This window comes from Flavobacterium sp. Root420 (assembly GCF_001427905.1).
Lineage (GTDB): Bacteria > Bacteroidota > Bacteroidia > Flavobacteriales > Flavobacteriaceae > Flavobacterium.
In genome coordinates this window covers 403,700-811,907 of the sequence record NZ_LMEF01000001.1, presented here as the reverse complement: position 1 = coordinate 811,907, position 408,208 = coordinate 403,700, and the positions used below count along the sequence as shown (strand labels likewise).

At 33.3% G+C, this 408,208-nt stretch carries 356 protein-coding genes and 2 pseudogenes (1 of these 358 only partly in view); 152 read left to right on the top strand and 206 right to left on the bottom strand.

Translation table 11 applies throughout. From position 1 onward, the window contains the following. Positions 1–501: 501 nt before the first annotated feature. The 4 genes from ASC72_RS03590 to ASC72_RS03575 form a co-directional block, all read right to left on the bottom strand. The gene (locus ASC72_RS03590) at positions 502–960 is read right to left on the bottom strand and encodes a DUF1456 family protein (protein WP_056186790.1); all 459 of its coding nucleotides are present in this window, start codon (positions 958–960) and stop codon (positions 502–504) included. A 178-nt stretch (positions 961–1,138) separates the two neighbouring features. Beyond that, positions 1,139–2,167 (bottom strand): aminotransferase class I/II-fold pyridoxal phosphate-dependent enzyme, encoded by a 1,029-nt coding sequence (locus ASC72_RS03585; RefSeq protein WP_056186786.1) that lies wholly within the window; start codon positions 2,165–2,167, stop codon positions 1,139–1,141. Positions 2,168–2,172: 5 nt separating this feature from the next. Beyond that, complete coding sequence (locus ASC72_RS03580; RefSeq protein WP_056186939.1) at positions 2,173–3,183, bottom strand: dipeptide epimerase; 1,011 nt, start codon at positions 3,181–3,183, stop codon at positions 2,173–2,175. Positions 3,184–3,211: 28 nt separating this feature from the next. Further along, positions 3,212–4,015: an alpha/beta hydrolase gene (locus ASC72_RS03575; protein WP_056186783.1), complete on the bottom strand. Its 804-nt coding sequence runs from the start codon at positions 4,013–4,015 to the stop codon at positions 3,212–3,214. Positions 4,016–4,070: 55 nt separating this feature from the next. Between ASC72_RS03575 and ASC72_RS03570 the strand changes: the two genes are divergently transcribed. Then, on the top strand, positions 4,071–4,472 hold the full coding sequence (locus ASC72_RS03570) for a hypothetical protein (RefSeq protein WP_056186936.1): 402 nt from the start codon (positions 4,071–4,073) through the stop codon (positions 4,470–4,472). Here ASC72_RS03570 and uvrB read toward each other — a convergent pair. The 13 genes from uvrB to trmD all read right to left on the bottom strand — a co-directional run bounded on the left by uvrB (position 4,469) and on the right by trmD (position 19,014). After that, the gene (gene uvrB, locus ASC72_RS03565) at positions 4,469–6,460 is read right to left on the bottom strand and encodes an excinuclease ABC subunit UvrB (RefSeq protein ID WP_056186780.1); all 1,992 of its coding nucleotides are present in this window, start codon (positions 6,458–6,460) and stop codon (positions 4,469–4,471) included. The two genes, ASC72_RS03570 and uvrB, sit on opposite strands and share 4 nt — an antisense overlap. Before the next feature lie 104 nt (positions 6,461–6,564). Further along, a complete protein-coding gene (locus ASC72_RS03560) occupies positions 6,565–7,509 on the bottom strand; it encodes an alpha/beta fold hydrolase (protein ID WP_056186777.1) in 945 nt (314 codons plus the stop codon). Between the two features lie 284 nt (positions 7,510–7,793). Then, complete coding sequence (gene rlmF, locus ASC72_RS03555; protein WP_056186774.1) at positions 7,794–8,744, bottom strand: 23S rRNA (adenine(1618)-N(6))-methyltransferase RlmF; 951 nt, start codon at positions 8,742–8,744, stop codon at positions 7,794–7,796. Positions 8,745–9,058: 314 nt separating this feature from the next. Beyond that, entirely contained in the window at positions 9,059–9,418 is a 360-nt protein-coding gene (locus ASC72_RS03550; protein ID WP_056186771.1) for a VOC family protein, read from the bottom strand. Between the two features lie 177 nt (positions 9,419–9,595). After that, a complete protein-coding gene (locus ASC72_RS03545; RefSeq protein ID WP_056186768.1) occupies positions 9,596–10,000 on the bottom strand; it encodes a hypothetical protein in 405 nt (134 codons plus the stop codon). 139 nt (positions 10,001–10,139) lie between these two features. Next, on the bottom strand, positions 10,140–10,802 hold the full coding sequence (locus tag ASC72_RS03540) for a thiamine diphosphokinase (protein ID WP_056186764.1): 663 nt from the start codon (positions 10,800–10,802) through the stop codon (positions 10,140–10,142). A gap of 120 nt (positions 10,803–10,922) precedes the next feature. Beyond that, positions 10,923–11,363 carry a DinB family protein gene (locus ASC72_RS03535; RefSeq protein ID WP_056186761.1) on the bottom strand — a complete coding sequence of 147 codons (441 nt, stop codon included), beginning with the start codon at positions 11,361–11,363 and terminating at the stop codon, positions 10,923–10,925. 11 nt (positions 11,364–11,374) lie between these two features. Continuing rightward, positions 11,375–11,857 carry a GyrI-like domain-containing protein gene (locus ASC72_RS03530; RefSeq protein WP_056186757.1) on the bottom strand — a complete coding sequence of 161 codons (483 nt, stop codon included), beginning with the start codon at positions 11,855–11,857 and terminating at the stop codon, positions 11,375–11,377. 15 nt (positions 11,858–11,872) lie between these two features. Further along, positions 11,873–12,694: a DUF4249 domain-containing protein gene (locus ASC72_RS03525; protein WP_056186755.1), complete on the bottom strand. Its 822-nt coding sequence runs from the start codon at positions 12,692–12,694 to the stop codon at positions 11,873–11,875. A 38-nt stretch (positions 12,695–12,732) separates the two neighbouring features. Beyond that, entirely contained in the window at positions 12,733–15,114 is a 2,382-nt protein-coding gene (locus ASC72_RS03520) for a TonB-dependent receptor (protein ID WP_056186750.1), read from the bottom strand. A 135-nt stretch (positions 15,115–15,249) separates the two neighbouring features. Continuing rightward, positions 15,250–17,472 carry an NADP-dependent isocitrate dehydrogenase gene (locus ASC72_RS03515; RefSeq protein ID WP_056186746.1) on the bottom strand — a complete coding sequence of 741 codons (2,223 nt, stop codon included), beginning with the start codon at positions 17,470–17,472 and terminating at the stop codon, positions 15,250–15,252. Positions 17,473–17,753: 281 nt separating this feature from the next. After that, positions 17,754–18,104, bottom strand: a complete 351-nt coding sequence (gene rplS, locus ASC72_RS03510) for a 50S ribosomal protein L19 (RefSeq protein WP_007804248.1) — start codon at positions 18,102–18,104, stop codon at positions 17,754–17,756. Between the two features lie 229 nt (positions 18,105–18,333). Then, complete coding sequence (gene trmD / locus ASC72_RS03505) at positions 18,334–19,014, bottom strand: tRNA (guanosine(37)-N1)-methyltransferase TrmD (RefSeq protein ID WP_056186742.1); 681 nt, start codon at positions 19,012–19,014, stop codon at positions 18,334–18,336. Between the two features lie 260 nt (positions 19,015–19,274). Between trmD and ASC72_RS03500 the strand changes: the two genes are divergently transcribed. The 8 genes from ASC72_RS03500 (at position 19,275) to ASC72_RS03465 (ending at position 25,127) form a co-directional block, all read left to right on the top strand. Continuing rightward, positions 19,275–19,634, top strand: a complete 360-nt coding sequence (locus ASC72_RS03500; RefSeq protein ID WP_056186740.1) for a hypothetical protein — start codon at positions 19,275–19,277, stop codon at positions 19,632–19,634. Between the two features lie 71 nt (positions 19,635–19,705). Next, on the top strand, positions 19,706–20,251 hold the full coding sequence (locus ASC72_RS03495; protein WP_056186737.1) for an NADPH-dependent FMN reductase: 546 nt from the start codon (positions 19,706–19,708) through the stop codon (positions 20,249–20,251). 52 nt (positions 20,252–20,303) lie between these two features. Beyond that, complete coding sequence (locus ASC72_RS03490) at positions 20,304–21,167, top strand: sugar phosphate isomerase/epimerase (protein WP_056186734.1); 864 nt, start codon at positions 20,304–20,306, stop codon at positions 21,165–21,167. Between the two features lie 9 nt (positions 21,168–21,176). Next, positions 21,177–22,082 (top strand): Zn-dependent protease, encoded by a 906-nt coding sequence (locus ASC72_RS03485; RefSeq protein ID WP_056186732.1) that lies wholly within the window; start codon positions 21,177–21,179, stop codon positions 22,080–22,082. Between the two features lie 27 nt (positions 22,083–22,109). Then, positions 22,110–22,460, top strand: a complete 351-nt coding sequence (locus ASC72_RS03480) for a cupin domain-containing protein (protein WP_056186728.1) — start codon at positions 22,110–22,112, stop codon at positions 22,458–22,460. 142 nt (positions 22,461–22,602) lie between these two features. Continuing rightward, entirely contained in the window at positions 22,603–23,751 is a 1,149-nt protein-coding gene (locus tag ASC72_RS03475; RefSeq protein WP_241775604.1) for an MFS transporter, read from the top strand. 36 nt (positions 23,752–23,787) lie between these two features. Then, positions 23,788–24,720 carry a peptidylprolyl isomerase gene (locus ASC72_RS03470; protein WP_056186723.1) on the top strand — a complete coding sequence of 311 codons (933 nt, stop codon included), beginning with the start codon at positions 23,788–23,790 and terminating at the stop codon, positions 24,718–24,720. Between the two features lie 98 nt (positions 24,721–24,818). Beyond that, a complete protein-coding gene (locus ASC72_RS03465) occupies positions 24,819–25,127 on the top strand; it encodes a cytochrome c (RefSeq protein WP_056186720.1) in 309 nt (102 codons plus the stop codon). Positions 25,128–25,242: 115 nt separating this feature from the next. Here the strand turns inward: ASC72_RS03465 and ASC72_RS03460 are convergent, their stop codons facing one another. The 3 genes from ASC72_RS03460 to ASC72_RS03450 all read right to left on the bottom strand — a co-directional run bounded on the left by ASC72_RS03460 (position 25,243) and on the right by ASC72_RS03450 (position 27,574). After that, positions 25,243–25,638 carry a GreA/GreB family elongation factor gene (locus ASC72_RS03460; protein WP_056186717.1) on the bottom strand — a complete coding sequence of 132 codons (396 nt, stop codon included), beginning with the start codon at positions 25,636–25,638 and terminating at the stop codon, positions 25,243–25,245. 361 nt (positions 25,639–25,999) lie between these two features. Next, positions 26,000–26,554, bottom strand: a complete 555-nt coding sequence (locus ASC72_RS03455; RefSeq protein WP_056186714.1) for a thioredoxin family protein — start codon at positions 26,552–26,554, stop codon at positions 26,000–26,002. 126 nt (positions 26,555–26,680) lie between these two features. After that, positions 26,681–27,574, bottom strand: coding sequence for an alpha/beta fold hydrolase (locus ASC72_RS03450; RefSeq protein ID WP_082564224.1), 894 nt, complete (start codon positions 27,572–27,574; stop codon positions 26,681–26,683). 134 nt (positions 27,575–27,708) lie between these two features. On the opposite strand from ASC72_RS03450, the gene ASC72_RS03445 reads away from it, so the two are divergent. Continuing rightward, complete coding sequence (locus ASC72_RS03445) at positions 27,709–28,044, top strand: tRNA-binding protein (protein WP_056186710.1); 336 nt, start codon at positions 27,709–27,711, stop codon at positions 28,042–28,044. Between the two features lie 257 nt (positions 28,045–28,301). Here the strand turns inward: ASC72_RS03445 and ASC72_RS03440 are convergent, their stop codons facing one another. The 5 genes from ASC72_RS03440 to ASC72_RS03420 form a co-directional block, all read right to left on the bottom strand. Beyond that, a complete protein-coding gene (locus tag ASC72_RS03440) occupies positions 28,302–28,847 on the bottom strand; it encodes an alpha/beta hydrolase (protein ID WP_056186707.1) in 546 nt (181 codons plus the stop codon). Positions 28,848–28,868: 21 nt separating this feature from the next. After that, positions 28,869–29,699, bottom strand: a complete 831-nt coding sequence (locus ASC72_RS03435) for an alpha/beta hydrolase (RefSeq protein WP_056186928.1) — start codon at positions 29,697–29,699, stop codon at positions 28,869–28,871. 10 nt (positions 29,700–29,709) lie between these two features. Beyond that, positions 29,710–31,965 (bottom strand): beta-glucosidase BglX, encoded by a 2,256-nt coding sequence (gene bglX / locus ASC72_RS03430; protein WP_117595760.1) that lies wholly within the window; start codon positions 31,963–31,965, stop codon positions 29,710–29,712. 85 nt (positions 31,966–32,050) lie between these two features. Further along, positions 32,051–32,419, bottom strand: coding sequence for a PUR family DNA/RNA-binding protein (locus tag ASC72_RS03425; protein ID WP_056186704.1), 369 nt, complete (start codon positions 32,417–32,419; stop codon positions 32,051–32,053). A gap of 68 nt (positions 32,420–32,487) precedes the next feature. Continuing rightward, positions 32,488–34,266, bottom strand: coding sequence for an ABC transporter ATP-binding protein (locus tag ASC72_RS03420; RefSeq protein ID WP_056186701.1), 1,779 nt, complete (start codon positions 34,264–34,266; stop codon positions 32,488–32,490). A gap of 204 nt (positions 34,267–34,470) precedes the next feature. On the opposite strand from ASC72_RS03420, the gene ASC72_RS03415 reads away from it, so the two are divergent. The 3 genes from ASC72_RS03415 to yajC all read left to right on the top strand — a co-directional run bounded on the left by ASC72_RS03415 (position 34,471) and on the right by yajC (position 37,048). Next, positions 34,471–35,577, top strand: coding sequence for a Glu/Leu/Phe/Val dehydrogenase (locus ASC72_RS03415; RefSeq protein WP_056186698.1), 1,107 nt, complete (start codon positions 34,471–34,473; stop codon positions 35,575–35,577). Between the two features lie 182 nt (positions 35,578–35,759). Continuing rightward, positions 35,760–36,671, top strand: coding sequence for a transcription antitermination factor NusB (gene nusB, locus ASC72_RS03410; RefSeq protein ID WP_056186923.1), 912 nt, complete (start codon positions 35,760–35,762; stop codon positions 36,669–36,671). Between the two features lie 104 nt (positions 36,672–36,775). Next, positions 36,776–37,048, top strand: coding sequence for a preprotein translocase subunit YajC (gene yajC, locus ASC72_RS03405; protein ID WP_026981843.1), 273 nt, complete (start codon positions 36,776–36,778; stop codon positions 37,046–37,048). Positions 37,049–37,387: 339 nt separating this feature from the next. Here yajC and ASC72_RS03400 read toward each other — a convergent pair whose 3' ends face one another. The 6 genes from ASC72_RS03400 to ASC72_RS03375 all read right to left on the bottom strand — a co-directional run bounded on the left by ASC72_RS03400 (position 37,388) and on the right by ASC72_RS03375 (position 44,965). Continuing rightward, positions 37,388–37,975, bottom strand: a complete 588-nt coding sequence (locus ASC72_RS03400) for a YdeI family protein (protein WP_056186695.1) — start codon at positions 37,973–37,975, stop codon at positions 37,388–37,390. Position 37,976: 1 nt separating this feature from the next. Beyond that, complete coding sequence (gene pepT / locus ASC72_RS03395; protein WP_056186692.1) at positions 37,977–39,254, bottom strand: peptidase T; 1,278 nt, start codon at positions 39,252–39,254, stop codon at positions 37,977–37,979. Between the two features lie 211 nt (positions 39,255–39,465). Beyond that, positions 39,466–40,596, bottom strand: coding sequence for a formylglycine-generating enzyme family protein (locus ASC72_RS03390; protein ID WP_056186688.1), 1,131 nt, complete (start codon positions 40,594–40,596; stop codon positions 39,466–39,468). A gap of 91 nt (positions 40,597–40,687) precedes the next feature. Beyond that, positions 40,688–41,680 carry a DUF6515 family protein gene (locus ASC72_RS03385; protein WP_056186686.1) on the bottom strand — a complete coding sequence of 331 codons (993 nt, stop codon included), beginning with the start codon at positions 41,678–41,680 and terminating at the stop codon, positions 40,688–40,690. 147 nt (positions 41,681–41,827) lie between these two features. Then, a complete protein-coding gene (locus tag ASC72_RS24450) occupies positions 41,828–42,130 on the bottom strand; it encodes a porin (protein ID WP_241775603.1) in 303 nt (100 codons plus the stop codon). 393 nt (positions 42,131–42,523) lie between these two features. Continuing rightward, complete coding sequence (locus ASC72_RS03375) at positions 42,524–44,965, bottom strand: arylsulfatase (RefSeq protein ID WP_082564223.1); 2,442 nt, start codon at positions 44,963–44,965, stop codon at positions 42,524–42,526. Between the two features lie 300 nt (positions 44,966–45,265). On the opposite strand from ASC72_RS03375, the gene ASC72_RS03370 reads away from it, so the two are divergent. Then, positions 45,266–46,300 carry a quinone-dependent dihydroorotate dehydrogenase gene (locus tag ASC72_RS03370; protein WP_056186679.1) on the top strand — a complete coding sequence of 345 codons (1,035 nt, stop codon included), beginning with the start codon at positions 45,266–45,268 and terminating at the stop codon, positions 46,298–46,300. Here the strand turns inward: ASC72_RS03370 and ASC72_RS03365 are convergent. Both ASC72_RS03365 and ASC72_RS03360 read right to left on the bottom strand, forming a co-directional pair. Next, on the bottom strand, positions 46,286–47,002 hold the full coding sequence (locus ASC72_RS03365) for a DUF3307 domain-containing protein (RefSeq protein WP_056186676.1): 717 nt from the start codon (positions 47,000–47,002) through the stop codon (positions 46,286–46,288). The genes ASC72_RS03370 and ASC72_RS03365 overlap by 15 nt on opposite strands. Further along, positions 46,999–47,613 (bottom strand): SatD family protein, encoded by a 615-nt coding sequence (locus ASC72_RS03360; RefSeq protein WP_056186673.1) that lies wholly within the window; start codon positions 47,611–47,613, stop codon positions 46,999–47,001. Before ASC72_RS03360 ends, ASC72_RS03365 begins: the two co-directional genes overlap by 4 nt. Before the next feature lie 212 nt (positions 47,614–47,825). Between ASC72_RS03360 and ASC72_RS03355 the strand changes: the two genes are divergently transcribed. From ASC72_RS03355 to guaB, 4 genes are all read left to right on the top strand, one after another. After that, a complete protein-coding gene (locus tag ASC72_RS03355) occupies positions 47,826–48,692 on the top strand; it encodes a hydroxymethylglutaryl-CoA lyase (RefSeq protein ID WP_056186670.1) in 867 nt (288 codons plus the stop codon). 77 nt (positions 48,693–48,769) lie between these two features. After that, complete coding sequence (locus tag ASC72_RS03350; RefSeq protein WP_056186667.1) at positions 48,770–49,324, top strand: hypothetical protein; 555 nt, start codon at positions 48,770–48,772, stop codon at positions 49,322–49,324. After that, positions 49,321–50,721, top strand: a complete 1,401-nt coding sequence (locus ASC72_RS03345; protein WP_056186664.1) for a DUF5723 family protein — start codon at positions 49,321–49,323, stop codon at positions 50,719–50,721. Before ASC72_RS03350 ends, ASC72_RS03345 begins: the two co-directional genes overlap by 4 nt. 398 nt (positions 50,722–51,119) lie before the next feature. Further along, on the top strand, positions 51,120–52,592 hold the full coding sequence (guaB, locus tag ASC72_RS03340; RefSeq protein ID WP_056186661.1) for an IMP dehydrogenase: 1,473 nt from the start codon (positions 51,120–51,122) through the stop codon (positions 52,590–52,592). Between the two features lie 312 nt (positions 52,593–52,904). Here the strand turns inward: guaB and ASC72_RS03335 are convergent, their stop codons facing one another. The 20 genes from ASC72_RS03335 to ASC72_RS03240 form a co-directional block, all read right to left on the bottom strand. Continuing rightward, a complete protein-coding gene (locus tag ASC72_RS03335; RefSeq protein ID WP_056186659.1) occupies positions 52,905–53,786 on the bottom strand; it encodes a L,D-transpeptidase in 882 nt (293 codons plus the stop codon). Positions 53,787–53,895: 109 nt separating this feature from the next. Continuing rightward, a complete protein-coding gene (locus ASC72_RS03330) occupies positions 53,896–54,510 on the bottom strand; it encodes a hypothetical protein (protein ID WP_056186655.1) in 615 nt (204 codons plus the stop codon). A gap of 139 nt (positions 54,511–54,649) precedes the next feature. Further along, entirely contained in the window at positions 54,650–55,597 is a 948-nt protein-coding gene (locus tag ASC72_RS03325) for an alpha/beta hydrolase (protein WP_056186917.1), read from the bottom strand. Position 55,598: 1 nt separating this feature from the next. Next, positions 55,599–57,092, bottom strand: a complete 1,494-nt coding sequence (locus tag ASC72_RS03320) for a S41 family peptidase (protein ID WP_056186652.1) — start codon at positions 57,090–57,092, stop codon at positions 55,599–55,601. Between the two features lie 37 nt (positions 57,093–57,129). After that, the gene (locus ASC72_RS03315; RefSeq protein ID WP_056186650.1) at positions 57,130–57,711 is read right to left on the bottom strand and encodes an NUDIX domain-containing protein; all 582 of its coding nucleotides are present in this window, start codon (positions 57,709–57,711) and stop codon (positions 57,130–57,132) included. Between the two features lie 53 nt (positions 57,712–57,764). Next, positions 57,765–59,036 (bottom strand): adenylosuccinate synthase, encoded by a 1,272-nt coding sequence (locus ASC72_RS03310; protein WP_056186648.1) that lies wholly within the window; start codon positions 59,034–59,036, stop codon positions 57,765–57,767. 94 nt (positions 59,037–59,130) lie between these two features. Next, entirely contained in the window at positions 59,131–59,589 is a 459-nt protein-coding gene (locus ASC72_RS03305; RefSeq protein WP_056186646.1) for a Fur family transcriptional regulator, read from the bottom strand. A 184-nt stretch (positions 59,590–59,773) separates the two neighbouring features. Then, positions 59,774–60,316 (bottom strand): hypothetical protein, encoded by a 543-nt coding sequence (locus ASC72_RS23540; RefSeq protein WP_082564222.1) that lies wholly within the window; start codon positions 60,314–60,316, stop codon positions 59,774–59,776. 23 nt (positions 60,317–60,339) lie between these two features. After that, positions 60,340–62,559, bottom strand: coding sequence for a bifunctional (p)ppGpp synthetase/guanosine-3',5'-bis(diphosphate) 3'-pyrophosphohydrolase (locus tag ASC72_RS03295; protein ID WP_056186643.1), 2,220 nt, complete (start codon positions 62,557–62,559; stop codon positions 60,340–60,342). A gap of 177 nt (positions 62,560–62,736) precedes the next feature. Further along, positions 62,737–64,275, bottom strand: coding sequence for a serine hydrolase (locus ASC72_RS03290; RefSeq protein ID WP_056186640.1), 1,539 nt, complete (start codon positions 64,273–64,275; stop codon positions 62,737–62,739). Positions 64,276–64,291: 16 nt separating this feature from the next. Next, the gene (locus tag ASC72_RS03285) at positions 64,292–65,083 is read right to left on the bottom strand and encodes an RNA methyltransferase (protein WP_056186914.1); all 792 of its coding nucleotides are present in this window, start codon (positions 65,081–65,083) and stop codon (positions 64,292–64,294) included. Positions 65,084–65,285: 202 nt separating this feature from the next. Beyond that, positions 65,286–66,212 (bottom strand): DUF2167 domain-containing protein, encoded by a 927-nt coding sequence (locus ASC72_RS03280; protein WP_056186637.1) that lies wholly within the window; start codon positions 66,210–66,212, stop codon positions 65,286–65,288. A 44-nt stretch (positions 66,213–66,256) separates the two neighbouring features. Continuing rightward, complete coding sequence (locus ASC72_RS03275) at positions 66,257–67,342, bottom strand: phosphoglyceromutase (RefSeq protein WP_056186634.1); 1,086 nt, start codon at positions 67,340–67,342, stop codon at positions 66,257–66,259. A gap of 165 nt (positions 67,343–67,507) precedes the next feature. Then, positions 67,508–67,915 (bottom strand): hypothetical protein, encoded by a 408-nt coding sequence (locus ASC72_RS03270; protein ID WP_056186632.1) that lies wholly within the window; start codon positions 67,913–67,915, stop codon positions 67,508–67,510. 25 nt (positions 67,916–67,940) lie between these two features. Continuing rightward, complete coding sequence (locus ASC72_RS03265) at positions 67,941–69,269, bottom strand: DUF58 domain-containing protein (protein WP_056186630.1); 1,329 nt, start codon at positions 69,267–69,269, stop codon at positions 67,941–67,943. Positions 69,270–69,298: 29 nt separating this feature from the next. Then, positions 69,299–69,907, bottom strand: a complete 609-nt coding sequence (locus ASC72_RS03260) for a hypothetical protein (RefSeq protein ID WP_056186626.1) — start codon at positions 69,905–69,907, stop codon at positions 69,299–69,301. A 63-nt stretch (positions 69,908–69,970) separates the two neighbouring features. Then, positions 69,971–70,984, bottom strand: coding sequence for a MoxR family ATPase (locus ASC72_RS03255; protein ID WP_056186623.1), 1,014 nt, complete (start codon positions 70,982–70,984; stop codon positions 69,971–69,973). 226 nt (positions 70,985–71,210) lie between these two features. Beyond that, positions 71,211–72,416 carry a DUF4350 domain-containing protein gene (locus ASC72_RS03250; RefSeq protein WP_056186620.1) on the bottom strand — a complete coding sequence of 402 codons (1,206 nt, stop codon included), beginning with the start codon at positions 72,414–72,416 and terminating at the stop codon, positions 71,211–71,213. Beyond that, positions 72,409–73,182, bottom strand: a complete 774-nt coding sequence (locus ASC72_RS03245) for a hypothetical protein (RefSeq protein ID WP_056186617.1) — start codon at positions 73,180–73,182, stop codon at positions 72,409–72,411. Before ASC72_RS03245 ends, ASC72_RS03250 begins: the two co-directional genes overlap by 8 nt. 12 nt (positions 73,183–73,194) lie before the next feature. Next, entirely contained in the window at positions 73,195–74,175 is a 981-nt protein-coding gene (locus ASC72_RS03240) for a stage II sporulation protein M (RefSeq protein WP_056186615.1), read from the bottom strand. Positions 74,176–74,195: 20 nt separating this feature from the next. Between ASC72_RS03240 and ASC72_RS03235 the strand changes: the two genes are divergently transcribed. From ASC72_RS03235 to ASC72_RS03210, 6 genes are all read left to right on the top strand, one after another. Continuing rightward, positions 74,196–74,939, top strand: coding sequence for an RDD family protein (locus ASC72_RS03235; RefSeq protein WP_056186612.1), 744 nt, complete (start codon positions 74,196–74,198; stop codon positions 74,937–74,939). A 361-nt stretch (positions 74,940–75,300) separates the two neighbouring features. Then, positions 75,301–75,903: a trimeric intracellular cation channel family protein gene (locus ASC72_RS03230; protein ID WP_056186608.1), complete on the top strand. Its 603-nt coding sequence runs from the start codon at positions 75,301–75,303 to the stop codon at positions 75,901–75,903. A gap of 115 nt (positions 75,904–76,018) precedes the next feature. Beyond that, complete coding sequence (locus ASC72_RS03225; RefSeq protein WP_056186605.1) at positions 76,019–76,969, top strand: GNAT family N-acetyltransferase; 951 nt, start codon at positions 76,019–76,021, stop codon at positions 76,967–76,969. Then, positions 76,966–78,066: a DegT/DnrJ/EryC1/StrS aminotransferase family protein gene (locus ASC72_RS03220; protein ID WP_056186603.1), complete on the top strand. Its 1,101-nt coding sequence runs from the start codon at positions 76,966–76,968 to the stop codon at positions 78,064–78,066. Before ASC72_RS03225 ends, ASC72_RS03220 begins: the two co-directional genes overlap by 4 nt. Positions 78,067–78,069: 3 nt before the next feature. Next, the gene (locus tag ASC72_RS03215; RefSeq protein ID WP_056186601.1) at positions 78,070–79,578 is read left to right on the top strand and encodes an O-antigen translocase; all 1,509 of its coding nucleotides are present in this window, start codon (positions 78,070–78,072) and stop codon (positions 79,576–79,578) included. Continuing rightward, the gene (locus ASC72_RS03210) at positions 79,559–80,305 is read left to right on the top strand and encodes a hypothetical protein (RefSeq protein WP_056186599.1); all 747 of its coding nucleotides are present in this window, start codon (positions 79,559–79,561) and stop codon (positions 80,303–80,305) included. Before ASC72_RS03215 ends, ASC72_RS03210 begins: the two co-directional genes overlap by 20 nt. Positions 80,306–80,497: 192 nt before the next feature. Here the strand turns inward: ASC72_RS03210 and ASC72_RS03205 are convergent, their stop codons facing one another. Next, positions 80,498–81,397, bottom strand: a complete 900-nt coding sequence (locus tag ASC72_RS03205; RefSeq protein WP_056186596.1) for a glycosyltransferase — start codon at positions 81,395–81,397, stop codon at positions 80,498–80,500. Positions 81,398–81,607: 210 nt separating this feature from the next. Between ASC72_RS03205 and ASC72_RS03200 the strand changes: the two genes are divergently transcribed. The 3 genes from ASC72_RS03200 to ASC72_RS03190 are packed head-to-tail and all read left to right on the top strand — an operon-like array spanning position 81,608 to position 84,189. Beyond that, positions 81,608–82,699: a glycosyltransferase gene (locus tag ASC72_RS03200; protein WP_056186593.1), complete on the top strand. Its 1,092-nt coding sequence runs from the start codon at positions 81,608–81,610 to the stop codon at positions 82,697–82,699. Positions 82,700–82,702: 3 nt separating this feature from the next. Beyond that, positions 82,703–83,107: an FdtA/QdtA family cupin domain-containing protein gene (locus tag ASC72_RS03195; protein ID WP_056186590.1), complete on the top strand. Its 405-nt coding sequence runs from the start codon at positions 82,703–82,705 to the stop codon at positions 83,105–83,107. Next, positions 83,104–84,189: a glycosyltransferase family 4 protein gene (locus ASC72_RS03190; RefSeq protein WP_056186587.1), complete on the top strand. Its 1,086-nt coding sequence runs from the start codon at positions 83,104–83,106 to the stop codon at positions 84,187–84,189. The genes ASC72_RS03195 and ASC72_RS03190 overlap by 4 nt, the downstream gene beginning before the upstream one ends. 348 nt (positions 84,190–84,537) lie before the next feature. On the opposite strand, the gene ASC72_RS03185 is transcribed toward ASC72_RS03190, so the two are convergent. Both ASC72_RS03185 and ASC72_RS03180 read right to left on the bottom strand, forming a co-directional pair. Continuing rightward, positions 84,538–85,413, bottom strand: a complete 876-nt coding sequence (locus tag ASC72_RS03185) for a glycosyltransferase family 2 protein (protein ID WP_056186579.1) — start codon at positions 85,411–85,413, stop codon at positions 84,538–84,540. Continuing rightward, complete coding sequence (locus ASC72_RS03180; RefSeq protein WP_056186576.1) at positions 85,413–86,096, bottom strand: cell division ATP-binding protein FtsE; 684 nt, start codon at positions 86,094–86,096, stop codon at positions 85,413–85,415. Before ASC72_RS03180 ends, ASC72_RS03185 begins: the two co-directional genes overlap by 1 nt. A gap of 422 nt (positions 86,097–86,518) precedes the next feature. Here ASC72_RS03180 and ASC72_RS03175 point away from each other — a divergent pair, with 422 nt between their 5' ends. The 10 genes from ASC72_RS03175 (at position 86,519) to secDF (ending at position 106,566) form a co-directional block, all read left to right on the top strand. Beyond that, entirely contained in the window at positions 86,519–89,533 is a 3,015-nt protein-coding gene (locus ASC72_RS03175; protein ID WP_056186574.1) for a tetratricopeptide repeat protein, read from the top strand. A gap of 158 nt (positions 89,534–89,691) precedes the next feature. Beyond that, positions 89,692–90,555 (top strand): PhzF family phenazine biosynthesis protein, encoded by an 864-nt coding sequence (locus tag ASC72_RS03170; protein WP_056186570.1) that lies wholly within the window; start codon positions 89,692–89,694, stop codon positions 90,553–90,555. A 232-nt stretch (positions 90,556–90,787) separates the two neighbouring features. Then, positions 90,788–92,539, top strand: coding sequence for a TonB-dependent receptor (locus tag ASC72_RS03165; protein ID WP_056186568.1), 1,752 nt, complete (start codon positions 90,788–90,790; stop codon positions 92,537–92,539). Between the two features lie 151 nt (positions 92,540–92,690). Beyond that, a complete protein-coding gene (locus tag ASC72_RS03160) occupies positions 92,691–93,140 on the top strand; it encodes a hypothetical protein (RefSeq protein WP_056186566.1) in 450 nt (149 codons plus the stop codon). A 318-nt stretch (positions 93,141–93,458) separates the two neighbouring features. Then, the gene (gene asnB / locus ASC72_RS03155; RefSeq protein ID WP_056186564.1) at positions 93,459–95,135 is read left to right on the top strand and encodes an asparagine synthase B; all 1,677 of its coding nucleotides are present in this window, start codon (positions 93,459–93,461) and stop codon (positions 95,133–95,135) included. A gap of 309 nt (positions 95,136–95,444) precedes the next feature. Then, positions 95,445–97,061 (top strand): asparagine synthase B, encoded by a 1,617-nt coding sequence (gene asnB, locus ASC72_RS03150; RefSeq protein ID WP_056186561.1) that lies wholly within the window; start codon positions 95,445–95,447, stop codon positions 97,059–97,061. Between the two features lie 288 nt (positions 97,062–97,349). After that, entirely contained in the window at positions 97,350–100,085 is a 2,736-nt protein-coding gene (locus tag ASC72_RS03145; protein ID WP_056186559.1) for a pitrilysin family protein, read from the top strand. A 297-nt stretch (positions 100,086–100,382) separates the two neighbouring features. After that, the gene (gyrB, locus tag ASC72_RS03135) at positions 100,383–102,323 is read left to right on the top strand and encodes a DNA topoisomerase (ATP-hydrolyzing) subunit B (RefSeq protein ID WP_056186554.1); all 1,941 of its coding nucleotides are present in this window, start codon (positions 100,383–100,385) and stop codon (positions 102,321–102,323) included. 108 nt (positions 102,324–102,431) lie between these two features. Further along, positions 102,432–103,367: a malate dehydrogenase gene (mdh, locus tag ASC72_RS03130; protein ID WP_056186552.1), complete on the top strand. Its 936-nt coding sequence runs from the start codon at positions 102,432–102,434 to the stop codon at positions 103,365–103,367. A 226-nt stretch (positions 103,368–103,593) separates the two neighbouring features. Beyond that, positions 103,594–106,566: a protein translocase subunit SecDF gene (secDF, locus tag ASC72_RS03125; RefSeq protein WP_056186548.1), complete on the top strand. Its 2,973-nt coding sequence runs from the start codon at positions 103,594–103,596 to the stop codon at positions 106,564–106,566. A 487-nt stretch (positions 106,567–107,053) separates the two neighbouring features. Here secDF and lgt read toward each other — a convergent pair whose 3' ends face one another. From lgt to ASC72_RS03095, 6 genes are all read right to left on the bottom strand, one after another. After that, positions 107,054–107,986, bottom strand: a complete 933-nt coding sequence (gene lgt, locus ASC72_RS03120) for a prolipoprotein diacylglyceryl transferase (RefSeq protein ID WP_056186546.1) — start codon at positions 107,984–107,986, stop codon at positions 107,054–107,056. A 66-nt stretch (positions 107,987–108,052) separates the two neighbouring features. Then, complete coding sequence (gene yidD, locus ASC72_RS03115) at positions 108,053–108,292, bottom strand: membrane protein insertion efficiency factor YidD (RefSeq protein WP_056186540.1); 240 nt, start codon at positions 108,290–108,292, stop codon at positions 108,053–108,055. 21 nt (positions 108,293–108,313) lie between these two features. Further along, positions 108,314–109,792: a cysteine--tRNA ligase gene (cysS, locus tag ASC72_RS03110; protein ID WP_056186536.1), complete on the bottom strand. Its 1,479-nt coding sequence runs from the start codon at positions 109,790–109,792 to the stop codon at positions 108,314–108,316. 132 nt (positions 109,793–109,924) lie between these two features. Further along, on the bottom strand, positions 109,925–110,596 hold the full coding sequence (gene folE / locus ASC72_RS03105) for a GTP cyclohydrolase I FolE (protein ID WP_056186533.1): 672 nt from the start codon (positions 110,594–110,596) through the stop codon (positions 109,925–109,927). A gap of 164 nt (positions 110,597–110,760) precedes the next feature. Continuing rightward, positions 110,761–111,519 carry a hypothetical protein gene (locus ASC72_RS03100; protein WP_056186529.1) on the bottom strand — a complete coding sequence of 253 codons (759 nt, stop codon included), beginning with the start codon at positions 111,517–111,519 and terminating at the stop codon, positions 110,761–110,763. Between the two features lie 149 nt (positions 111,520–111,668). Continuing rightward, entirely contained in the window at positions 111,669–112,865 is a 1,197-nt protein-coding gene (locus ASC72_RS03095) for a pyridoxal phosphate-dependent aminotransferase (RefSeq protein WP_056186525.1), read from the bottom strand. 122 nt (positions 112,866–112,987) lie between these two features. Between ASC72_RS03095 and ASC72_RS03090 the strand changes: the two genes are divergently transcribed. The 5 genes from ASC72_RS03090 (at position 112,988) to ASC72_RS03070 (ending at position 120,801) form a co-directional block, all read left to right on the top strand. Further along, the gene (locus ASC72_RS03090; protein WP_056186520.1) at positions 112,988–114,313 is read left to right on the top strand and encodes a PDZ domain-containing protein; all 1,326 of its coding nucleotides are present in this window, start codon (positions 112,988–112,990) and stop codon (positions 114,311–114,313) included. 160 nt (positions 114,314–114,473) lie between these two features. Continuing rightward, the gene (locus ASC72_RS03085) at positions 114,474–117,101 is read left to right on the top strand and encodes a gliding motility-associated C-terminal domain-containing protein (RefSeq protein WP_056186515.1); all 2,628 of its coding nucleotides are present in this window, start codon (positions 114,474–114,476) and stop codon (positions 117,099–117,101) included. A 32-nt stretch (positions 117,102–117,133) separates the two neighbouring features. Beyond that, on the top strand, positions 117,134–118,069 hold the full coding sequence (locus ASC72_RS03080) for a type IX secretion system membrane protein PorP/SprF (protein ID WP_056186511.1): 936 nt from the start codon (positions 117,134–117,136) through the stop codon (positions 118,067–118,069). A gap of 10 nt (positions 118,070–118,079) precedes the next feature. Beyond that, a complete protein-coding gene (locus tag ASC72_RS03075) occupies positions 118,080–120,209 on the top strand; it encodes an OmpA family protein (protein WP_056186910.1) in 2,130 nt (709 codons plus the stop codon). A 103-nt stretch (positions 120,210–120,312) separates the two neighbouring features. Continuing rightward, complete coding sequence (locus tag ASC72_RS03070) at positions 120,313–120,801, top strand: hypothetical protein (RefSeq protein WP_056186508.1); 489 nt, start codon at positions 120,313–120,315, stop codon at positions 120,799–120,801. Between the two features lie 70 nt (positions 120,802–120,871). On the opposite strand, the gene ASC72_RS03065 is transcribed toward ASC72_RS03070, so the two are convergent. Then, complete coding sequence (locus ASC72_RS03065; protein WP_056186504.1) at positions 120,872–121,252, bottom strand: DUF1573 domain-containing protein; 381 nt, start codon at positions 121,250–121,252, stop codon at positions 120,872–120,874. Positions 121,253–121,516: 264 nt separating this feature from the next. Between ASC72_RS03065 and ASC72_RS03060 the strand changes: the two genes are divergently transcribed. Further along, a complete protein-coding gene (locus tag ASC72_RS03060) occupies positions 121,517–124,153 on the top strand; it encodes a valine--tRNA ligase (protein ID WP_056186500.1) in 2,637 nt (878 codons plus the stop codon). 58 nt (positions 124,154–124,211) lie between these two features. Here ASC72_RS03060 and ASC72_RS03055 read toward each other — a convergent pair whose 3' ends face one another. The 6 genes from ASC72_RS03055 to ASC72_RS03030 form a co-directional block, all read right to left on the bottom strand. After that, positions 124,212–124,838: a hypothetical protein gene (locus ASC72_RS03055; RefSeq protein WP_056186497.1), complete on the bottom strand. Its 627-nt coding sequence runs from the start codon at positions 124,836–124,838 to the stop codon at positions 124,212–124,214. Positions 124,839–124,917: 79 nt separating this feature from the next. Continuing rightward, the gene (locus ASC72_RS03050; RefSeq protein WP_056186906.1) at positions 124,918–126,237 is read right to left on the bottom strand and encodes an APC family permease; all 1,320 of its coding nucleotides are present in this window, start codon (positions 126,235–126,237) and stop codon (positions 124,918–124,920) included. 139 nt (positions 126,238–126,376) lie between these two features. Further along, complete coding sequence (locus ASC72_RS03045; RefSeq protein WP_056186494.1) at positions 126,377–128,281, bottom strand: alpha/beta fold hydrolase; 1,905 nt, start codon at positions 128,279–128,281, stop codon at positions 126,377–126,379. Positions 128,282–128,476: 195 nt separating this feature from the next. Further along, positions 128,477–130,771 (bottom strand): TonB-dependent siderophore receptor, encoded by a 2,295-nt coding sequence (locus tag ASC72_RS03040; protein ID WP_056186491.1) that lies wholly within the window; start codon positions 130,769–130,771, stop codon positions 128,477–128,479. 288 nt (positions 130,772–131,059) lie between these two features. After that, a complete protein-coding gene (locus ASC72_RS03035) occupies positions 131,060–131,785 on the bottom strand; it encodes a DUF4198 domain-containing protein (protein ID WP_056186488.1) in 726 nt (241 codons plus the stop codon). 130 nt (positions 131,786–131,915) lie between these two features. Continuing rightward, positions 131,916–134,345, bottom strand: coding sequence for a TonB-dependent receptor (locus ASC72_RS03030; protein ID WP_056186485.1), 2,430 nt, complete (start codon positions 134,343–134,345; stop codon positions 131,916–131,918). 247 nt (positions 134,346–134,592) lie between these two features. Here ASC72_RS03030 and ASC72_RS03025 point away from each other — a divergent pair, with 247 nt between their 5' ends. After that, positions 134,593–135,753 carry an MFS transporter gene (locus ASC72_RS03025; protein ID WP_056186482.1) on the top strand — a complete coding sequence of 387 codons (1,161 nt, stop codon included), beginning with the start codon at positions 134,593–134,595 and terminating at the stop codon, positions 135,751–135,753. A 271-nt stretch (positions 135,754–136,024) separates the two neighbouring features. On the opposite strand, the gene ASC72_RS03020 is transcribed toward ASC72_RS03025, so the two are convergent. From ASC72_RS03020 to ASC72_RS02980, 8 genes are all read right to left on the bottom strand, one after another. Further along, positions 136,025–136,393, bottom strand: coding sequence for a hypothetical protein (locus tag ASC72_RS03020; protein WP_056186479.1), 369 nt, complete (start codon positions 136,391–136,393; stop codon positions 136,025–136,027). A gap of 49 nt (positions 136,394–136,442) precedes the next feature. Further along, positions 136,443–136,922 (bottom strand): hypothetical protein, encoded by a 480-nt coding sequence (locus ASC72_RS03015; RefSeq protein ID WP_056186476.1) that lies wholly within the window; start codon positions 136,920–136,922, stop codon positions 136,443–136,445. A 34-nt stretch (positions 136,923–136,956) separates the two neighbouring features. Continuing rightward, positions 136,957–137,433 (bottom strand): DUF6265 family protein, encoded by a 477-nt coding sequence (locus ASC72_RS03010; protein WP_056186472.1) that lies wholly within the window; start codon positions 137,431–137,433, stop codon positions 136,957–136,959. 252 nt (positions 137,434–137,685) lie between these two features. Then, the gene (locus ASC72_RS03005; RefSeq protein WP_056186469.1) at positions 137,686–139,989 is read right to left on the bottom strand and encodes a type IA DNA topoisomerase; all 2,304 of its coding nucleotides are present in this window, start codon (positions 139,987–139,989) and stop codon (positions 137,686–137,688) included. Between the two features lie 262 nt (positions 139,990–140,251). Then, entirely contained in the window at positions 140,252–141,406 is a 1,155-nt protein-coding gene (locus tag ASC72_RS03000; RefSeq protein ID WP_056186466.1) for an NAD(P)/FAD-dependent oxidoreductase, read from the bottom strand. Positions 141,407–141,467: 61 nt separating this feature from the next. Beyond that, complete coding sequence (locus tag ASC72_RS02995) at positions 141,468–142,223, bottom strand: AraC family transcriptional regulator (protein WP_056186463.1); 756 nt, start codon at positions 142,221–142,223, stop codon at positions 141,468–141,470. 546 nt (positions 142,224–142,769) lie between these two features. Continuing rightward, complete coding sequence (locus ASC72_RS02985; protein WP_056186456.1) at positions 142,770–143,141, bottom strand: VOC family protein; 372 nt, start codon at positions 143,139–143,141, stop codon at positions 142,770–142,772. 288 nt (positions 143,142–143,429) lie between these two features. Further along, the gene (locus ASC72_RS02980; protein ID WP_056186904.1) at positions 143,430–144,407 is read right to left on the bottom strand and encodes an NmrA/HSCARG family protein; all 978 of its coding nucleotides are present in this window, start codon (positions 144,405–144,407) and stop codon (positions 143,430–143,432) included. Positions 144,408–144,516: 109 nt separating this feature from the next. On the opposite strand from ASC72_RS02980, the gene ASC72_RS02975 reads away from it, so the two are divergent. Then, positions 144,517–144,891 carry a helix-turn-helix domain-containing protein gene (locus ASC72_RS02975; protein ID WP_056186453.1) on the top strand — a complete coding sequence of 125 codons (375 nt, stop codon included), beginning with the start codon at positions 144,517–144,519 and terminating at the stop codon, positions 144,889–144,891. A 71-nt stretch (positions 144,892–144,962) separates the two neighbouring features. On the opposite strand, the gene ASC72_RS02970 is transcribed toward ASC72_RS02975, so the two are convergent. The 4 genes from ASC72_RS02970 to ASC72_RS02955 form a co-directional block, all read right to left on the bottom strand. Beyond that, on the bottom strand, positions 144,963–145,397 hold the full coding sequence (locus ASC72_RS02970) for a copper resistance protein NlpE N-terminal domain-containing protein (protein WP_056186450.1): 435 nt from the start codon (positions 145,395–145,397) through the stop codon (positions 144,963–144,965). Between the two features lie 644 nt (positions 145,398–146,041). Beyond that, positions 146,042–146,641 carry a hypothetical protein gene (locus ASC72_RS02965; protein ID WP_131725773.1) on the bottom strand — a complete coding sequence of 200 codons (600 nt, stop codon included), beginning with the start codon at positions 146,639–146,641 and terminating at the stop codon, positions 146,042–146,044. A gap of 359 nt (positions 146,642–147,000) precedes the next feature. Next, on the bottom strand, positions 147,001–147,753 hold the full coding sequence (locus ASC72_RS02960) for a hypothetical protein (protein WP_056186444.1): 753 nt from the start codon (positions 147,751–147,753) through the stop codon (positions 147,001–147,003). A 16-nt stretch (positions 147,754–147,769) separates the two neighbouring features. Next, on the bottom strand, positions 147,770–148,345 hold the full coding sequence (locus ASC72_RS02955) for a hypothetical protein (protein ID WP_056186441.1): 576 nt from the start codon (positions 148,343–148,345) through the stop codon (positions 147,770–147,772). Between the two features lie 332 nt (positions 148,346–148,677). On the opposite strand from ASC72_RS02955, the gene prfA reads away from it, so the two are divergent. Both prfA and ASC72_RS02945 read left to right on the top strand, forming a co-directional pair. Continuing rightward, entirely contained in the window at positions 148,678–149,754 is a 1,077-nt protein-coding gene (gene prfA / locus ASC72_RS02950; protein ID WP_026981929.1) for a peptide chain release factor 1, read from the top strand. Positions 149,755–150,147: 393 nt separating this feature from the next. Next, positions 150,148–151,479 (top strand): DUF5723 family protein, encoded by a 1,332-nt coding sequence (locus tag ASC72_RS02945; protein ID WP_056186438.1) that lies wholly within the window; start codon positions 150,148–150,150, stop codon positions 151,477–151,479. 525 nt (positions 151,480–152,004) lie between these two features. Here the strand turns inward: ASC72_RS02945 and ASC72_RS02940 are convergent. The 11 genes from ASC72_RS02940 to ASC72_RS02895 all read right to left on the bottom strand — a co-directional run bounded on the left by ASC72_RS02940 (position 152,005) and on the right by ASC72_RS02895 (position 158,497). Then, a complete protein-coding gene (locus ASC72_RS02940; protein WP_056186436.1) occupies positions 152,005–152,355 on the bottom strand; it encodes a hypothetical protein in 351 nt (116 codons plus the stop codon). Positions 152,356–152,369: 14 nt separating this feature from the next. Next, positions 152,370–152,741 carry a phage holin family protein gene (locus ASC72_RS02935; RefSeq protein WP_056186432.1) on the bottom strand — a complete coding sequence of 124 codons (372 nt, stop codon included), beginning with the start codon at positions 152,739–152,741 and terminating at the stop codon, positions 152,370–152,372. A gap of 37 nt (positions 152,742–152,778) precedes the next feature. Beyond that, complete coding sequence (locus ASC72_RS02930) at positions 152,779–153,063, bottom strand: YtxH domain-containing protein (RefSeq protein ID WP_056186429.1); 285 nt, start codon at positions 153,061–153,063, stop codon at positions 152,779–152,781. Positions 153,064–153,111: 48 nt separating this feature from the next. Then, complete coding sequence (locus ASC72_RS23850) at positions 153,112–153,264, bottom strand: lmo0937 family membrane protein (protein WP_117595759.1); 153 nt, start codon at positions 153,262–153,264, stop codon at positions 153,112–153,114. Between the two features lie 38 nt (positions 153,265–153,302). Continuing rightward, positions 153,303–153,944, bottom strand: coding sequence for a porin family protein (locus ASC72_RS02925; RefSeq protein WP_056186425.1), 642 nt, complete (start codon positions 153,942–153,944; stop codon positions 153,303–153,305). A 41-nt stretch (positions 153,945–153,985) separates the two neighbouring features. Further along, on the bottom strand, positions 153,986–154,555 hold the full coding sequence (locus ASC72_RS02920; RefSeq protein ID WP_056186422.1) for a DUF4142 domain-containing protein: 570 nt from the start codon (positions 154,553–154,555) through the stop codon (positions 153,986–153,988). Between the two features lie 199 nt (positions 154,556–154,754). Then, complete coding sequence (locus ASC72_RS02915; RefSeq protein WP_056186419.1) at positions 154,755–156,539, bottom strand: sensor histidine kinase; 1,785 nt, start codon at positions 156,537–156,539, stop codon at positions 154,755–154,757. A gap of 12 nt (positions 156,540–156,551) precedes the next feature. After that, entirely contained in the window at positions 156,552–157,001 is a 450-nt protein-coding gene (locus ASC72_RS02910) for a response regulator (protein ID WP_056186416.1), read from the bottom strand. A 20-nt stretch (positions 157,002–157,021) separates the two neighbouring features. Continuing rightward, on the bottom strand, positions 157,022–157,573 hold the full coding sequence (locus tag ASC72_RS02905) for an AraC family transcriptional regulator (RefSeq protein WP_056186413.1): 552 nt from the start codon (positions 157,571–157,573) through the stop codon (positions 157,022–157,024). Positions 157,574–157,730: 157 nt separating this feature from the next. Further along, positions 157,731–157,916 (bottom strand): CsbD family protein, encoded by a 186-nt coding sequence (locus tag ASC72_RS02900; RefSeq protein ID WP_056186411.1) that lies wholly within the window; start codon positions 157,914–157,916, stop codon positions 157,731–157,733. A gap of 107 nt (positions 157,917–158,023) precedes the next feature. Further along, complete coding sequence (locus ASC72_RS02895) at positions 158,024–158,497, bottom strand: Dps family protein (protein WP_056186407.1); 474 nt, start codon at positions 158,495–158,497, stop codon at positions 158,024–158,026. 235 nt (positions 158,498–158,732) lie between these two features. Between ASC72_RS02895 and pyrF the strand changes: the two genes are divergently transcribed. Then, positions 158,733–159,590, top strand: coding sequence for an orotidine-5'-phosphate decarboxylase (pyrF, locus tag ASC72_RS02890; RefSeq protein ID WP_056186902.1), 858 nt, complete (start codon positions 158,733–158,735; stop codon positions 159,588–159,590). Positions 159,591–159,751: 161 nt separating this feature from the next. Then, positions 159,752–160,552 carry an ABC transporter substrate-binding protein gene (locus ASC72_RS02885; RefSeq protein WP_056186405.1) on the top strand — a complete coding sequence of 267 codons (801 nt, stop codon included), beginning with the start codon at positions 159,752–159,754 and terminating at the stop codon, positions 160,550–160,552. 121 nt (positions 160,553–160,673) lie between these two features. Here ASC72_RS02885 and ASC72_RS24445 read toward each other — a convergent pair whose 3' ends face one another. The 6 genes from ASC72_RS24445 to ASC72_RS02855 form a co-directional block, all read right to left on the bottom strand. Next, a complete protein-coding gene (locus ASC72_RS24445; RefSeq protein WP_241775601.1) occupies positions 160,674–161,183 on the bottom strand; it encodes a transposase in 510 nt (169 codons plus the stop codon). A gap of 161 nt (positions 161,184–161,344) precedes the next feature. Then, positions 161,345–161,710 carry a transposase gene (locus ASC72_RS24440; RefSeq protein ID WP_241775600.1) on the bottom strand — a complete coding sequence of 122 codons (366 nt, stop codon included), beginning with the start codon at positions 161,708–161,710 and terminating at the stop codon, positions 161,345–161,347. Positions 161,711–163,046: 1,336 nt separating this feature from the next. Next, on the bottom strand, positions 163,047–163,901 hold the full coding sequence (gene purU / locus ASC72_RS02870; RefSeq protein WP_056186400.1) for a formyltetrahydrofolate deformylase: 855 nt from the start codon (positions 163,899–163,901) through the stop codon (positions 163,047–163,049). 108 nt (positions 163,902–164,009) lie between these two features. Then, positions 164,010–164,729 (bottom strand): DUF4197 domain-containing protein, encoded by a 720-nt coding sequence (locus ASC72_RS02865; protein WP_056186397.1) that lies wholly within the window; start codon positions 164,727–164,729, stop codon positions 164,010–164,012. Positions 164,730–165,079: 350 nt separating this feature from the next. Then, positions 165,080–165,499 carry a cytochrome c oxidase assembly factor Coa1 family protein gene (locus tag ASC72_RS02860; RefSeq protein ID WP_056186394.1) on the bottom strand — a complete coding sequence of 140 codons (420 nt, stop codon included), beginning with the start codon at positions 165,497–165,499 and terminating at the stop codon, positions 165,080–165,082. Between the two features lie 106 nt (positions 165,500–165,605). Then, a complete protein-coding gene (locus ASC72_RS02855) occupies positions 165,606–167,207 on the bottom strand; it encodes a murein L,D-transpeptidase (RefSeq protein ID WP_056186392.1) in 1,602 nt (533 codons plus the stop codon). Between the two features lie 295 nt (positions 167,208–167,502). Between ASC72_RS02855 and ASC72_RS02850 the strand changes: the two genes are divergently transcribed. After that, entirely contained in the window at positions 167,503–170,943 is a 3,441-nt protein-coding gene (locus tag ASC72_RS02850; protein WP_056186390.1) for a methylmalonyl-CoA mutase family protein, read from the top strand. A 320-nt stretch (positions 170,944–171,263) separates the two neighbouring features. On the opposite strand, the gene ASC72_RS02845 is transcribed toward ASC72_RS02850, so the two are convergent. Beyond that, positions 171,264–171,605 (bottom strand): hypothetical protein, encoded by a 342-nt coding sequence (locus ASC72_RS02845; protein ID WP_131725772.1) that lies wholly within the window; start codon positions 171,603–171,605, stop codon positions 171,264–171,266. 380 nt (positions 171,606–171,985) lie between these two features. Here ASC72_RS02845 and ASC72_RS02840 point away from each other — a divergent pair, with 380 nt between their 5' ends. Next, the gene (locus ASC72_RS02840; RefSeq protein WP_056186385.1) at positions 171,986–172,606 is read left to right on the top strand and encodes a hypothetical protein; all 621 of its coding nucleotides are present in this window, start codon (positions 171,986–171,988) and stop codon (positions 172,604–172,606) included. 71 nt (positions 172,607–172,677) lie between these two features. Next, a complete protein-coding gene (locus ASC72_RS02835; protein WP_131725771.1) occupies positions 172,678–173,130 on the top strand; it encodes a hypothetical protein in 453 nt (150 codons plus the stop codon). 29 nt (positions 173,131–173,159) lie between these two features. On the opposite strand, the gene ASC72_RS02830 is transcribed toward ASC72_RS02835, so the two are convergent. From ASC72_RS02830 to ASC72_RS02810, 5 genes are all read right to left on the bottom strand, one after another. Next, positions 173,160–173,540 carry a hypothetical protein gene (locus tag ASC72_RS02830; protein WP_056186379.1) on the bottom strand — a complete coding sequence of 127 codons (381 nt, stop codon included), beginning with the start codon at positions 173,538–173,540 and terminating at the stop codon, positions 173,160–173,162. A gap of 220 nt (positions 173,541–173,760) precedes the next feature. Further along, complete coding sequence (locus ASC72_RS02825; protein ID WP_056186376.1) at positions 173,761–174,147, bottom strand: hypothetical protein; 387 nt, start codon at positions 174,145–174,147, stop codon at positions 173,761–173,763. A 382-nt stretch (positions 174,148–174,529) separates the two neighbouring features. Further along, entirely contained in the window at positions 174,530–174,937 is a 408-nt protein-coding gene (locus tag ASC72_RS02820) for a secretion protein (RefSeq protein ID WP_056186372.1), read from the bottom strand. Between the two features lie 452 nt (positions 174,938–175,389). Then, complete coding sequence (locus tag ASC72_RS02815) at positions 175,390–175,794, bottom strand: hypothetical protein (protein ID WP_056186369.1); 405 nt, start codon at positions 175,792–175,794, stop codon at positions 175,390–175,392. 507 nt (positions 175,795–176,301) lie between these two features. Next, on the bottom strand, positions 176,302–176,709 hold the full coding sequence (locus ASC72_RS02810; RefSeq protein WP_056186365.1) for a T9SS type A sorting domain-containing protein: 408 nt from the start codon (positions 176,707–176,709) through the stop codon (positions 176,302–176,304). Positions 176,710–177,158: 449 nt separating this feature from the next. On the opposite strand from ASC72_RS02810, the gene ASC72_RS02805 reads away from it, so the two are divergent. The 4 genes from ASC72_RS02805 (at position 177,159) to ASC72_RS02790 (ending at position 182,191) form a co-directional block, all read left to right on the top strand. Beyond that, positions 177,159–178,031, top strand: a complete 873-nt coding sequence (locus ASC72_RS02805) for an AraC family transcriptional regulator (protein ID WP_056186362.1) — start codon at positions 177,159–177,161, stop codon at positions 178,029–178,031. A 108-nt stretch (positions 178,032–178,139) separates the two neighbouring features. After that, positions 178,140–180,176 carry a M13 family metallopeptidase gene (locus ASC72_RS02800; protein ID WP_056186361.1) on the top strand — a complete coding sequence of 679 codons (2,037 nt, stop codon included), beginning with the start codon at positions 178,140–178,142 and terminating at the stop codon, positions 180,174–180,176. A gap of 536 nt (positions 180,177–180,712) precedes the next feature. Then, positions 180,713–181,582: an alpha/beta hydrolase family protein gene (locus tag ASC72_RS02795; protein ID WP_056186899.1), complete on the top strand. Its 870-nt coding sequence runs from the start codon at positions 180,713–180,715 to the stop codon at positions 181,580–181,582. 90 nt (positions 181,583–181,672) lie between these two features. Then, on the top strand, positions 181,673–182,191 hold the full coding sequence (locus ASC72_RS02790; protein ID WP_056186357.1) for a hypothetical protein: 519 nt from the start codon (positions 181,673–181,675) through the stop codon (positions 182,189–182,191). 68 nt (positions 182,192–182,259) lie between these two features. Here the strand turns inward: ASC72_RS02790 and ASC72_RS02785 are convergent, their stop codons facing one another. Both ASC72_RS02785 and ASC72_RS02780 read right to left on the bottom strand, forming a co-directional pair. Continuing rightward, entirely contained in the window at positions 182,260–183,228 is a 969-nt protein-coding gene (locus tag ASC72_RS02785; RefSeq protein ID WP_056186354.1) for a TerC family protein, read from the bottom strand. A gap of 210 nt (positions 183,229–183,438) precedes the next feature. After that, positions 183,439–184,452 (bottom strand): glutamine synthetase beta-grasp domain-containing protein, encoded by a 1,014-nt coding sequence (locus ASC72_RS02780; RefSeq protein WP_056186351.1) that lies wholly within the window; start codon positions 184,450–184,452, stop codon positions 183,439–183,441. A 428-nt stretch (positions 184,453–184,880) separates the two neighbouring features. On the opposite strand from ASC72_RS02780, the gene ASC72_RS02775 reads away from it, so the two are divergent. The 4 genes from ASC72_RS02775 (at position 184,881) to ASC72_RS02760 (ending at position 189,734) form a co-directional block, all read left to right on the top strand. Next, positions 184,881–187,070: a glutamine synthetase III gene (locus ASC72_RS02775; protein ID WP_056186348.1), complete on the top strand. Its 2,190-nt coding sequence runs from the start codon at positions 184,881–184,883 to the stop codon at positions 187,068–187,070. A gap of 338 nt (positions 187,071–187,408) precedes the next feature. Next, on the top strand, positions 187,409–188,587 hold the full coding sequence (locus ASC72_RS02770; protein ID WP_056186895.1) for an AIR synthase related protein: 1,179 nt from the start codon (positions 187,409–187,411) through the stop codon (positions 188,585–188,587). A 94-nt stretch (positions 188,588–188,681) separates the two neighbouring features. After that, entirely contained in the window at positions 188,682–189,038 is a 357-nt protein-coding gene (locus ASC72_RS02765) for a hypothetical protein (RefSeq protein WP_056186345.1), read from the top strand. Between the two features lie 87 nt (positions 189,039–189,125). After that, entirely contained in the window at positions 189,126–189,734 is a 609-nt protein-coding gene (locus ASC72_RS02760) for a GNAT family N-acetyltransferase (RefSeq protein ID WP_056186893.1), read from the top strand. Positions 189,735–189,739: 5 nt separating this feature from the next. Here the strand turns inward: ASC72_RS02760 and ASC72_RS02755 are convergent, their stop codons facing one another. Both ASC72_RS02755 and ASC72_RS02750 read right to left on the bottom strand, forming a co-directional pair. After that, positions 189,740–190,387 carry a hypothetical protein gene (locus ASC72_RS02755; RefSeq protein ID WP_056186342.1) on the bottom strand — a complete coding sequence of 216 codons (648 nt, stop codon included), beginning with the start codon at positions 190,385–190,387 and terminating at the stop codon, positions 189,740–189,742. Positions 190,388–190,521: 134 nt separating this feature from the next. Beyond that, positions 190,522–191,145, bottom strand: a complete 624-nt coding sequence (locus ASC72_RS02750) for a M949_RS01915 family surface polysaccharide biosynthesis protein (protein WP_056186339.1) — start codon at positions 191,143–191,145, stop codon at positions 190,522–190,524. Positions 191,146–191,373: 228 nt separating this feature from the next. Here ASC72_RS02750 and ASC72_RS02745 point away from each other — a divergent pair, with 228 nt between their 5' ends. Both ASC72_RS02745 and ASC72_RS02740 read left to right on the top strand, forming a co-directional pair. Then, a complete protein-coding gene (locus tag ASC72_RS02745; RefSeq protein WP_371258424.1) occupies positions 191,374–193,653 on the top strand; it encodes a GH92 family glycosyl hydrolase in 2,280 nt (759 codons plus the stop codon). Positions 193,654–193,798: 145 nt separating this feature from the next. Beyond that, on the top strand, positions 193,799–194,242 hold the full coding sequence (locus ASC72_RS02740; protein ID WP_056186332.1) for a hypothetical protein: 444 nt from the start codon (positions 193,799–193,801) through the stop codon (positions 194,240–194,242). A 110-nt stretch (positions 194,243–194,352) separates the two neighbouring features. On the opposite strand, the gene ASC72_RS02735 is transcribed toward ASC72_RS02740, so the two are convergent. From ASC72_RS02735 to ASC72_RS02660, 16 genes are all read right to left on the bottom strand, one after another. Then, entirely contained in the window at positions 194,353–196,212 is a 1,860-nt protein-coding gene (locus ASC72_RS02735) for a peptidase M61 (RefSeq protein WP_056186328.1), read from the bottom strand. Positions 196,213–196,312: 100 nt separating this feature from the next. After that, a complete protein-coding gene (locus ASC72_RS02730; protein WP_042563191.1) occupies positions 196,313–196,591 on the bottom strand; it encodes a DUF2805 domain-containing protein in 279 nt (92 codons plus the stop codon). A 120-nt stretch (positions 196,592–196,711) separates the two neighbouring features. Then, entirely contained in the window at positions 196,712–197,539 is an 828-nt protein-coding gene (locus ASC72_RS02725; protein ID WP_056186325.1) for a sterol desaturase family protein, read from the bottom strand. Positions 197,540–197,654: 115 nt separating this feature from the next. Next, complete coding sequence (locus tag ASC72_RS02720; RefSeq protein WP_056186322.1) at positions 197,655–197,897, bottom strand: GlsB/YeaQ/YmgE family stress response membrane protein; 243 nt, start codon at positions 197,895–197,897, stop codon at positions 197,655–197,657. 348 nt (positions 197,898–198,245) lie between these two features. After that, the gene (gene aqpZ / locus ASC72_RS02715; RefSeq protein WP_056186319.1) at positions 198,246–198,980 is read right to left on the bottom strand and encodes an aquaporin Z; all 735 of its coding nucleotides are present in this window, start codon (positions 198,978–198,980) and stop codon (positions 198,246–198,248) included. Between the two features lie 24 nt (positions 198,981–199,004). Further along, positions 199,005–199,361, bottom strand: a complete 357-nt coding sequence (locus ASC72_RS02710; protein ID WP_056186315.1) for a DoxX family membrane protein — start codon at positions 199,359–199,361, stop codon at positions 199,005–199,007. 86 nt (positions 199,362–199,447) lie between these two features. Further along, positions 199,448–200,344, bottom strand: a complete 897-nt coding sequence (locus ASC72_RS02705; protein ID WP_056186312.1) for a DMT family transporter — start codon at positions 200,342–200,344, stop codon at positions 199,448–199,450. A 223-nt stretch (positions 200,345–200,567) separates the two neighbouring features. Continuing rightward, a complete protein-coding gene (locus ASC72_RS02700) occupies positions 200,568–201,698 on the bottom strand; it encodes a peptidylprolyl isomerase (RefSeq protein WP_056186307.1) in 1,131 nt (376 codons plus the stop codon). A gap of 39 nt (positions 201,699–201,737) precedes the next feature. After that, a complete protein-coding gene (locus tag ASC72_RS02695; RefSeq protein ID WP_056186305.1) occupies positions 201,738–202,811 on the bottom strand; it encodes a peptidylprolyl isomerase in 1,074 nt (357 codons plus the stop codon). Between the two features lie 16 nt (positions 202,812–202,827). Then, complete coding sequence (gene gldI / locus ASC72_RS02690) at positions 202,828–203,538, bottom strand: gliding motility-associated peptidyl-prolyl isomerase GldI (RefSeq protein ID WP_056186302.1); 711 nt, start codon at positions 203,536–203,538, stop codon at positions 202,828–202,830. A 6-nt stretch (positions 203,539–203,544) separates the two neighbouring features. Beyond that, positions 203,545–204,549, bottom strand: coding sequence for a bifunctional oligoribonuclease/PAP phosphatase NrnA (locus ASC72_RS02685; RefSeq protein ID WP_056186299.1), 1,005 nt, complete (start codon positions 204,547–204,549; stop codon positions 203,545–203,547). A 173-nt stretch (positions 204,550–204,722) separates the two neighbouring features. Further along, complete coding sequence (locus tag ASC72_RS02680) at positions 204,723–206,204, bottom strand: rhomboid family intramembrane serine protease (RefSeq protein ID WP_056186295.1); 1,482 nt, start codon at positions 206,202–206,204, stop codon at positions 204,723–204,725. A gap of 69 nt (positions 206,205–206,273) precedes the next feature. Next, the gene (locus tag ASC72_RS02675) at positions 206,274–207,530 is read right to left on the bottom strand and encodes a voltage-gated chloride channel family protein (protein ID WP_056186293.1); all 1,257 of its coding nucleotides are present in this window, start codon (positions 207,528–207,530) and stop codon (positions 206,274–206,276) included. 214 nt (positions 207,531–207,744) lie between these two features. After that, entirely contained in the window at positions 207,745–208,128 is a 384-nt protein-coding gene (locus ASC72_RS02670; RefSeq protein ID WP_056186290.1) for a RidA family protein, read from the bottom strand. Positions 208,129–208,294: 166 nt separating this feature from the next. After that, positions 208,295–208,600 carry a chaperone modulator CbpM gene (locus ASC72_RS02665; RefSeq protein WP_056186285.1) on the bottom strand — a complete coding sequence of 102 codons (306 nt, stop codon included), beginning with the start codon at positions 208,598–208,600 and terminating at the stop codon, positions 208,295–208,297. Continuing rightward, on the bottom strand, positions 208,593–209,513 hold the full coding sequence (locus ASC72_RS02660) for a DnaJ C-terminal domain-containing protein (RefSeq protein WP_056186283.1): 921 nt from the start codon (positions 209,511–209,513) through the stop codon (positions 208,593–208,595). The genes ASC72_RS02665 and ASC72_RS02660 overlap by 8 nt, the downstream gene beginning before the upstream one ends. Positions 209,514–209,846: 333 nt before the next feature. On the opposite strand from ASC72_RS02660, the gene ASC72_RS02655 reads away from it, so the two are divergent. Continuing rightward, a complete protein-coding gene (locus ASC72_RS02655) occupies positions 209,847–210,560 on the top strand; it encodes a hypothetical protein (RefSeq protein ID WP_056186890.1) in 714 nt (237 codons plus the stop codon). Positions 210,561–210,669: 109 nt separating this feature from the next. On the opposite strand, the pseudogene ASC72_RS02650 reads toward ASC72_RS02655, so the two are convergent. Further along, positions 210,670–212,406: pseudogene (locus ASC72_RS02650) on the bottom strand (thiamine pyrophosphate-dependent enzyme). A gap of 237 nt (positions 212,407–212,643) precedes the next feature. Beyond that, positions 212,644–213,171 carry a hypothetical protein gene (locus tag ASC72_RS02645; protein WP_056186280.1) on the bottom strand — a complete coding sequence of 176 codons (528 nt, stop codon included), beginning with the start codon at positions 213,169–213,171 and terminating at the stop codon, positions 212,644–212,646. 216 nt (positions 213,172–213,387) lie between these two features. On the opposite strand from ASC72_RS02645, the gene guaA reads away from it, so the two are divergent. The 4 genes from guaA to ASC72_RS02625 all read left to right on the top strand — a co-directional run bounded on the left by guaA (position 213,388) and on the right by ASC72_RS02625 (position 219,478). After that, the gene (gene guaA / locus ASC72_RS02640; RefSeq protein WP_056186276.1) at positions 213,388–214,917 is read left to right on the top strand and encodes a glutamine-hydrolyzing GMP synthase; all 1,530 of its coding nucleotides are present in this window, start codon (positions 213,388–213,390) and stop codon (positions 214,915–214,917) included. Between the two features lie 60 nt (positions 214,918–214,977). Continuing rightward, positions 214,978–216,894, top strand: a complete 1,917-nt coding sequence (locus ASC72_RS02635; RefSeq protein ID WP_056186273.1) for a LysM peptidoglycan-binding domain-containing protein — start codon at positions 214,978–214,980, stop codon at positions 216,892–216,894. Positions 216,895–216,989: 95 nt separating this feature from the next. Then, positions 216,990–219,077, top strand: a complete 2,088-nt coding sequence (locus ASC72_RS02630) for a LysM peptidoglycan-binding domain-containing protein (RefSeq protein ID WP_056186269.1) — start codon at positions 216,990–216,992, stop codon at positions 219,075–219,077. Then, complete coding sequence (locus ASC72_RS02625; RefSeq protein ID WP_056186266.1) at positions 219,077–219,478, top strand: OsmC family protein; 402 nt, start codon at positions 219,077–219,079, stop codon at positions 219,476–219,478. The genes ASC72_RS02630 and ASC72_RS02625 overlap by 1 nt, the downstream gene beginning before the upstream one ends. A gap of 62 nt (positions 219,479–219,540) precedes the next feature. Here the strand turns inward: ASC72_RS02625 and ASC72_RS02620 are convergent, their stop codons facing one another. From ASC72_RS02620 to ASC72_RS02575, 10 genes are all read right to left on the bottom strand, one after another. Continuing rightward, positions 219,541–221,400, bottom strand: a complete 1,860-nt coding sequence (locus ASC72_RS02620) for a beta-galactosidase family protein (protein ID WP_056186263.1) — start codon at positions 221,398–221,400, stop codon at positions 219,541–219,543. 87 nt (positions 221,401–221,487) lie between these two features. Continuing rightward, the gene (locus ASC72_RS02615; RefSeq protein ID WP_117595758.1) at positions 221,488–222,867 is read right to left on the bottom strand and encodes a Gfo/Idh/MocA family protein; all 1,380 of its coding nucleotides are present in this window, start codon (positions 222,865–222,867) and stop codon (positions 221,488–221,490) included. 62 nt (positions 222,868–222,929) lie between these two features. Further along, positions 222,930–224,252: a DUF3472 domain-containing protein gene (locus tag ASC72_RS02610; protein WP_056186260.1), complete on the bottom strand. Its 1,323-nt coding sequence runs from the start codon at positions 224,250–224,252 to the stop codon at positions 222,930–222,932. 157 nt (positions 224,253–224,409) lie between these two features. Beyond that, positions 224,410–226,584 carry a M1 family metallopeptidase gene (locus ASC72_RS02605; RefSeq protein ID WP_056186257.1) on the bottom strand — a complete coding sequence of 725 codons (2,175 nt, stop codon included), beginning with the start codon at positions 226,582–226,584 and terminating at the stop codon, positions 224,410–224,412. A gap of 38 nt (positions 226,585–226,622) precedes the next feature. Beyond that, entirely contained in the window at positions 226,623–229,718 is a 3,096-nt protein-coding gene (locus tag ASC72_RS02600; RefSeq protein WP_056186254.1) for a DUF5107 domain-containing protein, read from the bottom strand. 225 nt (positions 229,719–229,943) lie between these two features. Continuing rightward, a complete protein-coding gene (locus ASC72_RS02595) occupies positions 229,944–232,952 on the bottom strand; it encodes a glycoside hydrolase domain-containing protein (protein WP_241775598.1) in 3,009 nt (1,002 codons plus the stop codon). Positions 232,953–232,994: 42 nt separating this feature from the next. After that, positions 232,995–233,984, bottom strand: coding sequence for a c-type cytochrome (locus ASC72_RS02590; RefSeq protein WP_056186251.1), 990 nt, complete (start codon positions 233,982–233,984; stop codon positions 232,995–232,997). A 22-nt stretch (positions 233,985–234,006) separates the two neighbouring features. Next, a complete protein-coding gene (locus ASC72_RS02585; RefSeq protein WP_056186247.1) occupies positions 234,007–235,416 on the bottom strand; it encodes an aryl-sulfate sulfotransferase in 1,410 nt (469 codons plus the stop codon). 97 nt (positions 235,417–235,513) lie between these two features. Further along, complete coding sequence (locus ASC72_RS02580; protein ID WP_056186244.1) at positions 235,514–237,025, bottom strand: RagB/SusD family nutrient uptake outer membrane protein; 1,512 nt, start codon at positions 237,023–237,025, stop codon at positions 235,514–235,516. Between the two features lie 38 nt (positions 237,026–237,063). After that, on the bottom strand, positions 237,064–240,159 hold the full coding sequence (locus ASC72_RS02575) for a TonB-dependent receptor (protein ID WP_056186241.1): 3,096 nt from the start codon (positions 240,157–240,159) through the stop codon (positions 237,064–237,066). A gap of 708 nt (positions 240,160–240,867) precedes the next feature. Here ASC72_RS02575 and ASC72_RS02570 point away from each other — a divergent pair. Further along, complete coding sequence (locus ASC72_RS02570) at positions 240,868–241,506, top strand: sugar-binding protein (protein ID WP_056186236.1); 639 nt, start codon at positions 240,868–240,870, stop codon at positions 241,504–241,506. A gap of 137 nt (positions 241,507–241,643) precedes the next feature. Here ASC72_RS02570 and ASC72_RS02565 read toward each other — a convergent pair whose 3' ends face one another. Further along, complete coding sequence (locus ASC72_RS02565) at positions 241,644–242,684, bottom strand: LacI family DNA-binding transcriptional regulator (RefSeq protein WP_056186232.1); 1,041 nt, start codon at positions 242,682–242,684, stop codon at positions 241,644–241,646. Positions 242,685–242,916: 232 nt separating this feature from the next. Between ASC72_RS02565 and ASC72_RS02560 the strand changes: the two genes are divergently transcribed. The 9 genes from ASC72_RS02560 to ASC72_RS02520 all read left to right on the top strand — a co-directional run bounded on the left by ASC72_RS02560 (position 242,917) and on the right by ASC72_RS02520 (position 254,536). Continuing rightward, the gene (locus tag ASC72_RS02560; RefSeq protein WP_056186229.1) at positions 242,917–244,008 is read left to right on the top strand and encodes a galactokinase family protein; all 1,092 of its coding nucleotides are present in this window, start codon (positions 242,917–242,919) and stop codon (positions 244,006–244,008) included. Positions 244,009–244,017: 9 nt separating this feature from the next. Next, positions 244,018–244,893: a sugar phosphate nucleotidyltransferase gene (locus ASC72_RS02555; protein WP_056186226.1), complete on the top strand. Its 876-nt coding sequence runs from the start codon at positions 244,018–244,020 to the stop codon at positions 244,891–244,893. Positions 244,894–245,066: 173 nt separating this feature from the next. Continuing rightward, positions 245,067–246,440 (top strand): sugar MFS transporter, encoded by a 1,374-nt coding sequence (locus tag ASC72_RS02550; RefSeq protein ID WP_056186223.1) that lies wholly within the window; start codon positions 245,067–245,069, stop codon positions 246,438–246,440. Between the two features lie 32 nt (positions 246,441–246,472). After that, complete coding sequence (gene nagB, locus ASC72_RS02545; protein WP_056186881.1) at positions 246,473–248,401, top strand: glucosamine-6-phosphate deaminase; 1,929 nt, start codon at positions 246,473–246,475, stop codon at positions 248,399–248,401. Positions 248,402–248,642: 241 nt separating this feature from the next. After that, positions 248,643–248,879 carry a DUF3820 family protein gene (locus ASC72_RS02540; RefSeq protein WP_056186218.1) on the top strand — a complete coding sequence of 79 codons (237 nt, stop codon included), beginning with the start codon at positions 248,643–248,645 and terminating at the stop codon, positions 248,877–248,879. A gap of 507 nt (positions 248,880–249,386) precedes the next feature. After that, on the top strand, positions 249,387–251,000 hold the full coding sequence (locus tag ASC72_RS02535) for a CTP synthase (RefSeq protein ID WP_056186879.1): 1,614 nt from the start codon (positions 249,387–249,389) through the stop codon (positions 250,998–251,000). 81 nt (positions 251,001–251,081) lie between these two features. Beyond that, positions 251,082–252,995, top strand: a complete 1,914-nt coding sequence (gene yidC, locus ASC72_RS02530; RefSeq protein ID WP_056186214.1) for a membrane protein insertase YidC — start codon at positions 251,082–251,084, stop codon at positions 252,993–252,995. A 94-nt stretch (positions 252,996–253,089) separates the two neighbouring features. After that, on the top strand, positions 253,090–253,806 hold the full coding sequence (locus ASC72_RS02525; RefSeq protein ID WP_056186211.1) for a toxin-antitoxin system YwqK family antitoxin: 717 nt from the start codon (positions 253,090–253,092) through the stop codon (positions 253,804–253,806). A gap of 172 nt (positions 253,807–253,978) precedes the next feature. Next, a complete protein-coding gene (locus ASC72_RS02520; RefSeq protein WP_056186207.1) occupies positions 253,979–254,536 on the top strand; it encodes a DUF4956 domain-containing protein in 558 nt (185 codons plus the stop codon). Here ASC72_RS02520 and ASC72_RS02515 read toward each other — a convergent pair whose 3' ends face one another. Beyond that, positions 254,537–256,429, bottom strand: coding sequence for a PEP/pyruvate-binding domain-containing protein (locus ASC72_RS02515; protein WP_056186202.1), 1,893 nt, complete (start codon positions 256,427–256,429; stop codon positions 254,537–254,539). 143 nt (positions 256,430–256,572) lie between these two features. On the opposite strand from ASC72_RS02515, the gene mnmA reads away from it, so the two are divergent. From mnmA to ASC72_RS02495, 4 genes are read left to right on the top strand one after another with little or no spacing between them, the layout of a single operon-like run. After that, positions 256,573–257,760 carry a tRNA 2-thiouridine(34) synthase MnmA gene (mnmA, locus tag ASC72_RS02510; RefSeq protein ID WP_056186200.1) on the top strand — a complete coding sequence of 396 codons (1,188 nt, stop codon included), beginning with the start codon at positions 256,573–256,575 and terminating at the stop codon, positions 257,758–257,760. 45 nt (positions 257,761–257,805) lie between these two features. Next, the gene (locus tag ASC72_RS02505; protein ID WP_056186197.1) at positions 257,806–259,413 is read left to right on the top strand and encodes a S8 family serine peptidase; all 1,608 of its coding nucleotides are present in this window, start codon (positions 257,806–257,808) and stop codon (positions 259,411–259,413) included. A gap of 12 nt (positions 259,414–259,425) precedes the next feature. Next, positions 259,426–260,370 carry a nitronate monooxygenase family protein gene (locus ASC72_RS02500; RefSeq protein WP_056186193.1) on the top strand — a complete coding sequence of 315 codons (945 nt, stop codon included), beginning with the start codon at positions 259,426–259,428 and terminating at the stop codon, positions 260,368–260,370. Between the two features lie 20 nt (positions 260,371–260,390). Next, a complete protein-coding gene (locus ASC72_RS02495; protein ID WP_056186190.1) occupies positions 260,391–260,801 on the top strand; it encodes a hypothetical protein in 411 nt (136 codons plus the stop codon). Positions 260,802–260,928: 127 nt separating this feature from the next. Here the strand turns inward: ASC72_RS02495 and ASC72_RS02490 are convergent, their stop codons facing one another. Beyond that, positions 260,929–261,363, bottom strand: coding sequence for a DUF4268 domain-containing protein (locus tag ASC72_RS02490; RefSeq protein ID WP_056186186.1), 435 nt, complete (start codon positions 261,361–261,363; stop codon positions 260,929–260,931). Positions 261,364–261,455: 92 nt separating this feature from the next. Between ASC72_RS02490 and ASC72_RS02485 the strand changes: the two genes are divergently transcribed. Continuing rightward, positions 261,456–262,106, top strand: a complete 651-nt coding sequence (locus tag ASC72_RS02485) for a CoA pyrophosphatase (RefSeq protein ID WP_056186183.1) — start codon at positions 261,456–261,458, stop codon at positions 262,104–262,106. A 125-nt stretch (positions 262,107–262,231) separates the two neighbouring features. Further along, complete coding sequence (locus tag ASC72_RS02480; RefSeq protein WP_056186179.1) at positions 262,232–263,062, top strand: 1-acyl-sn-glycerol-3-phosphate acyltransferase; 831 nt, start codon at positions 262,232–262,234, stop codon at positions 263,060–263,062. A gap of 110 nt (positions 263,063–263,172) precedes the next feature. Here the strand turns inward: ASC72_RS02480 and ASC72_RS02475 are convergent, their stop codons facing one another. From ASC72_RS02475 to ASC72_RS02465, 3 genes are all read right to left on the bottom strand, one after another. Then, on the bottom strand, positions 263,173–263,805 hold the full coding sequence (locus tag ASC72_RS02475; RefSeq protein ID WP_056186176.1) for a hypothetical protein: 633 nt from the start codon (positions 263,803–263,805) through the stop codon (positions 263,173–263,175). A gap of 8 nt (positions 263,806–263,813) precedes the next feature. Next, positions 263,814–264,308, bottom strand: a complete 495-nt coding sequence (locus ASC72_RS02470) for an RNA polymerase sigma factor (protein WP_026982022.1) — start codon at positions 264,306–264,308, stop codon at positions 263,814–263,816. A 118-nt stretch (positions 264,309–264,426) separates the two neighbouring features. After that, positions 264,427–265,488 carry a DUF3810 domain-containing protein gene (locus tag ASC72_RS02465; RefSeq protein ID WP_056186173.1) on the bottom strand — a complete coding sequence of 354 codons (1,062 nt, stop codon included), beginning with the start codon at positions 265,486–265,488 and terminating at the stop codon, positions 264,427–264,429. A 245-nt stretch (positions 265,489–265,733) separates the two neighbouring features. Here ASC72_RS02465 and ASC72_RS02460 point away from each other — a divergent pair, with 245 nt between their 5' ends. After that, entirely contained in the window at positions 265,734–267,194 is a 1,461-nt protein-coding gene (locus ASC72_RS02460) for an aminoacyl-histidine dipeptidase (protein WP_056186170.1), read from the top strand. A gap of 263 nt (positions 267,195–267,457) precedes the next feature. Here the strand turns inward: ASC72_RS02460 and ASC72_RS02455 are convergent, their stop codons facing one another. The 5 genes from ASC72_RS02455 to ASC72_RS02435 form a co-directional block, all read right to left on the bottom strand. Then, entirely contained in the window at positions 267,458–267,796 is a 339-nt protein-coding gene (locus ASC72_RS02455; RefSeq protein ID WP_056186168.1) for a DHCW motif cupin fold protein, read from the bottom strand. Positions 267,797–267,898: 102 nt separating this feature from the next. After that, on the bottom strand, positions 267,899–268,672 hold the full coding sequence (locus ASC72_RS02450; protein WP_056186165.1) for a carboxypeptidase-like regulatory domain-containing protein: 774 nt from the start codon (positions 268,670–268,672) through the stop codon (positions 267,899–267,901). Between the two features lie 254 nt (positions 268,673–268,926). After that, positions 268,927–270,837: a DEAD/DEAH box helicase gene (locus ASC72_RS02445; RefSeq protein WP_056186161.1), complete on the bottom strand. Its 1,911-nt coding sequence runs from the start codon at positions 270,835–270,837 to the stop codon at positions 268,927–268,929. 194 nt (positions 270,838–271,031) lie between these two features. After that, positions 271,032–271,610, bottom strand: a complete 579-nt coding sequence (locus ASC72_RS02440; RefSeq protein ID WP_056186875.1) for a non-canonical purine NTP diphosphatase — start codon at positions 271,608–271,610, stop codon at positions 271,032–271,034. A 13-nt stretch (positions 271,611–271,623) separates the two neighbouring features. After that, on the bottom strand, positions 271,624–271,989 hold the full coding sequence (locus ASC72_RS02435) for a DUF2809 domain-containing protein (RefSeq protein WP_056186157.1): 366 nt from the start codon (positions 271,987–271,989) through the stop codon (positions 271,624–271,626). Between the two features lie 122 nt (positions 271,990–272,111). On the opposite strand from ASC72_RS02435, the gene ASC72_RS02430 reads away from it, so the two are divergent. From ASC72_RS02430 to ASC72_RS02420, 3 genes are all read left to right on the top strand, one after another. Beyond that, entirely contained in the window at positions 272,112–273,290 is a 1,179-nt protein-coding gene (locus ASC72_RS02430) for a glycoside hydrolase family 88 protein (protein ID WP_056186154.1), read from the top strand. Positions 273,291–273,302: 12 nt separating this feature from the next. Further along, positions 273,303–273,710 carry a hypothetical protein gene (locus ASC72_RS02425; RefSeq protein ID WP_056186150.1) on the top strand — a complete coding sequence of 136 codons (408 nt, stop codon included), beginning with the start codon at positions 273,303–273,305 and terminating at the stop codon, positions 273,708–273,710. 238 nt (positions 273,711–273,948) lie between these two features. Further along, positions 273,949–274,380 carry a hypothetical protein gene (locus ASC72_RS02420; protein WP_056186147.1) on the top strand — a complete coding sequence of 144 codons (432 nt, stop codon included), beginning with the start codon at positions 273,949–273,951 and terminating at the stop codon, positions 274,378–274,380. Between the two features lie 82 nt (positions 274,381–274,462). Here ASC72_RS02420 and ASC72_RS02415 read toward each other — a convergent pair whose 3' ends face one another. Together ASC72_RS02415 and ASC72_RS02410 are read right to left on the bottom strand one after the other, a co-directional pair. Next, positions 274,463–275,974, bottom strand: a complete 1,512-nt coding sequence (locus ASC72_RS02415) for an FMN-binding glutamate synthase family protein (protein ID WP_056186143.1) — start codon at positions 275,972–275,974, stop codon at positions 274,463–274,465. A 27-nt stretch (positions 275,975–276,001) separates the two neighbouring features. Further along, positions 276,002–276,784, bottom strand: a complete 783-nt coding sequence (locus ASC72_RS02410; RefSeq protein WP_056186141.1) for an NYN domain-containing protein — start codon at positions 276,782–276,784, stop codon at positions 276,002–276,004. 202 nt (positions 276,785–276,986) lie between these two features. Here ASC72_RS02410 and ASC72_RS02405 point away from each other — a divergent pair, with 202 nt between their 5' ends. The 4 genes from ASC72_RS02405 to ASC72_RS02390 all read left to right on the top strand — a co-directional run bounded on the left by ASC72_RS02405 (position 276,987) and on the right by ASC72_RS02390 (position 280,134). Further along, positions 276,987–277,436 (top strand): Rrf2 family transcriptional regulator, encoded by a 450-nt coding sequence (locus ASC72_RS02405; protein WP_056186138.1) that lies wholly within the window; start codon positions 276,987–276,989, stop codon positions 277,434–277,436. Positions 277,437–277,461: 25 nt separating this feature from the next. After that, on the top strand, positions 277,462–277,980 hold the full coding sequence (gene azu, locus ASC72_RS02400; protein ID WP_056186135.1) for an azurin: 519 nt from the start codon (positions 277,462–277,464) through the stop codon (positions 277,978–277,980). A 112-nt stretch (positions 277,981–278,092) separates the two neighbouring features. Next, positions 278,093–278,815 carry an iron-sulfur cluster repair di-iron protein gene (gene ric / locus ASC72_RS02395; RefSeq protein ID WP_056186132.1) on the top strand — a complete coding sequence of 241 codons (723 nt, stop codon included), beginning with the start codon at positions 278,093–278,095 and terminating at the stop codon, positions 278,813–278,815. 101 nt (positions 278,816–278,916) lie between these two features. Then, on the top strand, positions 278,917–280,134 hold the full coding sequence (locus tag ASC72_RS02390) for a hypothetical protein (RefSeq protein ID WP_056186872.1): 1,218 nt from the start codon (positions 278,917–278,919) through the stop codon (positions 280,132–280,134). 36 nt (positions 280,135–280,170) lie between these two features. Here the strand turns inward: ASC72_RS02390 and ASC72_RS02385 are convergent, their stop codons facing one another. From ASC72_RS02385 to nirK, 3 genes are read right to left on the bottom strand one after another with little or no spacing between them, the layout of a single operon-like run. Further along, positions 280,171–280,773: an SCO family protein gene (locus ASC72_RS02385; RefSeq protein WP_056186129.1), complete on the bottom strand. Its 603-nt coding sequence runs from the start codon at positions 280,771–280,773 to the stop codon at positions 280,171–280,173. A 15-nt stretch (positions 280,774–280,788) separates the two neighbouring features. Continuing rightward, positions 280,789–281,559, bottom strand: coding sequence for a formylglycine-generating enzyme family protein (locus ASC72_RS02380; RefSeq protein WP_056186127.1), 771 nt, complete (start codon positions 281,557–281,559; stop codon positions 280,789–280,791). 11 nt (positions 281,560–281,570) lie between these two features. Continuing rightward, positions 281,571–282,956, bottom strand: coding sequence for a copper-containing nitrite reductase (nirK, locus tag ASC72_RS02375; RefSeq protein WP_371258423.1), 1,386 nt, complete (start codon positions 282,954–282,956; stop codon positions 281,571–281,573). A 352-nt stretch (positions 282,957–283,308) separates the two neighbouring features. Between nirK and ASC72_RS02370 the strand changes: the two genes are divergently transcribed. Further along, entirely contained in the window at positions 283,309–284,571 is a 1,263-nt protein-coding gene (locus ASC72_RS02370; RefSeq protein WP_056186119.1) for a pyridoxal phosphate-dependent aminotransferase family protein, read from the top strand. A gap of 118 nt (positions 284,572–284,689) precedes the next feature. Beyond that, positions 284,690–285,169 carry a hypothetical protein gene (locus tag ASC72_RS02365; RefSeq protein WP_056186117.1) on the top strand — a complete coding sequence of 160 codons (480 nt, stop codon included), beginning with the start codon at positions 284,690–284,692 and terminating at the stop codon, positions 285,167–285,169. 87 nt (positions 285,170–285,256) lie between these two features. On the opposite strand, the gene ASC72_RS02360 is transcribed toward ASC72_RS02365, so the two are convergent. Continuing rightward, positions 285,257–286,375, bottom strand: a complete 1,119-nt coding sequence (locus tag ASC72_RS02360; RefSeq protein WP_056186114.1) for a hypothetical protein — start codon at positions 286,373–286,375, stop codon at positions 285,257–285,259. Between the two features lie 49 nt (positions 286,376–286,424). Next, positions 286,425–287,393, bottom strand: a complete 969-nt coding sequence (locus ASC72_RS02355) for a transporter (RefSeq protein ID WP_056186110.1) — start codon at positions 287,391–287,393, stop codon at positions 286,425–286,427. 124 nt (positions 287,394–287,517) lie between these two features. Here ASC72_RS02355 and ASC72_RS02350 point away from each other — a divergent pair, with 124 nt between their 5' ends. The 6 genes from ASC72_RS02350 to ASC72_RS02325 all read left to right on the top strand — a co-directional run bounded on the left by ASC72_RS02350 (position 287,518) and on the right by ASC72_RS02325 (position 295,444). After that, positions 287,518–287,802: a DUF4834 family protein gene (locus tag ASC72_RS02350; RefSeq protein ID WP_056186107.1), complete on the top strand. Its 285-nt coding sequence runs from the start codon at positions 287,518–287,520 to the stop codon at positions 287,800–287,802. A 50-nt stretch (positions 287,803–287,852) separates the two neighbouring features. Then, a complete protein-coding gene (locus ASC72_RS02345; protein WP_056186104.1) occupies positions 287,853–290,315 on the top strand; it encodes a YfhO family protein in 2,463 nt (820 codons plus the stop codon). A gap of 59 nt (positions 290,316–290,374) precedes the next feature. Further along, positions 290,375–291,661: a glycosyltransferase family 4 protein gene (locus tag ASC72_RS02340; protein WP_056186101.1), complete on the top strand. Its 1,287-nt coding sequence runs from the start codon at positions 290,375–290,377 to the stop codon at positions 291,659–291,661. 42 nt (positions 291,662–291,703) lie between these two features. After that, complete coding sequence (locus tag ASC72_RS02335; RefSeq protein WP_056186098.1) at positions 291,704–293,173, top strand: oligosaccharide flippase family protein; 1,470 nt, start codon at positions 291,704–291,706, stop codon at positions 293,171–293,173. Positions 293,174–293,268: 95 nt separating this feature from the next. Next, a complete protein-coding gene (locus ASC72_RS02330) occupies positions 293,269–294,906 on the top strand; it encodes a mechanosensitive ion channel family protein (protein WP_056186095.1) in 1,638 nt (545 codons plus the stop codon). A 238-nt stretch (positions 294,907–295,144) separates the two neighbouring features. Continuing rightward, entirely contained in the window at positions 295,145–295,444 is a 300-nt protein-coding gene (locus ASC72_RS02325) for a hypothetical protein (RefSeq protein ID WP_056186092.1), read from the top strand. A 73-nt stretch (positions 295,445–295,517) separates the two neighbouring features. Here the strand turns inward: ASC72_RS02325 and uvrA are convergent, their stop codons facing one another. Beyond that, the gene (uvrA, locus tag ASC72_RS02320) at positions 295,518–298,313 is read right to left on the bottom strand and encodes an excinuclease ABC subunit UvrA (protein ID WP_056186089.1); all 2,796 of its coding nucleotides are present in this window, start codon (positions 298,311–298,313) and stop codon (positions 295,518–295,520) included. Positions 298,314–298,785: 472 nt separating this feature from the next. On the opposite strand from uvrA, the gene ASC72_RS02315 reads away from it, so the two are divergent. The 9 genes from ASC72_RS02315 to ASC72_RS02280 all read left to right on the top strand — a co-directional run bounded on the left by ASC72_RS02315 (position 298,786) and on the right by ASC72_RS02280 (position 313,283). Then, entirely contained in the window at positions 298,786–301,587 is a 2,802-nt protein-coding gene (locus tag ASC72_RS02315) for a triple tyrosine motif-containing protein (protein WP_056186086.1), read from the top strand. Between the two features lie 241 nt (positions 301,588–301,828). Beyond that, complete coding sequence (locus ASC72_RS02310; protein WP_056186083.1) at positions 301,829–304,894, top strand: TonB-dependent receptor; 3,066 nt, start codon at positions 301,829–301,831, stop codon at positions 304,892–304,894. Between the two features lie 11 nt (positions 304,895–304,905). Next, entirely contained in the window at positions 304,906–306,405 is a 1,500-nt protein-coding gene (locus ASC72_RS02305; RefSeq protein WP_056186079.1) for a RagB/SusD family nutrient uptake outer membrane protein, read from the top strand. A 12-nt stretch (positions 306,406–306,417) separates the two neighbouring features. Next, positions 306,418–308,019 carry a hypothetical protein gene (locus ASC72_RS02300; protein ID WP_082564219.1) on the top strand — a complete coding sequence of 534 codons (1,602 nt, stop codon included), beginning with the start codon at positions 306,418–306,420 and terminating at the stop codon, positions 308,017–308,019. Positions 308,020–308,075: 56 nt separating this feature from the next. Then, positions 308,076–309,734, top strand: a complete 1,659-nt coding sequence (locus ASC72_RS02295; RefSeq protein ID WP_056186870.1) for a family 16 glycosylhydrolase — start codon at positions 308,076–308,078, stop codon at positions 309,732–309,734. Between the two features lie 83 nt (positions 309,735–309,817). Continuing rightward, complete coding sequence (locus tag ASC72_RS02290; protein WP_056186074.1) at positions 309,818–310,576, top strand: family 16 glycosylhydrolase; 759 nt, start codon at positions 309,818–309,820, stop codon at positions 310,574–310,576. Between the two features lie 308 nt (positions 310,577–310,884). Further along, positions 310,885–311,469: an RNA polymerase sigma factor gene (locus tag ASC72_RS02285; RefSeq protein ID WP_056186071.1), complete on the top strand. Its 585-nt coding sequence runs from the start codon at positions 310,885–310,887 to the stop codon at positions 311,467–311,469. A 50-nt stretch (positions 311,470–311,519) separates the two neighbouring features. Continuing rightward, positions 311,520–311,663, top strand: coding sequence for a hypothetical protein (locus ASC72_RS24195; protein WP_198528475.1), 144 nt, complete (start codon positions 311,520–311,522; stop codon positions 311,661–311,663). A gap of 555 nt (positions 311,664–312,218) precedes the next feature. Next, the gene (locus ASC72_RS02280) at positions 312,219–313,283 is read left to right on the top strand and encodes a hypothetical protein (RefSeq protein ID WP_056186068.1); all 1,065 of its coding nucleotides are present in this window, start codon (positions 312,219–312,221) and stop codon (positions 313,281–313,283) included. 15 nt (positions 313,284–313,298) lie between these two features. Here ASC72_RS02280 and nth read toward each other — a convergent pair whose 3' ends face one another. Then, positions 313,299–313,955: an endonuclease III gene (gene nth / locus ASC72_RS02275; protein WP_056186065.1), complete on the bottom strand. Its 657-nt coding sequence runs from the start codon at positions 313,953–313,955 to the stop codon at positions 313,299–313,301. 319 nt (positions 313,956–314,274) lie between these two features. Here nth and bcp point away from each other — a divergent pair, with 319 nt between their 5' ends. Next, positions 314,275–314,727: a thioredoxin-dependent thiol peroxidase gene (gene bcp, locus ASC72_RS02270; RefSeq protein ID WP_056186061.1), complete on the top strand. Its 453-nt coding sequence runs from the start codon at positions 314,275–314,277 to the stop codon at positions 314,725–314,727. Between the two features lie 152 nt (positions 314,728–314,879). Here the strand turns inward: bcp and ASC72_RS02265 are convergent, their stop codons facing one another. Continuing rightward, a complete protein-coding gene (locus ASC72_RS02265) occupies positions 314,880–316,340 on the bottom strand; it encodes a TonB-dependent receptor (RefSeq protein ID WP_056186058.1) in 1,461 nt (486 codons plus the stop codon). Between the two features lie 90 nt (positions 316,341–316,430). Between ASC72_RS02265 and ASC72_RS02260 the strand changes: the two genes are divergently transcribed. The 3 genes from ASC72_RS02260 to ASC72_RS02250 are packed head-to-tail and all read left to right on the top strand — an operon-like array spanning position 316,431 to position 318,186. After that, positions 316,431–317,195 (top strand): MBL fold metallo-hydrolase, encoded by a 765-nt coding sequence (locus ASC72_RS02260; RefSeq protein WP_056186055.1) that lies wholly within the window; start codon positions 316,431–316,433, stop codon positions 317,193–317,195. A 15-nt stretch (positions 317,196–317,210) separates the two neighbouring features. After that, positions 317,211–317,714 (top strand): hypothetical protein, encoded by a 504-nt coding sequence (locus tag ASC72_RS02255; protein WP_056186052.1) that lies wholly within the window; start codon positions 317,211–317,213, stop codon positions 317,712–317,714. A 43-nt stretch (positions 317,715–317,757) separates the two neighbouring features. Beyond that, a complete protein-coding gene (locus ASC72_RS02250; protein ID WP_056186049.1) occupies positions 317,758–318,186 on the top strand; it encodes a hypothetical protein in 429 nt (142 codons plus the stop codon). Positions 318,187–318,295: 109 nt separating this feature from the next. On the opposite strand, the gene ASC72_RS02245 is transcribed toward ASC72_RS02250, so the two are convergent. The 5 genes from ASC72_RS02245 to ASC72_RS02225 all read right to left on the bottom strand — a co-directional run bounded on the left by ASC72_RS02245 (position 318,296) and on the right by ASC72_RS02225 (position 323,298). After that, positions 318,296–318,865 carry a cysteine hydrolase family protein gene (locus tag ASC72_RS02245; protein WP_056186047.1) on the bottom strand — a complete coding sequence of 190 codons (570 nt, stop codon included), beginning with the start codon at positions 318,863–318,865 and terminating at the stop codon, positions 318,296–318,298. A 45-nt stretch (positions 318,866–318,910) separates the two neighbouring features. Continuing rightward, positions 318,911–319,555, bottom strand: coding sequence for an alpha/beta hydrolase (locus tag ASC72_RS02240; protein ID WP_056186042.1), 645 nt, complete (start codon positions 319,553–319,555; stop codon positions 318,911–318,913). Between the two features lie 108 nt (positions 319,556–319,663). Then, a complete protein-coding gene (locus tag ASC72_RS02235; RefSeq protein ID WP_056186039.1) occupies positions 319,664–319,990 on the bottom strand; it encodes a hypothetical protein in 327 nt (108 codons plus the stop codon). A gap of 5 nt (positions 319,991–319,995) precedes the next feature. Next, positions 319,996–321,252 (bottom strand): dihydroorotase family protein, encoded by a 1,257-nt coding sequence (locus ASC72_RS02230; RefSeq protein ID WP_056186037.1) that lies wholly within the window; start codon positions 321,250–321,252, stop codon positions 319,996–319,998. A 117-nt stretch (positions 321,253–321,369) separates the two neighbouring features. Beyond that, positions 321,370–323,298 carry a BatA and WFA domain-containing protein gene (locus ASC72_RS02225; RefSeq protein ID WP_056186034.1) on the bottom strand — a complete coding sequence of 643 codons (1,929 nt, stop codon included), beginning with the start codon at positions 323,296–323,298 and terminating at the stop codon, positions 321,370–321,372. 252 nt (positions 323,299–323,550) lie between these two features. Here ASC72_RS02225 and ASC72_RS02220 point away from each other — a divergent pair, with 252 nt between their 5' ends. Continuing rightward, complete coding sequence (locus ASC72_RS02220) at positions 323,551–324,660, top strand: lactonase family protein (RefSeq protein ID WP_056186031.1); 1,110 nt, start codon at positions 323,551–323,553, stop codon at positions 324,658–324,660. Between the two features lie 109 nt (positions 324,661–324,769). Here ASC72_RS02220 and ASC72_RS02215 read toward each other — a convergent pair whose 3' ends face one another. The 4 genes from ASC72_RS02215 to ASC72_RS02205 all read right to left on the bottom strand — a co-directional run bounded on the left by ASC72_RS02215 (position 324,770) and on the right by ASC72_RS02205 (position 327,974). Beyond that, positions 324,770–326,122, bottom strand: coding sequence for a DEAD/DEAH box helicase (locus ASC72_RS02215; protein WP_056186868.1), 1,353 nt, complete (start codon positions 326,120–326,122; stop codon positions 324,770–324,772). 110 nt (positions 326,123–326,232) lie between these two features. Then, positions 326,233–326,361 (bottom strand): hypothetical protein, encoded by a 129-nt coding sequence (locus ASC72_RS23530; protein WP_241775609.1) that lies wholly within the window; start codon positions 326,359–326,361, stop codon positions 326,233–326,235. A gap of 26 nt (positions 326,362–326,387) precedes the next feature. Then, complete coding sequence (locus ASC72_RS02210; protein ID WP_056186027.1) at positions 326,388–327,152, bottom strand: TIGR02757 family protein; 765 nt, start codon at positions 327,150–327,152, stop codon at positions 326,388–326,390. 156 nt (positions 327,153–327,308) lie between these two features. Then, positions 327,309–327,974: an ABC transporter ATP-binding protein gene (locus tag ASC72_RS02205; protein WP_056186863.1), complete on the bottom strand. Its 666-nt coding sequence runs from the start codon at positions 327,972–327,974 to the stop codon at positions 327,309–327,311. A gap of 217 nt (positions 327,975–328,191) precedes the next feature. On the opposite strand from ASC72_RS02205, the gene ASC72_RS02200 reads away from it, so the two are divergent. Beyond that, the gene (locus tag ASC72_RS02200; RefSeq protein WP_056186025.1) at positions 328,192–328,491 is read left to right on the top strand and encodes a hypothetical protein; all 300 of its coding nucleotides are present in this window, start codon (positions 328,192–328,194) and stop codon (positions 328,489–328,491) included. Here the strand turns inward: ASC72_RS02200 and ASC72_RS02195 are convergent. The 6 genes from ASC72_RS02195 to ASC72_RS02170 all read right to left on the bottom strand — a co-directional run bounded on the left by ASC72_RS02195 (position 328,488) and on the right by ASC72_RS02170 (position 333,509). After that, the gene (locus tag ASC72_RS02195; protein ID WP_056186023.1) at positions 328,488–328,790 is read right to left on the bottom strand and encodes a DUF6787 family protein; all 303 of its coding nucleotides are present in this window, start codon (positions 328,788–328,790) and stop codon (positions 328,488–328,490) included. The two genes, ASC72_RS02200 and ASC72_RS02195, sit on opposite strands and share 4 nt — an antisense overlap. Positions 328,791–328,823: 33 nt before the next feature. After that, entirely contained in the window at positions 328,824–329,264 is a 441-nt protein-coding gene (locus ASC72_RS02190; RefSeq protein WP_056186020.1) for a DUF6146 family protein, read from the bottom strand. Positions 329,265–329,438: 174 nt separating this feature from the next. Next, complete coding sequence (locus ASC72_RS02185; RefSeq protein ID WP_056186017.1) at positions 329,439–330,002, bottom strand: DUF937 domain-containing protein; 564 nt, start codon at positions 330,000–330,002, stop codon at positions 329,439–329,441. Positions 330,003–330,110: 108 nt separating this feature from the next. After that, positions 330,111–331,061, bottom strand: coding sequence for a D-2-hydroxyacid dehydrogenase (locus ASC72_RS02180; RefSeq protein ID WP_056186014.1), 951 nt, complete (start codon positions 331,059–331,061; stop codon positions 330,111–330,113). A gap of 210 nt (positions 331,062–331,271) precedes the next feature. Then, a complete protein-coding gene (gene serC, locus ASC72_RS02175) occupies positions 331,272–332,342 on the bottom strand; it encodes a 3-phosphoserine/phosphohydroxythreonine transaminase (RefSeq protein WP_056186011.1) in 1,071 nt (356 codons plus the stop codon). Between the two features lie 93 nt (positions 332,343–332,435). After that, positions 332,436–333,509: an acyl-CoA reductase gene (locus ASC72_RS02170; protein ID WP_056186007.1), complete on the bottom strand. Its 1,074-nt coding sequence runs from the start codon at positions 333,507–333,509 to the stop codon at positions 332,436–332,438. Between the two features lie 135 nt (positions 333,510–333,644). On the opposite strand from ASC72_RS02170, the gene ASC72_RS02165 reads away from it, so the two are divergent. Next, the gene (locus ASC72_RS02165) at positions 333,645–333,992 is read left to right on the top strand and encodes a 4Fe-4S dicluster domain-containing protein (RefSeq protein WP_056186004.1); all 348 of its coding nucleotides are present in this window, start codon (positions 333,645–333,647) and stop codon (positions 333,990–333,992) included. Between the two features lie 153 nt (positions 333,993–334,145). Further along, entirely contained in the window at positions 334,146–335,312 is a 1,167-nt protein-coding gene (locus ASC72_RS02160; protein ID WP_056185999.1) for a hypothetical protein, read from the top strand. 198 nt (positions 335,313–335,510) lie between these two features. Here ASC72_RS02160 and ASC72_RS02155 read toward each other — a convergent pair whose 3' ends face one another. Beyond that, on the bottom strand, positions 335,511–338,144 hold the full coding sequence (locus tag ASC72_RS02155; RefSeq protein WP_056185997.1) for a TonB-dependent receptor: 2,634 nt from the start codon (positions 338,142–338,144) through the stop codon (positions 335,511–335,513). Positions 338,145–338,461: 317 nt separating this feature from the next. Between ASC72_RS02155 and ychF the strand changes: the two genes are divergently transcribed. The 9 genes from ychF (at position 338,462) to ASC72_RS02110 (ending at position 350,236) form a co-directional block, all read left to right on the top strand. Continuing rightward, the gene (gene ychF / locus ASC72_RS02150; RefSeq protein WP_056185994.1) at positions 338,462–339,556 is read left to right on the top strand and encodes a redox-regulated ATPase YchF; all 1,095 of its coding nucleotides are present in this window, start codon (positions 338,462–338,464) and stop codon (positions 339,554–339,556) included. A gap of 576 nt (positions 339,557–340,132) precedes the next feature. Then, positions 340,133–340,810, top strand: coding sequence for a TIGR02117 family protein (locus tag ASC72_RS02145; protein ID WP_056186861.1), 678 nt, complete (start codon positions 340,133–340,135; stop codon positions 340,808–340,810). 8 nt (positions 340,811–340,818) lie between these two features. Then, complete coding sequence (locus tag ASC72_RS02140) at positions 340,819–341,493, top strand: hypothetical protein (protein WP_131725770.1); 675 nt, start codon at positions 340,819–340,821, stop codon at positions 341,491–341,493. A 106-nt stretch (positions 341,494–341,599) separates the two neighbouring features. Beyond that, positions 341,600–342,559, top strand: coding sequence for a YihY/virulence factor BrkB family protein (locus ASC72_RS02135; RefSeq protein WP_056185986.1), 960 nt, complete (start codon positions 341,600–341,602; stop codon positions 342,557–342,559). After that, positions 342,556–343,080 carry an NADPH-dependent FMN reductase gene (locus tag ASC72_RS02130; protein WP_056185983.1) on the top strand — a complete coding sequence of 175 codons (525 nt, stop codon included), beginning with the start codon at positions 342,556–342,558 and terminating at the stop codon, positions 343,078–343,080. Before ASC72_RS02135 ends, ASC72_RS02130 begins: the two co-directional genes overlap by 4 nt. A 43-nt stretch (positions 343,081–343,123) precedes the next feature. Continuing rightward, entirely contained in the window at positions 343,124–344,062 is a 939-nt protein-coding gene (locus ASC72_RS02125; protein ID WP_241775596.1) for a transglutaminase domain-containing protein, read from the top strand. Between the two features lie 95 nt (positions 344,063–344,157). Next, positions 344,158–345,333, top strand: a complete 1,176-nt coding sequence (gene pncB / locus ASC72_RS02120) for a nicotinate phosphoribosyltransferase (RefSeq protein ID WP_056185977.1) — start codon at positions 344,158–344,160, stop codon at positions 345,331–345,333. 161 nt (positions 345,334–345,494) lie between these two features. Next, entirely contained in the window at positions 345,495–347,363 is a 1,869-nt protein-coding gene (locus tag ASC72_RS02115) for a DNA topoisomerase IV subunit B (protein WP_056185973.1), read from the top strand. A gap of 152 nt (positions 347,364–347,515) precedes the next feature. Continuing rightward, entirely contained in the window at positions 347,516–350,236 is a 2,721-nt protein-coding gene (locus tag ASC72_RS02110) for a DNA gyrase/topoisomerase IV subunit A (RefSeq protein ID WP_056185970.1), read from the top strand. A 49-nt stretch (positions 350,237–350,285) separates the two neighbouring features. On the opposite strand, the pseudogene ASC72_RS02105 reads toward ASC72_RS02110, so the two are convergent. After that, positions 350,286–350,933: pseudogene (locus tag ASC72_RS02105) on the bottom strand (AAA family ATPase); the annotation flags it as partial. Between the two features lie 44 nt (positions 350,934–350,977). On the opposite strand from ASC72_RS02105, the gene ASC72_RS02100 reads away from it, so the two are divergent. Then, positions 350,978–352,615 (top strand): hypothetical protein, encoded by a 1,638-nt coding sequence (locus tag ASC72_RS02100; protein WP_241775595.1) that lies wholly within the window; start codon positions 350,978–350,980, stop codon positions 352,613–352,615. A gap of 59 nt (positions 352,616–352,674) precedes the next feature. Here ASC72_RS02100 and ASC72_RS02095 read toward each other — a convergent pair whose 3' ends face one another. The 12 genes from ASC72_RS02095 to murQ form a co-directional block, all read right to left on the bottom strand. After that, on the bottom strand, positions 352,675–354,456 hold the full coding sequence (locus ASC72_RS02095; RefSeq protein ID WP_056185965.1) for a cytochrome-c peroxidase: 1,782 nt from the start codon (positions 354,454–354,456) through the stop codon (positions 352,675–352,677). A 71-nt stretch (positions 354,457–354,527) separates the two neighbouring features. Continuing rightward, positions 354,528–356,012, bottom strand: coding sequence for a hypothetical protein (locus ASC72_RS02090; RefSeq protein WP_056185961.1), 1,485 nt, complete (start codon positions 356,010–356,012; stop codon positions 354,528–354,530). A gap of 173 nt (positions 356,013–356,185) precedes the next feature. Further along, positions 356,186–356,812 (bottom strand): PolC-type DNA polymerase III, encoded by a 627-nt coding sequence (locus ASC72_RS02085; protein ID WP_056185959.1) that lies wholly within the window; start codon positions 356,810–356,812, stop codon positions 356,186–356,188. 2 nt (positions 356,813–356,814) lie between these two features. Beyond that, positions 356,815–358,734 (bottom strand): DUF294 nucleotidyltransferase-like domain-containing protein, encoded by a 1,920-nt coding sequence (locus ASC72_RS02080; protein WP_056185956.1) that lies wholly within the window; start codon positions 358,732–358,734, stop codon positions 356,815–356,817. 154 nt (positions 358,735–358,888) lie between these two features. Next, a complete protein-coding gene (locus ASC72_RS02075; protein ID WP_056185954.1) occupies positions 358,889–359,668 on the bottom strand; it encodes a TerC family protein in 780 nt (259 codons plus the stop codon). Between the two features lie 31 nt (positions 359,669–359,699). Continuing rightward, positions 359,700–360,071 carry a hypothetical protein gene (locus tag ASC72_RS02070; protein ID WP_056185950.1) on the bottom strand — a complete coding sequence of 124 codons (372 nt, stop codon included), beginning with the start codon at positions 360,069–360,071 and terminating at the stop codon, positions 359,700–359,702. A 282-nt stretch (positions 360,072–360,353) separates the two neighbouring features. After that, a complete protein-coding gene (locus ASC72_RS02065) occupies positions 360,354–360,929 on the bottom strand; it encodes a DUF1572 family protein (protein WP_056185947.1) in 576 nt (191 codons plus the stop codon). 221 nt (positions 360,930–361,150) lie between these two features. Further along, positions 361,151–361,723 (bottom strand): pentapeptide repeat-containing protein, encoded by a 573-nt coding sequence (locus ASC72_RS02060; protein WP_056185944.1) that lies wholly within the window; start codon positions 361,721–361,723, stop codon positions 361,151–361,153. Beyond that, on the bottom strand, positions 361,711–361,932 hold the full coding sequence (locus ASC72_RS02055; protein WP_241775594.1) for a type II toxin-antitoxin system RelE/ParE family toxin: 222 nt from the start codon (positions 361,930–361,932) through the stop codon (positions 361,711–361,713). The genes ASC72_RS02060 and ASC72_RS02055 overlap by 13 nt, the downstream gene beginning before the upstream one ends. Positions 361,933–361,949: 17 nt before the next feature. Then, the gene (locus tag ASC72_RS02050) at positions 361,950–362,237 is read right to left on the bottom strand and encodes a hypothetical protein (RefSeq protein ID WP_241775593.1); all 288 of its coding nucleotides are present in this window, start codon (positions 362,235–362,237) and stop codon (positions 361,950–361,952) included. A gap of 27 nt (positions 362,238–362,264) precedes the next feature. Next, complete coding sequence (locus ASC72_RS02045) at positions 362,265–362,486, bottom strand: DUF6095 family protein (RefSeq protein ID WP_017498392.1); 222 nt, start codon at positions 362,484–362,486, stop codon at positions 362,265–362,267. A gap of 111 nt (positions 362,487–362,597) precedes the next feature. After that, positions 362,598–363,410, bottom strand: coding sequence for an N-acetylmuramic acid 6-phosphate etherase (gene murQ / locus ASC72_RS02040; protein WP_056185942.1), 813 nt, complete (start codon positions 363,408–363,410; stop codon positions 362,598–362,600). A gap of 186 nt (positions 363,411–363,596) precedes the next feature. Between murQ and ASC72_RS02035 the strand changes: the two genes are divergently transcribed. The 3 genes from ASC72_RS02035 to ASC72_RS02025 all read left to right on the top strand — a co-directional run bounded on the left by ASC72_RS02035 (position 363,597) and on the right by ASC72_RS02025 (position 368,515). Continuing rightward, entirely contained in the window at positions 363,597–364,736 is a 1,140-nt protein-coding gene (locus tag ASC72_RS02035) for an AraC family transcriptional regulator (RefSeq protein WP_056185940.1), read from the top strand. Positions 364,737–364,825: 89 nt separating this feature from the next. Next, a complete protein-coding gene (locus tag ASC72_RS02030; protein WP_056185937.1) occupies positions 364,826–365,974 on the top strand; it encodes an AraC family transcriptional regulator in 1,149 nt (382 codons plus the stop codon). A 153-nt stretch (positions 365,975–366,127) separates the two neighbouring features. After that, positions 366,128–368,515, top strand: coding sequence for a TonB-dependent receptor domain-containing protein (locus ASC72_RS02025; protein ID WP_056185934.1), 2,388 nt, complete (start codon positions 366,128–366,130; stop codon positions 368,513–368,515). Positions 368,516–368,710: 195 nt separating this feature from the next. Here ASC72_RS02025 and ASC72_RS02020 read toward each other — a convergent pair whose 3' ends face one another. Together ASC72_RS02020 and ASC72_RS02015 are read right to left on the bottom strand one after the other, a co-directional pair. Further along, a complete protein-coding gene (locus ASC72_RS02020; RefSeq protein ID WP_056185930.1) occupies positions 368,711–369,379 on the bottom strand; it encodes a ZIP family metal transporter in 669 nt (222 codons plus the stop codon). Positions 369,380–369,474: 95 nt separating this feature from the next. Continuing rightward, positions 369,475–370,239, bottom strand: coding sequence for a bifunctional 2-polyprenyl-6-hydroxyphenol methylase/3-demethylubiquinol 3-O-methyltransferase UbiG (locus ASC72_RS02015; protein WP_056185928.1), 765 nt, complete (start codon positions 370,237–370,239; stop codon positions 369,475–369,477). Positions 370,240–370,373: 134 nt separating this feature from the next. Between ASC72_RS02015 and ASC72_RS02010 the strand changes: the two genes are divergently transcribed. From ASC72_RS02010 to ASC72_RS02000, 3 genes are all read left to right on the top strand, one after another. Beyond that, on the top strand, positions 370,374–371,537 hold the full coding sequence (locus ASC72_RS02010; protein ID WP_056185926.1) for a class I SAM-dependent RNA methyltransferase: 1,164 nt from the start codon (positions 370,374–370,376) through the stop codon (positions 371,535–371,537). Positions 371,538–371,625: 88 nt separating this feature from the next. Then, on the top strand, positions 371,626–371,862 hold the full coding sequence (locus tag ASC72_RS02005) for a hypothetical protein (RefSeq protein ID WP_056185923.1): 237 nt from the start codon (positions 371,626–371,628) through the stop codon (positions 371,860–371,862). A 14-nt stretch (positions 371,863–371,876) separates the two neighbouring features. Next, positions 371,877–372,569, top strand: coding sequence for an aspartate/glutamate racemase family protein (locus tag ASC72_RS02000; RefSeq protein WP_056185919.1), 693 nt, complete (start codon positions 371,877–371,879; stop codon positions 372,567–372,569). Between the two features lie 65 nt (positions 372,570–372,634). On the opposite strand, the gene ASC72_RS01995 is transcribed toward ASC72_RS02000, so the two are convergent. From ASC72_RS01995 to rlmD, 3 genes are read right to left on the bottom strand one after another with little or no spacing between them, the layout of a single operon-like run. Continuing rightward, on the bottom strand, positions 372,635–373,447 hold the full coding sequence (locus ASC72_RS01995) for a DUF6048 family protein (protein ID WP_056185916.1): 813 nt from the start codon (positions 373,445–373,447) through the stop codon (positions 372,635–372,637). After that, positions 373,419–373,976 (bottom strand): DUF6452 family protein, encoded by a 558-nt coding sequence (locus ASC72_RS01990; protein ID WP_056185913.1) that lies wholly within the window; start codon positions 373,974–373,976, stop codon positions 373,419–373,421. Before ASC72_RS01990 ends, ASC72_RS01995 begins: the two co-directional genes overlap by 29 nt. A 10-nt stretch (positions 373,977–373,986) precedes the next feature. Beyond that, positions 373,987–375,399: a 23S rRNA (uracil(1939)-C(5))-methyltransferase RlmD gene (rlmD, locus tag ASC72_RS01985; RefSeq protein WP_056185910.1), complete on the bottom strand. Its 1,413-nt coding sequence runs from the start codon at positions 375,397–375,399 to the stop codon at positions 373,987–373,989. 333 nt (positions 375,400–375,732) lie between these two features. Between rlmD and ASC72_RS01980 the strand changes: the two genes are divergently transcribed. Beyond that, the gene (locus ASC72_RS01980) at positions 375,733–376,608 is read left to right on the top strand and encodes a sensor histidine kinase KdpD (protein WP_241775592.1); all 876 of its coding nucleotides are present in this window, start codon (positions 375,733–375,735) and stop codon (positions 376,606–376,608) included. On the opposite strand, the gene ASC72_RS01975 is transcribed toward ASC72_RS01980, so the two are convergent. The 5 genes from ASC72_RS01975 to epsC form a co-directional block, all read right to left on the bottom strand. Beyond that, positions 376,605–377,051, bottom strand: coding sequence for a hypothetical protein (locus ASC72_RS01975; RefSeq protein WP_056185903.1), 447 nt, complete (start codon positions 377,049–377,051; stop codon positions 376,605–376,607). The two genes, ASC72_RS01980 and ASC72_RS01975, sit on opposite strands and share 4 nt — an antisense overlap. Positions 377,052–377,160: 109 nt before the next feature. Further along, positions 377,161–377,568, bottom strand: coding sequence for a hypothetical protein (locus ASC72_RS01970; protein WP_131725769.1), 408 nt, complete (start codon positions 377,566–377,568; stop codon positions 377,161–377,163). A 177-nt stretch (positions 377,569–377,745) separates the two neighbouring features. Next, positions 377,746–378,732 (bottom strand): aldo/keto reductase, encoded by a 987-nt coding sequence (locus tag ASC72_RS01965; RefSeq protein ID WP_056185895.1) that lies wholly within the window; start codon positions 378,730–378,732, stop codon positions 377,746–377,748. 139 nt (positions 378,733–378,871) lie between these two features. After that, complete coding sequence (gene cysM / locus ASC72_RS01960; RefSeq protein WP_056185892.1) at positions 378,872–379,759, bottom strand: cysteine synthase CysM; 888 nt, start codon at positions 379,757–379,759, stop codon at positions 378,872–378,874. Position 379,760: 1 nt separating this feature from the next. Further along, complete coding sequence (epsC, locus tag ASC72_RS01955; protein ID WP_056185888.1) at positions 379,761–380,552, bottom strand: serine O-acetyltransferase EpsC; 792 nt, start codon at positions 380,550–380,552, stop codon at positions 379,761–379,763. Between the two features lie 192 nt (positions 380,553–380,744). Between epsC and ASC72_RS01950 the strand changes: the two genes are divergently transcribed. Beyond that, on the top strand, positions 380,745–381,446 hold the full coding sequence (locus ASC72_RS01950) for a DUF1003 domain-containing protein (protein ID WP_056185885.1): 702 nt from the start codon (positions 380,745–380,747) through the stop codon (positions 381,444–381,446). Between the two features lie 12 nt (positions 381,447–381,458). Here the strand turns inward: ASC72_RS01950 and ASC72_RS01945 are convergent, their stop codons facing one another. Beyond that, positions 381,459–381,743 carry a DUF2752 domain-containing protein gene (locus ASC72_RS01945; RefSeq protein ID WP_056185883.1) on the bottom strand — a complete coding sequence of 95 codons (285 nt, stop codon included), beginning with the start codon at positions 381,741–381,743 and terminating at the stop codon, positions 381,459–381,461. A 106-nt stretch (positions 381,744–381,849) separates the two neighbouring features. Between ASC72_RS01945 and ASC72_RS01940 the strand changes: the two genes are divergently transcribed. After that, a complete protein-coding gene (locus ASC72_RS01940) occupies positions 381,850–382,035 on the top strand; it encodes a hypothetical protein (protein ID WP_056185880.1) in 186 nt (61 codons plus the stop codon). Then, positions 382,025–382,576: a Smr/MutS family protein gene (locus ASC72_RS01935; protein WP_056185877.1), complete on the top strand. Its 552-nt coding sequence runs from the start codon at positions 382,025–382,027 to the stop codon at positions 382,574–382,576. The genes ASC72_RS01940 and ASC72_RS01935 overlap by 11 nt, the downstream gene beginning before the upstream one ends. A gap of 147 nt (positions 382,577–382,723) precedes the next feature. Here ASC72_RS01935 and ASC72_RS01930 read toward each other — a convergent pair whose 3' ends face one another. After that, positions 382,724–383,725: a hypothetical protein gene (locus ASC72_RS01930; protein WP_056185875.1), complete on the bottom strand. Its 1,002-nt coding sequence runs from the start codon at positions 383,723–383,725 to the stop codon at positions 382,724–382,726. An 86-nt stretch (positions 383,726–383,811) separates the two neighbouring features. Here ASC72_RS01930 and ASC72_RS01925 point away from each other — a divergent pair, with 86 nt between their 5' ends. After that, the gene (locus ASC72_RS01925) at positions 383,812–384,936 is read left to right on the top strand and encodes a cysteine desulfurase family protein (protein WP_056185872.1); all 1,125 of its coding nucleotides are present in this window, start codon (positions 383,812–383,814) and stop codon (positions 384,934–384,936) included. A 73-nt stretch (positions 384,937–385,009) separates the two neighbouring features. Here the strand turns inward: ASC72_RS01925 and ASC72_RS01920 are convergent, their stop codons facing one another. The 3 genes from ASC72_RS01920 to glf all read right to left on the bottom strand — a co-directional run bounded on the left by ASC72_RS01920 (position 385,010) and on the right by glf (position 387,544). Next, positions 385,010–385,570, bottom strand: a complete 561-nt coding sequence (locus ASC72_RS01920; protein WP_056186858.1) for an L-threonylcarbamoyladenylate synthase — start codon at positions 385,568–385,570, stop codon at positions 385,010–385,012. Between the two features lie 104 nt (positions 385,571–385,674). After that, positions 385,675–386,439, bottom strand: coding sequence for a DUF4422 domain-containing protein (locus ASC72_RS01915; protein WP_082564218.1), 765 nt, complete (start codon positions 386,437–386,439; stop codon positions 385,675–385,677). After that, complete coding sequence (gene glf, locus ASC72_RS01910; protein ID WP_056185867.1) at positions 386,432–387,544, bottom strand: UDP-galactopyranose mutase; 1,113 nt, start codon at positions 387,542–387,544, stop codon at positions 386,432–386,434. The genes ASC72_RS01915 and glf overlap by 8 nt, the downstream gene beginning before the upstream one ends. Positions 387,545–387,598: 54 nt before the next feature. On the opposite strand from glf, the gene ASC72_RS01905 reads away from it, so the two are divergent. Both ASC72_RS01905 and ASC72_RS01900 read left to right on the top strand, forming a co-directional pair. Continuing rightward, entirely contained in the window at positions 387,599–388,477 is an 879-nt protein-coding gene (locus ASC72_RS01905) for a hypothetical protein (protein WP_082564217.1), read from the top strand. Between the two features lie 109 nt (positions 388,478–388,586). After that, on the top strand, positions 388,587–389,354 hold the full coding sequence (locus ASC72_RS01900) for a hypothetical protein (protein WP_056185865.1): 768 nt from the start codon (positions 388,587–388,589) through the stop codon (positions 389,352–389,354). Here the strand turns inward: ASC72_RS01900 and ASC72_RS01895 are convergent. Together ASC72_RS01895 and ASC72_RS01890 are read right to left on the bottom strand one after the other, a co-directional pair. After that, the gene (locus ASC72_RS01895; RefSeq protein ID WP_056185861.1) at positions 389,335–390,108 is read right to left on the bottom strand and encodes a glycosyltransferase family 2 protein; all 774 of its coding nucleotides are present in this window, start codon (positions 390,106–390,108) and stop codon (positions 389,335–389,337) included. The genes ASC72_RS01900 and ASC72_RS01895 overlap by 20 nt on opposite strands. A gap of 19 nt (positions 390,109–390,127) precedes the next feature. Then, positions 390,128–391,192 carry a glycosyltransferase family 9 protein gene (locus ASC72_RS01890; protein WP_056185858.1) on the bottom strand — a complete coding sequence of 355 codons (1,065 nt, stop codon included), beginning with the start codon at positions 391,190–391,192 and terminating at the stop codon, positions 390,128–390,130. Between the two features lie 127 nt (positions 391,193–391,319). Here ASC72_RS01890 and ASC72_RS01885 point away from each other — a divergent pair, with 127 nt between their 5' ends. Further along, a complete protein-coding gene (locus ASC72_RS01885; protein WP_056185855.1) occupies positions 391,320–392,072 on the top strand; it encodes a glycosyltransferase family 2 protein in 753 nt (250 codons plus the stop codon). An 85-nt stretch (positions 392,073–392,157) separates the two neighbouring features. Here ASC72_RS01885 and ASC72_RS01880 read toward each other — a convergent pair whose 3' ends face one another. Next, positions 392,158–392,973 carry a 2,3,4,5-tetrahydropyridine-2,6-dicarboxylate N-succinyltransferase gene (locus ASC72_RS01880; RefSeq protein WP_056185853.1) on the bottom strand — a complete coding sequence of 272 codons (816 nt, stop codon included), beginning with the start codon at positions 392,971–392,973 and terminating at the stop codon, positions 392,158–392,160. A gap of 241 nt (positions 392,974–393,214) precedes the next feature. On the opposite strand from ASC72_RS01880, the gene ruvX reads away from it, so the two are divergent. Together ruvX and ASC72_RS01870 are read left to right on the top strand one after the other, a co-directional pair. Further along, positions 393,215–393,631: a Holliday junction resolvase RuvX gene (ruvX, locus tag ASC72_RS01875; RefSeq protein WP_056185849.1), complete on the top strand. Its 417-nt coding sequence runs from the start codon at positions 393,215–393,217 to the stop codon at positions 393,629–393,631. A gap of 120 nt (positions 393,632–393,751) precedes the next feature. After that, a complete protein-coding gene (locus tag ASC72_RS01870) occupies positions 393,752–395,251 on the top strand; it encodes a malate:quinone oxidoreductase (protein ID WP_056185842.1) in 1,500 nt (499 codons plus the stop codon). Between the two features lie 41 nt (positions 395,252–395,292). Here ASC72_RS01870 and ASC72_RS01865 read toward each other — a convergent pair whose 3' ends face one another. After that, on the bottom strand, positions 395,293–397,515 hold the full coding sequence (locus tag ASC72_RS01865; RefSeq protein WP_056185839.1) for an FUSC family membrane protein: 2,223 nt from the start codon (positions 397,513–397,515) through the stop codon (positions 395,293–395,295). A gap of 200 nt (positions 397,516–397,715) precedes the next feature. On the opposite strand from ASC72_RS01865, the gene def reads away from it, so the two are divergent. From def to mazG, 3 genes are all read left to right on the top strand, one after another. Further along, positions 397,716–398,306 (top strand): peptide deformylase, encoded by a 591-nt coding sequence (gene def, locus ASC72_RS01860; protein WP_056185836.1) that lies wholly within the window; start codon positions 397,716–397,718, stop codon positions 398,304–398,306. 67 nt (positions 398,307–398,373) lie between these two features. Further along, positions 398,374–398,862 carry a DUF5606 domain-containing protein gene (locus ASC72_RS01855; RefSeq protein ID WP_056185834.1) on the top strand — a complete coding sequence of 163 codons (489 nt, stop codon included), beginning with the start codon at positions 398,374–398,376 and terminating at the stop codon, positions 398,860–398,862. A 98-nt stretch (positions 398,863–398,960) separates the two neighbouring features. Further along, positions 398,961–399,731: a nucleoside triphosphate pyrophosphohydrolase gene (gene mazG, locus ASC72_RS01850; protein WP_056185831.1), complete on the top strand. Its 771-nt coding sequence runs from the start codon at positions 398,961–398,963 to the stop codon at positions 399,729–399,731. On the opposite strand, the gene ASC72_RS01845 is transcribed toward mazG, so the two are convergent. Further along, entirely contained in the window at positions 399,726–400,412 is a 687-nt protein-coding gene (locus tag ASC72_RS01845; RefSeq protein WP_056185826.1) for a Crp/Fnr family transcriptional regulator, read from the bottom strand. The genes mazG and ASC72_RS01845 overlap by 6 nt on opposite strands. A 200-nt stretch (positions 400,413–400,612) precedes the next feature. Between ASC72_RS01845 and ASC72_RS01840 the strand changes: the two genes are divergently transcribed. From ASC72_RS01840 to ASC72_RS01810, 7 genes are all read left to right on the top strand, one after another. After that, positions 400,613–403,000, top strand: coding sequence for a heavy metal translocating P-type ATPase metal-binding domain-containing protein (locus ASC72_RS01840; RefSeq protein ID WP_056185821.1), 2,388 nt, complete (start codon positions 400,613–400,615; stop codon positions 402,998–403,000). A 115-nt stretch (positions 403,001–403,115) separates the two neighbouring features. After that, positions 403,116–403,307 (top strand): cbb3-type cytochrome oxidase assembly protein CcoS, encoded by a 192-nt coding sequence (gene ccoS / locus ASC72_RS01835; protein ID WP_056185817.1) that lies wholly within the window; start codon positions 403,116–403,118, stop codon positions 403,305–403,307. Positions 403,308–403,309: 2 nt separating this feature from the next. Further along, positions 403,310–405,499 (top strand): cytochrome-c oxidase, cbb3-type subunit I, encoded by a 2,190-nt coding sequence (gene ccoN / locus ASC72_RS01830; RefSeq protein ID WP_056185814.1) that lies wholly within the window; start codon positions 403,310–403,312, stop codon positions 405,497–405,499. A gap of 4 nt (positions 405,500–405,503) precedes the next feature. Beyond that, positions 405,504–405,698 carry a cytochrome c oxidase subunit IV gene (locus ASC72_RS01825; protein WP_056185812.1) on the top strand — a complete coding sequence of 65 codons (195 nt, stop codon included), beginning with the start codon at positions 405,504–405,506 and terminating at the stop codon, positions 405,696–405,698. Further along, positions 405,699–406,637, top strand: coding sequence for a cbb3-type cytochrome c oxidase N-terminal domain-containing protein (locus ASC72_RS01820; RefSeq protein WP_056185809.1), 939 nt, complete (start codon positions 405,699–405,701; stop codon positions 406,635–406,637). Between the two features lie 5 nt (positions 406,638–406,642). Then, positions 406,643–408,061, top strand: a complete 1,419-nt coding sequence (gene ccoG / locus ASC72_RS01815) for a cytochrome c oxidase accessory protein CcoG (RefSeq protein ID WP_056185806.1) — start codon at positions 406,643–406,645, stop codon at positions 408,059–408,061. 14 nt (positions 408,062–408,075) lie between these two features. After that, positions 408,076–408,208 carry the beginning of a FixH family protein gene (locus ASC72_RS01810; RefSeq protein WP_056185804.1) on the top strand. The gene runs 317 nt beyond the window's last position, so the window shows 133 of its 450 coding nt (coding positions 1–133); it begins with the start codon at positions 408,076–408,078; its stop codon lies beyond the right edge, outside the window.

Sequence of the window (408,208 nt, the reverse complement as noted above, 5' to 3'; positions counted from 1 at the left end):
TTGAATCTCATATATAATCAGCTGTTAATCACTGATTAAATATACAAAATTGACCAGAAAAAAACAAACTCAAAAAAAATAGCTGCCTCAGTTTTGAGACAGCTACATTTTTTTTGCTTTCTAATTAACCGCAAGGTACGCAAGGCTTTTTATCTATAGGGTTCAATATAAACGCATCCCGAAGCCTCGGGACGCAAAGCTATCTGCAAAAAGATTGGCGAACATAGCCCGCGGTTTCAACCGCAGGGACGTCAAGATATTTATTTTACAATATACGTTGGATTCCCGTGGTTGAAATTGGGAGCTATATTTGAGAATTAGATTTGTAATTATGATCTTTTTTAAAACGCAAAAGAATTCCCACGGTTAAAACCGCGGGCTATATTTGAAAATTTGGGATCTTTTTTAAAACACAAAGTTCGCAAAGCTATATCCAATTATAGCTTTGCGAACTTTGCGTAAATCTTAGTGCCCTTTGCGGTTAAACTTTAGAGCTATTAATTATTTTTTATTCTTACCGTTTTTATAAACTACTTTCTCAACAACTTGTACTTTTGGAGCAGCAGTTTTTTTCTTGAAAGGTTTTTTAGCTGCAGGACCCGTTTTAGAAGGTGCTTTATCGCCTCTTCCTTTTTCAGCATCTTTAGCACTTGCTTTAAATTCAGGTCTTTCTTTTGTACTTTCTTTCTTCGGAATTTCTGCTTTATGTTTGGCTAAAACATCATTCGGGTTTTTAGGATTTTCTTTGGTTCCTCTTAAGTGAATTACTAATCCGTTTAAGAAGTTGCGCAAAACCTGGTCACCACATTCCATATAATTTTCATGATCTTCAGCTCTGAAAAAAGCCCCTAATTCTGATTTTGTAATTCTAAAATCTACTAATTCTAAAATCTCAACTATTTGATCATCACGGAGCATCAAAGCCACGCGAAGTTTTTTTAGGATATCGTTGTTTGTCATCGTTTAATTTTTTACAAAGGTACGTTTTAAAAGCAATTAGAAGGCAATTTTGGGTTTAGAATTAAAGGCAAAGGTTGTCGATATTTTCGCGCAAAGACGCAAAGGCGCAAAGTAAAAGAATCCAACCTTGGCGTCTTTGCGTCTTTGCGCGAGATTGACACACCATTAAATTTACCTATTAAGTGTTTTTACTGCTTAATATAGTTATTAATTTATCTAAATCTTCTTTTGTGTGATTGGCTGTAACTACAACCCGATTCAGATTATCTGCGTTTTGTTTGTATTTAAAACTGGCGATTATAATCTTATTTGCTTGTAATACATTAATAATATTTTTGTCTTTCAGATAGATTAAAGGGTAGTTTTTATCAAATTTGATAGAATCCTCTTTGATTATTTTGTGGTCAATATAACTTAGATTCTCAACTAATTTTTGATGTTGTTTAGGATAAATTTCTGAAGCATCAGCTAACGTCTGGACAAACGCAGGATTCATTCCGGCTGCAGAACCATAAATTTCTGATTTTTTTATTTGATTGATAAATGTAGTATCACTTGCAATTACACCACCAGTTAAACCAAAAGCTTTCCCCAGAGAAGAAACCATAATTTTTCTCTTAATCGGAAGATTGATATCGGAATAAATTCCACAGCCATTTTTACCTAAAATCCCAAGAGAATGTGATTCGTCAATAAGCAACGTAACTTCTTTGTGTTTTGGAATTTCTCTCAGAATATTTAAATCAATTGGATTGGTTTCAAAAGAAGGAACTGCATCCATTAGGATTGTGATTTTTTCTTCTTTTTCATCCAATAATCTGGAATTTATTTTGCCATCTATAAAAACGGGTAAACTGTTATTGGTTTGAATCGCTGTGTGAATATCATCAAAATGAAAAAAAGTGTCAGTCTGTTTTTTCAATTCATCGATTGCCAATTTTCCGGCCAGCATTCCGGAAGAAACGGTAACTACAGCGGCTGCTTTAATATAGTTTGCTAAAAAAGTTTCGCCGTTTTCATAAGCTGTAACTTTTATATTTGCATTTCTGGAGCTTCCGTATGTTGTTCCCCATTTCAGAATATTTTTTACAACCAATTCCTGAAAAGCCTTATTTGTTGGTAATCCCAAATAAGCTGTTCCGCCAAAATACAAATACTGTTCCTGGTTGATTTCGATAATTCGATCTGGAAATTGATTGACATTCATTTTTGTTAGATTAAAGCGACCCCGGTTCCGTTAAGTTCAGAATAGGAGACAACGCCATTTTTTATAGTAACTCCTGTTGCGATATCTTCTGCCAAAAGCAAAGCACCATCCATATCAACATAATCCAATTGTGGCAGTAAATGCGCAATAGCAGAAATTCCAACAGTAGATTCTGTCATACAGCCCACCATTGTTTTTAAACCTAACTTTTTGGCTTCTTCGATCATTCTTTTGCCAGGCGTTAAACCACCGCATTTTACCAATTTTACATTTACACCGTGAAAATGGTTGAAACATTTCGCCACATCTTCTTCAATAATACAGCTTTCATCAGCAATTATTGGTAGGACAGAATGTTTGAAAACTTCTTTGTGCGCTTCCCAGTTATCTGCTTTCATGGGTTGTTCCAGAAATTCAACACCTAGTTTTTTTAATTCAACAGCGTTATTAATTGTTTCTTCAGCGCCCCAACCGCAATTAGCATCAATTCTAAAAATAGCATCGGTATGTTTTCGAAGCTCTTTTATAATTGCGATATCTTCCTTGGTTCCCAGCTTAATTTTATAAATAGGCCAGGGAAGTTCCTGCATTTTTGAAACCATTTTTTCTATAGAAGCAATTCCAATAGTATAATCCGTAAGCGGATTTTTCTCAGTTGTATAATTCCATAATTCGTAAAGCTTTTTGCCTTTTTTTTTGGCATATAAATCATTATAAGCCAAATCTAAAGCACATAAAGCAAACATATCATGTTTTAAAAATGGATAAATTTTCGCCCAAAACACTTCAGGAGTTTCATTTTCTGACGTTTCAATGACAGTTCTGATTTTTTCCAAATCTTCCATCATCACCGGAACTGTGGTTTTGTAATACGGATTTGAAGTAGCTTCCCCAAAACCTGAATGGCCATCACTTTTTAATTCAACAATTAAAGAATGCTGAAAATCAATTGATTCCCTTGAAATGGTAAAAGTATGTTTGAGTTTTAAATTGTATTCTCTTAAAATTAGTTCCATAAATAAAAGTAAGTTTTTATTTTTTAGTTTAATAACCAAGCCAAAGAATTGCATCTACAAAACCATCACGCCAAAGTTTTTCGTTATGTTCTCCGCCTTTTACAATTTTATCTTTGGTGAGATGAAGACAATAACAACGATTTCGATCCAAAAGTGTTTCCATCTTTTTCATATCTTTCACCATGTCATCACTTTCCTTGTCGCCACATAAAAAGTAAATTTTGGTTTTGTTTTTAGGTGCTTTTTCGGCTAAAGTAAAAATTTCATTTGAAAACCAGAAGGATGGCGAAAAAACGGTCGCTTTTCCAAAAACTTCTGGATATTTCAGAATGGCATAATAGGACACCAAGCCGCCAAGAGAACTTCCCATTATCGTTGTGTTTTTGGCCTTGGTTTTGGTTCTGTAGTTTTTATCAATGTACGGTTTTAGTGTTTTTACTATAAAATCAAGATAGTTATCGGCATTTCCACCGCCGTATTTTTCGTTTTTATAAGGCGTTAATTCGTCTATACGTTTGTCATTTCCGTGCTCGATTCCCACTACAATTAACGGTGCTTTTAAGCTGTCAAGTTTTTCATCGACATTCCATTCGCCAACAAAAGAGGTTTTGGCATCAAATAAATTTTGGGCATCGTGCATATATATGACGTTGTATTTTTTTTTGGCTGAAGCCGAATAACCTTCAGGCAAATAAATCCAGATTTTCTTGATGGTTTTGAGTTGAGGTGCTTCAATCGTAAAAGTCGAAACGTTTTTTGAAGCTGTACTTTGCTGTGCATTTCCGATAGTGATCATCCACAGAAAAATAAAAAAGAATATTCCTCGAATCATTAGTAATTTTGTGTTTAAATTTGAAAGCAATATTTTAGCTAAAAATAATAAATTGATGAATACAGAAGCAGAAAAGAGAAGTTTACTTTTAGAAATGATAACTTTTTCTACCGTTGATGGAAAGTTGCACAAAAGAGAGTATGATTTTTTGTGGCTAGTCGCCAAGGAATTAAATATTGATTTTGATGTTTTTAATGATTTGTTTCATCAGGAACATACAAAGCAAATTATAAAATCAGAATTTCAGCGTATCCAACAATTTTACAGACTGGCTTTGATTATGCATTGTGATGGAATTTTGCATGAAAAAGAAGCAACAGGAATACAACAAATCGCCATTGAAATGGGATTGAATCCGGGTGCTGTAAAAAGAGTTTTAGATTTGATGAAAAAAGCACCAAACGCTATGGTCGATCCTAAAGTTTTACTGAAAGTTTTTCAGGAACAACACAATTAAGCTAATTGTTCTTGTAGTTTTTTAATATCATCACGCAGTTTGGCAGCTTGTAAAAAGTCTAAATCTTTGGCTGCTTTTTCCATTGATTTTCGTTTCTCACGAATCATTTTTTCTAATTCCGATTTTGATAAATAGGCTGTTTCCGGTTCTGCAGCAACAGACAAAGTATGTCCTAATTCATATTCCACCAACGGATTTTTCGTAAATGCACTCTCAATTTTTTTGTTTAATGCCTGGGGAATTATATTGTTTTCTACATTAAAATTAATCTGTTTGGTTCGGCGGTAATTGGTTTCATCAATCGTTTTTTGCATACTGCCTGTCATTTTATCAGCATATAGAATCGCTTTTCCGTTCAGATTTCTTGCCGCACGACCGATGGTTTGCGTTAAAGATTTGTGGTTACGTAAAAAACCTTCCTTATCGGCATCTAAAATTGCCACAAGCGAAACTTCAGGTAAATCCAAACCTTCACGCAATAAATTTACCCCAATTAAAACATCAAAAATACCTTTACGCAAATCCTGCATGATTTCGATACGTTCCAGCGTATCCACTTCAGAGTGAATGTAGCGACAACGAATATTGACTTTAGTTAAATATTTGGCTAATTCTTCCGCCATTCTTTTGGTCAAAGTGGTTACAAGAACTCTTTCGTCTAATTCACAACGAACCTGAATTTCTTCGATCAAATCATCAATCTGATTTAAACTCGGTCTTACTTCGATAACCGGATCTAATAAGCCTGTCGGACGAATAATCTGTTCCACATATATTCCATCTGACTTTTGCAACTCATAATCTGCCGGGGTTGCAGATACGTAAATAACCTGATTTTGCAAAGCTTCAAATTCTTCAAATTTCAAAGGTCTATTGTCCATTGCGGCCGGTAAACGGAAACCGTATTCGACCAGATTTTCTTTACGACTGCGGTCACCTCCGTACATAGCATGAACTTGCGAAACTGTTACGTGACTTTCATCAACAATCATTAAAAAATCACTCGGGAAATAATCTAATAAACAGAAAGGTCTCGTGCCGGCTTGTCGTCCGTCGAGATAACGCGAATAATTTTCAATTCCGGAGCAATAGCCTAATTCACGAATCATTTCTAAATCGAAATTGGTTCGTTCTTCCAAACGTTTTGCTTCGAGATGTTTTCCTATGTCTTTAAAATAATCAACCTGTTTGACTAAATCCTGTTGGATTTCCCAAATAGCGCCTTGTAATACTTCAGGAGAAGTCACAAACATATTAGCGGGGTAAATAGTCAGTCTTTTGAATTTTTCAATAACTTGTGAAGTCTTGGCATCAAAAGATTCTATTTCTTCTATTTCATCTCCAAAGAAGTGAATTCTAAAGGCGTCATCGGCGTAACTTGGGTACACTTCAACTGTATCGCCTTTAATTCGGAATGTTCCCGGATTAAAATCGGCCTCTGTTCTGGCATATAAACTCTGAACTAAACTATGTAATAATTTAGTTCTTGAAATGACCTGATCTCTTGAAATTTCAATTACGTTTTTCTTAAATTCGACTGGATTTCCAATACCATACAGACAAGAAACTGAAGCGACAACTAATATATCGCGTCTTCCTGAAAGCAGGGAAGAGGTAGTGCTTAAACGCATTTTTTCAAGCTCTTCATTAATAGATAAATCTTTTTCAATGAAAACGCCAGTTACAGGCATAAAAGCTTCCGGTTGATAATAATCATAGTACGAAACGAAATACTCGACCGCATTATTCGGGAAAAACTGTTTGAATTCCGAATACAATTGCGCTGCCAGAGTTTTGTTATGTGCCAAAACTAAAGTTGGTCTTTGAACTTCCTCAATTACATTGGCAACGGTAAATGTTTTACCGGAACCTGTAACACCTAATAAAGTTTGATATTTTTCGCCATCACGAATTCCTTGTGCTAGCTTTTCAATCGCTTGTGGCTGATCGCCTTTCGGACTATATTCTGAGGATACCTGGAAATTCATTTTTAAGTGCTGAAAGATTAAGTTTTGTAAAGATACAAAGTTTGAAACCGATAAAAAAGATAAAAAGTGAGCTTAGAATTGTTATGTTTTGAATATGAAATTGATTAATTTAAAAAATTAACTACGGCCTCATTCACAATTTTTGACTGATCAATGGTTAAGAAATGGCCTGCATCTGTGATCATTTTCGTTTTATTATTTGGAAGATATTTCTGTGCCCTTTCTAAACTATCTTCAGAGTTAATGACATCGTGATCACCAATTAAAACCAAAACCGGATTGGAGATTGCCTTTAATTCGTCATCAGAAAAGGGCGTCATTTTTAGCATGCTTGAATTTGATTTAGCATATTTGTTTGCCAAATAAAATTGTCTTTTATAAACCGGACTAATTTTTTCGGGATGCGTTGAGAATGTCTTAAGCGTTTTACTAAATTTCTTTTCACTTGGGAAAAGTTTTAACATCAACGCTGAGGATGTTTTTCTAACTTTATCAATAAATTTAAAGGTTTGAGCCGGGCTTAGTAAAACTATTTTATCAATATTGTTTTCTTTTTGAGTCGCCAATAAAGTTGCAATCCAACCACCGCGGGAAGCCCCAACGATATCAAATTTCTTTAATTTATAATGACTGAAAATTTCATTGTACCAAATTACAATTTCATCGCGTGAAAGTGGTTTTGCAGTTAAAGTTGATTTGTTAGGTTCCATCAAAAAATCGATGGCATAAATGCGATGATTTTGGGCTAATGCCTTAATATTTGGATACCACATTGTTGAGCTGGCATCCATTCCGTGAAGTAGCACTAAAGCTTTTGCATTTTTAGGACCAGCCATAATGACGTGTGCAGTTCCTAAAGTGGTTTGCACGTTTTCTTCGGTAAAAGGAATATCCCAAAGTTTTAATGCTTTGTCGTATGAAGTTATGTAAGCTTGTTTTTCTGTTTTGGTCTCAAAAACGTAATCTTCAAATTTTACATTTTTAGTAGAAGCACAGCTCGTGATTAACAGAAATAATACTATTCTAAGGAATATTTTAGGCGTAGTCATGAAGGGTTAGATTTAGCTTAAAGGTACTCTGAATTATATATAGAAAGTATCAGAATTTTATTTTAAAGTATCAGAATTACAATTTTTTAGGATTTCTGCTTGTATGCCTAATTCTTAAGATTTGTATTTGTTTTAAGGTAATTTTATTTTAATGCTGACAAAAAAGAGTCGTCATCAATTTTTTCGATTTCTGCAATTACAATATTTCTAAGTTCAAGCGTATTCATAATGTTATAATTTACCCGAAGTTACAAAAACAAAGATTAAAATTTGATTTATGATTCTTAAATTTTCCAGGATTTTTGTTGCGCTTCACTCAAAAAAGTCCATGCTATAATTCGGCTTGTTTTTTGACCCTGAGCCATATCAATTGTTTTGATAGAAGCTGCATTTACTTTGTTTAATGTTTTGTAAATGCTGGAAAGATTTTCTCTTTTAGACACCAAAGTCGTAAACCATTGACATTGCATAGCATATTTGGCACTTTCATAAATCATTTGAGTTACAAAACCAATTTCTCCGCCATCACACCATAACTCTGCATTATGACCTCCAAAGTTTAAAACAGGGTTTGTTTTTTTCTTTTCCTTCGGATTTAAGTTAGATACTTTACGAACCGTACTTTGATTGGCATCTTCAGCAGAAGCATGAAAAGGAGGATTACACATTGTGAAAGTAAAAAGATCTTCGGGCGTGATGATATTTTTGAAAATAAATCTGGATTCAGTTTGTTGTTGAAGACTGATAGCGTCAATCAATTTTGGATTTTCTTCAATGATTTTTGCACAGTTTTCAATTGCTTTAAGGTCAATATCAGTTCCAACAAAACTCCAATCGTAAATTGCATTTCCTAATATCGGATAGATACAATTGGCACCCGTTCCGATATCTAATCCCAAAACAGCTGAACCTGTTGGAATAATTCCGTTGTTACTTTCTGCCAGTAAATCAGCTAAATAATGAATGTAATCAGTTCTTCCGGGAATTGGCGGGCAAAGATAATTTTTAGGAATATCCCAGTTTTGAATGTCATAATACGTTTGTAGTAAAGCTTTGTTAAGTGCTTTTACGGCATCAGGATTACTAAAATCAATGGTTTCAATTCCGTGAACATTTATCGCAACATACTTTTTGAGTTCAGGACAATTCGTAATAAGAAGTTCGAAATCATAACGGGAACGGTGAAGATTTCGAGGATGTAAATTGGTTTTTTCCGAATTGTCTGCTGCTTTCATTTTGTAAATTTGGTGCAAAGATAGTCATTCCTTTTTTAGAAAAGATTTTATGGAAAGTCGCGTGGATAATTGTTGTGAAGCGTTGGGAGTAAAAATCCTTTTGTAAAGATTTTTATTCAGATTTGCCACTCGAGCGATAGCGAACAGGCGAAGCAAATCAAGCCAAATACAAAAACAACTTCCCATTACGCCAATTACCCAAATCTGTTGTAGCTGATATGGGAGGTGTTCATTTATTGCTCAAATGTTTCTATTCGTCGTCCGCCCACTAACGCAAAACCCGTGTTAGCGTCTCATTGTATTGTCAAGCCATTTTAAATTATATAATGTCCAACTTCTATCATTATTTTGTCATAGGTGAAGTAGAACCCAAAACTATCTCTTATTTTTCTTGGTTCTTGTCCAACTACAACGCCACCGTTTTTTAGTTTCTCATAAGTTTTTATTACAGCGTTTGTGTCAGCCAACATAAAGCCTAAGTGAAAAGCTTCAGGGTAATTCACTTGTCCGTCTTTATTTCCCATTATAACAAGAGTAAAGTCGTCAGTACCTTTTAAAACTGCAACAATGTTGTCTCCTTTTATGTCGGTGCATTTAAAATTGAAATATGTTTCAAAAATATTTATTGCGTCTGCAACATTTGAAACAACTAAGTTGATGTGATTAAGCTTCATTGTTTTTTGTCTATTTGATTGTTATTGTACTTGTCTGTTGTAATGAATGCTAAACGTTCCAGTACGACATCGGGTTTGGGACTAAATTAAGCCCATTCTTCGGATTTGCCAAATCATCGCAAATACAAAACCAACTTTCCTTTAATTAATTTTCGAAATTCATTGTAGTAGCTGTTATCATTCGTTTTTATTCTCACTAATATATTCGGATTCCACAGAGATGTTTTTTTTGCCCTGTTTTTTGATTTTCAATTTCAGGGTATATTTTCCACTTTTAATATTATTATCACCAATATGATCAACTGGAAGACAAATCTGATGAGCCCAAAAATTATGACAAAAAAAACGCTTTTTATAAACGGTTAAATCATAACAGTTATCTTTCCATAAACCATCAACTGCTTTGATTTCACTAAAACTTTTAGACTCAATGTTTTTGAATTCTATTAAGTTACCTTTAAAGCCGATTTTTATTTTCTCAATCTTGAATTTACTATCATTATAAATTCTCAGTTCAACTTTTTCGTCTTTAGTTGTACTGCTTAAAACAAATAATAAAAGAAGTATTAGAAGGTTTTTCATATTTCATTTCTTCGCTATTAGCTGAAAATAACTATCAACTTGTCTCGTTACAAAGTAGTAAACCCAAAATTAATTAAATTTTCGCGGTTCAATAGCTGATTGTTGTATAAACAATCTTTTTAATACTCAGGAAGTCAATTTAATCAATACACTCCATCAGCAACAAATCGCCATTTTGATGCGTAATCGTTACAATTCCATCTTGTGCTACTGAGTTGCTGCTTCCGGTTCTGTAGCCCATGGTAAGCGTATCATTTTGCAATTGATAATCTAAATTGGTAGAATAAATGCCATTTACAACCCCAATTGGAATCAAAGAAATAGGAGTTTTTGCCGTATACCATTTTTCGAATTTATTGGGCAATAAAAATATTTTGGAATGATCATCGAGAATTACAATTTTAAGCAAATTGCGATAACGAACAATATTGGTAAGATTTGTAATGGTATGATCGGCGCGTTTTCCTGTGGCCCAAACGACATTTACGGCTGGAATTTTTCTGTCAATTAAATAATCGAACGCTTTTTCGAGATCCGTTTTGTTTTGATCTGGTGTGTGTACAATTTCAATTGGATATTGTGACGTTTTATAGATTTCAGGATCGAAACCATTATCGAAATCCCCCAAAAGCACATCGACTTTTATATCTAATTCAATGACTCTTTCGATGGCAGAATCCAGGACAACAACAAGTGGGGACCATTCAAGTAGTTGTCCTAATAATTCAGGATTACAGGCGGCTCCGTTTGCAATAATTAAAGCGGGTTCCTGATCGTCGCGAACTATATGGTGTGATGACATGCTATTTTTTTTGAAAATTTATTGTAAAGGTACGGGTAGTATTTTAGATTTTAGAGTTCAGATTTTGGATTTTTTTAGTGTTTTATTTTCAATCTAAAATCTAAAATCTGCAATCTAAAATTATATTAGCCTTCTGTGATAATTAATTTGCCCTAAATGATAGGCTAAATGCGTTGAAAGATGCACTAAAAAGAATTCGGTTGTCATTTCTTTTTCGAAAACGATTTGCGGATAAATAGATTTTAAATCGGCTTCAGTCAAAGAATCTAGAGTAGTATTTACAACTAAAATAGTTTCTTCAATTTTGCTAATTAATTCTGATCTCGGTACATCTTTTAAAGAGAATTCTAAAGGACGATTTCGTACATAACCTGTCTTTCCAAGTTCAGCACCAATATATGTATTTAGGTTTCCAATTAAATGCAAACAAAGATTTCCGGCCGAATTTGAAATGTTTTTGTCAATTGTCCAGATTTGACTTTCGTTTTGATACGATTCGATTTCAACTTTTAATTTGTTGAGATCCCGATTAAAAAGTGATTTTAGAGTTTCTGTTAGCATGTTTTTTTGTTTTACGGTCTGTTTTTTATCGGAATCCAGATTTCTTCTTCAGAATCAGGATCATCTTTTTTATATCTTTCATCCATAACGGCAAAATGGGGTCTGTCGTCTACTGTATATTCAGAATTTGGCAACCATTCTGTAAAAATCGTATGATAGGTTTTATAACCCTCAGTTGCTGGTCCTACGTGTATAAAAACTGCATATATTCCTGTTGGTATTATTAAAGACTCCATTTCAGACGGAATTGTATCTAAATCTTTTACTTCGACAGCAGCCCATTTCTGGAATGTTCTGTCAGCATCAAAATTATCGAAATATCCTTGAGGGAAAACTTCAAGCGAATATAAATTAGAATCGACTGCATTTTTTATTTCCTTTTGTCGTGGCATAAAACTGTTCCATAATTGAAAGGTTTTATTTTCCATAAACGACATGGTAGTATGTTTGCCTATTAATTTTTTTTCGGTTAAAATTTTAATTTGGGCTTCCATTTTTAATAAGTTTATTTATTTAATAGTGTATTTTTTTAAATCGGTTTCACAAAGGGAAAAATAGCCTAAAGGATAATTATTTTTATCCGTTGTATTGATGATATTTCCTTTTACTGTTGCTGGAGGAGATTGAAACGGACCGCCAACGTTACTGCCTGCAATACTTACTAGAATATTCATATAATTGTAATATTGTTTCGAAATTCCGTAATGTGTTATTTCAATTTCATTTCCAACTTCTAATTCGTCATCATCTGAAAGACTGAAAAATTCATTCCCATTAAAAAATTTATCTTCATCTACATAATAACTTGATTTGATTTTATTGGAATATATATGGCGGTACAAATAAAAATTATCAATATTTCCGGGATCATTATAAAAGGCTCTTATTTCAATATCTTTTCCTGTAAAACCACCTTCATTATTTTGTTCAATTCGGGTAATTGGCGCTACAGATTTTAGAGTTTCACTTGCTGTATAAGTACTTCCGCTAGTAATTACAGTCAAGGTGTATTGTTCTTCGATTACAGGCTTGAAATTTGTGCATACATATCGACCCGTTTTTGGAACCTCTATAAAATTGAAACGTTCATTATTACTGTTTTTTATATAAATAGTTGCGCCGGAAACAGTTGGAATCACGTTTTCGAAATAACCGGTTGTTGTTGTCAATTTGATAGTTTGTTGTTTGCCTGTGGTGCTTTTCTGCCAGTTTATAGCGGCTTCAATTACCAATTTCGGTGGCGCAGTATCTAAATCCACATCAACAACTTCTTCGCAGCTAGTGAAGAAAATCAATATAAAAAATACAATTAGTAAAGTTACTTTTTTCATGTTATATATTTTTAATTTCTGATAACAGAAAGTAATTTTTAAAATTTAAAATTATAACTCACGGCGGGTACAATTCCGAAAATCGATGTTTTTACGGCTTCGTTTTCACCAGTATCTACATTTTGGCGGAAATTAATTGAGGCTGCATTTTGTCGATTGTATAAATTGTAAATACTAAAAACCCATTCGCCTTTCCAGTTTCGGTCTTTATTTTTTCTTGGAGTTAAAGTTGCCGAAACATCCAGATGGTGATAGGCAGGTAAACGGTACTCATTTCGTAAGCCGTAACTCGGAACTGTAATTCCTAAATATTCGTATTGTCCATTCGGATAAGTGACTGGTTGTCCGGACTGCAAAGCAAAGTTAGCACCAAATGACCATTTTTCGTTCAGATTATAAGCAGAAGTAATGGCTAAATTATGCGTTTTGTCATAGGCAGAACTATACCATTGGCCATTATTTATCCCCGTTTCTTCGGGAGTTCTTCCCGGAGTTTGTTGTTCTGATTTGGATAAAGTATAGGATATCCAGCCATTGAATTTGCCTTCATTTTTTTTGAACATTACTTCTAAACCATAAGCACGCATTTGCCCATTTAAAATTACTTGTTCGATTGCATTATTTGCTATTAAATCAGCGCCATCAATATAATCCAGGCGATTTTGAATTTCTTTGTAATAGGTTTCAACTTCAATAGAGTAGGCTCCATTTTTAATATTTCTGAAGTAACCCAATGCTACCTGATCTGCAATTTGAGGTTTGATATAAGTATCACTCGGCATCCAGACATCCAGAGGAGTAGGAGATGAGGTATTTGAAATCAACTGAAGATATTGCGCCATTCGGTTATAACTCGCTTTGATCGCCTGATCGTCGTTTAATTGGTAAGAAGCTGAAAAACGTGGTTCGAGATTATTGTAACTTTTAATAACCTTGTTTTTTCCGCAATATTTAGTGTCAACTGGAGTTCCTTTTTCGTAAATCTGCAAATCCGGGTTAAAAACAACAGCATTATTGTTTTCGTATAAATTTACCGTTGATTCGCCTAAACGATAAAATAAACTGTATCGCAATCCGTAAGCAATCGTGAATTTCTTCGAGATTTGATTTTCAGCATCAATATAAACTGAAGGCTCAAAAGCATACTTTTTATCTAATTGATCTGAATTTATACTGGATTCAGAATCAGTAGGTTTTATAGTTCCGGGATTGAATTCGTAATAGATTCCATTTAGACCATAATTCAGTTTGAATTTATCCGAAATGTAATGTTTAAAATCATATTTGATATTGTAATTCCTAATACCTGAATCCCATTTGAAACCAACAAAATCTAAATCAAGACCGTAATAATAATCGCTGTATATCAAAGAAAGGTTTGAAAATAATTTTTCAGAAAATAAATGATTCCAACGAAGATTTAAAGTTGAATTACCATAAGTATTGGTAAAGCTTTTGTTTAAACTGAAAACATCACGCCCAAAATAACCAGATAAATATAAATTGTTGTTATCGTTGAGTTTGTAACTCAATTTAGTATTTAAATCATAAAAATAAGCTGAATTATCTTTCTGGCCTTCTGATAGTTTAAGAAATAAATGAGCGTAGGAAGCTCTTCCTCCAATCAAAAAGGAACCCCGATCTTTTACAATTGGGCCTTCAGCAAGGATTCGGCTGGAAATTAAACCGATTCCTCCATTTAAATGAAAATCTTTACTGCTACCGTCTTTCTGATAAATATCCAGAACAGAAGATGCTCTACCGCCGTAACGTGCCGGAATTCCACCTTTGTATAATTTTAAATCTTTAATGGCATCCGGATTAAAAACGGAGAAGAAGCCAAAAACGTGAGAGGAATTAAATATTGTTGCTTCATCTAATAAAATTAAATTCTGATCGGCACCGCCACCGCGAACGTTGAATCCAGACGCACCTTCGCCAGCATTAGTAACCCCTGGAAGCAATAAAATAGATTTTAAAACATCAACTTCGCCTAAAACGACAGGCATTTTTTTGATGGTGGCAATCGAGAGTTTGTTTGCGCTCATTTCTGGCGACTTGATATTGATTTTACCTTTGTTATCTTTAATGACAACTTCCTGAAGTTCTTCGCCGCCTTCGCTCAAACCGAAATTCATTTTGGTGTTTTGATTTAAGTTGACAGTTTTCTGAATAGTTTGAAATCCGACGTAAGTAATTTCTATTTGATGGTCGCCAGCGGGAACGGTAAGCGAATAAAAGCCATATTCGTTAGTCGTAGTTCCTATTTTTAAAGATGGGATATAAATATTGACACCAATTAAGGTTTCGTTGTTTTTAAAGTCGGTTATGGTGCCGCTTAAAGTAAATTTCTCCTGCGAAAATGAAGTAAAAGTTGTGAAAATTAGAATAAGAAAAATGCTTATTTTTTTTGTAATCATTTTCGGGATTTTGATTTACATAGTTATGAATTCTTGCTAAATATTAGGACGTAACGATTGTTAAACATTAGTTAAGATAAAAAAAAGACAACCTTTTAGGGTTGTCTTTTTAAATATATTATAACAATATGTTACTTATTTTATTTTAGCAATAATTGCATTGAATGTTTCACTAGGACGCATTGCTTTGTTTACTAATGCCGGAGTTGGTTGGTAATAACCACCAAGTGTTTGAGGTTTTCCTTGTGCACCAATTAATTCAGCATCTATTTTAGCTTCGTTAGCTTCAAATTCAGCAGCGATTGGAGTGAAAATAGCTTTCAGTTCTGCATCTTTATTTTGAGCAGCCAAAGCCTGCGCCCAATAGAATGCAAGGTAAAAGTGAGATCCACGATTGTCAATTTGCCCTATCTTACGTGCTGGAGATTTATCATTAGCCAAGAATTTATCGTTTGCTTCGTCTAAAGTTTCAGATAAAACAATTGCTTTAGAATTATTCAAAGTTTGTCCTAAATGTTCTAATGAAGCACCAAGCGCTAAAAATTCTCCTAATGAATCCCAACGTAAATATCCTTCTTCAGTAAATTGCTCAACGTGTTTAGGAGCAGAACCCCCGGCACCTGTTTCGAACAATCCGCCACCGTTCATTAACGGAACGATAGATAACATTTTAGCTGAAGTTCCTAATTCTAAAATTGGGAATAAGTCAGTTAAATAATCACGTAAAACGTTTCCTGTTACAGAGATAGTGTCTAAGCCTTTGATGATTCTGTCTAAAGTAAATTCAGTTGCAGCGATCGGATTTAAAATACGGATATCTAAGTTTACGGTATTGTAATCTTTTAAATATTTTTGAACTTTTGTAATCAATTCTCTGTCATGCGCTCTGTTTTCGTCTAACCAGAAAACAGCAGGCGTATCAGATAAACGAGATCTGTTTACTGCCAGTTTAACCCAGTCCTGAATAGGAGCGTCTTTCGCCTGACACATTCTGAAAATGTCATTAGCCTCAACGTTTTGCTCCATTAAAACGGTTCCTTTGTTATCAACTACGCGAACAACTCCATCACCTTGTATTTGGAAAGTTTTGTCATGAGATCCGTATTCTTCTGCTTTTTGAGCCATCAAACCTACGTTAGGAACACTTCCCATTGTTTTAGGATCAAAAGCACCGTGTTTTTTACAGAAATCTATAGTTGCAGTATAAAGTCCTGCGTAAGAGCGGTCGGGAATGACTGCGATTGTATCTTGTTGTTTACCTTCTTTATTGTACATCTGTCCAGAAGTACGAATCATAGCTGGCATAGAAGCATCTACAATTACGTCTGAAGGAACGTGTAAGTTTGTAATTCCTTTATCAGAATTAACCATTGCCAAAGCCGGTCCGTTTTCGATCGCTTTCGTAATGTCAGCTTCAACTTCAGCTTGTTCAGGTCTTCCTGCAATTTTTGCGTAGATATCACCTAAACCATTTCTGGTATCAATGTTTAATTCATTGAATAAAGCCTCGTATTTTTTGAAAAGATCAGCAAAATAAACTTCAACGATAGCGCCAAAGATAATTGGATCTGATACTTTCATCATTGTCGCTTTTAAGTGAACAGAAAGTAATAAACCTTCTTTTTTAGCATCAGCAATTGCTTCAGCCGCAAAAGATTTTAATTTTTTTACACTTAAAACAGCACTGTCAATGATTTCTCCTGCTTTTAAAGGAGTACTTGCTTTAAGAACAGTAGTTGTACCATCTTTAGCAACGAATTCAATTTTTACATCATTAGCTTCTGAAACAGTAAGTGATTTTTCACTTCCGTAGAAATCACCATTTGGCATAGAAGCTACCTTAGTTTTTGAGTCAGCAGACCATGCACCCATAGAGTGTGGATTTGCTTTTGCAAAGTTTTTAACCGCTCTTGGAGCTCTACGATCAGAGTTTCCTTCACGTAAAACCGGGTTTACGGCAGAACCTAAAACTTTAGAATATTTAGCTTTAATTTCCTTTTCGGCATCGTTTTGAGGCTCTTCAGGGAAGTTAGGGATTTTGTAACCATGAGATTGTAATTCAGCAATAGCCGCCTTTAATTGCGGTACAGATGCAGAAACGTTTGGTAATTTGATAATGTTAGCTTCAGGTTGTGTTGCTAACTGACCAAGTTCAGCAAGAGCGTCTCCAGTTTTTTGATCATCTGTTAAGACTTCAGGAAAATTAGATAAAATTCTACCTGCTAACGAAATGTCTCTGGTTTCAATAGCAATCCCAGCCGTAGCAGTAAATGCCTGAACAATTGGTAACAAAGAATAAGTCGCTAATAGAGGCGCCTCATCAGTTAAGGTGTAAAAAATTTTTGAATTCTGTGTCATTTTTTTTTTTTTTTATAATCGTATCGTCAAAAGGATGGCGATGGAAAAGGTATAGTCGGCTCAAAATGAGCGGAGCAAATATAATAAAATCAGTCCGAAAACGGTGTAGTTTTGGAGAGAAAAACAGGAATTATGAGATTGTTATTTTGGAATCTTTAAATTGTCAAATCGATGATTTTGATATTAAAATTTTACGGTTTTGATATTTTGAAAATAAGGCACAAAAAAAAACTCGTTTCAAATGACATGAAACGAGTTTTTTATAACAAAGAGATAAATGATTATCTTCTTTTATCTTTAATCTTAGCTTTTTTACCAGTAAGTTCTCTGAAGTAGAAAATTCTAGCTCTACGTACAGCACCTTTTTTGTTGATTTCAATTTTTTGCAAAGCTGGCAAGTTTACCGGGAAGATACGCTCAACTCCAATAGCCCCTGACATTTTACGAATAGTAAAAGTTTCTGTGTTACCAGAACCTCTTCTTTGAATAACAACTCCTTTAAAAAACTGAGTTCTTGTTTTTTCACCCTCTTTAATTTCGTAGAAAACTGTGATAGTATCTCCAGCTCCGAAAACAGGGAAATCTTTTTTAGCAACTAATTCGGTTTGAACGAATTTCATTAAATCTGCCATGATATCTTTAATTATGGTTTTTTATATAGAGCAACATTCACGGATCTCGCCAGAGGTTAGTCTAATTCGGGTGCAAATGTAGAAAATAATTATAAATTATGAATTATAAATTATGAATTATTTTAAGTTGTTGATAAAATGATGTTTAGCCGCAGTTTTCGGTCGCAGTTTTCAGTCAAGGCGATCTGAAAATTTACATTTAAGCTGGGACTGAGACTGAAAAAAACTTTTAATGCCCTTCTAATAAATCCGGTCTCCTGTTCTTTGTATGTTCGTACGCCATATCCTCGCGCCATTTATCGATTTTTGCAAAGTGACCGCTTGTCAAAACTTCCGGTACTTTCCATCCTTTATAATCTGCAGGTCTTGTGTATATAGGCCCTGAAAGCAAATTGTCCTGAAAACTATCTGTCAATGCAGAAGTTTCATCACTTAGTACTCCTGGAATTAATCGAATCAAAGCATCTGATAAAACCAAAGCACCTAATTCTCCACCAGATAAAACATAATCACCAATCGAAATTTCTTTGGTAATAAAATGATCACGTACGCGTTGATCCACACCTTTATAATGTCCGCATAAAATGATAATGTTTTCATACATCGACATAGTGTTAGCCATTTTTTGGTTCAGCGTTTCTCCGTCTGGAGACATATATATGATTTCATCATATTCACGCTGACTTTTCAAATGCGTAATACAATCGTCAATTGGCTGTACGGTCATTACCATTCCCGCGCCACCTCCAAACGGATAGTCATCGACACTTTTTTGTTTATTGGTAGTATAATCCCGCAAATTATGAAAATGTACTTCAACTAAACCTTTATCAATGGCTCGTTTCATGATCGAAGCCTCAAACGGACTCTTTAATAATTCTGGTAAAATTGTAATAATATCAATTCGCATTTTTTTTCTTCAAAAGTTTTGAAGTGCAAAGATACAAGTAAATAGTTGAGATAATTAAAAACAAAATTCAAATAATCAGTTCCCAGCGTACATAGGTAATAAATCTAAGTTTTTGATTATGAATTGTGTAACTAGTAGTTTTTCAGTTAAATAGGTAATAATTATATAACATTTTATTATATTTATGTAAATTTTTAAGTACTAATTTTAAGTACTATTATATACCTAATTTAATTCTAAAAACATAAATCTATCACCTTATGAAAAATATCCTTTTATTGCTCGTTACAATCCTATTTTGTTCATGTTCAAGTTCAAAAATCACAGGAGATCAAATGGTTGGAAAAACAAAACAGAATCTTCTAAAAACCTGGGGAACTCCCATAAGAGTATTTGATAATACTACAAATGGAGAAATATTTGTTTATGCGGATCAAATTTATGATGAATCAAATAGAAATGATTCAAGAGAGGCAGGTTCAAGTTATTGGAAGTATACCTATTTGTATGTAGATAAAAATGGAAAGGTCTCTTCTTTTAGAAATGAAAAACAAAATTATCCTCCACAAGCGCTGGATTCTGATAAATTGGCAACAATGAATTTATTGACTGCAAAGTAATCAGAAGATATTATTTGTTGTGTTAGATTTTAATTTCTTTATTTTTAAAGAAATTAATTTTTACGATTACAATGTCTTTCAAAAAAATAAAAATCCTCGCCATTACGGGCAGTACAAGAAAAAAATCAAGCAATTTTAAAATCTTAAAATATATTTCGGAAGAGATAAAAAAGGAGTTTGAAGTTGAAATTTTTGAAAATTTGGATAAACTTCCACATTTTAACCCAGATTTAGATACAGATAATCCGCCGCAAACAATTATTTCATTCAGAAATAAAATTGCTCAGGCTGACGGAATCATAATCTGTGCTCCTGAATATGTTTTCAGTTTACCCGGCAGTTTAAAAAATGTTTTAGAATGGTGTGTTTCTACCACAATTTTCTCCAAAAAGAAAGTCGGATTGATTACGGCTTCTGCTTCTGGAGAAATGGGGCATGAACAATTAATTTTGATAATGAAAACTTTAGAAGCACAATTTGAAGATGAAAATCTGCTTTTGATACAAGGTGTTCGTGGGAAAATTAACGAAGAAGGAAAAATTGTAAATAACGAAACCCTTGCTGCTCTACATCAATTTATCGCTAATTTCGAAAATCAATTTTTTACTGAAATGTGATGCATTTCAATAAAAAGAGTAGATTTACTTTCGGATTTTTTTAAGATAAGAAATGATCACAAGAAGAAACTTCATTATAAATACAAGCTTGGCTGCAACTGCAGTTTTAGCCTTGCCATCATTTGCATTTACCATGGATAAAAAAGAAATAGGTTTACAGTTATACACCTTACGTGATGAACTTCCAAAAGATGTAAAATCAACTTTAGAAAAAATTGCAAAAGCAGGATATACAACAGTCGAAACGTATGGCTTTTCTATCAAAGACCAATTTTGGGGATTGTCTGCTCCGGAACTAAAGAAAATCTTAGACACGAATAACTTAAAAGCCGTTAGCGGACATTATAATTTAGGAAGCTTTTTATATGATGGAAATTTAGAAGAAGTTAAAGCGGCAATTGAAGCTGCCAAAACTTTAAAAAATGAATACTTAACAGTTCCCTGGGTTGATGAACCTTTTAGAAATGATTTTCATAAGATTGCTGCTCGTTTAAACGAAGCCGGAAAAATGTGTGCAGATGCTGGTTTAAAACTAGCTTATCATAATCACGATTTTGAGTTCAAAAAGCATGATGGTGTCACAGGTTATGAGATTCTGTTAAAAGAAACAGATAAAAATTTAGTTTCTTTTGAATTGGATTTATATTGGGTAGTCCGTTCAGGTAACGATCCGCTTAAGTTATTTAAAGAAAATCCGGGACGCTTTAAATTGTGGCATGTTAAAGATATGGATAAAGTAAATCCGGCCTTAAATACTGAAATTGGTGTAGGCTCTATTGATTTTAAACCTTTTTTTGCAACAGTAAAACAATCCGGAATGGTTCATTTTTTTGTTGAACAGGAAAATAATTACACTCCAAATTCTTTTGATTCCATTAAAACTAGTTACGATTTTATTGTAAAAAAATTAATCTAATAATAATTTATGAAGAAATTTCTTTTGCTGTTTTTGGTGGTTCTTTGTTCGTGTCACTCCGAAAAAAAAGAAAATTTAATTCCAAAGCCACAATCAAAACCGGAAGAAACTTTACCGCCGCAACCCTATTTTACAGCCATTAAAATTAATGATGTTAAGCTTGGGGAGCCTGTTTTTGGTGAATGGCTGTATTCTCATAAAGAAAAAGGACAGAGTTTTGAACAATTCATGAAAACACCTCATGTTGTTCCATCAAAAGAAGAGAATATTATTTATTTAAAACCTATCGGAAAATTTGATTTGGTACAATTAAAACAAATTGAATTAGTTCGTCAGTACTTGCAGATTTTTTTTCAGTTAGAAACTAAGGTTTTAGAAAATGTTTCTAACGATATTATTCCTGATCATGCCAGACGAATTGGTGATGTAGGACAGGAGCAGTTTTTAGCAGGGTATATTTTAAACCATGTTTTGAAAGAAGAAAAACCTCATAAAGGAATTGCTTTAATGGCAATAACAGAAAAGGATTTGTATCCCAAACCGGAATGGAATTATGTTTTTGGACTGGCATCTTACAGAGATAAAATCGCAGTAAGTTCTATTCACAGAATGCAGGAAGAAGCAGATTTTACTTTATGTTTAGAACGATTGTTGAAAATATGTTCTCATGAAATCGGACATATGTTTGGCCTGCATCATTGTATTAATGCTAACTGTGTGATGAATGGTACCAATAGCATGCCGGAGACAGATACTCATTCTATAAGATTGTGTTCGCTCTGTCAAAGAAAATTAAATTCAGGATTTAAATACGATAATAAAAAACGGTTAATAGAACTAGAAAAGTATTTTAAGGAAAACAATTTAACTGAAGGAATAGAGTTAATGAAGAAGGACCTAAAAAGTATTAAATAAATAAAAAAATAATTAAATAGAGTTAGTATGCAAAGTTTCGGATCAAGCAAAGAATTTATAAAAGGAGACGATATAGAGTGGGAAGTTGTTGGCGAAGGAATCAAACGTAAAATCCTGGCCTACGATGATCGCGTAATGTTGGTCAACGTTTATTTTGAAAAAGGCGGAATTGGTACTTTGCATGAACATTATCATACTCAGGTAACCTATGTTTCAAGTGGTAAATTTGATGTTACGATTTCCGGAGTTGCGCAGACATTAAAAGAAGGTGATAGCTTCTACATTCCGCCTCATGCGATTCACGGAGTTGTTTGTTTAGAAGAAGGAATGTTAACTGATGTATTTAGCCCGATTCGTGAAGATTTTATGAAAAAATAAAAGCTTAGAAATCAATACAATTTCTAAAATACCAATCTAATTTGATCTTACTGTTGAAAAATTTATAGATTTTTTAAAGTTTTGATAAAGATTAGATTGGTATTTTTGCATTATGAATTTATCCAAAACGAATGTCTTATTTATGGCAGCTTGCACTGGACTTATAGTTGCAAATCTGTATTACTGCCAACCTTTAATTGTTTTAATTGCCAACGAATTTAAAATCCCTGAAGCTAACGCTGGTACAATAACGTATCTGACTCAGGCCGGCTATGCAATCGGTTTGTTTTTTATGGTGCCGCTTGGTGATAAACTCGAACGTAAAAAGCAAATTTTAATGACCACTTTTGCTTCTGTAATTGCATTGATTATTGCTGCAACAGCAAAAAGTTTTTTCATTTTACAAATTGCTTCTTTGTTAATCGGAATTACTTCGATTGTGCCACAGCTTATTTTGCCTTTGGCAGCCTCATTAAGTTCAGTAGAACAACGAGGAAAAGTTATCGGAACAATTATGAGCGGTTTATTAATAGGGATTTTACTTTCCCGAACTCTAAGTGGTTTTATTGGTCAGGTTTTAGGCTGGAGATCGATGTTTTATATCGCTGCCGGAATTTGTCTTTTGATCTTTTTTGTGATTCAGAATAAATTCCCCGTTAATAAACCTCAATTTCAGGGAACTTATGGTCAATTAATTCAATCTCTTTTTACCTTAATAAAAACACAACCAATTCTGCGAGAAGCGACATTGATTAATGTATTTAGTTTTGCCCAATTTGGAGCTTTCTGGACGACAATGGTTTTGTTACTTTCCGGAGAACCGTTTCATTTTAATAGCGCTACGATTGGTTTATTCGGAATTGTTGGAGCTTCCGGAGCATTGGCAGCGCCATTAGTTGGAAGACTGGGAGATAAGGGAGGTTCAAGAGTTGCAGTTGGTTATGGTTGTTTATTGATATTGATAAGCTTTATAATTTTCTATTTTTCAATAGAAAGTGTCATCGGAATTGCAATCGGAATTGTTTTTATCGACATCGGAATTCAGGGGGTTCACATTTCAAATCAAACCAGAGTTTATTCGTTATTGCCCGATGCCAGAAACAGATTGAATACGGTATTTATGTCTTTTAGCTTTTTAGGAACTGCAGCCGGATCTGCTTACGGATTGTTATTGTGGAAATTAGGAGGATGGCATGCAGTAGCTATGGGATGTGTTGGTCTTTCAATATTGGCATTAACGGTTTATGGTCTCACATATAAATCAAAATCTAAAAAATTGATAAAAAATTAATTTGTAAATTTGCATTCAAAATTAAAAATAAGAACAATGGAAAACGGAATATACGCTAAATTCAATACTAGCAAAGGTTCGATTTTAGTAAAATTGACACACGACTTAACACCAGGTACCGTAGGGAATTTTGTAGCTCTTGCAGAAGGAAATATGGAAAATAAAGTAAAACCACAAGGACAAAAATTTTATGACGGATTGACTTTTCATAGAGTAATTCCTGATTTCATGATTCAGGGTGGATGTCCTAAAGGAACTGGAACTGGAGATCCAGGATACAAATTTGATGATGAATTTCACCCAAGTTTAAAACATGATCGCCCGGGAGTTTTGGCAATGGCAAATTCAGGACCTGCAAGTAATGGTTCTCAATTTTACATTACTCACGTTCCAACTTCTTGGTTAGACGGAAAACATACTGTTTTTGGTCACGTAGTAGAAGGTCAGGATGTTGTTGATGCTGTTGCTCAGGGAGATAATCTTGATGCGGTAGAAATCATCAGAGTTGGTGAAGAAGCTGAAAAATTTAATGCTATTGAAGCTTTTGTTGGTTTAAAAGGTGCACGTCTTAAAAGAGATGCGGCTTTAAAAGCAGAATCTGAAGCCAAAATGGAGCAATTGGCTGCTGGTTTTGATAAAACTGATAGCGGTTTACGTTACAAAATGATTCAAAAAGGAGACGGCAGAAGAGCAGAAGCTGGTAAAACAGTCGCAGTTCATTACGAAGGATCATTAGAGAACGGAAAAGTTTTTGATTCTTCTTACCCAAGAAAAAAACCAATCGAATTTAGATTAGGTCAGGGACAGGTTATCGAAGGATGGGACGAAGGTATTGCTTTATTACAAGTGGGTGACAAAGCTCGTTTTGTAATTCCATCTGATTTGGCTTATGGTGCTGCTGGAGCTGGAGGAGTTATTCCACCAAACGCAACTTTGATTTTCGACGTTGAATTAATGGAAGTAAAATAAAAATTTTACAAACAATTTAGTATTGTTTTAAATAGTAATCCCATATGTTTCGGCATATGGGATTTTTTTATATTTACTTTTAAAATAAACCAAAAACAATGAAAGTAAAAATATTGACATTAGCTGCAGTAACGTTAGTTGCAGTTTCGTGTGGTACAAAAAAAACAGCTTCAACTCCAGATACTCCAGCTGTAACTGTAATGGTGAAAGCTGAAGAATTAACTCCTGAATTGGCAGCAGGTAAAAGTATGTATGAAAATAGCTGTGTAAAATGTCACAAGCTATATGAGCCAAAGAAATTTACTCAGGAAGAATGGGCGCCAATTTTAGTGAGAATGCAGAAAAAAGCGCATTTAGATGACGTTCAAATGGCTTCAGTTACAAGTTATATACATTCTCAATTATAGGAGAATCAACATAAAAGAAATTATAATTAAACTATTCAGTAAATCTTTATTGAATAGTTTTTTTATTTTAAAATAGAATATAAAAAAACACCTTCATGATGAGGTGTTCAAAAAACTAGGAATCGTGTGAAGGTGTGTTTTCAACTTCAATTATTTTTAAGGTTTTAATTCCGGCCGGTAATTCCCAATCTACCTGATCGTTTTCTTTAAAACCAATTATAGCCACGCTTAATGGCGCCAGAATAGATATTTTTCTTTCTGTTACATTCGCTAATGATGGCAAAACGATCTGAATTTTCATTTGTTTATTGGCTTTAACATCTTCAATCGTTACATGCGAATTAATTCGGATAATAGAATTGTCTAAAACGCTTTCTTTACTAATAATAGCACGATCGAGTTCTTGCGAAAGCTGACCGATTTCTTTAGCGTTTGTTTCGTTTTTACTTTTTAAAATCAACTCTCTTAAGAGCTGATAATCTGTTTTGCAGAAAGTGGGTATTGGTTTCATATCTATTTTATTGTTTAATGAATAAAGCAAAAGATCAATGTTCAATTGCCTGCATTAGCAAATTGAACGTTGAATTTATTTGGAAATTTTAAAGTGGTAAGTAAACTGTTATTTGAAATAGTAAATCATTTCAAATAAATCGTAAATTAAATTTTGTGGTAATCCTCCGCCTCAAAAGAAAATTTGAAATATACGGAGGCCTAATTAATAAAGGCTTTATTATGAGAATTAAATACAGCAGTGCATTGTTTCCTTTTATGAGAAAACAACAAGGGGTTAGCTGTAAATATATTTATAATGTTCACGGTAAAATAATTAATCGGACTGGTAAAGATAGGTAAACTTTTTAAAGTCTAAAAACTTATTTCCATTTGATACCACAGCCAATACTTGGTTTTTGCGGATCTTTCAAACTTCTGTTGTAAATTAAAGCATCAATAGCACTTCGCAGATCGCTTCCACTTAACGGGATTCCGTTTCCAGGCCTTGAATCATCTAATTGGCCACGGTAAAATAATCGGTTTTGATTATCAAATAAATAAAAATCAGGAGTACAGGCTGCTTCATAAGCTTTAGCGACTTCTTGGGTTTCATCGAATAAGTAGGGGAAATCTATTTTGTTTTCAAAAGCAAATTCAGTCATCAATTCAGGGGAATCCTGCGGAAATTTTTCAACATCATTACTCGAAATAGCAACTACTCCCAATCCCTGAACGCGATAGTCATTGGCAATCATGATAATTTCTTTGAGGACATGAAGCACAAAAGGGCAATGATTGCACATAAAAATGACAAGAGTACCTTTTGATCCTTTTAAATCTTCAAACGAATATTCATTATTAGAGTTAGTATCTTTTAGATTAAAGTCTGGAGCAATTGTTCCAAGGGGAATCATATTTGAAGAAGTTCGTGCCATTTTTTCTAAAGAATTAGTTATTCAAAAATAACTTTTAATTCTGTATAAGAAAGAGCACAAGGGTAAAAATAATTATCCAAAGAAGTTTTCCCCTGCAAGTAAAACCTCTTTGGATAATTATTTTTTTTATGAATTAAGGAAATTTAATAAATCGTTATTTAGTTTTTCCCTTTCTGTATAAAATAAGCCGTGTGGTGCGCCTTCATATACAATATAAGTATTATGGGTAATTGATTCGGCCGCTTTTTTTGACGTAAGTTCAATTGGAACAATTTTGTCATCATCGCCATGAATGATTAAGGTAGGAACTTTTATATAATCTAATTCATTTCTAAAATCTGTAAATGAGAAAGATTCTGCACATTTTAAAGTCGCACGTGGAGAAGCAAAAGAACATAATGTTCTGTAATATTCTAAAAGAGCAGTACTCAAAGGTTTATTAATAATGTTGATACCAAAGAAAGTTTTTCCAAAATTATCTACAAACCCAATTCTGTCCTCTTTGATTGCAGCTGCAGTGGTCTCGCTTTTCTCTCTTGGATGCCCGTCTGGATTGTCATCGGTTTTTAATAAAAATGGAATTATAGAAGAAATCAAAGCTGCTTTAGTAACACCCTTTCCACTATGACGACTAAAATAACGAACTACTTCGCCACCGCCCATAGAAAAACCAACAAGTGTTACATTTTCTAATTGAAGTTGCTCAATGATTTCTTTCAAATCATCTGTCAAAGTATCATAATCATATCCATCATATGGCTGTGATGATTTACCAAATCCACGGCGATCGTAAGCAATTACTCTGTAGTTATTTTGAACCAGAAAATCGATTTGATATTCCCACATTTCGTTAGAAAGCGGCCAGCCATGAATCAGAATTACTGGTTTTCCTCTTCCGTAATCTTTTACATAAAGCTGTACATTTTGGGCTGTTTTTATATATTTATCAGTATTTTGTTCATGAATATCAAAATCAAAATCTTTTATAGAGCCGTCGTTGTTGAGGATCGTATTTTCCATTTTCTATATTTTTTTGTGTTAGCTTACAATTTTACTCGTAAATTTAGAAGCACGGTTATAAAAAAAGGTTATAGAATTAAGGATAATAATTACAAAATTAATAGGTTTGTAATTCAACTATATTGAAAATAAAAATGGATTTGACCTGGCAAGAATTTGAAAGAACCGAAATGCGAGTAGGAACTATTATTAATGTAAATGATTTTCCCGAAGCAAAAAAACCGGCATATCAGCTTACCATTGATTTTGGTGCCGAGATTGGTGTCCGAAAATCATCGGCACAAATAACGTTTCATTATAAAAAAGAAGATTTAGTAAATCGACAGATTATTGCAGTAGTTAATTTTCCCAAAAAACAAATCGGAAAATTCATGAGTGAATGTCTGGTTCTTGGAGCAATAGGCAAGGAGGGAAATGTAATTCTGTTGGCTCCCGATTTTAAAATTGAAAATGGATTGCGTATTGGTTAGTTTTTGCAACCAACTGCTAATATATTTTACCGCAAAGTTCGCAAAGTTTTTTTGCAATTGATATTTTTAAAAAGATAAAGTTCGCAAAGCTTTGTCTAGCTTTGTGAACTTTACTTAGCAAAAATTTTCCATAAAGCCTTGTGATCTTTGCGTAAAACCTTTGTGAACGTTGCGGTTAATTTCAGTCCAAATGACCCCAATCTTTAGTTCAGTATACTTTTCCAGGCAAGGCTGAAAACTGAGACTGAGACTGAAAACTATTTTATTTTCTGAATTAACTGAGCTAATATTTCCTGCCCTTCTTCCCAATATTGTAGATCAGAATCAGAGTTGATGTGCCCTTTTTGACCAACGTTTACAAAATCACTTCCCCATTTTTCAGCCAAAAACTGCTTTCTTTCAAAAGAGGCATAAGGATCATTTTCACTTGCGACAACTATTGATGGAAAAGGTAATTTTGAAATAGGCATTGGAGAAAAATTTCTAATAATTTCCGGAGTATGTTGAGGTGAATCTACATCGGCCGGCGCTACCAGTAAGGCACCTATAATGTTTTTGTTGGTATTCGCTTCGGCCCAATGCAAAACTAATGAAACAGCTAAGCTATGTGCCACGAGAATAGTTGGCTGACTGAGTTTAGCGATTTCCTCATTTAATCTTGCAAGCCATTCCTCTCGAATAGGTTCGTCCCAATTGTCCTGAACCAAACGAATTGAATTTGTGAATTTTTTATGCCAAAAGGTCTGCCAGTGTTTGTCACCGGAATTTCCCAGTCCGGGTAATATTAATAAGTTTGTTTCCATTGCCGTGGATTTTTTTTATAATTATTTTTTGGGTTGTTTCTCTTTTATAATGCGATTTACTTCATTTACAAGTAGCGGAAAACCGGGTTCAGTCATTCCGTGACCGTAACCGTCCAATTCAAAAAGTTTGGTTTCCTTGTGCCCCACCAATTTCATCATGCGTTCCATATAGGCGTTTTCTTCATATCGGCCTAACATTTCCAGTTCACGATCTCCGGTAATTAATAAAAGTGGCGGAGCATCGGCACGAACATGGTAAAGAGGTGCAAAAGCATCAATGGTGGGTTGTTTTTCCGGAATTCCATTTTCTCTTCTAATTTCAAAATGTGTAATGCATTGCCCACTAAACGGAATTAATCCTGCAATTTTATTGGCATCAATTCCTTCTTTTTGCAGCCACTTTTTATCTAAGCCGTTCATCAAAGCTAAATAGGCGCCGGCAGAATGTCCTGAAAGAAAAATTTGAGAAGTGTCGCCGCCATAACTTGCAATATTATTAAAGGCCCAGGCGATTGCTGCTGCAGCATCTTCGATACATTTTACAGCTTTCACTTTGGGCGATAATCTATAGTTTACACCAATGATGGCAAATCCTTTATTTTTTAGCGCTTCGGGAATTTCCTTGCTTCCGCCGGTTAATCCGCCGCCATGAAACCAAACTATAGTTGCGAAGTTTTTAGTGTCTTTTGGATAATAAATATCTAACAGGCATCTTTCATTAATATAATTGTCAGATTTGTTTGTTGCTGCATTATAATATTGAATATTAGTTTTAGTATCATATTCTGTCTTTTGAGCAAAAGAAGAAAATATGATAATAAAGAAACAAAAGGAGAGTGCTATTTTTTTCATGATATTAGTATTATTCAATTTTAAAATCACCTTCCAAACCATTTTCGGCGTGCGAAGCAATCCAAACTTTAAAATCGCCCGGTTCTGTTTTTAGTTCCATTTTATCATTATAAAACGCAAGGTCTGAAACTGGAATTGAAAATTGAACTGTTCTGGATTCCTTCGGTTTTAATTCTATCTGTATAAAATCTTTAAGTTCTCTTACCGGTCTCACAATACTTCCGGTAATGTCACGTACATATAGTTGAACTGTTTCTGTTCCGGTAGTATTTCCTGTATTTGTAATTAACGCAGAAACATTCAATTTGTCATTATTTTTAAGAACAGCCTTTTCGATTTTTAAATTCTCATAAGAGAAATTGGTATAACTCAATCCAAACCCGAAAGGAAATTGCGGTTCGTAACCTGCATCAAGATAGTGGGAATTATTTCCTAAAGAACTTTGCCAGGCTTCGACAGGGATGTCCTGAATAGCCACAAAAGTTTTAGGATCTGCTGGTCGTCCTGTATTAGGATGGTTATAGTAAATGGGAATCTGGCCCACTTCTTTTGGCCATGTTATAGGCAGTTTTCCTGATGGATTTGCAATTCCCTGAAGTAACTCAGAAATTGCCGGTCCTGCCATCGTTCCCGGATGCCATGCCATAAGTACGGCATTGACCTTCGGCAAAACAGCACCTAAAGTTATAGGTCTTCCTGCCATTACTACCAATACAATTGGTTTACCTGTTTTTTGTAATTCGGCTATTAAATTTTCCTGTAAACCCGGTAAGTTTATGTTGGCTCTGGAATGTGCCTCTCCAGAAAGAATGGCTTCTTCTCCTGCAAAAAATAAGATGATATCTGATTTTTTAGCTTGCGCTACTGCGGCAGAAAAACCTTCTTCAGATAGGGATCGGCTGTTTGAAAGTCCAGGTGCGTACAAGATATTATTTTGCCCGAAACTATTTTGTAACGCTTTTAGAGGAGTTTGAGAATCTTCTTTATTACCATCAAAAGTCCACGTTCCTAATTGCTCTCTCGGGGCATCTGCCAATGGACCAATAACAGCTATTTTTTGATTGGATTTTAAGGGAAGGATTTGGTTCTCGTTTTTCAATAGAACACAACTTTTAGTAGCTGCATTCTTTGCCGTTTGTAAAGCATCAGCAGTTAATAATGAAAATTTTTCGCGGTCTTTAAAATAAGGATTTTCAAAAATTCCCGCTCTGAATTTGATTCTAAGAATATTACGCACCATTTCGTCTAATTGCTTTTCAGAAATCTTCTTTTCAGCTATTAATGTTTTTAAATGATGGGCATACGATAAACTGGTCATTTCCATGTCAAGTCCTGCTGAAGCAGATTTTAAGGCTGCATCCTTTTCATCAGCAGCAAAACCATGCGGAATCATTTCAATAACCGAATTCCAGTCACTCACCACGAAGCCATCGTATTTCCATTCTTCGCGTAAAATTTTTTTAAGCAAAAAGCTGTTCCCAGAAGCCGGAACGCCGTTTAGGTCGTTAAAAGAAGTCATAAATGTAGCGGCTCCTGACTTTGCGGCTGCCTCAAAAGGTTTTAAATAAACATTTCGAAGTAAAGATTCAGACATGCTCACCGTATTGTAATCTCTTCCGCCTTCTGCAGCGCCATACGCAGCAAAATGTTTGGCACAGGCCAAAATTTGTCCGGCAACAGAAGGATCGTCACCCTGAAATCCTTTAATGTAAGCAACTCCCAGTCTCGACGCCAGTAAGGGATCTTCACCCGGTGATTCAGCTATTCTTCCCCAGCGGGCATCCCTCGAAATATCAACCATTGGGGCATAGGTCCAGTTAATACATCTCGAGTAGGATTCATTGGCGGCAATTTTGGATGTTTTTTCCACTAATTCCATATCCCAGGAAGCGGCTAATCCTAATGGAATTGGAAATATAGTTTTATATCCGTGAATGACATCTCTTCCAAATAATAATGGAATATGATTAGGACTTTCCTCTACAGCAATTTTTTGTATTTCAAAAACCAGATTAGGTTCAGTAAGGTTTAATATGGCGCCAACTAATCCCTTTCGAACTTCATTTTTAAGCTCATCAGATAATCCTTTACTGCGGCTTGAAGTTCCTTTAAGGCAAGCCTGACCAATTTTTTGATCCACAGTCATATTTTTTATGATTTTGTTGATCTTATTTTCAGTATCTAAATTGGTTTTTTGGCTATGTGAAAGTGAAATCCAGAGAAAAAGGAGGAAACAATAAAGTGGTTTTGCGGTTAATGTTTTCACGGTAAGTTTTTTAAACTTAAATATATAAAAAAAGTCCAAAATGCAGGACAAATTGGACTCGTACTTTTTAAAAAGTTATTGGGGACTAAATATCATCAAAATCAATATCAGTAAAGCTAGATCTTTGTCCTTCAGGTTTATCAGAACTGTAATCTTTTTTAAAATCTTTTTGATGTCTTTCAGAGATTACTTCTTCGCCTTTGTGGTTTAAGACGTATGAAGTCATTTCTTCTAGTATTTCGGCAAAAGCTCCAAAATCTTCTTTATACAAGTAAATTTTGTGTTTTTTAAAATGAAAAGAACCATCTTCCTCAGTGAATTTTTTACTTTCGGTAATTGTGATATAATAATCGTCAGCTTTAGTGGCTCTTACATCAAAGAAATAAGTTCTTCTTCCTGCTCGTAATACTTTAGAAAAAATCTCTTCTTTTTCTAACATGTCATTTTCTCTCATAATACGTTCTATCATTTTTGGAATTAATAGTACTCAAAAATCATAAAAATTTATCTATTACACAACAATTAAAGTAATTCTTTTTCCGAAAGTTGTTTTAAATATAAAGATGAATAATAACCTTCCTGATTTATTAATTGATTATGAGAGCCTTGTTGTATAATTTTACCGTCTTCTAAAATGATAATTTTGTCGGCATTTTTAGCTGAAGAAACACGATGACTCACTATTATTGTAGTTTTATCTTTACAAATCTCGAATAAATTATTCAGAATCGTTTCTTCGGTTTCAGTATCAACTGCAGAGAGGCAATCGTCAAAAAGTAATATAGCCGGATTTTTAATAATAGCTCTTGCAATAGATACACGCTGTTTTTGTCCGCCTGAAAGCGTGATTCCTCTTTCACCTAAAATGGTATCATATTGTTTGTTAAAGGCAATGATATTATCATGAACTACAGCATTTTTAGAAGCTTCGATTACTTCTTCATCAGTAGCATTCTGATTACCAAATTTGATGTTATTTTTAATGGTGTCTGAGAATAAGAAAGCATCCTGAGGTACAATTCCAATATTATTTCGGAGATCATTTAAGTTCAAAGTGCTGATTTCATTTTGATCAATTGTAATTTTTCCGTCAGTTACATCATACAATCGGGAAATCAAAGATAAAATAGTCGATTTCCCGGAACCCGTTTTTCCTAAAATAGCTAATGTTTCTCCTTTTTTTACGGTAAATGTTACATTTTTAAGTGCTTCAATATTGGTGTCTTCATAAGTATAGCTTACATTTTCAAAAGCAATTGAACCCTGAATATCGGATGAGTTTTCGTTGTTGTTTTTGATTTCCGGTTCAATTTTCAAAAATTCATTCAAACGTTTCTGAGAAGCTTCAGCTTCCTGAACCATTGACGAAACCCATCCTAATGAAGCTACTGGCCAGGTTAACATATTTACATATAAAATGAATTCGGCAATGGTACCAATATTCGGAATCGTTCCGTTGATGTACATGACGCCTCCAAAATAAATAACTACCAAATTACTGATTCCAATTAAGGCAATCATTAAAGGACCAAATAACGATTGTACTTTGGCTAAATCCAAACTTTTCTTTTTGCTTTCATCGGCAAGAGCCACCATATTATCTTGGTGTTGATTTTCTAATGAATACGCTTTTATAACACGGATTCCGGAAAATATTTCCTGAGAAAAACTGGAAACTTTTGATAAATATTGTTGGAAAGTGGTACTACGTTTATTGATTTCTGAACTCAGTTTAAAAATACAATACGACAGAATCGGTAAAGGCAAAATCGTATAAAGCGTCAATAAAGGTGAAACATTATACATATATATAATAACGATGGCAAAACGAATAAAGGTATTGATTGTATACATGACAGCCGGGCCAACATACATACGAACCTTTGAAACATCTTCACTAATTCGGTTCATTAAATCTCCGGTACGGTTTTGTTTGTAAAAATTCTGGGAAAGATTTTCATATTGTTTGAAAACTTCATTTTTCAAATCAAATTCAATATGACGCGACATTACGATCAAAGTCTGGCGCATTAAGAAAGTTAAAAAACCAGCCACAATTGTAGTGGCTATGATTAGCAGTACGTTATGAATTAAATCCTGACGATAAGAATCAATAATTACCTGAGAATTTTGTTGCACTTGTGGTAATTTATCAAAATTTTCAATAGCGTTTAATGACTTGCTAATAAGCTTTGGTGTAAACAGTGAAAATATTTGTGCGATTATTGTGATTAAAATTCCAAGTGTAAAACTGTATTTATATTTGATGAAATATTTGTTTAAATAGCTTAATTCTTTCATTTTTTTAAGAGATTCAATGTTGAAATGAATTGGATTTGTAAATTATCTTAAATAAAAAGTAATTAAAGATATCATTTAATCCAAACAAATCTATTGTAAAATTGTTATTTTAAAGATAAAAAATTAGCACATGTGTATTTTTTATTTAAGTTTGAGATGTCTTTTTGACAAATTCATAATTTTAACTAATAAATAACTAGCGCTATGGATGCAACTTTCGCAACTGGAAAGGAACTTCAAAAAATGGATCCTGTTTTTGGTCAATTATCTTTTGATGATCACGAACAAATTGTATTTTGCAATGACAAAGATACAGGTTTAAAAGCAATTATTGGTATTCATAACTCAGTTATGGGGCCAGCTTTAGGAGGTACCAGAATGTGGAATTACAATACGGAATGGGAAGCTCTGAATGATGTTTTGCGTCTTTCAAGAGGTATGACATATAAATCTGCTATTACCGGACTTAATATTGGTGGTGGTAAAGCGGTGATTATTGGTGATGCTAAAACGCAGAAAACACCTGAATTGATGCGTAAATTTGGTGAATTTGTTCACTCTTTAAGCGGAAGATATATCACTGCCGAAGATGTTGGAATGGAAACTAAAGACATGGACACGGTTAGAGATGTAACGCCTTATGTTACCGGAATCTCTGAAGAAAGAGGTGGTTCTGGAAATCCTTCTCCTGTAACTGCTTATGGTGTATATTTAGGAATGAAAGCTGCTGCAAAAAGCCAGTTTGGTTCTGATGTTTTAGATGGTAAAAAAGTTTTGGTACAGGGAATTGGCCACGTGGGTGAAGCTTTGGTAGAATATTTGACTAAAGAAGGTGCTGTCGTTACTATCGCTGATATCAATGAAGAAAAACTATACGAAGTAGCTCAAAAGTACAATGCAACTATTTACACTGGTGAAGATTTGTACAGTGTAGATGTTGATATTTATGCGCCATGTGCGATGGGAGCGACGATTAATGATAATACAGTAAATAAAATTAAAGCTAAAGTTATTGCTGGTGCTGCCAACAATCAGTTAGCTGATGAGAATGTTCACGGTGCAAGATTACAGGAAAGAGGAATTTTATATGCTCCGGATTTCTTAATCAACGCGGGTGGTATCATCAATGTTTACGCTGAATTGGAGCATTACGGAAAAGCGGAGATCATGAGTAAAACCGAAAATATCTATAATACTACTTTAGAAATTATCGATTATGCTGTGAAAAACGGAATGACAACGCACAAAGCAGCTCTTACAATTGCTCAGAATCGTATCGATTTGAGAAAAATTGAAAACGCGAAAAAATAATATTTTTTAGGATACAGTCTCAGTTTTTAGCCTCAGTTTCACGTAAAGTGAAAATTGAGTCTGAAAACTGAGACTTTTTTATGTTTTAATTTTATTATAAGCTGTGAAATTCTTATTTTTGCAGACTAATTTTTAAATGTTCTTACAAGGTGGTAAATAGAAGACACATACGCGTTAAAGTAATGCAATCCATTTATGCAATGCATCAAAGCGGTTCTGATAATATGGAAAAAGAAGAGAAATTTCTTTTTTACAGCATTGATAATATTCAGGATTTATATCTTATAATGCTTTCTTCATTGATTGAAATTTGCAAAAAAGAATCGGTTTTTTTACATCTTTCAAGCAAAAAACATCTTGCAACTGCTGCAGAACGTAACCCGAATGAAAAATTTATCAAGAATAAAATTTTTCAGCTACTTGCCGAAAGCAATTCCCTTAGCATCGCTCTGGAAAATCGTAAAATCAACAATTGGTCATTGAATGATGATTATATTTTGTTGCTTTTGAATGATATTAAGTCAAGCGATTTGTATGCAAAATACATGACCACTTCAACAAATACTTTTGAAGAAGACAGACAATTTATAATTGATTTGTTTGCCGAAGTTATTGTTCCGAATGAAAAATTATATGAGTATTTAGAAGATGATAAATTAACATGGGTTGATGATATTCCGGTTGTAAATACGCATATTGTTAAACAATTGAAAGCAATTAAAACGGAAGATCCGGACGATTTTAGAGTGCCAAAATTGTATAAAGATGTTGAGGATAAAGATTTTGCTAAAGATTTGTTCAGAAGAACCGTTTTAAACGAATCGATTTTAGCAAAAGAATACGATGATAAAACGCCAAACTGGGATAGCGAAAGAATTGCTGAAATTGATACTATTATTTTAAAAATGGCTATTTGTGAATTTTTGAAATTCCCTTCAATTCCGGTAAAAGTTACGCTTAACGAATATTTAGAAATTGCAAAAGAATATTCTACTCCAAAAAGTAGTATTTTTATCAACGGAATTTTAGATAACCTTGTAAAAGAACTTACTGCCAACAAGAAGTTGGTAAAAGTTGGAAGAGGGTTGATGTAATTGGAAGAAAAATTCCAAATTTTGAAATTTCAAATTCCATCCTGATAGCTATTGGGAGAAGAACTAAAAAATAATATTAATAACAAAAATAAAACCCGAATACTATGCAAGATTTAATGAAATTTGCTCCTTATTTACTAATGTTTGTAGTGTTATATTTCTTCATGATCAGACCACAACAAAAAAGAGCAAAAAACGAAAAAGAATTTGAAAGCGGCCTAAAAGTAGGTGACAAAATAATTACAAAAAGTGGTTTCCACGGTAAAATTGTTGAGCTTGCTGAAACAAGTGCAATTATCGAGACTATGTCTGGAAAATTAAAAATTGAGCGTTCAGCTATTTCTATGGAAATGAGTGCTGCTTTGAAAAAAGCTTAACGCTTTTTAAATTCCAATAAAATTTAAATCCCAAATTCCAATTATGGAGTTTGGGATTTTTTTTGCCAAATCTTGTCATTTCGACCGAAGGGAGAAATCACACAAGAAAAACTCCGCAAAGAATGTCTTCAATCGTTGTCGATCCGCTAGCGTGATTTCTCCCTTTGCTCGAAATGACATACTTTGGGGTTACAGTCTGTAAAATCCTTCGTGTAGTTGCTTCGTTCCTCGCAATGACCCTTGTTTGCGTTTAATAAAAAACCTTTGTCAAAGTTTTAAACTTTGACAAAGGTCATATAAGATTGGAATTTGGAATTTAAAATATTGGAATTTAAATTTTCACCTGTATTTATCATTCAACCCAACATTCCCCAAAATCATCGGAATCACTTTCTCAATTCTCGATAATTTAGTTTTTTCTTGTTTCGCCGATTCAATATATTCTAAAAACTCATATTGTTTATAAGGACTGAATTTTTGAAAAGCTTCTGCTAAAGCTGGATTATTATTCATTTCCATTTGCAGTAATTCAGAAACAATTGCTTCTTTTTTAGAAGGTTTTATGACTTTCCCCTGCTTTTCATTTTCAATTGCTTCGGCGATATATTCTAAAACTTCCTTTTCATTTACATCATTCTTTGAAGTAAATCGCCATTGTCGCAAAGATTTCGTTTTATCTTCCTGAGCGTTGATTAATTTCTTTTTCTCATCTTTCAGAAAGACGCCATTGAAAAACCAAATTGTGAAATAATCTTTAAAACCTCCAATTCCGATAACATTTTTCTTGTTGTAAACATAAACCGGACCTCCCCATTTTATGGTTTCTTCCAGTTCAGTTTTGTCAATAATAGATTTAAGAAGAAGTAATTCTTCTTCCCATAAATGATTACTGTGCCAAACATGTTTTTTATCAGAAGTTGGTTCCAATTTATCTTTTTCTTTTAGGTTTTTCAGCTATATCAAAAACGCCTGGAATGGCCGTTAATTCTGCAATTTTCACAATGACATCCGTTGCTTTCTGGATACTTTCTGCAGGAACATATTCGTATTTTCCGTGAAAGTTATGTCCGCCGGCAAAGATATTCGGACAAGGTAATCCCATAAAAGATAATTGAGATCCGTCAGTTCCGCCACGAATTGGTTTGATGATCGGTTTAATGTTTAATTCTCTCATTGCTTTTTCGGCGATGTCAACGATATGTTTTACAGGAAGTACTTTTTCCTTCATATTATAATACTGGTCTTTTACCTGAGCAATTACAATATCTTCTCCGAATTGTTTAGCGTATTTTTTATTGATTTTCCTGGCAATTTTTCCAATTAAATCTTTTCTTTTTTCGAATTTGATTTTGTTATGATCGCGAATAATTAATTCTAAAACCGTTTCTTCAATACTTCCTGTTAAGTGGTGAACGTGAAAAAAACCTTCATAACCTTTAGTTTCCTGCGGTGTTTCACCTTTTGGAAGTTCATTGATAAAATCATTGGCGATTAACAACGAATTGATCATTTTTCCTTTGGCATAACCAGGATGAACGCTTTTTCCTTTGAAAGTAATTTTAGCTCCCGCTGCATTGAAATTCTCATATTCTAATTCGCCAATCTGACTTCCATCCATGGTATAAGCCCATTGAGCACCAAATTTTTCAACATCAAAATGATGCGCACCACGTCCAATTTCTTCGTCAGGAGTAAAACCAATTCTAATTTTCCCGTGTTTAATTTCCGGATGTTGAACAAGGTATTCCATTGCTGAAACAATTTCTGTAATTCCGGCTTTATCATCGGCACCAAGTAAAGTTGTTCCGTCTGTAGTAATTATGGTTTGACCTTTATATTGAAGTAAATCTTTAAAGTAATTTGGAGAGAGAATGATATTTTTCTCTGCATTTAAAACGATATCTTTTCCATCGTAATTCTCAATGATTTGCGGTTTTACGTTTGCTCCTGAAAAATCCGGAGAAGTATCAAAATGAGAAACAAAACCAATAGTAGGCACTTCATGGGCTACGTTACTTGGTAAAGTAGCCATGATGTAAGCTTTATCATCTATGGTAACCTCATCAAGACCAATTGCTTTTAGTTCCTCAACTAATTTATTGGCAAGATTCCATTGTTTTTGAGTACTAGGTGTAGTTTGCGAATTTGGGTCCGATTCTGTATCAATCGTTACATAACTGATAAATCGATCTATGATATGCTGCATTTGTTTGTTTTTTTAGCAAAGATAAGTAATTATTCAGGCGTTTAAAAGATAAAAGAGTTTGCCACGAATTGGCACGAATTAATTTAAATAGAAAATCCAATTTCACGAATATTCTTGAAATTGGATTTTTTTAAGCTTTATGTTAGTACACTTTTAATTAGTGTAATAATTACTTCGCCTGTTCGTTATCGCTCAAGTAGTGGCAAAAAAATCATTTCACACATCTAAAACCAATGTGATTCGCCGGAGATTGATAATCTCCTTTTCCTCTTGTACCAACCATATAGCGCGTACAATATTGATCTGTACATAAAAATGATCCGCCGCGTTGTACTTTTTTAGGTAAATCAGGTTCTGCAGGATCGTGTGATTTGTCAGGTCCTTGCGGGTTTTTGATTACCTTTCCACTTTCACTTAAATTAGCATAATAATCGGCCGTATACCAGTCATTTGTCCATTCCCAAACATTCCCTCCAATATCATACAATCCATATCCGTTTGGTTCAAATTGAGCTGTTGGTGCGATTCCAATATAACCATCTTCTCCAGTATCTCCTTTTTCAATAGGAAAATGCCCCTGATAGATATTGGCTTGAAATTTTCCTTTCGGTTTTAAGGTATTTCCCCAGGCATACAATTCTCCGGTTTTTCCACCGCGGGCAGCAAATTCCCATTCGGCTTCAGTTGGTAATCTTTTGCCAGCCCATTTTGCATAGGCAGCTGCATCGGCATATGAAACTTGTACAACAGGATAATTACCTCTTCCTTTTATAGAACTTCCGGCTCCTTCCGGATGTCTCCAGTCGGCTCCTTTAACATACGTCCACCATTGCATATAATTATTGAGATCTACTTTTGCAGAAGTAGGGGTAAACACAGCTGATCCTGCAATTAAATTTTCTAATGGAGCATCAGGATATTCTTCATGTGTAGGTACCTTTTCTGCTAATGTTACATAACCAGTAGCTTTAACAAAAGCCTCAAATTGGTCGTTTGTAACTTCAGTTTTATCCATATAATAACCATCAACATATACCCTGTGTATTGGCGCAGCATCTTTTGTAACACCTTTTATGCTACATAAGCTTTCATCTTCAACATTACTTCCCATAGAGAATTCACCACCTGGAATCCAAACCATTCCTTTAGGAGTTTTGCCTGTAGGTTTGTTTTTATTTTCTATGGTAGGTTTAAATAAAGAGGCAGAGTCGGCATTTGGCGTTTCAGCACAATCCATTGCGGTCAGCTTTTGTTTTGGAACAATTAGCTTAGTGTAGCCATAAGCAATTGAAATAATGGAAATTGTAAGTATCGCAAATATCCAGTAGGTCTTATTTTTCATTATAATTGTTTTTAATCTGGTTGTCAATAAAAAGTAAAGTTAAAAAAATAACCTTATCAAACTCTATTTATTTGATAAGGTTACTGTAGTTTTAGTTATCTTTCTCAACCTGAACAACTTCGTATTTGTTTTTACCATCAACTTGAATAGGTTGGTAGTACGTTTCTCCAAATTTCACATATTTTACATCCCCTACAGTGACTTCTTCACCGCCTTCAGGCAAATTATCTACAATGGTTCCTGCTGTTGGGGCGACTACTTTATAGCTGCTGCCGTCTTTTTCGTAGTAAGTTCCTCCGTAATAATAGTTATTGACGGTTCCGGTATTAACTGTTTGAGCACCACTCGGAATATTATTGACCGTTCCTCCAACCGGTGCGGGTACAGCGGTATAACCTCCGCTTGTGGGTGTGTACCAAACTCCCTGATCATAATGATATTGAGTACTTTCAATACTTACAACTATTGCTGTTACTGCTAAAGTCGCCACGAAAAATCCCCATGGATGCCAAACTGGTCCCCAATAAAAAGGTCTGTACGGATGAAAGAAATAGGGATTATAGGCACGATAACGATAACCTCCATATACATAAGGAGGACGGACATAAGGTCTTACTCCGGGTCTAACAATCGTATTACGGTTGTTACGAACATGTATGCTATTGTTTACGTTAATATTTACATTGTTTCGATTTCTATTAACTGTGTTGCCACTGATGTTGGTGTTTTTATTACCAACTCTGTTATTGTTATTCGAGTTTCGGTTAACATTATTACCAGCAATTTTTGAATTATTAGATGGTCTGGTAACATTATTGTTACCAGGTCTGCTACTTCCAGAACCATTAGATCCAGGTCTGGTTGCTGTACTTGGTCTATTAATTCCGGAATTGTGAGATTCGGGTCTGTTTATTGACGGTCTTGACTGAGTTGCTGGTCTTGCCGGTCTTACTTGTGCACCTCCGCGATGTACGCCACCACCACCTCCGCGATGTTGCGCTAAACTATCAATTGAAATCAAAAAAAGTGATCCCACTAAGCATATGAGTGCTGTTTTTCTAAGATTCTTTTTTATACTTTTCATTTTCAATGTTTTATGGATATTAAAATTATTAAAAAAAACAAGAATAATTTAGAAAACTAAAAATCATTTTTGTTTTTATTTGAGCTATGTTTCTGAATATGAAAACAATATAGTTTTTATTCCTTTGTCTTTCCTGAAATTGGATAGTTATAATGAAATGTCCCATTGTATTCTGAAACGCCATCCAGCTTCTAATGGCAAGGTTTTATCCTGGAAACTAAAATAACTAAACTCTGAAGTAAGTTTATTTTTGTGTCCTTTAAAAAACCAATTAAATGCAACAGTCGTCTCATCTTGTAAATTCTGCCTAATTGAATTATCAGGGCGATAGGCGGCATGTCTTCCAGCCATTTCTAAATGTTTTGGCCACCAATCGAAAACATTATGAAAAAAATAACCAGCCTGAACGTAATAACCCTTTAATGTGGTTGTATCGACTATAGTCATCATAGGTTAACGGATCCTGATCGTTTGGAGTTGAAAACCGAAACTGTAACCGACTTTGTAATTGAAAAAGAAATTTGTTGTCTTTAGTTCTTAATTCAATTCCCTTTTCTCCATAACGAACATTAATCAGTTTTGTAGTGTCTTTTATTTGTTGTGCAAGTCCTTTTTGGCAAAAAAAAAGTATAAAAATCAGTAAGAGATATTCCACTTGACGGTAAACAAAATATTTTGATTTGAACATAGAATTCAATTTTTCAATTTATTAGTTACTTCAATTTTAGTATGTTAATGTGAGTTGTTAAATATAAATACACGAAATATTATAAGAAAAAGAGGTGTTGACAATATATTTAAAATTCATATCAACCTCTTTTAATATTCTTTTTAAAATTTAAATTAATCTCTGTTTAAAGCTCTTTTTGCTTCGCTTTCTAAATCTGCATATTCGATTTTTCCAACGTTTACGCCAACTCCTACAATTTCGCCTCCTTTAAAATCGCCGGGAGTTTTGTATTCTTTGCTTACTGCATCTCCACTGTCAAATCCTACGCAAAGTCCGTCTCCTGATAGCGTAAATTTCCCTGTTTGTGTTCGCATTGGCCCTGATGCTACTTCTTTTCCATCCATATAAAGTTTCATTTGACCAATTGATTCCCTATTTGGACCGGTTTTCTCACGAATAAATTCCATTCCAAAAACATGTTTGCCGGGTGTAATATCGATATTTGAAGTAAATTTTTGTTCAGGAGCAATACCTAAGAAGTTGTATACATAGTTTAATTTTTTATTTTTAATAAACAGTGTATGACCGCCAAAACGAGAACCGTGAGCAAATAAAACTCCATTGGCACTAACATCTTTTATATCAACATCTGCAATAATTTTATAAGAACGGCCGCGAACATTAACAGCTACTCCTTCTGGTACAGATGCTGTTCCCGGATAATAAATATACTGATCGCGAGCCGGTTCAGAAGAAGGTCTTTCTATTCCTAATTGCTCTATAGCCGTACGATCATCGAGTGGTAATACTAAGTTTTTAGCAGCTTCCTTATTCCATTCACTAATTAATTCCTTTAGCTTTTCAGGATTTTTCTTTGCTAAATTATTTGATTCAGCTCTGTCAACTTCCGTGTTGTAAAGCTCCCATTCATCTTTATCAAAATTTCCTTTTCCTGTCAAAGGAGCATGCAGTGCCACAGCTTTCCAACCGTCTTTCCATAAAGCACGACTGCCCAGCATGGCAAAATATTGAACATGTTTTTGAGTTGGTGTATCAGGTTTAGCATCAAAGCTATAACGCATAGAAACTCCTGATAATGGATATTGTGGAACTCCATGATATACTTTAGGCATTTCAAGACCGCAAATATCTAGTATTGTAGGAACAATATCAGTTGAATGATGAAATTGATTGCGGACTTCTCCTTTTGCTTTTATTCCTTTTGGCCACGAAATTACCAAAGGATCACAGGTTCCTCCAGCATATTCACTATATCTTTTAAACATTTTAAAAGGAGTAGAAAATGCGGCTGCCCATCCGGTAGGATAGTGCTCATAAGTATCTGGGCTTCCTAGTTTATCAATATATTTTAAATTTTCAGATAATTGGTCAGGATAGCCATTAAAGAATTTGTTTTCGTTTACAGAACCTGAAGGAGATCCTTCTCCAGAAGCACCATTGTCAGCAGCATAAATAACTACCGTATTTTCCAGTTGACCTGACTTTTCTAAATAATCAATTATACGACCAACCTGAGCATCTGTATATTCTGAGAACCCCGCATAAACTTCAGCCAATCGGGAAAATAGTTTTTTTTCATCAGCAGTTAATTTGCTCCAGTCCAAAACTTCATCACCTGGGTTAGAAACTCCCGGAGGAAGAGGATTAAATTTGTCAAAGTTTGTTCCAGCCGGAATAATTCCTTTGGCAATCATACGTGGCAGTACCCATTTGCGATAAGCATCATATCCATCATCAAATTTCCCTTTATATTTTGCAATATATTCTTCCGGAGCATGATGAGGAGCATGATTGGCTCCTGGGCAATACCATAAAAACCAAGGCTTAGAAGGATTTGTTGCTTTCTGATCTTTAATATATTCTAAAGCGTGATCTGCTAAATCTTTAGATAAGTGATAACCTTCTTCGGGACTGGCGGGAGCTTCAATAAAATGATTGTCTTCCGCTAAATCAGGATACCATTGATTGGTTTCACCTCCTAAAAATCCGTAATAGCGATCAAATCCCATTTGTAACGGCCAGGCACTTCGATTACCACCAGAAGCTACATCTTGTTCTGGAACATTGTGGTCTTTTCCGATCCAAAAAGTACTCCAGCCATTATCTTGAAGAATTTGTCCTATAGTAGCGACCTGTTTTGGAAACCTGCCGCTTGCTCCAGGATAACCGTTCGCTCCTTCGGTAATTGCGGCCATGCCATTAAGATGATGATTACGGCCTGTTAATAACGTAGAACGTGTTGGCGAACATAAGGCTGTAGTGTGCCACTGTGTATAAGTAATTCCGTTATCGGCTAATTTTTGTAAGGTTGGCATATTAATACCTCCTCCATACGGAGACCAGGCCGCAAGACCTGTATCGTCAAATAATATGAATAATATGTTAGGTGATCCTTTTGGTGCAGTTTTGGGAAGGTAGGGGGTCCAGTCACTTTTAGAATTTCGAATATCTAAATCTATTTTGCCATGAAAAGTTTCCTTGGTTACTTGTTGAGGATCAGCCTGAGCCGATGCTTTGTGTATTATGGCTGGTAAAAGACATAAAACAAACAACAGAATACTCTTTTTAAGTAGTTTAATAGTATTGACTTTCATAATTTTGAGTTATTAGTTAGTTTATAATATTTATTTACATCTAGGAATATTTATTTTGAAATAAAGAATTTTCAACAAGGATTTTCTTAAATTTTTCAAAATTAAGTAATAAATAAAGCGTGAAGTCTGTTGCAAGCTTGATGTTTGTTTCATTTTATAACTTGCAACGTTAAAAACATGATTTTGTCATCTCATAATTAATGAACCTGAAAACTATTAGAATTTGTTTTTTAGAAAAAATAGCCTCTTTCAAGTATTATAATTAAATTTGCATCCGAAAAAATAACACAACACATTCTTATGTATAAATTGATAATTCGTCCGATACTTTTTTGTTTTGATCCAGAAGAAGTACATTATTTTACTTTTTCATTTGTTAAATTCATTTCAAAGATCCCGGGAGTTTCATCAATTATAAAATCAATTTACGAAGTAAAAGACAGTCGTTTAGAGCGTGAAGTTTTCGGAATTAAATTCAAAAATCCGGTTGGGCTGGCTGCAGGATTTGATAAAGACGCCAAGTTATATAAAGAACTTTCGGACTTTGGTTTTGGTTTTATTGAAATAGGAACCATAACTCCGGTTGGTCAGGAAGGAAATCCTAAAAAACGTTTATTTCGTTTAAAAGAAGATCAGGCGATTATTAACCGAATGGGGTTTAATAACGGTGGAGTTCTGGAAGCTGTAGAACGTTTAAAAAAGAATTCAGGAGTTTTAATTGGAGGAAACATTGGGAAAAACAAATTGACTCCAAACGAAAACGCCGTTGACGATTATATCATTTGTTTTGATGCTTTGTTTGATCATGTAGATTATTTCGTAGTGAATGTAAGTTCGCCAAACACACCAAACTTAAGAGCTCTACAAGATAAAGAACCTTTAACTGCTTTGTTGCAAACATTACAAAACAGAAATGTAGAAAAACAAAAAACAAGTAGTCAAAAAGTAAAACCAATTCTTTTAAAAATTGCTCCGGACTTAACAGACGAGCAATTATTGGATATTATTGATATTGTAAAAACAACACAAATCGCTGGTGTGATTGCAACGAACACAACTATTTCAAGGGAGGGATTACAATCTGAAAATCAATCTGAAATGGGAGGGTTATCCGGAAAACCATTAACGAAACGCTCGACTGAAGTGATTCGCTTTCTTTCGGAAAAAAGTAATAAAGCATTCCCAATTATTGGAGTAGGAGGAATTCATTCTGCCGATGATGCAATTGAAAAGCTAAATGCCGGAGCAAGCTTAGTACAGTTATATACTGGCTTTATATATGAAGGTCCAGCCTTAATAAAGGCAATAAATAAAAAAGTTTTAGGGCAATTGTAAAAGAAGCGCCTGAACAATTAATCCGGTCAATATCGCAATTCCAAAACTGATTAGAGTACCAATTAAAACGTATTCGGTTAGTTTTCGGTCTTTAGCTTCTTGTAAATCTCCAAACCTAAAAATCGACTTGGCTGCCAATAAAAAACCGATCGCTTCAAAATGCCCTGTTAAGATAAAACAGAAGACAAATAATCTTTCTAAAATACCAATGTAGTTTCCTGCATGGGCAAGTGAATTATCGGCGTGGGTATTTTCATTTTCGGGACTCCAAATCGATATGATGGTTTTAATTATAATAGAAGCAGGTTTGGTTACCAATAAGATTCCGGTCAATAAAATCCAAAATTCATTGTCTTGCCAAAAATAAATAATGCTTTTGTTTTTATAGAGGAGTATAATCCCAATTAAAATCAAAATATGGGCGATTTGATCTGCAATAAACCAGATACGTTTTGTTTTTGGTTTCTGAAAATTTAATTTGATGACGTCAATAATTCCATGTGTAATGGCTATTAAAACAGCATATGGAATAAAGCTGATTTCCCAAACCAAAATTGCCGCTAAAACTCCATGTAGCAGAACATGAAAGTATAAGTAAATACTTTTATGTTTTTTAATTTCTTTATCGGCTACCCATGAAGTTGGTTGCCAGATAAAATCGCCCAATAAATGTGCTAACAGTAGTTTTATAAATAAAATCATGGGGCTGTAAGTTGTTTTATTTGTGTCCTAAAATAACGATCTAAATTCATAACCAAATCAAATTGAGCTCGCTTTTGTCTACGGCTCACGGCTGCTTGGTTGATACCTAATTTTTGACCCAGTTCTTCTTGTGATAAAGTTGGGTTTTCTATAGCGATTGCAACAAATTCTGCAGATTGTACCAGCCAGTTGTCCATAAAAGTCAAAGCCAGCTGAATCATCAAATTCATTTTTTCATCAATATCTGTATTTCCGGTTCGCATTGCTAAAGTTACTTTTTGCTTTTTTAAAGTTTCAAAAAGTTCTCCCGAATGTATAAAAGCACCACCGTTGCTTTCGGATATTTTTTCAGCATTATATGTTTTATCTCCAATCCCAATGCTCATCCTTGCGTCTAATTTTACGGCTCTTAAATGGGCTTTTATTAAAATAGCTGCTAATAAGGCTTCTTGAGGATTTTTTATTTCCACCTGAAATTCATCACCTCTGTAGACTTCCCATTGGCTTGGGGTTTCGCCAAACGGAGACAAGATTCTTTTTAAATCTTCGACCCAATCTTTCGATTTTTGCTGTCTCGAACCAATTATGTCACCAGTAATTACGCTTGTCATAGATTCAAATATAATTAAAAATAAATAAACTTAATATTACAAATATAAGGAATATTTTTTATTATTACGTTTTTACGTAATATTTGTAATTATTACGTTTTTAGGTAATATTGTAAAATATTACAATATTGAGTAATATTTGATTTAATGAAAATTATAACTTTTATTTCTTTAAAAAAGAAGCTAACTTAGCCTTCATAAAAGAATAAGTTTTGAATAAAGAGATCAAGATTATCGAATGTCCGAGAGATGCCATGCAAGGTATCAAAACCTTTATTCCGACAAAAAATAAGGTTTCATACATCCAGGCATTGCTTCGGGTGGGTTTTGATACCATTGATTTTGGAAGCTTTGTGTCTCCAAAAGCGATCCCGCAAATGCAGGATACGGCCGAGGTTTTAGCACAACTTGATCTTTCTCAAACTACAAGTAAATTGCTGGCGATAATTGCCAATACACAAGGAGCAGCAGCAGCTTCAGAACATGAAGTAATTCAGTATTTAGGATTTCCTTTTTCTATTTCTGAGAATTTTCAAATGCGAAATACCCATAAAACGATTGCTGAATCATTAATTACTCTGGAAGAAATTCTTGAAATTGCCGATAAGAAAAATAAAGAAGTCGTAACCTATCTTTCAATGGGTTTTGGAAATCCGTATGGAGATCCCTGGAATGTTGAAATAGTAGGCGAGTGGACCGAAAAACTTTCAAAAATGGGAGTTAAAATCTTATCACTTTCCGATACAGTCGGAAGTTCTACTCAGGAAGTGATCACTTATCTTTTCTCTAATTTAATTCCAAAATATCCTCAGATAGAATTTGGTGCACATTTACATACAACTCCTGATAGCTGGTTCGAAAAAATAGATGCAGCTTCAAAAGCAGGCTGTACTCGCTTTGATGGAGCTATTCAAGGTTTTGGCGGATGCCCAATGGCTACCGATAAATTGACCGGAAATATGCCTACAGAAAAACTGATTTCCTATTTTACTGCTACTAAAAAAACAACAGGATTAAACTCCTTAAGTTTTGAGAGTGCTTATAATGAAGCTTCAAAATTGTTCGGGAAATTTCATTAAAAAGTAGTATATTTATTATTTATATGTAATAACTATCAATAAATCAGCGTTATTACTGACTATCTAATTCGGTACTAATGAAAACAAATATCCTAAAAAGCGTAATTAAAACTTTAGTTTTTGTATTCTTATTCATTTCATGCTCGAGCGATTTAGATTTTGATCAGGTTAACGATCTTACGTTAAAACCTGTTTTCGTCGCTAATCTGGCACATTTCAATGTTCCTGCCAATCAATTTGTTGTTGACGGTCAGGCACAACAATTTGCATCTGATATAGAGGAATTTGATGCTTTTAGAAAGGAATTTTTTAATGAAAATCTGGTTAAGGCTGAATTGAATTTTGAAATCGAAAACAACATAAACAGAGCTTTCACCCTCAATATATTACTTTTAAATGATAATGATAAGGTTCTTCAAACGATCCCGTTTGCGATTCCGGCCTATTCAGGAACTTCAAATGTAATAAAATACCCTACAGAAGTTTTTGAAAACGAAAGATTAAGACTTTTAAAGCACACTACAAAAGTTGGTTTTTTAATTCAGGTAGCTTCCGGTCCGCCTATAGACGAAAACAGTTTAGGTAATTTAAAATTACGATCAAGTGCAACCGTTTATATGGAAATCGAATGAGAAAAGCGTGCTTAATTTTAATGCTGTCTTTGCAGTTAATTTGTTTTGCCCAAAACAGATCGCTCTTGTATAATTTTACATCAATTCCGCAATCGTCATTGGTTAATCCGGGCGCTGATGTTTCGTATAAATATTACTTTGGAATTCCTGTTTTATCCGGAATTTCGGCTAATTTGGGTTCAAGCAGTTTCTCGGCTTATGATTTATTTGCCAATAATGGAGTTGATTTTAATGATAAAGTCCGAAATATTATAAACAAATCATCAAACAAAGACAAAGCTCAGGTCAATGAACAATTAGAATTGTTTTCCGGTGGTTTTAGGGTTGGAGGCGAAGACAGTCAATCTTATATTTCATTTGGAGCTTATCAGGAGTTTGATTTTTTAATGTACGTTCCAAAAGACCCTGCTGTATTTGTCTTAGACGGAAATAAGGATTATGTCGGAAAATCATTTAATTTGGCCGATATCAATGTAAGAGCCGAAGTGCTCTCTGTTCTTCATGTCGGGTTTCATAAAAAATTAAACGAAAAAGTGGTTTTAGGAGGCCGTGCCAAATTATATTCAAGTGGTGCTAATGCTACATCGACACGAAATTCAGGATTTATTTACACAGCTCAAAATGAGGGTACTCCAAATATTTACACGCAAATAATTTCCTCAAATCTGGAACTTAGGACGTCCGGAATTGCAAAATTTACCAAAGATGAATATGAAGGAAGTGTTGCAGAAGATATCGCGCACAACACCTTTTTTAATGGGAGTTTAGGTTTGGGTTTTGATGCCGGAATTACGTATTACTTCAGAGACAATCTTCAGTTTACGGCAAGTATTATTGATCTGGGATTTGTGAATCAGTCTAAAGATATCGAAACTATAACCTATAAAGGAACTTATAGATACGAAGGTGCAAATCCTGTTTTCGACAATACAAATAATCCTGATGATGTCTTTGATGATTTTGAAAAAGCTATTCCACGTGATACGCTTTATAATAAATATACCACCTGGCGCCCAACCAAATTGTATTCTTCTGTTCAATATTCTTTCGGAGAATACAGGTCAGATGAAGAATGCAATTGTAAAGCGTCCGCCAAAAGAAGATACCTTAATGCAGTTGGGGGTCAATTGTTTGCTATGACAATGCCAAATGCACCTTTTGTAGCTTTTACGGCTTTTTACAAACGAAGTATTTTCGAAAAATTAGATTTCAAGGCCACTTATACATTCGATTCTTATTCCAGTAAAAATATTGGCTTGGGACTTTCGGGAACAATAGGAAAAGTCAATATCTATGCACTCGTCGACAATATCCTTGAATATAGAGATGTCTCGAAGGCAAATAGTCTCGCGTTTCAATTCGGAATCAATTTTATTGTCCCTGCATCAGATGATTGACTTTTTCCACCATATAAGTAATGTAAGTTCATGTTATTTTGTTGCGTGATTTAGCGAGATAGCGATCATATAAAATAAGAGAAAATCAATTCCTTATATGATTTAAAAAAGACGCCGATTTTAATTGATTTTCCACCATATAAGTAATATAAGTTTATGTTATTTTGCTGGGTGATTAGCGAGATAGAGGTCATAAAAAAATATTTAATACACCCGTATTTCTTATATGATTTAGAAATCACCGCTTAATATATAGACAAAAATCTTATATCACTTCTATGAACTTATATGGTTCAAAAAAGACATGCATGGGTTCAAAAAAAAATTAAGAATAAGTTAGTATTCTTGTTTCCAATTTATTCACTATATTTGCACGCAATTCAACTAGAAATTGCAACATGATAGCACACAACTCCAAGATTATCGGCGAAGGTTTAACTTACGACGATGTATTATTAGTACCTAACTACTCTAATGTGCTTCCTCGCGAAGTGAGTATCAAATCAAAATTCTCAAGAAATATAACACTAAACGTTCCTATAGTATCAGCTGCTATGGATACCGTTACTGAAAGTGCAATGGCAATCGCTATGGCGCAAGAAGGCGGAATTGGTGTTTTACATAAAAACATGACCATCGAGCAACAAGCTGCGAAGGTTAGAAAAGTAAAACGTGCAGAATCCGGAATGATTATCGATCCGGTAACCTTACCAATGACTTCAACAATTGCAGATGCAAAAAATGCAATGAAAGAATTCGGAATTGGCGGTATTCCAATTGTTGATGAAAACAGAATTTTAAAAGGAATCGTAACCAATCGTGATTTACGTTTCGAGAAAAACGGAGCAAGACCAATTGCTGAGGTAATGACAAGTACAAACTTAGTTACTGTTGCCGAAGGAACTTCATTAGAACAAGCCGAAGTAGTTTTACAAGGCCACAAAATTGAAAAACTACCAGTTGTAAATGCTAATTATGAGTTAGTTGGTTTAATTACTTTTAGAGATATCACAAAATTGACTCAAAAACCAATCGCTAACAAAGATGTTTACGGACGTTTAAGAGTTGCTGCTGCTATTGGAGTTACCGGTGATGCAGTTCAGAGAGCTGAGGCATTAGTTGCTGCAGGTGTTGATGCTATTATTATTGATACCGCTCACGGGCATACTGAAGGTGTAGTAAACACATTAAAAGAAATAAAAACAAAATTCCCAAATATTGATGTAATTGTTGGAAACATTGCAACTCCTGAAGCCGCTAAATATTTAGTAGCCAATGGTGCTGACGGTGTAAAAGTAGGAATCGGACCTGGTTCTATCTGTACAACCCGTATCGTTGCAGGTGTTGGTTTTCCTCAGTTCTCAGCAGTTTTAGAAGTTGCTGCAGCTATCAAAGGAACTGGAGTTCCTGTTATTGCTGATGGTGGAATTCGTTACACAGGAGATATTCCTAAAGCTATCGCTGCAGGTGCTGATTGTGTAATGTTAGGGTCATTATTAGCCGGAACAAAAGAATCTCCGGGTGAAACCATTATTTTTGAAGGAAGAAAATTCAAATCTTACCGAGGAATGGGGTCTGTTGAAGCCATGCAAACAGGTTCTAAAGACCGTTATTTTCAGGATGTTGAAGACGATGTAAAAAAATTAGTTCCGGAAGGAATTGTAGGTCGTGTTCCTTACAAAGGAGAATTAAACGAAAGTATGCTTCAATTCATTGGTGGTCTTCGTGCCGGAATGGGATACTGTGGTTCAAAAGATATTCCGACTTTACAAGAAACAGGGCGTTTTGTTAGAATCACGTCAAGCGGAATTACTGAAAGTCACCCACACAACGTAACTATTACAAAAGAAGCTCCAAATTATTCAAGATAATTTTAGTTTTCGATATAAAACAAAAGGCATAAGAGTTTAAATCTTATGCCTTTTTTATTTTTAATCTTCTCTGAAATTAAGATCACTTTTGTTTAATTCGTTAATAAGTTAAATTTAACCGCAAAGTTCACAAGGTTTTACGCAAAGTTCGCTAACTATTTCGTGCAAAGTCGCGAAGTCGAAAAGTTTATTTTCTTTGCGACTTCGCGACTTTGCTTGAGATTATGTTTATACACATAAAATGAAAAAATCAGCTAAAAACAATTGCTTTAGCTGATTTCAGAAATGATATATTTATATGTAAATGAAGATTTACGATGTTGGAGTTTGATCTCCTTCTCTAAGTTTTTGATTGTCTAATATTTTCTGTAAAAAAGGTTGAACCTGAGCTTCAATTTCAGATTCTGAAATATTTAATGCTTTTGGATCGTTCACTAATTCAAACCACGGTTTTGGCCCGTCAAAATTATAACTTCCAAAAACAATTACCGGAGTTCCTTTCACTTTTACATTTTCACTATCTTTCAAAATCCATTCGTCTGCCCATTTATAAAGGTGTTTTGCATCTTTTTCTAGTAAACGTAAGCAAGAATGAGAGGCAGGATAACCTGGTAATTCATATTCGTGAAAACCAACGCCTAATTTATTTTCGATATTAAAGTTCCATTTTAAGTCCCACTCATCGTTAAAGGTACTAGTCGTTTTTTCGGCTTTCCAATTGGTGAAAAATAATCCGGTTGGTGTTGGATCTTTTTTTCTTCCCATATTAGTTGGCCCTGTATATACTAATTCACCATTTTCATATGCAGCAAAAGTTTGAGTAGGATAGGAGAAAATCAACACTTTTGAAACCTCTTCTAAAGCAGCAACATGCAAGGGAAATGGAAGGTAATAAACCAAATCACCGCTAAAATCAGTCGGAATTACAACTGAATCCATTTTGATTAAATTTGCTTTATCGGTTCTGTTGACAGCATAAGCAATATCAAGTTTAGTTGAGTCGCCTTTGATAGAGTCAAGCCATTGTTTTGTTTTTTCAAATTTAAAACTAACAGATGATTCTGGTTTTTTGTATTCAACTGTTTTGTGATTATTTGCTTCCGTTCTTTTTATAGTTTTGCTTTTTACGCAAGAACCTAATAAAACCAAAACAACTAAAAGCATAATATTTGAAGTGTAATATAACTTTTTCATAAAACTGGTTTTTTATTGATGTAAAGTTATTTTAATACTCGTTCAAATGAATTACACAATTTGCAGAATAGTTTATTTGATTATCATTTTGAATTATCGAATAATGAAGCTATTGTAATTTGAAATAAGTTTTTGTCACTGTTCCACAAATTATTTCTGTTCTTCCGGTTTCAGTTTTATCTCCAGTATAAGTTAAGTTTAAATACCCGGTTTTTTCATCTATAGAATATTGCCAAATTTCATTATTAGAATAAATTAATTCAGAATATGATGAATCGCCACTTAAAGAGTCCGAATAAAGTATTTTTTCAGGTTTGACTAACTTCCAGCTCTTAGCATTTTTTATCAATTCGTAAAACTGAATTTCGTTGCTATTTATTTGGATCATTTTACCAACTATACTGTCTTCTCGCATAACCCAGGAGGGAACATCATCAAACATTTTCCAATTTCCAGTCAATTCGGTAATTAGATTTTTTCGGAGAATTATTTTTAATGAATCTGCTCTTTTAACAGAAATATTTCCAATTAATGTTTTTGAATTAAGTCTATTAACATAATAAAATGAATTTATAGCAGTCGTCAAATAAGCATTTTTTAAATACTCATTTGCTAAATTGAATTCTTTCGTTTGTAAATCTTCTGTATCATTATTATCTTGAGAAAATACTGGTATGGATAGTAAGAATGCTACAGCGAATATTTTTATTCTAATTAAATGCACAACTATTTTTATTTTAAAGGTATTTAAAATATTTCTAAATCAGCCCTTTTATCTTAGCATGTTGCAACAAAATAATAGTTTCAACATAAATAATTTCGCAGGATTTGAGCAAAATTAGTTTTTTGGTTTTTTAAATGTTTTAATTACTAGTGGTTATATTTATAAAAGTAGAAATATTTTTGACCCATTCTTTTTTGTTCTTTATAAGATAATTTTCGTGCCCTGTATTTTTATAAGTAATAAGTTCCTTTTGTCCTGTTAGGTTTGCAAAAATTTCATCAATTTCCTTTCGACTAACACTTTTATCTTTTTCTCCGTAAAGAAGTAGAGTTGGACAATTTATATTTTTCGCATATTCCGTTGGATTGTGATTAAATCCCCAAAATCCATTTTGAATGCCACCCCAGAAAAGTAAAATTCGTGCCATAGGAAAAGTTGGTGCATTCATTTTTTTAAATCTGGCACAAACTGTTGTATACATTGATCCAAACGGGCATTCAATGATTATTCCTTTCGGTTTTATTTTAGTATCATTAATGCATTTCATGATAGCAACAGCCCCCATCGAAGTGCCAAATAAGTAAATATTTTTTTCTCCTGTTCGATGTAAGTAATCAAATGAAGTTTTTACTTCTTCAGCCTCATTAAAACCAATTGTAGTCTGGTTTCCTTGAGAATTTCCACTTCCCATAAAGTCGACAAGCATAGTATTGAAACCTAATTTTATAAATTCGTCAGATTTTGAAATCATGGAAGATTTTTCTCCGCCATAACCGTGAAATAATATAATTGTACCTTTTGATTTCTCGGTTTTAATTAGCCAGCATTCAATTTCTTTATTGCTATGTAGTTTTAAAGTTTTATATTTTTGAGTGGGAAATTTTGTGTTTTTGGGTTTAGGATTATTCACTCCAAAAAATAAAGTTTTTACTTTTTCAAACGACGATATTTTTTGGGGACTTTTTGTTTTTTCAGGATTATCGTCTGCAAAATGGGTGAATCTATAAGCATGAAAAAAAGCAACAATATTCATTATTATAAAAAGGAATACTAATATTCGAAGATATTTATTCTTAAATAATTTCATTTTATTTTTGATCAATAAGTTTTAGAGTATATTCAAATTGAGTATCCTTGTTTTGTAAAAAGTCTTCTAATGTTTGTTTGACTATATGATCTGGAATGATTCCTCTTCCAAAAATCTGATTTGTTTTTTTGGGAACATCCTGATCTAAATTTACAATCGAAAATTGTGTTTTAATTTTTGTATTTGGCAATTCATATTCAATAGGAGTATGGCCATTATGGCCAAAATAACCTCCCATAGTTTCTTCTCCAATTGTTATTGCATTGGTATTTCCCGCAACTAAAGAAGCAAAAAGTGAACCTGCCGAAGCTATTCTAGGACTTAGTAATAAATAAATCTGCCCCTTAAAACTGTTTTTGTCCGGTTGCAATAAAAGGTTGAACTTTTTGTCCTGATTGTATTTACCATTTTCTAATTTCGGAAATTCTTCTTTTAAATCGGCTTCAAAATCATTTCTTTCTTCCTGTTGCTTTTGAGGTTCGGTTTCTTCATAAACTAAATAATTTGGAAACGGAATATTCTGAAAAATAACATAGGCATCAGTATTTTCCCGAAAAGGCTTTTGAGCGAGATAAGAAAAGCTTACAATGTCGTTTGGGTCAGTGCCTCCGCCATTATTTCGTACATCGACAATTAAGTTTTTGATTTGTGAATTATTAGAAAGGTATTTAAAACAGCTGTCTAAATAAGTTTTATATGCCAAATGTTCTTTGTCTTTAGCATTTCTTCCAATCGAAAAAGTATGGATCGAAAGCAAAGCTGTATTTTGAGAAACAATTTTAAAAGAATATTTTTCTTTGGCCCTACTATATTGTAAGCTGTCAAAAGGAAGTGAAAAACGATTTTTAAAATTTACTTTTCGGGCTTCATTTGAAATTCCTAAAACCGTTTTAATTAGTTTTTGAGTTTGATTCGGGAGTGAATATTCAACTTTGAATTTTTTTTGAGAGCCGTATTCTATTTCAAAATATGTAGCAAAAGAACTTCCAATTCCAATTGCTTTTCCAGAAATATTATAACCATCTGTTGTATAATATTTATAAAGTGATTTTAAAAAATTATTGGTTTTAATTCCGTTAAGACTATGAATTTTAGAACCTAAAGGGATTTCAGAATTCTTAAAATTGATTAATAAATTGTCCTCTATAAGTTTCACCGGATAAGGAAAAAAAACACTTCCAGACGCGTTTTTATTTTCAAACCCATCTGGAAGACTTGTGTCATTATGTAAACTGCCTTCGAAATTAGTGATTTCTAAAATTATTTTATAAAAATCAAGCAGTGTTTGAGGTTTGTTGATTTTTGAAAATGCCCAGGAATAAATACTGTCAATTTGCTGCTTCGTTTTGTATTTATATAATCCGGAATTTGCTTTTTCTCTTATTTCCTTAAAAATCGTCAGATCTTGTTTTAGTTTTTCGACTGGCCATTTTTCGTTTTGTGAACTCAACATAAATGGGAAAAACAGAAAAAGTACTATTTTAATTTTGAACATTTTTAGTCTTTTAAGTAGTTAAAAATACTCAAAAAATCTAAATCAATCCCTTTATCTTAGCATGTTGCAACAAAATAATAGTTTTGGCATCAACAATTTCACCAGATTCGATCATCGCATAAGCTTCATCAAAAGTATATTCTAAAACCTGAATGTTTTCTTGTTCGGAAGCTAACCCACCGCCATCGCTCACTTTCATGCTTTCGTCATATTCGCCGGTAAACAAATATAAGATTTCTGTTACAGCTCCTGGAGACATATAAGTTTCTGTAACCTTATCCACTTTTTTAATGCGATACCCTGTTTCTTCTTCGGTTTCACGAATGATACATTCTTCCGGATTATCTTCATCTAAAAGTCCCGCGCAAACCTCGATCATCATTCCGGTTTTATTTCCGTTAAGAAAAGTGGGTAAGCGAAATTGTCTTGTTAGAATAACCGTTTTTTTAGTTGAATTGTATAATAAAATTCCGGCACCGTTTCCGCGATCATACACTTCGCGAATATGAGTCTGAACTTTTTCGTTTTCTTTTTCATAAGTAAAAGTTACCTTATTAAGCATGTACCAATTGTCTGATAATAATTTAGTTTCTGTAACTTTAATTTCCGGGTTTTTCATGGCGTAAATATTTGTATAAAAAAACGCCCTGATTGTCAGAGCGTTTAGTGTTGTTAGTGCATTATTGTTTGCTTTCTGTCTGGTCCAACCGATACGATTTTGATTGGCACTTCGACTTCTTTCTCAATATATTCAATATATTCTTTTAGCTCTTTTGGCAATTGATCGTAAGTGGTCATTCCCGTCAAGTCAGCTTGCCACCCTTTAAATTCTTTATAAAGAGGAGTTACATTTTCTGGCTCGATGTTATAAGGAAAGTGAGAGATAGTTTGTCCTTTATAGTTGTAAGCTGTACATACTTTTAGCGTTTCGAATCCTGAAAGAACGTCACCTTTCATCATCATTAACTGCGTTACTCCGTTTACCTGAACAGCGTATTTTAAAGCAACTAAGTCTAGCCATCCACAACGTCTTTGTCTTCCTGTAACAGATCCAAATTCGTTTCCAACTCTTGCCATTGTAGCACCAACTTCGTCAAAAAGTTCAGTTGGAAAAGGCCCGCTGCCAACACGTGTAACGTAAGCTTTGAAAATTCCGTAAACTTCTTTGATTTGGTTAGGAGCAATTCCTAAACCAGTACAAGCTCCGGCAGCTGTAGTGTTTGATGAAGTTACAAAAGGATAAGTTCCGAAATCAACATCTAGTAAAGATCCCTGAGCCCCCTCGCATAAAATAGATTTACCTGCTTTTTGAGCCTGGTATATATATTCTTCACTGTCAATAAAATCTAATTTTTTTAATTCTTCAATAGCTTCAAAGAACTCTTTTTCAAGTTCAGCTAAGTTATATTGGATAGCAACATCATAAAAAGCAATCATTGCTTCGTGTTTGTCTGCTAATGCTCTGTAACGTTCCTTGAAATCTTCTAATTCAACATCTCCAACACGCAATCCGTTTCTACCGGTTTTGTCCATATACGTTGGTCCAATTCCTTTAAGTGTAGAACCAATTTTTGCTTTTCCTTTTGATGCCTCAGAAGCTGCATCTAATAAACGGTGAGTAGGTAAAATTAAATGCGCTTTTCTTGAAATGATCAATTTACTTTTGATGTCAAGGTTGAATTTCTCTAAACCTTCAATCTCTTTTTGAAAAACTACCGGATCTATTACAACACCATTTCCAATGATGTTAATTGAATTTTTATGAAAAATTCCAGAAGGAATGGTTCTTAGTACGTGTTTAATTCCGTCAAATTCTAATGTATGTCCTGCATTTGGTCCTCCTTGAAAACGTGCAATAATATCATAATTTGAGGTAAGAACGTCAACAATTTTTCCTTTACCTTCATCTCCCCATTGTAATCCTAGTAATAAATCTACGGTCATTCTGTTTTAATTTGCGTTGAGGCAATTTAAGTTGCCCTACTGATTAATGTAGTTAATTTTCTTTTTTTATTTTTTGAATAATTCCCTTTCCGGATTATTGATTTTGCTTTTTGTTTCCGTAGAAATAAAGTGAGTGATTCGTAATTTCGATATCAAATATTTCTTCGATTGTTTTTTTGATGGTTTGAATTCTTGGGTCACAAAATTCGATTACTTCGCCAGAATCCGTCATGATAATATGATCGTGATTTTTATCGAAATACGATTTTTCGTAGTAAGCCTGATTTTGTCCAAATTGATGTTTTCTAACCAAAGCGCAGTCTAACAATAACTCAATCGTGTTGTATAATGTTGCTCTACTCACACGATAGTTTTTGTTTTTCATTTTAATATAAAGGTTTTCTATATCAAAATGCTCTTCGCTATCGTAAATTTCCTGAAGTATAGCATAACGCTCAGGAGTTTTGCGATGCCCTTTTTGCTCAAGATACATTGTAAAAACATTTTTTACAATTTCTTGATTCTTAGTGTTGTCAGTTGAAATGAGTGTCATATCCTGCAAAGATAAATTTTTATTTTTAATGAATAAAAGTTTCGGGTTTAAAGTTTAACGTTCGAATCTCGATTTGATTAATAATAATGCAATAAATACAGGCTTTTGAATCAATTATTTTTACGAAGTTCAAACAAACTTAATTAACATAATTATTTTTATTTATGATAAAACTAACAAATTTTTATTTGGTCTTAGACATATACATGTACCAGTTCCATTCCCACGTTTTCCCTTGATCATCAGACATTGCCTGGCTCCAAACCGGATTATCTTCATCTCTGGCGTCCCATCGAAATACTTGTAATACATTTTTGCCTTCAAAAATATCTTCTGAGAAAAAATGCCCAACTTTATTTTCAAATGAACCAACCACTGGTTTGTCTAAAGTCCCTGTAGTCGAATCAGCCCAATAAATACTCCATAATTTTGTTTTCGGATTAAATAATCGAACTGTCATTCCTTCAAAAGGTTCTCCGTCAAAAGTGGCAATAAAATTATCGATATTGCCAATACCATTCAGGATTTTATACATTTCCTGCGTTGATAAAAATTCAATCCACTCCGTACAATTTGCAAATCTTTGTTTTAGTTTTTTGTTTTTAATAACAGATTTGCCCTGAAAAAAATCGAAATCATCTTTTGAAGAAGATTCAGAAGCAACAATTAAAAGGGCTCCATTTTCATCAAATTGTATTTTCGGAATCTCTAAGGAATCTGATTTCATAAATTCAAATATTTTATAAAAAATTAGGTTCTGTATTCTCTTGTTACTTTATCAACCCCGTCAACTTTTTTAATAGCGTTGATCATTTTTTTCAAGATGGTATTATTTTTAACAATAACCGCAATCTGACCGTGAAAAATTCCGGCGTCAGTACTCAATGAAATACTTTGAATATTTACGCTCATATTGTTCGAAATCACTTTTGTTAACTGATTTGTAAGTCCTAAAACATCCATTCCGGTAATATTGATAATGGCTTTGAATTCTTCCTGAGAAGAATCAATCCATTTGGCACTCATGATACGATAGGCATAATTAGACTGCATTCCGATCGCGTTTGGACAATCTTTTTTATGCACTTTTATTCCTTCGTTAATGGTTACAAAACCAAAAACATCATCACCCGGAATAGGGTTACAACATTGCGAAAGCTTATAATCTAGTTTGTCATGTTCGGTGCCAAAAACCAGCATATCGTAATTACTACTGATGACTGGTTTATGAATATCTTCGTCGGCAGTATCCTTATTTCTTTTGATTTTATTTTTAAAGAAATTGATGATAGTATTGCTTTTCTGAGCAGCGTAATCTTTTAATTGCTGATTTTCAATAGCGCCAATTCCAACTCTGTAAAATAAATCTAAGCTTGTTTTTAATTTGAAGAAATTAACCAATTCATTGATAACCTGTTCATTGATGGTGATTTTTAAATGCTTCAGTTTTCGGGTTAATAACTCTTTTCCTTCTTCAGCAATTTTTTTGGTGTTCTCATTAAGAACATTTTTGATTTTATTTTTGGCACGCGAGGTTGTTACATACTCCAACCAGTTTACAGTTGGTTTTTGATTGGCAGATGTAATAACTTCAACCTGATCGCCACTTTTAAGCTCGTGATTTAACGGAACCAAACGTCCGTTAACGCGTGTTCCTCGAGTTTTGATTCCAATTTCAGAGTGAATACTAAAAGCAAAATCGAGAGAAGTGGCTCCTTTTGGTAAAGATTTTATTTCTCCTTTTGGCGTAAAGACGAAGATTTCCTGCGAATAAAGATTCATTTTAAAATCCTCTACGAAATCGACAGCATTCGTTTCCGGATTTTCCAATGCTTCGCGAAGTAAGTTCAGCCAAACATCAAGTCCGCTTTCTTCGCTTGCACCATTTTTATATTTATAGTGTGCTGCATATCCTTTTTCGGCAATTTCATCCATGCGCTCACTTCGAACCTGCACTTCAACCCAACGACCTTTTGGTCCCATGACAGTAATGTGCAAAGCTTCATAACCTGTCGATTTTGGAGATGAAATCCAGTCACGCAAACGGCTCGGGCTTGGTCTGTAATGATCTGTTACAATCGAATAGATTTTCCAGGCGACGAATTTTTCGTCATGCGGGTCTGCTTTATAAACAATTCTAAGGGCGAATTTGTCGTACACTTCATCAAAACTCACATTCTGAGAACGCATTTTTCGGCGAATTGAATAAATAGATTTCGGACGCCCTTTTATGATATAATCGATGTCTTCATTGTCTAAAGATTTTTTCAGAACATCTGAAATATCTTTGATATAAGCATCTTGCTCTTCTTTCGTTTCTCTGATTTTGCTGACAATATCATTGTAAACTGCCGGTTCTGTATATTTTAGACCTAAATCTTCGAGTTTGGTTTTTATGTTATAAAGTCCCAAACGATGGGCAAGTGGGGCGTAAATATATAAAGTTTCAGAAGCGATTTTGGTCTGTTTGTATTCCACCATCGATTCCATTGTCTGCATATTATGAAGACGATCGGCCAGCTTAATCAGAATTACACGAACATCATCGTTCAGCGTAAGGATCATTTTTCTGAAATTCTCAGCCTGCATGGAGGCATTCAAATCTTTTTGAACCAGCGAAATTTTGGTGAGACCTTCAACCAATTGTGCTACTTTTGGGTTGAATAATCGTTCAATATCTTCAACTGTCATTGGGGTATCTTCAACAACATCGTGCAATAAGGCCGCAGCAATAGAGGTCGCTCCCAAACCAATTTCAGAGGCAACAATTTTCGCAACTGCAATAGGATGAAAGATATACGCTTCGCCAGATTTGCGTCGTTGCTCTTTATGGGCATCAACAGCCACATCAAAAGCTTTCCGGATTAGTTTTTTATCAGCTGGTGTTAAAGTCTGGTAACTTATTCGAAGTAATTCTTTGTATTCCTGCGCAATCGCTTTGTTTTCTTTTTCAATATCTATTTCTATCATAACGGCATGGTTCAAGTACTAAAAATAAGCATTAGTTTGAATATACGCAAGGGAAAGAAGTGTTGATTTTAGCGTGAAATTATTTTGTTTCAGGTTTCAAGTTTCAGGTTGAATATCGTAGTCAAAAACTTGAAACTTGAAACTTGAAACTTGAAACTTGAAACCTGAAACAAAAAACTATTCTTTAGTAAAATCCAAATCCTGAAAATCGTAACTGAAATCTGTTAATTCTGAAATTGGGAGCATTTTTAGATTGATTACTTTTCCGTTTTCATCATATTTGAAGATCAAATGCGCATCGGCATGAAAAAAGGCGTTATTCCATTTTACGACATAGTTGCCATCTTTGTAGAAAAAGACTTCTCCAACGAGTTGTGAAGAACGTTTTGAAGCAAAATATAGCTTTCCTTTTTTTTCTGTTATGGTAATTTCTCCAAACCAATTGTCTTTGTAAGTTCCGGTGATTTTAGAAAAATCGGTTTTTAATTTGTTCTTTTTGTTTTTGGCAACAGTGGCCCAAACTTCATCAGTCACTTTATCTGCTGACGCTTCACTAGCTTTCATTCGGTTGCTGTAAACCGTTACATAGTCGTCCGACTTAACCCCTAAATAACTGTCTTTAATTGTATTGGTAATAGCACTAAAAGCCGCTCCGGATTGTTGATTGGTCAAAACAATAATTCCTAATCCCAGTTCCGGAATCAATGTAGTCTGTGTCACATTTCCTTCTAAACCTCCGGTATGAGAAACTTGTTTATATCCTTTTACGTCACTCAAAAACCAGCCTAAACCATATCCAGAAAAATGTGTATTATAGGGAGGCTTTGTTTTGGTGGGAATAATAGTTTGCAATTGCCACATTTCATCGTGCTCTTTCTCTGAAAAGAGTTGTTTGTTATCACCGTATTTTCCGTTGTTGATTTGCAAAATTGCCCATTTACTCAAATCATTTACACTTGAATAAATTCCGGCAGCTCCATCAAAAAGATTATTTTCATAACGTTTGATTGTTTTTAATTTCCCATCAATCGGAACGTGAGGCGTAATAACATTCAAAGTGTCTTTTAAACGTTTTACAGATGCCACACTTTGATCCATTTCTAATGGTTTCATGATGCGGGTTTCTACGAAATCAGCCCAGGTTTGCCCACTTACAACGTGCACTATTTCACCTGCAATAATGTACATCAGATTATCGTAATCGTATTTGGTTCTGAAACTTGAAACCGGTTTTAAATATCTTAAATTGTGAACAATGTCAGCGGCTTTAAAATCACTTCCGTCAGGCCAGATCATCAAATCTCCGGCTCCAAGTCCGAGTCCGCTTCGGTGCGTTAATAAATCTCGAATAGTAAATTCTCGCGTAACAAAATCATCATACATTTTAAAATCCGGTAGATATTGAATTACCTTATCGTCCCATTTTATTTTTTTCTCATCAACCAACATGGCAAGCGCAGCACTGGTAAAAGCTTTACTGTTTGATGCAATTCCGAAAAGGGTATTAGCATCCACTTTTTCCTGTGTCGTTATCGATTTTACGCCGTATCCTTTTGCTAGAACTACTTTTCCGTCTTTTACAATCGCAACAGCAATTCCGGGTACATCAAAAGCTTTTATAGTACGATTTACCAACTCATCTACTTCCGGATTCGTAATTTGTGCCGAAACAGTAAAACCCAAAAGAAGCATTACCAAGGATAACTTATAACTCATAATTCATAATTTTAAATTAATTAAATCCTCTTTGACGTTTAGCTTCAAAAATTAAAATTGCCGCCGCAACCGAAACATTCATGCTGTCGATTTCTCCCTGCATTGGAATAATAATGTTTTGTGTAGCAGCATCACGCCATTCCTGCGTTAGGCCAGTGGCTTCTGTGCCCACAACCAAAGCGGTTGGAGTGGTAAAATCCTGAGTATGATAAGAGGTTGAATTCTGTAAAGTGGCGCAGTAAAAGTCAATTTTTTTTTCTTTCAAAAAAGCAATGATTTCAGCCGTTGTTCCAGTGGCAATCTGATTGGTAAACAAACAGCCTACGCTTGATCGTACAATGTTTGGATTGTATAAATCACTTTTTGGATTGGCAATCAAAACTGCATCTAGATTCGCGGCATCGGCAGTACGCAAAAGTGCTCCGATATTGCCTGGTTTTTCAGGTGCTTCAGCTACTAAAATTAAAGGATTCTCAGATAATTTTAAATCAGACAATTGCATTGATTTGGTTTTGGCTACTGCCAAAATTCCTTCTGTAGTATCGCGGTAAGCCAGTTTTTGATAAACTTCTTTGTTGATTTCAATTAATTGAACTGGCGAATTCACCAGTTTATTAATTTGATTTTCAGTAACCAATTCGGGTAAAAATAAAACAGTTTCGATTTCGTAGCCACCTTTTAAAGCGATTGAAATTTCGCGTAAACCTTCAATCAAAAATGTTCCGGTTTGTTTGCGGGCTTTTGCCTTTTCCTGCAGTAAAACAAGCGATTTTATAAACGGATTTTGAATGGAAGTGATTTGTTTCATTTTTTTCTGAAGGTACTTAGGTTCTGAGGCGCTAAGGTACTGAGAATTTTTTAAAAGTTGAAAAGGTTCATAGGCGCAGAGGTTCAAAGGTTTTGAAAAAAATGTTGCCACGAATTTCACGAATTTTTACTAATTTTTTATTCGTGTTGATGCGAAAGAATTAATTCGTGAAAATTCGTGAAATTAGTGGCAAAAAAATAATCTATTCTTCAGTAGAAGCAGTTTCTTCTACAAGTTCTTCCTCTTCTTTTGGTCTTGTCATTACCTGTTCTTTTTTACCGAAAAAGAATTTCTTAACAGCAGCAAATGCAGCAATTAAACCGATGACGATGACTTTTCCGAATTTCGCCAAAATAGCAAAGAAGCCCACTTTTGCCAAAACTTTTCCAGCTACCAAACCGCCTATGGTCCAGGCCGCAACGGTATCGGTATCGGCATCAAAGTCTAGATATTTGTGTCCGTCATTAAATTCAACACTTTTCAGGATTCCCGGAATACTGGCTTTTACTTCTGCAAGTTCACCCATGTTGGCAACGGCCGAAATATTGTACATTCCTTTTCGTCCTAAAACTCTTAAATCATAATTTAAGGTGTTGGCTTCGTCTTTGCCAAATTTTAATTCTTTTGCCCAATGTAATACTTTTAAATTAGCGTCATAATACGGTTTTGACGCCCAGCCGATTAATTGAACTTCAGCATAACCCCCTTTTTTTCTTTCTTCATTTGCGACTTTCATGTCTTCCTGCATGGTTTTTAGCAAATCGTCATAATCAATGTCGTTTGCATCATCGTCTTTTACAAAACCATCGCCTTGGTAGCTAATTACAAACATCCAGCTGTTGCTATGTGTAACGCCTTTTCCATCCGGAACAAGCGATCCTAAAACCGTTTTGTCTTCTGGATTCCCCCATAAATCAGTCAAAACATGTTGGGTCTGTTCTCCGTTTAAAAATTTAAATCCTTTCGGAACGTTTAATATTCCTTCTCCTTCAGTTAAAGTAATTTTTCCGGTTTCATATTTTAAGGATTGCTCAATTTTATCATAATAGGCTGCAGTTGTGTCTGCCTGAGCCATTATCTTCGGAATAAAAATAACGAATAGAAATAGACTTAGTAGAATTCTTTTCATTGGTTTTGGTTGGTTTAGTTGGTTAATTATTAGGGTTGTTAAATTTATTTTTTCAGCAATTCCGGAATTTCATTAGCCACAGGATGTGTGGTTGTGAAATTATATCCCATAATTTTAGCGATGGTTTGAGCAAATTGTTTTTGATACAATTGTGTGTCTGTTTTCATTTCGCCTTTTGCTGCAATTTCCGGTCCCATGGCAGCAAACCAAATTTCAGATGCACCCACAACATCAGCACCATGATCTGTCCATTGTGCTTTTGTCTTGTCTCCACGTCCGTGGTCTACGGTAATCAATAAAGTAGTTTTGTTTTTATATTGCGGGTCATTTTGTACAAAATCCCAGATTTCTTTGATCCATTTATCAACCTGGTTAGCGGCGTCGAGATATGATCTGTAATGACCGTGATGCGCCCATTCATCTGTTTCCCCGTAAGAGATATAAAGTACTTTTGGTTTCTTGGTTTTAAGTTCATCTAAGGCTTCATAATGGGTAAAAACATCCAGACATTCGTCTTCATGAAAGGGTTTATACGAATTATTACGCATGTCATTTAACAGCTTTTGAGTTGCTGTAGGTTTGTTTCCGCCAACATTATCAAAGGCTGAAATAACCGGAAAACCACTTCTTTCTTCGTTCAGGATTCGGTCAAAAGCATCCCAGGCGCCAAAAGCAGCTATTTTGCCTTTGAGTTTTGGCTGCTGATTTAGAAATTCTAAAATATTTACATTTGGATTCGCTTTGTAACCATTTGAATTAATAGCCACATCAACATTTCCGGTCATAATTTCGCTATATCCAGGATAACTGAACCAATACGGATTGGATACATTGACTTTATTGCCAAGGTCACGATTCCCATAAATCTGTCCTTTCGAAGCAATTTCAGACCATAAAAAAGGCATTAATTTTTTACGACTTTCTTTAAAATCAGCACTTGAATATTTTTTATAAATATAAGTGCTGTCTCCCTGATTGAATTTTTTATCATTGGCAATTGCCGGATCCATTCCTTTAAATACTTCCTGCCATCTAAAACCGTCCGTGGTAATGATGATGATGTTTTCTGTTTTTTGTGCCAAAGATTTCCAGCTTAATAAAATGAACAGAATTAGAATTACTTTTTTCATTTTTTATGAGTTTGAAATTACATGGATTGTTTTTATTTTTTTCAAAACTACTTATTTTAATTAATTGATTTTTACGGGATAACGTAATATAACTGTAAATTAATAGAGGATAAAAATCAGATAAAAAATAATGAGGAATAAAATTTTAATTTTATATAGTAATAGTTAGTTTTTAATTTCTAAGGTTTTAATTTTTTTTTCTAGGTGAAGAATTTCATTATGTTGTTTTTCAATTAGTGAAAGTTGTTTATCCGCTTTAATTTTTTTTCCATCTTTTAAGATTAAACCATAGAAATAAAGAATAATTAGTCCAAGAGAAAGACCTATTTGCTCCCAATAGCTTATCTTCTCAAAATAATTGAGTAATTCTTTTAAAAAAATCATAGATAAAATTATTGCGCTACAAAAAAGAGTTAAACCAAAAAATAATATCAAAAGATATTTGATGTAGTATTGCAAATTCTTCTTTTCGTTTTTAGTTGAAGAATGCCAATCTGTATTTTTATAGAAATAATTTACAAAAAAATATAAACCTGTAACTAATCCAATTTTTGAAATAAATTCGTAATCCATTTTTGCATTTTTTAATATTAAACATTTACAAAATCCCTCTCGCCTTTATTTCCAAATACTTATTAATAGCATCCAAAGTCAAATTCTCCGGTTGTGTCAAAACCGAATGAATTCCATATTTCTTGAGTTCATTTGCAATTAAACGTTTTTCGAACATGAATTTTTCGGCTATCACTTTATCGTAAATTTCCTGTACGGTGTCTGTTTTTTTGTTGATGATCGAATTTAGTTCTGTATTGCTAAAGAAAACGACCACTAATAAATGGCTCTTCGCAATTCCTTTTAAATAAGGTAATTGCCTGTTTAAACCGTCCATTGTTTCGAAATTGGTATACAAAATAATCAAACTTCTCTGATTGATATTTTTCTTAATATCTACATACAATCGGCTGTAATCACTTTCGAAAAAATCGGTTTTGATGTTGTATAACGTTTCGAGAATTTTTTGCATTTGCGAAGATCTTCTTTCCGCAAAAACTCTGTTTTCTACTTTTTTTGAGAAAGCAAAGATTCCTGCTTTATCTTGTTTTTTCAGAATAACATTCGATAAAACAAGAGTAGAATTTATGGCATAATCTAATAAACTCAATCCATCAAAAGGCATTTGCATAATACGGCCTTTGTCAATCGCCATATAAACCGATTGTGATTTTTCGTCCTGAAATTGGTTGACCATCAGCGAATTTTTCTTTGCCGTGGCTTTCCAGTTCAAGGTGCGGAGATCATCACCCTGAACATATTCCTTAATTTGTTCGAATTCCATGGTGTGACCAATACGGCGGATTTTCTTGATTCCGTATTGATGTAAGTTATTCGAAAAAGCGAGTAAATCGTATTTTTTCAACTGGATATACGATGGATAAGTGGGCACCATTTGATCTTTATCGAAAGTAAATCTTCTCGAAATTAATTTTAAAGGAGAAGAAACATAGATATTTAAATTCCCAAAAGAATATTCGCCACGTTCCGTTGGACGCAAATCATAACCAATTTCTTTTTGTGTCGAAGCCGGAATCGTTTTTATGATTTTAAAATCACGAATTTGAAACTGAAACGGAATCTCATCAATTATTTTAACCGAAACTGGAAAAGTATACTGATTTTTAATCGTAACCTGAATTGGATTTAAATCCCCGTTTGAGAGCTTTTCTGGCGTTTTTCTTGAGGCCTCAATTCCTTTTGATACATATAAAAGCAAAATATCAAGGCCTAAAAAGGTGCTTAAAACCAAAATAATAAACCAAACGCTGTTGTATAAATTCGGAAAAATAAAAGCACAAACAAACATTCCTATAATGCCTAAAAGGATATAGAAGAAGAAGTTATTGAGATAAAGGCTTTTGATGAATTTCAAATTAAAAAAATTAAGGTTAAAAGTTTGTACTAAAGTCCAAGGAAGCTTTTATAGTTAAAACCATCTAAAACGGCTATTTTCCAGATTCCATTTTCTTTAATTGCCGTTACTTTATATTTAGGCGTTTCTTTCCATTCTGTCCATGTCCAGTAAAAAGTAGCTCTATTATTTTCAATTTTTAAGTTGTTTACTTTCAGTGTTTTCCAAAACTTCTCCGGATTGTCCTGACAATCACACCACGAATTGCTGTCATTTCCGTATGGAGGAAGATCGCCAACAAAATATTCAAACTTATTGGTTTTAAGATTTTCCCCAATTTTCAATCCAATTTTGTTGTAATTATCGATAAACTGCTGCGCAAAAAAGTTAGATTTTTTAAGTTCTTCAACAATTTTATTATGGTTTTTTACATTTAAAGCCACATATTTATTACCTTTTTTGTTTGCAACTACATCAAAATCGTTTGGCGTTTTTTTGGTCTCAATCCATTCATACGCTTTTCTAATTAAGGATTCGATTTGTTGTTTATCGCTTTCGAAATAAACATACGTATTTGTTTTTTCAACGGTATTGACAGGTGTGAAACCTGCAAACAAAATCCAAATTAAGGATAGAGAAAATAGTTTATAAAATTTCATTTACAAAAAGATTAATTTCAAAATTAGAGAGTTGAAAACTGCGTCTGCGACTGTAAACTAAAATTATCGTGGTATTTCAACTGTTTCTAAAATCTGTTTAATAATTTCAGAGCTTGTAATACCTTCCATTTCACGTTCAGGAGTAACAATAACACGATGTTGTAAAACCGGAATTGCAGCTTCTTTGACATCTTCGGGAGTTACAAAGTCGCGGCCGCGAATGGCTGCGAAACCTTTGGCTGCGTTCAAAATTGCGATTGAGGCACGTGGCGAAGCTCCCAGATATAAAAAGGCATTTTCTCTGGTGTTAACTACAATTCGTGCAATATATTCTAAAAGATTTTGTTCGACTCTGATTTGCTTCACTAAACCTTGATATCCTTTTATTTCTTCAGCAGAAAGTATCGTTTTAATGGCTTCCAGTTTTCCATGATCCTGTAATAAATGTTCTCTCTGAATGATCAGGATTTCTTCGTCTAATTTTGGATAATCAATGGTTATTTTGAATAAAAAACGATCTAATTGCGCTTCCGGTAAACGATATGTTCCTTCCTGCTCAATTGGGTTTTGTGTCGCAATAACCAAAAATGGAGTTTCCAACTGATACGCAGAACCATCAATAGTAATCTGACGCTCTTCCATAACTTCAAAAAGGGCAGCCTGCGTTTTGGCCGGAGCACGATTGATCTCATCAATTAAAATTAAATTGGAGAAAATTGGCCCTTTTTTAAATTCAAATTCGGAATTTTTTAAATTAAAAATCGAAGTTCCTAAAATATCCGAAGGCATTAAATCTGGCGTAAACTGAATTCGGCTAAAGCCAATATTCAGCGTTTTAGACAACAATTTCGCTGTAATCGTTTTAGCAACCCCCGGAACTCCTTCAAGTAAAACATGTCCGTTTGATAAAATCGCCACCAAAAGTTGATCGATCATTTTGTGCTGCCCCACAATGACGGTTTCCAACTCTTTTTTAATCAAATTGACATGCTCCAAAAGTGGTGCTAAATTTATTCTGGTTTCAAAATTCACATTTTCATTTGTGATTTCGGTTTCTGGGGTATTAATATCGTCCATGTTTGGTATGTTTTCTTTTGTTGAATTTTTAGTTGTTTTTTGCCACTCCCGATAGCTATCGGGATAATGGATTTAATTGATTTCTTCTTATCTGTCTAATTCTTAATTTGCCATTTTTTCACGCAGATTTTGCAGATTTTATTTAAAATTAATTATAAAAATCTGCGCAGATCTGCTAAAATCTTTTTTAATCTGCGTGAAATATTTAAGCTCTACCGAATATTTCTTAATGTAAAATTTTCTCAATCGCGTTATTAATTCTGATTAAATCTTCTTCGAGACTTCCGTGATAACTATTTCGATGTTCGTTAATCAGAAAAACCAATTCCTGAATATCGGTTATATCTTTGCCTGTTTTATGATGTAGTTTTTGAATAAAAACATCATCAAGCTTTGTTGTGTCAATTAAATATTCGGTTCTTATTTTCTCCAGAAAATAAATGATTTTTTTGTCAATTAGATTCTGATGATCGCCTTCCTGATGGTATAAATTTCCGATAGTTTTAGTAAAATCAACTGTTAAGTTAGGCAATGGTTTTAATATCGGAACAATTCTTTGTTTTCGTTTGACATTAAAAATAATAAAAATCAAAATACCGATTAAACTTAAATACCAGGCCCATTTTAGAGCAGGCTGACTGTGAATGTAACGTAACGGCGAATGGGAAATCGATTTGTCGTTTTGCAATTTGGTATACCAAAAAACATCGCCTTTTGGTATATAAGACAAGACATTTTCCGCATATTGATAATGGTCTTTTTTCAATAAATGAAAATTCGTAAAAGCCGCTGGCTGCGTATGAAGATAAAAGTAACCGTACTTATAAGGAACTTTTATAAAATTGATATGTTTTTCGTTTTTCGCATTGCTTTGATAGCCTAAAACGGTTGTATTAGCTGTATCAATTTTAGAAAAATAATCTTCTACAGATTGTTGAAAGACATATTTCTTAGAACTAACGTTTTTGTTCGCCATCCAGACCAAATTGTTTTCCGGCTGATGGAAATCAAATTTCACATCGATTTTCAAACTATCCATTAACGCTTCCGGAAATGTTCTCATGCTCAAAAAGACATTATTTCCGTGCGAAACAAAGTAAAAAAGCTCTTTAATCGATTGCTCATCAATATTATCTAATTCTGAAATACTTAAGAAAGTACCTTCAATTTTGTAATTTTCTACCAAAGTATCGGCATCATATTTCGAATCTAAATATTCATACGGCGTTACATTGGCAATTCTTTCAATTTTCTGATTTTTTAAAAGAGGTTTAATTTCTTTATTAAGAATATATAGTCCGTACGGAATTTTATCGTGTACAGAAAATGTTGGTCGCCAGTCAATAGGTTTTTTCTGGTCGCGATCTGATATTAGAATTAAGGCTAAAACAAAAACCAGAATAGCGATATAAATTTTGATGGATTTATTCATTGCTAAAGGTTTTTATAGATTTCTTAAATCGGTTTTCGGCTTTTGTAAAAGTGATTTCGTCTATTTCAAATTCGCCATACCAAATGTAATTGTATAAATAGGAGAGGTAGGTAAAATCTTCTCTGTAAACCGGACTGTTAAGTTCGTATAAATAATCGGAATTTGTTTTTTCAATATCCCATTCGATGTAATTATTTTGTGCCATTACTTTTAGTAACCAAAGATAATAGTACCGAATTGCAAGTCGTTTTTCTCCATTTTGAATACTTTCCTGTATCAATTTTTTAAAATCGAGTAAATGAATATTCTTTTCGATATCAGAATATTGGACAGCTCTTTTATTGGAATTTTTTCCGAAAATCCATTGTCCTTCTTTATTTATCAACGCTTTTACGATCAAATAAATGACAACGATAATTACCAGAATGGCCAATATTCTTAATATAATAATGGTAACAGTGATAGAAGTTTTGGCATCCGTAAAAGAGAAAATTCTTCGCAAAACACTGGCAATCCATTCCTTAATATTATCCCAAAGACTTCTTTCCGGAGCTTTTGGTTCGTAAATAAATTCAGGATCGCTATATTTTTTTTTGAAGTTTTTTGAAAATGTTCGCGCTTCAACAGTATCTGAATCGATCTGAATATCCTTTTCAGTGTATTTTACAGCAGCCACTTTTGGGGGTTCGGCTTCCGCCAAAGTATCCTGAGCATTTGAGATACTAAAGCAAAAAAAGAAAGATAAAATTAGAAAAATTCTCTTCATTATTGATTTCGGTTAAGTCAATTTTGGTGCTAATTGTTGCACTTTTTTGTGTACGATAAAAGGATAAACCAAATAATAAAATGAGATTAAACCTAAAGTTGATACTATGATAAAAATGCTTAACCAAATAGGCATATCAATAGAATATCTTGTAATAAAACCTTCTAAAAATCCAGCCATAAAGGTAAAAGGAAGCGTGCTTATATAGATTTTGAAACTGTTTTTAAAACCGATTTTAAACGAATTTATTCGAGAAAAAGTTTTCGGAAAAAGGATCGAAGCTCCAAAAATAAATCCAGCTGCCGATTCAATTACAATGGCAAAAATTTCCATAGAACCGTGAATCCAGATACCGCGAACGCTTTTCCAGAAAACGCCGTGTTCGAAGAAAAAGTACTGAAACGAACCCAGCATAATACAGTTTTGTAGCAAATAATAAAAAGTACCAAGCCCGCCAAAAATGCCATAAAAATAACAGGCAGCCCCCACCTGAATATTGTTAACGGTAATCCCAATAAAACTTCCCCAGTTGGCTGACGAACCATAAACGGCCATCGGGTTTCCTTTTTTGATGTTTTCCAACGTCATATTAACATAATCATCGCCCATAATCAATCGGACAAAATCTGAATCGTAACGAGCAGAAACAACACCAATTGCAACTGTAGCAAAAAACAAAACAAAAGCATATACTAAATACCTTTTATATTCGTAAACAAGCAAAGGAACTTCGGTTTTAAAGAATTCTACGATCTTGTTTTTTTCGGTTCGCTTCGTTTTATAAATTTTTTGATAGATCTGAGAAGCCAGATGATTTAAGTAAATAACGGTTTTACTTTTGGGATAATACGTTTGCGCGTACGCGAGGTCATTCATCATTTGAATGTACAAATTAGCTAACTCATCAGGATTTTTTTTAGCTTTACCAAAAATAGCGAGTTCAAACTCCAGCCATTTTTCTTTATTTTGTTTTATGAAGGCAACTTCTCTCATTGTAGGCTAAAATATAAAATATGTCAGAATTATCTATTAACACAACACAAAATGTTAAAATAAATTTTATCGCTGCCTCTGTTGGCGAGCGATTGGGCTCTTATTTTATTGATTTTATTATCAAAATCTCATATGTAGTGGTGGTTGTATTGGTACTTATCTATTTTTTTCATTTTGACAGCTTATTCGAATCATTAGATATTTGGTCCAAAAGAACGGTTGTTTTCATTATAGGTCTTCCGGTTTTAATGTATTCCATCACTTTAGAAAGCATTTTTGAAGGACAAACTTTTGGTAAAAAACTGCTCAAAATAAAAGTGGTTAAAATTGATGGTTACCAGGCCAGTTTTGGCGATTATTTTATTCGTTGGTTTTTTAGATTGATTGATTTTGCGATTCTCGGTGGGACAGTTGCTTTAGTGTCGATAGTTTCAAGTAAAAAATCGCAACGTTTAGGAGATATGGCGGCAGGAACGGCAGTTATTACTTTAAAAAACAGGATTAATATTAGTCATACCATTCTGGAAGAAATTGGAACTTCGTATGTGCCGACCTATCCTTTGGTCATTAAATTATCTGATAATGATATGCGAATCATAAAAGAAACGTTTCAAAAAGCGTTAAAGAAAAATGATCACGAAATCATTTATAAACTGGTTGCTAAAATTGAAAGCGTGACCGGAATTAAAAATCAATCCGGGGATAATAGCGATTTTATTCGGGTAGTTTTGAAAGATTACAATTATTATACGCAGAATATGTAACTCGAAAAGGTTCTAAGGTGCTAAGATTCTAAGGCTCTGAGGTTTTTATTTTTGCCCGATTTTTCGTTTAATATCTTTTGGAACGTCTATAAATCTTCTTTTGAAAATGAGTGCCCTAGCCCTGATGGGAGCGGCATCCTTTTATGGTGGGGTTCACCATAAAAGATAGAGTGGACAGCAGGAAATAGCTACTGAAAATTCTTATTTATAATGATATTTGTAAGTTGATTTCTTAACTTTGTTGAAAGAGATTCTTCCGAATTTTAATTTAATGTCAAGAATAAATAAAGAGTCAATAAAGAATAAAGACTTCAACCTTTGCACCTCTGCAACTTTGAGCCTTTGAACCTAAAAAGAAAAAATGTTTCACTTATTAGATATTATCGGAACAATGGCTTTTGCCATGTCCGGCGCTTTAACGGCAATGCATAAAAAACTGGATCCGTTTGGGGTTTTTATTATTGCTTTTGTAACGGCCGTTGGCGGCGGAACGCTTCGCGATGTTTTAATTGGCAGAACTCCGGTGGGTTGGATGAAAGATTTGCAATATGTTTATGTGATTATTTTAGGATTTTTGCTTGCGATTCTTTTCAGAAAAAAGTTTGATAAACTACGAACTTCGCTGTTTTTATTTGATACAATTGGTTTGGGTGTTTTTACTTTAATTGGACTAGAAAAAGGGATTTCGATTGGTTTGCATCCTGTAATTTGTATCGCTTTAGGAACGATGACAGCTTGTTTTGGAGGTGTAATACGCGATATTTTGTGTACTGAAATTCCAACTATTTTTAGAAGAGAAATCTATGCAACGATTTGCATTTTTGGCGGAATTGTGTTTTTTGCATTAAAGGGATTGAACCTGGATAACGATATTCTATATTTACTGACATCAATTGTGATTATTACCGTACGTTTGATGGCAGTAAAATTCAAATGGTATTTACCGGCGTTCAGCCATAAATAAGATTTTAGATGAAAATTTTCAGCCACGAATTCACGAATTTTATTAATCAGGAAATAAATAAAATTCGTGAATTCGTGGCTAACTTTTCGCTTCAAAACATATACTCTCAGTTGAAATGACGAAATATTCTATAAAAAAATACAATCAAAACGATTATGCAATCTGGAATGATTTTATCACTCTGGCCAAAAATGCGACGTTTTTGTTTCATCGAGATTTTATAGAATACCATCAGGATCGTTTTGAGGATTTTTCGCTTTTAGTTTTTGAAAATGAAAAACTTAAAGCGGTTTTGCCGGCCAATATAAAAGGAAAATCTGCGTATACGCATCAAGGATTAACTTATGGAGGTTTGGTATTTTCATCGAAGTTAAAAGCAGAAAAAGTCGAGTTAATTTTAGATGCAATTTTATCTTTTTTTAAAGAAAATTCGATTGAGACGTTTCATTACAAACCCATTCCGGGGTTTTATTTTCCGAAAGGGAACCAGGAAATAGACTTTTTTTTGCATCACAGAGGCGCATTGTCAGAGAGAAAAGAAATGAATTTGGCGGTAAACCTGCAATTACCGTTACACGTTTCGAAAAGTAAAATGAAGCATTTCAGAAGAATTGAAAACCTTGATTTGGATATTATTGAAGAAGAAGATTTTCAGCCTTTTTGGAATTCTATTTTGGAACCACGTTTATTGGAAAAATTCAATGCAAAACCAGTTCATACCAAAGAAGAAATGGCTTTGTTAAAACAGAAATTCCCTGACAATATTAGACAATATTCTGTTTATCAAAATGATGAGATCATTGCCGGAATAACTATTTTTGAGACTGAAAATGTGGTTAAATCACAATATGGCGCCACTTCTGAAAAAGGAGAAGAAGTAAGAGCATTGGACTTTTTATTTATTAACCTGATTCATAAATACAAACGCAAAGGCAAAAAGTTTTTTGATATGGGAATTGTAAATGAAGAAAATGAAAGTGGTTATCATCCCGGTCTTTTGCAACAAAAAGAAGAATTAGGATGTGCTGTTTACAATCAGGATTTTTATAAAATCGATATAAAATGATACCATTTCTGGATCTAAAAAAAATAAACGAACCGTATGAAACTGCTTTTCAGGAAAAATTGAAAACGGTTTTAAACAATGGCTGGTATATTTTAGGAAAAGAACTGGAAACGTTTGAAAAGGCTTTCGCCAAATATAACCAAACTAAATATTGCATAGGAGCAGGGAACGGATTCGATGCTTTAGTCTTGATTTTTAAAGGTTATATTCAATTAGGAAAACTCCAAAAAGGAGACGAAGTTATCGTGCCGGCAAATACTTATATTGCCAGTATTTTGGCCATTTTACAGGCTGATTTAATTCCGATTTTGGTCGAACCAAAATTAGAAACCTACAACATCAATCCTGATTTAATTCAGGAGAAAATAACTTCAAAAACAAAAGCCATTCTAGCCGTTCATTTATTCGGACAATTGGCAGAAATGGAAAAGATAAATGAGATTGCAAATCAAAATAATCTTTTAATAGTTGAAGACTGTGCTCAATCGCATGGAGCAATTAATAATCAACAATTAATAATTAACAATTTAAATTCAGCATCTGCTTTCAGCTTTTATCCAGGAAAAAATTTAGGTTGTCTGGGCGATGGCGGGGCGATTACAACAAATGATTCAGAGTTGGCTAAAGTGCTTTTTGCACTTCGGAATTATGGTTCTGAGCAAAAATATTACAACGAATATATCGGCGTAAATTCCCGGTTAGATGAACTTCAGGCTTCTTTTTTAAATTTAAAATTGCCGAATTTACATGCTGATAATGAGAAACGTCGCGCGATTGCAAGACGTTATTTGTCTGAAATCAAAAATAATAAAATAATACTGCCATTTTGGGATTTTTCGAACAATCATGTGTTTCATTTATTTGTAATTCGAACAGAAAACAGAGAAGCTTTACAGGAATATTTAACTCAAAATAATATTCAGACTGTTATTCATTATCCAATTCCGCCACATAAACAAAAAGCGTTTTCGGAATGGAATAATTTGTTATTTCCAATTACGGAGAAAATCCATAATGAAGTTTTGAGTTTGCCAATGAGTCCTGTTTTAACGAAGACTGAAGTTGATTCTATTATTGAAATTTTAAATCAATATTAGTTCGTGTCTGATAGCAAATCTTCATATCAGCAAATTCTAAAAACGACTTCACTTTTTGGAGGTGTTCAGTTTTTCAATATTTTAATTTCTATTATCAGAACCAAATTAATAGCGGTTTTTATCGGTCCGGCCGGAATGGGAATTATCGCTTTGCTGAATTCAACTTTGAGTGTGATAAGCAGTATTTCAGGATTCGGAATCGAAACCAGTGCTGTGAAAAATATCTCTGAAGATTATAAAAATAACGATTTAAAAACAGTTTCCAAAACCATTCAAATTGTAAAAAAGATTGTTCTTTTTACCGGTATTTTCGGAATGTTGCTGACGATTCTTTTTTCAAAAGCATTGAGTGTTATTGCTTTTGGAGATTCAGGCCAAACCTATGCGTTTATATTTATTGCGATAACAGTTTTGTTTAAACAATTGTCATCCGGGCAATTGGCTGTTTTGCAAGGTTTACGACAAATGAAATTGTTGGCAAAAGCCAATTTGTACGGCAATTTATTTGGATTGTTTTTTTCTGTTCCATTGTATTATTTTTTAGGAATTGATGCTATAATTCCAACCATAATTGTTGCTTCTCTATCAGCTTTAATTTTTTCGTTTTATTATTCGAATAAAATCAAAACAGCAAAAGGAAAAATTTTGAATTCGGCGCTTTTGTTAGAAGGAAAATCAATTGTAAAATTGGGTTTTATGCTCACGATAAGTAGTGTTCTGACACTTTTGTCCACGTACTTGGTTCAGATTTATATCGGCAAAAACGGAGGTTTAGAACAAGTCGGATTTTATAATGCGGGTTTTACGTTGCTGAATTCTTATGTTGGAATTATTTTTACCGTTATGAGCACCGATTATTTTCCGAAATTATCTTCTATTAATTCTGATAATGAAAAAGTTAGGGAAAGTGTTGTTCAGCAAGCGTTCATTTCAATCATTATTATTACGCCTATAATTGTTTTGTTTTTGACTTTCATTTCTGTTATAATTCCAATCCTTTACACAGCTAATTTTAATGCTATTATTCCAATGGTTTGTTTTGGAATAATTGGAATGTTGTTTCGAGCGGTTTCCTGGGCGATGGGTTTTATTTTAATTGCCAAAGGCGATTCAAAAATGTTTATTAAGACTGCTATTGGTTTTAATATTTTGTCTTTAATAATGAATATTTCGGGTTATTATTTTTATGGATTAGAAGGCTTAGGCTTTAGTTTTTGCATCTATTTTTTATTCCATTTTATTGGATTGAAAATCATCACTAAAAACAGATATAATTTTTATTTTAATACCGATTTCTATCAAATTTATTTCATCTGTTTTCTAATTTGCATAAGTACATTTTTGCTTAGATACATCGAAATTCCCGCTTTAAAATATAGTTTAATGACTTTGATGATTTTGATTTCGTTTGCTTTTAGTCTTTGTCAATTGAATAAAAAGATGAATTTAAACGAAATTTTCACGTCATTTGTTCAGCGAAAAAGAGATAAAAATGATTCAGAACAGTTATAGAAAATATAGGTCTTTTTATCATAAGTTCCAGTTTTACTGCAAAGTAAACTGGATCAAAACGCTGTATTTTAATTTTAAAAAATTTCCCTTTGAAACAGCTAAAAAACTTCCGGTTTTCTTTTACGGAAGAGTAAAATTTACTTCAATAAATGGAGAAATCCAGATCGATGGAAATATCCAGAAAGGAATGATTGGTTTTGGCCAGCCTTATGAATTGAATTCGGCTCATAAAGGGATTGCTGAAATTTTTATTTTAGGGAAATTGGCTTTTAAAGGAAAGTTTCAATTTGGTAAAGATTGTTTTGTTTTTGTGGGAGAAAATGCGGTTTGCGAATTAGGAAATATGGCATCGATGGCATCAGGTGGAAAAATAATTTGCACCGAAAAAATTGTTCTCGGAGATTATGCTCGTTTTGGTTCTGAAGCTCAAATTATAGACACCAATTTCCATGATTTAATCGATACGCAAACAGGCGAAAAACTGCAAAAATCGTCTCCAATTTTTATAGGGAATTACAATTTTGTCAGCAACAGGGTTTCAATCATGAAGGGAACACAAACGCCAAATTTCTGTACCATTGCGTCGAATAGTTTGTGTACTAAAGATTATAAAACTTTAGGAGAGAATATTTTGATTGGAGGAATTCCTGCGAAATTGATTAGAAGTAATATTTCAAGAGATTGGGAGGGCGAGAAACATCAACTGGATGATTTTTTGAGTATTTAATTTAAAATTAAGTCCCAGAGGGACGCCATGTTTATAGAAATATAAATTCATGTTTTCCAAAACCCCATCGGGGTGACATGTTAAATTTATAAGTGTCGCTCCGCTGGAGCTTTTAAGCGGAATCTATTAATTTGCTATAAATATTTCGCTCCTCCGGAGCTTGTCTATTTTAACATGAATTATCATTGGCGTTCACGCAAATATTATTCGAAACCTTTGTTCTATTTCCAATAATATGTACTTCAAAAACAACTTGTAATCAGCCGTTTTAAGAGCCAAAATTATTTCAAAATGCATTCGTTTCAAAATTGCTTTATGTTCTGATTTTGTTCTGTTTAAAGCGATTGCTTTCTGAATTATTAAATAAGTAGAATAATTTATTTTCCTGGATCTTGCATCATTTTTAATAAAAAAATGTGTTCCCAAAGAAGTAGCCGAAATTCTTTTTTTGATTAAAATTTCATCAATATAATCAAATTCATAAATGCGAGAAGCCCGAATCCAAAGATCTAAATCTTCATAAGCCAGATTTTCATCATAACCATTTAAAGCATCAAAAACAGATTTTTTGACCAGTGATGAAACAGAGCAAATACTATTTCCGCCAGAAATAACACTCAAATAAATATCTCCGGTTGTTCTTTTTTCGATTGTTTTTTTATTGGAATCTACAGGGAAATAATTAAAATAAAAATCACCTTTTTCATTAATTAATTCGGCATTTCCATAAACAATTCCAAGGTTTTTAAACGGACTTTCGTGAAAAGCTTTTAGCTGTAAGGAAACGCAATTGGACAGTAAAATATCATCACAGGCTAAATCAATGATATAATTACCTTTGGCTAATTTAAGTGCTTTATTGAAGGATTTGGTGCTTCCTAAATTGGTTTCATTGGCAATAAATTGAATTGCTGGATAATCAATAAGCCATTTTTCGATTACTTCTTTTGAATTATCAGTACTAAAATCATCCACAATAATCACTTCAATAAAAGGATAATCCTGATGTATTGCCGAAAATAAACTCTCTACAACATACTTTTCCTGATTGTAGCACAAGCAAATAATGGTCACTAATGATTGATCCTGCATATTGTTTTTAAAGATTTAATTGTATCAGATTATTTTAAAAAAAAGCTAGCTTTCACACATAACTGACTATTGTGTTTTCATGTAAAAGTGAAATGCCTTCATCAGGTTTTTAAAACTAAGTTTCTATGTGTTTAAAAAAAATGATTTTTAAATAGACTCAACAGTTAAGAGTTATATATTTGATACGAAAATAAGAAATCACAGATGATAATGTCTCACAAAAAAAAGAAAATTGCTTTAATTGGTTATCGCTTAAGCGGAGGCGGAAGCGATAAAGTGATGGCAAATTTGTCTGTTTTTTTTGAAAGACAGGGTTTTGAAGTGGATATTATTATTGTTTTGAATGAAGTTAGTTTTCCTTATTCGGGAAAATTAGTTAATCTGGGGTTATTAAAAAATGAAAATAATGACTTTTTTAATAAAACCAAAAGATTATGGGCTTTACGAAAATATTTGAACGAAAATAAATTTGATTTTATTATTGATTTTCGTTTTCGTACTAAAATTATTCAGGAACTTATTTTAGCAAGATTGATTTACAATACCAAAACTATTTTTACCGTTCATAGTTTTTTGATAGATCATTATATGCCTAATAATTCGTGGTTAACAAGATTGATGTATAATCATTGTTACGCGAACGTAGCAATCGTCGAAGAAATGAAAACTTTGATCGAAAAGAAACATCGATTAAAAAATGTAATCACGATTCATAATCCGGTTTATTTAGCAGAAATTCTTGAAAAACAAAAAGAAAATATTAAAATTGGATTCGATTATATTGTAGCTGTTGGGCAATATGAAAACGAAATAAAACAGTTTGATAAACTGATTTCAAGTTATGCGAAATCTGTTTTACCGCAAAAACAAATTCATCTGATTATTGTTGGAGATGGAAATGGCAAAAAACTCAGAAAAACAGCTTTTGAGAATGATACTGAGGAATTTGTTCATCTAGTAGGATATCAAACTAATCCTTTTCAGTTTATTGTTAAATCTAAATTCTTAGTTTTATGCAGTCAAAACGAAGGTTTTCCGAATGTTATTTTAGAAGCGTTGGCCTGTAAAATTCCTGTTGTTTCTTTTGATTGCGATTTTGGGCCGAGAGACATTATTGTAAATTTAGAAAACGGAATTTTAGTAGAAAATCAAAATTGGGAAAAATTGACTGGCGCCATGAATTTATTGGTTTTAGATGATGTTTTGTACAAACATTGCAAAGAAAATACATTCAAAAGTGTTCAGCCTTTTTTACTGGAAAAAATTGGGCAAGAATGGTTACATTTACTCAAAGCCAATTAGAATATGACAACAATTCAGGACATAGCATTACTAAAAATTCCAGTGGTTGAAGACTTAAGCGGGAATTTGGCTTTTATTCAAAATGATATTTTACCATTTGAATTTAAACGTGTTTATTATCTTTTTGATGTGCCAAGCAGTGCTTTTCGTGGCGGACATTCGCATATAGAACAGCACGAAGTTCTGATCGCTCTAAGCGGAAGTTTTGAAGTAACAGTAAATGATGGAATCAGTAAAAAAAGTTATTTGCTGAATAAGCCCAATATTGGTTTGCATCTTCCAAAGGGAATTTGGAGAGAGCTGGAAAACTTTTCATCCGGCGCTGTTTGTCTGGTTTTGGCTTCGGATGTTTTTGAAGAATCCGATTATATTCGGGATTATAATGTTTTTTTGGAATCTAAAAAATGAGACTGCTTTATATTGTTCCCAAAATAAAAATTACTGGCGGAGTTGCGAGAGTTATTTCTATTAAAGCCAATTATTTTGTGGAGCATTTTGGTTATGAAATTCATGTTTTGTCTCAAAATGAAGAAAATGAAATGCCATTTTATGACTTCGATTCAGAGATTGTTTTTCATAATATGATTTTAAAAGGCAATATTTTTAAGTTTTTCAATTCTTTTCAAAAACAAATAAATCAGAAGATTACTGAAATAAAACCAGATGTTATTTTGGTTGCAGATAATGGTTTAAAAGCATTTGTTTTTCCTTTTATAGCCAAAACGAAAATACCAATTGTATTTGAATGTCATGGTTCTAAATTTATTGAAGAACAACATCAAAAGACAAATTTTATCTCCAAATCAATTCAGAAATTAAAATATCGATTCAAGGATTTTGGTGCTCAAAAATTCACAAAAATAGTGGCTCTTTCAGAACAAAATTTAAAAGAATGGAATGTTAAAAATAGTGTTGTGATTCCCAATCCTTCCTGGATAAAAAGCAAAAAAGATTCAGATTTAAAAAGTAAAAAAATAATCGCAATTGCCCGAAATTCGTATGAAAAAGGTTTAGATCGATTACTGTTAATTTGGAAGGAAATTGGAGAAAAATACCCGGATTGGACATTAGATATTTACACGGATGATGTTGATTCTTTGGAAAAAGAAGCATTAAAATTAGAAATTGAATCGGGAATCAACTATCTGCATTTTGTTAAAAACATTCAGGAAAAATATCTGAAGGCTTCAATTTGTGCGATGACTTCAAGAACAGAAGGTTTTCCAATGGTTTTGTTAGAAGCTATGGCTTCTGGTTTGCCTTGTATAGCATACGATTGTCCAACTGGCCCAAGAGGGATAATTACAAATGCTGAAAATGGTTTTTTAATTCCGGATTATAATATCAAAATGTATGTTGAGAAACTCTCATTTTTAATTGAAAATGAAGAAGTAAGATTGAAATTTGGCTTGGATGCCAAAGAGACTTCTAAACAATATTCAGTCAAAAAAGTAATGGAGCAGTGGAAGGAGTTTTTAGAGAATCTATAAGTTGTTAAAGTCCCATCGGGACGTAATGTTTATAGAAGCAGGTGGTTATGTTTTTCAAAACCCCATCGGGGTGACATGTTTAATTGTACGCAATATGGGATATCGCTCCGTTGGAGCTTTCTTTTGCAACGTTATTGATTGGCTATAAATATCTTGCTCCGCTGGAGCCATTTCGAGCCTGCAAAAATGTTCTAATTGCGGGTAAAGTCCCAAAGGGACGTAATGTTTATAGAAGCAGGTGGTTATGTTTTTCAAAACCCCATCGGGGTGACATGTTTAACTGTGCATAATATGGGATATCGCTCCGTTGGAGCTTTCTTTTGCAACGTTATTGATTAGCTATAAATATTATGCTCCGTTGGAGCTTTGTGTTTTTAAACTGTAAAAATATCCCAATTTATAAAAGTCAAATAAAAACAAAGAAGGATTTTCAGAAAGTAAATTTCGCTCAATTTTGCTCTGATTTTTTTTGAAAAGAAAAGCTGAAAATCTAGTTAGTTTTAGATTTTTCAGAAGTTCAAATGTTTTAATAATTTTGCTGTCGTCTCCAGAAATTTTATTTGAATTATAAAGAAAAACAAGATTTTCTAAAGCAATTTTAGTTTTGTTTAAAAACACTTCTGAAGTCTCTAAATTCAAATGTAAAGTTGGATTTTCAATTTGAGAAATCTCATAATTGTTTTTTTTCAAAACAGAGAAAAAACACAAATCTTCATAACCGTATTTTGTAATCGATTCATCAAAAGGATGTTCCAGAAAAACGTTTTTTTGAATCAATAGATTAGAAGTTAAGATAGAGGAAGTTTCTTTTTTTTGCCCGTAAATCCAACGTAAAAGTTGCTCTTTTTCAGGTTTTTTATCTTCGTAAATAATTCCACCGAAAAGAATGTTTTTGGATGAACTTGAAATTACATCAACGTAGTTTTGGATGAAATTAGAGTCGGTTGGAAATGTATCACAATCTAAAATTAGCAACCAATCATATTTCGCTTTTTGAGCTAAGGAATTGATATTTTTTCCTCTTCCTAAATTGTTTACATTGATAAAAAAAGAACAATATGAAATAAGATTAATTTCCTGATTGAGAATATTTTCTTGTGAATTGGATGCATCGTCCTGACAAAGAATTTCAAAAGTAATTCCATTAAAATTGCATTGCTTTACTAACTCATTTACAAGTGGTAAAGCATTATAATGATAAACCGGAATTAAAATAGAAAGCATTACACAGAGCGTTGCACCACCTCGAAGATTCTTTCATCTTCACATTTTAATGTTTTAGATGGGAATTTCATTAGCAAAGCATAATCGTGCGTTGCCATGATAACTGTTTTTCCGTTAGCGTTAATCTTTTTCAATACTTCAAGAACCTCAGAACTTGTTTGTGGATCAAGATTTCCGGTCGGTTCATCGGCTAGAATAAATTCAGGGTCATTCAATAAAGCTCGTGCGATGGCCACACGTTGTTGTTCACCTCCAGAAAGTTGGTGAGGCATTTTGCTTACAAAATCTTTCATCCCAACTTTGTCCAGAACTTCATCGATTTTGTGCTCCATTGCTTCTTTTTCGGTCCAGCCGGTTGCTTTCAAAACGAAAAGCATATTGTCTTTTACTGAACGGTCCGGAAGCAGTTTGAAATCCTGAAATACGATTCCGATCTTACGTCTCAAATACGGAATTTCGCTTTCTTTTAAAGTTGCCAAATCAAATTCAACTATATTACCTTCACCTTCACTTAAAGGCAAATCTCCATACAAGGTTTTCATGAAACTACTTTTTCCAGAACCGGTTTTTCCGATAATATAGATGAATTCACCGTGTTGAACATCTAAATTAATACGAGATAAAATTTTTCTTCCTTCCTGATATATAGTGACTTCTTTAAGAGACAGTACGATTTGTGACATAATAAAATTGATTTGATTGGTAAAAGTAAGAAGTTAACGGTTGGATTCAAAATAAATTTCAATCATTTCTGATAAAATATTGAAATGGAAATTTTTCACCATATAAGTTATATAAGGTCATTTTAGCAGATTGTGGAAAAGATTTTGTTGCGGAAAATGTTTAACCACGATAAGTGATGTAAGTTTATTTTAATAGATTGTGGTAAAAGTTTTTATATACAAAAACGTATATGACTTTTCCGGTTGTATACGCTGCTAAAAACACCTAACTTATAATTACTTATATGACTTATATGGTGAAAATGCACCCGTTCAGAAGCTGTTAAATAACGCTTGTTAAAATTTTTGTTCATAATAAAAGCCGGAAACGTTTCGTTATAGACGGTATAAAATGATACATTTGAATACTAAATATAATTACAATGCGTAAATTTTCCTGGTTCTTTTTACTCCAAATAATCCTCATTTCGACCACAGTTTCGGCACAAAAATCAGCTGTATATACTTACGATTTAAAGGATTTTGACAAAGCACTGGCTTTATATAATGACAAACAATACGCTTCGGCACAACATATTTTTGAATATGTAAAAAATAATGCACAAACTGAAGAAGTAAAATCAGATTGTGCCTATTACATTGCCAATTGCGCCATCAGAACCAATCAACCCAATGCGGATGCTTTGATGGAGAAATTTGTCAGCGATTATCCAACAAGTACCAAACAAAATCAGGCTTATATTGAAGTTGCACAGTTTTTCTTTGAGCAAGGGAATTATCCAAAAGCGCTGCAATGGTTTGATAAAGTGGATGAAACCTACATGAGCAAATCAGATTCTGATAAATTTAATTTTCAGAAAGGATACAGTTATTTCAATGCCAAAAAGAAAAAAGAAGCGACAACTTATTTTAACAAAGTGGTAAACTCTCCTGAATTTGGTTCTCAAGCCAAATATTACTTGGGATTTATGGCTTATGAAGGCGACGATTATAAAGAAGCAACCAAATATTTTGATGAAGTTTCAGGCGAAGAAAAATACAAAGAAAAGCTTTCCTACTATCAGGCTGATATGAATTTTAAGCTTGGGAATTTTCAAAAAGCAATTGATTTAGGCCAGAAAGCGATGGTGAAATCAAATGAATTGGAAAAATCAGAATTGAATAAAATTATCGGGGAAAGTTATTTCAATCTAAAACAATACGGCAAAGCGATTCCGTTTTTAGAGCAATATGCCGGTAAAAAAGGAAAATGGAATAATACCGATTTCTATCAGTTAGGCTACGCTTATTATGAGCAGAAAGAATATGAAAAAGCGATTTCTCAATTCAACAAAATTATTGAAGGAAAAGATTTCGTAGCGCAAAACGCTTACTACCATTTAGGTTTAAGTTATTTGAATACGGGCAAAAAACAGGAAGCTTTAAATGCTTTTAAAAATGCTTCTGAAATGGAATTTAATGCACAAATTCAGGAAGATGCAGCGTTGAATTATGCGAAATTGAGCTATGAAATTGGAAACGCATATCAAACCGTTCCAGGAATTTTGCTTGATTTCTTGAAAAAATATCCAAATAATTCAAACAGGGCTGAAGTAGAAAAATTATTAGTTGACTCTTATATTTCGTCTAAAAACTATAAGGAAGCTTTGGTTTTATTAGAGAAAAACAGATCGGCTGAAAATAAAGCAGCTTACCAAAAAGTCCTTTTTTACAGAGGTTTAGAACTGTACAATGAATCGAATTATGCTGAAGCCGGAAAAATGTTCAAAAGCGCCATCAGCGAGCAAAAAACACCTGAGTTTACAGCACGAGCTACTTTCTGGAAGGCCGAAACAGAATATCTTTCAGACGATTTTCAGAATGCATTGTTGAGCTACAAACAATTTGCCGGTCAGGCTGCCGCAAAATCAACAGACGAATATAAAAATATCAATTATAATATTGGATATACGTATTTTAAATTGAAGGAATACGATCAGGCTGCGAATTCATTTCAGGCTCAAATCGATAGCGCTCCGGGAGATAAAGTGCGTTTAAACGATTCGTATTTGCGTTTGGGAGATTGCCGATTTGTAACTTCAAAATATAGCGCTGCAAATGAAGCTTATGCCAAAGCAATTACTGCCAAAGGAGTTGATGCCGATTATGCGCAATTTCAGAAAGCAATTTCGTACGGCTTTATGTCTAAAAATGACAAAAAAGTTGACGAGTTGAATAACTTCCTTCAGATGTATAAAAAATCAGAATATCGTGATGATGCTTTGTATGAATTAGGAAACACTTATGTCGCTGAGAAAAAGAACGATCAGGCAATTAAAACCTATGATCAGTTGATCTCAGAATATAAAAACGGTTCATTCACGTCAAAATCAATTTTAAAACAAGGTTTGATTTATTACAACTCAGATCGTGATGAGCAGGCTTTGGTAAAATTCAAAAAAGTGGCGGCAGAATTTCCAAAAACTCCGGAAGCTTTAGAGGCCGTTTCTACAGCAAGGTTAATTTATGTTGATTCAGGAAAAGTAGATGAATATGCGACTTGGGTACGTACTTTAGATTTCGTTTCAGTGACTGATGCAGAATTAGATAATGACACTTACGATGCCGCTTTCAAACAATACAGCCAAAATAATAGCAAACAGGCAATTACTGGTTTTACAGGCTACGTAACTAAATTTCCAACAGGATTACATACGTTGGAAGCTAACTTTTATTTGGCACAATTGCTTTATGCCGAAGGTTCAGAAATTAAATCAGTTGCTAGTTATCAATATGTAATCGATCAGCCAAGAAATGAATTTACAGAACAATCTTTAATGAAATTAGCGCAGATTTTCTTAAAAGCAAAAGATTGTGATAAATCGATTCCGATCTTGAAGCGCCTAGATGACGAAGCAGATTCTGCCCAAAATAAAAGTTTTGCACAGGCTAATTTGATGAAATGTTATTATGATAAAAAAGATTATGATAACTCCGTAATTTCCGCCGATAAGGTATTGCAGAATCCAAAAGCTGATGCGAATGTAAAAGCCGATGCACAGATTATAGTAGCACGTGCAGCAATGCAGACAGGTGATGAAGATAAAGCAAAAACAGCTTACGCGAAATTAGCATCAACTTCAAAAGGAGAATTAGCTGCCGAAGCGTTGTATTATGATGCTTATTTTAAAACGAAAGAAGGCAAATTTGACGCTTCGAATGTATCGGTTCAAAAATTGGCTAAGAATTATTCTGCTTACAAATATTACGGAGCGAAGAGTTTAGTTTTAATGGCAAAAAATTTCTACGGATTGAAAGACAGTTATCAGGCAACTTACATTTTAGACAACGTAATCAATAATTTTACGGATTATCCAGATGTAGTTGAAGAAGCTAAAAAAGAATTAAGTGCAATTAAATTAGAAGAATCTAAAACGAATTCCTCTATAACAAAATAAGAATAAAGAGTATAGAAAATAGAAAATAGATGCAAGATGAAAGAGAAAAGATTTAAAAAAGTCTATTTTCTTTATTCTAAATAGAAAGATTAAGCAAAAATTGGAAGCCTATTATCTTTATTCTTTGCTCTATATTCTTTTAAAAAAAAAAAGAAAAAATGAGTTTACCTTTTTATATAGTTGATGTTTTTGCTGAAAAGAAATACGCCGGAAATCAATTGGCAGTTTTTTTAGATGCAGGAAATTTAAGTTCAGAAGAAATGCAAAAGATCGCCCACGAAATTAATTTTGCGGAAAGTACTTTTATTACAAAGCTTGATGCTAAAAATAATATCGCCGAAATTAAAATTTTTACACCAGAGCACGAAATGCAATTTGCAGGTCATCCTATAATTGGAACTTCCTGGGTTTTGATGAATAAAGTGTTTGATAATTCGCCCGAGAATATAAAGTTAAATGTTCCGATTGGGCCAATTCCAATTCATAAAACAGAAGATTTAATTTGGTTAAAAGCAGCACAGCCAAAATTTTGGGATATTTTTTCGAAAGAAGATTTCGCAGAATTCAGTAATCTTAAAAAGGAAGATTTCGAAAATCAATTTCCAATTCAGGAAGTGAGTACCGGAAGTGCCTTTGTAATGGTTGGGTTAAGTAGTAAAAGAGCACTGGAAAATTTGATTCTGGATAAAGATAAAACGGACCAATGGCTAAAAAGGAATTGCAAAACAACACACAGAGGTTTGTATTTCTATTATTTAGAAGATTCAAAATTGTTTAGCCGAATGTTATGCGTTGAAAATAATCAATTGGTTGAAGATGCTGCAACAGGAAGTGCCAGTACCTGTTTACAGGCATTTTTGTTAAAAAATCACAAGCCTGAATTTGAAATGATTAATTATCAGGGAGATTATATGGGGCGTCCTTCGCAAATTTATTTTAAAGGAAAATTAACTGATAATCTATTTGATATTCAGATTGGAGGAAAAGCGCAGTTTGTTGCCAAAGGAGAGTGGGAAGTTTAGGTTAAGAAAATAGAGTATAGAAAATAGAGTATAGAAAATAGAGTATAGAAAATAGAATATAGATTTTAGAAAATAGAGCCAAGAGCCAAGAGTAAAGATTAGAAAATAGAATATAGAAAATAGAATATAGAAAATAGAAAATAGAGAATAGAAAATAGAATATAGATTGGAAAGCAAAGATTGGAAGTCTATTCTCTTTACTCTTTGTTCTTTTCTCTAAAAAATAAGATATATGAAAATTAATTGCCAAAATAAAATCATCATTTTACTGCTGTTGTTTGTTGCTCAGCTTTCGTTTTCGCAAAAGAAAAATGAAAGTATCGGAACTGAAACGGTAAATGTGGTAAAACCGTATTCGCCAACAATTTCAGATGCTTTTAAAGTAAAGGAAACACCTTCGCTTGACGATAGTGGAAATCAGCCAAAGGAAACTATTAAATATAGTATTTTGTCTGTTCCGGTGGCGTCTACTTTTACACCTTCAAAAGGAAATGCTGCAAGTGTTGATAAATCAAAAAAAGAAAGATTGTTTAGTAATTATGCTACTCTTGGAGTTGGAAATTATGGAACTTTGAATGCCGAATTATTCGTTACACAGGATTTAGGAAATAATGATTATGTAGCAGCAATGTTGCGCCATCATTCTTCGCAAGGCGGTATCAAAGATGTGAATTTGAATGATGAATTTTATGATACTGGTGTAAATGTGGGCTATGGTGTAAACAATCGTGATATGTCATGGGGTGTAGATTTAGGATATCAAAATCAGGTGTACAATTGGTATGGTTTGCCAGCTGATTTTGGAATGACTTTACCTCCGGAAACGCAGGAAGATTTGATTAGAGGAATCAATCCGAATCATTCTTATAATACTATTTCATTAGGCGGAAATATGGATTTTACAGAAGGGATTTTTAGTAAAATAGCAACAAGATTTACGCATTTTTCGGATAGTTTCTCCTCTTCAGAAAACCGTTTTTATTTAAAACCTTCTTTTAAGGTTGATGTAATGGATCAGGCTATCAATACCAATATTATTGTAGATCACGTAAGCGGGTCTTTTGAAAATAATTATGTAAGAGATAATACAGAACCATTAAAATACAGTTTGACTAATTTTGGAATTGAACCAAGTTTTGTGGTTACTGAAAATGACTGGACATTAGAGTTAGGAGCCGGATTGTATTATGGATTGGATTCAGAAAACAGTGGAAACAAGTTCTATATTTATCCTAAAGTAAATGCTTCTTATAAATTAGTAGGCGATTTAATGATTTTCTACACTGGAGTAAACGGAAGTTTAAATCAAAACTCTTATGCTGATTTTGTAACTGAAAATCCGTTTTTATCTCCAACTTTAAACATGAGACCAACAAGTAATCAGTATAATGTTTTTGCTGGTTTAAAAGGAAAATTGGCAAACAATATCAATTATAATCTGACAGGTTCTTATTTAAACGAAAAAGACAAGGCTTTGTTTAAAAGCAATGATTATACAGAGAATTTTGACAACCAGAATTACGCTTTCGGAAACTCGTTTGGAGTTGTTTATGATGATGTAAGAACATTGCGTTTTTATGCAGAATTAAAAGCTGATTTTTCTCAAAGTGTTTCTTTCGGAATCAACGGAACTTTCAATAGTTATAAAACAGATGGTTTAGAAGCGTGGAATTTACCTTCAATGAAAATAAGCTCTAATCTTGATGTGAATATCACAAAACAATGGTACGCTGGTTTAAATGTTTTCTTTGTGGGAGAGCGTAAAGACATGCAGACCAATTTAGATGCTGCAACACTTGGAGTTCCGGTTACTTTAAAAAGTTATTTTGATGCCAATGCACATTTAGGATACAAATACAACGAACGTTTGACTTTCTTCTTAAAACTAAATAATATAGGAAATCAGGCTTACGAAAGATGGTTGAATTATCCGGTTCAGGGATTTCAGGTTTTAGTGGGCGGGAATTATAAATTTGATTTTTAAGAGAAGTTTGCCACCAAGGCGCTAAGACGCAAAGTTTGTTATAATAGAATTTTTAGCCACGAATTCACGAATTAAATTAATAATTCGTGAATTCGTGGCTAACTTTTTTTTACGATCTTTGCGCCTTAGCGCCTTCGTGGCAAAAACACGTATGACTTTCAAGCAAAAAATACATTCTCATTATTTACAAATGGTTCAGGACCGAATAGATGTTTTTAGAGACATGATTTCGGCTTTGACCGAAGATTCTAAAAACGATGCCAAAGGCTCGGCTGGAGATAAGCACGAAACGGCTTTGTCAATGATGCATATCGAACAGGAAAAACTGACCAATAAATTAAAAGAAGCGATAACTCAAAAAGCGATTTTAGATAAAATTGATGCATCAAAAACAACAGAGAATATTATTTCCGGAAGTTTGGTAAAAGCCAACGGAATTCATTTGTATTTGAGTGTGGCACTTCCTAAAATTGCAATTGACGGAATTAATGTTATTGCACTTTCTCCACAATCTCCTTTAGGTTCTCATTTAATGGGAAATAAAGTTGGGTTTCAATTCGAAATTAATAAAACACATTATACTATTGAAAGTGTTGAATAATTTAATTCAGGATTGTGTAAAGAATAATTTCTGAACAGCTTTTATTCTTCTCATTGAATATTTTTCAATGTTTCTTTAAAATGTCAAAATATAGTTCAAAGATCTCCTGAAAACATTGCGTTTTGCGCTTCATTTAACCCTAAAATTGAAATTTTCAAGTTCAGGGCTTTTTTTTGTGTTAAAATTTTACATTTTATATGTAAAATCAAATTAATGGTTTAAAATTATAACTGAAATGAATATTTGTGTTTTTCAATTATAACCAATACTGCATCTTTGCCTTATCAAAATAAAATTTACAATTAAAAATATATAATTATGTGCGGAATCGTATGTGCCTTTGATCTAAAACAAAAAGCCGAGACTTTAAGACCTCAAGTATTAGAAATGTCTAAAATCATTCGTCACCGTGGACCAGACTGGAGCGGGATTTATAGTAATGATAAAGCAATTCTTTCTCATGAGCGTTTGGCAATTGTTGATCCAGCGTCTGGAAAACAACCTTTATTTACAGAAGATAAAAAGTTGGTTTTGGCTGCAAATGGTGAAATATACAACCACAGAGAATTGCGTAAACAATTTGAAGGAAAATATAACTTTCAAACGGAAAGTGACTGTGAAGTTATTCTGGCTCTTTACAAAGAAAAAGGGCCTCACTTTATTGATGAAATGAACGGAATCTTTGGATTTGCAATTTATGATGTTGAGAAAGATGAGTATTTTATTGCCCGCGACCACATGGGAATTATTCCATTGTACATTGGTTGGGATCAACATGGAACTTTTTATGTAGCTTCTGAATTAAAAGCTTTGGAAGGATATTGTACAAAAATTCAATTGTTTCCTCCAGGTCATTATATGACAAGCAAAGACGGCGAATTTGTACAGTGGTACAAAAGAGATTGGACAGAATATGACGCTGTAAAAGACAACGAAACAAGTATTCCTGCAATTAAAGAAGCTTTAGAGGCAGCAGTTCACAGACAATTGATGAGTGATGTTCCTTATGGAGTATTGCTTTCTGGAGGTTTAGATTCGTCTATTACTTCAGCTGTAGCCAAAAAATTTGCACAAAAACGTATTGAATCTGATGATACTACAGATGCCTGGTATCCGCAATTGCACTCTTTTTCGGTTGGACTTGACGGTTCTCCTGATTTAGCAGCAGCTCAAATTGTTGCAAAACATATCGGAACAATTCACCATGAAATTAAATTTACAATCCAGGAAGGATTAGATGCCGTTCGTGATGTAATTTATAACCTTGAAACTTATGATGTAACTACCGTTAGAGCTTCAACTCCAATGTGGTTAATGGCGAGAGTTATTAAATCAATGGGAATCAAAATGGTACTGTCTGGTGAAGGTGCAGATGAGTTGTTTGGAGGCTATTTATACTTTCACAAAGCTCCAAACGCAAGAGAATTTCACGAAGAAAACGTTCGTAAATTGGGAAAATTACATATGTACGATTGTTTGAGAGCTAACAAAAGTTTAGCAGCTTGGGGAATTGAAGGACGTGTACCATTCTTAGATAAAGAATTTATGGATGTTGCAATGCGCATCAACCCACAAGATAAAATGATCAACAAAGAACACCCTATGGAAAAATGGGTAGTTCGTAAAGCTTTTGAAGATATGTTGCCTGAAAGTGTAGCATGGAGACAAAAAGAACAATTTTCTGATGGAGTAGGATACAGCTGGATTGATACTTTGAAAGAAGTGGTAGCTAAAGAAGTTTCAGACGAACAATTGGCAAATGCGAGATATAAATTCCCATTACAAACGCCAACTTCTAAAGAAGAGTATTACTACCGTTCAATTTTTGCTGAACATTTCCCAAGTGATGCTGCAGCTTTATGTGTGCCTCAGGAAGCAAGTGTTGCTTGTAGTACAAAAATTGCTTTGGAATGGGATGAAGCGTTCAAAAATATGAACGATCCATCAGGTAGAGCAGTGGCAAGTGTGCACGATGATGCCTATGCGAAAGCATAAAAAATGAATTTTTGAATTTAGTATATATTTAAGTAAAGACGTTCTCTATTTTAGAGGACGTTTTTCGTCTTTTAAATTGTTAAATTCATAATTTCAACGACTTATGATTTTTTTTTCGATAATATTTAACTTTCTTTTTATATTTGATGTTTTGTTTAAAGACAGTTTAAATCTACAAGATTAAGGAAAGATTTCAGGAAAATGCAGGAATATATTTAGTTTTGCTTAGATGTGAAATTAAAATCAATTTTAAAGTTAATTCGCTTCATGAGGGAAGTGATTAAAAATAATAATAAAAAATAGAATAGTATGTCTGGATTATTGGCAGTTATTGGTAAAGGAAAAGACCCGAAACTTGTAAAAGAACTTTCTAAAAGAATGTCACATCGTGGTCCTGATGAGAATGATCTGCATATTATGGAGAATGGAAGTATTATTTGTCATGAAAGTTTATCAATTGTTGACTTACAGACAGGTAAACAGCCTATTCAGGGATCAAATAAAGCCTGGATGGTTCATGATGGCGAGATTTATAATTATCAGGAATTAAAAAATACCGTTTTAAAAGAGCATGAGTTCAGAACAAAATCTGATTCAGAAGTTATCGTGCATTTGTACGAAGAATTTGGATACAATTTCTGTAATATGCTTGATGGAGATTTTGCTTTTGTGGTTATTGATGGTGATGACTATATTGCCGGAAGAGACCCAATTGGAGTAAAACCTTTGTATTATGGATTGGACGAAAGAGGAAGAATTTATTTTTCTTCAGAAATGAAATCAATTTCAGATCAATGTAAGTCATTTTCGACTTTTCCTCCGGGACATTATTATACAGCTAAGACAGGTTTTGTAAAATATTACCATCCTGAATATGAAGACCACAAAAAAGCTGTAGAAAGTCTTGATTTAGATTTGATTCGTGAAACTTTAGTTGAAGCTACCCGTAAGCGTTTGATGAGTGAGGTTCCTGTTGGGGTATTGCTTTCAGGAGGATTGGATTCATCTTTAACATCATCTATTGCAGCGCGATTATATGCTGAAAACGGAAAAAAACTGCAGTCATTTTCTATCGGATTAGATGCAAATGCACCTGATAATATTGCAGCCAGAAAAGCGGCAGAATTTTTAGGAACTGATCATCATGAAATATATTTTAGTGTAGAAGAAGGTGTTGAAATCATAGAAAAAGTAATTTATCATATTGAGACCTATGATATCATTTCTGTACGAGCCGGAGTTCCGATGTATTTGTTGTCAAAAGCAATAAGTGAAAAAGGAATAAAAGTAATTCTTTCAGGAGAAGGTGCCGATGAGATTTTTGGTGGTCATTTGTATTTTAGAAACGCACCATCATCAGAAGAATTTCAGGATGAAACGATTGAAAGAGTTCAGAAATTATTTACGGCCGATTTATTGCGTGCGGATAAAACGACAATGGCAACAGGTTTAGAAGCGAGAATTCCGTTTTTAGATAGCGCTTTTCTGGATGTAGCAATCCGGATTAAAACGGAAGAAAAACAGCCAAAAACATATGATGGTATTGAAAAATATATTTTAAGAAAAGCATTTGATACTCCGGAAAATCCATATTTGCCGGGAGAAATTTTATGGAGACAAAAAGAGCAGTTTTCAGACGGAGTAGGTTATAATTGGGTTGATGAATTAATCAAATATTGTGCTGAACAGGTTTCAGATGAACAATTGGCCGGAGCTGCTGCAGAATTTCCATATAATACACCGACAACAAAAGAAGCTTATTTTTACAGATCAATATTTCATAAATATTATCCACAAGTTAGTGCTGCTCAAACAGTGCGTAAATGGATTCCAAAATGGCAAGACAATCAGGATCCTAGTGGTAGAGCAAATTCAGCTCACGTAAATTCAGGTAAAGAAATTTCGAAGTCCGGGGTTGGGGTTTAAAAATTCAAAAAAAGAAATTTAAATTCCAAATTCCAATTTTAGGAATTGACCAATAATATGAATCTGAAACTGCATTATAAATGCTAGTTTCAGATTTTTTTATGGTATCAATTGGAATTTGGAATTTAAAGATTTGGAATTTTACAGCAGTAATTGGAATTTTAGAAAATTGGAATTTATTTTTAAGGTAAATTGCTAAAACTTAGTTAATTTCAGATTATCGTATTTAAGAAAAATACTATATTTGGTTACCAAGAATAATTTATTTTAAATAATTTAATATCATCTATGAGAAACCTATTACTAAGTGGGATTTTGTACTGCTCATTCGTTTCGTTGAGTTCAGTTTATGCGCAAAAATCGGAAATACCCAAATACATTACTAATGTAGAAGGTGTTAAAGAATATTCTTTAAATAACGGATTAAAAGTTCTTTTGATTCCAGATGCTTCCCAAAGTAATATGGTAGTCAATATTGTTTACAGTGTAGGATCCAGAAACGAAGGTTATGGAGAAAAAGGTATGGCACATTTATTAGAGCATATGCTTTTTAAAAGTACCAAGAATTTGGGTGATATTAAAAAAATGCTTTCTGATAAGGGAGGATCTGCCAATGGAACCACTTGGTTAGACAGAACTAATTACTACGAAATTTTCCCATCAAACGATGAAAATTTAAAATGGAGTATTGAAATGGAAGCCGATCGAATGATTAATGCGACTATTTTACAAACAGACCTTGATAAGGAGTTCTCGGTAGTAAGAAATGAATTCGAAATAGGTGAAAATAATCCAGATGGTGTTTTGCAGGAAAGAATTCTCTCTACAGCCTATTTATGGCACAATTACGGAAATAGTACGATTGGAAGCAAAGAAGATATTGAACGAGTAAAAGCGAATAGGCTTAGGGTTTTTTACGAAAAATACTATCAGCCGGATAATGCAACTTTAGTTATTGCAGGTAAATTTGACGAACAAAAAGCATTGCAATATATCGGACAATATTTAGGGTCTATTCCAAGACCAAAAAGGGTTTTAGATAAAACTTATACAATAGAACCGGCGCAAGACGGAGAGAAGTTTGTTGAGCTTAAAAGAGCTGGTCACAGCAAAAATGTAGGTGCATTATATCATACTGTTCCTTACGCTGATAATGATTTTGCTGCAATTGATGCTTTGGGTGAAATTTTGACTTCTGATCCATCTGGTTATTTGTATAAAGCGTTGGTTGAAACTCAAAAAGTATCAAGCTTATATGTTTGGCAGCCAGGTGTTAGAGATGCAAGTTTTATGTATTTTGGAGTTGCTGTTCCTAATGATAAAGATATTAAAGCAACACAAGAAATTGTTAGGACAGAATTGGATAAAATAACAACCACTAAATATACGGATCAGGATGTAAGCAGGGCTAAAGCAAAGATTATCAAACAAATTGAAGGTGTTAAGAATAATACTATTTCTTTTGCAATTAATCTAACGGAAATTATTGGTGCGGGAGATTTTAGACTAGGGTATTTGTATAGAGATGCTGTTGAAAAATTAACGAAAGAAGATATTCAAAGAGTTGCAGAGAAATATTTTAGAAGCAATAACAGAACAATTGGAGTTTTTATTCCTTCAAAAGAGGAGCAGCGAGTAAAATCTGTAGAATATACAGACGAGCAAGTAGTTGCTTTAACTAAAGAGTATAAAGGGAAAGCTTTAGAGAAAGAGGCAGCTGCATTTGAAGCTTCTATAAAAAATTTAAAACAAAATTTTGTTGAAGGAAAACTGAGCAATGGCGCAAAATATGGCTTGATTAAAAAAGAAATAAAAGGCGGTAAAGTTCAGGCTAATTTTAAATTTCCGGTGAGTAATGAAAAAGAATTGGCAGGTAAGACAGATACTGGCGGAATTCTAGCGCAATTATTGAAAACAGGAACTAAAACCAGAACAAAAGAGCAAATTCAGGATCGATTGGATCAATTAAAGTCTAGTATTTATTTTAATTTTTCAGGACAGACTTTATCAATTAGCATCAGTACTTATAAAGAAAGTTTTAAAGAAGTAATGGAAATTTTAAATGATTTGCTTGTTAATTCCACTTTTCCGCAAAATGAACTGACAAAAACGATTACGGAGTATAATACTTATTTGGAGTCTAACCTGAATGATCCTCAAACGGTTGCTTTTACGGAACTTACCAGGCAGACTACGAAATATGATAAAACGAGTATTTTTTACACGCCAACAATTCAGGAGCAAATAGATGCTTTTAAAAAGATAAAACAAACGGAGATAGTTGATTTTTATCAAAATATTTTAGGAGCAAATAATGGTATTGGAAGTGTTGTGGGGGATTTAGAAGGTAAATCGACAGTACAGATTTTAGAAAACACTTTTGGAAAATGGAATTCTAAATCAAAGTATGAATTAGCTAAACCTACTTATTTTGAAACAAAAGTATTGGATAAGGATTATATAACTCCGGATAAAGAAAACGCTGTAGCGCTTGGTAGAATTAGTTTTAAAATGACAAGAACCAGTGCAGATTATCCGGCTTTTGTAATGGCCAATGAAATATTAGGAAGTGGAGGTTTTTTAAGTGCAAGAATTCCGATGAGATTAAGAGAGAAAGAAGGGATAAGTTACGGAGCAGGCTCATTTATTGATGTGCCTATTACTAGTGATGTTGCTTCATGGTCGTACTATGCTTTTTTAAATCCGACGAAAAAGAATGCAGTTGAAACGGCTACAAAAGAAGAAATTTCAAAAGCATTAAAAGATGGATTTACTGCTGAGGAATTAAAATCAAACTTAGTTAGTTGGCAGAATGAAAGAAAAACGAGATTAGGAAGTGATGATACCCTGATGAATCTTGTTAATACTTATTTACAATATGGTATTCCATTGGAAGACTATGATGATTTAGAAAATAAAGTTAAGGCATTAAAAGTAGAAGAAGTTAATGCTGTTTTGAAGAAATATTTAAGTTTGGATAAAATGACTTCTGTTTATGCAGGAGATTTTAATAAAAAACTATAAAAAGAAAAATCCCAATTTTTTTACTATTCCAAATTCCAATTTAGCGTTTGAAATTGTAAAAATAAAAACTTCAAAAACCGAAATGACATTACAATGTTTATTTCGGTTTTTTTGCATAATCAAGTTTTGGAATTTTAAAAAATTGAAATTTAAAATTGATTGTTCCTTTTTTAATTGACTTTTTTTGACAATATGTTAATAACTTAAGTGCTTTAAATGGGAATTTAACGGATATATAATTTGCGTTTTTATATATTTGCGTGTTAGACAATAAATACATTTTTTAGAATAAATTATATGAGCGAAGAAATCAAGAAGAACAATTATTCAGCAGATAGTATTCAGGCATTAGAAGGAATGGAGCACGTAAGAATGCGTCCATCGATGTATATAGGAGATGTGGGGGTTCGAGGGCTACATCATTTGGTTTATGAGGTTGTTGATAACTCTATTGATGAGGCGATGGGAGGACATTGTGATACCATTGGTGTTGCAATTAACGAAGACGGTTCTGTAACAGTTGAAGATAACGGCCGTGGTATTCCAGTTGATATACATAAAAAAGAAGGTATTTCTGCACTTGAGGTAGTAATGACTAAAATTGGTGCCGGAGGTAAATTTGATAAAGATTCTTATAAAGTTTCCGGAGGTTTGCACGGGGTTGGGGTTTCGGTTGTAAATGCGCTTTCAGTTCATATGAGATCTACTGTTTTTAGAGACGGTAAAATCTATGAGCAAGAATATGAAAGAGGAAAATCATTATATCCGGTAAAACAAATCGGAGAAACAGATAAAAGAGGTACACGTCAGACTTTTTACCCTGACGATACTATTTTTACTCAGACTACAGAGTTTTCATATGATACTTTATCAGCCCGTATGCGTGAGCTTTCCTTCTTAAACAAAGGAATCACAATTACATTTACTGATAAAAGAGAAATTGACGATAAAGGAGAATTTAAAGTTGAAGTTTTTCATTCTGATGAAGGGCTTAAAGAATACATTCGTTATTTGGATGGTAACCGTGAGCCAATTATTTCTCATGTAATCAGCATGGATAATGAAAAAGGTGAAATTCCGGTTGAAGTTGCCTTGATTTATAATACAAGTTATACAGAGAATATCTTCTCTTACGTAAATAATATTAACACTCACGAAGGAGGTACGCATTTACAAGGTTTTAGAAGTGGTTTAACCAGAACCCTTAAAAAATACGCTGATGCATCCGGAATGTTAGATAAATTGAAATTCGAAATTGCGGGAGATGACTTCCGTGAGGGATTAACGGCTATTATTTCGGTAAAAGTTGCAGAGCCTCAATTTGAAGGACAAACAAAAACAAAACTTGGAAACAGAGAAGTAGTTTCTCCGGTTTCTCAGGCTGTGGGAGAAATGTTGGAGAATTATTTGGAAGAAAATCCAAATGATGCCCGAATCATTATCCAGAAAGTAATTTTGGCTGCTCAGGCACGTCACGCTGCTAAAAAAGCACGTGAAATGGTACAGCGTAAAACCGTTATGGGTGGCGGCGGATTGCCAGGAAAATTGTCAGATTGTTCTGAGCAGGATCCTGCAAGATGTGAGGTTTACCTGGTCGAGGGAGATTCGGCTGGTGGAACAGCAAAACAAGGTCGTGATCGTAACTTCCAGGCGATTTTGCCATTACGTGGTAAGATCTTGAATGTGGAGAAAGCGATGCATCATAAAGTATTCGAAAACGAAGAGATTCGTAACATATTTACCGCTTTAGGAGTTACCATTGGTACTGCAGAAGATAGTAAAGCATTAAATCTTGAAAAACTTAGATATCATAAGGTAATCATTATGTGTGATGCCGATGTCGATGGTAGTCACATTTCTACCTTAATATTAACGTTCTTCTTCCGTTTCATGAAAGAATTGATCGAAGAAGGTCATGTTTATATTGCAGCTCCACCTTTATACTTAGTTAAAAAAGGAAACAAAAAAGAATACGCCTGGAATGACGTTCAACGTGATCAGGCAAATGAAAGAATGGGAGGAAGTGCAGCGATCCAGCGTTATAAAGGTCTTGGAGAGATGAACGCGGAGCAATTATGGGAAACTACAATGGATCCGGGCTTCAGAACTTTACGTCAGGTAACTATTGATAGTTTGGCTGAGGCAGATAGAGTTTTCTCAATGTTAATGGGAGACGAAGTGCCACCACGTAGAGAATTCATCGAGAAAAATGCTGTTTATGCAAATATCGATGCGTAATAAAAAAGTTTAACTTTCAATTCGTTTAATTGTTTAAATTTACTTAAACGATTAAACGAATTGTCGTTTCTAAAAATAAATTAATTAATAACCGATAAAGTATAAAATATGAAAGTTACCATTGTAGGAGCAGGAAATGTTGGAGCTACATGTGCAGATGTTATTTCTTATAGAGGAATTGCAAGCGAAGTAGTGTTGTTGGATATTAAAGAAGGTTTTGCCGAAGGGAAAGCGTTGGATATTATGCAATGTGCCACAAATACAGGTTTTAACACCAAAGTATCTGGGGTAACCAATGATTATTCTAAAACTGCCGGAAGTGATGTAGTTGTTATTACATCTGGAATTCCAAGAAAACCAGGAATGACTCGTGAAGAATTAATAGGTATTAATGCAGGAATTGTAAAAACAGTTGCTGAGAATGTATTAAAGCATTCGCCAGATACTATTATTGTTGTTGTTTCGAACCCGATGGATACAATGACGTATTTAGCCTTGAAATCTACCGGATTACCAAAAAACAGAATTATTGGTATGGGTGGTGCTTTAGATAGTTCTCGTTTTAGAACTTACTTGTCTTTGGCTTTAGATAAACCTGCAAATGATATTTCGGCAATGGTAATTGGAGGTCACGGTGATACTACTATGATTCCTTTGATACGTTTAGCATCTTATAATGGAATTCCGGTAACAGAATTTCTTTCAGAAGAAGCTTTGCAAAAAGTTGCTGCTGATACAATGGTAGGAGGAGCAACACTTACAGGTCTTTTAGGAACATCGGCATGGTATGCGCCAGGGGCTTCTGTAGCTTATTTGGTTGATAGTATATTGAATGACCAAAAGAAAATGATTGCTTGTTCTGTATTTGTTGAAGGAGAATACGGACAAAATGATATTTGTATAGGAGTGCCTTGTATAATAGGTAAAAATGGAGTAGAAGAAATTCTGGACATTCAATTAAACGATAATGAAAAGGCTTTGTTTGCTAAAAGTGCAGATGCAGTTAGAGGCATGAATGATGCCTTAAAATCGATTTTAGTATAAAGAATTTGGTAAAAAAAGGAAAAGGCTGCACTTTTGCAGTCTTTTTTTTGAGATTAATTAATAAATAAATTGGTTAATCTTTTCGAGAATTATATATTTGCTCGGTTTAAAAAAAATGCTGTAATTCGTGATCTGGTTTTTTAGTTTTAAAAAATGATGTCAGGGCTTATTTTACGGGACTTTAAAACAAAAACAAACAATAAAACATAATTAATTTTTAGTAATAATGCAGAATAAAGGACTTATTAAATTTTTCGCAATTCTATTTGCATTGGTAAGTATTTACCAACTTTCGTTCACTTTTGTGGCAAACAGCGTCAAAAGTGAAGCTAAAGCTTTTGCAGGAGACAATCCTGATAAAGAGCTAAAATATTTAGATTCTATTGGTAAGGTAGATGTGCTAAATCTTGGTTTTACAAATTTTACTTATAATGAAGTAAAAAACAAACAATTAAATAAAGGTCTTGACTTAGAGGGAGGAATCAATGTTATTCTTCAAATCTCTGTTAAGGATGTATTGAAAGGATTGTCAAACAATTCTAAGAATCCGGTATTTAATAAATCATTGGCTGATGCGACTGCAAATTTAGAAGGAAACAAAACCTATTTAAATAAGTTTTTTGAAGCGTTTGAAGCAAATTCAAACGGAGCTACAAAATTAGCTTCACCAGATATTTTTGCAAACAGAAGTTTACAAGGAGAAGGTGGAATTGATTTCCAGATGACTGATGCGCAAGCTCAAAAAGTTATTAAAAGAAAAGTTGATGAGTCTATCGAAAGTGCTTACAAAGTATTAAGAGAGCGTATTGATAAATTTGGTGTAACACAACCAAATATCCAAAAATTAGGAGAAACCGGAAGGATTTTAGTTGAACTTCCAGGTGCTAAAGATGTTGATAGAATCAAGAAATTATTAGGTGGAAAAGCTCAATTAGAGTTTTGGGAAACTTATAAAATTGAAGAAATTGGAAACTTCTTAGTTGCTACTAATGAAGCTTTGAAAAAGACTGAAGTTAAGAAAACAGAAACTAAAACTGTTGCTAAAGATTCATTGAATGCTTTATTGACTGATGCTAAAGATTCTGTTGATGTTAAAAAAGGAAACAACCCACTATTTGACAAAATGTTAGGTCAGGGTGGTGGACCAGTTTTAGCTTACTTTGCTCCAAAAGATACTGCTACTATCAATGCTTATTTCAAAAGACCAGAAATTAGAATTTTATTGGCTGCTGACCAACACAATGCAAAATTTGTGTGGAGTAAACCAACTACTTTAAAAGATGCTAAAGGAAAAGAAGTTGAAGCAGTTGAATTATACGCTTTAAAAGGAAACAGAGATAACGTACCTGCTATGAGCGGTGGTGTTGTAACTGATGCAAAAGATACTTTTGACCAATTAGGAAAACCAGCTGTTTCTATGCAAATGAACAGTCAGGGTGCTAAAGTTTGGGAAGAATTGACAGGTAGAGCTTTTGCTCAAAAAAGTTACATTGCTATTGTTTTAGATAACATTGTATATTCTGCTCCTGGTGTTACTAGTGGTCCAATTGCTGGAGGAAGATCTGAAATTACAGGTTCTTTCGACGTAGCTGAAACTAAAGATTTAGCAAACGTACTGAATGCAGGTAAATTACCAGCTTCTGCAGATATTATCCAATCAACTGTTGTAGGGCCATCATTAGGTCAGGCAGCTATTGATGCTGGTACAATTTCATCTGTAATTGGATTTTTATTAGTTTGTTTATGGATGGTATTCTATTATGGTAAAGCTGGTTGGTATGCTAACCTTGCTTTATTATTAAACTTACTTTTCTTGTTCGGAATTATGGCAAGTTTTGGTTTTGTATTAACATTGCCGGGTATTGCAGGTATTGTATTAACATTAGGTACTGCGGTAGATGCCAACATTATTATATTTGAAAGAGCAAAAGAAGAATTACGTGAAGGTAAATCATTGTCTGAAGCAGTTGTTGCTTCTTACGGATGGCATGGTGCAATGCGTTCTATTATTGATGCAAACGTAACTCACGTTTTGACTGGAGCAATCTTGTTTATTTTTGGAACAGGACCAATTAAAGGTTTTGCTTTAACATTATTAATTGGTATCGTAACGTCATTGTTTACATCAATTTTTATCGCGAGAATTTTCATTGACAGAAATATTGCCGGAAAAGGAGATTTGACTTTCTCTACTAATATTACTAAAAACTGGTTTACTAATTTCCACTTTGACTTTATTAAAATCAAAAAATTTACCTATATCTTCTCTTCAATTGTAGTTGTAGTAAGTTTAGTTTCTATCTTCTTCGTTAATGGACTAGATGAAGGTGTTGATTTTGTAGGAGGAAGAACTTTTCAGGTTAAATTTGAAAAACCAGTAGATGCTACTGCTATTTCAGATGAATTATCTGCTGCTTTTGGAACTCCGGTTGAAGCTAAAATTTTAGGTGATGATGATCAATTGAAAATCACAACTAAATATAAAATTAAAGAAGACGGCGTAGCTATTGATGAAGAAGTGAATAAAAAATTATATGATGCATTGGCGAAATATTTCCCTAATGTTTCTTATGAGAAATTCACAAATACTTTTGACGGTAAAAGAGTGGGAGTTTTACAAGCTTCTAAAGTTGGAGCTTCTATCTCTGAAGATATCAAGACAAACTCATACTGGGCTGTTCTTGGTGCGATGGCAGTTATCTTCTTATACTTAATGATCTCTTTCCGTAAATGGCAATATTCATTAGGTGCGATTGCAGCTGTTGCGCATGACGTAATCTTTGTATTAGGAATCTATTCTTTATGTTATAAATTCATGCCTTTCCACATGGAGATGGATCAGCACTTTATCGCTGCAATCCTTACCGTAATTGGTTACTCTATGAATGATACCGTAATTGTATTTGACAGAATTAGAGAGTTTATCCTTGGAAACCGTAAAGGTAGTTTTGAAGATATCGTAAATGCATCTATTAATACTACATTATCAAGAACATTGAATACTTCATTAATGATGATTATCGTATTATTAACGATGTTTATCTTTGGTGGTGAATCAATCAGAGGATTTATATTTGCAATGTTAGTAGGTATTGTTGTAGGTACTTATTCTTCATTATTTATCGCTACACCAGTATTGGTTGATACGATTTCTAAAGACGATAAACATACAATCGAAGACAAACATAATAAAGCATAATTAACTTGCTAGTTTATATAAAAAAAGATCCAGTGAAAACTGGATCTTTTTTTTGTGCTAATTTTTTAGATTTTCACGATTTAAATGTATCCGAAACAGAGGTTATCCTTAGTGTTTGTTTTGTTTCAGGAAGATTGTGGATTTTTGTAAATTGAATTAGTACTTCTGTATTTATTATAAACTGTAGCGTTAATAAGTAGATTTTAACAGCGCTATATTCCTTTTGAAAAATAGACTTCTAATTTAGCCCCGATAGAAGCGGTATCCTTTTTCTTCCGCCCACAGCGGAAGAAAAAGATATAGCGAATAGCGGGACTGAACGTCTTTATGAAATGAGAGTCTTCTGCTCCTGAAGAAAAAGATTGGAATAAGGATTTAAATGCAAAATAAATGCATTGTATAAGTTATTAATGAATTTATATAGCACCAAAAAAAACGCCCAATACACTAAAGCATTGGGCGTTTTTATATTGTTGAAATTATATATTTAAGATGTTGCTAAAGGATTTCTTTGTGCTCTAATGATAAAGAAAAGACCGATAATGATAAAAGGGATACTTAACCATTGTCCGGTTGAGAAATAGCCTAATTCTTCTTCAATTCCGCCTTGGCTTTCTTTAACGAATTCTACAATGAAACGTACCACAAATAAAAGCACTAAAAATAACCCGAATAAGAATCCTGATTTAAGTCTTGCATTTGTTTTCCAGTATAAGAAGAATAAAATGGCAAATACAAAAATATAGCAAAATCCTTCATACAGTTGTGTTGGATGTTTTGCAGGAACCTGAGCTAATAACTCGGCAAATTTTGGATTGTGTGCAATTGCATTGTAAGCTTCTTTAGGATCTGCTATTTGAGTTGCGTTAACCGCTTCACCTTTACTAAATTTATCGTGTAAAAAACGAATTCCGAATGCAGAAGTTGTTTCGTGTCCAATAATTTCTGAGTTGAAAAAGTTTCCTAAACGAACAAAAATAGCGCCACTTGCAACCGGAATAACAACACGGTCTAAAATCCATAATAATGGACGTTTTAAGATCATTTTGCTGTAATAGTACATCGCTACAATAATTGCAATTGCTGCACCATGACTTGCTAACCCCTGGAAACCTGTAAATTCGAATTTTGGCTCAAATCTGAAAGGTAAAAAGATTTCAAGTAAATGATTTCTAAAATATTCCCAATCATAAAAGAAAACATGTCCTAAACGAGCGCCTATTAAAGTAGCTAAAACCGTCCAGACAAATAATGAATCAAGTTTGTCAATTGATTCATTTTCGCGTTCGAAGATCTTTTTCATTAGGTACCATCCTAAACCAAAAGCAATTACGAACATTAAACTGTAATAGCGAATCATAAAAAATCCTAAATTGATTCCTTCTGAAGGGTTCCAAACGAGGTTTAAGGCGTGTGTCATATAGTATTGTATTTTTTATTGGTTGTAAAAATAAATATTAAAAGCAGAGTAAGTCTTTTTTTAAAGTTAATGTTTATGCGAACATTTCTTTTCAGGAACAGGATCGTAGCCAGTTCTTCCCCAAGGGTGACAACTCAAAATACGTTTCATTCCTAAGTAACCGCCATAAAATAATCCATGTTTTTGCAATGCTTCAATCATATAGCTCGAACATGTTGGCTCGAAACGACATGACGCTGGTGTAAAGGGCGAAATGGCATTTTGATAAAAGCGTACTAATAAAACAAATGGAGTTATAACTTTCATGATTTATTAGAAATGAATAGGTTATATTGAAAAGCTTGTGCCTTCTTTTCCGTCTTTCAATTGTATGCCTAAGCCGATCAGTTGATCACGAATTTGATCGGATAGCGCAAAGTTTTTATCTGCTCTGGCCTGATTTCTCATTCCGATAAGCATGTTTACAACACCTTCTAACTTATCGTTATTACCGTCGGCGGCTTTGTCATCGCTTAGACCTAAAACATCAAATACAAAAGCATTAATAGCAGTTGTAAATGTTTTTAAATCTTCGGCGGAAATGCTTTCTTTTCCTTCTTTTAATAAATTGATATAACGAACAGCTTCAAATAACTGCGCAATTAAAATTGGCGTATTAAAATCGTCGTTCATGGCATCGTAACACAATTGTTTCCACGATGAAACATCAATTGAACTACTTGCGCTTGCTGTAATTCCTGATAAGGAATCGACAGCTTCCATTAATCGTTTATATCCTTTTTCGGCAGCTACAATAGCATCGTCAGAAAAATCTAAGATACTTCTGTAATGCGCCTGTAACATGAAAAATCGTGTTACAGATGCCGAGAAAGCTTTACTTAAAATAGTATTGTCTCCGCTTAAGATCTCACCTGGCAAAATATTATTCCCAGTTGATTTTGCCATTTTCTTTCCGTTTAAAGTCAGCATATTGGCGTGCATCCAGTAATTTACAGGAGACTGACCAGTACAAGCTTCGTTTTGGGCGATTTCACATTCATGATGCGGGAATTTTAAATCCATTCCACCACCATGAATATCAAAATGATTACCAAGGTATTTGGTACTCATAGCAGTACATTCCAGATGCCAGCCCGGAAAACCATCACTCCAGGGCGAAGGCCATCTCATGATATGTTCTGGTTCTGCCTTTTTCCAAAGTGCAAAATCCTGCGGATTTCTTTTGTCTGACTGACCATCAAGATCGCGGGTATTGGCTAACATATCTTCGATATTTCGACCGCTTAAAACTCCGTAATTGTTGGTTTCGTTATATTTTACAACATCAAAATAAACAGAGCCATTGGCTTCATAACCAATTCCGGTATCGATGATTTTTTTGATGATTTCAATCTGTTCAATTATGTGTCCGGTTGCTGTTGGCTCTATACTTGGTGGCAGGAAATTAAATGACTTTAAAATGTCATGAAAATCTACCGTATAGCGTTGCACAACTTCCATTGGTTCCAATTGTTCTAAACGTGCTTTTTTGGCAATTTTGTCTTCACCTTCATCAACATCATCTACAATATGTCCAACATCAGTAATATTACGCACGTAACGAACCTTATAATCAAGATGTAAAAAATACCTGAATATAACGTCAAATGACATAAAAGTTCTAACATTTCCTAAGTGTACATTGCTATAAACCGTAGGTCCGCAAACATACATTCCAACATTTCCTTCATGAATTGGGTTGAAATTTTCTTTTTCACCTGATAGTGAATTGTATATTTTTAGATGTTGTGTTGTGTATAATGGCATTGCTTAGATGTTTGTTGATTTTTTTAGGAGCTAATCCTGCTATTCGCTGTATCTTTTATGGTGAACCCCACCATAAAAGGATGCCGCTACTATCAGGGCTAGACCATAAATATAATAGAAATATCGTATAAATTAGAACTGAGTGTCTAGCTTGATATAATCCAAAAACTCTCTTTTAGTCTGAGGATCTTTAAATTTTCCACCAAATTCAGAAGTTACTGTGCTGCTTTCGATGTCTTTAATTCCTCTTGAATTTACGCAAAGGTGTTTAGCGTCAATTACGCAGGCAACGTCTTCAGTGCCTAAAGCTTTTTGAAGTTCCTGAACAATTTGCATCGTAAGACGCTCCTGAACCTGAGGTCTTTTTGCATAATATTCTACAATACGGTTCATTTTAGATAAACCGATAACTCTTCCGCTGGAAATATAAGCTACATGGGCTCTACCAATAATTGGAAGTAAGTGGTGTTCGCAGGTAGAATAAACAGTGATGTTTTTCTCTACTAACATTTCACCGTATTTGTAATTATTTTCAAATGTAGAAGCTTTTGGTTGTTTTGAAGGGTTTAAGCCACCAAAAATCTCCTTTACAAACATTTTTGCTACTCGGTTTGGAGTGCCTTTTATGCTGTCATCCGTCAAATCCATTCCAAGAGTTTGTAGAATGTTTTCGACATCTTTTTTTATTTTTTCTATTTTTTCATCATCTGTTAAGTCAAAAGCATCCTGTCTTACAGGGTTTTTCGCGTTGCTGCTAAAATGATTGTCTCCTATTTCGTCTAAAAAATCTTCGTTATTTGTCATTAAAAACTACTATTATAATGGGTATATCTTTTTAAGGCGGTAAAGATAATTAATAAAAAGGAAACCTTTTCTATCGTTTTTACTATTTAATTGATCCTTTTTGGATATAGTTTAAATTAGTCCTATTTACTTTTTTTAAATTTAGTGTTTTTATTTATTTATGCTCATAGATTAAAAAAATAGGAATACGTATTTATAAAATCAATTGAAAAATCGGCAAACGCAAATTTTTCAGAGTTAGGATTTTCACTTGGGGAAAATTTTTTGAGAGATTGGTATTTTGTTATTTCTTTCTCTGGTTTAGTAAATCCGTAGTTATAGGCAGTTGCGAAAAATCGAATTTTGTCTTGTGTAGTTTTAAAATCGATGTTTTGATATTTATATTCAGCCACATGCCAGAATACTTTTAGATATCGAAGTTGCCACTGAAAATTTCCTAAGCGGTTTATCCTCTCTTTTCTGGCCTCTGTTTCATTTTTCTTTTGAATAAGAATCCAATCATATACCTTCAAACTTTCTGTATTGGCAACATGATTTTCTAAATCCTCTATAAAGGAAGGCTTCATCTGAAAATAACCAGTTGAAAAATCAGATGCACTTTTTCCTTCATTCACATATAAAATTCTGTTTGAGGAGGTCTCCAGGTAATCAGAATAAGAGTCGTATCTTAGTATTTCCGGAAAAGCAATGGAAAGAATTTGTACTTTTTCGTTTTTATTGAGTTCTAAATCAATCTTCTTTTTTTGTTTTTTTAATAATGAAAAAGCACGGTTAATTTCTTTTCTATAATGCTCTATACTTTCATTTTTAAAATTAAAACCAGATTTAATTTTAAGACGATTTTTTGCATCTAAACTATTGCTATTGATAGTAAAGGATACTGATGTCAGAAAGAGAAATGATATTATAATTAACTTTTTCATTGTAAAAAGCCTATAAATCTATAGCTAATTTACTAAGAACTAATTGCATAAAAGCTTCTTTATAGGTTTATTTTCAGGAAAATACAATGCAAAAAAAATCTGTTTTAACATTAAGTTAAAACAGATTTTAGAGTAAGTATTTTTTGATTTTATCTTTTATTGTAAACTAAAAGTGCTTCTTTTAAAACGTTTACAGCTTTAATCAAATCTTTTTTGTTTAATACGTAAGCAATTCTTACCTGATTTAGTCCCATTCCGGGAGTCGAATAAAAACCGGCAGCAGGAGCAACCATTACAGTTTCGCCATTAAGATCGTAACTTTCTAAAAGCCATTGTGCAAAGTCTTCAGAATTCTCGATTGGTAATTGAGCGATGCAATAAAAAGCACCTTTTGGCTTCGTTACAATTACACCTTCAATTTTATTAAGTTCGGTGATTAAAGTATCACGACGACTTTTATATTCAGAAATTACTTCGTCAAAATAGCTTTGAGGCGTGTCTATGGCAGCTTCACAAGCAATTTGTTCGATGGTCGGCGGACTCAAACGTGCCTGGGCAAATTTCATTACAGTTGCCAAAACATCTTTATTTTTAGTAACCAGACAGCCAATTCTTGCGCCACACATACTGTAACGTTTTGAAACAGAATCTACCATAATTACATTTTGCTGTACATCTTCCAGATTCATTACAGAAAAATGAACATCATCACCATCATATAAAAATTCGCGATACACTTCATCTGCAATTAAATACAAATCGTGTTTTTTGATTAAACCTGCTAGTTGTTTAATTTCGGCTTCAGAGTATAAATAACCTGTTGGGTTTCCGGGATTACAGATTAAAATGGCTTTCGTTTTTGGTGTAATCAATTTTTCAACCATCTCAATGCTAGGCAAAGCAAAAGCGCTTTCGATAGTCGAAATTACAGGGACAACGGTTGCACTTGTTGATGATGCAAACGCGTGATAATTAGCATAAAAAGGCTCAGGAATAATGATTTCATCTCCTGGGTCTGTAATAGTGGCCAGTGCAAATAATAAGGCTTCAGAGCCACCAGTAGTTATAATGATGTCTTCTGAGTTAACATTTACGTTTTGACGTTGGTAAAATTTTGCTAATTTTTTTCTATAACTTTCATATCCGGCAGACGGACTGTATTCTATAATAGTTAAATCAATATTTTTTACCGCCTCGATGGCCACTTCGGGTGTTTTTATATCCGGTTGACCAATGTTTAAGTGATACACTTTATGTCCTTTTTGTTTTGCAATGTCTGCATAAGGAGCTAGTTTGCGTATCGGTGATTCGGGCATGTTTCTGCCTTTGTGTGAAATTGTTGGCATGAGCTTAATTATTGAAGTGCAAATTTGCATTTTTTTTTCCAATTTAACGTAAACATTATAGGGTGTTACGAAAATGTAACAATTATCAATATTTTTATTAATTTTATCCTAAAATATTATCAATGAAAAAATATTTTATGTTGTTTTTTGGGCTTTTCACACCTTTTTTGCTTTTGGCTCAGGAAGATTTCTCAATCGAAGATCACAGAACTAAGGTAGTTATACCTTTTAAACTCATTAATAATCTTGTTTTTATTCCGATAAAAGTCAATGGAATCGAATTGAATTTCTTGTTAGATTCAGGAGTCGAGGAAACCATCTTGTTTAGTATGGAAGAGAAAAAAGAAGTTAGCTTTAAAAATGTAGAGAAGATAAAGTTAAGAGGATTAGGAAGTGAAGAAGAAATTGAGGGGCTAAAATCAACCAATAATATATTGGAAACTCATGGATTAAGATCTCATAATCATTTGTTGTATATTATTTTAGATCAAAATTTTAACTTGTCTTCTCATATCGGAATTCCTGTAAATGGTATTATTGGATATCAATTTTTTAAAAATAATTTAGTTGAAATTAATTATCAGAAGAAAAAGGTAATTATACATACCAACAACGAAAAAAATCAAAAGAGGATAGACAAAAAATTTAAGACAATTCCTATCACTATCGAAAGAGCGAAGCCTTATATTATTGCAAATGCTGTTGTTGACAGTGTTAATATTGCTGCTAAATTATTAATTGATATTGGTAATAGTGATGCGTTCTGGATTTTTGACAACAATAAAATTAAATTGCCTAAAAAGAATTTTCCTGATTTTTTAGGAAAAGGATTTAGTGGTGATGTAGAAGGTCATCGGGCTAAGATTAAGAAGTTTTCTGTTGATGAATTTGATTTTAAAAATCCAATAGTTGCTTTTCCAGATTCAACCTCTATTAGAAATGTCAGAATGGTTCCGGGACGTATTGGTTCAGTCGGTGGTGAAGTTTTAAAACGATTTACTGTTATTTTAGATTATGCAGATAAAAAGATGTTTCTTAAAAAAAACAGTAAATTTTCAGAACCTTTTACCTATAACAAAAGTGGTATCACTGTACAACATAATGGTCTGCAATGGGTTCAGGAAACCGTTCGTTTAGAAACTGTTCGAGTGGTTACTTCACCAAGTGAAACAGGTTTTAATGATAATAAAAATAATGATTTCAGATATAAGTTTTCATTAAAACCTGTTTATGAAATCGTAAACATCCGTAAGCATTCTGCAGCCGAGAAATGTGGTTTAAAAGCAGGAGATATTATTGTTAGTATTAATCAGACGACACCATACAAATATTCATTGCAGCAAATAAACATGCTATTAAAATCGGAAGAAGATATTTGGATTACTTTGGAGGTTGAACGTAATAGTTTGATTTTAAAATTCAGGTTTAAACTGGAAGATGAATTGTAAGAAATTACATTTGAAAAAAGTGTAGTTTTTTATATTAAAATCGTGATTATCAATAATATTTTTAGATTTTGTTTAAATTTTACTAAAATATTGTTCTTTTAAAAAAATAGTACCTAACCAGCGTTAAATATTTATTAAGTTTGCCTACAAATTAATAGTTATGGTTGAAAAATACGCTAATTTCTTACGAGTAATTTTGTTTTTCGTTTTTCTTTCATTTTTTCCTTCGACAACTTTTGCACAATGTGCTGGTGATGATGGAGAAGTTCCTCCAATTTGTAATGTTGCTGATGTGAGCAACCAAACAATAGATTTATTTTCTTTTTTAAATGGTTTGCCTCTTACCGGAGGTGAATGGACTGATGATAATGGTTCTGGAGGGCTAGATGCAACAACGGGAATTTTAAATGCACATCTTATTCGTCGTAGTGGGACTTTTAATTATACCTATACTGTTGAAGGTTTTGGACTTTGTCCGGATAATTCAGCCACGGTTAAAGTAACGATAGGAGGATACTCAGGAGTTTCATCTCCAAATGTTTCTGTTTGTAGCGCTATTGAGACTTTTAATCTTTTCTCTGCTTTTGATGGCGAATATTTAGCACCGCATTATAACGGACAATGGCATAACGATACTACAAATCAAAATATTGGTCCCAATCTTGCCGTAAAAAATTTGCGCGGAACTTTTCAGTTTACTTATACGATGTCTGCTATTGGTACTTGTCCAGCCATGTCGTCAACTGCAAAGGTTACTGTTATCAGGGCACCTGAGTCAGGAAGAGCTAATAGAGTATCATTATGTGGGAGTGATGGTTTAACTGCTTATACAGATTATGATTTGTTTAATTCACTTTCCGGAGAAGATGCAGGTGGTGTGTGGATAGATAATAGCAATACCGGAGAATTAACCACTGTTGGAGATCATAATATTGATATACAAAAAATATTCAACAGATTAGGAGCAGGGGATTACTTCTTTACTTATACTGTGGCTTCAGCAAACCCAATTTGTTCAGATGAATCAACCATGATTAGGATCAGGCTGGAGCGAAAACTTGATTTTACAGGTGCCAAAGTTATAGTGGATTCTGATATATGCGAAACAGAAATTCCAACAGCAACGTATTCTGTAACTATTAATCGAGGTGCTACAACTATTCCTAATGGTAGTTATTATGTCTCGTTTAATGTTTCCGGACCAAATGGCGGATCAGAAACGATAATGGCAAATTTTACTAATGGTGTACTTATTTTTCCAATAAATTCAGATTATTTTCAGGGGGTTGGAAATTTCACTGTAAGTATTAATGATATATATTCTGTAAATAGTGAAAGGGCTTGTAAAAATATCATCAACAATTTATCAGATGTTTTAAGAATATATCCAATACCGGATTTAACAGGTGCAAAAATTGCCCCTATAATAACTTGTCAAAATAGCAATACTTTAGTTAATATTTCTGATGCTGTAAGAATTATAGATGGTGATTATGATATTCTCTATAACATTTCAGGTGCTAATAATGCATCTTCCCAAATAGCAAGAGTTACATTTGTGAGTGGAAGCGCAAGTTTTGCATTACCTGGGATTTTGAATTCGCAAAGTGGTACAGGAGAAATTAAGATTACTAATATTACTCATGTAATTTCACAATGTACAAACAGTGCAGATTTAAAAGGTACAATTCTTATAAATCCACTTCCTAATGTACCCACTTTAAGAATCCAAATTAATGATGTTTGTTTTGGATCACCCGTTACAGCTTCAGTTTCAGGATTAGGCAGTTTAACTAATGTTATATTGTCTTATGTGCTAACAGGAAGTAATCTGGCAGCAGTACAGACTGTCACTTTAACTGCAACAAATGGTAGTGCAAGTTTTGTAGTTCCAGCTAGTTTACTTGTAAACACGGGATCTACGACAATAAATGTTACTAATTTAGCAAATAATATAACTACCTGTGGTATAAATATAACGGGTGTTGCAGATCCTTTTTCATTAAATCCTATTCCCGTTGCACCAACTGCAGGTAATCAGTCTTTTTGTAAGTCAGATTTAGCTACGATCGCTACTTTAGAGCCGAAAGGAACGCAATATAAATGGTATAATTCACCAGCTTTAACAACTCCTCTCGCCAATACTTATCTTTTAAAAGAGGAAAGTTATTATGTAACAGAAACAACTTTAAATTGTACGTCATCGGCAACAATGATTACGGTTACACTAAAAGATACTCCGGCTCCGGAACTAAATCCGGATGGAGAAAAATTTTGCGGATTAGATGCGCCAACAATTGCAGATTTATCAAATAATACAAATGTGCCTTCGTCAGTTGTTTGGTATGATGCTCCAAAAAATGGATATCTATTTCCGCCAACAACTGCCTTAGTTGATAAAAAAAAGTATTATGCCTTCGATTTCTCAACAGAAAATTGTCTTTCTTATGATTATACAGAAGTTATTGTTTCATTAACGGATTGTGATGTTGTACCACCGGATTTCTTTATCCCTGATGGATTTTCTCCTAATGGTGATGGTGTGAATGATGTATTTGTTATTACGAATATTGACTTTTTATTTCCTGATTACCAAATCGAAATCTTCAATCGATATGGGAACGGAATGTACAGAGGAGGAAAAGACAAACCAGGTTGGGACGGAATAAATTATGAAACACAGGGGCTTAACCATGGCACTGCACCAAATGGAGTTTATTTTTATGTTATCCATTTTAATAAAGGCAACACGCCTCCTAAACAGGGACGTCTTTATTTAAATCGATAATTCCGTTTTACATTATTTAATATAATTTTCAAATGAAAAAAATAATACTCTTTATAAGCTTTCTCTTTTATATGACCACAGCCTCGGCACAGCAAGATCCTGAATACACCCATTATATGTATAATATGAGTGTGATCAATCCCGCTTATGCAACAGGAACTCCTTTGATGATGAATTTTGGAGGCTTATACAGAACGCAATGGGTAGGCGCCGTTGGAGCACCAAAAACGTTTACATTTTTCGGGCACACTGCCTTAAGTGATAAAATCGAAGTGGGTTTATCTTTAGTATCTGATGATATTGGAGACGGAGCCAAAAAAGAAACCAATGCTTATGCTGATTTTGCTTATGTCCTTAATTTAGGTGGAAAAAATAAACTTTCACTTGGCCTTAAAGCTGGATTCTCCGCATTACAAAGCAATTTTAATGGCTTTCTTTTACAAAGCGGAAATGCAGCTACTGATGCCGCTTTCGCAGAAGATATCAACGTAACCAAACCAAATATTGGAATAGGGGCATATTATTTTAGAGATAATTTTTATATAGGATTGTCTGCTCCAAATTTATTGAAGTCAAAACAAATCGAAGAAAAATCAGGTTTAAACGCTTATGGCTCCGAAGAAATTCATACTTATTTAACAGGTGGATATGTTTTTCAGTTAAACGATATGTGGAAAATCAAACCTGCATCAATGGCAAAATTTGTAAAAGGTGCGCCAGTTGCTGTAGATATTACTGCAAATGTTTTGTATAATGAGAAGTTTGAACTTGGTGCGGCTTACAGGATAAATGATTCCTTTAGTGCTTTGGCAAATATTAATGTTACACCTTCTTTGAGAATTGGTTATGCCTACGATTATACGCTTTCAAATTTAGGACAGTTCAATTCAGGGACGCATGAAATTATGTTGCTGTTTGATTTAGATTTACTAGGAAAAGGATATGATAAATCACCTAGATTCTTTTAAAATGAAAAATATGAAAAAACTACTAGTTATTATATTCGTATTTTCAATACAGTTTATAAACGCCCAGGATAAAGATTTGGTCAGAGCCAAAAGATTTTTTGATAAGACATTTTATAGCGAAGCTATTATTTTATATGAAAAGTTAGCTGAGGAAAAACCTTCTCAGGAAGTAATTAAAAACTTAGCCGATTCTTATTACTACACAAATAACTTGATAAAAGCGCAACGTTATTACAGACTTTTATTTCAAAAGTATGGAAAAGATTTAGATCGGGAATATTATTTCAGATATGCTCAAACATTAAAAGCGAGCAATACGTATGCAGATGCAAATGAAGTTTTAAAACAATATTATGCTTTATCAACAACTAGCAAGGATTCTGTTTATTTTAAAAATGAGCTTCACGAACTAGAAAATGTTTCTGCAATTGGAAACCGATTTGATATTAAAAATCTCGCAATCAATACGCCTAATTCTGAATTTGGAGCTGTAAAATATAAAGGTAATTTAGTTTTTGCCGGAGTAAAGTTAAAACCGGGATTGTTAGATAAAAAATTTAAATGGGATAATGCAACGTATTTGAATTTGGTTACCGTTCCTCTAAATGAAATTAATGCCACTGAATCGAATGTAAGTTATTTTGCTGACGAATTAAAAACCGGAATGCACGAAGCAAATGCTGTTTTTACTAAAGACGGTAAAACAATGTATTTTACTCGTAATAATTCTAAAAACGGAACTAAAAAGAAAAACGACGATAAAATTTCAAATCTTCAGATTTTTAAAGCTGAATTAGTAGATGGAAAATGGACTAATATTACAGCACTTCCGTTCAACAGTCCAAATTATTCTGTAGAACATCCTGCTCTTAGCGCTGATGAAAAAGTGTTGTATTTTGCTTCTGATATGCCGGGAAGTCTTGGTTCTTTTGATATTTATTCAGTAAATGTCAATAAGGGAGCATTTGATACACCAAAAAATCTGGGGCCGCTTGTCAATACAGATAAAAGAGAACAATTTCCTTTTGTTTCAAATGATAATAAACTTTATTTTTCTTCTGATGGACATTTAGGTTACGGATCTTTGGATGTTTTTGTTTCGGATATTAACGGAAATGAATATTCAGAACCTGTAAATATTGGTTTGCCATTAAACTCTAATTTGGATGATTTCTCTTTTAATATTGATTCAGATACTAAAGAAGGATATTTTGCATCCAACAGAGATGGCGGAAAAGGAAGCGATGATATCTATCAATTCAAGGAAATTAAAGATTTAATTGTCGAAGATTGTAAACAATTTATTGCCGGAACAATTACCGATGTTGATACTAAATTAGTACTTGAAAATGCGACTGTAATGTTACAGGATTCTGCTAAAAAGACTTTAAATACAGTTACGACTTCTGTAGATGGGAAATTTAGTTTTACTGTTGCCTGTGAGAGCTCTTATACAATTGTTGCTTTTAAAGAAAAATATACCAACGAGTCAAGAATCTTGGAAATTGGAAAAACCAGAAATATAACCAACGACGGCTCATTGGCACTAAAATCTTTAGAAGCCATTAAATTGGAAGAACAGAAGAATGCAGAGGATAAACGAAAAGAGGAAATTCGTCTGGAAAAAGAGAAAAGGGACAAGGAAGCTCTGGCTCTTATCGCTTTAAATGAAGCAACAAAAAAAGCTAAGGCCGATGAAATTGCAGCCGGAGAAGCGAAGAAAAAAGAAAAAGAAAATCAAATTATGGCACAAGAAAAAGATGTCGTAAAAGATAAAGACCGATTAATCATTAAAACAGATCCGATTTATTTTGATTATAATATGTGGTACATCCGTAAGGAATCCAAAGTTGTCTTAGGCAGGGTTGTCGCTTTGATGAATAAATATCCTGGAATGGTGATAGAAATTGGTTCCCATACAGATTCTCGTGGAAATGCCAAATTCAATGAAGAACTATCTCAAAAAAGAGCCAATTCAACCAGAGAATTTATCATTCAGTCCGGTATCAATGCCAGCAGAGTTTCGGCTAAAGGTTATGGAGAATCTGTGCCAATTATCAAATGTAAAACAGATGATGCCTGTTCAGAAGAAGATCACGAATTAAACAGACGAAGTGAATTTGTAATTAAGAAGTTATAAAATTCATTTGATCAAAAAAATACATTTTTAATTAAGAAGCCTTTTTTTTGGCTTCTTTTTTATTTATTTTTATAGGATAAGAATGAACTTAAAAAATTAAACTATGAAAAAAATAATCGCATTATGCCTGATAATCACTTGTATTGGATTTCAAAGCTGTAAAAATGATGAAAAACAAAAAGAAATTGAAGCTGCCAAAGCCGAAGGTGAAAAGGTTGTAAGTTCTCAGTGTTATAAGGCGGTATATGAAAAAGATACGATTGATTTAAGAGTTAATACATTAAAAAATGGAAAGATATCCGGAGATATGGTGATGAAAGTTGCCAATGCACCGGAAAGAATTGGTGAAGTAGCAGGAGAGTTTAAAGGGGATACTCTGTTTGTTGACTATACATTTGTAGATACTAAAAATAAAAATACAAAATTCAAAAATCCGATGGCACTTTTAAAACGAAATAGCCAGCTTATCTTAGGAAACGGAACCATGCAAACGACAATGGGAGTTACTTATTTGGTAAAAGATAAACCAATAGATTTCGAAAATGTGAAATATAAATTTACAACTGTTGAGTGTACAGATAAATCAAAATAAATAAAGAAAAAATAAAATAAAAAAAGCCATTCGCAGCGAATGGCTTTTACTATTTAGTTTAAATTGTTTTTTATAAAACTTCACCTTTAATTTTTAAGGCTACACGACCATCAGGATAATTCACTGCATTGGTTTCAACAGTGATGGTTTTACGAATAGGACCAGCGGCCATATTATATTTTACATCAATTTTTCCTTTTTTTCCTGGCAAAATAGCAGTTGCTGGTTTTGTAACTACGATAGTACTTATTGTAGATTCTGCACCAGTAATTATCAATGGGGCATCTCCAGTGTTGGTGAATTCGAATGAACGAACTGCATTATCACTCTTAGAAATTTTTCCATAATCAATTGTATTGTCCTGAGCCGCAAATTCAATTTTTGGACCATTTTGTGCGTAACCCATTGCACTAAACAATACGATTGCAATAAAAGAGGCAACATTTTTCATTTTGAAATTATTTTAAGTTGTAAGTAAATATACATTCTTTTAATTAACACACAAATTATTAATTCGCTTTTTATAGTGTCTTTAATTATTTACTTTTGCTGTCAATTATAATTACAAAAATTGAACCAATTTTGCTGTTTAATTGTTTAATCGTTAGTTCGTTTAATCGATTGATGATTAATAAAGGTTTCTAATTAAAACTAAAAACGATTAAACAGTTCAACAAATAAACGACTAAACAGTTAAACGATTAAACAATCTAAAATGACAATTCCAGCACAATTTGACGCTAAAACGATCGAGAATAAATGGTATGATTACTGGATGAAAAATAACTATTTTCATTCAGAGCCAGATCACAGAACACCGTATACAATTGTAATTCCGCCGCCAAACGTGACAGGGGTCCTTCACATGGGGCATATGTTGAACAATACAATTCAGGATGTTTTAATTCGTAGAGCGCGTCTTAAAGGTTTCAATGCATGCTGGGTTCCGGGAACGGATCACGCATCAATCGCAACTGAGGCTAAAGTTGTAGCAAAATTAAAAGCGGAAGGAATCAATAAAAATGATTTAACCCGTGAAGAATTTTTGGCTCATGCCTGGGAATGGACCGATAAATATGGTGGAGTTATCTTAGATCAGCTTAAAAAGTTAGGCGCTTCATGCGATTGGGAAAGAACCAAATTTACGATGGATCCTGACATGTCAGCGTCTGTAATTAAATCGTTTGTTGATTTATATAACAAAGGATTAATTTACAGAGGATACCGAATGGTAAACTGGGATCCGGAAGCTAAAACAACTTTGTCAGACGAAGAAGTTATTTATGAAGAACAACAAGGGAAATTATTTTTCTTAAAATATAAAATTGAAGGTTCAGAAGATTTCTTAACGATTGCAACAACACGTCCTGAAACTATCTTTGGAGATACTGCCATTTGTATCAACCCAAATGACGAGCGTTTTACCCATTTAAAAGGAAAAAAAGCTATCGTTCCTATTTGTGGCAGAGTAATTCCAATTATCGAAGATGAATATGTAGATGTTGAATTCGGAACCGGATGTTTGAAAGTAACTCCGGCGCACGATATGAACGACAAAACGCTGGGAGAGAAACACAATCTTGAAATCGTTGATATTTTTAATGAAGATGCTACGTTAAATAGTTTCGGATTACATTATCAGGGAAAAGATCGTTTTGTGGTTCGTACTGAAATTGCAAAAGAATTAGAAGAAATCGGAGCTTTGGCGAAGACCGAAATCCATTTAAATAAAGTTGGAACTTCTGAAAGAACCAAAGCGGTAATCGAACCAAGATTATCAGACCAATGGTTTTTGAAAATGGAAGATTTAGTAAAACCTGCAATTAAATCGGTATTGGTTGACGGCGATATTAAATTGCACCCAAAACGTTTCGAAAACACGTATGCACACTGGTTAAATAATATTCGTGACTGGAATATCTCTCGTCAGTTATGGTGGGGGCAACAAATTCCGGCCTATTATTACGGAGATGGTAAAGAAGATTTTGTAGTAGCAGAAAACATCGAAGAGGCGCTAGCTTTAGCTAAAGAAAAAACCAACAACCAACAACTAACAACCAACAACTTAAGACAAGATGTTGATGCACTTGATACCTGGTTTTCATCATGGTTATGGCCAATGTCTGTTTTTGGGGGAATAATGGATCCTGAAAGTGCAGATTATAAATATTATTATCCAACAAACGACTTGGTAACAGGTCCGGATATTTTGTTTTTCTGGGTTGCCAGAATGATTATTGCAGGTTATGAATATGCAGGCGAAAAACCGTTTACAAATGTATATTTGACTGGTTTGGTTCGTGATAAACAACGTCGTAAAATGTCTAAATCATTAGGTAATTCTCCTGATCCTTTAGATTTGATCGAAAAATTTGGTGCCGATGGAGTTCGTGTAGGATTGCTTTTAAGTGCTTCTGCAGGAAACGATATTATGTTTGATGAAGAATTGTGTAACCAAGGAAAAGCGTTCTCAAACAAGATTTGGAATGCCTTTAAATTGATTAAGGGCTGGGAAGTTTCAGATATTATTCAACAACCGGAATCATCAAAAGTAGCCATTGAATGGTACGAAGCGAAATTACAGCAAACCTTAGTTGATATCGAAGATAATTTTGAGAAATACAGAATTTCAGATTCGTTAATGGCGATTTATAAATTGGTTTGGGATGATTTCTGTTCCTGGTTTTTAGAAATGATCAAACCGGCGTACCAACAGCCAATTGACAAAGTAACGTTTGACAAAGCAATTGAAATGCTGGAAAGCAACCTAAAATTGTTGCATCCGTTTATGCCTTTCCTGACAGAAGAAATTTGGCATTTAATTGCTGACAGAACTCCGGAAGAAGCTTTAATCGTTTCAACCTGGCCAGAATTAAAATCGTTTAATGCGAGTTTAATTGCTGATTTTGAAAGTACAATTGAAGTAATATCAGGAATTAGAACAATCAGAAAAGATAAAAACATTCCGTTTAAAGATGTTATCGAATTGAAAGCAATCAACAGCGAGAATATCTCGACTTATTTTGATACAATCGTAACGAAACTAGGAAATATTTCAGCGTTCGAATACGTTTCAGCTAAAGTGGATGGCGCATTATCTTTCCGTGTAAAATCAAATGAATATTTCATTCCGATTTCAGGAGGAAATATTGATGTTGAAGCTGAAATTGCAAAACTGACTGCAGAGTTGGTTTACACGCAAGGTTTCTTGAAATCAGTTCAGGCAAAATTATCTAACGAGAAATTTGTTGCCGGAGCACCAGAAAAAGTTCTGGCTAACGAAAAACAAAAAGAAGCGGATGCCTTGGCGAAAATTGCTACGATTGAGCAGAGTATAGCTGGTTTGAAATAATAAGCACGTGCTTTTTTAAGTATAAAAATCCAATACTAAATTTTTAGTATTGGATTTTTTATTTTTCGTAAAAAACATCTTTAACATAAAAAACGGTATCAATAAACTTTAAAACACCATTTTCAGTTAAGACATTTTCATCGTGGAGATCTTCAAGAATAATTCCTATATCAGGATTGTAATAATCATTGTTTTTAGTATTTAAAAAACCATTTGAAAACATGAATTTTTTAACTAATTCCAAGTCGGTTTTTTCGGTTGCTTTTACAAAAGATTGCTCAACAACTGCATAAATTATATCTTGATTTTTATAAAATCCCAGTAGATTATAGGCAGTATCAGGAAAGAAATAATTATTTAAGAGTAAGTTGTTGAAATAATCTATCCAGGAATTATAGTAAATAGAATCATTTAATTTTATTACATTTTTCCCATCTTTTAGATATACTTTTTGTTCAGCACCTTCAGAAACATAGTTTTCGATGTTAATATCTAAAATCCAAAGATTATTTTCAGTTGCAAATTTTTCTAAGGTTTTTGCTTCTTGTTTTTTGAAGTGCTTGAACTCTTTAGCCATTTCGCTTGAGCTTTTGCTTCTGCTAAGGTAACGGGTTGCTGCTTGGATAATTGCTCCATGCTTAACTTTGCTCTTTCCTGAAATGATAAGTTGTAATTCATATTTCATATTATAAAATGTAAAAGTATTACATTTTATTAAGTTATCAAAAAAGCCTCAATATTTGTAGTTTAATGATTATAAATTATTATTTTTTATATTGCTTCAAAACCAAAAATAAAGGATAAGAAATCAGCGTAATTCCAACAATAACTGCAAAGCTCTTAGGATCACTAAAAATAAATCCAATTAGTATAGCTAAAGAGGCAACGATAGCTAAAATAGTGGTCCAGGGATACCAAAATGATTTGTATGGCCTTAGTAAATCTGGTTCTGAAGTTCTCAGTCTTATAAGTGCAAAATAGGCGAGTCCCCAAACGATAATCGAAATGAAAGCAGCGAAAGTAAAAAGCAATTCAAAAGAGCCAACGAAGATGATTAAAAATAAACTGAATACGGAGGAAACCAAAAGTGCCACAATTGGTGTTCCGCCTTTATTAACCATTGTTCCCTTTTCGATAAAAAAACCATCCCGGCTCAAGCCGTATAAAATTCGCGGCGGAATCATCATAAACGCATTCAGAATACTGATTAGCGAGAAAATAGAAATTACAGTGACAATGATAGCCCCATTTTTTCCGAAGATAATATTGGCAACATCTGCTGCAGCTAAATTTGATTTTGCGACGTTCTCAATTGATAAAACGTGAAAAAAGGCCGCATTGACTAAAACATAAATAGCAATAACCAAAAGGACGCCACTGTATAATGATTTTGGAATATTTTTACTTGGATTATCATTTTCCTCGGCAAAAAAGCAAACGCTGTTCCAGCCATTATAAGTTCCGATGATAAGCTGTAACGATTTAAAAAAACCAAATATAAGTCCGATTTGGAAGAACGAATTGTCTTTAGGAATCGGAGCTAATTGTACTCCGGAATACATGAAACAAGCCACAACCAAACAAACAAAACAGATCACTTTAAGAAAGCTCGTAATTTGCTGAATGGCACTTCCGTTTTTTACACCGCTTAAATGCAACAATACAAATGCAATTAAAAGTGAAATAGCCATTACTGTAGAATAGCTTTTTAGACCCGGAAACAAAATGATCAAATATTCGCTGATTACGATGCAGTAAAAAGCGGGCGGAATCGCATTGGTAATATAATCAAACCATCCTGACAAAAAACCGGCATAATCTCCAAAAGCTCTTTTAATATAATTGTAAGATCCTCCAGCTTTGGGAAGCATTGTAGCAAGTTCAGCATATGAATTGGCTCCAATTAGAACATATAAACCACCAAAAAGCCAGGAAGCAATAATCAACCAATAATTGTCTAACATTCCGGCAATTGTTCCGGGTGTTCGCAGAATTCCAACTCCAATTGTTCCTCCAATTAATACTGCAATGTTAAAACTTAATCCGAGTGTTTTTTTTAATTGGTTTGGTTTGGAATCTGACATTGAATTTTGTTTTGTTGAAATTAGAATGTTTTTGGCAAAAGTAAAGATATTTAAAGCACTTTCTTCTCTCAAAACGAAAAACCTCATCTATTGCTAAATGAGGTTTTAAAGGTTTTATAAATTGGGATTCTGTTTCTTTTTATTTTTTTGCTTTCAGATATTTATCCAAAAAGGCGAGTGTTTTCTTCGATGTAGTGATTTGATTTTCTTTTTTCTGAAAACCATGACCTTCATCCGGATAAACAACATACTCGACGGGAACGCCATTTTTCTTCACACCGGCTACTATTTCATCACTTTCGACAGGCAGGACTCTAACATCATTTGCTCCCTGAAAAACAAGTAATGGTTTGTTTATTTTTTGATAATTGAATAATGGAGATATCTTTTTCAGGCGTATACTATCAGATGTATAAGGATCTCCCAATTCATCATAAAGTGCGACACGAAAGGCTTCCCAATAGGGCGGAATACTTTTTAAAGTTCTAATCCAGTTGGCAACACCAAACAAGTTTACGCCCACTTTAAATTCTTCAGGATGAAATGCCAACGCACCTAAAACCATACAGCCACCATAACTTCCTCCATAAATACCAATTGAGGTTGAATCGATATAATTTTGTTGTGCCAGCCATTTTTTGCCCCAAATACAATCTTTTAGGTCACCGTTGCTATGGTCTTTGTTGTCTAGTTTGTAAAACGTTTTTCCGTAACCGTTGCTACCGCGATTATTGACTGCCAAAACTGCATAACCATGATTAACCAAATATTGAATACTGTTTGAATATCCAATTCGGCTTTGTCCTCCCGGTCCGCCATGAACCCAGATCAATGCCGGCACCTTGCTGTTTTCTGATGCCTGTAAAGGTTTATAATAAATTGCCGGGATTTCTTTTCCATCAAAAGATTTAAACCGGACTACTTCTGCTTTTACAAGATCATTTTGATCTATTTTCTTGCTTAAGGTTGAGGTTAATTGTTTTAAAGTTTTAGTTGGAATATCATATACATATAAATTTGCGGAACTTGTACTGCTTCCTACTGTCAATAATAATTTGTTTTCACTGTTAGATATAATTACGTTTTGAACATCTCCATCTTTCAAATCAGGAAAGTCTATCTTTTTTCCGGTTTTATGGTCGAAAAGAATAACCTTATTTTTACCGTCATCGTTGATGAAAACGATATGATATTTTTCATTTTCGCTTAGGCTCATATAATTCACATCCCATTTGTCTTCGAAGATTTTTTCAGATTTTCCTGTGTTTAAATTGTATTTTACCAAATAACTAAATTGACTGTCATCGTTAGTGGAGTAGTAAAAGATACTATCATTTTTTTCAAATGCCATCGGAATCCAGCTAGCTTCTTTGTCGGAACTGATTTTTTTAGTGGTTTTGGTTTTACTATCGTAAATATGCAGTTCATTTTTATCTGTTGTAATTTCTTTTGTTAACGCTATATATCTTTCCGTTTTACTAATTACCGATGGAGTTAAACCTGTCTCGTTTTTATATAAAATGGCAGGCTTCCAACTAAGCGTGTCCAATTTCATAATATCAAAATATTTCACATCTCGCTTATTGCTGCTTATGTACATATTTTTCTTGTCGAGACTCCAGCCAACAAAACTATTGGCGCTATTGGGCCAGGGTGTAATATCTTTTACAGAAGCATCGGTTCTATTCATTAGATAGAGGTGTGTATTTTCATTTCCTCCTTTATCAGATGAATAAATAAATTTTGAACTGCCGGGCAAATAATCAACAGCATAATTGCTTTCTGTTTTAGATTTTGTAAGTGCAACAGAGGTGGTGTCTGCAAGATTTAATTCATACAGATTTGCAATTCCGGTAACATTGCTATTAATTAAAATTTTAGTTTCATCCTTATTAAAACCAGCCGCACCAATTGCTTTGGTGTCATAAAAATCTTCTACAGCATATTGTTTGGATATTCTTGCTTCTTCTTTATTTTCTTCTTTTTTGCACGAATTGAATATTAGCAAAGAAAAAACGCCAATTATAATAAACTTTTTTTTCATTTTATATGGTTTTAAATTATTGGTTATCAGTTGTTAATAATCAAATTTAAACAAAAAAAGTATTGCGTAGAAAATAAAAAACCTCATCTATTACTAAATGAGGTTTTTATTGAAATTTAAAAACCAAAACTTCTTCTGCTTTCAAAGAATGAAGAGACAGAAAAAGCTTTGGGTAAAAAAATCTAATTCAAATTTTTAGAACTTGTATCGTAAACTTGTCATAATTTGACGAGGAGCGATAGGGTTCACACTATAATTTTCGTGAACTGTATAATTTAATTCGTTTGTTATGTTTGATAATCTGCATAAGATGGAGAATTTTTTCCATTCATATCCAAGAGAAGCATCTACAGTAACATAACCTTCCAAAGGAATATCACGATCTCTAATTGTTACTGTATATGTTTTTGGATTGGTCGAAGGTGTGTTTTCTGTCCATAAATAATCATCATTCCAACCTCCTGTACGATCTCCAACATAATTTCCAATCGCTCCAAAAGTTATTCCTTTTAATAAACCACTAGGTAATTTGTAAAAAAAACTCAAATTGGCAGTGTTTTTTGGAGTTCTTGCTAAAACATTTCCAACAACAAGGCTACCACTTGTTCCGGATGATTTAGATACTTTGGTTTCATTAAAACTATAACCAGCCATAATGTTCAAACCTTCTACAGGTGTCGCTGTAATATCTATTTCAACTCCTTTTCCTTTTGTTGCTCCAACCAATTCTTTTAGATTAGTATTAACGTTTTGTGTAATACCGTCTGATAAATATTGAGCCGTTTGTGCTAAATTATTATTCGTAATTTGGTATACGGTTAGGTTTGTTGTCAAAAAACCTCTAAAGAAATCTTTTTTCACACCAACTTCATATTGATCTATAATTGATGGATCTAATGGTTTTGAATCTACGGTTGTTCCTGTATTTGGAGTAAAAGAGTTTGAATAACTTGCAAACAAAGACAAATCTTTAGTAGGCTGTACTACCAATCCTGCTTTTGGTGAGAAAGCTTTGTTTATAGTTTTAGCACCAGTTACAGGTAATGCATCTTCGTACGCAGTTGTAATGACATTTACATTATTCTTTTTCTCTATCACTTCTTTTGTAGTGGTAGCTTCGCTTTGCTGCCATGACCAACGTAATCCCGCCAGAACTTTTATGTATTGATTTACCGAAACTAAATCTTGAAAATAGGCTCCAAAACGTTGCGTTTCTGTACTTGTCAATTGAGTAGTTCTTGTTGGATAAGGAATAACAGTACTTTGTGTGCTATAATCATAAGTATATAAGTTTATAGCGGTAGCTTCTGTTGTTAAAAGGTCTGCAGGTTTTCCAGGAGCATAGAATCCAAAAGTATAATTTGGAGCAAGAGAATTTTCGTAATCAACTCCGGTAAATATTTGATGTTTGATGCTTCCTGTTTTAAAATTTCCCTGTAAACTTAATTGGTCACCAAAAATTTGTTCTGCACCGTCAGCTTTTGTTAAACCACGTTTCCAGTTTCCATTAGCTTCAATTGTGCTTAACTGTGCTGTAGAGGTTTGTGTTCTTCTGTAAGATTGATAAGAAGAATTAAAGCTCAATTTCCAGTTTTTGTTAAAGTCATGATTAAACAATAAGGAAGCACTAGAAGATTTAGTGTTTGCAGTTGACCAAAGCGCTCCGAAGAACTCGTTACGAGGTAAGTCTAAAATTGTTTTTCCATAGATTCCGGTACCAAAATCAGGAGTCCAGTCGGCACTTAAATAATCCCCTTGTAATGTAATTTGGGTTTTATCTGAAAGATGGAATAAAAAGGAAGGGTTGATATAAATACGCTCGTTTTTCACATAATCTCTAAAACTTTCAGAGTTTTCATAAGATCCGGTAAATCTGTATGCTATAGATTTGTTTAAAGGACCATAAAAGTCAATAGAAGGTTTGTAATAAGAATAACTCCCCATTTGCATAGATACTTCACCACCCTGTGTAAATTTTGGCGTTTTAGTAACCAGGTTCATAATTCCACCTGGTGCAACATTTCCATATAATAAAGCAGAACCACCTTTTAGGAATTCCACTTTTTCTAAAGAAGAAACTTCTGGTATTGAACCTGCATTATATCGGAAACCATTTTTAAACATATTATTGGCACTCATATCATATCCTCTTGAAAAGAATGATTCCTGAGCACCACCACGTGCAGATCCTACATAAACACCGTTTAGATTTTTTACTACTTCACTTAGTCTTATTGCTTGTTGCTGTTCGATTACTTCGCTACCAATAACCTGAACGCTTTGTGGCAAATCCATAACTTTAATACCGGAACGTGCTGCTTCAATCGGCTTTTTAGGTTTATTTGGTGTAATTAATACCTCATTAAGGATTTCTCCTTTTTTATTTTTTACCGTATCATTTACAGAAGAAGTATTTTCTGCTGTTGTGTATTCCTGACTATATGCGGCAAAGCTAAGAAATGACAAAGCAAGGAGTAAACTATGTTTCATGTTCTTTATTTAGATTTAATAAAAATAATTTTTGTGCAAATATAAGTCTACTTAATAGTTTTAACAAAATTTAACAATGTATTTTATTGCTTAATATTGTATTATTTTTACCTTAAGATTGCCTTAAGATATTGTGTTTTTTATTTTTATTCATTATGAATAAGAATTAATTACGGATGTGATATAAAGCCTGTTTACAGTCCTAAACTCTTGAAAAGAAAAAAACCTTGCTCAATGAACAAGGTTTTAAACTAAGACTAATTTTGCATTAAAAAATAAAAGGTATTATTATTTTACTGTAATTAAGTATGTAGCCATTTTCCAGATTTCGTCGTATTTTTTGCCATTATGCTCGCCTGAAGCTTTTTCAGTATAAGCAAATTCGACCATATAGTTTCCTGGCCAGATTGGTGTAAATGAAACTTCTCCGTTTTCATTACTCCATAATTCTTTTTCCCAACCGTTTGGAGCAATCACTTTCATTTTTTGCTCTTTGGCAATTTTGCCTTCATACAGAGCATTTACATTGATTTTTGTATTTTGTTTTGCAGCGATCGCATCTTTAGAAAATAAACTGATAATATTTGAGTTTGCAGCGGCTTCATTTCCTTTTGCAGCATTACCAACCGTAACGGTAGCACTTGAATTGTAATCTAAAACCATAGTTCCGTAAACATCTTTTACTTTATGATGCATTACAATCGTATAAACTCCATCTTCATCAGGCGTAAAAAAAGCCTGGTATTTATTATCTAAAGCTTTTGCCGTAAGTTTAATTTCTTTTTTTGATGGACTAATTACGACTAGTGAAAAATCTTTTAAATCTGAAAACCATTTGTCAGCTTTGGTGATATCATTATCGGAGAATTCTCCAAAGTAAACAGAAATTTCCTGTGCTTTTCCTTTTGTTCCTGTTGCTTTAGTTTCGATCCAAAGTGCGTGAGCAAATAATTGCGGACTTGCCACTAGTATAAAAAGAAATAAGGTGATTTTTTTTAAAGTATTTGATTTCATAAGATCAGTTTTAAATTGTTAAGTATGATATTTTCTACAAACCTAAAGCTTATTTAGAATAATTAAAAATAAAAAGAGATTAATTTAAAAATTAACCTCTTTTTTTGAAGTCTTAATGAGTCGCAAATATTTAGAATTTATAAGTAAAACTTGCAACAGCATTTCTAGGTTTTTGTGGATTTAAAGTAGACCATCCACCATTGAAATAATCTTTATTGGTCATATTATTAATGTTTAAGGCAACGCGGAATTTATTTGTGTTGTAAAACACAGAACCATTAAGAACAGTATATTCAGGTAGTACAAATTTTCCGGTAACAGAACTATTCAGAATTGCATTTTCACTTGCATAATTCCCTCCAAAACCAAGACCGAAATTTTCTAAAGTACCTCCATCAAATTTATAAGTTACCCAAAGATTCACTAAATTTTTTGGTCCTGCCCAAAAAGGCCTTTTTCCTTGTTCTAACCAAACATTTCCTTCATCTCCTTGTGTAATTTTACTATCATTATAACTGTATCCGGCAATAATACTTAAGCCTTTTATTGGCACAGCATTCAAATCAAATTCAAAACCTTTGCTTTGTGCTTCGCCTCCTTGTGCGTTGTACATAGGGTTGCTGGTCACTAAATTGGCAACGTTGATATCATAATAACTAATAGTTCCGGTTAATTTATCTGAAAAAAGATCAGCTTTTACTCCAAATTCTAATTGATTGGCATGTTCGGGTTCAAAAGTTTGAGTTCCTATTATATTTCCGTCATCATCGTAGTTCACGCCCGGAGCAATATTTCTAAAACCATTCATATAATTCGCAAAAACAGATAATTTGTCCTGAATAGGCTGGTACACTAATCCGAATTTTGGAGATAACGCTGTTTGTGTATAATCATCACCATCTGCATTTGCATTTCCTTCAGTATCAAAATAGTCAACTCTCAAACTTGCCATAGCCAATAATTTTGGCGTAATATTTAATACATCAGAGGCATATGCACTATAAGTTGCATCTTGCGGATTGTAATTTCCGGCAGGCTCATTGGCAAGAAGCCTGTCGACAGAAGTCTGCGTTAAAAAATTAGGAGCTTCATCATCAAATTGTCTTACTTCACCTTGTGCGGTAAGATTGTACAATTTTCCATATCCGGAACCTCCGTACATTACATTTCTGTCAAAATAATCTAAACCAACAACTAAGCGATTACGCATTTGTCCGATTTTGAAATCGCCAATAAAATTTTGCTGAATATCAGTTGTAATAGTCTGCGATTGCTCTTTTGTGATCCATAATCCAAAATCACCATTTCCGTCTTCATTATCGTAGATATAAGAATAATATCCTCTTGATTTAGAAGAACTTCTTGATAATACGGTTTGCGAAGTCCATTGATCCGAAATTTTATAAGTCATTTGGCCTTGTAAACTGAATCTTGGATTTTTCATCCCTAAATCATTGCTGTAAAAAGACAAATTGGTGTTATAATTTAATTCGGCCAAATTGGCAAATTGCAAGGGTGCATCTCTTCCCAAAAACAGCATTGAAGGCGTTGTTTTTTCTTCGTGCATAAATTCAGTATTGATAAGGAAGGACAATTTATCATTTACTTTATAAGATAGGGAGGGAGCTACAAAAAAAGAGGTACGGAATCCGGCATCCTGAAAACTGTTTTCAGTTTGGTAAGCCGCATTAATTCTAAAAGCAACATTATCGGCATCATCAAGAGGCGTATTGATATCGGCAGTTACCCGGTTTAAACCAAAACTTCCCACGATATAAGAAGCCTCTCCACCAAAACCGCTATATGGTTTTTTAGTAACCGTATTAATAAGTCCACCGTAACTTACTAAACTGCTTCCGAATAATGTACCGGATGGTCCTTTGATTACTTCAATTCGTTCTATATTTGCCGGATCTAAACTTCCATTTGTCAAACCTGGTAATCCATTTACAACGTTGGCCTGAACTTCAAAACCGCGCAAAGAATAATAAGAACCTCCATCGCCACCGCGTCCTGTAGATTCCCATAATTTTTGGATTCCAGGTACGTTTTTTAAAGCATCTTCATAATTTGTAATCGCTTGTTCTTTCATTAATTCAGATGAAACAATATTGTAAACCTGAGGATTTTCAACGTTTTTCAAAGGCATTTTAGAAACATAAGTACTTTGTTTCGGGAAAGCTTTTCCTCTGTTATTGGTTATGATAACTTCTTTTAATTGTTTGTTGGAAACTTTTAATTGCAAATTAAGAGTAGAAGTTTCATTAGTTGCAACAATTACGTCCTGCTCTAATGTTTCGTATCCTGTTAAGGAAACCTGCAAAGTGTAAGTGTTTGGTTTAACTCTGTTGAATTCAAAAGCACCATCTTCATTACTAACAGTTCCGTATTTTGAATTTTTAAGAATAATATTAACACCAACTGCCAGTTCTCCGTCAGAAGTTGTGATCGTTCCTTTGATTTTTCCGAAGTTTTGCTGAGCAAAAGTATTATTTGTAAAAATGAGAAATAAACAGATAATAGCAAGAATATGCTTTTTACTGTGGTTTAAATAATTCATGATTTTTTTATTTTTGGATTAATTTCGAATTGTTTTTATTTAGAATTAATAAAAACAGTGCAAATGTAGAAATTAATATTTCCTTAACAAATATTATTTTATTTGATTTGATGCCCTTTTTGTTATATAATTGTCAATTTGTTTTTTTTGAATATGGTTATTTGAATTTTATTGAAAAACCATTAAAAAGGTAAAAGTTCGTTGTTAAAAGCCTTAATTTTGCAGGCGAACAAAATGACACAATTTCATGATCATTCCCTTTTTAAAAAAGATACAAGGTTCTCCAAAAGGATTTAGGTTAGCCAATACTGTATTTTTTTTCCTTTCCGGATTTGGATATTCTTCATGGGTATCCCGAATTCCACATATACAGGCAGAATTACATTTATCTGAAGCTGAATTTGGTGCTGTTTTATTTGCATTTCCCATTGGTTTAATGCTCACAATGCCTTTCACCGGAATGTTATTAAATAAATACAGCAGCCGTTATATTATGCTGTTAGGAGCAATTATGTTTAATATTGTCCTGTCTTTGCCCGGTTTAGTTGCTTTTGTATGGCAATTGGTTATAGTGCTTTTAATCTTTGGAGCTTCCCGTAATATTTTTAATTTATCCATTAATGCACAATCTTTGGAAGTTCAAAAATTATATCCAAAATCAATTATAACGCGTTTTCATGCTGTTTGGAGTATCGCCGTTTTTTCGGGAGCTGGTTTAGGCTATGTAATGGTCACACAGCATATTGCGCCGTCCTATCATTTATTGGGAGTAAGTGTTTTTATGATGGGACTTACAGCTTGTTTTTATCCAATGAGTATTCATAATGAGCCTGTACCGGTTAAAAAGAAGTTCTTTTCAATGCCGGAAAAAAACCTGGTCAAGTTTGCTTTAATCTGTTTTGTCTCGATGGCGTGCGAAAACACCATGTACGATTGGAGCGGTATCTATTTTAAAAATATATTACATGCGTCTCCTAAATTAACCAGTGCTGCATTTGTATTTTTTGCAACTGCTGTAACGCTTGGACGTTTGTTTGGAGATTATGGTGTAATGAAATTTGGCACGAAACGAATTCTGTTTTACAGCGGGATATTAATCACAGTAGGTTTTGGTATTTGTTTTATTCTGCCTTATGCGTATCCAACTATTTTTGGCTATGTTTTAATTGGAGTTGGTGTTTCCTGCGTGGTTCCGTTAGTATTTAGTATTGCCGGACGATCCTCAAAACTAAGCAGTGGTTCTGCCTTAACTTCTATATCTACAATCGGTTATCTAGGGTTTCTATTAGTTCCGCCAATGGTAGGTTTTATCTCTGAATATCTAAGTATGAAATGGGCGTTTTTGATTATGGCACTTTTGGGGATACTGATGATTTTGATGGTGAATAAGATTGGGGAGAATGAGTAGTTTTTTGAGTTACTAAGATTCTAAGATTCTAAGCTTCTGAGGTTCTAAGATTTTTGTCAACGCAATTTTTTATCTAGACTGGACTGAAGTCCAGCCCTATAAAATGCGTCGAACCTATGGTTCTTTTTTGATGTTGTAATGTCGTCCCGAAGCTTCGGGATTAATCCGCTGAAGTTGTCAATTTGAAATTGAATTAAGATAATCGTCCCATTTCTGTTTTTCAATGATATAAGAGTATTGTAAACCCTTTTCATAGATTCTTATTTTGTTCTTAAATTGAAGCCGTATCTACATAAAATAAATCCAATTCTTCTTTTTTATTTAAGAAGTGAATAGAATAAACAGCGGTTGGGCAACAGCAATATCCAGTTTTTTTGGCATTTAAAAACACTTTATCAAAATTTTCAAGTTGCTGCTTGTTTATAACTTTAAATTCTTTTTTTGAGACGAAAAATTCAACATCTGTTATTCTTCTTTTTGTAGTTGTTATATCGTACAGTTTAATAATTATTTCAGTACTGTTAGATTTTGTTTTGTTAAAGGAAAAATTATCAATGATATCTTCTAATGTATTTTCAATTTTTGAATTACAACTTACAATCAGAATTGAAGTTAGAATTAAGAGGAAAGTTTTTCTCATTGTTCAATAGCAGCTTCAGTACGATATTCAAATAAGATTAGTACTTTTTTTATTTATTACTTTTTAATGACTCACAATTTTGCAATGAATTTTTCAATTCTAATTCTTTTCTAAATTTTTCGGGTAATTGCAATTTATGGTAACAAAAATCTTTTATTTCATAGACCTGAGTTTCTTTATTAAATAAGATTGCCTTTGGTGAATCATAATCTGAATTATAATACCAAACGTCAAAATTTATGTCGACATATAAAGACCAATAATGATATTTGCTGAAAGTTTGATTTAGGCTTTGTTGAAATAGTATTTTGTTTTTCGAATTTCTAATGGCAAATATTAGCGAGCCATCTTTTAATTCTTTAACTAAAAGATTTCTTTGTTGATATGGATTTGAATAAATCCCAGCTTCATAAATAAATCCCGATTTGAGGTTTTTATAATCCAATCCAGGATCACCACACGATATAAAAAGAGAAAGTAAAAGAATAGGAAAAAATAGAATTTTTACTTTTTTTATAATTTTAAACATTTTACTTCTTATTTTTAACCATTTACAAAAAATTCTACTTCTTAGTCATAACAAACTTCTCTTTCGTCATTTTCCCTTGCAAATTCCCTGAAATTTCAGCCGTCAAAGTATTATTAGCTCCTTTTGTATAAGTAATTTTTTGAGGATAATCGTGCGATGGATTTTCGAAAACCAATTTGTTTTCGCTTTCTGTAGTCGAGCCAAAATCGATGGCTTTGTCGTTGTTTTGTCCGTTTACGGCTGCGCTGTATAACAACATTTCTCCTTTTTGTGCTAAGGTTATTTTTTCAGAATGTAAAGTGTCATCGTTTTTTATGAAATATGAAGTCGCAGTAAAAGTACTATCGTTTACTTTTTTCCAGCTTTCTGTCAAAACACCGTCTTGCGATTTATTTTCCCAGGTTCCAATAAGCCAGTCGGCCAGTTTGATTTTATCTTTTTCAACAGTTTCTGCTTTTTTACAAGAAACAACGGCTACTAAAACAAGTAAAAGAGTGGTTTTTTGAAACATATTTTTGGTTTTTAGGTGTTAAATAGATATACTAATGTATGAAAAAAAAGTTTATCATGACTCAACCGAAGGGAATAGGCGAATCAATTCAATAATTTTTATTTCAGGCAGATTCTGCTGATTTAAGAAGATTAATTTTGATTTAAAAATATATAAATCTGCGCACATCTGCTTAAATCTTTTTTAAATCTGCGTGAAATAAAAATTATTGAATTGATTCTTTATCCCTATAGTTATCGAGTGGATAAACAATTAAATACTTTCTGTTAAAATGGCGTAAACCAATTCTTTAGTAGGTTTTTGATCTTTTAATTTTGTCCGGACGTCATCAAAAGTGACTTTGAAATCACAACCCAGTTTATAATCGCTGCAACCGTAAGCTGTGTTTCCTTTTAGAACCGTTCCTTTTTTGCATTTAGGGCATGCTAATGCATCCGATTTCGCTTCAGGTTTTGCTTTTGGAGCTGTTTTTTTTGCTTCTAATTTAAGTTTGTAATTTTCCTCAAAACGAATCAAACCTTCTACGGCACCGGCTTCGGTTTTAAAGCCTTTTATGTTTACGGTTGAGCCTTTTTGAAGCAATCTCATATATTGACTCTCCGTTATCTTTTTATCAGCAAAAACATAAGGCAATACAAAATCACAACCCGATTTATATTCAGAACATCCGTAAGCCGATTTTCCTTTGATCAGATTTCCTTTTTTACATTTAGGACAGGCTTCTGCCAAAATTCCCGCAGCTTTTTTTTGCTCGACTTTTACCGCTTCTTTTTGAACATTTCCGGCATGCGAAATATTGGCGTGTCTAGTTTCGCTTCGGACTTCAGTGACCAATGCTTCGACCATGCGTTTCATGTTTTTAATAAAGGCGCCAGCAGTAAAAGTACCTTTTTCAATATCTTTCAATTGCTTTTCCCAGGAACCCGTCAATTCTGCCGATTTGATTAATTCATTCTGAATCGTTTCAATAAGCTGAATTCCGGTTGGGGTTGGCAATACTTGTTTTTTATTTCGAACGATATACTGGCGCTTAAAAAGCGTTTCAATAATGTTCGCGCGCGTAGACGGACGGCCAATACCGTTTTCTTTCATCAATTCGCGCAAATCTTCATCATCAACCTGTTTACCGGCGGTTTCCATGGCACGCAGTAAAGTTGCTTCTGTAAACTGATTCGGTGGTTTGGTTTCTTTTTCTAAGAATGAAGGTTCGTGTGGTCCTTTTTCGCCTACAACAAAACTTGGCAATAGATCAGCTTCTTTTTCCTTGGCATTTGGGTCTTCAAAAACAACACGGAAACCTTTTTTCAAAATCTCTTTCCCGGTGGTTTTAAACAGTACTTCGGCAGCTTTACCAATTACTGTCGTATTGGCCACCAAACAATCATCATAAAAAACCGCAATAAAACGTTTTACAATTATATCATAAACCTGTTGTTGATTGTACGGTAAATTGATTTCTATTCCGGTTGGAATAATCGCGTGGTGATCCGTAACTTTTTTATCGTTGAAAACCTTTGGAGATTTCTTTATTTTTTTCTCTAAAATCGGCTGTGTCAAAGTACTGTAATTCGATAATTTTTGCAGAATTCCCGGTACTTTCGGGTAAATATCACTTGGCAGGAAAGTCGTATCAACTCTCGGATATGTCACTACTTTTTGCTCGTACAAACTTTGCGCAATTTTAAGCGTTTCATCTGCCGAAAATCCGAATTTTGTATTGCAGTATACTTGCAATCCTGTTAAATCAAACAATTTGGGAGCGAACTCGTTTCCGTTCTTTTTTTCAACCGAAACGATTTCGAATTCACTTTCTTTGACTTTATTCGCTAAAATCTCTCCATCTTCTTTATTGAGAAAACGGCCTTCTTCATAACTAAAAAGTGTTTCTCTGTATAAAGTCTGTAGTTCCCAATAGGGTTGAGGTTTAAAATTCTCAATTTCTTTAAAACGCTCCACAACCATTGCTAAGGTTGGTGTCTGCACGCGGCCGATAGACAACACTTGCTTGTAACCGCCATGTTTTACGGTATACAAACGTGTAGCATTCATTCCGAGTAGCCAATCGCCAATCGCTCTGGAAAATCCGGCGTAGAATAAATTATCGTAGTTGGCAGAGGGTTTTAAGTTTTCAAAACCTTCTTTTATGGCTTCTGTTGTCAAAGACGAAATCCACAAACGCTGCACTTCACCTTTGTAGTTGGCTTCGTTCATCACCCAACGCTGAATCAATTCTCCTTCCTGCCCGGCATCCCCACAGTTTATAACCACTTCGGCTTTGTCAAATAGACTTTTTACAATTTTAAATTGCTTTTGGATTCCTGAATTTTCAACTACTTTGGTTTCAAATTTCTCCGGTAGCATGGGCAGGTTGTTTAAATCCCAGCTTTTCCAGTGCGGTTTATAATCGTTGGGTTCTTTTAAGGTACATAAATGACCAAAAGTATAGGTCACAGCATAACCATTACCTTCGTAATAACCATCGTGCTTAGTATTGGCACCCAAAACGGATGCGATTTCACGTGCTACACTTGGTTTCTCGGCAATACAGACCTTCATTTTCTCTTTCTTAATTGGAAAGCGAAATTAGGGATTTTTTATAAGAAAGGTGCTAAGTTGCTATCCCGAATCCTCGGGACTGAGATACTAAGTTTTTTGTATTGTAGTTAAGAAGCTGTATATGAAGTTTTTTAGAGGAGGATTTATTCAATCTCACAGCGACGTAGAGTTTTCTCTCGCAGATTTTGCAGATAAATGTATCAAAAAAAAATCTGCAAAATCTGCGAGAGAAAATTATATTATTACCTTTCTATATTGTGAGTTACGAAAAAAACTCCAACATCGTTTTCAATGAATCTTTTGAATGCATTTTCTCACCATTTTCAAGTGATTCCTCTGCAGCTTTTGACGCTCTTTCACGCATATTTGATTCGTAATTGGCAAGAGCTTCGTGAATTGTTGCAAATTGATCAGAAGTCAGATTTTCGCTTAATTCCAAAGCATCAAGCATAGCCATATTTGCACCTTCACCTGCAAAAGGGGGCATTACATGGGCTGCGTCGCCAATGATGGTTACATTAGGCAAAGTTTCCCAGGTCTGATCTAGGCGGATGCAATTAATGGCCCGCGGAATAAAAGGTACCGAAACATTTTCGAATAATTCATGCCAGACAGTACTCCATTCCGGATACGCTTTTTTAAACCATTCTAAAACTTGTTCTTTATCAGCGTAGTCTAAACCACTGTAGATAGACCAGTTTTCATCAGCTTTAAAGCTGGCGTAAAAACCAAGAGCGCCGTCACCTTTTTGTCCCATTAAAATGTTTTTTTCATTTCCGAAGGCCATTATTTTACCTCCCTTTATTACCGAATGCAGCTGTGGTGCCGCCTTTTCAGAATCGTAAATATTGCCCTCCAGCATTGTTATGCCTGAATAAAATGGTTTTATATCTGTGATGTAGGGACGGATTTTAGAATTGGTACCATCAGAACCAATTACAATATCGGCGTAAACGGATAGACCGTTTTTGAAATGCAGTAGCCAGCCTTCGTTTTGTGGTTCCATCGAAATAAAATGGCTGTCCCAAACTACGGTTTCAGGCTGTAAAGATTCCAGTAATATTTTTCGGAGCACGCCGCGGTCAATTTCAGGACGGAAATATGCATTGTCGAAATCTTCCTTAAGATTCGTTTCGTGATCGCTGTAAAATACTTTTGCCTGTTCGTCTAAAATGAGTGTTTTATCTGCACCAGGCATAAAGTTAGTTCTAAATTCTTCAAATAAATTGGCTTTGCGAATAGCTGCTAAACCTGAGTCATCATGCAAATCCAATGGTGAGCCTTGCACTCTTGCGTTTTTATTTAAATCTCTTTCATATACTTTTACATCTACGTTTTGCAGTAGTAAAAGTCTGGCTAATGTAAGTCCGCCTGGACCGCCGCCAATGATTGCGACTTGTTTATTTTCTAGTAACATTCCGTTCAATTTTAAATTAATTTCGTTCCGTTTGGCTTCTCAGCCTTTGGTTGGAACAAAATTATTGTTGTTTTAGAACGGATAATAGTATAAATCGGTCATCTTTATTTTTCAGCAGTTCGCTGGGTACAACGCCGGAGAATTTTTTTATTTCTTTGATGAAATGCGTTTGGTCTGTAAAGTTTAATTCGGGGAAAAGTCTGCCTTTCGCAATATGCTCTAATGATACCTTGAAGCGCAGTATTTTACAAAATGCATTTAATGAAAGTCCGAATTGTTTATTGAAATACCGATTGATTTCACGGCTGCTCCAGAATATTTCTTCTGAAAGCTGTTGTATTTTTATTTCGCCGTTTGATTCGTAAACCAGTTTAAAAAGTTTACGCTTTCTTTCGTCGATTTTGGTAGGCAAAAATTCCTTTAATTTTGTGGCTATTTTAGAATGAAAGGCCTCAAAATCTTTTAAATCATCAGTGGTAAATTCCCAAAAATCATTAGGTAAAACTTTGGCACTATTTAAAATATCGGCAATAGAAGTTTGTAAAAGATATTCAGCTCCCAAGGGTTTAAAACTAATTTTAAAAGCGATTGTATTGGCTGGAATAATCTGTTGCTCAGGCACATTTTCAAGACCAATAAGTGCAACCTGAAATGGCTCCGATTCAGATTGCATAAAAAACAAATCAATTCTTCCGTCTGGCATTAAGACCACTTCCATGGCTTTGTTTGACGGATTATGAAACATCCCAATATTTTCTACAAAGTCAGCAAGTAACTCGTCTGGTTCTACAGCTTTATAATAGAAGTCATTGTTCATAATGGTAATTTTGTGTCGCTTATTATACTAATTTGTACCCCTAGGACAACAAAATCAAATTTATAACAAAAAGTTCAAATCTTTAAAACAAAAAAGGGCAATGACAAACACGATATATCAACAACAATCAAGAAGAACACGGTCATGCACAATCACAAAACTCATCCATAAGACAACTAAGATTATTAGGAAATTAATAATAGTGAATGCTGTGTAATAATTTCTCTGAAAATTGTTTGACTTGTTACTAATTTTTACGGCATAAAACTTAGAAGTAATTGAAATGAAAGCCAACAACACTAATACAATAATCCCTGGATAAAAACCAGTGATTGCAATACCAATTATGCTTAGTATTGCTACAATAAGAGATACTATCATAGATACGGAACTCACAATGCTAAATGTTTTCATTCTCATTTTGATTCTATTTTAGATTAAAAATCTAATTTGAATGCTCTAAAGTACAAAAGTTACTTTTATATACAAAAAACTACAACTTTAAGGTTGTAGTTTTGAGACGTATCCTGTATTCATAATCAATTTTTACTCAGTCTTTTTTTGCAGATTGAAGACAGTACCGGAAGGATCCATTATCCAATGCATGTTTTGTGGAATTTCTTCAATTTCATCACAGGTTTGCACACCGTTTTGTTTTAGATAACTTGTCGCTTCTTCGACATTTGGTACTGTTAATTGTAACCAGGTTTCAGAATGGGTATAATTGTCAACGCAGTCCAGCCAAATGACATTATTCCCGAATTGAACTGAATGTGTCCTTGAAACTGTCGGGTTAGTTATAGGCACTTCTTTAACTTCCAGTTTTAAAATGTCGCGGTAAAATGCTACTGTTTCATCATATTTTTGTTTAGGCAGCTTAATGGCAATATTAATTCCTGCTTCAAATTGTGTTTCCATAATAAAATGTATTTCATTTAATAAATTATTAAATGAAATATAAGAATTTTTTGATTCTTAATGAGGGTTTCGTATTTTTTCCTATCGTTGTTTACACTTGAAATTAAATTTTCTGAGGCAGTATTTTTTAAATGATTCCGGTTATTTCCATAACGGCCCTCAATTTGTTCGGATTGATTGCCGTAAATTCCAAAAGATTCTATTTGCTGATTTGTATTTTCAGTAATTCTAAAGTAATAATGTTAGCCAGTTCCAATCAGCCAATTTTATGAAATTGTACTTTTAATCTCAATAAGTAAATTTTTGGCCTTGCCAATTTGTAGTGCGCAGAAATTGTTCCCAATTCAGACTGTCAGGGTTTGTTTGGCGGCTCCATAGCAAATCACGATTTTTATCGTAATAACCATATTCAACTGCATATTCTGCCATTCCTACTATTTCGCGCACCAAAAGCTCATTTGTGCTAAAATCCGGGAAATGATGAAGAAAATCCTCTCGTGTAAATGCAGAACTATATACGGCCTTTTTGCCTGTAACCCGTGTAAAAGTATCGACCATTTCCTGAGGTGAGATAATTTCGCCGATTACCGGTAAAGCCTTACCTGCATATTGACTTGGATTCGAAAAAATTTCTAAAACAGCGGGCCCTGTTGCGGTAAGAGGATCTACAAATGGCGCCCGGAAATCCTTAGGCAAATAAATCGGAAATACAAGCGTATCACCCCTTACAATGGGAGTATAAAACTCCATGAGATTAGTGTAAAAGAATGCCATGTAGATAAACGAGCTTGTAATGGGAAGTGTTCGAATATATTGCTCAATATTGGCTTTGTCTGTAAAGTGCGGTGCAAATTTTTCCCCCTCTGTAATTTTATCTACATTTTCTAAACTACTAAAAATAATGTGCTTTACACCAGCTTCAACTGCCGCATCTGCTAATTGTTTGCCCAATTCAAATTCGTGAGTTTGCGGCGGGGCAATGTTTGGGGTCATTATAAAAACACCATCTGAGCCACGAAACGCTTTCAAATAGTCTTTTTGATAGCCCAGGTCGAGAGGTACACTTATAAGTTCGGCGCCTTGTTGAATTAGGTTAAGCGCTTCTGGTGAATTAACGCGACGGGTAATGCCCCTTACGCGGTAATGTCCGCTCTGTAACAGGGTACGAGCGGCACTTTGTCCTTGTTTGCCCAAAACCCCAACAATAGTAATAAGAGGTTTGTCTTTTTGTGTTTCTATTTTATTTTCTTTTGAATTCGATTCCATACTTAAATTATTAAGATTATTTATAACTATAAATTTTATAGTTACAAAAGTATTTTTAGTTTTATACATTTGCAATAACTATCCATATGGATAGCTTAAAAATTTAAGTATGAAAACAGAGTGTATTGGCGATTATGTAAAACTAAATGGCGAAATTTATCCTTGTACAGTTAGTCTTACTATGGATTTAGTTGGTGGGAAATGGAAAACTGTTATACTTTATCATTTAAAGGACGAACCAAAAAGATACAGTGAACTTCGCAAAGAAATGCCTTCTATTACTGAAATGACATTAAGTTTGCAGCTAAAACAATTAGAGAAAGATGGTCTGGTATCAAGAAAAGTTTATGGAAAAAAACCACCTATTAAAGTGATTTATAGCTTAACTGATTTTGGTAAAACTTTTGTTCCGGTTTTGGAAGCGATTACAGCATGGGGCAATCAGGTCGTTAGTGAGAAAGGAGAGTTTGTTTTTGCTAAATAGTTTTAACATACTTAGTCAACTGGTTATAATTTTGTATGTTCAGTTTTATTCAAATTAGCGGTATTTTGGTTTTACATTTTAAAAACATCAAGTCTCTCCATCCAGGAAATTCCTGACTCCAAAAATGTAAGTCTCGTTTTAACGATTTGATCTGATTTGTCTCTTGGATTTTTAGTTTTAAATCGTGCTGTTGAATTATTAAAATCCAAAGTATATTTTTCATCAAAGTCTTCTTGTTTGTTGGAAGAAAAAGTAATCATATTGTCTTTTGAAGTCCATTTTCCTTTTCCGTATTTATTGACTTCCGGAGGAACACCTCCCTTAATATTCGAATACGAATGAAATACAAATGTGCCATCTTGATTTAGAGTCAATTTGTATTCAATTATATGTTTTCCGTCTGTGTCACTAAGTGTGCGGCTATAATCGCCAGTGAACTGAGTTGATTGTGCGAATAGGGTTAAATTGAAAATTAAAAATAGGATGGTGGTGATTAGTGTTTTCATTATATTTTTTTAAAAGAATAAGATTAATGTTTTTATTCAATCTCGATATATTCAGATTTGTCTTTTTCATTAATCGCAAATCTTTTATTATTGAAGTCAAATTTATTCATTTTTTGTGTTGGTTTTGTTCTAATTTTCTTTGTTCCTCAGATTTGCAATCCGAAACATTTTGGTATAGAATTATACTTTTTTTGAATAACTTTTATGTAAAAAGAATATCGAAATAATAAAAATTAAAACAATCGAAATTTTTACTCCAATAAACGAACAAAAGGTGTAGGATGTTATCATGCTTACTAAAAATTTGACAGCTGAAATTTGATTTTTAAAATAATAGTATATTAAAAAGGGTATGCATATAAAATCAAATACAAGTACAGATAGTGCCAATTCGTATCCTTCGCTTAATTTAGAATTAAATAAATCAATAAGATATGATGTTGCGTATAACAACATTAATAAATTTAAAATCACAATTATTAATTTACTTGATTTGTTCATTATTTTGGTTTAATTACAGAATTTTTCCTGAGCTAGAGTGAGGCTTCTGAAGGAACACTTCGGAGAGCTGGGGACTTTTATAAAGTTTTTAGTTTCTAAGAAGATAAAAAAAACTACGCAAAGTCAGCACTTTTGCGAAGCTTCTAATTATTAACACTTGGAGTTCTTACTTCTGATTTCTTTTTTAAAATGAATAAAATTGTGGTAATTAAAAAAAGAGAGAAAAAGATGTATATATGAAAAACAGCGTTAGTCTTTTTATCCTCTAGATGTTTTTTGTTGTCTAAAAAAAGATCGTCATTTAATATATTTCTCCATACTTTGACAGATTTTGCTTTTCTGGTATAAACATAATTGAAATTATTGTTGTTAAGGGCAAGTCTTCCTTTATAAAAAGTATATATATTATTACCCTGCCAAATTATTTCTTTTTTGATGTTCGAATGCAATAAATTACCTCTAATTACAGTATATTTTGATTTTGTATCAGACGGTTTATTCCCTGAAGTTTCTTCAATAAATGCAGTATCAACTACAAAAAAATCACTTTTCAAATATTTTTCCGGATTAGATAATGCGGTATAATTTTCAAAAGGTTTTTTCACACCTAGCAAAGGCTCTTCATTATTATACCCGCGAACTAATCCTGAAACAAAAATAAAGAAAGACATACACAGATGAAATAATAATGCATACTTCAGATTTCTATATTTTGTAAAAAACGGATGATTTTTTGGATTCATTTTTTTAAGGTTTGGGCTTTGATAATGATGAGATTTTTTATCAGGTTTACAGTTTGTTAGAACGTAAAAAAATATACGAAGTGAGAGCAGAGGAAATCATTCCTCAAAAATAAGCACATTTAATTCAAAAGCCTTACGTGAAACCGTAATTATAATTTTAGAACCATTCATAAAAAGTCAAAAGATTTTTATCAGGTTTATAATTTTTAAGAACATAAAAATTACAAAGTTAGAGATGTTTGCGTACCGCTCCGAAAGGATACTTCGGAGAGCGGGTTAATGTATAGCCTCCACTAGAGCCACCGTCCCGCTAGTGCTCGCAAAGTATTTCATTATTTTATGTTGGCATGGTTGTCTATTTAAAATCTTTTAAGTTTCTGTTCTTTTTCAATTTTCTTTCTGTCATCTTCCATCATTTGCATGTTTTCCATATTGAAAATAATTTTTTGATTTTCTCTCATGTAAATATCAAAATCAAATATTTCTATTCTATCATTAATTACAGTTTCACAATATTTATTGATTTTAAAATCAAAAGTTAACAATGCTCTAATTTTATTTTCTTCAGAAGCAAAAAAATATTGAGAAAATGTATTCAAATATTTTTTAAGTTTTATATTTTTACAAGCATTCGGAGATTTCTTTTCTTCTGATTTATGTCCTTTTCCTTTGTATTTTTCAAGAATAATATTTGTGTAACTTTTATTCAAGCTTGCTCTTATAAAATATAACTTATCATTGTAGAATTTAAGTAGAACGTTTTTAATAACAATATCATCAGTTTTGTAACTTGGGATAAATATTACTTCAGTAGAATCATTTACCGAGGCAACTTCGAGATTGTACCAACTTTTCACATTTTTGTAGTCTGGTTTTATTCGATAAGCAGATTGATCTCCTGCATATTCTTCATTGAGATCCTCATGATTAACTGTAAGATTTTGATATTCATCGAGACTTTCAATTATCGAAATATATGATGAATATGATGGAAGTATCCATTCTAAATCGGAAGTAATTGTCGAATTTATCTGAAAGTCACCAATTCTTGTTGGACAATCTTGTGCATTTGAGTATATTCCAATTAAAATTATGAATAGAAAGTGTTTCATAATATGCTTTTTAAAATTATTTAATTTCCTTTAGCATTGTAAGTAACTCAGGAATTTTATTTACTTGTGACTCTGTCCAGAAATAATGTTCATCATCGGTATTGCCATTATCTTTTAAATAAATAGATATTCTTCTTGTACTTTTTTCAATATAAAAGCTAAATGTAATTTCTCTTGAATTAAAAATGTATGTTACTGATTGGTTTCTTTCAGTTTTGTCTTTAAGGTTTGGAATAACGTATTTTTCTATAAAAAGTATAAATTCTTCCACTTCATTTAAATCAATCCATGAAGATTTGAAATACGTATTATTTGGTCCTGTCATCACATTTCCATATTTAACAGTCATATCCATTTGCAGTGACTTAACATTCTTATTCGATTTCAAATCAATTGCTTCAACTGGAAAAAAAGAAACTACTTCACCAAGTCCGGATTTAAATTCTGCCTTGACATTCCAGTCTTTGTTTATCTGTGTTATCTCAGCGTTATCAATAAATTGTCTAGTTTCTGAATTTGGTTTTTTTTGGGCGTAATTTATTGATACTATTGAGAGTAATAAAAACGTAATTAATATTTTTTTGAATTTCATGATGTAGTTCTATTTAAGGGATTACTTTGTGTTTTCAAAGCTAATCTCTTTTAATTCAATAATATTACGGAAAACCATAAAACCCTCTTCTAAAAACAATTCCCCTAGCCCTGATAGCAGCGGCATCCTTTTTAGGCAAACGAAAACACCCTAATCCAAACCAAAACAATCTGCCTAAAAAGATATAGCGGATAGCAGGAAACAGCTCCTAAAAACCATCATAATTCCACCAAACAATCTTAAGAAACGAAGCCTAAAAAACTCAAAAAGTTAATGATAGAATTTTCAACAAAAATTTCGTAATTTTGCAGTCCAATAAAAAGGAATTAAAAATGTTAGATAGACTTCAAATAGTAAAACAACGTTTCGACGAGATTTCGGACTTAATTATCCAGCCGGATGTTATTTCTGATCAGAAACGTTATGTGCAATTGAATCAGGAGTACAAAAACCTGAAAGCATTGGCTGAAAAGCGTGATGAATATGTGCTTTTGATGGCTAATATAGATGAGGCAAACGAAATTATTGCGGATGGAAGTGATGCAGATATGACCGAAATGGCCAAAATGCAACTAGACGAAGCAAAAGAAAGATTGCCGGAACTGGAGGAAGAAATCAAGTTTATGTTGATTCCGAAAGATCCTGAAGATGCTAAAAACGTGATGGTCGAGATTCGTGCCGGAACGGGTGGGGATGAAGCGAGTATTTTTGCCGGAGATTTGTTTAGAATGTATACTAAATATTGTGAGAACCAGGGTTGGAGAACTTCGGTTGTAGATATGAACGAAGGAACTTCGGGTGGTTTTAAAGAGGTTATTTTTGAGGTTTCGGGAGAAGATGTTTACGGAACTTTGAAGTTTGAGGCAGGTGTTCACCGTGTACAACGTGTTCCGCAAACAGAAACGCAAGGGCGTGTGCATACATCGGCAGCAACGGTTATGGTTTTACCGGAAGCGGAAGAATTTGATGTACAAATTGATATGAACGATGTTCGTGTTGATTTCTTCTGTTCGTCAGGACCTGGTGGACAATCGGTTAATACCACGAAATCGGCTGTACGTTTAACGCACATTCCGACAGGATTGGTGGCGCAATGTCAGGATCAGAAATCGCAACACAAGAATAAAGATAAAGCTTTGAACGTTTTACGTTCTCGTTTATACGAACAGGAATTGGCTAAGAAAGAGGCTGAAGATGCTACAAAACGTACTTCTCAGGTTAGTTCTGGTGACCGTTCGGCTAAGATTCGTACGTACAACTACGCTCAGGGTCGTGTAACGGATCACAGAGTTGGTTTGACACTTTACGATTTAGGAAACATTATGAATGGTGATATTCAGAAAATTGTAGCTGAGCTGCAGTTGGTGAATAATATGGAAAAATTGAAGGAAGCTAGCGAAGTTTTTTAATTTTAGACATTTTAGAACTTTAGAGAATAGAGGAAAGAAGCAAGAATAAAGATTGTTGAGAAAGCCGGACTACTTTGTAGTTTGGCTTTTTTTGTTTTTCTAAGTTGCTGAAACGCTAAGATTCTAAGTTTTCTTTTTAGAGAATAGAGTAAAGAATATAGAAAATAGATTAAAAGCCGGCCTACTTTGTAGTTCGGCTTTTTTGTTTTAAAGTTAGGCGCAATACTACATGGAATAATGATTGCAGTAGGATAATTAATATATTTTTAAAACTTAGAGCCTTAGTGTCTTAGAACCTTAGTATCTTAGAAAAAAAACCTTTTTTTTTCGACATTTTTTTGTCCATATTTGTAAATATTTAAACATGACAAAATAAACCTAACCAAATTATTTATGAAGAAAACTTTACTTTTATTATGCTTCTTAGGAAGCGTTTTTTATGCCCGTGGGCAATCGTATTTTGGATTTCGGGATGATAATTATGCCGGGATTCAGGGGGCGCTTTTTAATCCGTCTGTTATTGTAGATTCTAAATACAAGGCTGATGTTACTCTTTTCTCTGCGAGTTCCACTGCACAGAATGATTTGTATGGCGTTAATTTTGCCGAAGTATTAGACGGCGGTTTTGATCTCCAGGCTGATGCGAGTAAAAACATCAAATCGAATAACAGAGGAAATTTTAATGTCGATATTTTGGGCCCTTCATTTATGATGAATATTACGCCGGTACACAGTATCGCACTTTTTTCGAGAGTTAGAAGCATTACCAATCTTGTGGATGTAAACGGTCAGCTTGTTGATGAGGTAAATAAAGACATCGACATGTCGAATAGTTTTTTAATATCAGGAGGGAATCCAAACGGTGTTAGTAATTCCTGGGCTGAGATTGGTGCCAGTTATGCTACGGTATTATTAGATCGTGACATGCATTTTATAAAAGGCGGAATCACTGTAAAATACTTAATGGCTGGAGTAAACGGTTACATCAGCGGGAATAATTTGAGTGTGGCTTTTACTAAGAATGAGGCTAACCCTGCTTTGAGTCAATATTATTCAACAGGAACGCTCAAAACGTCTGCAAGCTACGATTATGAGAACGGAAAAGATCCGGAGTTTGATGCGACTTCGGCTGGTGTTGGTGTCGATTTGGGTTTTACGTATGAATACCGTACCAACTGCCATACTTGCGTAGGAAACCGATATAAGTTGAAAGCTGCTTTTTCTGTAACTGATATTGGCAAACTGAACTATAAAAATACCATCGAAAACACCTATAATTTAAACGGCAGCGTTTCGCAGGATGACATAGATGATGCAGATGATATCTTCGAATTTTTTGATGCTAATTATACCAAAACAGCAACCAGAAAAGCAGTAAAGGCTAATTTACCAACCGCCTTGCACACCAACTTTGACTGGAATATTGATAATAAATTCTATTTGAATTTAAGCACTGATTTTAGTTTGACAGATGCTAAAAAAATAAATTCAACTGCGATCGCAAACTCAGTAACCTTTACACCGCGATATGAAACCAGACAATTCAGTTTTTATCTTCCGGTAACGTATATGGAATACAGCGGAGTTCAGATAGGAACTGGTTTTAGGGCTGGTCCGTTGTTTATTGGTTCTGGTTCTCTGGTTTCGAATTTGTTTTCGAATAATTCTAAAGCTTGTAATTTGTACGTAGGTTTGAAGTTGCCAATTTATCAAAATTATAACTAAGGTTCTGAGGGACTAAGATCCTAAGGGACTAAGTTTTTTTTTTAATTAGAGGAAAGAAGCAAGATGAAAGAGGCAAGATGAAAGAAGCAAGAGCAAAGAATATAGAATATAGAATATAGAATATAGAGAAAGCGGACTACTTTGTGGTTTGGCTTTTTTGTTTTGATTAGGGATAATACTGGACGTACTATCTTTTAAAATAAAAAGAGACTATCTCACCAATGTGAAATAGTCTCTTTTGTTTAAAGTTGAGGTTTTTTACCTAGCAACTTAGAATCTAAGAAAACTTAGCATCTTAGCCGCTTAGTACCTCAGAACCTTAAAAAAATATAGTGAAGTATTAACTGTTTAACCGTTGTTAAAGTAAAAACGTATAAACGAGTTAGATACCTAGAAATACTCTTGTGAATTCAAAACATTTATATAGATTGGAGTACATGTACACACCATTTTTTATTATTATTCCTTCTATCTTTTCCATAATACTAATATTAAGTTAGACAATTACTCCTCTGATGATTCGTGTTATGATGATTCATCCGGTGTAGCTTCATGTTGTGGTTTTGCGACTAGGGTGGTTACGGCAAGTTGTAAAATAGAACCGAGAATATTTTTGAATATCGAATCTGTTTTTCCAACAACTAATTTTTTTGCCAGGTAACCAATTCCGATACTGATCGCTGATTGCGCCAGATCGCTTTTAAAACCAACAGTTTCATTGATTTCTGCCACCGTGTTTCGAATAAGATTAAGAGGTTTTAAATTCTCTTTAATTTCATCGATTTCATCTTTAATTGCAATCCATTCAGCATCTTGTTGTGCTTCTAATTGCTTTATCCTCTGATTTAATTCATCAATACTATAAACGGCTTTCATAACAGTCTTTTTTATTAATTAGTTAAATCAGGTTTTGTTTCTTTTAAAATACTGGAAACAATCATGTTCCCGATAGGCGTTTTAATTAGCTTATGTTGCGTTTTAAGCAAAACAATAGCCACAATAAGATAAAAGAGCGCCACTATAAAAAATCCGTAAAAATATTCACCAAGTTCTTTTCCAATCCATAAGCTAATCCCAATATTAAGAAACAAAGTAAAAAATGCAACAACAGCGCCAACCGCAATTTTGGATGTTAATGATGATAGTACATCTGCTACTGCTGATACCGTTTTGAGTTTGATTAACTCTAAGCTCGTTTTGGTATAGTTTTCAGCTTTTTCATACATATTAAGGTTTTCATTTGTTGTTGCATTTGTTTCCATGATGTAAGGGTATTTTTATGGTTGAAAAATTTCACTTTTAATAGTTAGTTTTTACAGTTTTTGCTTCATCTTTCGTAGCGTTGAAGTCTTCTTTTACCTGATTGAATTTTGCTTTTCCTTCATCAATGATATCTTTTCCATTTGAAGTAATTGTGCTTAAAATACCGTCTACTTTGCTTTTTAAATTATCTCCGTAATCTTTTGATTTATCTGAGATTTTTTTTCTTGTGTTTGATCCTTTGTCCGGTGCAAACAATACTCCTAAAAATGCTCCTGCAGCTGCAGCTCCTAAAATTCCTAATAATGTGCTACTCGTTTTCATAATATTTGATTTAGTGATTAATATAAATTATTTTATAATGTTTGATTTTTAAATTTCCCGACCTTTAATAAGTCTGAATAATACTGCGATAATGGCAATTACTAATAAAATGTGAATAATACTTCCGGCGCTATAAGCAAAGAACCCAATGGCCCAAAGAATAACTAATATAACTGCGATTGTGTATAATAAATTTGACATGGTTTTTATTATTTAGTGGTTAATAATTGTTTTTATTTTTAATTCAGTTTATACGAAACATATAAGGTAAGATTGCTGTTTTTTGCATCTGGAAACGTATAAGTTCCGGCAGCAGTAGTTCTCTCTTTACCAACGGTTGTTAAACCATAATTGTAACGTAATCCAACACTTATTGGGTTAAAATCTACTCCGACACCAGCTGAAAGACCAGCATCAAATTTGTTTAAATCATCAGTGTCAATTTCTTCATCAAAGTTAAAATCTCCGTCACCTGTTACTTTTGAACTTACCAGATATGATGCATAACCACCGGCGTGAACATTAAAGTTTTTAGTGATATTAACTCTTACTAATAAAGGAAGCTCAATATAATTTAATTTGAATTTTGCATTTCCGCTTGCAAAAGCATTGTTGTAATCTAATTCAGCACCTTTAGTAGTAAATAATAACTCTGGCTGAATAGCTATAAAATCTGAAACAGGTAATGTTGCATAAACACCGGCATTAAAACCGTAAAGTACATTCTCGTCATCAGCATCGTTTTGATACAGATTAGACATGTTAAAACCTCCTTTTACACCAAACTCTGTTGTTACATTGTCATCTTGTGCGTGCAGCATTCCAAATGAAGCTGTCATAAAAAGGACTAAGGCGCATAAAAAATTTGATTGCATTTTCATTGTTAAAAATTTTAGTTGTTAAAAAATAGATATAAAGGCATTTAATTAAATTCACTCTTAATTTGTTCTGTTTCTCGTAAAAGTTGGTACTGTTCGGGTAAATACTCCAGCACTAATTTCAAAATCAACTGATCGTTTGTTTTTTTTGAAATCTGTTCCAGCATTTTGATTTGTTGGTCTAGTGCTATTGTCATCGAACTTAAATAAGTGTTATTAAAATTGGTACCATTTGTATTATTCAACTCTGTTAATTCATCTTTATGAGAGGCGTTGATGTCGGTAATGATAATGAGCTTTTTATTTGCCATTTCGGTTACTTTCTGCAACAATTGATTTTGATGATCCGCAATTTTTTTACTTACTTCCAATATTTTACTTTCAGAACTTTTTTGTTGTGCAACTTGACTTTTTGAAATCATTGAATTGACAATATTTCCCATTTCGATAAAAAAGGAAGTTTCGACTTCTTCAACTTTACTTTTATTAAAAGCTTCTTTTTTAATAGAGTTTTCCCGTTGACTTTTTTTTCCGCAAAACGGAAAACAAATTAGTATAATCAATAAGGAAAGAACTTTAAAAAATGGTGCTTTTAATAAGGGTACTGTTTTCATTATTACTTCATAAAGTATTACATTACAAAGATGCTAACGAATACTTTGTTTTACTTTACAGCATAAAAAAGAAACGTTATATAATTCCCATAACGGCTTTATATAACGTTTTTTAAGGTGTTTTGAGCGCATAAAAAAGCGTTTACGCAAATGAACAATGTCATTTTTCAGTAAACGCTCTCCTACATTATTGTATAGGTTATTCCGGTAAAAAAACTGTAAAAACAGAACCAACATTTGGAGTACTGTCTGCTAAAATATGTCCTTTATGATTTTCAACAATTTTTTTGCAAATAGCTAAACCAATTCCGGTGCCCGGATAATCTGTTTTAGAATGCAAACGTTGAAAAAGTATAAAAATGGTTTCTTTAAATTGAGGATCGAATCCCATTCCGTTATCTCGAAAAGTTATTTTATTGAATTTTTTTATTGACTGTTCTAATAAATCAGGATAATCTGCTGATAATACTTTTTCGCTTTCAACAGAAATTTCAGGCGCAATTCCGGGTCTGTTGTATTTTAAAGAATTTCCGATTAGATTTATAAAAAGCTGTTCGATCTGATAAGGTATAACAGAAAGTTTAGGCAATTTTGAAGCTGTAAGAACCGCCTTCTTTTCATGCATTACTTCTGTTAACTCAGATTCGGCGTTTTGAAGCAAATCGTTTAGATTCGTTTTTATGAATTCTTTTTTAGTTGTATTGGTTCTCGAAAATAAAAGTAAATCATCAATAAGTACACGCATTCTTTTTGCAGAAACTTCAATTTTTGCAATATAGTCTCTGGCACTTTGTGACATGACTGCTTTATCAGCTTCAGAAACTCTGGAAATAAACGTTTGAATTTTTCGAAGCGGTTCCTGTAAATCGTGACTTGCCACGTGATTAAAAGAAGCCAATTCTTTATTGCTTTTTTCTAATTCTCTGTTTCGTTCCTGAAGTTCGATATTAAGTAAATGCTCATCCGTAATATCAAAATTGATTCCGAGTAGAATTTTACTTCCTTGCTGATCGGTCAATAATTTTCCGGTTGATTTAAAATACCTGATTTCATTATTTGGACGGACAATTTTATAATAAATAAATGGAAGGTTTTTTTTTGCTATTATTTCGTCCATTGATTTTGAAACAGCTTCTTTGTCATCATGGTGTACAAAATCGAGAAAAGTTTCTATTACAGGTACAAAAGAATTTGGTGTAACTCCTAATAATCGGAACTGATTGTCAGAATACGCAATTTTATTCGAATCTAATTCCCATTGCCAGGTACTGAATTTGCCAATTATTTCAGACTCAGCCATCAGGCCTCCGGAAATTAAAAGTCTTTTGTTGAAAATTTTCAGGCGCTCAAAATCACGACTGATTTGTCTGTAGGCTAATAAAATAAAAAGTAGTGCGGTTAAAAATAAAGAGATCGAAAAAATAGGACTTAACGAAATTTCCTGATCATAAATTTCCAGTCTTTTTTTGAGGTATTTTTTCTCGATATCATTCATTTTATCAACTTGAAAACGAATGTTTTCCATCAATATTCGTCCACCAAACATATGATTGTCCAGTTTGCGTTTATCGTATGTTTTTGGATCGCTGAATTTGAGGCAATTTTCGAACGAAACAAATCGCTGAATAATTAACTTGAAGAGATTTTCGAGATTTTTTTGCTGGACCGCATTATCAACGGTTAATTTTTTGAGAGTGACAAAGGAAGCATTTACTTTGTCACGCGAATAAAGATACGGAGTTAAAAACCTGTTGTTTCGTGTAATGATGTATCCACGCTGGCCAGTCTCAGCATCTTTAATCGCTGACATTAATCGTTCTAATTGTAGGTTTATTTCATACGTATGCATTGCCAATTTGCTGGATTCATTTAAATCCTGATTGTGCTTATAAGCAATGGATGATAGAAATAACAGAATGAAAACTGCGATGACAAAAATAACTCTCAAAGAGTTTGAAGAATTAAAATTTGGTATCCATTTCATTTAGCATGCGTATTATTTTAGTCGTAACAAAAAGTTATCACGGTTCAAACCTGATGTGTGATAGTGCCAGTTAACGGTCACGACTTCATTTATAATTTTTTTAAGCGTATTAAAATCGCTTGGTTTTTTAATGTAAATATTAGCTCCTTGTACAAAAGTGTCCTCAATATCTTCTTCAGACGATGAAGTGGAGTAAATGGCAATAATAATGTTTTTTAGATGATCTGTTTTTTTAATTTCGATCAAACATTCCTTACCCGTTTTTTTTGGCATATTCAAATCCAGAAACAATATATCCGGTAATTTGTTTTCAGGATCCATTAAATGATCCATTAACTGCATCCCATCATGAACAAATTGTACTTTAGTTTGTATTTTGATTTCTTCAAAAGCGTCTTTGAAAAAAAGACGATCATCTTCATCATCATCAGCCAATAAAATATTTAATGCGTTTTTTTGCATTTTAGTATAGTATTTAGGTTTTATTTTAAATTTTCTCTTCGTTTTTTAATAATTCTCTGAAAAGCCGATGGCGTAATTCCGGTAGTGTTTTTAAACTGTGTACTTAAATGTGCTACACTAGAGTAATTTAGTAAAAAAGCAATTTCGGTCAAACTCATTTCATTAATAATAATTAATTGTTTGGCTCTTTCAATTTTTTGTAAAATAATAAAATTTTCGATAGAAGAGTAGGTTACTTCCGAAAAAACATTGGACAAGTATCCGTAACTGTGGTTTAATTTTTCGGCTAAAAACACAGAGCTTTTATAATTGTTACTGTCTTCCAGGAAAACAAGTTCAATTATCGCATCCTTAATTTTTTGAACTAAAACACTTTTTTGATTTTCAACAACCTCAAAACCATGTGGGGCTAAGTTTTCTTTTAAAGCTTCGAGTTTTTCTACATCCAGATTATCTTCAATTTCGATCTCACCAAATCCTAAAGTTTTAAAGTTTATATTTTGCTCCTCAAGATTTTGCTTTAAATAAAGAGAACAAATGGTGTTTATGTCGAACTTTATAAATAGTTTCATTTTATAAAAATTTGGTTAAAGATAATTAATTTATTTTTGGTTCTGAGAGTAATTCCCATTGGATACGTCAAGTATTATAACAATATAGTAAAAAAAATCAAAAAAATACCGTCTAATGTTTTTTATTAGACGGTATCCTGGTTTGACTTAGAAGATTTTACAAATCTGAAATGATTTGTTGAACTTCTTCTTTAGTCTTACCTAATTTTTGCTGAAGTCTTCCATAAATTTCATCTTCTTTACCTTCAGCGTACATTAAATCATCATCTGTAAGATTTGCGTATTTTTGTTTAAGTTTCCCCTTCAACTCGTTCCAGTTCCCTTTAATTTCTGTAGTATTCATGAATATTTTTATTTATATAATTATGTAATGTAAAGTTGCAAATTATCAGTTAATTTTTGTTATACTTATTTGTCTAACTGTTGTATAATTCACATTTGTATAATTTTTTACACTTGATAACGTCTTAAAATCCAGGCCATCTTTTCATGTTGTTGTAATAGACCTGTAACAAAATCGGCTGAACCAATGTCATTATTTTCATTTTCAAAAAGAGGAATGTAATCTCTAAATTCTGTAACTAATTGTTCATGATTTTCTAAAAGTTCTTCCAACATGCTTTTTTGAGAGGCATATTCTTTTGGAGATTCTTTTAAGGTAGAATTTTCAATAAATTCTTTCATGGTGCCAATCGTTTTTTCACCAAGTTGGCTAATACGTTCTGCAACTTCATCAATATTAGCTTCTAAAATGCGATATTGATCTTCAAACAATTTGTGCAATTCCATAAAGCTGTTTCCTGAAATGTTCCAATGAAATTTTCGGGTCTTAACATACAAAGTCATTTCATTTGATAAAATTGTGGCTAATATGCTGGTGCTCTTTTTTAAATTCTTTGGGCTGATTCCGATATTTGGGCTCATAATTGCTTGATTTAAGGTTCTTTTACAAAAATAGCTGAGCAGTTGCTTTCTTTTCTTATACAATTTGAGAAAGATGTTATAGGAATTCAATGTTTAAAATTTAAAAGCAAAAAAAGAATTTGTAAATTCAAATTAGTATTATTTTAATTTATAAAAATTCGTGAAATTCGTGGCCGAAAATCATTCAAAAACCAATAATATTATTTGTAATTTTGCCGCACTAGTAAAATACAATATGACAACACAACAACTACACGAACAAATACTTCAAAAAAAATCATTTTTATGCGTTGGCTTAGATCCTGATTTAACTAAAATACCACCTCATTTATTAGAAACCGAAGATCCTATTTTCGAATTTAATAAAGCCATAATCGACGCTACACACGACTTAACTATTGGATACAAACCAAATACTGCTTTTTTTGAAGCGTATGGAATAAAAGGCTGGATGTCATTGCAAAAAACAATTAATTATATCAATGAAAATTTTCCTGAAATGTTTACAATCGCCGATGCAAAACGTGGTGATATCGGGAATACTTCAAGCATGTATGCAAAAGCTTTTTTTGAAGATTTAAAATTTGATAGTGTAACTGTTGCGCCTTATATGGGAAAAGATTCGGTGGAACCTTTTCTGGCTTTCGAAAACAAACATACGATCATGTTAGCCTTAACGTCTAACGAAGGTGCTTTTGATTTTCAAACCCTAACTATAAACGGAACTCGAGGCGAAGCCGAACAGAGCGGAGCTAAAGAATTATACAAACAGGTTTTAGAAACCTCTAAAACATGGAAAAATAGTGAAAATTTAATGTACGTTGTCGGTGCTACCAAAGCCGAATATTTTGCAGATGTCAGAAAGATTGTCCCAGACAGTTTTTTATTAGTTCCCGGAATTGGCGCGCAAGGCGGAAGCTTATCAGAAGTATGCAAATACGGAATGAATGATAAGGTAGGTTTATTGGTAAACTCTGGAAGAGCAATTATCTACGCTTCAAAAGGAACTGATTTCGCTGAAAAAGCAAGAGAAGAAGCATTGAAAGTACAACAGGAAATGGAAGAGATTTTAAATTCCAAGTTTCAGGTTTAAGGTTTCAAGTTGCCCTACTTTGAATAACTTAACCGCAAAGTTCGCAAAGTTTTTTCGCAAGGCTCGCAAAGGGAATAACTTTGCGTTAATAGCGTAAACCTTAGCGAACTTTGCGGTTAAATAAAAATTCCAACAAACCTGAAACCTGAAACAAAGAAAACATGAAACAATTAATTGATCAGCTTGGTACTTTACATTCTTTTGAGGCAGCTCCAAAACGAATCATTTCGTTGGTTCCTTCTCAAACCGAATTGCTTTATGATTTAGGTTTAGAAGAAAAAATAATCGGAATCACGAAGTTTTGTGTGCATCCTTATCATCTCAAATCAACGAAGAAAATTGTTGGCGGAACCAAGAAGATTCATTTTGAAAAAATAAAATTACTGCAACCCGATATTATCATTTGCAACAAAGAAGAAAATACACTTGAAATCGTAGAACAGTTAAGCGCTATTTGTCCGGTTTGGGTAACGAATATAGTTTCTGTTGAAGACAACTTTCAGATGATTTCAGATTTCGGTCAATTGTTTAATTGCAGAACCGAAGCCCAAAAATGGAATGACAAACTGACTTTCGCCCTGAGCGATTTCAAAAAATATATTCAGGATATTCCATCTAAAAAAGCAGCCTATTTTATTTGGAAAAATCCATACATGGTCGCAGGAAAGGACACTTACATAAATGAATTATTAAAACTGAATCATTTTCAGAATATTTATGAAGATAAAGGTCGTTATCCTGAAATTGAACTTAAAAAAATGCGTTTAGAAGGCGATCCCGATTTGGTTTTCCTTTCCTCAGAACCATATCCTTTCAAAGAAGAAGACGCCTTTGAAATAGGCCGTTTTACACATCACGCCAAAACTATTTTCGTCGACGGCGAAATGTTCTCCTGGCACGGCAGCCGACTTTTAAAGGCTTTCCCGTATTTCAAATTACTCCACGAAAGGCTTAGAAATTAGTTTTAGGTTTTGTTGGAACGTTTATTTAACCGCAAAGATTCTGTGTTGATTTCCAATTTAAATCTTAATTTTTATTAATTTTGTTTTTCAAGACAGTCATTGAGCTAGTCTCTATAGCGTGCTAAACCTTATGTGTTTTCACGCTATTTTTATTAATATAGTCTTTATCGTAAATTGTTTCGTTTTTGAATAGGATGTATATTAATTCCAGTATTTTTCTTTGAATAGATACCAAAGCTTTCATTTTAATTCCATGTTTAGATACTAATCTGGCATATATCGCTCTAAAATTATCGTCCCATTTCACTACTGTCAGTGCTGGTAAATGCATTGATTTTCGTAAATTTCTATTTCCTTTTTTAGATATCCTGGGCTTACCTTTTACTGATGTGCCAGATTGCTTTTCTTTTACATCCAATCCTGCATAACTTGATAATTGAGATTTGTTTCTTATGAGTTCAAAACCATTTGTTTCTGCCAAAACTATTACAGCCGTTAATTTCCCAACCCCAGGTATGGTTGTTATTCTGTCTATAACTTGTTTTACATCTGTATTTTCTTTTACCAGACAGTTAATATCCTCTTTGATTTCTTTCTCCTGTGAGTTTAAAAATCGTATTCTTGCCTGCATTCGCTTCACACTTTTTTCATTGGGTTGAGCTTCTGCATTTTCAGCATGTATTTGATTTTTAATTATGCTTCTTTCCTGAACAATCTGATCCCTTTCCCTGGTTAGCTGCTGTAATTCCTTATAGACAGTTTTGGGTTTGCACCAGAGGTCTAATTTTCGCTCTAAACCAAATTGTGCAATTGCTTGTGAGCAGCTTTTGTCTGTAATGGTTTTAATTCCAAAGTCCGTATATAATTACTGATTTTATTAGGCAGAACAATACTTACTTCGTAATTGTTTTCAGATAAAAAATAAGCAAACTGCTGATGGTATACACCAGTGGCCTCCATCACATAACGAACATCTGTTTCATTCTCTGTTAGTTTGTGTGTCCATTCAACCAATGAAATAAAACCCGAATCGCTATTTTTAAAAACTTTATGGGCAAATAATTCTATCGAAAAATCATCAAAAATGCGTCCCAAAGTAACCACCAATTCTTTTTGTGCTACATCAATTCCTGCTGTTTGCTTTACAATTTTACCCATCATTTCTTTTTTTAATTTAATTTATAAAGTGATGAATCTTCCTTCGTCTTTTCTCCTGATTGGATATTCTGGATATCAAGCCCTGCCTGATTCCTTACATTCTGTTCAGACTCTAAAAGATAAAAAGAATGAGGTAATTTCTTTGCGAGAATATGTTTCTGTGAACTATTTAGACGCGAATGCACTCTCATTCTTTTTCACTTTATCAATGCAAATTTAAAAAAAGCAAAAACTTATAAATTAACTTTGCAAACATAGGAGGAGGGCGCTAAGATTTTTTACTTATTTGGTTCTATAAAAACGCAAAGTTCGCAAAGCTAGATTAATATAAAGCTTTGCGAACTTTGTGTTTTCCTACCACATAGTTAAGTTAAAATCTTAGCGCCCTTTGCGGTTAAATTATGCTCAGAGCTAGTCAACGTAAAATAAAAAGTTCATAAAAAAAGAATGCCGGCATCTCGAAGACGCCGGCATCATTTAACTAACCAAAACCAAAATAATAAATAACCAGTTTATTACATTACAAAGATCTAACATATATGAATGTTTTGCTGTTAAGGTTTTGTTATTACTTTGTTGGACATAAGTTAAGATTTTTTAAGAGTTCATTTTAAGGATTTTATACCCAAATATAATTTTTGGTTATTAAAATATAATAGTTATCAATTTTGCTTATGAATATGATAAGGTTTAGGTTGTGTGTTTGTGAAATATTAAATTGTACTACTATGCAATCAACTGAAAAATTAACAATTACATTCAAAAAAGGTTAATTTGAAGCATTCATGAAACACTTAAAGTAAAATTCGCATGCCAAATCGACAAAGCTTTGCGATCTTTTAAAAGTTTAAATAAAAGACAAAGAAAAATAAATCTTAGTGCCCTTTGCGGTAAAAACATAGTTCGTTTCAATCCATAAAAATCCGTGGCAAAAATATATAGACAACAGCCTTTGCGATCTTTTTAAAGATTTAGTTAAAGACATAGAAAAATAAATCTTAGCGAACTTTGCGGTAAAATATAGTTCGTTTCAATCCATAAAAAAAACGTGGCAAAAATATATAGACAACAGCCTTTGCGATCTTTTTAAAGATTTAGTTAAAGACAGAGAAAAATAAATCTTAGCGAACTTTGCGGTAAAATATAGTTCGTTTCAATCCATAAAAAAACGTGGCAAAAATCTATAGACAACAGCCTTTGCGATCTTTTTAAAGATTTAGTTAAAGATAGAGAAAAATAAATCTTAGCGAACTTTGCGGTAAAAAATCTTTACGGTAAGAAAAATAGTTGTTATAAAGAAAAACCTTTGAACCTTTGCTCCTCTGCCACTTTGAACCTAAGAAAAAACAACTGTTTTATTACTATAAACCATCGTCTTACGTTCAGCATGCAACTTAATAGCCCGCGCCAAAACAATACGCTCCAGATCACGTCCTTTCATGATAAAATCATCAACAGAATGAATGTGAGAAACCCTCGCAATATCCTGCTCGATAATCGGACCTTCATCTAATTCTTCTGTCACATAATGACTGGTTGCACCAATAATTTTTACCCCGCGTTTAAAAGCCGAATGGTAAGGTTTTGCCCCTGGAAAAGCCGGTAAAAACGAATGGTGAATATTAATAATTCGATTCTCGTAGAGCGAAATCAATTTGGGTGTAATAATCTGCATATAGCGCGCCAGAACAATAAAATTGATCTGATATCTTTTCAGCAGTTCAATTTGTCTGGCTTCACCTTCTTCTTTATTGTCTTTTGTAAACGGCACACAATGAAACGGAATATCAAAGCGTTCTGCAATAGATCGTAAGTCATTATGATTGCTAATAATTACCGGAATCTCCACATTGAGTTCATCTGCGCTGTAACGTCCCAAAATATCAAACAAACAGTGGTCGTACTTAGAAACAAACAAAGCCATTTTTGGTTTTTGTTCCTGATTGTACAAATCCCAGGACATATCAAAGTTTGTTGCAATAGTTTGATCAAAATCAGTCTTTAGTCCGTCAATAGTGATGTGGCTGTTAGTCCATTCACATTCCAATCGCATAAAGAATACATTTTGCTCTACATCAACGTGTTGATCGATATAGGTAATATTTCCATCTACTTTGGCGATAAAAGTGGTCACCGCAGCTATAATTCCTTTTTGGTCTTTACAGTGAATCAGAATGGTAATTTTTTGCATTTTTTTTGGTTGGTTTATTTCGTTAGTGACAAAGTAGCAAAGGCTTAAAGCTGCAAAGGTTTACTCTCTGTACCTTTGCTGCTTTGTCCCTTTGAACCTTCAAAAAAATTATTTCCCGTCCTGCATCGCAAAAACACTTTTCAATAACGGAGTTGTTCTTTCACTGATATTATTTCGGATCTCTTTTTCTTCAACGGCAATCATTTTAAAAACGCCTGCCAAAGCTTGTGTTGTTGTATAATCCGTCAAATCTGGATTTACCTTTTTGACTAACGGAATTGTGTTGTATTTTGTAATAATCTTTGTCCAAACTACATCGGCACCCACTTTTTCAAACGAGCTTTTAATCACCGGATTAAATTTTCCGTACAAAGCTGTTGTTGTACTTCCTTGCAAATAACTTGTTGCAGCACTGTCGTTTCCTAACAAAATATTTTTAGCATCGGTAAAAGTCATATTTTTCACAGCCGAAACAAATATCGGAGTGGCTTCTTTTACGGCATCTTCAGCCGCACGATTCAGCATTTTAACGCCTTCATCTGCCAATGAACTTAAACCTATTTTTCGCAAAGTAGCGTCTACTTTTTGTAATTCTGCCGGCATTAAAATCTTTACGGCTTCATTTCTATAAAAACCATCAACAGCAGTTAATTTACTTACTTGTTGCGTAATTCCTTTATTTAGTGCTTCTTTCAATCCGCCAGCAATATCGACACCTCCAACTCCAGGAAATTGTGAAGTTATTTGTGGCAGCTGATTCAGGGTTTGTTGCATCTCAGCGCAAGATGTAAGTGAGAACGTAAGGGCTAATAATAAAATCTTTTTCATGATTTGGGTTTTATGAGTTTCAAAAATACTACTTATTCAAAAACAAAGCCACAATTTTATTTTGGGAGCAGAAACAATTTGTTTCAGAAATAACTTTTTCTAAGATTATGAGGCTCTGAGATGCTAAGGTTCTGAGATTTTTAGATTTTAGATTTTAGAATATAGAGGGAGATACTTACCAAATGCTGATTGCTAATCTTTGTGAGCTAGGGTGTGATCTTTCCTTCGTCAAGATGACAAGATTACTTGAGAAACTTTGCTACTCTGCGTCTTTGCGCGCAATTCATAAAGCAATAAAAAAATCTGCGTTAAATCCGCGTAAATCTGTGTGAAAAAATCTACATGCAAAATCACTTTGCCAACAAATCAATTTCTTCATCCGTCGTTTCAATATGAACAGACAATTCGCTGTATTTCCAGGTGCCTCTTTTTTCGGCAACTACAAATATGGTTCCTTTTCCTTTAGATCCTTTTATCGGAATTTGTAAATCACAGTTTCCAGTATCGTTATTTATACTGATATTTCCACTGACTATTCCGTCACTTTCAATATGATTTCCAAGTCGGTCGCTTACTAATTTATCGTGTTGCGCCAGGGTCATCGCTCCTTTATAGGCATCAGAATCTTTCATCATTGAAGTTACTCCGAAAAATATTCCTGCGATAAACAATCCAAAAAGCACTAAAAGACTTAAACATCCCGTTGGAACAAACCATTTCCAGTTTCTGTCCCACCAATTTTTTTTGATTTCTGTGTAATCTTCTTCCATAATAAAAGGGTAATTTTAGATTTGATTTTATGCTTGAAAGATATTGTTTTTCTTCCAAATTCTAAATCAAATTCTAAAATTACCCTAAGTCTAAAAAAGTATTTTATTAATTACTTACCACATTAGCTTCCGGAAAAAGGATTTTATTTAAATCTCCATCTTTGTCATAAACATCCTGAAAGAAGCTTATTTCGCCAGATTCTTTTACCCATGTTGTAAAATAAGTAATATAGATCGGCACTTTAGTTGGCAATTTAAAAGTTGTTTCTGCCTGACCATCCATAGCTTTGTCGATTCGGTCAGCAGTCCATTCCGGATAATCTTTCAAAATTGCAATAGCAAGTTCTTTGGCTTTGCTTACATTAATACAACCGTGGCTAAAAGTTCTTTGTTCAAAATCAAATAATGTTTTAGCAGGGGTATCGTGCATATAAATATCATCTGGATTTGGAAAAATAAATTTTACTAAACCTAATGAGTTATTAGCACCTGGTTTTTGTCTTACCTGACCATTTACCATTTCCATATTGTGTTCTGCCAAATAATTAGGATCTCCGGCTATTTTCATTTTTAATTCATTATCTACAATACTTTGCGGAACAGTCCAGTAAGGGCTAAAAACCACTTTTTCAATGTTTCCGCTAAAAATAGTAGTTTTGGTTAACGGAGAACCAACAAAAACTTTTGATTCCAATTCGATTTTTCCATTTTTTACATAAACTAACTCATAAGAAGGAATATTAACCATTATATATTCTGTGTCCGTTAATAATGTTGGATAAATCTCTTTGCAACGTTCCATATTAATGGTGATTTTTTTTATTTTTTCCTGTATTGACTCGTTCATGTCTTTAATGTTAGCTTCAGAGATAATGTAATTTGGTTTTAAACCGTTACGCAATTTATATTTCATTACGCCATCCATTAATTCCTGATCATAAAAATCACTTTTAGAGTCATTTTGTAAATCTCCCATCACAAATAATCTATTTCTGATCTGAGCAACTGTAACTGATTTTGCGTCTGGTCTGATGTCTTTATACGGAGTTTCTACTGTTATGGGTGTCCAGGTATTATCGTGCTCTATTTTTTTATATTTTTTTAAAACATCCTGTAGTTTGTAATATTGATCAAACTTAGTTACTCTTGTTTTCTCCGTTACTGGTTTTGCTGGTGCAGAAGTTGTTGCAGTATCAGCTGCCGTTTTTTTCTTAGGCAACAGCCATTCTGAATTTTTCACTGTTTCAATATTTACTCCTTCAAACACATGATTGGCATATATAACATAAGCGGCGCTTAATAGCATATCAGAATCAGTTTTTGAAGGTTTGTCGGTTGCTTTTTTATTGAAAATCTGGTCAATTTCTTTTTTGTACGGAAATTCAATCGGTACTTCAAAACTAGCGGTATTTATTTTTGAGTACAATAAAAGTCCATATTGAGTTATTTTCCCATTTTCATACCAAATAGTTCCGTAAGATCTGTTCTTATATAAAGAGATCACATCATTTTGGTATTTTTTCAAGTCAGTATATCTTTTGAAAAAATCATTTAAAACTTCACTATCTACGACATCATCATTTTTAGTAGAAGTGTAATTATGAGTTAAAGCTCTTTTTTTATTTAAATCACTTTTATCAAGGTTATTAAAAGATGAAATAAAGAAACTTGTAACTAAAATTATGGCGATTGGAAATATTGTTTTCATTTTTTTAATTTTTACGTTATTGCTTTAATAAGTAAGTTTTTAAGTAAAAATTTGGGGTTTTTCTACAGTGCTAAATTACTTTAGTGCACTGGTATACACGTTGTTATATTATATTTTAAAGTTGCGAAATTGCCATGTTTTGTAGGTTTATATACATTATATAAGATAGTGTATCAAATTGTTACCCCATTAGAAGAAAAAACTATTCTTTTTTTTTGTTAACATAAAGCTATGAGAGTAATCAAATATTAAAATATTTTGTAAATTGCTCCCTTAAAATTATCATATTCATAAAATGGAACAACAAATACCATATATTCCTAAAAATAAAGTAAGAATTGTCACCGCAGCCTCTCTTTTTGACGGACACGATGCCGCAATAAATATTATGCGTCGTATTATTCAGTCAACCGGAGTGGAAGTCATTCATTTAGGTCATGATCGCAGCGTTGAAGAAGTGGTTAATACCGCTATTCAGGAAGATGCAAATGCCATTGCTATGACATCCTATCAAGGAGGTCACAATGAATATTTTAAATATATGTATGACTTGCTTCATGAAAAAGGAGCAGGGCACATTAAGATTTTTGGTGGAGGCGGAGGAGTAATCCTGCCAAGCGAAATTTCTGAATTGCATGAATATGGAATTACAAGAATTTATTCTCCGGATGACGGTCGTTCTTTAGGATTACAAGGAATGATTAATGATTTAGTTCAACAATCAGATTATGCGATTGGTGATAAACTGAATGGAGAAATCGATCATATCGAAAGCAAAACACCAACGGCAATTGCACGTTTGATTTCGGCGGCAGAGAATTTTCCTGAAATTGCAAAACCAGTTTTTGATCAGATTCATACCAATAATACCAATTCTAAAATTCCTGTTTTGGGAATTACCGGAACGGGTGGTGCCGGAAAATCATCTTTAGTAGATGAATTGGTTCGTCGTTTTTTAATTGATTTCCCGGAAAAAACTATCGGATTGATTTCTGTCGATCCTTCGAAAAGAAAAACAGGCGGGGCATTATTAGGAGACAGAATCCGTATGAATGCCATTAATAATCCTCGTGTATATATGCGTTCACTGGCGACTCGTCAGTCAAATTTGGCTTTGTCTAAATATGTAGCCGAAGCGATTCAGGTTTTGAAAGCAGCAAAATACGATTTGATTATCCTTGAAACTTCAGGAATTGGACAGTCTGATACAGAGATTATGGATCATTCTGATGTATCCTTATATGTAATGACACCAGAATTTGGGGCAGCAACACAATTGGAGAAAATCGATATGCTTGATTTTGCTGATTTGGTAGCTTTAAATAAATTTGATAAAAGAGGCGCTCTCGATGCAATTCGTGACGTAAAGAAACAATATCAAAGAAACCATAATTTATGGGATAAAAATCCGGACGAAATGCCGGTTTTCGGAACCATTGCTTCACAGTTTAATGATCCGGGAATGAACACGCTTTACAAGGCGATTATGGATAAAATTGTCGAAAAAACCAATTCTGATTTAAAATCGACTTTTGAAATTACGCGCGAAATGAGCGAGAAAATCTTCGTGATTCCGCCACACAGAACACGTTATTTATCCGAAATTGCTGAGAATAACAGAGGTTATGATGAAATCGCACTGTCACAACAAAAAGTAGCACAGAAATTATACGGAATCTTTAAAACAATCGAATCGGTTTCTGGGAAAATTCCACAAATCAATAAAGCAGGAATTGATGACGATAGTGTCATCCTGAGCGGAGCCGAAGGACTTGACGAAAATAGAATCTTTTTAAACCTTTTACTAAATCAGTTTGATAAGGTAAAAATGGATTTAGATCCGTACAATTGGGAAATTATCCTGAATTGGGACGAGAAAGTAAATAAATATAAAAATCCGGTTTATACGTTTAAAGTTCGTGATAAGGAAATTAAAATTGCGACACATACTGAGAGTTTATCACACATACAAATTCCGAAAATTGCTTTACCTAAATATGAGGCTTGGGGTGATATTTTACGTTGGAATTTGCAGGAAAATGTTCCTGGGGAATTTCCGTTTGCTTCGGGATTGTATCCATTTAAGCGTGAGGGAGAAGATCCGTCAAGAATGTTTGCTGGAGAAGGCGGACCGGAGAGAACCAACAAACGTTTTCATTATGTGAGCGCAGGATTGCCGGCAAAACGACTTTCGACCGCTTTTGATAGTGTGACTTTATACGGAAATGACCCGGATATACGTCCGGATATTTACGGAAAAATTGGAAATGCCGGAGTTTCGATCTGTTGTTTAGATGATGCTAAAAAACTGTATTCAGGTTTCGATTTGGTTCATGCTTTAACATCAGTAAGTATGACCATCAACGGACCAGCGCCAATGTTGCTGGGTTTCTTTATGAATGCGGCGATCGATCAGCAATGTGAATATTACATTAAAGCCAACGATTTAGAAAAAGAAGTTGAAGCTAAAATCAACAAAATATATAAAGAAAGCGGATTAGAACGCCCAAGATACCAAGGCGATTTACCGGAAGGAAACAACGGTTTAGGTTTAATGCTTTTAGGTGTTACCGGTGACGAAGTTTTGCCTTTGGAGGTATATAATGAAATAAAAGTTAAAACATTATCACAAGTTCGCGGAACTGTTCAGGCTGATATTTTGAAAGAAGATCAGGCACAAAACACTTGTATTTTCTCTACCGAATTTGCTTTGAGATTAATGGGTGACGTTCAGGAATATTTTATTACGAAGAACGTTCGTAATTTTTATTCGGTTTCGATTTCAGGATATCATATTGCAGAGGCAGGGGCGAACCCAATTACGCAATTGGCTTTCACGCTTTCAAATGGTTTCACTTACGTGGAATATTATTTGAGCCGTGGTATGAGCATTAATGATTTTGGACCAAATTTATCGTTCTTCTTCTCAAACGGAGTAGATCCTGAATATTCAGTTATTGGTCGTGTGGCGCGAAAAATTTGGGCGAAAGCCATGAAAAACAAATACGGAGCCAACGAAAGAGCGCAAATGTTGAAATACCATATTCAGACTTCCGGACGTTCGTTGCACGCTCAGGAAATTGATTTTAATGATATCAGAACAACTTTGCAGGCTTTGTATGCGATTTACGACAACTGTAATTCATTGCACACAAATGCTTACGATGAAGCGATTACAACACCAACAGAAGAGTCGGTACGTCGTGCCATGGCGATTCAGTTGATTATCAATAAAGAATTAGGTTTGGCGAAAAACGAAAACCCAATTCAGGGATCGTTTATCATCGAAGAATTAACCGATTTAGTAGAAGCAGCCGTTTTACAAGAGTTCGACAGAATTACAGAAAGAGGAGGAGTTTTGGGTGCAATGGAAACCATGTACCAGCGTTCTAAAATTCAGGAAGAGAGTTTGTATTATGAAACCTTAAAACACAACGGAGATTTCCCAATTGTGGGAGTAAATACCTTCTTGAGTTCAAAAGGTTCTCCAACGGTAATTCCGGCAGAAGTAATTCGCGCCACCGAAGAAGAAAAACAATATCAGATTACGATGCTGGAGAACTTGCATCAATTCCACGAAGCAAAAGTAAACGAACACTTAAATAAGCTACAGGAAGCAGCCATTAAAAACGAAAACTTATTCGACCATTTAATGGAAGCTACGAAAGTTTGTTCTTTGGGTCAGATTACTTCGGCTTTGTTTGAAGTGGGTGGGCAGTATAGAAGGAATATGTAAAATGTTTTTAGGTTTTACAAATTAGAAAGCCTCTCAGAAATGGGAGGTTTTTTTGTGCTTAAAATTTAATGGTTTTACGGGTTTACTCAATTTAAATTAAAATTGTTTATTTATATTCGCAGCATATGATAAAATATTTGAATATTAGATAGCTGAAATCTATAAAGAATGAAGTTCACAGATTATAAAATTGCTGATTAAATAAGGGATAATAAAGAGAGACAGTTTTCAAAATGCTGTTTTTTTGTTTTTCTAAACTTTTCTTCGCTTTGTCTCGTCTCGCTTATGAACTAAAAGCACTAACAAGACACTCGCGCTAGTTATACTAATAAATTTTTTGCTGCTTGTATCTTAGGTTCCCTTGCTAATTTCAATACACTGGCCATTACCTCTAACCAATGTCCTTCACTATGAGTGTTGTGAAATGAAGCCCCATAATATGAAGCCGTTGTTGGATAAGAAACAATGTTTTTCTCTTTTGCAATTTTGGAAAATAACATTGCTAATTTTTCTTTATTTATAATTGTTGATTCAAACCTTTCGGGTAAAATACTACAGGTACAAAATAATGTTAAGCATAAATTTGATAACTCTTTATAAGTTACACTATTTGATATTGATTCATTTAAATAATAAAAAAGTTCTTTGGTACTATAATCCATAGCCTTGTATTTAATTTTAAGTTTTACGAGCGGTACCAGTAAAAGATCTTCGACTTTAAAATTAAAAAAATATTTAAGACTTTTCACCAACAATCTCCCCAACACAGCTCAAAGATTCCATTTCATCTAAAGGAAACATTTGCAAAACAGTTTCTAAAATCAAACTCAAATTACTAGAAGTGTTTTTTATTTGTTTCTGAAATTTTATGTTCGTCCTGATCTATTGCCAAAATGTATAATTTTAGCATATTGGTAATAATACAGCCAAGCTCATCATGATTTAACAATTTAATTTGAGCGGTATAAGCTTCAGTTTTATTTTTAAGGCAAAATGTTTCGGGGTATTTATCGTATATTTAAAATTAAATCTTGAAGTTATAATGAATATTGTACTAGAAAATAAGGGAGTCAAAACAGATTATTTTTATGTACCGCCTTTTGTTTTGGGAGAAGGCGAAGTAGTCGTTTTGTTTTTGTCTAATGGAGGTTATTTCTACGATACTGAAATGTTTCTAAAGGATATTTTTTGTGATACAACAAAACGTGAAAATGTAATTATACATAAAAAGATGACATTTGTTGAACATTTTAAGGAATCAAGTTTTAGAAGAACTTTTTATCCCACAACAGTTGGGGAATATTTAAGGAAAAATGCGAATCTTAATGATCCGTTTTCAAAAAAAATCTATGAAATAGAATGGATTACAAGTAAAACAAAAATGAATTCACTTGCTGGAAAGCCACGAAGACTTTTGTGTTTGTATGCGGCATTATCAAAGACAAAAGATATCGTGTTTGATTTGGTTGGAGTAGATCCGAAAGGATCTGATTTTATCTTTAAAATGGTAAAAAAAGCAATTGAAAATGGTGGTTCGGCAATTTTACTTGATAGTTTTCCTGATATGAAAGAACATGCATCAAAATACATTGAAGTAGAATGGAATAAAGATATGTTGCCACCTGTAAAAGAATTTAAATTAAACTTAAACAAAAATAATTAGATACTGCTTTGGCTTTGTTTGAAGTTGGCGGACAGTATTGAACGAATATGTAATTTTGATTTTTTAATTATATGACAACCTCTCAATATTTCATGAAACTGCTGGCTTTATCTGATTCAGAAAAAGAATATCAAGATTCTGATTTAGAAAACAGCATCATAAAAATTCTTTCAGATAATAACAGTTCATTTTTCAATCTCGCTGCCCTTTTTGAGGCAGAAGGAGGCAGGGAAGAAGAAGTTATCAATATTGAAATCATAAATAAAATTGCAAATACTTTGGGTCTACTGTTTATAAATCCAAAAGAAAGGGAAGGAAAAGTTTGCTTTGCCAATAGCCAGGATTTACGTCCTGATTTTAAACAAAGTTTTGTGTTGTTAGATCTATTAAATTTTAGTTCTGCTGTTTTACATTCGAGGATATATCGTCAAGGGAAGCAAGATTTTTTAGAAATCCCAATTCCATCAGATTCCTGTATTTTTTGGCAGTTGGTTCAAATAGGTAGTAATTTGCGAAACAAATAAAATAAAAATACATTCTTAGAGCTGCTTTTTTATTTCATTTTAGGCGACACTTTAGATTTACGTTTTAATCTTTCAATCAATGCATCTGCTTTTTCATTTTGAGAAATGAATCGCAAAGACTCTGCATATCGGTAATAGTACATAGGTTCCAGATCATATGTCATAGCAAATAACTCGCCGTACCATTTTGCTGCTTTATCCAGATTGCAAATAGCGTAAAAAGAATTTCCTAATTTCTGGAACAGATCTATAGATTTGTAGCCTTTTGCAGCCACTTTTTCGTAAGTTTTGGTTACATCAACATAAGCGTATTTCTCGCCTGTTTTATTGGTCACGTAATTTTCATTTTGAGCAGAAACCCCTAAACAAAAAAGAGTCAAGAGTAATAAAATGGCTAGCTTTTTTTTCATAAGCATATGAGTGTAAATAACTTAGTTTTACAAATATATTTAAATCTATTAATGTTTGGTTGTTTTAATGGTTAAATTTAAATTTAACTGCCATACTAACAGTTTGTTAGGATGATAATATCAAAACGTAAAAATCGTATTATATTGTAATAGTAAATAAAAAACAAAAAAAGCAGCTCCTAAAAAGAGCTGCTTTACTTTTTTTGGTAAAAAAGGGTGATTAACGACGAAAAGCAGGGCTTTCGTTTACAGATTCGTCTAATGCAGCTTTTTTAAGTTTTTTAGCTACAACTTTAATTTCGTGTTTTGCAACCTTACCATTTTCTTTAACTTCTAAAACGTATTTTCCTGCTGGAAAACCTTCTAAACTTATTGTTTTTGAAATTTCTAATTTGTCTGCAGCAGAATCTCCTGTGTAAACCACATTATTGTTTTCATCATAAATAGAAAAAACTGATTTTTCAACGGTGTTTAAAGTAAAGCTAACTACTTTTCCGTTTCCGGTAATTATATTCAAAATATAATCTCCTTTTCCATCAATTGCGTAGGTTAAAATTGTTGTTAGAAATAAGGCTACAACTAAGCCGATTTGGGAAATTTTTTTCATGTCTTTTTAAATTGTTTTTAAGTTATTTAATACCCTATAGCGGAACGGTAAAACTAGCAAAAAAAAATAATTTTGTGCAAAAAAATGCCGTTTTCAAACGGATAAGTTGCTGAATTAAAGATGTTTCTCTGTTTTTCTTAAAGTATGTACGTAAAAACTTAAAAATTGTATGTTTTTTAGCCTTGTTTTTTAAAAGTTTAAAAATCAGTCTTTTAAAATTATTAAGAATAGCTTTTCAAAAATAATAGCTGACTCAAAATTTTGCTAAAATTAAGGCATAAAAAAACAGCTCTATAACCACAAAGAGCTGTTTTTTAAAACAATCACGTTTTACTTTACTAACTATCTAACTTCATTTTATACTTTAGGGAGTATAAACTTTTTAACGGGCTGCTACACTTGTATTTTTATTATAGAAACCTGCTTTGTAAACCGATGAAACTGCTTTTTTTGATAAAACTGTAGTTTCATCAGTAATTGTAATTTCATGTTTTACTTTTTTTACATTGTCCTCAACTTCTAAATAGTAAGTTCCTTTCGGAAATTGTTCTAAATTAAAAGTTCTCAAAATTCCATCTTTACCTGAAGCATTTTCAGAATAAATTAGATCACCATCTTTGTCGTAAATAGCCAAGCTTGCTTTTTTTACCTGATTAAGGGCAAATGTGATAAGCTTTCCATTTGTTTTTAAAACATGAAGATTAAAATCTTCATTCCCGTCGATTGCATAAGTACTCATTCCGGTGAAAAGCACTGCACATACTAAACTCAATTTTAAAATCTTTTTCATGGCATTAGTTTTAAATTAATAGTTCTAATTCTCTGATGCTAAATTACTTCAGTTATATGATTTTTGCCACAACTCTATTTTCTAATTTCGATGCTATATTCTCATTTACGAAACCGTTATAGGTTAAAATTTAAATTATTTTTATCGTTTTAGTTAATTCACTTATTATTTTTCAAAGTTTTGTATGGTTTAAGGAAATGTAAAATTATCTGTATTTCTTACAAAAAGAATATTTTGAAGCTTAACCGCAAAGGTCGCAAAGCTACCATTTAGCTTTGCGACCTTTGCGGATTATAAAGTTCTCTACGTCAAAAAAACTTGCGTACTTTGTGGTTAAATAGGGCACAAAAAAAACAGCTCAATAACCACAAAGAGCTGTTTATAAACAATCACGTTTTTACTTTACTAACTATCTAACCTCATTTTTATACTTTATGAGAGTATAAACTTTTTTAACGTACTGCTACGCTTGTATATTTTGCAGCGTCTGCTTTATAAACTGATGAAATTGCTTTTGATGATAATACAGTAGCATCATCAGTTATTGTAATTTCATGTCTAACTTTTTTTACACTGTCTTCTACTTCTAAGATGTAAGTTCCTTCCGGAAATTCTTCGAAACTAAAAGTTCTCAAAATCCCCTCTTTGCCTGAAGCATTTTCATAATAAATTACTGAACCATCTTTGTCATAAATAGTTAAACTTGCTTTTTTAACCTGGTTAAGGGCAAATGTTACTAGTTTTCCATTTTCTTTTAATACATGAAGGTTAAAATCTTCATTCCCGTCAATTGCATAAGTACTCATTCCTGTGAAAAGCACTGCACATACTAAACTCAATTTTAAATTCTTTTTCATGGCATTATTTTTTAAATTAATAGTTCCTAATTCTCTGATGTAAAATTACTTCAGATCTATTTTTTTTAGCACAACTCTATTTTCTGATTTCGATGCTATATTCTCATTTACGAAACCGTTATAGGTTAAAATTTGAATTATATTTATCGTTTTCATTAATTATCCTATTATTTTTCAATGTTTAGTTTGAATTAAGAGTATGTAAATTTATCTGTATTTCTTACAAAAACTATTTTAAAAATTTAACCGCAAGGAGCGCAAGGTTTTTTTTATACCAGGTTTATACAAACGAAAAGTTCGCAAAGCTTTGTGTTGATAAAGCTTTGCGAACTTTGGTTTACTATAGGTGGTACTCCAGAATAAAAACCATTGCGCTCCTTGCGGTTAAATTAATAGCAAAAAAAAACAGCTCAATAACCACAAAGAGCTGTTTCTAAAACTTTACAGTTTTTAAACTTTACTAACTATCTAACCTCATTTTTATACTTTATAAGAGTATAAACTTTTTTAGCGTACTGCTACGCTTGTATTTTTTGCAGCAGAATCTGCTTTATAAACTGATGAAATTGCTTTTGATGATAATACAGAAGAATCCCCTGTTATTGTAATTTCATGTTTTACTTGTTTAACACCGTCTTCAACTTCTAAGATATAAGTTCCTTCTGGAAATTCTTCAAAACGAAAAGTTCTTAATATTCCGTCTTTACCTGAAGCATTTTCATGATATAATACTGTACCATCCATATCATAAATAGTTACACTTGCCTTTTTAACCTGGTTAAGAGCGAATGTTACCACTTTTCCGTTTCCTTTTAATACATGAAGGTTGAAATCTTCGTTGCCATCAATTGCATAAGTACTCATTCCTGTAAAAAGTACTGCACATACTAAACTTAATTTTAAAATCTTTTTCATAATCGTATTGCTTTAAATTATTAGTTCATTTTTCTGATGCTAAATTACTTCAGTTGTTGATTTTTTTTCACAACTCTATTTGCCAATTTATATGCTATATTCTCATTTACGAAACCGTTATAGGTTAAAATTTGAATTATTGTGTGTGTTTTGGTTAATTATGGAATTATTTTTCAAACATTTTTTATTTTTTAACATTTTTTAAATATTCTAACATTCTTACAAAAATGCTTTATACATATAAAAAAGCGGAATTAAATACGATATCTTAAAAAAATCAGGGATAAAAATATTGGTCTCGAAAAAAATGGCTAAATAGCCCTGTTTTTAGTATTGAAGAGAAATAAAAAATCATGATGAATTCTCATTTACGAAACCGTTATAGGTTAAAATTTGAATTATTTTAGGTGTTTTTGTTAAATTTGCTATTATTATTTAAAGATCTTATCATGAAGACTATAGCCCCAGCTCTTGAAGTGATATCAAACTCATACGGAAGTTCTTTTACCTACACTAAACACGCCGAAAAGTCTAATAGCAAAGCTCATTTATGGCATTATCATCCTGAGATTGAGTTGGTTTATATTAATGGCGGGGCAGGGAAAAGACAGATAGGAAGCCATGTTTCTTATTATACGAATGGCAGTTTGATGCTGATAGGTGCAAATTTGCCTCATTGTGGTTTTACAAATGAGCTAACAGGAAATATAAACGAAACGGTTATTCATATTAAACCTGAGTTTTTAGGCACCGACTTTTTTGTAGCTCCAGAGATGAGAAGGGTTCAAAATGTCCTGACTCAGTCTAAAGGAGGAATTGCTTTTGGTGGGAAAACTAAAAAGCAAATTGGCGATAAAATCGAAAAGATGGAAAACCAGCTTCCGTTTGAGCGTTTGCTAACCCTTTTGAGTATTTTAGATGAACTTGAAGCATCAGAAGAATATACAATTCTTAATGCAGATGGTTTCTCACTCGAATTGAACACTCAGGATAACGATCGAATGAAGGTGATTTTTAATTATGTAAAAGATCATTTTCAGGAATCAATTGCCTTAGATGAGGTTTCGAATCTGGTTAGCATGACAACACCATCCTTTTGCAGGTATTTTAAGAAAATTTCGAATAAAACATTTACCGAGTTTGTCAACGAATATCGTTTGGTTCATGCATCAAAACTTTTGGCAGAGAAACCAATTAGCATAAATGAGGTTTGCTACGAAAGTGGTTTTAATAACTTCAGCCATTTCAGTAAATCCTTTAAGCAATATACTGGTGTGAGTGCATCGCAATATCGTCACGAACACAAGATTATAATTCGTTAAGTCATTCTTTATAAAGTTAAAAAATATATATTTACGAGATTATTAGTACATTTTTAAACTAATAATCTCGTAAATATTGCTTTTTATAACAACCAATTTTATAACTGAATGAATTTATTTAAAAAACCTGTTGTATTCCTTATTATAGGGATGACCTTTTTTAGCTGTAACAAAAAAGAAACAGCATTTTCAGATCCATTAATTACCAATCGTGATACAACGGTTAATCCGGCAACTGATTTTTTTAATTACGCTAATAATGGCTGGTTTAAAAAAAATCCGATTTCAAGCACGGACAGTAATAACGGTATTATGCGAACTGTGATTGATACAATCAACGGACAGATTAAAAGTATTTGTGAAAAATCAGCAAAAGATGAATCTGCTGTTAAAGGAAGTAATAAACAAAAAATTGGTGATTTTTACGCTTCCGGAATGGATACAATTGCGATTGAAAAAGAAGGTTTAACACCACTAAATTCCGAAATCAAAAAAATAAATGAAGTTAAGGATGTTGCAGGGCTTATAAATTCAATCGCACATTTACAGACTGTAGGGGTAAATCCTGCGTTTTCATTTTATGTTTCCCAAGATGATAAAATAAGTACCAAATATGCTTTGTTTTTTGTGCAGGGCGGTTTAGGTATGGGGCAAAGAGATTTTTATCTGGAAACAGATAAACGAAATACAGAAATTCGTAAAGCGTACCAATCACATCTTAAAACAATGATGCGATTTATGGGTGAAGAGGAATCAACTGCAGCAAAAAGTGCATCAACGATTTTGAAGCTTGAAACCGAACTTGCGAAATCATCCCGAAAATTAGAATTACTTCGTGATCCGATTAAAAACTACAACAAACTTTCAGTTACTCAATTTAACACACTGACTCCTAATGTCGACTGGAAAAAAGTAATTCCTGTGTTAGGAATAGCAAAAGCAGATTCAGTAATTGTAGGTCAACCTGAATTTTTTAGAGCACTCGATAAAACTTTAAAAACATATTCGATCGAAGAATGGAAGATCTATCTTAGATGGACGCTTCTAAATTCGTATGCTTCCTACCTAAATAAAGGTGTCGAAAAAGAAAGTTTTAAATTTTATTCTACCGTTATGAATGGTGTTTCAACTCAAAAACTACGCTGGAAAAGAGTTGTAGAAAATACAGATCAATATTTAGGAGATTTAGTAGGTCAGGTTTATGTTTCGGATTATATGCCGAAAGGAGTTAAGGAGAAATTATTGGAAATTGGAAATAATATCCGTGACGTATTTGCTGAGCATATTAAAAAACTGGATTGGATGAGTGACGCTACTAAACAAAAAGCGTTATACAAATTGAGCAAAATTGTAATGAAGTTAGGTTATCCGGATAAATGGAAGGACATGAGCCAACTCTCGATAGATAGAAAATCGTATTGTACAAACGCTATGCAGGCCAATATATGGGATTATAAATACATGGCTAATAAATATGGAAAACCAGTAGACAGAAATGAATGGGTTATGCAGCCACAAACGTATAATGCGTATTATAATCCGAGTAATAATGAAATTGTTATTCCGGCTTGTAATATTATCGTACCTGGTTATGAAGGCCGAATGCCAGACGACGCTATATTATATGGTGTAATTGGAGGGTCATTCTTTGGACATGAAATTACACACGGATTTGATGATCAGGGAAGTCAATATGATGAAAAAGGGAATCTGAATAATTGGTGGACATCAGAAGATTTGAAAAAATTTAAAGCTAAAACCAAGTTGATTGTTTCGCAATATAACAAATTTACAATTTTGGGTAAAAATGTGAACGGAGATGCTACTCAGGGTGAAAATATTGCCGATTTGGGCGGAGTCATTATGGGTTATGAAGCATTTCAAAAAACCGAACAATATAAAAAGAAGGAAAAGATTAATGGACAGACTCCTGATCAGCGTTATTTTCTGGCGTATGCTTATTCCTGGATGGTAAATAGAAGAGATGAATCTAAAATCAATCAAATTACGACTGATGTTCATGCCCCGGAACAATTTAGAATAAACGGACCATTGAGCAATATTCCTGAATTCTACAAAGCGTTTAATGTCAAAAAAGGAGATAAAATGTATCAGCCGGATAGTTTGCGTGTCGTGATCTGGTAAGAAATAAATTTTCATATAAAAGCCATTCGTTAGCTGCGAATGGCTTTTTTTATTTCTGCCAAAGAGTAAAAATATTTTTTAGCCACAAATTACACAAATTAATTTCTTTATAGTTTGCGGCGAAGATTTGAACTGACTTTAAGTAATTTTAAAAAACAAACTTATTATAATTCGAGAAAATTCGTTTAATGCTTAGTCCATTCAATATTGCTCGAGTAATGGCAGCATTTTTATTTCAAACATAATAAAAATCAATTCGCGGAAATTCGTGTAATCCGTGTAATTCGTAGCAAAGCATTTATCACAAACCTAATAAAAATGAATTCGTGGAAATTTGTGGTAAGCTTTTATACGACCCATAATAAAATAAATTCGTGAATTCGTGGCAAAGTTTTTACCACAACAGAATAAAATCAATTCGTGGAAATTTGTGTAATCAGCAGCAAACCTTTTTATCACAAACAAAGGGTCGGATTTTTCATATGATTTATTCTGAAAAAACTATATTTACAATCCCTAATCTAAAAAATACCAATATGAAAAACTTTAAAATTTTAGTATTTACAGCTTTTTTGTGCATTACGTCTATGAGTTATGCGTCAAAAGTAGATACTTTACAAATTGCCAGTACAGCGATGAGCAAAACCTACAAAGCTGCAGTTGTATTGCCAAATTCTTATGCTAAAAGTAAATCCGCTTATCCGGTAATGTATTTGCTTCACGGGGCATATGGGCATTTTGGTGATTGGTTGAAAAATACACCGAATAAAAAACTAGTTCAGGGGTTGTCTAACCAATACAATATAATTATAGTGATGCCAGAAGGTGAAACGTTTAGTTTTTATCTGGACAGTCCGGTAAATAAAGAAAGTCAGTTTGAAACTTTTATTACTCAGGAAGTGATTCAGAAAGTAGATAAAACATACAGAACGATTAGCAATAGAAACGGAAGAGTAATCACCGGACTTTCGATGGGCGGGCACGGTGCACTTTATTTGTCTGCCAAACATCCGAATCTGTTTTGTGCCGCCGGAAGTATGAGTGGTGCGGTAGATATGAGTACAATGCTCAATCGCGAATCATCAGCTCAGGTTGTTAAATTAATGCAGCCTGTTTTTGGAGATAAAAGCGATAGCTCTGAAATGTATGCAAAGTATGCTGTTATGAATATGTTGGATAAAATTAAAGAAAACAAATTGCCTTTGATAATAGACTGTGGAGTTGACGATTTTTTAATAGAACCAAATCGTGAATTACACCGTAGATTAGTTTATAATAAAGTAGAACATGATTATACCGAGCGACCGGGAGCTCACACTTGGGATTATTGGGAGAACTCGCTTCCGTATCATGTATTATTTTTTAACAAAATTCTGCTTAAAAATCAGCAGGTTACGAAAAAATAATATTTTTTTTAAGAAAGAAGGGTTAAAAAACTTTTTTTGGTTTAATTTTTGAAATACCTTTATGTATAAACCTTAAAAAAAATATAAATTATGAAAAAGATATTGACACTTTTCGCAATTGTTGGATTAGTTGCATTTTCAAGTTGTAGTAGTGATGATGATGGACCGGACAATGATACATATCCAGTCGCATTTGAAATTAAGAATGTTAATTTAACTAGATCAGGTGCAGATAATTATTATAAAATAAGCAATACATTTAGTAATGAAATTGGAACTCCTTTATATGATGATGAAACTGTTTTAGTTTATAGATTATCTGATGTTCTGGATTCAAATACGCCTATTTGGCAATTAATACCAAGAACAATTTATTTTGATGACGATAACGAACTAGACTATGATTATGATTTTAGTAAAGTAGACTTTGTAATTTCTGCTAGAGGAACTTATAATTTGCTTACTAAACCATCATATATTAACAATCAGACTTTTCGTGTTGTAGTTGTTCCTTCTAATCTGTTAGCATCTATTAATAAAGATAATTATTTAGATGTAATGAAGACTTTAAAATTAAAAGAGAATCAAATTAAACAAATTAATTTCTAAGACTTAAAATATCATAAAAAAAAGGAGATCAATTTGATCTCCTTTTTTTATGAATATATGTTAGAAAATCAATCCAGATCTAAATCTGTAAGTTCTTTTTCTTTACCAAATTTAAGAGAAACCAAGATCCCTACTAAAAGTGATAGTGCAATAAATCCTAAAGAAGCCCATTCCGGAAGGTGAATAAAATCATGCAGTAGCATTTTTAATCCAACAAAAGCTAAAATAGCAACTAAGCTGTATTCCAGATAGCTGAATTTTGCCAGCATATTGGCAAGAAAAAAATACATAGAACGTAATCCAAGAATCGCAAAAATATTAGAACTAAATACCAAAAACGGATCAGAAGTAATAGCTAAAATTGCAGGAACACTATCAACTGCAAAAAGCACATCCATAACTTCAATAACAATTAAGGCTACAAATAAAGGAGTAGCGGCTTTTTTTCCTTTTTCTGTTAAAACGAAAAATTTCTCGTGCTCCATATGAGAGGTAATCGGAATAATTTTTCCAAGTGTTTTATAAACAAAAGAATCTTTCGGCTGGAAATCTTCGTCTTCACTAGAAAATAGCATTTTTACAGCGGTGAAGAGCAAGAATAAACCAAATACATAAGTAGTCCAGGTGAATTTATTGATTAACATAACTCCGAAGAAAATCATCAATCCACGAAAAACGATGGCTCCTAAAATCCCCCAGAATAAAACGCGATGTTGGTATTTTTGTGGTATTTTGAAAGAAGCGAAAATAATAGCAATAACAAAAATATTATCAACACTTAAAGAAAGTTCGATTAAATAACCCGTAATAAACTTCATGGAAGCAACTGCAGGTTTTAGCCCATCAGGATTTGCAATATAATCTGTAGTATAAAGCCAGTAAATTACACCAGAAAACAAGAACGAAAGTGTTACCCAAATCAATGTCCATTTGCTTGCTTCTTTAGTACTAATAATATGAGGTGTTTTATTAAAAACTCCTAAGTCTAAAGCAAGAATAATTATGACGGCTAATAAAAAGAAAATCCAAACCATTATGATATTTTTTAAATGATTTACAAAGATAAGTTTTGAAGTTTAACTTAAAAATTAAATTATTAGAAAATTACCTTCAATTTCTAAACCCGACAGGTTTTTAAAACCTGTCGGGTTTGATGCAGTCCTGAGACTTCTTTTCTTAATGACAAACGATCGAAAAAAAGAGGCTGCCTTTTGGGCAGCCTCTTTAGGTATAATGTAAGCTTTGAATTATAGTGCTGATTTAACAGTTTTGATAATTCTTGCAGCAATTTTGTATGGATCTCCGTTTGAAGCTGGTCTTCTGTCTTCTAACCAACCTTTCCATCCTTTTTGAACAGTCATTAAAGGAATTCTGATAGAACATCCTCTGTCTGAAACTCCATAAGAGAAATCGTGGATAGAGGCAGTTTCGTGTTTACCAGTTAAACGTTGGTCGTTGTAAGCTCCGTAAACTGCAATGTGCTCAGCAGTAACAGGACGGAAAGCCTCACAGATTTTTTCGTAAGTAGCTTTATCTCCACATGTTCTTAACACCTCGTTAGAGAAGTTTGCATGCATTCCAGAACCATTCCAGTCAGTATCTCCTAGTGGTTTTGGGTGGTATTCGATATAGTAACCATATTTTTCAGTCAAACGATCTAGTAAATAACGAGCAACCCAGATTTCGTCTCCGGCTTTTTTAGCACCTTTAGCGAATAATTGAAATTCCCATTGTCCGCAAGCTACTTCTTGGTTAATACCTTCAAAGTTAATTCCGGCAGCGATACATAAATCAGCATGTTCTTCTACTAATTTTCTTCCGTGAGTGTTTTTTCCACCTACAGAACAGTAGTACATACCTTGTGGAGCAGGATAACCTCCAACAGGGAAACCTAATGGCAATAAAGTTTTAGTATCCATGATGAAATATTCTTGTTCGAAACCAAACCAGAAATCACCATCATCATCAATAGTAGCTCTACCGTTTGAAGAGTGTGGAGTTCCATCAGCATACATAACTTCAGTCATTACTAAATATCCATTGATGCGGGTTGGATCAGGATAAATTGCAACAGGAACTAATAAACAGTCTGAAGAACCTCCTTCGGCTTGTTTTGTTGATGAACCATCAAATGACCAGTTTCCAAGTTCTTCTAATGTTCCTTTGAAATTTTCGTGCTCCTCAACTTTCGTTTTACTTCTAAGATTTTGAGTTGGTTCATATCCATCTAACCAAATGTACTCTAACTTAATTTTAGCCATAATAATATAAATTTATTTTTTTGTTTTTTTTCGATTGGTCAAATATAGATTTATTTTTTTAGTCCTAAAAATTAGGGGGCTATTTTGTTTTACGGAGTATAATTTTTTTGAGAAGCGCAATTTAGATGGGGGTATATTTTTAAAAAAGCAATTTTTAACACCATAAAAAAATAAATTCGTAATAATTACGAACTATTTTTGAATTTATGGGTTAAGAAATTATGAAAAAATGTTTATTTAATGAATAATACCGATGTATTTTGTTACATTTCTTTAAATTGAATTAATTATTCTTTGAAAAAGTGATCTTCTGTTGAAATATTACCACATAAATTTTGAAAATTTATCTTTTAATCAGGCTGTTTTATTGTTTATATTTGTTCCTCTTTTTTTAGTGAAATTTATTACGAATCTTTAAACTTACATACATGTCAACATTACGTTTCCAAGCTTTGAAAGAAGCTTCTACAAGAAAGCCAGTGCATTTTGAAGAAATTGATAGAAAATCTAACATTTTTGGTTCAAATGTGTTTAACGAAAAAGCAATGAAGCAATATTTAACTTCGGATGCTTTAAAAGGAGTTAGGGATGCGATTCAGCACGGAACTAAAATAGACAGAAAACTGGCAGATTATATTGCCATGGGAATGAAAGAGTGGGCTTTGGCCAAAGGCGTTACGCATTATACACACTGGTTTCAGCCACTTACCGGAACAACCGCAGAAAAACATGATGCTTTTTTTGATATTTCTTATGATGGAAGTGATCCGGTAGAAAAATTTGGCGGAGCGCAATTGGTACAACAAGAACCTGATGCATCAAGTTTCCCGAATGGTGGAATCAGAAATACATTTGAAGCCAGGGGTTATACCGCCTGGGATCCTACATCTCCGGCATTTATTTATGGAACTACATTATGTATTCCAACTGTTTTTATCGCTTATACAGGTGAAGCCTTAGATAATAAAATTCCATTGTTAAGAGCCTTATCTGCTATGGATGAAGCGGCCACTGAAGTATGTCGCTATTTTGATAAAAATGTCAAAAAAGTAACAGCAACTTTAGGTTGGGAGCAGGAATATTTTCTGATTGATAAATCATTAGCTAATTCCCGTCCTGATTTAATGATGACAGGAAGAACCTTATTAGGACATACATCTGCAAAAGGACAACAGCTTGATGATCATTATTTTGGTTCTATTCCAACTCGTGCTTTAACGTATATGAGAGATTTAGAGCAGGAATGTATGTTATTGGGAATTCCGGTAAAAACACGTCATAATGAGGTCGCGCCAAATCAGTTTGAGCTGGCACCCATTTTCGAAGAAACAAATTTGGCTGTTGATCATAACTCCTTATTAATGGATGTGATGCAAAGAGTAGCAGAACGTCATGATTTTAAGGTGTTATTCCACGAAAAACCATTTAAAGGCGTTAACGGTTCAGGAAAACACAACAACTGGTCATTGGCAACAGATACAGGAGTTAACTTGTTGAGTCCTAGTAAGACCCCAATGAGTAATTTACAGTTTTTGACTTTCTTTATCAATACGATTAAAGCGGTAAATGATTATGAAACTTTATTAAGAGCATCAATTGCAACAGCAAGTAACGACCACAGGTTAGGAGCGAATGAAGCGCCGCCTGCGATTATTTCTGTTTTTATTGGAGCACAATTGACTAAAGTTTTGTCTGAATTGGAAAGTGTAACAACTGGTAAATTATCTCCGGAAGAAAAAACCGATTTAAAACTGAATGTGGTGGGCAAAATTCCAGACGTTCTTTTAGACAATACGGACAGAAACAGGACTTCTCCTTTTGCCTTTACAGGAAATAAATTTGAGTTTAGAGCAGTTGGTTCAAATGCAAACTGTTCAAACGCGATGACAACCTTGAATGCTATTGTGGCCAAACAATTGAAAGATTTCAAAATAGAGGTTGATAATTTGATCGATTCGAAAGACATGAAAAAAGATGATGCCATCTTTAATGTTTTAAGAGAATACATCAAACAATCGAAGAAAATACTTTTTGAAGGTGACGGATATAGCGATGCCTGGGAAAAAGAAGCAGCTAAAAGAGGTTTAAGTAATTTTAAAACAACTCCGGAAGCAATTAAAGCAAAAGTTTCTAAACAAGCTTTAGATTTATTTGATGAATTAGGAATCTTAAATCATGTTGAAGCCGAAGCTCGCTACGAAATTGAATTGGAAGAATACACTAAAAAGATTCAGATTGAAGGAAGAGTTTTAGGTGATATTTCCAGAAATCATGTAATCCCGACAGCGATTCGTTACCAAAATACCTTAATTGAAAACGTAAAAGGTTTAAAAGAAATATTTGGAAAAGAGTTTGAAACCATTGCGAAAGAACAAATTGTTTTGATCAAAGAAATTTCAGGTCATATCGAAGGAATCAATTCTAAGGTATTGGCGATGACTAATGAAAGAAAAAAAGCAAACCAATTAACGGATGCCCAAAAAATGGCTGAAGCGTATTGTAATTATGTAAAACCTTATTTTGAAGATATTCGTAATCACTGTGATAAATTAGAATTATTGGTTGATGACGAAAGTTGGACACTTACAAAATACAGAGAATTATTGTTTACTAAATAGTTTTTTAAACACGAATTACACTAATTTTATTTTCATACTTTTAATGGAAATCTAAATATTCAAAAATCATCCTTAGCGGATGATTTTTGTTTTATAAAAATTTGTGATAATTTGTGTAATTTGTGGTGAATTTTTCGACGCAATCTTTAATCGATTAAATCTTATAATCTGTGGCTTTTTTACTTCTCCAATTTAATTAGTGAAAATTAGTGTAATTGCTTCGCCAATTCGCTATCGCTCGGGTAGTGGCAAAAACTTTTTTACAATCAACATCCGAATCAATCAAAGAATTAAAAAAAGGGATTATCTTTGCACCACATCAACACAAACTAATTTTCATGAGTTCAGATTCTAGCAAAAGGTACGCACAAAGAGGTGTTTCAGCATCAAAAGAAGACGTACACAACGCCATAAAAAATATTGACAAAGGTTTATTTCCCCAGGCATTCTGCAAAATTGTCCCTGATTATTTAACTCAGGATTCAGATCATTGCTTAATTATGCATGCTGACGGAGCTGGTACAAAATCGTCTTTGGCGTATATGTATTGGAAAGAAACCGGAGATATTTCAGTTTGGAAAGGAATTGCTCAGGATGCCTTAATCATGAATATCGATGATTTATTATGTGTTGGAGCAACCGATAATATCTTGCTTTCATCAACTATCGGAAGAAATAAAAACTTAATTCCGGCAGAAGTTATTTCGGCAATTATCAACGGAACGGAAGAATTAATTAACGAATTAAAATCTTTCGGTGTAACTATTCATTCAACTGGTGGAGAAACTGCTGATGTTGGAGATGTAGTTCGTACTATTATTGTAGATTCCACTGTAACGGCACGTATGAAGCGTAGTGATGTTGTGGATAATGCCAATATTAAAGCTGGAGATGTAATTGTTGGTTTAGCTTCTTTTGGTCAGGCTACTTACGAAAAAAGCTATAATGGCGGAATGGGAAGTAATGGATTAACTTCTGCACGCCACGATGTTTTCGGAAAATATCTGGCTAAAAAATATCCTGAAAGTTATGATGCCCTTGTTCCGGAAGAATTGATTTATTCCGGTCAGGTAAATTTAACGGATGAAGTGGAGAATAGTCCAATCAATGCAGGTCAGCTGGTACTTTCTCCAACAAGAACCTATGCGCCAATTATCAAGAAAATTTTAGATACTTATACTCCAAACGAAATTCACGGAATGGTACATTGCAGTGGAGGAGCGCAGACTAAAATTTTACATTTCGTTCAAAATTTACATATTATAAAAGATAACTTATTTCCGGTTCCACCATTGTTCAAGTTAATTCAGGAGCAATCAAAAACCGATTGGAAAGAAATGTATCAGGTTTTCAACTGCGGTCACCGTATGGAAATTTACGTGCCGGAAAACATTGCACAGGATATTATTGCGATTTCAAAATCATTCAATGTCGATGCACAAATCGTAGGTAGAGTAGAAGCGGCTGATAGTAAAAAGTTGACTATTACCAGCGAATACGGAACATTCGAATATTAATTTTTTAATGTAGAGGCGCACAGCAGTGCGTCTTACGTAATGTTAGACACACTGCTGTGCGCCTCTACAAAAAATAATCGTTAAAAAAATCGTTATGTACGAATTACTTTTTTGGAGATATTTAGATGAGATTTATTTAAATCATCACGAAGTTTATGAAGCTCTTGTGGAAAAAGAACAAGTTGATGGATTAGAAACACTTCCGGTAGAAGTAATTCTAAACCGAATCGCTTCGGTATTTTCAGAATGGGAAAAAGTAGATGAAAACAGCTGGCAAAATACTTCAGGAAAAGGTGCGTTCCAAGTTATTTCAACACCACAAAGCATCAAAATAGACTGCTACGGAACTGAAGGAAAAACCATGAATAAGTTAGTCGCTTTGATGGAAGAATTCAAATGTCCATTATACGATCCGCAAGTACCGGAACGTTATGACGAAATGAGTGAGTAATCTTTGTGAGCTTCTGTGAAATCTTGGTGTAGCTTTGCGGTATAATTATTCTGCAAAGTGACAAAAACTTCAAAAGAATATAAAAGCATGAATCAAGAATATAGTTTCAGTTTCTCAGACAATATTATTTTAGAAGACGATTTGGTTTTATTACGCCCTTTGCAGGAATCAGATGTCGAAAATTTACTGGAAATCTCTATCAATGAGCCAGAAACCTGGAAATATTCTTTAGTAGGTGCAGACGGAAAAGAAAACCTGATCAATTATATTCAATCGGCCATAAAAGCAAGAGAAGAAAAAAGAGAATTTCCATTTATTGTTTTCGATAAAAAATCTCAAAAATACGCAGGTTCAACACGTTTTTACGACATACAGCTCGCATATAAAACAGCGCAATTAGGCTACACCTGGTATGGTTCTGCTTTTAGAGGAACTGGTCTTAACAAGCATTGTAAATTCTTATTGCTTCAATTTGCTTTTGAAACTCTTGGATTAGAAAGAGTAGAATTTCGCGCAGACAACAGCAACAAAAGAAGTATTGCTGCAATGAAAAGCATTGGCTGTAAAGTCGAGGGTGTTTTAAGGAGCCACATGCCAACCACAAATAGCGAAGTTCGTCGCGATTCTATAGTTTTAAGTATTCTTAAAGACGAATGGTTTGATGAGGTTAAGGAAAATTTAAGAAGGAAATTATAATTGAATTAATGATAGTAAATCTTTGGTAAATCAGGCAAATGAAATGTATTATTGTCTAGTTTTTCCTCACTTATTTGAATTGCGGTATATGTTATCGCAATATTTTTTCCATCATATTTATATTTTAACCAAGGTGCTTTTGCTTGCTCAAAATATAAATCAGTAAAACTAAATTTACTGTCTTTGTAGTTTTCCGGGTTTATATATAATGAAGGATCGTACCAATAAGAATTCTTAGTATCCTCCAATTCATGAATTAACAATTTACATTTTCGGTTAAGAATTATTTTTTCAGACTTTTCAAATTTGGAATTAATTAATTGTCGGCTTTCATTATTATAAGGTGTAACAAAAAGCGTGTCAATACCATTTCGATAATCATATTCCTTATTGTCATTTTTGATAAAATATATCGTTTTTATGTCTTCACCATTATATGACATTTTGAAGTTACCTTCTTTAAAGTACTTTGTCATTCTGGTACCATATATTTTTTGGAGATCTTCTGTAGAAATGTTATTTGTCTTCGACACAACAGAAATTTCATATGTAATTTTTCCTTCAAATTCATTTTTATTATTTTCAATATTTTTCTTTTGGCAGCTAGAAGTAGCAAATATCAAAATTGATAAAAAGAGTGTAAGTGATTTCATGAGTTCGATGTTAGCTAAATTGATGTCTCCAGCTACTAGCTATTTAAAAATTATAAAAAAGGTTATTTTGTCTAAACAAAAATATATCAAAAATGATAATTCAACTAAGCCAGCAATTAACGGGAAAGAGAAACCTACCCATCTTTCAATAATAATCCCTGATCCTGCCTTATTTTCTCAACTAATTTATCTACAAAAATCTTTATTTTCTGTGGCAATAAATTCCAGTTCGCATCTTTTTTAAAACTTCTGCAATAGTCTAAATCGCATTCGACAGCGCGGATCACATATTTTTTGTTTTTGTAAATTGTAATAATTTTAAGTCGTTTTATTTCGTCACTTTCATTTCTTGTTCCATAAACAATAATAGGCTCAATATAACCATCTCCATCAAGATCTTTAGTACTGCAATATTTTGTCCAAAACCAAATATTGGTTTCTTTTGGTTCTGTGATTTCGAGTAAATCATTTATGCGCCATTTTTCAAGAAAACCACCATGATCGTTCATTGTGCAAATGGCTTGAATTTTAGTATTTAAAGTATCTTTTTTACTAATTTTTTTTTGATTTTCGCATAAAAGCAATTCATAAACTCCTCCTTTATCACTGTACTCAAACGCTTTGTATATGGGGAAATCTGAAACACCGTCGAGTTCACGTTCTATAATTTGTTCTTTTGTAAGTCTGTAACTTTCTATTTTTTGAGCATAGTTAAATGTCGAAGAAAAAAGAATCAGAATGAAAATATAATTTTTCATGAATGGGATTGCATATTAGTAAATCAAAGATATTTAAAAACCTTTTGAGGTTCGATAAATTTATATTTTTTAAAAAGCATATTTTATTGTATTTTTCTAAATTGAAAGTATTGATAAAACGTTTTAGTAAATACCTGATATTGTTTTTATCCACAAAATAATGATTAAATAAAGTACCCGATGAATAGAATAAATTACCAAAGGTTTCTTTTTGGATTATCATTTTTAATGCTTGGATACGCTTCCAATGCACAGAAAAAAAATACTGAAAAACGAAACTTGATTCAGTACGTAGATCCAATGATCGGTACTGCAAAAATGGGGCACACTTATCCTGGTGCGACAGTACCTTTTGGGAGTGTGCAATTAAGTCCGGAAACTGATACGATTGCCTACGGCTTAAATAGAAAATATAATGGTGAGGTCTATAAATATTGTGCCGGATATCAATACGAAGACAAAACAATTGTAGGCTTCAGCCATACCCATTTTAGCGGCACCGGGCATTCTGATTTAGGCGATTTTTTAATCATGCCAACAACCGGTAAACTCCAATTAAATCCGGGAGTAGCTTCAAAGCCACATTCGGGATATCGTTCAGCATTTTCGCATTCTACAGAAAAAGCAGAACCAGCCTATTACAGCGTTCTTTTAGAAGATCATAAGATTAAGGCAGAGCTTACAGCTACAACGCGTGTCGGAATGCATCAATACACTTTTCCGAAATCAGATGAAGCACATATTATTTTGGACTTAACTTCTGGAATTTACAATTACGATAAAAAGAATGTATGGACATTTGTTCGTGTTGAAAACGATACTTTAATTACCGGATACCGTCAGACAAATGGCTGGGCAAGAACCAGAACGGTTTATTTTGCCATGTCTTTTAGTAAACCAATTAAAAGCTACGGACAGGCTGCGCAGGAAAAAAGTGTGTACAGAGGTTTTTGGGGGAGATTTGATCAAACCAAAAATTTCCCTGAAATGGCAGGTCAAAACTTAAAATTGTTTTTTGATTTTAATACTGAAGAAGGAGAGAAAATCAAGATAAAAATGGCTTTGTCTCCAGTAAGTTCTGCCGGAGCATTAGAAAATATGAAGAAAGAAGTTCCGGACTGGGATTTTGAAAAAGTAAAAAAACAAAGTCAGGAAATCTGGAATAATGAACTAAATAAAATTCAAATTGAAGCCATTCAAAAAGAAGATTATGTGAATTTTTACACTGCGATGTATCACGCTTTTTTAGGACCAACAGAATATATGGATCTGGATGGAAATTATAAAGGTTTGGATATGAACGTGCATAAAGCCGAAAACTTTAAAAATTACACCAGTTATTCGCTTTGGGATACTTACAGAGCTTTGCATCCCTTTTTTAATATTGTACAGCCAACGAGAAATTCAGACATGGTGAGTTCGATGCTTGCACATTCAGACCAAAGTGTACATAAAATGTTGCCTATCTGGTCGCATTATGCCAATGAAAATTGGTGTATGATTGGATATCATTCGGTTTCTGTTGTGGCAGATGCGATTGTAAAAGGCAATATCAATTTCGATACTGAAAAGGCGCTTCAGGCTTGTGTAAACACGGCAAAAGTACTATATTATGACGGATTGGAATATTATATGAGAATGGGTTATATTCCTGAAGATAAAAATGGTTCTTCAGTTTCTAAAACTTTAGAATATGCGTATGATGACTGGGCGATTGCTCAGGCTGCCAGGAAATTAGGTAAAACAGAAATTTATAAGGAGTTTATTGAAAGATCTAAAAATTATAAAAATGTTTACGATGCCAAAACGGGTTTCATGCGACCTAAACTAAATGACGGAACTTTCAAAAAAGAGTTTGATCCTTTAGACACACACGGACAAGGTTTCATCGAAGGAAATTCGTGGAATTACAGCTTGTACGTACCGCAAGATCCAGCTGAAATGATTAAAATGATGGGTGGAAATGATAAATTTAATGTTCGATTAGATTCGTTGTTCAATATGCATTTGCCGGACAAATATTTTGAAAATACAGAGGATATTACCAGAGAAGGAATCATCGGGAATTATGTCCACGGAAATGAACCTTCACATCACGTAGTTTATTTATACAATTGGACAAATTCACCTTGGAAAGCACAAGACAAAATCAGAATGATTCTGAAAAAAATGTACCGAAATGGAGCTGATGGTTTAGGCGGAAATGATGATTTTGGACAAATGAGTGCCTGGTATATTTTTAGTAGTTTAGGCTTTTATCCGGTTGCACCGGGATCTGATGAATATGCGTTAGGAAGTCCCTTGGTTAAAAATGCTGTTTTTAATTTAGAAAACGGAAAGAAATTCGAAGTTGAAACCGTAAACCAATCTGATAAAAATGTGTTTGTGAGCAAAGTGCTTTTAAACGGAAAAGAACTTTCCAAACCTTTCTTAAAACATGCAGATGTTATGAATGGAGGAAAAATCACGTTTTATATGAGTGCAAAAGCTAATAAGAAGAATTACTAGATTATGTATCAACAGGTTAATTTTGACTTCCTGCAAGGTTTTGAAAACCTTGGAGGATTCGTGGCGAAAAAATAATAAAAGCTAAACATAACAGAGTTTGCAAAAACTTCACGAAATTTGCATTTCAAAATTTAATGATATCCATATGAAAATAAACCTAAAATCAGGAATTGATAAATTGCTTTTCGGAATGAAGCAAAATGATGTTACGGCCGTTTTTGGCAAACCTGATAAAAATTACAAAGACGAAGATGACAATGTTATTTTTGTGTACAATTCACATAAAATCAGATTAACATTTTATGAGGAAGAAGACTTGAAATTAGGTTATTTAGTAGCATCAAGCAATGATCTTGAAGTTTTTGGATTCAAAATAATCGGTAGAAAAATTGCAGATGTAAAGAAAGATTTAGTGACAAAAGGAATTACCAAATACACTCAGGAAACTTTTGATACTTTCGAAAACTATTTTAATGAAGAAAACTGGTTTATTCTTCAAACTGAATTTGATGAAGTAGTGAAGTTTGAAGTAGGTGCAATTATTAATGAAAAAGATGAGTTTGACTGGAAATTTCCACTGAAGAAATAATTAGTCACATTTTGTGTGATTTCTCCTTCGTCAAGATGACAAGCAAACGTATACCATAAAAAAAACCGACAATCACTTGTCGGTTTTTTTTATATTTAAGGTCTAAAAAATTATCCTTTCAACCATGCATTTTTAAGCTTCTCTTTTGAAGCATCTGTAGCTTTAAAAGTTTCTGTTTCTTCAAAAGGGACTTTTACAGTTCCTTTAATGGTTTGTTCAGCACCAGCACGTTTTATTTTAACTGTAATAGGATCGTTATCTTTCCAGTTTTCACTTTCTCCAATTAAATCATAAATATTGTCTAAGTTGTAAACTTTATCGTTAATAGAAACAATTCCATCACCAGCTTTAAGATTTAAATTAGTAAAGAATACGTTTAAGTCAATATCAGGACGCACACTTATTGCTTTAGTTGCTTTGTCTACACCAATATATGGAGTTTGTCCTTTAATGAAAATTGATCCTGCTTTTTTCTCAGAAGATTTAGTTACGCCAACTTTAGCCAAATAAAAATCGTAAGGGATTGGTGTTGTTCCGGCAACATATTTAGTTAGGAATTCACCAACTTCAGGATAAGTCAATTGTGTAATTTTTGCGAAAAGTTCGTTATCGTTAAATGGTTTTTCGATACCATACTCATCAGATAATTTGTGCATTAAATCAAGAATTCCTCTTTCTCCGTTGCTTTTTTCTCTGATAATAATATCAATGCACATACCTATTAAAGCTCCTTTTTGGTATACATTTAAATATTGATCTTTATAAGGTTCTTGTAGAACATTAGCACTCATTTTAGTAAAAGACATAGTGTCATCCAATGTTTTTGCCTGCTCAATTTTATCGGCAATTCGCGTGTAAAATTCCCCTTCATTAATTAATCCCTGATTGATTTGGAAAAGGTTTGCGAAGTATTCTGTTACACCTTCATACATCCATAAATGCTCTGACATTTTTGGATCATTGTAATCAAAAAACTGAATTTCTTTTGAGTGAATAGTTAATGGGGTTACAATATGGAAAAATTCATGAGAAACTACATCTTTCATAGATTCTACCAATTTTTCTTTTGGCATAGATTCCGGTAAGACAACAGTAGTAGCTGTTGGGTGTTCTAATGCTCCAAAACCATGTGCATCATCTTTAGCCATGCTTGATAAATACAATAAAACAGTATATTTTTTAGTAGAATTTACTTTTCCTAAAAAGTTTTTCTGTGCCGTCATCATCGTTTTCATTTCCGGAGTAATGCTTTCAGCAGTAAATTTTCCTGTTGGAGAATAAACAGCAATCAAAATATCCATACCATTAACGTTGAATGTAGTATAATCTGGTTTAGAATACATAATTGGATTTTCTACCAAAACAGCATAGCGAGAAGTTTTAAAAACGTCACTTGTTTTGCTGGCATCTTCATCAGTCATTGAAGTTGCTCCCCATAATGTTTCAGGATGCGTAATTGTAACATTATATGGTACATCTAGTTTATCTTTAAAATAACCTACAAAACCGTGCGTATTCACCATGAAGTTAACTCCTGCATTGATATTAGTTCCGGCCGGAGAAAAAACATCTCCACCTCCAAAACCAGCTCCTTTTTCAGTGTCAAAAGTATCTCCAACTAAATAAGTGATCTTTTTTAATGTTTTAGCATTAGCAATTGACCAGGAATTATCATCAATTCTTTTTACAGTTAATTCATTTCCTTTAGCATCAAAAGCTTTAAAACCATCTGAATATTTACCGTAATTATCTGTAGAATAAGTTCCCGGAACTGTCTTTGGAATACTGTAGATAATTTCGTCTGTTTTAATTGCGGGAGGAGTAACCGTTACCAGGACTTTATCATCCTTTACATCAGTAAGATTAATGTTTACATCTACGGTATTGCTTTTTGCAGCGCCTGATGTACTACCCGTTTTACAGCTCCAAAGAGTTACAGCAAGAGCTAAGGTGTAAAATATTTTTTTCATTTGTTCGCGTTTAGTTATTTGTATTTGACTGCTAAAATATGAAATTGTTACAGTGCTACTTTAAATATAAAAAAAACTCCTGAATTTCAGGAGTTCTATCTTAGTCTAGTTTGTTTTTTATATAATATTTGCCATCCAGATCTTCATCAAAATCATCTATTTTAACGGGTTTTGGTTTTGGTTTATTTGCTATAGCCTTCTTTTTCCACATTTCAAATTTTTCAAGCGGCATTTTCTTTTTCATGATTTCCAAAACTTCTTTTTCTGCCAATCCAAATTCTTTTTTAATAATTTCAAATGGATTTCTTTCTTCCAAGGCTAACGAAACAAGTTTTTCCGTTTGTTCCCAGCTCAACTCTTTGCGGTTACTCTTTTTCATCACGTGAAAATTAATTCAAAATAGGGGTTAATGATTAATAGATTGATTTTCAATTTAAGTATCAATATTAATAAAAAAAATAATTAGTTGGTTCGATCTGTGATATTTTTTTTAATGATTTTAAGTGTTTTTTATTGATTTTGATTTTTGAAACGGAATTTGCAATAAATTTTTCAATTTGTTATGCTCTTCGGGTGCCATATGTGTATCAACTCCGTAAATTAATTCTTCTTTGGGCAATGTGGTAAAAGTGCCAAAAAGCCGATCCCAAACAGAGAAAATATTTCCATAATTACTATCTGTATAAGGTAAAACGTAATGATGATGAACTTTATGCATATTAGGAGAAACGATGAAATAACTCAGGAAGACATCTAATTTGTCAGGTAGTGAAATGTTGGCATGATTGAATTGAGAAGCTACAACAGATAAGGATTGATATAGAAAAACCATCCACATTGGACTTCCTACAATTAGGACGCCTGCAGTTGTAAATAAAAAACGAATGATGCTCTCGCCAGGATGATGTCTGTTTGCTGTTGTAGTATCAATCCAGGTATCAGTATGATGAATAAGATGAAAACGCCAAAGCATTTTTATTTTATGCTGAACAAAATGTGCAAGATACGCACCAATTAAATCTAACAGAAGTAAACCAATAATGGTATACAGCCAAATTGGAAGTTCAGGCAGCCATTGCAGAATTCCGAAATGATTTTCAGTCGTCCAGTCAGCTGTTTTAATTAAGACAAAGGCCAAAACAAAATTGACAATAATTGTAGTAAATGTCAGGAAAAAGTTGATTCCGGCATGATGCCATTTTTTGTATTGCATCTGGAATAGCGGAAAAGTATTTTCGATTAGCCAAAAAATAGTTATTCCTCCAACCAAAATTAAACTGCGGTGAGAAGACGGAATCGTACTGAAATAAGAAATAATTTCATTCATAATAAAAATGTATTTGAAATCAGTTTTATTTCTTTTTTAAAAATATAAAAAGAAAAGAGAAAACCGGATATAAATATATCTGATTTTCTCTTTAAAATAAATAATATGCTATAATTTATGCTTTTTTGATCAGGCTTATGATGAATAGTAAAACCCACGCACCTCCAACAGCAATTAGAATTTGCCAAAGAAGTCCGCCGCCGCCAATACCAAGTTGACCTGCAATCCAACCACCAACGATTCCGCCAATGATTCCAACAATAATATTGCCAATTAGACCAAATCCGGCACCTTTCCAGATTTGACCTGCTAACCATCCGGAAATTGCTCCGATAAGTAAGAAATATAAAAACTCCATATTTTAGGTTTTAAGGGTTATATAATAGTTGATTTGTTTATTTGTGCTTCTTCGGAATGCTTTTGTAATTCCATGCGCCTCCGACAATGATACCAACAGCGATATTACCAGGAAGGCCCGAAACCGCCTGAGATTGCTTCGATAAGTAAGAAATAAAACTCCATAGTTTATGTTTTAAGGGTTATGTAATAGTTGATTTTTTTATTTGTGCTTCTTCGGAATGCTTTTGTAATTCCATGCGCCTCCACCAATGATACCAACAGCGATATTACCAGGAAGGTCCGAAACTGCCGCCTGAGATTGCTTCGATAAGTAAGAAATAAAACTCCATAGTTTATGTTTTAAGGGTTATGTAATAGTTGATTTGTTTATTTGTGATTCTTCAGAATGCTTTTGTAATAGATTTTTATAGATAAATCCACCCAGGAGAGCACCTAAAATAGGTGCAACCCAAAATAACCAAACTTGAGATAGTGGCTCACCGCCAACAAAAACAGCTTGTGATAACGATCTTGCAGGATTTACAGATGTATTGGTAATTGGAATACTAATTAAGTGAATTAAAGTCAAAGCCAAACCAATAGCAAGACCAGCAAATCTTCCGTTTGCAAATTTATCAGTTGCTCCTAAAATGATCAATAAGAAAAACAAAGTCAGAACAAATTCAGCAATAAAAGCAGATTGTAAAGAATATCCATCGGGAGAAAATGCCCCAAAACCATTAGATGCAAATGCTCCGGCTTTAGTATTGTCAATGACAAAACCGGCTTTTCCTAAAGCAATCGTATACAACGTTCCTGCTGCAGCTACCGCGCCAACACATTGTGCAATGATGTATGGAATTAAATCTTTGGCAGGAAATCTTCCTCCAGCCCATAAACCAAAAGATACCGCAGGATTAAAATGCCCACCCGATATATGTCCAACAGCATAAGCCATTGTTAATACAGTTAAACCAAAAGCTAAAGCAACACCTGCAAATCCAATTCCTAATTCAGGAATTCCGGCAGCAAATATGGCGCTTCCGCAACCTCCAAAAACGAGCCAATAGGTTCCGAAAAATTCTGCAAATAATTTTTTCATAATAAAATAATTTAATGGTTAATGTTAGAATGTATATTGGTAAGCCCAATAAATCAAAACAATTTGTAAGGGCAAACGTACGAATAAAACCCATCTTGGTAAACCGAAACTCGCTTTTTTATTTTGAAACATAAATAAGTTGGCCGGAAATATAGCAACTAATAGCGCTATAATTCCCCATGCAGCAAATTTTTTTGAGAAAGGAAACATTAGAAGTAGGCCTAAAAGTATTTCGGCAATTCCACTTAAAGTATTTATTAATTTGGGGTTTTTGAATAGGGGCGGAATGATTCGAATGTACATTCCGGGACTTCTAAAATGATTAATTCCAGCAATTATATATAGAAAAGCCATTAAATATAAATGCCAGGGTAAATTCATGATATCATATTGTTTATCGCGAATTTATAAAAAAATTAACAATTATAACATTACAAGAAGCTTTTTTTAATTCTGTATAAAATGAACTACTTTTTACGCTTAAAATTTACATTCATGATAATAATGGCTAGGATAATTAAAACAATTCCAACCCATTGCAACAAGATTACTTTTTCATTTAAAAGTATATAAGCCATCATTACAGAAACAGGTAATTCCAATGCAGAAACGATACTTCCCAAACCAATTCCGGTTAACGGGAAACCTGCATTCATTAGCATTGGTGGAATAATAGTTCCGAATAAAGACAGCACAATTCCCCATTTCATGAAAATTTCCAGATTAAAAGGCGTAACCTGAGTAACAAATGCAAATGAAAATACAATTACAGCACCTCCTAAAAGCATATATAAACTTCTTTGTGCCGATGAGATTTCGGTAGCAACACGATTTGCAGTGAACATAGTTGTAGTAAAAGAAGCTGCAGCCATAACGCCCCAAACAATTCCACGCCAATCTAATTTTATATCGTTATTGATGATATTAGTAGCCAAAACAGTTCCGACAAGGACGATGAAAACCGCGATTACTTTTTGTTTTGAGGGTAATTTTTTTTCCAAAATCATTTCCAATAAAACGCCCATCCAAACGGTTTGCATCAATAAAACGATTCCAATAGAAACTGGAATGTACTTTACAGCCAAATAATAAAACAGACTTGTCATTCCTAAAGAGGTTCCGGCAAGCATCAGGTTGAATATGTTTTTTGGAGTAGCTTTTACAACATTGTCTTTATGCTTTATTTTTTGAAATGCATTGATTAATAGAATTCCAATAATCCCTAAAACAAATTGAGAAGTTGTTACTTCGGCAGTGGTATATCCTTCAGAATAAGCCATTTTCACAAAAGTGGCTAACATTCCATAAGTTGTAGCTCCTAAAGCAACTAAAAATACTCCTTTTAATACATTGTTTTGTGACATCAGAATTTCCTTTTTTAAAAAATTAAAGCCGGCAAAGGTAAACTATTTTGTTTATGATTTAGTAGAAAATCGTTACAAATAGTGTTACTACCATTGTTCTTGCGACAGATTATCTGCTTAAATTGAAGATTTATCAGAATGTTGAAAATGGAGCAAAATAGAAAAGCCATCAAAATCTATGATTTGATGGCTTTTTATTTTTACTTAAAATAAACAGTATTAATTACTTCACTGGTTGATTTTGATACGTTTCAATTTCAAAAATTAAAGTAGCGTTTGGTGGAATTACACCTCCGGCACCTTTTTCTCCGTAAGCTAAATTAGAAGGAAGAAAGAAAATTGCTTTTTCTCCATCAGTCATCATGGCAAGCGCTTCGATGAATCCCGGAATCATTCCGTCTTTTTTACCAACTGTAAAAGGGAAAGCTTTGTATCCTCCTTGTGCATCTCTGTTGGCGTCATATTTACCATAGGCTTTTGCTACACTTGGCATACTGCTGTCAAAAAGATTTCCGTCCTCAAAATAACCGGCATAATGAAAATAAATGTTAGAGCCTTCAGCACCTTTTACACCAGTTCCTTTTTGTATAATTACATATTTTAAACCAGAAGCTGTTGTAGTCGCTTTAGCTTTTGTAGCTGCAAAATAAGTTGCTTTATTCTTAACAACTTTTTGAGATTCTAATTTTTTTGCTTCGTCTTTTTTAGCGTCTTCAGTTAAAACTTTTACGGCATCAAATTTCTTAGCTGCAGCACCTTTACGTGTAATGGTAATTTTTGTCATGATATCATCCTGAACAATCTTATTTACATTGTCCATTCCGGAAACGACATGTCCAAAAATAGTGTGTTTTCCATTTAACCATGGAGTTTCTTTATGGGTAATGAAAAATTGGCTTCCGTTCGTTGCAGGACCAGAATTTGCCATTGCCAAAATTCCGCCTTTGTCAAATTTTAATTCTTCTCTAAATTCATCTTTAAATGAATATCCGGGACCTCCTGAACCATTTCCGTCAGGATCTCCACCCTGAATCATGAAATCATTTATAACTCTGTGGAATTTTAATCCGTCATAAAAGGGTTTTCCTTTTAGTTTTTCCACTTTTACATTAGGATTTTTTCCTTCTGCCAAAGAAATAAAGTTAGCTACCGTAACTGGCGCTTTTTCATATTCTAAAGAAACCACAATGTCTCCTTTTGTTGTAGAAATAGTAGCAAAAATGCCATCATTTGGATCTCCCTTAGCAACTGTCTTTGTTGGTGCAGCTTTTGGTTTTGCAACAGGTTTTTTTGTTGTCTGAGCCTGAATATTTACTATTGCAAGGCAAAATAAAAATAGAAATTTAAATTTCATCGTATTCCGAATTTAAGTCTATGATAAGTTTTAAAATGTTTATTGTGGTTTTTCTAATAATTGAATTTCGAAAACAATATTAGCATTTGGCGGAATAACGTTTCCAGCTCCTGCTGCTCCGTACGCTAAATGAGACGGGATAAAAATAACTGCTTTATCTCCAAATGAAAGTTGTTCAATTCCTTCAATAAAACCAGGAATCAGACCTGATTTACTTCCTGCTGTAAAAGGAATTGGCTGATATTGCTTTGCTTCAGCTCTTGCAGCATCAAATTTTCCAAAAGTTTTAGCTACCTCTTCCACACTTGAATCAAAAAGGGTTCCGTTTTCTAAGAAACCAGAGTAATGAATATAAACCTGGGTTCCGTTTGCAGGTTTTTTTCCTGTTCCTTTTTCAGTAATTACATACTGTAAACCACTGCTTGTTTTTGTAGCTTTAGCTTTTAATACAGCAAGTGCATCTACTTTTTCTTTTTGAACTCCTGCATATTTGCTTTGTTCTTTTGCTATTTCTGAAAAATAATCATGAAATACTTTAACGGCATCAAACTTTTTAGCCGCTTCACCATTTCTGATGATAGTTACAGTAACAATTTTATCGTCTTGTTTTACCTGATTTACTACTTCTTGCCCTTTTTCAACTACATGACCAAAAATAGTGTGTTTTCCGTCTAACCAGGGAGTTTCTACATGGGTAATAAAAAATTGACTGCTGTTTGTTCCGGGACCATTATTGGCCATAGCCAAAACACCTGCTTTGTCAAATTTTAAATCAGTAATTTCATCTTTAAATTTATAACCTGTATCTCCAGAACCAGTTCCTTCAGGATCTCCGGTTTGAATCATGAATTCTTCAATTACTCTGTGGAATTTTAAACCATCATAAAAAGGTTTGCCTTTAAGATATTCTTTAACAAATTCGTTTTTACCTTCTGCTAAGGTTACAAAATTTGCTACTGTAATTGGTGCTTTTTTATAATCCAATTCAACAATAATATGTCCTTTACTAGTTTCAATGTCAGCATACAAACCATCAGGCAAATTGCTATGCTCGTCTTTACAAGAATAAAATGAGGTAACGGCTAGTAGTAATAATAAAATACTCTTTTTCATTTTTAAAATGTTGTTTTTATGGGGTTATTGTATCTTTTTTAATTGGAGTTACTGATTTTGCCACTGCAGGTTTTGCCACTGCAGGTTTTGGAGCTTGTCCGGTTGTTGTTGCTGTTGGAGCTGAAGTCTGCCCTGTTGGAGTTTGTGCTGCCGGGACTGCTGTTTGTGGAGCTGCCGGATCCGGAACAAAATTACGCAGCGTAACCGTACACATTAAAGATTGATTTGGACCAATTTTTTTATTGTCTCCATGATAGCCATATGCAATATGTGATGGAAATAAGAAAGTTACGGTTTCGTTTTTACGCATCAGTTTGATACCGTCACGCAAACCCATCATGATGTCCTGTTTGTCTACGTAATAGGTTTGTGGGCCAAGATCAGCTTCTGAATAAATCATATTGCCTTTCATGTCTTTTACTTCCAAATTGAAATAAGCAATATCTCCTTTTCGGGGCGTTTGCTGCGTTTCGGTTAAGTTTCTTTCGTCATAAGAAAGCCAATAGCCTTTTCTTGTGGCGTAGTATTTTACTTTTGGATTGCTTTTGATGATTTTCTTAATAACATTTTCTTCGTCTGCTATTAATTTTTTATTACGGTCAACTGACTTTTTCATAAAAGTTCCCGAAGCTCTTGAAATAGGTCTTCTGGCATCTTCATGTTGTTTACAGCTAACCAATAAAACAGCAAGAAGGAGCGTGTAAATGCTTAGTTTTATGTAGTTCATAGTAGGTTATATTTTTAGTTTAGTTACTAAATCTTCAAATTTTTTCAGGGTTTCTTCCATCGAAACGTCTGATCTTCCACCGGCAGCATTACTATGCCCGCCACCGTTAAAATGATCTCTGGCGAACTGATTCACATCAAATCCACCTTGCGAACGGAAAGAAATTTTGATAATTTTCTCATCTTTATTTTCGATAAAAATAGCGGTAAAAACAATACCTTTTATACTTAAACCGTAATTTACAATTCCTTCAGTATCGCCTTTTACATAATCAAATGAATCCAGCTCTTCCTGCGTAAGCGAAGTATACGACGTTTTATGTTCTTCTAATACTTTCATGTTCTGCAAAGCACGTCCTAATAATTGCAGGCGACTGTACGAACTATTATCAAATAATAATACAGGAATCTGAGTGTTTTCAACTCCTAAATCAATTAATTCTGCAATAATGCGGTGCGTGTTTCCTGTGGTTCCCGGAAAACGGAACGAACCTGAATCGGTTAAAATACCGGTATAAATGCAAGTTGCAATGGTTTTATCTAAATCCTCTTTTTTGTTCAAGAAAGAAATGAAATTATAAACCATTTCGCAAGTTGATCCAAATGATGTATCAGAGTAGGTATAAGCAGCATAATCATCAGGTTTTTGATGATGATCAATCATGATAAATGGAGCTGTTAACTTTGCTAAAGTATGTTCCATTTCGCCTGTTCGATGAAAAGCATTAAAGTCAAGTGTGAAAATCAACTCTGCTTCTTCTAATATTTTGGTGCAATTTTCAGTGTCTTTTTCAAATATTTTTACAGTTTCAGAACCTGGAAGCCAAGCTAAAAAATCAGGAAAATCATTAGGAGCAATAACCGTAGGCTGGTGATTGTTTTTTAATAAAAAATGGTATAAGCCTAAAGTAGAACCCATAGCGTCGCCATCTGGTCCTCTGTGCGGTATAATTGCAATTTTCTTTGGAGTCGCAAGCAACAATTCTATTGCCTGAATATCTTGTATTTTCATAGTGTGCGAATTTACATTTTTTTAATGTAATGCTGAAAACATTTTGGAGATTAACACACTTTTATAAGTTATAAGTTAGGAGTTATAAGTTATAGTGAACTTTATTTTTAAAATTTAATATTTGGTATTTGAAGGAAATTATTTTATACCGAGAGCGAAATTCCAATTTTAATTTAACTCTTAGGGTTTGCTTTATTAATCTGATTCATAATGCTAGATATTTTGAAGTCCAGAGCAAGCATTTTTTCATCATATAAAGTGCTGTTTTCCACGATTTTTTTATAAGCAAGTTCATAAAAGCTAATTCTCAATTTGCAATACTCGATCAATCTTTCATTTTGCTCGTGAATTTCTTTTGGTAGATATAATTTATCCAGCTCAGTCATCAAAGTAATATTCTCGTTCCAATAATAAATACCCCGATCTTTAATTAAATACAGCGTACTTTCTTTATTTTCAAAATAGGAATTGCCATATTGAACACTATAAGCTTCTAAAGCCATTTTTTCCATGTCAACAAACTCTTGCATTCTTTTTTCATATTCCATTATCTGATAAATATAAACTTGAGAACTTTTTAAATTTATATAAAGGCAAATGATTGAAATTAAGGCTACTGAATAAATTGAGGCAAGTCCAATTTTTCTTTTTTCACCTGAAATAAAAACAGTTAGGCCAAAAACAATTCCTGCAAGAAATCCACCAATATGAGCTGCACTGTCAATTCCATCACTAAAGCTGTAACAAATGTTTAGAACTACCAAAAAGACAATTTTAGCAGTTAGTTTTGCGTCTATTCTTTTCCCTAGAGCAGCAATTAACAAAACACCAAACATTCCAAATATGGCTCCCGATGCGCCAGCACTTACAAGATCCTTATTCCAGTACAAACTACTTAAGCTCGCCAGAATTCCGCAGAACAAATAAGTAATTAGAAAAATCCATTTTTTGAGATAAGATTCTAAAAGCAATCCAACATAAGCCAACGTAATGCAATTGGTTACTAAATGAAAGAATCCAATATGTACAAAACAGGCAGATAATAACCTCCAATATTGGTTTTCATAGGTAAGTGGACCGTGATTTCCGCCCCAGTCAATTATTTCCTGAACCGTCGGAGCAAAAAAATGAACACCAGAAAATATCATAATCAAAAAATATATAATATTTAAATAGATTAAAACTGGCGTAATGAAATAGCTTTTTGATGGAATGAAAATTGAAAAAATGGAATAAAATGAAGTAATCTTTCGTTCTGTTTCTTTTCCTGTCAAAAGGTTTTTCTGCTCTATTTTAATTTGCTCCTGAAAAGCATCCTGACTCAAATTTGGATTTGAAATTTCTTTTAATTCTTCGAAATAAAAATTTAAAAAATTGCCAGTGTTTTTTTTATTTCGGCCTCGATCGTAAAATTGATTTCCGTTTGATGAACTTGTAACAATTGCCGTATTTTCCTCATCAAATGTAATAGAAATAGTTTCGTTCCATGTGTCTTTCTTGTTTTTTGAAATTGCAATAATTTCATTTTCATCAATGGTAATTAAATTCCAATTTAGTTTTTTACAAATACTTATAGAAGTCAGAATAAAAGCTGGTTGAGATAGATTGTTTAAAGGAATTAATTCTGAGAAGTTCGCAGGGAATCCAAATGCCATTGTAGTAAGATTTGATTTAGGAAAAACAATACTACAAAAAAAGTCTTAATTATTAGAAAAAATATTTGTCTACAAATGTTCTAATTCTTTTTTCTGTAATTTCTGGTACAATTTATATTTTATACCTTTAACAATCTGGGATTTATAAATCCCAACTGAACCTGAGGAAAAATAGGCAATGACACAAGCAATGGCAATGAAAATTCCCGGTTCAATTCCGAATAATTCCATTCCCATAATAGTGCAGGCGATGGGAGTGTGGGTTGCACCTGAAAAAACGGCTACAAATCCTATTCCTGCTAAAAGTGCAATTGGCATTGGAATAATTACAGATAATGCACTTCCTAAAGTAGCGCCGACAAAAAATAACGGCGTTACTTCTCCACCTTTAAAGCCGGCGCCTAAAGTGAATCCCGTAAATAAAATTTTTAGTAAAAAATCATACCACGGATTAACATTCGAAAAGGAATCTACGATTACCGGAACGCCTAATCCTGAGAATTTTGTGAGCCCGAAGCCTGCAATAGCAATGGCTAAAATGATTCCGCCAATAAAAGGTCGTAATGGAGGATATTTAATGTTTTTTGAAAAAAGAGAACCCCAAAAATGAGTGCTTCTGGAAAATAATAAAGCAGCAAAACCGGATAAAACACCAACAATAGCAGTATATATGATATTGTGCAGATTGAGCTCAGGAATAATTGGAATGCTGTAATGCGTATGTTTTACCTGCCAGAATTCTACGGTAAAATAAGCCGTGTAGGCCACTAGAAAAGATAAAATAATGCTTTTAACATTGATTTTGCTGAAGTATAAAACTTCTAAAGCAAAAATAGCGCCAGCCAAAGGAGTTCCGAAAACCGATGCAAAACCAGCACTGATTCCAAGTATAATCAGAATTTTTCTTTCAGAATTATCTAATTTGAAAAATTTGGTGAACTGGTCAGCGATGGCGCCTCCCATTTGTACAGCAGTTCCTTCACGGCCTGCAGAACCACCAAATAAATGAGTGATTAAAGTTCCTAAAAGTACTAAAGGAGCCATTTTAAACGGAATCACTTTCTTGGGACTTTCGTATTCTTCCAACAATAAATTATTGCCTTTTACAACAGATTCTCCCCAAAAGTAATAAGTGTATCCAACGATTAATCCGCCCAAAGGCAAAAGCCAAATGATCCAGTCGTGGTGAATTCTAAATTGTGTAACCCATTCCAAAGAAACCAGAAAAAATGCCGAAGCCGATCCAGACAAAACGCCTATCAAAACACAGATCAAAATCCATTTGAAAGTAGTCAGGAATATTTCTTTTAAGTTTTGGAAGGCCATTAATTTATGAAAATTTTACGCCACGAATTTCACGAATTTTAACGAATTAATAGCTTTTTAATTTAGAAAAATAATAAAGGAATATTTTTAAATCTTTAATGGGTGGCAAAAAATAATGAGAAGTTTTAACCGCAAATTGCACAAATTTTCACAAATTAATAATTTGTAGCAAAAAAATTAGTGAAAATTTGTGCAATTTGTGGTTGAAAAATATCTACTGTACTACAGCTGTAAATTCAATTTCAACTAAATATTCGGGAGCAACCAGTTTACTAATTTCATAAAAACCAGTCGTAGGTTTTACGTCCTTAAAGAAAGCAGAATGCGCCCTTGCAACTTCTTCAAAAGTTGAAATATTGGTAGTAAAAATTCTCGTTCTGATGACATCTTTCATTCCAACATTCAAATCTTCCAGTACTTTTTCAACACGTTCTAATATGTTATAAGTTTGAGCATAAGCATCATCGGCTTTTACTTTATCGCCATCAACAATAGCCACAGTGCCCGAAACTTCAATAATATTGCCAATTCGTACCGCACGGCAATATCCCATTTTGTCTTCCCATGGTGATCCTGTCAAGATGTTTTCTCTTTTCATTTCTTCTGTTTTTTTGAATTATTTTCCATCAATTTTTAAAAACAATTCTGGTTAGTTAATACGACTGCAATTTATAAAATATGTAACTGAAAAGAGTATAGATTTATTTGAAATCAATCTGTAAATTATTCTTTTTTGTGATATTTAAAGATCAAGTTTTGGATGATTATTCAATTTGATAGTGTTCAAAAAGGCGAAGTTTATTTTGCGTTGCCGTTAAATTTTGCTGTAAAACTTCAATCTTGTTTAGCAGATGATAAATAGCGTCAATTCCCTCTAAATTTATTTTGAGATCATAATGCATGCGAATCATTTTTTCTATGGCCGGCAACTGTTCAGGCTGTAAATATTCGTCTTCTTCCTGAATAATAATTTCCACTAAGCCATAATTATTCAACTCTGTTATAAAAGTGTTTTCAATTTCGTGATACAGGCAAAATTGTTTGATCTGGATTAAGTTTTTACTATTCATGATTTCTTAGTTTAGCTAATTCTTCAAATAATTCTTTTTCTTTTTGAGATAATTTCGTTGGTGTTTTCAATTTATATGTAATGTATAAATCTCCAAACTGATTTTCTTTTTTGTAAACTGGAAATCCTTTTCCTTTCAATTTAACCTTCGTTCCGGTTTGAGTTTCAGCGGGAACTTTCACTTTTACTTTTCCATCAAAAGTATTCACGAAAGTTTCCCCACCTAAAACCGCAGTGTACAAATCAAGATCTACATCAGCATATAAATTATTTCCTTCTCGTTTAAAATTGGAATCATTATCAATTAAAAAAGTAATATACAAATCTCCGTTCGGGCCACCATTTGCACCGGGTCCGCCGTGCCCGGGAATTTTAATGATTTGACCGTTTTCGACTCCGGCCGGAATTGTAATTCGGATATTTTTACCATTTACAGTTAAGCTCTGTTTATGTGTGGTATAAGCCGAAGCTAAATCCAGTTGTAATTCGGCATTAAAATCCTGCCCGCGATATTTTGATTGCGATCTGGAACTTCTTCCTCCGCCATACATTGAATTGAAGAAATCAGAAAAATCACTTCCTGAAAAATCTCCGTCAAAACCAGAAAAATCGGGATTCCCGCCTTGCTGCTGTTGTCTTGAATATTGCTGTTGATTCGGATCGTAACCTGCTTTTTCAAATTCATCGGCATGTTTCCAGTCTTTTCCGTATTTATCATATTTTTTACGATTTTCCGGATTGCCCAGAACTTCGTTGGCTTCATTGATTTCCTTGAATTTTTTCTCCGCTTCTTTGTCATTTGGATTTAAATCAGGATGGTATTTACGGGCCAGTTTTCGATATGCTTTTTTGATTTCGGCTTCAGTAGCTGATTTTGTAACATCTAATATTTTATAGTAATCGATATAATCCATTTTACAAGTCTTTTAATAAAATTAATTAAAGTCTTGAAGTTATGAATAAGTGGTTAATTATCAAAATGATGTAATTCTTTTTAAATAAAAAATAACGTATTGTTTTTATAGTAGTTGAGTTAGTTTGGAATTTGGTCCCGAAGCTTCGGGATCGAATTGGAATTTAATTTCAAAAAACAGTAATTCTTGGCAAGTTTTTTGTTTCCAAAAATTAGCCTAATATATTGTTATAAAAGTCTTAAAGTTAAAGTGAGTAATTAAATTATGCTATTTTTGCTTTGCTATACTATTATTTTAAAAAATTATAAAAGCCGATTCGATAAAACTTTTTCAATGAAGCACATTTTATTATTCATATTATTTTTTACCGCTGTAACAGTATCAGCCCAAACCGAATTTGGAACTAAGTTCAAGAGCATTCCTGCTCCAAAGTTTAGTGCAAAACCGAAAAAGATTCCTCAGCCTGAAACATTAGATCCTTCCGCTCCAACAGCAGAGGTACCAGGTATCAAAACTCCAAATGTGTATGATAATAATACTATTACGTCTAAATCAAAATTTCAGATAGGAGAGCAAAAAAGTAAGTTTACCATGTCTACAGAAACCGATTTTGCCAACCCTGGTGATCGTTATGTAGCTAAAATGGAAAAAGATCTCGATAGAGCCTTGAAAGATGCAGGTTTAAAAGAAGGTAGAGGAACCTTGGTGAAGAAAAATATTTCTTTAGGAGATTTTAAAACCAAGTCGAATTATTTTATTGTGAAATTCCGTGATTTCGGAGCAATTGATGGTGATTTGGTGAAAATTTCATCAAATGATCAGGTAATACAATCTCAGTTATTTTTAGATTCTAATTTTAAAGACGTTAAAATTAATTTGGTAAACGGCTTCAATAAATTAGATTTTGAAGCATTAAATATAGGTTCATTAGGAGGAAATACTGCCGAAATCCAGGTTTATGATGATAAAGGACAATTAGTCACCAATGATTATTGGGATAATCTCGCGGCTGGATTTAAGGCTTCAATAATTGTAACGAAAGAGTAGCTTCGAGGTTCAAAGTTACAAAGGAGCAAAGGTTCAAAGGTTAAAAAAAGCTTATCAAGTTATATAATTACCTTTGAACCTTTGTCGCTCTGAACCTCAGCACCTTTTTTTATAAACTTTCCTTTAAATGCTTATAATTAGATTTAATAGTATCTAAAACTTCTTCCATTTTACCGCCAAGCATTAATTTTGTCATTGATTTTGCCATACCGGTAACCTGTTGCCAATCTACTTTTGGAGGCATCGCCAGCGCGTTTGGATTGGTAAATACATTTAACAAAACAGGACCATTGTGGCGAAATGCATTTTCAATTGCACTTTCAACTTCTTCTGGTTTATGAACATTTACACCCTGAAATCCCATTGCCTGTGCAATCAGACCAAAATCCGGATTAACCATATCGGTTTCATTATCGGGTAAACCATTCACTTCCATTTCTAGTTTTACCATACCCAAAGCGCGATTATTAAAAACAATAATTTTAATTGGAATATTATATTGATGAATGGTTGCCAAATCTCCTAATAACATTGATAAACCACCATCACCACACATTGCTATTACCTGTTTTTCCGGATGTGCCAACGCTGCCCCAATAGCCATTGGCATTGCGTTTGCCATTGAACCGTGGTTGAAAGATCCTAACATTTTTCGTTCTCCGGTTCCTTTTATAAAACGCGCTCCCCAAACACAGGTCATTCCGGTATCTACTGTGAAAATTGTATTCTGATCCGCCAATTTATCAATGACATGTGCAAGATATTCTGGTTGAATGGTATCTTCTCCGCCATTGTCATTAATATAGATATTCATATTTTCTTTTACAGTAGCATAAAATTTTAGCTGCGCCTGTAAAAAACTATCGTCTGTTTTTGTTTCTAACAAGGGTAATAAAGCTTCTATAGTATCGGCTACATCGCCGCATAATCCCATGTAGAGATTCGCCCTTCTGCCTAGACGTTCGGTGCTTGTATCTATTTGAATAATTTTGTTGTCTGTAGGCATGAATTTATCGTATGGAAAATCAGTTCCTAACAATAATACCAAATGAGATTCGTGCATGCTATGATAAGCCGAAGGCTGCCCGAGTAAACCTGTCATTCCTATTTCATTAGGATTATTGGGTTGGATACTCATTTTTCCCCGGAACGAATACCCTACGGGAGCTTTGATGTGCTAAGATAATTGTACTACCTGATCGTGTGCTTTTTCAGCTCCAATTCCGCAGAATAGGGTTATTTTAGAACTTTCATTTATGGCTTTTGCCAATAGTTGTAATTCGGTATCAGAAGGTCGAATAACTGGATTACAATGAAAATACTGAGTCGATATATTGCTTTCGACAGCTTTTAATTCAGACACATCACCAGGCAAACCAATAACCGCAACACCTTTTTTACCTAAAGCGTGTTGTATGGCAGTTTGTATGATTCGGGGCGCCTGCTCGGCAGTCATGATCATTTGATTGTAACAACTGCAATCATCAAAAAGCTTGATTGTATTGGTTTCCTGAAAATAATCCATTCCCATTTCACCAGTATTAATCGTAGATGCAATCGCTAATAAGGGTATATGTGACCTGTGTGCATCATATAAGCCATTGATTAAATGTACATGCCCAGGACCACAGCTACCGGCACAGACAGCAAAACCATCTAATTCGGCTTCAGCTGCTGCAGCATATGCGCCAACTTCTTCATGACGTACATGAATCCATTTTATTTTTCCATTTCGTCTTATTGCATCATTGAAAAAATTTAAACTATCTCCGGTAACTGCATAAACGCGTTTTACTCCGGCTTCCACCAACATTTCTACTAATTGTTCTGCAACTATTTTACTCATCGATTATATTTTTAAAATTATATTTAGATCGTATAAACATTGGTTATGGTTTACTTTCTTAATGATTTAATTTTAAATACACGTGATTGTGATGTAAAAGCGATTTTGGTATGTTTCTATAAATTTAGGGAAAAGATTTGGTTTGAGGAAGGTTCAAAGAGACAAAGGCTCAAAGGGACAAAGTTTTACACTTCGTTTACCTCTGAACCTTTGTTGCTTTGAACCTATGTGCCTCTTTTAAAAAGGATCCGCAGTAACCTTAAACGTCATGTCAACTTTTACAGTAACATCTTTAGGAAGTGCTTCCTTCAGAGTAACTTGCGTTCTAATTTTATATTTCTCTGCTTTAATGTATTGATCTAATTTTTTATCAGTACAAATCAAATCAATTTTATTTGTTGTAGACATAATATTGTCCTGATAAGCTAATTCTACTTCATCAGAATCTGTTGTTGATATGTATAAATGCACCGATTTTAAAAACGTAAATGTTTTATCCGCAGGATCGGTGATTGATAATTGAAGTGATCTCAATTTTACATCTTTTACCAGACTCGCTTTTGTTTTGTTATTCTCAAATTCAGCCGAAGAATTTGTCGTTACATCGGGCATTATAATTTCCGTAGGCAAATTGATAGGAGAAGTACTTTTTATTTGTATTGAAGCTTCATTTGAGATATTAAAAGTTAATAAATCATCAACAGCATCGCAAGAACTTAAAAATAAAGATAAAAAAAGAGAAAGGGCAATAAGTTTTGATTTCATATTTAATAGGTTTTCCTTAAACTACGTTGTTTTTGTAAAAGTGTTTTTTTTTATTTGGGTTCAAAGTAACAAAGAAAAGTTGTGAAATCGCAAATTTCAAAACCTTTTAACCTTTGTTCCTCTTAACCTTTGTACCTAAAATCGGAACGGCAAAAAAAAATATTTTTTTTCGCCGTTCCGATTTTTCAAATTCGAATATAAAAAGTATTTTTGCGCATGCAACACAACGTACTTATTTTAGATTTCGGATCGCAATATACTCAGCTTATTGCGCGTAGAGTTCGCGAATTAAATATATTCTGCGAAATTTTCCCTTACAATCACTTTCCTAGTGATTTATCACCTTATAAAGCCGTAGTTTTAGGAGGAAGCCCCTTTTCTGTTCGTGCAGAAGATGCTCCACATCCTAATTTATCTCAAATTCGAGGCAAGCTTCCAATGTTGGCGGTTTGTTACGGAGCACAATACTTAGCTCACTTTAGCGGTGGAGAAGTAGCGGCTTCGAACACCAGAGAATACGGTAGAGCTAATTTATCTTATATTAAGGAGAATGAAGTTTTCTTTAATGGAGTTTCAGAAAACAGCCAGGTTTGGATGAGTCATAGTGATAGTATCAAGGCTTTACCAACCAATGCAGTAAAATTAGCAAGCACGCATGACGTAGAATATGCAGCTTATAAAATTGATGGCGAAACAACTTACGCGATTCAATATCACCCGGAAGTTTTCCATTCTACTGATGGATCAAAAATGCTGAAAAACTTTTTAGTAGATATTGCCGAAGTTCCTCAAAACTTTACACCAAACGCTTTTGTAGAAGAAATGGTGGGAGAATTAAAAGAGAAATTAGGTAATGATAAAGTAGTTTTAGGATTATCTGGAGGAGTTGATTCAACTGTTGCGGCAGTTTTATTGCATCAGGCAATCGGTAAAAACTTATACTGTATTTTCGTAAATAACGGTTTGCTTCGTAAAAACGAATTCCAAAATGTATTAGATCAATACAAAGGAATGGGATTGAACGTAAAAGGAGTAGATGCAGGAGATCGTTTTCTTGGAGAATTAGCCGGAATCAGTGATCCGGAAACCAAACGTAAAACAATTGGTCGTGTATTTATCGAAGTTTTTGATGATGAATCACATTTGATCGAAGATGTAAAATGGCTGGCACAAGGAACTATTTATCCTGACGTTATCGAATCGGTTTCTGTAAAAGGACCATCGGCAACTATTAAATCGCACCACAATGTTGGTGGATTGCCGGATTACATGAAATTAAAAATTGTAGAACCACTTCGAATGTTGTTTAAAGACGAAGTTCGTAGAGTTGGAGCTACTTTAGGAATAGATCCTGAGTTATTAGGAAGACACCCTTTCCCGGGACCAGGATTATCAATCAGAATTTTAGGAGATATTACTCCGGAGAAAGTTCAGATTTTGCAAGATGTTGATGCTGTTTTTATCGACGGATTAAAATCTTGGGGACTATATGATAAAGTTTGGCAGGCTGGAGCAATTTTGCTTCCGGTAAATTCTGTTGGTGTGATGGGCGATGAACGTACTTATGAAAAAGTAGTAGCGCTTAGAGCGGTTGAATCGACAGATGGTATGACTGCTGACTGGGTTCATTTACCTTACGACTTCTTAATGAAAGTCTCAAATGACATTATAAATAAGGTAAAAGGCGTGAACCGCGTTGTTTACGATATTAGTTCAAAACCACCTGCAACAATTGAGTGGGAATAGTAATATTTTTCAAATTAAGGCGTTACATTTGTAACGCCTTAATTTTTAAACCTACTATTTATGAGAGAACTTTTAACGATTTCTCTTGTCTTTATTTTGTCTTTTAACAAAATAACTGCACAAGATTCAATTATCGAGCACAAAATTCAAAAAGGAGAGACCGCTTATTTTATTGCCCAAAAATATAAGGTTTCTATTGATGAAATTTACAAACTCAACCCTGAATCACAAAGCGGAATCCAAGATAATCAAGTTCTTAAAATCCCAGTTCATTCGACAGAAAAACAAAATCAAAAGCAACAAAATACTCATATTGTTGCTGCTAAAGAAACGCTTTACGGCATATCGAAACAATACAAAGTTACCGTTGATGTCATTCAGAATGCAAATCTTGAAATTCTTGCCAGCGGACTTCAAGTAGGTCAGGAATTAGTAATTCCGCAAAACGGTGGGAATCTCCCAAAAACAGAAATTACAACCTCTTCAAAAGTAAGCCACCAGGTAGTTGCTAAAGAATCGCTGTTTAGTATTGCCAGACAATACAATGTTTCGGTTCAGGATCTTGAAAATTTGAATAAAGAGTTGCTTCAAAACGGATTGCAGATTGGTCAGTCGATTGCTATTCCGAACAAAAGAAAAACGCTCGACGGAAGAGTTCGTGTTATTAATCAGGAAACCATTTTTCATGTTGTTGAATCTAAGGAAACTAAGTTTTCGATTGCTAAAAAGTACGGTATTTCAATTGATCAATTGGAATCTCAAAATCCTGAAATTGTAAACGGATTGGTTGTCGGTAATAAATTAGCCATTAATACTACAGCAATTAAACCAACAAATGAAAGTGAAGAATTGATGTTGGCTCTTGCCGAAAAACAAGTTGTGGTTGAAAAAACAAAAGCCAAAACAGTTGAGATTGATGATTTAAAAGACAGATTGGTTGTTCAGAAAGAAATGAATCAGAAAATCATAAAAATTAATGATTTGAAAGTCAATCTGAATGATATGAATGGTTCTAAAGATAATTCGGTTGAAAAATTGCGATTGGTTTTAGAAGCCAATAAAAATGTGCAGGATATTTTAATGGCCAAATTAGATTCATTAGTCAATACGATGAATAATGATTTAGTTGATTTGAAAAGAATGGATGTTTTGAATGTTGATGAATCAAAACGACTAGAAAAACAATCGTATGAAAGCATCGGAAAAACAAGTGAATTATCTTCTCAATTAAAAAAAGAACTGGCTGAAAACAGGAAAGCATATGCCGGTTTAATGAATAAAGTGGAGAGAATTGCTGTTGAAGAAAATCAGGAATACAAGAAGAAAGTCCGCGAAAGCGAAAAGAATAAACCGTCAACTTCATTGCAGAAACGTCTTTTTTTAGAAGAAATAAAACATTATAAAATAGAGCAGGAGCAAGGTGATGCACAAAATCAGCTTTTGATCGCCAAGATTGATTCATTAGATACTCAGAAAAAAATCGAAGTAAAAAGACATATTAGTAAAGCTTCATTTTACAGTATGGAAGCCCGACAATTTGACGACAAACTGGCTTTGATGAAATTGAAAAAATATCAGGACGATGCTTTAAAAAATCAAAATAAAACTAATTCTGATGAAGCTTCAAAAGCAATTTCTTTAGAAGAAATGAAACGAGAGCTGAAGGAAAATCCGCTTAAAAATGGTAAAACCATAAAAGTGGAAATTTTTGATAATCTTAAAGAAGTTTCAAATGGCTATTACTTAGTTTTAGGTATATTTACCGATGCGATACCGAGAGATAAGTTCATTATGAAACTTATTGATTCCGGGGATTTTAACGCTAGTTTTTTCTTTAATATAAACAGTCTTTCGTATTATGTTTATTCAGACAGATACCAAAATATGGAAGAAGTTTTATATAAATGCAAGAAAAAGGAGGAAGATGAGTTATATAAAGACATTATTATTGCTAAGGCAGAAATTGATCTTAGATAATAATTGGAAAAAAATTAACAAGTGGCCTGAATCTTGCTTGGAACAAAATTAGTATCTTGTTTTTGAATTAAAAATTAAATTGTTTAAGCCCTATTATGAAATATTATTTTGCCTTATTATCCCTTGTGTTTTTTGTTACTTGTTCTGCCTTTTCGCAGGAAAAAGTGATAAAATATACCGTTTCTAGTGGAGAAACTATTAACCAGATAGCCGTAAAATTTAAGATTACGCCTTATGATATTTATGCATTAAATCCAGATGCAAGAAATGGAGTGAAACCAAATACGGTTTTATTAATTCCGACGAATGTTAGTAAAGTTGCAGCGAGTAAAACAGAAGCAACTAGCACAAAAGTTGCTGCAAATTCAAAAGAAATAATACATGAAGTTCAGCCAAAAGAAACTTTTTACAGTATCGAAAAAAAATACGGTGTTTCTGATGAAGCTTTAAAAGCTGCAAATCCGGGTCTTGAAAAGACAGGAGTTCAAATTGGTCAAAAATTGGTAATTCCGGCAAAAGGAAGCGCTCCGAAAGCTAGTTCAGCTTCGACAAAAACTACTAAAGAAAAAGGATCTGAAAAATATGTGTATCATGATGTTGTAGCAAAAGAAACCAAGTTCTCGATTGCAAAACAATATAATACTACGATAGCCGATTTAGAAAAACGTAATCCGGAAATTGTATCCAGTTTACCAATTGGATACCGATTGACGATAAAAGGAACAGCACCAAAAACAGAAAATTCGACTCCGGTTTCGCATGCTGCCAAACCAGCAGAAACTCCAAGAAAAGTAACTACTTATATGGAGTATCAAGTAAAACCGAAAGAGACTTTTTATAGTTTAGGAAGAACTTTTCATATTACTCAGGAAGAATTAACGGAATTGAATCCATCACTTTCCGAAGGAGTAAAAGAGGGAATGGTTTTAAAAGTACCTTCAGGATATTTGGCACCAACCCCAATCATTGCACAAGCACTGCCAACTGAAAAAGCAGCGGAGAAATCAATTGAAAAACCAGTTGAGAGTACAGGTGGAGGTATTAAAATTTTAGAAAAAGTAAAATCGGAGACCGTTTCAGCAGCTCCGGAAGTGGTTGAACTGACTAAAAAACGAGGCCAAACGGAACGTAAAAAAATGGTTTTATTATTGCCTTTTAACTTAGCTAAAATGCAAAATGATACAACAAGCACGGCTAATAAAATTAAAAATGATAAATTTTTGAACATGACCCTGGATTTTTATTCAGGAGCGATGATGGCAATCGATTCGGCTAAAACCTTAAAATTACCCATTGATGTTTCTATTTATGATTCAGGAGAAACCAAAATAGCATCGAATGTTTCGGGTTTAATTGCTCAAAATAAATTGCAGGATGCCAATGCTGTAATTGGACCATTTTACCAAACTAATGCGGAAACAACAGCTAATTCATTACGCTTGTATAATGTTCCTGTGATTTCGCCATTGTCCAAAGATAGTGCGAATCCAATTGATAATTTATATCAGTCCATACCAACAAACGACGTAGTAAGAAACGCGGTTTTTGATTATATGCGTGCTAAAAACGGAAATATTGTTGCTGTTGTAGATAAGAAAAAAGAATCTGTTACTAATTACATCAAACTAAATCAAAAAGGTGTTGTATTTGCTGCTTTAACAGAAACCGGAGGTTTAGATGTTGCCAACTTAAAAAGCTTGCTATTGCCAAATAGAATGAACTATGTGGTAATGGAAACCGGAAATACGGCAATGGTTAAAACGACAATAAAAGCTTTGCTTGATGCGCAAAAATCATGTCAGGTACAATTGGTAATTTTAGAACCAAACAGTACGCTTGATACAGATGAAATTAGTTTTGAAAACTTAATTAAACTAAAATTGATGTATCCGTCAGTAACACGTGAAAGCGATGAAGCGGGAGTTTTAATTTTTGAAAAAGAATATCGTCTTAAAAATAAAGTGAACCCAAATACGTATGCAACTCGTGGTTTTGATGTTACTTTTGATACGATGATGCGTTTGGTACAAGGAAAAACGTATCAGGAAACGGCAGATTTAATGACAACAGAACAAGTTGACAATAAATTTCAATATTATAAAAAAGAAGATGGAGGACACGCCAACAAAGGGGTGTACATTTTATATTACGACACAGATTTAACTTTAAAAGTAGCAAACTAATGACATCAAAAGTAACCTATTTAGGGGATTTAAGAACAAAATCAATTCATGTGCAATCAGGAAGCGAAATCATTTCAGATGCACCACTAGACAATAACGGAAAAGGGGAAGCTTTTTCACCAACAGATACGGTTGCCAATGCTTTAGCGAGTTGTATGATGACGATTATGGGAATCAAAGCGAGAGATTTGAATGTAGATTTCATTAATTCGACTGCTGAAGTGACTAAAATAATGAATGCTGAACCAAGACGAATTGGTGCTATTGAAATTGTTTTTGAAATGCAAGGTGTTGATGGAGAAAAAAACAGAACAATTCTGGAACGTGCTGCAATGACTTGCCCGGTGTTTTTAAGTTTAAGCTCTGAAATTGAAAAACGAATTACTTTTAACTGGAAGTAATTTTCTAATAAATATTTAAAGCCATTCACTGCGGTGAATGGCTTTTGCTTTTTATATAAGTTCTATTGAGTAGTCTCGGTTTTTAAATCTTCCAGAATTGGTGTTGCAATCGTTTTTATTTCCTTTTGAATTTTTTTATTTTTTTGCTCAAAAACAACAATATTGTTTTTACCTTTTTTAAGCCAGCATCCCGGAACATACAATGTTTGTTGTGGTCCAACACTCCAGTATCTTCCTAAATTGATTCCGTTTATAAAAACAATTCCTTTGCCCCAATCACGCATATCCAGAAACGTATCTCCCGTTTTATTCAGGTTAAAAGTTCCCTGATATAAAGTCGGTCGGTTTACTTTTCCGGAATTTTTATAAGAAGTCAAATCTGGTTCTTTATTCATTGGCAATTGATACATTTCCCAATTTCCGGTAATCGTTTGGCCATTGATAATTACCGGACTTATAATTCCTTTAGTATTGGCGTTAATTTGAGAACCGTAATTGATGCGTCCCATGTTTTCAACAACAATGTCTAAAGTTGCATTAAAAGGAACTTCAATTTCACAATCGTATTTCTTGTAATATCGGTTTAATTCGGCCACCTTTTTGCCGTTTACATATACGATTGCATAATCCCGCAATCCGTTTAATTCTAATTTCCCGCTGATGGGTTGTGTAAATTTTTTGCTATACCAAACATAACCTTCACCTTGATTTAGTTGTTCGAATGTTTGCGGAGTATCTTCAATGACCGGATTAATTTTAGCTTTTAAATCGGCTAAATCTACTGTTTTTGTCAAAGCAATATTCGGAATCGTGATTACCGGTATTTTTACCGGAACGGGAGGCGTTTCGGGTGTTTTTAATAATTCCCTTAACGCATTATATTTTGGAGTTGCCCAGCCGGCCTCGCTAATGGGTGCGTCATAATCATAAGAGGTCATGTCGGGCTGAATGTCATGTTCTTTGTCATAATTTGCCCCTGAAGTAAAACCAAAATTAGTACCACCATGAACCATATAATAGTTGAAGGAAACCTGATTATCAAGATATTTTTTAGTCTGACGAACGGTTTGTTCCGGTTTTTGTGTTGGAAATGGTTCTGCCCAATGATCTAACCAACCCGGATAGAATTCGGCTACCATATAAGGCCCCTGATTATTATTAAATTGATTTACTACCGCTTTTAATTTTACGACATCATCTTCGCCGTTTGCTGTTGGTAAAGCTCCCGGTAAGGCACCGCCTTCAAAAAGCCAGCTTCCATCTGAAGTGAAAAAAGGAACTTCAAAACCAACATCTTTTAATTGTTGAAAGACAGCCGAACTGTATTTTTTATGTTCTTCAAGCGAAACATCTTTGCGTTGTGCTACATACGAACCAAATTCGTTTTCACCCTGAACCATAATAATAGGCCCGCCTTTAGTAATTTGTAAATCTTTGACCTGATTGTACAACTCTGTAAAATAGGCTTTTGTAGCGGTTAGATATGCCGCATTATTTCCACGGATCACCATATTTGGGACGTTTTGCAAAAACCACGGATAACCGCCAAATTCCCACTCCGCACAAACATATGGACCGGGACGTAAAATCACGAATAATCCTTCCTCCTGAGCCGTTTTAATATATTCGGCTAAGTTTTTATTACCGGTTTTAAAATCCCAAACTCCCGGACTTACTTCGTGGTAATTCCAAAATACATACGTCGCCACTGCATTTAATCCCATAGCTTTCATCATTTGTAAACGGTGACGCCAATAAGGCTGCGGAATTCTGGAATAATGCATTTCACCTGAATGGATTTGGATCGGTTTTCCATTCAATAAAAAATTTCCATCGCTTATGGCAAATGTTTGTTTTTGCTGTGCCAAAAGTGAAGATAACACGAGAAAGGAAGCAAGAACGGTAAGATAAACTTTTTTCATTTTTTTTAAAATTAATGATGGGCAAATAAACAAGAGAGCACCTTATAAATTGTGCTCTCTTGCCTGACTTAACTAACCAATAAATATTTATTCTGAAAACTCTAATTTTTGTAATTTGTTCCAGCCGCCGCGCGTGAAATCAGGAATTTCAACAGGAGCAGATCCTTTATCAAGAGAAATTTCTGTTAGAGGACCTAAACAAGACCACTCTGCTAAATCGTAAACATCCATATCTAACGGAAGTCCTTTTTGCAGACAATGAATCAAACGATAATCCATTACAAAATCCATTCCCCCGTGACCACCAACTTTTTTGGCTTGTTCTTCGATATTTTTCACCATTGGATGTTTGTATTTTTCCATTAAAGCTTTTTTTACTTCTTCAGGAACAAAGGAATGAGCGCTTAATTTTTCATGATTTGGTTTTACATCATCACCCAATTCTTTTCCATCTAATGCATAACCTTCTAACGGATATTTGTTTGCAAAACCTTTAGTTCCGCTTAACTGATACATTCTGCTGTAAGGACGAGGCGAAGTTACATCATGCTGAATTTGAATTGTTTTTCCATTTTCAGTACGAATCATAGTCATTGTGTGATCTCCATTTCTGAAATCTTTAATTTCCTGACCTGATTTTTCTTTGATATAAGCAGGATTTCCAACCGCTTTTGTATCCATAGAAACCAGGAAATTCATTTTGTCACCACGATGTATATTCAATGCCTGACACGCTGGCCCCATACCATGTGTCGCATATACATCACCGCGGTGTTTGATGTTATAATCCATTCTCCAGTTGTTCCAGTATTCTCCCCAGAAAGGCTGTAAACCGTGAATGTAAGATCCCTCGGCATGAAGAATTTCTCCAAATAAACCTTGTTGTGCCATATTTAAAGTCGTTAACTCGAAGAAATCGTAAACGCAATTTTCAAGCTGCATACAATGTTTTCTGGTTTTTTCAGAAGTATCAATTAGGTCCCAAATTTCTTTCATTGTCAAAGCTCCCGGAACTTCAATTGCCACATGTTTTCCATCTTTCATAGCCTGAACGCCAATGATAGCATGATGCTTCCAGTCTGTTGCAACATATACTAAATCAACATTTGGAAGTGCAGTTACTTTTCTCCAGGCATTTTCGTCTCCAAAAAATTCCTGCGCTTTAGGAAGCCCGGCTTTGGTTAAAATTTCATTAGCCGATTGTGTGTTTTTTTCTAACATATCACAAAATGCTACAATTTCTACTCCAGGTATATGTGTCATACGTTCTACGGCTCCTGGTCCGCGCATACCAAGTCCGATGAAAGCCACACGAACTGTCGGAAGTGGTGTTGTAGCCAAATGCAAAACATCTTGCTGACCTTTTGGGCGGGAAGGAGTTTTGGTCTTAATCATTTGTGCCGATGCAATCGTCCATCCGAACAAAAGAAAAAGAACTATTGTAGATTTAAAAAAAGTAGTTTTCATGAGTGAGTTAATTTGTTTAATGATAGTCTGGTAATAGTTTTGTGTGTTGTATTGCTACTTGTTTAAGGTAAATTATTGAAATTTATTTCTGGTTTTTTATTGTTTAAAAGTCTGGTAAATATTGTTTTTGGAGTTGTATAATTGTTGAAAAAACCTCCGTTTTTTAAATAGAAAGAATCTTTTTCAAGCCCGCCTGCAAAATCCATTCGGTATTCTTTTGCGCCGGTATTGTCTGTTGTGAAACGTGCCGAATTAAGCTCTGACCAATTTCCTGTATCATCACAAATCCATTGATTATTGAATAAAACACGACGGGATAAATCGCCTTGTTCCGGAATGAAATTTTCTAAAAACGAATGAAATTTTTTTAAATAAGTACTCGTTTGAGGACGGCTGAAGCTTGCTATTAAAAGCCAGTTATTCAATTCCGGTGCATAGAAATAGGCAGTGTAAGTAGTGGAATTGTTTCCTTCCGGAAATCCTCTCAATAAAAATTTATAGGTTGTTCCCGCTTTCCAGTTGTATTTCAGATAACTTTGACCGCCAGAACCCTCATTTCCAAATTCTCCGATATGAACATTTTCGCCTTTTTTAAGCATTTTAATTTTATGCGAATCCGGAATACTTTTAGGATCATCTGTTGAAAATGGGCTCCAAACCGAGAATAAAACTCTTCTTTCGGTTGCTGAATTTACCTGAATTCCGAAATAACCTTCACCAAAACCATTGGCCATAAAATAAGACCCAATCTTGTCTTCGTTTTCAGGAACGGTAACTTCATTATAATACCATTCGGCATTTGTATTTTCAGGAACCTGATAATTTAGATGTACTGATGGTCCGCGACGCCCCCAATGGTAAAAATTTCCTTCATCATTTGGTACATAAGATATCTTTCCATCATAATCTGTGCTGGAAATAGTAAGGCGGTTAATTGACGGAAAACGATGTCCGGTTTTACTGATTCCTTTTATTTTAACAGAAACATAACCTTCCTGATTTATTTTCCAGTTCCCAACGATTATTGCTTTTTTTGAAGTGGTGAATTTTACTTTTTTTGATTCATTGTTTATTGAAAACTCCAATTCTGATTTTCCAAAAACTTCAACAGATTCTTCGACCGTAATTTTAAAAGTTCCTGCCTTTGATATTCTGAAATAAGCCGTGAAATATTCACTGGAGTCAGTCCATTTTTCGATTCCATTATCCGTAATAGTTGTGCCCCCATCAATGTGTTTCGAACTAAAAGCATTTCCTGCCATAGGAAGCGAAATTTTCGTTTCAGAATTTCCAATGGTACTATTTTCAGATGATAAATTTGCATTATCCGAACAGGAAAATGATACCAATGTGAAAGCAAGAAAGGAGTAAAATAAATTTTTCATTTGATGGATAATGAGTTTGTTTTTTGAAGAACCTCTCTAATTAACCAAATTAGAGAGGCTTCAAAAACAAACAATTCTAAATAATTAAATTTTTTGAATTGAAATTCACCTACATAACTAATTACTAATTTTTAGAATATAAGATAATAAGCTGTTTTTATTTACTTAACTTTTTAATCAATGCTGTAACATGTTTTTTAGTATCGTCATCTAACGATGCTAAAGCCTTTTCACCCTCGGCTGGCACATATTTGGTCAAGCCAATAATACCTCCGGCAATTACATTATACGATTGATTTTTGATGCTTTCCTGCATTAATGCTTTATAAGATACATCACCTGTAGCGGCTAATTTTATAATTGCATTAGCTCTTGAAATTGTTTTTTTATCGTTTTTAGCAATATCAAGCAAAGTTTTAATTGCTTCTTCTTTAATTTGATTATCACCTAAGTCAATTGCTTTGATACTAAGCGTTCGCAAATCATCCTGTTTATCTTTTAATCCGGCTAAAAGAACAAGCTGAGCGTCATGGCTTTTATCTTTAGCTGCGTATTTTATAGCTTCAATTCGGTTGTAATATGTTGGAACATTTTTGTATTGAAACAGGTAATCAGCTATTTTTTTGTTGTCTATAACTTGGCCTACTAAGATTTTATCAGGATCAAGATCTACAAAAGTAGGTTGAGACGGAATATCAAAACTGAAATTCTGTTCTCTTTGATCAATTAAAATTTCTTTTCTGATTTTCGTTCCGTTCACATAATAATCTACTTTTAACGGAAGACTAAACGTCTGTACTGAACTTTGCTGAACTTGTTTTACAGCAATTGTTGCTTTACCGTTTGCATATCCGTATTCGATATTCAAGATTGGGTTCCCGCCTTGATAATACCATTGGTTAAAATAAGGGCTCCAGTCTTTTCCTGTCACTTCTTCCATTGACAGACGCAATTGATGTGTTTCTCCCGATTTATAGGCATTTGTTGTCAAATAATGGTTTAAAGACTTGAAAAATGCTTCATCTCCCATTTGATTTTTGATTGCATATAAAATGATAGAACCTTTTGAGTAGCTGATATTGTCAAACATATCATCTTTGTTCTTATAATGAAAACGAGCTAAAATAGGGCTGTCGCCATTTTTTTGAGAACTCAGATAATTTTGTAATTTTCCATATCGTGATCTGTCTTCTGCGTCTTGTCCTTCATCGTGTCCGTGCCAAAGAACTTCTCCAAAAGTAGCAAAAGATTCATTCATGGTTAAATTTGACCAGGATTCAGCGGTTACGTAATCACCAAACCACTGATGAAAAAGCTCATGAGCTACAGTACTTTCTTCATTATCATCTAATAATTCTCTTTCGGTTTTTTGCACATAACCGCCATGAACCGTTGCAGAAGTGTTTTCCATTGCACCTCCAAAAAAATCAGTTACAACAATCTGCGAATACTTTGCCCAAGGATATTCAACTCCTAACATTTTGCTGTAAAAATTCATCATATCAGGTGTTTTCCAGAAAATTTGTTTGGCATATGGTGCATATTTTGGCTCTAAATAATAGCTCACTTCTTTGCCATTATAAGTGTCTTTGTATATTTTAAAATCCCCAACAGCCATCATAAACAAGTATGGCGCATTGGGCTGATCCATTTTCCACACATCAGTTCTCGTTCCGTTTTTATTGTCTTTTTGAGAAGTCAGTTTTCCATTAGAAAGCGTTGTATACTTTGAATCTACGGTCATTGCGATCTCAGAGGTTGTTTTTTGATTTGGCTTGTCAATAGTAGGAAACCAGGCCGAAGAAGCTTCTGTTTCTCCCTGTGTCCAGATCTGCACCGGTTTGTTTTCTTTTCCGTCAGGATTCACAAAATACAATCCTTTTGAATCCGTAATAGATTCGCCGCCTTTTGTTTTTAATTCATTAGGTTTTGCGATGTAATCAATGTAAACAACATATTTTTCAGTGCTTTTATATTTTCTGTTCAAAGTGATAAAAACCTGTTCGCTGTCCTGCGTATATTTTAACGGAATACTTTTTTTGCCGTCGATGATTGCAATTTCTTTGAATTCCATTCCCTTGGCATCTAAAGTAAGCTGATCTGTTTCGTAAAAATGAGGTTTTAAAGTAATCCACGCTTTTCCGTTTAAATGACGTTTTGCATAATCAAATGAGACATCTAATTTAGTATGTACTAAATCATGAACTTTTAATGCAGTAACTCTGTAAACAGTTAATTCATCTGTTTTTTGATCTGTAGTTTGCGCTTCAATTTTTTGTCCCATTATAGCGATGAGATTAAAAATTATATATTTTAAAAAAAGCTTTTTCATTTTAGGTTATTTATAGATTTTGTTTTTTGATGATGATATTATAATTTTTCGATAATTCTAACTTCACCATCCTTCTCATCTTCAGTTAAAATTGTAGATTGTTTTTTCGTGTACATTTCCAAACTCCATTGAACAATTTTATTTGTCGGATATAACTCTGTCTGATGTCTAAGCCATTCTTCTGCTTGTTTTGAAGAAGATGTTTTTTCGATAGCCCAAGCTGAAATCAATTGATTTGCCGGTAAAAAGTTCATTACAGTATTATCGATTTTTGGATTGAAAACTAAGATTTTTTGCAATGATTTATTCGCTGTTTCAGTATCGTCAAGACTCGTATAACATTGATAATCTAACCAGTTTTCCAGTCTTTCATCGATATTTTCATCGTATGGTTTTCCTGCTCCTAAATTTTCAGGCCATAGTTTTGCTTCGCCAATAAATTGAAGTGTTTTTTTATACTGTTTATTTTTCATTTGCGCCAAAGCCTGCATCAGTTTGGCTTCATGATACAATTGTCTTCCGCTTGTTGCTCCTTCAAAAGGAAGAATTTTCAGTTTGGTTAAAAAGACATCCGCTTCAGCGTATTTTTTATTTAGTAAAAGCGTTTTTCCATATAACATTCCTACCACATAATTTTCAGTATGGCGTTTGTAAAATGGTTCTATAGTAGCCAATGCTTTATCATTTTGTTTTTGAATGATATAATGTTCTGCCAAAAGTTTTGGATATCTCCAACTTTGTGGATCCAGTTTAATTGCTTGTTGAAGGCTTGTAATTACCAATTGAGAATCATCCTTAAATAAGGAAGCTTTAGCGGCATAAAAAGCCGGATCATTTGGTTTTGCAGCACATTGAGAGAACAATGCTTTTGCTTTTGAAATGTCGTTGCGATTCCATTCAATTAAAGCCAAATGATATTTCAATTGCCATTGCTCATTCGTTTCAATTAAATCTTCCAGAATTTCTGCAGTTTCTCCACGGAAAGGAAAACTAATTCCGGGTTGAATTTTACTCAAATCAACTGGTGTGTTTTCTAAAAATGATTTCCAATATATAATTTCAGCACTTGGAGCCGCCAATGAAAAAACTTTTAAGGCTTCGTCCTTACGGCCCAGATGCTGATACCAAATACCTAATTCAAGATAAGTTTGCTCCGGCATTTCATTTCGGATTAAGGAAGTGAAATCCAATTTTGAAGCTTCTGAATTTTTCAAAAGAAATTTTTCAAAACCAACAAAATGATTTAGTGGATCAACTTCATTAATTTTATCCAAGATCGAATTTGCTTTTTCGGCTTTATTTTGAAGACGATAGATTACCGCCAATAATTGTAAACCTTCCAGATTATTCTGATTGTTTAGCAAACTTTTTTCAGCATATTCAATTGCTTTCGTCTGATCGTTTTCTGCAAAATAAATTTTACTCAACGCGGTGTAAGCAGGGCTGCGATATTCAACACTTGCAGCTGCAATATCGAAACCATCTTTTGCATCCGTTATATTTCCTACATGAAGATTTGCAAGACCGTAATAATAATTGGCTGCAGGATCATAAGTGTTTATTGACAATGCCTTACTTGCTGTAACAATTGCTTCTTTGTATTCCAATTTTCTGATTTGCAAACCTGCTAAATCAGAAAGGGCAGGAGCGTAGTTCGTATCTTTTTTCAAACAAGCCGTTAAGAATTCTTCTGCTTTTATATAATCTTTAAAACTGATAAAATTTTTGCCTTGCAGATATAATCCGTATACTGAATTATGATCAAAATCTTTTGGAACTTCTAATGGTCGCGCCAAATTTCCATCTTCGGGAGCTGAATTCCAAACCAATTTATTATCGCCAAGAACCAGTTTTAATTTGTTTGGATCAATTGAAATTTGAATGGAATCTTTGAATAATTGCAAAGTATTCACCGCAATATCTTTAGAATAGATTTTTTTGCCATTATCAAAAACCTCTAATTTTTCATTTAATTTTTGAAGAGGAGAAAAGTAGATTTTCAACCAGCCATTTTCGTTTTTAACATTGACAGCCCCATAATTATTTGCTTTTACAAAACCTTTTGTTTGCTTTACCGGAAACCAATATTCTGTCCAGGCATCTGTTTGATAAGGTGCAAAAGAACGTTGTTTAAAAGGCCTTAAATTACTGCCATCGCCCGCCTGATTGAATAATCTTCCGCTTTGTACTTCAACATATTGTCCATCAGTGTCGGTCAATAATTTTTCCCAAATCATGCCTTGCTGAGACAATCCCCAAATCCATATTTTTTTGCCTGGCTTGTCATCATGATTGCCATATCGTCCCATTCCGAAATCTTCATCATGATAGTATCCTCCAAAGAAATCATTGTATTTACCAAAAACATGGTACGATTTATAACCACCAAAATTATTGTTTTTGTAAAATGATAAATCTTTGCCGTTTTGTTTGTCAATTGGCCACGAATTGTGTTCGCCATTATGACCGATATAACTTTGTCCCGGATAAATAAATTGTAAACTTTGAGACGCCTTAATTCCTGTATTCATCCAGGTATAATAAGGTTGTTCAAATTCAGTTGAATTGAACCAAAAGGAATTCGTCGTAAAATAGGCTTTATCTTTTGGTAAATTGATGTCCAGTTTCCAAGATGTACGCGTTAGTAAATCTAAAACACCAATGACGCAGCTGATACTTCCGTCTTCTCGGGTTATTATTCTATAATCTACCGGAGTAGCACAATTAGGTGTGTGACCAATAATTCCATAATTGCCTTCAACACCACCGCTTGTCCATGGACCGCGCATGGCGATATCTCTAAATTTGATGACATGATTGTTGTAAATAAAATCTTTTCCGGTTGATTTTTCGACCGCCGACCAAACTTTCCCACCTACTTCTGGCAGAATCATTAATTTGATATAATCGTTTTCTATCTCAACTACTTTCCATTCTTTTTGAACAGGTTTATCTGTAAAACCATCAAAACGGAAATAAGGATACACTTTTGTATCTGGTTTTGGAATTGGATCAGGATCTGAAAAAGGATACGTTGTAAAGACTTTTTTATATTCCTTAAAGGTTGGTTTATTTTGTGCGGTGACAAACAGGCTTCCAAAGAGTACAATTGATAAGAAAGGCTTAAGTTTCATATGGATAGCTATTTTTTAATTTTTAGATTTTATGAAGTCCCGGCGGGACGTTATATTTATAGAGATTATAGTTTGTATCAAACGAACCCCATCGGGGTGGCATTTATTTGATAATCGAAATTATAATGTCGCTCTGTTAGAGGCTATAAATATGACGCTCCGCTGGAGCTTTGAACGAAACAATTGAATTAGTTATAAATATATCGCTCCGCTGGAGCTTGTAAATTATTTAACGATAAGCAACCATCCTTTTCCTTTCGTTACAGGCAATTCATCTTTTGTAGTAAAAGTTTGTGCAGGTTGGAAATTCGCAATTTCAGGAGCTGTTATTGTCGCTTTTGTAGGATCGATTCCTAGTTTTTTCCAGTCGATGCTTAGTTTCACTTTTACATCAGAGTCGGCCCAGCTTGCAATTGAAATTAAGGTTGAACCATTCTTTTTGTAAACGGTTGCCAATACTTTTTCGTTGTTTGTTTTTACCGGACAGTTTTCACTCCAGTATCCAATCATTTCAGAACCTTTGATTCCGAAAGTATCCCATAATTTCCAAATAGGTCGTGGGTCAGCATTATGACTCCACGGCATTCTGTTTGTCATTCCGTAAACCATTCCTCTCCATGGATTTCCTCCATCTTGCAACATTTCTCCCATTAATCCGAAAGGGATTCCGCTTACTTCGGTTAAGAAAAAGTCAGGTTGATTTTTTTCGTAGTCAAAATATTCTCCAAACCAAAGTTTATTGATGTACGGAAAGTGTTCCATGTATAAGTTAGCACTGTTATTAAATCCGTCACTTTTATTGTATTGATTCGCACTGTGCAAATCGATAATTCCAGGATGTCCATCTTTAGTTAGAACTCTTTTCACACGTTTCATTGTGATTCTGTCAAAAGCAACATCATCAAGATAGATACCGTCGATACCGACGTTTTGCGTTAACCAGTTCATTCCTTCAACATAATAATTATGCCAACGGTTCATACCGCTGTTTACGATTGCAGCATCTTTGATTTCAGGTACAAACCAGGCAGCGATATAATCGTCACCAACATGTTCCTGCAACCATGAGAATCCACCTCCTTTTCCTGGAGAATATATTTCGTGACCTAAACTTCTTAAAGCAAAAGTCTCATAAGCTTTATTAGAAACTTCTCGTACAGTATTATAAATTTTTACTTTTAGTCCTTTTTCATGCGCTTCATCGATATAACTTTTCATCTTTTTAAATTCAATAAAAGGATAATTGATATAAGGATTGATTGCATTTGCATGGTGGATATTAATTACCGTCGCACCAGTTTTAGCAATGGTATCAATTGGACTGTATTTGTGATAGAATTTAGTATTCCATTGAAAGTCTGTGTTTAATGCGTGGAAAGGAGTAATCAATAAATTGAAGTTATAATATAAAACATCTCCTTTTTTAACGATACGCGCTCCACTATAAGCATTTACCAAAACTGATTTTTGGTTTGGCATAATTGTGATTCCGCCTTTGTTATCATTACCCCATGAAGTTGGCAATAATAATGGTTTCTGTAAATAGAAATTTGTGTTTAACGGACGGCTGTATTTTTCATCTCTTAGAGAAAATTGCAATCCGGAATTTACATTTCCAATCCAGGCGCCATCTTGGTTTTTATGAGCAACATCCCATTTCCACTCAAAAGTTTCAGGACGATTCCCTCCTTTTTGACCTAATCCCATCATATATTTTGCTGATGAAGATTGCATTGGTAAATGAATATTGATATCATTAAAAGAAGCATCTTCAAGAGCCGTAATTTTGACGCTATAATGTACAAAACCATCAAATTCAATAGAAGCATTTACATCCATTTGAAGTGATTTCGAAGTCGAAACACTTTCCCAGGCTACAGTTCCGGCTTCTTTTTTCAGGAATTTAACCCCTGTATTTTTCCATTGCAATGATTCTTTTCCGGCACCATCTACAAAATGAAACGCAATTGGAGCAGTCAAAATATCATTCGCTTTTGTACCAATAACCGTCATTTCAGGTGTAAAGAAAGTCTGAATTTGTGCAGGAAAACCATCAGCTCCTAAAATTAATTTTCTACCTAATAATGAAATTTCTGAACCTTTTATTTCTAATGGAGTATAAGGCGCGATAACAGTATTTTCCTGAGCTAAAGTTGAGTTTAACCATTTCAGACGCGTCATTTTTTCAGGGCTGTCGATTCCGCCGTTTTTAGTTACTTCATTAGTTACTTTTATTTGAAGTGTAATTTCTTTTGATTTTCCGTCAGCAATAACGGTAGCTTTTCCTGTATAAGTTCCGGCAGCAGCAGTTTCCGGCACATCAACACCGCACCACATTGCCTGTACTTTTCCTTTTGAAACAGAAACAGGAGCAGCAAAGATGGATGCGTCATAACGAACTCCATCGGTATTGATGCAATTGATGTTTTTGGCATCAATTACAGCTCCGCTTTCATTTTTTAAATCTGAGAAAGTAACTTTTACATTATTTAAATTTTCTAAGGCATAAACCCCTAATTGAAAGTCTAAATATTCACCTTTCATTGCGGTGTCACCAAAAGAACTTTGAACTCCTTTTTGAATCCATCTTTGAGGCAAATCATTTTTCATTCGGATAGAATATAATCTGTCTTCCGGGAAAACTAAAAAGGAATTACCACTATTTTTAGCAATGATGTTTTTTGTTTCAGCTGCAGTTGCAATAACTTCCATCGGATAAAAACTATTAAAAGCATTTACACTCTGAATTTCTTTAACCGTACAATTGTCTTTTAAATTAGTTTTAATTTTAGACAACCAGGCAGCATCAGCTTTGCTTTCCGGTTTAGCGTAAACTCCTTTTGGATAATTAGCGTCTCCTTCATCAATATAAGGCATATAATAAATATAATACGTTCCTTTTCCTGAAACAGGTTCAAAATAAATCGTACCGTTTTCTCTATTTATGTTTTCTGTTTTTGTATTTAGAATTTCCTTTCCATTCGCATCCTGAACAATGATTCTTTTAAGTTCCGGGTTTTCATCTCTTCTGCGCCATTCAATTGTAGTTTTGGCAACATTATCTTTTCCTGTAAATTCAACAACAACGCGGTGGTTTCCTAGTAAATTAGGATTCCAGCCGTTATTTCCATCTGTATATTTTATTTGTTGCGCAGCCAATGGAATACTGAAAATGCAAAGACACATAATCAATATTTTACTTAAAAGAGGTCTGTTTTTTTGGTTTTGTTTCATTTTTTTGATGTTCAGGTTAAAAGGGTATGCGTAATTAAAAAGTTAGTAAACAGCTTTCCAACCATTTTTTTTCCAGTAGGCAATAATGGGTTTGTAAGGCCCGTATTTGTGTTGTTCTTCGGTAAAATTATCCTGAAAAGGACTATGCGAGTAATCAATAGGTTTCCCCATTTTATTTGGATAATCGAATGTTTTTGGATTTGGTCTTGGATGTATGGCATCGTCATTTACAAAGGCGGCGATATCCAGCGCTTGTTGGTCTGTCAGATACGGTTTTCCAATTGTAACCTTATCGTAAGGCATGTTGCTTTTTAACCATTGTGCCTGTTTGATAACGCGATGCATGCTTGAACCGGGTTGGTAACCGTATTCGCCCCAAAGCGGTGGATAAGTATAACCTGATTTATCTGCATTGTAAACTCCTTCGCCGTTATTTCCATGGCAACGGGCACAATTTTCAACAAACAGCGCTTTTCCTCTTGCAGGACTTGCTGCAACATCAGGAAATTTGATTTCTAAGTTTTTGGCTCCTTTAAAATCGCCGTCTTTCGGAACAAATTTGCTGATCCATTTAAAGTAAGATAAAAAAGCAACCATTTCATCGCTGTCAAGCGGAAGCGGTTTTCCTGAATGGGGGCGCATAATGCAATTGTTTACACGTTCAGCAAGTGTAAGTACTTTATTTTCACGTCCACGGTATTGTGGATAATTGTCATGTGAAGACATTAAATTGAAAGCATACGGTTTTGTACCTGCATCCTGATGACAATTGGTACAATTCATTTTATTGCCTAAATATTTTCCTTTGATCCCATTTGGACCAATATAATAAGCTGTTTTCATCATTAATTCTCTTCCGTAACGAACCGATTCTCCGAATTGATCGTCCGGAATTTTAGATGTGTCAATCGTAATATAGGCCTCGTCATCAGCAGTTTTTTCTGCTAAAGTTTGAGAATTTGAAGTATTGCAAGAATTGAAAACAATAATTGGCAATGCCGAAAAGATACCAATAAGAATTATTTTTTTCATGTTTAAAATTTTAATCTTTTATTTAATTCAGAAGAAAAGGTTTCATTTTTTCTTCCGGTATAAACTGCACACGGTAAGGTGGAATTTCAGACTCTAAAGCCCAAAGCAAAACTCCTTTTTTATTTGTTAAAACCGTTATATGTCTTTTCGAGCAACAAACTAAAATGGCATCTTTATCAATCATATAAGCACTTCCCATTCTGTCGTTGTAAATGTCTTTTGGCAAATTGATGTGGAAATCCAGTTTTGCTGTTTTACCTTCTTCATCTAATTTCAAAGCAAAAACAGAAGATTGTTTTTTATCTACACCGTTATCAAAGAACATTAAACTTCCATCTTGGTTAATATGTGCGGCATGTGCCTGAGAGAAATTACTTTCTGCAGCCATTTTTATATTGCCATCTTTTCCTAATTTCCAGATTACTTTTCCAGTTTTCGAATCTACTTTCCAGATTTGGCCATTATTGTAAAATGAAATTAAAAAGTTTCCATCTTTATCATAATTAAGGCTGTTGGCGTGCGTCCAGTCTTTTTTTGTTTTGAGCAACGACTTATCTTTCAACGGATCCAAATCATCAAAAACACTCCATTTCCAAAGTTGTTTTCCTTTTTTATCCATGATCAAAATTCCGTCTCCATTTATTGTGTCATTCTTTTTTCCTCCAATAGAAGTTAAATCCATTATTTTTTGATCCACAGTTATAGTAACAATTTCGTTAGTCGATTTTTTGATGATTTCATGATGAATAGTCTGTTTAAAATCGGCCTGACCTTTTTTGATATGTGTTAAAGTGTCACCTTGTAAATTGATTTCCAAAATTTCACTTCCGTAACTTGTTGGTTCATCATTTTTACCTAAAATCGAAATAATGGTTTGGTCCTTTGTGAAATGAGTTACTTTAAATCCAGTTCCTTCAACAGTATGATACCATCTTAAATTTCCTTTATAATCCACAATGTAGGCAACTCCAGGTGTTTCTCTTTTCGCTAAAAGCATAAAACCTTTTTTGAAGTTTTCAGGTAAAAGTTCCGGTTTTGGACAATTTGCTTTGAATTGTTTTTGAAGCCATTCTGGTAAACTTCTTGATTTAAAATTATAGACTTTACTGCTGTCTTTTTGTTTATCCTGAATGGTTATCAATTGAAAATTATAATTGGTTTCAGGAGTAATATTGCAAAGTACCAAAGAGTGGGAGAGACCTGTTTTTGAAATTGGAGAACTTATTTTGTTTTTTATTCCTTTTTTTTCAGACCAGTATTCTGCATATACCTGAACATTGTCACTCGTAGTAACATCGATTTGAATCTTCAATTCGTTGTTGCTATGGGTCCCAATATTGATATTTGTGATACGCGCCTGATTTTTAGAACAACTTGCCAAGGCAAGCAATGCCAAAATAAAACTCCCTTTTACTATTAATTTTTTGATCATCTGAAACTTTTTTTATGAAACAGAAAGTACTTGTTTTTGTTTAAAAATCAGGAATAGACAGACCATTTAACTGTCTATTCCTGATTGAATTTTTTTGTTATTGTCTGTCAGCGTTGCTTAATTTTGGGTTAAGATTCACCTGACTTTGAGGATAAGTATAATATTTATTTTGAGGCATTTTGATTTGTGCAGCTTCTCCAACTCTTAAGTGATAAGCATTTACCAAAACATCATATTTGTTCATTCTAATTAAATCTGCACGACGCTTTCCTTCGTAGAAAAACTCCCATCCTCTTTCCTGTAAAATAGCATCTCTCAAAGTAGATTGATTGTAATCAGACAAAACCAATAGTTTGGCGTGAGATCTTCCTTTAACTTTATTAATAAGATCGATAGCTTCTGTTGTAGGACCACTAATTTCATTTAATGCTTCAGCCCTGCTCAATAATACATCAGCATAACGAAGGATATTTACACTATGACCATCATAATAGGTTGTAGTTTCATCATCAGCATATTTTCTTGTAGATACATCCGGCATGTAAAATTCTCCTGCTGGTGGTTCTGCTCCTAATGAAGGTGCTTGCTTGTGTAATAATCCATCAACACCTTCAAATTCAGGGAAGAAACATTGTTTTCTTTCGTCTTCATTACCAAAAGTATTATAGAAATCCCAGTTTACTGTATAATATTGCCATCTGTTTTGAACAACCGGATGATCAATTGGTCCAAAGTGATTTAATAATTCTGTTCCGTTTGTGTTGGCATCACTTAATGAAGAGAAAATATTTTCGCTACACCATTTGTTACTTTCTTTAAACAATCCTAAATAGGAAGGATAAAGGCTGTATTCGTTTAGGTTTATTACTTGTTGCGTAAGTGAAGCTACCTTTTGCCAATCATGACTACGTAAGTATAATTTTGCCATTAAAGTAAGTGCAGCCCCTTTTGTGGCACGTCCTACATCATTTGTGCCATAAATGGCATTGTTTTTATAATTAACGGGTAATACATCAGCAGCTTCAGTCAATTCTTTAACCAAAAAGGCATCAATTTCTTCGACAGATGAAGGTGGAGTTTGATCCAAATAATTTGGATTTCCTAAATTTGCTTCCGTAATCAAAATTACCGGACCCCAGGCATCCGTTAGATCCATGTAAGCAGAAGCTCTTAAAAACTTAGCTTCAGCTATGAATTGTGCTTTTTCTGCAGCTGTAATTCCAGGCATTGGAGTAATGTTAAAAATGGCAAAGTTGGCATTTGCAATTAGTTTGTACATAGCATTCCAGTCTTCCTGAAGCAATCCATTTGTAGAACTCCATGTTCCTAAAGACAATTGCCCAGGATCTCCACCGTATTGACAATGCCCTAAATCTGTGGCAATATCTGTCAAAGCGAAGTGTCGCGTTGCCCAATAAGAGAAGTTATCACCTACAGAGGGCCCTTTTAATCTACCATAAATGGAGTTTATAGCCGCAATAGCATCTGACTTTGTTTGATATCCATTGGTATTGGTCAAACTACTATATACCGTCGGATCAAGATCCTGGTTACACGAAAATTGTGTCCCTGCGGTAAGTAAAAGTAATAATAATGTATATTTTTTCATTTTAATAAATTTAATGTTACTAAAAAAGCTTTTTTAGACTAGTGAATTGCGACTTTTATTCCAAGAATAAACGTTCTTGAAGCCGGGAATGAGTTGAAATCAATTCCTCCACCTATGTTTTGTGACGTAGCACTAGCTGTGTGTCCATTTATTTCAGGATCATTTCCAGAATAGTTTGTGATAGTCAATAAATTTTGACCTATTGCATACAATCTTATACTGTCTATAAATTTGGCTTGTTTTAAAACACTTTCGGGAATAGAATAACCGATAGAAACATTTTTTAAACGTAGGTATGAGGCTTCTTCAACGAATTTTGAATTCACATAACTACCATATTTACTTTTGTAATAACCATCTCTCGGTATATCAGTGTTTTCATTTGTGCCAACTACAAAACGGTTTAAGGCATCCGTACTTGTAGATGATTCACCAACCATTGCCGTCATATTATATACTGAATAATCAAAAGCGCCCTGGAAAAAGATATTTAGATCAAAATTTCCATATTTAAAATCATTATTTAATCCAGCAATATAATGTGGAGTTGAATTTCCTAAATAAGTTCTGTCATCAGCTGTGATTGTACCATCACCATTTACGTCAACATATTTTGGATCTCCGGCAACAGATAATGGCTGTGCAGCATAAGTTTCTCCGGTTTTAATAACTCCGGCATATTTATAGCCATATAGTACACCCATTTCTTTTCCCGGTTCTAATCGTGTAAATTCCTGACCGGAAACAGTTCCACTTGGGTTTGAAGTGTTTTGACTAATGATTTTAACATTATCAGCAAGTGATACTACTTCTTGTTTATTGTATGCAACATTTAAAGAAGTTGTCCAGGTAAATTTATCGTTTCTAAAGTTTGTACTGCTAAGACCTAATTCAATACCTTGGTTGTCAATAACTCCAGAGTTAACTCTTTGAGTACTAAAGCCCCACCATCCTCCAACGGGAACATTTATAAGAGCATCTGTAGTTCTCTTTTTATAAAAATCTATGGTTGCAGTAAGTCTGTCATTGAAAAATCCCATATCCAAACCTATATCAGTTTGGGCTGTTTGTTCCCATTTTAAATTTGGGTTTGCTAAATTGGCAGGTTCAGTGCCACCAACAAAATTACCATCACCAATAGTTACTCCCCAGGAAGTCAATCTGTTCATGTAGGCGTAATCTCCAATACCATCTGCTCCTGTAATACCGTAACTAGCTCTTAATTTAAGCTCAGAAAAAGTATTTAAATTTTGGATGAAAGATTCGTTAGACATTTTCCAGGCAACGGCTCCGGAAGGGAAGATTCCGAATCTGTTATTAGGACCAAAACGAGAAGATCCATCTTTTCTAATGGTGAAAGAAAGTAAATATTTATCTGCAAATGAGTAATTCAAACGGCTAAAATAAGAAGTCAGTTTAGTTTCTGTCTTTTCGGTTTCTGGTTTCAAATAAACTGCAGCACCCTGAAGATTATAGTATGTTAATAAGTCATTAGAGAAACCAGTTCCGGCTGCCCTTACTCTCTCATAGGTATCTTTTTGGTTTGAAGTTCCAATCATTGCTGATATAGAATGTTCACTTATGTTAAATTTATAAGTCAAATATTGTTCAGTACTCCATCTAAAATAAGTTCTGTTTTCCTCAGATCCAGAGCCCTTTAGAGCGGCTCCTGCCACCAATGTGCTAGGTGTATATTTTCCCTGAATAACTTCTTGCCACTCAGCACCTGCACCAAAATGATAAGTCAGACCTTTAATGATTTCATAATCCAGGAACATATTTCCATTAGCCAATCTGTTGATTGTGTGATCAGTTGGCTCTAGTAAAAGCGCTAAAGCATTGTCTTTTCCTTGAAATTTGTAGTAAGATCCATCAGCATTATAAATTGGAATAGAAGGTGGTGCAGTCTGTACAGAGAACATTGGCGATAAAATATTATCTCCAAAATCACTGTTATTGCCTTCGCTTGAAGCGCCATAAAAATTAGTACCTATATTTAATTTGTCATTAAATCTTTTCTCACCACCCATTCTCACACTATATCTTTCAAAATCAGTATTTTCAATAGCTCCGGTTTGTTTGATGTAGTTTCCGGAAAGAAAGAATTTAGATGTTTTGTCGCTTCCACTAAAAGTAAGCGTTCTGTTCAATACTTCTCCAGGACGCGTTGCAGCATCAAACCAGTTGGTATTAGCAACTGGAAAACTTGCCGGAAAAACGGGTGGTCTTCCATTTTCTTTTGCGATTGCATTTTGAATATCAGCATATTGTTGCCCGTTTAACAAAGATGGTTCTTTGATGATGTTTTGAAAACCATCAGAAATCTCTGCTTCAACCTGCATTTTTCCTAATTTTCCTTTTTTGGTTGTAATTAAAATTACTCCATTTGCTCCTCTGGCACCATAGATAGCGGTAGAAGACGCATCTTTTAATACCTGAATATTTTCGATATCGTTTGGACTAATAGAAGCACCTGTACTTGTAATAAATCCATCAACAACATATAAAGGTGCATTAGAGTTGTTGATTGAGTTTCCACCTCTAATTACAATTGACGGGCTGGTTCCCGGAGCGTAACTGTTTTGTTGTACCTGAACTCCTGACGCACGTCCTTGTAAAGCTTGCCCAACGTTAGAAACAGTTCCGCCTAAGTTTAAATTGTCTTTTCCAATAGAACTCACAGAACCTGTAAGGTCTTTTTTCTTTGCTTTTCCGTATCCAACAACTACTTCATCTAGCTTTTGTCCAACTTCTTTCATTATAATTTTAAGCGGAGCACCAGTTATTGTAACTTCCTGATCTTCCATACCAATATAAGTTACAATAAGTTTGGTAGCATTATCTGGTACCGTAATCGCAAAACTTCCATCAACATCAGTTTGAACACCTTTACCAGAACCTTTCACTGTAACATTTACGCCAGGTAAAGGAAGTCCGTTTTGATCTGTTATCGTACCTTTTACGGTTTTTTCAAAAAACAATACAGTATTGTTTTTGTGTGATATATTTATCGTTGAAGCCGCCGAAGCTTGAAATGTGAAAACTAATAGCGAAAGAACGGTTAGTTTGATTTCTTTTCCGGATAAATTGTTAATCCGAAAATCTCTTGGCTTTTTTTGGGTTAATAATTTCATACTTAAAATTGGTTTTGGTTAATATTAATTTGTTTTTTGTTGTTGTAAGTTTTAGATTTCTTTTTTGACTGAGGAATTCATTTTTATTTTTCTGTTTGACTTCTGTTTGAATTATTTTTTTTTGAAATATTCACTTCATTTTTCGATTTAAAAACGGGTTATTTTATCTGTTTTTATCCTTTTTTGAAGCATCAAAATCACCTTAAATTTTACTGAATTAACTTAGTTTTAAGATTAATGTCTGACGAAACTATAGATTATATTTTTATAAAACAAGAAAAAACACAAAAAATGTGCTCGAACACACAAAATTTATGTTCTCGAGCACATAAATTTGTGCGAAACGTTTTTTTTGACTTAAAATAGTGTGATTTTTACAAATATTTTTAGAAATAAATGGACTTCTTTATTTAGGCTTATTTAATACGAAATTGTTGTTTAGATGAATAATAAATGATGCTTTTGTGAAATATTATGAATTTCGCAATGAGTAGATTGAATAGATGGTAATTAAACAGGATTTTCTTATTGTTTTATTTAGTAAGAAAATCGCTTTTCGATGATTTTATTTTAATTAAGTAAAGAATATTTTGTTCTTAATTTTTGAACTATATTGGTGATCTTAAAAATGACCTGTTTTCAATTTGGATTTCAGGACATTTTTGCTTTTTAAAAAATAGAAAATAACAAAATTTAAAAACCAAAATTGTGAAAGAATATAAAGTTGTTTTTATCAATAAAAATCAAAAAAAAGATCCAGAAATTTTAGAAGCTTCTTTTTGGGAAAAAGCAAATTGTTTAACCGATTTTTCTTCTCCATGGAAAAGCGATCCGGTTTCAAAAATTGAATTTCGGGCACTTCATGATTTAGAAAATTTCTATTTTAATTTCCAGGTTTTTGATACCGATATTTATATCGACAAAAAAGATGATAGCGTAGATAGTATAGGAAATTCAGATCGGGTAGAATTATTTTTTAGAACAAATGATACTCTAAATCCTTATTATTGTCTTGAAATGGATACTGCAGCCAGAATAATGGATTTTGAGGCAAAGCCAAATAAGGATTTTGATTTTAACTGGAATTGGCCCAAAGAACATTTGGAAGTAAAATCTTCAAAAGGAGAAAATTCTTTTATCGTTGAAGGAAGAATCAGTATTGCTTCTTTAAAAGAATTGAATTTAATTCAGAGCAATACGATTGAAGCTGGAGTTTATAGAGCTAAATTTTCTAAAGATGAAAAGCAAAACTACGAACCAACCTGGATCTCCTGGGTAAATCCAAATACGCCGGAACCCAATTTTCATATTGCGTCTTCGTTTGGAAAGTTTATTTTGATGAAGTAATTTGCGGCAAAGATGTGAAGTTTAGCCCAAGGATTTAACGAATTAAGCGGGTCTTCGCTGTTTTTTATTGCAAATTTATAATTAAAATCTGTGTAAACCCGTTTGATCCGTTAAATCCGCCGGCAATTTTATATCAATTACGAAACGTAAAAAGAAGCGTTCTCCACATTAATAATATCGATTGGTAGCAAAATCGTTTCCGGAATTTCTTTTCGGAATAAAAAATGCTCCACTAAAGTGCTGACTCCTAAATAAGCCTGCCTCTTTTGATTTTGATGAATTAAAAAATGAACCAACCCCTGATTTAAGAAGTTTACATTTTTTTCAATTAAATCATAACCAATAAGTGCAATCTTTTTGTTTTTTTGAGAAGATAAAATGGAGGCAATTTGATAGGCTTTGGAAGTTGTGATGAAAATACCACGTAAATTTGGATTTTCATCTATAAATGCAGGAAACTTGGTTTCTATATTGGAGTATTTTAATTTTAATGTCGTTAAAGAAAAATCAGATAGTTTTTTTTCATCAAAATAATTTCTGAATCCTTTTTCTTTCTCCTGCATGTGAACGGCATTTTTAAGACTTTCATCAATATGGATTATTGCAATTTGCCCTTCCGCCAGAATCAGGTTCATTAAACTAGCGGCCACACGACCACTTTTATATAAATCCTGTCCGACAAAACTTTTAATAGACGACGACTCAACCTGGTTATTAAAGGTATTAACGATAATTTCCAATTCATCGTATTGCTTAATAATTTCGACAGTTTCTTTATGAAATAAAGGTGCGATCAAAACAGCATCAGGCGCTTTTTCGATTATTTTTTCGTTGGTACTTAAAAACGATTTAGTACTTTCAGGATTAAAAAAATAGGTTTCTATAATAACACTATAGGCTTTAAATTCTGTTATGGCATCCTGAATCCCATTAACGCAAGGAAACCAATAAGGGTCAATTTCAGGATCAGGCAGTAAAACACAAATACGATAAACTTTAGTGTTTTTTAGATTTCGGGCAATTAAATTAGGTTCGTAATTAATGACATTTAAAACTTCATTAATTTTTTCCAATGCAGTAGGAGAAACCTTTCCTCTTTTATGCAAAACACGATCAACAGTTCCTTTAGAAACTCCTGCCATTTTTGCAATATCCTTAATTGTGTACTTCTTATCCATATAAGCAAATATAGAAACTTTGTTTTAATTAATGTAAAATTTTTTAGAAGAATTAGATTGTGTGCTCGAGAACATTTATTTTGTGTGTTCGAGCACATTTTTTGTTTTTTTCTTGTTTTATAAAAATATAATATATAGTTTCGTAGAATCAAAACCGAAATAATAAAATAAATTCATAACCAAATAACCTTGTAATTGTTTGAATTACAAGGTTGTAATGTAAAATTTTCAAGTGAGAAAAATTACTTCATTAGCCCCGGGTCGGACATGTCTCTTTGGAGATCATCAGGATTATTTAGGATTACCTGTTATAGCATGTGCTATTAATCGGGATATAAAATTAACTGCAGAAGAAAATCAAACCAATACGTTTGTTCTTAATATGATCGATATTGATGAAATTCGGGTGATAGATATTCATGCAACTTTCGAAAAATTAGAATCTCGTGATTATTTTGCCTCATCGCTGCGTGTTTTGCGGAGACATGGTTGTATTCCAACTGTTGGATACGATATTACAATCACTGGCGATATTCCAATAAATTCTGGCACATCAAGTTCGTCGGCGTTATTAATGGCCTGGATTCAGTTTTTGATAACTGCTTTTGGAGTTGATGATGAAGTGACGCCGGAATTTACTGCCAAAATAGGATATGCCTCTGAAGTTTTAGAGCATGAAGAACCAGGTGGTATGATGGATCATTTTAGTATTGGAGTAGGGAATATCGTGTATATCAATACAAAAGATCCTTTTTCGTATAAAGTTATCGGAACCAATTTAAAAGGTTTAATTACAGGGGTTTCCGGAGTTCCTAAAGAAACAATCGGATTGATTGGCGAATTAAAAGGAAATGCTTTGATGGCAATTGATATTGTAAAACAGAATTTTCCAAATTTTGATTTGAACACTTCCGAAATTCAAGATATTGATCGTTATAGAAATTGTTTACCAGATCGATTGATTCCATTTTTTGAAGCGGCTTTGAGAAATTACCATTATACCAAAGAAGCTTTAAAAGAGTTTGAAAAACCAGTTTTAGATCTTAAAAGAATTGGTGAATTAATGAATCAGCATCATGAAGTTTTGCGTGATTTATTGAAAATTACAGTCCCCAGAATTGATGATATGATTAATGCGGCTTTACGTGCAGGTGCGTACGGAGCTAAAATTGTGGGTTCTGGTGGCGGTGGAAGTATCGTTGTAATTGCAGATCCCGAAAAAGAAAACTTAGTTATCGATGCTATTTTAAAAGCCGGAGCCTTGGAAGCATATTCGGTTAGCGTTGATCCCGGAGTGAGAATTATTGAAAATATTGAAATTTAAGATATAAATATGCACAACAATTTAGTTATTCTTGCGGGCGGTGCATCCTCTCGTATGAAAAAGGAAGCCGTTTTAGATAATTTGTCTCCTGAGGAAATTGCACAGGCCAACGAAAGAAGTAAAGGTTTAATAGGCGTTGGCGCAAGCGGAAGACCTTTACTGGATTATCTTTTATTGAATGCTAAAAAAGCAGGATATATAAACATCTATATTATTATAGGAGAACAAGGTGAGTTGTTTAAAGAATTTTATGGAAACCATAATGAAAACAATAATTTTCACGGGCTTAACATCTCATTTGCGGTACAATATATTCCTGAAGGACGAGTAAAACCTTTTGGAACTGCTGATGCGTTGTTTCAGGCCGTAGAACAGTTTCCGGAATTAAATACACAGGAATATTCGGTTTGTAATAGTGATAATTTATATTCGGCGAAAGCCTTGTTGGCACTGAGGGAAACAGAAAGTCCAAATGCATTTATCAGTTACGATCGTGATGCCTTAGAATTTCCTTCTGAAAGGATTTCACGTTTTGCGATTGCCAAATTAGATCAAAATAATCAATTACTGGATATTTTAGAAAAACCAACAGCAGATGATTTAGAACATTATAAAGATGTAGAAGGAAGGATAAGAGTAAGTATGAATGCCTTTAAATTTAAGGGAAGCACTTTATATACACATCTTAAAAATTGCCCTGTTAATCTGGAGAGAGACGAAAAAGAGTTGCCAACGGTTCTTTTGAATTCGGTTAAAGCAAATCCAAATACAACTATTGGAATTCCATTTTCAGAACATGTTCCAGATTTAACTGCTAAAGAAGATATTGCAGATGTCAAAGAATATCTCAAAAAATATTATCCCGTGCTGGACTGGGAAGCTTAACAAATATTAACAAATATTTCATATCTATTTTAGGGATAAGTACAACTTATTACATTACTTTTGTATTGCAAAAAAAACGCAAAATACTGCGTAAATAACGCAAATGAATTAAAGTGTTGATGCTATCTTAGATTGAAAACCAAAAATCTATTAACAATCAACCCAAAAGTATTATGTCAAACATTGAAAGTGCCATACAAATAGAAAAAAGAAGTGCAATTCTTCCGATGGTTATTCTGACCGCATTATTTTTTATTCTCGGATTTGTAACCTGGCTCAACGGACCTTTAATTCCATTTTTTGAATTGGCTTGCGAACTTTCTTCTTCACAAGCGTACTTTGTAACTTTTGCCTTTTATATTGCTTATTTCGTTATGGCCGTTCCATCGTCCTGGGTAATTGAAAAAGTTGGGTATAAAAACGGAATTTCCTTAGGATTATTAATTATTGCATGCGGCGCATTTATGTTTTATCCTGCTGCAGAAAGTCGTACTTTTTTATTGTTTTTAATAGCACTTTTTGTGATGGGAACGGGTTTGGCAATTTTGCAGACAGCTTCAAACCCCTATGTGGTTGTAATTGGTCCCAGAGAAAGTGCCGCAGCCCGAATTAGTGTTTTAGGAATTGCGAATAAATTGGCCGGTTTTGTGGCGCCAATTATATTGACTGCTTTGGTTTTATCCAATATGGAGGAGTTTACAGCAGATAAGATCGCGATGCTGGATTCGGTTGCAAAATCAAATGCCTTAAATTCTCTTGCATTACAATTGCAAAGACCTTATCTTTATATGGGATTGATTATTATGGTATTGGCTTTAATGGTAAAGTTTTCTCCACTTCCTGAAATTGATTTGGATGAAGAGGGGAATATTTCAAATTTGAGCATTTTCAAACAAATTAAAAATGCATTCAGACGTCCTCAATTGGTTTTGGGAGTGATTACTTTAATGTTGTATTTAGCTGCTGAAGTTTTGGCTGGAGATTCAATTGGAGGTTTCGGAAAACAATTAGGAGTGTATGGCGATGAAGGAAATTTTTATCTAAAATTAACCTCTTTTACCATGTCAGCAATGGTGGTTGGCTATATTTTAGGAATAACCCTGATTCCAAAATACCTATCACAGGTAACAGCTTTAAAAGGATCTGGGATATTGGGAATCATTTTAGTTTTGGCAATTGTTATTATTTCACCTAAATTGATGATTCAATTGCCTGGAATTCCAAATTTGCCAATTGTAATTCTTTTAGTAGCATTACTTGGTTTAGCAAATGCGCTTTGCTGGCCGGCAATTTGGCCAATGGCATTAGAAGATTTAGGTGGTTATACTAAAATTGGAAGTGCTATTTTGATTATGGGAATTATTGGCGGTGCTATTTTTCCTTTATTATATGGATTAATTACAGAAGCAATAAATACATCAAATATTACAGCAGGAACGCAAGACGTTTCAAGAAGTGGAAATCAGCTTGCGTATTTAATGTTATTGCCATCTTATATAATGATTCTTTTTTATGCGGTTAAAGGTCATAAATACCGAAAATGGTAAATAAAAACGAGAAATTAAAAAAAAACTATATCATGTTAAAAAGTAAAATCGACAAAGCAACAGGATTCGAAAAGCGATTCGAAAACATCAATACGGTTGTTTTTGAAAATTCTTCTGATGCTTCAAAAGCAGTTGCTCAGGAAATTGCGGCTTTAATTCAATCCAAACAAAAAGAGAATCAACCTTGCATTTTAGGTCTTGCAACTGGTTCTTCACCAAAAGGATTGTATGCTGAATTAGTTCGTTTGCATAAAGAAGAAGGTTTGAGTTTTAAGAATGTAATCAGCTTTAATCTGGATGAATACTATCCAATGGAACCAAACTCAATCAACAGTTATGTTCGTTTCATGAAAGAATTGCTGTTTGACCATGTCGATATTTTACCTGAAAATGCTCACGTTCCGGACGGACTTTTAACAAAAGAACAAATTGCCGATTATTGCCATGATTACGAAGCTAAAATTGAAGCTTTAGGCGGCATCGATTTGCAGATTCTTGGAATTGGAGGAAACGGTCATATTGGTTTTAACGAATCAGGTTCACTTCAAAACTCAAAAACACGATTAGTGGCTTTAGATCATATTACGAGAGTTGCGGCAAGCAAAGATTTCTTTGGATTGAGCAATACACCAAGAACAGCCATTACCCTTGGAGTTAAAAAAATCATGGAGGCCAAACAAGTAATATTATTGGCTTGGGGAGAAGGAAAAGCGAATATTGTAAAAAAATCAGTAGAAGATGAAGTTACGAATCGCGTACCGGCTTCATTTTTACAGGAACATAATAATGCGGTTTTTGTTTTAGACAAAGAAGCTTCTTCAAAACTAACCAGAATCAACAAACCATGGTTGGTAGAAAAAGTAACATGGACAGACAAATTAACCCGTAAAGCGGTTTTAGGATTGGCCCTTCAGCTTAAAAAACCAATTTTAATGCTTACCGATGCCGATTATATTGAACATGGAATGAGCGATTTATTGGCAGATTCAGGTCCGGCTTACGACATCAATATTAAAATCTTCAATAAACTTCAAAATACAATCACAGGCTGGCCAGGTGGGAAACCAAATGCCGACGATTCAAACCGTCCGGAAAGAGCAGAACCGGCTAAAAAACGTGTCCTGATTTTCAGTCCGCATCCAGATGACGATATTATAAGTATGGGTGGAACTTTCATGCGTTTGCAGGAACAGGGACATGAAGTACACGTGGCGTATCAAACCTCAGGAAATATCGCTGTCGCGGATGATGAAGCGCTTCGTTTTGCCAGATTCGTGATTGATTACAATGAAAAATTCGGAATCAAAAGTGCAGAAGCAGATAATATTTACCAGAAAGCAGCAACCTTTTTAACCAATAAAAAGAACAGTGAAATTGACATTCCGGAAGTGCGTTACATCAAAGGATTGATCAGAAAAGGAGAAGCAAGGGCAACAAGTCATTTTGTTGGATTGACTGATGATCAGATTCATTTTATGGAATTACCATTTTATGAAACCGGAACCATTGAGAAGAAACCAATCGGACCGGAAGATATTCAATTAACAGTTGATTTAATTGAAAAAATAAAACCACATCAAATCTACGCAGCCGGAGATTTAGCAGATCCACACGGAACACATAAAGTATGTCTGGATGCTATTTTTGAAGCCGTAAAAGTCCTAAAACCAAAATCATTTATGGACGATTGCTGGTTATGGTTATACAGAGGAGCATGGCAGGAATGGGGAATTGATGAAGTGGAAATGGCAGTGCCAATGAGCCCGGATCAGGTTTTGGCAAAACGCCATGGAATTTTCAAGCATCAATCTCAAAAAGACGGAGTTGTCTTCCAGGGAACCGACGCCAGAGAATTTTGGCAAAGAGCCGAAGACAGAAACGCAGAAACAGCAGCTTTGTACCAACAATTAGGATTGGCAACTTATGCCGCTATGGAAGCTTTTGTAAGATGGCATTACTAAGTTGCTAAGGCTCTGAGATGCTAAGATGCTAAGTCTTTTAGCTCTTAGAATATTCAGCACTAATTTTTACTAATTAGAATTCGAGCTAATTCGTGCAATTCGCGGCAAAAAAGCACACAGATTATAAAAATCATTTTAATCCTTTTAATCTGTGGCAAAAAATAATAGCTTTGTACCAACAAGAAGCAAGAAAGAGAATAAATCTATATTCTTTTCTCTTGCTTCTTTTTTCTAAAAAAAAATGGAACAAGACAAAAAACTTCTCATAAAATTAGCGCATACCAAAATGCCCTTCGGAAAATACGAAGGTCGTTTTTTAATTGATTTACCAGAATATTATGTGGTTTGGTATCAAAATAAAGGTTTTCCTAAAGGAGAATTAGGGCAGCAATTGCAGCTTATTTATGAACTAAAATTAAATGGTTTGGAGGAATTAATTCGTAATATCAAGAAGCAATATCCTAAACCTTTAAAATAGTAAGAAAAATACTTGGTTATTTCAATTTTTTTATATAAGTTTGATATATATAATATTATAATTTTTAAAAATAAATTGATACCACAGAATTCAAGACTGAATTTATAAATGTGTACAAGTCAATGTTTTGAAATTATAATACAAATAAAAAATATTATAATTTTTGAAAACAAATTGGCACCACAGAATTCAAGACTGAATTTGTAAATGTGTACAAGTCGATGTTTTAAAATTATAATATTTTTTTATGCCTGAACTTTCTTGTAAAACTTATAATTTAGGCAAAAAGTGAAAATATATAACAAATTAGAGATAGTAACTAGTCTCAATTTAAATACAATCTTCAAAAATAATCCTAATAAATCCTTAAAATTATCGATTACGAAAGCAAGTAATCATTCTGTTTAAAAATTTGCAAATTATCTCATTCTCTTATTGACAAATTATCTAATTAAATTTGTACTTTTGCCAAGTTTTTTACACAACTACAATACAAACAACAACAGAATGAATCAAACAAAATATATTTTTGTTACAGGCGGTGTGACTTCTTCATTAGGAAAAGGAATTATCGCGGCATCTTTAGCAAAATTGTTACAAGGAAGAGGATACCGTACAACTATTCAAAAATTTGACCCGTATATAAATGTAGACCCGGGAACATTAAATCCGTACGAACATGGAGAATGTTATGTAACAGATGATGGTGCTGAAACTGATTTAGATTTAGGTCACTACGAGCGTTTCTTAAACGTTCCGACTTCTCAGGCAAATAACGTTACTACAGGAAGAGTTTATCTTTCAGTTATTGAAAAAGAGAGAAGAGGGGAATTTTTAGGAAAAACAGTTCAGGTTGTTCCTCATATTACTAACGAAATCAAAGACAGAATGCAATTGCTGGGTAAATCTGGTGATTACGATATTGTTATTACTGAAATTGGTGGAACTGTTGGTGATATTGAGTCTTTACCTTATATCGAGTCTGTTCGTCAGTTGGTTTGGGAATTGGGTGAAAATAACGGAATCGTTATTCATTTAACATTGGTTCCTTATTTGGCTGCTGCAGGTGAGTTAAAAACTAAACCAACACAGCACTCTGTAAAAACTTTGATGGAAAGTGGTATCAAAGCTGATATTTTAGTTTGTAGAACAGAGCACGAACTTTCAGATGAATTGCGTAATAAATTAGCCTTATTTTGTAATGTAAAAAGAGAAGCTGTAATTCAGTCTATTGATGCTTCAACAATATATGAAGTTCCAAATTTAATGCTTGAAGAAGGATTAGATGTTGTGGCTTTGAAAAAATTAGATTTACCTAAAAAAGCAGCTCCGGATTTAAAAAACTGGAATACTTTTTTACGCAGATTGAAAAATCCAAAACATACGGTAAATATTGGCTTGATTGGAAAATACGTAGAAATGCAGGATTGTTACAAATCTATTTTAGAGGCGTTTATTCATGCAGGTGCTGCTAATGAAACGAAAGTAAATGTAATTTCTATTCACTCAGAGCACATTAATATTGATAATGTGGAAGAGAAATTAGGGCCTCTTGATGGTATTTTGGTCGCTCCTGGTTTTGGTGAAAGGGGAATTGAAGGAAAAATCGAAGCAGTTCGTTTTGCGCGTGAAAATAATATTCCGTTTTTCGGAATTTGTTTAGGAATGCAAATGTCTGTTATCGAATATTCAAGAAATATTCTAGGTTACACTGAAGCGAATTCTACAGAGATGAATGATAAAACAAAACATCCTGTGGTGAATTTGATGGAAGAGCAAAAAACAATTACAGACAAAGGTGGGACAATGCGTCTTGGGGCTTGGAAATGTGATATCAAACCAAATTCATTGGCTCATAAAATCTACGGTCAAAAAACCATTTCGGAGCGTCACCGTCACCGTTATGAGTACAATAATAAATATAAAGATGAATTGCAGAAAGCAGGTTTAATTGCTTCTGGAGTAAATCCTGATACTGGTTTGGTAGAAATTATAGAACTTGAAAATCATCCGTTTTTCATTGGTGTACAATACCATCCTGAATACAAAAGTACTGTTGCAAACCCACATCCAATTTTCGTAAATTTTGTGGCTGCTGCTGTAAATGCACATAAAAAATAATATTAATATTCTAAAAGGATGTAACGTTTGAGTCTAACTCACAACTAATAGCCTTTAACGAATAACTTTTTTTAAATTATAATGGAAGAAAAAAAATTTGATCTTAATTCAATCATTGGTTTTGTATTGATATTCGGAATTTTGATTTGGATTATGTACCAAAATCAGCCTTCTGATAAGGAAATTGCTGCTGAAAAAGCCAAGAAAGAATTAGTTGCCAAGCAAGAAGCTCAGGCTAAAGCAGATAAAACCAAAACAGCTGTTTTGCCAGTTGCTGCTGCAACGACTCCGGGTGATACTGTTCAATTGGCAAATTTGCAAAAAACTTTAGGAGGTTTTGCTTATTCTGCTACACTTCCTTCTGCAAAAGAAGGTTTTACAACTATTGAAAACGAAAAGATTAAACTGAAAATCGCTAATAAAGGTGGATATATAGTTGAAGCTACACTTAAAGAATTTGAAAAGTTCAAAAAAGGTTCTGGAGAATTAGTTGAATTAATCAAAGACAATAATTCTCATTTAAATATTCAGTTACAAACAACGGATAACAGAACTTTAAATTCTAAAGATTTATTTTTTGAGCCAACGCTTACTAAAAGCGGTGCAGATCAAATTTTGACCATGCGTTTGAAAGCTGGTGCTAACGAATTTTTGGAGTACAAATATATTTTAAAAGCAAATGATTATTTAGTTGGTTTTGATATTCGTTCTCAAGGATTAAATAAAGTTTTGAATTCTTCTAAACCTTTGGATTTAGTTTGGGATTTGAAAAGTTTTAGAAACGAGAAGAGTGTTTCTATCGAAAAGAGATATGCTCAGTTAGAATATGAATATGGTGACGAAAAATACAGCTCAGTAAGTGATGGTGTAGGAAAAGAAGATACTCCTGAAAAAGTGAGTTATATAGCTTTTAAACAACATTTTTTTACTGCTATTTTAGCCACAGATAAACCATTCGAAAAATCTAAATTGCAATCTGATGCGTTAATTAAAGATGAAAGCATCGACACAACATTTGTAAAGCAATTTAGAGCAACAGTTCCCTTAGCTTTTTCTAATGGAGAAGTTGATTATAAAATGAGCTGGTATTTTGGACCCTCTGATTATAAAACTTTAAAATCTTATGATAAAAACTTCGAAAAAATTATTCCATTAGGTTGGGGAATTTTCGGATGGATTAACCAATGGATTTTTATTCCGTTATTCGGATTCTTGAGTTCTACAATTGGATTGTCATTAGGAATTGCAATTATCATCTTTACTATTTTGATAAAATTGGCAATGTCACCAATTACCTATAAGTCATTCCTGTCTCAGGCTAAAATGAAAGTTTTGCGTCCGGAGATTACAGAGTTGGGGGAAAAATTCAAAAAAGACCCAATGAAGAAACAACAGGAAACAATGAAATTGTACAATAAAGCAGGAGTAAACCCAATGGCAGGATGTATTCCGGCCTTGATTCAGCTTCCGTTTATGTATGCATCATTCCAGTTCTTTCCATCTGCTTTTGAGTTAAGACAAAAAAGTTTCCTATGGGCAGACGATTTATCGTCATTTGATGCTGTGGTACAATTACCATTCCATATTCCATTATACGGAGATCATATCAGTTTGTTTCCAATTTTGGCTGCAATTGCTATTTTCTTTTATATGAAAATGACTTCTGGAGATCAGCAAATGGCAGCGCCTCAGCAAGAAGGTATGCCGGATATGGCTAAAATGATGAAAATCATGATTTATGTTTCGCCATTAATGATGTTGATTTTCTTCAATAGTTATGGTGCTGGTTTGAGTTTGTATAACTTTATTTCAAATTTAATTACAATCGGAATTATGTTTGTGATCAAAAATTATATTGTTGATACAGATAAAATTCACGCTCAAATTCAGGAGAATAAATTAAAAGAGCCTAAAAAACAAAGCAAGTTTCAACAACGTCTTCAAGAGGTAATGGAACAACAAGAGGCTACAAAAGGTCAAAACAAAAAGAAATAATACAATAAAAAAATCTCGATTTATCGAGATTTTTTTATTTTTATAGTATACTTTATCAAAAGCATTTTCGTTAAAGCTTAAAATTGAATTTAATATGACTTATAAAAAAATAATAATCGGATTACTTTTTTTAAATGCCTTTTTAGTTTCGGCACAAGAAGTGAATAAACTTGATGCTAGCGGAAAAAAAGACGGAGTCTGGAAAGGAACTTACGAACTTTCAAAACGTCCGCGTTACGAAGGGGCTTTTAGCCATGGAAAAGAAACCGGACTTTTTAAGTTTTTTGATGATACCAAAAAAGGTGATGTTGTAGCTACTCGTGATTTCACAGCTAATGATGGAAGCTCTTACACTATTTTTTATGATCAGAATAAGAATAAGGTAAGCGAAGGGAAAGAAGTGGGGAAAGCACGTGAAGGGGAATGGAAATATTACCATAAAGCTTCAAAAGTTGTTATGACACTTGAAAATTATAAAAACGGAAAGCCGGAAGGAATACGATCTGTTTTTTATCCCGATTCTAAAATTGCCGAAGAAATGACGTATAAGAATGGTTTAAAAGATGGAACTTATAAAAAATACGGTCAAAACGGATTGCTTTTAGAGCAAAGTACTTATAAAAATAATGAATATAATGGAGAAGCTATCTTCTATGATTCTGACGGTGTTATGGCTTCTAAAGGGAAATTTTTAAACGGAAAGAAAGTCGGAATGTGGCAATTTTATCTAAAAGGAAAATTGACGAAAGAAGTAAATATGAGTGATCCGAAAAGCAATTACAAAGCAGACTCAAAACCTAAAATGGAATAGTATAAATAGCCATTTTACGACTATTTTTTTTGACACGACCCGAGCGCTAGCGAATTGGCGAAGCAATTTCACGAATTTACACTAATAAGAAATTAAAATAAGTAATTTGTGTCAATTCGTGAAATTCGTGACAAACTTTTTTCTAAATTTGATTTGCTAATACTTTGAGTAAATGGATTTAAACGAACTTACCGGGCGGTTTTTATTATTGTTTTTTTCAATTTTGATTTTGTATTTTTTCTCTAACAGAAAAGATAATGAAACGATAAATCCATTGATGGTAATTGTTGGTCTTTGTACTTTCTCTTTGTGTTATTTATTTACAAAAATCGAAATTGGAGTAGGGATTGGATTTGGATTATTTGCTATTTTCTCCATTTTAAGATTTAGGACACAGTCTTTTACCGTAAATGCCATTATTTTTCTCTTTGCAACTATCACACTTTCTATTTTAGATATAATGTATCCGTTTGAAAAGATTGAAGTGTTGTTGTTCTTTCAAATAATTATTATCGGATTTTATATTTTTGCCTCAATTTTAGTCAACAAAAAAGCATCTAAATATTTGAATATTGTTGATGTTAAAATTCCTTTGGAAGACGATTTTTCATTAGATAATCAGAGAATTCGAAAATTGATTCAGCACAAAATAAATGTTGACGATTTTGATTTTAAAATCATTCTGATTAATACAGTTTCTAATGAAATAGATCTACAGGTTTTCTATTGATTATTCGTTAAATGGTCTAACCTGTTTAATATATAAATCTCTATTTTCTCCCACAATTTTAAATTCAATATCAACTGGATTTAGTCTGTTTTTTTTCCAATAACGATTCATTTGGGTTTCTATTTTTTGACTAACAGAATTAAGTCTGATCATTTCTTTTCTATTTAACAAAGGTTCATTATTGTTTAAATTGGAATTGGATGTATAATCGACATTAAAATCTTCATCGGCTGTTTTTTCTGGCGTTAAGTAATAAGTTGTGAATTGCTCACAGATTTCTCCTTTTTCTGGTTTAACAACTGAATTTTCTCCTTTTTGGATATTGACCGTAATACCCGGAAAATTTTTTCTGAAGATATTTTGTGTTATAATTACTCCATTGGCTAATTCATCCGGAAAAGAACGATGTACCAAAACTCCCATAGCTATACTTCGTTGATCAATTCCAAAAAGTTCTCTTTCATTGTAAGAACCTTCATTCCAGACACTGGCCCAAACTTGTTTAATTGCTTTTTCGAAGGATTTTATACTGTCGCCAAGAATTCCGGTTTTTGAATCATATAAACCTGCTCCGTTAAAATCATCTAAATCTTCGGCATTGGTTGAGGATCTGAATCTGAAATTTTTAAAAGCTGCATTTTTAAAAGTTTGATTTAGTCTTGCTATTAACTCGGCATTAATTGGCTCTTTTTTAATGGCAGCACGAATTTTTTTCAATTGATGATTGATCCAGACCGTCGAATCTTTATGCGGATAAGCTAAAAGTTCGCTGATTAAAGGTGAAATAGATTTCTTTTGAATGTGTTGAGTATAGAAATAAAAAGGAATCGCATGCGCATCTTCGGGAGTTTTAAAAGGGATATCTTTTGCAATATCTTTTGAAATTGCAATGAGATATGACATATTTTGTGCTTTGGAACCTATAAAAGTGACACCTTTTTTAGGCATAGAATTTAAGTCGACTAAATCTGTAATACTGTTATCAATAATCAATTGCTTCTTTTTGGAAGCAGTTTTTTGGTTTATTTTTTTGGTTGTTTCTTTGATATAAAAAGTATCAATTTCAATTTTTAATTCTACTTTCTTAGAAATTAATCTCTTGATATTGTTATCCTTTAAAACGGTTGTATACGCCATTATCGGAATCTTTCTATTTTTACCTAAAAGCACTAAATGGCTCAACGGTGTCTGAAGTTCGTTTATAATAATTCCTCTTACATCTGGCAGGATATCAGGCGTTCCATCCAAAATGATAATTTCATCAGAGTTTGGTTTTGTTGTTTCTAAATCTTTTATTTTATATTGTTTTAAGATTCCAACTGTGCTTCCGGAAACGACTTCCTGATAGGTGATATCATTAAAAATATAGTCAGATTTCACACAGGGAATTTTAAATTTATTTTGTTGAAACCATTCCATTTTTTCTGGATTGTTTAAGTAAAATTTTAAATCCGGGCCAATGAAACTTGACTTTATAATTAAATTATAAAAGTTTTCAATTAGGGGAATGGTCATACGATCTGAAGCTGCTAATTCGAAAATCCATTTTTCAGTTCCTTTAACATGATTGAGGTTTCCCAATAAATAGTCCCGGTTTTTTTCAGTATCGCTGTAATTATCTTTGTTAAAGATTTCTACCTCTTTATCATAACCTAAATAGTTGGTTACAAAATCATAATGATGAGAAATTAAGGTACTATTGAAATAATACATTTTTTTTGTTCTCAGGTCGTAAACAATTTTTACCGATTCGATATTCGAAAATTTATCAGATAAAGGTTTGCCTTTGAATGTTTTGTAGGCTTCGTAATTAGGCAAAGTAGCGCTATAACTTTGCGCACTCAAAGAAGTAATTATAAAGAGAAAAATAAAGCTGTAAACAAATTTTTGCATGACATTTTTATTGATGATTAAAAGTAATTAAAAAAAACGATAGGTTTTGTCTACTGCGGGATTATATAAACTAATCGAAACTACTGCAAAAATCAAAAATAGGACTTATCTTTGCACCCTTGTAAAAATATAAACGATTTAGAATGAAACGTGTAGTTGTTGGACTTTCTGGTGGAGTAGATTCGAGTGTTGCAGCCTATTTGTTGCAGCAACAAGGATACGAAGTTATTGGCCTTTTTATGAAAAACTGGCACGATGACTCGGTTACTATTTCTAACGAATGTCCTTGGTTAGAGGATAGTAATGATGCCTTACTGGTTGCTGAAAAACTCGGAATACCGTTTCAAACTGTTGATTTAAGCGAGGAATACAAAGAAAAAATCGTTGATTATATGTTCAACGAATACGAAAAAGGGAGAACTCCAAATCCTGATGTACTTTGCAACCGCGAAATCAAATTTGATGTTTTCATGAAAATTGCCTTAAGTCTTGGTGCTGATTATGTAGCAACCGGACATTATTGCCAAAAAAATGAAATTGAAGTTGATGGAAAACCCGTTTATCAATTGATAGCCGGCGCTGACAATAATAAAGATCAGTCGTATTTTTTATGTCAATTGTCACAGGAACAATTGGCAAAATCATTATTTCCAATCGGTGCTTTAACAAAACCGGAAGTGCGTGAAATCGCTGCTGAAATGGATTTAGTAACGGCTGAAAAGAAAGATTCTCAAGGATTATGTTTTATCGGAAAAGTACGTTTACCGGAATTTTTGCAACAAAAGTTACAACCAAAAGAAGGTAAAATTGTTCAGATCGATAAGAATGACCCGATTTACAATATTGAAAAACCAGCAGGTTTATCAGTAGAAGAGGAGTTGAAATTAGAAGCTCAAAAGCTAAATTATCTTCCAACAATGGGAAAAGTAGTTGGGAAACATCAAGGTGCCCATTATTTTACCATTGGTCAAAGAAAAGGCCTGAATGTTGGTGGAACAACTGATCCGTTGTTTATTATTGCGACTAATGTTGAAACTAATACGATCTATACAGGTTTAACCAGTAATCATCCGGGATTATTCAAAAAAGCTTTATTTATCGAAAAATCTGAAGTGCATTGGATTCGTACCGATTTGACTTTAAAAGTAGGTGAGACTATGGAAGTAATGGCGAGAATTCGTTACCGTCAGCCTCTTCAAAAAGCTACTTTACACCAATTTGAAGATGGAATGTATGTTGGTTTTGATGAGCCACAATCTGCTATTACTGAAGGTCAGTTTGTTGCCTGGTATTTCGATAATGAATTAGTTGGTTCGGGAGTAATTTCTTAGCTTTATACTTTTTTACGGAGGTTTTCCTTTAAAAAAAAGTAAACTATGAAATACGGTTTCACGTTTCTTTTATTATTTGTTTTTTCTGCGATGTTTTCGCAAGAAGAGGCATGGGTTTATTTTAAAGATAAGCCAGGTTCGCAACTGTTTTTAGACAAACCTTTAGATATGCTTACGCAACGTTCTTTAGACCGAAGAACGAATCAGAATATTGCTTTAAACACTACTGATGTTCCTGTAGAAAAAAGTTATGTTAGTCAAATAAAAGCGAGTTCAGGAATTACCATTATGGCGAAGTCAAAATGGTTGAATGCACTTCATATTCGTGGAACTCAGGCTACTATTCTGGCACTTAAATCATTTTCATTTGTTGATAAAATTGTTTTTGCTAATAGAACCTTGAATACTACTTCTAAAAAAGTTTCGGAGCATAAACAAGTTCAAACGAACGACAAACTTAAAACTACTATTGATTATGCTTATGGAAATTCAACAAGTCAAATTCAGATGCTTAACGGACAGGCTCTACATAAGCAGAATTATACAGGCAGCGGAAAAATAATTGCTGTATTGGATGCAGGTTTTCCAGGCGTAAACACAGCTCAGCCTTTTCAAAATTTACAAACTAAAAATCAGATTTTGGGAGGTTATGATTTTGTGAATCGAAATACTAATTTTTATACAGGAGATGATCACGGAACATTAGTGCTTTCAACAATGGGAGGTTATAAAGAAAATGCATTGGTAGGTACAGCTCCGGATGCCTCGTATTATTTATTCATAACCGAAAATGATGCTACTGAAAATCCGGTCGAAGAATCGTTATGGGTTGAAGCAGCAGAAAAAGCCGATAGTTTAGGTGTTGATATTATTACAACTTCGTTAGGCTATTTTACAGGATTTACGAATCCAAATTATAACCATATTTATAGTGATATGGATGGCAGTACCAATTTTATTTCTCGCGGTGCAGAAATTGCATTTAGTAAAGGAATCATTGTGGTGGCTTCGGCTGGAAATGAAGGCAGAACAGCTGAACCACATATTGGTGGTCCGGCAGATGCTGTTTCAGTTATCACAGTCGGTTCTGTAGATGCTGCAAAAATAAAATCTAATTTCAGTTCGATTGGTCCGAGTTTCGATGGTCGAATAAAACCAGATGTAATGGCGCAGGGAACTGCTACAGTAGTTTCTGATGCTTCAGGTACTATTGGAACTTCTAACGGAACTTCATTTTCATGTCCGGTAATGGCTGGAATGATTGCATGTTTATGGCAGGCTTTTCCAATAAAAACAAATAAGGAAATTCGACAAATGCTTTTAGAAATTTCGGATCGATATGCAAATCCAAATAATGATTATGGATATGGAATTCCGAATTTCGGATCTACTTTAGGAGTTGAAAATTTTCAGGTTTCTTCGGATTTTTCAGTATTTCCGAATCCAGCTAAAAATTTTGTTTCTTTTTCTTTTTCAAATGAAAATTACGACGCATTAGTCTCAATTTACTCCGTTTTAGGGCAAAAAATAATCGAAAAACAAATTACAAATCAAAACCCAATTCTTTCTGTAGAGGCCCTAAACAGCGGACTATATTTCTATACTTTTGATGCTGAAGGTTTGCATAAAACAGGAAAGATAATCAAACAATAACAGCCTTTTTGCATGAATAAAATTACCCAACTCTTCAATATAAAATATCCAATAATTCAAGGCGGAATGATCTGGAATAGCGGTTATAAACTGGCTTCTGCGGTTAGTAATTCAGGTGGTTTAGGTCTTATTGGTGCCGGTTCCATGTACCCCGAAGTTTTACGCGAGCACATTCAAAAATGCAAAAAAGCGACTGACAAACCTTTTGGTGTTAATATTCCGATGTTATATCCAAACCTTGAAGAAATCATAAATATTGTCGTTGAAGAAGGAGTAAGGATTGTTTTTACTTCAGCAGGAAATCCTAAAACCTGGACTTCTTTTCTTAAGGAAAAAGGAATAACAGTTGTTCATGTTGTGAGTAGTAGTGTTTTTGCCTTAAAAGCACAAGAAGCAGGAGTAGATGCTATTGTTGCAGAAGGTTTTGAAGCCGGCGGACACAACGGGCGTGATGAAACTACAACGCTGACTTTGATTCCGATGGTAAAAGAAAAAATTCAGATTCCGATTATTGCCGCGGGTGGTATTGCGACCGGAAGAGGAATGTTGGCCACGATGATATTAGGCGCAGATGGAGTTCAGGTTGGAAGTCGTTTCGCAGCTTCTTTAGAATCTTCGGCGCACAATAATTTCAAGGAAACAATAGTTAATAGTAAAGAAGGGGATACTCATTTGACCTTGAAAGAATTAGCTCCGGTACGTTTGATTAAAAATAAGTTTTACCAGGATGTTCAGGAATTATATGAAAAATGTCCTTCTAAAGAAGATTTAATCCAGCTTTTAGGCCGTGCCAGAGCTAAAAAAGGAATGTTTGAGGGTGATCTCGAAGAAGGAGAACTTGAAATTGGACAAATCTCAGGATTGATTCATGAAATTCTTCCAGTCAAACAAATTATTCAACAAATGATGGTCGAATTTGAAGCTGCCTGCAAAGAAAAAGCTAAATTTGAGTTTTAATTATCTGCAAGAAATACAATATGAATTTTATACGAACCTACATAATATTACTTTTTTTAGCATTTGGTCTGCAACAGGTTCAGAGTCAGTCTTATCAATTTAAAACTTCTGGATTTAGTGTTTTAGAAAAAAACGAAAGAGGAAAGTGGGGTGATTGGTCGAATCTTGACTTAGTGAATTTATCCGTAATTCTGGATACTAATAAGCATCGAATTGTAGTTTATTCGCAGGAAATTCAACTTTTTAATATTTTGAATTACATTGAGAGAGAAGAAAACGATACTGATATTGTTTATTCTTTCATATGTAAAGACAATGATGGACGAGAATGCAAGTTATCTATTATTACACGTAAAAAGCAAGAATACCGTAAACAACTTTATATTAACTACGACGATCATATTATCGTTTATAATATGTCTAGTGTGTAATTTATTAGGAAATCAAGAATTAATACTTTTAGATAAAATAACAAACCCGATAAGTTCAAAATGCTTATCGGGTTTTATTGTTATAAAAAATCTTAGAAACTTAGCGTCTCAGAACCTCAGAACCTTCCTAAGAAATATCCTTAATAAACTCATCATACTCCAGATAAAACATTTCCAGTGCATTCATTTTTTCAAAAAAGAAATCGAAAATAGTATCCCAATTATTGCGATTACTAAAACCAACTCCTTGTTTTTCAACCCAAATTCGGCTAATGGTTTTACTGCTTTCTAAAGTGTAGTTTTTCTCGTAAACCAAATCAGAAACAAATTCTTCTTCCAGAATATTTTTTAAAGCTTCTATTTTTTCGAAGTAAGCATTTCGTTTTTCATCACTTCTGTGCTCGATATCAATTAAAACCTGGGCTTTTTTGTTATCAACGAAAAATTTAAAAGAAAAGTCTTTTATTTTAGTGTCATAAAGAACCCATTTGCGTGGATATTTTTCGGCGAAAGCCACCCAAAATTCTCTTTTTATCTTTTGTGATTCTTCTCTGCTGTACATTTTTATGGGCTTTGATTCTGGAAAACTTGTGAAACTGTGTTTTCTGGAGTATATTTATATTTTATATGAAAATACAAAAATAAACTTTGAAGATGAATTTTCAAGATTTTTTGCAATATGTTCCTAATTTAATTCCAGTTGAATTGCCGGCAAATTTGGCCCACCTTAAAATGGCTCCAAAAGGACGCCTTGAAGAACTTAGAAGTATTGATTTAAAAACAAAAAATCCCAGAATAGCAGCCGTAATGATGTTGTTTTATCCTAAAAATGATGAAACGCATTTAGTTTTAATTGTAAGGAATGCTTATAATGGCGTTCATTCCTCTCAAATTGCCTTTCCTGGAGGGAAATATGAAATTTCAGATATCAATTTTGAAGAAACTGCTCTGCGTGAAACGGAAGAAGAAGTTGGTGTTTCATTGGAAAAAATTGAAATAATTAAGAAGTTTACACCGGTTTATATTCCGCCAAGTAATTTTTTAGTGCATCCTTTTTTAGGAATTGCAAAAGAAGAACTTTCATTTTATCCTGACATCAGAGAAGTTGCTGATATTATTGAACTACCTTTATCTGTCTTTTTAGACGATGAAATAATTATCGAAACCACATTGTCAACTTCTTATGCTATCGATATCTTAGTTCCTGCATTTAATATTCAAAATCATATTGTCTGGGGAGCAACTGCTATGATTTTGAGCGAACTGAGAGAAGTCTTAAAAATAACTTTTGGAGAAAAACTCTAAAGACAATAAAATAACAATTTAGTATTCATTACATTAACAACTTCTGGTTGAAATTGTTTAAAACTGTCGCTAAAAGAATAATTTTTGTATGTTTGCGACTTAACAAAAAAATACAAAACGTAGCTATGGGATTGTTTAAACGAAATCCTTTCGGACATATATTATTCATCAAGAAATGGTTAATCCGTATTTTGGGTGCCATGACGCATAGAAGATATAGGGGTTTTAATGAATTACAGATCGAAGGATCTGAGATTATTAAAACATTGCCGGATACGAATGTATTATTTATATCCAATCATCAGACTTATTTTGCCGATGTTGTAGCAATGTTTCATGTGTTTAACGCAAGTTTAAGCGGACGTCAGGATACAATTAAAAATATCGGTTATTTATGGCAACCGAAGATGAACTTATATTATGTTGCTGCCAAAGAAACAATGAAAGCCGGTTTATTACCTAGAATTATGGCTTATGCGGGCGCTATAACAGTTGAAAGAACCTGGCGTGCTAAAGGTGTTGACGTGACTGAAAAAAGAGACGTAAATCCAAATGATACTGAGAATATCAGAATTGCCCTTGCAGATGGTTGGGTAATTACGTTTCCGCAAGGAACTACAAAATCATTCAAACCAGTTCGTAAAGGAACTGCACATATAATTAAGCAACACAAACCTATTGTTATTCCGATTGTTATTGACGGTTTCCGTCGCTCATTTGATAAAAAGGGATTACGAACTAAGAAAAAAGGAATTCTTCAATCGTTCATTATCAAAGAACCACTTGATATTGATTATGAAAACGATACAATTGAAGAGATTGTAGAAAAAGTAGAGTACGCTATAGAACAACATCCATCATTTTTAAAAGTTATTCCAGCCGAAGTAATTAAGGTGGAGGAAGAGCTTAACGAAATGAGAAGATGGAGTTACAAGGCCCCAGAAAATGAAAATTAGATTTGTAAATATTTGTTAGGTTCGGCAAAAACTTAGGAGGTTACTATTTCTTCTATAGATTCAAAAAGAACACCTTTGAACCTTTGCCTCTCTGAGTCTTCGTACCTCCTTTAAAAATCAATTTTCTTCAACTCTTTATAATTAGTATATAGTCTTCTTAATAGCGTTCCGTAAAGTAATCTATAGAAACACCAGAATAATCCAAAAAAGGCACAGGCAACTAAAAATGCTATTCCGAAAGTTATAATCATAGCTTTGCCATTTGCGGCTAATTTTTCTCTTATAAGAGCCATATCCGGATTATATACAAAAGTGACAAAGAAGGTTAATATTGCTATTATAACGACTATTCCGAGATTATACCAAACATAATATTGTACTGTTTTGCGAGTTCTTAAGATAGCACTCATTAATGATTTTGTGGCAACTGTCGTTGAAATTGTAGTATAGTTTTTATAGAAAATAAATATGAAAACCAATCCAACTAAATAATTAAGATAAGTCAGGTATTCAAGTGCATTGACAATTTCCTGATGATTGGTTTTTTGCAAAACATCATCAGTATTAAAAAACAAGTTTGAAAAAGTCCAAAACGAAATTTCTAAAATACTGATTATTAAAATCCACTTCACTATTGAAGATGATTTTTTGTGAATCATTCTGTAGATTTCTTTTTCAGAAATTTGCTCAAAAGAATCCGAGTTCTTTTTCCAGTCTTTTTTTAATAAATCCAGTTCTTTCATAATAATTTTTAAGGATTTAGTATTTTTTTAAGTTTCCCTTTAATTCTGTTCATTTTCACACGCGCATTCACTTCGCTGATTCCTAAGGTCTCGGCTATTTCTTGATAATCTTTGTCTTCTAAATACATAAAAACTAATGCTTTTTCGATGTCATTAAGCTGATAAACGGCTTTATACATCAATTTAATCTGTTCTTCCTCTTCATAATTGTAGTCAACATCTTTTACAAAATGCTGATGACTTTCATATTCTACTGTCGATATGGTTCTTTTGGTTTTTCGATATAAGGTAATGGCTGTATTTAAAGCCACACGATACGTCCAGGTCGAAAATTTACTGTCGCCCCTAAATTTTGGATATGCTTTCCAGAGCTGAATGGTAATTTCCTGAAACAAGTCTTTGTGAGCGTCTTCGCCAGCAGTATATAATCTACAAATCTTGTGGATTATATTCTGATTAGCCTTCAATTGCGCAACAAATGACTGTTCTAAATTTTCGCTCATAAAGTATTAGTAGTATTGTAATAAATTTTGTTACAATGTGATTTAATTTTTTTGCCACAAGATTAAGAGATTCTAAAAGATTAATCATTTTAATCCTATAATCAGTGGCGAAAAATTATTATAATTTTCTGGTTTTATAATAATTCACCATCAAATCTACAAATTTGCTGTAACTATCCATGCCGTCTTTTTGATTGTTTGTTTTTAGGAAATTGTCATAAAGAACACGGAAACCTTCATCAATAAAAGTATCATACTGTTTCCAGAAATCATGGCTTTCCTGATAGTTTTTTAAGATTCCGACATGCGTTTGTTTTTTTAACTGTTCGAAAATTTTCTCGTTTTTAACTTGCCAAATTCCCAAACAATAGCGCAAAGCAAAACTATATCCTGAATATTGAAAATACAAATTATCATTTTTAACAGAAGCTAAAACTCCAATAAAATTACACTCGCTTTCGCTGGCATAACCCATTTGATGTGCCATTTCATGACAAGTTGTGACAGGGAAATTATACATTGGGAGTAAATCATTTACTTGTGCTTCATTCGTAAATGGATTTAAATAACCGCCAAATCCCATATAAGTCAAAGGAAGACTAAAAAGAGATTTTTTGACGCTCAAAATTTCATATTTAAAATAAGGATGTTCTTTAGCCAGATTGTTATATCCGTTCAGGTTCATCTGAAAAACTTTCTTTTGAGAGTACGGAAAAACTATTTTTGCACTGTCATTTTTGGTTATCTGAAACTGAATTTCGTTGGTTTTTAAAATTAGTTTTTTGGTGAAAGTCAATAATTCGGCATCAGTATATTCTCTTTTGATTTCCATTTTTTCGAAAAGCGGTTCGCGATAATAATTGAAAGCCCACAATAGATGAAAGAAAAAGTAAAAAACAGAAATTTTGCCAAAGATTTTTAATAGATGGTCTTTCCAATTCGCTTTCCATGTTTTTCGGATTTGCCAAAACCAGCTAATTACAGACAAGATTAAAATAATATAAATAAGATCACCAATCGAAAACGAAATTTTACCTAACACTATTCGTAAGAAATGTGAAATTCTGATATATAAATTGTTGCTATACGCACCTTCGACAAAATCCGGAAAAAAGGGAAGGATTTTTAGAAAGATAATTTGAATGACTAGAAATAAGGGTAAAATATATTTTGATTTCACATCGTAAATTTTGGATACGTAAATATAAATACAATATTAACTGATTTGAAAAAAGTTAGCCACGAATTCCACTAATTTTTACTAATTAATGATTTGCTTTGTTTTTAATTCAATAAAATACTAAATTTTTTTTATCCGATTTTAGAGCCGTTATAATTAGTGCTAATTCGTGAAATTTGTGGCAAAAAAGAATTTAAACTTTGTAACTTTGAAGTTCTTAATTGTTAAACTTCAAACAAAATATAATGAGTCAGGAAATAAGAAATCTGGAACCAAAAGCGCTATGGAATAAGTTTGCCGATTTAAACGCAGTTCCGCGTCCGTCAAAAAAAGAAGAACGTGTGATCGAGTTTATGAAAAACTTTGGAAACAGCTTAGGTTTAGAAACTTTTGAAGACGAAATTCGAAATGTAATTATCAGAAAACCGGCAACTCCGGGAATGGAAAACCGTAAAGCAATTGTAATGCAGGGACATCTTGATATGGTGCACCAAAAGAATGCAGATACAATTTTTGATTTCGATACACAAGGAATTGATATGTATGTTGATGGTGATTGGGTTCGTGCTCGCGGTACAACGCTTGGTGCTGATAACGGATTAGGAGTAGCAACAATTATGGCTATTTTAGAAAGCAAAGATATTCCGCATCCGGCAATCGAAGCTTTGTTTACAATTGACGAAGAAACAGGAATGACTGGTGCTTTAAACTTAAAAGGCGGAATTCTGCAAGGTCAGATTTTATTAAACCTGGACACAGAAGAAGATGATGAAATAGATATTGGTTGTGCTGGTGGAATCGATGTAACGGCTACAAGAACGTATCATGAAGAAGAAGTTCCGGAAGGTTCTGTTGGTCATCTTATTACCGTAAAAGGCTTAAATGGAGGTCATTCAGGAATGGATATCAACAAAGGTTTAGGAAACGCGAATAAAATTATGAACCGTTTATTATTTGATGCTTTTGAAAACTTTGGTTTGCAGGTTGCTGAAATTAACGGAGGAAGTTTACGTAATGCGATTCCGAGAGAAAGCGTTGCAAAGGTAATTATTTCTGAAATGTTTGATGAAGCTTACATTTTTGATATGCAGGAAATTATCAACGATATTAAAACGGAATATAAAACAACTGAACCAAATCTTTCAATTGAAATCGTAAAATGCGATTTACCAGAAAAAGTAATGGATTTAGGAGTTCAGGAAGGAATCATCAGAGCGATTTATGCGGCTCATAATGGTGTTTATAGAATGAGCGCTGATATGGAAAATCTAGTTGAAACTTCAAATAATATTGCCAGAGTTATCATAAAAGACGGTGAAATATTGATTGGATGTTTAACCCGTTCTTCTGTAGAGACTTCAAAATTTGATTTGGCCAATTCACTTCGTTCTGCTTTCGAATTAGTTGGTTGCGAAGTTGAACTTTCTGGTTCATACCCGGGCTGGACACCAAATGTAAATTCTGAAATATTAGATACTTTGGTTGGAATTTATGAAAAACAAAACGGTGAGAAACCAAAAGTGGTAGCTTGTCACGCTGGTTTAGAATGTGGAATTCTTGGAACAAATTATCCTGATATGGATATGATTTCTTTTGGGCCAACAATTCACGGTGCACATTCACCTGACGAAAGAGCAAGCATTTTATCTGCTCAAAAATATTGGAAATTTGTATTAGAAATTCTTTCTAATATTCCGGTTAAATAAAAAAAGTCTCAGTTTTTTCAGTCGCAGTTTTCAGTTCTAATAATAACTGAAAACTGCGACTAGGACTGAAAACTTAAAATTAATCTCTCTTAGGAGAATTTTTCTTTTCTCGTTTCTCCTCTTTCTTTTCCTTAGCCGTTTTTAACGGTTCTTTTTTTGCTGTTTTTTTAGCATCTTGACTCTTTGCCATATTATTTAAATTAAGTTAATTTTTCTTTGAATGTAAGTAAATGTAATTATAATATTCTGAATTGTTTAGACTATTACTTTAAAAAATCACCATCAATTATTAATAATTCAACACCTTTAGCAGTTATAGAGCGGTGAGAGCTAACATCATCAGATACCACATAGGTCATTCCTTTACCTAGTTTAAACTTTTTTCCATCTTCTAATTCGCTAATAAATTCGCCTTCAAGACAATGTACAATATGTCCTTTTTGACACCAATGATCCGCAACATAATTTTCAGAGTAAGTCACTTTTCGAATGCGTAAACCGCCCAATTGGATGGTTTGCCAATATGCAGTTCCGGTTTCTCCCGCATGTTCAGTTTTTGAAATTTGGGTCCAGTCAATTGTTTGAAAAGGTATTTTAGGCATGGTGTTTTTATATCAGTTTGTCAAATATAGGTCTAAAATAAAAAAAAACCTCAATACTAATTGTGTAATGAGGATTATATATTTTGATTGTATGTCGAATTTCTAATTTCGCTTTAAAACTTTATATTGTTCGTAACAACCACTAATGGCGTCCAGAATTTGTAGATCATTTGCAGATTGAATAAAAGAATCAGAATAGTTGCAGCGTTGTAAAATTTCGGGAATTTCATCTTTGCTTATACCTAAAAGTACCGAAAGCGTTTCACGATCATATTTCGATTCCAGAAGATTTCGAATAGTGTCGTCTTTTTTCATATCTTTTAATTTCTTGAGTTCTCTTCCGTTTTTTCCAAAGAAATTATATAGCATATCTGCGGGATTAAAAATAGATCCCAGTACTTTTCCAAAGGCATTTGGTGCATATTCTCCTGCTTCATATCCTTGTGTAAGACCAGAAATACTATAACGGTAATTTTCTTTAGTTGGAATTAATTTAGAATCAATTTCAAGATATCCTGTTAAATTAAAAGGAGCAATAACGACTTCTTCCAAAGCAATCGCTTTTTCGGTAAGCTGAATTCTTGTTACTTTATTTTTTATCCAGTCATTAGTTACTCTGATTCGCAGAGACTGAAATCCTAAAAGGGAGAAATGCAATGTGTCATTTGGTTGCACATCAATCTCAAAATATCCTTTACCATCAGACTGTGCACCACGTACTTTGTTTGTGTTAATGATATTTACATTAGGAATAGGCTGTTTACTATTATCGTTGTAGATATAACCAGAAACTCTCTGAGGAGTTGTAGGTTCCGTTTCTTGTGCGAAACTGATGGTCGATATTAGTATAAAAAAGAAAACTGCGAAATATTTCATATCCTGATTTAAAGCATTAAAAGTAGTAAATCGGGATTAAATATTTCGCAGTCCTCGAATATAATTATCAGAAAATTAACAAAGGAAAGAAGAGTTGCTTTTAGTATTTAACTAAAAAGGGAATAAGAAGATTTAAATTAAATGGTTTTGAATTATAAAACGTATTAATTTAAAAAAGTTTTTAAATAAAAAAAATCCCAAATTCCAATTAGTATGGGATTTGGGATTTTTATATTTAAAAGAAAATTAAAAGATTAATCTCTTCTTGGTCTTCTTGGTCTTGGTGAATCACCAAAGCTTTCAGAACGTCTTGGAGCTCTGTCTGAACCTCCTTCAGTTCTTGGAGTTGAACTTCTAAAACCACCTTCTCTTTTAGGAGCAGATGAATTTCTGTCGCTTCTGAAACCACCTTCTCTTGGAGCTGAATTTCTGTCGCTTTTGAATCCACCACCAGAACCTTCGCGTCTTGGAGCAAAGCTTCCTTCACGTCTTGGTCCGCCAGAGCTTCTTCCGCCGCCAGAACGTCCGTTATGGTCACGTCTTCCGCCACCATCATTTTTAGAAATTTCAACATTAATACGACGTCCTTCTAATTGTACGTTGTTTAATACTTCCATAACTTTATCAGTATGCTCAGGATCAGTGTTAAAGAAAGAGAAACCTTCTTTTACATCTACTTTGAAAACGTCATCACGACCTAAGTCTAATGTTTCTTTCAGGTAATCTTTAAGAGTCATCCAATCGAAATTATCTCTTGAACCGATGTTTACAAAATAGCGAACTGCTCCGTTATTATTGAACTCTCTTGGTTCAGAATCACTTCTTTCGCGTCTTTCTCCAGCTTGAGATGAAATATCTCTGTTCTTTTTATAGTAAGCAATAAAACGGTTAAATTCTACTGAAACCATTTTCTTGATCAATTCTTCTTTAGATAAACCTTCAAGAACGTTATTGATTGCTGGTAAATAGTTGTCAATTTCGTGATCAACTTCAGTATCTTTAATTTTGGTTGCTAAGTGCAATAATTGAATTTCGCAGATTTCGATTCCGGATGGAATAGTTTTTTCTTCGAATTTTTGTTTGATAATTCTTTCGATAGAAGAAATTTTACGCAACTCACTTTTTGTAACAATTACAATAGAAGTTCCTAATTTTCCAGCTCTACCAGTACGTCCGGAACGGTGATTGTAAGTTTCAATTTCGTCAGGAAGTTGGTAATTTACTACGTGAGTAATATTATCAACGTCAATACCACGTGCAGCAACGTCAGTAGCAACAAGCATCTGAATTTGTCTTCCACGGAAAGATTTCATTACACCATCACGTTGCGCCTGAGATAAATCTCCGTGCAATGCAGCAGCGCTGTATCCATCTTCAATTAATTTTTCAGCTACAGCTTGTGTATCTCTTTTAGTACGACAGAAAACTACAGAAAAAATATCCGGGTTCGCATCGGCTAAACGTTTTAAAGCTTCGTAACGATCACGAGCATTTACTAAGTAAAATTCGTGAGAAACTGTTGCAGAACCTGAGTTCTTAGCTCCAACAGTAATTTCAACCGGGTCGCTCATGAATTGTTTTGCAATTCTGGCAACCTCTTGTGGCATAGTTGCAGAGAACAACCATGTACTTTTTTGGTCAGGAGTATCAGATAAAATAGATACGATATCCTCATAAAATCCCATGTTCAACATTTCATCAGCCTCATCCAAAATACAGTAATCTATATTTTTAATGTTAACCAAACCTCTGTTGATCATGTCTTGCATTCTTCCAGGAGTTGCTACAATAATTTGTGCACCTCTTTTAATGTCCCTAGCTTGCTCTGTAATACTAGCCCCGCCGTAAACTGCTACCACATTAATACCTTTCTCGTATTTTGAGTAGTTTTTAAGTTCGTTGGTAATCTGTAAACAAAGTTCTCGTGTTGGCGATAAAACTAATGCTTGTGTATTTCTGTTGTCAGCATCAATTTTTTGAATTAGCGGAAAACCGAAAGCTGCCGTTTTCCCTGTCCCTGTCTGAGCCAACGCAACCATATCTGTGTCTTTTTCCAATAATAGGGGAATCGCTTTCTCCTGTACTTCTGACGGATTCTCAAATCCTAGATCTAAAATCGCCTTCAGTAACGATTCATTCAATCCTAATTGTTCAAATTTATTCATATGTGTATTTAAAATAGGGTGCAAAATTACTGTTAATATTCCATATAAACTAATGCATTTTTAAGAATTATGCATTTGTTATGATTTGATTATCAAAAAGTTATGTTTATCGCAAAATCAATTTGACAAGAAAATGAATAATTTTACGTCTAGTAATATAAATTTTACCCTTTAAAATGTTGTATTTTAAACAATTATTTTGTGGAGTTCAGGAAATCAATTAGTTGCTTAGTTGCTTTAGCACGATGGCTGATTTTATTTTTAATATCTGAGGATAACTCGGCAAATGTTTCTGAATAATTCTCAGGTTGAAATATAGGATCATATCCAAAACCGTGATTTCCTGTTTTTTCTAAAACAATCTTTCCTTTTGCTAGTCCGGTAAAAAGATGCTGTTTTCCATTTAAGTTCAAAGCAATAACGGTCTTGAACTGTGCACTACGATCTGATTTGTCTTTTAACGCATCCAAAAGTTTATTCATATTATCATCGGCATTGCGCTGTTCGCCTGCGTATCTGGCCGAATAAACACCGGGTTCACCATTTAGAGCTGTAACTTCTAAGCCGGTATCATCTGCAAAACAATCGTAACCGTATTTTTGAGTTACATAATCAGCTTTCAAAATTGCATTTCCTTCAATAGTATCAGCCGTCTCAGGAATTTCTTCAAAACATCCAATATCTTCGAGACTTAATAATTGTATCGATCCATTTAATATACTTTGTATCTCTTTAATTTTGTTTAGATTATTTGATGCAAAAACGAGTTTCATATGTTGGTATGTTTTAAGATGTTTTTTTTTTTTTTTCAATTATATAAGCGATAAAGATTCCAGAAGTATAAGCCAAAATATCACTCCAAAGAAAGCCCTGACCGAGCACATATCTTCCAAAAAGTGTTTTTCTGAGTTCAATCATCCATTCACCCTGATACAATTGTAAAAACTCTATTCCATAGCAAATCAATAAAGAAATAATTGCTATTTGTATTGCTTTTTTATTTATGAGTACTATTCGGACAAGTATATACATCATAACAGCATACAGAAGATCACCAATATATAAAGGAATTAAACTAATTTTTCTGGAGATGATGCCAAGAAAAATAATTCCCAGGAAAATGATGAAGTAGTAAAGTCTGTATTTTTTCAAATTTAAATTTTAATGGGCAAGATTAGTACTTTTCCAGGTAAACAAAAATACAAAGTTTCGGATAGATGTACTTTATTTTCTAAATTTATCAATTCAAAAAACTTTACCAAAACAATAACCACATGGATACAAGATTTACTGTAGTGATTTTAACTTTATTTCTTTCTGGAAGTATTGCTTACTCTCAAAAAAACAATTCATTTAATATTAAAAAGCAACTTGAATATTGTGCTGAACAAGCTTCAAAAACATTAAAAGTAATTCCAGATGATGGAACTTCTCCAAGAACAGTTCCGAATGGAAGCAAAGAATGGAAATTTGTTGGCTACAAAGATTGGACAAGCGGATTTTGGCCAGGAGAATTATGGTTTTTATATGAAGCAACAGGTGATAAGAAATGGGAAAAAGAAGCAGATAAATTCAGCCGATTCCTAACACCTCTGTCTGTAAGCAAAGCTGGTGACCACGATTTAGGTTTTCAGGTTTTTAATAGTTTCGGGAACGGCTATCGTTTAACTAAAAACAAGGAATATAAAGATATTATCCTGAAAACAGCTGATACTCTGGCCACACTTTTTAATCCAAAAGTCGGGACAATTCAATCGTGGCCGCATAATAAAATGGGCGGACATAATACGATTATTGATAATATGATGAATTTGGAACTTCTTTTTTGGGCTTCTAAAAATGGTGGAAATAAAAAGTTGTATGATATCGCCGTAAAACATGCCGAAACCACAATGGCCAATCATTTTAGACCAGACTATTCATCTTATCATGTTATAATTTATGATTATGAAACTGGTAAAAAAATAAAAGGAAGAACCGCGCAGGGTTATAGCGATGATAGTATGTGGGCTCGCGGGCAGGCTTGGGGTATTTACGGATTTACTATGGTTTACAGAGAAACAAAAGACCCTAAATTTTTAGATTTTGCTCATAAAATAACCCGGGTTTATTTGGATAGATTAACAACGGAAGATTTAGTTCCATACTGGGATTTTAATGCACCCGGAATTCCGAATGAACCAAGAGATGCTTCTGCGGCAGCCATTGTATCTTCGGCATTGATAGAATTAAGTTCTTATACAAAAGATAAAAAACTGAAAAACGAATATTTGACAAAATCTAAAAAAATGATTGTTTCACTTTCAAATGATTATCAAAGTCATGATGTTAATTCGGCGTTTTTACTTCATTCAACAGGCCACAAACCAGCCGGAAGTGAAATCGACTGTTCTATAAATTATGCCGATTATTATTATTTGGAAGCTCTTTTAAGACTTCAAAAATTAAAATAAATTTAAAAGATTATGATGAAGAAAATAAGCCAAATCTTATTTGCAATTATTATTGCATTGATGATTGTAAGTTGCAAAAACACCAAACAAAAACTTCAGGAATATGTTGTTTCGTACAATAAAACTGCTACAAATTTTAAAAGTGAAAATGTCACGCTAACAACTGCGAGAGGTTATATCAATGACAATAAAATCGAATTGCGATTTGAAACTGATTTAAAACAAAATGAAACCAATAAAACAGAAGCTGTAAAGGGGTTTCCTGAATTCCTGAAAGAAATGATAAACAAAGATCTAAACTTTAAAGAATTAGTTGAAGAAGGAGTGCAATTTGATGTTTATTTTTTAGCTGATGATAATACGGTTCTTGCAAAACAAATCATAAACAAAGAAGAATTAACCGAATTGTTGAAAAAATAGTTCGATTAAGTAAAGTATTTTACAAATTCCAAGCCTCTTTAAAAATTTTAGAGAGGTTTTTTTATTTAGTCCTTTTTTGAATGAAAGAACAATTTCAATTTTAGTACGAGTTTGGTTTATTATAATTAAATAAGTTGTAGTCAAATAATTACATTTTTAATTTTTATGAGCTACTATTGTTTTTGTATGGAAAGTTTGTTATGTTTGAGTTAAAAAATAACTATAAAACCAAAAAATTATGAAAAAAATTACCCAAATCGCATTTGCTTTTGCCGTTGTTCTATTGCTGGTAAGCTGTAAAAATACCAAGCAAAAAATCCAGGAACATGTTAGTAATTATAATACTTCGTCTTCTATAAAAGGAGGAAACGTTGTTAGTACAAGTGCTAAAGCATTTTTAAATGACAATAAAATTGAAATAAGAATTGAAACTAATTTAGAAGGAACTGACGCAAACAAATTAGCGTATAAGGACACTTTTCCAAGCTTGCTTAAACAAATGGTTGAAAATGACCAGATTTCTCCGGCATTAATCGAAGAAGGAGTAAAGTTTGATGTATACTTTATATCTTACAATAATATAATTCTTGCTCAGCAATTAGTTGATAAGGAAGAACTAGCAGTTATAGAAAATGGTGCTGCAGCTGGTAAAGAAACTGCAAAACTTTAATTGAAATAAATCCAAAAAACATAAATAACCAAAATATAAAAAAAGCCTCTTTGAAATTTTAACAAAGAGGCTTTTTTTATTCTTAATGTCTGGTAACGTTCGTTAATTGATCAGGGAAATACGAGTCTGATAAATTGGCAAATTCATCGCCACGCATAAATATATTAATATCAACGTCGGCAAAACTTTTCTTTCCTGCCGCTGCTAAAAGTTCATTAGCTGCATGCAAAGTATTTTTATGAAAATGATAAACACGCTCTGATTTATCAGTAACAACCAAACCTTTCATCAACATTTTATTTTGAGTTGCCACTCCGGTTGGACATTCATTATTATGACAACGTAAGGCCTGAATACAACCTAATGAAAACATAAAACCACGGGCGCTGTTGCACATATCTGCACCTAAAGCTACTGCATGTAAAATGGAGTATCCTGAAATAATTTTTCCACTTCCTATAACGCGTATTTTGTCACGAATATTTAATCCGACCAATGTTTTGTTTACAAATATCAAAGCAGGTTCAAATGGCATTCCAACTCCATCTGCAAATTCAAGAGGAGCTGCACCAGTTCCTCCTTCGGCACCATCAACGGTTATGAAATCGGGATAAATATCTTCGGCAATCATTTCATGGCAAATGGATTCAAATTCGGCTGTATTTCCAATACACAATTTAAAGCCAACTGGTTTTCCGTTTGATAATTCGCGCAACTGCGCTATAAAATGGATAAGCCCTTTGCTGTCTGAAAAAGCATGATGACCGGGTGGTGAAAGAATAGTTGTGTGTGGTTCAACACCTCTTATTTTAGCGATCTGAACCGTATTTTTTGCAGCCGGAAGTACACCTCCATGACCTGGTTTTGCGCCTTGTGAAAGTTTAATCTCAATCATTTTTACATTTGGAAGATTGGCTTTTTCTGAGAATTTTTCAGGACTGAAATTCCCATCAGCAGTGCGACAACCAAAATAACCTGTACCAATTTGCCAGGTAATATCGCCACCGCCCGCAAGATGATATTCGGTTAAACCACCTTCTCCGGTATTTTGGTAGAAATTTCCTTTTTTGGCCCCAATATTTATGGCACGAACTGCATTTTCGCTTAGCGAACCAAAACTCATAGCAGAAACATTAAATAAAGAAGCAAGATAAGGCTGTTTACAATCTTTTCCGCCAACTAAAACACGTGGTAATTCCTCATTGACTTTTGCTGGAAAAATAGAATGTTTTATTCCTTCGTAACTGTCATGATTTAAATTTAATTGCGTTCCGAAGGGTGAATTCGAATCGATATTTTTGGCCCTTTGATAAACCAGAGAACGCTGATTTCTGGAGAAAGGTTTTCCGTCAGTAGATCGTTCAATAAAATATTGTTGGATTTCCGGTGCAATCATTTCAAATAAATACCTAAAATAACCCAGAACCGGAAAGTTTCTTAAAATGGCATGTTTTTTTTGAATAGCATTATAAACACCAATGATCAATAATATAGGAAGAATAATAACAAGCAGAAAACCACGCTCAGTGTAATAATAAATTGCAGCAACAATTAGAAACAATAAGAATCCGTAAATAAAGAATTTTTTTCTCATGTTTTTAAATAATTTAAAGAGTAATAATTAATTGAATCTTAGGCGAACATACACATGTTTGATCCCTTTTTTATCTGATTCTCTTTCGTCAATTTCAAGAATGTCGGTAAGTGATTTCAGCATCGGTGTAAGTTTTGAAAAACCATAATTTCTTGGGTCAAATTCAGGTTTTTTCTTTACTATAAGATTTCCAACATCGCCTAAAAAGGCCCAGCCATCGTCGTCTTCGATATCTTCAATGGTGGCTTCGATAAGGTCGATTGTTTGTTTGTCAATTTTGTGTAAGGCTTTTTCAGCAGGTTTTTCAACTGGTTTTTTGGTAGCAGCAGCAGCGGTAGTTTTTAGTTTTTTCTTCTGAATTGCTCCATCCAAGACTTCAATATAGATAAATCTGTCACAGGCAACTATAAATGAGTTTGGGGTTTTCTTTTCGCCAATACCAATAACTTTCATGCCAGATTCACGCAAACGAATCGCCAAACGTGTAAAATCACTGTCGCTTGATACGATACAAAATCCGTCTAATTTCCCGGAATAAAGCAAATCCATTGCGTCAATAATTAAGGCAGAATCAGAAGAGTTTTTTCCAACAGTATAACTGTATTGCTGAATAGGGGTAATAGCATGTTCCAGCAAAACACCTTTCCAGCCATTTGAGTTTGGCTTTGTCCAATCGGCATAAATGCGTTTGGTGGTTGGTGTTCCAAATTTTGCTATTTCTTCCATCATGCCTTTTACATTGCTATAAGGCACGTTGTCGGCATCTATAAGAACCGCTAATTTTAAATCTTTGGAGTTGCTTAAGGGCATATCTGGATATTAAAAATTTACATTACTCCCAAAGGTAAAACTAAAATTGGTTTTTATAGGAATTTGAGATTAAATAAGTCTTTTGTATTTTATAAATTATTCTGGTTATAAATAAGCAATTTTTTTATAAAAATTAATTAAAGATAATTTTGTCTTTAATCATAAAGTGAATATATTTGTAAAGAATTTAATCATTGAATATATGTTTTCAAAAGCATGCGAGTACGGCATTCGGGCTTCTATTTTTATAGCTACCAAATCATCAGAAGGAATTCGGGTTGGAATAAAAGATGTTGCCAAAGAAATTGATTCACCTGAACCTTTTACAGCTAAAATCATGCAGATCCTTACCAAAAGCGGTATCATTGCTTCGGCTAAAGGAGTTGGTGGTGGATTCGAAGTTTCGAATGAAGTGGTGAAATCTATAAAACTGATTCAAATTGTCGATGCTATTGATGGAAATAACATATATAAAGGTTGTGGAATTGGTTTAAAGGAATGCTCAGAAACGCATCCTTGTCCGGTTCATAATGAGTTCAAAAAAATACGTGAACTGCTTTTGGCAATGCTAACCAATACTACTTTGGAACAATTGGCTTCAGGAGTAAATTCGGGAAATTTTTATTTGAAAATTCTAAATAAGAGTGAATAAAATTTTATAATATAAATACATAACAATGAATAAGAAAATCAAAATTTCGATGCTTTTACTGATGGGAACTTTAGCTATTACTTCTTGTGGAAAGAAAGAAAATGTTCCAACAGAACAACCAACAGGAGCAACAGAAACACCGTCAGATGAAGGTCAAAAACCAGTAGTAAGTAATGTTCTTGTTATTGAAGGAAACGATCAAATGCAATTTAGTACCAATGAATTACGAGCCGAAGCCGGAAAACCAATTACGTTGACCTTAAAACACGTTGGTAAAATTCCAAAAGAAGCCATGGGACATAATTTGGTTATTTTACAGGAAGGAACAGATGAAGCTGCTTTTGCGGCAAAAGCAATTAATGCAAAAGACACAGATTATATTCCAGCTTCAGAAAAAGCTTCAATTATTGCACACACTAAACTGCTTGGTGGAGGAGAGGAAGACACAATAGAATTTACTATAAATAAAAAAGGAACTTATAACTTTTTATGTACTTTTCCAGGGCATGTTGCTATGATGAAAGGTGTGTTAATTGTAGAATAAAGTCAAACTCTAATGCTTTTAGGTATTAGAGTTTTTTAATAATTTAATAAAAGATAAATTTATCTTTTATAGATAAGAACAAGTAAAAAATAATTAATTAATTTAAAACAAAATGGAAAATTTAAAAGATAAAACTATTGGGGCATTTGTAGCTCAGGACTTTAGAACAGCAGCAGTATTTTCAAAATATCAAATTGATTTTTGCTGCAAAGGAAACAGAACAATCAATGAAGTTTGTGAAAAACAAGATATCGATGCAGATACCTTACTTCAAAATGTATTTGATGTCTTGCAGTCAGAAAATAATAATACGATAGATTTTAATTCGTGGCCTTTAGATTTATTAGTCGATTATATTGAAAAAACACATCATCGTTATGTTGAAGAAAAAACAGGAATTATTCTGCAGTTTTTAAATAAATTATGTAGTGTGCATGGGGCAAATCATCCCGAATTATTTAAAATAAACGAATTGTTTACAGCAGGTGCCGGAGAATTATCTCAGCATATGAAGAAAGAAGAATTAATGTTGTTTCCTTTCATCAAAAGAATGGTGAAAACCAAAGAATCTAATGGTGTTTTGTCGCAACCTTCTTTCGGAACAGTCTCTAATCCAATTGCAATGATGATGCAGGAACATGACAATGAAGGAGAACGCTTTCGCGAAATTGCAAATCTGACCAATAATTACACGGCTCCGGCCGATGGTTGTACCACTTATAAAGTAACATTTGCTATGTTGGATGAATTTGAGCAAGATTTACATAAACACATTCATTTAGAAAATAATATTCTTTTTCCTAAAGCGATAATTTTAGAAGAAGAGTTCGCTTAAAAAATGTAATAAATTAGAATAAATGCACTGAACAAATCTCAATAAAATGAATTGTTATCAGTGCATTTTTATTTATAAGAAAAATGAAATTATTATCTAAAATGAACACACAGAGAAGCTGGATAATTTGTTGCTTTATAAACTTTATTGTGGCTTCTATTATGGGTTTACTGATGCGTTTCGCCTATCTTTTTCCTTTTAAAAACATCAATTATATTTATTTGCTTCATGCACATTCTCACGTTGCGATGCTCGGTTGGGTTTATATGATGATTTTTGTTTTGATTGTTCATTTTTTTATTCCGAAAGACAAAAATGATAACCCAATTTACAATCAATTATTTTGGATCACAGAATTTACAGTTGTTGGAATGATGATAAGTTTTCCGATTCAGGGATATGCTTTGTTTTCGATTGTATTTTCTACCCTGCATATTTTATTGAGTTATTTTTTTTGCTGGCTGGTTTGGAGGGATTGTTCGAAAGATAGAGGTCCTGCCGAAAAATTATTAATAGTATCAATTTTATTTATGGTTTTTTCAACTTTTGGAGTCTGGTGTTTAGGACCAACAATCAATATGTTAGGAAAACAAAGTGTTTTTTATCAAATTGCTATTCAGTTTTTTCTGCATTTTCAATTTAATGGTTGGTTTCTATTTGCGATTTTGGCTTTGTTTGTTAAACAATTTAAAAATGAAATTGAAACAAGACAATTTAGAATTTTCCTGACATTGTTGATTTTGGGAACATTTTTTACAGTAGCATTTCCAATAAGCTGGTTTGTAAAAGATCAAATTTTAAAGTGTTTGAATACTTTTGGGTTTTTATTAGAGGTAATCGCTTTTGTATATTTCTATAAAATGCTAAATCCTCAGATAAATCAATTTAAGGCAAATCTTGATTCATTAACTCAAGGGACTTATGTTTTTGCTTTATGGTCTTTATCTTTAAAAATGATATTACAATTAGCGGTTCTTCTGCCAAATCTCACTGAAGTTTCTCATCAAATCAGAAATTGGGTAATTGGGTTTATTCATTTGACTACACTCGGAATCATTACCGGATTTTTGTTTGGAATCTTACTTCAGAATAATCTTCTTCAGCGAAAAGCTTATTTATTAAAGATTGGAGTAAAGTGTTTTTTCTTCGGATATGTAATTACGGAGATCCTTTTATTTCTGCAAGGAATATTCTATTTCTTAGATAAGGGATTGCTTTTTGGCTATTATGAAGCAATTTTTGGAGCCAGCATCTTTATTGTTGCGGGATTGTTATTGATTCTGATTTCGGTATTAAAAACAAAAACAAGGTTTGATTAATCAAAATCTCCCCTTGTTTTTAACTAATCAACCTATTTAAATTTTTGCTGCTTCTTCATTTATTTTATTTACAGTTTGGTCATTATTTACTCCTAAACCTTCCTGTTGGTATATTAATTCCCCTTTTGGATTAAAAACACTAATGATATTCGAATGTGAAAATTCCATTGGAGATATCTGTTTATAATTAACAGCCAGAATAGCAGCAAATTCGCGCGTATTATCTTCCGTTGATCTTAAGAAAAGCCAGGGTTCGTTGTCCATTTTGTTGGCTATAGCAAATGATTTGAGTTTTTTTGGCGTATCAGTAACAGGATCAATACTTACTAAAATAAGTTTTACATTTTTTTTAGTTTTTTGATTCAGTTTTGCTTCAATACTTCTCATATCGGCCACAAGTCGAGGACAGGCAGCTTTGCAGGAAGTATAAATCATAACCATCACGAGAACATTTCCATTAAGACTCTTAAGTTCAATGTTTTTTCCGTCTTGTGTTGTCCATTCAGAGGGTAAATTATAAATAGACAAATCACTTACTTCCTTGTTTTTAATGACTGTAGGATTCGTTTCTTTGAGTTTTTCTTTACAACCTTGCAAAGAAAAAAGAAGACTAAAAACGGCAACTAGTATTTTTTTCATTCAATTAATTTTAAATTAAAGCTTCGTTTTACTGGCACATCGAAAACCAAGATTGCGTGTTGAATATTGTGCTTTTAGGCTTCCTCTAAAGGCATATCGCATAAAAGCAGCATAATCCATTAAATCGGTTGCATTTACAGAGGAAGCGCCACAAAAAAGATTCTTATCGGCACTTTTGTCTTTTCTGGATTCGCCAGACAAAAAAATGCTGTTAAAGTCGGCTGTCCATTCCCATACTAATCCGTGCATATCATAAACACCCCAATAATTTTTAAAGGTTTGTCCAATCGGATTCTCGTATGTTTTTGATTTTTCGTACCACGACAAAATGTATTTATTAAATTCCGTTTTGGTTCGGGCGTCTATTTTTTTCTCGTCTGCCATTGCAACATATTCCCATTCATCCATTGTTGGTAAGCGTTTTCCCTGGCATTCGCAATATTTTTTTGCTGCAAACCATGAAACATTTGTTGCAGGAGCTTTTGGATTTGAAGTTCCAAAATCAAAATCATTTTTCCAATACGTGAGATAACTTTTATCAGCAAATAGTCCTTTTATTTTAGATTTTCTGAACTCTGGATATTTTTTAACGAAGCTCAAATACTGTGAATTCGTTACAGGATATACATCTATAAAAAAAGATTTTACAGTCACAGGTTTTTTTGATGAGGCCCCATAAAGAGGGACAAAAGAGCCCTCCTCTATAGGAACCATTTTCGATTCTTGAGCTTGCATGAATCCAATATGAACTAAGAAAAGAAAAATAATTAAATTTTTTTTTTGCATAATGGAGTGCTTTAACGGAATGCTTTTACCATTTCTGGAGTAACTTCTGTTTTGTTATTTCCCCAACTGTTATAGATGTACGTTAAAACATTGGCTATTTCATCATCAGATAAATTTTGTGCCGGCATAACGTTGTTGAACTTTTTACTATTTACCATTACTTCACCACTTAAACCGTGTAAAATGGTAGTAATAGCACGTTTTGAATTTGCATTTAAAAAGTCTGATTTTGCAAGAGGAGGAAAGGTGTTCGGAATTCCTTGCCCTTCAGATTGATGGCAGGCAAAACAAGTGGTTCCAAAAATCTGCTTTCCATTAGTTATTTTTTCCGCTAAAGTTCTTTTAGGTGCTGCAGTTTTTGCGGTTACATTCTGCGGCATTTTTTGAATAGTCCCTCCTTCAGGCAAATAAATTCCTTCCTGAATTGTTCCTGAATAAATACTTTTATTTTCTTCGCCCTCAACTTTAAGAATTCCTAAAGCTCCTTTATTAAAAGCTCTAAAAATAGAGTGGTCAACCATAATAAAATTTCCGGGAGTTTCGACTTTAAAATCAACGATAGCTGAACCACCTGCAGGAATTAAAGTTGTTTGAACATTTTTATTTATCAGCGCTCCGCCTTCTACATGCACATGATCAAAAATTTCTCCAATAACATGGAAAGATGAGACTAAATTTGGTCCGCCATTACCAACAAATAAACGAACAGTTTCTCCTACTTTTGCTGTTAGTTCATTTCCGTTTGTCATAGAGCCCACTTTTCCGTTAAAAACAACATAATCAGGTGTTTCTTTAATCGCTTTATTCATGTCAAAAGCCTGAAGACCCTTAGCTCCATATTCACCCTGGGTATAAAAATCACCTTGCATTACGTAATATTCCTTGTCAACTTTAGGTAATCCGCCTTCTGGTTCAACCAGAATCAATCCGTACATTCCATTTGCAATGTGCATTCCCACAGGAGCAGTTGCACAATGGTAAACATACAGCCCGGGATTTATAACTTTAAAACTAAATACTTTTTCATGCCCTGGTGCTACTAATGACGATGTTGCACCTCCGCCAGGACCAGTGACCGCATGTAAATCAATATTGTGGGGTAATTTATTATCCGGATGGTTTTTTAAATGAAATTCAACTTCATCTCCTACACGAGTTCTGATGAAACTTCCTGGAACGGAGCTGCCAAATGTCCAATAAGTATATTTTACGCCATCAGCCATCGTGCCTTCCTGCTCCTTAATTTCCATATTGACTTTTAATTTCATGGCTGCTCTGTCACCAACTGGCTTTGGAACCATCGGTGGTGTAGTAAGTTCGGCCTGCATTTCTCCTTTTGCTACAATCTTAGTATAATCTTGTGATTGCTCATTTTCTTTGCAAGAGTATAATATCATTGATATACAAATGGTGTAAAATAAGACTTTCAGTCTAATCGGGATTTGTGTCTTCTTTTTCATAATAGATTGGTTTTATTTTAGTTTTTAAATCTAAAGTAAATTTAAAAGACTAAATTGTCCTTTATTATGATAAAAGTCATATATTACTTATAATTTACAGGGTTAGTTTTGAGAGTCTATTTTAGATTTTAATTTTTAAAGAAAATTAGTACAATAAAATAAAGTTTTTGCACAAAAGTTTATGAAAGAGCGATTTTGAATTCGAATCATTTTTAAATAATTATGATTCCATAGAATAAATATTTATTTTTGCTCGCTGATAAATTAAAATTATTACTTCAAATATATTATGGTAAAAGATTTATTCGAAAGAATCCAGAACAATAAGGGCCCTTTAGGAAAATGGGCGTCACAAGCAGAAGGTTATTTTGTGTTTCCTAAATTAGAAGGAGAGTTAGGTCCAAGAATGCAGTTTGGTGGAAAAAATATTTTAAACTGGAGTATTAATGATTATTTAGGTCTTGCTAATCATCCGGAAGTTCGTCAGGCAGATATTGAAGCTGCAACTCAATTTGGAGCAGCTTACCCAATGGGCGCACGAATGATGTCTGGCCATACCAAATACCACGAACAATTAGAAAATGAATTGGCTGATTTCGTAATGAAACCTGCCGCTTATTTATTGAACTTTGGTTATCAGGGAATGGTATCTATAATTGATGCATTAGTTACTAAAAATGATATTATTGTTTATGATGTAGATTCTCATGCCTGCATTATCGACGGAGTTCGTTTGCATATGGGTAAACGTTTTACCTACAAGCACAATGATTTGGAAAGTATTGAGAAAAACTTGCAACGTGCCACAAAAATGGCAGAAGAAACTGGTGGAGGTATTTTATTGATTACTGAAGGGGTTTTTGGAATGCGTGGTCAACAAGGAAAGTTGAAGGAGATTGTTGCCATGAAAGAAAAGTACAATTTCCGATTATTGGTTGATGATGCACACGGTTTTGGTACTCTTGGTAAAACAGGAGCAGGAGCAGGAGAAGAGCAAGGCGTACAACAGGATATTGATGTTTATTTCTCTACTTTTGCAAAATCTATGGCCAATATTGGTGCTTTTGTTGCTGCAGATAAGGATATTATTGATTATTTAAAATATAATTTACGTTCTCAAATGTTTGCAAAAGCATTGCCAATGATTCAAACCATTGGTTCTTTGAAACGTTTAGAATTATTACGTAACCATCCGGAATTAAAAGATAAGCTTTGGGAAAATGTAAATGCATTACAAAATGGTTTACGCTCAAGAAATTTTAATATTGGAGATACTAATACTTGTGTTACACCAGTTTATTTAGAAGGAAGTGTTCCGGAAGCTATGGTCATGGTAAACGATTTAAGAGAGAACTACGGTATCTTTTTATCAATTGTAATTTATCCGGTAATTCCTAAAGGAATTATTTTATTAAGAATGATTCCGACAACTTCACATACTTTAGAAGATATTGATGAGACATTAATAGCTTTTGAAGCAATTCGCGAGAAATTAGAAAACGGAACTTATAAAGAAATTGCAAGCACAACAAAAGTTGATTTAGATGCTTAATTTCTAATAGAAAATATATTCCTATATGGGAATTATATAAAAAAATCCATTCGTTATACGAGTGGATTTTTTTTATTTAGGGTAACTTTATAATTCAAAAATCAGTAAAATTAGGATTATGAAAAAATTATCAGCATTAATGATCATTCTGGTGGGAATTTTTATTTCTTGTAAAAAAGAAATAACACTACCACCTCCCCAAATAGAACCAAATCCTCCAAAAGAAGCAGAACTTGTTGAGCCTGCTGGAGACCAATGTTATACTTCCAGACTTAATGGTAATATCGTAGCGTTAAGTTTTAATGTGAATTCACATCAGGAAGTAAACGGAAAATTAAGTTATAATATAACAGGAAAAGATAAAAACGAAGGTACTATAATTGGTAATATGAAAGGTGATACCCTGATTGCAGATTATACTTTTATGTCTGAAGGTGTTTCTTCTGTCAGAGAGGTTGTTTTTTTGCAAAAAGACGGAGCTTTTATTGAAGGATATGGCGATGTAACAGATGCAAATGATAAAGTTACTTTTAAGGATAAAAAGAAATTAAAATTTGATGCAAAAAATACGTTGATAAAATCTGATTGTCCAGAATAAAGAAATAAAAAAAATTGTAAAAAAAATCCATTCCGTTTGCGGAATGGATTTTTTTTTGACTGAAACTGCCACTGAGACTGACAACTTCTAAAGATCCTTTCTATATGTTTTCCTCTGACAGTGAATTTTTGGATCAAAGTTTTTCCAAAGTAAATGAATTGCTGTATTCTCGGCCAATTCTGGTGTTCTAATACAATTTTGAATTCCTTTTTCCGAAAAAGTTTTAAAATATTCATCAAAAATAATAGCTGTAACACCTTTGTTTTGATAATCAGGATGAACTCCAATTAAGTAAAAGACAACATCTTTACTCTTTTTTCTGGCCTGTAATAAATGCCAAAAACCAAACGGGAATAATTTACCTTTTGCTTTTTGCAATGCTTCAGAAAAACTTGGCATTACGATACTAAAAGCTATTAAATTATCATCCTTGTCAACAACAAATTTGATGTATTCCGGGTTGATAAAACTGATATATTTTTTCTTGAAATATTCTTTTTGAACATCTGAAATTGCTACAAACGAAGCTAAATTGGCATAAGAAGTATTAAACAAATCAAACATTTTATCCACGTGTGGCATAATGTCTTTTGTTTTAGTAAAAGTCAAAGCTCTTAAACCGTATCGTTTTTTAATTAATTCCTGAGCTTTAAGAAAAAACTCTGGTTTTACGTTTGAAAACGGGAAAATACTTTCTATATATTCCTTCTCTACCTGAAAACCTAATTGTTCAAAATGAGTTACATAATAGGGATTGTTATACCAGGTAATCATGGTTCCCATTTGATCATAACCTTCCGTAAGAACTCCAACTTTATCTAAATTAGAAAATCCCATTGGACCTTCTGTATGTTCCAGATTATGTTTTCTGCCTAATTCATATACTTTTTCCATCAACGCTTTTGTTACTTCAATGTCATCAATAACATCAAACCAGCCAAAACGTACTTTTCTTTTATGTTGATTATTTACTTCAGACCAATTTATGATTGCCGTAATACGACCAACAATTTCATTGTTTTTGTAAGCCAGATAAAAGTAAGCTTCAGCATGGTCAAAAGCGGGGTTTGTCGTTTTATCAAAAGACTCTAATTCATCAGCAATAATAGGCGGCACCCAATACGGATTGTCTTTGTATAACGAAAACGGAAATTTGATATATTCTGTTAGTTCTTTTTTGGTTTTGGCTTCTTTAATTGTAATCATTAAAAGTCTTAATTGTTTTGTCCCCTTGTCAGAGAAGTTCAGTTGTTAATTATTCGTATTTAGCTTTACGCTTTCTTTCTTTTTCCTGATAGTCTATATTCTCTTCAGCATCTTTATTTTTAGATTTCCTGTCTTTCTTAAAAGTCATTTCTTGTTTTTCTTTATACCAACCATCATAACGCCATGAAAATCCAACTCCGCCATATAATACAGAAGGGGTATTTTTAAAATTGGTACTTATAGAGGCATCGATTTGCATGTTTGAATTGAGTAAATAAGCAGCGCCACCACGAACAATGGCATCACTGTAAAAGTCGCTTTTATATCCTTGATTCTCAATAAAGCCAGACCATTTATCATTAAATCCATGCGTTAAAGTTAATACATATCCATAACTAGGATAATCTGTTGTAATATAATCTGCAATAAAATTAGTAACAAAGACCCATTTTCCACCTCCAAAAAGATTTTGGGTAATTAATATTACTTTAGGAGAAATACTTGATTCAGGAGAAAATGAATAAGGATTATCTGCGCCAACAAAATTGGCTCCGGCAAATAAAGAAACCGCAGGTATTAATTGATGCCAATTAAAGGAATGATTTGCCTTATAGCTGTAGATATTGGCGGTTTTCTCATAGTTTTTAAAAGGATCATAAATTAAATATTTTGCCCCTAAAACGGTTTGTCTAAAGTTATTTTTTTTATAACTAGTGTAGGGAGTATCAAAGTTTTCCATTTGATATTGCAGGTCAAGAACAAATTCCAGTTTTTCCATGAATGCACCATATCTAATCGTTAAATCGGTTCCGAAGCCACTTGCATCATAATCTAGTAAATCGTGTTTTTCCTTAATTCCATAAACACCAATTTCACCTTGTATGATTGATTTTCCAACCGCATAGGCAGACATGGTTTCACCTGGACGATTTGAATTAATAACATCCGTGAATTGGGCAAAGAAAAGTTGTGGTAATAAAAAAAGAGATGTAATGAATAAGTTTTTAATTTTTAACATAAATATATTTTTGGATTAAAAAGTTATAACGCATTTCAAATGTACTATATTTTATTATTTATTTAAGATTGATATTTTAATTTTAAACAACGGATTTATTAATTTTGACAAAAATTATACAATTATGCAAGAAGCATCTTTTACAAATTTGTTTAAAACGATAATGTGGATCATTGCGTTTTATTATATTTTCAAATTTTTAGCCAAAATCTTTTTGCCAGTATTGGTGAAAAAAGCGGTTGAAAAAGCAGGTGAAAATTTTCAGAGACAGCAACAATATAGCCAGGATAACTCATGGCAAAAAACGCATACTAATAATGATGAGATAATCATCAACACGGCGAATGCAAAAAATCCTCGCGAAACCAAAAAGGTTGGCGATTATGTTGATTACGAAGAAATAGATTAAGTTTGTGTCCTGATTAATAGGATTCATCATTTAACCCAAACCAACCTAAATTGAAAATAGTAAATAAGTTCTATCCGCACGCCCTTGTTATATTGGGCTTTATTCTCGTTTCGTTAGTTTATTTTTATCCAGTTTTACAAGGAAAACAAATTTTCCAATCGGATATTGCACAATATACCGGAATGGCAAAAGAGCAAAATGACTTTAGAGCCGCTGAACATACAGAACCTTATTGGACCAATTCTGCTTTTGGAGGAATGCCAACTTATCAGTTAGGAGCTAATTATCCTAATGATTTTGTGGGTAAATTAGATGATGTTTTACGTTTTTTACCTCGTCCTTCTGATTATCTTTTTCTTTACTTCTTAGGTTTTTATGGTTTGTTGTTGGTTTTAAAAACGGATCCATTAAAAGCATTTATCGGCGCGATTGCGTTCGGTTTTTCTACTTATTTAATTATTATTCTGGGAGTTGGTCATAATGCAAAAGCGCACGCAATTGCTTATATGCCACTTGTGATAGCGGGTTTTATACTGGTATTTCAGAAAAAATATATTTGGGGAGGCTTGCTCACCATGTTTGCAGTTGCGTTGGAAGTTAACGCGAACCACTTTCAAATGACCTACTATCTTTTGATTTTCCTGCTGATTCTTTCCGGATATTTTGCTTTTCAATTTATTAAGGAAAAGGAGTATAAAGGGCTTTTAAAAGCTATTGGAGTGTTGGCTGTGGCCGGAATTTTTGCAATTGGTGCCAATGCCGGAAATTTATTAGCAACCAGCGAATATGCAAAATACAGTATTCGAGATAAAAGCGAATTGACTTTTAATCCTGACGGATCTAAAAATGAAACAACTGCTTCAATGACAACGGACTATATCACAGAATATAGTTATGGTATTGCAGAAAGTTTAAATTTAATTGCTCCACGAATTTTTGGAGGTTCTAGCCATGAAAATGTAGGTACAGACAGCCGTATGTACTCGTTTATGATCGAGCAGGGAGTTCCCTCAGAACAGGCACAGGATTTTGTTTCCGGAATGCCTACGTATTGGGGTGATCAGCCAATTGTTTCTGCACCAGCCTACATAGGAGTTGTAGTTTTCTTTTTGGCAGTCCTGGCTCTGTTTATTGATGAAAGAAAAATAAAGTATGTATTTCTTACAGGAGCTTTATTTACATTGATGCTTTCCTGGGGGAAAAATTTCTCATTGCTGACTAACTTTTTTATTGAGTACGTCCCGATGTATGATAAGTTCAGGGCAGTATCCTCTATTCAGGTCATCTTAGAATTATGTATTCCTGTACTTGCCGTAATGGGATTACAATCCTTTTTTAAGGCTAAAGACGAGCCAAAACTACAGCAAAAAGCCTTAATTCAGACCGGAGTTTTTGGACTTGGAGTTTTATTAATTTTGGTTATTGCCAAAGGGATGTTCCATTTTACAGGAATGAGTGATAATGCTTATCTTCAAAGTTATGGTCCTGCTTTTGTTGATGCATTAAAAGAAGATAGAATGAGTTTGTATTCTGCAGATTTATTGCGTTCAGGATTCTTTATAGTTATTACTTTTGGAATTTTATGGCTGTTTATCAAGAATAAATTAGCTCAGAATACAACTTTAATAATTGTCGGTGTCTTAATGATTTTCGATTTGTTTTTTGTTGATAAAAGATATGTTTCTGCTAAAGATTTTGTAAGTCCGGTACAAATTGCCGCCCCTTTTCAGGAAACTCCAATTGACACTAAGATTTTAGAAGATAAATCAATCTATCGTGTTTTTGATGTACAGGGACAGTTACAGGGAAGATCTTCTTATTTTCATAAAACCATTGGTGGCTATAGCGCTGTACGCCCAAGAAGAATGCAGCAATTGTTTGATTATCAAATAGCAAAAAGTAATATTGAGGTATTGAACATGTTAAATGTGAAATACATTATTCAAACAGATAAGGAAGGAAAAGAATTCCCTATTCCTAATCCTGAAGCAAATGGAAATGCCTGGTTTGTAAGCTCAGTCAAATTAGTAAACAATCCTGACAGTGTCATGAAAGCTTTGAATAACATTGATACTAAAAAGGTGGCCGTTTTTAATGTTCATGATTATGAAAATAAATTTGAAAATGCCCGAGCAAAAAAACAATGGGATACAACCGGAACAATAAAAGTGATAGAATATAAACCAAACTACATTAAATATCAGTCAGAAAACGGAAAAGATGGTTTAGCTGTTTTCTCTGAAATGTATTATAAAAATGGCTGGAATGCATATGTTGATGGTAAACTGACCGACCATTTCCCTGTGGATTATGTTTTAAGAGCAATGGAAGTTCCAGGTGGAAAACACACTATCGAATTTAAATTTGAACCTCAGATTGTAAAAACGGGAGGTACAATTACATTGGCAAGTTCAATCGGAATGTTACTGCTTTTGATTGGTGGGATTTATTTTGAAAAATTCTTTCGCAAAGATTCACAAAGAAATCACGGAGATACTCAAAAGAAACTTTAAATAATCTTTGCGAAACTTTGCGAGAACTTTGTGAGTCTCTGTGAAACCGATTCAATATAATGGAACCAAAAAAGCTTTTAATCATTACGTATTATTTCCCACCCGCTGGAGGACCCGGCGTACAACGTTGGTTGAAATTTGTAAAGTATTTGCCTGAATTTGATATTCAGCCCATTGTTTATGTTCCGGAAAACCCAACTTATCCAATAACTGACGAAGGTCTGGTCAGTCAAATATCTGATAAAGCAGTTGTTCTTAAAAATAAAATATGGGAACCGTACCAATTGGCTTCTGTTTTTTCAAAAAAGAAAACCAAGAAAATCAGTTCTGGAATTTTTCCTCAAAAGAAAAAACAAACTTTTTTAGATAAAACTTTTCTTTGGGTACGTGGAAATCTTTTTATTCCGGATGCACGTGTATTTTGGGTAAAGCCTTCAGTTGCTTATCTTGAAAAATATATTAAAGAAAACAATATCAATACCATTGTAACTTCTGGTCCGCCGCACAGTTTGCACTTAATTGGATTAGAATTAAAAGAAAAACTAAACGTTAAGTGGTTTGCTGATTTTCGCGATCCATGGACAACAATTGGATATCATAAAGCATTGCGTTTGTCTGCTTACGCTGCTAAAAAACATAAAAGTTTAGAGCACAAAGTTCTAAATAGTGCTGATACCATTATTGTAACCAGTAAAACAACTAAAACCGAATTTCAAGCTATTACTAATAAACCAATCTCAGTAATTACAAATGGCTATGATATCGAAAATGTAGAAAAGCAAATTTTAGATTCTAAATTTACTTTGGCGCATATCGGTTCTTTTTTATCAGATAGAAATCCAAAGTTTTTATGGGAATGTCTGATAGAACTACTTCAGGAAATCCCAGATTTTAAATTGCATTTAGAAATTAAATTAATTGGTGCCGTAAGTCAGGAAGTGCTTGATTCTATTCAGGACTTTGATCTGAATTCCTATTTAAATCTTTTGGGTTACGTTTCACACCATGAGGCAATTGCGCATCAAAAAAAGTCACAAGTTTTACTTCTAATCGAAATTAATTCTGAAGATACTAAAAGTATTATTCCGGGGAAATTGTTTGAATATATGGTGTCTAATCGACCAATAATTGCCATTGGACCTCAAGGGTCTGATTTTGCCGACATTATAAAAGAAACCAATACAGGAGTATTTTTTGATTATTCTGAAAAAGCGAAATTAAAAAGTGTAATTTTGGACTTTTATAATCAATTTTTGGAAGGAAAATTACAAGCTAATGGCGTTGGTTTACAACAATATTCAAGAAAAAACCTAACCAAACAATTAGCACAATTGATTAAAGGATAGTGCAAAAATCTAAAATCTAAACTCTACAATCTAAACTCAAACATGGGTATTGTTTTAAATCAGTCTTTCAAAAATACTATTATTACTTATATAGGTTTCGCTATTGGAGCCATTAACACACTTTATTTATATCCGGTTTTTTTAGGTGCAACTTACTACGCGTTAACAAATTATATATTGTCAGCAGCAAATGTTATCATGCCTTTGTTTGCTATTGGAATGCAAAATACCCTGGTTAAATTTTATTCCCAATATAAAACAGAGGAAGAAAGAGAAGAGTTTTTATCGTTTACAGCCTTATTTCCTGTATTGATGTGTATTCCTTTAGGAATTATTGGAATCTTTTTCTTTGATGATATTACGGCTTTTGTTTCTAAAGAAAATCCTGTTGTAAAGGAGTTTATGCTTCTGATTCCCTTTATAGGGATTTGTATGGCCTATTTTGAGATATTTTATGCTTGGGCTAGAGTACATATGCATTCGGTTTTTGGAAATTTTATTAAAGAAGTTGGATTAAGATTATTCTCAACAGTTGCTTTGATAGGTTTATATCTTCATTGGATAACTTTAGTTCAATTCGTTTATGTAACAGCAGGAATATATTTCATAGCTTTTATAGTAACTATGTTTTATGCTTTTTATGTTAAAAAGCCTAAATTTCAAATCAATATTCCTAAGAATGTAAAAGATGTAATGGAATATACTTTCTTCATTATTCTTTCAGGAAGTGTTGCCAATTTGCTTTTAGATGGTGACAAATTGATGCTGAACCAATATATGAAGATCGAAAATATTGCCTATTATTCGGTGGCAACTTATATCGCTTTGGTAATTTCTGTTCCGAGCCGCGCCATGCATCAGATTGTATATCCAATTACAGCAAAATTGATGCATGAAAACAAACATGATGAATTGAATTTATTATACAAAAAAACATCTATTAATCTTCAAATGGTTGGCGGGTTTGTAATGCTTTGTATTTTTGTCAATATCAGTCAATTGTATGAATTGGTTCCCAAAGAATATAGCGGAGGAATAGCCGTTGTATTTATGATCGGTTTATCTAAATATTTTGATTTGATTTTAGGGAATAATAATGCTATTATCTTTAATACAAAATATTATAGAATGGTGTTGTATTTAGGACTTTTATTGGTGTTTTTGACCATTGTTCTGAACATGATTTTTATTCCGATTTTTGGAATTTTTGGTTCTGCGTTTGCTACTTTATTATCTATTACCTTATATAGTATAGCAAAATTGCTATTTGTTGTTAAAAAACTTCATTTATATCCATTTACAAAAGAAACAGTCTATTCCATGTTGCTCACATTTGCTTTGTTTCTTGTGTTTTACTTTTGGGAATTTCCTTTTTATCAATTAATTAGTATTGCTTTGAAATCAATTCTGGTAACGATTTTATATGTCTACCTGAATTATAAATTCAATATTTCACCAGACATTAATAAGGTAATTGATGGTCTTTTGAAAAAGGTAGGTATTAAAATTTAATACGATTTTATTGAGAAAACAGACAGTTATGTAATTTTTAAGCTATTTTGTTTTTATATTTGTTAGAAGGATAACTAATTTATTTCTAGCAGAATATGAAAAAGAAATTACCTTACTTTTTACTGTTGTTTGTTGTTTTGTTTTCTTCAATAGTCTCCGCTCAAAAAGATACTTTAACTATTTCTCAGCCAAAATTAAAAGGATACCCGATTGTTCCTTTTAAAGACACCCTTTTTTACGTCTATAATAAAGTAGGATCTTTTTCTGCAGAAAGCAGAGCTAACGCTATTACTGAAAAAATCAGGAAACTTTATCATGATTCTTTTTTTGAAAGCGATTCGATTGTGGTTGTCCCTTCAGATATTTCTCAGGATATCACTTATAAAGGTGATTTGATTATAATGTCTGTTTTGGATATTGATGCCAAAGTCGAAAATGAAACCGCTGCTTTTATTGCAAAGCGAAATTTAACTTTAATAAAAAATGCTGTTGTTTACCAAAATGAAAATTATTCGCAGTTGCCAAAACGCTTTGGCTATACTGCCTTATTAATTTTAATAATCGGTTTGGTTTTATATTTTGTCGGTAAAATCTTTAACTGGATAAGATTCCGAATCTTAAAAAACAGCGACAGGTATTTCAAAGGTTTCAATTACAATAATATCAATATTTTATCGCCTCATAAGCAGCAGTTTGTATTGATGCGATTATTTGGTTTTATTAAAATCATCACCCTTATTTTTATTGTTTATCTTTCATTACCAGTTTTATTTAGCATATTTCCAGCTACAGAAGCGTATACAACGACTTTATTACGTTGGATTTTAACTCCTGCAAAATTGGCAATCATGGGTTTTGTAGACTTTTTGCCAAGTTTGATAACGATTATTGTCATCATTGTCATTTTTAGATATAGTATAAAAATTATCAAGTTCTTCTTTGATGAGATAAAAAAAGAAAACATAAAAATTGATGGATTTTATAATGATTGGGCAATGCCGACATTTAATATTATTAGATTATTAATGTACGCTTTTATGTTGGTTATTATTTTTCCGTATTTGCCAGGTTCAGATTCTCCAATTTTCAAAGGGGTTTCTGTATTTGTCGGTGTTTTGTTCTCTTTAGGTTCTTCAAATGCCATTGCCAATATGGTTGCGGGTTTAGTAATTACATATATGCGTCCGTTTAAAATTGGCGATTTTATTAAAATTGGTGATGTAAGTGGAGAAGTAATCGAAAAGACAGCTTTAGTAACCCGTATTAGAACTCCTAAATTCGAGGATATTACAATACCAAATGCGACAGTTTTATCTAGTACTTCAACTAACTTTTCGGCTAATACAAAACAAACAACTAATGGCTTATTAATTCATACTACTGTCACCATTGGGTATGATGTACCGTGGAAGGATATTCATAAAGCATTAATTGATGCGGCTCTAAAGACAGATATGACAGAGAAAACCCCAGAGCCTTTTGTTCTGCAAACAAGCTTGGATGATTTTTATGTGTCATATCAAATAAATGTTTATACGAAAGAACCTACAAAACAGCCAAGGATTTATTCGTCGCTGCATCAGAACATTCAGGATTCTTTTAATGCTGCAGGAATTGAAATTATGTCGCCACATTATAGCGCGTTACGTGACGGAAATACTACAACAATTCCTGAAAATTATTTGAAACCTGACTATGAAGCTCCTGCATTCAGTTTTAAAAAGAAGGATTAATAAAATGGTAATATATTGATATCGTGATGTTAAATTTAAATTTTAACAGTTATTCGTTTTGTAATTTAATTTATAAAATTTAATTTTAGGTTGAATTTTTATCAACAGATTATTTGATTAGATATAGAATATCTTGATAAATGCAATAAAAATTCAATTACAAAGTTTTTATCTGAATTGATTACCTACTTAAATTATTAAAGTTAAAGAGTTTTAGAATTTAAAAAAAAGGAGGGCTATGAAAAAGAATAAACTGAGTCAAGAACAAAGTTTACAAGTATTTTCGAATATGATATCAAATAAGGTTCATAAAGGATTTAAACTTGAAGAAAGAAATGACAAATTGCTTTTTGCGGTTCTTTCTAAAGGAGGAAAGGTTGTTAATCATGGTTTAAATTTCACCATTTTTTGCTTAACCTTAGGATTGTGGTCATTTGCCTGGTTATATCTAACCCTACAGGCATCTAAAGAGAAAAAAATATTGGTTGCTATCGATGAAGATGGTTTCCCGTTTGAAGAAAGATGTTTGGTTGCTTAACATTTAAATTGCAAAAGGAAAATTCCAAATTCCAATAGGATAATCGCTATTGGAATTTGGAATTTTTTTATAATTAAAGTTTATCCTTTAAATAAACTCCTGTAACGGATTCTTTTACTTTTACAATATCTTCAGGTGTTCCTACTGCCAGTAAATGCCCACCATTCTCTCCACCTTCCGGGCCTAAATCAATAATCCAGTCGGCACATTTTATTAAATCAAGATTGTGTTCAATTACAATTATCGAATGTCCTTTTTCGATTAAGGCATCAAATGACTTTAATAGTTTTTTAATGTCGTGAAAATGTAAACCAGTTGTTGGTTCATCAAAAACAAATAACGCCTTATCTTTTGTGGCTCCTTTTACTAAAAAGGAAGCTAATTTAATACGCTGCGCTTCACCGCCAGAAAGTGTAGAAGAAGATTGTCCCAACTGCACATATCCTAAACCAACATCTTGTAAAGGCTGTAATTTTTGAGTGATTTTGGTTTGTTTGTTTTTTTCAAAAAAAGCAATCGCATCATCAATAGTCATCGTCAGAATATCATTGATATTTTTTTCATCAAAATTGATTTCTAAAATTTCTTTTTTGAAACGTTTCCCTCCACAAGTTTCACATGGTAAAGAAACATCGGCCATAAAGACCATTTCGACGTTTATAGAGCCTTCTCCTTTACAAGTTTCGCATCGGCCTCCATCAACATTAAAAGAAAAATGTTTAGCCTGATAACCTCTTATTTTGGATAATTTTTCTTTGGCATATAAATCACGAATGTCGTCATAAGCTTTTATGTATGTTACCGGATTCGATCGTGAACTTCTTCCAATCGGATTCTGATCTACATATTCAATATGTTTTATCTGAGAGAAAGAACCTTTTATTTCGGTAAACTGACCCGCTTTTTCGGCTGCATTTTCCAGTTTTTTCTGTATAGCAGGAAATAAAATTTTCTTGATTAAAGTACTTTTTCCGCTTCCTGAAACTCCGGTAACAACCGTTAAAACATCTAAAGGAAATGTAACATCAATATTTTTTAAGTTATTTTCTCGCGCGCCAACAATATCAATATGATTTTTAAATTTTCTTCTTTTCTTCGGAACAGAAATTTCCAAATCTCCATTCAGATATTTCGCCGTTAAAGATTCTGATTTTAAAATTTCATCATACGTTCCCTGCGCCACTAAATTTCCTCCAAAAGTTCCTGCTTCCGGACCAATATCAATAATCATATCGGCAGCTTTCATGATGTCTTCATCATGTTCCACTACAATAACAGTATTTCCTAAATCGCGAAGTGAGAGTAAAACCTTAATAAGTCGCTCTGAATCTTTGGGATGCAGTCCAATACTTGGTTCATCCAGAATATACATCGATCCAACCAAACTACTTCCTAATGAAGTGGCGAGATTAATACGTTGTGATTCTCCTCCGGAAAGTGTCGAAGAATTTCTATTTAGTGTAAGATAATCTAAACCAACTTCAGTTAAGAACGATAAACGATTGTTGATTTCAACCATCAAACGTTTCGCAATTTGCTGTTCGTATTTGTCTAATTCAAGATCTTTGAAAAACGTAACTAAATGTTTAATTGGAAGATCGACTAAATCTGAAACTGTTTTTCCGCCAATTTTCACATAAGAAGCTTCTTCTCGTAAACGTTTTCCGCGACAGGCATGACATTTTGTTTTTCCACGGTAACGAGATAGCATTACGCGGTTTTGAATCTTATAATTTTTCTCTTCTAATTCCCTAAAGAAATCATTTAACCCTTGAAAATATTGATTTCCTTTCCAGATTAAATCTTTTTGATCTTCTGTTAACTGAAAATAAGGTTTATGAATAGGAAAATCGAATTTGTAGGCATGTTTTACCAATTCGTCTTTGTACCAGCTCATACTTTCTCCTCTCCAGGGATAAATAGCACTTTCAAAAACGGATAAAGAGGTATTAGGAACCACTAAATCGGCATCAATACCAATTATATTTCCGTAGCCTTCGCAAACCGGACACGCACCATAGGGATTATTGAAACTGAATAAATGTACATTGGGTTCCAGGAAAGTAATTCCGTCCAACTCGAAATTATTCGAATAGGTAAATCTTTTATCTGAGTTTAATTCCTGTAAATAACAAATCCCTTTTCCTTCAAAAAAAGCAGTCTGCACGGCATCGGCTAAACGATTATAGAATTCTTCTTCTTCTTTAACAACAATCCTGTCAATAATTAACAGAATGTCTTTATTGTCTAATTTGTGGATTTCTGTTGGTGTAAATTCATCTAAACGAACCATTTCGTTATCAACCAAAATACGGGCAAAACCTTGTTGCAAAAGTACTTTTAGTTTATCTTCAAGTTGTCTTCCTTCTTCTAAATGAATAGGAGAAAGCAGCAGCCATTTGCTGTCTAATTCTAATGTTTTTACATCAGCAACAACATCGGTAACGGTATTTTTTTTGACTTCCTGTCCCGAAATAGGCGAAAAAGTACGACCGATTCTGGCGAATAAAAGTTTGATGTAATCGTAGATTTCAGTTGAAGTTCCAACAGTCGAACGCGCATTGGTTGTATTAACTTTTTGCTCAATAGCAATTGCAGGCGCAATACCTTTGATGTATTCTACTTTTGGTTTGTCAAGACGACCAAGGAATTGACGTGCATATGATGATAAACTTTCTACATAACGACGTTGTCCTTCGGCGTATAAAGTATCAAATGCCAAACTTGATTTTCCTGATCCTGAAAGACCTGTGATTACAACAAGTTTATTTCGGGGAATAGCGACATCTACATTTTTTAGATTATGTACCTGCGCTCCTTTAATTATAATATTATGTTTTGGGTCGAGTTTTGAAAGATCAATTTGCATAAAAAAAGTCAATTTTTACAAAAGTAATCAATTTTGAATTGTGTTTTGCTAATGAGATTGTTCCAAATTTTAACTAATTGCGTAGAGTGTAATTCATTAAAAGTCAAATTTGTCAATAATTTTTGTTTCAGGCAGATTTTGCAGATTTAAGCAGATTTAAATTTAAAATAAATAATCTGCGCTCATCTACTTAGATCTTTTTAAATCTGCGTGAAAAGCTTTGGAGACTTGCTATTAAACATAGCCCACGGTTTCAACCGTGGGAGCGCAATGTATTATCCCAATGTATTATCACAATATATTATCACAACAGATTATCACAATCCGTTCCACGGTTGAAACCGTGGGCTATGTTAGAATAGGAGGGATGCAAATTTACTATACTAAATCTTATTCACTAAATACTTGTATTTTCAATACAAAATAAGCTATTTTAGAACTGTTTTTATAATAATCAATACCAATCGTAATTTTGAAAACAAAACTATCTGCTCTATTCTTTTTGGTGAGTTTTTTCCTGTTTTCACAGGAGTTTCCGCCAATCGTAAAATATTCTTCTGCTGTATATGGCGCCGGAAACCAAAGTTGGATGATTTCCCAGGATGATCAGAACTATTTATATTTTGCCAATAATGATGGTCTTTTAGAATATAATGGAACAACCTGGCAATTATATAAGGCTCCAAATGAAACGATTATTCGTTCGGCAAAAGTAATTGGGAACAAAATTTATACGGGTTCTTATATGAGTTTTGGTTTCTGGACCAGGCAAACTAATGGCAAACTAAAATATACTTCGCTTAGCGACTCGATCAAAAGTAAAATATTAGACGACGAGCAGTTTTGGAATATCCTGAAATACGATCAGTGGATTTTGTTTCAATCTTTAAACCGAATTTATATTTACGATACTAAAACAGGAAAGTTTAAAATTATTGGACCGAAGAATGGTGTTATAAAATCATTTGCACCAAAAAACGCCATCTATTTTCAAACCATAAAAGAAGGGCTTTTTGAAATTGAAAGCGGAAAAGCAAAATTAGTTTCAGATGATCCATTTCTCAAGAAATTTACTATTGTGAATGTTTTTACAACAGATGATGGCTTGCTGATTCAAACACAATTGGATGGTATTTATAAATTAGTTGGGAATACTTTAACCCGATTTGCAACAGATGTTGACGCCGAATTAAAGTCCAGTTTCGTCTATAGCAGTCAGTTGCTACAGGACGGAAGTTTTGCTTTGGGAACGGTTTCTAACGGAATTTTTATTTTATCAGATAAAGGAAAACTAAAATACCATATTACTCAAAGTAAAGGTTTGAGTAATAATACCGCCTTATCGCTTTTTGAAGATAAAGATCAAAATTTATGGGCCGGATTGGATAACGGAATCAATTGTATTAATATTAATTCACCAGTCCACAGTTTTACAGATGATTCCGGAGTTTTGGGAACCGTTTATGCATCTGCAAATTTTAATGGAAGACTGTATGTTGGAACAAATCAGGGATTGTTTTGTAAACCTAACCAAAATAATGGAGAGTTTAAATTTATAAATGGTACAAAAGGGCAGGTTTGGTCACTTTTTGTATATGATAATACCCTTTTTTGTGGACATGATTCGGGAACTTTTATTGTCACAAATGATTCGGCGAGAAATATATTTCCTTCTTCAGGAACCTGGAAGTTTGAACCTGTTCCGAATACTAAAAATCAATTGCTTCAGGGGAATTATTACGGAATATCGGTTCTCGAAAAAATAAACAATCAATGGGTTTTCAAAAATAAGATCAAAGGTTTTGATTATTCTTCAAGATATTTTGAAATTACAAACAATTTAGATGTTTATGTAAGCCATGAATATAAAGGAATTTTTAGGCTGAAATTAGATAAATCGTTATTAAAAACACACGGGTTTTATACGTATAAATCTCCGCAGAAAGGAAATAATGCAAGTTTGACTAAATTCAATAATCAGATTTATTATGCTTATAAAGGGGGGATTTTTAAGTTAAATCCAAAAACGAAACTCTTCGAAAAAGATAATTTACTGAGTTCTATTTTCGAGAAAGATGAATATACTTCAGGTAAATTAATTGTCGACAATTCGAATAAAATCTGGTTATTCTCCAAAAATTATATTCATTATTTCTCGGCAGGTAAACTAAGCAATCAATTAAAGCAAAATGTAATTCCGATTCCATCTTCCTTAACCAATTCGATGCTGGGTTATGAGAATATTACCCAAATTTCAAAATCGACATACTTAATTGGCACAACTGATGGTTATTACACCTTAAATATTGATGATTTAAGTTTTAAAAATTACACTGTTTTCATTACTGATGTTGCAATTAACAAGCAAAATGAAACGCTGAATAATGTTGAAATTCAAAAAGAGGGAAGTTTTCATTCAAATGAAAATAATATCACTTTAAATTATACCGTTCCCGAATACAACAAGTACATCAATTCTGAATATCAATATTTATTAGAGGGATTTCAAGATAACTGGAGCGAGTGGAGTACCAAAGCCACTGTGAATTTTAAAAATTTATCTCCCGGAAAATATACCTTTAAAGTAAGGGCGCGCTACGCCAATACGATTTTACAAAATACAGCTACCTATACATTTGTAATTTTAAAGCCTTGGTATTTGACCAATTTGGCATGGTTTATTTATTTTTTACTGATGCTAATAATGGCCTATTTTATCAATAAAGCTTACAGAAATTATTATCACAAACAAAAAGAGAAATTAATTGAAGAGAATAATCTTTTGCTTGAAATAAAAGAATTAGAAAATGAACGTCAATTAATGAAGCTTAGAAACGAACAGCTTTCTCAGGATGTTGATACAAAAAATCGTGAATTGGCAGTTTCAACCATGAGTTTGAATAGCAAAAATGAATTATTGGCTTTTATAAAAGAAGACTTGAAGAAAACGAATCAAAATGATAGTAATAATATCAAATCTGTAATTAGTACGATTAATAAAAATATTACTGAAGAAGATTCCTGGAATGTTTTTAAAGAAGCTTTTGACAACGCAGATAAAGATTTCTTAAAAAGAATCAAACAATTACATCCTTTACTTACTCCAAACGATTTGCGTCTTTGTGCGTATTTACGATTAAATCTTTCTTCTAAAGAAATCGCTCCTTTATTCAATATTTCGGTTCGAAGCGTTGAGATAAAAAGATATCGTTTACGTAAAAAAATGGATTTGCAGCACGAAATCGGTTTAGTCGAATATATTATGGCTGTATAGGGAATCCTAAAATGACTTCAAAAAACTATACATTACCTCAACATTAACGTTTTATTGAGCTTTTGTAATGTTTTTGTTAAAAAAATTAACATTCTGAATTTATAGTTAAATCAAGCTGTATTTTAAGATATATTGAATTAACGTATTGTTTTTTTATGATGTATGTTTTTTGTTGAGGTTAATTTTAGCGTTTTCCTAATTGGATCGGATAAATTTAGCTTTCAATAAAAACTAACTAATTATGAAATCAAAATTATTACTAACCGTACTATTACTGTTTACATCTTTTGCATTTTCGCAGACTTTTGATGTTAGCGGAACTGTACTAGATGGCTCGGGATTATCACTGCCGGGCGTGAATGTAAAAGTTAAAAGTTCTTCACAAAGTACAACCACAGACTTTGATGGCTCTTTTAAATTATTAGGAGTTCCAAAAGGGACTCTAATTGTTTTCAGTTATATCGGTTTTAAAACGCAGGAAGTTGCCGTTTCCGGAACTAACATAACAGTTAAAATGAGCGACGATGCGAGATCTCTTGATGAAGTCGTTGTGATTGGTTATGGAACTCAAAAGAAAAGAGAAGTAACCGGAGCAGTTTCGGTAGTTGACAGCAAAACGCTTGACATTTTAAAACCTATTAAAGTAGAACAAGCTTTGCAGGGAACTGTTTCCGGAGTAAATGTGACTACACAATCCGGAGCGCCGGGTGCAAAACTGGATATTCGTATTCGTGGTATCGCAACCAATGGAGAAAATGGTCCTCAAGCTATTATTGATGGTTATGTAGGAGACCTAAGTTTATTAAATCCAAATGATATTGAAACGATTACTGTTTTAAAAGATGCCCAAGCTGCCATTTACGGAACAATTGGTGCAAACGGAATCATTTTGATTACCACTAAAATGGGAAAGAAAAATTCAAAAACAAAAATCTCTCTTAATAGTTATTCAGGATTTCAGGAAGCTTCAAGAAAATTACCAATGTTGAACGCTACTGAATATGCTTTATTATTAAATGAAAGTTATGCAAATGGCGGAAAAGCACTTCCTTATCCAAACGTAAGTGGTTTAGGAAAAGGAACTGATTGGCAAAAAGAAGTTTTGGGTACAGGCGTTCCAATTTTAAATACTGATTTAACAATCTCCGGAGGATCTGAAAAGATTACCTATGCTATAAGTGGTTCGCATTTGGATCAGGAAGGTATCGTGGGTCAGGATAAATCAGGCTTTTTAAGAAATACAGCCAGAATCGCTTTAGGTGCTGATCTAAGTGATAAATTCAAAATAAAAACAAATGTAATTTATACTTATTTTAATAGAAAATCAATCAACGAAAACGGATTAGGATCTGTATTATTTAATGCCTTAAACGTACCGGCAACTATTGCTCCGTATGATGCAAATGGCGATTTTACTTTGGTGCCAAGCACAACAGGATTGGGAACAGAAATTATAAATCCGTTAGCACAGCTCGCGAACACTTACAACGATTATAATTTTAAAAAACTGAATGGTAATTTTGGTTTTGATTATAAAATTTTCAAAGGATTTGTTTTATCAAGTTCTATAGGATTTAATACTTCAAACAGCGAAGGGAAAACTTTTGGAAAACAAATCAGTTATGGCGGAAAAGTTTTTGATGTACAAAGAAGTTCTGTAACACAAACTGCCACAAATGACAATGATTATTCGTTTGATATTTACGGAACGTATACCGCAAAAATAGCAGAGAACCATAATATCACTGCTACATTAGGAAATACTATTTTTAAAACATGGGGAAATTCAGCTAATGCAACAGGATTTGATGTACCTAATAATTCATGGGAATATGCAGATCTTTCCTTAACCAGAGGATTACCAACGGCATTAAATACCGGTGGTTATGTTTACGACCAAAGAAGGCTTTCTTATTTTGGAAGAGCCCAATACGATTATAAAGGAAAGTATCTTTTATCAGCAATGATCAGACGTGATTCCTCTACAAAATTTGGTCCGGGAAATAAAGTAGGATATTTTCCATCATTTACTGCTGGATGGGTAGTTTCTGACGAAGGTTTCTTCGGAGAATCTAAAACAGTAAACTTCTTAAAATTCAGAGCCAGTTATGGTACTTTAGGAAATGATCAAATTCCTAACAATGGTTACTTGTCACTCTTAACGGGAGAAGCTACTTATGTATTTGATGGTAATTTAACAAGCGGAAAAGCAACAGGACAAATCCCTAATCCTGATTTGAAATGGGAAGAAGCTAAGAAGTTTGATGTTGGTTTAGATTTAAGATTATTCAATGATAAAGTGTCTGTAGTAGCCGATTATTTTATAGATACCAGAAATGATCTTTTGATACCCAATATTCCGGTTTCAGGAATTATAGGAATTGGTGCTCCGGGCGCAAGTGCTCCCACATTAAATGCAGGTTCGGTTAGAAATTCAGGTTTTGAATTTGCGATTGATTACAAGGAGAAGTTTTCAGATTCTTTTAGCATGAGTGTAGGTTATAATATAACCTTTATTAAAAATGAAGTGTTAGAAGTAAACAATGGAACCGGAATTATTGAACAAGGCGGTTTTGGGGTAGGGCAACCAGCGGCTTCACGTATGGAAGCCGGAAAACCAATAGGCTATTTTTACGGTTACAAAACAGATGGATTATTTCAGAATCAGGCAGAAGTTGATGCTCATCCATCACAATTAGCTTTAGGGGCAAATGCTGCACCCGGCGATATTCGTTATGTAGATTTAAATGGAGATGGTGTAATTGATACCAAAGATAAAACCAATATCGGAGATCCGATTCCTGAAGCTACAATGGGATTCAATTTTCAGTTAAATTATAAAAATCTTGATTTTGCACTTTACAGTTTTGCTTCAGTAGGAAATGATATGGTGCGTAATTACGAAAGAGTACTTTCTGATGCCAATCGCTTAGATTATGTTTTAGACAGATGGACAGGCGATGGAACAAGTACTACTGTACCTCGTGTAACTACAGGAGCAACGGCAAACAACGTACTTTCAGATTATTTTGTAGAAGATGCTTCATATTTCAGAATTCAAAACATACAATTGGGATATACACTTAACCCCAATGTAAGTCAAAAAGCAGGAATTACTAAACTAAGACTTTATGCAGGAGTAAATAATCTATACACATTTACCAAATATAAAGGCTTTGATCCGGGCTCTTCAGCAGGACCTACAAATCAGGATGGCGTTTCTCAATCACCAATTGGTGCCGGAATTGACTATGGGTTTTATCCAGTTCCAAGAACCTATTTATTGGGTTTAAACATTAATTTTTAATTTCAATAAAAATGAAAAAATATTTAATCACAACCATTATAACACTTACACTGTTCTCAACAATAAGTATTTCTTGTTCAGATGAATTTGTAAGTCCAAAACCGAAGTATTCTATAGATTCTGAAAATTATTTCAATTCAAAAGAAGACTATGATGATGCCTTAGTTGCTACTTATGATTTGCTGCAATCTTCATATGTAAATGTTTTGTTGGGAGAAATTGCTTCAGACAATACTTTATGTGGAGGAGAAAGCCCTACAGACGTAATTGGTTTTCAGCAAATAGACGATATGATTCACACACCGGTAAACAGCAATTTAAGAGATATCTGGAATTGGATGTTTGCAGGAGTTCAAAGAGCCAACTATATTCTTGAATTTAAAGATAAAACAGATTTTGAGGGAAAAAACCAGCTAATTGCAGAAACACGTTTTCTAAGAGCATATTACCAGTTTGAGTTAGTGAAATGGTTTGGTGGAATCCCGATGAAAGGAGATGTCAGATTTAAAGTTGGAGATGAAAAAACAGTAGCAAGATCGTCCGCTCAGGAAGTATATGCTTCTATCGAAGCCGATTTAATTTTTGCTGCAGCTAATTTATCTCTAACGCCATCTCAAAAAGGAAGAGTGACAAAAGGGGCAGCACAGGCATTATTAGGAAAAGCGTATTTATATCAAAATAAATTTGCACAAGCTGCAACAGTTTTGGATGCTGTAATTACTTCTGGAAAATATTCGTTGCAGACAGATTATAATGCCATGTTTGAATTAGATGGAGAAAACGGAACAGAATCTGTTTTTGAAGTACAATACACAGATGTTGAAGGTGCTGGTTTTACCTGTTTACAATGTAGTGAAGGAAACGTTGCTGTTGGTTTTAGTGGTATTCGTAACTATTCAGGACCATTGTTTTCTTCTGGGTTTAGTTTTAATATTCCGACCAAAGAAAGTGCCGATGCTTTTGAAGTAGGTGATAGACGTAAAGATGTTGCCATATTGGATATTGTGGCCTGGGCTGCAGCAAATGCTTCATTTGATGGAGGTAAAGGCGTGAGCTTCGGAAAAGGAAATGAAGACACAGGTTATTTCAACAGAAAATACCTTCCAAGAAAAAGAAGCGCTAATGCGGCTGGAGATTTGAACCTTACAAATCCGAACAATTACAGAGCAATCCGTTATGCTGACGTTTTATTAATGGCTGCGGAAGCATACAATCGAGCTGGTAATAATGATGCAAAAGCAAGAGAATATCTGAATCAGGTAAGAAGACGTGCTTTTGGAGACAACAATCATGATGTTTCAGTTTCAGGTGCAGCCTTGACTGATTTTATTTTGGCAGAAAGAAGAGTAGAACTTTTTGGAGAAGGACACCGTTTCTTTGATTTAGTAAGAACAGGAAAAGCAGTTGGAAAAATTCCGGGTTTTACAGCAAATAAAAACGAATTATTTCCACTTCCAATTGAAGAAATCCAATTTGCAAACGGAAACTGGCAACAAAACCCTGGATATTAAAAAAACACTATTATGAAAAAATTACATTTAATTATAAGTCTTTTCGTTTTAACAATATTTCTAGGTTGTTCAAGCGATGAAAGCAGCAATATTGATTTAGACGGTATAAGTGCGCCGGCCAATATATCTGCTTTGACCACTGTAACACAGGACAATTCAGGTAAAGTTACTTTTGTGCCTAAAGGCGAAGGCGTTACACAATATAAAATTAATTACGGTGACGGATCTCAGGAGTCTGCTTATTTTGGAACGGGTGGAACAACAACTCATACTTACAAAGAAGGTGTTTATCAGTCTAAAATCATCGCAATGGGAATTTCAGGAAAAACAACCGAAGTGACCCAGCAGGTTGTAGTTTCTTTTAGAGCTCCTGAAAATTTAAAAGCGGTTATAACAAATGATATATCAGTTTCTAAAAAAGTTACTGTAAAAGCAACAGCAGATTTTGCTTTGTTTTATGATGTTTATTTTGGAGAAACGGGAAAACCAGAACCTGTTTCGGCAAATAATGGAGAATCGGTTTCTTATATTTATAAAGAAGCAGGAACTTATACAATTCGTGTAGTTTCAAAAAGTGCTGCAATTAAAACAACGGAATATACGGAGCAATTTGCGGCTAAGCTTGTACTTAATCCGACGACTTCAGCGACAACTCCGCCTAACAGACCAGCCGGAAACGTGATTTCTATTTATAGTTCAAAATATACAAATGTGGCCGGAACTAATTTCTATCCAAATTGGGGCCAATCAGGAGGTTATTCAGAATTTGATTTGAATGGCGATAAAATGCTGAATTATACTAATTTAAATTATCAGGGAATTGCATTGGCAGATAATGTAACGGTTGATGTTTCAGGCATGGATTATATTCATCTTGATGTTTGGACAGCCGATTTAGAAAAATTAGAAACTTCTCTAATCAGTAAAACGAATGGCGAAAGACCAGTTACAAAAGATCTGATTGCAAACCAATGGACAAGTATTGATATTCCGATTTCAGCATTTACGAGTCAGACAAACTTTAAAGTAGCTGATATTTTCCAATTGAAATTAGTTGGAACTCCTGCAGGCAAAAACGTTTTTATCGATAATATTTATTTCTATAAAAATGGAGAAGCATTAAATGTTGCAGCACCAACGCCAACAAAAGCGGCGGCAGATGTGATCTCAATGTTTAGCGACGCTTATTCAAATGTGCCAATTGCAACATGGCGCACAGATTGGTCAGCGGCAACTTTAGAAGAAACAGCTGTAGCAGGAAATGCAGTGAAAAAATATTCCGATTTGAATTTTGTGGGTATCGAGCCAACTGCAACAATTGATGCTTCTGCGATGACACATTTCCATGTTGATGTATGGTCAGCTGATTTTACAGAATTCAGAATAAAATTAGTTGATTTTGGTGCTAATGGAGTGTACAATGGAGGCGGAGATGATAAAGAACACGAAATTAAAATTACGGCTCCTGCAAAAGGATCTTGGGTGAGTTTAGATATTCCTTTAACAGATTTTACAGGATTAACAACCAGAGCTCATATTGCACAGCTTATTTATTCAGGAAATCCTAGCGGAACACATACTATTTATATAGATAATGTTTATTTCCATAAATAAAATAAGCACTTTTTAAAGAGATTAAAATGAATTTACATTTTATAAAAAATAACAAAATGAAAAAATATAATAAATACTTCGTATTACTTTTCGCACTGCTGTTAGTGATAAGTTGCCAAAAAGATGATTACGCTTTTGGTGATTTGTCTGCACCAACAAATTTACAGGTTAAAGCTGAAATTGTTGGAAAAACAACCGCTGCTCCCAACGGAGATGGATCCGGAATGGTAAAACTTACTGCAACTGCAGATAACGCTATTTCATACAAATATGTGTTCACTGATGGTACTACAGAAAATGCACCAAGTGGTGTTTTTACAAAACGTTTTACCAAAACAGGATTAAATAAATATACGGTGACGGTTATTGCTTCAGGAAAAGGAGGTATTGCAACAAATACCACAATTGATGTTGAGGTGTTAAGTAATTTCAGCGATGATGAAGCGGTTCAGTTTTTAACAGCCGGAACTTCTAAAAAATGGTATTGGTCGGCGTCTGAGCCCGGACATTTAGGTGTTGGACAAAATGATGGAGATGCAACCAAAAACTATTATGCAAACTATTATATGGCAGGTGCTTTTGAAAAAGCAGGATCACCAAGCAGTAGTTGTTTATACGAGAACGTATTAACTTTCTCTCTTGAAGGTGAACAGCTGAAATTTGAATTAAATAATGGAGGATCGACTTTCTTTAATGCTGCTTTTGCAAGTGTGGCCGGAGGAAGCGGACCGGACGATTCTTGTTTATCCTACAATACGGCTGGTAAAAAATCAGTTTCATTGAGCCCTTCAGAATCTGTTGTGATGTCAAACCCAAATCACGCAACCCAAACCAGAGGAACGACAATGAATTTCTCTGATAACGGATTTATGGGGTATTATATTGGGCAGAGCTCCTACGAGATTCTATCGATTACAGCGAATAGAATGGTAGTGAGAGCAGTTATGGGTGGAAATCCGGCATTGGCCTGGTATCATATTTTTACCACTACAAAACCTACCCAGGCTCCACCGGCAGATTTTACAAAACTAGTGTGGTCAGATGAATTTAATACTGACGGAGCACCTGATGCTACAAAATGGAATTACGATTTAGGTAAAGGTGATAACGGTTGGGGAAATAATGAAAAACAGAATTACACCAACTCGGCTACAAACGTAATTGTACAAGGCGGAAGTTTGAAAATAACAGCTAAAAAAGAAGCTTCAGGCGGAGCTGATTATTCTTCTGCAAGATTAAAAACAGATGCTAAATTTGCCTTTACTTACGGAAAAGTTGAGGTTAAGGCTAAACTTCCAATCGGCGCGGGAACCTGGCCGGCAATCTGGATGCTGGGTCAAAATTATGCTACGAAACCATGGCCAGCGTGTGGAGAAATTGATATAATGGAGCATGTAGGGAATAATCAAAATGTAATTCTGAGTACGCTTCATTATCCGGGACACTATGGAGGAAGCGGAAATACAGGATCTAAAACAATACCAAATGTTTCAACCGAATTTCATGTTTATAAAGCGGTTTGGAGTGCGGCATCAGTTACAACATTTGTAGACGATGTTCAGATTCATTCTGTTCCTAATGATGGCTCTTTGCCTTTTAATAGTGACTTTTTCTTAATTCTAAATGTTGCAATGGGAGGTAATTTGGGAGGTAATATTGATGCGGCTTTCACGCAGTCTTCTATGGAGATTGATTATGTAAGAGTATATCAATAGATTATAGATTAATTAGTAATAATGAAATGAGAAGGTCAGTTTTAGGCTGACCTTCTTAATTTTTGTAAATTTAAAATGCTACTATGAAAAAAATAATGGTATTGCTATTAATTAGCAGTTTTTGTTTCGCACAAGAAGTAAAAAGGAAACTGGTTTGGGAAGAAAATTTCAACAATAAAAAACTAAACGAAAAAGACTGGAATTTTGAAGTTGGTGATGGTTGTCCTAATCTTTGTGGTTTCGGAAATAATGAAAGACAAATTTATACCAAAACAAACCACGAATTTAAAGATGGAAATTTTGTTATTGAAGCCAAAAAAGAAGAAAACAAATACACTTCGACCAAAATTACAACAAAAGGCAAAAAAGAATTCTTGTATGGCCGAATCGAAGCCAGAGCAAAATTACCAGTTGGACACGGTTTGTGGCCGGCGTTCTGGATGTTAGGTGCTAATATAGATGAAGTTCATTGGCCAAAAACCGGTGAAATAGATATACTGGAATACATTGGAAGAGATCCGGGCATGGTGTACACAACTTTGCATACACAAGACAGCCACGGAAATACAATCAACACAAAAAGAACTGCTTTTCCTAATATTGAAGAAGGATATCATGTTTACGCAATTGAATGGACGAAAGATAAAATTGATTTTTTTGTAGATAAAACTTTAGTTTATACTTTTAATCCTCCCATGAAAAATGAAGATACATGGCCTTTTGATAAGCCTTTTTACATAATTGTAAATTTAGCGATTGGAGGGAATTTTGGTGGCCCTGAAGTAGATGACAAGGTGTTACCGCAAAAATATTATGTAGATTATGTACGTGTATACCAATAATAAATTAAAGTAAAAAAAATAGATATAAGTGTCTTAAGTGTTTAGTTGTAAGTTATTTATGTCTATTTTTTTTATCCTTAAAATTTTTTAAATTTGATGTTTTAACGCAGTTTATCGATTAAGTTTAATTATTATTAATATTTTTTGATCTTTTTCTATTAATTATTCTCGTTTTTATTTGCTTTTTAAAATAATAATTTGTTAAATTTGGTCACGATATTAACATAAACAAAAAAAGATACGCCTATACAATAAAATTACTTTTTAGAAAAATTACTCCAAATTATAAAAACTAAAAAAGTAGTATTATGGCAGATCTGCATATTCCAGACGCTCTATTAGTAAAAAATTATATCGAAGGCAATGAAACTGCTCTTTCGATACTAATTAAAAGACATGAGTCTAAAATATATGGATTCATATATTCAAAGATTGCTGATAGAGATATTTCAAATGATATTTTTCAAGATACTTTTATTAAGGTAATCAAAACCTTAAAAAGTAATTCATATAATGAAGAAGGTAAATTTTTGCCTTGGGTTATGCGTATTTCTCACAATTTAATTGTAGACCATTTTCGTAAAACCAAAAAAATGCCGATGTATAGAGAAACAGAAGAGTTTTCTATTTTTTCTGTTATGTCTGACGATTCCTTGACTATTGAAGCTAAAATGATCGTAGATCAGGTCGAAGTTGACTTGAAAAGATTGATTGAAGAGCTTCCTGAAGATCAAAAAGAAGTATTGGTAATGCGTATGTATCAGGATATGAGTTTCAAGGAAATCTCTGAACTAACGGATGTTAGCATCAATACAGCACTAGGAAGAATGCGTTACGCCTTAATGAATTTGAGAAAAATAATTGATAAACATCAAATTATTTTAACCAACTAATACTATTTTGAAAATTAGCTCGTTATACTTTATATAAACATATTTATAGTATGGCGAAAATTTACTCTAAGAAGGAATTAGCTTCTAAAAATCTAAAACCTAAGAAAGAAGTTGTTTCTTTCTTGCTAAACTATTCACAAGCACTAACAGTTGTGAAAGTTAATGATAAAAGTTTTGAGATTATAGCTAATTAAACAGCCCACTATCTCAGTCGGATGTTTATTCTAAACCAAATTTATTTTGGTGTGAAAACTCACTATTTGTAGAAAATACAGATAGTGAGTTTTTTTATTCATCTAAATATTAAAGTAAGATTATTAATACGTTTTTTTTGTTTGTAAATTTTAATTGAGCACGTTTTTGTCTGATTTTTCTCGTGGTTTAGTTAAAATGTTATATTTAGGTTAAAATTTATTTGTTTATTCGGTATTTAGTTTTATTTTAGTTAAAAAAGTTGCTTTAAATGCGGGAAAATTACCGATTAAGGAAGTTTTTCTTATTAAAACAATTAAAAGATTAGATAATTAATGATGTGAAGGAAATAATGTTTAACCAAAATACCAATAATCTATGAAGAAAAATTACACTGACTTATTTTGTTTGTTTGTTGTGCGTTTTTAAATGTTTTTATGAAAAGCATTAATGCAATAAGTGATTTTTTAGAATTTCATTTCACCTAAAAATGTATTCTTTAATTAAAAAAATCGCTTTAAGAACCCAAGTGTATTTAACAACCAAATCAAGCCCAAATGAAGAAGAACCTACAGATAGTATCATTTTTTCTATTGATAACCATCGGAGCATTTGCTCAACAAGACCAGATCAAAGACGCTCAGTCTTTGTACGACAAGGGAAAAAGCCAGGAAGCGTTGGCTATTTTAAATAAAACAGAATATATGATCCTTAATGCATCTGATGAAAGTAAATCAGATTTTTATTTTTTAAAAGGAAATGTTTTAAAAGATTTGGCTGTAAAAAATATTGATGCAGCTAATAATTTCACATTAGCCTCTCAGGCCTATCAGGATGTGTTTTTATATGAAAATGAATCAGGAAAATTCAAATTTACCGTTAAAGCGAATGCGGCATTAAAAGAAATGAAATCAAGTCTTGTTAATGGTGCAGTGGCCGATTTTAATGCCGGTAAATTCAAAGAAAGTGCAGAGAAAAGCTATAAAGTTTATTTGTTTGATAAAAAGGATACATTAAACTTGTATAATGCAGCATCTTCTTCCATAAATGCCAAAGATTATGACTCGGCAATTAAATATTATGAAACCTTAAAAAAGATTAATTTTTCAGGAAATGGAGTTTTGTATATGGCTACAAACAAGAAAACAAAAGAAGAAGATGTTTTTGTTTCACCAAAAGCCAGAGAATCAGCTATTCAGCAAGGACTTTATGAAAAACCACGAACAGAGGCGGTTCCTTCGAGAAAAATAAGTGTTAATAGTAATTTAGCTTATTCTTATCTGGAGAAAAAAGATTATGCTAAAGCTGAGGTGATTTACAATTATGTTTTAGAGCTTGACCCTAATTATGTCGATGCTTATATCAATATGGCTTACCTTAAATTAGAGGAAAAAAAAGATATAGCTGATGAAATAGCAAATTTAGGAACTTCTGCAGGAGAGATGCAGAAATATGATAAGTTAAACGCTAAAAAAGATGATATTGCCCGCAGTGCGATTCCTTATCTTAAAAAAGCTCTTGCTTTAGAGCCTAAAAATACAGATGCAACAAAATCACTTTTAGGGATTTACAGATCCCTTGACATGACAAATGAATACAATGCTCTAAAAAGTAGCATGTAAAAAATAAAGAAGCTGCTAAATTTTCTTTTTAGCAGCTTCTTCTATAATTGATTTTTTACCGATCGTTCGGGTAATAATATCTTTCTCCAAACTCCACCCTCGAGCAGGCGAATATTCTCTTCCGTACCAAATAATCTGAAGATGTAAATCGTTCCATATTTCTCTGGGAAATAATCTTTTAGCATCTTTTTCAGTCTGAACCACATTTTTACCGTTCGAAAGATTCCATCGGTGCATTAATCTATGAATGTGTGTGTCAACCGGAAATGCAGGAACTCCAAAAGCCTGAGACATTACAACACTTGCTGTTTTATGCCCAACCGCTGGTAATTCTTCAAGCGCTTCAAAACTTTGCGGAACCTTTCCTTCATGTTTATCAATTAAAATTTGCGATAAACCATGAATTCCTTTCGATTTCATTGGCGATAAACCACAAGGACGAATAATTTCCTTAATTTCTTCAACTGACATTTTAATCATATCATACGGATTATCAGCCTTTGCAAAAAGTAATGGCGTAATCTGATTCACACGTACATCCGTGCATTGTGCCGAAAGTAAAACTGCGATTAATAAAGTGTAAGGATCTTTATGGTCTAATGGTACAGGTATAGTAGGGTAGAGTTCTTTTAACGTATTTATAACAAATTGTACGCGGGCTTCTTTATTCATTTCCGTATTTTTAATCTCGTAAAAATAGTATAATTTTAATGATGTGCCTAATCCAGCTTTCCGTTTCAACTCCTCATTGTTAAAGCAACATTTTTAAGCATTAACAAGAGCTTCCTCCGGTCGCTTTCTTAATGCAAAAAATGTAAGCTTTCACAATTCCGGGGTTTTCACTGCATTCTGGGGCATGGAAAAAAATTATGAGTTATAAGTTATGAATTATAATCTATCAGTAGATATTAAGTCAAATCTTGACTCTTTGCTCTTTTTTCTATGTTCTAAAAAAATCTAAAATCTAAAATCAACAATCTAAAATATCAAAATGACAACATTAAAGGCAGGCGATAAAGCACCAAATTTCTCAGGAGTAGATCAGGACGGGAAAACACATAAATTGGCAGATTATGCCGGAAAAAAATTAGTCGTTTTCTTTTATCCAAAAGCAAGTACACCTGGCTGTACGGCTGAAGCTTGCGATTTAAGAGATAATTTTGAGCGTTTTAAAGCCAACAATTATGAACTTCTCGGGGTTAGCGCCGACAGTCAAAAAGCACAAACAAAATTCAAGGACAAATACGAATTTCCGTTTCCACTTTTAGCAGATGAAGACAAATCAGTGATCAATGCTTTTGGTGTTTGGGGGCCAAAAAAATTCATGGGAAGAGAATATGACGGAATTCACAGAACCACTTTCGTAATCGACGAAAAAGGAATTATCGAAGAAGTAATCGAAAAAGTAAAAACAAAAGAGCACGCTTCGCAGATTTTGAAATAAAACTTTAGTTTCAGGTTAAGATTGTTAAACCACTGGTGAGAAAACTTGAAACCTGAAACAAAAAAAACTTGACCCGAGGCTGAAAGCCGAATTGGCGAAGCAAACAAAAAAAAATCCCAAGAAGAAAAGTATTTTCTTCTTGGGATTTTTTTTTATGTATTCTGTTCTAATTCCTTTTCCGGATGATATCCAAAAAGGTGATGTTCCTTTATAATTTCGGCAACTCCGGATGGAAGCATTGGTTCCCAACCTGTTTTTCCCTGACTGATCATTTTCAAAACTTCGCGTGAGAATACATTTAATATGTCTGGATTGTAATCTACAATATCAACCACTTTTCCGTTGAATTTAAAGAATTTATACAATTCTTTCATTCTTGGATGTACTTTCAGATTATCAGAAGTAATAATTTCACCATCTTCACCCAACATCGGATACAAGAACACTTTCATATCGCGGTAGAATAATTTTCCGAAAGCTTCCAGAATTCCACCACTTAAATGACGGTAGTATTTCTCATCAAAAATATCAACTAAATTGTTTACACCCATTGCTAATCCCATTCTGGCTTTGGTATAATTAGCAAAATATTCCACAACTTTATAGTATTCCTGGAAGTTCGAAATCATTACGGTCTGACCTAATGAACAAAGTAATTCGGCTCTGTCCATAAAATCACGCTCATCAATTTCACCATCCGAACGTAAATTCGAAAGTGTAATTTCAAAAACCACCAGTGTATTGTCTTTTTCTACCTTATTTTCATCAAGAAACATTTTTAATGATTTCTCATACATATCAAGGTTTACATTCGTAACCGGACGAAAACTTCCTCTAAAAGCAAGAAGATTTTTTTTGTATAAAACAGCTGCAGGTAAAACGTTTTTCCCGTCAGGATTAAACATTACGGCATCTGTCATTCCGTTTTTAACCAATTGTAAACTCATTAAACGATTATCAACATCAGCAAAACGAGGTCCTGAGAAGTTAATAGTATCGATTTCAAGCTGGTCTTTATCTAAGTGATCGTATAAATAACGTAGTAAACGTTTTGGATCATTGTATTTGTAAAAAGCACCATAAATTAAGTTTACACCTAAAATACCCAGTGTTTCTTGTTGTAGTCGGGCATCAGTTTCTTTAAAACGAATGTGAAGAATAATTTCGTTGTAAGCTTCGTCTGGTTCAATTTGGTATCGGATTCCAACCCAGCCGTGACCTTTAAATTGTTTGGCAAAATCAATAGTAGCAACCGTATTGGCATAACTAAAGAAAAGTTTGTTGGGGTGTTTTTCTCTACTTAAGCGCTCTTCAATTAGTTCACCTTCAAAGGTTAACATTTTTTTGAGTCGGTTTTCAGTAACGTAGCGACCGTCGCCTTCAATTCCGTAAACGGCGTCACTAAAATCTTTGTCATAGGCAGACATTGCTTTTGCAATAGTTCCCGATGAACCTCCGGATCTGAAAAAATGTCTTACTGTCTCTTGTCCAGCGCCAATTTCAGCAAATGTTCCGTAAATATTCTCGTTTAAATTAATGCGTAACGCTTTGTCTTTTATAGAAGGAATCTGTTCGATGACCTTGTCACCTTTGAGTTTTATTTCTGTACCCATTTTATTTTAAATAGATTTGTTACAAAGTTAGCAAATTAGGCTTCTAATGAAAGAGAAATAATCCTATTTTTGTAAAAAAAATAAGTTCAATTGAAGGTATATTTTTTAGGTACAGGTACTTCCCAAGGTATCCCGATTATCGGGGTCGATCATCCCGTTTGTAAAAGCACTGATGCTAAGGATAAAAGGCTCCGCGTAGCCATTTGGATTACATGGAATGAGCACTCCTATGTAATCGATTGCGGACCTGATTTCAGACAGCAAATGCTTTCGTGTGGCTGTCGAAAACTCGATGCAATTCTATTTACGCACGAACATGCAGATCATACGGCTGGTTTAGATGACATTCGTCCGTTTAATTTCCGTCAGGGCGAAATCCCTGTTTATGGACACGAACGCGTAATCGACAATCTAAAACGTCGTTTTGAATATGTTTTTGAAACCGTAAATAAATATCCGGGCGCCCCAAGCGTTAAAACAATCGAAGTCGTAAATAATGAACCATTTGTTGTTGGAGATAAAACGGCAATTCCGGTAAACGTAATGCATGGCGATTTGCAGGTTTTTGGGTATCGCATTGATGATTTTGCCTATTTGACTGATGTCAAAACGATTGAAGAGGTCGAAATTGAAAAATTAAAAAACCTGAAAGTTTTGGTGGTGAATGCTTTGCGTGTTGAACCTCACGATACACATTTTAATTTGCAGGAAGCACTTGATTTTATAAATTTGGTCAAGCCAGAAAAAGCATATTTAACGCATATTAGCCATGTTTTAGGATTTCACGAAGAAGTACAAAAACAACTTCCGGAAAATGTATTCCTGGCTTATGATAATTTAGAAATTACAATTTAAATATAATTACACAAAATGAAAAAATCCTTAATGCTTTACCTTTTTATCCTTGCGATACTAATGAATATTTTTACTTATATGTTTTATAGCAGAGAAGTAAAATTTGGACAGGAACGATATGATAAAACTACTAAAAAGCTTAGAGATAGTATAAATTCGGTGTCAGGAAAATTAGCCGACGCCGATTATTTTTCTTTAGAACACAATGAAAATGCTCAGAATTACTTTGATAACAGCGCATCTGGAGGTAAAGTAATTTTATATGAAAAATTGATTCCGATTGTTACCGAAAAACTATTGGACCTAAATGCCAATCCAAAAGGGAATCCTTACACAGGTCAGGATAAAATTGGTCCAAACAAATTTATCATCAATAAAGTCAAAATTTTAAACCACAGATGGATCATTGCCGATTATAGTAATGGAGAAATTTGGGGAGAAGTCTTGTTAAAATATTTTGTTAATGACGACGAAAGCATTAATTTTGAAGTAAACCAAACGTTATTATATCAAAAATAGGATTTAATGTCCTTGATATTTTAATCTTAAATTAATGGGACATATGAAGAAGCTATTTTTATTTTCGTTTATAATCTGTTTATCATTCTCTTGTGCTAAAAAAGTTTCTGAGGAAAAGAAAACGGTAAAAGAAGAAACAAAACCTGCCGTTGTAGTTGGTGGAGATTCTGATGAACATGGCTGTAAGGCTTCTGCAGGCTATACTTGGTCAATTCTTAAAAAGAAATGTATTCGAATTTTTGAAAACAGCACTAAACTTTCTCATGCTGAAGACGGTAAAACCTACACGACAGTTGCTTACGTCATTTTTGATGGAGATAAAGCCGAACTATTCTTAGATACTCAAAAAGAATCTATTATTCTGGAACGAAAATCCGAAGGAGATTCCTGGGTAAAAGATGATCTACAGCTAATTCCCTGGAAAGGATATGTCTTGAAAAGAGGCGATAAAATTATTTATACAGGTCAATAGTTCTATACACATAAAAAAGGCGAGAAAAATATTTCTCGCCTTTTTTATTATAAAGCTTTCAGAATCTTTTTCAGTTAATTGCTAATTTAGAAATCCGGGATTTTATTTATTAAACTATTTCTTTTATAAAATCAGAAGTAACAACCTGAGCAAATTCTTCATTCAAACTTGCTAAAGCAGTTTGGTGAATTGTTTCTGCAGAAAAATCTTCTCCGTTTATGCCCTTCTTATTAAAAGTTGCTGTTGCATCCGAAACCAAATAGGTTGTATAACCAAAGTTTCCTGCCATTCTGGTAGTGGTAGAAACACAATGATCGGTTGTTAAGCCTACAATCACAAGATTTTTTATTTTTGCATCATCAAGCAACTCTTTTAAGTTTGTTCCGATAAAAGCGCTGTTTACGTGCTTTTTGATGATGGTTTCACCTTCAATCGGTTTTACAACATCCTGAAATTCATTACCCGGATTTGTTTCATTTAAAATCGAATTCGGATTAGATGAACAATGTTGTATATGGAAAATGGGTAGTTTTTTAGCTCTCCAAATTTCAAGAAGCTCACCAGCCTTTTGTTCTGCATTTACATTATTACGATCACCGCCCCAATAGGAAACATCGTTAAACCCTTTTTGAATATCGATTAAGATTAATGCCGGATGATCAAGTTTTGTAGTGTTCATTTTTTTAAAGGATTTAGATTGTAAACTGCGACTGAAAACTGTAAACTACCCCACAAGCCAATTCTTAAAATCAAAGAAATTTTGAGGTGCAACTCCATGCCCAACAGGATATTCTTTATAAGTAATAGGAATATTCAGGTTTTCTAAAGCAGCAGGTGTTTTTCTTGCCCAATCCACCGGAATTACCTGATCGACAGTTCCGTGTGAAGCGAATATCTTTAAGTTCTTGAAGTCGTTTTTCTCGAAACCTTCTTTAATAATTTCATGATTAAAATAGCCACTCATGGCCACTACTCTTTGAACTTTTTCTGGGTAAGAAAGCGCAATGGAATAACTTAAAATGGATCCCTGACTAAAACCAATCAAAGTGACATTGTTAGCATCAATAGGATAATTAACAACTAATTCGTCAATGAATTTTGCAATTAAATCACGTGAAGTTTTGGCTTGTTCGTTATCTGAAAATTTATTCTGATCAGCATCGAAGTTGATCGCATACCACGCATATGCTCCATATTGTAAATCATAAGGTGCTCTTGCTGAAATGATATAATAATTATCAGGAAGTTCAGTCGCAAATGAGAACAAATCGGCTTCGTTGCTGCCGTATCCGTGTAATAAAATCAAAACGGGATTTTTATCTAAAATAACTTTTGGTTCCTGTATTTTATATTCTAAAGATAGATTCATGTTTTTAATTGTGAATTGTAAGTTGTGAATTGTAAATCATCAACTTTGTCAAAGGTTAAAATTTTGAAAAAGATATTGGAATTTGGAATTTAAAAGATTGGAATTTTACTATCCGATAGATTTAAACCATTTTTGAAAAAGATTTCCAACTAACGGAATTGGTCTTGTCTGACCCTGGATCGCACTGAAAATCCCGTAGGTCCATAAAATCGAAATACAGATCCACATTGGGAAAGTAATCATAAAGCTGTCAAAGTTACTGATAATGGCTCCGAAGGAAATAAAAGTTAAAGACAAACCCAAAGCCTGACGGATATGAAAAGACGCAAAACTATTTTTATTTTCAGAGTTCATCGACATCGCAATTAAAACACCAATGATCAAAATATAACTGGTAATGGCGATTGATTTTCCCTCTTGTATTGAATTATTCATTTTAATTATTTTGTAATAACAAGTTTGTTTTGATTTAAAATTCCGTAAACAGAACCTTTGATTTCAGTTCCTAAAAAAGCAGAATTTTTAGATTTCGAAAGAATGTTTTCTTTTGTGAAAGTTGATTTTCCTTCAGGAGTAAAGAAAGTAAAGTTGGCTTTAGAACCTTCTGTAATCGTGTTGTTTTCAATTCCGAAAACTGCTTTTCCGAATGTTAATTTTTCGATTATAATTTCTAAAGGCAAAACGGTTAACAAAGCTCCAAAAGCACTTTCTAGCCCAATTGTTCCATTTTTGGCGGTATCAAATTCCATTTTCTTGAATTCAATGTCAATCGGATTATGATCTGAAGTAATCAGGTCAATTGTCCCGTCTAAAACTGCGTTTACAAGAGCAGTTCTGTCGGCTTCAGTTCGCAATGGTGGTGTTACTTTATATCGGGTGTCAAAACCTTCTAGTTTTTCATCGGTTAAAACTAAATGATGTACCGAAACACTACAGGTTACCTGTAATCCTTTTGCTTTAGCTTCTTTAATTAATTCAACTGATTTTGCAGTAGAAATTGTCGGAATATGAAGTTTTCCTCCGGTATATTCTAATAAAAATAAGTTTCGGGCAACTTGTAGTTCTTCAGCTAAATTCGGAATTCCTTTTAAGCCTAATTTTGTCGAAACAATTCCTTCATTGGCAACTCCGTTTCCTTTGATGTTGGCATCTTGCGAATATGCAATTACCAAACCGTCAAAATCCTGAACATACTGTAAAGCAATTTTTAAAAGATTGGCGTTGTCAAGACTTTTATTATAATCTCCAAAAGCGATTGCGCCTGCTTTTTTCATGTCAAATAATTCGGCCATGTCTTTTCCTTCACTGGCTTTGGTTAAAGCACCGATTGGAAAAAGTTCTGTCGCAAAACCATTTGCTTTGTTTTTTACAAAATTGACCTGCGATTGATTGTCGATAACAGGGAAGGAGTTAGGTTGTAAAGCCACGCCTGTAAAACCACTTTTTGCAGCAACATTCAATCCGTTTGCAATTGTTTCTCTGTCTTCGTAACCTGGTTCTCCAAAAGAAACACTGCTATCAAACCAACCCTGAGAAAGATGTAGATTATCAAATTTTACTTCGGTTGTATCATCAATATCAAGAATTGAAGTTCCTATTTTTTCAATTAAACCATCTGCAATTAAAAGATCAACGGTCTGGTTATGAAACGGACTTTTTGAATCGATAATTTTGGCGCTTCTGATGATTATTTTCATATGTAGATATTTACTTTAATAAAATTATGTTTCAAACATTAAGGCTTAATCTTCTTGAATCATAAAAATTTTTAAGTTTTTCCTTTATTAACTTAATATCTTAATGCTAAAAAAAAATTATTTAACGAATTTGATAATCGCCATTTCTAATGCTAAAAATAACAGTGCAAAGATAACAAACCATTTCCAAATTTGGCTGTCAGTTCGCTCAGTTTGTAAGGTATTAAAAATGGTCGAAATGGTATCGGCAGTTTTAAAATCAGAAACCACATTTGTATTGACCTGACTCAAATCGCTTTCGCTTCGTTTGTAATTGAAACTCAGGTTTTCAATCGATTCTTTTTTATCAAAAACAGTATAATTTCCAGCCGTTTCCGGAAAATCATTGAACGTTAATTTTACTTTGTTATTCAAAATTTGCTGGATCGGAATGAACGAATCTTCATTTCCTTTTACTTCCAAAATGGCATCTTTTGTCAATAAAACATCTACAAAATAAGGCTGATTATTGCCAATTGTCAAAGCGTTTACACCTGTTTTTTGATTGTTTTGTCCCATTTTATAAAAAAGAGGAACGATCAACGGTGATTGCTGAAAGTTTGAATTTTCCGAATTTATTGGCGCTGAAAAAACAGTGATTCCAGAAACCGGATTTTGAATCGCCGTTACAAATACACTTTGATCTTCATAAGATAAAACTGCCGGATAAGGACTTGAAATATCAAAAGAACTGTTTGTTTTTGGATATTGAAAATTAGTGATTTTATTCTCGAAAACTCCTGAAAATAAAGGATGATCAAAGTTGATTTTGGTAATTAACCTGCTTTTAGTTTCAAGGTTTCTAAACTGAACTTTTCCAAAATTCCCAAGAAAAGAATTGATATTTGAAACAGAAGTCTTTTCAGAAGGAATGATAACCAAATTTCCGCCTTTAGAAACAAATGCTTTTAAAGTGGTTTGCAAAGCTTGTGGAACTTCAACTAATTCATTCAGAATAATGGTGTTTTGTTCTTCAAGACTGTTGTAATCTAAACTGCTGATGGAATAATTATGGTAATTGAATTCGGCTGAAGTATAAATTCTGGATAAGAAATTACTCTTTTCAGGTTCTCCAATGCTGATAACGTTTGTTTTTTTCGCTTTTGAAATGCTGAAATACAATTTGTTGTCGTAAGTCAGGCCATTATCTTCGATAGTTACATAACCGTGAAATGCCTCTTTTGGAATTGTAAAATTGATTTCCTTTTTCTTCTTATCAAAATTAATAATTGTTTTGGCAATGAGTTTATTTTGATTGTATAATGCCATCGAAATAGGTTTAAAATCATTGCCATAAGCCGATAAATTTATTCCGATTTCATAAAAATTTCCTAATGTCTGATTGATAAAAACGCTGTCAATAGCAACATTGTTTTTTTGTTCAGCTTCCGGAATAATGAAATAAGGTTTCTCTTCAGAATAGATGTTTTTTATATCCTTTTCAGCTAAGCCAACAGCATCAGTAATGATAATAATATCTTTTTTATGTGCCGATTTATGCGCTTTTATTTTTGCCATTATTGCCGAAAGTTCAAAAGGCGTTGCACTGTATTTTAAATTCTGTAAAGCACTTTTAGAAGATTTTATATCCGTATTCCAGTAATTCTCAGTGTTGGTTAATAACGAAAACTGAGCGGTTTCTGGCGTATTTTCCAATAATTCCTGAACGGCACGTTTCAATAATTCACCTTTTTTACCCTTGGCCTGCATACTAAACGAATTGTCTAAAATGATATACATTTCGTTTGATGCATTTTTACTGTCTTTAGCTTCAAAAAAAGGCTGCGCAAAAGCTACGATAACGCAGGTCAATAATAACAATCGGGTTGCGAGTAATAATCTTTTCTTGATTTTAGAACTTTTACGCGTCTGAACAGCAAGTTCTTTTAAGAATTTGACGTTCGTAAAATAAGAAGTTTTAAAACGTCGTAATTGAAATAAATGCACCAAAATTGGAACAATCAATAAAAACAGAAAGTATAGAATTTCGGGGTGTTTAAAATGCATTCTGGCTTCGATTTACTTCACTACGTTTTGTAGATGCTGGTCAAAAATACAAATTTTTAGTTAAACCATATAAGTAATATAAGAGATTATAAGCAAGCCAAAAATTAAACTGAACTTAATATTACTTATATGGTTTGAAAGATTAAACTGAATTGGAATAATGTAACTTTAGATAATTCATTTGTAACAAAAAATATAATTTCTAACCATATTATTGAGTATTTTAGCATATTCAAAAAACCACAAAAAAACATGAAAGGATTATATATGCTTCTTTTTTCGGCGTTAGCTTTTACCACTCAGGCCCAGAATAAATTTAATTTATTGATAGGGACTTACACGAATACTTGCCAAAGCAACGGAATTTATATTTATGAATTCGATGCTTCTTCAGGTGAATTTAAGTTTAAAAATTCTTCAGAAGGTATTGTAAGCCCTAGTTATTTATCGGTTTCGGCAGATAATAAATTTATATATGCAGTAAACGAAAACGGAACTCAGAGTACAGTAAGTGCTTTTGGATATAATGCAAAATTAGGAAAAGTTAACTTTTTAAATAAAAATGATGCTTTAGGTGCTGATCCTTGTCATTTAATAAATGATAGTAAAAATGTAATTGTAGCCAATTATTCTGGTGGTAATATTGTAGTTTATAAAAAGAATGCTGATGGAAGTATTTCTACAGTACAACAAGTAGTTCAGCATGAAGGAAAAGGGCCTAATGCGGGACGTCAGGAAAAAGCACATGTTCATATGGTTGTTTTTTCTCCGGATAAAAAGTTTATTTTGTCTAATGATTTAGGTTTAGATAAGGTGTTTATTTATAAATACAATCCGAATTCTAAAAATGAAATGCTGACATTAAAAGGAAGTGTTGATGTAAAACCAGGAAGCGGACCAAGACATTTGACGTTTAGTAAAGATGGTAAATTTGTTTATCTAATCCAGGAATTAGATGCAACGCTGACAACTTTTAGCTATGATAAAAACGGAAGCTTAAAAAAGATTGCTGAAACCAGTATTCTCGCAAAAGATTTTAAAGGCGGGACAGGCGCAGCAGCAATTAAAATTTCATCTGACGGAAAATTTTTATACGTAACAGACAGAGTAGACGCGAACAATATTTCAGTATATAAAATTCTTAAAAATGGAGCTATTGAATTAGTAGAACAGCAAAGCACATTAGGGAAAGGCCCAAGAGATTTTGCAATTGATCCAACAGGAAATTATCTTTTGGTAGGACATCAATACACTAACAATATTGTGATTTTTAAAAGAGATAAAACAACAGGAAAACTTACTGATACCGGTAAAAAAATCGAATTGTGTTCGCCGGTTGGACTTGTGTTTACGAAGATATAGTTTATAAGGAACAAAGGTTCAAAGCAACAAAGGCTCAAAGGTAGAGAATATTAAGTTTAAAAAACTTTGAACCTCTGTACCTTTGAGCCTTTGTACCTTTTTTAAGATCTTACTTATCCTTATCTTTTCTCTTCTTATCTCTCGTTTTCAACATATTTCGATTGACAGATCCGTGAGTCTTCTTTTTAGTTTTAGAAGGTCCACCAAGGTTAACCTTTTTATTCTTTTTGTCTTTTTCATGAAAAGCACCATCGCCTTTTAGTGTTTGTTTTTTCATTAAAAACTTAATAGGCTGTTTGTCTTTTTCAGGCTCGATTAATTTAGATGAAATTTCCACTTCTTCCGGAAATTCAGCTATTTCAAGTTCCTGATTCATTAAAACCTCAACTTCAACTTTAAATTCTTCTTCACGAGGTGTGATGAAACTGATTGCTGTTCCTGTTGCATCTGCACGACCTGTACGACCAATTCTGTGCATGTATAATTCAGGAAATTCAGGAAGTTCAAAGTTAATTACATGAGAGATGTTCGAAATATCCAAACCTCTGGCCATAATATCGGTAGTAATCAATCCACGAAGATTTCCTTCCTGGAATTCTGCCATCGTACTCAAACGATAATTTTGAGATTTATTAGAGTGAATTACACCAAACTGTCCTTCAAAATCTTCTTCAATACGCGTGTGAAGCATATCTGAAATCTTTTTATTATTCACAAAAACCAAAACACGTTCCATGCTTTCGTTTGTTTCTAATAAATGTTTTAGCAGATTTACTTTTGTATTGAAATTCGGAACATTATAGGTGATTTGAGTAATGTTTTCAAGCGGAGTCCCTGAAGCGGCAAGTGTTACTTCTTCCGGAAAATCAAAAAAGTCATTCAAAACAGCATCAACTTCATCGGTCATTGTTGCTGAGAATAAAATATTTTGACGTTTGGTTTTCATCATGGCCAAAAGCGCTGTCAATTGTGTACGGAAACCAAGGTTCAGCATTTCATCAAACTCATCAATAACCAATTTTTGAGTTTCATCAAAACGAATTACAGCATCAAGAGCTAAATCCATTGTTCTACCAGGCGTTCCTACCAAAATATCAACTCCTTCGTAAACGGCTTTTTTTTGTGTATTGATGTTTACTCCACCAAAAATACCAAGCGTACTAACCGACATGTATTTGGTTAATTTCTCGACTTCTTCTACAACCTGAACTACTAATTCACGGGTTGGAACCAGAATTACGATTTTCGGTGTATTGGTTGGTGTAAATTTGTATAATTTTAAAAGGGGCAATAAGTAAGCAAATGTTTTACCGGTTCCGGTTTGTGCAATTCCCATCATATCCCGACCAGACATAATCACTGAAAAAGATTTTTCCTGAATAGGAGTAGGCGTAACAAATCCTAATTCGTCGATTGCTTTTTGTACTGATTTTGGAAGATTGAATTTTTCGAAAGTGCTCATTTGCATTAAATTTTGTGCAAAGATAGCTATAAATAGCTGAAAAATTGAAGTTTCTTAGAAATTAGGACAGTTTAGGGTATCCGTATTTCTCAAAAATAGACTTTAAATTGCTATAAAAATCGTTTAATTCGCAATAAAAGTTCGTTTGGATTAAATGGTTTAGCAATAAAATCATCGACGCCCAATTGAAATGCTTCTTCAACTGTATTTTCTTCCTCACCAAGTGAAGAGAGCGCAATAACCCGAATAACTTCTTGTATTTATGTTAAAACCCTTCAAATACCCCAAGCCCAAAAAGCGCAAAATCATATTTAACAGGATCTTGCGAATCCATTTCACGAAGTTTGAAATCTAATTCCGCTAAAGCTTTTCCGTCATTTTGTTTTCGGGAAAGAATACCTAATTTTCGGGCTACATTTCCCGAATGAACATCAAGAGGACAAGATAAAGAAGCTGGAGAAATAGTCTTCCAGATTCCCAGATCGACACCTTTTGTATCCTGACGAACCATCCAGCGCAAATACATGTTAATTCTTTTTGCGGCCGAGTTATTTAGCGGATCTGAAATGTGTTTTTGAGTCCGTGGCATATGATCAATTTCGAAAAATAGCTTTTTGAATTCGTGAATGCTTTTCTGCAGGCTATTTTCTTCCTGATTTTTAGCAAATACAGCCTCTAAGCCATTGTGATTCTTATAAATATGCTGTAATCCTTTTATGAATCCACCAAAATCTTTTCCATTGAAAGTACGATGTACAAAGTTTTCCAATCGCTGTAAATCTTCATCAGAATGTGACATGACAAAATCGTAAGGTGTATTGCCCATTAATTCCATCATTTGATGTGAATTTTTGATAATCATTTTACGATTTCCCCAGGCAATTGTCGCACTCAAAAAGCCGGCAATTTCAATATCTTCTTTTTGAGTAAACAAATGTGGAATCTGCACGGGATCGCTCTCAATAAAATCCTGATTATTGTATTGAATGACTTTTTCGTCGAGAAATTCTTTGAGTTCTTTTTGATTCATTGAAATGAAAGTTCTTGTTATTCGAGTGCTTTAGCCCCGATAGAAGTGGAAATCCTTTTGTATCCACAGCGGCGGACACAAAAGATTACTTCACTTAATTTTTATTTTATTTCGGAGTTCAGTGAATTTCGTTTGAAACGGATAGCGGGATTAGTCCTAATTACTAATCTGCCCGTCGACCATTATTAGTTTTCTATCAGCCATATTAGCCAATTCTTCATTATGTGTTACGATGACAAATGTTTGTCCGAATTCATCACGAAGTTGAAAGAATAACTGATGTAAGTTTTCGGCAGAATGTGTATCTAAATTTCCCGAAGGCTCATCGGCAAAAATAACATCGGGTTTGTTGATTAAAGCCCTCGCTACGGCAACACGTTGTTGTTCACCGCCCGAAAGTTCGTTTGGTTTATGATTGATACGGTGTGATAATCCTAAAAAAGTGAGTAATTTTTTAGCTTCCGCCTCAGTTTCAGCTGGTTTTTTACCCGCAATATAAGCCGGAATACACACATTTTCTAAGGCTGTAAATTCTGGTAAAAGTTGATGAAACTGAAAAATGAAACCTAAATTTAAATTTCTGAATTTTGATAATGTTTTGTCATTCAATCCCAAAATGTTTTCTCCATTTATAGTTAATGAAGTTTCGGTTTCTGATTTTGAAGGTTTATCTAAAGTTCCTAAGATTTGTAATAAAGTCGTTTTTCCCGCACCGGAAGCGCCAACGATAGAAACAATTTCACCTTTTTTAATATGCAGATCAACTCCTTTTAAAACCTCAAGCTGATCATAGTATTTATGTATATTTTTTGCGTGTATCATTTTAGAAACTGTTTCTACAAAGAAACAAAGATTCTGATTAGAATCAAATTCCAATCCCGAAGTTTCGGGATAAATTCCAAATTCCAAGAGATTCTAAATCTAAAATCAAAATAGGTACATTTATTGATATGGGAATTAAACAATAATTTTATAGTAAAAAATAAATTTATTTTAGTGAATTCTTTATAAATTTCGAATAATTTCTAAGTAAAATAATATGCAAGATTTACAAGTAATTAAGGAGGAAGACAGAATGAGAAAACTCCTTTTGGGTTTGCTATTGGATGGAATTGGTATGATTTCTTTCAGCATTCCGTTAATTGGTGAATTTTCAGATGTGATTTGGGCACCAGTCGCGGCTTTTGTCATGACCAGAATGTATAAAGGAAGAGTAGGGAAGGTTGCCAGTATTTTGACTTTTGTAGAAGAGATTATTCCGTTTACAGACGTTATTCCCTCGTTTACACTTACGTGGATTTATACCTATTATTTTCAAAAAAGAAATACTGAAATTTAGTTCCTGAAAAGAAACCCTAATCCCATATTTTTGAGCATTTTCTTTTCGAAGTTCCAAAAAAAACGAAACTGGCCAAAAACGGTTCCAATGGCAACTAGTAAAACCTGATAAATAGGAAAGATAATCAACAAACGGATTAAAGTAAACCAACCACCAAAATCTTCTTTGGTGATGCCCAGCCAAACGCAAAAGGGTTTAGACAGCCACGCAGATGCCGATCCTGTGATAGCAAAAACGATAAATATAATTATGGCTTGTACATTTGAGGTGATGCCCCAACGTTTCTTTAGTTTATCCATGCTTTATTTAAAACGATTACAAATATAGCAACATTATCGTATTGGAACATACCCGCCAAGCTTTTGTTTGTATGTATTTTGAAAATAAATCATGTAATTGTATATCAAGTAATTTACTTCGTAACCGTAATGAATGTCAGGTCGGTAATCAATTGACATTTCGTATAAATTTGGATTATAACGTTGTGGTTGCAATACGCGACTATTCCATTCTGTTACGTATTGATAATTTTTGTTTTCAAGATAAGACAGCGAATAATAGTTTCGAGGCTGCGCCATTGACGCCAGCCAGTAACTAAAACCATTATCAATGATAATTACTTCATACTCCAAAGAATCATTCGCAATTCGGACAGTATCATTTACTTCAGGATGTTGTTTAGTCGAAGCCGTAGCAGCTGCAGTATTTTTTGAAGCCGTAGAACACGCAATGATGGTAAAAAGTACGATAAGTATGTAGATTATCTTTTTCATGACCCTTTTTTTGAACCTTAAATTTACGAATTAATTTTGAAAAAGATACTAAGGTACTGAGATACTAAGGTTCTAAGATTTTTTAAAAAGACATAAAAAAAGCTGTTACAAACAGCCTTTTTATTTTATAAAGTTGAGAAAACTCAGAACCTTAGTATCTCAGAACCTTTTTTCTTATTTACTTCCAAATATTTTTCCAATAAATCCAGCGATTCCGCCTTTAGATTTAGTGACTACCAGAACATCAGCGACATCTAATTTTCCATCAGCGTTTTGGTCTAAGCCAAATTGAGTTCCGTATTTAGAGATCGTATCCATTATATTGGAAGTTTGTCCGCTGTTTCCGGAAATTGAGCTTATAATATCTGAAATATTAAAACTGCTGTCATTTGGGTCTTTTGCTTTGTTTACTAAAGAATTCAATACTTGCGGAATCATACTTGAAGCCACACCGGAAGAATCGGCGCTGCTTAATCCAAATTTTTCACCAAGACTCCCACTCAATTGTTGTGTTAATTGCTGAACAACGGGATTAGAACTGTCTATGGGAGATGTTCCGTTAAATAAACCCGCCAATTGTTCTGCGCCGCCTTCTGAAGCAATTTTTTGCAATCCGGCAAATATAGAATTACTAGTTTCACCAATTACAGCTTCATTATGCTCATTTGGGACAGCAGTGTTGTTTACAACAGCATCGCCTCCGTATTGTTGTACTAATTGTGTTAATTGTTCAAACATGATTTAAAGAATTTAGATTAGATTTATAACTCAAATTTAATCAAAAAAAGAAAGGGATTTATTAAACGATGTTAATAAATCCCTTCTAAATGTTTTATTTGTAGTTGATTAGCTCAACAAAGAAATAATTTGTGATGCTAATTCAGTACCAATTCTATCTTGTGCTTCTCCTGTTGCAGCTCCAATATGTGGAGTCAAAGAGATTTTAGTATGCATTAAAATGGCCATTTCTGGTTTTGGTTCGCTTTCAAAAACGTCTAAACCTGCAAAAGCAACTTTTCCGGAATCTAAAGCTTTTACTAAAGCTACTTCATCAATAACACCACCACGAGCACAGTTTACGATTCCAACACCATCTTTCATGATCTCAAATTCTTTTTCTCCAATGATGTAACCATCTTGAGCAGGAACGTGCAATGTAATGAAGTCAGCTTCTTTAAATAAAGACTCTAATGATTGAGAAACGATAGTTGTAGTGATAGACTGTCCGTCAAAAAACTCAACTTTTACATCAACTTGTGGAATAAAACTATCTGCAGCGATAACTTTCATACCTAAACCAAGCGCCATTTTTGCAGTTGCTTGTCCAATACGACCGATACCAACGATACCAAGAGTTTTTCCTCTTAATTCAGTTCCGTTTGCGTACGCTTTTTTCAAACCATCAAAGTTTGAATCACCTTCAAGAGGCATATTTCTGTTAGAATCGTGTAAAAAACGAACACCAGAAAACAAGTGTCCAAACACTAATTCAGCAACAGATTCTGATGATGAAGCAGGTGTGTTAATTACGTGAATTCCTTTGCTTTTAGCATAATCAACATCGATATTATCCATACCAACACCACCACGTCCAATAATTTTAAGACCAGGGCAAGCGTCAATAATATCTTTACGAATTTTAGTTGCACTACGCACTAAAACTACGTCTACATTGTTTTCATTCACAAAATTAGCTACTTGTTCCTGAGCTACTTTTGTAGTTATAACTTCAAATCCACCTTTTTCTAAAGCTAGAATTCCACTTTTTGAAATTCCATCATTGGCTAATACTTTCATTTTAGTTTATGTCTTTGCGAGGAACGAAGCAATCTCATCCTCAATATTAATTTTTCTTTTTCTTTTTTTGGAGCTAATCCCGCTATCCGTTACAATCTTTTGCGCCTCCCGAAGCCTCGGGACCGTCACAAAAGGATTTCCACTTCTATCGGGGCTAGGGGTTCAGTATTCAATTCACGTTTTCGGTATATTGAAAACTGCGACTGAAAACTAAACTTTAGACTCTAGTGCTTTCATTACATCAACTAAAACCTGAACACTTTCAATAGGCATAGCGTTGTAAATAGAAGCTCTGTAACCACCTACAGAACGGTGTCCTGGCAATCCTGAAATTCCGGCTTCTTTCCATAAAGCATCAAAAGTTGCAGTATGATCAGCATTGTTTAATAAGAAAGTAACGTTCATTTTAGAACGATCTTCAAGAGCTGCAGCACCTTTGAATAATGGGTTTCTGTCGATTTCAGTATATAATAAATCAGCTTTTGCGTTGTTTAATTTTTCAACAGCAGCAATTCCACCTTTTTCTTTGATCCATTGTAAAGTCAATAACGAAACATAAACAGCAAAAACAGGAGGAGTATTGTACATACTTTCTGCTTTAATATGTTTAGCGTAATCTAACATACTTGGAATCGTTCTTCCGCTTTTCTCTAAAATTTCTTCTTTAACCACTACCAAAGTAGTTCCTGCAGGACCCATATTTTTTTGGGCTCCGGCATATATTAAATCAAATTTTGAGAAATCCAATTCGCGGGAAAAAATATCAGAACTCATATCGCAAACAACAGGAACGTTGGTTGCCGGGAATTCTTTCATTTGAGTTCCAAAAATGGTATTGTTACTTGTACAGTGAAAATAATCAGCATCACTTGGTATAGAATATCCTTTTGGAATATGGTTGTAATTTTCTTCTTTTGAAGAAGCTACAACAACAGTTTCTCCAAAATATTTAGCTTCTTTTATTGCTGCAGTTGCCCATGTTCCTGAATCTAAATAAGCAGCTTTTCCGTTTTCTTTCATCAGGTTGTAAGGAGCCATCAAGAATGCAGTACTTGCACCACCTTGTAAAAATAAGGCTTGATATCCTTTTCCCTGAAGTCCTAATAACTCTAAAGCAAGGGAGCGAGCTTCATCCATAACAGCAACGAAATCTTTACTTCGGTGCGAAATTTCAAGGATCGATAATCCTGAATCATTAAAATTTAAAATTGCTTTTGATGCCTTCTCAAAAACTTCCTGAGGTAAAATACTTGGACCTGCGCTGTAGTTGTGTTTTTTCATGGTTGTTATTAATAGTCGAAAATTTTAAAGATGCAAATTTCGGCAATAGGAGCTGAAAAAGCGATAAATTATTCGAAATAATTAAACATATTTTTACTTTGTTGTTAACAAAAACGTTATAGTATCTACGTTATCTGCATAATCCCACAATTGAGGATTTTGAGTTTGCCCGAATGGAATGCTATTTTCGATTAAGTCGTTGCTAACGATGCATTGAATTTGTTCAGAATCAGCTGTAATGCGAGCCTGTAAATCTTCGATGTTTTCATAAAATTCATAAAAAACACTCGAAATCGGCGAGGCATAGCTCGGATCTTCTTTTATAGTCAGGAAGCCATTATCCAATAATTTAAAATTGCTCATTAAAAATACAGCTTTGTTATAGTCGTAATTGTTAGCGTATTTTTCATAATGAATAACATCCTGATATTTGAAAATCCCCTCGAAAAAAACATCAAAAGAATACCCTTTCGGAACAAAAACCTTAGAAACATTGCGGCATCCTAATCCGAAATAACGGAAAATATCTTCGCCTAAAGCTTCTAATTCTTCCTTACTTTCTTTCCCGTTTAAAACAGCAGCTGAATTTCTGTTTTTACGAATGATCGAAGGTTTGTCTTTAAAATAATATTCGAAATAACGGGCTGTATTGTTACTTCCGGTGGCAATAACGGCATCAAAATTTTCCAGTTTGCCTTCCACGAAAGTGATTTTATCTTTTAAACTTTCATCAACAGCAATTAAATATTTAGCTAAAAACGGCAATAAATGTTGGTCGTTTGATGATGTTTTTATTAAAGCTTTATTTCCGGTAATTAAAACGGATAAAAAATCATGAAAACCAACTAATGGAATATTTCCGGCTAAAATTAAAGCGACATTTTTTTGGTTTTCATTGTTTTGAGAAAACTCAGTCTGGTAGTTTGAAAGCCATTTATCGAGATTTTCTTCCGTCAACGCATCTGCCCAGGAATGTATTGCAAAATACACTTGTTCAGGCGTATACCATCCATTATGAGATTGTGATAAATAGATCAGCTTTTCGAAATCATCAAAAAATAAATCGTTGTGCAGAACATCCGATTTTCTAATTGTATCGTTTTCGGAAAATTGTTTTAAAAATTTTCCTAATTCAACAAAAACACTTTTTTTTGTTTCTAATGTCATAATGTTTGTTTATGAATAGTTTTGATTGTAATTTTGCACAAAAATAAGCTATATTAAGTTATAAGACAAAGCAGAATAAAATCTTCGTATTATTATTTCTGAACTTGTAACTTTTAACTCGTAACTAAGAAAAAAATGGCAATAATTATAACTGACGAATGCATCAATTGTGGGGCTTGTGAACCAGAGTGCCCAAATACAGCAATTTATGAAGGCGCTGATGATTGGAGATACAAAGATGGAACCAGTCTTTCAGGAAAAGTAATTTTACCAGACGGAACTGAAGTGGATGCAGATGATGCTCAAACTCCAATTTCTGATGAAGTATATTACATCGTTCCTGGGAAATGTACCGAATGTAAAGGTTTCCATGATGAGCCTCAATGTGCGGCTGTCTGTCCTGTAGATTGTTGTGTTCCAGATGATCACCACGTAGAAGACGAAGAGACCTTGTTAAATAGACAAGCGTTTTTGCACGGGTAATAATTAAAATTTCAATATCAAAAAAATCCTGAGTATAACGCTCAGGATTTTTTTATTTATCAAATATAAGTTTTTTATTATTTTTACGCTGTATTTTGCTGGTACATAATGATTTATTTTGTTAATTTGATAACAATATTTTAATAATTGCCTATGAGAGGACTGATACTTTTATTTGTTATTTTAGTTAACACTGCCATTTTTGCTCAAAAAGTGGAGTATTCTATTGTCGTAAAAGATATTGAAACACAATTGCCTATAGAAAATGCAACTGTGCTTATTATGAAAACGAAACAAACATTAATAAGTAATCGGGACGGAAAGGTAACTTTTGAATTGAACGGTGCATCTAGTCTTCAGGTTTCTGAAACCAACTACGAAACAGTAACGCTTCGTTGGGGACCTCTAAAACCAGATCTATTTGTAGTTTATCTCAAAAATAACAATAATAAATTAGAAGAAATTGTTGTCTCAAAAGAAAAGCCGGAAAAAAATCTTCAAAAAATTGTTTCTAATTCACGACAAAAATTGGCTAATGCTTATAGATTAAAAGTCTATGTACGAGAGTTTTTCATGTTAGATAATAAATACTCTTATTATAATGACGGATTGGTTAATTTTCAATTTGAAGGAAATCAAAAGAATTCAACTACAACATTATTAGTAGAGCAAAATAGATCTTACGGATTGCTGGAAACTGATGTTTCTGCCGATTTAATGGGATATAATTTGAATAATATTATGGAGAATTATTCAAATTTAAAATATTTTGATCCTCTTTTAGATTCGAAAACGAAGAAAGAATATGAGTTTACTACAACAGGACATCCAAATAATAAGGATTATTATATAATGTCTGTAACTCCATTGGATAAATCTAAAAAAGCGCTTGATACTTTTGAAATTATTTACGATCCGACAAAAAAGTTAATTGTAGAATTTAGTATTATTATAAAACCTGGAAATCTCGCTCAAATTGAAGAACAAACGAAAGTGGGTTCAAAGAATGTTACCAGATCACAAGTTAAGGTAACATACAGAATTGATGGTGAGGACTATTATTTACTAAGTTCAAATGAAGAAATTGCTTATGATTTGATTTTAAAAGATCAGGTCAAAAAAAATATTCAGGTTCGCAATAATTTTATCACAACCAATTTTAACAGACAAAACTTTACTTATAAAGAAAGTGATGTTTTTAAGGAGAAAACCCTTTTCAATAAAAAGAACAAGGTTTTGACCAAGTACTGGGATCTATCGGGATTTACAGCTACTGACGAAGAAAAAGGAATTATAAATGGATTAGAATTTAAGTTGTAATTTTTAAGACAAAGAATAAAAAAATCCTGAGCTTTACACTCAGGATTTTGTATTTTTTAGAACACATAGAAGTATAGATTTGCAATCCAGAGAAAGCGTTTCACTTTTAATCTTGAAATTAGAACTATGCGAAATAAGTTCTTACTATACTAATTCGATAAAAGAGAAAATCTACGTTTCTATGTGTTTAAACTTTTCTTAGAAATTAAATCCAAGTCTTGCGTAGTAATAAGCTCCGCTGAAACCCATTTGAACGGCATCCCAGTAACCTCCGGCTTCTGTATTACCTTGCTCGTCCTGTTTGGTTGGATATACATTGAATAAGTTATTGCTGCCAATGCTTAATTTTAGATTTTTATTAATTCTGTACCCTAAAGTTAGATCAGTAACCAATCTTGGGTTATAAACATCATCTTCATCAGCATAATCAACCAAAACTACTTTACTGAAACGAGTGAAAGCCAAACCTCCATCAAATTTATTTTTCGAGTAAGTAAGATTCAATCCAAATTTGCTGTCTGGCGCAGATGCCAATAAAAAGGCTTTTTCACGTTTTCCAAAGAAAGTATCCGCATCTAAATCTCCATTTTTTACTTCATCGATTTTCATATCGTTAATGTTACCCACTAAAGTTGCTCCAATATTTCCGAAATCATATGTTTTTTTCCATGACAAAACTAAATCCAAACCGTGTGTACTGGTATCAACACCATTAGCAAAAAATTGCGCTTCAGAAACACCAAGATTTAAACTGCTTGCATCAAAATACCCGGTAAGAACGATACGGTCTTTTACTTTAATATAGTATCCATCAACTGTTGCGGTAAAATCTCCAAAAGTTCCTGTAAACCCTAACGAACCATTTATTGCTTTCTCTTCGTTTAATTTTTCAATTCCAAAAGCTCTTGTTACAGGGCTGTCGTTTGGCGCTAAAAGGACTTCTGTTGCGCCGCTTGCATTAAAATTGGTGAAACGTAAGTTATAATAAACCTGAGCCAATGAAGGAGCACGGAAACCTGTACTGATAGATCCTCTCATGTTAATATGATCGCTAAGTTTAAGTCTTGAGGCTAATTTCCCGTTTAAGGTACTTCCAAAATCACTGTAGTTCTCAAAACGAACTGCTCCACTTACCATAAAACCTTCCGTAACATCTAACTCGGCGTCAGTATATAAAGAGAAGTTGGTACGACTTTCATTTACTTCGTTTGCAGGACTATATCCAGGAAAACCCTGAGAACTTCCTGGTCTTGGTTCTCCAGAAATAGGATCTATAGGAGCGCTTTGAGTTGTTGGATCTGTAATGGGCTGCCCATTAGTGTCATAAGTCGTGTACGAACCTTCTTCACCAGCAAAAATTTTGAATTGCTCTACTCTAAATTCTGTTCCGAAAGCAATATTGAAACCGCTCATTATGTCAGCGTAGTTTTTAGAAACATCAAAATTGGTAGTGTTTTGAAGCAAACTATGCCCTCCTGCATCAAATTCTGTTGGAGAATTTTCTTCAAGCGAAGCATTTAAAGTTCCTTTAATATCATATTGAAATTTATTTTGTCCTAACGTATTACTGAAATCCAATTTCCATCCTCCGGAAGTTTCTGTTCTAATTCCGGCTGCGATCGAATTGTCATTTATTTTTGATGTAATTCTTGGTGTATATCCTCCAGGATAAATAGCTTCTACAACTCTTTCGCCATCATTTCTTGTAAAAGCATAAGCATCAGTATTTCTAAAATTACTACCACCGAAAGCATAAAATTCAGTTTTGTCAGAAATCGGAATGGCAAGATTCGCAAATAAATTTACACCCTGAATTTCGGCATCACCAAAACCTTTTCTAAAATCATAACTAGGTCTTAAAGTTTTATTTTTGTTTAAAAACTCACCGGTAATATTTACAAAACCACCTTTAGATCCAATTGATGTACCATAATTGGCAGCCACTTTTACAGACCCTCCGTCAAAATCCTGATCTTTTCCGTACGAGTTTCCGTAACCATCCTTATCCAGTCTAAATCCTTTTGTATTGGGAGTTCCGGGTAAAAAGTCGCCTTTTGCATTGGTATTAAAAACACCATAAGTTACAGAACCGGTTAATTCATTTACATTATCATTAGTGACAATATTAATAACTCCGGCAATCGCATCAGACCCATATTGTGCCGCGGCACCATCTCTTAAAATCTCAATTCTTTTAATAGAGGCCGCTGGAATTGCATTTAGATCTGTTCCTGTATTTCCACGTCCACGGGTTCCAAATAAATTAATTAGAGACGATTGGTGTCTTCTTTTTCCGTTAATCAAAACCAATGTCTGATCAGGTCCCATACCTCTCAAAGAAGCCGGATCAACATGGTCAGCTCCGTCAGAACCAGATTGTTTATTGGCATTAAACGATGGCGCAACATATTGCAGCAGTTCGTTAATTTCTAATTTTCCACTTTGTGTTGTAACATCTTTTACGTTAATGACATCAATAGGAACTGCAGAATTTACTACGGTTCTTTTCGTATTTCTGGAACCAACAACGACAACATCATTTAAAATTTGACCTCCACTTTCATCTAAGGTAATGGCTAAATTACTATCTGCTGCGGATTTTTCAATTGTAGAATACCCTACATAACTAAAAATCAGTGTAGCACCTTCTTTAACTTTAATTGTAAATCCTCCTTCATAATCAGTTGAAACACCATTGTTTGTCCCTTTTTCGACAACATTAACGCCAGGCAAAGCTGTGCCTGTCTTATCTTTGACGGTACCTTTAACTTCTTTTTGAGCAAAAAGAAATGCCGTGTTTAGTAGAAATAATAATAATACAATCTTTTTCATGGTTTGGTTAATTTTGGTTTATTGTTTTGTTTGTTAGTTGATAAAATTAGTATTTTTTAACAAAAACTTAATAAAAAGTTTAAAAAATTTTCAGAAAATACTTTAAATTATATTAATCAGCATTTTTACTTCACTTACGAGGTATTAAATCTTATATTTGCAAAATTTTAAAGCCAAAAAATATCATTTTGGCAGAAACAAAAATCAAGACGTAAAATATAAGTCAGTAAAAGTGACTCTTTTATAATTTAATGAAGAGTAGTTTTGCTGTAACCTGAGAGCTTCAGGGCAAAATAAAAATAAATAGAAACAACAAGATGAAAGCAGGAATTGTAGGATTACCAAATGTTGGAAAATCAACATTATTTAATTGTTTATCTAATGCAAAAGCGCAAAGTGCGAACTTTCCGTTTTGTACAATCGAACCTAATATTGGTGTTGTAAACGTTCCGGATCCAAGAATTAACAAATTAGAAGAATTGGTTAAACCAGAGCGCGTACAAATGGCAACAGTTGATATCGTAGATATCGCAGGTTTGGTAAAAGGTGCAAGTAAAGGTGAAGGTCTTGGAAACCAGTTTTTAGGAAACATTAGAGAGTGTAACGCTATTATTCACGTTTTACGTTGTTTTGACAATGATAATATCGTTCACGTTGACGGAAATGTAAACCCAATTCGTGACAAAGAAACCATTGATATCGAATTGCAGTTAAAAGATTTAGAAACCGTTGAAAAACGTTTAGAGAAAGTAAATCGTGCCGCTAAAACCGGAAATAAAGAAGCACAAACTGAAAAAGCACTTTTAGACAGAATCAGAGAGTCATTATTGCAGGCTAAATCAGCTCGTACTGTTATACCTCAAGGGAATGACGAAGAAGTTTTAATGGAATCTTTTCAGTTGATTACAGCAAAACCGGTATTATATGTTTGTAATGTTGACGAAAATTCAGCTGTAAACGGAAACAAATATGTAGATCAGGTTCGTGAATTAGTAAAAGATGAAGATGCTGAAGTTATCATCCTTTCAGTAGGAGCAGAGGCTGATATTACCGAATTAGAAAGCTACGAAGAGCGTCAGGTTTTCCTTGAAGATATGGGATTAACAGAGCCGGGGGCGTCAGTTTTAATTCGTGCAGCTTACAAATTATTAAAACAACAAACTTACTTTACCGCTGGTGTAAAAGAAGTTCGTGCCTGGACCATCAACATTGGAGCAACAGCGCCTCAGGCAGCTGGAGTTATCCACACTGATTTCGAAAAAGGATTCATCCGTGCAGAAGTAATTTCATACGAAGATTACGTTCACTACGGATCAGAAGCAAAAGCAAAAGAAGCAGGAAAATTCAAAGTTGAAGGAAAAGAATATATTGTTAAGGATGGTGATGTAATGCATTTCCGTTTTAACGTATAGTTTTTTTAGAGAATAGAATCAAGAATAAAGAGAATAGACTAAAACTGCTGAAGGAATTCAGCAGTTTTTTTATTTTGCTCAATCTTGTCATCCTGACGGAGGAAGGATCGCACACGAAACTCCACACAGAGAATCCGCCAATCTTTGCCGAGCTACTAGTGTGATCCTTCCTCCGTCAGGATGACAAAAATGAGAATAAAACCTGCTTTAATCTGCTAAATCTGCGTGAAACAAAAAAATAAAGCAAAAAGAAACCCGCGTAAACCCGTTCAAATCCGTGTCATCCGCGTGCTATTTTTCAGAACCTATTTCCAGCTTTACTCTCCAAGATTTTTTATGAATTTATTTTTTTGTCCGGCATAAAAAGAGCTTCCTCCGGTCGCTTTTTTATCGCCACAAAAAATATAAATTCATAAAAAATGCTTTCCGTTTCAATCTGGGGTAGTCAGTAGAATATAGAAGTTTTATGTTATTTGAAAAATATGAGATGTGAAAAATTTTACTTCTAAATTTTTTGGCTCAAAAATTGGTTACAGAAAAAAGTACTGTTTTAACAACCAAAAACAACCACTCAAAATGCTTAAAAAAACTTTTAAATTCCTAAGCTGGACTATCCTCGGAATCATTACTTTTCTCGTTTTATATGTAATCGCTATGTATCTGATTTCAAAAATTACAGTCAACTCAGATATTGCACAAGTAGATGAAAAAGACGGAATTCCGATTTACATTCTTTCTAACGGAGTTCATACTGATATTGTAGTTCCGATTGTCAATGAAGTAAAAGATTGGCGAAACCAAATTCAATTCAATCAAACACAGTCAAAAGACAGTTTGATGAATTTTGTAGCTTTTGGCTGGGGCGATAAAGGTTTTTATCTGCATACACCAGAATGGTCAGACTTAAAAGCCAGCACTGCGCTAAAAGCAATATTTGGAGTTAGTTCATCAGCTATGCATACTTCATTCCATAAAGGACTTGCTGAAAACGAAAATTGTAAACGCATTCTGATTTCAAAAGAAAACTATGAAAAACTAGTTTCGTATATTTCAGAAAGCTTCAATAATCCAACAAATCCCGAATGGATTCAAGGTTATAGCTACGGAAAAAAGGATGCGTTTTATGAAGCAAAAGGAAGTTACAGCCTTTTTTATACTTGCAATACGTGGGCGAATTCTGCTTTAAAAGCCGCCAATCAAAAAGCAAGTTTGTGGACGGTTTATGATAAAGGAATTTTTTGTCATTATCAATAAAAGTGGCTATGAAAAAGATATTTTTAATTGTAGCAATAATAATGTTTTTATTATCGTGTAAAAAAGTAAGAATTCGTCCTTGTCCAGATTGTTTCATTTTTTATTTTGAAAACCCTCAACCTGAAAGTGATACAGAATTAGATCATTTTCCAGTAAGATATAGAGGTTTGTATATAAATAAGGACTCTTCTTTTTTAATAATTAAAGAAGATAGAATGATATTTAAATATTTTGGCACGTATAAAATTCATAAAACAGAATTCGATTCTATTAAACAAGAATTTATGATTGTTGGCAATGAGGCTACAAATAAAAGTACAAATGAAAAATCATTAATACATATCAAAGGCGATTCAATTGAATTTAAAGAAACCTATTTAGATACTTTTTTCAGATTGTCCTATTATAATAAATTGAAAAGAATAGATGGTCAATTGGTATTAAGTACAAAAGATTCGATTTTCTGGAACACAGAAATTATGAGTTTAAATAGAAAAACGCTCAAAATTAAAGAAATTTATTTACCTGATGATTTAAAAAAATTAGATTCGATTACAGCAATTAACGGAGAAAAATTAGATTCAATGTCGTATCTGGTTAAACCAACAAGAACTGAGTTTAAAAAAATATTGAAAATAAAAAATCTAGGAGTAAATCAGGAATATATAAAGATTTCAAAATAGCTTATATAAACAACATGGTAAAAATGTAAGTTTTGTCTAAAAAGCAACAATTCAAAATTTTTGACTATTCCTTAATTTTGAAAGAATATCCAAAAATCAGCATATCGTGAAAATTAAAAATATATTCGCCAAAACATGGTTTCTATTAAAAAATACTTTTTTAGAGTTTAACGATGATAATGCGATAAAACTAAGTGCAGCATTGGCCTATTATACCATATTTGCGTTGCCGCCATTATTAATTATTATCATCACGATTTGTGGTTTCTTTTTTGGAGAAGAAGCTGTAACAGGAGAATTGTACGGACAAATTAATGGTTTGGTAGGTAACGGCGCGGCGAGTCAAATTCAGGAAGCTATAAAAAACGTGCAATTATCTGGTGAGAATGTTTTTGCAACCGTATTCGGAATCATTATGTTATTAATTGGAGCATCTGGAGTTTTTGCTGAAATACAAAGCTCAATAAATTTTATTTGGGGATTACGTGCAAAACCAGATAAAGGCATTAAGAAATTCATACAAAACCGATTAATGTCATTTTCTATGATTGCGTCGGTAGGTTTTTTAATGCTGGTCAGTCTTTTTGTAAATACAACACTTGATGTTTTGAGTGAACGCTTGAAAATATATTTTCCAGAAAGTACCGTTTACTTATTTTATATAGTTAACATGGTTATTGTGCTATCCAGTATTACGCTTCTTTTTACCATCATTTTCAGAACATTGCCTGACGGAAAAATAAGATGGAAAGATGCCTTAATTGGGTCAACAGTTACCGCTGTACTTTTTATGATTGGTAAATTTGTAATCGGGTTTTATTTAGGAAGTTCTACAGTTGCCTCGGTTTACGGTGCCGCCGGGTCTGTAATTATTATTTTGGTTTGGGTTTATTATTCGGCAATAATTCTGTATTTTGGAGCAGAATTTACTAAAGTCTATGCTAAATCATATGGAGGAAAAATTTATCCAAATGAATATTCCGTAGAAATAGTAAAAGAGATTTATGAAATCGACGAACCAAAAAAAGAACCAATAGAAGAAACATTACAAAAAGAGAAACCATGAAAATAGTAGCCTTTGGAGGAAGTAACAGTACGCAGTCAATCAATAAACATTTAGCGACTTACGCAGCAAGTTTATTTGAAAATGCAGAAGTTGAAGTTTTAGATTTGAATGATTTTGCGATGCCTTTATTCAGCGTTGATCTTGAAAAGGAAGTTGGTCAACACGATCTGGCAAAAGCATTTCTTGCAAAATTGGGGAGCGCAGATATTTTAGTAGTTTCTCTGGCAGAGAATAACAATAACTATTCAGCAGCATTTAAAAATTTATTCGATTGGTGTTCCCGAATCGTCAAAGAAGTTTTTCAGCAAAAACCAATGTTATTAATGGCGACATCGCCTGGCTCAAGAGGAGGTGCATCTGTTTTAGAAATTGGGCGCAATGCTTTGCCAAGATATGGAGCTGACATAAAAGCCACTTTTTCATTACCAGCTTTCAATGCCAATTTTGACCTGGAACAAAATAAAATATCAAATGCTGAGTTAGATAAAGAACTCAGAAACCTTATTAAAGAATGTTTTTAATTTCATGAAAATAAAAAAAATCCTCCTATTCCTTTTTTTAAATATGCTTTTTCTTCAATATTCTATAGCGCAAGAATATAGCGCGGTGGACAATATTGTTTTAAAATACCCAAAAAATTTTGACAGTACAGAGGAATTAGCAAAGAGAATCGATAAAGATTTTAATTCAGATTACGACAAAGCAAGGGCTATTTATAGTTGGATGGCTCTTAATATTAAATATGATTTTAATGCTTTTTTAAATCCGCCACGAACACAGAGCTTTTCTTATCGCAATGAAGCAGAAAAGCAAAGAAAAATACAGGATTTGAATGATAATATGCTTCAAAAAGCATTTAAATCTCAAAAAGCTGTTTGTGAGGGCTTTACGCTTTTGTATCAACATTTAGCAGCATTAGTCGGAATAAAATCAGAAATTATTCGGGGAGATTCTAAAACAAGATTAGCTGACATTGGCAGAAAAAGCACCACGTCAAATCATGCCTGGAATACAGTTTTGATTGATGGAAAATGGCGTTTGGTAGACGTTACCTGGGGTCAGGGCTATTATGACAGCACCAAAGGACGAATGGTGAAAGATTTTGAACCAGCGTATTTTGATACAGAACCAGATTACTTTTTCGCAAAACATTTTCCGGATTCAGGCTCTTATTTAGGTCGTAAATTAAGCAAAGAAGATTTTCTCAACGGACCTTTGATTTATAATAAAGCAATTGCGGGAGATAATAAAATCATAGCTCCCGAATCTGGAATTATAGAAGTCAATAATGGTGATAAAATAACATTTCAGATTAAAAATATTTCAAAATCTAAACCGTTTTATTATTTAAATAAAAGAAATCAGGCTGTTAGAATTACGAATGGAAAAGAACGAAAAGGTGGTTTGGAATTTCAAGTTACTTTTGATAATTCCATTGGAGATTACATTACATTTTTTCTGGATACAAATAGCATCGTTTCCTTTAAGGTAATTTCAAAGTAGCAATTATTTCCTACTACTGATTTATATCATTTTCTTCTTTTGTCGAATTGCCGTATCTTAGCAGTTAGGGATTTGATAAAATAGCAACCTGTCTTATGGAAACAACTTTTCTGAAATCGATCTTAGATAATGATTTCTATAAATTTACGATGCAACATGCCGTAATAAGGCTTTTTCCAAAAGCAAAGGTGCGTTATGGTTTCATTAATCGAGGCAAACACATTTTTCCAGCCGGTTTTGCAGATTTGCTTCGAAAATCAGTTGATGCAATGGCTGATCTTCGATTGTCAAAAGACGAAAAAAATTATCTATCACACTATTGTCCTTATCTCGATCCTACTTATTTAGATTTTTTGCAAGGATATAGTTATGATCCATCAGAAGTTCATATTTCTCAGGAAGGTTCTGAAATAAAAGTTACAGTTGAAGGTTTTTGGTACCGCACTATTTTATGGGAAGTTCCTTTGATGGCTTTAATCTCTGAACTTTTTTATAAATCAAATCATTTAATTCGCTTAAATGATGAAGCTATCAAGGAGCTGACTAAAAACAAAATCGATAATTATAATAAATTAGGAGTTTCTATTTTAGAATTCGGTACAAGACGCCGTCATTCTTACGATGTGCATGTTTTGGTTAATGAAACATTATCTGCTTTTGGTTCTCAAAGTTTCATCGGAACAAGTAATGTGCATTTTGCAATGGTCAATAATAAAAGACCTTTAGGAACGCATGCGCATGAATGGTTTATGTTTCATGCCGCACAATACGGATTTAAAATGGCAAATTTGATGAGCCTGGAACATTGGACACAAGTTTACGGAGGTGATCTCGGAATTGCCTTAACTGATACTTATACAACCGAAGTTTTCTTTAATCAATTTGATAAAAAATATTCCAAACTTTTTGATGGTGTTCGACATGATAGTGGCGATTCGGTGGAGTTTGCTCAAAAAGTGATTTCACATTATACCAAAATGGGAATTGATCCAAAATCGAAAGTCATTGTTTTCTCCGATTCATTAAATTATGAGAAGGTAAAAGTCATAACAGACTTCTGTAAAGACAAAATCAAAATGTCTTTTGGTATCGGAACCAATTTTACCAATGACGTTGGACTTCCGTCGATGAATATGGTTATAAAGTTAACCGATACTAAACCTGATAATACACATTGGCAGGGTGTTGTCAAGCTTTCTGATGAAAAAAATAAAAATACGGGAACGCCTGAAATGATTGCTTTGGCTAAAGAAGTCCTCGGAATAAAATAGTAATTTTTTGATTCATAGCTGTTTTTTTATATTTTTAACGGTCGTATTTTTTTAAAATCAATTTAAATAAAATTCAAAGCTGTTATTATTCATAACAAAAAAAAAATACGCTTTTATTTTTTACGTAGAAATGGTACATTAGCCAAAAATCCAATTCATTTATGCTAGAGCAAAATCAATATAACGAAGATAATATCCGATCACTCGATTGGAAGGAACATATTCGTATGCGTCCCGGAATGTATATCGGGAAATTGGGAGATGGATCTTCGCCGGATGACGGTATTTATATTCTTTTAAAAGAGGTTTTAGACAACTGTATCGATGAGTTCGTAATGGGCTCTGGTAAAACTATTGAAGTGACGATCAAAGATAAAACGGTTTCAGTTCGTGATTACGGACGTGGAATTCCGTTAGGAAAAGTAGTGGATGTAGTTTCGAAAATGAACACTGGTGGAAAGTACGATTCTAAAGCTTTCCAAAAATCAGTTGGTTTGAACGGTGTCGGAACAAAAGCGGTAAATGCTTTGTCGAATTATTTTCGTGTAGAATCGGTTCGTGATGATAAACAGAAAGCCGCTGAATTTTCAGGAGGAAATCTGGTTTTAGAAGAAGATGTAGTCGAAACAACAAAACGAAAAGGAACGAAAGTTACTTTTACGCCAGATGAAACGATCTTCAAAAACTATAAATTCCGTATGGAATATGTGATTAAAATGGTCAAAAACTATTGTTACTTAAACAATGGTTTGACGATTATTTTCAACGGAGACAAATATATTTCTGAAAATGGTCTTCGTGATTTATTAGAAGAAACCATTAGCGAAGAAGATTTAGAATATCCAATCATTCACTTGAAAGATTATGATATAGAAATCGCCTTAACTCACAGTAAAACGCAATATAGCGAAGAATATCACTCTTTTGTTAACGGACAAAACACCACACAAGGAGGAACGCACTTAGCAGCTTACAGGGAAGCACTTGTAAAAACCATTCGTGAGTTTTACAACAAAAATTTTGAAGCATCTGACGTTCGTAAATCGATTGTGAGTGCGATTAGTATTAAAGTAATGGAACCGGTTTTTGAATCTCAGACAAAAACCAAATTAGGTTCTACAGATATGGGTTCTGACGATGGAACACCTGCAGTTTCAGTTCGTACTTTTGTAAATGATTTTGTAAAGAACAAACTGGATAATTATTTGCATAAAAATCCAGCCACTGCAGAAGCTTTATTGCGTAAAATTTTACAGGCCGAAAGAGAGCGTAAAGAGTTATCAGGAATTAGAAAACTGGCTACAGATCGTGCTAAAAAAGCGAACCTTCATAATAAAAAATTAAGAGACTGTCGTGCACATCTTCCGGATACTAAAAATCCTAGAAATTTAGAAAGCACCCTTTTTATTACCGAGGGAGATTCGGCTTCGGGATCAATTACCAAATCGCGTGATGTGAATACTCAGGCAGTTTTCAGTTTGCGTGGTAAGCCTTTGAATTCATACGGAATGACCAAGAAAATTGTGTATGAGAATGAAGAATTCAATTTACTGCAAGCCGCTTTAGATATCGAAGACGGTTTAGAGAAATTAAGATACAACAACATCGTAATTGCAACCGATGCCGATGTCGACGGAATGCACATTCGTTTGTTATTGATTACTTTCTTCCTGCAATTTTTTCCGGAATTAATCAAAGAAGGACATTTATATATTTTGCAAACGCCACTTTTCAGGGTTCGAAATAAAAAAGAAACCATCTATTGTTATTCTGATGAAGAAAGAAGAGACGCGATCGAAAAATTAAAACCAAAACCTGAAATCACCCGATTTAAAGGTTTAGGAGAGATCTCGCCAGATGAGTTCAAGAATTTCATTGGAGAAACCATTCGATTAGACCCAATTATGATGGATAAAAATACTTCGATAGAGCAGCTTTTGTCTTTTTATATGGGGAAAAATACGCCGGATAGACAAGAGTTTATTATCAAGAATTTGAAGGTGGAATTGGATGCGGTTGAAGAAGTATAGAACACATGAATAAAAAAACATTGATTTACGTAGTAGTTGCATTCATTTTAAGTTTTGCACTGACTTATATTCTTATAAAAAGCTACAAAAAGAAACAAAACCATACCATAGAAAACGTTCAGGTTAAATAAAATAATTCGGAATCAAAATAAATGAAAGACGAAGACGACAACATAATTCCAAACAACGAAGAAAATAATTCAGAAGAAAATCAATTTGATGAAAATCAGGAAATTGATGATTCTGAAGAAATAATCAACGTAGATGCTAAGCATTTTGAAGGACAGCATTTTTACGAAAATGAGGAAGAAGAAGGCGAAGATGTAATCACGAAAGTCACCGGTATGTACAAAGACTGGTTTTTAGATTATGCTTCGTATGTAATTCTGGAACGTGCAGTTCCGGCGATTGAAGATGGTTTTAAACCGGTTCAGCGTCGTATTATGCACTCTCTAAAAGAGCTGGATGATGGTCGTTACAATAAAGTAGCCAATGTTGTGGGTCACACCATGCAGTATCATCCACACGGAGATGCGAGTATTGGAGATGCGATGGTACAAATTGGCCAAAAAGATTTATTGATTGACTGCCAGGGAAACTGGGGAAATATTTTAACAGGTGATGGAGCAGCAGCTTCCCGTTATATTGAAGCGCGTTTGTCTAAATTTGCTTTAGAAGTTTTATATTCTCCAAAAATTACCGATTGGGGCGTTTCATACGATGGTCGTCGTGCTGAGCCAAACAATCTTCCTGTAAAGTTTCCGTTGCTCTTGGCACAAGGAGCAGAAGGTATTGCGGTTGGACTTTCGACTAAAGTTTTGCCTCATAACTTCAATGAATTAATCGATGCTTCAATCAAGATTTTAAAGGGAAAGCCATTTACATTATATCCAGATTTCATGACGCAGGGTATCGCCGATGTGTCAAATTACAATGACGGACTGCGTGGCGGACGAGTGCGTGTGCGTGCGAAAATTGCACAGTTAGATAAGAACACATTGGTGATTACGCAAATTCCGTTTTCGACCAATACAACGACTTTGATTGACAGTATTTTGAAAGCCAATGATAAAGGTAAAATCAAAATCAAGAAAATTGAAGACAATACCGCAGCTGATGTCGAAATTTTAATTCATCTTTTCCCAGGAGTTTCTCCAGACAAAACCATTGATGCTTTATTTGCTTTTACAGCCTGCGAAACATCTGTAGCACCTTTAGGATGTGTTATTGAAGATAACAAACCACTGTTTATTGGTGTTTCTGAAATGTTGAAAATTTCAACGCACAGAACGGTAGATTTACTTCGTCAGGAATTAGAAATTCAGTTAGAAGAATTAAAAAACAAATGGCATTTCTCGACTTTGGAGAAAATCTTCATTCGTGAAGAAATGTATATTGATTTCAAATTATATTCTGATAGAGAATCTCTTTACCAATATTTATACGATCGTTTCGAGCCTTTCAAAAAATCATTCGTCAGAGAAATTAATGACGATGATTTACAAAGACTAACTCAGATTCCAATGATTCGTATCACTCGTTTTGACTCTGATAAAGCCGATGATTTTATAGCTAAGTTAGAAGATGAGATGAAGGAAGTAGAGCATAATTTGGCAAATTTAACTGATTTTGCTATTGCTTATTTTACCAAATTAAAAGAAAAATACGGAAAAGGTCGTGAACGCCAGACAGAGCTTCGTGTTTTTGATAATGTCGAAGCTACAAAGGTAGTTTTAAGAAATACAAAACTATACGTAAATCGTGAAGAAGGTTTTGTTGGAACAAGCTTGAAAAAAGACGAATATCTTACTGATTGTTCAGATATAGATGATGTAATTGTGTTTTTGCGAGATGGTAAAATGATCATTACTAAAGTAGATGCCAAGACATTTGTCGGAAAAGATATTATTCATGTTGCTATATTCGATAAGAGCGATAAGCGTACGATTTACAACATGATTTATCGTGATGGAAAATCGGGGCCATCCTATATTAAACGTTTCAATGTTACGGGAGTAACGCGTGATAAACCCTATGATTTGACTAATGAAACGGCTGGTTCACAAGTAGTTTACTTTTCTCATAATCCGAATGGAGAAGCTGAAGTAATTACCATTTTATTACGCCAGGTTGGAACGATAAAAAAATTGAAATTTGATATTGATTTTGCCAAGTTAGCCATTAAAGGACGTGCTTCAAAAGGAAACTTAGTTACAAAATATCCAATCAAGAAAATAGAATTAAAAGAAAAAGGAATTTCTACTTTATTGCCAAGAAAAGTTTGGTTTGATGATACTGTAAAACGCTTAAATGTTGATGCAAGAGGAGAATTATTAGGAGAATTTAAGCCAAGTGATAAAATCCTGATCATTAATCAAACAGGAAAGCTGAAAGTTATTATTCCTGAATTATCGACTCATTTTGATGAAGATATGATTGTGTTGGAAAAATGGAATCCAAAGAAACCAATTTCAGCGATTTATTATGATGGAGAAAAAGAGCGTTATTATTTGAAACGCTTTCTGGTTGAAAATGAAGGAAAGGAAGAAAGTTTTATTACAGAGCATCCAAATTCGCAATTAGAAATAGTGTCGACAGATTATCGTCCGGTAGCACAGTTGATTTTTGCAAAAATAAAAGGAGTTCAAAAAGAAGATTTACATATTGATGTTGAAGATTTTATAGCCGTAAAAGGGTTTAAAGCTTTAGGAAATCAATTAACGACAGATAAATTAAAACAAGTCAATTTGTTAGATCCTCTACCTTATGAAGAACCGGTCGAGGAAGTTCCGGAAATACCGGAAATTTCAGAAGATGATTCCGTAGAAACGGAATTAGATGATGATGGCCAGATTGGTTTAGTTTTAGAATAATATAAAAAAACGCTAAGAAATTTTCTTAGCGTTTTTTTGTTTTTCAAGTTTAGTGCTCTTCTTTAATCCATTTAATAACACCATTTTCTATTGTAATAACCATTTTATCGCCATCTTTTACTTCTCCTGAAATGATTTTTTTAGCCAGTGGCCTTTTTAAATGACTTCTGATAATGCTTTTGATAGGTCTCGCACCGTACTTTGCATTGTAGCCATTTTCAGCAAGATGTAGTTTGACTTCCATCGGAATATCAACTTCTAGATTAATGTTTTTAAGCAAGTCTGTAAACTCTTTTTTAAGATGGATCTCAAATATTTTCAATGCATTTTGCTTACTGATAGGTGCAAAAGGTACAATCTCAGTCAATCTTCCTAAAAATTCAGGTCTAAAATAATTTCCCATAATTTCCATTAAAGAAGTTGATGTTGGAATCTGATCTTTATTAAAGGTATCAACAATATGATCGGCGCCAATGTTAGAGGTAAAAAGAATTATAGCATTCGAGAAATCCCCTTCTTTTCCTAGTCTGTCATGCAATTTTCCTTCATCCATAATTTGGAGAAAAACATCAAAAACAGAAGGATGTGCTTTTTCAATTTCGTCGAATAATACAATAGAATAGGGCCTCTCTCTGATCTTATTTACGAGCAGTCCACCATTTTCAAAACCTACATAACCAGGGGGCGAACCGTGAATTGGAAGATTCTAAAACTCGTGTTGTTGAAAGAGTTTTGGAAATTATGTTTCCAGAAGTAGCTTCCGGTGCGAAACCTGCACGGGGAATTATGCACGCCTTGCCTATTGAAAATAATTTGAAAGTTTCTTTATACAATCAAATGAAAGTAACTAAAAGAATGCATAACATTTACAATCCTTTAGTTCCAATTACAAAAGAAATTGTTCTGTCGCCGACTTTAGAAGTAAAATTATCATCGTGCGAAGTTAAGTATATTGCCTACGAAAGAAATCTATATGAAATTTCAAATCTTTTTTATAAAGATGCTGTCCGTGATTATAATACAACTTTGCCATCAGGTGAAGTTATTTTGGGAATTGAACTTAAAGCCAATGTACTAGAAATAGAAGATCTAATGCTATACATTGATATTAAAAATACGTATCAAAAAGAAATGTTTCATTACTACTTAAAACAGATGAAATGTTTTTATGATGGTATAGAGATAAAAGTTGAAGAAGGATACAATGCACAGATTAACAATCTGAATGTAGAAAATATTATCAATCGCAATTATACTCAGTTAAGTGAAATAATGCAGGAAGTAAATGAGTTTTATTTTGATAATTTTCACACATTAGAAGGTGTTTTAAAGCACAAAGAAATAACAGAATATAGCACCGAATATGTTCATTTAGAAGAAATAACAAAGAACAATAGCAATAAAGTTATTTGGATAAAAATGGTTTTTCCAGAATCACTTGTTCCTCAAATTATAGACAATATCTCATTTACAGCAAACTGTTTTCCGGTAATCAATAAAAAATATCATTCTACTGGTAAAACATTTGATACTTTTTTATCTTATGTATCACTTGATACAGATAAAGATATTTACCTTGATGTCGATTCAGTAGTTGATTCCTTAAATAACCACTACGAAATAAAAGAGTTTAAAGCTGATATTATTGAAGAAGGAAACGCTGTTTTGAGAACAGGAGGAGTTTCAAGATTTGATTCTAGAAGTGCTTCTGAACTGCTTCAAAATGTCCTTGATTTGCTAAAAGATGAGAGTTCAGCATTTTCTGGTTTAGGAAAAGATTTTATGAACAGCTCTTTGGTGCAAATCAACCAACTTTTGTCGTCTGTAGAACAGCAAGCAAAGGAAAATAGCTTTTCTAAAAATAATGATCCTTATTTAATGATAAAGCCCAAAAATGATGAAACTGTTGGTAAGACATTTGCAATAAATTATTGGTCAACTTGTGCAGAAGAAGGAAACGATATTAAAGCCGGAACTATTTTAGAATCGAAGGATGATTTGTTTTTTATCAGTCAGACGGTTACCTTAATGACCAATACCATTGGAGGCTTAAACAAACAAAATAACAAAGACCGAATTCTAGCGTATAGAAATGCATTGCTAACGAGAGGCAGAATTGTTACCTTTGCTGATGTAAAAGCATTTGGTTTTAATCATTTTAAAAACTCAATTTCAGATATTAAAATACAAAAAGGAACTCGAAAAGAAATTTCCGTAAAAGCTGGCTTTAGCCGAACTGTTGATATCTTTATTACAAGAAATAGTGAAGAAATTGAATATTTGTCAAAAAACGAATGGGAATATTTATGTGATAGTTTTATGAGACATCTTAAAAATACATCTTCAAATGTATTTCCCTATAGAATATTTGTAGATTAAATAAAAAATGCCAGAAAGCTTAAATTCTGGCATTTTGATTGGTTTTTATCTTGGTCTTTCTAGTATTTTTTATCGGTCAAAGTTTTCATAAACGCAACAAGAGCTTGCTCCTCCTTCACAGTTAAATTCAATTTATCAAAAGGAAGTGTTTGATTTTCTACTTCATAACCTAGGCCTTTTCCGCCTCCTTTATTGTAAAACGAAACAACTTCTTCTAAAGTTTTAAAGACTCCGTTATGCATGTATGGAGCAGTTACCGCAACGTTTCGAACGGTTGGTGTTTTGAATGCGCCAATTAATTGTGGCATTTTATTGTATAGATACCTTCCTAAATCAGGGCTTAGTTTTTTTCCTGACGCTTCGTTTGGAGTTCCAATCACTTCATGTTCGGTTTTGGAATAACTAGGTGGAACGGTTCCGTTAAACAAAGGTGTAAAGTGACAAGTCGCACATTTTGCTTTGCCCATGAAAAGATTCATTCCTTCAACTTCCTGATTGTTCAGAATATCTTTTTCTCCTCGCATATAAATATCAAATCTCGAGTCAAAAGAGTTTAAAGATCTGACATAACTTGCAATAACATTCTGAATCTGCCATGTTTCAGCCTTCAAGGTTTTTGGATATGCTTTTTTGAACAGTTTTATATAATCTTTGTCCAACAGAATTTTAGCATGAATATTTTCCATAGAACCATGCATTTCATCTTTATTCTGAATAACATCAACACTTTGTTTTTCCAGATCTATTTGGCGCATATCCCAAAATTGGGCATTTTGTAAAGAGGCATAAGTTAGAGTAGGAGTGTTTCGGGTTAAATTAGATCCGGTTAAAGAAACATTTGTTTTTAAACCATCTGTAAATGCTTTTTCCGGATGATGACAGGTAGCACAACTTCTGTCATTGTTTTTAGAAAGACTTTTGTCATAAAATAATTTTTCTCCTAAGGCTGCTTTTTCTGGAGTGAAATTATATTCATTTGAAAGAACAAATGCGTTTACGTCAAAAGCATTTTTATCGAATAAAGTTTCAATAGTTGACTTTAACGGACTGCTTTTCTTTACATTTTTAATATTCTCTTCTTTCTGAAAAATTTTAATTTTTTTCGAAATAGGATTTAAATATTCAGTTATAAAAATGGCTCTGTTAAAGGCATTGAAATTATTATTTTCCTTGCAATAGTTTTGTGCTTTTTCAGTCAATTTTTTTATTTCAGATAATGATTTACCCTTAGAATTGATTTTTTCCAAAGATTTAGGAATCACAATTAAACTTTCGCCCGCTTCTAAAACTGAAGATTGTAGAATTGGACTGTCAAAGCCTGTAATTCCTAAGGTAATTATTCTAAAAACATTTTGTTCTATTGCATCCAGAACATAATCGTCACTAATGGTTATAACTTCAAACGTACTTGATACTTGTTTGATATTCGATTGAAAAATATGCAATTCCCTGATTATATCTTTTTTGTTTTCTATTGTATACTCTGGATAAATCATTTCTTCTATGACCTGAAAACCATGTGGTTCAAAAGATTTGTTTTCTTCTAATTCCATTTCGTCCAAAGCCGGCCCGTTCATAAATCTGGCGGTGTCCGGGATAAAATATTCAATTGCCCATTCTACTTTTTTATAAGCTAAACGTGACTTTTTAAATTGCTCTAAAATTTCTTTTTGCGACGAATTGTTATTGACAAGCTTTTCAAATTGAATGATTTCATTGTTTAATTTAGTTAAATCAACCAATAAATCTTGTTTAATAGTTGTTTTTGAAACTTCATTTTTTTGACATGAAAAGAAAAAACAAAGCGTTAAAAATAGAAAAGAAAAGTGCTTTAATTTCATAATACATTGTAATAGAAACAACCCTTATTGAAAAAATAAGGGTTGTTTTAATTTAATTTTTAATTTGATTATTATCGTTGTACGTTTCTTATAATAACGGTCTGTCCACCTTCTTTAACTTTACTAACTCCTGACCCATCAGCATTTTCAAACTTATCTAATTGCCATGTATGTGGGTGAATATTTAAAGTAAAAGTATCTGGAACACCAATTAAATCTGAAATATCATTCATCGCGCCAAACTCCCAGCTACCAAATCTCATTTCACCGCTTTGATTGTATAAAGCATTCCAGGCTACATCTGTTCTTTTATGGTTCATGTTTAACCATGCTTTATTTTGTTTTGTCGCGATGTTGTATTGCCAGACATAAGAATCATGTTTAGCTTCGGTGTAATAACTGTCTCCATCCTCCTGAATATAAACGAAATTCTCAGTCACACATAAGTTATCAGGATTGATGATTCCCGTTCCCGGTGTACTGTCACCTTCTACAGCTAATTCTAAAGTTCCTTTAAGTGGATCATTTGCATCCATTTTAAGTTTATAAACACGTCCCCACATTGTATATCCATCTACAGGAGCAACGTTTGAAGTTGCTTGCCCGGTGGCTGTAAAATAAACTTCTCTATTATTGCTGGCACTTCCTTTTCTGTAATCAACATCTTCAACTCTTGAAAAACGAATCACTCCTAAAGAGTTTACTGTAGTATTGATAACTGCACCTGTTAAGTTTTTAGCATTTGGAATTTCCACAAATGAAACTGGATATGAATTGTTTAAAGTCATGGTTGTTTCTACCTGATTTCCATCTGTTCTTTTTAAAGCATATAATTTTCCGTTTACAAGATCGCCTACAGTCGTACTCATGTACATGATTAACTGTCCTGCACTTGCGTGAGCAGTTGTATAAGACTGATCTTCCCCAATAATTATTATCGTTTTTCCAGGATAAGCTTCTTTGGTTAACGGAACGGCGTTTTCCATACTTGCTTTTCCCAGGGCTGGTAAAATTCTATCAGTTCTGCTTTTATCTGTTGTTAATCCTAATGGGTTAATTCCGTGAACCATACTTTCCTGATTAGTTTCTCCGGCAGTTAAAAAAATCGGACCAAATCCGTGTATTTCCGGTGTTACTAAAGTTGCAGAACACAAACGTGTCATACCTCCAACTCCGTCTACAATATATTCTCCTTTTACAGGTTTGAACGTTTTATCTAAATAAACTCTTGAAACAGATTGTACTATTTCGTGGTTTGTAATCATAATATAACCTTCTCCATTCGGATTTTTCATTATTCCGGCACCATCGGGTTGTGCTCCGTAAACAAATGAAGGTGATTCAGGTAATACATCAGAACTAGCAATTAAAGTACTGATTTTTAAGCTCTCAAAACCTGTCATCGGATATACAAAAGCAGGAACTTTTGAATGTGTAGTAAAGTCGATGTCAGCATTAACATCCTTTGAAGAATCTTTGTCGTCATTTTGACAGCTCATTACAGAAAATCCTGTAATTCCTAATAATGCAATTGATTTTAAAAAATTAGATTTCATAATTGTTTGGTTTTTTTAGATGAAGCAAAGCTATCTTCGAAAAACAAAAAGTATGTTATGTAAACCTTTTAAAATTGCTATTAAATGATAAGGGATATATTACTAAAAAGTAAATTTTTGATGATAAATGTAAATTTAAGATTCACAAATAAAACTTAAAAAATGATTTCAATTTATTTAAATAAAGAGTTCAAATTAGTTTCTCTCTTCTCTTTGAGTTTTTTCACAATCTTTAAAAAGGCAATTGCCGTAATGTAAGCATCTCCCAAAGCGGTGTGCCTGTCTTTTTTAGAAATATCAAATTTATCAGCAAGGTCATCTAAAGAGTAATGGTCTTTTCGTTCAAATAAATGAGACTTAATTAAAGTCTTTTTGTACAAAATCGCAGTATCTAATCTATGATTTACCAGTTGAGGTAAACCATTTCTTTCTAAAGCCTTATTGATCATTGTAACGTCAAAAACAGCATGATGTGCGATAATAATAGAATCTCCTAAAAAATCTAAAAATTGCTGTAAAGCCTCTGACTCGCTTGGTCGTTTTAAAATGAAATCTTTTAAAATTCCATGAATTTGTGCTGTCGATTTATCATAATGTTCTTGCTCAATATAAACCTCAAAACTATTTTGAACAGAAATTATTCCGTTTTGTAAAACAAGTGCACCAATACATAAAATTCGATCATTTTCGTAATCAAAACCGGTAGTTTCAGTATCTAAAACAACAAAACGAGTTTCTTCAATAGTACTACTTTCATCAAAGAGATCTTCTTCTTTTTTCCAAAAATTAAATAAACTCATATTTATACGACGTTTGAAACATTAAATCTTACGCTTATTAATTCCTGAAGTTCTTTGATGGTTTTAAAAGTTCTTTTGAGCTTTATTTTTTCCATTTTTGATAAAGATTCTAAGGCTATAAATTGTCCCGAATCATGATGTAAAAGCCCTTGTTTGGTTCTGAATTTCAATAAAGCCTTAAAAGAATAGGAGCATGATAAATACAATTCACTATTAGTAGGTTCTAGCTCCGCTAATTTCTCAAAACGTTCTGCCGTATTGCTGATCCCTTTAACTGAATGCGATAAAATCAAAACACGAGCGGCATCTGTCAAAGGCATTAAAGCCCTTCGTTTAATATCAAAATTGTCTTTGTTGGCTCCGTCTTGCTCAACTAAAAATTGCCTAAAAAAGCCTGTTGGCGACGGACTCTGTAAAGCACCGCTAACCAAATGAACATAAAAAATCGGATTTGCTTTTACATCCTCAAAAATAGAATCAGATAATTGGCTCGCTATCTCCGTATCGCCATAAGTCACACTATAATCAAAAAATATGAACGATAATAAAACTTCATTTTTCCCCGGATTTGTAATCCAATGATGCACCTGATTTTTCCACTCATCAAGGCTCATACACCATTTTGGGTTCGAAGCCATCATTTCGGCCGGACAATAATCATAACCAATTTCAAAAAGTCCTTTATTAATAAGACTTGCAAATTTTAAAAAGTATATTCTGGTTTCGTCTCTAAAAACTTCTGAAACATTTTCATACACTATAGCATTATCCTGATCCGTATGTAACATTTGTTCGCCTCTTCCCTGACTTCCCAAAGCTAACCATGCAAATTTTACAGGTGGTGGACTGCTCATTTTTTCGATACACATTTCGATAACGCGAGTTGTGCAGGCTTCATTTAATTCGGTTATGATTTTAGAAATCAATGTCATCGGAATATTTTGATCTAAATATCCCTGAAGCAATTGCATGATCCTGTTTCGGATTGGCTTAATTTCTTTTATTTTTTTTGCTCTTTTTAATGCTTTGATCAAAACGGCTGGGTTATTCCCCAGCGCCACCATAACGTCATGCTTTGATAAAATCCCGACCGCTTTGGTATTAATTGTGCCATCTTTGGTTAAACACAAATGACTTATGTTGCTTTTCATCATCGCCATTTGAGCCTCGGTAACGGTCATTTTCTTTGGATATGTAATAACAGGCTTCGTCATAATCGCTTCAGCCGTTGTTAGTATCGAGTAATCTCCGGTTACGATTTTATTACGTAAATCTTTATCTGTTAAAATACCGATGGGAAGCATTTCATCAACAATTAAGATAGCACCCACTTTTTTCTTGTTCATAATCTTGGCAACATCTCTTGCAGTGGTTGATGGCGAACAAGTAACAATTTTTTTAGAATATTTTATAGGCGTTAAATCAAAAGAATTGGTGTCAGAATGCATTGTATCCTGCTCTAAATCATCACCATACAATTTATCTTTATGGATATCAGAATACGGATTTCTGGTATTTGAAGCGTAACTTTCTATCAAAAAATTACCAACTGTTCTGTTTTCCAGTGCATAAGGTTTAAAAACTGCAATCGGAATAGCGTATAAAATACTTTCTTCATGGGCGACAGCTTCCATAATATAGTTTTCCTGCGCCAAAAGTGGACGCAATCCAAATATATCACCTTCATCACACATGTCCAGAACAGTATTTTTGGTACTTTTCTTTAAAGCCACAGCACCTTTATGAACAACATAAAAAGAATCATGTGTTTTGTCATTTTCAGCAAAAATCACAGCATCTTTATCTTTGTAGATAATCGAAATCTGCTCTGATAGCTTTTCTAAATCCATTTTATGCAAAAAGCTAAAAGGGGGGAAGTCCTTTAAAAAGTCGGCAACTCTATGTGATATGGTATTTTTCATGCGTGAGATTTAGGTTCTAAAATACTATTTAAAATTAGAAATGTAAAAGAAACACGTTATTTTTTTTATAGCCACAAAAGGCGCTAAGTCGCAAAGAATTATAAAAACTTTGTGCCTTAGCGCCTTCGTGGCATAATGTCCAAATTGAAACTAATTAGTTTTGTGCTTGTTTTTTTCTGATTCGCATATTGACAAACTCAACTGCTAGTGAAAATGTAATAGCAAAGTATAAGTAACCTTTCGGAACTGCTCCAATATGTTCACCGGCAAGTGTAGCATCTGACAAATGCATACTCTCTGTAATTAACATAAATCCAATCAGGATTAAAAACGACAGTCCTAATATTTGAATAGATGGGTTTTTGTTAACGAAGTTTCCAACAGGAACCGCAAATAACATCATAATCAAAACAGAAATAACAACAGCTGTAATCATGATTATTAATGCGCCGTGAACGCCATTAGTCATACCTACTGCTGTTAGGATCGAATCGACAGAAAAAATTAAATCGATCAGTAAAATCTGAACAATCACATTAGAAAAAGATTTTTTTGCAGCTGTTTTAATTGTTTTTTCTTCCTCGCCTTGGTGATCTACCTTTTCGCTTATTTCTTTAGTACTTTTATAAATTAAGAATAAGCCTCCTAAGAATAAAATTAAAGCCTGACCTGTAAAATCGCCTTCAAACCAACCCCAGTGAATGCTGAATAATGTGGCCTTCATGGCAATTAAATAAGAAATCCCCATTAAGAGTGCGATACGCATAAACATGGCCAAAAACAAACCAATTCGTGTAGCTTTTTTTCGATCTTCTTCGGGTAATTTACCAGTTACAATCGATATAAAAATGATGTTGTCTATTCCTAAAACAATTTCAAGAAATGTCAATGTCAATAGAGCAATCCAGGCATCAGGATTTAAAAATACTTCCATTTTCAAGTCAATTTTAGATTATTAAATTTCTTTAATCAATTTTAAAAACCTTCCCGCGTTGCTTTTCTTCAGAGCCAACCATTCCAAATTCAAAAGTATAAGAATCTTTTGAAGTCGTTAAAATCTTCATGCTGATTGCTTTTTCTTCAGTCCTGTTTTTTGGATGTTTCTTCTGCAAAACATATTCGCAATCGCTTACCCAACGTACAGTCGATGTATCCGTTTTTCCGTCAAAAGTTTCGATTTCTATACCGTCTTTTCGTTCAAAAAACGTTGTTTTCTTAACGCCATTTACTTCAAACTCAAATTTGAATTTTCCGTTTTTAAAGTCTTTACAGTTGTGTTCTGCATTATAACAGGAGAATAATGTGATTAACGGTAAAAGAAATATATTTTTTTTCATTTTAAAATTTAGGTTATTGTTTAGGAGCTATTTCCTGCTTTCCATTGCAATCTTTTTGTTTTTAAAGGAAAAACAAAAAGGATTTCCATTGCAATCAGGGCTAGAAAAATCTCGGGTATATAAGAAATATTGTTATGATTGAGACGATTATAATAGTAAGAAAACTCAAAAAATATAAATTCCGCCTTCTATTTTTATCAGACTGTTCATCAGCTAATTTTGTTCTGCAAAACCGAACCAAAATCCACCACCAAAGACCGCCAAAATAGGCATGAAATTCTATCATTTCAATCTTTTTAATTCGTCATCTGTAAAGTTCTTGATTTCTTTTTCTTTGGCAAACTTTTCGGCATTGTAATTTCCGGATTTATTTTTCGCAATCGATAAACTATTCCAACTTCCATTTTTTAATTGTTTGGCATAAAAAACAATCTGGCCAACATGATACGGATAATGTGCCAATTGACGATTAATGGCTTCAATAACCGTGTGCCCTTCATTTCGAATATAAATAATATCTGAAAGTTGTTCTGGTTTTAAACTATTTATAGCATCCAGAAAACAATCCCAGCCTTTATTCCAAACATCTAAAACTTCTTCTTTTGATTGTAAATCATTTTCAAATTCGGCATCACGATTACGCCATTCTTTTTCTCCATCAGAAGTTAAAAAGTCGGTCCAGCGTGAAAGCATATTACCCGAAATATGTTTGATAATGGTGGCAATACTATTAGTGTCTTCATTTACAGCAACAAAAAGCTGTTCCGATTCTAATTGATTCATTGCTTTTTCGCCTAGCATTTTATAGTACAAAAACTGTTTTTTAACGCTTTCTAAATAAGATTCAGTTGCTTCCATGATTTATGCTTTTGATGCTATATTATTTCGCTCCGATGGAGCTGTTAGCAATGGGTTTATTGTTTTCTATAAATATATTACCCCGTTGGGATGTTATTACTTTTATTAGAAATTTTATAATCCAAACTTTTAAAAACAAACTCCTTTAGGAGTGTTATATTTATAGAAATTATTTGTTTCAACTGTTTTAGCCTCATAGAGGCGACATAACTCATCGCAAATTATACAATTTTAATGTCATACTTATCTAAAAGTCCCACAATTCCCTGGTTTGAAAATTGCGCTTTTCGCATCGGATTAAATTCGGGATCAATTTTGTAATTGTAAGCAGTTCTAAAGTCAACAGCAGCCAATTGTGTTTCATTAAAAATAGCACCATCTAAATCACAATTATCAAAAACCGAACTCGTTAAGTTGGTTCCTATAAAAGTTACTTCTCTCACAGAACAATTGATGAATTTAGTTTTTGGCATTTTTTTGTTCGAGAAAATAGCGTAATCTAAAGCAGTTTCTTCAAAGTAAACCTGAAATAAAAAGTCGTCACATTCGTTAAAAGCGATTCCTAAAAGTTTACAGTTTTTAAAAGTGACATTCTTTAAATTGCTTCCCGCCAAACTTGTCATCGACAAATTACAGTCGATAAATTCGCAGTCTAAAAAAGTATTGTAAGCAAAATTGCTGTTAGAAAAATCACAGTTTTTAAAAACACAATCTTCAAACTCCCGATTGTTTATTTTTTTGTCAATATAATTGACTTTCTCGAAGGTTTTCTGAATGTGAATTAGGCTTTCCATGAATGTTTTTTGGATTTTCGGGCGTTGTGGCGCACTCGAAGAATGTAAATAATATCGTTTGTTATTTGGTACGAAACGGCATAATCATAAATACTGTATACTCTAAAACTTCTATCATTATTGGTTTTTTGTTTATCGAGTTTATAGATTTCTGGTTGCGTTTTTAATATTTCAGTACTATCAAAAATTGTATTAACTACTTTATGCAATTGTAATAGATTTGCTTTCAAAGAAAATATAAAAATGGATGCCTTCTAATTGATCTAAAGTATTGATTGACCAAATTATTTTTTTTCCATTTTTTAGCAATTTCTTTGGCTTCTTCTTCAGTATGGAAATTTCCTTTTTTGATATTTTCTAAAGCATTTTCAATATCTAAATTATACGAAGTATCTGAATCCACGGTCGAATTGTTGATTGACTGCAGAAGATGTTTTAATTTTTCTACAAAAGAAGGATCTTTTACTTTATCAATTTCTTGATGAATCCAGTTTATTTCTGCTTGAATATCCATAATCGAAAATTTTAGTAAAGATACAAATTAGTCATTAAACAAACCTTTCATAATAATTTTCAATCCATAAAAAATCAAAAACATAGCGCTTAAGCAAGCCACAATTCCAATTCCTAAAACCAAATAATGCCAATTTGTATGCTGATTCATAAAAGCATTATAAATCAACGAAGGCCCAATAAATAATAAAGGCAGTGAACCTGATAAATATTTAATTCCTTTTCCTAATAATTCTTTATTTGTTGCCATCTATTTTTGTTTCAGGTTTGAAAAAGTTTCAAGTTTCAGGTTTCAGCAAGCTTTGCGAACTTTGACAAAGATGAGTAGAAAAAACCTTGCGAACTTTGCGGTTAAACCTTTTTAAGCAGTATAATTGTCAACAGCATTTCTAACACTGCCGTATTTTTTTAATAATTCGCTTGCCTCTTCATACGAAACCGGAATTTCTCCCATAATCATTTTCACCCCACGGTCAACCAATTTAATATTACTCAATTGCATATCGACCATTTTGTTGCCTTTCACTTTTCCAAGCTGAATCATAGCAGCAGTAGAAATCATGTTTAAAACTAGTTTCTGAGCTGTTCCGGCTTTCATACGGGAACTTCCTGTAATAAATTCCGGACCAACAACAACTTCTATCGGATATTGTGCTGTTAACGCTAAAGGACTTCCGGCATTGCAAGTAATGCAGCCAGTTATGATATTATTTTCATTACAGGTTTGTAAGCCGCCAATAACATACGGAGTGGTTCCAGAAGCCGCTATTCCTATAACAATATCAATTTCATTTATATGATGTGTTTTCAAATCCAGCCAGGCCTGTTCTGCATTGTCTTCTGCATTCTCTACCGCACGACGAATTGCAGTGTCACCTCCGGCAATAATTCCGTTTACTAAATCAAAAGGAACGCCAAAAGTAGGAGGGCATTCAGAGGCATCAACTACGCCTAAGCGTCCTGATGTTCCGGCGCCAATATAAAAAATTCTTCCTCCAAGTTTTAATTTGGCTACAACCTGCTCTACTAATGCCTCGATTTGGGGTATTACTTTTTCGACAGCATGAGGAACGGTTTTATCTTCCTGATTGATATTGGTAAGCAATTCATTGACAGACATTTTTTCTAAATGTTCATACTTTGATGCTTGTTCAGTTGTTTTTGTAAATGTCATTTTTCGCTGTTATTGGACTGGCCAAAATTAATCTTTTTTATTGCAATCTCGAAATTTCATCAGTAAAGTCACAAAGATTTAATTTCTTATTGTTTTTTTGTTTTAATTCTCATCTAAACAGCGGATTTCTTGAATCCTCATTATTAAAAGAACTAAAATATTATATTTGTTAATTAATAAAAGAGAATGGATAAATTAGATTTGCTGCAAGGGATTGGTCGAATCTCTGTTTTTGTTTCTTTACTGCTGGCCTTTTTTTTATTAACGGTTAAAACCGAAAATAAATTGGCAAACAGATTATTTGCCTGGTTTTTTATTTTCTCTGCTGTCGATCTCAGTGGATTTTTTATTGATGCTGTAACGCGAACCGAACTAAATTGGGAGATTTTAAGGTCAACTGCATGTTTATTTGGGATGCCTTTGTTTTACCTTTTTGTGTTGGCGGTTTGTTATTCTGATTTTAGATTGCAATGGAAACATTTAGTTCATGCACTTCCCTTTATAGTTGTTAATTTAGTTTTCATTCCCAGAATTTATTTAAACCTCACAGATAGAGATAGCTTTGTTTCAATGCTCAATCAATTGCCTGAGATTTATTTTATCCAGATTTTAATTGAACTTCAATATGTGTTTTACATTATCAGTGTGTTTTTTATTTTAAAAAAATATCGCGATATCTATTTCGAAAATTACGCAAATTCGAGTACGGCGACTTATAAATGGCTTTTTCAGATTACTTGTGTATTTCTTACTGCACATTCAATTGTAGCATTAAAAAATTTATTGCGTTATAGCGGATTCAGAGAGATATTTCTATGGGCAAATGTACTTGTAGGAAGCATTGCTTTGTTTATAACGTGTTGGTTTATAATGAAAGCACTAAATCATCCAGAACTTTTTAGAGGAGTTAATTCTAAATTAAAACTAACAAAAGAGATTCTACCGGAAGTTGAAGATAAATCTGTTTCATCAAATGTTCAGAATGATTTGATTACGGGGCAAATTTCGAAATTGAAACAATATATGACAGAGAAAGAACCTTTTTTGGATCCGTCGCTTACGATTCAGGAATTGGCCTATCAAATTGATATTCCCGTTCGGGACTTGTCCATTTTGATTAATCATAAAATGGATCAGCACTTTTTTGATTTTGTGAATGAATATCGCATCCAGAAAGCAATGAATATTTTGAAAGATAAATCTAAAGGTCAACTTACGGTTTTAGAAATTTTGTATGAAGTTGGTTTTAACTCCAAATCTTCGTTTAATACTTCTTTCAAAAAATATACAAATTTAACGCCTACAGCTTACCGAAACGCTTCGTAATAAAGTTTTAATTTATTCCAGGCTGGCTATGATACTGGACTGTGTTAAAAGATCTAAAATATTATATTTGTTGAATAATTAAAGAAAGAATGGATATAATTAGCTTTTTAACTGGTATGGCCAGAATTTCAGTTTTTGTTTCATTATTGCTGGCATTCTTTTTATTAACTGTAAAAACAAAGAATAAATTAGCAAATAGTCTATTTGCTTTCTATTTAATATTTTTTGCAATTGATAACAGCGGTATTTTTATTGATGATGGCTTCATTATAGCACACTTTAATTTAGAATTTTTCAGATGGAGTATTTGTGTTTTGATATTACCGGCCTTTTATCTGTATGTGTTATCAGTTTGTTTTACAGATTTTCGATTAAAGACGAAGCATTTATTTCATGTAATTCCATTTATAATCACAAATACAGTTTTTATACTCAGACTTTATTTTTTAAATGATGTAGAAAAAAAAATGTTTTACAATCATCGCGATCAATCGTTTGAAATGTATTTTTTATTTCTTGTTTTAGGTATACAAACAGTATTGTATAGTATAGGAGTGTTTTTGGTTTTAAAAAGGTATAGAGAAATATATCAGGAAAATTATGCGAATCCCAGAATTTCTATTTTTAAATGGTTATTTCAAATAGCGATTGTACTTTTTGTTTTGTATTACCTGTCTATAGTTAAGAATATTGTAAGATATGCTGATTTAGATTTTCTATGGATTTGGTCCAATACAATATTACAGTTTTTTGTTTTAGTAGTGACTTGTTGGTTTGTGTTAAAAGCTTTGAATTATCCTGAACTTTTTAGAGGACTAGATTCTAAATTGCAATTAGCAAGAGATATTCTTCCTAAGGAAAATAAAAATAGTATTGAAACAAAAGATTATCAAAACGAATTAATTAAAACTCAGATTTTGACATTGAAACAATATATGGCTGAGAAAGAACCTTTTCTAGATCCGTCGCTTACCATTCAGGAATTGGCGAATCAAATTGATATTCCGGTTCGGGATTTATCCGTTTTGATCAATCATCATATGGATCAGCATTTTTTTGATTTTGTAAATGAATATCGCATCCAGAAAGCAATGAATATTTTGAAAGATAAATCTAAAAGTCAGCTTACCGTTTTGGAAATTTTATATGAAGTGGGTTTTAACTCCAAATCTTCGTTTAATACTTCTTTCAAAAAATATACTAATTTAACGCCTACTGCTTATAGAAACGCTTCATAATTAATAGTTTGTAAAAAGTCGTACTTGATGCTCAATAAAGTCGAACCAATTTCTATTTAGGAAATTGGTTCGACTTTTTTTTGTCGGTCGAATCTGGAAAATTTCTAAGGCAACTTTGCTTCAAATTAATCGAACAAGTTAAAACTAGAAATTATGAAAACATCAAACCTCCTTATCTTTTTACTATTACCATTCTTTTGTTTGGCACAATCAACTTTAAAATTGAAAGGAAAAATAGGAAATGAAACAACTCCATTAGAATGGGCAGATGTTTCAATATTAAATTCAGAAGGGAAAATTGTAGACGGTACCACAACAAAACAAGATGGAACTTTTGAAATCAATCTAAAAAAAGGTTTTTATAAAATAAATGTTAGTCTTTTGGGATTTGAAGAATTTGAGAAAGAGATTTCGATAGAGAATGATTTTGATTTAGGCTCCATTATCCTAAAAGAAAATACAACCAATTTGGTAGAAGTTGTTGTTCAATCTAAAAAGAAAACAATCGAACAGAAAACAGATCGTTTGGTTTATAATCTTGAAAATAATGTTACAAATGTAGCTGGAGATGCTTTGAGCGCCATTAATACTGCGCCTGGGGTTGCAGTACAAAACAATACAATTACTATTTTAGGAAAAGGAACTTCGCGAGTGATGATCGACGGAAGAATGATTGAATTAGCTGGCGAAGAATTGAATAATTTCCTGAAATCAATACCAGCAAGTGATATTAAAAATATTGAAATTATAAGCAATCCACCCGCAAAATACGAAGCGGAAGGAACTGGAGGATTAATCAATATTGTTATGAAAAAAGGAGTCAGAGATTCGTGGAAAAATACTATTACGGCTTCTTACGATCAAAATAAATACGGAATTTATACTTTGAGAGATAATTTCTTTTACAACAAAAATAAAATCCGCTTTTCTGCCAGTGTTAACGGAAAAACAGGATATAAAAATGTAGACGAAGTTTCTAAAGTATATTTCCAGGAAGGACTTTCAAATTTGAAAGCTACAACAAAAATGAAAGATGAAAATGCATCTGGTAAACTCGCTTTAGACTATGACTTTTCAGAGAAAACAACAGTTGGTTTTCAATTTATAAGGGACAGAAATAACCCGGATTTTAAATCAGATATTAGAATTGACCGATACAATACGCAAAATCAATTAGAAAATTATACACTTAATAATAGCTTTTCAGACAGAGAATCGGGTAATCAAACCTATAATTTGCACATAATTACAAAATTGGATTCTTTAAACCGAAAATTATCATTTGATGCAGATTACTTTAATTACAATTCAAAATTTGATCGAAAGTTTATTGCAAATGACTATGACGCTGACATGACATTTATAGGTGTAAATCAGTCAGGAAGAAATATTTCGAATCAGGATATTGACAACTTGAGTTTTAAGGCTGATATGGAGCATCCGCTTCAGGCGATAAATTTATCTTACGGCGCCAAAGTGAGTTTTACAAATAGTATCAGCGATGTACTCTATTACAATACAATTACAGGAACTCCGGTCTTAGATCCGACCCAATCCAACCGATTTAAATACACCGAAAATAATCAGGCGATTTATATTAATGGAGATAAAAAAATCAATGAAAAATGGAATCTTCAATTGGGATTAAGATTGGAAAATACTCAAACAAACGGATTTTCTGAAACAATCAATCAAACGACAGAAAATAATTATTTGAAATTATTTCCAACGTTTTATGCTTCTTACAAGAAAAACGAAAACAATAGTTTCAGTTTAAATTATGGAAAAAGAATCAACAGACCTCGTTTTGATTTATTGAACCCATTTAGAATTTACATAAGCAGTAATAGTTATTCTGAAGGAAATCCGTTTTTAAAACCTTCATTTAGTGATAATTTTGAGTTCGCACATTCGTATAAAGAAATCCTGAGAACTAGTGTTTTTGTTAATTCTGTTACAAATGGTTATGGTATTTTATTTACTTCAAATACGGAAACGAATACACAAATTATAACGAGAGAAAATTATTTTAAAAATTTGAGTTACGGAATTGGGGAGAGTTATTCAGCAACTTTTGCAGATTGGTGGCAGAGTGAAAATTCATTATACTTTTTAGGTGCAAAAACAGAATTTATTAAAGACATAAACGCCACTCCATCAAATAGTTTGCAAATTGATTTTTCTACAAACAATACTTTTGTTTTAGGTAAAACAACAAAATTGCAAATCGATTTTTCGTATACTACGCCTTTTAAAAGTGGTTTGTACGAAGTAGGATACGCATCGAGTTTTGATATTGGTTTTAAACAAGATTTGTTTAATAAAACGATGCAAATTGCGTTTCTGGCAAATGATATTTTTAATACCTCTTATTTAAAAGATTTTACTTCGGTTGTAAATGGTGTAAAACAGGTTTACAGTCAAAAGGAAAGTAACAGATTTGTGCGCTTATCTGTGGTTTATAATTTTGGGAATAAAAAAATTAATGTTAAAGAACGCAATTTTGGAAATCAGGATGAAAGAAAAAGAACTGGGAATTAATAATTAGCCAATTAGAAAAATTGACAATTAGATAATTGAATTATGAAAATGAAAGCACAAGATGTTCTTTTGTTTTGTTGCGTGAGGGATAGGAGCAGTCCGCCGCAGCGGAGCGGATAGCCCGACCGAATTTGCGAAAGGCGCATATAAGCGGTTTGTTAGATAGCGCCTTTTGTGAATTTGGGCACGCCCTAATTATAATAAAAAAGCCAATAAAATTCCGAGAACGATCATGGAAACTTTGGCAATGTTGAATTTATGTCCTTCACTGCTTTCGAAAATAATAGTCGATGAAATATGGAATAAAATCCCAATAACAACGGCTGTTATTTCAGTATAATATTGGTTTAAAATGGGTAAATATTCGGAAGCAATTGTCCCAAGCGGAGTCATAATGGCGAAAGTCAGCATGAATGCAAAAATCGCTTTTTTGTTCAGATTGGCGTTGATGAAAAAAGTGGTTAAAATCACGGCAATTGGCAAATGATGAATCGCAATTCCGAGTGCTAAACCATGATGATGACTTACCGGAAAACCTTCTAAAAAGGCATGAATGCACAAACTGATAAAAAGCAGCCAGGGAATTTGAGACATTTGTGCATGCCCGTGAACGTGTCCGTGTTCAGCTCCTTTTGAGAAAAACTCCAATATGATCTGAAATAAAATTCCGACCATAATGAACAAACCAATATTATGATTGTGTGATTCGTAAACTTCAGGCAACAAATGCATTACAGTTAATGACAATAAAAATGAACCACTAAAAGCAAGCAATAATTTTAAGTTGGTTTTGTTTTTTGGTTTTAAAAACAAAGCCACAGCATAACCTAAAAGTACAGAAAATAAGGGAAGTAAATAGTTCATTTGTTATTTTGTGTAATCGTTGATTTGTTTAATCGGTTAATTGTGTACTGTTTGCTCAATCGATTAGACGGTTAAACAATTAAACGATTCACCAATTATTTAAAAATCATGATTAATCGTTCGCTTTCGGTTTTATGGAATTTTTTGAGTTTATAATCTCCAAAAATATCTAACAGAAAAATTCCGGCTTCGGCCATTAATTCTTCAAAATCTTTTAAAGTTAAAGCTTTTACTTTTTCGGTAAAATGATATTTATGTCCTTGATCTTCAAAATCAATTTCTTTAAAAATATGTCCGTCTTTAACGTATCTTTTAATTTTAAAATCGATTCCGTCAACGGTTTTTACTTCTTCGGGAACCAAAGTTTCGATTACCTGCGCCACATTCATAAAATCAATCACGGCAAAACCATATTCAGATAAACTTTCTTTGATTGCTTTTAAAGTTGTCAAATTATCATCATCACTTTCAAAATAACCAAAACTGGTAAACAAATTAAAAATAGCGTCGAATTTTTCTTCGAATGGCTCCCGCATATCGTGCACTTTAAAATGCAGGGTTTCATTGCTGTTTTTGCTTGCTTCGGCAATGCTATTTTCAGATAAATCAGCGCCTAAAACATCAAAGCCAAGTTGGTTTAAATAAATAGAATGACGACCTTTTCCGCAGGCTAAATCCAATACTTTTGCCTTTTCAGGAAGATTTAGGTAATGCGTAAGATTATCCATAAAAATCTGAGCCTCTCGGTAATTTCGGTCTTTATAAAGAATGTGATAATACGGAGTATCAAACCATGATGTAAACCAGTTTTCGGTGTTACGCTCCTGATTTGGTGTTGATGAGTTTGGTGCTTCAGACATTTATTCTATTTCAATTAATTCAAAGTACCGCAAATTTAGTGTATTTTTGCCGAAAAATAACTATTTCACGCTGATACCTAAATAAACATTAGTTGTGTCTGTGATTGGAGTTATTTTTTTAAACAAAAATAAAGATGGAAGAAAATTTTAGAATGATAGCCAAATGTTTTTTTGGTTTTGAAGAAATATTAGAAAAAGAATTACGTGATCTTGGTGCTCAGGATGTCGAAAAAGGAGTGAGAATGGTAAGTTTTAAAGGCGATAAAGGTTTTATGTACAAAGCCAATTTATCATTGCGTACGGCACTTAAAGTTTTAAAACCAATTTACTCGTTCAGGGCAAACAACGAGCAGGCATTATATAAAGGAATTTCGGGCGTTAACTGGTCTAAGCTTTTAAATGCTAATCAAACTTTTGTAATTGATGCGACAGTGCATTCGACTTATTTTAATCACTCTGAATTTGTTTCTCAAAAATGTAAAGATGCGATTGTAGATCAGTTTAGAGAAAGAACGGGTCAGCGTCCGAGTATTGATAAAGCTTTTCCAGATTTAAGAATCAACGTTCATATCGATAAAGATCAGGTTTCGGTTGCATTAGATACTTCAGGAAATTCCTTGCACCAGCGTGGTTACAGAACAGCAACGAATATTGCGCCAATCAACGAAGTTTTGGCGGCAGGAATTTTATTATTATCAGGTTGGGAAGGTCAAAGTCACTTTTTGGACCCAATGTGTGGTTCCGGAACTTTTTTGGCGGAAGCGGCTATGATTGCCTGTAACATTCCGGCAAACATCAACAGAAAAGAATTTGCTTTTGAAAAATGGAAAGACTGGGATAATGACTTATTCGACCAGATTGTAAATAGTCTGATGAAAAAAACAAAAGAATTTCATTATACGATTAAAGGTTTTGATAAAGCGCCAAGTGCTGTAAACAAGGCAAAAGACAATATCAAAAATGCTAATTTAGAAGATTATGTTACAATTTCAGAAGATAACTTTTTTGATTCTGAAAAAGCAGTTGAAGGAAAATTGCATATGGTTTTCAATCCGCCATACGATGAGCGTTTGGATATTCATATGGAAGAATTCTACAAAAACATCGGTGATACTTTGAAGAAAAGCTATCCGGGAACAAATGCCTGGTTTATCACGGCAAATCTTGAAGCCTTAAAATTTGTGGGATTAAAACCTTCCAGAAAAATCAAACTTTTTAATGCAAGTTTAGAAGCGCGTTTGGTAAAATACGAAATGTACGAAGGAAGCAAGAGAACGAAATTTCAAGTTAACGAATAGGTACAAAGGTTCAAAGGTTCAAAGGGACAGGGGAAAAAACCTTTGTGCCTTTGAACCTTTGCAACTCTGAACCTTTAAAAAGAAAACAATGACAAAACTACAAGTAAGAGGTTTTTTATATCAATTAGGATGTTTCGCAATTTTATTTATTGCAGGAAGATTTGTAATTGCAAACTATACACAATTAACCGGAATCTGGATTCCGATGACGGCTTTTATTGTGGCCACTTTGATTGCTCCTAAATTTCAGGCGGTAAAAACAAAAGATGGCGAGAAGCTTTTCATGAAATGGATTTTTATAAAAGGAATTAGAGAAATTGGATAAGTAAACTATTTTATATGAGGAAAATTGGACTTATAGGCGGTATTAGCTGGGTTTCTACAGCAGATTATTACAAACTTATAAACGAGGGAATAAACGAAAAAATGGGAGGGTTGAACTTCTCAGAATGTTTGATTTATTCGTTCAATTATTCTGATATAAAAAAGAATAACGAAACCAATAATTGGGATTCAACTTTTAAAATGCTTTTAAAAGGTTGTGAATTCTTAAAATCGGGCGGGGCAGAAGCAATCGTTTTATGTGCCAATACCATGCATCTTATTGCTGACCGACTTGAAGAAGCAATTGGTTTGCCGTTTATTCATATTGCAACGGCAACGGCTGTTGAAATTCAGAAACAAGAAATTAAAAAAGTCGGTTTGTTAGGAACCAAGTTTACAATGGAACTTGATTTCTTTACAGATAAATTGAAGGATAAAGGAATAGAAGCGATTATTCCGGAAAATCAGGAGGATAAAGATTTTATTCATACTACAATTTTTGAAGAATTAGGAAGAGGACTTGTAACTGAGGAAACTAAAAAACGTTATTTGGAAATTGCAAATCAATTAATAGAGAAAGGAGCTGAGGGAATTATTTTGGGTTGTACCGAAATTCCGCTAGTGATTAAACCAGAAGATCTTTCTGTTCCGATTTTTGATACGGTCTTGATTCATTCAAGTGCTGCAGTTGAATTTCAGTTATCATAAAAAATATTTAAACTAAAAAAAGCCTCAAATTTAGAAATTTGAGGCTTTTTTATTATCTCTAAAAACTACTTTTTTGGAGCGTCTTTTTTGATTTGAGGAATAACCGTTTTTTTCTTATAAATAGGAATAAAGTACGAAACGGTATAATTAAAACCAATTCCGAAACTTCCATCATAAGTTCTGTTAAAACCAGGAATATAAAGGTTGTCAAAACCATCGGGTTTTGTGTTCATTACTAACATTTTAAGTTGCACTCCAAAGCCAACAAAAACGTTATTAAAAACTTTCGCTTTTAGTCCCATGGCCACTTCAATCCAGCCAGCTGTAAGTCCGTTGTATTTTTGATCCTTAATAATTGAAGGTTGTTCTCCCCAATACGGATTTGGATTGTAAATCTTATAACTATTTAAATCCTGACTAAAAGTACTAAAACCTCCTCTTAAACCAATGGTAATTAAGTTTTCCATGTCCAGCCAGTTTTGATATAAATTGTAATCAAAACCTCCTTTTATGTACGTTCCTGTAGCGGTAGAATTTAATCGGTCATCATCAGTTGTTTTATCTTCAAAACCAAGTTCGGCTGCCAGATAATACTTTTTTGTTAAACGAAAATCTCCAACAATTTCAATTCCCTTATAGTCCTTGTCGTAGAAACCACGGGTCAATTTGTATAAATCAACACCAACGCGAAGGCCGTAGCGATCTGTTTTTATACTGTCTGGTTTAACTTCCTGAAGAGCTGGTTTGGCAGTTTCAGTTTTTGGTTTAACCGGAACGATTTCTTTTTTTGCTGTTGTAGTTGATGTTTCCTGGGCCTGAACCAAAACCATTGAAAACAGTAAACAACTACTAAAAAAATACTTTAATGTGTGTTTCATTTTCGGTTTCAATTTTAGGATTAATTACAAAAACTTCCTGCATCCAAAGTCCGTTACCATCTGTATCTGTTTGCACAAAAGGTCTTGTTATTGGAGGAGTGTTTGAGAAAGGGCTTAGTTCAAAAATAGTTTTAAAACCACAAGCTCTGGAAACATATAGATCCTGATGCGTATAGTTAAATGTAATCTCATCTGTATTTATTGCAGCAGGATTATCATTTTGTGAATCTAAAACAAAAGTATAGGTTGTCGTTTCTGCATTTGTTTTTAACGGAATAGAAATTGTGCTTCCGTTAGCTAAATATTTTGCTGTATCTGTTGCAGTTTTATTAAAAATAATTCCCGCAGGTTCATCTTTACCAATAACCATTAGGTTTTTAACATTTTGAAGCACTGTTGGATTGTCAGCATCATAAAAAGTAATAACTAATCGTGGTGTCGTGGGTGTGTTTGCATCACAAATATCATCTTTCTCACAGCTTGATAAGCCAAAAGTAAAGACTAATAAAAGAGAAATTATTTTTTTCATTTATAAATTGTTATCTAAGTTCTAAAAGTACAACATTTTCAACATGGTGCGTTTGCGGAAACATATCAACTGGTCGAACGCGGGTAACTTTATATTTTTCGTCCATTAAAGCAAGGTCTCTCGCTTGTGTTGCTGAATTACAACTCACATAAACTACTTTTTTAGGAGCAATTTTTAAGATTTGATCAATAACGGCTGCGTGCATACCATCTCTTGGTGGATCTGTAATGATAACATCTGGTTTTCCGTGTTGTGCAATAAAACTTTCGTTGAATACCACTTTCATGTCTCCAACAAAAAACTCGCAATTTGTAATATTATTGCGTTCTGCATTTGCTTTAGCGTCCAAAATAGCTTCAGGAACACTTTCTACACCAATTACTTTTTTTGCTTTTTTTGAAACAAATTGAGCGATGGTTCCTGTTCCTGTATATAAATCGTAAACCGTTTCGTCACCTGTAAGTCCGGCAAAATCACGTGTTATTTTGTACAATTCATAAGCCTGGTCAGAATTGGTTTGATAAAAAGACTTGGCATTGATGCTGAATTTTAAACCTTCCATTTCTTCCAGGATATAATCTCTACCCTTATATAGTTTAATATTCTGATCGTAAATAGTATCGTTCTGTTTTGCATTTACAACATATTGCAATGAAGTAATCTGTGGAAATTTTTCATATAAATGATCCAAAATCAATTCACGATTTTTCTTGTCATTCTCGAAGAACTGAATTAAAACCATGATTTCACCAGTCGAAGCAGTACGAATCATGAAAGTTCTTAATAAGCCTGATTGTTCTCTTGGATTAAAGAATGCTAAATTATGTTCGTTAGCAAAATCTCTAATTTCATTTCTAATAGCATTTGAAGGATCCTCTTGCAAATAACATTTTTGAATGTCAAGAATTTTATCCCACATTTTCGGAATATGAAATCCTAAAGCATTTCTGTTTCCTAAATCTTCCGTGCTTTCAATTTCTTTCTCCGTTAACCAACGACTGTTAGAAAACGAAAATTCCATTTTATTTCTATAGAAAAATTGTTTTTCTGAACCCAAAATGGTTTCGAATTCAGGAAGTTCAACTTTTCCGATACGTTGCAAGTGATTCTTTACTTCATTTTGTTTGTAATACAACTGTTGGCTGTATTTCATATTTTGCCATTTGCATCCTCCACAAACTCCAAAATGATCGCAAATTGGTTCAATGCGATGTTCTGATAATTCGTGAAATTTTACGGCTTTGCCTTCATAGTAGGCTTTTCTTTTTTTGAAAGTTTGTACGTCAACTACATCACCCGGAACTACGTTCGGAATAAATATTACTTTTCCGTCCGGAGCCTTAGCTACTGATACTCCTTTTGCTCCAGCATCAAGAACCTGGATTTGATGAAAGACAACTTTGTCTGTATTTTTTCTTCCCATAGCGCAAAAATAAGGGTTTGTAAACTTTTATAAATTTAAATTTTAAAATATTTTATCAAATTGTTGAATTTATTAGTTTAATTAAGTTTAAAAGTTAACTTTGTTTATAGTATTATCCCCAGATCCTACTTTTTTAACCAATAGTTTTGTTATGTTTTTATGAATTTGTATCACAATCTATCACAAATTGGCTTTCTGAAAAAAAGTTATGCGTTAAAATTCCTCTTTGTTGCTTTGGTAGGTATTCATATTCCTTTAATTGGAATTTTATTTTTTGTGCTATTTTACTCTCATAATATTTCACCTACTTCTATTTTGATTTTTTGTCTGATAATGACCTTATTAGCAACTGCAATTACACTTTTGATATTAAATCAATTGATAAAACCTATTTCAAAAGCATCAAAAGCATTAGACGAATACCGAAATAACAGACGGCTTTCTGTCCTTCCGACAGAATATACAGATGAAGCAGGTTTGTTAATGTGTAATATTCAGGAGTCGATCTATGAGGCGGAAAGTTTTATAAACGAAAAACAGGATTTGATTTATATGCTTTCACACGATTTGAAAAATTTTGCCGGAAATCCTCAGGGTTTGGCAAAATTGATTTTAAGTGAAAATCCATCTGAATCCATAAAACATTTGGCCGATTTAATTTGTGAATCGACCAATTTGCAATTTCGTTATATCGAGAATTTTATAAAACTACTCAATGAACAAGATCAGGTTGTAAAATTTAATCAGGAGCCACGAGAAATAATATTTCCTGCTATTTTACCTTTTATTAATGAACAGGTTGAACAACGTTTAATTGATAAAAATATTAAATTAAGCCTGAGTTTAGAAGCAGAGGCGGCTACTCTTAAAATAGATGAAGGTCTATTGATTCAGGTTATCGTAAACTTAATAAGTAATGCGATTAAATTTTCTTATTTTGACAGTGAAATCAAAGTCAGAATTTGCAATGAAGATTCAAAATTGATGATTAGTGTTGTAGATCACGGAATTGGTTTCAATAAAAATCAAATTGAAGAGTTGTTTAAAAAATTTACCAAAATGAGCCGATTGGGGACTGCAAATGAATCTTCGACAGGAATTGGTTTGTATTTATGCAAGAAAATAATCGAAAGAAATAAAGGAACTTTAAGCGCTATCAGTGAAGGCAAAAATAGGGGTGCCGAATTTAAGATTGAGTTTGATATCTAGTTTTTTCTTTTTTTAATTATCTCATAATTAACAATCGTAAAGAAATAAAAGCACAAATCGGCTGAGATTTTTCCAAAAATAATTCCGAAGAAATAATTCACAAACAGTATAGGCATCCAATACATGCAAAAAGGGCGAATTACCAAAAAGTCCAGAAAAGCAGGATAGCCAAATTCTAAAACTAAATTTTTCAGCAATAAAAGAATTTCTTTAGAAGTCGTGACTTTGTTCAGTAGTTTATTTTGCTGAACCAGTTTTTTATACGAAGAAATAAAAATTACACTATAAAAAGCCAAATATTCCGAAAGAGTAATAATATATGCTGTGGTTAATCCGCTGTAAATTTTACTAAAAAGAGAAGCGGTAAGTGCGGCACTTGTACTCGCTAATTCGGCATATTTATAACGATCGAACCATTCTTTAAATTTAGATTTTTTCAGCATTTCTTTTTTAGTAACTATGTTTCTAAGTAGCTAAGTTACTAAGTTTCGTTTTGATAATATGTTATTTCTGTCTCTGATACCTTAAATGATTCAGGTTTCCGTATTTGAATTATTCCTTAAATAAGGTGAGGTAAATGAGTTTTGGTTTTCCGTCAACACAATCTACACTACTTGGAGGTAATACAATATCACAAGTTGACATTATGTTCCATTTAATATTAAATGCAGCCTGTGCGTCGGTATAAGCTTTTACTTTAGCAAGAAATACGGTTTTATCTATTGTCTTAGAAAAGGCAATATATCCGATTGCCCCGCCGCAAGATTTAGAGCCAATAGCAGTAAAATCCCATTCTGTAGCATTTGTGCAAGGCTTAGAATTAACTAAAGAAACTGCAACAATCTCCTGATACATTTTATCTAAGTTTTGTTGCTCCTTATTTCTGGCGGAATCATCATCGTTGCTGCAAGAAACCAAGGTCAGACAAATGGCAAATAATATAAAACATAGTTTTTTCATGGTTAGTGAATTTATAGTTAGTTTTATTATCAGATGCCAAAATTCAAAAATGGTTGCGTTAAAAGAGATGCTATCACGAAGCTTCGGGGCTAAGTTTTTTTTTTTTGACCTTGAGCCTTGAATCTAAAATCTAACCTTAGTAACTCAGAACCTTAGAACCTTAGCAACTCTAAAAAATTACCATAAATGATGTACTGAAGGTTTTATATATTCTTCGTAAATGTCATTCATTGCCGAAATTTTTTCGGGAGTTAATTGAGGTAAATCATAAACCGATAGATTTGACATTACATGATTTGCATTTGAAGCACCCGGAATAATACAGCTAATATCTTCAAAACTCAAAATCCATTGTAAGGCGATAGGAGCAAGATTGGTTGCTTCAGGAAATAGTGCTTTTAGTTTTTCAACAGCTTCTAATCCTAAATTGTAATCAATTCCGGAAAAAGTCTCACCCTTATCAAAAGCACCTCCATTACGATTAAAGTTACGGTGGTCTTGTGGTTCGAAAATAGTTTTTGAATCAAATTTACCGGTTAAAAGTCCGCTTGCTAATGGAACTCTGGCAATTATACCAATATCTTTTTTTCTGGCTTCAGAGAAAAACAATTGCGAAGGGCGTTGGCGAAACAAATTAAAAATAATCTGTACTGTTGTTACATTCGAATATTCAATTGCTTTTAATGCCTCTTCAACTTTTTCTACACTTACACCAAGATTTAAAATTTTCCCCTGATCTTTTAAGCGATCAAATAGTTCAAAAATCTCAGGTCGGTAATAAACTTCAGTAGGAGGGCAGTGCAGCTGAATCAAATCCAGTGTTTCTAAATTCATTCTTTTCAAACTGTCTTCAACAAATTTCTGAAGTACTTTTGGTTGATAGCCTTCACTAGCGTGCGGGTTAATATGTCGCCCGCATTTTGTAGCCACATAAATTCTTTCTGATCTGGAACGAACAACTCTTCCAACTGCAGTTTCGCTTAAGCCGTTTTCGTAGACATCGGCAGTATCAATAAAGTTTACGCCACTATCAATGGCAGTATTCAAGAGTTCGTCTGCTGTTTTATTATCAAAAGCAGATCCCCATTTTCCTCCCACTTGCCAGGTGCCAAGTGAGATTTCTGATATATTAAAATTTGTTTTTCCTAGTTTTCTGTAGTTCATTTTCTTTGAGGTTCTAAGTTGCTAAGGTTCTGAGGTGCTAAGTTTTTTTTATTTTTTGAATGCTAAGGTTTTAAGATTCTAAGATTTCTCCAAAGTAAAAACTTAGAACCTTAGCAACTCAGAACCTTAGTGTCTTTTTTTAATCGAACAAATCCGAAGAAAGATATCTGTCGCCTCGATCGCAGATAACCGCTACAATAACGCCTGATTCTAATTGTTCGGCTATTTTTAAGGCTACGGCAACGGAACCTCCGCTGCTCATTCCGGCAAAAACGCCTTCTTCAAGTGCTAATCTTTTGGTCATTGCTCTGGCTTCTTCTTCGCTAACGTCTACAACGGTATCCACTTTTGAGGCGTCAAAGATTTTTGGTAAATACTCCTCAGGCCATTTACGGATTCCGGGAATTTGAGATCCATCGCTTGGTTGTGCACCTATGATTTGAATTGCCGGATTTTTTTCTTTCAAATAAGTCGAAGTTCCAATGATTGTTCCGGTTGTTCCCATGGCCGAAACAAAGTGCGTTACGGTTCCTTCAGTATCATTCCAGATTTCGGGACCAGTAGTTTTGTAATGCGCTTTCCAGTTGTCATCATTCGCAAACTGATTTAACATCAAATAACCGCCTTCTGCGACTTTTTTGTCAGCATAGTCACGTGAACCAATAATTCCTTCGCTAGCAGGCGTTAAAATCACTGTAGCGCCATATGCACGCATGGTTTGAGTTCTTTCTTTTGTAGAATCTTCCGGTAATACCAATTCAATTTCTATTTGAAACAATTGAGCAATCATGGCAAGGGCTATTCCGGTATTACCGCTTGTAGCTTCAATTAATTTATCACCTTTTTTAATATCGCCTCTTTCCAGGGCTGATGCAATCATGTTATATGCCGCTCTGTCTTTTACACTTCCACCGGGATTATTTCCTTCAAGTTTTAGTAAAAGTTTTACGTTTTTATTTTTAACCAAATTGACAGTTTCCATTAATGGAGTATTTCCAATTAGGTTTAGCAATTTTTGTGGACCCATTTTATTTTTTTTCTTTTATTTTAACTTCAGTTGTAGTGGTATTTAAAACGATTGAATCTGAAGGAATAGATTTGGTAATCCAGGCATTTCCTCCAACGATACTATTTTTACCAATAGTCGTTTCTCCTCCCAAAATTGTTGCATTGGCATAAATGCAAACATTTTTTTCTACGGTTGGATGGCGTTTTGCATTTTTCATTTCTTTACTCACACTCAAAGCACCAAGCGTAACACCCTGATAAATTTTTACGTTTTTTTCGATAACAGTTGTTTCGCCAATAACAATTCCGGTTGCATGATCGATAAAAAATGGAGAAGCAATTTTGGCGCCTGCGTGTATATCCGTTCCGGTAATTCGATGTGCATATTCGCTCATTAATCTGGAAAATAATAACAAATCAAGAAGGTATAATTCGTGGCTTAATCTGTAAATAGCAATGGCATAAAAACCGGGATAACCTAAGTAAACTTCGTCGATACTGTTTGATGCGGGATCATTTTCTAAAATATATTCGGCATCCTGATTTAATTTTTCCAAAACTCCGGGTAATTTTTCCAGAAAGCGATCCCAAATAGATTCGCATAAGTTTTCTGGTTTCTTGCAGGCCATAACTGCAATTTCTTTAAATCGTATTTCTAGTTCGTCAATACTTTGATCTAAAGGTGCATTTGAATCAAAAAGGGTATAGAAAAGCTTTTCGGTAAAATCTTCTGTTTTAGTTTTGATTCCGTAGTTAATATTTGAATGGCTTTTTAAAGCTTTTATATTTTGTATGATGAGATTTCTTGGCACAATTGTAAAAATTGAATGGATAAATTTGAAACGCTAAAAGTAAGGTGTTTTTTGTAAATAAAAGCACGAAATGCCTAAAGAAATTTTGTTCTGAGAATTCGATTTGTGATAATTAAAGGAATTTTGGAAACCTATAATTTATATCATTCTTAAGAAGTTAAATGCTTAAATTAGCCAGTAAAATTTATAAAAATGAAAAACAATTCGACTTTTAAAAGTGCTATTTCTGATCTTGAATTTCCGGAAAGCGAAAAAATTTACGGAAAATCGATACATAACCCTATTCTGGGGCTCATTGTAAAAGAGCATCCGTCTTTCTGTGACACTGATTGTATTGGAGTTCAGGAATTAAATGTTTACCGTCAAAAGTACATTTCGAATTATTTGTCTGCAGAAATGGGAGCTCTTTCTGATCTTGAAAAAAGCGTTATAACTTCTTTGAAAGAAGATAAATCTATAGTAAGCCTTGTTGAAGATGAAGAAGAAACTAGGAGTTTTGGTCAGAGAGTAGCAGATCAGGTTGCTGATTTTGGCGGAAGCTGGACTTTTATCATTTCGTTTTTAGCTTTTATAGTCGTTTGGATTAGTTCGAACGTGTACATTTTGATAAATAAGGGGTTTGATCCGTATCCGTTTATTTTGCTGAATTTAATTTTATCCTGTATCGCGGCTTTGCAAGCTCCGGTAATTATGATGAGTCAGAATCGTCAGGAAGAAAAAGACCGAAACCGTGCTAAAAAAGATTATATGATCAACCTGAAATCAGAATTAGAGATCAGAATGATTCATGATAAAATTGACCATTTGATTATGCATCAGCAACAAGAATTAATCGAAATTCAAAAAGTTCAAATCGAAATGATGAATGATATTTTGAATCAGATTAAAAAATAATTCTTACAAAAATTAAAGGTAAAAATGTTTGAAATAATATCCGCCAAGCATAAAAATGACATTTACGAAAGCAGAAATTAAAAATGGTTTTTGATGATTTTTAGATTTATCAAAAAAATATAATGTGCCGATTCCTAAAAATAACAGGGTAGTATATACCGCGGGATACATCATAAAAGCACCAAAAAAATCACCTTTAAAAAGTAAGAATAAGGCACGCTGAAAACCACACCCCAAACACTCAATTCCGAAGAGTGTTTTGAATAGGCAAGGCAACATATATTTCTCTAAATTCACAGCGATTATTTTTTACAATTTTACAAAAAAAATAGGAATAACAATTCAGGAGTTTGAAACTACTATTTTAAAGTTTCATACTTTTGGAGTCTTACGATTTAAAATTATGAAAGCTTTAAAAATTATAATAATGATTCTTGCGATTTCGGTTGCGTTATACGAACAGGTTTCAGCAGAAAAAAATATTTATATCATGGTAATTGCGATTGCAGTTTTCATGTTTGGAATGATGCAGTTGAGTGCAAAAACACCGAGTAAAAACCAAGATAAAGAGGAGAACGATGTTGACTAAAGGAGATAAGGTTTCAGTGTTAGATGAAGCCATAAACGGAATAGTGGTTTCAGTGAAATACAAGGAGGTTTTGATTGAAACTGAGGACGGGTTTATGATGACATTTTTTGTCAATGAATTGATTAAGATTCAGGATTCCAGTAATTTAATGAATTCTATTAAAAGAATAGATTTAGAAGCTGTTTCAAAAGAGAAAGAGGAGCCAAAAGCAAGGAGTTTTGTGAAAGAAAAGAAGGATAAGCGCGAAATTTCAGCCCCGGAATTTGATTTGCACATCGAAAAATTAGTTCCAAATAAACGCGGAATGTCAAATTATGATATCCTGACTTTGCAGACCGAAACAGCAAAAAGGCATATCGAGTTTGCGATCAGAAACCGCATTCCAAAAATTGTTTTTATTCACGGTGTTGGCGAAGGAATTTTAAAAGCAGAACTTGATTTTTTATTAGGCCGTTACGACGGAATAGACTTTCAGGATGCCAATTATCAAAAATATGGCTTAGGAGCAACCGAAGTTTATTTTAGGCAAAACAATAAATAATCTCGTATTTTGAGTTTAAAACAACTCGCTTTGGAGCATAAAAAAAACATCCATTTTCTGACTGATTTAAAGTGTAATCAGTTTGAAAATTGGATGTTTTTTTTGTAAGAATTTAAAAGCTAAATTTAGATTTGAAACAGTTTTAGTTTAAGGCGCAATTACAGTGACATCTCCTAAAAGAAATTCTGTTGCCAATTTAAAAGAGCTATTATCTTTTTGAAGTGTTACGTTTTTGAGGACAACCTTATGTGTAAAAACCTTATTTACACTTGTTGTAGTAACTTCGATAATACCACTTACATTTGTAACACCTGCTACACCAACCCAAGTGTCTTTTACAATAGGAGATGTTGGTGTTTTTTCCTGACAATAGTAACCTTGCGTTGGCGTTGGGAGATTAGTAGTATAGGTTCTATAATACAGATTATTTGTAGTTGCAGTCGAATTAATCAAACCTGTTCTTGCTTGTCCAGGAAGTGTATCTTCATTTTTAAATAAATTAGCTGAATCAAAATTTTCAATCACTAAAGAATTTGAAGTGTTATTATTGTACACTTTCTTGAAATCTGAGCAATATTTTGCATTGCCAGGTTCTAGAAAACTTACTACTACAGGATCAACTGAAGTTAGATAATCTCCAAAAATATATTCTTTCTCAACTTGTGGTCCTGAAGGTTTTTCAAACGTGATATTTTTAAAAACAATACTATGGTTATAGCCTACAATTTCTGTATGCCCATCAGCCGGTGCCGGAGTTTTATCGACTTGTTTGGTAACAATTTGAATTGTTCCTCCTGATGCAAACCATTCTTCTGTAACATTTGGTGTTTTTGGGGGTATAGCCCCACAAATGTTTTCATTCGCCACTGTACCGTCATAAGCTCTATAAACAACGCGATACTTATTGTTGTCAATTATATAAGTTAATGTATCACCACCCACTACGGTTGGCTCATTTAAAATTTCATTTGCAGGCATGTTCAATAACAAAGATTCCTGAGGTTTTAACTTGTAAATTAAAGTATTAGTTAGAGGGTCACAGCTTGTAGAAGTAACTTCATCAAAATCTATTGTTTCAACGGTTAAATCACCGTCATCACAACCGTTTAATAAAAGCGCAAATAATAAAAGGCTTACATATTTTTTCATCGTAATTTTATTTGGGTCAAAAATAGTGAAAAATTTGGCAAATGATATTTAAGAATAGACAATTGATATTTCATAACTTTGCAGCAATGAAAAAAGTATATCTCGATAACGCCTCTACAACTGCTATACGCCCTGAAGTTATTCAGGAAATGACCAAAGTTATGATGGAAGATTTTGGTAATCCCTCTTCTACGCATAGTTTTGGACGCAATGGTAAGACTATTTTAGAACTTTCCAGAAAAAGTATCGCCAAACATTTAAATTGTTCTGCCCAGGAAATTATTTTTACTTCGGGTGGTACAGAAGCAGACAATTGGATACTTCGTTCGGCCGTTGAAGATTTGAAAGTAGAGCGTATTATTACTTCTAAAATCGAGCATCATGCTGTTTTGTATACCACTTTGGCTTTACAGTCGGATTATGGTATTCAGATTGATTATGTAAAAATTAATCCAGACGGATCGGTCGATTTGACACATTTATCTAATTTATTGTCTGAAGAAAAAAAGACGATTGTGAGTTTGATGCATGTCAATAATGAGACCGGAACCATTTTAGATTTGGATAGGGTTGGTGTAATCTGTAAACAATATAATGTCTTATTTCACTCAGATACGGTTCAGTCTGTGGGTAAAACAGAGATCGATTTGCAAAAAATTTCAGTTGATTTTATAGTGGCAAGTGCACATAAATTTCACGGACCAAAAGGAATTGGTTTTGCTTTTGTACGCAAAAACTCAGGTTTGCAACCTTTGCTTTTTGGTGGAGAACAGGAAAAAGGCCTGCGTGCCGGAACCGAAGCGGTACATCAAATTGCCGGAATGGCGAAAGCTTTATCTGTTTCATATGAGAATTTAAATTCAGAAAGAAAATTCATTTCCGACTTAAAAATGTACCTGATTGAGCAACTTGAAATTCATTTTCCAGACTTTAGAATCAATGGAAAAAAAGAAGATTTTTACAATATTATAAATATTATTTTGCCTTTTTCTTCAGATAAAACATCGATGTTATTGTTTAGTCTGGATATGAAGGGAATTGCAGTTTCAAGAGGAAGTGCTTGCCAATCCGGGAGTATAAAACCTTCTCATGTATTAAAAGAAATGCTTTCGGAGAGTGATTTAAAATTACCAAATCTCCGAATTTCATTTAGTCATTATAATACCAAAGAGGATATTGATTGGTTGATTGAGAGTTTGAAGACTATTTAGAGCAAGGTTCAAAGATTCAAAGCGACAAAGGTTCAGAGTTTTTAATCTAAAATCTATCTTCTACAATCTAAAATTATTTACGTATCACTTTTACCTGCGAATCTTTTGTCAATTTGATAATTGTTGAGGGTTTTCCGGCGACTTTATCATGATATAAATTCACTACATAATCTACTCCTTTGATAATTTCCGGATTGATATCTTTGAAAGCAATAGGGGTTGGTTGTCCTGAAATATTAGCTGAAGTTGATACTAAAGGCTTTTTCATTCGCTCTAATAATTTAAAGCAAAAAGGTTCTTTTACTAAACGAATTCCAAGAGAATTATCTGCTGCAATGATATTTGGCGCCACATTTCGTGGTTCATCTAATATTAAGGTTGTAGGCTTTTCAGATAGATCTAAAATTTGCCACGCAACTTCAGGGATGTTTTTAAAAACGTTATACATCATTTTTTCCCCGTTCATCAAAACAATCATACTTTGTGTTTCGGCGCGTTGTTTCAATTTGTAGATTTTAGCAACAGCGTCTGGGTTCGTTGCATCACAGCCAATTCCCCAAACTGTATCAGTAGGATAAAGGATAATTCCACCTTCCTTGATGACTTCGTATGCTTTTAAAATTTCTTCGTTCATTGTAATAGAATATAAATTAGTGCAAAAATAATCTTTCTGGTTGGTAAACAAACCTAAAACCAGTTCATTTTTGAAAGCCAATTATATATCAATATTGCAATTTTCTATAAATCTATTATTTTGTATGATGGAACTCCTTTGATTTTGAATTTGTTATGATACATATACAAATTGATTAACCTTTCTGAAATAAAGCCAAAAATTCTTGCCTGGTATGCATCTTCAGGGATTTTAATTTGGGATTCAAGTTCAAAAAGAATAGAAAATAACCAACTATAATAGGCATCAAATTTTTCTTTTGATGTAATCATCATATTTCCAATATGAAAAGTAGTTCCTTCATCTAAAAACTTCACAATGTTATCCTTATATTCAGGGTATTTTTCTAAAATTATTTTCTTTGTCAGATCCCAATCTTCACATCGATGGTCATCACAATAATTTTTGGTTAAAGTAGAAGTTTTGAATTTGTATGGTCTACAAAGAATTACATCATATTCTGAAAGGATTGATTTTATTTTTTTTTCTAATTTATCTGAAGAAACATTATATAGTTTGGTGTTTTTAAAATCTTCAGTTTTAATTTTTTTCTGAGCTGATGGTTTTAAATTGTACCAATTATTATAAAAATTTAAATAACGTCTATAGTGACAAATGCCAACATAATCAGCATCTTTTACGTTTTTCCAAATCCAGTATGCAGCAGTTAATTCACAGTAATTTCCATTTTTTACAGCTATATTATCTAGTGTATTATCTCTTAATATAGTTGACGTAATCGATTCATTTGTTCCCACCTGAATAGGAACAAGCACTTCGTTAGATAACAAAGGATTTTCTTTATGAGTGACTACGAAAATTTTAATCATTATTTAGTTCTTTTTTAGATCTTGTTAAGGCCATAGCAATTACCTGATGCATGTCATAATACTTGTATTCTGATAATCGTCCTCCAAAAATTACATTTTCTTCCTTTAAAGATAACTTTTTATATTCTTCGTATAATCCTTGATTTTTCGCATCATTTATAGGATAAAATGCTTCATTAGATGGATTCCATTCTTGTGGGTATTCTTTAGTGATAACCGTTTTATCTTGTTTGCCAAATTCAAAATGCTTGTGTTCGATTATTCTGGTAAAATCATAAGTGGCATCATTATAATTAACGACAGCATTGCCCTGAAAATTGTCTGTATCTAAAATTTCATTTTCAAAACGAAGCGATCGATATTCAAGAACGCCTAGTTTATAATCAAAGTATTCATCAATTTTTCCAGTGTAAACTATTTTATCAGCAATGTCATTAAATTGCGCTCTGTCAGAAAAGTAATCGGTGTTTGTTACCACTTCAATTCCTTTTAATAAACCATCGATTAGTTTATTATATCCACCAATAGGAATTCCCTGATAAGTATCATTAAAATAATTATTATCAAATGTGAATCGAACAGGAAGTCTTTTTATAATAAACGCAGGAAGTTCTGTAGCTTTTCTTCCCCATTGTTTTTCGGTATATTCTTTAATAAAATAATCATAAATATCTTTTCCAACCAGGCTTAAAGCTTGTTCTTCGAGATTTTTTGGTTTTGCCACACCATAGAGTGCTACTTGTTCATCAATTTTTGCTTTGGCTTCCTGTGGTGTTTTTGTCCCCCAAAGCTGATAAAAAGTATTCATATTAAAAGGGAGATTATATAATTTTCCTTTTGCCAGTGCCATTGGGGAATTCGTGAAATTATTAAATTCAACGAATTGATTTACATAGTCCCAAAGTCCTTTATCGCTGGTATGAAATATATGAGCTCCATATTTATGAACGTTTATTCCTTCAATATTTTCGCAATATATATTCCCTCCTGAATGTTCTCTTTTATCAATTACAAGACATTTTTTTCCTGCCTTTGTAGCCTCATGTGCGAAGACACATCCAAAGAGTCCTGAGCCGATAATTAAATAGTCATATTGCTTTTTCATGGGGTAAAAATAGATATTAATTACTAAATTGCAACAAATTTTATAAAAGCTTCAATGATAGGAAAAATTCAGGTTGGCTATCTCGTTTCATATGATTATGAATTGTTAAAAACCTCACTGCCAACAGTGTATAATGATGCGGATGCAGTTTTCATAGCCATTGATAAAAATAGAAACACATGGAATGGTGGTGCTTTTAGTATTGACGAATCTTTTTTTGAGTGGATTAGAATTTTTGATATCGATAAAAAAGTAGTTGTTTATGAGGATGATTTTTATGTTCCGACTTTAACTACAATGCAATGCGAAATTAGAGAGAGAAAAATGCTTGCTGAAAAAATGGGAACAGGAAATTGGATTATTCAGGTGGACTGCGATGAATATTTTGTTGATTTTAAAAAGTTCGTTTCAGACCTAAGGAAATACGATTCTTATCTTATTAACCCGGAAAAAAATCCAATACAGATTTGCGCATTTTGGGTCATGCTTTATAAATATACGGAAAAAGGTATTTTATATGTAGATAAACCTTTAAAAGCAATTTTTGCTACAAATTACCCTAATTATAAAAACGGACGAAGAATTAAGGGACGTCAAATCTATACAAACAACATTGTTTTACATGAATCGTTGTCGAGAACAGAAGAAGATCTACGTTTTAAGTTTGAGAATTGGGGGCACAATGTAGATGTAGACAAAGGTTTTTTGGACAAATGGCTTGTTGTGAATGAAAATAATTATAAAGACTATAAGGATTTTTATTATTTACAACCTAAAAGATGGAAGAAATTAGCATTTTTTTCAACTAAAAATATATCTCAAATAAAAGAGGTTATTGAAAATGAAAAAAGATTAAATGTCTCTAAATTAAAGATTTACTTTAAGAATTTCGGACAGTGGCTGAAATTCTTACTAAAGAAAAAAACAGCATAAAGTTTTTTTAACTCTAAATGAGGTTTGGTTTTCGTGGCAGGAGCTTAAAGTTGTTGCCCTTTCAAAATGAATAATGAAATAATATCAAAGATAAATAATAGTATATTTAATGATCTCAAAATTTAAATTTTCACCAGTAATAAAGAGCTCCAGAGATATTTTGGCTTTTATTAAAGATTTTAATACTTCCGGCGAGTTGTTTGGAAACGGAGATCGCAATATCATAAAATTGTTTGATCTGGACGGGAAAAAAATAAATATTAAATCATTTAAAATTCCAAATCTGGTTAATAAAATAGCTTATCGTTATTTTAGAAAATCAAAGGCAAGACGTTCGTATGAATATGCTACAATTTTACTAGAAAAGGGTATTGGAACTCCTCAGCCAATTGCATTTTTAGAGAACTTTAATTTTGTTGGTTTAAGAGATAGTTATTATGCAAGTGAGCACTTGGTAACTGATTTGACTTACAGAGAGCTTGTAGAAATTCCGGATTATCCGGATCATGATAATATACTGAGACAATTTACCAGATTTAGTTTTGAACTTCACGAAAAAGGAATTGAATTTATAGATCATTCTCCTGGAAATACTTTAATCAAAAAGAATAATGATGGAAGTTATGATTTCTTTTTGGTTGATTTAAACCGAATGGAATTTCATTCATCATTAACTTTTGAGCAGCGTATGAAAAATCTGCGTCGTTTAACTCCAATAAAAGAAATGGTTGCCGTGATGAGCAATGAATATGCAAAATTATATCCGGAAACAGAGCAAAAAATTTTTGATACATTATGGAAGTATACCGCTGATTTTCAGGAACAATTTTACAGAAAAAAGCGCTTAAAAAAGAAACTTAAATTCTGGAAGAAGTAAGACGGTTAAGTTCTCTGTATCGAATAAAGATACTATAAGCATTTAGATAGCATATCGTAATTCCTTTTGAGCCGTCTAAAAAGCCAAACCGAATTAAAAATTGATATAAAAAAGTATAAACAGGATGGAAAATCATTAGTAAATAAGATGATTTCTGTCCTTTTTTTTGTTTTTCAACCGCTTTTAAAACTCCATAACGGTACATTTTTGCTTTGTAATCCTCATAAGAAGTGTACGAGAAGTGAATGATTTTGTTTTTTAACGTTGCAATAGATCCATTAACTACCAACTTCTCGTGTACCATTCTATTTTGATCGTATCTACAATTTGTTTTATTAAAAAGTCTGAAAATTTTATCTGTTTGCCATCCGCTAAAATGCAGTTTTTTGTTTTTAAACATAAAAGTTCTGTAAATCAAATAAGCGCTGGCAGCATTTTTTTTATTTATCGTAGATACAATTTCAGATTTTAGATTCGGCGATAATCTTTCATCAGCGTCAATAAATAGAATCCATGAATTTTGTGCCTGATCAATAGCAAAATTACGCTGTGCTGTATAATTAACAAAATGGTTTTGAATCACTTTTATATTTTCAAATGATTCAATGATGTTAACCGTCCGATCAGTACTATAAGAATCTATTACAATTATCTCATCAGCAAAATCGATGTCATTAAGTAGTGATTTGATATGAAGCTCCTCGTTAAGCGTAATAATTAAAACGGATAACTTTTGCTTTTCGCTGGCACTCATTGTATGGTTTTTACTTTTTTCAATTTTTATATTCTTGAAAATAAGTCTCTAATTTTTCGAGCATTAGAGCTAAAGGATACTCATTGTAGTATTCAAAAGTATGTTCTTTTATGTATTGCTCTGTATGTTGTTCGTATATTTCAGGTTTTAAATCTTTTAAGTGAATTGAAGCGTTTTTGGCCTCGTTTTCAAATAATTGCCAGGTTTCTTTTCTAACAGAAGGTGTAAATATTGAAAAAGTCGGAATATCAAGTGCTTTGGCCATATTTACGGCCCCGCCTTCATTTCCAATCAACATTTCACATTGAGAAAGCAACGCTAAAAAAGGTCTTAATTCTGTACAGTACAAATCAAAAACAATGTGTTTTTTTGTTTCTTCGGTACAATAATTATAAACTTCAAGAGCTTGTTCTTTTTGGTCAGGGATATAATTAAATAGTATTGTAGCATTAGTTTTAGCTACAGTAAAATCAATAATTTTTGCCATTCCTTCTAGTGGATATGTTTTATAAACTTCACTACCTAGAATTCCAAACATAATTAATGGTTTTTTACTATCTATATTATAGCTTTTAAGAAGGTTTTTGGCTTCATTAATTTCAGATTCTTTTAAGAATATTTTTGGTTTTACATCTGTAATTTTTTCTGAAATGAATGGTTTTAAAAGTAATAATCTATTCTCAATCGCCAGACCGTGCTCTGATTCAATTGCATCAAAACGCTCATAAGTATAATTGTAGAATATTTTAGTATACCATTTGTGATACGAAACTTTATATTTTGCGCCTGAAAATAAGGTGATCAGATTAGTCTCCAATTTCGAGTAGACGTCAATAACAGCATTGTATTTTTTGCTTCGAATCTCAAAAATAAATTTAAATAAAGAAGGGATTGATTTTCGTACCTTATTGGTTAAAGGAATTATAGTATCAATATTTGGGTTTTCTTTTAATACATCAATAGAGTTAGGATAGCACATATAATCTATCACTGAATCAGGAAACTTTGTTTTTAAGTTATTACAAATTATGGTACTGGTTAATACGTCTCCAATTCTCTTTTGCTGAATGACTAATATTCTCATTTATTTACAATTCAATTTGAGGGCTAAATTACAAACTATTTTATGAAGTGCGCAATCGTATAAGCAGAATAAGAGCAAACTAAATTAAAAAAGTTATATTTTTGTAGCTAATAAATTAAAATTTGCAATGGAAATTAGTGGTCTGGTTATTACTTTCAATGAAGAAAAAAATATAGGAAAATGCATTGATGCTTTATTAAAAGTTTGTGATGAAGTAATTATTGTAGATTCATTCAGCAAGGACCGTACAGTTGAAATTGCAAAAGAAAAAGGAGCCATTGTTATTGAACAAGCTTTTCTTGGAGATGGACCCCAGCGCACACATGGATTACCATATTGCAAGAATAACTGGATTTTGAATCTGGATGCTGATGAGTTTCTGGATGCAGATGCAGAACAATTTATACTGAACAAAAAATATCTTGAAGGGAATCATGACGCTTTTAGTTTTAGGGTAAAAAACTTTCTGACTGATAAACTTATTGATTTCTCAGGATGGTACCCGGATCATAAAGTTCGTTTTTTTAATAAACAAACTGCAAGACCTTCAGATTCAATTGTACATCAAAAGATAATTACTCAAAATGAAAAAAAAGTAGCTGTACATATATTACACTACGGTTGGGAATCTTTGGATCAGATAATTGCAAAGAAGAATCAATATTCCGGCTGGCATGCCCAACAATTATACGATCAGGGAAAAAGAATAAATGCTTTTAAACCAGTTTTAAACGGAACGGTAGCTTTCATTCGCTGTTACTTTTTTAAGAAAGGAATCTTTAATGGTATCGATGGCCTATCAATCGCTATGATTCAAAGTTTTTTCTCTTATATGAAATATGCTAAGCTTTTAAAACTTCAAAAGAAAATCTCCAAATAGGAAAAAGAAATTTCAAATAAAAAAAATCCAAATTCCAATTGATAATGATTGGAATTTGGATTTTAAGATAATTGGAATTTAAAATTTATACTGCAACATCGTATTCACGAAGCGCATTGTTTAATGACGTTTTTAAATCTGTGGATGGTTTACGAGTACCAATAATCAAGGCACATGGAACCTGGAATTCACCAGCAGCGAATTTTTTAGTATAACTTCCCGGAATTACAACAGAACGTGCAGGAACAAAACCTTTCATTTCAACAGGTTCATCGCCAGTAACATCGATAATTTTTGTTGAAGCAGTTAAACAAACGTTAGCACCAAGAACAGCCTCTTTACCAACGTGAACACCCTCTACAACAATACAACGAGAACCAATAAAAGCGCCATCTTCAATGATAACCGGAGCGGCTTGTAATGGCTCTAAAACTCCACCAATTCCAACTCCACCGCTTAAGTGAACATTTTTACCAATTTGAGCACAACTACCAACAGTTGCCCAAGTGTCTACCATAGTACCTTCGTCAACATAAGCACCAATATTTACATAACTTGGCATCAAAATAACACCGCTTGAAATATAAGCTCCGTAACGTGCAACAGCGTTTGGTACTACACGAATTCCTTTTTCAGCATAATTTCTTTTTAGCAACATTTTATCGTGATATTCAAAAATACCTGACTCCCATGTTTCCATTTTTTGAATTGGGAAATACATTACAACGGCTTTCTTAACCCATTCGTTTACCTGCCACTTGTCTCCAACTGGTTCGGCACAACGTAATTTTCCTGCATCGACCAATTCGATAACTTCTCTAATGGCATCAGTTGTAGTAGTTTCTTGTAATAAAGCTCTGTTTTCCCAAGCTTGTTCAATTATAGTCTGTAAAGAATTCATAAGTTTTAATTTTTGGCAAAGATAACTTATTTGTGGAAAAGCAGAAAAGTAAAACCTTTTGAAAATGTTATATATGTAACTTTTTGTTTTTAATTTGATAGATATTTTTTTATGTCTTATGGATTAATGTTTAAAATATTTATTCAGGGAATAATGCGGAATTCATTTTTTCAAAAGTTACGTTTCTGTTGTTGCTTAAAATTGGAAAATTAAAATAGTTATCTTTGTCAAAAATTAAGAAATGCCAAGAATTCTCTCTATAGACTACGGACAAAAACGTACCGGAATTGCTGTTACCGATGAAATGCAAATTATTGCTTCTGGTTTAACAACAATTCCCACAAACACGTTGATTGATTTTCTTAAAGATTATTTTGCCAAAGAAAAAGTAGAAGCGGTGTTAATTGGCGAACCCAAACAAATGAACGGCCAGCCTTCTGAAAGTGCTTCTATCGTGAAAGGTTTTGTGACGCATTTTTCGAATATTTTCCCAGACATGAAAGTCGTTCGCGTAGATGAACGTTTTACTTCAAAAATGGCATTTCAAACCATGATTGATAGTGGTTTGAGTAAAAAACAGCGTCAAAATAAAGGATTGATTGACGAAATTTCGGCCACAATTATGCTTCAGGATTATTTATCTTCTAAAAGATTTTAAAAGCACTTTTATTACTTGCATTTCATTTTCTTTTTTAGAAAAACATAACTTTTATCATAGAAAATTAGTTTTTTTTTGCAATTATAAAAAGTACCTTTGCATTTTAAATTAAATACTGTTATGCCTGACGAAACAATACGTTCAAATAGTGAAGTAGTACTCATTGGAGCTGGAATTATGAGTGCCACTCTTGGAGTAATTTTGAAAGAATTGCAACCTGATATTAAAATTGAAATTTACGAAAGACTTGATGTTGCTGCAGCGGAAAGCTCAGATGCCTGGAATAATGCCGGCACAGGACACTCTGCTTTTTGTGAATTAAATTACACCCCAGAGAAGGCAGACGGAAGTATTGATCCTAAAAAAGCGATAAGTATTGCAGAATCATTCGAGGTTTCTCGTCAATTTTGGTCCTATTTAGTACAACAGAATAAAGTACCGTCTCCTGATAATTTTATTAAAAGTGTTCCTCATATGAGTTTTGTCTGGGGAGATAAAAACGTTAAATATCTTAAAAAACGTTTTGAAGCTTTGCAAAGCAATCCTATTTTTTCTCAAATGGAATTCAGTACAGATTTTGAGCAACTAAAAAAATGGATGCCACTTGTAATGGAAGGAAGAGAAGCCGGCGATAAATTAGCTGCAACTCATATGGAAATTGGTACCGATGTAAATTTCGGGGCTTTAACCAGAAGTATGTTCAATTATTTAGAAAAATTGGATGGTGTATCGTTATATTTTAATCACGAGGTAAAGAAATTAAAACAACGCGAGGACAAATCATGGCGTATTAAAATCACAGATTTAGATACTGGTAAAGTTAGAAAAGCTTATACCAAGTTTGTATTTATTGGGGCCGGTGGTGGTTCATTGCCATTATTAGAAAAAGCAAATGTACCTGAAGGAAATGGTTACGGCGGTTTTCCGGTAAGCGGACAGTGGTTAAAATGTACAAATCCGGAAGTTATAGCTAAACATGCAGCAAAAGTGTACGGAAAAGCTAGTGTTGGAGCACCTCCAATGTCTGTTCCGCACATTGATACCCGTGTAATTGATGGTGAAAAAGCATTGCTTTTTGGACCATTCGCAGGGTTTTCAACTCGTTTCTTAAAAAATGGTTCTTATCTAGATTTACCATTATCGATAAAAGCGAATAATTTGATTCCGATGTTATCAGCGGGATTTCATAATATTCCATTAACTAAATATTTAATTGAGCAGGTTCGTCAAAAACCAAAAGACAGAATGGCTGCTTTACGCGAATATTTGCCGTCAGCGCGTTCAAAAGATTGGAAATTAGAGAAAGCAGGACAACGTGTTCAGGTGATCAAAAAAGATGAAAAAGAAGGTGGGGTTTTAGAGTTTGGAACAGAAGTAATTAATACACATGACGGAACTTTAGCGGTTTTACTAGGAGCTTCTCCAGGAGCATCAACTGCTGTTTCAATTATGATTGATTTAATTGGCAGATGTTTTACAAATCAGATTAAAACACCGGAATGGGAAGCAAAAATGAAAAATATGATTCCTTCTTACGGTCAGACTTTAAACGATAAGCCAGAACTTTTAGCAGAAATGAGAAAACATACTTCTGAAGTTTTGAAATTAAAAAATAATTAAGCTTAATTTTTTTTATTATAAAAGCAACAAATCCAGATGAATTAATCTGGATTTGTTGCTTTTAGTTCTTTCGTAATTTTTAAAATCTTTTCGGCGAGATTACTCATCCAAATTAATTGCTCAATTACCATTTGAGCTTCCTGCATTTTAGCCTGACGTGTTTCTTTATCCAAGTCTTCATCTGTAGACAATTTGGTGAAATTTTTACGTTTAAGTTCTTCAAATTGCAGTGTCACATCTTCTTTATCAAAAAAAGTATCTTTTATAATAGTCTCATTCTTTAAGATCGAAATCGACTGATCTAAATTAGATAAAATGGTCTTTATGATGTAATTAAATGATTCTGATGCTGATGTTGTTTGATGCGATTGAATATAAGTTGATAAAGAAGCTAAAGCAGACAATATCGAATGATTTAGAACTACCAATTTATTGACTAATGGCAATGTTTTTTGCTTCGATTTTGGTTCCTGCATCATACGCTGGAATGAAGTCATTAAATTACCAATTTCTACAAAAGCATTTTTTCGGGCGAGCCTGTACGAAGTTGGAACTTCTCCTTTTTTATTATAATAATCAGCAATTTCTTTTAAGTAATTTCTGTTGGCCCTAATAGCGTTTTCTATATGGATTGGTGTATTTATAAATTCCCAGGCCGGCCATAAAAACTGATTGGCTAAAAATGCTAAAATGGCACCTGCTAATGAATCTAAAATTCGAAACTGAATTACCTCAACCACATTCGGAGTCAAAATTCCATAAATGAAAACAACATACATTGTTACAAAAGTCGCACTGATTTTGTAATTGATTTGTGTAAATGAGATTCCAAGAAGCATGCAAACAATAGAAAAAATGCTCAATGCAACGTGATTTTGAACAACTGATACAATTCCGAAAGCTAATAATCCTCCTAAAATAGTTCCGAAAATTCTATTATAAGATCGTTCTTTTGTAAGCCCATAGCCAGGTCGCATAATTACAACAATAGTCAGTAAAATCCAATAAACGTTTTGAAACGGAAGAATTTTTCCGATCAAAAAACCAATTAAAATAGTAATCGTTAATCGTAAGGAATGTCTAAATATGGAAGATGAAAAACTTAAGTTTTCTGTCAAAGTACGCAAAGGATAATACTGAGGTGTCAGGAATTTTTCCAGCTCTTTATCTTTGTCTTTTAGTTTATAAGACTGCATGGCAAGTGAAAAAGCACGTTGAATAATTTTGATTTTTCCAACTTGATTTTTGGCATATTTCAACATATTGGTCAACATCAAAACGCCTTCTGAAGCTTCTTCTTTTCCTAGTTTTTTTTCATAGTCAAAAATGGCAAATTCTAAGGCATCCAATTCATTTTTCAAATCATTTTTATCTACATAAACCGCAATATGATGAACGTTTTTAGAGAGTTTCTTTAAAGTTGAAGCCAGTTTATAAGCCACGTTTTGGTAGGTACGAAGCACTTCAGGATGTTTGGCAAATTTTTCATGAAGTTTGCTGTGATCAAATGATGTATACAAAGCAAGTTCCTGAATCTCCACTAAAGTAATGAAAACCAATAACATTTTTCGATTTTGCGCACTAGCTGCAGAAGTATTTTGGTTGCCAATTAGCATTTTTCTTAAATCTTCATGAATCAAATTCAATTCAACCTGAACAGCTAACTGTTTTTCAATAATGGTTTGTCGGTTTGCTTCAGGGTTCCATAAGTCACCTCTTAATTTTAGGTATTTTGCAGTTAATTTTATGCCTTCAGCGATTTGTAATTCAATATACTTATAAGGTTGTATAAAATGGAATACAAGTGATACAATCAAATATAAAATCCCTCCAATAAAAATAAAACTGGAATATTCAAAAGCTTCCCAACCTGTATGTAAATGGCCAAATGATAAGGAAATTGATAATAAGGCAGAAAACGATACCAATGTTGCACGTTGTCCGTAAACCGAAATCATAGAACATAAAAACAATAAAAATCCTAGGAAAGGATAAAACAAAAAGGGATATGGGTAAGCAAGATTAACTAATAAATTGACACCTGAAACTATAAAGGAAGCAACAATTAATCCTTTTATTTTATGACTTAACGAACTCGGAATATCACTGGGGTAGGTATAAAAAGCACCAAGGGCAATAGTAAAACCTATTTCAAAATGACCTAAAAAGTTTAAAATCAGCACAGGTACAACAGAAGCAATGGTTACTTTAGAGGCGTTTAAAAAAGAAGTACTGTTCGTGAATTTCGAGATGCGATCAAACATATAGTGAGGTTTACTAACAAAGGTAAGAATTGTACGAATTAATTTGGCATAATTATAGCTGAGATTTTAACAGACAGGCAAAAAATACGATTTAATATGTTGTTTAGAATTATTCATTGACTATTTTTTACTATTTTTGCCAGCTGAATTATGGGAATTAAATTCAGGGTTTTCAGTAGATAATACATAAATTAATACAAATGATTTTACCAATTGTAGGATATGGTGATCCTGTTTTAAGAAAAGTGGGTGAGGCAATTACGCCAGAGTATCCAAACTTAAAAGAAACAATAGCAAACATGTATGAAACCATGTACAACGCTTACGGTGTTGGACTTGCTGCACCGCAGGTAGGTATAGCAATTCGTTTGTTTGTTATTGATACGACTCCTTTTAGTGATGATGAAGATTTGCCGTCTGAAGAACAAAAAGATTTAAAAGGTTTCAAAAAAACTTTTATCAATGCTAAAATTGTTAAAGAAGAAGGTGAGGAGTGGAGTTTTAACGAAGGATGCTTAAGTATTCCTGATGTTCGTGAAGATGTTTACAGAAAACCAACGGTTACAATTGAATATTGCGAAGAAGATTTTGTAATGAAAACAGAGGTTTTTGATGGTTTGATAGCAAGAGTTATTCAACATGAATATGACCATATTGAAGGTGTTTTGTTTACCGATAAAATATCTTCTTTGAAAAAACGTTTGATTCAAAAGAAATTGAAAAATATTACTGAAGGTAAAACTTTTCAAGAGTACAGAATGAAATTTGCTGCCGCTAAAAAAGGAAGATAATTGTTCTTACGAAAATTAGAACATAATAAAATATAAAAAGAAATTCTTAATACTAATTTTAATAAACATGAATTTAGATAAAATTTTAGCCATTTCTGGGAAACCAGGTTTATATGTATTGAAAGTGCAAACTCGTACAGGTTTTGTGGCAGAATCATTAACAGACGGAAAAAAAATCACTGTAAACTTAAAAAGTAACGTAAGTTTATTATCAGAGATTTCAATTTATACATATGAAGGCGAAAAACCTTTAACAGAAGTAATGCAACGTATTGCTGTTAAAGAAAACAAAGGTCAGGCTATTTCTCATAAAGAAGATAATGCAAAACTGATAGCCTACTTCAAAGAAATTTTACCTGAATATGATGAAGAGAGAGTTTATCCTTCAGATATTAAAAAAGTATTAAACTGGTACAATACGCTTGAGGCTAAAGGTTTGGTTACTGATTTAGCTCCGGCTCCGGCAGAAACTGCTGAAGAAGTTCCAGTAGTAGCTGAAGAAAAATCAAAAAAAGCTCCTGCTGCTAAAAAAGCAAAAGCTAAAAAAGAAGAATAGTAGTTTTTACATTCAAATATAATAGTCCTGTTAAGATGTTTTCTTGACAGGATTTTTTACTTTTACATCATTCGGTTTCAACAAAAAAAACTTCAATAATGAGCAAAGAACTTCAATTAAAAGCTTTCGAAAGATTGTTAATTATCATGGATGAACTTCGTGAGCAATGTCCCTGGGATAAAAAACAAACTTTGCAAACACTTAGACATCTAACGATTGAAGAAACTTACGAATTAGGAGATGCTATCTTGGATAATGATCTAAACGAAGTAAAAAAAGAATTAGGAGATTTGCTTTTACACATTGTCTTTTATGCTAAAATAGGCTCTGAAACAAATGATTTTGATATGGCCGATGTTTGTAATGAAATCTGTGATAAACTAATTCATCGTCATCCACATATTTACAGTGATACCGTTGTTAAAGATGAAGAAGAAGTAAAACAAAACTGGGAAAAATTAAAACTGAAAGAAGGCAAAAAATCAGTTTTAGAAGGAGTTCCAAGAAGTTTGCCCGCATTGGTAAAAGCCAGCCGAATTCAGGACAAAGTAAAAGGTGTTGGTTTTGATTGGGAAGAACCGCATCAGGTTTGGGATAAAGTTCAGGAAGAACTGGAAGAATTACAAGAAGAAGTAAAATCTGGCGATCAGGATAAAATTGAAGCAGAATTTGGAGATGTTTTGTTTTCCATGATTAATTATGCCCGATTTTTAAATGTAAACCCAGAAGATGCCTTAGAACGAACCAATAAAAAATTCATTAAGCGTTTTCAGTATTTAGAAAGTAAAGCAGGCGAATTAGGAAAACCCTTAATGGATATGACATTAGCAGAAATGGATGTGTTTTGGAATGAGGCTAAAAAGCTATAATTGATCAGCAATTTTTTTTAAGGCTTTTACATCTTTAAGGATGATTTTTTTGCCAACCAATTCTATTAACCCCAATTTATTAAAATCAGATAATAAACGGATGCAGCTTTCCGTAGCAGTTCCAATCATTCCGCCTAATTCTTCTCTGGTTAGCTGTACTTTTAATGTTTGGTCCTGGTTTTCTCCAAAGAAATCATGCAGGTAAAGTAAAGTTTCGGCTAATCGTTGTTTTACCGTTTTTTGAACTAATGCAATTTTATCATTTTCAGATTCTTTCAAATCTTCACAAACGGTCTGCATCAATTTCATAGAAAATTGGTTGTTGTTATTGAAAAAACCAATAATTTCAGATTTCGGAATAAAGCAAACTTCCATGTCAGCTACTGCTTTTGCAGTTAAGTTGGCAGGCTCATTGCTAATCATTGAACGCTGTCCTAAAAGCTCTCCTGATTTGACTAATTTTACAATTTGGTCCTTTCCGTTAGCACTTAGTTTAGAAAGTTTACCAACACCGTCTTTTATGCAAAAAACACCATTTGTTACTTCGCCTTCTTCAAAAATAGCTTCACCTTTTTTTATTTTATAAGTGGTTTTGCTATTGGCTAATTTTATTACTTCTTCTTTATTTAAGGTTTGTAAAGAAGTTAGTTGTCGCACGATGCACTGGTCACATTTATTCATTACAAAAATTTTATACAAAATTAACCATTATTCATGTCTTAAAGCATAATAATTACATAAAAAGATAAGAAATAATATACGACTGTAATTTGCCTTTTTTTATTTCCTAAATTAGAATCATAATTTATTAAAACGTGATAAATATCATATTTATAGTCCTTTGCAATTTATAAACTTTGCAAAAGTTAAAAAAACAAATTATGAATGAGCAAGGTTGTTTTCATTGTGGCCTGACCATTGCTAAAAATGAAGAAATCAATTTTGATGGGAAAAATTTTTGCTGTAATGGATGTAAAACAGTTTATGAAATTTTCAGTCTTCATGATTTGACTTGTTATTATGATTTTGAAAAATCTCCAGGTGCTACTCCGCAAGACATTCAGGGTAAATATGATTTTTTAGAGAACGAAGTCATTCTCTCAAAAATATTAGAATTTCAAGAAGGAAATACAGCTATTGTTTCTTTAAATGTTCCTCACATTCACTGTAGTTCTTGTATTTGGATTCTCGAAAATCTAAACAGAATTCAAACCGGAATTAGTACTTCACAAGTTAATTTTCCTGAAAAAAAAGTCCGAATTACTTATAATTCTGATCTTGTCTCACTCAAATCTATTGTTTATCTTTTAAGTTCCATTGGTTATGAACCTTATATTAGTTTAGAAAACTACGAAACAGGTAAAAATAATGTAGACAGAAGTTTGACTTACAAACTTGGAGTGGCTTTCTTTTGTTTTGGAAATATTATGCTGTTATCGTTTCCGGAGTACTTCGAAATAAAGGAATTTTGGCTGGACAATTACAAACCGTTTTTTAGAATTTTAATATTTTTATTAGCGCTGCCAAGCTTTTTGTATTCTGCCAGTGGTTATTATATTTCCGCATATAAAAGTATCAAATCACGAATGTTGAATATTGATATTCCAATTGCTTTAGGGATTATTGTAATGTTTGTCCGAAGTACTTTTGATATTGTGATGAATTATGGTCCTGGTTTTTTTGACAGTTTAACAGGTTTGGTTTTCTTTATGCTGCTCGGAAAAATGTTCCAAATAAAAACATATAGTTTTTTAAGTTTCGAAAGAGATTTTAAATCTTATTTTCCGATTGCTGTTACTAAAATTAACACCGATACCTCCGAAGAAAGTTTGCCAATTTATGATGTTATAAAAGGTGATAGATTATTGATTAGAAATCAGGAATTAATTCCGGTTGATGGTATTTTAATTAGTGAAAAAGCTGAAATTGATTATAGTTTCGTTACCGGAGAAGCAATACCAATAACTAAAAAATCAGGGGACAAGGTATTTGCTGGTGGAAAACAAATCGGGAAAGTGATTGAAATGGAAGTAGTGCATTCTGTTTCGCAAAGTTATCTGACACAGTTATGGAGTAATGAAATTTTTCAAAAAAATGTTATTCAAAAACACAAAACGATTACAGACAAAATTAGTCGTTATTTTACACCTATATTATTATTAATTGCTTTTGCAGGATTTGGGTACTGGGTTTTTATTAACGCTAATACTGCTTTTAATGTTTTTACAGCTGTATTAATCGTTGCTTGTCCGTGTGCTTTGGCACTTACCGCTCCTTTTACTTTCGGAAATATTCTGAGAATTATGGGCAAGCAGAAAATGTATCTTAAAAATGCATTGGTCATCGAACAATTCGCAAAAGTGGATACCATAGTTTTTGATAAGACAGGAACCATAACAACAAATAAAAAGTCAAATATCGTTTATGAAGGAAAAATCATTTCTGATGAAAATTATGTACTCATAAAAAATGTATTACGCGCCTCAAACCATCCCTTAAGCCGCATGTTGTATGATTTTTTACCGAATTCAAAACGAATTAAAATTGATGATTTCGAAGAGATAACAGGAAAAGGGATTTTAGCTTCAATCGAAAATAAATCAATCCAAATTGGTTCAGCGGTATTTGTTGGAAGTCCAGATTTAGATTCTTCTGAAATAGAGAAAACGGCATTGCATATTAAAATTGACGAGGAGTATTATGGAAGATTCAATTTTCAAAATCAATATAGAGATGGCCTTGCAACGTTATTTTTATCGCTTAATAAAAATTATAATTTAAAGGTGCTTTCAGGAGATAACGATGGAGAAAGAGCTAACCTTGAAGCAATTTTACCAAAAGGCACTGAATTTATTTTTAATCAGAAGCCGGAACAGAAACTGGAGTTTATTAAAAACTTACAGCAAAATGGTCAGAATGTAATGATGGTGGGCGATGGTTTAAATGATGCCGGTGCGTTGGCACAAAGTAATGTTGGAATATCTATTTCTGAAAATGTGAATGTTTTTTCTCCCGCTTGTGACGCAATTCTTGATGCGAGTGAATTTTCCAGACTTAATTATTTTTTAAAATTGTCTCAAAAATCAATTTTTATTATCAAAATGAGTTTTGTTTTATCATTGCTTTATAATGTAGTTGGACTTTCTTTTGCAGTTACTGGCAATCTGCTTCCTTTGGTGGCAGCGATTATTATGCCTTTAAGTACAATAACTATTGTGAGTTTTGTTACGTTGATGTCTAACTATTTCAGTAATAGTAATTTAAAATGAATATAGGTAATTTGTAAACCTTTTTTTACTAAATTTAGCATAACTCCTTCACTATGATAATTATCATATTTTAAATGCCTGTAACCAAGTAATTTTGTTAACATAAATTTAAGGTATGAGTGTAATTTATCTATTAATTTCAGTTAGTATTTTCGTAGCAATCGGCTTCTTTATTGCCTTTATCATCGCTGTCAAATCCGGACAGTACGATGATGATTATACGCCTTCAGTCAGAATGCTTTTTGACGATGAAACCAAAATTACTTCTCAGAATAATAATTCACCAACCGAAGAAAAACAAGTATAATTATGGAAATGGAACAGTTTTATTACGACAACAAAATTGTAAAAAAATTCATTTATGCCACTATCCTTTTTGGAGTAGTAGGTATGTTAGTGGGGCTAACCCTGGCGGTTATGTACCTTTTTCCCAACATAACGGATGGGATTTCATGGCTGAGTTATGGACGTTTACGACCGTTACATACAAATGCTGTTATTTTTGCCTTTGTAGGTAATGCCTTTTTTGCAGGTTTGTACTACTCGCTTCAACGATTGCTGAAGGCCAGAATGTATAGTGATTTTCTGAGTAACCTGCATTTTTGGGGTTGGCAGCTCATTATAGTTGCCGCAGCAATAACATTACCATTAGGGTATACTTCTTCAAAAGAATATGCAGAGTTAGAATGGCCTATTGATATTGCGATTGCATTAATCTGGGTAGTAATGGGAATCAATATGATTGGTACAATGTTGCGAAGAAGAGAACGACATTTGTATGTGGCAATTTGGTTTTATTTAGCCACTTTCGTAACGGTTGCAGTTTTACATATTTTCAATAATATTGAATTGCCAGTTTCGGCTTTAAAAAGTTATTCAGTTTACGCAGGTGTTCAGGATGCTTTGGTGCAATGGTGGTATGGTCACAATGCTGTTGCATTTTTCCTGACAACTCCGTTTTTAGGGTTAATGTATTATTTTATTCCTAAGGTAGCAAATCGACCTATATATTCTTACAGATTATCTATTATCCACTTTTGGTCTTTAATATTTATTTACATCTGGGCTGGTCCTCACCATTTATTATATTCCGCTTTACCAAATTGGGCTCAGAATTTAGGTGTTGTATTTTCAATTATGCTTATTGCGCCATCTTGGGGAGGTATGATTAACGGACTTTTAACCTTGAGAGGTGCTTGGGATAAAGTTCGTGAAGAACCGGTTTTAAAATTCTTTGTAGTGGCAATTACAGGGTACGGAATGGCAACTTTTGAAGGACCAATGCTTTCTTTAAAAAATGTAAATGCTATCGCACATTATACAGACTGGATTATTGCGCACGTACACGTTGGAGCTTTAGCGTGGAATGGATTCATGTCTTTTGGTATTATTTACTGGTTGATTCCCCGAATGACAAAAAGTACTTTGTTCTCAAAGAAATTAGCCAATTTCCACTTCTGGATTGGAACTTTAGGAATCATTTTATATGCGGTGCCAATGTACGTAGCAGGTTTTCAACAAGCTTCTATGTGGAAACAATTTAATCCGGATGGGACTTTAACTTATGGAAACTTCCTTGAAACAGTTACGGCAATTATGCCTTTATACTGGATGAGAGCTATTGGAGGTACCTTATATCTGATTGGGATGCTGACATTGGTTTATAACATTATAATGACGGTAAGAGCAGGTGAAACTATTGAAGATGAACTGGCTCAGGCTCCAGCGTTACAAAGAATAAGCAGTAACAGACTTAATGGTGAAAAATTCCATACATGGTTAGAAAGAAAACCAATTCAGTTAACCATTCTGGCAACAGTTGCTATTTTAATTGGAGGCGTTATTCAAATAGTGCCTACAATAATAGTAAAATCTAATATTCCAACTATTTCAAGTGTAAAACCATATACACCTTTAGAATTGGAAGGACGTGATTTATATATCAGAGAGGGTTGTGTAGGTTGTCACTCACAATCAGTTCGTCCATTTAGAAGTGAGGTTGAACGTTACGGGCCACAAGCCAAGGCTGGCGAATTTGTATACGATCATCCATTTTTATGGGGATCAAAACGTACTGGTCCGGATTTACTAAGAGTTGGAGGAAAATACAATGATAATTGGCATTTTAATCACTTTTGGAATCCTCAAAGTATCTCAGCAGGTTCGATCATGCCGGGTTATAAATGGTTATTTGATAACGAAGCAATGGATGTATCATTGACCCAAAAGAAAATGCAGGCCATGGTTTCACTGGGTGTTCCGTATACAGCTGATGAAATTGCAAACGCTCAAAAAACATTGAGAACGCAGGCTTTATCAATAGAGAAGAGTTTAGAAAATGATCCTGATTTTGTAAAAAGCTACCAAGATAGTAAAAACAAGGCAGCTGCAAAAGGTGAGAAGTTTGTTCCAATGAATGAAAGAGAAATTGTTGCTCTGATTGCTTATATACAAAGACTTGGAACTGATATTAAAGTAAAAGAAACTGCTAAAAAATAAAGCTATGTTTGAACAGATAAAACATAATATGGAGAACATATCGGGTATAGAAATTTACCCGATTCTTTCTCTCCTGATTTTCTTTTTCTTTTTTGTGGGATTAGGCTTTTGGGTATTCTCCTATAAAAAAGATAAAATTCAGGAAATGAGTGAAATTCCTTTAAATGAAGGACTTGGTGTAATTTCAAAAGACAAATAAATGAAAAAATTTTTCCCAGCATATGTACGAGTACCATTGATTTTTTTTATTGGTTTTGCTTTGATGGAATATTGTATAGATTCCGGTGATAAGCCGGCTTTTATAAAGTATCCGATGGTTTCTGTTTTTTTGTTTGTATTTCTGTTTATCCTTATTGCGATCGAAATCACATTGAATGCCGTTAATCGACTGATGTATCAATTAATGACAGCTGAAGAGAGAGCAAAATTAGATTATGAAAATAGTCTAAGTTTACAAGAGAGCACCTGGTTTAAGGAGCTCATGCAGAAACTTACTAAAACACAGCCAATAGAGAAAGAAGGTGATCTGTTGCTGCATCACGATTATGACGGAATTAAAGAGTTAGATAATAATTTGCCGCCATGGTGGGTTTATTTATTTTACATTTCTATAATCTTTAGCGTCATTTATTTAGTTCGTTTTGAAATTCTTGGAGCCGATAATCAGGAAATGGAACTCAAAAAAGAAATGGCCCAGGCCAAAATAGATGTGGATGAGTACTTAAAAACCGCTCCGGATTTAATGGATGAAAAAACAGTTGTTTTGCTTACTGATAAAGAAAGTTTAGAAGCTGGTAAAGAAATTTTCACTACTAATTGTGCAGCTTGTCACAGAGCAGATGGCGGTGGACAAATTGGCCCAAACTTAACAGATGATCATTGGATTTTGGGTGGAGGAATCAAAAATATTTTCCATACTATAACCAACGGAGGACGTGATGGTAAAGGAATGGTTTCCTGGAAAACAAACGGTATGAAACCAAAAGACATTCAAAAAGTAGCCAGTTATATTTTGTCTTTACAGGGAAGCGGACCTAAAGATCCAAAAGAACCCGAAGGAGAAATTTGGGTCGATGAAAGTGTTACTAAAAAAGAGACCACAGTTAAAATAGCAGATAGTACAGCAGTTAAAAAATAAGAATCATGTCAAATTTACCAGACGAGGCTTTTAGAGATACCATTGGAACTATTGATGAAGGTGGTAATCGAAAATTTATTTTCCCTAAAAAACCATCTGGTAAGTTTTATGAGTATCGCAAAATTGTCAGTTATATTTTATTGGCAATTTTAATTGCAAATCCGTTTATAAAAATAAATGGGAACCAATTTATGATGTTCAATGTTATGGAGCGTCGTTTTAATATTTTTGGTTTCCCGTTTTGGCCTCAGGATTTCTATCTTTTTGTAATATCCATGTTGGTAGGTATTGTCTTTATCATTTTGTTTACAGTTGTTTTTGGCAGAATATTTTGTGGATGGATCTGCCCGCAGACTATTTTTCTGGAAATGGTTTTCCGTCGAATTGAATATTGGATTGATGGCGACCGTGGTGCACAGTCACGTTTAGCACGTCAGGAATGGAATGCAGAGAAAATCCGAAAAAGACTTGTCAAATGGACTGTTTTTTTTCTAATTTCTTTTGGTATTGCTAATATTTTTCTAGCCTATTTAGTTGGTAGCGATGCATTATTTTTAATGATTGAAGAAGGACCAATTAAACAATCAAGCAATTTTATAGCACTTCTGATTTTTACTAGTGTTTTCTATTTTGTTTTCGTTTGGTTTAGGGAGCAAGTTTGTATAATCGCATGCCCCTACGGTAGATTACAAGGTGTACTTTTAGATAATAAATCTATTAATGTAGCTTATGATTTTGTCCGTGGAGAAAAAGAAACAGGACGTGCTAAATTTAATAAAAAGGAAGATAGAACAATAACAGGAAAAGGAGATTGTATCGATTGCCATCAATGTGTACATGTGTGCCCAATGGGAATTGATATTAGAAACGGAACACAATTAGAATGTACCAATTGTACCGCTTGTATCGATGAGTGTGATACTATAATGGAAACAGTGGGTTTGCCTAAAGGACTTATTCGTTATGCTTCTGAAGATGAAATAGCTAAGAAGGAACCTTTTAAATTCACAGCCAGAATGAAAGGTTATACAGCTGTTTTATTCATTTTGTTAAGTGTTTTTGTTGGAATGTTATTTTTACGAACCAATGTTGAAGCTATTATTCTGCGTTTGCCAGGTCAATTATTTCAACATAAGGGAGATAAGATAAGTAATGTTTACACCTATAAAATTGTAAACAAAACAATGAAAGATTACAATGATATTCATTTTGAATTGATTAATCAGAAAGGTGAAATTAGAAATGTTGGTAAGGAACATTTTAAAATACAAAAAGAAGGAATTTCTCAGGGAACTTTATTTATAGAAATTAATGGAGTTCTCTTAGAAAGTGATAAAACAAAAGTTAAAATTGGTATTTACAATGGCAATGAATTGTTGGAAAGTACTACAACAAACTTTTTAGGTCCGCGAAGTTTTAATTAAAATAATACCACATTATGAAAATAAATTGGGGAACCGGAATAGTCATTGCTTTTGCACTATTCATGTCATTTATATTGTACTTTGTATTTGAGGTACAATCGAACAGCAAATATGATAATGATTTGGTTGTTGAGGAATATTACAAAC

Coding starts and splice junctions, on each gene's coding strand:
- ASC72_RS02995 (WP_056186463.1), bottom strand. CDS start 142,223: ATGAACAATGACTTCTATTATAAAGCTGTAGAACCAGACGAGTTACTT.
- pepT (WP_056186692.1), bottom strand. CDS start 39,254: ATGCAGCATATCATAGATCGATTTATCAGTTATGTAACGATTGATACA.
- ASC72_RS02720 (WP_056186322.1), bottom strand. CDS start 197,897: ATGGAGTTTTTATATTTCTTACTTATCGGAGCAATTTCCGGATGGTTA.
- ASC72_RS03475 (WP_241775604.1), top strand. CDS start 22,603: ATGGCAGCTTGCACTGGACTTATAGTTGCAAATCTGTATTACTGCCAA.
- ASC72_RS03280 (WP_056186637.1), bottom strand. CDS start 66,212: ATGAAAAGAATTCTACTAAGTCTATTTCTATTCGTTATTTTTATTCCG.
- ASC72_RS03455 (WP_056186714.1), bottom strand. CDS start 26,554: ATGGCACGAACTTCTTCAAATATGATTCCCCTTGGAACAATTGCTCCA.
- ASC72_RS01975 (WP_056185903.1), bottom strand. CDS start 377,051: ATGCTGAAAAAATCTAAATTTAAAGAATGGTTCGATCGTTATAAATAT.
- gldI (WP_056186302.1), bottom strand. CDS start 203,538: ATGAACTACATAAAACTAAGCATTTACACGCTCCTTCTTGCTGTTTTA.
- ASC72_RS02180 (WP_056186014.1), bottom strand. CDS start 331,061: ATGAAAGTATTAGCCAATGATGGAATTTCAAAAAGTGGAATTCTAGCT.
- ASC72_RS03180 (WP_056186576.1), bottom strand. CDS start 86,096: ATGTCACAAATCGTACTGTCTCTTAAAGAAGTCACTATATATCAGGAA.
- prfA (WP_026981929.1), top strand. CDS start 148,678: ATGTTAGATAGACTTCAAATAGTAAAACAACGTTTCGACGAGATTTCG.
- ASC72_RS03350 (WP_056186667.1), top strand. CDS start 48,770: ATGAAAACAAATATCCTAAAAAGCGTAATTAAAACTTTAGTTTTTGTA.
- ASC72_RS02240 (WP_056186042.1), bottom strand. CDS start 319,555: ATGAATCTATCTTTAGAATATAAAATACAGGAACCAAAAGTTATTTTA.
- ASC72_RS01895 (WP_056185861.1), bottom strand. CDS start 390,108: ATGAGTGCCAGCGAAAAGCAAAAGTTATCCGTTTTAATTATTACGCTT.
- ASC72_RS03040 (WP_056186491.1), bottom strand. CDS start 130,771: ATGAAACATAGTTTACTCCTTGCTTTGTCATTTCTTAGCTTTGCCGCA.
- ASC72_RS02140 (WP_131725770.1), top strand. CDS start 340,819: ATGAAAAAGATATTTTTAATTGTAGCAATAATAATGTTTTTATTATCG.
- ASC72_RS02860 (WP_056186394.1), bottom strand. CDS start 165,499: ATGGAAGAAGATTACACAGAAATCAAAAAAAATTGGTGGGACAGAAAC.
- ASC72_RS02775 (WP_056186348.1), top strand. CDS start 184,881: ATGTCAACATTACGTTTCCAAGCTTTGAAAGAAGCTTCTACAAGAAAG.
- ASC72_RS03485 (WP_056186732.1), top strand. CDS start 21,177: ATGAAGAAATTTCTTTTGCTGTTTTTGGTGGTTCTTTGTTCGTGTCAC.
- ASC72_RS01845 (WP_056185826.1), bottom strand. CDS start 400,412: ATGAATAAATGTGACCAGTGCATCGTGCGACAACTAACTTCTTTACAA.
- ASC72_RS02255 (WP_056186052.1), top strand. CDS start 317,211: ATGAAAAAATCCTTAATGCTTTACCTTTTTATCCTTGCGATACTAATG.
- ASC72_RS24195 (WP_198528475.1), top strand. CDS start 311,520: ATGGCGAAAATTTACTCTAAGAAGGAATTAGCTTCTAAAAATCTAAAA.
- azu (WP_056186135.1), top strand. CDS start 277,462: ATGAATAAGAAAATCAAAATTTCGATGCTTTTACTGATGGGAACTTTA.
- ASC72_RS03550 (WP_056186771.1), bottom strand. CDS start 9,418: ATGAAGCTTAATCACATCAACTTAGTTGTTTCAAATGTTGCAGACGCA.
- ASC72_RS02760 (WP_056186893.1), top strand. CDS start 189,126: ATGAATCAAGAATATAGTTTCAGTTTCTCAGACAATATTATTTTAGAA.
- ASC72_RS03415 (WP_056186698.1), top strand. CDS start 34,471: ATGGATGCAACTTTCGCAACTGGAAAGGAACTTCAAAAAATGGATCCT.
- yidC (WP_056186214.1), top strand. CDS start 251,082: ATGGAAGAAAAAAAATTTGATCTTAATTCAATCATTGGTTTTGTATTG.
- aqpZ (WP_056186319.1), bottom strand. CDS start 198,980: ATGAAAAAATTATTTGCAGAATTTTTCGGAACCTATTGGCTCGTTTTT.
- ASC72_RS02405 (WP_056186138.1), top strand. CDS start 276,987: ATGTTTTCAAAAGCATGCGAGTACGGCATTCGGGCTTCTATTTTTATA.
- ASC72_RS02895 (WP_056186407.1), bottom strand. CDS start 158,497: ATGAGCCCAAATATCGGAATCAGCCCAAAGAATTTAAAAAAGAGCACC.
- ASC72_RS03440 (WP_056186707.1), bottom strand. CDS start 28,847: ATGGAAACAAACTTATTAATATTACCCGGACTGGGAAATTCCGGTGAC.
- yidD (WP_056186540.1), bottom strand. CDS start 108,292: ATGAAAGTTATAACTCCATTTGTTTTATTAGTACGCTTTTATCAAAAT.
- ASC72_RS02290 (WP_056186074.1), top strand. CDS start 309,818: ATGAAAAAAATAATGGTATTGCTATTAATTAGCAGTTTTTGTTTCGCA.
- gyrB (WP_056186554.1), top strand. CDS start 100,383: ATGAGCGAAGAAATCAAGAAGAACAATTATTCAGCAGATAGTATTCAG.
- ASC72_RS03270 (WP_056186632.1), bottom strand. CDS start 67,915: ATGGATTACGAATTTATTTCAAAAATTGGATTAGTTACAGGTTTATAT.
- ASC72_RS03500 (WP_056186740.1), top strand. CDS start 19,275: ATGAAAAATATCCTTTTATTGCTCGTTACAATCCTATTTTGTTCATGT.
- ASC72_RS01885 (WP_056185855.1), top strand. CDS start 391,320: ATGGAAATTAGTGGTCTGGTTATTACTTTCAATGAAGAAAAAAATATA.
- rplS (WP_007804248.1), bottom strand. CDS start 18,104: ATGGCAGATTTAATGAAATTCGTTCAAACCGAATTAGTTGCTAAAAAA.
- ASC72_RS03480 (WP_056186728.1), top strand. CDS start 22,110: ATGCAAAGTTTCGGATCAAGCAAAGAATTTATAAAAGGAGACGATATA.
- ychF (WP_056185994.1), top strand. CDS start 338,462: ATGAAAGCAGGAATTGTAGGATTACCAAATGTTGGAAAATCAACATTA.
- ASC72_RS01950 (WP_056185885.1), top strand. CDS start 380,745: ATGAAAAACAATTCGACTTTTAAAAGTGCTATTTCTGATCTTGAATTT.
- ASC72_RS02295 (WP_056186870.1), top strand. CDS start 308,076: ATGAAAAAATATAATAAATACTTCGTATTACTTTTCGCACTGCTGTTA.
- ASC72_RS02370 (WP_056186119.1), top strand. CDS start 283,309: ATGGTAAAAGATTTATTCGAAAGAATCCAGAACAATAAGGGCCCTTTA.
- mazG (WP_056185831.1), top strand. CDS start 398,961: ATGAGCAAAGAACTTCAATTAAAAGCTTTCGAAAGATTGTTAATTATC.
- serC (WP_056186011.1), bottom strand. CDS start 332,342: ATGAAAAAACACAACTACAGCGCAGGTCCAAGTATTTTACCTCAGGAA.
- ASC72_RS02145 (WP_056186861.1), top strand. CDS start 340,133: ATGCTTAAAAAAACTTTTAAATTCCTAAGCTGGACTATCCTCGGAATC.
- ASC72_RS02285 (WP_056186071.1), top strand. CDS start 310,885: ATGGCAGATCTGCATATTCCAGACGCTCTATTAGTAAAAAATTATATC.
- ASC72_RS02215 (WP_056186868.1), bottom strand. CDS start 326,122: ATGAGCACTTTCGAAAAATTCAATCTTCCAAAATCAGTACAAAAAGCA.
- ASC72_RS02350 (WP_056186107.1), top strand. CDS start 287,518: ATGCAAGAAGCATCTTTTACAAATTTGTTTAAAACGATAATGTGGATC.
- ASC72_RS02795 (WP_056186899.1), top strand. CDS start 180,713: ATGAAAAACTTTAAAATTTTAGTATTTACAGCTTTTTTGTGCATTACG.
- ASC72_RS03375 (WP_082564223.1), bottom strand. CDS start 44,965: ATGAAAGTCAATACTATTAAACTACTTAAAAAGAGTATTCTGTTGTTT.
- ASC72_RS01825 (WP_056185812.1), top strand. CDS start 405,504: ATGTTTGAACAGATAAAACATAATATGGAGAACATATCGGGTATAGAA.
- ASC72_RS02830 (WP_056186379.1), bottom strand. CDS start 173,540: ATGAAAAAAAAGCTAGCCATTTTATTACTCTTGACTCTTTTTTGTTTA.
- ASC72_RS02675 (WP_056186293.1), bottom strand. CDS start 207,530: ATGGCCTTCCAAAACTTAAAAGAAATATTCCTGACTACTTTCAAATGG.
- ccoN (WP_056185814.1), top strand. CDS start 403,310: ATGGAAATGGAACAGTTTTATTACGACAACAAAATTGTAAAAAAATTC.
- ASC72_RS03450 (WP_082564224.1), bottom strand. CDS start 27,574: ATGGAAAATACGATCCTCAACAACGACGGCTCTATAAAAGATTTTGAT.
- ASC72_RS02110 (WP_056185970.1), top strand. CDS start 347,516: ATGAAAGACGAAGACGACAACATAATTCCAAACAACGAAGAAAATAAT.
- ASC72_RS02005 (WP_056185923.1), top strand. CDS start 371,626: ATGACAAAACTACAAGTAAGAGGTTTTTTATATCAATTAGGATGTTTC.
- ASC72_RS03435 (WP_056186928.1), bottom strand. CDS start 29,699: ATGAAAAAAATAGCACTCTCCTTTTGTTTCTTTATTATCATATTTTCT.
- rlmD (WP_056185910.1), bottom strand. CDS start 375,399: ATGGGAAGAAAAAATACAGACAAAGTTGTCTTTCATCAAATCCAGGTT.
- ASC72_RS02620 (WP_056186263.1), bottom strand. CDS start 221,400: ATGAAAAAAGTTTATCTTACCGTTCTTGCTTCCTTTCTCGTGTTATCT.
- ASC72_RS02410 (WP_056186141.1), bottom strand. CDS start 276,784: ATGCCCTTAAGCAACTCCAAAGATTTAAAATTAGCGGTTCTTATAGAT.
- ASC72_RS03325 (WP_056186917.1), bottom strand. CDS start 55,597: ATGAAATTATTTAAGAATAAATATCTTCGAATATTAGTATTCCTTTTT.
- ASC72_RS02630 (WP_056186269.1), top strand. CDS start 216,990: ATGAAATATTATTTTGCCTTATTATCCCTTGTGTTTTTTGTTACTTGT.
- ASC72_RS02665 (WP_056186285.1), bottom strand. CDS start 208,600: ATGAATAGTAAAAACTTAATCCAGATCAAACAATTTTGCCTGTATCAC.
- uvrA (WP_056186089.1), bottom strand. CDS start 298,313: ATGCAAATTGATCTTTCAAAACTCGACCCAAAACATAATATTATAATT.
- ASC72_RS03005 (WP_056186469.1), bottom strand. CDS start 139,989: ATGAAGGTCTGTATTGCCGAGAAACCAAGTGTAGCACGTGAAATCGCA.
- ASC72_RS02010 (WP_056185926.1), top strand. CDS start 370,374: ATGGAAGAAAATTTTAGAATGATAGCCAAATGTTTTTTTGGTTTTGAA.
- ASC72_RS03305 (WP_056186646.1), bottom strand. CDS start 59,589: ATGACACTCATTTCAACTGACAACACTAAGAATCAAGAAATTGTAAAA.
- ASC72_RS03285 (WP_056186914.1), bottom strand. CDS start 65,083: ATGAAACAAATCACTTCCATTCAAAATCCGTTTATAAAATCGCTTGTT.
- ASC72_RS02440 (WP_056186875.1), bottom strand. CDS start 271,610: ATGAAACTCGTTTTTGCATCAAATAATCTAAACAAAATTAAAGAGATA.
- ASC72_RS03525 (WP_056186755.1), bottom strand. CDS start 12,694: ATGAAAAAAGTAACTTTACTAATTGTATTTTTTATATTGATTTTCTTC.
- ASC72_RS02080 (WP_056185956.1), bottom strand. CDS start 358,734: ATGAAAAATACCATATCACATAGAGTTGCCGACTTTTTAAAGGACTTC.
- ASC72_RS01840 (WP_056185821.1), top strand. CDS start 400,613: ATGAATGAGCAAGGTTGTTTTCATTGTGGCCTGACCATTGCTAAAAAT.
- ASC72_RS03530 (WP_056186757.1), bottom strand. CDS start 11,857: ATGGAAGCCCAAATTAAAATTTTAACCGAAAAAAAATTAATAGGCAAA.
- ASC72_RS03520 (WP_056186750.1), bottom strand. CDS start 15,114: ATGATTACAAAAAAAATAAGCATTTTTCTTATTCTAATTTTCACAACT.
- nirK (WP_371258423.1), bottom strand. CDS start 282,956: ATGATATTATACTCTTGCAAAGAAAATGAGCAATCACAAGATTATACT.
- ASC72_RS03570 (WP_056186936.1), top strand. CDS start 4,071: ATGAATACAGAAGCAGAAAAGAGAAGTTTACTTTTAGAAATGATAACT.
- ASC72_RS03035 (WP_056186488.1), bottom strand. CDS start 131,785: ATGAAATCAAATACTTTAAAAAAAATCACCTTATTTCTTTTTATACTA.
- ASC72_RS02730 (WP_042563191.1), bottom strand. CDS start 196,591: ATGAAAAAGAGTAACCGCAAAGAGTTGAGCTGGGAACAAACGGAAAAA.
- ASC72_RS03460 (WP_056186717.1), bottom strand. CDS start 25,638: ATGAAACCAATACCCACTTTCTGCAAAACAGATTATCAGCTCTTAAGA.
- ASC72_RS03255 (WP_056186623.1), bottom strand. CDS start 70,984: ATGGACGATATTAATACCCCAGAAACCGAAATCACAAATGAAAATGTG.
- ASC72_RS03190 (WP_056186587.1), top strand. CDS start 83,104: ATGAGACTGCTTTATATTGTTCCCAAAATAAAAATTACTGGCGGAGTT.
- ASC72_RS03175 (WP_056186574.1), top strand. CDS start 86,519: ATGCGTAAATTTTCCTGGTTCTTTTTACTCCAAATAATCCTCATTTCG.
- ASC72_RS02750 (WP_056186339.1), bottom strand. CDS start 191,145: ATGAAAAATTATATTTTCATTCTGATTCTTTTTTCTTCGACATTTAAC.
- ASC72_RS03445 (WP_056186710.1), top strand. CDS start 27,709: ATGGATTTGACCTGGCAAGAATTTGAAAGAACCGAAATGCGAGTAGGA.
- bcp (WP_056186061.1), top strand. CDS start 314,275: ATGACAACATTAAAGGCAGGCGATAAAGCACCAAATTTCTCAGGAGTA.
- ASC72_RS01965 (WP_056185895.1), bottom strand. CDS start 378,732: ATGAACTACAGAAAACTAGGAAAAACAAATTTTAATATATCAGAAATC.
- ASC72_RS02735 (WP_056186328.1), bottom strand. CDS start 196,212: ATGAAAAAAATATTTTACACCTTAGCTCTTGCTGTAACTCTTTGGAGC.
- ASC72_RS02305 (WP_056186079.1), top strand. CDS start 304,906: ATGAAAAAATATTTAATCACAACCATTATAACACTTACACTGTTCTCA.
- ASC72_RS02845 (WP_131725772.1), bottom strand. CDS start 171,605: ATGGATTATAGTACCAAAGAACTTTTTTATTATTTAAATGAATCAATA.
- ASC72_RS02770 (WP_056186895.1), top strand. CDS start 187,409: ATGAGTTCAGATTCTAGCAAAAGGTACGCACAAAGAGGTGTTTCAGCA.
- pncB (WP_056185977.1), top strand. CDS start 344,158: ATGGAAACAACTTTTCTGAAATCGATCTTAGATAATGATTTCTATAAA.
- ASC72_RS03020 (WP_056186479.1), bottom strand. CDS start 136,393: ATGAGAAAAACTTTCCTCTTAATTCTAACTTCAATTCTGATTGTAAGT.
- ASC72_RS03170 (WP_056186570.1), top strand. CDS start 89,692: ATGAGTTTACCTTTTTATATAGTTGATGTTTTTGCTGAAAAGAAATAC.
- ASC72_RS03095 (WP_056186525.1), bottom strand. CDS start 112,865: ATGCCAACAATTTCACACAAAGGCAGAAACATGCCCGAATCACCGATA.
- ASC72_RS02090 (WP_056185961.1), bottom strand. CDS start 356,012: ATGAAATCTAATTTTTTAAAATCAATTGCATTATTAGGAATTACAGGA.
- ASC72_RS02930 (WP_056186429.1), bottom strand. CDS start 153,063: ATGAAAACGAGTAGCACATTATTAGGAATTTTAGGAGCTGCAGCTGCA.
- nusB (WP_056186923.1), top strand. CDS start 35,760: ATGCAATCCATTTATGCAATGCATCAAAGCGGTTCTGATAATATGGAA.
- ASC72_RS03390 (WP_056186688.1), bottom strand. CDS start 40,596: ATGAAAAATAAGACCTACTGGATATTTGCGATACTTACAATTTCCATT.
- ASC72_RS23850 (WP_117595759.1), bottom strand. CDS start 153,264: ATGTCAAATTTATTATACACAATCGCAGTTATATTAGTTATTCTTTGG.
- ASC72_RS02325 (WP_056186092.1), top strand. CDS start 295,145: ATGAAAAAGAATAAACTGAGTCAAGAACAAAGTTTACAAGTATTTTCG.
- ASC72_RS02625 (WP_056186266.1), top strand. CDS start 219,077: ATGACATCAAAAGTAACCTATTTAGGGGATTTAAGAACAAAATCAATT.
- ASC72_RS02590 (WP_056186251.1), bottom strand. CDS start 233,984: ATGAAAAAAATAATTCTTATTGGTATCTTTTCGGCATTGCCAATTATT.
- ASC72_RS03025 (WP_056186482.1), top strand. CDS start 134,593: ATGATCATTCCCTTTTTAAAAAAGATACAAGGTTCTCCAAAAGGATTT.
- ASC72_RS02480 (WP_056186179.1), top strand. CDS start 262,232: ATGGGATTGTTTAAACGAAATCCTTTCGGACATATATTATTCATCAAG.
- ASC72_RS02165 (WP_056186004.1), top strand. CDS start 333,645: ATGGCAATAATTATAACTGACGAATGCATCAATTGTGGGGCTTGTGAA.
- ASC72_RS03145 (WP_056186559.1), top strand. CDS start 97,350: ATGAGAAACCTATTACTAAGTGGGATTTTGTACTGCTCATTCGTTTCG.
- ASC72_RS03235 (WP_056186612.1), top strand. CDS start 74,196: ATGTCAGAATTATCTATTAACACAACACAAAATGTTAAAATAAATTTT.
- ASC72_RS03240 (WP_056186615.1), bottom strand. CDS start 74,175: ATGAGAGAAGTTGCCTTCATAAAACAAAATAAAGAAAAATGGCTGGAG.
- ASC72_RS03245 (WP_056186617.1), bottom strand. CDS start 73,182: ATGAAGAGAATTTTTCTAATTTTATCTTTCTTTTTTTGCTTTAGTATC.
- ASC72_RS02975 (WP_056186453.1), top strand. CDS start 144,517: ATGAAAACAGAGTGTATTGGCGATTATGTAAAACTAAATGGCGAAATT.
- ASC72_RS03250 (WP_056186620.1), bottom strand. CDS start 72,416: ATGAATAAATCCATCAAAATTTATATCGCTATTCTGGTTTTTGTTTTA.
- ASC72_RS02020 (WP_056185930.1), bottom strand. CDS start 369,379: ATGAACTATTTACTTCCCTTATTTTCTGTACTTTTAGGTTATGCTGTG.
- ASC72_RS02210 (WP_056186027.1), bottom strand. CDS start 327,152: ATGAATCAAAAAGAACTCAAAGAATTTCTCGACGAAAAAGTCATTCAA.
- ASC72_RS02060 (WP_056185944.1), bottom strand. CDS start 361,723: ATGGAAAGCCTAATTCACATTCAGAAAACCTTCGAGAAAGTCAATTAT.
- ccoG (WP_056185806.1), top strand. CDS start 406,643: ATGTCAAATTTACCAGACGAGGCTTTTAGAGATACCATTGGAACTATT.
- ric (WP_056186132.1), top strand. CDS start 278,093: ATGGAAAATTTAAAAGATAAAACTATTGGGGCATTTGTAGCTCAGGAC.
- ASC72_RS01995 (WP_056185916.1), bottom strand. CDS start 373,447: ATGAAACACACATTAAAGTATTTTTTTAGTAGTTGTTTACTGTTTTCA.
- ASC72_RS24440 (WP_241775600.1), bottom strand. CDS start 161,710: ATGGGTAAAATTGTAAAGCAAACAGCAGGAATTGATGTAGCACAAAAA.
- ASC72_RS02495 (WP_056186190.1), top strand. CDS start 260,391: ATGAATTTTATACGAACCTACATAATATTACTTTTTTTAGCATTTGGT.
- ASC72_RS01880 (WP_056185853.1), bottom strand. CDS start 392,973: ATGAATTCTTTACAGACTATAATTGAACAAGCTTGGGAAAACAGAGCT.
- ASC72_RS02580 (WP_056186244.1), bottom strand. CDS start 237,025: ATGAAAAAATATACATTATTATTACTTTTACTTACCGCAGGGACACAA.
- ASC72_RS02685 (WP_056186299.1), bottom strand. CDS start 204,549: ATGAAAATACAAGATATTCAGGCAATAGAATTGTTGCTTGCGACTCCA.
- ASC72_RS02550 (WP_056186223.1), top strand. CDS start 245,067: ATGTCAAACATTGAAAGTGCCATACAAATAGAAAAAAGAAGTGCAATT.
- ASC72_RS02800 (WP_056186361.1), top strand. CDS start 178,140: ATGAATTTATTTAAAAAACCTGTTGTATTCCTTATTATAGGGATGACC.
- ASC72_RS02965 (WP_131725773.1), bottom strand. CDS start 146,641: ATGAATCCAAAAAATCATCCGTTTTTTACAAAATATAGAAATCTGAAG.
- trmD (WP_056186742.1), bottom strand. CDS start 19,014: ATGCGAATTGATATTATTACAATTTTACCAGAATTATTAAAGAGTCCG.
- ASC72_RS02500 (WP_056186193.1), top strand. CDS start 259,426: ATGAATAAAATTACCCAACTCTTCAATATAAAATATCCAATAATTCAA.
- glf (WP_056185867.1), bottom strand. CDS start 387,544: ATGAAAAAGCAATATGACTATTTAATTATCGGCTCAGGACTCTTTGGA.
- ASC72_RS02725 (WP_056186325.1), bottom strand. CDS start 197,539: ATGAATGAAATTATTTCTTATTTCAGTACGATTCCGTCTTCTCACCGC.
- ASC72_RS03220 (WP_056186603.1), top strand. CDS start 76,966: ATGATACCATTTCTGGATCTAAAAAAAATAAACGAACCGTATGAAACT.
- ASC72_RS02565 (WP_056186232.1), bottom strand. CDS start 242,684: ATGGATAAGAAGTACACAATTAAGGATATTGCAAAAATGGCAGGAGTT.
- ASC72_RS03535 (WP_056186761.1), bottom strand. CDS start 11,363: ATGCTAACAGAAACTCTAAAATCACTTTTTAATCGGGATCTCAACAAA.
- ASC72_RS24450 (WP_241775603.1), bottom strand. CDS start 42,130: ATGATGACTATAGTCGATACAACCACATTAAAGGGTTATTACGTTCAG.
- ASC72_RS02810 (WP_056186365.1), bottom strand. CDS start 176,709: ATGAAAAAGATTTTAAAATTAAGTTTAGTATGTGCAGTACTTTTTACA.
- ASC72_RS03360 (WP_056186673.1), bottom strand. CDS start 47,613: ATGACAAGCGTAATTACTGGTGACATAATTGGTTCGAGACAGCAAAAA.
- ASC72_RS03075 (WP_056186910.1), top strand. CDS start 118,080: ATGAAAAAACTACTAGTTATTATATTCGTATTTTCAATACAGTTTATA.
- ASC72_RS02355 (WP_056186110.1), bottom strand. CDS start 287,393: ATGTTAAAAATTAAAAACTTATTCATTACATCTCTTTTTTTATTACCA.
- ASC72_RS02490 (WP_056186186.1), bottom strand. CDS start 261,363: ATGTACAGCAGAGAAGAATCACAAAAGATAAAAAGAGAATTTTGGGTG.
- ASC72_RS02680 (WP_056186295.1), bottom strand. CDS start 206,204: ATGGCATTTGGATTCCCTGCGAACTTCTCAGAATTAATTCCTTTAAAC.
- ASC72_RS03065 (WP_056186504.1), bottom strand. CDS start 121,252: ATGAAAAATGTTGCCTCTTTTATTGCAATCGTATTGTTTAGTGCAATG.
- secDF (WP_056186548.1), top strand. CDS start 103,594: ATGCAGAATAAAGGACTTATTAAATTTTTCGCAATTCTATTTGCATTG.
- ASC72_RS02070 (WP_056185950.1), bottom strand. CDS start 360,071: ATGAAAAAAAATATATTTCTTTTACCGTTAATCACATTATTCTCCTGT.
- ASC72_RS03225 (WP_056186605.1), top strand. CDS start 76,019: ATGACGAAATATTCTATAAAAAAATACAATCAAAACGATTATGCAATC.
- ASC72_RS02225 (WP_056186034.1), bottom strand. CDS start 323,298: ATGCATTTTAAACACCCCGAAATTCTATACTTTCTGTTTTTATTGATT.
- ASC72_RS02125 (WP_241775596.1), top strand. CDS start 343,124: ATGCTTTTTCTTCAATATTCTATAGCGCAAGAATATAGCGCGGTGGAC.
- ASC72_RS03470 (WP_056186723.1), top strand. CDS start 23,788: ATGGAAAACGGAATATACGCTAAATTCAATACTAGCAAAGGTTCGATT.
- ASC72_RS03080 (WP_056186511.1), top strand. CDS start 117,134: ATGAAAAAAATAATACTCTTTATAAGCTTTCTCTTTTATATGACCACA.
- ASC72_RS02670 (WP_056186290.1), bottom strand. CDS start 208,128: ATGAAAAGAGAAAACATCTTGACAGGATCACCATGGGAAGACAAAATG.
- ASC72_RS02840 (WP_056186385.1), top strand. CDS start 171,986: ATGAATATTGTACTAGAAAATAAGGGAGTCAAAACAGATTATTTTTAT.
- murQ (WP_056185942.1), bottom strand. CDS start 363,410: ATGACATTTACAAAAACAACTGAACAAGCATCAAAGTATGAACATTTA.
- ASC72_RS03580 (WP_056186939.1), bottom strand. CDS start 3,183: ATGGAACTAATTTTAAGAGAATACAATTTAAAACTCAAACATACTTTT.
- ccoS (WP_056185817.1), top strand. CDS start 403,116: ATGAGTGTAATTTATCTATTAATTTCAGTTAGTATTTTCGTAGCAATC.
- uvrB (WP_056186780.1), bottom strand. CDS start 6,460: ATGAATTTCCAGGTATCCTCAGAATATAGTCCGAAAGGCGATCAGCCA.
- ASC72_RS02815 (WP_056186369.1), bottom strand. CDS start 175,794: ATGAAAAAGAATTTAAAATTGAGTTTAGTATGTGCAGTGCTTTTCACA.
- ASC72_RS02765 (WP_056186345.1), top strand. CDS start 188,682: ATGTACGAATTACTTTTTTGGAGATATTTAGATGAGATTTATTTAAAT.
- ASC72_RS03310 (WP_056186648.1), bottom strand. CDS start 59,036: ATGACCGTAGATTTATTACTAGGATTACAATGGGGAGATGAAGGTAAA.
- ASC72_RS02330 (WP_056186095.1), top strand. CDS start 293,269: ATGAAAAAGAAATTACCTTACTTTTTACTGTTGTTTGTTGTTTTGTTT.
- ASC72_RS02170 (WP_056186007.1), bottom strand. CDS start 333,509: ATGACATTAGAAACAAAAAAAAGTGTTTTTGTTGAATTAGGAAAATTT.
- ASC72_RS03315 (WP_056186650.1), bottom strand. CDS start 57,711: ATGAAAAACCCGGAAATTAAAGTTACAGAAACTAAATTATTATCAGAC.
- ASC72_RS03275 (WP_056186634.1), bottom strand. CDS start 67,342: ATGAAAAAAGTAATTCTAATTCTGTTCATTTTATTAAGCTGGAAATCT.
- ASC72_RS03320 (WP_056186652.1), bottom strand. CDS start 57,092: ATGTTCAAAATTAAAATAGTACTTTTTCTGTTTTTCCCATTTATGTTG.
- ASC72_RS02365 (WP_056186117.1), top strand. CDS start 284,690: ATGAAAAAATTATCAGCATTAATGATCATTCTGGTGGGAATTTTTATT.
- ASC72_RS02610 (WP_056186260.1), bottom strand. CDS start 224,252: ATGAAAAATTTATTTTACTCCTTTCTTGCTTTCACATTGGTATCATTT.
- ASC72_RS02835 (WP_131725771.1), top strand. CDS start 172,678: ATGACAACCTCTCAATATTTCATGAAACTGCTGGCTTTATCTGATTCA.
- ASC72_RS02915 (WP_056186419.1), bottom strand. CDS start 156,539: ATGAAATGGATACCAAATTTTAATTCTTCAAACTCTTTGAGAGTTATT.
- ASC72_RS03090 (WP_056186520.1), top strand. CDS start 112,988: ATGAAAAAATATTTTATGTTGTTTTTTGGGCTTTTCACACCTTTTTTG.
- ASC72_RS03085 (WP_056186515.1), top strand. CDS start 114,474: ATGGTTGAAAAATACGCTAATTTCTTACGAGTAATTTTGTTTTTCGTT.
- ASC72_RS02155 (WP_056185997.1), bottom strand. CDS start 338,144: ATGAAAAAGATTGTATTATTATTATTTCTACTAAACACGGCATTTCTT.
- ASC72_RS01870 (WP_056185842.1), top strand. CDS start 393,752: ATGCCTGACGAAACAATACGTTCAAATAGTGAAGTAGTACTCATTGGA.
- ASC72_RS02050 (WP_241775593.1), bottom strand. CDS start 362,237: ATGGATATTCAAGCAGAAATAAACTGGATTCATCAAGAAATTGATAAA.
- ASC72_RS02360 (WP_056186114.1), bottom strand. CDS start 286,375: ATGATTACAATTAAAGAAGCCAAAACCAAAAAAGAACTAACAGAATAT.
- ASC72_RS02245 (WP_056186047.1), bottom strand. CDS start 318,865: ATGAACACTACAAAACTTGATCATCCGGCATTAATCTTAATCGATATT.
- ASC72_RS03000 (WP_056186466.1), bottom strand. CDS start 141,406: ATGTTACTAGAAAATAAACAAGTCGCAATCATTGGCGGCGGTCCAGGC.
- ASC72_RS02745 (WP_371258424.1), top strand. CDS start 191,374: ATGCTTGGATACGCTTCCAATGCACAGAAAAAAAATACTGAAAAACGA.
- mnmA (WP_056186200.1), top strand. CDS start 256,573: ATGAAACGTGTAGTTGTTGGACTTTCTGGTGGAGTAGATTCGAGTGTT.
- ASC72_RS01915 (WP_082564218.1), bottom strand. CDS start 386,439: ATGATTAAAATTTTCGTAGTCACTCATAAAGAAAATCCTTTGTTATCT.
- ASC72_RS02555 (WP_056186226.1), top strand. CDS start 244,018: ATGCACAACAATTTAGTTATTCTTGCGGGCGGTGCATCCTCTCGTATG.
- ASC72_RS03545 (WP_056186768.1), bottom strand. CDS start 10,000: ATGAAAAACCTTCTAATACTTCTTTTATTATTTGTTTTAAGCAGTACA.
- ASC72_RS02420 (WP_056186147.1), top strand. CDS start 273,949: ATGAAAAAAATTACCCAAATCGCATTTGCTTTTGCCGTTGTTCTATTG.
- ASC72_RS02250 (WP_056186049.1), top strand. CDS start 317,758: ATGAAGAAGCTATTTTTATTTTCGTTTATAATCTGTTTATCATTCTCT.
- ASC72_RS02985 (WP_056186456.1), bottom strand. CDS start 143,141: ATGGAAACACAATTTGAAGCAGGAATTAATATTGCCATTAAGCTGCCT.
- ASC72_RS02205 (WP_056186863.1), bottom strand. CDS start 327,974: ATGATACACGCAAAAAATATACATAAATACTATGATCAGCTTGAGGTT.
- ASC72_RS03205 (WP_056186596.1), bottom strand. CDS start 81,397: ATGCAGGATCAATCATTAGTGACCATTATTTGCTTGTGCTACAATCAG.
- asnB (WP_056186564.1), top strand. CDS start 93,459: ATGTGCGGAATCGTATGTGCCTTTGATCTAAAACAAAAAGCCGAGACT.
- ASC72_RS03560 (WP_056186777.1), bottom strand. CDS start 7,509: ATGACTACGCCTAAAATATTCCTTAGAATAGTATTATTTCTGTTAATC.
- ASC72_RS02945 (WP_056186438.1), top strand. CDS start 150,148: ATGAAGAAAACTTTACTTTTATTATGCTTCTTAGGAAGCGTTTTTTAT.
- ASC72_RS02850 (WP_056186390.1), top strand. CDS start 167,503: ATGGAACAACAAATACCATATATTCCTAAAAATAAAGTAAGAATTGTC.
- ASC72_RS03335 (WP_056186659.1), bottom strand. CDS start 53,786: ATGAAAAAGTTATATTACACTTCAAATATTATGCTTTTAGTTGTTTTG.
- ASC72_RS02575 (WP_056186241.1), bottom strand. CDS start 240,159: ATGAAATTATTAACCCAAAAAAAGCCAAGAGATTTTCGGATTAACAAT.
- ASC72_RS03160 (WP_056186566.1), top strand. CDS start 92,691: ATGACTTTCAAGCAAAAAATACATTCTCATTATTTACAAATGGTTCAG.
- ASC72_RS02235 (WP_056186039.1), bottom strand. CDS start 319,990: ATGAATAATTCAATACAAGAGGGAAAATCAATCGCCATTACCAGTTAT.
- ASC72_RS03045 (WP_056186494.1), bottom strand. CDS start 128,281: ATGAAAAAAAAGTTTATTATAATTGGCGTTTTTTCTTTGCTAATATTC.
- ASC72_RS02310 (WP_056186083.1), top strand. CDS start 301,829: ATGAAATCAAAATTATTACTAACCGTACTATTACTGTTTACATCTTTT.
- ASC72_RS03425 (WP_056186704.1), bottom strand. CDS start 32,419: ATGAGAGAAAATGACATGTTAGAAAAAGAAGAGATTTTTTCTAAAGTA.
- ASC72_RS03030 (WP_056186485.1), bottom strand. CDS start 134,345: ATGAATTATTTAAACCACAGTAAAAAGCATATTCTTGCTATTATCTGT.
- ASC72_RS02635 (WP_056186273.1), top strand. CDS start 214,978: ATGAGAGAACTTTTAACGATTTCTCTTGTCTTTATTTTGTCTTTTAAC.
- ASC72_RS03590 (WP_056186790.1), bottom strand. CDS start 960: ATGACAAACAACGATATCCTAAAAAAACTTCGCGTGGCTTTGATGCTC.
- ASC72_RS01940 (WP_056185880.1), top strand. CDS start 381,850: ATGAAAGCTTTAAAAATTATAATAATGATTCTTGCGATTTCGGTTGCG.
- ASC72_RS03295 (WP_056186643.1), bottom strand. CDS start 62,559: ATGATAGAAATAGATATTGAAAAAGAAAACAAAGCGATTGCGCAGGAA.
- ASC72_RS02000 (WP_056185919.1), top strand. CDS start 371,877: ATGAGGAAAATTGGACTTATAGGCGGTATTAGCTGGGTTTCTACAGCA.
- ASC72_RS02085 (WP_056185959.1), bottom strand. CDS start 356,812: ATGAGTTTATTTAATTTTTGGAAAAAAGAAGAAGATCTCTTTGATGAA.
- ASC72_RS02855 (WP_056186392.1), bottom strand. CDS start 167,207: ATGAAAACAATATTTCCAATCGCCATAATTTTAGTTACAAGTTTCTTT.
- ASC72_RS02455 (WP_056186168.1), bottom strand. CDS start 267,796: ATGCCTAAAATACCTTTTCAAACAATTGACTGGACCCAAATTTCAAAA.
- ASC72_RS02805 (WP_056186362.1), top strand. CDS start 177,159: ATGAAGACTATAGCCCCAGCTCTTGAAGTGATATCAAACTCATACGGA.
- ASC72_RS02130 (WP_056185983.1), top strand. CDS start 342,556: ATGAAAATAGTAGCCTTTGGAGGAAGTAACAGTACGCAGTCAATCAAT.
- ASC72_RS02390 (WP_056186872.1), top strand. CDS start 278,917: ATGAACACACAGAGAAGCTGGATAATTTGTTGCTTTATAAACTTTATT.
- ASC72_RS02900 (WP_056186411.1), bottom strand. CDS start 157,916: ATGAATACTACAGAAATTAAAGGGAACTGGAACGAGTTGAAGGGGAAA.
- ASC72_RS03345 (WP_056186664.1), top strand. CDS start 49,321: ATGAGAAAAGCGTGCTTAATTTTAATGCTGTCTTTGCAGTTAATTTGT.
- ASC72_RS02185 (WP_056186017.1), bottom strand. CDS start 330,002: ATGTTTGAACAATTAACACAATTAGTACAACAATACGGAGGCGATGCT.
- ASC72_RS02430 (WP_056186154.1), top strand. CDS start 272,112: ATGGATACAAGATTTACTGTAGTGATTTTAACTTTATTTCTTTCTGGA.
- ASC72_RS02910 (WP_056186416.1), bottom strand. CDS start 157,001: ATGCAAAAAAACGCATTAAATATTTTATTGGCTGATGATGATGAAGAT.
- ASC72_RS03165 (WP_056186568.1), top strand. CDS start 90,788: ATGAAAATTAATTGCCAAAATAAAATCATCATTTTACTGCTGTTGTTT.
- nth (WP_056186065.1), bottom strand. CDS start 313,955: ATGAATAAAGAAGCCCGCGTACAATTTGTTATAAATACGTTAAAAGAA.
- ASC72_RS02505 (WP_056186197.1), top strand. CDS start 257,806: ATGAAATACGGTTTCACGTTTCTTTTATTATTTGTTTTTTCTGCGATG.
- ruvX (WP_056185849.1), top strand. CDS start 393,215: ATGCCAAGAATTCTCTCTATAGACTACGGACAAAAACGTACCGGAATT.
- ASC72_RS02190 (WP_056186020.1), bottom strand. CDS start 329,264: ATGAAAAAGATAATCTACATACTTATCGTACTTTTTACCATCATTGCG.
- ASC72_RS02115 (WP_056185973.1), top strand. CDS start 345,495: ATGCTAGAGCAAAATCAATATAACGAAGATAATATCCGATCACTCGAT.
- ASC72_RS03385 (WP_056186686.1), bottom strand. CDS start 41,680: ATGAAAAGTATAAAAAAGAATCTTAGAAAAACAGCACTCATATGCTTA.
- ASC72_RS02605 (WP_056186257.1), bottom strand. CDS start 226,584: ATGAAAAAGCTTTTTTTAAAATATATAATTTTTAATCTCATCGCTATA.
- ASC72_RS02535 (WP_056186879.1), top strand. CDS start 249,387: ATGAATCAAACAAAATATATTTTTGTTACAGGCGGTGTGACTTCTTCA.
- ASC72_RS02960 (WP_056186444.1), bottom strand. CDS start 147,753: ATGAAACACTTTCTATTCATAATTTTAATTGGAATATACTCAAATGCA.
- ASC72_RS02525 (WP_056186211.1), top strand. CDS start 253,090: ATGACTTATAAAAAAATAATAATCGGATTACTTTTTTTAAATGCCTTT.
- ASC72_RS02905 (WP_056186413.1), bottom strand. CDS start 157,573: ATGAAACTATTTATAAAGTTCGACATAAACACCATTTGTTCTCTTTAT.
- ASC72_RS01900 (WP_056185865.1), top strand. CDS start 388,587: ATGATCTCAAAATTTAAATTTTCACCAGTAATAAAGAGCTCCAGAGAT.
- ASC72_RS01820 (WP_056185809.1), top strand. CDS start 405,699: ATGAAAAAATTTTTCCCAGCATATGTACGAGTACCATTGATTTTTTTT.
- ASC72_RS02920 (WP_056186422.1), bottom strand. CDS start 154,555: ATGAAAACAGTACCCTTATTAAAAGCACCATTTTTTAAAGTTCTTTCC.
- yajC (WP_026981843.1), top strand. CDS start 36,776: ATGCAAGATTTAATGAAATTTGCTCCTTATTTACTAATGTTTGTAGTG.
- ASC72_RS01920 (WP_056186858.1), bottom strand. CDS start 385,570: ATGAACGAAGAAATTTTAAAAGCATACGAAGTCATCAAGGAAGGTGGA.
- ASC72_RS01970 (WP_131725769.1), bottom strand. CDS start 377,568: ATGAAAAAACTATGTTTTATATTATTTGCCATTTGTCTGACCTTGGTT.
- ASC72_RS03290 (WP_056186640.1), bottom strand. CDS start 64,275: ATGAGTTATAAGTTATCCTTGGTAATGCTTCTTTTGGGTTTTACTGTT.
- ASC72_RS01855 (WP_056185834.1), top strand. CDS start 398,374: ATGAATTTAGATAAAATTTTAGCCATTTCTGGGAAACCAGGTTTATAT.
- ASC72_RS03210 (WP_056186599.1), top strand. CDS start 79,559: ATGATTCAGAACAGTTATAGAAAATATAGGTCTTTTTATCATAAGTTC.
- ASC72_RS03195 (WP_056186590.1), top strand. CDS start 82,703: ATGACAACAATTCAGGACATAGCATTACTAAAAATTCCAGTGGTTGAA.
- cysS (WP_056186536.1), bottom strand. CDS start 109,792: ATGCCATTATACACAACACAACATCTAAAAATATACAATTCACTATCA.
- ASC72_RS02705 (WP_056186312.1), bottom strand. CDS start 200,344: ATGTCACAAAACAATGTATTAAAAGGAGTATTTTTAGTTGCTTTAGGA.
- ASC72_RS02585 (WP_056186247.1), bottom strand. CDS start 235,416: ATGATCAAAAAATTAATAGTAAAAGGGAGTTTTATTTTGGCATTGCTT.
- lgt (WP_056186546.1), bottom strand. CDS start 107,986: ATGACACACGCCTTAAACCTCGTTTGGAACCCTTCAGAAGGAATCAAT.
- ASC72_RS03010 (WP_056186472.1), bottom strand. CDS start 137,433: ATGTTTCAAAAAACCACTCTTTTACTTGTTTTAGTAGCCGTTGTTTCT.
- ASC72_RS02030 (WP_056185937.1), top strand. CDS start 364,826: ATGGATATAATTAGCTTTTTAACTGGTATGGCCAGAATTTCAGTTTTT.
- ASC72_RS03100 (WP_056186529.1), bottom strand. CDS start 111,519: ATGAAAAAGTTAATTATAATATCATTTCTCTTTCTGACATCAGTATCC.
- asnB (WP_056186561.1), top strand. CDS start 95,445: ATGTCTGGATTATTGGCAGTTATTGGTAAAGGAAAAGACCCGAAACTT.
- ASC72_RS02595 (WP_241775598.1), bottom strand. CDS start 232,952: ATGAAACAAAACCAAAAAAACAGACCTCTTTTAAGTAAAATATTGATT.
- ASC72_RS03060 (WP_056186500.1), top strand. CDS start 121,517: ATGACAATTCCAGCACAATTTGACGCTAAAACGATCGAGAATAAATGG.
- ASC72_RS02820 (WP_056186372.1), bottom strand. CDS start 174,937: ATGAAAAAGATTTTAAAATTGAGTTTAGTATGTGCAGTGCTTTTCACC.
- pyrF (WP_056186902.1), top strand. CDS start 158,733: ATGACAACACAACAACTACACGAACAAATACTTCAAAAAAAATCATTT.
- ASC72_RS02025 (WP_056185934.1), top strand. CDS start 366,128: ATGAAAACATCAAACCTCCTTATCTTTTTACTATTACCATTCTTTTGT.
- ASC72_RS02425 (WP_056186150.1), top strand. CDS start 273,303: ATGATGAAGAAAATAAGCCAAATCTTATTTGCAATTATTATTGCATTG.
- ASC72_RS02865 (WP_056186397.1), bottom strand. CDS start 164,729: ATGAAAAAGATTTTATTATTAGCCCTTACGTTCTCACTTACATCTTGC.
- ASC72_RS01930 (WP_056185875.1), bottom strand. CDS start 383,725: ATGAAAAAATATGTAAGCCTTTTATTATTTGCGCTTTTATTAAACGGT.
- ASC72_RS01935 (WP_056185877.1), top strand. CDS start 382,025: ATGTTGACTAAAGGAGATAAGGTTTCAGTGTTAGATGAAGCCATAAAC.
- ASC72_RS03495 (WP_056186737.1), top strand. CDS start 19,706: ATGTCTTTCAAAAAAATAAAAATCCTCGCCATTACGGGCAGTACAAGA.
- ASC72_RS02230 (WP_056186037.1), bottom strand. CDS start 321,252: ATGAAAATAATCATCAGAAGCGCCAAAATTATCGATTCAAAAAGTCCG.
- ASC72_RS02825 (WP_056186376.1), bottom strand. CDS start 174,147: ATGAAAAAAATTTCCCAAATCGGCTTAGTTGTAGCCTTATTTCTAACA.
- ASC72_RS02615 (WP_117595758.1), bottom strand. CDS start 222,867: ATGAAAACTACTTTTTTTAAATCTACAATAGTTCTTTTTCTTTTGTTC.
- ASC72_RS03260 (WP_056186626.1), bottom strand. CDS start 69,907: ATGAAATTTTATAAACTATTTTCTCTATCCTTAATTTGGATTTTGTTT.
- ASC72_RS03050 (WP_056186906.1), bottom strand. CDS start 126,237: ATGTCAGATTCCAAACCAAACCAATTAAAAAAAACACTCGGATTAAGT.
- ASC72_RS03055 (WP_056186497.1), bottom strand. CDS start 124,838: ATGAAATATGAATTACAACTTATCATTTCAGGAAAGAGCAAAGTTAAG.
- ASC72_RS02475 (WP_056186176.1), bottom strand. CDS start 263,805: ATGAAAGAACTGGATTTATTAAAAAAAGACTGGAAAAAGAACTCGGAT.
- ASC72_RS02195 (WP_056186023.1), bottom strand. CDS start 328,790: ATGGATAAACTAAAGAAACGTTGGGGCATCACCTCAAATGTACAAGCC.
- ASC72_RS01925 (WP_056185872.1), top strand. CDS start 383,812: ATGAAAAAAGTATATCTCGATAACGCCTCTACAACTGCTATACGCCCT.
- ASC72_RS03015 (WP_056186476.1), bottom strand. CDS start 136,922: ATGTTTAAAATTATAAAAAAAGTAAAAATTCTATTTTTTCCTATTCTT.
- ASC72_RS03420 (WP_056186701.1), bottom strand. CDS start 34,266: ATGAAAGAATTAAGCTATTTAAACAAATATTTCATCAAATATAAATAC.
- ASC72_RS02045 (WP_017498392.1), bottom strand. CDS start 362,486: ATGGCAACAAATAAAGAATTATTAGGAAAAGGAATTAAATATTTATCA.
- ASC72_RS02485 (WP_056186183.1), top strand. CDS start 261,456: ATGAATTTTCAAGATTTTTTGCAATATGTTCCTAATTTAATTCCAGTT.
- ASC72_RS02740 (WP_056186332.1), top strand. CDS start 193,799: ATGAAAATAAACCTAAAATCAGGAATTGATAAATTGCTTTTCGGAATG.
- ASC72_RS02645 (WP_056186280.1), bottom strand. CDS start 213,171: ATGAAATCAAAACTTATTGCCCTTTCTCTTTTTTTATCTTTATTTTTA.
- ASC72_RS02460 (WP_056186170.1), top strand. CDS start 265,734: ATGAGTCAGGAAATAAGAAATCTGGAACCAAAAGCGCTATGGAATAAG.
- folE (WP_056186533.1), bottom strand. CDS start 110,596: ATGACAAATAACGAAGATTTTTTAGACGAAATAGGAGACAATCATTTT.
- ASC72_RS24445 (WP_241775601.1), bottom strand. CDS start 161,183: ATGCAGGCAAGAATACGATTTTTAAACTCACAGGAGAAAGAAATCAAA.
- ASC72_RS01865 (WP_056185839.1), bottom strand. CDS start 397,515: ATGTTTGATCGCATCTCGAAATTCACGAACAGTACTTCTTTTTTAAAC.
- ASC72_RS02970 (WP_056186450.1), bottom strand. CDS start 145,397: ATGAAAACACTAATCACCACCATCCTATTTTTAATTTTCAATTTAACC.
- ASC72_RS02035 (WP_056185940.1), top strand. CDS start 363,597: ATGGATAAATTAGATTTGCTGCAAGGGATTGGTCGAATCTCTGTTTTT.
- nagB (WP_056186881.1), top strand. CDS start 246,473: ATGTTAAAAAGTAAAATCGACAAAGCAACAGGATTCGAAAAGCGATTC.
- ASC72_RS03185 (WP_056186579.1), bottom strand. CDS start 85,413: ATGCTTTCTATTTTAATTCCGGTTTATCATTATAATGCTTTACCACTT.
- ASC72_RS02075 (WP_056185954.1), bottom strand. CDS start 359,668: ATGGAAGTATTTTTAAATCCTGATGCCTGGATTGCTCTATTGACATTG.
- ASC72_RS03490 (WP_056186734.1), top strand. CDS start 20,304: ATGATCACAAGAAGAAACTTCATTATAAATACAAGCTTGGCTGCAACT.
- rlmF (WP_056186774.1), bottom strand. CDS start 8,744: ATGAAAGCAGCAGACAATTCGGAAAAAACCAATTTACATCCTCGAAAT.
- ASC72_RS02200 (WP_056186025.1), top strand. CDS start 328,192: ATGCAAGATTTACAAGTAATTAAGGAGGAAGACAGAATGAGAAAACTC.
- ASC72_RS02445 (WP_056186161.1), bottom strand. CDS start 270,837: ATGAATAAATTTGAACAATTAGGATTGAATGAATCGTTACTGAAGGCG.
- ASC72_RS01890 (WP_056185858.1), bottom strand. CDS start 391,192: ATGAGAATATTAGTCATTCAGCAAAAGAGAATTGGAGACGTATTAACC.
- ASC72_RS02385 (WP_056186129.1), bottom strand. CDS start 280,773: ATGAAAAAAATACTAGTTGCCGTTTTTAGTCTTCTTTTTTCTTTGCAA.
- ASC72_RS02885 (WP_056186405.1), top strand. CDS start 159,752: ATGAAACAATTAATTGATCAGCTTGGTACTTTACATTCTTTTGAGGCA.
- ASC72_RS03070 (WP_056186508.1), top strand. CDS start 120,313: ATGAAAAAAATAATCGCATTATGCCTGATAATCACTTGTATTGGATTT.
- ASC72_RS02450 (WP_056186165.1), bottom strand. CDS start 268,672: ATGAAATATTTCGCAGTTTTCTTTTTTATACTAATATCGACCATCAGT.
- def (WP_056185836.1), top strand. CDS start 397,716: ATGATTTTACCAATTGTAGGATATGGTGATCCTGTTTTAAGAAAAGTG.
- ASC72_RS02925 (WP_056186425.1), bottom strand. CDS start 153,944: ATGAAAATGCAATCAAATTTTTTATGCGCCTTAGTCCTTTTTATGACA.
- ASC72_RS02935 (WP_056186432.1), bottom strand. CDS start 152,741: ATGGAAACAAATGCAACAACAAATGAAAACCTTAATATGTATGAAAAA.
- guaB (WP_056186661.1), top strand. CDS start 51,120: ATGATAGCACACAACTCCAAGATTATCGGCGAAGGTTTAACTTACGAC.
- ASC72_RS03365 (WP_056186676.1), bottom strand. CDS start 47,002: ATGATTTTATTTATAAAACTACTGTTAGCACATTTATTGGGCGATTTT.
- ASC72_RS02415 (WP_056186143.1), bottom strand. CDS start 275,974: ATGAGAAAAAAATTCTTTATTTACGGATTCTTATTGTTTCTAATTGTT.
- ASC72_RS02955 (WP_056186441.1), bottom strand. CDS start 148,345: ATGAAATTCAAAAAAATATTAATTACGTTTTTATTACTCTCAATAGTA.
- cysM (WP_056185892.1), bottom strand. CDS start 379,759: ATGGGTCCACAAAAATTGCTAAACCTAATTGGAAATACTCCATTAATG.
- ASC72_RS02520 (WP_056186207.1), top strand. CDS start 253,979: ATGGATTTAAACGAACTTACCGGGCGGTTTTTATTATTGTTTTTTTCA.
- ASC72_RS02660 (WP_056186283.1), bottom strand. CDS start 209,513: ATGGATTATATCGATTACTATAAAATATTAGATGTTACAAAATCAGCT.
- ASC72_RS02280 (WP_056186068.1), top strand. CDS start 312,219: ATGAAGAAGAACCTACAGATAGTATCATTTTTTCTATTGATAACCATC.
- ASC72_RS02015 (WP_056185928.1), bottom strand. CDS start 370,239: ATGTCTGAAGCACCAAACTCATCAACACCAAATCAGGAGCGTAACACC.
- ASC72_RS03540 (WP_056186764.1), bottom strand. CDS start 10,802: ATGTCATCACACCATATAGTTCGCGACGATCAGGAACCCGCTTTAATT.
- ASC72_RS01980 (WP_241775592.1), top strand. CDS start 375,733: ATGACCTTATTAGCAACTGCAATTACACTTTTGATATTAAATCAATTG.
- ASC72_RS02700 (WP_056186307.1), bottom strand. CDS start 201,698: ATGAAATTTAAATTTCTATTTTTATTTTGCCTTGCAATAGTAAATATT.
- ASC72_RS03575 (WP_056186783.1), bottom strand. CDS start 4,015: ATGATTCGAGGAATATTCTTTTTTATTTTTCTGTGGATGATCACTATC.
- ASC72_RS02655 (WP_056186890.1), top strand. CDS start 209,847: ATGAAGCACATTTTATTATTCATATTATTTTTTACCGCTGTAACAGTA.
- ASC72_RS03465 (WP_056186720.1), top strand. CDS start 24,819: ATGAAAGTAAAAATATTGACATTAGCTGCAGTAACGTTAGTTGCAGTT.
- ASC72_RS02790 (WP_056186357.1), top strand. CDS start 181,673: ATGAAAAAGATATTGACACTTTTCGCAATTGTTGGATTAGTTGCATTT.
- ASC72_RS01990 (WP_056185913.1), bottom strand. CDS start 373,976: ATGAAAAAAATAATTTCTCTTTTATTAGTCTTTACTTTTGGCTTATCA.
- ASC72_RS02600 (WP_056186254.1), bottom strand. CDS start 229,718: ATGAAACTTAAGCCTTTCTTATCAATTGTACTCTTTGGAAGCCTGTTT.
- ASC72_RS02380 (WP_056186127.1), bottom strand. CDS start 281,559: ATGCAAAAAAAAAATTTAATTATTTTTCTTTTCTTAGTTCATATTGGA.
- guaA (WP_056186276.1), top strand. CDS start 213,388: ATGCAACACAACGTACTTATTTTAGATTTCGGATCGCAATATACTCAG.
- ASC72_RS02335 (WP_056186098.1), top strand. CDS start 291,704: ATGGGTATTGTTTTAAATCAGTCTTTCAAAAATACTATTATTACTTAT.
- ASC72_RS02540 (WP_056186218.1), top strand. CDS start 248,643: ATGGAACAAGACAAAAAACTTCTCATAAAATTAGCGCATACCAAAATG.
- ASC72_RS02755 (WP_056186342.1), bottom strand. CDS start 190,387: ATGAAATCACTTACACTCTTTTTATCAATTTTGATATTTGCTACTTCT.
- ASC72_RS02340 (WP_056186101.1), top strand. CDS start 290,375: ATGGAACCAAAAAAGCTTTTAATCATTACGTATTATTTCCCACCCGCT.
- ASC72_RS02980 (WP_056186904.1), bottom strand. CDS start 144,407: ATGGAATCGAATTCAAAAGAAAATAAAATAGAAACACAAAAAGACAAA.
- ASC72_RS02710 (WP_056186315.1), bottom strand. CDS start 199,361: ATGAATTTACCCTGGCATTTATATTTAATGGCTTTTCTATATATAATT.
- ASC72_RS02695 (WP_056186305.1), bottom strand. CDS start 202,811: ATGAAAAAGAGTATTTTATTATTACTACTAGCCGTTACCTCATTTTAT.
- ASC72_RS02095 (WP_056185965.1), bottom strand. CDS start 354,456: ATGAAATTAAAGCACTTTTCTTTTCTATTTTTAACGCTTTGTTTTTTC.
- ASC72_RS03370 (WP_056186679.1), top strand. CDS start 45,266: ATGTATAAATTGATAATTCGTCCGATACTTTTTTGTTTTGATCCAGAA.
- mdh (WP_056186552.1), top strand. CDS start 102,432: ATGAAAGTTACCATTGTAGGAGCAGGAAATGTTGGAGCTACATGTGCA.
- ASC72_RS02160 (WP_056185999.1), top strand. CDS start 334,146: ATGAGAGGACTGATACTTTTATTTGTTATTTTAGTTAACACTGCCATT.
- ASC72_RS23540 (WP_082564222.1), bottom strand. CDS start 60,316: ATGAAATCAGATTCCTTAGAGATTCCGAAAATACAATTTGATGAAAAT.
- ASC72_RS03230 (WP_056186608.1), top strand. CDS start 75,301: ATGTTTCACTTATTAGATATTATCGGAACAATGGCTTTTGCCATGTCC.
- purU (WP_056186400.1), bottom strand. CDS start 163,901: ATGCAAAAAATTACCATTCTGATTCACTGTAAAGACCAAAAAGGAATT.
- ASC72_RS01905 (WP_082564217.1), top strand. CDS start 387,599: ATGATAGGAAAAATTCAGGTTGGCTATCTCGTTTCATATGATTATGAA.
- ASC72_RS02515 (WP_056186202.1), bottom strand. CDS start 256,429: ATGCAAAAATTTGTTTACAGCTTTATTTTTCTCTTTATAATTACTTCT.
- ASC72_RS02065 (WP_056185947.1), bottom strand. CDS start 360,929: ATGGAAGCAACTGAATCTTATTTAGAAAGCGTTAAAAAACAGTTTTTG.
- ASC72_RS03200 (WP_056186593.1), top strand. CDS start 81,608: ATGTCTCACAAAAAAAAGAAAATTGCTTTAATTGGTTATCGCTTAAGC.
- ASC72_RS02470 (WP_026982022.1), bottom strand. CDS start 264,308: ATGAGCGAAAATTTAGAACAGTCATTTGTTGCGCAATTGAAGGCTAAT.
- ASC72_RS02940 (WP_056186436.1), bottom strand. CDS start 152,355: ATGAAAGCCGTTTATAGTATTGATGAATTAAATCAGAGGATAAAGCAA.
- ASC72_RS03585 (WP_056186786.1), bottom strand. CDS start 2,167: ATGAATGTCAATCAATTTCCAGATCGAATTATCGAAATCAACCAGGAA.
- ASC72_RS02265 (WP_056186058.1), bottom strand. CDS start 316,340: ATGGGTACAGAAATAAAACTCAAAGGTGACAAGGTCATCGAACAGATT.
- ASC72_RS02100 (WP_241775595.1), top strand. CDS start 350,978: ATGTTTCCAGAAGTAGCTTCCGGTGCGAAACCTGCACGGGGAATTATG.
- ASC72_RS02780 (WP_056186351.1), bottom strand. CDS start 184,452: ATGGCTAAAATTAAGTTAGAGTACATTTGGTTAGATGGATATGAACCA.
- ASC72_RS02300 (WP_082564219.1), top strand. CDS start 306,418: ATGAAAAAATTACATTTAATTATAAGTCTTTTCGTTTTAACAATATTT.
- ASC72_RS03515 (WP_056186746.1), bottom strand. CDS start 17,472: ATGACACAGAATTCAAAAATTTTTTACACCTTAACTGATGAGGCGCCT.
- ASC72_RS02220 (WP_056186031.1), top strand. CDS start 323,551: ATGAAAGGATTATATATGCTTCTTTTTTCGGCGTTAGCTTTTACCACT.